Origin of the sequence: Mycolicibacterium sediminis, from assembly GCF_010731735.1 — a bacterium.
Lineage (GTDB): Bacteria > Actinomycetota > Actinomycetes > Mycobacteriales > Mycobacteriaceae > Mycobacterium > Mycobacterium sediminis.
The window spans coordinates 5,422,729-5,876,026 of the sequence record NZ_AP022588.1 but is presented as its reverse complement, the minus strand read 5'-3'; the positions used below and the strand labels follow the sequence as shown (position 1 = coordinate 5,876,026).

General features: G+C 68.8%; 426 protein-coding genes, 2 tRNA genes and 7 pseudogenes (2 of these 435 running past the window's edge). 247 read left to right on the top strand and 188 right to left on the bottom strand.

Annotation, left to right across the window (positions count from 1 at the left end; all coding sequences use genetic code 11):
- Nucleotides 1-646, top strand: the 3' portion of a protein-coding gene (locus tag G6N64_RS27940; RefSeq protein ID WP_163801014.1) for a heavy metal translocating P-type ATPase. The gene continues 1,484 nt to the left of window position 1, outside the view; the window shows 646 of its 2,130 coding nt (coding positions 1,485-2,130); the start codon falls outside the window, past its left edge; its stop codon occupies nucleotides 644-646.
- Nucleotides 647-962: 316 nt separating this feature from the next.
- On the opposite strand, the gene G6N64_RS27935 is transcribed toward G6N64_RS27940, so the two are convergent.
- Both G6N64_RS27935 and G6N64_RS30370 read right to left on the bottom strand, forming a co-directional pair.
- Nucleotides 963-1,790 (bottom strand): hypothetical protein, encoded by an 828-nt coding sequence (locus G6N64_RS27935; protein WP_409370721.1) that lies wholly within the window; start codon nucleotides 1,788-1,790, stop codon nucleotides 963-965.
- Between the two features lie 602 nt (nucleotides 1,791-2,392).
- Complete coding sequence (locus tag G6N64_RS30370; RefSeq protein WP_246230835.1) at nucleotides 2,393-2,647, bottom strand: hypothetical protein; 255 nt, start codon at nucleotides 2,645-2,647, stop codon at nucleotides 2,393-2,395.
- Nucleotides 2,648-2,975: 328 nt separating this feature from the next.
- On the opposite strand from G6N64_RS30370, the gene G6N64_RS27925 reads away from it, so the two are divergent.
- The 15 genes from G6N64_RS27925 (at nucleotide 2,976) to G6N64_RS27855 (ending at nucleotide 14,290) form a co-directional block, all read left to right on the top strand.
- Entirely contained in the window at nucleotides 2,976-3,503 is a 528-nt protein-coding gene (locus G6N64_RS27925; RefSeq protein ID WP_163802171.1) for an MPT63 family protein, read from the top strand.
- Nucleotides 3,504-3,735: 232 nt separating this feature from the next.
- A complete protein-coding gene (locus tag G6N64_RS27920) occupies nucleotides 3,736-4,110 on the top strand; it encodes a BlaI/MecI/CopY family transcriptional regulator (protein ID WP_163801012.1) in 375 nt (124 codons plus the stop codon).
- Complete coding sequence (locus G6N64_RS27915; protein ID WP_163801011.1) at nucleotides 4,107-5,069, top strand: M56 family metallopeptidase; 963 nt, start codon at nucleotides 4,107-4,109, stop codon at nucleotides 5,067-5,069. The genes G6N64_RS27920 and G6N64_RS27915 overlap by 4 nt, the downstream gene beginning before the upstream one ends.
- Before the next feature lie 740 nt (nucleotides 5,070-5,809).
- Nucleotides 5,810-5,995, top strand: a complete 186-nt coding sequence (locus G6N64_RS27910; protein ID WP_163801010.1) for a hypothetical protein — start codon at nucleotides 5,810-5,812, stop codon at nucleotides 5,993-5,995.
- Nucleotides 5,995-6,450, top strand: coding sequence for a hypothetical protein (locus tag G6N64_RS27905; protein ID WP_163801009.1), 456 nt, complete (start codon nucleotides 5,995-5,997; stop codon nucleotides 6,448-6,450). The genes G6N64_RS27910 and G6N64_RS27905 overlap by 1 nt, the downstream gene beginning before the upstream one ends.
- Complete coding sequence (locus G6N64_RS27900; protein ID WP_163801008.1) at nucleotides 6,447-7,811, top strand: hypothetical protein; 1,365 nt, start codon at nucleotides 6,447-6,449, stop codon at nucleotides 7,809-7,811. The genes G6N64_RS27905 and G6N64_RS27900 overlap by 4 nt, the downstream gene beginning before the upstream one ends.
- A gap of 185 nt (nucleotides 7,812-7,996) precedes the next feature.
- Entirely contained in the window at nucleotides 7,997-8,731 is a 735-nt protein-coding gene (locus G6N64_RS27895; RefSeq protein WP_246230832.1) for an adenylate/guanylate cyclase domain-containing protein, read from the top strand.
- Between the two features lie 52 nt (nucleotides 8,732-8,783).
- Nucleotides 8,784-9,398 (top strand): methyltransferase family protein, encoded by a 615-nt coding sequence (locus tag G6N64_RS27890; protein WP_163801007.1) that lies wholly within the window; start codon nucleotides 8,784-8,786, stop codon nucleotides 9,396-9,398.
- Between the two features lie 28 nt (nucleotides 9,399-9,426).
- A complete protein-coding gene (locus G6N64_RS27885) occupies nucleotides 9,427-9,753 on the top strand; it encodes an ArsR/SmtB family transcription factor (RefSeq protein ID WP_163801006.1) in 327 nt (108 codons plus the stop codon).
- Nucleotides 9,753-10,448, top strand: a complete 696-nt coding sequence (locus G6N64_RS27880; protein WP_163801005.1) for a cation efflux transmembrane domain-containing protein — start codon at nucleotides 9,753-9,755, stop codon at nucleotides 10,446-10,448. Before G6N64_RS27885 ends, G6N64_RS27880 begins: the two co-directional genes overlap by 1 nt.
- Nucleotides 10,449-10,607: 159 nt before the next feature.
- Nucleotides 10,608-11,432 carry a serine hydrolase gene (locus G6N64_RS27875; protein WP_163801004.1) on the top strand — a complete coding sequence of 275 codons (825 nt, stop codon included), beginning with the start codon at nucleotides 10,608-10,610 and terminating at the stop codon, nucleotides 11,430-11,432.
- Nucleotides 11,433-11,439: 7 nt separating this feature from the next.
- The gene (locus G6N64_RS27870; RefSeq protein ID WP_163801003.1) at nucleotides 11,440-12,225 is read left to right on the top strand and encodes a helix-turn-helix domain-containing protein; all 786 of its coding nucleotides are present in this window, start codon (nucleotides 11,440-11,442) and stop codon (nucleotides 12,223-12,225) included.
- Between the two features lie 47 nt (nucleotides 12,226-12,272).
- The gene (locus tag G6N64_RS27865; protein WP_163801002.1) at nucleotides 12,273-13,241 is read left to right on the top strand and encodes a sterol desaturase family protein; all 969 of its coding nucleotides are present in this window, start codon (nucleotides 12,273-12,275) and stop codon (nucleotides 13,239-13,241) included.
- Between the two features lie 17 nt (nucleotides 13,242-13,258).
- Entirely contained in the window at nucleotides 13,259-13,621 is a 363-nt protein-coding gene (locus G6N64_RS27860) for an ArsR/SmtB family transcription factor (protein ID WP_163801001.1), read from the top strand.
- A gap of 30 nt (nucleotides 13,622-13,651) precedes the next feature.
- Nucleotides 13,652-14,290 (top strand): cation diffusion facilitator family transporter, encoded by a 639-nt coding sequence (locus tag G6N64_RS27855; RefSeq protein WP_163801000.1) that lies wholly within the window; start codon nucleotides 13,652-13,654, stop codon nucleotides 14,288-14,290.
- Between the two features lie 440 nt (nucleotides 14,291-14,730).
- On the opposite strand, the gene G6N64_RS27850 is transcribed toward G6N64_RS27855, so the two are convergent.
- The 3 genes from G6N64_RS27850 to ctaE form a co-directional block, all read right to left on the bottom strand.
- Nucleotides 14,731-15,909 (bottom strand): L,D-transpeptidase, encoded by a 1,179-nt coding sequence (locus G6N64_RS27850; protein WP_163800999.1) that lies wholly within the window; start codon nucleotides 15,907-15,909, stop codon nucleotides 14,731-14,733.
- A gap of 471 nt (nucleotides 15,910-16,380) precedes the next feature.
- Complete coding sequence (locus tag G6N64_RS27845; protein WP_163800998.1) at nucleotides 16,381-16,998, bottom strand: copper resistance CopC family protein; 618 nt, start codon at nucleotides 16,996-16,998, stop codon at nucleotides 16,381-16,383.
- A 422-nt stretch (nucleotides 16,999-17,420) separates the two neighbouring features.
- Nucleotides 17,421-18,014 (bottom strand): aa3-type cytochrome oxidase subunit III, encoded by a 594-nt coding sequence (ctaE, locus tag G6N64_RS27840; RefSeq protein WP_163800997.1) that lies wholly within the window; start codon nucleotides 18,012-18,014, stop codon nucleotides 17,421-17,423.
- Between the two features lie 290 nt (nucleotides 18,015-18,304).
- On the opposite strand from ctaE, the gene ripC reads away from it, so the two are divergent.
- From ripC to G6N64_RS27815, 5 genes are all read left to right on the top strand, one after another.
- The gene (gene ripC, locus G6N64_RS27835) at nucleotides 18,305-19,396 is read left to right on the top strand and encodes a peptidoglycan hydrolase RipC (protein ID WP_220100577.1); all 1,092 of its coding nucleotides are present in this window, start codon (nucleotides 18,305-18,307) and stop codon (nucleotides 19,394-19,396) included.
- Between the two features lie 324 nt (nucleotides 19,397-19,720).
- A complete protein-coding gene (gene lnt, locus G6N64_RS27830; protein WP_246230831.1) occupies nucleotides 19,721-21,271 on the top strand; it encodes an apolipoprotein N-acyltransferase in 1,551 nt (516 codons plus the stop codon).
- Nucleotides 21,258-21,926, top strand: coding sequence for a TlpA family protein disulfide reductase (locus G6N64_RS27825; RefSeq protein WP_246230830.1), 669 nt, complete (start codon nucleotides 21,258-21,260; stop codon nucleotides 21,924-21,926). The genes lnt and G6N64_RS27825 overlap by 14 nt, the downstream gene beginning before the upstream one ends.
- A 78-nt stretch (nucleotides 21,927-22,004) precedes the next feature.
- Nucleotides 22,005-22,982 (top strand): cytochrome c oxidase assembly protein, encoded by a 978-nt coding sequence (locus tag G6N64_RS27820; RefSeq protein ID WP_163800996.1) that lies wholly within the window; start codon nucleotides 22,005-22,007, stop codon nucleotides 22,980-22,982.
- Nucleotides 22,983-23,369: 387 nt separating this feature from the next.
- Nucleotides 23,370-24,107, top strand: coding sequence for a ZIP family metal transporter (locus G6N64_RS27815; protein ID WP_163800995.1), 738 nt, complete (start codon nucleotides 23,370-23,372; stop codon nucleotides 24,105-24,107).
- Between the two features lie 447 nt (nucleotides 24,108-24,554).
- On the opposite strand, the gene G6N64_RS27810 is transcribed toward G6N64_RS27815, so the two are convergent.
- From G6N64_RS27810 to G6N64_RS30365, 3 genes are all read right to left on the bottom strand, one after another.
- A complete protein-coding gene (locus tag G6N64_RS27810; RefSeq protein WP_163800994.1) occupies nucleotides 24,555-25,499 on the bottom strand; it encodes a M56 family metallopeptidase in 945 nt (314 codons plus the stop codon).
- Nucleotides 25,496-25,882 (bottom strand): BlaI/MecI/CopY family transcriptional regulator, encoded by a 387-nt coding sequence (locus G6N64_RS27805; RefSeq protein ID WP_163800993.1) that lies wholly within the window; start codon nucleotides 25,880-25,882, stop codon nucleotides 25,496-25,498. The genes G6N64_RS27810 and G6N64_RS27805 overlap by 4 nt, the downstream gene beginning before the upstream one ends.
- A gap of 312 nt (nucleotides 25,883-26,194) precedes the next feature.
- Entirely contained in the window at nucleotides 26,195-26,554 is a 360-nt protein-coding gene (locus tag G6N64_RS30365; RefSeq protein ID WP_246230829.1) for a M23 family metallopeptidase, read from the bottom strand.
- 1,064 nt (nucleotides 26,555-27,618) lie between these two features.
- Here G6N64_RS30365 and ctaD point away from each other — a divergent pair.
- The 4 genes from ctaD (at nucleotide 27,619) to G6N64_RS27780 (ending at nucleotide 33,984) form a co-directional block, all read left to right on the top strand.
- Entirely contained in the window at nucleotides 27,619-29,364 is a 1,746-nt protein-coding gene (gene ctaD / locus G6N64_RS27795) for an aa3-type cytochrome oxidase subunit I (protein ID WP_163800992.1), read from the top strand.
- 80 nt (nucleotides 29,365-29,444) lie between these two features.
- Nucleotides 29,445-29,954 carry a hypothetical protein gene (locus G6N64_RS27790; RefSeq protein WP_246230828.1) on the top strand — a complete coding sequence of 170 codons (510 nt, stop codon included), beginning with the start codon at nucleotides 29,445-29,447 and terminating at the stop codon, nucleotides 29,952-29,954.
- A 232-nt stretch (nucleotides 29,955-30,186) separates the two neighbouring features.
- Nucleotides 30,187-31,095 (top strand): c-type cytochrome biogenesis protein CcsB, encoded by a 909-nt coding sequence (ccsB, locus tag G6N64_RS27785; RefSeq protein WP_174267013.1) that lies wholly within the window; start codon nucleotides 30,187-30,189, stop codon nucleotides 31,093-31,095.
- Between the two features lie 330 nt (nucleotides 31,096-31,425).
- Nucleotides 31,426-33,984: a heavy metal translocating P-type ATPase gene (locus G6N64_RS27780; protein ID WP_163800990.1), complete on the top strand. Its 2,559-nt coding sequence runs from the start codon at nucleotides 31,426-31,428 to the stop codon at nucleotides 33,982-33,984.
- 150 nt (nucleotides 33,985-34,134) lie between these two features.
- Here the strand turns inward: G6N64_RS27780 and G6N64_RS27775 are convergent, their stop codons facing one another.
- Nucleotides 34,135-35,082: a L,D-transpeptidase gene (locus G6N64_RS27775; RefSeq protein WP_163800989.1), complete on the bottom strand. Its 948-nt coding sequence runs from the start codon at nucleotides 35,080-35,082 to the stop codon at nucleotides 34,135-34,137.
- 333 nt (nucleotides 35,083-35,415) lie between these two features.
- Between G6N64_RS27775 and G6N64_RS27770 the strand changes: the two genes are divergently transcribed.
- The gene (locus tag G6N64_RS27770; protein ID WP_308206579.1) at nucleotides 35,416-37,257 is read left to right on the top strand and encodes a bifunctional copper resistance protein CopD/cytochrome c oxidase assembly protein; all 1,842 of its coding nucleotides are present in this window, start codon (nucleotides 35,416-35,418) and stop codon (nucleotides 37,255-37,257) included.
- A gap of 25 nt (nucleotides 37,258-37,282) precedes the next feature.
- Nucleotides 37,283-37,891 carry a DUF305 domain-containing protein gene (locus G6N64_RS27765; RefSeq protein WP_246230827.1) on the top strand — a complete coding sequence of 203 codons (609 nt, stop codon included), beginning with the start codon at nucleotides 37,283-37,285 and terminating at the stop codon, nucleotides 37,889-37,891.
- Nucleotides 37,892-37,975: 84 nt separating this feature from the next.
- Here G6N64_RS27765 and G6N64_RS27760 read toward each other — a convergent pair whose 3' ends face one another.
- Together G6N64_RS27760 and ripB are read right to left on the bottom strand one after the other, a co-directional pair.
- Nucleotides 37,976-38,635, bottom strand: coding sequence for a DsbA family protein (locus G6N64_RS27760; protein WP_163800988.1), 660 nt, complete (start codon nucleotides 38,633-38,635; stop codon nucleotides 37,976-37,978).
- A gap of 468 nt (nucleotides 38,636-39,103) precedes the next feature.
- Nucleotides 39,104-39,766: an NlpC/P60 family peptidoglycan endopeptidase RipB gene (ripB, locus tag G6N64_RS30360; RefSeq protein WP_246231343.1), complete on the bottom strand. Its 663-nt coding sequence runs from the start codon at nucleotides 39,764-39,766 to the stop codon at nucleotides 39,104-39,106.
- A 1,461-nt stretch (nucleotides 39,767-41,227) separates the two neighbouring features.
- Here ripB and G6N64_RS27750 point away from each other — a divergent pair.
- Nucleotides 41,228-42,118 (top strand): hypothetical protein, encoded by an 891-nt coding sequence (locus G6N64_RS27750; RefSeq protein ID WP_163800987.1) that lies wholly within the window; start codon nucleotides 41,228-41,230, stop codon nucleotides 42,116-42,118.
- A gap of 34 nt (nucleotides 42,119-42,152) precedes the next feature.
- Here the strand turns inward: G6N64_RS27750 and G6N64_RS27745 are convergent, their stop codons facing one another.
- From G6N64_RS27745 to G6N64_RS27735, 3 genes are all read right to left on the bottom strand, one after another.
- Nucleotides 42,153-42,611, bottom strand: coding sequence for a transposase (locus tag G6N64_RS27745; protein WP_409370722.1), 459 nt, complete (start codon nucleotides 42,609-42,611; stop codon nucleotides 42,153-42,155).
- A gap of 75 nt (nucleotides 42,612-42,686) precedes the next feature.
- On the bottom strand, nucleotides 42,687-44,255 hold the full coding sequence (locus G6N64_RS27740) for an AICE element replication initiation protein (protein WP_246230826.1): 1,569 nt from the start codon (nucleotides 44,253-44,255) through the stop codon (nucleotides 42,687-42,689).
- A 134-nt stretch (nucleotides 44,256-44,389) separates the two neighbouring features.
- Nucleotides 44,390-44,587: a helix-turn-helix transcriptional regulator gene (locus G6N64_RS27735; RefSeq protein WP_163800985.1), complete on the bottom strand. Its 198-nt coding sequence runs from the start codon at nucleotides 44,585-44,587 to the stop codon at nucleotides 44,390-44,392.
- 197 nt (nucleotides 44,588-44,784) lie between these two features.
- Here G6N64_RS27735 and G6N64_RS27730 point away from each other — a divergent pair, with 197 nt between their 5' ends.
- Together G6N64_RS27730 and G6N64_RS27725 are read left to right on the top strand one after the other, a co-directional pair.
- Nucleotides 44,785-46,008, top strand: coding sequence for a tyrosine-type recombinase/integrase (locus G6N64_RS27730; RefSeq protein ID WP_163800984.1), 1,224 nt, complete (start codon nucleotides 44,785-44,787; stop codon nucleotides 46,006-46,008).
- An 8-nt stretch (nucleotides 46,009-46,016) separates the two neighbouring features.
- Nucleotides 46,017-46,090: transfer RNA gene (locus G6N64_RS27725), tRNA-Leu, on the top strand.
- 122 nt (nucleotides 46,091-46,212) lie between these two features.
- Here the strand turns inward: G6N64_RS27725 and G6N64_RS27720 are convergent.
- Nucleotides 46,213-46,620, bottom strand: a complete 408-nt coding sequence (locus G6N64_RS27720; protein WP_163800983.1) for a hypothetical protein — start codon at nucleotides 46,618-46,620, stop codon at nucleotides 46,213-46,215.
- Nucleotides 46,621-46,734: 114 nt separating this feature from the next.
- On the opposite strand from G6N64_RS27720, the gene G6N64_RS27715 reads away from it, so the two are divergent.
- Nucleotides 46,735-47,226 (top strand): nucleoside deaminase, encoded by a 492-nt coding sequence (locus G6N64_RS27715; protein WP_163800982.1) that lies wholly within the window; start codon nucleotides 46,735-46,737, stop codon nucleotides 47,224-47,226.
- Here the strand turns inward: G6N64_RS27715 and G6N64_RS27710 are convergent.
- From G6N64_RS27710 to G6N64_RS29995, 4 genes are all read right to left on the bottom strand, one after another.
- Nucleotides 47,220-48,842, bottom strand: a complete 1,623-nt coding sequence (locus G6N64_RS27710) for a PE-PPE domain-containing protein (protein ID WP_163800981.1) — start codon at nucleotides 48,840-48,842, stop codon at nucleotides 47,220-47,222. The two genes, G6N64_RS27715 and G6N64_RS27710, sit on opposite strands and share 7 nt — an antisense overlap.
- A 1,173-nt stretch (nucleotides 48,843-50,015) precedes the next feature.
- Nucleotides 50,016-50,711 (bottom strand): hypothetical protein, encoded by a 696-nt coding sequence (locus G6N64_RS30760; RefSeq protein ID WP_409370723.1) that lies wholly within the window; start codon nucleotides 50,709-50,711, stop codon nucleotides 50,016-50,018.
- Nucleotides 50,708-51,268 carry a hypothetical protein gene (locus G6N64_RS27700; protein WP_163800980.1) on the bottom strand — a complete coding sequence of 187 codons (561 nt, stop codon included), beginning with the start codon at nucleotides 51,266-51,268 and terminating at the stop codon, nucleotides 50,708-50,710. The genes G6N64_RS30760 and G6N64_RS27700 overlap by 4 nt, the downstream gene beginning before the upstream one ends.
- Before the next feature lie 139 nt (nucleotides 51,269-51,407).
- Nucleotides 51,408-51,563 (bottom strand): DUF6131 family protein, encoded by a 156-nt coding sequence (locus G6N64_RS29995; RefSeq protein ID WP_174266895.1) that lies wholly within the window; start codon nucleotides 51,561-51,563, stop codon nucleotides 51,408-51,410.
- Nucleotides 51,564-51,784: 221 nt separating this feature from the next.
- On the opposite strand from G6N64_RS29995, the gene G6N64_RS27695 reads away from it, so the two are divergent.
- The 3 genes from G6N64_RS27695 to G6N64_RS27685 all read left to right on the top strand — a co-directional run bounded on the left by G6N64_RS27695 (nucleotide 51,785) and on the right by G6N64_RS27685 (nucleotide 56,582).
- Nucleotides 51,785-52,201 carry a YkvA family protein gene (locus tag G6N64_RS27695; RefSeq protein ID WP_163800979.1) on the top strand — a complete coding sequence of 139 codons (417 nt, stop codon included), beginning with the start codon at nucleotides 51,785-51,787 and terminating at the stop codon, nucleotides 52,199-52,201.
- A 138-nt stretch (nucleotides 52,202-52,339) separates the two neighbouring features.
- Nucleotides 52,340-55,837: an ATP-binding cassette domain-containing protein gene (locus tag G6N64_RS27690; RefSeq protein ID WP_163800978.1), complete on the top strand. Its 3,498-nt coding sequence runs from the start codon at nucleotides 52,340-52,342 to the stop codon at nucleotides 55,835-55,837.
- A 58-nt stretch (nucleotides 55,838-55,895) separates the two neighbouring features.
- On the top strand, nucleotides 55,896-56,582 hold the full coding sequence (locus tag G6N64_RS27685) for a cutinase family protein (RefSeq protein ID WP_163800977.1): 687 nt from the start codon (nucleotides 55,896-55,898) through the stop codon (nucleotides 56,580-56,582).
- Nucleotides 56,583-56,595: 13 nt separating this feature from the next.
- Here the strand turns inward: G6N64_RS27685 and G6N64_RS27680 are convergent, their stop codons facing one another.
- Nucleotides 56,596-57,495, bottom strand: coding sequence for an alpha/beta hydrolase (locus G6N64_RS27680; protein ID WP_163800976.1), 900 nt, complete (start codon nucleotides 57,493-57,495; stop codon nucleotides 56,596-56,598).
- A 105-nt stretch (nucleotides 57,496-57,600) separates the two neighbouring features.
- Between G6N64_RS27680 and G6N64_RS27675 the strand changes: the two genes are divergently transcribed.
- Together G6N64_RS27675 and G6N64_RS30565 are read left to right on the top strand one after the other, a co-directional pair.
- A complete protein-coding gene (locus G6N64_RS27675; protein ID WP_163802161.1) occupies nucleotides 57,601-58,284 on the top strand; it encodes a M24 family metallopeptidase in 684 nt (227 codons plus the stop codon).
- Between the two features lie 95 nt (nucleotides 58,285-58,379).
- Nucleotides 58,380-60,473 (top strand): alkaline phosphatase family protein, encoded by a 2,094-nt coding sequence (locus G6N64_RS30565; protein WP_276017644.1) that lies wholly within the window; start codon nucleotides 58,380-58,382, stop codon nucleotides 60,471-60,473.
- Between the two features lie 12 nt (nucleotides 60,474-60,485).
- Here the strand turns inward: G6N64_RS30565 and G6N64_RS27665 are convergent, their stop codons facing one another.
- The 6 genes from G6N64_RS27665 to G6N64_RS27640 all read right to left on the bottom strand — a co-directional run bounded on the left by G6N64_RS27665 (nucleotide 60,486) and on the right by G6N64_RS27640 (nucleotide 66,135).
- Nucleotides 60,486-61,451 (bottom strand): SIS domain-containing protein, encoded by a 966-nt coding sequence (locus G6N64_RS27665; RefSeq protein WP_163800975.1) that lies wholly within the window; start codon nucleotides 61,449-61,451, stop codon nucleotides 60,486-60,488.
- A complete protein-coding gene (locus tag G6N64_RS27660; RefSeq protein ID WP_163800974.1) occupies nucleotides 61,448-62,635 on the bottom strand; it encodes a glucosamine kinase in 1,188 nt (395 codons plus the stop codon). The genes G6N64_RS27665 and G6N64_RS27660 overlap by 4 nt, the downstream gene beginning before the upstream one ends.
- Nucleotides 62,628-63,962, bottom strand: a complete 1,335-nt coding sequence (locus G6N64_RS27655; RefSeq protein WP_163800973.1) for a glycosyltransferase — start codon at nucleotides 63,960-63,962, stop codon at nucleotides 62,628-62,630. Before G6N64_RS27655 ends, G6N64_RS27660 begins: the two co-directional genes overlap by 8 nt.
- 99 nt (nucleotides 63,963-64,061) lie before the next feature.
- Entirely contained in the window at nucleotides 64,062-64,823 is a 762-nt protein-coding gene (locus G6N64_RS27650) for a DUF427 domain-containing protein (protein WP_163800972.1), read from the bottom strand.
- Nucleotides 64,820-65,692 carry an LLM class F420-dependent oxidoreductase gene (locus G6N64_RS27645; protein WP_163800971.1) on the bottom strand — a complete coding sequence of 291 codons (873 nt, stop codon included), beginning with the start codon at nucleotides 65,690-65,692 and terminating at the stop codon, nucleotides 64,820-64,822. The genes G6N64_RS27650 and G6N64_RS27645 overlap by 4 nt, the downstream gene beginning before the upstream one ends.
- A gap of 152 nt (nucleotides 65,693-65,844) precedes the next feature.
- The gene (locus G6N64_RS27640; protein WP_163800970.1) at nucleotides 65,845-66,135 is read right to left on the bottom strand and encodes a hypothetical protein; all 291 of its coding nucleotides are present in this window, start codon (nucleotides 66,133-66,135) and stop codon (nucleotides 65,845-65,847) included.
- Between the two features lie 277 nt (nucleotides 66,136-66,412).
- Here G6N64_RS27640 and G6N64_RS27635 point away from each other — a divergent pair, with 277 nt between their 5' ends.
- From G6N64_RS27635 to G6N64_RS27625, 3 genes are read left to right on the top strand one after another with little or no spacing between them, the layout of a single operon-like run.
- A complete protein-coding gene (locus G6N64_RS27635) occupies nucleotides 66,413-67,804 on the top strand; it encodes an amino acid ABC transporter substrate-binding protein/permease (protein ID WP_246231341.1) in 1,392 nt (463 codons plus the stop codon).
- Complete coding sequence (locus G6N64_RS27630) at nucleotides 67,801-68,574, top strand: amino acid ABC transporter ATP-binding protein (RefSeq protein ID WP_163800968.1); 774 nt, start codon at nucleotides 67,801-67,803, stop codon at nucleotides 68,572-68,574. Before G6N64_RS27635 ends, G6N64_RS27630 begins: the two co-directional genes overlap by 4 nt.
- A 54-nt stretch (nucleotides 68,575-68,628) precedes the next feature.
- A complete protein-coding gene (locus G6N64_RS27625; protein WP_163800967.1) occupies nucleotides 68,629-69,396 on the top strand; it encodes a DUF3060 domain-containing protein in 768 nt (255 codons plus the stop codon).
- Nucleotides 69,397-69,399: 3 nt separating this feature from the next.
- Here the strand turns inward: G6N64_RS27625 and G6N64_RS27620 are convergent, their stop codons facing one another.
- The 3 genes from G6N64_RS27620 to G6N64_RS27610 are packed head-to-tail and all read right to left on the bottom strand — an operon-like array spanning nucleotide 69,400 to nucleotide 72,694.
- Nucleotides 69,400-70,758: a glycosyltransferase gene (locus G6N64_RS27620; protein WP_246231340.1), complete on the bottom strand. Its 1,359-nt coding sequence runs from the start codon at nucleotides 70,756-70,758 to the stop codon at nucleotides 69,400-69,402.
- A complete protein-coding gene (locus G6N64_RS27615) occupies nucleotides 70,755-71,753 on the bottom strand; it encodes a glycosyltransferase (RefSeq protein WP_163800966.1) in 999 nt (332 codons plus the stop codon). Before G6N64_RS27615 ends, G6N64_RS27620 begins: the two co-directional genes overlap by 4 nt.
- On the bottom strand, nucleotides 71,750-72,694 hold the full coding sequence (locus G6N64_RS27610) for a WcbI family polysaccharide biosynthesis putative acetyltransferase (RefSeq protein ID WP_163800965.1): 945 nt from the start codon (nucleotides 72,692-72,694) through the stop codon (nucleotides 71,750-71,752). Before G6N64_RS27610 ends, G6N64_RS27615 begins: the two co-directional genes overlap by 4 nt.
- A 105-nt stretch (nucleotides 72,695-72,799) precedes the next feature.
- Here G6N64_RS27610 and G6N64_RS27605 point away from each other — a divergent pair, with 105 nt between their 5' ends.
- The 7 genes from G6N64_RS27605 to G6N64_RS27575 all read left to right on the top strand — a co-directional run bounded on the left by G6N64_RS27605 (nucleotide 72,800) and on the right by G6N64_RS27575 (nucleotide 79,728).
- A complete protein-coding gene (locus G6N64_RS27605; RefSeq protein WP_163800964.1) occupies nucleotides 72,800-73,858 on the top strand; it encodes a glycosyltransferase family protein in 1,059 nt (352 codons plus the stop codon).
- On the top strand, nucleotides 73,855-74,943 hold the full coding sequence (locus G6N64_RS27600) for a glycosyltransferase (RefSeq protein WP_163800963.1): 1,089 nt from the start codon (nucleotides 73,855-73,857) through the stop codon (nucleotides 74,941-74,943). Before G6N64_RS27605 ends, G6N64_RS27600 begins: the two co-directional genes overlap by 4 nt.
- Nucleotides 74,940-75,923 (top strand): glycosyltransferase, encoded by a 984-nt coding sequence (locus tag G6N64_RS27595; protein ID WP_163800962.1) that lies wholly within the window; start codon nucleotides 74,940-74,942, stop codon nucleotides 75,921-75,923. The genes G6N64_RS27600 and G6N64_RS27595 overlap by 4 nt, the downstream gene beginning before the upstream one ends.
- A gap of 50 nt (nucleotides 75,924-75,973) precedes the next feature.
- Entirely contained in the window at nucleotides 75,974-76,768 is a 795-nt protein-coding gene (locus tag G6N64_RS27590) for a glycosyltransferase family 2 protein (RefSeq protein WP_163802158.1), read from the top strand.
- Between the two features lie 16 nt (nucleotides 76,769-76,784).
- A complete protein-coding gene (locus G6N64_RS27585; protein ID WP_163800961.1) occupies nucleotides 76,785-77,402 on the top strand; it encodes a class I SAM-dependent methyltransferase in 618 nt (205 codons plus the stop codon).
- Nucleotides 77,403-77,447: 45 nt separating this feature from the next.
- Nucleotides 77,448-78,239, top strand: a complete 792-nt coding sequence (locus G6N64_RS27580) for a GAF and ANTAR domain-containing protein (protein ID WP_163800960.1) — start codon at nucleotides 77,448-77,450, stop codon at nucleotides 78,237-78,239.
- Nucleotides 78,240-78,693: 454 nt separating this feature from the next.
- Nucleotides 78,694-79,728, top strand: coding sequence for an MmpL3/TtfA transport complex stabilizer (locus G6N64_RS27575; protein ID WP_409370724.1), 1,035 nt, complete (start codon nucleotides 78,694-78,696; stop codon nucleotides 79,726-79,728).
- 10 nt (nucleotides 79,729-79,738) lie between these two features.
- On the opposite strand, the gene G6N64_RS27570 is transcribed toward G6N64_RS27575, so the two are convergent.
- Together G6N64_RS27570 and G6N64_RS27565 are read right to left on the bottom strand one after the other, a co-directional pair.
- Nucleotides 79,739-80,446, bottom strand: coding sequence for a response regulator (locus G6N64_RS27570; RefSeq protein ID WP_163800958.1), 708 nt, complete (start codon nucleotides 80,444-80,446; stop codon nucleotides 79,739-79,741).
- On the bottom strand, nucleotides 80,443-82,038 hold the full coding sequence (locus tag G6N64_RS27565) for a sensor histidine kinase (RefSeq protein WP_163800957.1): 1,596 nt from the start codon (nucleotides 82,036-82,038) through the stop codon (nucleotides 80,443-80,445). The genes G6N64_RS27570 and G6N64_RS27565 overlap by 4 nt, the downstream gene beginning before the upstream one ends.
- A 116-nt stretch (nucleotides 82,039-82,154) precedes the next feature.
- Here G6N64_RS27565 and G6N64_RS27560 point away from each other — a divergent pair, with 116 nt between their 5' ends.
- Complete coding sequence (locus tag G6N64_RS27560; RefSeq protein ID WP_163800956.1) at nucleotides 82,155-83,540, top strand: cation:dicarboxylate symporter family transporter; 1,386 nt, start codon at nucleotides 82,155-82,157, stop codon at nucleotides 83,538-83,540.
- Nucleotides 83,541-83,620: 80 nt separating this feature from the next.
- Here G6N64_RS27560 and G6N64_RS27555 read toward each other — a convergent pair whose 3' ends face one another.
- Nucleotides 83,621-83,938 carry a hypothetical protein gene (locus G6N64_RS27555; protein ID WP_163800955.1) on the bottom strand — a complete coding sequence of 106 codons (318 nt, stop codon included), beginning with the start codon at nucleotides 83,936-83,938 and terminating at the stop codon, nucleotides 83,621-83,623.
- 46 nt (nucleotides 83,939-83,984) lie between these two features.
- Nucleotides 83,985-84,302 carry a hypothetical protein gene (locus tag G6N64_RS27550; RefSeq protein ID WP_163800954.1) on the bottom strand — a complete coding sequence of 106 codons (318 nt, stop codon included), beginning with the start codon at nucleotides 84,300-84,302 and terminating at the stop codon, nucleotides 83,985-83,987.
- A gap of 159 nt (nucleotides 84,303-84,461) precedes the next feature.
- On the opposite strand from G6N64_RS27550, the gene G6N64_RS27545 reads away from it, so the two are divergent.
- Nucleotides 84,462-86,090, top strand: a complete 1,629-nt coding sequence (locus G6N64_RS27545) for a fatty acid--CoA ligase (RefSeq protein ID WP_163800953.1) — start codon at nucleotides 84,462-84,464, stop codon at nucleotides 86,088-86,090.
- Nucleotides 86,091-86,157: 67 nt separating this feature from the next.
- Here the strand turns inward: G6N64_RS27545 and G6N64_RS30560 are convergent, their stop codons facing one another.
- Nucleotides 86,158-86,289, bottom strand: a complete 132-nt coding sequence (locus G6N64_RS30560; RefSeq protein ID WP_264002203.1) for a hypothetical protein — start codon at nucleotides 86,287-86,289, stop codon at nucleotides 86,158-86,160.
- 57 nt (nucleotides 86,290-86,346) lie between these two features.
- Between G6N64_RS30560 and G6N64_RS27540 the strand changes: the two genes are divergently transcribed.
- Together G6N64_RS27540 and G6N64_RS27535 are read left to right on the top strand one after the other, a co-directional pair.
- Entirely contained in the window at nucleotides 86,347-86,754 is a 408-nt protein-coding gene (locus G6N64_RS27540) for a hypothetical protein (protein WP_163800952.1), read from the top strand.
- Complete coding sequence (locus G6N64_RS27535; protein WP_163800951.1) at nucleotides 86,751-87,083, top strand: DUF8129 domain-containing protein; 333 nt, start codon at nucleotides 86,751-86,753, stop codon at nucleotides 87,081-87,083. Before G6N64_RS27540 ends, G6N64_RS27535 begins: the two co-directional genes overlap by 4 nt.
- A 65-nt stretch (nucleotides 87,084-87,148) precedes the next feature.
- Here the strand turns inward: G6N64_RS27535 and G6N64_RS27530 are convergent, their stop codons facing one another.
- Nucleotides 87,149-88,060 (bottom strand): manganese catalase, encoded by a 912-nt coding sequence (locus tag G6N64_RS27530; RefSeq protein ID WP_163800950.1) that lies wholly within the window; start codon nucleotides 88,058-88,060, stop codon nucleotides 87,149-87,151.
- Nucleotides 88,061-88,248: 188 nt separating this feature from the next.
- On the opposite strand from G6N64_RS27530, the gene G6N64_RS27525 reads away from it, so the two are divergent.
- Nucleotides 88,249-88,968 (top strand): hemerythrin domain-containing protein, encoded by a 720-nt coding sequence (locus G6N64_RS27525; protein ID WP_163800949.1) that lies wholly within the window; start codon nucleotides 88,249-88,251, stop codon nucleotides 88,966-88,968.
- Nucleotides 88,969-89,049: 81 nt separating this feature from the next.
- Here G6N64_RS27525 and G6N64_RS27520 read toward each other — a convergent pair whose 3' ends face one another.
- From G6N64_RS27520 to G6N64_RS27505, 4 genes are all read right to left on the bottom strand, one after another.
- On the bottom strand, nucleotides 89,050-90,249 hold the full coding sequence (locus tag G6N64_RS27520) for a lipid-transfer protein (protein WP_163800948.1): 1,200 nt from the start codon (nucleotides 90,247-90,249) through the stop codon (nucleotides 89,050-89,052).
- 48 nt (nucleotides 90,250-90,297) lie between these two features.
- On the bottom strand, nucleotides 90,298-90,636 hold the full coding sequence (locus G6N64_RS27515) for a DUF732 domain-containing protein (RefSeq protein ID WP_163800947.1): 339 nt from the start codon (nucleotides 90,634-90,636) through the stop codon (nucleotides 90,298-90,300).
- A 129-nt stretch (nucleotides 90,637-90,765) separates the two neighbouring features.
- Nucleotides 90,766-92,565 (bottom strand): serine/threonine-protein kinase, encoded by a 1,800-nt coding sequence (locus tag G6N64_RS27510; RefSeq protein WP_163800946.1) that lies wholly within the window; start codon nucleotides 92,563-92,565, stop codon nucleotides 90,766-90,768.
- 98 nt (nucleotides 92,566-92,663) lie between these two features.
- Nucleotides 92,664-93,800, bottom strand: coding sequence for a BTAD domain-containing putative transcriptional regulator (locus tag G6N64_RS27505; RefSeq protein WP_163800945.1), 1,137 nt, complete (start codon nucleotides 93,798-93,800; stop codon nucleotides 92,664-92,666).
- Nucleotides 93,801-93,900: 100 nt separating this feature from the next.
- Here G6N64_RS27505 and G6N64_RS27500 point away from each other — a divergent pair, with 100 nt between their 5' ends.
- Nucleotides 93,901-94,956: an NAD(P)H-dependent amine dehydrogenase family protein gene (locus G6N64_RS27500; RefSeq protein WP_163800944.1), complete on the top strand. Its 1,056-nt coding sequence runs from the start codon at nucleotides 93,901-93,903 to the stop codon at nucleotides 94,954-94,956.
- A gap of 93 nt (nucleotides 94,957-95,049) precedes the next feature.
- On the opposite strand, the gene G6N64_RS27495 is transcribed toward G6N64_RS27500, so the two are convergent.
- Nucleotides 95,050-96,093 (bottom strand): zinc-binding dehydrogenase, encoded by a 1,044-nt coding sequence (locus G6N64_RS27495; protein WP_163800943.1) that lies wholly within the window; start codon nucleotides 96,091-96,093, stop codon nucleotides 95,050-95,052.
- 153 nt (nucleotides 96,094-96,246) lie between these two features.
- Here G6N64_RS27495 and G6N64_RS27490 point away from each other — a divergent pair, with 153 nt between their 5' ends.
- Nucleotides 96,247-97,104: a patatin-like phospholipase family protein gene (locus G6N64_RS27490; protein ID WP_246230825.1), complete on the top strand. Its 858-nt coding sequence runs from the start codon at nucleotides 96,247-96,249 to the stop codon at nucleotides 97,102-97,104.
- A gap of 7 nt (nucleotides 97,105-97,111) precedes the next feature.
- On the opposite strand, the gene G6N64_RS27485 is transcribed toward G6N64_RS27490, so the two are convergent.
- On the bottom strand, nucleotides 97,112-97,333 hold the full coding sequence (locus G6N64_RS27485) for a hypothetical protein (protein ID WP_163795001.1): 222 nt from the start codon (nucleotides 97,331-97,333) through the stop codon (nucleotides 97,112-97,114).
- Nucleotides 97,334-97,519: 186 nt separating this feature from the next.
- On the opposite strand from G6N64_RS27485, the gene G6N64_RS27480 reads away from it, so the two are divergent.
- A complete protein-coding gene (locus G6N64_RS27480) occupies nucleotides 97,520-98,266 on the top strand; it encodes an SDR family oxidoreductase (protein WP_163800942.1) in 747 nt (248 codons plus the stop codon).
- A gap of 4 nt (nucleotides 98,267-98,270) precedes the next feature.
- On the opposite strand, the gene G6N64_RS27475 is transcribed toward G6N64_RS27480, so the two are convergent.
- Nucleotides 98,271-98,768 carry a MarR family winged helix-turn-helix transcriptional regulator gene (locus G6N64_RS27475; protein WP_163800941.1) on the bottom strand — a complete coding sequence of 166 codons (498 nt, stop codon included), beginning with the start codon at nucleotides 98,766-98,768 and terminating at the stop codon, nucleotides 98,271-98,273.
- Between the two features lie 39 nt (nucleotides 98,769-98,807).
- Complete coding sequence (gene lpqV / locus G6N64_RS27470; protein WP_163800940.1) at nucleotides 98,808-99,260, bottom strand: lipoprotein LpqV; 453 nt, start codon at nucleotides 99,258-99,260, stop codon at nucleotides 98,808-98,810.
- A 115-nt stretch (nucleotides 99,261-99,375) separates the two neighbouring features.
- Here lpqV and G6N64_RS27465 point away from each other — a divergent pair, with 115 nt between their 5' ends.
- Together G6N64_RS27465 and G6N64_RS27460 are read left to right on the top strand one after the other, a co-directional pair.
- On the top strand, nucleotides 99,376-99,909 hold the full coding sequence (locus G6N64_RS27465) for a cysteine dioxygenase (RefSeq protein ID WP_163800939.1): 534 nt from the start codon (nucleotides 99,376-99,378) through the stop codon (nucleotides 99,907-99,909).
- Nucleotides 99,906-100,301, top strand: a complete 396-nt coding sequence (locus tag G6N64_RS27460; RefSeq protein ID WP_163800938.1) for a rhodanese-like domain-containing protein — start codon at nucleotides 99,906-99,908, stop codon at nucleotides 100,299-100,301. Before G6N64_RS27465 ends, G6N64_RS27460 begins: the two co-directional genes overlap by 4 nt.
- Here G6N64_RS27460 and G6N64_RS27455 read toward each other — a convergent pair.
- Genes G6N64_RS27455 through G6N64_RS27445 form a run of 3 tightly spaced genes read right to left on the bottom strand, consistent with a single transcriptional unit; the run spans nucleotide 100,298 to nucleotide 103,896 of the window.
- Nucleotides 100,298-102,019, bottom strand: a complete 1,722-nt coding sequence (locus G6N64_RS27455) for an alpha/beta hydrolase (RefSeq protein WP_163800937.1) — start codon at nucleotides 102,017-102,019, stop codon at nucleotides 100,298-100,300. The two genes, G6N64_RS27460 and G6N64_RS27455, sit on opposite strands and share 4 nt — an antisense overlap.
- Nucleotides 102,020-102,029: 10 nt before the next feature.
- Complete coding sequence (locus G6N64_RS27450) at nucleotides 102,030-102,806, bottom strand: enoyl-CoA hydratase (protein ID WP_163800936.1); 777 nt, start codon at nucleotides 102,804-102,806, stop codon at nucleotides 102,030-102,032.
- A 46-nt stretch (nucleotides 102,807-102,852) separates the two neighbouring features.
- On the bottom strand, nucleotides 102,853-103,896 hold the full coding sequence (locus G6N64_RS27445; RefSeq protein ID WP_163800935.1) for an enoyl-CoA hydratase/isomerase family protein: 1,044 nt from the start codon (nucleotides 103,894-103,896) through the stop codon (nucleotides 102,853-102,855).
- A gap of 171 nt (nucleotides 103,897-104,067) precedes the next feature.
- On the opposite strand from G6N64_RS27445, the gene G6N64_RS27440 reads away from it, so the two are divergent.
- Together G6N64_RS27440 and G6N64_RS27435 are read left to right on the top strand one after the other, a co-directional pair.
- Entirely contained in the window at nucleotides 104,068-104,922 is an 855-nt protein-coding gene (locus G6N64_RS27440) for a Bax inhibitor-1/YccA family protein (RefSeq protein WP_163800934.1), read from the top strand.
- Nucleotides 104,923-105,119: 197 nt separating this feature from the next.
- On the top strand, nucleotides 105,120-105,953 hold the full coding sequence (locus G6N64_RS27435; protein ID WP_409370725.1) for a type IV toxin-antitoxin system AbiEi family antitoxin: 834 nt from the start codon (nucleotides 105,120-105,122) through the stop codon (nucleotides 105,951-105,953).
- Between the two features lie 61 nt (nucleotides 105,954-106,014).
- On the opposite strand, the gene G6N64_RS27430 is transcribed toward G6N64_RS27435, so the two are convergent.
- Both G6N64_RS27430 and G6N64_RS27425 read right to left on the bottom strand, forming a co-directional pair.
- Nucleotides 106,015-107,232, bottom strand: a complete 1,218-nt coding sequence (locus tag G6N64_RS27430; RefSeq protein ID WP_163800933.1) for an acetyl-CoA C-acetyltransferase — start codon at nucleotides 107,230-107,232, stop codon at nucleotides 106,015-106,017.
- A 56-nt stretch (nucleotides 107,233-107,288) separates the two neighbouring features.
- The gene (locus G6N64_RS27425; protein ID WP_163800932.1) at nucleotides 107,289-108,251 is read right to left on the bottom strand and encodes an SGNH/GDSL hydrolase family protein; all 963 of its coding nucleotides are present in this window, start codon (nucleotides 108,249-108,251) and stop codon (nucleotides 107,289-107,291) included.
- Nucleotides 108,252-108,446: 195 nt separating this feature from the next.
- Here G6N64_RS27425 and G6N64_RS27420 point away from each other — a divergent pair, with 195 nt between their 5' ends.
- From G6N64_RS27420 to G6N64_RS27400, 5 genes are all read left to right on the top strand, one after another.
- Nucleotides 108,447-109,484 carry an alpha/beta hydrolase gene (locus G6N64_RS27420; RefSeq protein WP_163800931.1) on the top strand — a complete coding sequence of 346 codons (1,038 nt, stop codon included), beginning with the start codon at nucleotides 108,447-108,449 and terminating at the stop codon, nucleotides 109,482-109,484.
- Between the two features lie 29 nt (nucleotides 109,485-109,513).
- Nucleotides 109,514-110,908, top strand: coding sequence for a cystathionine beta-synthase (locus tag G6N64_RS27415; RefSeq protein WP_163800930.1), 1,395 nt, complete (start codon nucleotides 109,514-109,516; stop codon nucleotides 110,906-110,908).
- 165 nt (nucleotides 110,909-111,073) lie between these two features.
- Nucleotides 111,074-111,784, top strand: a complete 711-nt coding sequence (locus G6N64_RS27410; protein ID WP_163800929.1) for an Rv1078 family RDD domain-containing protein — start codon at nucleotides 111,074-111,076, stop codon at nucleotides 111,782-111,784.
- Between the two features lie 92 nt (nucleotides 111,785-111,876).
- Nucleotides 111,877-112,590 carry an Rv1078 family RDD domain-containing protein gene (locus G6N64_RS27405; RefSeq protein ID WP_163800928.1) on the top strand — a complete coding sequence of 238 codons (714 nt, stop codon included), beginning with the start codon at nucleotides 111,877-111,879 and terminating at the stop codon, nucleotides 112,588-112,590.
- Between the two features lie 111 nt (nucleotides 112,591-112,701).
- On the top strand, nucleotides 112,702-113,880 hold the full coding sequence (locus G6N64_RS27400) for a cystathionine gamma-synthase (protein WP_163800927.1): 1,179 nt from the start codon (nucleotides 112,702-112,704) through the stop codon (nucleotides 113,878-113,880).
- Here G6N64_RS27400 and G6N64_RS27395 read toward each other — a convergent pair.
- The 3 genes from G6N64_RS27395 to G6N64_RS27385 form a co-directional block, all read right to left on the bottom strand.
- Nucleotides 113,866-114,516 (bottom strand): GOLPH3/VPS74 family protein, encoded by a 651-nt coding sequence (locus tag G6N64_RS27395; RefSeq protein WP_163800926.1) that lies wholly within the window; start codon nucleotides 114,514-114,516, stop codon nucleotides 113,866-113,868. The two genes, G6N64_RS27400 and G6N64_RS27395, sit on opposite strands and share 15 nt — an antisense overlap.
- A gap of 41 nt (nucleotides 114,517-114,557) precedes the next feature.
- On the bottom strand, nucleotides 114,558-115,052 hold the full coding sequence (greA, locus tag G6N64_RS27390; RefSeq protein WP_163800925.1) for a transcription elongation factor GreA: 495 nt from the start codon (nucleotides 115,050-115,052) through the stop codon (nucleotides 114,558-114,560).
- 313 nt (nucleotides 115,053-115,365) lie between these two features.
- Nucleotides 115,366-115,788 carry a DUF4307 domain-containing protein gene (locus tag G6N64_RS27385; protein WP_163800924.1) on the bottom strand — a complete coding sequence of 141 codons (423 nt, stop codon included), beginning with the start codon at nucleotides 115,786-115,788 and terminating at the stop codon, nucleotides 115,366-115,368.
- 128 nt (nucleotides 115,789-115,916) lie between these two features.
- On the opposite strand from G6N64_RS27385, the gene mca reads away from it, so the two are divergent.
- Genes mca through G6N64_RS27365 form a run of 4 tightly spaced genes read left to right on the top strand, consistent with a single transcriptional unit; the run spans nucleotide 115,917 to nucleotide 119,418 of the window.
- Entirely contained in the window at nucleotides 115,917-116,783 is an 867-nt protein-coding gene (gene mca / locus G6N64_RS27380; protein WP_163800923.1) for a mycothiol conjugate amidase Mca, read from the top strand.
- Nucleotides 116,780-117,049, top strand: coding sequence for a hypothetical protein (locus tag G6N64_RS27375; protein WP_163800922.1), 270 nt, complete (start codon nucleotides 116,780-116,782; stop codon nucleotides 117,047-117,049). Before mca ends, G6N64_RS27375 begins: the two co-directional genes overlap by 4 nt.
- Complete coding sequence (locus G6N64_RS27370; RefSeq protein WP_163800921.1) at nucleotides 117,033-119,033, top strand: thioredoxin domain-containing protein; 2,001 nt, start codon at nucleotides 117,033-117,035, stop codon at nucleotides 119,031-119,033. Before G6N64_RS27375 ends, G6N64_RS27370 begins: the two co-directional genes overlap by 17 nt.
- A 10-nt stretch (nucleotides 119,034-119,043) precedes the next feature.
- Nucleotides 119,044-119,418, top strand: a complete 375-nt coding sequence (locus tag G6N64_RS27365) for a nuclear transport factor 2 family protein (RefSeq protein WP_163800920.1) — start codon at nucleotides 119,044-119,046, stop codon at nucleotides 119,416-119,418.
- Between the two features lie 34 nt (nucleotides 119,419-119,452).
- Here the strand turns inward: G6N64_RS27365 and trhA are convergent, their stop codons facing one another.
- Nucleotides 119,453-120,274, bottom strand: coding sequence for a PAQR family membrane homeostasis protein TrhA (gene trhA, locus G6N64_RS27360; RefSeq protein WP_409370729.1), 822 nt, complete (start codon nucleotides 120,272-120,274; stop codon nucleotides 119,453-119,455).
- Here trhA and G6N64_RS27355 point away from each other — a divergent pair.
- The 4 genes from G6N64_RS27355 (at nucleotide 120,267) to G6N64_RS27340 (ending at nucleotide 123,495) form a co-directional block, all read left to right on the top strand.
- Nucleotides 120,267-121,058, top strand: coding sequence for a (2Z,6E)-farnesyl diphosphate synthase (locus tag G6N64_RS27355; protein WP_163800919.1), 792 nt, complete (start codon nucleotides 120,267-120,269; stop codon nucleotides 121,056-121,058). The genes trhA and G6N64_RS27355 overlap by 8 nt on opposite strands.
- Nucleotides 121,059-121,078: 20 nt before the next feature.
- On the top strand, nucleotides 121,079-122,437 hold the full coding sequence (locus G6N64_RS27350) for a hypothetical protein (RefSeq protein ID WP_163800918.1): 1,359 nt from the start codon (nucleotides 121,079-121,081) through the stop codon (nucleotides 122,435-122,437).
- A gap of 126 nt (nucleotides 122,438-122,563) precedes the next feature.
- Nucleotides 122,564-122,992: a hypothetical protein gene (locus G6N64_RS27345; RefSeq protein WP_163800917.1), complete on the top strand. Its 429-nt coding sequence runs from the start codon at nucleotides 122,564-122,566 to the stop codon at nucleotides 122,990-122,992.
- Nucleotides 122,993-123,090: 98 nt separating this feature from the next.
- Nucleotides 123,091-123,495, top strand: coding sequence for a hypothetical protein (locus G6N64_RS27340; protein WP_163800916.1), 405 nt, complete (start codon nucleotides 123,091-123,093; stop codon nucleotides 123,493-123,495).
- A 106-nt stretch (nucleotides 123,496-123,601) separates the two neighbouring features.
- On the opposite strand, the gene coaA is transcribed toward G6N64_RS27340, so the two are convergent.
- Entirely contained in the window at nucleotides 123,602-124,540 is a 939-nt protein-coding gene (gene coaA / locus G6N64_RS27335) for a type I pantothenate kinase (protein ID WP_163800915.1), read from the bottom strand.
- Nucleotides 124,541-124,570: 30 nt separating this feature from the next.
- On the opposite strand from coaA, the gene G6N64_RS27330 reads away from it, so the two are divergent.
- The 6 genes from G6N64_RS27330 to G6N64_RS27305 all read left to right on the top strand — a co-directional run bounded on the left by G6N64_RS27330 (nucleotide 124,571) and on the right by G6N64_RS27305 (nucleotide 131,939).
- Nucleotides 124,571-125,773 (top strand): DUF885 domain-containing protein, encoded by a 1,203-nt coding sequence (locus tag G6N64_RS27330; RefSeq protein WP_163800914.1) that lies wholly within the window; start codon nucleotides 124,571-124,573, stop codon nucleotides 125,771-125,773.
- Nucleotides 125,774-125,806: 33 nt separating this feature from the next.
- The gene (locus tag G6N64_RS27325) at nucleotides 125,807-127,282 is read left to right on the top strand and encodes a glycine hydroxymethyltransferase (protein WP_163800913.1); all 1,476 of its coding nucleotides are present in this window, start codon (nucleotides 125,807-125,809) and stop codon (nucleotides 127,280-127,282) included.
- Between the two features lie 87 nt (nucleotides 127,283-127,369).
- Nucleotides 127,370-128,197, top strand: a complete 828-nt coding sequence (locus tag G6N64_RS27320; RefSeq protein ID WP_163800912.1) for an acyl-ACP desaturase — start codon at nucleotides 127,370-127,372, stop codon at nucleotides 128,195-128,197.
- Between the two features lie 193 nt (nucleotides 128,198-128,390).
- A complete protein-coding gene (gene phoH2 / locus G6N64_RS27315) occupies nucleotides 128,391-129,716 on the top strand; it encodes an RNA 5'-3' helicase PhoH2 (RefSeq protein WP_163800911.1) in 1,326 nt (441 codons plus the stop codon).
- Between the two features lie 93 nt (nucleotides 129,717-129,809).
- The gene (locus tag G6N64_RS27310) at nucleotides 129,810-130,691 is read left to right on the top strand and encodes a polysaccharide deacetylase family protein (RefSeq protein ID WP_246230824.1); all 882 of its coding nucleotides are present in this window, start codon (nucleotides 129,810-129,812) and stop codon (nucleotides 130,689-130,691) included.
- A 6-nt stretch (nucleotides 130,692-130,697) separates the two neighbouring features.
- Complete coding sequence (locus G6N64_RS27305; protein ID WP_163800910.1) at nucleotides 130,698-131,939, top strand: cation:proton antiporter; 1,242 nt, start codon at nucleotides 130,698-130,700, stop codon at nucleotides 131,937-131,939.
- A gap of 40 nt (nucleotides 131,940-131,979) precedes the next feature.
- Here the strand turns inward: G6N64_RS27305 and G6N64_RS27300 are convergent, their stop codons facing one another.
- Together G6N64_RS27300 and glpX are read right to left on the bottom strand one after the other, a co-directional pair.
- Nucleotides 131,980-133,386 (bottom strand): class II fumarate hydratase, encoded by a 1,407-nt coding sequence (locus G6N64_RS27300; RefSeq protein ID WP_163800909.1) that lies wholly within the window; start codon nucleotides 133,384-133,386, stop codon nucleotides 131,980-131,982.
- Nucleotides 133,387-133,416: 30 nt separating this feature from the next.
- Nucleotides 133,417-134,499, bottom strand: coding sequence for a class II fructose-bisphosphatase (gene glpX / locus G6N64_RS27295; protein WP_163800908.1), 1,083 nt, complete (start codon nucleotides 134,497-134,499; stop codon nucleotides 133,417-133,419).
- A gap of 52 nt (nucleotides 134,500-134,551) precedes the next feature.
- Here glpX and G6N64_RS27290 point away from each other — a divergent pair, with 52 nt between their 5' ends.
- Together G6N64_RS27290 and G6N64_RS27285 are read left to right on the top strand one after the other, a co-directional pair.
- The gene (locus G6N64_RS27290) at nucleotides 134,552-135,226 is read left to right on the top strand and encodes a DUF4245 domain-containing protein (protein ID WP_246230823.1); all 675 of its coding nucleotides are present in this window, start codon (nucleotides 134,552-134,554) and stop codon (nucleotides 135,224-135,226) included.
- A gap of 8 nt (nucleotides 135,227-135,234) precedes the next feature.
- Nucleotides 135,235-136,038, top strand: coding sequence for a dienelactone hydrolase family protein (locus G6N64_RS27285; RefSeq protein ID WP_163800906.1), 804 nt, complete (start codon nucleotides 135,235-135,237; stop codon nucleotides 136,036-136,038).
- On the opposite strand, the gene G6N64_RS27280 is transcribed toward G6N64_RS27285, so the two are convergent.
- The 6 genes from G6N64_RS27280 to G6N64_RS27255 form a co-directional block, all read right to left on the bottom strand.
- Nucleotides 136,025-137,254: an AI-2E family transporter gene (locus G6N64_RS27280; protein ID WP_163800905.1), complete on the bottom strand. Its 1,230-nt coding sequence runs from the start codon at nucleotides 137,252-137,254 to the stop codon at nucleotides 136,025-136,027. The genes G6N64_RS27285 and G6N64_RS27280 overlap by 14 nt on opposite strands.
- 11 nt (nucleotides 137,255-137,265) lie before the next feature.
- The gene (locus tag G6N64_RS27275; RefSeq protein ID WP_163800904.1) at nucleotides 137,266-138,336 is read right to left on the bottom strand and encodes an NAD-dependent epimerase/dehydratase family protein; all 1,071 of its coding nucleotides are present in this window, start codon (nucleotides 138,334-138,336) and stop codon (nucleotides 137,266-137,268) included.
- A gap of 163 nt (nucleotides 138,337-138,499) precedes the next feature.
- On the bottom strand, nucleotides 138,500-139,411 hold the full coding sequence (locus G6N64_RS27270) for a formylglycine-generating enzyme family protein (protein WP_174266892.1): 912 nt from the start codon (nucleotides 139,409-139,411) through the stop codon (nucleotides 138,500-138,502).
- Between the two features lie 30 nt (nucleotides 139,412-139,441).
- Nucleotides 139,442-140,362, bottom strand: coding sequence for an HAD family hydrolase (locus tag G6N64_RS27265; RefSeq protein ID WP_163800903.1), 921 nt, complete (start codon nucleotides 140,360-140,362; stop codon nucleotides 139,442-139,444).
- The gene (locus G6N64_RS27260; RefSeq protein ID WP_163800902.1) at nucleotides 140,362-141,906 is read right to left on the bottom strand and encodes an arylsulfatase; all 1,545 of its coding nucleotides are present in this window, start codon (nucleotides 141,904-141,906) and stop codon (nucleotides 140,362-140,364) included. The genes G6N64_RS27265 and G6N64_RS27260 overlap by 1 nt, the downstream gene beginning before the upstream one ends.
- A 47-nt stretch (nucleotides 141,907-141,953) precedes the next feature.
- The gene (locus G6N64_RS27255; protein ID WP_163800901.1) at nucleotides 141,954-143,504 is read right to left on the bottom strand and encodes an arylsulfatase; all 1,551 of its coding nucleotides are present in this window, start codon (nucleotides 143,502-143,504) and stop codon (nucleotides 141,954-141,956) included.
- A gap of 115 nt (nucleotides 143,505-143,619) precedes the next feature.
- On the opposite strand from G6N64_RS27255, the gene G6N64_RS27250 reads away from it, so the two are divergent.
- The gene (locus tag G6N64_RS27250; RefSeq protein ID WP_163800900.1) at nucleotides 143,620-144,336 is read left to right on the top strand and encodes an MgtC/SapB family protein; all 717 of its coding nucleotides are present in this window, start codon (nucleotides 143,620-143,622) and stop codon (nucleotides 144,334-144,336) included.
- An 82-nt stretch (nucleotides 144,337-144,418) separates the two neighbouring features.
- Here the strand turns inward: G6N64_RS27250 and G6N64_RS27245 are convergent, their stop codons facing one another.
- From G6N64_RS27245 to G6N64_RS27230, 4 genes are all read right to left on the bottom strand, one after another.
- Entirely contained in the window at nucleotides 144,419-145,501 is a 1,083-nt protein-coding gene (locus G6N64_RS27245) for a 3-beta-hydroxysteroid dehydrogenase (RefSeq protein ID WP_163800899.1), read from the bottom strand.
- Between the two features lie 64 nt (nucleotides 145,502-145,565).
- Nucleotides 145,566-145,778, bottom strand: a complete 213-nt coding sequence (locus G6N64_RS27240; protein WP_163800898.1) for an exodeoxyribonuclease VII small subunit — start codon at nucleotides 145,776-145,778, stop codon at nucleotides 145,566-145,568.
- Nucleotides 145,765-147,024, bottom strand: a complete 1,260-nt coding sequence (gene xseA, locus G6N64_RS27235) for an exodeoxyribonuclease VII large subunit (protein ID WP_163800897.1) — start codon at nucleotides 147,022-147,024, stop codon at nucleotides 145,765-145,767. The genes G6N64_RS27240 and xseA overlap by 14 nt, the downstream gene beginning before the upstream one ends.
- A gap of 43 nt (nucleotides 147,025-147,067) precedes the next feature.
- A complete protein-coding gene (locus tag G6N64_RS27230; RefSeq protein WP_163800896.1) occupies nucleotides 147,068-147,625 on the bottom strand; it encodes a lipid droplet-associated protein in 558 nt (185 codons plus the stop codon).
- A 52-nt stretch (nucleotides 147,626-147,677) separates the two neighbouring features.
- Here G6N64_RS27230 and G6N64_RS27225 point away from each other — a divergent pair, with 52 nt between their 5' ends.
- Nucleotides 147,678-148,679, top strand: coding sequence for a 4-hydroxy-3-methylbut-2-enyl diphosphate reductase (locus G6N64_RS27225; protein WP_163800895.1), 1,002 nt, complete (start codon nucleotides 147,678-147,680; stop codon nucleotides 148,677-148,679).
- An 11-nt stretch (nucleotides 148,680-148,690) separates the two neighbouring features.
- On the opposite strand, the gene G6N64_RS27220 is transcribed toward G6N64_RS27225, so the two are convergent.
- Entirely contained in the window at nucleotides 148,691-149,869 is a 1,179-nt protein-coding gene (locus G6N64_RS27220) for a DUF6542 domain-containing protein (RefSeq protein WP_163800894.1), read from the bottom strand.
- Between the two features lie 83 nt (nucleotides 149,870-149,952).
- On the opposite strand from G6N64_RS27220, the gene ychF reads away from it, so the two are divergent.
- Entirely contained in the window at nucleotides 149,953-151,026 is a 1,074-nt protein-coding gene (gene ychF, locus G6N64_RS27215; protein WP_163800893.1) for a redox-regulated ATPase YchF, read from the top strand.
- Nucleotides 151,027-151,059: 33 nt separating this feature from the next.
- Here ychF and G6N64_RS27210 read toward each other — a convergent pair whose 3' ends face one another.
- Entirely contained in the window at nucleotides 151,060-151,662 is a 603-nt protein-coding gene (locus tag G6N64_RS27210; RefSeq protein ID WP_163800892.1) for a class I SAM-dependent DNA methyltransferase, read from the bottom strand.
- 127 nt (nucleotides 151,663-151,789) lie between these two features.
- Nucleotides 151,790-152,185 (bottom strand): nuclear transport factor 2 family protein, encoded by a 396-nt coding sequence (locus G6N64_RS27205; protein ID WP_163800891.1) that lies wholly within the window; start codon nucleotides 152,183-152,185, stop codon nucleotides 151,790-151,792.
- A 122-nt stretch (nucleotides 152,186-152,307) separates the two neighbouring features.
- Here G6N64_RS27205 and G6N64_RS27200 point away from each other — a divergent pair, with 122 nt between their 5' ends.
- From G6N64_RS27200 to G6N64_RS27185, 4 genes are all read left to right on the top strand, one after another.
- Nucleotides 152,308-152,703, top strand: a complete 396-nt coding sequence (locus G6N64_RS27200) for a DUF6188 family protein (RefSeq protein WP_163800890.1) — start codon at nucleotides 152,308-152,310, stop codon at nucleotides 152,701-152,703.
- 133 nt (nucleotides 152,704-152,836) lie between these two features.
- On the top strand, nucleotides 152,837-153,241 hold the full coding sequence (locus tag G6N64_RS27195) for an ArsR/SmtB family transcription factor (protein ID WP_163800889.1): 405 nt from the start codon (nucleotides 152,837-152,839) through the stop codon (nucleotides 153,239-153,241).
- Nucleotides 153,238-154,236 carry a cation diffusion facilitator family transporter gene (locus G6N64_RS27190; protein WP_163800888.1) on the top strand — a complete coding sequence of 333 codons (999 nt, stop codon included), beginning with the start codon at nucleotides 153,238-153,240 and terminating at the stop codon, nucleotides 154,234-154,236. The genes G6N64_RS27195 and G6N64_RS27190 overlap by 4 nt, the downstream gene beginning before the upstream one ends.
- A gap of 181 nt (nucleotides 154,237-154,417) precedes the next feature.
- Entirely contained in the window at nucleotides 154,418-154,663 is a 246-nt protein-coding gene (locus G6N64_RS27185) for a hypothetical protein (protein WP_163800887.1), read from the top strand.
- 13 nt (nucleotides 154,664-154,676) lie between these two features.
- Here G6N64_RS27185 and G6N64_RS27180 read toward each other — a convergent pair whose 3' ends face one another.
- Nucleotides 154,677-155,558: an alpha/beta fold hydrolase gene (locus tag G6N64_RS27180; RefSeq protein ID WP_163800886.1), complete on the bottom strand. Its 882-nt coding sequence runs from the start codon at nucleotides 155,556-155,558 to the stop codon at nucleotides 154,677-154,679.
- 35 nt (nucleotides 155,559-155,593) lie between these two features.
- Nucleotides 155,594-155,926, bottom strand: a complete 333-nt coding sequence (locus tag G6N64_RS27175; RefSeq protein ID WP_197748305.1) for a hypothetical protein — start codon at nucleotides 155,924-155,926, stop codon at nucleotides 155,594-155,596.
- A 572-nt stretch (nucleotides 155,927-156,498) separates the two neighbouring features.
- On the opposite strand from G6N64_RS27175, the gene G6N64_RS27170 reads away from it, so the two are divergent.
- Nucleotides 156,499-157,335, top strand: coding sequence for an LmeA family phospholipid-binding protein (locus G6N64_RS27170; protein ID WP_308206580.1), 837 nt, complete (start codon nucleotides 156,499-156,501; stop codon nucleotides 157,333-157,335).
- Nucleotides 157,336-157,441: 106 nt separating this feature from the next.
- Here G6N64_RS27170 and G6N64_RS27165 read toward each other — a convergent pair whose 3' ends face one another.
- The gene (locus tag G6N64_RS27165) at nucleotides 157,442-158,119 is read right to left on the bottom strand and encodes a guanylate cyclase (protein ID WP_174267010.1); all 678 of its coding nucleotides are present in this window, start codon (nucleotides 158,117-158,119) and stop codon (nucleotides 157,442-157,444) included.
- 41 nt (nucleotides 158,120-158,160) lie between these two features.
- On the opposite strand from G6N64_RS27165, the gene G6N64_RS29990 reads away from it, so the two are divergent.
- Nucleotides 158,161-158,322, top strand: a complete 162-nt coding sequence (locus G6N64_RS29990; RefSeq protein ID WP_174266891.1) for a hypothetical protein — start codon at nucleotides 158,161-158,163, stop codon at nucleotides 158,320-158,322.
- A gap of 84 nt (nucleotides 158,323-158,406) precedes the next feature.
- On the opposite strand, the gene G6N64_RS27160 is transcribed toward G6N64_RS29990, so the two are convergent.
- Entirely contained in the window at nucleotides 158,407-161,325 is a 2,919-nt protein-coding gene (locus G6N64_RS27160; RefSeq protein ID WP_163800883.1) for an aminotransferase, read from the bottom strand.
- Entirely contained in the window at nucleotides 161,322-162,164 is an 843-nt protein-coding gene (locus tag G6N64_RS27155) for an alpha/beta fold hydrolase (RefSeq protein ID WP_163802152.1), read from the bottom strand. Before G6N64_RS27155 ends, G6N64_RS27160 begins: the two co-directional genes overlap by 4 nt.
- A gap of 130 nt (nucleotides 162,165-162,294) precedes the next feature.
- Here G6N64_RS27155 and G6N64_RS27150 point away from each other — a divergent pair, with 130 nt between their 5' ends.
- From G6N64_RS27150 to G6N64_RS27135, 4 genes are all read left to right on the top strand, one after another.
- The gene (locus G6N64_RS27150) at nucleotides 162,295-162,768 is read left to right on the top strand and encodes a VOC family protein (RefSeq protein WP_163802151.1); all 474 of its coding nucleotides are present in this window, start codon (nucleotides 162,295-162,297) and stop codon (nucleotides 162,766-162,768) included.
- 114 nt (nucleotides 162,769-162,882) lie between these two features.
- Nucleotides 162,883-163,497 carry an Rv1363c family protein gene (locus G6N64_RS27145; protein ID WP_163800882.1) on the top strand — a complete coding sequence of 205 codons (615 nt, stop codon included), beginning with the start codon at nucleotides 162,883-162,885 and terminating at the stop codon, nucleotides 163,495-163,497.
- Entirely contained in the window at nucleotides 163,494-164,105 is a 612-nt protein-coding gene (locus G6N64_RS27140) for a hypothetical protein (RefSeq protein WP_163800881.1), read from the top strand. The genes G6N64_RS27145 and G6N64_RS27140 overlap by 4 nt, the downstream gene beginning before the upstream one ends.
- Before the next feature lie 4 nt (nucleotides 164,106-164,109).
- Entirely contained in the window at nucleotides 164,110-165,003 is an 894-nt protein-coding gene (locus G6N64_RS27135) for an alpha/beta fold hydrolase (RefSeq protein WP_163800880.1), read from the top strand.
- On the opposite strand, the gene G6N64_RS27130 is transcribed toward G6N64_RS27135, so the two are convergent.
- On the bottom strand, nucleotides 165,000-165,803 hold the full coding sequence (locus G6N64_RS27130; RefSeq protein ID WP_163800879.1) for an SDR family NAD(P)-dependent oxidoreductase: 804 nt from the start codon (nucleotides 165,801-165,803) through the stop codon (nucleotides 165,000-165,002). The genes G6N64_RS27135 and G6N64_RS27130 overlap by 4 nt on opposite strands.
- A 22-nt stretch (nucleotides 165,804-165,825) precedes the next feature.
- Between G6N64_RS27130 and G6N64_RS27125 the strand changes: the two genes are divergently transcribed.
- Nucleotides 165,826-167,091 carry a WS/DGAT domain-containing protein gene (locus G6N64_RS27125; protein WP_163800878.1) on the top strand — a complete coding sequence of 422 codons (1,266 nt, stop codon included), beginning with the start codon at nucleotides 165,826-165,828 and terminating at the stop codon, nucleotides 167,089-167,091.
- Here G6N64_RS27125 and G6N64_RS27120 read toward each other — a convergent pair.
- Nucleotides 167,085-167,702, bottom strand: a complete 618-nt coding sequence (locus tag G6N64_RS27120; protein WP_246230822.1) for a TetR/AcrR family transcriptional regulator — start codon at nucleotides 167,700-167,702, stop codon at nucleotides 167,085-167,087. The two genes, G6N64_RS27125 and G6N64_RS27120, sit on opposite strands and share 7 nt — an antisense overlap.
- A 330-nt stretch (nucleotides 167,703-168,032) precedes the next feature.
- Here G6N64_RS27120 and G6N64_RS27115 point away from each other — a divergent pair, with 330 nt between their 5' ends.
- Nucleotides 168,033-168,551, top strand: a complete 519-nt coding sequence (locus G6N64_RS27115) for a DoxX family membrane protein (RefSeq protein WP_264002207.1) — start codon at nucleotides 168,033-168,035, stop codon at nucleotides 168,549-168,551.
- A gap of 64 nt (nucleotides 168,552-168,615) precedes the next feature.
- Nucleotides 168,616-170,352, top strand: a complete 1,737-nt coding sequence (locus G6N64_RS27110) for a DUF3556 domain-containing protein (protein WP_163800875.1) — start codon at nucleotides 168,616-168,618, stop codon at nucleotides 170,350-170,352.
- On the opposite strand, the gene G6N64_RS27105 is transcribed toward G6N64_RS27110, so the two are convergent.
- A complete protein-coding gene (locus tag G6N64_RS27105; RefSeq protein WP_163800874.1) occupies nucleotides 170,342-171,139 on the bottom strand; it encodes a FadR/GntR family transcriptional regulator in 798 nt (265 codons plus the stop codon). The genes G6N64_RS27110 and G6N64_RS27105 overlap by 11 nt on opposite strands.
- Before the next feature lie 190 nt (nucleotides 171,140-171,329).
- Here G6N64_RS27105 and G6N64_RS27100 point away from each other — a divergent pair, with 190 nt between their 5' ends.
- The 3 genes from G6N64_RS27100 to G6N64_RS27090 are packed head-to-tail and all read left to right on the top strand — an operon-like array spanning nucleotide 171,330 to nucleotide 174,430.
- Nucleotides 171,330-172,475, top strand: a complete 1,146-nt coding sequence (locus G6N64_RS27100) for a thiolase family protein (protein WP_163800873.1) — start codon at nucleotides 171,330-171,332, stop codon at nucleotides 172,473-172,475.
- Nucleotides 172,472-173,275, top strand: coding sequence for a crotonase/enoyl-CoA hydratase family protein (locus G6N64_RS27095; RefSeq protein ID WP_163800872.1), 804 nt, complete (start codon nucleotides 172,472-172,474; stop codon nucleotides 173,273-173,275). Before G6N64_RS27100 ends, G6N64_RS27095 begins: the two co-directional genes overlap by 4 nt.
- Nucleotides 173,276-173,287: 12 nt before the next feature.
- Nucleotides 173,288-174,430, top strand: a complete 1,143-nt coding sequence (locus G6N64_RS27090) for an acyl-CoA dehydrogenase family protein (protein ID WP_163800871.1) — start codon at nucleotides 173,288-173,290, stop codon at nucleotides 174,428-174,430.
- 58 nt (nucleotides 174,431-174,488) lie between these two features.
- On the opposite strand, the gene G6N64_RS27085 is transcribed toward G6N64_RS27090, so the two are convergent.
- A complete protein-coding gene (locus G6N64_RS27085; RefSeq protein WP_163800870.1) occupies nucleotides 174,489-175,202 on the bottom strand; it encodes a fasciclin domain-containing protein in 714 nt (237 codons plus the stop codon).
- 181 nt (nucleotides 175,203-175,383) lie between these two features.
- Here G6N64_RS27085 and G6N64_RS27080 point away from each other — a divergent pair, with 181 nt between their 5' ends.
- Genes G6N64_RS27080 through G6N64_RS27070 form a run of 3 tightly spaced genes read left to right on the top strand, consistent with a single transcriptional unit; the run spans nucleotide 175,384 to nucleotide 177,800 of the window.
- On the top strand, nucleotides 175,384-175,920 hold the full coding sequence (locus G6N64_RS27080; protein ID WP_163800869.1) for a gamma carbonic anhydrase family protein: 537 nt from the start codon (nucleotides 175,384-175,386) through the stop codon (nucleotides 175,918-175,920).
- 33 nt (nucleotides 175,921-175,953) lie between these two features.
- Nucleotides 175,954-177,093 (top strand): NAD(P)H-binding protein, encoded by a 1,140-nt coding sequence (locus tag G6N64_RS27075; protein WP_163800868.1) that lies wholly within the window; start codon nucleotides 175,954-175,956, stop codon nucleotides 177,091-177,093.
- Between the two features lie 5 nt (nucleotides 177,094-177,098).
- The gene (locus G6N64_RS27070) at nucleotides 177,099-177,800 is read left to right on the top strand and encodes a CPBP family intramembrane glutamic endopeptidase (protein ID WP_163800867.1); all 702 of its coding nucleotides are present in this window, start codon (nucleotides 177,099-177,101) and stop codon (nucleotides 177,798-177,800) included.
- Between the two features lie 81 nt (nucleotides 177,801-177,881).
- Here G6N64_RS27070 and G6N64_RS27065 read toward each other — a convergent pair whose 3' ends face one another.
- A complete protein-coding gene (locus G6N64_RS27065) occupies nucleotides 177,882-178,691 on the bottom strand; it encodes an enoyl-CoA hydratase (RefSeq protein WP_163800866.1) in 810 nt (269 codons plus the stop codon).
- A 107-nt stretch (nucleotides 178,692-178,798) separates the two neighbouring features.
- Here G6N64_RS27065 and G6N64_RS27060 point away from each other — a divergent pair, with 107 nt between their 5' ends.
- Genes G6N64_RS27060 through G6N64_RS27050 form a run of 3 tightly spaced genes read left to right on the top strand, consistent with a single transcriptional unit; the run spans nucleotide 178,799 to nucleotide 181,701 of the window.
- On the top strand, nucleotides 178,799-179,902 hold the full coding sequence (locus G6N64_RS27060) for a CaiB/BaiF CoA transferase family protein (RefSeq protein WP_163800865.1): 1,104 nt from the start codon (nucleotides 178,799-178,801) through the stop codon (nucleotides 179,900-179,902).
- A gap of 54 nt (nucleotides 179,903-179,956) precedes the next feature.
- Nucleotides 179,957-180,709, top strand: coding sequence for a 3-hydroxyacyl-CoA dehydrogenase (locus G6N64_RS27055; protein ID WP_163800864.1), 753 nt, complete (start codon nucleotides 179,957-179,959; stop codon nucleotides 180,707-180,709).
- Nucleotides 180,706-181,701, top strand: coding sequence for an NAD(P)H-dependent flavin oxidoreductase (locus tag G6N64_RS27050; RefSeq protein WP_163800863.1), 996 nt, complete (start codon nucleotides 180,706-180,708; stop codon nucleotides 181,699-181,701). The genes G6N64_RS27055 and G6N64_RS27050 overlap by 4 nt, the downstream gene beginning before the upstream one ends.
- A gap of 119 nt (nucleotides 181,702-181,820) precedes the next feature.
- Here the strand turns inward: G6N64_RS27050 and G6N64_RS30555 are convergent, their stop codons facing one another.
- Nucleotides 181,821-181,943, bottom strand: coding sequence for a hypothetical protein (locus G6N64_RS30555; protein WP_264002210.1), 123 nt, complete (start codon nucleotides 181,941-181,943; stop codon nucleotides 181,821-181,823).
- Between the two features lie 249 nt (nucleotides 181,944-182,192).
- Entirely contained in the window at nucleotides 182,193-182,315 is a 123-nt protein-coding gene (locus tag G6N64_RS30550; RefSeq protein ID WP_090363461.1) for a hypothetical protein, read from the bottom strand.
- Nucleotides 182,316-182,679: 364 nt separating this feature from the next.
- Here G6N64_RS30550 and G6N64_RS27045 point away from each other — a divergent pair, with 364 nt between their 5' ends.
- The 3 genes from G6N64_RS27045 to G6N64_RS27035 are packed head-to-tail and all read left to right on the top strand — an operon-like array spanning nucleotide 182,680 to nucleotide 186,293.
- On the top strand, nucleotides 182,680-184,977 hold the full coding sequence (locus tag G6N64_RS27045; protein ID WP_163800862.1) for an MMPL family transporter: 2,298 nt from the start codon (nucleotides 182,680-182,682) through the stop codon (nucleotides 184,975-184,977).
- A 1-nt stretch (nucleotide 184,978) separates the two neighbouring features.
- Complete coding sequence (locus G6N64_RS27040; protein WP_163800861.1) at nucleotides 184,979-185,662, top strand: TetR/AcrR family transcriptional regulator; 684 nt, start codon at nucleotides 184,979-184,981, stop codon at nucleotides 185,660-185,662.
- Nucleotides 185,655-186,293 carry a class I SAM-dependent methyltransferase gene (locus tag G6N64_RS27035; RefSeq protein WP_163800860.1) on the top strand — a complete coding sequence of 213 codons (639 nt, stop codon included), beginning with the start codon at nucleotides 185,655-185,657 and terminating at the stop codon, nucleotides 186,291-186,293. The genes G6N64_RS27040 and G6N64_RS27035 overlap by 8 nt, the downstream gene beginning before the upstream one ends.
- A 114-nt stretch (nucleotides 186,294-186,407) precedes the next feature.
- Here the strand turns inward: G6N64_RS27035 and G6N64_RS27030 are convergent, their stop codons facing one another.
- Nucleotides 186,408-187,121 (bottom strand): NAD-dependent deacylase, encoded by a 714-nt coding sequence (locus G6N64_RS27030; protein WP_163802150.1) that lies wholly within the window; start codon nucleotides 187,119-187,121, stop codon nucleotides 186,408-186,410.
- Between the two features lie 37 nt (nucleotides 187,122-187,158).
- Here G6N64_RS27030 and G6N64_RS27025 point away from each other — a divergent pair, with 37 nt between their 5' ends.
- Nucleotides 187,159-187,524: an Rv1152 family transcriptional regulator gene (locus G6N64_RS27025; RefSeq protein ID WP_163800859.1), complete on the top strand. Its 366-nt coding sequence runs from the start codon at nucleotides 187,159-187,161 to the stop codon at nucleotides 187,522-187,524.
- Here G6N64_RS27025 and G6N64_RS27020 read toward each other — a convergent pair.
- From G6N64_RS27020 to G6N64_RS27010, 3 genes are all read right to left on the bottom strand, one after another.
- Entirely contained in the window at nucleotides 187,521-188,294 is a 774-nt protein-coding gene (locus tag G6N64_RS27020; protein ID WP_163802149.1) for a class I SAM-dependent methyltransferase, read from the bottom strand. The two genes, G6N64_RS27025 and G6N64_RS27020, sit on opposite strands and share 4 nt — an antisense overlap.
- A 101-nt stretch (nucleotides 188,295-188,395) precedes the next feature.
- Nucleotides 188,396-188,920 (bottom strand): DUF1697 domain-containing protein, encoded by a 525-nt coding sequence (locus G6N64_RS27015; protein WP_163800858.1) that lies wholly within the window; start codon nucleotides 188,918-188,920, stop codon nucleotides 188,396-188,398.
- Complete coding sequence (locus G6N64_RS27010; RefSeq protein ID WP_163800857.1) at nucleotides 188,917-189,738, bottom strand: class I SAM-dependent methyltransferase; 822 nt, start codon at nucleotides 189,736-189,738, stop codon at nucleotides 188,917-188,919. Before G6N64_RS27010 ends, G6N64_RS27015 begins: the two co-directional genes overlap by 4 nt.
- Before the next feature lie 70 nt (nucleotides 189,739-189,808).
- On the opposite strand from G6N64_RS27010, the gene G6N64_RS27005 reads away from it, so the two are divergent.
- Nucleotides 189,809-190,252, top strand: a complete 444-nt coding sequence (locus G6N64_RS27005) for a PPOX class F420-dependent oxidoreductase (protein WP_163800856.1) — start codon at nucleotides 189,809-189,811, stop codon at nucleotides 190,250-190,252.
- Nucleotides 190,253-190,310: 58 nt separating this feature from the next.
- A complete protein-coding gene (locus G6N64_RS27000; protein ID WP_163800855.1) occupies nucleotides 190,311-190,490 on the top strand; it encodes a DUF5302 domain-containing protein in 180 nt (59 codons plus the stop codon).
- On the opposite strand, the gene G6N64_RS26995 is transcribed toward G6N64_RS27000, so the two are convergent.
- The 8 genes from G6N64_RS26995 to G6N64_RS26960 all read right to left on the bottom strand — a co-directional run bounded on the left by G6N64_RS26995 (nucleotide 190,487) and on the right by G6N64_RS26960 (nucleotide 199,419).
- Nucleotides 190,487-191,791, bottom strand: coding sequence for an acyltransferase family protein (locus tag G6N64_RS26995; protein WP_163800854.1), 1,305 nt, complete (start codon nucleotides 191,789-191,791; stop codon nucleotides 190,487-190,489). The two genes, G6N64_RS27000 and G6N64_RS26995, sit on opposite strands and share 4 nt — an antisense overlap.
- A 49-nt stretch (nucleotides 191,792-191,840) precedes the next feature.
- On the bottom strand, nucleotides 191,841-192,977 hold the full coding sequence (locus tag G6N64_RS26990) for an MFS transporter (RefSeq protein WP_163802148.1): 1,137 nt from the start codon (nucleotides 192,975-192,977) through the stop codon (nucleotides 191,841-191,843).
- Nucleotides 192,978-193,194: 217 nt separating this feature from the next.
- On the bottom strand, nucleotides 193,195-194,826 hold the full coding sequence (locus G6N64_RS26985) for a monocarboxylic acid transporter (RefSeq protein ID WP_163800853.1): 1,632 nt from the start codon (nucleotides 194,824-194,826) through the stop codon (nucleotides 193,195-193,197).
- Nucleotides 194,823-195,185 carry a DUF485 domain-containing protein gene (locus tag G6N64_RS26980; RefSeq protein ID WP_174266890.1) on the bottom strand — a complete coding sequence of 121 codons (363 nt, stop codon included), beginning with the start codon at nucleotides 195,183-195,185 and terminating at the stop codon, nucleotides 194,823-194,825. The genes G6N64_RS26985 and G6N64_RS26980 overlap by 4 nt, the downstream gene beginning before the upstream one ends.
- 146 nt (nucleotides 195,186-195,331) lie before the next feature.
- A complete protein-coding gene (locus G6N64_RS26975; RefSeq protein WP_163800852.1) occupies nucleotides 195,332-197,065 on the bottom strand; it encodes a sodium/solute symporter in 1,734 nt (577 codons plus the stop codon).
- Complete coding sequence (locus G6N64_RS26970; protein WP_163800851.1) at nucleotides 197,062-197,427, bottom strand: hypothetical protein; 366 nt, start codon at nucleotides 197,425-197,427, stop codon at nucleotides 197,062-197,064. The genes G6N64_RS26975 and G6N64_RS26970 overlap by 4 nt, the downstream gene beginning before the upstream one ends.
- The gene (locus G6N64_RS26965) at nucleotides 197,420-198,208 is read right to left on the bottom strand and encodes a LytR/AlgR family response regulator transcription factor (protein ID WP_163800850.1); all 789 of its coding nucleotides are present in this window, start codon (nucleotides 198,206-198,208) and stop codon (nucleotides 197,420-197,422) included. Before G6N64_RS26965 ends, G6N64_RS26970 begins: the two co-directional genes overlap by 8 nt.
- On the bottom strand, nucleotides 198,205-199,419 hold the full coding sequence (locus G6N64_RS26960; protein ID WP_163800849.1) for a sensor histidine kinase: 1,215 nt from the start codon (nucleotides 199,417-199,419) through the stop codon (nucleotides 198,205-198,207). The genes G6N64_RS26965 and G6N64_RS26960 overlap by 4 nt, the downstream gene beginning before the upstream one ends.
- Before the next feature lie 56 nt (nucleotides 199,420-199,475).
- On the opposite strand from G6N64_RS26960, the gene G6N64_RS26955 reads away from it, so the two are divergent.
- Together G6N64_RS26955 and G6N64_RS26950 are read left to right on the top strand one after the other, a co-directional pair.
- Nucleotides 199,476-200,054: an HhH-GPD-type base excision DNA repair protein gene (locus tag G6N64_RS26955; RefSeq protein ID WP_163800848.1), complete on the top strand. Its 579-nt coding sequence runs from the start codon at nucleotides 199,476-199,478 to the stop codon at nucleotides 200,052-200,054.
- 106 nt (nucleotides 200,055-200,160) lie between these two features.
- Nucleotides 200,161-200,310, top strand: a complete 150-nt coding sequence (locus G6N64_RS26950) for a DUF1059 domain-containing protein (RefSeq protein ID WP_163800847.1) — start codon at nucleotides 200,161-200,163, stop codon at nucleotides 200,308-200,310.
- A 101-nt stretch (nucleotides 200,311-200,411) separates the two neighbouring features.
- Here the strand turns inward: G6N64_RS26950 and G6N64_RS26945 are convergent, their stop codons facing one another.
- The 4 genes and pseudogenes from G6N64_RS26945 to G6N64_RS26930 all read right to left on the bottom strand — a co-directional run bounded on the left by G6N64_RS26945 (nucleotide 200,412) and on the right by G6N64_RS26930 (nucleotide 203,293).
- Entirely contained in the window at nucleotides 200,412-200,918 is a 507-nt protein-coding gene (locus G6N64_RS26945; protein WP_163800846.1) for a GNAT family N-acetyltransferase, read from the bottom strand.
- A pseudogene (locus G6N64_RS26940) lies at nucleotides 200,915-201,226 on the bottom strand (type II toxin-antitoxin system TacA family antitoxin); the annotation flags it as partial. The gene G6N64_RS26945 and the pseudogene G6N64_RS26940, both read right to left, overlap by 4 nt.
- A 275-nt stretch (nucleotides 201,227-201,501) precedes the next feature.
- On the bottom strand, nucleotides 201,502-202,566 hold the full coding sequence (locus G6N64_RS26935) for an Rv1157c family protein (protein WP_163800844.1): 1,065 nt from the start codon (nucleotides 202,564-202,566) through the stop codon (nucleotides 201,502-201,504).
- Nucleotides 202,567-202,627: 61 nt separating this feature from the next.
- Nucleotides 202,628-203,293, bottom strand: a complete 666-nt coding sequence (locus G6N64_RS26930) for a hypothetical protein (RefSeq protein ID WP_163800843.1) — start codon at nucleotides 203,291-203,293, stop codon at nucleotides 202,628-202,630.
- Nucleotides 203,294-203,430: 137 nt separating this feature from the next.
- Here G6N64_RS26930 and G6N64_RS26925 point away from each other — a divergent pair, with 137 nt between their 5' ends.
- A complete protein-coding gene (locus tag G6N64_RS26925; RefSeq protein ID WP_163802146.1) occupies nucleotides 203,431-204,630 on the top strand; it encodes a mannosyltransferase in 1,200 nt (399 codons plus the stop codon).
- Here the strand turns inward: G6N64_RS26925 and G6N64_RS26920 are convergent.
- A complete protein-coding gene (locus G6N64_RS26920) occupies nucleotides 204,608-204,892 on the bottom strand; it encodes a 4a-hydroxytetrahydrobiopterin dehydratase (RefSeq protein ID WP_163800842.1) in 285 nt (94 codons plus the stop codon). The genes G6N64_RS26925 and G6N64_RS26920 overlap by 23 nt on opposite strands.
- Nucleotides 204,893-205,191: 299 nt before the next feature.
- On the opposite strand from G6N64_RS26920, the gene G6N64_RS26915 reads away from it, so the two are divergent.
- Nucleotides 205,192-205,602 carry a (deoxy)nucleoside triphosphate pyrophosphohydrolase gene (locus tag G6N64_RS26915; RefSeq protein WP_163802145.1) on the top strand — a complete coding sequence of 137 codons (411 nt, stop codon included), beginning with the start codon at nucleotides 205,192-205,194 and terminating at the stop codon, nucleotides 205,600-205,602.
- Nucleotides 205,603-205,805: 203 nt separating this feature from the next.
- Here the strand turns inward: G6N64_RS26915 and G6N64_RS29985 are convergent, their stop codons facing one another.
- Nucleotides 205,806-205,970 (bottom strand): hypothetical protein, encoded by a 165-nt coding sequence (locus G6N64_RS29985; RefSeq protein ID WP_174266889.1) that lies wholly within the window; start codon nucleotides 205,968-205,970, stop codon nucleotides 205,806-205,808.
- Nucleotides 205,971-206,042: 72 nt separating this feature from the next.
- Here G6N64_RS29985 and typA point away from each other — a divergent pair, with 72 nt between their 5' ends.
- Nucleotides 206,043-207,938 (top strand): translational GTPase TypA, encoded by a 1,896-nt coding sequence (gene typA, locus G6N64_RS26910; protein WP_197748396.1) that lies wholly within the window; start codon nucleotides 206,043-206,045, stop codon nucleotides 207,936-207,938.
- A gap of 70 nt (nucleotides 207,939-208,008) precedes the next feature.
- Nucleotides 208,009-209,817, top strand: a complete 1,809-nt coding sequence (locus G6N64_RS26905; protein WP_163802144.1) for an ABC transporter family substrate-binding protein — start codon at nucleotides 208,009-208,011, stop codon at nucleotides 209,815-209,817.
- On the opposite strand, the gene G6N64_RS26900 is transcribed toward G6N64_RS26905, so the two are convergent.
- Nucleotides 209,801-211,042 (bottom strand): chloride channel protein, encoded by a 1,242-nt coding sequence (locus G6N64_RS26900; protein ID WP_163800840.1) that lies wholly within the window; start codon nucleotides 211,040-211,042, stop codon nucleotides 209,801-209,803. The genes G6N64_RS26905 and G6N64_RS26900 overlap by 17 nt on opposite strands.
- Nucleotides 211,043-211,064: 22 nt before the next feature.
- Here G6N64_RS26900 and mshB point away from each other — a divergent pair, with 22 nt between their 5' ends.
- The 6 genes from mshB (at nucleotide 211,065) to G6N64_RS30545 (ending at nucleotide 218,025) form a co-directional block, all read left to right on the top strand.
- Nucleotides 211,065-211,931 (top strand): N-acetyl-1-D-myo-inositol-2-amino-2-deoxy-alpha-D-glucopyranoside deacetylase, encoded by an 867-nt coding sequence (gene mshB, locus G6N64_RS26895; RefSeq protein ID WP_163800839.1) that lies wholly within the window; start codon nucleotides 211,065-211,067, stop codon nucleotides 211,929-211,931.
- 44 nt (nucleotides 211,932-211,975) lie between these two features.
- Nucleotides 211,976-212,119: a hypothetical protein gene (locus G6N64_RS26890; protein WP_163794999.1), complete on the top strand. Its 144-nt coding sequence runs from the start codon at nucleotides 211,976-211,978 to the stop codon at nucleotides 212,117-212,119.
- 83 nt (nucleotides 212,120-212,202) lie between these two features.
- The gene (locus G6N64_RS26885) at nucleotides 212,203-212,523 is read left to right on the top strand and encodes a hypothetical protein (RefSeq protein WP_308206581.1); all 321 of its coding nucleotides are present in this window, start codon (nucleotides 212,203-212,205) and stop codon (nucleotides 212,521-212,523) included.
- 837 nt (nucleotides 212,524-213,360) lie between these two features.
- Entirely contained in the window at nucleotides 213,361-214,941 is a 1,581-nt protein-coding gene (locus G6N64_RS26880) for a hypothetical protein (RefSeq protein ID WP_163800837.1), read from the top strand.
- A gap of 171 nt (nucleotides 214,942-215,112) precedes the next feature.
- Complete coding sequence (purU, locus tag G6N64_RS26875) at nucleotides 215,113-216,039, top strand: formyltetrahydrofolate deformylase (protein WP_163800836.1); 927 nt, start codon at nucleotides 215,113-215,115, stop codon at nucleotides 216,037-216,039.
- 600 nt (nucleotides 216,040-216,639) lie between these two features.
- Nucleotides 216,640-218,025: a PGRS repeat-containing protein gene (locus tag G6N64_RS30545; protein WP_163800835.1), complete on the top strand. Its 1,386-nt coding sequence runs from the start codon at nucleotides 216,640-216,642 to the stop codon at nucleotides 218,023-218,025.
- A 262-nt stretch (nucleotides 218,026-218,287) separates the two neighbouring features.
- Here the strand turns inward: G6N64_RS30545 and G6N64_RS30350 are convergent, their stop codons facing one another.
- Nucleotides 218,288-218,437: a hypothetical protein gene (locus tag G6N64_RS30350; protein ID WP_246231372.1), complete on the bottom strand. Its 150-nt coding sequence runs from the start codon at nucleotides 218,435-218,437 to the stop codon at nucleotides 218,288-218,290.
- On the opposite strand from G6N64_RS30350, the gene G6N64_RS26865 reads away from it, so the two are divergent.
- Nucleotides 218,368-218,970, top strand: a complete 603-nt coding sequence (locus tag G6N64_RS26865; protein WP_246231337.1) for an LpqN/LpqT family lipoprotein — start codon at nucleotides 218,368-218,370, stop codon at nucleotides 218,968-218,970. The genes G6N64_RS30350 and G6N64_RS26865 overlap by 70 nt on opposite strands.
- Nucleotides 218,971-218,985: 15 nt before the next feature.
- On the opposite strand, the gene G6N64_RS26860 is transcribed toward G6N64_RS26865, so the two are convergent.
- Nucleotides 218,986-220,014, bottom strand: coding sequence for a class I SAM-dependent methyltransferase (locus G6N64_RS26860; protein WP_197748395.1), 1,029 nt, complete (start codon nucleotides 220,012-220,014; stop codon nucleotides 218,986-218,988).
- Between the two features lie 229 nt (nucleotides 220,015-220,243).
- Between G6N64_RS26860 and G6N64_RS26855 the strand changes: the two genes are divergently transcribed.
- Nucleotides 220,244-220,831, top strand: a complete 588-nt coding sequence (locus G6N64_RS26855) for a hypothetical protein (protein WP_163800833.1) — start codon at nucleotides 220,244-220,246, stop codon at nucleotides 220,829-220,831.
- 105 nt (nucleotides 220,832-220,936) lie between these two features.
- Here G6N64_RS26855 and G6N64_RS26850 read toward each other — a convergent pair whose 3' ends face one another.
- Nucleotides 220,937-221,278 (bottom strand): hypothetical protein, encoded by a 342-nt coding sequence (locus G6N64_RS26850; RefSeq protein WP_246230821.1) that lies wholly within the window; start codon nucleotides 221,276-221,278, stop codon nucleotides 220,937-220,939.
- 156 nt (nucleotides 221,279-221,434) lie between these two features.
- Entirely contained in the window at nucleotides 221,435-222,256 is an 822-nt protein-coding gene (locus G6N64_RS26845; protein WP_163800831.1) for a glutaminyl-peptide cyclotransferase, read from the bottom strand.
- 105 nt (nucleotides 222,257-222,361) lie between these two features.
- Between G6N64_RS26845 and G6N64_RS26840 the strand changes: the two genes are divergently transcribed.
- A complete protein-coding gene (locus G6N64_RS26840; RefSeq protein ID WP_163800830.1) occupies nucleotides 222,362-222,859 on the top strand; it encodes a hypothetical protein in 498 nt (165 codons plus the stop codon).
- 64 nt (nucleotides 222,860-222,923) lie between these two features.
- Nucleotides 222,924-223,361, top strand: a complete 438-nt coding sequence (locus G6N64_RS26835; protein ID WP_163800829.1) for a hypothetical protein — start codon at nucleotides 222,924-222,926, stop codon at nucleotides 223,359-223,361.
- A gap of 13 nt (nucleotides 223,362-223,374) precedes the next feature.
- Here G6N64_RS26835 and G6N64_RS26830 read toward each other — a convergent pair whose 3' ends face one another.
- Entirely contained in the window at nucleotides 223,375-224,367 is a 993-nt protein-coding gene (locus G6N64_RS26830) for a hypothetical protein (protein WP_163800828.1), read from the bottom strand.
- A gap of 193 nt (nucleotides 224,368-224,560) precedes the next feature.
- Between G6N64_RS26830 and G6N64_RS26825 the strand changes: the two genes are divergently transcribed.
- The 7 genes from G6N64_RS26825 (at nucleotide 224,561) to G6N64_RS26795 (ending at nucleotide 234,983) form a co-directional block, all read left to right on the top strand.
- Entirely contained in the window at nucleotides 224,561-227,173 is a 2,613-nt protein-coding gene (locus tag G6N64_RS26825; RefSeq protein ID WP_163800827.1) for a bifunctional FO biosynthesis protein CofGH, read from the top strand.
- A 696-nt stretch (nucleotides 227,174-227,869) separates the two neighbouring features.
- Nucleotides 227,870-229,036, top strand: a complete 1,167-nt coding sequence (locus G6N64_RS26820; protein WP_174266888.1) for a PGRS repeat-containing protein — start codon at nucleotides 227,870-227,872, stop codon at nucleotides 229,034-229,036.
- A gap of 786 nt (nucleotides 229,037-229,822) precedes the next feature.
- Entirely contained in the window at nucleotides 229,823-231,127 is a 1,305-nt protein-coding gene (locus tag G6N64_RS30540) for a PGRS repeat-containing protein (RefSeq protein ID WP_163800825.1), read from the top strand.
- Between the two features lie 649 nt (nucleotides 231,128-231,776).
- Nucleotides 231,777-233,045: a PGRS repeat-containing protein gene (locus tag G6N64_RS30535; protein ID WP_163800824.1), complete on the top strand. Its 1,269-nt coding sequence runs from the start codon at nucleotides 231,777-231,779 to the stop codon at nucleotides 233,043-233,045.
- 427 nt (nucleotides 233,046-233,472) lie between these two features.
- A complete protein-coding gene (locus G6N64_RS26805; RefSeq protein WP_163800823.1) occupies nucleotides 233,473-233,823 on the top strand; it encodes a hypothetical protein in 351 nt (116 codons plus the stop codon).
- 54 nt (nucleotides 233,824-233,877) lie between these two features.
- Nucleotides 233,878-234,345, top strand: a complete 468-nt coding sequence (locus G6N64_RS26800; RefSeq protein WP_163800822.1) for a DUF2231 domain-containing protein — start codon at nucleotides 233,878-233,880, stop codon at nucleotides 234,343-234,345.
- 89 nt (nucleotides 234,346-234,434) lie between these two features.
- The gene (locus G6N64_RS26795) at nucleotides 234,435-234,983 is read left to right on the top strand and encodes a YceI family protein (RefSeq protein WP_163800821.1); all 549 of its coding nucleotides are present in this window, start codon (nucleotides 234,435-234,437) and stop codon (nucleotides 234,981-234,983) included.
- A gap of 80 nt (nucleotides 234,984-235,063) precedes the next feature.
- Here G6N64_RS26795 and G6N64_RS26790 read toward each other — a convergent pair whose 3' ends face one another.
- On the bottom strand, nucleotides 235,064-237,079 hold the full coding sequence (locus G6N64_RS26790; protein WP_163800820.1) for an NADPH-dependent 2,4-dienoyl-CoA reductase: 2,016 nt from the start codon (nucleotides 237,077-237,079) through the stop codon (nucleotides 235,064-235,066).
- Complete coding sequence (locus G6N64_RS26785; protein WP_163800819.1) at nucleotides 237,076-237,642, bottom strand: PadR family transcriptional regulator; 567 nt, start codon at nucleotides 237,640-237,642, stop codon at nucleotides 237,076-237,078. Before G6N64_RS26785 ends, G6N64_RS26790 begins: the two co-directional genes overlap by 4 nt.
- 263 nt (nucleotides 237,643-237,905) lie before the next feature.
- Between G6N64_RS26785 and fdxA the strand changes: the two genes are divergently transcribed.
- The gene (gene fdxA, locus G6N64_RS26780) at nucleotides 237,906-238,229 is read left to right on the top strand and encodes a ferredoxin (RefSeq protein WP_163800818.1); all 324 of its coding nucleotides are present in this window, start codon (nucleotides 237,906-237,908) and stop codon (nucleotides 238,227-238,229) included.
- A 14-nt stretch (nucleotides 238,230-238,243) separates the two neighbouring features.
- The gene (gene dapC, locus G6N64_RS26775) at nucleotides 238,244-239,344 is read left to right on the top strand and encodes a succinyldiaminopimelate transaminase (RefSeq protein WP_163800817.1); all 1,101 of its coding nucleotides are present in this window, start codon (nucleotides 238,244-238,246) and stop codon (nucleotides 239,342-239,344) included.
- A gap of 86 nt (nucleotides 239,345-239,430) precedes the next feature.
- On the opposite strand, the gene G6N64_RS26770 is transcribed toward dapC, so the two are convergent.
- Nucleotides 239,431-240,033: a TetR/AcrR family transcriptional regulator gene (locus G6N64_RS26770; RefSeq protein WP_163800816.1), complete on the bottom strand. Its 603-nt coding sequence runs from the start codon at nucleotides 240,031-240,033 to the stop codon at nucleotides 239,431-239,433.
- Between the two features lie 108 nt (nucleotides 240,034-240,141).
- Here G6N64_RS26770 and G6N64_RS26765 point away from each other — a divergent pair, with 108 nt between their 5' ends.
- The 3 genes and pseudogenes from G6N64_RS26765 to G6N64_RS30755 all read left to right on the top strand — a co-directional run.
- Nucleotides 240,142-241,578 (top strand): APC family permease, encoded by a 1,437-nt coding sequence (locus G6N64_RS26765; RefSeq protein ID WP_163800815.1) that lies wholly within the window; start codon nucleotides 240,142-240,144, stop codon nucleotides 241,576-241,578.
- A 3-nt stretch (nucleotides 241,579-241,581) separates the two neighbouring features.
- Nucleotides 241,582-243,273, top strand: coding sequence for an amidohydrolase (locus tag G6N64_RS26760; protein WP_163800814.1), 1,692 nt, complete (start codon nucleotides 241,582-241,584; stop codon nucleotides 243,271-243,273).
- Between the two features lie 211 nt (nucleotides 243,274-243,484).
- Nucleotides 243,485-244,090, top strand: a pseudogene (locus G6N64_RS30755) (PGRS repeat-containing protein); the annotation flags it as partial.
- Between the two features lie 108 nt (nucleotides 244,091-244,198).
- On the opposite strand, the gene G6N64_RS30530 reads toward G6N64_RS30755, so the two are convergent.
- On the bottom strand, nucleotides 244,199-247,777 hold the full coding sequence (locus G6N64_RS30530; protein ID WP_163800813.1) for an RHS repeat domain-containing protein: 3,579 nt from the start codon (nucleotides 247,775-247,777) through the stop codon (nucleotides 244,199-244,201).
- A 30-nt stretch (nucleotides 247,778-247,807) separates the two neighbouring features.
- Between G6N64_RS30530 and G6N64_RS26750 the strand changes: the two genes are divergently transcribed.
- The gene (locus G6N64_RS26750; RefSeq protein WP_163800812.1) at nucleotides 247,808-248,428 is read left to right on the top strand and encodes a hypothetical protein; all 621 of its coding nucleotides are present in this window, start codon (nucleotides 247,808-247,810) and stop codon (nucleotides 248,426-248,428) included.
- Nucleotides 248,429-248,522: 94 nt separating this feature from the next.
- Here the strand turns inward: G6N64_RS26750 and G6N64_RS26745 are convergent, their stop codons facing one another.
- Nucleotides 248,523-250,097 carry a PucR family transcriptional regulator gene (locus tag G6N64_RS26745; protein ID WP_163800811.1) on the bottom strand — a complete coding sequence of 525 codons (1,575 nt, stop codon included), beginning with the start codon at nucleotides 250,095-250,097 and terminating at the stop codon, nucleotides 248,523-248,525.
- Nucleotides 250,098-250,181: 84 nt separating this feature from the next.
- Here G6N64_RS26745 and pruA point away from each other — a divergent pair, with 84 nt between their 5' ends.
- The gene (gene pruA / locus G6N64_RS26740; RefSeq protein ID WP_163800810.1) at nucleotides 250,182-251,816 is read left to right on the top strand and encodes an L-glutamate gamma-semialdehyde dehydrogenase; all 1,635 of its coding nucleotides are present in this window, start codon (nucleotides 250,182-250,184) and stop codon (nucleotides 251,814-251,816) included.
- 2 nt (nucleotides 251,817-251,818) lie between these two features.
- Entirely contained in the window at nucleotides 251,819-252,772 is a 954-nt protein-coding gene (locus G6N64_RS26735) for a proline dehydrogenase family protein (protein ID WP_163800809.1), read from the top strand.
- A gap of 79 nt (nucleotides 252,773-252,851) precedes the next feature.
- Here the strand turns inward: G6N64_RS26735 and G6N64_RS26730 are convergent, their stop codons facing one another.
- Together G6N64_RS26730 and G6N64_RS26725 are read right to left on the bottom strand one after the other, a co-directional pair.
- Nucleotides 252,852-253,652, bottom strand: a complete 801-nt coding sequence (locus G6N64_RS26730) for an endo alpha-1,4 polygalactosaminidase (RefSeq protein WP_246230820.1) — start codon at nucleotides 253,650-253,652, stop codon at nucleotides 252,852-252,854.
- A gap of 20 nt (nucleotides 253,653-253,672) precedes the next feature.
- Complete coding sequence (locus G6N64_RS26725) at nucleotides 253,673-254,164, bottom strand: NUDIX domain-containing protein (protein ID WP_276018154.1); 492 nt, start codon at nucleotides 254,162-254,164, stop codon at nucleotides 253,673-253,675.
- Nucleotides 254,165-254,272: 108 nt separating this feature from the next.
- Between G6N64_RS26725 and G6N64_RS26720 the strand changes: the two genes are divergently transcribed.
- Together G6N64_RS26720 and G6N64_RS26715 are read left to right on the top strand one after the other, a co-directional pair.
- Nucleotides 254,273-255,682, top strand: coding sequence for an acyl-CoA synthetase (locus G6N64_RS26720; protein ID WP_163800806.1), 1,410 nt, complete (start codon nucleotides 254,273-254,275; stop codon nucleotides 255,680-255,682).
- Nucleotides 255,679-256,029: a VOC family protein gene (locus G6N64_RS26715; RefSeq protein WP_163800805.1), complete on the top strand. Its 351-nt coding sequence runs from the start codon at nucleotides 255,679-255,681 to the stop codon at nucleotides 256,027-256,029. Before G6N64_RS26720 ends, G6N64_RS26715 begins: the two co-directional genes overlap by 4 nt.
- Nucleotides 256,030-256,141: 112 nt before the next feature.
- Here the strand turns inward: G6N64_RS26715 and dapD are convergent, their stop codons facing one another.
- A complete protein-coding gene (gene dapD / locus G6N64_RS26710; RefSeq protein WP_163800804.1) occupies nucleotides 256,142-257,092 on the bottom strand; it encodes a 2,3,4,5-tetrahydropyridine-2,6-dicarboxylate N-succinyltransferase in 951 nt (316 codons plus the stop codon).
- A gap of 70 nt (nucleotides 257,093-257,162) precedes the next feature.
- On the opposite strand from dapD, the gene dapE reads away from it, so the two are divergent.
- From dapE to G6N64_RS30745, 3 genes and pseudogenes are all read left to right on the top strand, one after another.
- The gene (gene dapE, locus G6N64_RS26705) at nucleotides 257,163-258,230 is read left to right on the top strand and encodes a succinyl-diaminopimelate desuccinylase (RefSeq protein WP_163800803.1); all 1,068 of its coding nucleotides are present in this window, start codon (nucleotides 257,163-257,165) and stop codon (nucleotides 258,228-258,230) included.
- Between the two features lie 142 nt (nucleotides 258,231-258,372).
- Nucleotides 258,373-258,963 (top strand): annotated as a pseudogene (locus tag G6N64_RS30750) (ATP-binding cassette domain-containing protein); the annotation flags it as partial.
- Nucleotides 258,964-259,128: 165 nt separating this feature from the next.
- Nucleotides 259,129-259,977, top strand: a complete 849-nt coding sequence (locus G6N64_RS30745; protein ID WP_425487208.1) for an ATP-binding cassette domain-containing protein — start codon at nucleotides 259,129-259,131, stop codon at nucleotides 259,975-259,977.
- Here the strand turns inward: G6N64_RS30745 and G6N64_RS26695 are convergent.
- From G6N64_RS26695 to G6N64_RS26680, 4 genes are all read right to left on the bottom strand, one after another.
- Complete coding sequence (locus G6N64_RS26695; RefSeq protein WP_163800801.1) at nucleotides 259,966-260,868, bottom strand: type VII secretion target; 903 nt, start codon at nucleotides 260,866-260,868, stop codon at nucleotides 259,966-259,968. The genes G6N64_RS30745 and G6N64_RS26695 overlap by 12 nt on opposite strands.
- A gap of 148 nt (nucleotides 260,869-261,016) precedes the next feature.
- Nucleotides 261,017-261,409 (bottom strand): DUF4333 domain-containing protein, encoded by a 393-nt coding sequence (locus G6N64_RS26690; protein ID WP_163800800.1) that lies wholly within the window; start codon nucleotides 261,407-261,409, stop codon nucleotides 261,017-261,019.
- Nucleotides 261,410-261,492: 83 nt separating this feature from the next.
- Nucleotides 261,493-262,395 carry a TPR repeat domain-containing protein gene (locus tag G6N64_RS26685; RefSeq protein WP_163800799.1) on the bottom strand — a complete coding sequence of 301 codons (903 nt, stop codon included), beginning with the start codon at nucleotides 262,393-262,395 and terminating at the stop codon, nucleotides 261,493-261,495.
- Nucleotides 262,396-262,487: 92 nt separating this feature from the next.
- Entirely contained in the window at nucleotides 262,488-263,561 is a 1,074-nt protein-coding gene (locus G6N64_RS26680) for a hypothetical protein (protein WP_163800798.1), read from the bottom strand.
- A 127-nt stretch (nucleotides 263,562-263,688) separates the two neighbouring features.
- Between G6N64_RS26680 and istA the strand changes: the two are divergent.
- Together istA and istB are read left to right on the top strand one after the other, a co-directional pair.
- A pseudogene (istA, locus tag G6N64_RS26675) lies at nucleotides 263,689-265,204 on the top strand (IS21 family transposase).
- The gene (gene istB, locus G6N64_RS26670; RefSeq protein ID WP_163800797.1) at nucleotides 265,201-266,010 is read left to right on the top strand and encodes an IS21-like element helper ATPase IstB; all 810 of its coding nucleotides are present in this window, start codon (nucleotides 265,201-265,203) and stop codon (nucleotides 266,008-266,010) included. The pseudogene istA and the gene istB overlap by 4 nt, the downstream one beginning before the upstream one ends.
- 421 nt (nucleotides 266,011-266,431) lie before the next feature.
- Here istB and G6N64_RS26665 read toward each other — a convergent pair whose 3' ends face one another.
- The 6 genes and pseudogenes from G6N64_RS26665 to G6N64_RS26640 form a co-directional block, all read right to left on the bottom strand.
- Nucleotides 266,432-267,238, bottom strand: coding sequence for a hypothetical protein (locus tag G6N64_RS26665; protein ID WP_163800796.1), 807 nt, complete (start codon nucleotides 267,236-267,238; stop codon nucleotides 266,432-266,434).
- Nucleotides 267,239-267,411: 173 nt separating this feature from the next.
- Entirely contained in the window at nucleotides 267,412-267,963 is a 552-nt protein-coding gene (locus G6N64_RS26660; protein ID WP_163800795.1) for a hypothetical protein, read from the bottom strand.
- Between the two features lie 413 nt (nucleotides 267,964-268,376).
- Nucleotides 268,377-269,318: a hypothetical protein gene (locus G6N64_RS26655; protein WP_163800794.1), complete on the bottom strand. Its 942-nt coding sequence runs from the start codon at nucleotides 269,316-269,318 to the stop codon at nucleotides 268,377-268,379.
- Nucleotides 269,319-269,493: 175 nt separating this feature from the next.
- The gene (locus G6N64_RS26650; protein WP_246230819.1) at nucleotides 269,494-270,393 is read right to left on the bottom strand and encodes a hypothetical protein; all 900 of its coding nucleotides are present in this window, start codon (nucleotides 270,391-270,393) and stop codon (nucleotides 269,494-269,496) included.
- Nucleotides 270,394-270,412: 19 nt separating this feature from the next.
- Nucleotides 270,413-272,716 carry a TPR repeat domain-containing protein gene (locus G6N64_RS26645; protein ID WP_163800792.1) on the bottom strand — a complete coding sequence of 768 codons (2,304 nt, stop codon included), beginning with the start codon at nucleotides 272,714-272,716 and terminating at the stop codon, nucleotides 270,413-270,415.
- Between the two features lie 59 nt (nucleotides 272,717-272,775).
- A pseudogene (locus tag G6N64_RS26640) lies at nucleotides 272,776-274,008 on the bottom strand (AAA family ATPase); the annotation flags it as partial.
- An 81-nt stretch (nucleotides 274,009-274,089) separates the two neighbouring features.
- On the opposite strand from G6N64_RS26640, the gene G6N64_RS26635 reads away from it, so the two are divergent.
- Both G6N64_RS26635 and fadD6 read left to right on the top strand, forming a co-directional pair.
- The gene (locus G6N64_RS26635; RefSeq protein WP_163800790.1) at nucleotides 274,090-274,662 is read left to right on the top strand and encodes a cytokinin riboside 5'-monophosphate phosphoribohydrolase; all 573 of its coding nucleotides are present in this window, start codon (nucleotides 274,090-274,092) and stop codon (nucleotides 274,660-274,662) included.
- A 34-nt stretch (nucleotides 274,663-274,696) separates the two neighbouring features.
- Entirely contained in the window at nucleotides 274,697-276,508 is a 1,812-nt protein-coding gene (gene fadD6 / locus G6N64_RS26630) for a long-chain-acyl-CoA synthetase FadD6 (RefSeq protein WP_163800789.1), read from the top strand.
- Nucleotides 276,509-276,618: 110 nt separating this feature from the next.
- Here the strand turns inward: fadD6 and G6N64_RS26625 are convergent, their stop codons facing one another.
- The gene (locus G6N64_RS26625) at nucleotides 276,619-277,815 is read right to left on the bottom strand and encodes an IS481 family transposase (RefSeq protein WP_163800788.1); all 1,197 of its coding nucleotides are present in this window, start codon (nucleotides 277,813-277,815) and stop codon (nucleotides 276,619-276,621) included.
- A 138-nt stretch (nucleotides 277,816-277,953) separates the two neighbouring features.
- Between G6N64_RS26625 and folP the strand changes: the two genes are divergently transcribed.
- The 5 genes and pseudogenes from folP to G6N64_RS26600 all read left to right on the top strand — a co-directional run bounded on the left by folP (nucleotide 277,954) and on the right by G6N64_RS26600 (nucleotide 281,237).
- Complete coding sequence (folP, locus tag G6N64_RS26620; protein WP_163802142.1) at nucleotides 277,954-278,829, top strand: dihydropteroate synthase; 876 nt, start codon at nucleotides 277,954-277,956, stop codon at nucleotides 278,827-278,829.
- Entirely contained in the window at nucleotides 278,826-279,767 is a 942-nt protein-coding gene (locus G6N64_RS26615) for a glucosyl-3-phosphoglycerate synthase (RefSeq protein ID WP_163800787.1), read from the top strand. Before folP ends, G6N64_RS26615 begins: the two co-directional genes overlap by 4 nt.
- A gap of 50 nt (nucleotides 279,768-279,817) precedes the next feature.
- A pseudogene (locus G6N64_RS26610) lies at nucleotides 279,818-280,126 on the top strand (DivIVA domain-containing protein); the annotation flags it as partial.
- A gap of 155 nt (nucleotides 280,127-280,281) precedes the next feature.
- The gene (locus G6N64_RS26605) at nucleotides 280,282-280,887 is read left to right on the top strand and encodes a DNA-3-methyladenine glycosylase I (RefSeq protein WP_163800785.1); all 606 of its coding nucleotides are present in this window, start codon (nucleotides 280,282-280,284) and stop codon (nucleotides 280,885-280,887) included.
- Nucleotides 280,888-281,063: 176 nt separating this feature from the next.
- Nucleotides 281,064-281,237, top strand: a complete 174-nt coding sequence (locus G6N64_RS26600; protein ID WP_163800784.1) for a DUF3117 domain-containing protein — start codon at nucleotides 281,064-281,066, stop codon at nucleotides 281,235-281,237.
- Nucleotides 281,238-281,262: 25 nt separating this feature from the next.
- On the opposite strand, the gene glgA is transcribed toward G6N64_RS26600, so the two are convergent.
- Nucleotides 281,263-282,435 carry a glycogen synthase gene (gene glgA, locus G6N64_RS26595; RefSeq protein ID WP_163802141.1) on the bottom strand — a complete coding sequence of 391 codons (1,173 nt, stop codon included), beginning with the start codon at nucleotides 282,433-282,435 and terminating at the stop codon, nucleotides 281,263-281,265.
- 145 nt (nucleotides 282,436-282,580) lie between these two features.
- On the opposite strand from glgA, the gene glgC reads away from it, so the two are divergent.
- The gene (gene glgC, locus G6N64_RS26590) at nucleotides 282,581-283,795 is read left to right on the top strand and encodes a glucose-1-phosphate adenylyltransferase (RefSeq protein WP_163800783.1); all 1,215 of its coding nucleotides are present in this window, start codon (nucleotides 282,581-282,583) and stop codon (nucleotides 283,793-283,795) included.
- A gap of 9 nt (nucleotides 283,796-283,804) precedes the next feature.
- On the opposite strand, the gene G6N64_RS26585 is transcribed toward glgC, so the two are convergent.
- Nucleotides 283,805-284,389, bottom strand: coding sequence for a DUF4126 domain-containing protein (locus tag G6N64_RS26585; RefSeq protein WP_163800782.1), 585 nt, complete (start codon nucleotides 284,387-284,389; stop codon nucleotides 283,805-283,807).
- Between the two features lie 100 nt (nucleotides 284,390-284,489).
- Here G6N64_RS26585 and G6N64_RS26580 point away from each other — a divergent pair, with 100 nt between their 5' ends.
- Nucleotides 284,490-284,933: a hypothetical protein gene (locus G6N64_RS26580; RefSeq protein WP_163800781.1), complete on the top strand. Its 444-nt coding sequence runs from the start codon at nucleotides 284,490-284,492 to the stop codon at nucleotides 284,931-284,933.
- Between the two features lie 4 nt (nucleotides 284,934-284,937).
- On the opposite strand, the gene G6N64_RS26575 is transcribed toward G6N64_RS26580, so the two are convergent.
- Both G6N64_RS26575 and G6N64_RS26570 read right to left on the bottom strand, forming a co-directional pair.
- Nucleotides 284,938-285,138: a hypothetical protein gene (locus G6N64_RS26575; protein ID WP_163800780.1), complete on the bottom strand. Its 201-nt coding sequence runs from the start codon at nucleotides 285,136-285,138 to the stop codon at nucleotides 284,938-284,940.
- Between the two features lie 4 nt (nucleotides 285,139-285,142).
- Entirely contained in the window at nucleotides 285,143-288,196 is a 3,054-nt protein-coding gene (locus tag G6N64_RS26570; protein WP_163800779.1) for an ATP-binding protein, read from the bottom strand.
- Between the two features lie 154 nt (nucleotides 288,197-288,350).
- Here G6N64_RS26570 and G6N64_RS26565 point away from each other — a divergent pair, with 154 nt between their 5' ends.
- Nucleotides 288,351-288,665 carry a hypothetical protein gene (locus G6N64_RS26565; protein ID WP_163800778.1) on the top strand — a complete coding sequence of 105 codons (315 nt, stop codon included), beginning with the start codon at nucleotides 288,351-288,353 and terminating at the stop codon, nucleotides 288,663-288,665.
- 13 nt (nucleotides 288,666-288,678) lie between these two features.
- Here the strand turns inward: G6N64_RS26565 and G6N64_RS26560 are convergent, their stop codons facing one another.
- Complete coding sequence (locus G6N64_RS26560) at nucleotides 288,679-290,037, bottom strand: neutral zinc metallopeptidase (RefSeq protein ID WP_163800777.1); 1,359 nt, start codon at nucleotides 290,035-290,037, stop codon at nucleotides 288,679-288,681.
- Between the two features lie 208 nt (nucleotides 290,038-290,245).
- On the opposite strand from G6N64_RS26560, the gene G6N64_RS26555 reads away from it, so the two are divergent.
- On the top strand, nucleotides 290,246-290,491 hold the full coding sequence (locus G6N64_RS26555; protein WP_163795668.1) for a hypothetical protein: 246 nt from the start codon (nucleotides 290,246-290,248) through the stop codon (nucleotides 290,489-290,491).
- Nucleotides 290,492-290,649: 158 nt separating this feature from the next.
- Here G6N64_RS26555 and G6N64_RS26550 read toward each other — a convergent pair whose 3' ends face one another.
- The 5 genes from G6N64_RS26550 to G6N64_RS26530 form a co-directional block, all read right to left on the bottom strand.
- Nucleotides 290,650-291,324: a methyltransferase family protein gene (locus tag G6N64_RS26550; RefSeq protein WP_163800776.1), complete on the bottom strand. Its 675-nt coding sequence runs from the start codon at nucleotides 291,322-291,324 to the stop codon at nucleotides 290,650-290,652.
- Nucleotides 291,321-292,949, bottom strand: coding sequence for an ABC transporter permease (locus tag G6N64_RS26545; protein WP_163800775.1), 1,629 nt, complete (start codon nucleotides 292,947-292,949; stop codon nucleotides 291,321-291,323). Before G6N64_RS26545 ends, G6N64_RS26550 begins: the two co-directional genes overlap by 4 nt.
- Nucleotides 292,946-293,857, bottom strand: a complete 912-nt coding sequence (locus G6N64_RS26540; protein WP_163800774.1) for an ABC transporter ATP-binding protein — start codon at nucleotides 293,855-293,857, stop codon at nucleotides 292,946-292,948. The genes G6N64_RS26545 and G6N64_RS26540 overlap by 4 nt, the downstream gene beginning before the upstream one ends.
- The gene (locus G6N64_RS26535; protein ID WP_163800773.1) at nucleotides 293,850-294,512 is read right to left on the bottom strand and encodes a TetR/AcrR family transcriptional regulator; all 663 of its coding nucleotides are present in this window, start codon (nucleotides 294,510-294,512) and stop codon (nucleotides 293,850-293,852) included. Before G6N64_RS26535 ends, G6N64_RS26540 begins: the two co-directional genes overlap by 8 nt.
- 162 nt (nucleotides 294,513-294,674) lie before the next feature.
- Nucleotides 294,675-295,334: an O-methyltransferase gene (locus G6N64_RS26530; RefSeq protein WP_163800772.1), complete on the bottom strand. Its 660-nt coding sequence runs from the start codon at nucleotides 295,332-295,334 to the stop codon at nucleotides 294,675-294,677.
- Between the two features lie 177 nt (nucleotides 295,335-295,511).
- Here G6N64_RS26530 and sigE point away from each other — a divergent pair, with 177 nt between their 5' ends.
- The 4 genes from sigE (at nucleotide 295,512) to tatB (ending at nucleotide 298,786) form a co-directional block, all read left to right on the top strand.
- Nucleotides 295,512-296,303 (top strand): RNA polymerase sigma factor SigE, encoded by a 792-nt coding sequence (sigE, locus tag G6N64_RS26525; protein ID WP_409370803.1) that lies wholly within the window; start codon nucleotides 295,512-295,514, stop codon nucleotides 296,301-296,303.
- A gap of 95 nt (nucleotides 296,304-296,398) precedes the next feature.
- On the top strand, nucleotides 296,399-296,794 hold the full coding sequence (rseA, locus tag G6N64_RS26520) for an anti-sigma E factor RseA (protein ID WP_163800771.1): 396 nt from the start codon (nucleotides 296,399-296,401) through the stop codon (nucleotides 296,792-296,794).
- 96 nt (nucleotides 296,795-296,890) lie between these two features.
- Nucleotides 296,891-298,387, top strand: a complete 1,497-nt coding sequence (gene htrA, locus G6N64_RS26515) for a serine protease HtrA (protein ID WP_163800770.1) — start codon at nucleotides 296,891-296,893, stop codon at nucleotides 298,385-298,387.
- Between the two features lie 3 nt (nucleotides 298,388-298,390).
- Nucleotides 298,391-298,786 (top strand): Sec-independent protein translocase protein TatB, encoded by a 396-nt coding sequence (gene tatB, locus G6N64_RS26510; RefSeq protein WP_163800769.1) that lies wholly within the window; start codon nucleotides 298,391-298,393, stop codon nucleotides 298,784-298,786.
- Between the two features lie 11 nt (nucleotides 298,787-298,797).
- Here the strand turns inward: tatB and G6N64_RS26505 are convergent, their stop codons facing one another.
- From G6N64_RS26505 to G6N64_RS26490, 4 genes are all read right to left on the bottom strand, one after another.
- Nucleotides 298,798-299,940, bottom strand: a complete 1,143-nt coding sequence (locus G6N64_RS26505) for an Mrp/NBP35 family ATP-binding protein (protein ID WP_163800768.1) — start codon at nucleotides 299,938-299,940, stop codon at nucleotides 298,798-298,800.
- Nucleotides 299,941-299,982: 42 nt separating this feature from the next.
- Nucleotides 299,983-301,242: a lytic transglycosylase domain-containing protein gene (locus G6N64_RS26500; protein ID WP_409370804.1), complete on the bottom strand. Its 1,260-nt coding sequence runs from the start codon at nucleotides 301,240-301,242 to the stop codon at nucleotides 299,983-299,985.
- 93 nt (nucleotides 301,243-301,335) lie between these two features.
- Nucleotides 301,336-301,938, bottom strand: coding sequence for a DUF1003 domain-containing protein (locus G6N64_RS26495; protein WP_163800767.1), 603 nt, complete (start codon nucleotides 301,936-301,938; stop codon nucleotides 301,336-301,338).
- Complete coding sequence (locus G6N64_RS26490; RefSeq protein WP_163800766.1) at nucleotides 301,935-303,242, bottom strand: magnesium transporter MgtE N-terminal domain-containing protein; 1,308 nt, start codon at nucleotides 303,240-303,242, stop codon at nucleotides 301,935-301,937. The genes G6N64_RS26495 and G6N64_RS26490 overlap by 4 nt, the downstream gene beginning before the upstream one ends.
- A 25-nt stretch (nucleotides 303,243-303,267) precedes the next feature.
- Here G6N64_RS26490 and G6N64_RS26485 point away from each other — a divergent pair, with 25 nt between their 5' ends.
- A complete protein-coding gene (locus tag G6N64_RS26485; RefSeq protein WP_163800765.1) occupies nucleotides 303,268-304,224 on the top strand; it encodes an HpcH/HpaI aldolase/citrate lyase family protein in 957 nt (318 codons plus the stop codon).
- Here the strand turns inward: G6N64_RS26485 and G6N64_RS26480 are convergent.
- Nucleotides 304,221-304,694 carry a DUF4190 domain-containing protein gene (locus tag G6N64_RS26480; protein WP_163800764.1) on the bottom strand — a complete coding sequence of 158 codons (474 nt, stop codon included), beginning with the start codon at nucleotides 304,692-304,694 and terminating at the stop codon, nucleotides 304,221-304,223. The genes G6N64_RS26485 and G6N64_RS26480 overlap by 4 nt on opposite strands.
- Entirely contained in the window at nucleotides 304,694-305,383 is a 690-nt protein-coding gene (locus G6N64_RS26475; protein WP_163800763.1) for a DUF4190 domain-containing protein, read from the bottom strand. The genes G6N64_RS26480 and G6N64_RS26475 overlap by 1 nt, the downstream gene beginning before the upstream one ends.
- A 118-nt stretch (nucleotides 305,384-305,501) precedes the next feature.
- Between G6N64_RS26475 and G6N64_RS26470 the strand changes: the two genes are divergently transcribed.
- The 6 genes from G6N64_RS26470 to G6N64_RS26445 all read left to right on the top strand — a co-directional run bounded on the left by G6N64_RS26470 (nucleotide 305,502) and on the right by G6N64_RS26445 (nucleotide 311,119).
- Complete coding sequence (locus G6N64_RS26470; protein ID WP_163800762.1) at nucleotides 305,502-306,002, top strand: YflT domain-containing protein; 501 nt, start codon at nucleotides 305,502-305,504, stop codon at nucleotides 306,000-306,002.
- A gap of 155 nt (nucleotides 306,003-306,157) precedes the next feature.
- Nucleotides 306,158-307,555, top strand: a complete 1,398-nt coding sequence (locus G6N64_RS26465) for an ABC transporter substrate-binding protein (protein WP_163802139.1) — start codon at nucleotides 306,158-306,160, stop codon at nucleotides 307,553-307,555.
- Nucleotides 307,552-308,457: a carbohydrate ABC transporter permease gene (locus G6N64_RS26460; protein WP_163800761.1), complete on the top strand. Its 906-nt coding sequence runs from the start codon at nucleotides 307,552-307,554 to the stop codon at nucleotides 308,455-308,457. Before G6N64_RS26465 ends, G6N64_RS26460 begins: the two co-directional genes overlap by 4 nt.
- Nucleotides 308,458-308,517: 60 nt before the next feature.
- Complete coding sequence (locus G6N64_RS26455) at nucleotides 308,518-309,354, top strand: carbohydrate ABC transporter permease (RefSeq protein ID WP_163800760.1); 837 nt, start codon at nucleotides 308,518-308,520, stop codon at nucleotides 309,352-309,354.
- 2 nt (nucleotides 309,355-309,356) lie between these two features.
- Nucleotides 309,357-310,529: an ABC transporter ATP-binding protein gene (locus G6N64_RS26450; protein WP_163800759.1), complete on the top strand. Its 1,173-nt coding sequence runs from the start codon at nucleotides 309,357-309,359 to the stop codon at nucleotides 310,527-310,529.
- The gene (locus G6N64_RS26445; protein ID WP_163800758.1) at nucleotides 310,526-311,119 is read left to right on the top strand and encodes a suppressor of fused domain protein; all 594 of its coding nucleotides are present in this window, start codon (nucleotides 310,526-310,528) and stop codon (nucleotides 311,117-311,119) included. The genes G6N64_RS26450 and G6N64_RS26445 overlap by 4 nt, the downstream gene beginning before the upstream one ends.
- Before the next feature lie 82 nt (nucleotides 311,120-311,201).
- On the opposite strand, the gene corA is transcribed toward G6N64_RS26445, so the two are convergent.
- The gene (gene corA, locus G6N64_RS26440) at nucleotides 311,202-312,299 is read right to left on the bottom strand and encodes a magnesium/cobalt transporter CorA (protein WP_246230818.1); all 1,098 of its coding nucleotides are present in this window, start codon (nucleotides 312,297-312,299) and stop codon (nucleotides 311,202-311,204) included.
- A 135-nt stretch (nucleotides 312,300-312,434) separates the two neighbouring features.
- Between corA and G6N64_RS26435 the strand changes: the two genes are divergently transcribed.
- Both G6N64_RS26435 and G6N64_RS26430 read left to right on the top strand, forming a co-directional pair.
- A complete protein-coding gene (locus G6N64_RS26435) occupies nucleotides 312,435-313,622 on the top strand; it encodes an NAD(P)-dependent malic enzyme (protein WP_163800756.1) in 1,188 nt (395 codons plus the stop codon).
- An 8-nt stretch (nucleotides 313,623-313,630) separates the two neighbouring features.
- Nucleotides 313,631-314,461, top strand: coding sequence for a glycine betaine ABC transporter substrate-binding protein (locus G6N64_RS26430; RefSeq protein WP_163800755.1), 831 nt, complete (start codon nucleotides 313,631-313,633; stop codon nucleotides 314,459-314,461).
- 4 nt (nucleotides 314,462-314,465) lie between these two features.
- Here G6N64_RS26430 and G6N64_RS26425 read toward each other — a convergent pair whose 3' ends face one another.
- Entirely contained in the window at nucleotides 314,466-315,296 is an 831-nt protein-coding gene (locus G6N64_RS26425; RefSeq protein ID WP_163800754.1) for an SDR family NAD(P)-dependent oxidoreductase, read from the bottom strand.
- Between the two features lie 103 nt (nucleotides 315,297-315,399).
- On the opposite strand from G6N64_RS26425, the gene G6N64_RS26420 reads away from it, so the two are divergent.
- Nucleotides 315,400-315,774, top strand: a complete 375-nt coding sequence (locus G6N64_RS26420; protein ID WP_163800753.1) for a DUF732 domain-containing protein — start codon at nucleotides 315,400-315,402, stop codon at nucleotides 315,772-315,774.
- A 66-nt stretch (nucleotides 315,775-315,840) separates the two neighbouring features.
- On the opposite strand, the gene G6N64_RS26415 is transcribed toward G6N64_RS26420, so the two are convergent.
- The 3 genes from G6N64_RS26415 to G6N64_RS26405 form a co-directional block, all read right to left on the bottom strand.
- Nucleotides 315,841-316,272, bottom strand: a complete 432-nt coding sequence (locus G6N64_RS26415) for a VOC family protein (RefSeq protein ID WP_163800752.1) — start codon at nucleotides 316,270-316,272, stop codon at nucleotides 315,841-315,843.
- A 153-nt stretch (nucleotides 316,273-316,425) separates the two neighbouring features.
- A complete protein-coding gene (locus G6N64_RS26410; protein WP_163800751.1) occupies nucleotides 316,426-320,265 on the bottom strand; it encodes a multifunctional oxoglutarate decarboxylase/oxoglutarate dehydrogenase thiamine pyrophosphate-binding subunit/dihydrolipoyllysine-residue succinyltransferase subunit in 3,840 nt (1,279 codons plus the stop codon).
- Between the two features lie 209 nt (nucleotides 320,266-320,474).
- Complete coding sequence (locus G6N64_RS26405) at nucleotides 320,475-321,215, bottom strand: hypothetical protein (RefSeq protein ID WP_163800750.1); 741 nt, start codon at nucleotides 321,213-321,215, stop codon at nucleotides 320,475-320,477.
- A 149-nt stretch (nucleotides 321,216-321,364) separates the two neighbouring features.
- On the opposite strand from G6N64_RS26405, the gene G6N64_RS26400 reads away from it, so the two are divergent.
- Together G6N64_RS26400 and G6N64_RS26395 are read left to right on the top strand one after the other, a co-directional pair.
- Nucleotides 321,365-322,660, top strand: a complete 1,296-nt coding sequence (locus G6N64_RS26400; protein ID WP_163800749.1) for a multidrug effflux MFS transporter — start codon at nucleotides 321,365-321,367, stop codon at nucleotides 322,658-322,660.
- Between the two features lie 189 nt (nucleotides 322,661-322,849).
- Nucleotides 322,850-324,994 (top strand): MFS transporter, encoded by a 2,145-nt coding sequence (locus tag G6N64_RS26395; RefSeq protein WP_163800748.1) that lies wholly within the window; start codon nucleotides 322,850-322,852, stop codon nucleotides 324,992-324,994.
- 74 nt (nucleotides 324,995-325,068) lie between these two features.
- On the opposite strand, the gene G6N64_RS26390 is transcribed toward G6N64_RS26395, so the two are convergent.
- Nucleotides 325,069-326,427: an FAD-binding oxidoreductase gene (locus G6N64_RS26390; RefSeq protein WP_163800747.1), complete on the bottom strand. Its 1,359-nt coding sequence runs from the start codon at nucleotides 326,425-326,427 to the stop codon at nucleotides 325,069-325,071.
- A gap of 12 nt (nucleotides 326,428-326,439) precedes the next feature.
- Nucleotides 326,440-329,865 (bottom strand): TM0106 family RecB-like putative nuclease, encoded by a 3,426-nt coding sequence (locus tag G6N64_RS26385; protein WP_163800746.1) that lies wholly within the window; start codon nucleotides 329,863-329,865, stop codon nucleotides 326,440-326,442.
- A 153-nt stretch (nucleotides 329,866-330,018) separates the two neighbouring features.
- Here G6N64_RS26385 and G6N64_RS26380 point away from each other — a divergent pair, with 153 nt between their 5' ends.
- A complete protein-coding gene (locus tag G6N64_RS26380) occupies nucleotides 330,019-330,951 on the top strand; it encodes a type IV toxin-antitoxin system AbiEi family antitoxin (RefSeq protein WP_246230817.1) in 933 nt (310 codons plus the stop codon).
- A gap of 64 nt (nucleotides 330,952-331,015) precedes the next feature.
- Here the strand turns inward: G6N64_RS26380 and G6N64_RS26375 are convergent, their stop codons facing one another.
- The gene (locus G6N64_RS26375; protein WP_163800745.1) at nucleotides 331,016-331,591 is read right to left on the bottom strand and encodes an LppP/LprE family lipoprotein; all 576 of its coding nucleotides are present in this window, start codon (nucleotides 331,589-331,591) and stop codon (nucleotides 331,016-331,018) included.
- Nucleotides 331,592-331,715: 124 nt separating this feature from the next.
- On the opposite strand from G6N64_RS26375, the gene G6N64_RS26370 reads away from it, so the two are divergent.
- The 3 genes from G6N64_RS26370 (at nucleotide 331,716) to G6N64_RS26360 (ending at nucleotide 337,114) form a co-directional block, all read left to right on the top strand.
- Nucleotides 331,716-333,401, top strand: a complete 1,686-nt coding sequence (locus tag G6N64_RS26370; protein ID WP_163800744.1) for a DEAD/DEAH box helicase — start codon at nucleotides 331,716-331,718, stop codon at nucleotides 333,399-333,401.
- A 59-nt stretch (nucleotides 333,402-333,460) separates the two neighbouring features.
- Nucleotides 333,461-334,588 (top strand): acyltransferase family protein, encoded by a 1,128-nt coding sequence (locus G6N64_RS26365; protein WP_163800743.1) that lies wholly within the window; start codon nucleotides 333,461-333,463, stop codon nucleotides 334,586-334,588.
- Nucleotides 334,589-334,744: 156 nt separating this feature from the next.
- Entirely contained in the window at nucleotides 334,745-337,114 is a 2,370-nt protein-coding gene (locus G6N64_RS26360; protein WP_163800742.1) for an arylsulfatase, read from the top strand.
- Between the two features lie 3 nt (nucleotides 337,115-337,117).
- Here the strand turns inward: G6N64_RS26360 and G6N64_RS26355 are convergent, their stop codons facing one another.
- Both G6N64_RS26355 and G6N64_RS26350 read right to left on the bottom strand, forming a co-directional pair.
- Nucleotides 337,118-337,687 (bottom strand): TetR/AcrR family transcriptional regulator, encoded by a 570-nt coding sequence (locus G6N64_RS26355; RefSeq protein WP_163800741.1) that lies wholly within the window; start codon nucleotides 337,685-337,687, stop codon nucleotides 337,118-337,120.
- Entirely contained in the window at nucleotides 337,687-338,940 is a 1,254-nt protein-coding gene (locus G6N64_RS26350; protein WP_163800740.1) for a cytochrome P450, read from the bottom strand. The genes G6N64_RS26355 and G6N64_RS26350 overlap by 1 nt, the downstream gene beginning before the upstream one ends.
- A gap of 194 nt (nucleotides 338,941-339,134) precedes the next feature.
- Here G6N64_RS26350 and G6N64_RS26345 point away from each other — a divergent pair, with 194 nt between their 5' ends.
- The 4 genes from G6N64_RS26345 (at nucleotide 339,135) to G6N64_RS26330 (ending at nucleotide 344,154) form a co-directional block, all read left to right on the top strand.
- Nucleotides 339,135-339,371 (top strand): hypothetical protein, encoded by a 237-nt coding sequence (locus G6N64_RS26345; protein WP_163800739.1) that lies wholly within the window; start codon nucleotides 339,135-339,137, stop codon nucleotides 339,369-339,371.
- A gap of 143 nt (nucleotides 339,372-339,514) precedes the next feature.
- Nucleotides 339,515-342,118, top strand: coding sequence for an ABC transporter ATP-binding protein/permease (locus G6N64_RS26340; RefSeq protein WP_163800738.1), 2,604 nt, complete (start codon nucleotides 339,515-339,517; stop codon nucleotides 342,116-342,118).
- Complete coding sequence (locus G6N64_RS26335) at nucleotides 342,115-343,854, top strand: ABC transporter ATP-binding protein (RefSeq protein ID WP_163800737.1); 1,740 nt, start codon at nucleotides 342,115-342,117, stop codon at nucleotides 343,852-343,854. The genes G6N64_RS26340 and G6N64_RS26335 overlap by 4 nt, the downstream gene beginning before the upstream one ends.
- Before the next feature lie 9 nt (nucleotides 343,855-343,863).
- Entirely contained in the window at nucleotides 343,864-344,154 is a 291-nt protein-coding gene (locus tag G6N64_RS26330) for a Dabb family protein (RefSeq protein ID WP_163800736.1), read from the top strand.
- Here the strand turns inward: G6N64_RS26330 and G6N64_RS26325 are convergent.
- Nucleotides 344,151-345,515, bottom strand: coding sequence for an FAD-binding oxidoreductase (locus G6N64_RS26325; RefSeq protein ID WP_163800735.1), 1,365 nt, complete (start codon nucleotides 345,513-345,515; stop codon nucleotides 344,151-344,153). The genes G6N64_RS26330 and G6N64_RS26325 overlap by 4 nt on opposite strands.
- A gap of 130 nt (nucleotides 345,516-345,645) precedes the next feature.
- Between G6N64_RS26325 and G6N64_RS26320 the strand changes: the two genes are divergently transcribed.
- Nucleotides 345,646-346,296: an HxlR-like winged helix-turn-helix transcriptional regulator gene (locus tag G6N64_RS26320; RefSeq protein WP_163800734.1), complete on the top strand. Its 651-nt coding sequence runs from the start codon at nucleotides 345,646-345,648 to the stop codon at nucleotides 346,294-346,296.
- Here G6N64_RS26320 and tap read toward each other — a convergent pair.
- Nucleotides 346,293-347,519: a multidrug efflux MFS transporter Tap gene (gene tap, locus G6N64_RS26315; RefSeq protein WP_163800733.1), complete on the bottom strand. Its 1,227-nt coding sequence runs from the start codon at nucleotides 347,517-347,519 to the stop codon at nucleotides 346,293-346,295. The genes G6N64_RS26320 and tap overlap by 4 nt on opposite strands.
- A 98-nt stretch (nucleotides 347,520-347,617) precedes the next feature.
- On the opposite strand from tap, the gene G6N64_RS26310 reads away from it, so the two are divergent.
- Together G6N64_RS26310 and G6N64_RS26305 are read left to right on the top strand one after the other, a co-directional pair.
- Nucleotides 347,618-348,430, top strand: coding sequence for a uracil-DNA glycosylase (locus G6N64_RS26310; RefSeq protein WP_163802138.1), 813 nt, complete (start codon nucleotides 347,618-347,620; stop codon nucleotides 348,428-348,430).
- A gap of 51 nt (nucleotides 348,431-348,481) precedes the next feature.
- Nucleotides 348,482-349,525 (top strand): LLM class flavin-dependent oxidoreductase, encoded by a 1,044-nt coding sequence (locus G6N64_RS26305; protein ID WP_163800732.1) that lies wholly within the window; start codon nucleotides 348,482-348,484, stop codon nucleotides 349,523-349,525.
- Between the two features lie 45 nt (nucleotides 349,526-349,570).
- Here G6N64_RS26305 and G6N64_RS26300 read toward each other — a convergent pair whose 3' ends face one another.
- The 3 genes from G6N64_RS26300 to G6N64_RS26290 all read right to left on the bottom strand — a co-directional run bounded on the left by G6N64_RS26300 (nucleotide 349,571) and on the right by G6N64_RS26290 (nucleotide 352,191).
- Nucleotides 349,571-349,816, bottom strand: a complete 246-nt coding sequence (locus G6N64_RS26300) for a hypothetical protein (RefSeq protein ID WP_163800731.1) — start codon at nucleotides 349,814-349,816, stop codon at nucleotides 349,571-349,573.
- 218 nt (nucleotides 349,817-350,034) lie between these two features.
- Nucleotides 350,035-350,478 carry a nitroreductase family deazaflavin-dependent oxidoreductase gene (locus tag G6N64_RS26295; protein WP_174267006.1) on the bottom strand — a complete coding sequence of 148 codons (444 nt, stop codon included), beginning with the start codon at nucleotides 350,476-350,478 and terminating at the stop codon, nucleotides 350,035-350,037.
- Between the two features lie 21 nt (nucleotides 350,479-350,499).
- The gene (locus G6N64_RS26290; protein WP_163800729.1) at nucleotides 350,500-352,191 is read right to left on the bottom strand and encodes a helix-turn-helix domain-containing protein; all 1,692 of its coding nucleotides are present in this window, start codon (nucleotides 352,189-352,191) and stop codon (nucleotides 350,500-350,502) included.
- Nucleotides 352,192-352,295: 104 nt separating this feature from the next.
- Here G6N64_RS26290 and G6N64_RS26285 point away from each other — a divergent pair, with 104 nt between their 5' ends.
- The 7 genes from G6N64_RS26285 to G6N64_RS26255 are packed head-to-tail and all read left to right on the top strand — an operon-like array spanning nucleotide 352,296 to nucleotide 358,408.
- On the top strand, nucleotides 352,296-353,339 hold the full coding sequence (locus G6N64_RS26285; protein ID WP_163800728.1) for an ABC transporter substrate-binding protein: 1,044 nt from the start codon (nucleotides 352,296-352,298) through the stop codon (nucleotides 353,337-353,339).
- Entirely contained in the window at nucleotides 353,336-354,172 is an 837-nt protein-coding gene (locus tag G6N64_RS26280) for an ABC transporter permease (protein ID WP_246230815.1), read from the top strand. Before G6N64_RS26285 ends, G6N64_RS26280 begins: the two co-directional genes overlap by 4 nt.
- Nucleotides 354,169-354,966, top strand: a complete 798-nt coding sequence (locus tag G6N64_RS26275) for an ABC transporter permease (protein WP_246230814.1) — start codon at nucleotides 354,169-354,171, stop codon at nucleotides 354,964-354,966. Before G6N64_RS26280 ends, G6N64_RS26275 begins: the two co-directional genes overlap by 4 nt.
- 37 nt (nucleotides 354,967-355,003) lie before the next feature.
- On the top strand, nucleotides 355,004-355,759 hold the full coding sequence (locus tag G6N64_RS26270; RefSeq protein WP_163800726.1) for an ABC transporter ATP-binding protein: 756 nt from the start codon (nucleotides 355,004-355,006) through the stop codon (nucleotides 355,757-355,759).
- Entirely contained in the window at nucleotides 355,756-356,739 is a 984-nt protein-coding gene (locus G6N64_RS26265) for an amidohydrolase family protein (RefSeq protein ID WP_163800725.1), read from the top strand. Before G6N64_RS26270 ends, G6N64_RS26265 begins: the two co-directional genes overlap by 4 nt.
- Nucleotides 356,732-357,943 carry an FAD binding domain-containing protein gene (locus G6N64_RS26260; RefSeq protein ID WP_163800724.1) on the top strand — a complete coding sequence of 404 codons (1,212 nt, stop codon included), beginning with the start codon at nucleotides 356,732-356,734 and terminating at the stop codon, nucleotides 357,941-357,943. Before G6N64_RS26265 ends, G6N64_RS26260 begins: the two co-directional genes overlap by 8 nt.
- Before the next feature lie 9 nt (nucleotides 357,944-357,952).
- Nucleotides 357,953-358,408, top strand: a complete 456-nt coding sequence (locus G6N64_RS26255; RefSeq protein WP_163800723.1) for a cupin domain-containing protein — start codon at nucleotides 357,953-357,955, stop codon at nucleotides 358,406-358,408.
- A 408-nt stretch (nucleotides 358,409-358,816) separates the two neighbouring features.
- Here the strand turns inward: G6N64_RS26255 and G6N64_RS26250 are convergent, their stop codons facing one another.
- From G6N64_RS26250 to G6N64_RS26240, 3 genes are read right to left on the bottom strand one after another with little or no spacing between them, the layout of a single operon-like run.
- Nucleotides 358,817-359,242 carry an HIT family protein gene (locus G6N64_RS26250; protein WP_163800722.1) on the bottom strand — a complete coding sequence of 142 codons (426 nt, stop codon included), beginning with the start codon at nucleotides 359,240-359,242 and terminating at the stop codon, nucleotides 358,817-358,819.
- Nucleotides 359,243-359,264: 22 nt separating this feature from the next.
- A complete protein-coding gene (locus G6N64_RS26245) occupies nucleotides 359,265-360,218 on the bottom strand; it encodes an alpha/beta hydrolase (protein WP_276018564.1) in 954 nt (317 codons plus the stop codon).
- A 59-nt stretch (nucleotides 360,219-360,277) separates the two neighbouring features.
- Nucleotides 360,278-360,769, bottom strand: a complete 492-nt coding sequence (locus tag G6N64_RS26240; protein WP_163800720.1) for a DNA-deoxyinosine glycosylase — start codon at nucleotides 360,767-360,769, stop codon at nucleotides 360,278-360,280.
- Nucleotides 360,770-360,801: 32 nt separating this feature from the next.
- Between G6N64_RS26240 and G6N64_RS26235 the strand changes: the two genes are divergently transcribed.
- Nucleotides 360,802-361,068, top strand: coding sequence for a ribosomal protein L7/L12 (locus G6N64_RS26235; RefSeq protein ID WP_246230813.1), 267 nt, complete (start codon nucleotides 360,802-360,804; stop codon nucleotides 361,066-361,068).
- Nucleotides 361,069-361,126: 58 nt separating this feature from the next.
- On the opposite strand, the gene G6N64_RS26230 is transcribed toward G6N64_RS26235, so the two are convergent.
- Entirely contained in the window at nucleotides 361,127-362,944 is a 1,818-nt protein-coding gene (locus G6N64_RS26230; RefSeq protein WP_163800719.1) for a flavin-containing monooxygenase, read from the bottom strand.
- Between the two features lie 95 nt (nucleotides 362,945-363,039).
- Here G6N64_RS26230 and G6N64_RS26225 point away from each other — a divergent pair, with 95 nt between their 5' ends.
- The 5 genes from G6N64_RS26225 (at nucleotide 363,040) to G6N64_RS26205 (ending at nucleotide 368,107) form a co-directional block, all read left to right on the top strand.
- Nucleotides 363,040-364,083, top strand: coding sequence for a 2,3-butanediol dehydrogenase (locus G6N64_RS26225; RefSeq protein ID WP_163800718.1), 1,044 nt, complete (start codon nucleotides 363,040-363,042; stop codon nucleotides 364,081-364,083).
- Nucleotides 364,080-364,892 (top strand): acetoin reductase, encoded by an 813-nt coding sequence (locus G6N64_RS26220; protein WP_163800717.1) that lies wholly within the window; start codon nucleotides 364,080-364,082, stop codon nucleotides 364,890-364,892. The genes G6N64_RS26225 and G6N64_RS26220 overlap by 4 nt, the downstream gene beginning before the upstream one ends.
- A 55-nt stretch (nucleotides 364,893-364,947) precedes the next feature.
- Nucleotides 364,948-366,234 (top strand): GAF domain-containing protein, encoded by a 1,287-nt coding sequence (locus G6N64_RS26215; protein ID WP_163800716.1) that lies wholly within the window; start codon nucleotides 364,948-364,950, stop codon nucleotides 366,232-366,234.
- 4 nt (nucleotides 366,235-366,238) lie between these two features.
- Complete coding sequence (locus G6N64_RS26210) at nucleotides 366,239-367,372, top strand: adenylate/guanylate cyclase domain-containing protein (protein ID WP_246230812.1); 1,134 nt, start codon at nucleotides 366,239-366,241, stop codon at nucleotides 367,370-367,372.
- A 186-nt stretch (nucleotides 367,373-367,558) separates the two neighbouring features.
- On the top strand, nucleotides 367,559-368,107 hold the full coding sequence (locus tag G6N64_RS26205) for a GIY-YIG nuclease family protein (RefSeq protein ID WP_246230811.1): 549 nt from the start codon (nucleotides 367,559-367,561) through the stop codon (nucleotides 368,105-368,107).
- Nucleotides 368,108-368,122: 15 nt separating this feature from the next.
- Here G6N64_RS26205 and G6N64_RS26200 read toward each other — a convergent pair whose 3' ends face one another.
- The 4 genes from G6N64_RS26200 to G6N64_RS26185 are packed head-to-tail and all read right to left on the bottom strand — an operon-like array spanning nucleotide 368,123 to nucleotide 373,012.
- Nucleotides 368,123-370,291, bottom strand: coding sequence for a heavy metal translocating P-type ATPase (locus G6N64_RS26200; protein WP_163800714.1), 2,169 nt, complete (start codon nucleotides 370,289-370,291; stop codon nucleotides 368,123-368,125).
- Nucleotides 370,288-370,488: a cation transporter gene (locus tag G6N64_RS26195; protein WP_163800713.1), complete on the bottom strand. Its 201-nt coding sequence runs from the start codon at nucleotides 370,486-370,488 to the stop codon at nucleotides 370,288-370,290. Before G6N64_RS26195 ends, G6N64_RS26200 begins: the two co-directional genes overlap by 4 nt.
- Nucleotides 370,489-370,537: 49 nt before the next feature.
- Entirely contained in the window at nucleotides 370,538-372,100 is a 1,563-nt protein-coding gene (locus G6N64_RS26190; RefSeq protein ID WP_163800712.1) for a class I adenylate-forming enzyme family protein, read from the bottom strand.
- A gap of 3 nt (nucleotides 372,101-372,103) precedes the next feature.
- Nucleotides 372,104-373,012 (bottom strand): AIM24 family protein, encoded by a 909-nt coding sequence (locus G6N64_RS26185; RefSeq protein ID WP_163800711.1) that lies wholly within the window; start codon nucleotides 373,010-373,012, stop codon nucleotides 372,104-372,106.
- 143 nt (nucleotides 373,013-373,155) lie between these two features.
- Between G6N64_RS26185 and G6N64_RS26180 the strand changes: the two genes are divergently transcribed.
- Together G6N64_RS26180 and G6N64_RS26175 are read left to right on the top strand one after the other, a co-directional pair.
- Nucleotides 373,156-373,365, top strand: a complete 210-nt coding sequence (locus G6N64_RS26180) for a hypothetical protein (protein ID WP_163800710.1) — start codon at nucleotides 373,156-373,158, stop codon at nucleotides 373,363-373,365.
- A 67-nt stretch (nucleotides 373,366-373,432) separates the two neighbouring features.
- Entirely contained in the window at nucleotides 373,433-373,987 is a 555-nt protein-coding gene (locus G6N64_RS26175; protein WP_163800709.1) for an ATP-binding transcription factor AbmR, read from the top strand.
- A gap of 73 nt (nucleotides 373,988-374,060) precedes the next feature.
- Here the strand turns inward: G6N64_RS26175 and G6N64_RS26170 are convergent, their stop codons facing one another.
- The 3 genes and pseudogenes from G6N64_RS26170 to G6N64_RS26160 all read right to left on the bottom strand — a co-directional run.
- Nucleotides 374,061-376,286: a molybdopterin-containing oxidoreductase family protein gene (locus G6N64_RS26170; protein WP_163800708.1), complete on the bottom strand. Its 2,226-nt coding sequence runs from the start codon at nucleotides 376,284-376,286 to the stop codon at nucleotides 374,061-374,063.
- Between the two features lie 78 nt (nucleotides 376,287-376,364).
- Entirely contained in the window at nucleotides 376,365-378,257 is a 1,893-nt protein-coding gene (locus tag G6N64_RS26165; protein WP_163800707.1) for an ABC transporter ATP-binding protein, read from the bottom strand.
- 110 nt (nucleotides 378,258-378,367) lie between these two features.
- Nucleotides 378,368-380,098: pseudogene (locus G6N64_RS26160) on the bottom strand (ABC transporter ATP-binding protein); the annotation flags it as partial.
- A 127-nt stretch (nucleotides 380,099-380,225) separates the two neighbouring features.
- Here G6N64_RS26160 and G6N64_RS26155 point away from each other — a divergent pair.
- Nucleotides 380,226-380,801: a DUF3558 domain-containing protein gene (locus tag G6N64_RS26155; protein ID WP_246230810.1), complete on the top strand. Its 576-nt coding sequence runs from the start codon at nucleotides 380,226-380,228 to the stop codon at nucleotides 380,799-380,801.
- A complete protein-coding gene (locus G6N64_RS26150) occupies nucleotides 380,798-381,355 on the top strand; it encodes a DUF3558 domain-containing protein (protein ID WP_163800705.1) in 558 nt (185 codons plus the stop codon). Before G6N64_RS26155 ends, G6N64_RS26150 begins: the two co-directional genes overlap by 4 nt.
- 4 nt (nucleotides 381,356-381,359) lie before the next feature.
- On the opposite strand, the gene G6N64_RS26145 is transcribed toward G6N64_RS26150, so the two are convergent.
- Nucleotides 381,360-381,836: a SixA phosphatase family protein gene (locus G6N64_RS26145; protein WP_246231334.1), complete on the bottom strand. Its 477-nt coding sequence runs from the start codon at nucleotides 381,834-381,836 to the stop codon at nucleotides 381,360-381,362.
- Between the two features lie 168 nt (nucleotides 381,837-382,004).
- Here G6N64_RS26145 and G6N64_RS26140 point away from each other — a divergent pair, with 168 nt between their 5' ends.
- Genes G6N64_RS26140 through G6N64_RS26130 form a run of 3 tightly spaced genes read left to right on the top strand, consistent with a single transcriptional unit; the run spans nucleotide 382,005 to nucleotide 387,400 of the window.
- Nucleotides 382,005-383,156: a metallophosphoesterase family protein gene (locus G6N64_RS26140; RefSeq protein ID WP_163800703.1), complete on the top strand. Its 1,152-nt coding sequence runs from the start codon at nucleotides 382,005-382,007 to the stop codon at nucleotides 383,154-383,156.
- Nucleotides 383,153-385,825, top strand: a complete 2,673-nt coding sequence (locus G6N64_RS26135; protein ID WP_163800702.1) for an ATP-binding protein — start codon at nucleotides 383,153-383,155, stop codon at nucleotides 385,823-385,825. Before G6N64_RS26140 ends, G6N64_RS26135 begins: the two co-directional genes overlap by 4 nt.
- A gap of 33 nt (nucleotides 385,826-385,858) precedes the next feature.
- Complete coding sequence (locus G6N64_RS26130; protein WP_163800701.1) at nucleotides 385,859-387,400, top strand: GMC family oxidoreductase; 1,542 nt, start codon at nucleotides 385,859-385,861, stop codon at nucleotides 387,398-387,400.
- A 12-nt stretch (nucleotides 387,401-387,412) separates the two neighbouring features.
- Here G6N64_RS26130 and G6N64_RS26125 read toward each other — a convergent pair whose 3' ends face one another.
- Complete coding sequence (locus G6N64_RS26125) at nucleotides 387,413-388,672, bottom strand: acyl-CoA dehydrogenase family protein (RefSeq protein ID WP_163800700.1); 1,260 nt, start codon at nucleotides 388,670-388,672, stop codon at nucleotides 387,413-387,415.
- 90 nt (nucleotides 388,673-388,762) lie between these two features.
- Here G6N64_RS26125 and G6N64_RS26120 point away from each other — a divergent pair, with 90 nt between their 5' ends.
- Nucleotides 388,763-390,016, top strand: coding sequence for an alpha/beta fold hydrolase (locus G6N64_RS26120; protein WP_163800699.1), 1,254 nt, complete (start codon nucleotides 388,763-388,765; stop codon nucleotides 390,014-390,016).
- Here the strand turns inward: G6N64_RS26120 and G6N64_RS26115 are convergent.
- Complete coding sequence (locus G6N64_RS26115) at nucleotides 390,006-391,673, bottom strand: oligopeptide ABC transporter substrate-binding protein OppA (protein WP_163800698.1); 1,668 nt, start codon at nucleotides 391,671-391,673, stop codon at nucleotides 390,006-390,008. The two genes, G6N64_RS26120 and G6N64_RS26115, sit on opposite strands and share 11 nt — an antisense overlap.
- A gap of 202 nt (nucleotides 391,674-391,875) precedes the next feature.
- Here G6N64_RS26115 and G6N64_RS26110 point away from each other — a divergent pair, with 202 nt between their 5' ends.
- On the top strand, nucleotides 391,876-392,751 hold the full coding sequence (locus G6N64_RS26110) for a type IV toxin-antitoxin system AbiEi family antitoxin (protein WP_163800697.1): 876 nt from the start codon (nucleotides 391,876-391,878) through the stop codon (nucleotides 392,749-392,751).
- A gap of 104 nt (nucleotides 392,752-392,855) precedes the next feature.
- Here G6N64_RS26110 and G6N64_RS26105 read toward each other — a convergent pair whose 3' ends face one another.
- From G6N64_RS26105 to G6N64_RS26095, 3 genes are read right to left on the bottom strand one after another with little or no spacing between them, the layout of a single operon-like run.
- A complete protein-coding gene (locus G6N64_RS26105) occupies nucleotides 392,856-394,679 on the bottom strand; it encodes an oligopeptide ABC transporter ATP-binding protein OppD (RefSeq protein WP_163800696.1) in 1,824 nt (607 codons plus the stop codon).
- Entirely contained in the window at nucleotides 394,676-395,596 is a 921-nt protein-coding gene (locus tag G6N64_RS26100) for an oligopeptide ABC transporter permease OppC (protein WP_163802133.1), read from the bottom strand. Before G6N64_RS26100 ends, G6N64_RS26105 begins: the two co-directional genes overlap by 4 nt.
- An 11-nt stretch (nucleotides 395,597-395,607) precedes the next feature.
- Nucleotides 395,608-396,588, bottom strand: a complete 981-nt coding sequence (locus tag G6N64_RS26095) for an oligopeptide ABC transporter permease OppB (protein ID WP_163800695.1) — start codon at nucleotides 396,586-396,588, stop codon at nucleotides 395,608-395,610.
- 208 nt (nucleotides 396,589-396,796) lie between these two features.
- Here G6N64_RS26095 and G6N64_RS26090 point away from each other — a divergent pair, with 208 nt between their 5' ends.
- Nucleotides 396,797-397,048 (top strand): hypothetical protein, encoded by a 252-nt coding sequence (locus G6N64_RS26090; RefSeq protein WP_163800694.1) that lies wholly within the window; start codon nucleotides 396,797-396,799, stop codon nucleotides 397,046-397,048.
- Nucleotides 397,049-397,169: 121 nt separating this feature from the next.
- Nucleotides 397,170-397,436 (top strand): hypothetical protein, encoded by a 267-nt coding sequence (locus G6N64_RS26085; RefSeq protein WP_163800693.1) that lies wholly within the window; start codon nucleotides 397,170-397,172, stop codon nucleotides 397,434-397,436.
- Here the strand turns inward: G6N64_RS26085 and G6N64_RS26080 are convergent.
- Entirely contained in the window at nucleotides 397,433-397,888 is a 456-nt protein-coding gene (locus tag G6N64_RS26080) for a hypothetical protein (RefSeq protein ID WP_246230808.1), read from the bottom strand. The two genes, G6N64_RS26085 and G6N64_RS26080, sit on opposite strands and share 4 nt — an antisense overlap.
- A 174-nt stretch (nucleotides 397,889-398,062) precedes the next feature.
- On the opposite strand from G6N64_RS26080, the gene G6N64_RS26075 reads away from it, so the two are divergent.
- The 5 genes from G6N64_RS26075 to G6N64_RS26055 all read left to right on the top strand — a co-directional run bounded on the left by G6N64_RS26075 (nucleotide 398,063) and on the right by G6N64_RS26055 (nucleotide 405,419).
- Nucleotides 398,063-398,767: a response regulator transcription factor gene (locus G6N64_RS26075; protein WP_163802131.1), complete on the top strand. Its 705-nt coding sequence runs from the start codon at nucleotides 398,063-398,065 to the stop codon at nucleotides 398,765-398,767.
- Entirely contained in the window at nucleotides 398,745-400,298 is a 1,554-nt protein-coding gene (locus G6N64_RS26070) for a sensor histidine kinase (RefSeq protein WP_163800692.1), read from the top strand. Before G6N64_RS26075 ends, G6N64_RS26070 begins: the two co-directional genes overlap by 23 nt.
- Nucleotides 400,299-400,333: 35 nt before the next feature.
- Nucleotides 400,334-402,175 (top strand): glycosyltransferase family 39 protein, encoded by a 1,842-nt coding sequence (locus G6N64_RS26065; protein WP_425487207.1) that lies wholly within the window; start codon nucleotides 400,334-400,336, stop codon nucleotides 402,173-402,175.
- Between the two features lie 62 nt (nucleotides 402,176-402,237).
- Nucleotides 402,238-403,509 (top strand): bifunctional glycosyltransferase family 2/GtrA family protein, encoded by a 1,272-nt coding sequence (locus G6N64_RS26060; RefSeq protein ID WP_163800690.1) that lies wholly within the window; start codon nucleotides 402,238-402,240, stop codon nucleotides 403,507-403,509.
- A complete protein-coding gene (locus G6N64_RS26055; RefSeq protein ID WP_163800689.1) occupies nucleotides 403,506-405,419 on the top strand; it encodes a glycosyltransferase family 39 protein in 1,914 nt (637 codons plus the stop codon). Before G6N64_RS26060 ends, G6N64_RS26055 begins: the two co-directional genes overlap by 4 nt.
- 82 nt (nucleotides 405,420-405,501) lie before the next feature.
- Here the strand turns inward: G6N64_RS26055 and G6N64_RS26050 are convergent, their stop codons facing one another.
- Nucleotides 405,502-407,514 (bottom strand): FUSC family protein, encoded by a 2,013-nt coding sequence (locus G6N64_RS26050; RefSeq protein ID WP_163800688.1) that lies wholly within the window; start codon nucleotides 407,512-407,514, stop codon nucleotides 405,502-405,504.
- Nucleotides 407,515-407,804: 290 nt separating this feature from the next.
- Here G6N64_RS26050 and G6N64_RS26045 point away from each other — a divergent pair, with 290 nt between their 5' ends.
- The 4 genes from G6N64_RS26045 to G6N64_RS26030 are packed head-to-tail and all read left to right on the top strand — an operon-like array spanning nucleotide 407,805 to nucleotide 411,741.
- A complete protein-coding gene (locus G6N64_RS26045; protein WP_163800687.1) occupies nucleotides 407,805-408,020 on the top strand; it encodes a ferredoxin in 216 nt (71 codons plus the stop codon).
- Nucleotides 408,017-409,420, top strand: a complete 1,404-nt coding sequence (locus tag G6N64_RS26040) for an NAD(P)/FAD-dependent oxidoreductase (RefSeq protein ID WP_163800686.1) — start codon at nucleotides 408,017-408,019, stop codon at nucleotides 409,418-409,420. Before G6N64_RS26045 ends, G6N64_RS26040 begins: the two co-directional genes overlap by 4 nt.
- Nucleotides 409,421-409,432: 12 nt before the next feature.
- Nucleotides 409,433-410,710, top strand: a complete 1,278-nt coding sequence (locus G6N64_RS26035) for a cytochrome P450 (protein WP_163800685.1) — start codon at nucleotides 409,433-409,435, stop codon at nucleotides 410,708-410,710.
- Complete coding sequence (locus tag G6N64_RS26030) at nucleotides 410,707-411,741, top strand: NAD(P)-dependent alcohol dehydrogenase (RefSeq protein WP_163800684.1); 1,035 nt, start codon at nucleotides 410,707-410,709, stop codon at nucleotides 411,739-411,741. Before G6N64_RS26035 ends, G6N64_RS26030 begins: the two co-directional genes overlap by 4 nt.
- Before the next feature lie 13 nt (nucleotides 411,742-411,754).
- Here the strand turns inward: G6N64_RS26030 and G6N64_RS26025 are convergent, their stop codons facing one another.
- Entirely contained in the window at nucleotides 411,755-412,036 is a 282-nt protein-coding gene (locus G6N64_RS26025; RefSeq protein ID WP_163800683.1) for a hypothetical protein, read from the bottom strand.
- A 170-nt stretch (nucleotides 412,037-412,206) separates the two neighbouring features.
- On the opposite strand from G6N64_RS26025, the gene cysD reads away from it, so the two are divergent.
- The 6 genes from cysD (at nucleotide 412,207) to G6N64_RS25995 (ending at nucleotide 417,786) form a co-directional block, all read left to right on the top strand.
- Nucleotides 412,207-413,133: a sulfate adenylyltransferase subunit CysD gene (cysD, locus tag G6N64_RS26020; RefSeq protein ID WP_163800682.1), complete on the top strand. Its 927-nt coding sequence runs from the start codon at nucleotides 412,207-412,209 to the stop codon at nucleotides 413,131-413,133.
- Complete coding sequence (gene cysN / locus G6N64_RS26015; protein ID WP_163800681.1) at nucleotides 413,133-414,983, top strand: sulfate adenylyltransferase subunit CysN; 1,851 nt, start codon at nucleotides 413,133-413,135, stop codon at nucleotides 414,981-414,983. Before cysD ends, cysN begins: the two co-directional genes overlap by 1 nt.
- Nucleotides 414,980-415,726, top strand: coding sequence for a 3'(2'),5'-bisphosphate nucleotidase CysQ (locus G6N64_RS26010; protein ID WP_163800680.1), 747 nt, complete (start codon nucleotides 414,980-414,982; stop codon nucleotides 415,724-415,726). Before cysN ends, G6N64_RS26010 begins: the two co-directional genes overlap by 4 nt.
- A 93-nt stretch (nucleotides 415,727-415,819) precedes the next feature.
- Complete coding sequence (locus tag G6N64_RS26005) at nucleotides 415,820-416,485, top strand: hypothetical protein (protein WP_163800679.1); 666 nt, start codon at nucleotides 415,820-415,822, stop codon at nucleotides 416,483-416,485.
- A 45-nt stretch (nucleotides 416,486-416,530) separates the two neighbouring features.
- Nucleotides 416,531-417,127 carry a cysteine hydrolase family protein gene (locus tag G6N64_RS26000; RefSeq protein ID WP_163800678.1) on the top strand — a complete coding sequence of 199 codons (597 nt, stop codon included), beginning with the start codon at nucleotides 416,531-416,533 and terminating at the stop codon, nucleotides 417,125-417,127.
- Complete coding sequence (locus G6N64_RS25995; protein WP_174266885.1) at nucleotides 417,127-417,786, top strand: pyridoxamine 5'-phosphate oxidase family protein; 660 nt, start codon at nucleotides 417,127-417,129, stop codon at nucleotides 417,784-417,786. Before G6N64_RS26000 ends, G6N64_RS25995 begins: the two co-directional genes overlap by 1 nt.
- Here the strand turns inward: G6N64_RS25995 and G6N64_RS25990 are convergent.
- On the bottom strand, nucleotides 417,775-418,602 hold the full coding sequence (locus G6N64_RS25990) for a nitrilase-related carbon-nitrogen hydrolase (RefSeq protein ID WP_197748304.1): 828 nt from the start codon (nucleotides 418,600-418,602) through the stop codon (nucleotides 417,775-417,777). The genes G6N64_RS25995 and G6N64_RS25990 overlap by 12 nt on opposite strands.
- Before the next feature lie 93 nt (nucleotides 418,603-418,695).
- On the opposite strand from G6N64_RS25990, the gene G6N64_RS25985 reads away from it, so the two are divergent.
- Nucleotides 418,696-419,166, top strand: a complete 471-nt coding sequence (locus tag G6N64_RS25985) for an Rrf2 family transcriptional regulator (RefSeq protein WP_163802129.1) — start codon at nucleotides 418,696-418,698, stop codon at nucleotides 419,164-419,166.
- A 12-nt stretch (nucleotides 419,167-419,178) separates the two neighbouring features.
- On the opposite strand, the gene G6N64_RS25980 is transcribed toward G6N64_RS25985, so the two are convergent.
- The 7 genes from G6N64_RS25980 to G6N64_RS25950 all read right to left on the bottom strand — a co-directional run bounded on the left by G6N64_RS25980 (nucleotide 419,179) and on the right by G6N64_RS25950 (nucleotide 425,354).
- Complete coding sequence (locus G6N64_RS25980) at nucleotides 419,179-420,699, bottom strand: sensor histidine kinase (protein WP_163800676.1); 1,521 nt, start codon at nucleotides 420,697-420,699, stop codon at nucleotides 419,179-419,181.
- Nucleotides 420,696-421,460 carry a response regulator transcription factor gene (locus G6N64_RS25975; RefSeq protein ID WP_409370805.1) on the bottom strand — a complete coding sequence of 255 codons (765 nt, stop codon included), beginning with the start codon at nucleotides 421,458-421,460 and terminating at the stop codon, nucleotides 420,696-420,698. The genes G6N64_RS25980 and G6N64_RS25975 overlap by 4 nt, the downstream gene beginning before the upstream one ends.
- 86 nt (nucleotides 421,461-421,546) lie before the next feature.
- Nucleotides 421,547-422,449, bottom strand: a complete 903-nt coding sequence (locus G6N64_RS25970; RefSeq protein WP_163800675.1) for a DUF4097 family beta strand repeat-containing protein — start codon at nucleotides 422,447-422,449, stop codon at nucleotides 421,547-421,549.
- Between the two features lie 18 nt (nucleotides 422,450-422,467).
- The gene (locus G6N64_RS25965) at nucleotides 422,468-423,112 is read right to left on the bottom strand and encodes a response regulator transcription factor (protein ID WP_163800674.1); all 645 of its coding nucleotides are present in this window, start codon (nucleotides 423,110-423,112) and stop codon (nucleotides 422,468-422,470) included.
- The gene (locus tag G6N64_RS25960) at nucleotides 423,100-424,410 is read right to left on the bottom strand and encodes a sensor histidine kinase (RefSeq protein WP_163800673.1); all 1,311 of its coding nucleotides are present in this window, start codon (nucleotides 424,408-424,410) and stop codon (nucleotides 423,100-423,102) included. The genes G6N64_RS25965 and G6N64_RS25960 overlap by 13 nt, the downstream gene beginning before the upstream one ends.
- A gap of 63 nt (nucleotides 424,411-424,473) precedes the next feature.
- Nucleotides 424,474-424,755 carry a cupin domain-containing protein gene (locus G6N64_RS25955; RefSeq protein WP_163800672.1) on the bottom strand — a complete coding sequence of 94 codons (282 nt, stop codon included), beginning with the start codon at nucleotides 424,753-424,755 and terminating at the stop codon, nucleotides 424,474-424,476.
- 116 nt (nucleotides 424,756-424,871) lie between these two features.
- Nucleotides 424,872-425,354, bottom strand: coding sequence for a darcynin family protein (locus G6N64_RS25950; protein ID WP_163800671.1), 483 nt, complete (start codon nucleotides 425,352-425,354; stop codon nucleotides 424,872-424,874).
- A 57-nt stretch (nucleotides 425,355-425,411) separates the two neighbouring features.
- Here G6N64_RS25950 and G6N64_RS25945 point away from each other — a divergent pair, with 57 nt between their 5' ends.
- Together G6N64_RS25945 and G6N64_RS25940 are read left to right on the top strand one after the other, a co-directional pair.
- Nucleotides 425,412-425,846, top strand: a complete 435-nt coding sequence (locus G6N64_RS25945; RefSeq protein WP_246230807.1) for a TetR/AcrR family transcriptional regulator — start codon at nucleotides 425,412-425,414, stop codon at nucleotides 425,844-425,846.
- Between the two features lie 62 nt (nucleotides 425,847-425,908).
- Nucleotides 425,909-426,325 carry a DoxX family protein gene (locus G6N64_RS25940; RefSeq protein WP_163800669.1) on the top strand — a complete coding sequence of 139 codons (417 nt, stop codon included), beginning with the start codon at nucleotides 425,909-425,911 and terminating at the stop codon, nucleotides 426,323-426,325.
- 8 nt (nucleotides 426,326-426,333) lie between these two features.
- Here G6N64_RS25940 and G6N64_RS25935 read toward each other — a convergent pair whose 3' ends face one another.
- Nucleotides 426,334-428,025, bottom strand: a complete 1,692-nt coding sequence (locus tag G6N64_RS25935; protein WP_246230806.1) for an HNH endonuclease signature motif containing protein — start codon at nucleotides 428,023-428,025, stop codon at nucleotides 426,334-426,336.
- A gap of 48 nt (nucleotides 428,026-428,073) precedes the next feature.
- Here G6N64_RS25935 and G6N64_RS25930 point away from each other — a divergent pair, with 48 nt between their 5' ends.
- From G6N64_RS25930 to G6N64_RS25915, 4 genes are all read left to right on the top strand, one after another.
- Nucleotides 428,074-428,955: an LLM class flavin-dependent oxidoreductase gene (locus tag G6N64_RS25930; protein ID WP_163802126.1), complete on the top strand. Its 882-nt coding sequence runs from the start codon at nucleotides 428,074-428,076 to the stop codon at nucleotides 428,953-428,955.
- A 74-nt stretch (nucleotides 428,956-429,029) separates the two neighbouring features.
- The gene (locus G6N64_RS25925; protein WP_163800668.1) at nucleotides 429,030-430,361 is read left to right on the top strand and encodes an alkaline phosphatase; all 1,332 of its coding nucleotides are present in this window, start codon (nucleotides 429,030-429,032) and stop codon (nucleotides 430,359-430,361) included.
- Between the two features lie 28 nt (nucleotides 430,362-430,389).
- Entirely contained in the window at nucleotides 430,390-430,812 is a 423-nt protein-coding gene (locus G6N64_RS25920) for a nitroreductase family deazaflavin-dependent oxidoreductase (protein WP_163800667.1), read from the top strand.
- 34 nt (nucleotides 430,813-430,846) lie between these two features.
- Nucleotides 430,847-431,614, top strand: coding sequence for a glutaminyl-peptide cyclotransferase (locus tag G6N64_RS25915; RefSeq protein WP_246230805.1), 768 nt, complete (start codon nucleotides 430,847-430,849; stop codon nucleotides 431,612-431,614).
- 34 nt (nucleotides 431,615-431,648) lie between these two features.
- On the opposite strand, the gene G6N64_RS30655 is transcribed toward G6N64_RS25915, so the two are convergent.
- The 3 genes from G6N64_RS30655 to G6N64_RS25905 form a co-directional block, all read right to left on the bottom strand.
- Nucleotides 431,649-431,810 carry a hypothetical protein gene (locus tag G6N64_RS30655; protein ID WP_308206653.1) on the bottom strand — a complete coding sequence of 54 codons (162 nt, stop codon included), beginning with the start codon at nucleotides 431,808-431,810 and terminating at the stop codon, nucleotides 431,649-431,651.
- 49 nt (nucleotides 431,811-431,859) lie between these two features.
- Nucleotides 431,860-434,070 (bottom strand): PGRS repeat-containing protein, encoded by a 2,211-nt coding sequence (locus G6N64_RS30650; RefSeq protein ID WP_308206654.1) that lies wholly within the window; start codon nucleotides 434,068-434,070, stop codon nucleotides 431,860-431,862.
- A gap of 694 nt (nucleotides 434,071-434,764) precedes the next feature.
- Nucleotides 434,765-434,840: transfer RNA gene (locus G6N64_RS25905), tRNA-Arg, on the bottom strand.
- Nucleotides 434,841-435,089: 249 nt separating this feature from the next.
- On the opposite strand from G6N64_RS25905, the gene argS reads away from it, so the two are divergent.
- From argS to rho, 6 genes are all read left to right on the top strand, one after another.
- On the top strand, nucleotides 435,090-436,742 hold the full coding sequence (gene argS / locus G6N64_RS25900; protein ID WP_163800665.1) for an arginine--tRNA ligase: 1,653 nt from the start codon (nucleotides 435,090-435,092) through the stop codon (nucleotides 436,740-436,742).
- Complete coding sequence (lysA, locus tag G6N64_RS25895) at nucleotides 436,742-438,163, top strand: diaminopimelate decarboxylase (protein ID WP_163800664.1); 1,422 nt, start codon at nucleotides 436,742-436,744, stop codon at nucleotides 438,161-438,163. The genes argS and lysA overlap by 1 nt, the downstream gene beginning before the upstream one ends.
- Nucleotides 438,160-439,485: a homoserine dehydrogenase gene (locus G6N64_RS25890; protein ID WP_163800663.1), complete on the top strand. Its 1,326-nt coding sequence runs from the start codon at nucleotides 438,160-438,162 to the stop codon at nucleotides 439,483-439,485. Before lysA ends, G6N64_RS25890 begins: the two co-directional genes overlap by 4 nt.
- Entirely contained in the window at nucleotides 439,482-440,564 is a 1,083-nt protein-coding gene (thrC, locus tag G6N64_RS25885) for a threonine synthase (protein ID WP_163800662.1), read from the top strand. Before G6N64_RS25890 ends, thrC begins: the two co-directional genes overlap by 4 nt.
- Entirely contained in the window at nucleotides 440,561-441,508 is a 948-nt protein-coding gene (thrB, locus tag G6N64_RS25880; RefSeq protein WP_163800661.1) for a homoserine kinase, read from the top strand. Before thrC ends, thrB begins: the two co-directional genes overlap by 4 nt.
- Nucleotides 441,509-441,792: 284 nt before the next feature.
- Entirely contained in the window at nucleotides 441,793-444,033 is a 2,241-nt protein-coding gene (gene rho, locus G6N64_RS25875) for a transcription termination factor Rho (protein ID WP_163800660.1), read from the top strand.
- Between the two features lie 67 nt (nucleotides 444,034-444,100).
- Here the strand turns inward: rho and G6N64_RS25870 are convergent, their stop codons facing one another.
- Nucleotides 444,101-444,733 (bottom strand): TetR/AcrR family transcriptional regulator, encoded by a 633-nt coding sequence (locus G6N64_RS25870; protein ID WP_246230803.1) that lies wholly within the window; start codon nucleotides 444,731-444,733, stop codon nucleotides 444,101-444,103.
- A 139-nt stretch (nucleotides 444,734-444,872) separates the two neighbouring features.
- Between G6N64_RS25870 and fadD1 the strand changes: the two genes are divergently transcribed.
- On the top strand, nucleotides 444,873-446,471 hold the full coding sequence (gene fadD1, locus G6N64_RS25865; protein WP_163800658.1) for a fatty-acid--CoA ligase FadD1: 1,599 nt from the start codon (nucleotides 444,873-444,875) through the stop codon (nucleotides 446,469-446,471).
- On the opposite strand, the gene G6N64_RS25860 is transcribed toward fadD1, so the two are convergent.
- Nucleotides 446,452-446,883, bottom strand: a complete 432-nt coding sequence (locus tag G6N64_RS25860) for a MarR family winged helix-turn-helix transcriptional regulator (RefSeq protein ID WP_163800657.1) — start codon at nucleotides 446,881-446,883, stop codon at nucleotides 446,452-446,454. The genes fadD1 and G6N64_RS25860 overlap by 20 nt on opposite strands.
- Before the next feature lie 80 nt (nucleotides 446,884-446,963).
- On the opposite strand from G6N64_RS25860, the gene G6N64_RS25855 reads away from it, so the two are divergent.
- The 8 genes from G6N64_RS25855 to atpB form a co-directional block, all read left to right on the top strand.
- The gene (locus tag G6N64_RS25855; protein ID WP_163800656.1) at nucleotides 446,964-447,587 is read left to right on the top strand and encodes a maleylpyruvate isomerase family mycothiol-dependent enzyme; all 624 of its coding nucleotides are present in this window, start codon (nucleotides 446,964-446,966) and stop codon (nucleotides 447,585-447,587) included.
- A gap of 139 nt (nucleotides 447,588-447,726) precedes the next feature.
- The gene (gene rpmE, locus G6N64_RS25850; RefSeq protein ID WP_163800655.1) at nucleotides 447,727-447,966 is read left to right on the top strand and encodes a 50S ribosomal protein L31; all 240 of its coding nucleotides are present in this window, start codon (nucleotides 447,727-447,729) and stop codon (nucleotides 447,964-447,966) included.
- A gap of 90 nt (nucleotides 447,967-448,056) precedes the next feature.
- Entirely contained in the window at nucleotides 448,057-449,130 is a 1,074-nt protein-coding gene (gene prfA / locus G6N64_RS25845; RefSeq protein ID WP_163800654.1) for a peptide chain release factor 1, read from the top strand.
- Complete coding sequence (gene prmC, locus G6N64_RS25840) at nucleotides 449,127-449,966, top strand: peptide chain release factor N(5)-glutamine methyltransferase (protein ID WP_163800653.1); 840 nt, start codon at nucleotides 449,127-449,129, stop codon at nucleotides 449,964-449,966. Before prfA ends, prmC begins: the two co-directional genes overlap by 4 nt.
- A gap of 45 nt (nucleotides 449,967-450,011) precedes the next feature.
- Complete coding sequence (locus G6N64_RS25835) at nucleotides 450,012-450,674, top strand: L-threonylcarbamoyladenylate synthase (protein WP_163800652.1); 663 nt, start codon at nucleotides 450,012-450,014, stop codon at nucleotides 450,672-450,674.
- A gap of 14 nt (nucleotides 450,675-450,688) precedes the next feature.
- Complete coding sequence (locus tag G6N64_RS25830; RefSeq protein ID WP_174266884.1) at nucleotides 450,689-451,894, top strand: glycosyltransferase family 4 protein; 1,206 nt, start codon at nucleotides 450,689-450,691, stop codon at nucleotides 451,892-451,894.
- Nucleotides 451,895-452,187: 293 nt separating this feature from the next.
- A complete protein-coding gene (locus G6N64_RS25825; RefSeq protein WP_163800651.1) occupies nucleotides 452,188-452,664 on the top strand; it encodes an ATP synthase subunit I in 477 nt (158 codons plus the stop codon).
- Nucleotides 452,665-452,675: 11 nt separating this feature from the next.
- Nucleotides 452,676-453,298 carry the 5' portion of a F0F1 ATP synthase subunit A gene (atpB, locus tag G6N64_RS25820; protein ID WP_409370806.1) on the top strand. The gene runs 151 nt beyond the window's last position, so only the first 623 of its 774 coding nucleotides appear in the window; its start codon is at nucleotides 452,676-452,678; its stop codon lies beyond the right edge, outside the window.

Below are 453,298 nucleotides of genomic sequence, written 5' to 3'. Positions count from 1 at the left end.
CGCCATCATCTTGCACGTCCTCCGCGACGGTGCCGTGCTCGGCGGCCTGCGCCTGGCCGACGAGATCCGCCCCGAATCCCGCGAAGCCGTCGACGCGCTGCACAAGCTCGGCGTCGAAGTCGTCATGATCACCGGCGACGCCGAGGCCGTCGCCACAGCGGTAGCCGACGAACTCGGCATCGACCGGGTGTTCGCCGGGGTGCGCCCAGAAGTCAAAGCGTCGAAAGTCGCTGCACTGCAACACGAAGGCAAGAAAGTCGCCATGGTCGGTGACGGAGTCAACGACGCCCCTGCGTTGGCGCAGGCCGATGTCGGCATCGCCATCGGCGCCGGCACCGACGTCGCCATCGCCTCTGCCGGTGTCATCCTGGCCAGTTCCGACCCACGCTCGGTGTTGTCGGTCATCGAACTGTCCCGCGCCAGCTACCGCAAAATGAAGCAGAACCTCTGGTGGGGCGCCGGCTACAACCTCATCGCCGTGCCGTTGGCCGCCGGTGTCCTGGCACCCATCGGCATCATCCTGCCCATGTCGGTCGGCGCCATCCTGATGTCACTGTCCACGATCGTCGTAGCGCTCAACGCGCAAGTGCTGCGCCGCCTCGATCTGACGCCCGAGGCGAGTACCCGCGCCATCCTCAACCGTTAGGAGCACCGGTCGACGGTCCGGACGTGTCCCGGCTCAGCTGTTCGGTTCGTCGGATCCATCGATCGTGGACCACGACGACGCCAACGCGCGAGGGGCGTTCCCCGCGTCGTGGGTCCTTCCGTCGCATCCTCGCCGGCGGGGAGCGCATCGTCGCTCAGCGCGTTGAGCTGTGCTTCGTCGTCGTCGGGCAAAGGCGACGGCGCTTCTCCTAGGGCATCGACCTGTCGGCCCCCGACACTGTGCAGCACCGTGAGGCCATGCCAGGTAGACCTGACGGGCGGCAATCAGGAGCCGAAGCGCGATTGGCTACCGCGCGTCAATGCACGTGGTCGTGGCCGTCGTGGTCGTCGAGCGGCTCCACCGGGGGAAGCGGCTCGTTGATTGGCACTGGCGTGGCCGCCTCCGATGGGGTGCTCGGGGCGGGCGCAGGCGCTTCGACCGGCTGGACAGCAGGCGGGAAAGGAGCCAGTTGCGCATCATGACCGTGATGGTCGTCGCCGTGATCAACGCCAGTCCCGTGATCACTGCCTGCTGTGCCCCCGGTGGGCGCCGCAGGGTCGGGTTCGGGGTCATCGTGGTGGTCGGCTTGTCCGGCATCGTTCCCATGGTGATAAGCCTCCGCTTCCGCACCTGCTGGCGCGTGGTGGCCATGGCGTAGACCAGATGCCGCACCCACGGTGGAGGCCAGCGTGACGATCCCGATCGCGCCGAGGAGCACCATGGCGCTGCCGAAAGCTGGCACCGGTTCTCCTCGCAGGCCGCGATGCCACACCCAGCCCGCGCCCATCACGACATAAATTTGGAGCAATAGCGCGCACAAATCCGCGGCCTGGACCAGCTCGGCTTCACCGGCGTGGGGACCGAACGGCGCACCCGCGGTTCTCGATACCGACCACAGCGCGATGACCCCGAGGTTGACCACGATGCCGAGGGCTAATACCGGGTTGGTGGTTCGGACGAGAACCATTCGTGCCCAGCAGAGTTGGAAGACCGCGACAGATGCGAAGAAGAGGCCTGCCGGCATCCACTCCTGCCAGTGGTTGGGTACGACGGCGAAGTGAATGGCAGAAGCGCCGAGCGAAGCGAGCGCGGCGAGCCGAGCGGCGAGCCTGCTGTCGGTCTTCCTCGCTGTTCTGGGCGCCACCGAACCAGGATGACAGCGCCAACCCCTACAGCGGTTGGATGGAACCACATCTCAATCCGACCGAGATCTACTTGTCATCAACTACTATCCGCCTACGTAGATGGTCCGAGGCTATTACGGCCTACATCGCGCTCATCACCCAGCCGGGTATGGCGTGCATTAAGCGCATTCTCGCCGCCCCCCAAACGAGCATCGGCAGGCTGGGTTAGCTCGTTTCAGCGCACCGGCCGATTGCGGCGCACCCGTCAACCGACATTGCCTCGACACGATGCGCCAGCGGCCGTGCACGACAGGTGTGGCACACCCCATTCAGCAGAAAAGTCGCCCTGACGTTGGCCGTGACCTCGCGACTACTCGCCGACCCCCAGAGAAGACACGTCCGCCTCATCCCACGCCTGACACCAGCGCCGGCCGCGTAGCCAGGGCAACACTGAAACGCAGTCCGCTTACTTCGAGGCAAGATCTGATTGCCTTTACTTTGTCGGAAAGTAGACGCCGCTGAGTCAGATTTTCACGCCGAAGGTGTCGATACTGCGGAGATTGAGGACGTTCGCTGGGGTTTGAGCGTGGGCTAAATCAGCTTCTTCTCAGCACCGAGGGGCTCAGGAAGCTCGGTGGTCATCCTGAACCGCTGCAATCAGTGCCTGAGCGAGACTGTGAGGGGTTGGTAGTCCGGCCGGGGACGGATGGATGCGACAGGTCAGGCCGGGTTCGCCGCCGGGGTGCGCCCAGGGGTCGACGCCGTTGATGACGATGCTGGGCGATCCCGTGAACTGCCGACGGGTCGCTTCGGCGGTGGTCGCGATCACCGTGGTGAGCACCGGCGTGTGCGATAAGCCCAGCTCGTTGAGTGTCACCGTGATCAACGCCTCGGCGAGCGCGGTGTATGGACAATCGGGGGTCACGAGCAGGTCGATCCGGGGACCGCAATAGGTTGGTGATTCATCGAGCGTCGACGTGACTCCTGTTGCTGGCGAAGGATGTTCATCGGCTGGCGAAGCGGGCGGCGTATGGTCCCCGGTTGCGAATTCAACGATGGTTCAATCCCTCTCTCATCGGCTCTCGGATGGACGCATGACGACCAGCTCTGAACATCATCTACTATCTCGGTACCGACATAGTAGATGGCGGGCGTGGGCTGAGGCCTTAGACGAGAAGGAGCAAGATGTGCGCAAGTTCTATTTGATGGCGGCGTTGGCGGCGATGGTAGCGATGGGTTCCGCCGGGGCGGCATCGGCGGCGGAGGATTGTTCGCACCGTTTCGGATCGCACCAGCAGGTTGCCGATGGCGGTGGCATGCAGGACTGGTCTGTCACGGAGCTGAAGGAGAGCGGTGACGTCGCGCCTGGTTTCCCCGTGGCCGGGCAACTATGGGAGGTGACCGCAACGGTGACGGCGATCTCGGGCACCTCGACACCTGTAATCCCCAACTTCACCGCAACCTCCGACGACGGCCGTTACCCGGTGCTGTGGCAAGTGCCGAGTCCGCAGGGCATATCCCCTGCCGCGCTCGCCCAGGGCCAGACCTCGACAGGCAAGATCTACTTCGACGTCACGGGCGAGGATCCCATGGCGGTCGTCTATACCGCTGGTGGCACACAGTCGCTGATGTGGTGCTGCGGCGAGTCGATGATGAGGATGCCAATGGACGCGTGCACGTGTTGCGCTGAAATGAAAGAACCGTGCCCCTGCTGCGCGGGCAACATGATGTAGGAAGGGTGTCAAACAGGAGAGCGGCCCCTCCGACCACACCGTGGCGGGCCGCGCGCCGGCGAGGCCACCGCCGGGCGGAAAAGCGCCGGTTCACCCGTCCTTTAAGTACTATTTCGGTACCGAGATATTACTAGACACGCGTGTCCGCGCCGGTGTGGGGGAGTGCGGATCCCATCGGGATCAGACCGCCCTCAGCGAAGAGCATTCTTGGCAATAGACGGAGAAGGTAGCGGTGCGGGTATTCGGAGAGTTGGAAACCGTAGTGATGGCTCAACTCTGGGCCACCGACGGGCAGGGCACGGTTCGGGAAGTGGTCGACCAGCTGCGCGCCGACCGCGAGGTGGCTTACACGACCGTGCTCTCGACAATGGAAAACTTGTACCGCAAGGGGCATCTACGCCGGGAACGCGAGGGCAAGGCCTTCCGCTACCACACCACCCTCAGCCATGCCGAACACATCGCTGGACTGATGCGCGAAGCCTTGAGCGACGGCGTAAAGGACACCACCGCTGTTCTGATGCATTTCGTCGACGAGATGAGTCCCGACGAACTTGCCGGGCTCGAAGACGTGATCCGTCGCCGCAGCGAAGGGTCCGCCAAGCCATGAACATGGCTGTGTGTCTGCTTGTGTACGCGTCGTCGTTGATGGTGCTGGGGCCGTTGTTGTTGTCGCGGATCGCAGGTACTGGTGCCGCGCCACGATGGGGTATCGGGGCCTGGCTGGCCCTGATGGGAAGTGTGCTGATCGCTGCGGCGGCCGCGGTGGCGCTGTTCGTGTCCCAAACTGTCGCCTCCTGGGGTCGGATCGGTTCGGAGCTGACCGGGTGCGTGGCCGGCCTGGGAATGGTCGCCCGCGGCGAACACGGCGCGCTGGTGCAGGCTGGCGTTTTGGCCTTGGCGGCGATGGGCACCTTGGCGGTGGTCACGCTCGGCGCCCGCGCCGCGCTGGCGGTTGTTCGCATGCGCCGAGGCGGTCGGGACCACGTCCACGCCGTCCGGATCGCCACCGGGGACAGCCCAAGGGGTCCCGGGGGGACGTTCGTCATCGACAGCGATCGCCGCGGGGTGTACTGCCTTGCTGGGCGCCCGCACACCATCGTTCTCACCCGCGCTGCACTCAGCGCCCTGGACGGCGCCCAACTAGCCGCGGTGCTCGCTCACGAACATGCTCATCTGAGTGGGCGTCACCACCACGTACTGGCTGTCACCAAGGCATTGAGCGCAGTGTTCCCTCGGGTCCGGCTGTTCACGCAAGGGGCCGAAGACATCGCGCGGCTCCTGGAGATGCGCGCCGACGACGTAGCCGCTCGCCGCCACGGCCCCGACACCGTCGTCGACGCACTCCTGGCTCTCAGCCTTCCGGCCCGCACCTTCGCGCCCGCAGCACCCGCAGCGGCACTTAGCGCCGCCGGACTGGCGGTCACGCAACGGGTGGAGCGACTATTGTTCCCGCCCAGCGCGTTCAAAGCTTCCATCAGTCTGATCATGGCCACCGCTGCGACCCTCCTCGGACCGGTCCTCATTGCCGCATTGCTGTTCACTCAGACGGGAATGGTCTGTATCTAGCGCTGTCGCTGCATCGTGACACCGCCACCGGTTGCGACGGCTTGATGTGAGGAACGCTGCACCACGCCGGCCCGGAATCGGTGTGCTAGAAATCTTCTTTTACTGGGGGATCCGCGGCACGAGAAGATGAAACGTGCGCCGTATCGAACGCCGATCCCAACCAATCCTGCGACCCCCAGATAGCTCGCCGTCTGGCGAATGCAACAACTATGAAGGCGACAAACGCCGATGGCGTCTCGTCTCATCGACAACGGGGTCTGAATCGACCTCAGTCCTCAAGGAGGATCGAACTGCGCCGGTATCCCCTTGTAGAGCATTAGTTTCGATGAGTGCGCGTAGGCCGAACACGGAGTGATGGCTGTCAGGGGAGGCCGCCGCTGCCCTCGCCTCAACCAGTCGGAGCCAACCCAGACACCATTCCCGCGCCTCCAACGTTCCCTCGAGTCGATGCACATTCACACGCGAGTCTCCTTTGACGCGCCTTCTGTGAAGGGTGAACACGCTCGGTCGTTGCTCCAACGTTTCAGCAAAAATCGGCCACGCAAGTTTCTGATAACCGGTACCCGCGGTTCGGGTATGTTGCTGTACTTGAGTACGGGGGTAGTACGCAGGTCGCGCCATGCGATCTGTGTCCGGCGCTTCGTCACCGTGAACTGGAGGCAGGCAGTGTTCATCGCGAAAGTGTCCTGTAGATGCCCACGTTGTGTCGCGCGGCCGGGTGGTCCGCAGCAGGTGGTCGTATGACCTCGACGTCTTCTTTCTTGGCCACCGATGTTGGGCTGTGGATGTCGCTTCCCGCGTTCGGCCCCGCGCTGGCGGTGGTGGTGGTGGTTTTCGTTGCGATCCGACGGGACCGTCGTCGTCACCCAGAAGCCGAAGACGCGGAAGCCGCCGAACCGTCCCACGTTGAAACGAAGGAAACGTAATGCTTAAGGCGAAGTTCCTGACGCACGCGGTGCCGGCGGTGCTGGTGCTTCTGGTCGTCGGCTGTGGACCCACCTCGACTACGGCACAGTCGCAGTCGTCGAGTGCGTCGGGGGCGCCCACGGCTTCGAGTTCGACCGTTGAGCCGTCGCCGAGTGAGTCGGCGCCGCAGTCGCCGGCACCCACCGACCGCACCACAGTCGACATCACCATCGCCAACGGAACGGTGACGCCGACGAACGGCCAAGTCAGTGCATCGGCGGGCAAGCCGATCGTCTTACAGGTCGCCAGCGACACGGCCGATCAACTGCACGTGCACTCCGTGCCCGAGCACACGTTTGCGGTGGAGCCTCGTTCCGGTCAGAGCTTCGAGTTCACCGTCGACGTGCCCGGGCAGGTCGACGTGGAGCTGCACGACCTGAATCGGACGGTCGTGACGATCCAAGTCCGGCCGTGACACCAACGGGTTTCACTGTCCTCGCCCATGGGGTCGGGGGTTCGACCGATCTACCCGTCCCGTTGTCGTTTGCCTTGATCGGCGCGGCATGGGCGCTGACCGCGACCTTCGCAGTCGTTGCACTGGCATGGAAGAAACCGCGTTTCGATCCGGGCAAGGCGGGACGTGACCTGCCCGCGTGGGTGACTCGGGTTGTCGACTCGCCGGTGCTTCGGTGGGCTGCGGCGTTGGCGGCGTTGGCGTTCGCCGTGTGGGTGATGGTCGCTGCCGTGTGGGGTCCTTCGGGGAGCGCCAATGCACTTCCGGGCGTGTTCTATGTCCTGCTGTGGGTGGGTTTGGTCGCTGTGTCCGTCGTCGTCGGCCCGGTGTGGCGGCTGCTGTCGCCGTTGCGGACGCTGTACGGGTTGTCGGGTCTGCGTCGCCGAGAGAGCCCACCGAGTTCAGTGCGTGACTATCCAAACGCTTGGGGCTACTGGCCAGCCGCGGTGGGTCTCTTCGCCTTCGTGTGGCTCGAATTGGCGAGCCCAGACCCCGGGTCGTTGACGGCCATCAAGACGTGGTTGCTCGTCTACGCGGCGGTGATGCTGGTCGGGGCGTGGATCTTCGGGTCTCGATGGTTCGCCCGGGCCGACCCCTTCGAGGTCTACGGCATGACGGTTTCTCGGCTGGCGCCCTTCCGGCGAAGCTCCAGTTCGCGTCGGGTGCAGGTGGTCAATCCGCTTGACCACCTTCCATCACTGCCGGTGCGCCCGGGCACGGTCGCTGTTCTCGCGGTACTGCTGGGGTCGACCGCGTTCGACAGCTTCTCCCAGGCCCCGGTCTTCAGGAATTTCGTCGACGAGCATGCCGCGTCGATTCCACTGATCGACGAAGCCTGGGGCGCGGCGCTGCTGCGATCGGTGGGATTGTTCTTCTTCGCCCTGGTGGTGGGGTTGACCTTCTGGGCAGCGGCTCGAGCAACTGGAGGCGTGGATGCGACGCTGCGACGGGAGTTGCCGGGGCGGCTGGCGCACTCACTGATCCCGATCGTCGTGGGGTACATCTTCGCTCACTACCTGTCCTACCTCGTAGAACGTGGGCAGGAAACGCTGGTTCGACTGGCCGACCCGCTAGGGCGGGGGTGGCATCTTCTGGGAGTGGACGCCGACGACGTCCAGTACGTGCTCTCCCAGCACCCGTCGGTGCTCTGGTCGATCAAGGTGTCGTGCGTGGTGATCGGACACATCGTCGCGGTCATCGCGGCCCATGATCGTGCCTTGCACCTGCTACCACGACGGCATCAAATCACTGGTCAGTTGGCAATGATGTTGACGATGGTCGGCTACACGTTCGCGGGTCTGTACCTGTTGTTCGGCGGATAGCTTGGCTCGCTGAGCGCTTCTCCATGTTCAGCCGGCGCTGGCAGGTGCCTTTGTGGCGGCGTAGCGGCTCGAACCAACGCCGCGGCGATGGCTGACCATGAAGGCAGCACGATCGCCAACGTCGAGTTCAATCCACGCATAACGTACATGTCGCCGCCAAAAGGTAGACACATGCGCATATCTCTATGTATTGTCAGTCAGACCACGATGAGACGGGCGGAAACGGCATGAAAAGCACTGGTATCGAATCGTCTTTCGACCATGCCGACATCAGCGCAACCATCGTCTTCGTCGACATGTCGGGTTTCACGGCGCTCACTGAGGTCCACGGTGATCATGTCGCCGCCCAGTTCGCCGTGGACTTCGCCGACATGGCCACCGCAGCGCGAGGGCCTGACGACGACCTCATCAAGACGATGGGTGATGCGGTGATGGTTGCCAGCGCGGACGGACTCGCCGCGTTGGCCTTCTTGCGCCGGTTGGGCGTGGCAGCTGCGCGTGCCGAGGGTTTCCCGATGCTTCGCGCCGGGGTTCGTGCGGGAACGGTGGTGAAACGGGGCGGTGATGTCTACGGGACGACAGTGAACGCCGCCGCGCGGTTGGCTGCACTCGCCGCACCCGGCCAGGTCGTCGTATGCCGCGACGTGGCCGCGGTCGCCGGCGACGTCGACCTGCCCATTGAGGCGCTCGGACTGGTGAGCATCAGGAACATGGCCGAACCGATGGAACTCTTCGCGGTCGATACCGCCGGGGGGCACCAGCAGCATGTGGACCCGGCGTGCCGGATGCACGTCACCGGCTCGTCCGCCAAAGCCACCCTGAGCCGCGACGGCCGAACCTACCGCTTCTGCTCGAAGGCCTGCGCCGAGCTATTCGACCGGCGGGCCCAAGGTGGACGCGGGTCATCGACTGCGCAGTAGCCGTGTGAAGCGTTATCCGGCAACGGGTACGACACGAATTGAGGAGGCCGCTATGGCGACGGCAGCATTGGTTCTCTACGGAGTGTTCATCGTCTCGGGGTTCGGATGGCGAAGCTATCGCCAGCGGCGCCGTACCGGCTCCACGGGCATGCGGGGCTTTCATGGCCGGCGGGGATCGTTGGAGTGGTCTGCCGGTGCGGGCTTCGTGGTGGCGATCGTGGCGGGGGGCGCCGCGCCCATCCTGCAATTGGCCGGCGTGCTGTCGCCGGTGGCCGTGGTGTCCCACCCTGCGATCGCTTCGCTCGGGACGTTGGCGGCGGTGGTGGGTATCGCGGCGACACTTTGGGCGCAAGAATCGATGGGCGACTCCTGGCGGATCGGCGTCGACGACGGTGAGGTCACCCGGCTCGTCGACAGCGGAGTATTCGGGTGGGTGCGCAACCCCATCTTCACCGCCATGTTGATCTTCGGGGCCGGTGTGGCACTGATGGCCCGAAATCCGTTGGCGCTGATCGGGTTCGTGTTGTTGTCGGTGTCGATCGAGCTGCAGGTGCGTGTCGTGGAGGAACCGTATCTGCGTCGTACGCACGGAGAGCGTTACCGCGAGTACGCCAGCCGGGTGGGACGTTTCATTCCGCGCATCGGACGAACGTACAGGGTTTCCTGAATACAGATCGCGCTGTATTGTCAGGATGATGGAGACACTCGTTCGACGTGATGCTCTGGTGCGGTTCGGCTACGCCTTGTCCGACCCGACGCGCACGCAAATCCTGCTGACCCTGCGGGATGGGGCTCGGTATCCGTCTGACCTCGCCGACGACATCGGTGTGTCGCGCCAGATCGTGTCCAACCACCTGTCGTGCCTCCGCGGGTGCGGCTTGGTGGTCGCGGTGCCCGAAGGGCGGCGGTCGCGATACGAACTCGCCGACCCACGCATCGGACACGCCCTCGAGGACCTGACCGGCCTTGTCCTGGCGGTGGACCCCGCCTGCTGCGCGGCCAGCCACGACGGGTGCTGCTGATGAGTGACCTCGGACTTCCCTCGGCGAAGCCGGCCGTTACGGACCAACGTCGCCGCCTGCTGTCCCGCCGCATCCGGTGGTTCGTCGCCGCCACAATCACCTACAACGTCGTCGAGGCGGCAATCGCCCTTACTGAGGGCGCGCGTGTGTCCTCCACGGCGCTGGTGGGGTTCGGCCTCGACTCCGTCATCGAAGTCTCCTCGGCGGCCGCGGTGGCATGGCAGTTCGCCGGCAAGGACCCGGAGTCACGGGAGAAGGCGGCGCTGCGGGTCATTGCGTTCTCCTTCTTCGCCCTCGCCGCCTACGTCACCGTGGACGCGGTTCGAGCGCTGTTCGGTGTCGGCGAAGCTCGCCATTCGACGATCGGGATCGTCCTGGCGGCCGTCAGTCTGGCCATCATGCCCGTCTTGTCCTGGGCAGAGCGTCGCGCCGGGCGGGAATTGGGATTGCTGTCCGCCGTCGCCGATTCCAAGCAAACGCTGCTGTGCACCTATCTGTCCGGGGTGCTTCTGGTCGGACTGCTGCTCAACAGCGTGCTCGGATGGTCCTGGGCCGACCCCATCGCCGCGCTGGTCATCGCGGGAGTCGCAGTGCGGGAAGGGCTCGAGGCTTGGCGAGGTCGAACCTGCTGCCCTGCGCCAATAATGCCGACGGATAAGGCGTCCACGACGCACGGTTGCGATTGCTGCGAGTGATCATGACTTTGTCCACCCTTGGGCACGACACGCCCGCGGAGTCATGACTCGCGACTCCAAGTGGTAGACCTATCTACGTAGCGAGCACGTAGATGGTCTCGGCACGCGGCACCCGCCGCTGAAGTTGGACTTCAAACAGTCGAAAGGGCTCAACGAGAGATGCATTCACGACTGTGGGCCGTACTCGCGTGCTTGTGTTCGCTGCTCTCCGGTCTGGTTCTCGCGCCACCGGCCGTCGCGGCCTGCGGGGTCAGTGACGCCGGATGTGACCTGCGCGAGCGCATCGCCGAGGCCGAACGCTACGTGGCGACCCGGCCCGGGACGGTCGGTTTCGTGCTCCGCGACCGCGCGACCGGGGCCAAGTACCGCAATGCCAACGCCGCGACTCCGATTTGGACGGCCTCGACGATCAAGCTGGCGATGGTCGCCGACCTGCTGACTCGCGAGCGGGCAGGATCAATTCGGCTAAGCGATGTTGACCGGCGCCTGATGGTCGCCATGCTGCGAGCATCCGACAACGAGGCAGCCGACCAGTTGTGGTCGCGTTACGGCGGAACTGACGGCACAATCAACGCCAACCTCGCAAGCTATGGGATGCCGAACGTCCGCCCCCAGCCTGGTTTTGGCGACGTCTACCCATACTGGGGATTTCAGAAGGGCACCGCCGATGACTTCGACGGCTTGATGAATTACGTTCTGACCGGATTGACGCCAGCAGACGCGACCGCCGTGTTGGCCGAGATGCAACGTGTCGACGCCCAGCAGCAATGGGGGGTGTGGGGCGCTGGCTCCACGATGGCACCGGGGAACAAGAACGGGTGGTCACAGGAGCATGGCGGGTGGGTCGTCAACAGCGTGGGCTTCGCGGGCCCGCAGCAGCGCTACACACTGGCCGTCCTGAACGCGCTTGGTGACGAGGGCGGCTACGACGACGGCGTGGCAACTACTACACAGCTCAGCCGCATCCTGCTGGCCCCGAGCTAGCGGCATCATGACCACCGATCAGACTAGTCGCTCCGCAGACGACACCACCGCCCCGCCGCAATGGGGCGGTACGGCACTCCTGCGGCCGGGAGTGCTCGCGTTCGCCGGGTCTATAGGCTCCACCGACACCCACGCCCACCACGCCGTGCAAATCATCACCGCTGCAACGCCATTGACGGTCATCGATGGGCACGGGGTGACGCACACCGGTACGAAGGTCGTGGTGCCCGCCGACGCCACCCACCGAGTTTCGGCCGGCGCCCTTGACGGCACTGTGGTGTTCCTCGAGCCGGAATCCGCGACGGGGCGAGCTGCGCACCAACGTGCCGTCCACTTCGGGTGGGCCGTCAGCCCGGCACTCGCGTCCACCGAGCGCCGATCTCTCGCCGCGACGGTCACCGAGCTGTTCGCACTCTTGTCACCCACCCCTGATGAAGGCGATCTCGCGGAGCGGCACTCCTCGATTGACCGTGCGTTGCAGTTGCTGCCCGACCTCGTAGCAGCCGGACCCGTCAGCGGCACCGAACTCGCAACACGGGTTGGCCTCTCGGCGAGCCGCCTCACCCACCTATTCACCGAGCAGGTTGGTATCCCGTTGCGGCGCTACGTCTTGTGGACGCGACTGCGGATCGCGATCACTCTGGTCCAGGGCGGAGATGACCTCACCGGCGCCGCGCACGGTGCAGGCTTCGCCGACAGTGCCCACCTCACCCGTACTACCCGCGAGATGTTCGGCCTGCCGCCCTCGGTGCTGAGTCGGCACGTGTCCTGGGACCTCAAGCTCAGCGGCTAGCCGAATCATTCAAGCCTTGCTCCGGCGCCGGCCGCGACGATGAAGGCATGAGTACAACTTCTCCTACGCCCCCGACGTCCGCTACCGCGCTGCAGGCGGTGTTCCGCTACGGCTACGTCCCGTTCATGTTGATCGGTCTCAACGGCGCGGGCATCGCCGTGGCCGCCGCCGGCGCCCCGAAGTCTTGGCTCCTCGTGATTCTGGGCTTCGCAATCGCCACGACTTTTCTGGTGGAGCGAGTGATCCCGTACGACCCCGAGTGGAATCACGACCGCGCCGACGGCACCCGCGACCGCATCCACGTCGCGGTCAACGAAACCCTCATCTTGGCTAGCGTTGCTGCCATTCCGCTGCTCGCAGCCATCGTCCCCGCGCCTCAGTTGTGGCCCCACGACTGGCCGTTCCTCGCACAGGTCCTCACCGCCATCCTCGTCGCCGATTTCGGCATCACCGTCGTACACCTGGCCAGTCACAAGATTGGCGTGCTGTGGCGCTTCCATGCGGTGCACCACAGCATCACCCGCTTTTACGGGCTCAACGGCCTGATGAAACACCCCCTGCATCAAACCGTGGAAATGGCCGCCGGTGTCGCACCCCTGATACTCGTCGGTTTGCCCGTCGACGTCGCCTCCGCGCTGGCCCTGGCCGTGGCGATCCAGCTGTTGCTGCAGCACTCCAACGCCGACTACCGCATCGGCCTGGCCAGGTACGTCTTGGCCGTCAACGAAGGCCACCGCTTTCATCACCTCAAATGGGCCGGCATTGGTGACGTCAACTTCGGGCTGTTCACACTCGTGTGGGACCACCTCATGCGCACTTTTTCCTACGACTCCGCCCGACAATTCGATTCCACCCAGCTGGGCATGGCCGCCAAACCCGACTACCCCAACGGCTATCTGCGTCAGGTGATTTACCCATTTACCCGCAGCGGCGGCTGCGCACTAAAGGCCACCACGGCGGCGAACCAAACCCCAGACGTCTCGATACCCGACCCGGCCTTAAAATATCGTTGCTGACCGGTTATCATCGTTTTGTGACGATCAATAATTCGGACCCCTGCCTCACTGGCACCGCAGGAAAGTCGGGTCTGGACGCCGCTGTAGCGCTGTTTCACAGCCTCTCGGACCCGGCCAGGCTGGGGATCGTGCGCCGCCTGGTCGACGGGGAGGCCCGCGTGGCCGACCTGACCGCAGCGCTGGGGTTGGCGCAGTCAACCGTGTCGGCCCACATGGCGTGCCTGCGGGACTGCGGCCTGGTCACTGGCCGCCCGGAAGGTCGGCAGGTGTTTTACTCGCTGACGCGCCCCGAACTGCTCGACCTGCTGGCATCGGCAGAAACGCTGCTCGCCGCCACCGGAGATGCCGTCGCACTATGCCCGACCTACGGAAAGCGCTAGGGCCCGCACGTGAACACTCCCGCATCCGAAATGACCGCCGCCGAGACCGAACGGCTCACCCGCCGCGGCCTGCGCCTGGCCCAGTTCACCGTCGGCTACAACGTCGTTGAAGGCGCCGTCGCCATCACCGCCGGCCTGCTCGCAGGTCTCGTCTCGGTCGTAGGGTTCGGCATCGACTCCGGCATCGAATCCATCGCCGCCATACTCGTCGGACTGCGCCTGGCCGCCCGGCTGCGCGACGGCCACGCCGACGAACGCAAGGAACGCCTGGCCCTCAAGCTCGTCGCGGGCACCTTCTTCCTCCTGGCCGCCTACGTCACCATCGAAGGTATCCGCAGCCTCAGCGGCGGCGAAGAACCCGAACGCTCGTGGATCGCCATCGGGCTACTCGTCGCCTCCATCATCGTGATGCCTGTCCTCGCCGCGGCGAAGAAACGCGTCGGCCAACGACTCAACGACAACCTCATCCTCGCCGACGCCGCGGAGACGAAGATTTGTGTCCTGTTGAGCATCTCGACCCTGCTAGGAGTCGGGCTCTACGAACTGACTGGCGCAGCATGGCTCGACCCAGTAGCCGGCTTCGTCATCGCCGCCTTCGCCATCTACGAAGGCAGAGAAGCTTGGGAAGGCGAACTCGTCGAGTCTGACGATGATGATGACGACGACTGAGGCCGCTCGAACTTGCTGTCCAAATTCCCCTCGCGCTGGCGCGTGTCGCGGAGTCCGAGTGACAGGTTCGAGCGGTGTGTCGAACTGCTCACGAACCGACATCGACGTTGAGCACCCGAGAGCGCCGCGGCAAGTCACTGAGGATCCTCCGACACGTGCTTGAGCCTTTACGTCCTTGAACTACCGGCGGCACCGACGCAGCGCTAAGCACCGTTCGGATCACCGAGCAACTGCAACACAGGCATCGGAACGGGCTTCGCTGGTTGAAGTACCGGGATGCGGATCGGGCGCGCCCCGCGATCATCGGCAGTACCGATGTCACAACTGTTCTCACACGCGAGGACGAATTGTAGCTGGGTGGTCGGTTGCTGACGCTGGCTCAGCAGAACCGGTTGGGTACCCGTTGCGTGGTGTCGTGCGCCCTGACCTAGTCCTGACGCTCAACCACGACTCTCGGTGGTCGCTGCATTGCCGGCCTTCCATTGGTCCCAGGGGATGTTCCAGTCGCCGAGGCCATCGGTGCCCGGCAACGTCGGACCGACCGTGTTCAACACCTGGACGATGTCGCCCCGCTTGGTGTTTTCGTAGAACCACTGCGCATTGCTTGTGCTGACGTTGAGGCACCCGTGGCTGACGTTGCTTCGGCCCTGACTTCCCACTGACCATGGGGCGGCGTGAACATATATCCCGCTGTACGACATCTGAGTCGCCCACTCGACGTCGAGGCGGTAGCCCTCCGCCGAATTCACCGGAACACCGTAGGTCGAGGAATCCATGACGAGGTCCCGGTAGCGGTCACCGATGATGTAAGTACCGTTATCTGTCGGCGCACTGTTCTTGCCCATCGATGTGGGCATCGTTCTGACCACCTCGCCGTTGACCCGGACGGTCAGCGTCTTGGTGGTGTCGTCGGCGGTCGCGATGACCTCGTCTCCGATGGTGAAACGAGTGGTGACGTCGTCCTGGCCGAATAGGCCGTTGCCGAGATCAACCCCATAGGTATTCGCCTCGACGGTGATCGTGGTTCCTGGCTTCCAGTAATCTTTGGGTCGCCATCGAACTTCGCGGTCGTTGAGCCAGTAGAACGCACCGTCGACGGCGGGTTGACTGGTGACGGTAATCGCCTTCTCCGCTGCTGTTCGGTCAAAGATGTTTTCGTCGAACCGGACCGCTATCGGCTGACCAACTCCCACCACCTCGCCGTCATTGGGCGACACGTAGGGCATTGTCAGGTTTTCTGGTGAGCTGGTGCGGAACGTCATGGTGTTGACGGCGACGCCGCCCAACCCCAGCGCTTCGGCTCGCAGTGTGTACCGCTTGTTGTACCCCAATGGTTCCGCCGTCGCCCAGGTCAGCCCGTTGGGGCTGACCTGAGCTGCGATCGGCTTGCCGTTGTCGTTGGTCAGGCTAACTGCGCCCAGTACCCCGCCAGCTGCCTTGACTGTGATCGGAGAGTCCACCGAGACGCCGACGGCGCCATCGCTGGTCGAGACCTCTAGCTTCGGAACCAAGAGATTCGAGTACGGGTCACCCTTCTCCGAGATGACCTGCTCGGGTTGCGGCTGCGCCGACTGGGTATTTCCGCTGCAGGCCGTGAGAGGCAGGATGAGCGCAGTCATCGCGGCGGCGGCTTTGAGCCAGAACCCGCGTCGTCGGCGCAACAGGTGATCGTGAGGACGTGGGGCACCGAGGGGTTCTGCGGTCGACTGCGATCCGGTGCGCCACGGCCGCTGATTGCCCGAGGATGTCTCGGTGGACGACGAAGCGCCGTTCCTGTGGACTCTGGACAACTTGAACCTCCGCGCGCCGGTTGTGCTGTGGGTCTCGGGCCCGCGTTCGCTGGGCTGCCCGGTCTGCACAATTCTACGGCCTTCATACGTAGAACGTGGCTCGGCCGCCTGGCGCACCTGACAACCCGGCTTCGGACTTCCGATTGAAACGACGCCTCTATTAGGCCGTTCTACTCGACAGCATTGGCGACCTCATGCCCGTCTGAGTATTCGCCGTCTTGGCGACATCGACCACGGCGTCGTCGTGATCTCCAGTCAGTCGACGCAGAGGGTGGGAGTGGGGTTGATCGTAGATCGGTCTTATCCGCCCGGTTGCGAAGGGCCGGCCGTTCGGGACGCCCGCGTATGTCGACGCCGCTTACTCAGAACCCAGAACGCAACGACCCCGACGAAGGTCGCGCCCGCGACCGCTAGCGCGATGGTCTTCAACTCGGTACCCGGGTCCGCAGGGGCCTCAGCTGACGGCGCTGCAGTGATGCTCGGTGTTGGGCTGGCCGACACGGACGCGGGTGGAGCCTCTCCCGGAACTCCGCTGATGGTGAAGGTGTAGGAGCCAGAGACCGGATGGCCGTCCGCCGACACGACGCGGTAGCCGACCGTGTATACGCCGGACGTTGGCAGATCGGGCCGCACCTCAGTGACTACTCGCGGCCCGTCGACCCGCGGATCGCCCGATATCCAGCTTCGGCCGTCGGCGCTGCTCAGAACGACGTTGACGAAGGTTGGGTTGATGTCTTCACTGAAGCTCAGCGTGATGGCCGTCGGTGAGGCAGCGAGACTCGCACCTTCGGCGGGATCGGAGCCGGATAGCGCTGTGTGTGCGGTCGCAATCCCTGCTCCCGCCATCCAGAAGGCCAGCGCTGCCAGGCTGGTCACGACCACGCGCACGGTAGCTTTCACGTCAGTCATGTCGAACATCGCCTGCCTTCCTTATCGTGCGGTGATCCCCAGGGCGTGTTTCGGTGTGCCCTGTGAAGGGACGGTATGGGCTGAGTTGAACTGGATCCCCGCTCGGTGTTCGTTCAGGCGTTGGGTCACGATCGCGCGCGACTAATGGCGTGTTGATTTGTTGGCGCGCATCAAGGTCACTGCGATCGCGACGAGCAATATTATGGCGCCCGCCAGGATCCACAGCGCGGGGCTGGAGCCTTCAGGTGGTTGGCCGCTGTGCGAGTCGTCGTATGAATGTGAGGTCGGCGTTGGCGCGGTAGTGCTCGGAGTAGTCGTGGCCGTTGCCGCGACTGGGCTGCTGGTGATCGTTGCGGCCGAGAGTGCGGTGAGGCAGATCGCCGCAGTGGCGAACAGCAGGACCACGAGTGTTCGACCAGCGACGCGTTGACTCACCGGACGAAGTAGATGGTGGCGAAGAGTGCGATCCAAACGATGTCGACGAAGTGCCAGTAGTAGGAGACGACTATGGCGGCCGTCGCCTGGGCGGGGGTGAACTTGCTCATCCGAGTGCGCATGAGCAGCATGACGAATGCGACAAGCCCGCCGATGACGTGCAATCCGTGGAACCCGGTGGTGAGGTAAAAGACCGAGCCGTAAGCGCTGCTTGAGATCGTGGTGCCTTCACCGACGAGCTGGGTGTACTCGTAGCCTTGCCCAATTACGAAGAGCAGTCCCATGGCGAACGTCAGCGTGTACCACCGGCGAAGTCCGAACACGTCGCCACGTTCCGCGGCGAAGACGCCCATCTGGCAGGTAAAGGACGACGCGATGAGAACAAGGGTCACCGGTACTGCGAGGGTCAGGTTCAGTTCCGTGGGCGGCGGCGGCCACTCGTCGGCCTGCGCTCGGGCGGTGAAATACATGGCGAACAGCCCGGCGAAGAACATGAGTTCACTGGACAACCACACGATCGTCCCGACGGACACCATGTTGGGTCGGTTCAACGAGTGAACGCGTGCCGTGATGGCGGTGCCGCTTGTCATGTCGTTCCTCGAACCTAGATCCAGTTGGCAACTACTAAGTTGGTACCTACTATCCCACACAGTAGATCACTCCGTGACGCCGCTAGACGACGCCTTCGGGCAGGCGCCGCCACGGCTGCAAAGGCGTTGTCATTGATCGTTTTTGGGGCGTAGCCATGAGATGGGATGTCCGCAACCGATCAGACGAACGTGGACAGCGTGGACAAGGGCCTTGAAACCTCGTAACCTCTCCGTGATCTACGTAGCTAGACCATAGATGCCCCTACGGTGTGAGGAAACGCGAGTTGACCATCGGCCGTCCTGCCGCGATAACCCGTTCGGCCGTTGTTCTCGTGGTGGCGCTCATGACTGCGATGGGGCTCGGTGACGCTTCAGGTACGGGCCGAGCGGACCCGGCGTCGGACGCCCTCGCCCGCATGACGGAGCTTTCCCGTGAAGCCGAGCGCACGATGGAAGCCATCTACTCGGCCGAACTCGAGCTTGAGGCGAAGCTGAACCAACAGCGCGTCGCCGAAGACCGCCAACGAGCAGAAAACAGCGCATTGGCCTCGGCGGAGGCTGACCGAAATCGTTATCAGGCTGCGGTCGATCAGGCAGCGGCAGCGGCCTACATGGGCGGTTCGACCGACGGCGTCAGCCTTATGCTGACCGCGCAATCGCCGCGACGGCTGCTCGACGAACTCTCGTTGGCGCAAGTCATGGGCACCCGGATCTCGGAACGCATGACGGCTTATCGCGCTGCATCGGCGAGAGCCGACGGAGCGTTACGCGCTGCAGAGGTTTCGGCGCTGCAAGCCCGTACCGCTGCCGAGCAGGCGGCCTCGGTACGAGCTGGCCTGCAGGGCAGGCAGAGTCGGCTCCGCGCCCAGATCGCTGAGGTTGAGGCTCAGTACCGGGCGTTGACTCCAGATCAGCGCTCGATGCTGGCCGATCCTGGCCTCGTGCCGCCCGAGCGGGTCCCGCCGCCGAACGATCCCGCCATTGTCGCCATGCCGGAGCCACGTCCTGTCGACGCGGCGCCACCCGTACCAAGCTCGGGAGGTGAGACGATCGCCGTGCAGGCGGCGCTGACCCGCGTGGGCGCCCCCTACTCCTGGGGTGCGTCGGGGCCGGACGCATTCGACTGTTCTGGGTTGATCAAGTGGGCGTTTCTGCAGGGCGGCAAGTCGCTTCCGAGGTCCAGTCAAGCTCTCGCCGCTGGGGGACAGCCAGTAGCGACGTCCGAGGTCCAGCCCGGCGACATCGTCACGTTCTACTCCGATGCCTCGCATGCCGGCATCTACATCGGCAACGGAAACATGGTGCACGCGTCGACGTACGGAACGCCGGTGAAGGTGGCGCCCATATCGTCGGCTCCGATCTACAACGTGCGGCGCTACTAGCCAAAGACGTGGGCGTCGCCTGATTGGCAGCGCGCTGCGCGTCTTCGGCTGTAGGGGCCGTGGCGACCCTGATGGAGCGGTACCCCGCGAGTCGCATAGCGATGTGCCTGTCGAAGCGCGCAGCGACGGGATGGGCGACGACCGCAACCGCGCCATCGCTGTACGTACTATCTACGTAGATGAAGGCCTGAGCCGCTTTAGGCGGGGGCCTGCTAGGCCTGGCCAGGGAGGTAGTCCTTGTCGACGACGCACATACGACCAGCCCGCCCTACTCGCATCAAAACATGTTTCCGCCGGGCAACGTCGCGCACGTGCGTCAGAATAGTGGCGGCATCGTTGGCGGGCTTGGCCCTTTGCGCGAGCTTCCCGCCGGCTGGTGTGTGGCCCGCAGCCATAGCTGGCTTCGCGCTCCTGGCCTGGGCTATCTCGGACCGTTCAGTGACCGTAGCCGGCGGCATGGGTCTCGGGTTCGTGTTCGGCTCGTCGTTCTACTTACCACTGCTTCCGTGGACCGGCATTTTCGTCGGGGCCATTCCATGGGTCGCGCTCAGCGTGATGTGCGCACTTTTTCCGGCCTTATTCGGGTTGGCCGCGGTCGTAGTGCGCCCACTATCCGGGTGGCCGGTCTGGTGGGCGGCGTGTTGGGTAAGCGTCGAATGGTTGAAGAGCAATATCCCATTTGGCGGCTTCCCCTGGGGAATAGTGGGATTCGGACAGGCGGACGGGCCGCTCGCTTCGTATGCACGCCTTGGCGGTGTGACGCTGGTGTCATTCGCCGTCGTCCTCGCCGGGTTCCTGCTGTTCGCGCTACTGAGCCGCTTCGCGCACACAGTTCCGCTCGTCGACCACGTCGCCGTAAAGGCCTCCGTAGGGTTGCTGGTGATCGGCATCGGAGCTGTCGCGTCTGGGGCGCTCGTCCAGCAGCACAGCGGTTCCGGAACTGCTCTAAACGTCGTCGTCGCCGTCGTACAGGGGAACGTCCCAAGGCTGGGCTTGGACTTCAACTCTCAGCGCCGCGCGGTATTGGCCAACCACGTTGGGGAGACCAAGCGCCTCGCTGGGGACGCTGCTGCGGGAGTTATCGATCGACCGCAGTTGGTCATCTGGCCAGAGAACTCCTCGGACGTGGACCCCTTCCTAGACGCCTCAGCCGCGGCGCAAATCTCATCCGCGGCGCAAGCCGTGTCCGCCCCAATCATGGTGGGAGCGGTGGTGGGCGGACCGACGGAGGCAAGGCCCGACCAACCCGCCACGAACAGCACCATCGTGTGGTCACCGGACAGCGGACCAGGACAACGCCACGACAAGAAGATTCTGCAGCCATTCGGCGAGTACCTCCCCATGCGAGAGTTCTTTCAAATCTTTTCGTCCTATGCTGACCGCGCCGGCAACTTCATGCCTGGGAACGGGCCGGGAGTGGTTGACGCCGCTGGCGTGACCATAGGCGTCGCCACGTGCTGGGAAGTGGTGTTCGACCGGGCACCTCGAGATGCCGTGCGCAACGGCGCGCAGCTTCTGGTCGTCCCTTCCAACAATGCGACATTCAACGAATCGATGAGTCGACAACAGTTGGCTTTCGCGAAGATTCGTGCCGTCGAGCACGACCGGCCAGTTGTCGTCGCTGGCACCACCGGTATCAGTGCAATCATCGGACCCGACGGGACGGTGAAGGACGAGACCGCGTTCTTTCAGAGTGCTTACCTCGTCGATTCGATCACGCCGAAGTCGACGGAGTCGCCGGCGACAAGGTGGGCGCCATCGCTGCAGGTGCTTGCTTGCGTCACCGCGGTCGCGGCGATCGCCGCGGCTGGGTTGAGGCGTCGCGGGGGCAAGGCTTCGGCAGAGGTGGGACGTGCGGACGATGAACAGCGGTAGCGGAAACGTGACTTGCGCCGGCCGACTACGCACGTTCCCGCGGCGGTGGTTCGCCGTAGCTGCGTACGCCGTCGTAATTGGGATTGTGGTTGGTGGGTGTTCCAGTGGAGATGATGCGGTTGCGCAAGGGGGCACCTTCGAGTTCGTGTCGCCAGGCGGGCAGGTCGACATCTTCTACGACCCACCACCAAGTCGCGGTCGTCCCGGGCCGATACGCGGTCCGGATCTGCTGGACCCCACGCGCACGGTGTCACTCGACGATTTTGCAGGGCAGGTCGTAGTCGTGAACGTGTGGGGCCAGTGGTGTGGCCCATGCCGCACCGAGATGCCGGAACTTCAGCGGGTCTATGACGCGACGCGCTCCGAAGGGGTCGCCTTCCTGGGTATCGACGTTCGCGACAACAACCGTCAAGCCGCTGTGGACTTCATCGTCGACCGAAAGATCACATTCCCCTCGATCTATGACCCGCCCATGCGGACGATGATCGCCTTGGGCGATAAGTACCCCACCACGGTGATCCCATCCACGATCGTCTTCGATCGACAGCATCGTGTGGCAGCTGTATTCCTTCGTGCGTTGCTGGCTGAGGATCTCGAACCGCTGGTGAGGCGCCTCGCCGGGGAAGTGGCGGCAGATTCAGAGGCGAAGCCGTGAGCGGGGTACGTAGTGACCAGGCCAGGGAGGCCATGTTGCGAGAGTTCCCGCCGCGACTGCTCGGAAAGGTAGTTGATCATGTTAGGTGAGCTGGAGCTTCCCACCTCGCCGCCTTCGGTGTCGACGATGTTCGATTGGTTCCCGCCACCTATCCCGTTACTTCCAGTCTTCGCAATCGGTTTGGCAGTGTGGTACGTGCTCGCGGTGCGCGCCGTCAAAGCACGTGGAGGCATCTGGCAGTGGACGCAGACAGCCAGTTTCCTCACGGGATGTCTCGCATTGGCGGCAGTGACGGGTCTAGCCATCGACAGTTATGGGTATCGGTTGTTCAGTGCCTTCATGTTTCAGCACCTAACTCTGTCGATTCTCGTCCCGCCGCTCTTAGTGCTGGGGGCCCCTGGACGCTTGTTGCTGAGATCCACCCCGCACCGCGGCTTGGGACGTTACGTGCTGATCGCCGCGTTGGGTGGGCTGCGTTGCAGCGTGAGCAGGTTCGTACTGAATCCCGGTTTCACCATTCCTGTCTTCCTCCTTAGCTATTACGGTTTGTATCTCTCTGACCTGTTCGATTCGGCGGCATCAAGCGTCGCCGGCCACGTCGCATTGCAAGTGTTCTTCCTTGCAAGCGGCCTCTTATTCATCGTGCCGATTCTGTCGACCGGTCCAATGCCGGTCCGGCAGAGCAATCTTGGCCGATTCTTCGACATCTTTCTCGAGATGCCGTTGCACGTGTTCATCGGCGTGATATTGATGATGGCGCCGCGTGCGCTCACGGATACCTTCGCGTCGCCTCCAGCGGACTGGAACGTCGATCCGGTCGCGGATCAGGCGGTCGCCGGCGGCTTGGCGTGGTCGTACGGAGAGCCGGTAGCACTGTTGACCACGTTGATCTTCGCGGTTCGATGGCGTCGCGACGAAGAGTCGGAGTCCGCGAAGAAAGAGGCGAACGTGGAACGTGACGACGCTGAGTTGGCTGCATACAATGCGTTTCTTCGCGGACTACGCGAGCCCCCACAGCAGCGCCCCGAACGTGGTGCAACCCACGACGACGGCTGACACCTCACGGCGTGAGGTGCATGTGAGCCGGGATTCTTGGCGGCGACCGTGATCTGTGTGCAGCGGGCCGAGAATCTGGGTTGTCGACCTTTCGGCGGTTTCTGCAGTGTGGCATGACCATCGTGTCGCGATCCGTTGAGTTGCTGCTTGAGCAGAACGGTGTCGTCGGCCAGGCCAGGCCAGGCCAGTCCGGCACGGGTGCCAGCAGCCTTTTCGATCTATGCTCCGCAGGTACTCACGAAGCTCACCGCTAGGGCACAACGGCTAGCACGTCGTGAGGTTGATTCCAGCGCGGTGGTGCACAGTAATTGACCAGGGAGACGGTGCCGTGACCGGGTGGCTAGCTGGTGACCGCGCCACTGCGCCCGCGCACAACAGGCGTGGCCGATGAGCCTCGTCGGTCAAGCCGCGATCCTGGTCAGCTTTCCCGTCGTCGCGTCCGTCATCGGATCCGGAATCGCCGCGTACCGCCCGCCAGGACCGCGCGTAGTCAGCGCTATCCAGCACTTCGCGGCGGGAGTGGTGATTGCGGCGCTGGCCGGTGAGGTGTTGCCCGATCTGCGCGCCGAGGGGCATCTCGGGTGGGCGGTGTCGGGGTTCGTCTGTGGGGTGACGGTCGTGCTGGGGTTGGCGGCCTATGGCCGGCGCATCGATGGTCGAGAACGCGCGTCTGGGTCGACCTCGCCCCGTCTTCCACTGGGGCTACTCGTTGCAGTGGCCATCGATCTGCTGATCGACGGTCTGCTCGTCGGCCTCGGAACACGATTGGGGTCCGCGCAAGCTTTGATCATCACCATCGCGCTGACGTTGGAGATCCTCTTTCTCTCACTATCATTGGTCGCCGAACTCACCGATCGCGGGTTGACTGCAATACGCGCAAGTGCGGTGTGTACCGGACTTGGTTCCATCACCGCGGTCGGTGCGGTGGGTGCTGCCGCCTTGCTGGCCGACGTGGATCAGACCGTTTTGGCATTCGTGCTGGCGTTCGGCGCCGCCGCGCTTCTCTACCTCGCCGTCGAGGAATTGATTGTTGAAGCGCACGACCAGGCCGAAACGACATTTTTCAGCGCGATGCTATTCCTGGGCTTCTTGTGCATCTACGTTCTCGGTGAACTCGTAGCTTGACCTGCGCGCTCGCCCTCGGTTGGTGAGGCGGGTGACCAGTCGCGACTGGTCACATACGTAGTGACATAGTAGGTTGTGTCCGTGAAGAGTGCGCCATCTGTGTCCTGCCATGGGCCGCGGCCCGGTTGGGACGCAGGCGGACGTGCGCCGCAGAATGCCCGAAGGGCGGGCCGCTGGATTGTGGCGGCTTTTCTATTGGCTCTCACGTTGGCGGTAGCCGTGTTGTTGGCTGCCGATCCAGTGGCCGGTCGACCTGCGACAGGAAGCAGCGCAAAGCCTCTTTCTGGCGTGGCGAATGTGGTGAGCCTTTCGGGGCTGAGTGCCATTGTGAATGCCTGGTGCCTCGCTCCGCTAGACGAGTGATCTCAGTCGCCTTGCGCTGCAATGGCAATCGTGCTCGTGATCCCATCGGAGGCAGCGGCAGTGTTTGCCACCACGTTGGTTGCGCTAGGCGAAGCAGATCAGGGCACCTGACAGCGATAGTGCAACGATCACCAACGGTGTGGCGGCCATCGCTGCCACAGCTCCGCTCAACGTGGCGCGGGTTTGAATTCGTGCCAGACCCTCTTGTGGATCTGAGAGACGTTCGGCACGGACGAGTACCGCCACGCCGGCTGCCGCCAGGCCGTGGGCCGGTGCGCTGGCTCCCGAGAGGGCGAGCAGGCCTGCCAGCAGCGGCTGGCGACCGTGTCGCCGTGCGGCGGCATCGTCGGCACACATCTCCAGCAAGGAGCTGATTTGTGCAGCGGCACTGGCGAAGAGCGTGATGTGGGGCAGCGCTGTAGCCAGGCCCCGCACCGCGGCGACGACGTACGCGTGGTGCCCGTTCAGATGTGCACGCTCATGGGCGACCACGGCTGCGAGTTGCGTTTCGTCGAGCGCCTTCATTGCCGCAGTGGTCACCACGATCGCCGGCGGGCGGCCCGCCACGCAGTACGCCGCGGGTTCGGATGCGTCGATGATCACGACGTCGCTTCCTTCGGCCCTACCCACCAGGCGCACAGCGTCGGCGTGTTCGAAGGTGTGCGCACGCATGCGTCGCAGAGCGCGCCCGACCCTCAAGCAGACCGCGAAGACACTCCCGGCCGCGATGCCTACTGCGACCGTGGCGACGATGCGCGCCGGCCAGCCTGCGTGGCCGGTGAGAATTGCCTGAAGGCGTTGAAGACACGACGCGAGTAGCGCGTCTGGGCTGTCCCAGTGGCCGGCGGCTTCGATTAGAAGTAGCGCGATGCCCGCGATCGCGCATCCGAGCACCGTAACGATGGCCGTCAGCCACGCGGTGATGGCCAATCGTGGCGCGCCGCCGTCAGCGGTGATCCGGAGGAAGAATCGGGGCCCGACCGCGACGACCGCCACGACATAGAGCATCAACGCCGCCGCGACCGTCATTTGCGACTCGATTTGCGTGCGAGACGTCGCAACGCTGCTCGGAGGTCGGCGGATTCGGCAGCATCGATCTGCGCTACGAAATGACTGAGGACCGCTTCTGAGCGGCCGCCGCCGCTTAGGGCCTCCAGCATCAGACGGGCGCTGTGTTGCTCACGTGTCATCGTAGGTCGGTACCTATAAGCCTTGCCATCGCGTTCACGCGACAGCCAACCCTTGCCGTGCAGGTTGTCCATCGTGGACATCACCGTCGTATAGGCGATGTGGCGTTCAACGCTCAATTGATCAAAGATGTCTCTGACCGTGGCATCGGTTTCGGGGTCGCGGTTCCAAAGTCGATCCATGATGTTTGCTTCTAGTTCACCGAAGCCACGTACCCGTGCCATGAGACCTCCTGAATTAGTCAGTAGGTAGCTTACGGGGTTCGTCGCCACCGGGCGCTAGGCGCATCGATGGCAGGTCGGGCGTTGAGTCTGACCTCTACTACTGAGAAAGTGCGTAGGAAAGTTGTTATCCTTGATGTGCTGGCCGGTATCCGCGATGCCCCGGTGCCCGAGGCCGGGCAGTCATCCCCCCGCTTGCCCGGCCTCGCCAGGGTCCGGGTTGTGACCGTTGGCCGGTTTTGCGAGAAGGTTGCGGGCGAAAGACGCGCCACTCGCTACCAGCGCCGAACCTCGGGGATGGCCCAGCAGTCGTCCTCAAGGTCTTTGTACGCCGCGTGCTCGTAGCCACGCCATGGGGTCAGTCTTCTCGGAGCCCTTGAGGTGGACCTCGAAGTGAAGGTGAGGGCCTGTGGAATTGCCGCGGTTTCCCACCGTGGCGATCTGATCACCGGCCAGCACACGCTCGCCCACCTGCACGGTGGTGGTGTCGACGTGACCGTAGAGCGTGACCACTCCATCCGTGCTGCGGATCTTGACCCACATTCCGTAGCCCGGAGTGGGTCCTGAGGCGATCACCTCACCGTCGGAGGCGGCATAGATCGGCGTACCGATAGCGTTCGCGATGTCGAGCCCGGCGTGCAATGTGCCCCAACGTGTTCCGAACCCGGAGGTCAAGATACCCCGCACCGGGAAGACGAACTGGGGTCGTTGCAACCGTGCCTCTCGCTGGGCCCGTTCTTGAGCGAAGGCCAATCCGCGAGCCAATTCTTCCTGGTGAACCGCCGGTTGCACGTTGCTGACGACTTGGACTATTTGAAGCCCTGAAGGTTCCGGGTACGTTGCCGCATGTACATCTCCGGAGCCCGCCAACAGGACCGAATCCGGTCGCGATTGCGCCTCACCCAACGCTGTGTTGGCTCCCGCGGCGAACGCTCCCGCAGCGATCGCTACACCAATCAGTCTGCTGTGAACCGCACTCGCGACCTCTGGTTTCCTCCGATGGGTGCCGCGCCTCGCGCCGTGTGTGATGACCTGAGTCGCTCGGAGGCCGGCGGGCTGTACTCGGTCGCCCTGGCGCCATGAACCTTTCGGCTCTTGCCGCCGTGCGGTGCGGGTCTTCGTGGCCGGCGGGAGGAGCACGTGCGACCGCTGGTCGTCCGAGTCGTTCAGGTCATCGAGTTCGGGTGCTGCCAGGACCTCGACGTCCAAGGCGAAGAGGTCACGACCGATTGCCGGAGCGGACGTCGCGCCGAATTCGTTTACAGGGATTATTTGGGTGACGGCGTCGTCCCACGGGTGTGCCTGTGGCCCGCCGACGCGCGGGTCCCGGCGCTGAGTCACCAAGTCGAGACGTTCCTTGCCGTTACCGGTTCGTTATCGATTCCCTGGGACGCTAACCGACTCGTCGGCATTGAGCAAATACTCTCGCAGATCGTTCTGTACCGCACCTGCGGCCGGTGCGTCGCCGAGTATCCGACAGCAGGCACTTGAACAGTAACTAGATGCTGATTGCTCTCTCCCGAGCGTGAGCGACTACGTAGCGAAGTAGTTGTTGGCGAACTCTGATGGCGGACCGGAAGGTCCCACTCGGGGGCCAGTGTCAGCTAAGCCGTCTGGCGCGTAGGTCCACGGGTCATCAACTACCGGCACTAGTACTAAGTTTCTACGTAGTTTAATCTACGTACCTAGCCAGTAGATCGTGAACATCGCGGTCGAGCGGGCGACGACAGGAGAATCAGTTGGTAGCCGAAGCACCGCCGGCTGGGGAACTCGAGGCACGGCGGCCGTTCCCATCGCGGCTGGGCCCCAAGGGCAGCCTGATCTACAAGCTGGTGACCACGACCGATCACAAGCTGATCGGCATGATGTACGTAGTCGCCTGCTTCATCTTCTTCTTCGCCGGCGGGTTGATGGCGCTGTTCATGCGCACGGAGCTCGCCCTGCCCGGGCTGCAGTTCCTGAGCAACGAGCAGTACAACCAGTTGTTCACCATGCACGGCACGGTGATGCTGCTGTTCTACGCGACGCCCATCGTGTTCGGCTTCGCCAACCTGGTGCTGCCGCTGCAGATCGGCGCCCCCGACGTCGCCTTCCCGCGACTCAACGCGTTCTCGTTCTGGCTGTTCCTGTTCGGTGCGCTGATCGCTATGGGTGGTTTCATCACGCCGGGCGGTGCCGCCGACTTCGGCTGGACCGCCTATACGCCGCTATCCAATGCGATCAGCACTCCCGGCGCAGGAGCTGACCTTTGGATCATGGGTCTGATCGTCGGTGGTCTCGGGACCATCCTCGGTGCGGTGAACATGATCACGACCGTCGTCTGCATGCGTGCCCCGGGCATGACCATGTTCCGGATGCCGATCTTCACCTGGAACATCCTGGTGACGTCGATCCTGGTGCTGCTGGCCTTCCCGCTGCTGACCGCCGCACTGATGGCCTTGGCGGCCGACCGCCACCTGGGCGCCCACGTCTACGACCCGGCCAATGGCGGTGTGCTGCTGTGGCAGCACCTGTTCTGGTTCTTCGGTCACCCCGAGGTGTACATCATCGCGCTGCCGTTCTTCGGCATCGTCAGTGAGATCTTCCCGGTGTTCAGCCGCAAGCCGATCTTCGGTTACACCACGCTGATCTACGCGACGCTGGCCATCGCCGCACTCTCCGTGGCGGTGTGGGCGCACCACATGTACGCCACCGGCGCCGTGCTGCTGCCGTTCTTCAGCTTCATGACGTTCCTGATCGCGGTGCCCACGGGCATCAAGTTCTTCAACTGGATAGGCACGATGTGGAAGGGGCAGTTGACGTTCGAGACACCGATGTTGTTCTCGGTCGGTTTCCTCGTCACGTTCCTGCTCGGTGGCCTGTCCGGCGTCCTGCTGGCCAGCCCCCCGCTGGACTTTCAGGTGACGGACAGCTACTTCGTCATCGCGCACTTCCACTACGTCCTCTTCGGCACCATCGTGTTCGCCACCTACGCGGGCATCTACTTCTGGTTCCCGAAGATGACCGGCCGCCTGCTCGACGAGCGCCTGGGCAAGCTGCACTTCTGGTTGACGTTCATCGGCTTCCACGCGACATTCTTGGTGCAGCACTGGTTGGGCAATGAGGGCATGCCCCGTCGATATGCGGATTACCTGCCGGCCGATGGCTTCACCACGCTGAACGTCTTCTCGACAATCGGTGCGTTCATCCTGGGCATCTCGACGTTGCCGTTCGTGTGGAACGTCTTTAAGAGCTGGCGCTACGGCGAGCCCGTCGTGGTCGACGACCCCTGGGGCTACGGCAACTCGCTCGAGTGGGCCACCAGCTGCCCGCCGCCGCGGCACAACTTCTCCGAGCTACCCCGGATCCGTTCGGAGCGCCCGGCGTTCGAGCTGCACTACCCGCACATGGTGGAGCGGATGCGGGCCGAGGCCCACATCGGCGGCGGACCGCACCCGTCCGGCGGTGACGTCACCGAGAACGACGACGTCAGGGTCCGCACCTAATCGGACGTGCGCATGTGCGTGCATGCGCTGCGTCGCGTCACCTGTGAGTTCCAGCCGGAGGAAGAATCAAGGTTGCCAAGATGAGTCGTGATGGTTTCGAACTGGCCGAGGCGATGTGGGATGCGGCAGAACCCTGCCTGTCCGCTCGCCAACGCGAGGCCACGCTCACGGCACTGCACGCTGGCGAACCACATGAAGCGATACAGATCATCGTCACTGCCCTGTGTCGAAGCAGGTATCCGCTGCCCTCCGACCTACACGTTGAGTTCACCGAATGGCTACGACGGCTACCGGGAACTGGCCTGAGTGCATGGCAGCTCGAACTTCGAGTCACGGCAGCCGACGTCCAGGTGGCCTCCGACGTGTCGGTCATCGACGGTCTCTATGGCGATGCGACCCTGTGCTACTTCATTCTCGACGATGCCGGCGTCGTAGACGCTTCTCATGGGCGCCAGGCTGACGCGCTAAAGGGGTGGCTCGAGACGAACCGGCCAAGTCCTTCGCTACGAACAGACCTACAGCTCAACGGATTCGGATATCTCCTCAACGGCTCTAGTCGATCGCCATCTGATGGCACGGGGACGCAGTGATCGTTATGGGGCTTCGGTGGGGCAGCAGTCCTGATTGCGGGAACCAAGTGGCTGAGCGATCGCCTGCGTGTTCGCGAGGGCGCGGTGGCGGCGGGGACAGACGAGCGGATGGGCTCTTTGCCCCCGCCCGGCGGCTGGCGTTCGTCGATGGCGATCTAGGAGCAAGCGCGTGAATCCAACTGGCACGGACGTCAGCTTGGCGGTGTTCTCGGACTGGGCGTATGCGTCGGCGATGGTCGGGCTCGTTCTCGCGTTTCTAGTGTTGGCGGCGACCTTCGCGAACAGCCGAAGCTGGTCGCTAGAGAGGTCTATGGCAACTGTGGGGGTGGCGCCTGACAGCCTGCGTCCGGGTGTCGTTGCCAGCGTCTCGCGGCGGTCGGCCGTAGAACGTGTCGAGCGTGCTGGAGTTGCCCTCGTCGTCGTGGGTACAGGGCTGCTGTTGCTATGCATTGTGCTGCGCGGGTGGGCGACCTCGCGTGCGCCGTGGGGCAACATGTACGAGTTCATCAACCTAACGTGCTTTTGCGGGTTGGTCGCGGCGTTGTTCGTGTTGCGCCGTCGTGATCTTCGTCCGCTATGGGTGTTCGTTCTGGTCCCGGTACTCATTCTCCTCGCGGTGTCAGGCAAGTGGCTGTACGCCGACGCCGCGCCGGTCATGCCTGCGCTGCAGTCGTATTGGTTGCCCATTCACGTGTCGGTGGTAAGCCTGGGCTCCGGGGTATTCCTCGTCGGCGGTGTGGCCAGCAGTCTGTTCTTGATGAAGACCTCGCGGCTGGGCGACCCCGAACTCGCGGGACGGTTGGCGGGTGTCGTGTCCAGGTTCCCCGACCCGCGGATTCTAGATCGGGTCGCCTACCGCACCACGATCTTCGCATTTCCGGTCTTTGGTTTCGGGGTCATTTTTGGCGCGATCTGGGCGGAGGAGGCGTGGGGACGCTTCTGGGGTTGGGATCCCAAGGAGACGGTGTCGTTCATCGCGTGGGTTGCGTACGCGGCGTACCTCCATGCGAGGTCCACCGCGGGTTGGCGCGACAGAAAGGCGGCGTGGATCAACGTGGCCGGCTTCGTAGCAATGGTCTTCAACTTGTTCTTCATCAATTTGGTGATTGCCGGGCTGCACTCCTACGCCGGGGTGGGCTGACGACCACGGCGAACGTGCGCACTCGCCTCACGCGCCGTTGGTCCCGATATCTCCAAGGGCGGAGCTGCTGAACTTCGTATCCAAGCGTTCAATATCCCAATCCCGTCAGGTCATTTCGATGCAACCCATCGCGGCTGACGACGAAGATGGTCAGCACACCAGGAGGCTGAAGAGTCCCGTGATGTGACGTCCTCGACCACGACCGCAACACTTCGTACTCAGATCAACTCATACTTCGAAGGAACGGACCGCTGGGCAACGAAACCACCGTGTGTTCTCCGATAATGGGTGACGGTCCACATGTCCATATGCATATAATCGCATGCATGCATGACAGCTCATCGGGGCGATGTGGCGGGCCACGACGCGGACGACACGCCATCGAACAAGACTTTGGCGCTCGAACTCGCCGACCTTCTTCCGGGTAGTGATGAGCACTGCGCTGACCGCCTGACGCGCGATCTCGCCACCAACGCGGTCATCGACGACGTCCACGTCATCGACGGCGACACGGTGAGACCTCGTTTGTGCGTCCACTACGACGCCAACGCGGCGACGGCAATCGACGTGCAACGGCGTGCATGGGAGGTGGCCGAGACGATCAATTCTCGGTACGGGCACCTCCGTTGGATGCTGACTGACACGGACGACGAAACGAGTCGCGCGGCGCTGGTCCGCCGGCTGGCGCCGATGCCCGGTGTCGTAGCTGCAGCAACGACGGCGAATTCCGTTGAACTGGAATTCGAACGCGCGACGGTGACCGCGCAGGAACTCGTAGACGTGATCGCCACTCAGATTGCCCCCGGTTCGACGCCGATCGCGGGACACGTGCAAGCCAGTGATGAGACCGAGGATCACCAGGAGCACGGCGGCCACGATCACGGCCACGATCACGGCGGGATCTTCGGCGAACGCAGCGAACTCGTCTTCGCCGGACTGTCCGGGGCACTACTCCTGGCCGGATGGTTGTTGGCGACCTCCGCAGACACTCCACGCCCCGCGGAGATGGTCGTCTACTCGTTGGCCTTTTTCTTCGGTGCCTTCTTCACCGTGCAGGAAGCATTCGCCAGCGTGCGGCAGCGCAGGTTCGAAATCGACTTCCTGATGCTGGTGTCGGCAGCAGGTGCGGCTGCACTCGGCGAGGTCGCAGAAGGTGCGCTCTTGCTGTTCCTTTTCAGCGTCGGTCACGCGCTGGAGGGTTACGCCATGGGCCGCGCCCGGCGGGCGATCGAAGCGCTCGCCGAACTCGCTCCCAAGACGGCACTGGTACGACGCGGCGGCACGGGCGACACCGTCGAGGTACCGGTGGCAGATCTGCGCGTGGGGGACATCGTCGTGGTGCGACCCAACGTGCGACTCGCCGCCGACGGCTTCGTCGTCGCTGGCACCAGCAGCATCGACCAGGCGCCGGTGACCGGCGAAAGCGTTCCCGTCGACAAGCGGCCCGTTCCGGACGTGGCCGCGGCCGCGGCATCACCCGAACTCATCGATGCGGCGGCGCGGGTGTTCGCCGGCACGATCAACGGTGCCGGCGCCATCGAGGTCCAGGTGACACGGCTCGCCGGTGACTCGACCCTCGCCCGAGTGGTCCGGTTGGTCGCCGAGGCCCAGAACAAGACCACTTCGACGCAACGATTCACCGACCGGTTCCAACGCATCTTCGTCCCGATCGTGCTGGTCGGAGTCGTGTTGTTGCTCTTCGCCGGTTTCGTGGTGAACGAACCGTTCTCTGCCACGGTGTATCGCGCGCTCGCCGTACTGGTGGCCGCCAGCCCGTGTGCCCTGGCCATCGCAACGCCGAGTGCGGTGCTGTCGGCGGTGGCGCGTGCGGCGAAGGCCGGCATCCTGGTCAAGGGTGGCGCCGCGCTGGAGGAGTTGGGGCGCGTCGAGGTCTTGGCCTTCGACAAGACCGGAACCCTGACCCAAGGACGGCCGCAGATCGCTGACGTGGTCGCCGCTGCGGGCATCGACGAGGCGGAACTTCTGACAATCGCGGTCGCCGTCGAGGAGCAGAGTGATCACCCCCTCGCGCGAGCCATCGTCCGTGATGGACGCGAGCGACTGGCCGGCGCAGTGGTGCCCCGCGCAACCGATGTGCGCGCCCTAACCGGTCGTGGCATCGTCGCATCCGTCGAGGGGATCGAGGTTCGCATCGGCAAGAGCGACATGTTCATCGACGCCGCAGAGCGTCCACCTGCTGAGGTGGCCGCCAACGTGAACCGACTGGAACTGGCCGGCCGCACCACGATGCTCGTCTGCGCTGGCGATCGCTGGCTCGGCGTGATCGGTTTGATGGACGTCCCCCGGCCGGAGGCGTCGGCGGTCATCACGCGTCTCGCCGCACTCGGGGTGCGTGACACCGTGATGCTGTCGGGTGACAACCAGCGGGTCGCCGATGCGGTGGCCGCCGAGGTTGGTGTCGCCTACGCGCGCGGAGATTTGATGCCCGAGGACAAGGTCGCCGAGATCGCGGCGCTGCGGGAGCGAAATAGGCGTGTGGGCATGGTCGGTGACGGCGTCAACGACGCGCCCGCCATGGCGGGCGCGAACGTTGGGATAGCGATGGGTGCGGCCGGATCGGACGTGGCGTTGGAGACCGCCGATGTTGCGCTGATGGCCGACGACCTCCGTGCGCTGCCGTTCGCGGTCGAACTAAGTCGCCGTTCCTCACGGGTCATCAAGCAGAACCTGTGGGCGAGTCTCGGAATCGTCGCGGTGCTGATCCCGGCAACGGTTCTCGGCCTGGGCATCGGTCCGGCCGTCCTCATCCACGAAGGCTCTACACTTCTCGTCGTCGCCAATGCGCTGCGGCTGCTCGGGCTGCCGATGCAGTCGGTGGCACCGGCAGAACCCATCGGCCCCGACATCACCCATTCAAGAGATGTCTGATGTCCTGCGCTGCAGATGAATCGACCACGCCGCGCCGTTTGACGGCGTGAGTGCAAGAGTTCGCCCCGCACCCTCGGTGACACTGCCTCGGCCGGGTGCTGAGGCAATGCGCCCACTAGGGGGCAGAGGGGCGAAGCTTCCGCGCGCCTTCTACATTTGCCAATCTTGGGCTCCGTCGTTCTCGTCGTAGACGCCGATGGAGTTTTTGACGACGACCGGGTCTCCGCTGCCGAAGTTGTCGTAGAACCATTGCGCATTGGCCGGACTTAGGTTGGGGCAGCCGTGGCTGACGTTGCGTTTGCCCTGATCGCCCACCGACCACGGGGCGCCGTGGACGAAGATGCCGGCGTTGTTGATGCGCACCGCGTCTTGAACTTTGAGCTTGTAACCTTCGGCTGAGTTGATCGGCACGCCGTAGGTCGAGGAATCCATCACCATGTCGGCGAACTTCTCCAGCACGTAGTAGGTGCCATTGGGGGTTTCATAGCCCGGTTTGCCAAGAGACACCGGGATGGTCTTTTCGAGTGCGCCGTTGCGCATCACTTCCATCTGCAGGGTGGCATTGTCGATGGTCGCCACCAGTGCGTCGCCGGTGCGAAAGCTCGACTTCGTGCCGCCGGCGTCGATGGTGATGGTCGAGTTGGCGGGCCAGAAGTCGACCGGCCGCCACCTGAGTTGCGTGCTGCTCATCCAGTAGAACTTGCCGGGAACCGGTGGTGTCGACGAGACATGCACGGCCTGCTCGGCCAGCGCACGGTTGACGATCGGCCGTTGGAAGTTGATGACGATCGGTTTGGCGACACCGACCATGGAGCCGTTCACCGGGTTGAACGTCGGAGGTGCAAACACCGGCGGACCTAGGTAGGGCAGTGGGTTCTGGCCGGCTGCCGTATCCACGGATGCGGGCAGGCCCGCTCCTGGGAGAGGGTCAGTTGGGGATAGCGAAGGCACATTCGGGAAGATCGTCAGAGGATCGCCCGGTGCGGGCGGCACGGGTACCGGCGGCTCGGCCGAAGCGGGTGTCGCGGCGAGCAGTGCTGCACTTACCAATCCGGCCGCGATGAGGGCAATCGCAGAGTGTTGCGGCCGACTCGGCATCGGTGTCTCCTGACCTCGACTGGGTGGCGGTGGGTACGGACGTCGCCTGACGACACCACCTGCCGTCTACGTACTTCCATAGTAGTTGATGCGTAGACGCATGCCGAAGATCTACTACTGATGTACGTAGTAGATTCCTCAGGTGTCAGAAGGGTGACTGGATGAGCGTTGAAACGTCGTGAGTGGCTTCACTGCAGTCGCCACGGGCCTTGACGCACTCGAGCGTGCTGCGCACACTCACCGGTGCCGTGGCGACGTCGTGGGCTCGACGGCGGAAACGGGGCTCAGGTGGTGACTGCGGCGTCCGCGACCACGCGTCGGGTGGTATGGGCTGTGTTGCTCGGCGTCGCTCTGGTGGCCGGCATGACTGCAGCCTCCATCGGCGCGCTGGCGCTGGCCGACGCGCTCGAAGTGACGGGGCTCGGTAATCCTGGGCCGATCACCACCTACGGGCTGTCCTTCGTCCGCGCCGCTGGGGAGATCGCCGCGATGGTGGCAGTCGGGCACTTTCTATTCGCGGCCTTTCTGATCCCCCCTCAGGCCAGCGGTGTGCTCGACGCCGACGGGTACCGTGCGCTGCGAATCGGCGCCGTCGCCAGCGCGATCTGGGCGGTGTGCGGTGCGCTGCTGGTGGCGCTGACGGTCTCCGACGTGTCCGGACTGCCGCTGAGCGAGTTGACACCATTGAACGTGTGGTCGGCGGCTGGCCTCGTAGAAATTACCTCGGCCTGGCGCACCACCGCGATCCTGGCCGCGGTCGTCGCCGTGACGGGTCTCGCGGTGTTGCGGTGGTCGTGGACGCCCGGCCTGCTGGTGGGTGGGTTGGCCACGCTGGTGCCGCTCACTGTGACGGGTCACTCCTCAGCTGGCGGTGCGCATGACATCGCCACCAACAGCCTGCTCATTCACGTGATGGCCCCGGCGTTGTGGGCGGGTGGGCTGCTCGCGTTGCTTGGGCACGCCCTGCGCGGCGGCGGCCGCACTGACATCGCTGCCCGGCGCTTCTCGAGTATGGCGCTGGTGTGCTTCGCTGCGATGGCCACCAGTGGAGTCGTCAACGCAGCAGTCCGGGTTCAACCATCCAGCATCTGGACAAGTACCTACGGGCTCTTGATAGGCGGAAAAGTGGTGGCCCTCGCCGGGCTCGGTCTCCTCGGCTGGCGTCAGCGACGGTCGTCTCTCGCTGCACTGCAACGTGATCCGACATCGCGCCGGCCGCTGGTGTGGCTCGCACTCACTGAAGCCACCTTGTTCGGCGTCGCGGTCGGCGTCGGGGTCGGGCTCGGTCGCACGCCACCGCCGCCCCCGAGCGACGAACCCTCCCCGGCCGAAGTGGCCCTCGGCTTCAACCTGGCCGAGTCGCCGACGATGGCGTCAGTGTTCGTCGAATGGCGGTTCGACTTGATTTTTGGTACTGCGGCGGTCGTCATGGCCTGTCTTTACCTCGCTGCGGTCAACCGGTTACATCGTCGCGGTAATCGGTGGTCGATTGGACGCACCGCGTCCTGGGTGATCGGGTGCCTGACGATGCTCTTCGCCACCTCCTCGGGCCTCGGTACGTACATGACGGCCATGTTCAGCCTGCACGTTGTCGTCCAACTGCTGCTCAGCATCGTGGTGCCAGCCCTGCTTGTTGCTGGTGCGCCCGCGACCCTCGCACGGGAGGCGCGGCGGGCCGCTGATATTGGGGGTGCTCCTGGTCCGCACGAATGGATGGAGAGCGCCCTGAACTCCTCGGTGACGGGTTTCCTCACCCGGCCCTCGACGGCACTAGGACTGTTCGCGGTCGGCATCTGCGGGCTGGCCATTCCTGGCGTGTTCGAGTTCGCGGTCGGTGAACATGCCACGCATATGGCGATGATCGGCTACTTCATGGTCAGTGGCGTGTTGCTCTTCGCCGCAGTCGTCGCCCGTCCGATGTCGATGCCGCATCGGTTGACCATGCTGCTGTTCGCGTTGTCGCCGTTCGTCGTCGTCGGGTTGGTGGTGATCAACATGCAGAACGTTCTCGGCGGCGCCTTCTACCGCTCCTTGAGACTGACCTGGCATACCGATCTGCTCGGCGATCAAAGACTGGGGGGTGCGATCGGTGTAGCAGGTGGTGTTGTGGCGATGCTGGCGGTCGTCGCGGTCCCGATCGCGCAGCGCTACCGGCATCCTCCGATCGCCCAGTAACGACAGCGCCTAGCATCGACTCATTATGAAGTGGGCGCCAATCGGCATCGCGGTCTGCATGGCACTCGTCCTAGGACTGAGCGGCTGCAACGGCACGGACCAGGCAGTGCAGGATAGCCGTGGCTCTTCAACGAGTGACGCCGTCGACCACAACGACGCCGACGTCGCGTTTCTCCAGCAGATGATCCCACACCACGCCCAGGCCATTGAAATGTCCGATGTACTGCTGGCAACGTCAGGAGTCAGCCCGCAGATCGCGGCTCAAGCCCGGTCCATCAAAGTCCGGCAGACATCGGAGATCGCCATGATGCGCGGCTGGCTGACGACGTGGGCCACAGGCCCGGCGGCGGTGCAGCCGCCACATCACTCCGGTCAATGCGGCATGGTCTCGCCTAGGGAACTCGCGGCGTTGCACGACGCCGAGAGTGCCGTAGCCGACCGCTTGTACCTTGAACTCATGATCTCCCACCACGCGGGAGCGATCGCCATGGCGCGCGTTGAGACCGGGGCTGGGCGAAGCGCATTCGCCACGGACTACGCGCGGGGAATCATGTCATCTCAACAGCGCGAGATTGACGTGATGCGTTCGATGTCGAAACCCGACATCCCCGTCACAGACCCACCGCCGTGTTAGCGCCTTCGAACCGAGACTCGATACATTGCGGCCTACGCGTTCGTGATTGTCCATGAGCCGTCCTGTATCAAGCTGCACCCCGTTCTATTTCTTGAGTGCCTGCTCAACAGCCGTCGACAGGTCCTGATAACTCCGAGCTTCCACCTCTTTACCGTCGAGGAAGAAGGTCGGTGTGCCCTGAACACCCAGGGCCCTTCCGTCGGCGACGTCGACGTTGACCCGGGCGAGCGTGGCGGGGTCGTCGTAGGCGGCATCATAAGCGGCCATGTCGAGTCCAAGTTCGACGGCGAACCCGCGGAATGTGGCATCGGCCGGCGTCCGTTGTTCTCCCCATTGGCTCTGGGTTTCGTACATCTTCTTGTACATCGGCTCGAACTTGCCTTGCTGGCCAGCCGCCTCGACGGCTCGAGCTGCTCGCTCGGCGTTGAAGTGGGACTGGATGGGGAAGTAACGGACAACGAAGTTGACACGGTCCCCGTACTCGGCGCGTAGCTGCTCGACCATCGGGAACGCCGCGCGGCACGCCTCGCATTCGAAGTCGAGGAACTCGACCAGGGTGACATCGCTATTCGGTGCAGTGTTGAGGCGGCGGCTGTTCTCCCGGACCAACTGACCCGCCTCGCCGCCCTCGGATTGCGCAAGCGCGGGTGCGTCCTTGTTTTGGACCGACAGATAGATGCCAGCCCCGATGATCATGGTAATGACCGCGAAGGCGGTCAGCAGAATCCGTGTGACAGGTGCCATCTGAGAAGTCCTTCGTGAAATCGGCGAACGTCGGTTCCGCGCTAGAGCGGCGGCGGATCGCCGCGGTGCGCAGAGACGGGCTTGTGAGTGTGCATCGCGCACTCGATCATATACGTAGAGAGACCGTAGGTCCGGCGGCGATCCTGTGCCGTCACTCGCCCGCCTGCGGGGGCCGTGTCGGAGATTCAACCCCTCGACTACTAGTCAGAAGGAAACTTAGGAAGCGGGCGCGGCCAGCGGTTCACGGCAACAAGTATGGATCGCAGGAAAAAGGCGGTGCTGGCCAACAGCGTCGGTTTCGCCGGTCCACAACAGCGTCGCACTCTGGCGATCTGAACCCGCAGAAGGGCGGGTAGGACGGCGTTCAGACCACGGCACGCGTCGCTCAGATACTGATGTCGCCCGGCTGACGCGTTTCGTGCTGGGTCAGCGCTGCGCTTCATAAGCGTTGATGGCTGTGCTGCGACCTCAACTGTCGATGACGCGAGTGGCGTATGGCGTCAGCCCGCTGGTGCGGATTGGTGAGATCTTGACTGGCACACCGCTTCTTTGTGCTTCGATCATCTGGCCGCCGCCGAGGTAGAGCGCTTCGTGTTGGCCGCCGCCGGGCCCCCAGAACAGCAGGTCGCCGCGCTTGGCCTCCGAAAGGGAGACCTTCCGTCCCGCGTTGTATTGGTCGCCGGAGAAGCGGGGTAACAAGACCCCCACACCGGCGAATGCGTAGCGCGTCAGGCCGGAACAATCGAATCCGACAGTGGATGCGCCAGAGTCGATGCCCCGACTGGGGCCAGTGAGGCTGCCACCGCCCCATGAGTACGGGACGCCCATCTGCGACCCTGCTCGGCGAATGACGTACTCGATGGCTTGCTTGGCGTTGAGACGGTTGCCTTTGAAGCTCGCCGGAGGAATAGTCGAAGGGCTCACTACGCCAAGGCTGCCGAGGAACCTGCGTCCCAGATCCACGGTGGTCTGGGCCGCCAACGCAGTAGCTTGCAGAGACGAATTGGCGACTGCGACAGGGTCCCCAGGAGCGCCCGCACTTAGCGCTCTGGGCAGTGAGGGATCCCACTGGCCGGTGGTCGGCTCCGCGTCGGCCGGTACCGCCAAGGTAAGCGACACCGCAGTGAACAGGACGCTTGCGACGAGAAACGAGCGCCTCCCGGCCCCTCCAGCCTGCTCACCCACGGCCGGCAATAACGGGGCAGCACGCCTTTCAGGGCGAGGCGATCGATGCGCATGTTGCACGCGACCGAGTCTCCCTTCGTGGCCACGCGGTCCAGCTCTAAGCCCATCCGCACTCGACGTCGACCATGTACGTAGTTTCACCGTAGGTCTGCTGGCAACGTACCTCACCTGCGCCCAATGGGTAGCGCGCCCCGGATAACAGAATCGCTGCAATTCCGCGGCTGCCCTAGGGGCGCTCCGACTCGTCTGCCGACTTCTTGCGTGCAGGTTCAGGCGATTCGACGACGTCGTTGACGTCGCCTGCCGGATCGAGTCTGCAGGCTATCGAAACCGACCTCGAACGGGACAGGTAAACGGCGGATCGATGGCTCAAATCGACGGCCCGGCCACCTTGCGTTCGCGTTTTCATCGCTGTTCCGCTGCCCATGGCTGCAACATCAATCGATCGGCCCGACGCGGTCGAATCGGCCAGAAGGCGATGTCACCCCTGCAGTGGCGGTGGCATCGCGGATAGGCTCGGTCCGAAGCTAGTGGCCTTCGCATCGGCGGCGGTTCTGGTGTTCGTCGCGTTCGAGGTCTTGATCACCTATGTCGGTCTGAGAGAGGCGAAGGCAAGAACCAAATGTGCCCGAGACGCAGGCAATAATCTTCTCAGTGCAACGCGTACTCGCTTATCTGCTTTCGTTGGCATCTCCGCAGCCCCGGCAATAGCACTGGCCGCTACCCGCGAAGACCCAGAGGGTGAAACGTCATCCGACGTGGGCCGATCTTAGGGCCTCGATTGGTCGCACAGCGCCGTTGGCGCACTGCGTCGTCGCCTGCGTTCGTGTCCTTCAATCGCTCGCACAAGCGGTCCTGCGAGCCCTCCGCGGGTGAGCGTTGGGCCAGACCCGGAACGTTCGCGCTCATCGCCGAGGAGACGAGACGGAGAGCGCGTTGCAGCCTCGCGTTCCTCGCGGGACTCGTTCGCGCTGGCCGACCTGCCGGTGGTCGTGGAAGATGCAGCGGCGTACGTCGGACGGGCGCCGCACGCGAGCGTTCGGTGCAGCGAGACCAGACTGCGTTGACTCCCGCGTAGGCACCGGATAGGACCCCACCTCGCACTCGGGAAGTTGCGCGAGTGCCGTCACGACGCAATGGAAGTGACCACGTCGGGCTATTCGCCTGTCTTTTCGTCCGGCGAATAGCGGCCGTCCAGAGGCCCGAATGCAAGAGGTGTGTGGATCGCGGTGTTGAGCACGTCGTGGAGACGCTTGAGGCAGAGGCATGGCGCGGAGGCCTGGTCGGCTGGAACGTTCGAGTGAGTGACAGGCCTGGCGGCGCGAAGGTGCGGATCATGGACGTTCGCCGGCACGAATGTGGCTGTGGTCGTGGACCGATCCGTCCGCACGTTTCTATGTTCAACGTATGAACTCGAATGAGAAGCTCCGGGCTCGGTACCGAGCCCGTGAAGCGCAGCGGAGGATGAATGAGGAAAGGGCTCGGCGTGAGCGCGCCAATGCCGATGCTGCCGCGACGATTCGACTGACGCTGCACCGAGTGGGGGTTGTCGATGCCTGGGAACGGGTGCGACTCGATCAGGCGCAGGAGCGTGTCCGCGCCGAGGGGGCTAAAAGGCGTGCAGGTTATCTCGTCGGCCTTCAGGCTGCCGTCGAGCAGATGAGGGGTCGGGGCGAGACGTTGGCCAAGATCGCTGCGCGGGTTGATGTGGATGTTCGCGAGATCAAGGTCGCGCTGCGCAGGGCTCGCGCCGCAGACGAGGGAGGACGCGGGATGGCGGGCATCTCGGGCGCGGGTAGGCGGTCTGCTAGCTCCGCGCCGCAAGGCGGGGATTTCGAGAGCAGAGACCCACTGTCCGACGACGCCGATCGGCGTTCCTCCAGCGGTGACGACGACGGCGTCGGTTCCTATGACCCGACTCGGTGTGTCCGCTGCGAGGCAGTGATGCTTGATCTCGACGACGGGCCGCGACGCGGACGTCGTCGGCTGTACTGCTCCGACACGTGCCGACGTGACGCCTCGGCGGCGCGTACGGCCGCAGAGCGCTACGGGGCACCCATACGAGTCGTCGAGGTGCAGAAAACCGTTGCCTCCTCCAAGCCGACCGCGGCGTCCGCAAGGCCGGAGCTGGCGCCCATCACGCCGCTCCACGCCGTCGACATTTTGCTCGAGAACGACGAGGCACTGCACGCGTTGCTAGCGCGCGTGACAGAACAAGCGCGACTCAAGAAACTGGATCGCCCGACACTGACCGCCGCAAGAGAACTCTCAAAAGCCGTTCATCCGTTGCGTGGTTGATGGGGCCTTCACCCCCGTACCAGGCAGCAGTCGCTCAGCGTGTCCTGCGACGGCGGTGTCTTCGGCTGGCAGGACTGCATCCGGTCATGCTCGCGACGGCACGACCGAGGCTATGAATGGACCATCCGGCGAGTTCGGCTGCCAGGTCCTCGATGTCCCACTCCAGCTCGTGAATTGCCGATCGACGCTTGGCCTTGATCATTTCGCTTGCGTCGTCGTGGTGGGGTCGGATTCGGTGTTGGCGTTCGTAGCCGTCAATAACGGTGTCGATCACGTCGTCGAGCGTGGTGATCAAACGAGTCGCGGCCATGTCCGCGTTCTCTGCGATGTACTCGTCGCAATCTTCCTGGGACCAGGATGGCGGGAATCGCAAGTGCGATCGGAATAGGTCCCTGATTGCTTTGTCGAAGTCGCCGGAGAACTGTATGTCGGGCCAGTCCTCAACTGTCTCGTCGGCCAGTTTCTTCACATCGTCTTCGAGACTCACGACCATCGCCTCCCGGTTCCATCTCCGATGATGCTTGCCGGCACCGACAAGACAGCGCATTGAGTGCGGGCGGACGGTGACTCAGGAGGCTTCTATGGCTAGGTCTTCGACAGGCTCTCCAGTAAGTGAGTCCGGCGCGATCTCCGCGTTGGCCAGCCCGATACGGCTACCCCGCAGCAGCGAGGAACGCGAGGGTTGCGAGGCTTGATCTGCCGACACATCTTTGGCGGGCGGGTAGACGGTCCACAGCAGCACGTTTCGGTGATTCCGCGCGCCATCGTCCTCGATCACCCAGCCAAGGCTTCGGAGCGCCGGTGCGTGCCGTTTCAGGAGGGCTGTGACGTCCCGACCGTTCCGGGGCCACTCCTTGGGCCTGCGCCAGGTGTCGCCGGCCGGTGTGACTGTCGCCAGCAGGTCCGCTCCGGATCCGGCGATGAGTGGTTCTTGGACGTGTTGGCGTAGCCGTTCGATGAACGGGTCGGCGGACAGACTGTCTTCGGAGAGCTGGTTGGCGCGCGACAAGTAACGACGGAAGCCATTGGTCGACAGAATCTCGTCAACGGCCGCCAGCGTGCGACTGAAGTCCGCCATCCGTGGCGACACTTCGACCGAGATGGTCTCAAGCCGTTGATGGACTAGGGCGGCGAGATCGAGTAGCCCACTCAGAATGCCTGGTAGAGCCGTGCGCCACTGGTGTCGCATGGTGGCCTCCGGTTGTCGCATATGGCGATCGATGCGTCGCAGCTCGACCGTCGCCAGTCGTTCTGCAAGGTCGGGTCGCACCGCGCCGACATCAATGCCGTTGATGATGACGCACCGACGGAACTTGATGATCGCTAAGTCGGCGTCCGTGTACAACGCTCGTTTGACGTTGCCGTCGCCCGTGGCGGCGCGGCACAGCGAGTCCGACAGCCACGGCGGGATTGCAGACAAGTTGTCGATGGCGACTACCCAGGACCCGGATGCCGCGGTCACCCACGAGTCAGCGTCGCGTGGCGCTTGGCGCAATGGGACGGGGGAGGGGTCGATCAGATCGACGAGCATGCGGGTCGTGGTGCTCTTGGCGCTGCCTTGTTCGGCGAAGAGTGCCAACACTGGATGCGGGACATCGCACTGGACGAGCGCGGCGACGAGCACCGCGAGGAGGACGGGCCGGTCCTCGACGTTGATGTTGACGAAGTCCCAGAGTCGATCCAAATCGCCCACCGACGGCAGTGGCATCGCCGCCGTCAGCTTGGATCGCAAGAAACGAACCGGGGCGGAATCGGTGATCGTCCACTGTCCCTGGCCGATGCGGATCACCTTGCCGTCAGGTCGTCCGGTATCGATGTAGTTGAGGCCGTCCAGTTCTGCGACGCGCAGATGCAACTTCTCCGGAGCTTGGCTGGCGGCCATGCCTTCGAGGATCAACGTGGCGTCGGTGAGTGCCTGGCCGCCGGCGACGGTGCCGGTGTCGTGGAAGTAGCGCGAAGCAAGTTCGGCACGCAGGCCGGCCTTGCCAGCGCGAAGCAGCATCGCCAGGTGCGGCCGCGTGCGTTCGGCGCCGAAGGGTTCACCGTCCTCGGAGACGCCGAGGCAATAACGCTCTTGAGCCATGTCCACTAGGCGAGCGGCAACGGACTTCTTGTCATCCTGTGCTCTGGCACTCAACGCTTTTCCACTCTACGAAGCTTCTGCAGGTGGGCATGGCAGGCTATTCTCATGACGAGTCCTCCGGTTGAGCGATCGGTTGGTTCGAACGAAAGACCTCGGCTAGGACCCGGGGTCTTTCTCAATTGGGGGTGTCACGCGGCGTCGCCGCCTCCGCGTCTGGTTGCGTTCTCCCGCTCGGAAATCCACCGCAGCACCTCGTCGCGGCGGTAGACGACACGGCGCCCCAAGGTGAAGCTGGCTGGCCCGATGTCCGAATGGCGCCAGTACCTCAGCGTTCCGACTGGGACACCCGTCATGTCCGACACTTCCTTCGCTCCGAGCAGTTCCATCAGATTCCTCCTGATTCACGGTTGTTTGAGCTGAGCCAACACTGACTGCGCATGTGTCAGTACGTCCACCACCACTGGCAACATCGACTGGAAATTCGTGCGAATCCATCGCCGCAGAACAGGTGTGGTCGCCACAGCGCCATCGGAGAGGCCCAAAGCGGATGATGGGCACGGATTCGCTGCGGTAAGTTCGAGGCATGATCACGCGTAATGAGCGCGCGGGTATCGACGACCGCTGGCACAAGCGCGTCAAGGCACCAGACGGCACCACGCGCACGGAGCGGTCTGCGGTCTACGGCAAAGTCTCGCGCTGGCGCGTCAGGTGGGTCGACAGCACGGGCTCCGAGCGCACCAAGAGTTTCCAGCGCAAGCCGGATGCTCAGGCATACGTCAACGGGCTGACCGCTGATGTGCAGCGCGGTGAGTATGTCGATCCGAGGAAGAGTGCAGAGACGTTCGGGTCGGTCGCCGAGCAGTGGTTCGCCACCAAGCAACACCGAAAGCCGAAAACCGTTGCAGGATACCGCTCGTTGCTCGACACCGTGATCTTGCCGAGGTGGGAAGATGTCCCGCTGAAACGACTTGACTACGAATCTTATTCAACGTGGCTGGGCGCGCTGTCGGTCGATGGCGGGCAGCGCGGAACCGGTCTGTCGGCAAGTCGGATCACTCAGACACACCAATTGATCGGCGCGGTCCTCAAGTACGCCCAACGGACCGGCAAGGTCGCGAAGAACGTCGCGCTGGAGATCAAGCGGGACGAAGATTTACCCGAACAAAGTGAGCGTGAGCGGCACTATTTGAGCCATGCCGAGCTGTTGTTACTGGCCAAGGCCGCAGGCCGATTCGAAACGCTGACGTTGGTGCTGGGGTACTGCGGTCTTCGGTTTGGTGAGGCTGTCGCACTACGACGCCGGCATGTGGGGGATCGAGTTCTGACCGTGAGGTCGTCGGCGACGGCGGTCACCGGTCGCGGCATCGTCGAGTCGACCACAAAGACGAAGCGGGATCGTCATGTGCCTGTGCCGGAACCGGTGTGGCAGCGACTCAAGGCGGAACTACCCGCCGATCCGAATGAGCTGGTTTTCCCGAGCCGTAAAGGTGGGTTCTTGCCGCTCGGCGAGTATCGCTGGGCGTTCGACAATGCGTGCGACGAGGTTGGGATCGAAGGGTTGGTGCCGCACGGCCTGCGACACACCACCGCGTCCTTGGCGATCAGCGCAGGAGCTAACGTCAAGGTCGTGCAGAGACTCCTGGGGCACGCGACCGCCTCGATGACGCTCGACCGTTACGGCCACCTGCTCAACGACGATTTGAGCGGCGTGGCCGACGCTCTGGGCAAGGCCATCGATAGCACTGCGGTATCACTGCGGTATTTGGAGCGCCAGGAGAAGAGCGAAATGGCGGTAAATACCCGCTGAACTGCAACGCCCCCATAGCCCAATTGGCAGAGGCAGCGGACTTAAAATCCGCCAAGTGTCGGTTCGAGTCCGACTGGGGGCACACATGATCTGCTGTCGATCGTTCTCGCAGCGTCACCGGCCGCCGTCACCGACAAAGCTACGGCGGGCTGGCCGAATGAGCGCGAGCCCTCGCGTTCGCCGCAGACGCGTGCGTGGTGGTGCCTACAGGACCGCGGTGATCGGCCCCAGCAGTTGCCAATTCGGCTCGGAGGCGTCGTTGAACAGAGCGCCGAGGCCTCTGCCCGTCGCGGTGTACGACGTACCCGGACGATATGGCGTGAAGACCTGAGCGATGTCTGCGTCACGACCTTGCGAACACTGGGCCGAGGAGTCGGCGGCCTGCACGCAGACGACGCTCGACCGTGGCCGGAAGGCACCTGCACAACCGTCGGGGGCGACCGTCGCGGTCACCATGTCCGCACCGTCGACCTGCACGACGTGCGGCGGCGACAACGTGAAGGAGCAGAGGGTGCCCGGTGGCGGCGGCTGAGCATGGGCGCTGGTCGCGCCCGCTACGCCGCTGAGCACCAATGCTGCGCTCGATAAGGACATCGTCACCGCCCGATTCATGGACAGATGGTAGGTCAGCACCCGACGGGGTGCGGCCGGTACCGAAGAAGCGGCAGTCGTCCACCCTGTTGATGAGTGTCATAGCGCGAAGTCGTCCCAGCTACCATCGCGCTGGTGACCGACTTCGCGCAACGCACCATCGACCTCGCCCGGCGCAACGTCGAGGACGGTGGCCGGCCGTTCGCCACCGTAATCGTCCGCGACGGCGAGGTGATAGGCGAGAGCGGCAACCAGGTCGCGCAGACCAACGACCCGACTGCGCACGCCGAGATCCTCGCGATCCGGGAGGCGTGCACGCGCCTGGGCACCGAGCAGCTGACCGGGGCGACGATCTACGTCCTGGCCCACCCCTGCCCGATGTGCCTCGGCGCGCTGTACTACTGCTCGCCCGACGAGGTCGTATTCCTCACCACCCGTGAGGAATACGAGCCGCACTACGTCGACGACCGCAAGTACTTCGAACTGAGCACCTTCTACGCGGAGTTCGCCAAGTCGTGGGAGGACCGGCGCCTGCCCATGCGCCACGATTCCCGCGACGAGGCGCTCGAGGTCTACGCGCTATGGCAGGAACGCAACGGCGGTAGCCGGCGCCCCGACTCTCACTGACCGATGCCGGGCGACCCGGCGCCACCGGTGCTGCCAGTCGCGGTGCCAGACAGCCCGCCCGCACCGGCGGTCGGGCCCGGGCTGCTGGGCGATGCACCGGACACTCCGGCCGGCCCGTCGGTGGCCGACGAGGTCCGGGCAGTCGACCGCGTGATGAACGAGGAGATCGAGTTCGGCCGCGCTTTGCGGCTGTTCGACGACCCCGAGGGCTGCGGCCGCAGGTCGGTCTGACCGCTCTGCGTCGTCAGGCCGCCGCGGACCGACGTCCCTGCGGTGTCACCCGTCGTCCCCGACTCGTCGTCCGACGTGGCAGCCGTGGCGGCCAGCCCGTCGATGCCGCCCGCCGTCGATGCTTCCGAAGACGTCCTCGCGGTGTTCGATGCGTCGTACAGACGTGACGACGACGTCGACGGCGCCGGGTCGACGTACGGGGCGGAGAACGGGTTCGGATTGACGAAGGGCAGCGGATCGGCCTGGACGAGTTCCGCGGGCGGCGTCGGCCGCGTCTGAAGGTCCTGCACCGCCTCCTGAACACCCTGGGCAGCGGCCGCCGCCAGGTCCGATGCCAGCTTGATCGGGTTGATGATCGGGAACAGTCCCGCGGTGGTGAATCTGCCGTAGGGGATGGTCCGGTCGTAACCGAGTTCGATCAGCACCGTCAGGGTCGGTTCGATCAGATCGAGGAGCGGCTCGACGAAGTACGTCGTTCCGGTCTTGGCCGCCAACGCACGCGGCGTGTGCAGGATCGGCAGGTTCTTGATCGGAAGCGTGATGAAGGTGGTGTCCCCGAACGTCTGCCGGTTGGCAGGGTCGGCCATCGCCTCTTGGAACTGCGTCTGCGTGTACTCCCCGAGGGCGGGGTTCGGCGCCGGATACGTCGGATGGATGGTCAGGAAGCCGAAGAGGGCGTTCACGGTGGCCAACAAGTTCAGCGGGTACGTCGGGAAGTCCGCGATGCCGTCGTAGTAGAAGGCGATGTCGGTGCCCTGGTATCCGGTGTCGGTGGGCGTCGGGCCGTCGAAGGACGCGTTGAAGAACGGGATGTACAGCGGCGTCAGCCGGGACAGGAGCCCACCGTTCGGGCGGTTGGTGTTGCCGACGATGAGGATCTCGAGTTGGTCGGCCGGCGGTCGATTGGGATCCTTGGCGATGTTGCGCAACTGCTTGGTGACGATGTCACCGCTCTGGGAGTAGCCGAAGATGACGATCTCGCCATTCGGATCCGCGGCGCGCACTGCTTGGTACTCCAGGTTGAGGTTCCTGAGTCCCTCGGCAACCGACTTGTCGAACGTCAGGCCGGACAGTCCTCCGATGAACGGGAAGATCGTCTCCGGACCGTTCACCGGGACGAGGTTGCAGGCCGGGTTCGTCATGGCGTTGCACGCCGTGTTCGGCGCGAGCAAGTGGTCGGCGACACCGAAGATGTAGCCCGGCTTGTCAGCCGGCTTGGGCAAGCCGCTCGCGCCGTTGATCAGCGCCGTCGTGGCCGCCAACGACACCGCGGCGGAGCCGACCGAACCCACCGCCACCAGGGTCAGCGCGCTGAGCAAGGCGAGGACGGCTGCGCCCATCGACCGCGCTCGCACGAGACCGGAGTGGGTGCCGCTCTCGCGCATGGGGTTCTCGTCTCGATAGAAGTTGTGACGTGCTTCACAGGTCTCTCGACGGAGAACGTACCGCAGAAGATGTTTGCTGACAACGTCCGCTGTCTCTCGGCCGCTCGACGGCGCGGGAGGTCGTTGCGAGAAGTGGTCCGCACTGAGGCGAACAACCTTCAGGGGGAGACAACGGGAGCCCGGGACGCTGCGGCGCTCCGTTTCGATCGGCGCTCCGAAGACATGATCGCAACTGCCGATGAGGGCGGCGCTTGTCGCCGGGCGCCTCTGCTAGCGCCGGACCGGCGCGGCCCGTGCGCGCGCCCTGGCAACGTGTCTGGCGGCCGATGTCGATCTGGCTGCGCGCAAGGTCGACCGTTAGCGGTTGACCGGGACGAGGTCAGAACGAAGTTGCTGACGCAGGCGCCGACGCGCCGGTTCTGCCGCGCGACGGAAGGGATTCTCGAACACGCCGGCCGTCGGCTAGGTGCTCGCGAGGGCCTTCGACGTCATCCAGCCAGATACTGGCCGGTCGTCCGCCTCGACTCGGCCGAGGCGCGCCCGGGTTCGAAGTCGTCGACCAACCGATTGATTCGTGTGTTGGCGCGCATCAGCGCCACGACCAGCCATGTTCCCCCGGCTAGTAATACAACTATTACAACGTTCCACCATGCCCCCATGCCTTGGACCATACACCACACGAGCAAGCTGTCTTGTCGTCATCTTCGTAGTACGACCTAAGTCCAGTTAGGTTGTGGCACTTGATCTTCGCGCGGAGCAACGGCAGTTACGCTCAGACCGCTTTTTCAAACCATTCACCGGTTTCGCGGCCATTTTACACACCACACGGACCATTCGTCGGGCTCGCATTCCGGTGAGGCACTGCCGACGTCCAACGCGTCCGGCAACGGGCAATTCGGCGACGCGAAACCGTGACGTCTGTGATTGTTGTTGCCCCACGTCGTATTTCCCGTCCGACACGAAGAGTGGTGACGCCACGGGCAACCGGAGTGGGACTCGTTCGAGCCGCCCGTTCCTCGCGGGCCGCACGTCAAGTCATCGGTCAATTCCGTGAATCAACATGTGCGACAAAGGATTCGATGTCCGTGCGCATCGACCGGCACGGGCAGAGGGCCCTGAACGACGTGCGACCCGCACCCCGCCCGAGGGCAGAGTGCGGGCCGACGACTGGAGTCAGACCGCGAGCAAGCGGTCGAAGAACTCCCGGTACTGCTTCAGGGCGATGCGCAGGTCCTCGGTGGAGGCTTCCTCGCCGCGTGCCCACTGCTCCTCGAGTCGGGCTCGGGCATGCGAGAAGCTGTTTGTCAGCTGGTCGACGACGTCGGAGACGAGGCCGTCGGCCTTCTGCACGCATTCTCGAGGGTCGTCGACGAAGCTGGCCTGCACGCTGTCCCACCGCGCACGCAAGCCCACCATCTCGTCGTCGGCGAAGAGATCCGCGCCGTCGGTCGGCATGACGCCGGTGCCGGTCTGGTCCGCCTGCGCACCGTGAGTACCGACGGGCTGATCCGCGATACCCGCGCCGCTGCCGGTCCGGTCCTGGAGGTCCTGTCCGCCGCCGGCCTGGTCGAAGGCGGTGTCCCGGTTGCCGACGGCCTGATCGAAGGGCACGCCCTGACCGCTGCGGTCGTCCAGGGTCGCATCGGAATGCCGGCTCGGGCGGTCGTCGGTCGGCGGCACCACGGTCTCCGTGAGTGGCCGGGCCTCGGCGTCCGGCGAGGGGTGTCCACCCAGTCCGCTCGACCGATCGGCGTACCCGGCGTCGCGCGACTGGTCGGGCAGCCCGTCCTGGGTTCCCGCGTACTGCTGACGATCGGGCTGGTCCGTGAACGACGGGTCGACATTCGTGTGCTGGTCGTGAGTGGTCATGCGCGTGCCTCCTGTGACTTGTCCTTCTCTGATTCGAGCAACTTCGTGAACAGCGCGCGGTAGTGCACGAACGCCTGGCGCTGCTGCTCTGTACCGACGTCGCCCTTCTGCTGCGCGAGGTGGATGTCGTGCGCCGCCCGGTAGTCGGCGACCACCGTGGGGTGATCGACCGAGATGTCGGCGGCCTGCCGATCGAAGTCGTCCACCGGGTAGCCGCGCTCGCGCATGACCTCCGTGACGAGCAGGTCGGCTTCCCCGACTGCGCTCGACGGATGGTCGACGAACGCCGTCTGCACCGCCCGCCAGCGGTTGGCGTAGCCGTTCAATGCGGCAGGGCTCAAGGGGCGGATGTCGAGCTTGTTCCTCTTGCGTTCGCGCGCAAGCAGTTCCTTCTCGGCGGCCCGCTCGTCACCGGCCTCCGACACGGTCCGGTCGTACTCGGGACCGAACCGTTGTTTGAGGCGATCCGAGTCGCGGCGGGACCTGGTGGCGATGACCATCGCCACGATGAAGATCGCGACGGCAATCGCGACCACTATCCATATCCAGTTGGGCATTTCGACTTACCTCCTATGCGGCTCAACGGCTACCCGGTGAGCTTTCGACGCAAACGTCAATTAGTTTGGAACGACTCAAGAACACCCGAAACGCGTTGCGCTGACGGCAGTCCGGTGCGATGAGCCCGATGGAGGCCGATCAGTAGTAGGTTCGCCGGCCTCCCACCGCGCGCCCCATCGAACCCAGCACCGTCAGGATCAACCCGACGACGACGAGGATGATCCCGATGGTCCACAGGATGGAGATCTTGAGGAGGAAACCTGCCAGGAGCAGGATGATTCCGAGGACGATCATGGCTTTGCCTTTCGAGATGTGGCCTCGTTCAACGTGAGACCGGTGCGACGTCTGTCGAGCGCGTGCTCGGCGTCTGACCAGTCGACCACCCCGATGGGGTGCACCAGTACACCCCTAGGTAGGCAATGTGAGCGCCTCGCGCCTCGCAGACCGTGGGCCCGGAGCCGCGCGGGCCCGACGGAGGCGACTCCGAACGGTGGAGGGGTCCTAGGCTGCACGACGTGTGGTCGCACTGGTGGCTGATTCCGGTCGGCATCCTCGGCGGCCTCGCACTGGTGTGGCTTCCCCTGGTCGTCGTGCTGTGGTGTGCCAAACCGGACGCGACGGGGATTCGCGACGCGATGCGACTGTTGCCGGACGTCATACGGCTCGTGCGGCGGCTGGCCTTGGATCCGGACCTCCCGCGCGGCGTGCGCGTCCGGCTGGCACTGCTACTGGGTTACCTCGCGCTGCCGATCGATCTGATTCCAGACTTCATCCCGGTACTCGGCTATGCCGACGATGCGGTCGTCGTCGCGCTGGTCTTGCGATCGGTCACGAAGAAGGCAGGACCGGCCGCGCTCACACGGCACTGGCCGGGCACCCCTGACGGGCTGACTTCCGTGCGGCGACTGTGCCGGTTGAGCAAACCCGGGTGATCCGAGCACGCGCCGAACTGGAGAGTCACGTCGCCGAGCGCGCGCTGCAGCGACGCGACTCTCCGGTTCGGTCAGAACCCGAAGGCGGCGGGTAATGGGGATGCACGCGGGGGCTCCGAATGCGTAGCGTGCTCGCCGATGACCACGACGAGGGAACGGACGGTGTCGCGCATGCCCCCGGGTCGCGGCTCCGACCTCGATCGCACGGTCGACTGGCGACGGCTGCGGCGGCCGGGGACGTCCGTCGCACTGATCGCCATGATGATCGCCGCGGTCCTGCAGTCGATCGGCACCGTCGTGATCGGTCGCGTCGCCACCAGCCCGGGCTGGGCCACCATCGCCGTCCTCGCCGGGTGCCTGCTGGGCTACGCGCTGCTCGACACGCTCGGCCGCACCGTGTGGGCCGCGATCTCCGACCGCGCGGAGGGCCGACTGCGCGGTGACCTGTTGGACGCCGCGCTGAGCCAACCGCTGTACCGACTGTCCGAACAGGCCGTCGGCGAGGTGCTCGACCGCGTCGACGACGACACCCACGAGGTCGGATCGCTGGTGCGCTCGCAGCTGTGGGACGCCATGCGCACCGTCTTCTCCACCCTGCCGATGTGGATCGTCGCCGGTCTGACGTGGTGGCCGGCCTGGATCATCTTTCCGGTCGTCGGACCGCTCACCTATCTGTCGATCCGATCGCTCCTGCGGCTACTCAACGAACGCAAGGTCGCCGAGGAGATCGCCTGGACCGATCACGCCGCGGCGCTGGAGGAGTCCATCGCCGCGCGCGACGACCTTCGGACCAGCCTCGGCCAGCCCTACGTCCTGCGCCGGTGCGCCGAGTTGTCGGGCACGGTGCAACGCAAGTTCCTCGCCGTCGTCGCCGTGGAGTCGCGGATCACGCTGCGCGCCGGCGTGCTGCTGCACGGCCTGCTGGCCGGCGTCGTCGTCAGCGGGGTGGCGCTCGTGACCGGCGGCGGCCTCGACGTCGCCCAGCTCATCACCCTCTTCCTGGTCAGTGCCACCCTCGTCAACGAGATCGCCCAGCTCGCACGACAATTGCCCGAGCTGCAGGCCGGCATGGGTGCCGTGATCAGGCTCCGGCAGCTGCTGGCCAGCGAGTCCGAGCCGACCGGCGGGCAGGCCCTTCCGGCCGGGGACGCCGACCTCGAGTTCGACGATCTGCACTTCGCGTACGCCGACGGGACCTTCGCCCTCGACGGCGTCTCGCTGCGGGTCACCGCGGGCAGTACGTGCGCGCTGGTCGGCCGTACCGGATCGGGCAAGTCGACGCTCGCGTCGCTCGTCTCGCGGGCCGTCGAACCCGAACGCGGATCGGTGTTCATCGGCGGCGTCGACGTCCTCGACGTCGACCTGCGGCACCTCCGGTCGTCGGTCGGAGTGGTCACGCAGCGCACCGAGATCCTCGCCGGCACGCTGGCCGAGAACGTCGCGCTGTTCGCCGACCTCCCCCGCGAGCGCGTCCGGGCCGCGGTCGCCGAACTCGACCTGACGGACTGGGTCGACGGCCTGCCCGACGGCATCGACACGCTCCTCGGCCCCGGCGGAACGACGCTGTCGGCGGGGGAGGAGCAGCTGGTCGCCTTCGCTCGCCTGCTGGTGCGCGACGTCCGCGTCGTCGTGCTGGACGAGGCCACGGCGCGCATGGATCCACTCACCGAGGCTCGCGTCGTCCGTGCCGCCGACCGCCTGCTCAGCGGGCGCACCGGAATCCTGATCGCACACCGCCTTTCGACGGTGACCCGAGCGGAACGGGTGGCCGTGCTCGACGCGGGGCGCATCGCCGACCAGGGCACGCACGTCGAGCTCGCGAGCCGTCCCGGCCCATTCCGCCGCCTGCTCGACGCCCGGGGTGAGGACGAGGTGACCGCCGCGGCCGTCGAGGACACCGCGATCGGCGGGGTGCGGCGTCAGGGACCGGCACCCGAACCGCCCGACGTCGACGGCGGACCGAGCCTGACCCGCGGCATCCTGCACCTGGTCCGGACGTATCCGTCGTGGGGACTCCTCGGCTCCGCGCTGTTCATGGTGACCGGTCTGCTCGGTGCGACGGGTGCGATCAGCGGATTCCTCTGGGGGACGCTCGTCCAGGGCCTGCGCGACGGTGACACCCCGGTGGCGCTGACCGTGGCCGTCGTCGCGAGCATCGTGGCCGAACCCTTCGTGCTGACGGTCGCGCTCCGCCGGTTCCTGCCGTGGTGGTCCGCGTGCGTGCTGCGCATCCGGATGAGCGTGCTGGACGCGCAGACCCGGCAGCACCGGCTGGCCCGGACACCGCCGGGTGAGGTGGTGTCCCGTGTCCTCGACGCCGACCGGTTCCTGCGGTACGCCGACCGCTGCAACGACGTGGTCAGCGGTTTGGTCATCGTGGTCATCGCGTCGTTCCTCGGCGGCACGGCGATCGCGGGCGCGATCCTGCTGGCGGTCATGGTCGCGGCCGCGGTGACCTCGGTGGCGGGCCGCCCGATCGCGGGCCGTTCGGCGGCGGCGGCGTCCGCCACCCGGGCCGACTTCGGCCGCTCCCTGGTGTCGGTGCTCGAGTGCGCGCGCACCGTCAAGCTCGCCGCCGCCACCGACGACGTGCACGCGCACCTCGACCGCGTCGACGCCGGCCGCGTCGGCGCCGCGGTACGCGAACACCGCGTCGAGTCCATCCTGTTCGGCGTTCCGGTGGTGATGGTGCAACTCGGCGTGGTCGCCACGTGGGTCGTCTACCTCCTCGGAGGCTGGGATCTGGCCGTGGCACTGCTGGTGTCGGGTGCGGTCGCGGGCTTCGACTACTTCGGCAGCGTCGCCGGCGCCGTGGTCACCACCGCGCCGGGCACCCGCGCCTGGCAGCTCGCCACCAGTCGGTTCGCCGGTGGCGGCGACCTGATGGACGTACCACCGGGCGTGGACGTGGTGGCCGGTACCGCACCCCGCCCCGCGCCGGCGGATCGAACACCGTTGCGTCGCCTCGATCTTCGCGACGTCGCGGCGGTGCACGACGACGGCACCCGGGGGGTGACCGGCGTCGACCTATCCGTGGAGGCGGGCGAACTGGTCCTGCTGCTCGGGCAGGTGGGGTCGGGCAAGTCGAGCCTGCTGTCGGTGCTCTGCGGCCTCGTCGCCCACACCGGCACGATCCGGTGGAACGGCGTGGAGGTCACCGACCCGCAGACGTTCCTCCGGCCCGGTCGGGTCAGCCACGTCGCGCAGGTGCCGCGCGTGCTCTCCGGGTCGTTCGCCGACAACGTGCGCCTCGATCACGACCGCCGAATCGACCACGCCATCGCGGACGCCCGTCTCGCGCCGGACGTCGCGGCGGCCGGCGGGGTGGACGCGTTGGTCGGGCACCGGGGAGTCCGACTGTCCGGCGGGCAGATTCAGCGCCTGGCGCTGGCGAGGGCGCTCGCGGTCGAACCCGAGCTGTTGCTCGCCGACGACGTCTCCAGCGCGCTCGACGCCGCCACGGAGGTCGAGCTGTGGGCGGGGCTGCGTACCCGCGGCACGACCGTGCTCGGCGCCAGCTCGAAGCGCGCGGCACTCGCCCAGGCCGACCGGGTGGTGGTGCTCGTCGACGGCGGAGTCGCCGCGGTGGGGCCGTGGTCGGTCCTGGCGACCGACTGGGGCCACCTCGCCGGGTGAACCCACTGGTCAGGACGGAGCGAAACGGATCGGCAACGCGCTGTGCCACCATGGAACGATGATTCGCCGTACTAACATTCGTTCGCTCGTCGCAGCGGCCGGCGCGGCTGTGCTGGCCTCGGTCCTCCTGCCCGCAGCGCTGCCGACCGCCGCCGCCGCCGCCACCTGCTCCGACGTCGAGGTGGTCTTCGCCCGCGGTACCACCGAGGCGCCTGGCCCCGGGTTCGTCGGCCAGGACTTCGCGGACTCGCTGCGCGGCCAGGTCGGGGGCAAGTCCGTGAACCTGTACCCGGTCGTTTACCCCGCGACCGACGACTGGCCCACCGCCGTGATCGGCGTCAACGACGCGACCAACCACATCAACCAGGTCGCCGCGCAGTGCCCGGACACCAGCATCGTGCTCGGCGGGTTCTCCCAGGGTGCCGCCGTCGCACAGCTCGTCACCGCCGATGCCGCTGCGGTGCCGCCCAATTCGTTCGCCTACGGAACCACGACACCCTTGTCACCGGAGGTCGCCGGCCGGGTCGACGCCGTCGCCCTCTTCGGCAAGCCGAACGCGCGCTTCCTGTCGCTGATCGGTCAGCCGGTGGTGCCGGTGGGCTCGGCGTTCCTGTCGAAGACGATCGACCAGTGCGCCATCAACGACCCGATCTGCTCCGGCGGGATCGACTTCGCCGCCCACAATGCCTATCCGGCGAACGGGATGGTCGCTCAGGCGGCATCGTTCGCCGCTGCCCGGGTCTGACCGAGGAGGCCGGTCACGCGTCGGGCGGGACGTGCCGTCGCAGGAAGTCGACGTAGTCGGTGACGGCCCGTTCGAACGGCGCACCGAGATAGACGTCGAAGTGCCCGCAGGGGAACTCGCTGATCTCGGCCCGCGCCGCCGTCTTCGCGTGCCGGCGCGTGGCTGCGGCGGGAGCGACGGTGTCGGTGACGCAGATGCCGAACATGATGGGGCAGCGCAGTTTCCGCACCCGGCGACCGGGGAGGTACCGGGCGATCGCCAGCCCGAATCGCGCCGCGACCTCGTTGCGGAACGCGGGCGCGTGCTCGGCGACGGCGCGGTACCCCGGCTCGCAGTCCGGCGCGGTCATCAACGCGGCCGACCCTGGCGGGCCTGCGAGGTCGACCATGACCGGCGGCCTGCCCACCAGGGAGCCCGCGACGTCGCGGACGGCACGCGCCACCACCTTCACGGTCGACCGCAGATCGGTCGCCCGCGCCGAGGCGATGCCGTCGGTGAACGGGCACTGCGAGATGACCGCCGCGATGCGGGAGTCCCGGGCGGCCGCGTCGATCACCAGGCCGCCGCCGAACGACGATCCCCACAGCACCACGCGATCGGCGTCGACGGAGTCCAGGCTTCTGGCGTAGGCCACGGCCGCCGCCCAGTCGTCCCGTTGGCGCCCGATGTCGAGCAGCTGCCGCGGTTCCCCGGTGCTCGCGCCGAAGTGCCGGTAGTCGAAGGCCAGACACCGGTAGCCCGCGGCGGCGAAACGCTCCGCGAAGGCGTCCAGTCGCATCTCCTTCACACCACCGAGCCCGTGGCCGAGGACGATGATCGGACGGGCCGCCGCGTCGTCGGATCCGGCGGGATCGAACACCCACCCGGCGCAGGTGCCGTCGGAGGAGGGGAAGGCGACGTCTCTGCGGGTCATGGCGTCACCCAAGCACAGCCCGCTGAGGCGCCTGCACGACCGGTCCGAAATCACATTGCACGGGCGCTGCGGACGGGTTTCAATTTCCCCGTGGACGCCCCCGTGATGGAGAACGAGCGCATCGCCAGACTGCTCGATGCGCAGGACAAGGCCGCGCGTCTGTTCGACGACGTCGAGCGGCTCGGCCTGGTGCGGTCGGGGATCACCGAACGCACCCTCGCCGACGAGATCAGGGACCTGGCAGCCACCAGCCTCGGGGTGACGCGGCACTGGCACAAGCGGATCGTGCGCGCGGGAGAGAACACCCTGGAGACCGCCCGGGACAGCCCTCCGGACCGCATGATCGCCGACGACGACATCCTCTTCCTCGACTTCGGACCGATCTTCGAGGAGTGGGAGGCCGACTTCGGGCGCACGTTCGTCCTCGGCGACGACCCCGCGAAGCTGGCGATCCGCGACGACCTCGCGGTCATCTGGGATGCGGGCCGCGACCACTTCGCCCGGCAGCCCGACATCACCGGTGAGGAACTGTTCGAGCACGTCACCCGGATCACCGAGGACCGCGGCTGGGTGTTCGGCGGGGTGATCGCCGGGCACCTCGTCGGCGAGTTCCCGCACGAGAAGATCCGCGGCGAGGAGATCGACTCCTACATAGCCCCCGGCTCGACGCGTCCGATGCGTCGGAAGGATCGCAGCGGCAGGCAGTGCCACTGGATCCTCGAGGTGCACCTCGTCGAACCGGGGCGCCGCTACGGCGCGTTCCACGAGGAACTGCTCGACATCGGCTGACCGCCGCGACGCGTTTCCCCGATAACCCGCCAGAACGGCGTCGCCCCCGATATTTTCGACGAGGTCAATAGTCGAGGACGATCGAAGGGGATCTGATGGGGTACGCAAGGCACATCGGCCGCGTCGGAGCGCTGGCGGTCACCCTCGGGGTCGGCGTCGCCATGGCAACCGGCGTTGCCTCCGCCGACCCCTCCGGTGACCCGTCGTCCCCGGGTGCCTCGTCGCCCACCGGAGCGTCGACCGCGGGATCGAATGGCGCATCCGGCGGTTCGCCCGGCCTGTCCGGGGCGCCCAGCAAGTCCGCTTCGCAGGGCCTGACGTCGGGCGGCCTCCCGGCGTCACCCGGCGCCACGTCCTCCACCACCAGGTCGTCGGGTCTGACGTCGGGGTCCGAGTCGGCCGCACCCGGCGCGACCGCCGGCCTCGCGGGTGCCACCACGTCGAGTGACCGCGTCCGGTCCACCTGGTCGGGCCGGTCGACGGGTGGCTCGCGCGCCGCCGCGGTGGCCGAGGACGCCGATGCGCCGCTCCGTCCGGCCGGGGCATCCGGCAGCAGGACAACCGTGACATCGGGTCTCGACGGTAGCCCGAAAGACGTTGCGCCGCAGTCGTCGTCACAGCAGCCGCCCCCGAGTACCCGCACCCTCGCCGCCGACCCAGTCGGCACGTCCGGCAGCCAGAACTCGTCGCGCGTCGTCGGGGTCGCGCCACCGGAGGCGTCCGGTCAGCGCTCGGCGTTCTCGCCGATCTCCGCCACCACCCCAGCGGCCACGCCTGCGCCCGCGAACGACGTGGTCACGGTCGTCACGCAGTTCGTGTCCGCGCTGCTGGACCCACGGTCCATGTCGGGTGGTCAGGCCCCCGGCCAGCTGCCGATGCTGACGGCGATGCTGTCCCTGGTGCGCAACGAGTTCGACCGGGTGACGGGCGCCAGGGACGCCGCCGCGCCGGCTGGCGGTACCGCGTTCGGTCAGCGGGCGACCTCGTCGGCGACCGTGGACCCCACCAAGCAGCACGTCCTCGTGATCGGCGTCGACGGCACGAACCTGAGCAGGATCCTCGCCGACCCCGACAACGTGAACTTCCTGGCGCTGATGAACACCAGCACCACCGGGCCGTCGAGCATCGTCGGACACACCACGATCTCGAACCCGTCCTGGACGTCGATCCTGACGGGCGCCTGGGGCGAGCGCACCGGCGTCGTCAACAACGTCTTCACACCGTGGACGTACGACACGTGGCCGACGGTCTTCAACCAACTCGAGGCGCTCGACTCCGACATCCAGACCATGGCGGTCGCGAACTGGGACGTCATCAACGGCATCGCCGGTGCGGGCGCGCTCCCGGTCGACCGCAACCTCTTCGTCGCCCAGGTCGAGGGCGACACGAACTGGCTGGCCACCGACGACGACGTGGCCGACCTGACCATCGACGCGATCGCCGGCCAGAACGCACCCAACTTCCTGTTCAGCTACTTCGTCGGCGTCGACGAGAACGGGCACATGTACGGCGGAGCGTCGCAGGAGTACGAGGACGCCATCACCAACATGGACGAGAACCTCGGTGCGATCATGAACGCGGTCGCCCTGCGCGAGAAGGCGACCGGCGAGGACTGGACCATCATGGTGGTCACCGACCACGGGCACCAGCCGCAGGTCGGCTTCGGCCACGGGTTCCAATCCCCGGACGAGACGGAGACATTCGTCATCGTGGACGGCCCCGGGTTCGGCGACGGGTACGTCAACCGCCAGTACGAGATCGTCGACACCACGCCCACCGTCCTCACCCTGTTCGGCGGTGCACCGAGGGCGGCTTCCGACGGCGTGCCTCTGCAGACGCTCGGATTCGGCTTCCTGCCAACCAATTTGGTCGAGGCGCTCGAAGAGGCCATCGCGGAGAACACGTCGCCGGATCTGGTGACCAGTCTGGTGCTCGGCATCAGGACGATCTTCACGACGATCCCGTACTACGTCTACGGGGCCGACGCCGGACTGCCGGACTTCCTGGCGGGCCCGGGGAAGGTGTTGCTCGACGGCCTCTACGTGGCGACCAACGTCCCCGCGCAGATCGTCGCATTCCTGACCGGTGTCACCGGGGCGCGCCTGTTCCCGCTGCTGCCTCCGCCCGCGCCCAACTTCCCTCCCGCCAACGGGGGAGTGCTCTACCCGGCACCGGCGATCGTCGCCTGACGGGGGTGGCGGTCAGCCCTCCTCCCGCCACGCCCGTGCCGCAACGAGTTCCGGCACCAGTACCTCGGTGAGCAGTCGGACGTCGTCGTCGGCGTCGCCGGGATGGCGCACGACGTACCCCGCACCGGGGACGTCCCCGCCGACCCCGACGACGGTGCTGCCGCGCATCGAGGTCCACTCGGCGAGTTGCGCCTCCCACGGCGATCCCGCGAACACCAGCAGCCGGTAGTCGGTGGTCTTCGTCAGGTAGACGTCGACGTGACTCCAGTCGCCGGTCTCGCAACCGACGGCGGGCCTGCGTGGTCCCTCGCGCAGCATGAGTGCCCCCTGCTGCGCCGAACAGAACCGGTGGGCCGGAGCCGCGAGGTGCGTGCCGGCCGGACCGAGCAGGAGGTCGGACACCTCCTCGAGCCACTCGGACCGGGTATCGAGCAGGTGCGCCGAGGCGTCGGCCGCAGCGTCGACGGTCGAGACCAGCGACGCCAGGTCGACGCCGGCGAGGTGACACTCCAGCGCCATCAGCAGTGCCAGCGTGTGCTGGTAGCTGCGGCACGCGACGCCGCCCACCTCGGGCTCGGCCTCGAGCGACACCACCGCGTCGCAGCGCGAGGCGATCGGGGAGTCCGCGGTGTTGGTCAGCGCCACCGTGCGCGTGCCGGTGGGGAGCCGGTCGAGTGCGTCGAGCGTCTCGGCCGACCCGCCGCTGGCCGAGGTGGCCACGACCAGCGTTGCCGGACCCCAGCTCGGAAGTGACTGAGACGACGCGAGATCCGACGTCGCGACGAGCCCCCGAGCGCGCATCCGCGCCGCCGCGACGCCGCCCGCGTAGGCCGACGAGCCCATGCCGAGCAGGACCACGCGCTCGGCGTCGGGTGGGACGACGGGAGCCCATGGATTCTCGGTGGCGAGGGTGGCGGACAGGCGTCGCAACACCTCCGGCTTACGGGCGAGATCGGCGGCGAATCCTTCGGGCTTCACGGGTGTCGTCCCATCAGTCGGGGGAGGGCGGCGTCGGGCACGTACATCCAGCGCGGTAGATGTCGAGCGGCATAGACGATCTCACGCAGGACCTGTTGCAAGCGGAACGCTCGGAGGGTGCGCGGATCGTAGAGCCGGTCCTGACCGAGCGCGCCCAGGCGCGACCGGTACGCATCCACGAACCCGTCCCGGGCGGCGGCCTCGGCGTCGGCCAGTGCGGCCGGGTCGAGCGCGGTGTACCTGTCGGCGACGATCGCGGCGTGGGTGAACGACTGGGCCATCCCGGCGACGTCGAGCACCGCGGGCACGGGCAGTGCGCGCTGCGACGCGGGCAGGACCGGGTTGCCGTCGAAGTCGGTGACGGCGAAGCTGCCGTCGGCGCCACGCAGGACCTGACCCACGTGCAGGTCGCCGTGGGCCTCGATGATCGGGGTGCCGTCGAGGCCGCCCAGGTCGTCCAGGACCGCCCCGATGTCGCCGCGGTTGGCGCGCGCCACGTCGTGCTCGATGCACGCGGCGTCCAGCACCTGCATCGCATCGTCTCGCCAACGCGCGGCGTCGGCTGCGGACGCGGTGGTGGCCGTGATCGCGAGCGCGGCATGCAGATCGGCGATCAAGGTGCCGACCGCGATGGCCGTGGGTGCGACGGCGGCGGGGTCGCCGGCGAGGGCGGCTTCGGTGATCAGCTCCACCGCCCAGGTCCACCCGTCGACGGCGCCCGGAAGGTAGCGGTCCACGCTCGCCACCACCGTCTCGGCGGCGTCGGGCGCGTGCCAGGTGACGAGGCCCCACGGTGCGGGGATGCCGGCGAACCCGGCGTCGCGCAGGGTGGTCAGACGGGTGATCGCCGGGTGTGGTCCCTCCTGCAGGTGCGTCGCCCACTTCACGACCGCGGCGTCGCCGACGATCACCGACTCGTTGGTCTGGTCGACGCCTACGCCGCGCTCGCCGGACGCGTCTCGATTCGCCCACGACCGAACGGTGAAGTCGCCGACCGATGTGACCCCGGTTCCCGCGGCGAGGACGCCGAGCAGCGCCTCGGCGGCGCCGTCACCGGGCCGGGCACGCCGCCACGTCCCGTCGGCGGACCGCACCATCGGCAGGGCTGCGAGGCGTCCGCCGTCGGACGTCACCGCCAGGCGCCGCCCGTCCCCGAGGTCGAGCGAGTCGACCGGCTCAGGCACCGGAGGAGCGGTGGCGCACACCGACCCGTTCGATCACGTCGGCACCGACCCGGAGCCCGTCCCGGCTGCGGATCTTCGCGCCGACGTCGGAGAGGCGTGCGCGCAGTTCGGTGTCGGCGAACAGTCGGTCGACCGCGCCGGTCAGTTCGTCGTCGGCGAAGCCGTAGGTGTCCAGCCGCACACCGAGGCCGAGTTCGTCGATGCGCTGGGCGTTCTCGTACTGGTCCCAGAAGAGGGGCAGCACGACGAGGGGCTTCCCGAAGTGCAGCGTCTCGGTCACGGTGTTGTTCCCGCCGTGCGAGATGACCACGTCGACCCACGGGATGACCTTGGTCTGCGGCAGCATTTGCGCGCCGACCATGTTGCCCGGCAACGTGATCCGGTCGGCTTGCGGACCCTTGCTGACGATGAAGCGATGCCGGGTGGTGCCCAGCACGTCGACCAGACGCTGCATCAGGTCGACGTCGGCCCCGCCGAGCGAGCCCAGCGACAAATAGACCAGCGCGCTGTCGCCGGGGCGGTCCGCCACGTCGGCGGGCAGCACGTACTCGTCGTCGGTCTCGCGGACGCTCGAGTCCATCCGGGTCCAGCTGTCGTCGAGCGGGCGGGCGTCGAGGTAGTCGGCCTCCGCCGGGTAGACGTACAGGTTCGCCGCCGGATTGCCCGCACCGCCGCGAGGCATGAACTCGAGATCGGGCAGCGGGTGGCCGCCCTGCTCGCGCACCCAGGCGTCGAACTCCGCCCACAGGGCGCGGTGGGTGCGGTCGAACTCGGCGCGGTAGGCGTCCCAGTCGCGCGGGTCGGCGGCGGGCAACCCGGAGAACGGCGGCGGCACCCCGGGTCCGGGGACCTCCAGCGGGCTGCAGGAGACGATCCGGACGAAGGGCGCACCCGAGGTGGTCAGGGCGGGGAAGACCACGACGTTGTCCTCGACGATGACGTCGGGGCGGTGCTCGGCGATGATCTCGCGTAGCCGGGGCTCGCAGTACCTGGCGCCGTCGACGAGCGCCTGATACGTGGGCTGAACGAACGTCTCGAGCTGCTCGATCGTGGGCTTTCGGAATTCAGGTGAGGTCTCCGCGATGAAGTCGGTCCAGAACTTGCCCGCGTCGTTGGGGCTCGCATCGGCGGCCGGCTCGGCGAGGTCGACGAGTTCCTCGACGAACCCGAACGGCTCGAGTTTGCCGGACCACGAACTCTCGGCGGCGAACACGATGGTGTGGCCGCGGTCCCGCAGGATGGCGGCCAACCCGATGCACTGGTTCGTCGGCCCGTACGCCGATTCCGGCCAGAACATGATCGTCAGGGGCTCGGTCGCAGGGGCCATCGACGGGTGCTCCTCGGAGGTCGGCAGTTAGTCCGGCTCGGACGATACTGCGCTGCCGGGATTCCGTCCGGATGGCCGTCGCGTTCGACGCAGCCGGGGCTAGCCGAAGTGGGTCTGCGGGCGAGGTTGCTCGACGCCGTCCACCGTGACGTCGACCTTCTCGTCGTAGAAGGCGATCAGGCCTGCAATCGGGGCGACCGCGGGCAGCGGATAGTGGTAGGACCACGCGAGGTCGGCGTGCACCTCGTCCCCGGTGCGCACCGACCAGTACTCGGTGGTGACGCCCTTGTAGGGGCACAGCGTCTGGGTCTGGGACGGTTCGAGGTGCTCGAGGCGGACGTCGGTCCTGTCGACGTAATACCGTGTGGGCAGCCCGGTTTCGAAGAGCAGCACCGGCGTGGTGGTGTCGGCCAGGACGATGCCGTTTAGCGAGACGGTGACGTGCCGGTGGGACCGCAACGCGTCCACCCGGGCATAGGGATTGCGAGGATGGCCGTAGATGGGCTCGTCCTCCTCGAACCACGTCAGCTCGTCGAGGTCGAGCCGCGCGAGGCCCGCGACCGGACCGTCGCCGTCGTCGAACACCCGCACGGCTCGCTCGTGCACCTGGTCGCCTGCGATCAGCGAGAACGTCTTCGACGGCCCGAATTGCACTCTCTGCGGGTGGTTCTCATCGCGGAGGAACTCGGTGCGCACGTCGGCGATGGGCACGTAGTACTGCGGGTAGTACGGCACCTCCCAGACGTAGCGCGCGGCGGTCGTGTCGACGACGAGGTGCTCGCCGAGGAAGGCGCGCACGCGGCGGGGGGACGGTTCTACGCGACCGCGTTCCGCGGCGAATCGGGGAAAGCGGGTGGTCATCGGTGCTCCGTCGGGATGGCCTCGGCGATGCGGCTCAGCACCTCGAGGTGGTCGTCCACGGTGGCCAGGCCGGCGCCCATGGTGTTGATCGACAGGTGCGAGGCGCCGGTTGCGGCCCACGCAGCGACGTCGGTGACGACGGCGTCGTCGTCGCCCGCCCAGGTGATGCGCCCCTCCATGCCGATCGACGCGGGATCGCGACCCGCGTCGATCGCCGCCTGGTCGACGATCGCGCGCGCCTCGTCGAGTTCGCCACCCGGAGCGTGCATCGGGAACCAACCGTCGGCGATCCGTCCGGCGCGGCGGTATCCGGGTGCGGACGCCGAGCCGATCCAGATGGGGATCGGGCGCTGCACGGGCAGCGGCGACAACCCTGCGCCGGTGACGGTGTGGAACGTGCCGTCGAAGGTGACGGTCTGCTCGGTCCACAGCGCGCGCAGCAGTTCGATCTGCTCCACCGAACGTGCCCCGCGCGTGGAGAAGTCCTCGTTGAGCGCCTCGTATTCGACGGCGTTCCAGCCGACCCCGATGCCCAACCGCAGACGCCCGCCGCTGAGGAGGTCCACCTCCGCGGCCTGCTTGGCGACCAGGGTGGTCTGGCGTTGGGGGAGGATGACGACGCCGGTGACGAGTTCGAGTGAGCGGGTGGCGGCTGCCAGGAAGCCGAACATGACGAACGGCTCGTGGAACGTGGTGTGCACGTCGTAGGGCCAGTTCCACGGCGCGTGGACATCCCGATCGGCGCCCACCACGTGGTCATACACCAGGACGTGTGCGTATCCGAGTTCCTCGACCCGTTCGCCGTAGGCGCGCACCGCACCGGGGTCGCCGCCTAGTTCGGTTTGGGGGAACACCACTCCAACGCGCATCTGCTGCCTTCCGGTCGGGTCCGAGGTATTACGACACCTCGGAGTCCAACCTGATTCCCCCGCGGGCGTCGCCGACACTACGGAAGGTGACGGATCCGGCCAGAAATCCGTCACCTTCCGTAGTCTCGCGCACCGCACGCGCACCCACGAGGTCAGCGCGAGCAGTCCAGCGTCACCGCAATGGTCCGTCGCACCACGACCTCGACGACGTCGTCGCCGATCCGCTGCAGTCGCTTCTGCTCACGCGCATTCCGGACGTCGGTGACGCCGCACTCGTCGAGTGGTGCGCTGCCCAGGCGGCTGACCTTGACGTCGAAGCCCTGCGCCTCCAACTGGGCGATGGTCAGTTCGGCCGACGACGTCGCCGAGGCGGGTGACGTCGTGACGACCAGGGCGGCGAGAGCGGCCGCCGACGCGAGTGTCGCGCGGGTGATGGTGTTCATTCGGGGACTCCTTCGGGGAGGGGATCGACGTGTTCCAGCCGATGTTGTCGCGGGACGCCGTCGTGCCGCATGACGCTTTCGTGGAGATTGCGTGGAGATCAGCGGCAGGGTCCGAAACGGGCACGGAGGGGGCCGGTCGGGGCTAGCGTGTGACCGGCCCGCACCCGGGCCAGGATGGAGGTTCGGCATGCGGAGCGGTTGGGCACGGCACGTGACTTCGGTGGGGGCCGGCCGAGCGCCGTCTCGCGGGATCGCCTTGGCGCTCGCCGCACTCGTGATGACGATGTTCGGCGCCGCCACGCTGACCGCGCCACGCGCGGCCGCCGAGGGCGAGAACTACACCATCGCCACGGACACCACCTTCGCGCCGTTCGAATTCCAGGACAAGCAGGGCAATTTCGTCGGCATCGACATGGACCTCATCCGGGCCATCGCCGAGGACCAGAAGTTCACCGTCGACATCAAACCGCTCGGCTTCGACGCCGCGCTGCAAGCCGTGCAGGCCAACCAGGTCGACGGTGTGATCGCCGGCATGGGGATCACCGAGGACCGCAAGAAGGTCTTCGACTTCTCGGAGCCGTACTTCGAGTCGGGCATCCAGATGGGCGTGCTCAAGGACGACGACACCATCAAGTCCTACGAGGACCTGCGCGGCAAGCGCGTCTCGGTGAAGAACGGAACGCAGGGCTCCGACTTCGCCAACTCGATCAAGGCGAAGTACGGGTTCGAGGTCGTGTCGTTCGCCGACTCCTCGACCATGTTCGACGAGGTGAAGACCGGCAACTCCGCCGCCGTCTTCGAGGACTTCCCGGTGCTGCTGTACGGCATCGCCCAGGGCAACGGGTTCAAGACCGTTACCCCCAAGGAGGACCCGACCGGCTACGGGTTCGCGGTCAACAAGGGCCAGAACCCCGAACTGCTGCAGAAGTTCAACGCCGGCCTCGACAACCTCAAGAAGTCTGGCCGCTACGACGAGATCGTCGACGGCTACCTCGGCGAGGGGGCGTCGACCGACGACAACTCCTTCTTCGGCTTGATCAAGAGCACCTTCCCGATCCTGCTGGAAGGCCTGAAGATGACCGTCATCCTGACGGTCGTCTCGATCTTCTTCGCGTTGATCCTCGGTGTCGTGTTCGGGCTCTTCCGGGTCTCGCGGTCGATCTGGCTGCGCGCCATCGGCACGGCGTTCGTCGACGTCTTCCGCGGCACGCCACTTCTGGTGCAGGCCTTCTTCATCTACTTCGGCATCCCCTCGGCACTCGGCTTCCAGATGTCGGCGCTGACGGCAGGCATCATCACCCTGTCGCTGAACGCGGGCGCGTACATGACCGAGATCGTCCGCGGCGGAATCGAATCGGTGGACAAGGGCCAGATGGAGGCCTCCCGCAGCCTCGGCATCGGCTACCTGCCGACGATGCGGAAGGTGATCCTGCCCCAGGCCGTCCGCACGATGATCCCCTCCTACATCAATCAATTCGTCATCACGCTGAAGGACACTTCGATCCTCTCGGTGATCGGCATCGCCGAGCTGACGCAGACCGGGCGCATCATCATCGCCGGCAACTACCAGTCCTTCAACATGTGGCTGATCATCGGCATCATCTACTTCATCGTCATCATGGCGTTGACCAAACTCTCGGACCGACTGGAGAAGAGGCTGGTGAAATGAGCGAACTGATAACCGAAGCCGCGGCGTCGGAACCCGAGGGCAAGGTCAAGATCCGCATCGAGGGCCTGAAGAAGTCGTTCGGCGAACTAGACGTGCTCAACGGCATCGACACCACCATCAGCCACGGCGAGGTCGTATGCGTGATCGGGCCGTCCGGGTCCGGCAAGTCGACGTTCCTGCGCTGCCTGAACAAGCTCGAGGACATCACGGGCGGCAAGGTGGTCATCGACGACTTCGACCTCACCGACCGCAAGGTCGACCTGGACAAAGTGCGCCAGCACATCGGGATGGTGTTCCAGCACTTCAACCTGTTCCCGCACATGTCGGTGCTCGATAACGTCACCCTCGCGCCGCTGCTGACCAAGAAGATGGACAAGGCCGCCGCCGAGAAGAAGGCGCTCGCCCTGCTCGAGCAGGTGGGTCTCGCCGAGAAGGCCCAGGTGCGGCCCTCGACGCTGTCCGGTGGGCAGAAGCAGCGCGTGGCGATCGCGCGGGCGCTCGCCATGAACCCGTCGATCATGCTGTTCGACGAGGCGACCAGTGCGCTCGACCCCGAGATGGTCGGCGACGTGCTGGAGGTCCTGCGTGCATTGGCGTCCGGCGGCATGACGATGGTCGTGGTCACCCACGAGATGGGATTCGCCCGGGAGGTCGCCTCGCGCGTCCTGTTCATGGACGGCGGCAAGATCGTCGAGGACGCACCGCCCGCCGAACTCTTCGACAACCCCAAACACCCACGGCTCCAGGAGTTCCTCTCCAAGGTCCTCTGACCCGCGCTCGTGCAAACGGGTGGCAGTCACCGACAGGTGTGACACCATCGGCGAATGAACCAGCAGGACGACCCCGAGGAGCGGATCCGGCAGCTGGAACAGTCGGCGGTGGACAGGGCCCGCGCGTCGGAACTGGGTCAGACGCAACAGGGGCCGGATTACGGCTACGTGCCTTCCTCGCCGGGTTACTACCCGCCGCCTCCCGGTGCCCCGCCGCCGACCGTCCCGTACCCGGCGGCGTATTCCGAGCCGTACCCGGCGCCGTATCCCGAGCCGTACCCGGCGATGGGCGACGGCACGTTCACCGGCGTCCCGCCGTCGACGGGTTCACCGAGGGCCGTGGTCATCGTGTCGGTGATGGTCGCGACGTTCGCGCTCGTCGTCGCCGGCGGTGTCACCCTCTTCCTGATGTCGCGGTCTCCTGACCGGCCGTCCTTCTCCGGCGGCGGTGCCACGCTGACCGATCGGCCCGACGATCCGCCGTCGATCGGCTGGCCGACCACGGTCCCCAGCGAGGTTTCGTCGGTGCCGGATACGCCGACCGAGGCACCCCCGGCGGGTAGCAGCGTCAGCATCGCGGGAGTAGGCCACGACGAGACGCTCGTCTGCAACGACAACGTCATCAACGTCAGCGGTTTCGAGAACACCGTCGTGCTCACCGGTCGGTGTCAGAGCGTGTCGGTGTCGGGGAAGGACAACGTGGTGACGCTCGACGAGGCCGCCGTCATCGGCGTCTCCGGTTTCGACAACCGCGTGGTGTTCCACGTCGGCGAGCCCGAGGTCACGAAGTCGGGATTCGGCAACACCGTCGACCGCGGTTGAGCCTCACCAGGCGAGGGTGGCGTCCGGCGCGGCCGACGTCAGCCCGACGGCGGCGGCCGGAACCGCCACGACGTCGCCGACGCGTGACGCATCGGCGGGGTCGGTGAACCGGACCGCACCGCCGGTCCACCGGCGCACCCGGTTCACCGCCCACGACGCGCGGCAGACGACCGTCGCGCCGTCCGGCCCGTCGACCCGCACCTCGGCCACCTCCGGCTCGGCGGCCGCGGTCAGCAGTCGGGCGACGGCGTCGCGCCCGAGCACGGGGCGCCCGGACAGCGCCACCGTCATCGGGCACCGCCGCCGGAGCCACTCGGGGACGTCGCCGACGTGGATGCGGGGGTCCTCGACCCGGAGTTCGGCGTGCAGGTCCGTGGCGCGTGGTCCGTTCAGCCACACCCCGACGTCCTGGGCCAGGAAGCCGCCGATTGTCGCCACCAGTGAGCCCAGCCCGTGGGTCGCCGTGTCGACGTCGACCGCGATCTCCGGGACCGCGTACCTCAGGCCGGAGCGGCGCGCGTCGGGGTCGGCGACCAGGCGCGCCACCGCGACGGCCTCGCGGTTCTTGGCTGCGGCGCGATCCTCGACGTCACGGTCGCCCCAGTCCGCACCGTCGTGCCAGGCGACCGCGTCGCGCGCGTGGTGGAGCACCGCACCGTTGACGACGGCGCGGTGCGCGTACTCCCAGTCCTCGCCGCCGTAGTCCTCGAAGGTCTCGTCGAAACCGCCGACGTCGCCGAACAGCGTTCGGCTGCAACACATCACCGAGCTGATCACGTAGCGGTACGAGCGGTGGTCGATCCGCAGCAGGTCGTCGCTGTCGCGATATGCGTCGAGCAGCCAGCCGGGTTCGGCGAGTTCGTCCGGGGCGTCGTCGCCCGACCACCACGCGGCCAGACGGTCGGGCGTCCAGCCGGTCAGGTCGGCGTGCCTGCGCCGACCGACCACGAGGGCATCCGGCAGCAGGGCGGGCAGCCTCGAGATCCGGCGCAGGTAGCCGGGTTCCGGGATGGTGTCGGCGTCGAGGAAGCACAGGACGTCGGCGTCGGTCTGCGCGGCGCCGAGGTTGCGGGCGGCGGCGGCACGGAAGCCGCGGTCCTCCTGCCGCACCACGGTGACGGCTAGTCCGGTGTCGGCGATGTGCGGTGCGACGGCGGATCCGTCGTCGGCGACGACGACCTCGACGAGGTGCCGTGGGTGGTCCTGCAGGTCGAGGGCCCGCAGCATCAGGTCGAGGCGGGCCTGCTGCTCGTAGTAGGGGATCACGACGGCGATGCGGGCGGGTTCGGGGTCGCGGCCCGCGAGCAGATCCCACCGGTTGCCCGGGACGACGACGCGTCCGTCGTCGAGCGGCAGCATCATCCGTGCCACCGCCCTAGCGCCTCGCCGTACATTCGCGCCGCCCCTGCGACGGTCGGCTCACACGTCGTGCCGGGTGGCAGCCAGGTCGACCGCGGCTCGGCGAGGGCTGCCGCCACCGCCGAACGCAGGCCCGCCCCGTCGTCGCGGTACAGCAGCAGCGCGTCGGGGTTGCGCTCGCGAATCTCACTCGTGTAGCGGGTGATCGGCGCCAACGGCCGCCGCCCCGCCGACAGCCAGGCGTTGAGGGATCCCGAGGCGGACACGTGACGATGATGCGCCACGGGCACCGTCACCGATCGCAGCATGGTGGTGAGTGCGTGGTCCGGCACGTGGCCCGTGACCGCGAACCGTCTGCCGCCGCGGCGTGCGGTCGCCGACAGCTCCTCCACCAGATCGTCGTGCCCCGCGGACGGTTCGCCCACGGCGAGCATCCACACCGTCCGCGGCAGCCCCGTCATAGCGGCCAGCACCTCCAGGTGACCCTTGCCGGGGTACAGGTAGCCGAACACCCCGACCGACCGTGGCTCGGCGAACCGCGGGGCCGCCCGTGTCACGGCTGCGGGGATCGGCAGCGGGATGACGGCGAGACGGTCTGGCGCCGAACCGATCTCGGACAGCAACAGTCGTTCGTGCTCGCTGCTCACCACCACGGCGTCGACCGCGGCGCAGATCGACCGGTAGGCGCGGGCCCGTTCGTCGAAGTGCTCGCCGTCCGACGGCTGGGGCAGATCGTGCAGCGTGACGGTGAGCCGCGCCCCGCGGTCGTGGAGGCGGTCGGCGAGGCGGGTGATCGTCACGGCTGCCTCCGTGGCGGGCCTGCCGTAGAGGTGGTCGGTGAACTGGACGTGCACACCTCGGCAGCCATCGAGGTCCTGGGATCGGCGCAGCTGCGTCGGGACGCCGACCGCGGCCAGCGCCGCGTCGAGTTCGAGGCCGAAGCGGACGACGCCGTGCCGATCGGGACCCACGACGAGATGCGCGAGCGGTGCGGTCACCGGCGGCCCGTCGGCAGACCCAGCAGCTCCATCGTCGCGCCGTGGCGATCGACCGTCAGCTCGAGGTAGTCGGGGTTGTCCGCATACCAGCGCAGCTGGGTCTCGTGCACGGAATCCGGACGAAGGGTCCGGCCGTCCAGCAGCCACCCCGGACGCGGCTCGGCGACGATGCCGAGGGCGTCGAGCACCCGCGACTCGAGCGGCACGTACACCGATCGCAGCAGCGTCTGCTCGAGGGGCGTCACCGCCGCAGGCACGTCCATGGCCGCCAGGATCCGCTCGGCCAGTGCGGCGAGGACCGAGTTGCCCGGGTGGTTGATGGCGTGGCAGGCGTCGGCGCCCTGGGCCGCGAGCACGTCCGACACGGCGACGTCGGTGTCGCGCCGCTCGCGGGCCGCCAGTGCGGCGACGCTGGCGTCGGCGTTGGCCCGGAACTGGGCGGCGGACGTGTCGACGTCCCACGGTTCCCGGGGTGAGCGCCCCGATCGCGCGGCGGCGACGGTGCGCAGATCGTGGTAGGGCACGGCGGGCGGGTTCACCGACCGGTCGGCGGGGTGCCGCACGATGACCTGGAACGGATAGAGGCCGGCGTAGCGGATGACCGGCCAGCGCACCACGCGGGCCGACGGGGGCAGCATCGACGCCAGTTGGGCTGTGCCCAGGGGTAACTCGCGGTAGTCCTCGCGAATTGGCTGGGCCAGCAGAGCAGTCGCCCGGCTCAGCAGCGCGGCGAGATGGGGCATGTCCGAGGACTCGAGTTCGTGCACCGGCGGTATCCGCACGGTGCGGTACGGCCTATCGGCGACGGCGTCGAGGACCAGCCGCAGCGCCTCCGCCTGACAGTTGCCGACGACGACCCACAGCGGCGCCGCCTCCACCGGCTCGGCGTCGGGCAGGTCGTAGAAGTGGCGGTAGTGCCAGGTGCGCCCGTCGTGGGTCATCTCACAAGATTAGATGTCGCCGAAAGAGGTATAGCTCTGAGCGCGAGCAGACCGTCCAGACCGTGGCGATGAACATGCCGCTGCCGTTTGATGGGGTTATTTGACGTGTTCGTACTCGCCTCGGTTCCCGCTGGGCACCCTTACGTCGACGCCATCGTCGACCCCGAACTCGTTGCCGTACTCGCCGATCCCACTCCTCCCGGGGCGACGCTGCCCGGGCAGTGGTGGCCGCCGCAGTGGCTCGACCCGGAGTACGTGCGCGACCACGTCGGGGAGTTGGACGTGCTGCACGTGCACTTCGGCTTCGACTCGATGGCGCCTGCCGTCCTCGACGAGGTGGTCGACCTGCTCGCCCGGCACGACGTCCCGCTGATCCTCACCGTGCACGACCTCCACAACCCGCACTTCGGCGATCCGACCCTGCACGCGGCCCGTCTCGAAGTCCTGGTGGAGGCTGCTGCCGCCGTCGTCACGCTGACCGACGGGGCGGCCGCCGAGATCGCCCGCCGATGGGGTCGCGAGGCGCTGGTGCTGCCGCATCCGCACGTGCTGCCGATCGACGACGTGGGATCCGGGCGCACGGTGCGCGAGGTCCCGGTCGTGGCACTGCACGCAAAGGGGTTGCGCGCCAACATCGATCCGTGGCCGGTGCTCGACGAACTGCTCGCCGATCCAAACCGTACCTGGGATCTGCGCCTCGACGTCGACGAGGAGGCGCTCGCATCGCCCCGTGCGGACGAGGTCGACCGGGGTCGTCTGGCGGCCTACCGCGCTGCGGGAGTGGACGTTCGGGTTCATCCCCGGTTCACCGACGACGAGATGGTCGACTACCTCGGCGAGATCGACGTCATGGTGCTGCCGTACCGGTTCGGCACGCACTCCGGCTGGGTCGAGGCGTGCCACGACGCCGGCGTCCAGGCGGTGGTGCCGGACTGCGGGCACTTCCACCGCCAGCACGCGGGCCTCGTGTTCGGCTACGGCCTCGGGCGCTTCGACGCGGCGAGCCTGCGGCGCAGCGTCGCCGCCGCCCAGCGGTGGGCCCGCGAGGCCACGACGGCACCCGACGATCGGCTACGCCGTGAACGGATGGCGGAACGGCAATCGATACGCCGACAGACCGGTTCGCTCTACCGCCGGGTTCTCGCCGGCCGAGCCGCGGCGTGACGGCCCCGCTGCGGATCGCGCTGCTCGCGTCGTCGCGGCATGCGGTGCGGCAGCCGTTCGCCGGCGGCATGGAGTCGTTCGTGTTCGAGTTCGCCCGGGCGCTGACGTCGGCGGGTCACCGCGTCACGCTGTTCGCCGCACCGGGATCGAGCACCGACCTGCCGTGCGACGTGCTTCCCGTGCACACCTTCGACATGAGCGAGGAGTCGCGGCGAGATCCGTTGGCGCCGGAGTGGATCGTGCACGAGACGCACGCCTACCTGTCGGTGATGATGGACCTCGCCGACACGCTGCGCGACGACTTCGACCTCGTCCACAACCACAGCCTGCACTACCTCCCGCTGGCGATGGCGCGCTCGATCCCCGCGCCGATGCTGACGACGCTGCACACGCCACCGCTGCCGTGGTTGGAGCAGGCGGTGGCCCTGCCCCGTGGGGTCGCGAGTTCCTTTGCGGCGGTGAGTGATTTCACCGCAGAGCAATGGCGTCCCATCATCGGTCCGGTGTCGTTGGTGCCCAACGGCATCGACCTCGACGCGTGGCGCCGGGGACCAGGTGGGGACTACGCAGTCTGGAGTGGGCGGCTGGTGCCGGAGAAGGGCGTCGCCCTGGCGATCGCCACCGCCCGCCGGGCAGGCCTGCGGCTGCGGATCGCCGGACCCGTGGGCGATCCGGCCTACTTCGATCAGGTGGTCCGCCCTGAACTGGGTGACGACGTCGAGTACTGCGGCCATCTGCGGCAGGAGGAACTCAACGAACTGGTCGGGGGAGCGGCGGTCGCGCTGGTGACCCCGGTGTGGGAGGAACCCTTCGGGCTCGTCACCGCCGAGGCGCTCGCGTCCGGCACGCCCGTCGCGGCGTTCGCGCGAGGGGGTATCCCCGAGATCGTCGACGAGGACAGCGGTCGACTCGCGACCCCGGACGACGTCGACGGCCTGGCCCGGGCCGCGCTGGAAGCCGCTGCGTTACCACGGGATGCGGCGCGCGCACGGGCCGAGACGCACTGCTCGCACGCCGTCATGACGGAGCGCTACGTCGAGCTGTACGAGGACCTCGTCCGCGACGATCGACGGGTCTCGGCGTGATCTGCTACTACGTGCACCACCACGGTCGCGGTCACCTAAACCGGGCGCTGGCCATCACGCGTCACCTCGACGAGCAGGTCACGTTCCTGTCGTCGTCACCCCGCCCGGCCGGCCTGCGCGCGGGTGACCGGTGGGTCGACCTCCCGATGGACGTCCCGCCGCCGGGGGGCGAGGCCGACGACGTCACGGCGAACGGACGGTTGCACTGGGTGCCCCGGCACGTCGACGGGTTGGCACGCCGAGCGGCCGTCATCGCCGACGTCCTCGCGGTCACGAGTCCGCGCCGGATCGTCGTCGACGTCTCCGTCGAGGTCACTCTGCTGGCCCGGCTGTGCGGCATCCCCGTCACCGTGATGGGCATGCCGGGTCTGCGCGACGACGCCGCGCACCGGCTGGCCTACGACGTCGCCGACCAGATCATCGCGCCCTGGTCGGTCGAGGCCTACCGTCCGGACTGGCTGTCCCGCTATGGACCCCGGGTGCACGCCGTGGGGTCGATCAGTCGCTTCGACGGCGTGCCGCGTCCCGCCATGCCCGACGACGGCGTCACGCGCGGGCTGCTGCTCGCCGGTGCCGGCGGCTCGACGGTGCCGGCCTGCGCGCTGGAGGACCTCCGGGCGGCGGCCCCGGGACTGGAGTGGATCGCGGCGGGCGGCGGGTCGGCGTGGGTCGACGACCCGTGGCCGTTGATCTCGACCGCCGACCTGGTGGTGAGTCACGCGGGCCAGAACGCGGTCGCCGACGTCGCCCTGGCCGGCGCCTCGGCGGTGGTGATACCCGAGGAGCGGCCGTTCGCCGAGCAGTTCGCGACCGCGGAGGCACTAGCGGCCTCGGACGTCTGCGTCGTGGTCGAGAGCTGGCCGACGAGGGCCCAGTGGCCGGCGCTGATCGACCGTGCCCTGCGCAGCGATCGCGGCCGGTGGAGTGCGCTGCGGCCCGAGGGGTCCGCGGCACGGGCGGCCGCGGTGCTCGCCTCGTGACGCGGGTCGCGGTCGTCACCGTGGTCCACGGCCGCCACCGGCACCTGCGGATGCAGGAACTGGGGTTGGCGGCGAGCAGCCGGACGCCGGACGTCCGGTGCGTCGTGGCGATGGACGACGACGAGGTGGTGCGCCACGTGCCCTCCGACGCCGAGGTGGTGCCGTGCGCCCGGTCCGGCGACGCTCTGCCACTGGCCCGCGCGCGCAACGTCGGCGCCCGGCGCGCGCTGGACCGGGGAGCCGACCTGCTGGTGTTCCTCGACGTCGACTGCATCCCGGGCGCCACGATGCTCGAGCGGTACGTCGCGGCCCACCAACGGGTGGACCGGCCCACGCTCCTCGCCGGACCCGTCACCTATCTGCCGCAGGCGTCCGACGGTTACGCGCTCGACGACCTGCCCGCCGCGACGCGGCCGCACCCCGCCCGCCCGAACCCGTCGGACGGCGACCTGCTGGACGGGACTGATCACGACCTGTTCTGGTCGTTGTCGTTCGGGGCGTCGAACACCACCTGGCAGCGGATCGGCGGATTCTGCGAGGACTACGAGGGCTACGGCGGCGAGGACACCGACTTCGCGGCCACGGCCGCGTCCCACGGTGTGGCGTTGACCTGGGTGGGCGGTGCGCACGCCTACCACCAGCACCATCCCGTGTCGGACCCGCCCGTCGAGCACCTGCGCGACATCGTGGCCAACGCGACGGTGTTCCGGAAGCGCTGGGGACGCTGGCCGATGCCGGGCTGGCTCGACGAGTTCGAGCGCCGCGGGCTGATCGTCCGCGCCGGTGAGCGAATGACGGTCACCGTGGGTACACCTCCCGCACATTCGATCCCATCCCGATCGTGAAAGGCAGCGACCACACGTGACCGCCCCATCGCACGACGCCACCACCGACCAGGTCACCCACTGGTCGGACATCCCCGGCTGGTTCCACTGGCGGGAGGGCCAGCAGGACGCCGTCGCCACCTTCCCCGAGGGCAGCACCTTCGTCGAGGTGGGGTGCTATCTCGGACGCAGTCTGTGCTCGCTGGCCGACGTCGTGGCCGGGTCGGGACGCGACTACACCGTCATCGGCATCGACACCTGCCAGGGCAGCGGCGCCGAGGGACGGGCCAACGAGGACGCGCACGGAGCGGCCGTCGACGAGGGTGGCGGCACGTTCGCCGGTTTGCTGCACCGCAACCTCATCGCGTGCGGCGTCGCCGACGACGTGCACCTGCTGGTGAGTTCGTCACCCCGGGCGGCCGATCTCTTCGCCGACGGCTCGCTGACCTGGGTGCACCTCGACGCGCGACACGACTACGACAGCGTCGTCACCGACATCGAGGCTTGGGCGCCCAAGGTTCGGCCGGGCGGGTGGCTGTCCGGCGACGACTACGACGACCTGTGCTGGCCAGGTGTCGTTCGGGCGGTCACCGATCGGCTGCCGGATGCGCACGGCTGGCTGACCGCACAGTGGCGGTGGCTCAAGCCCGCCTGAGCCGACGACTGGGTGATCACGCCGTCGCACTGATTGAATGGGGCCGTGTCGAGCATCCTCCCCGCGCCGGGCCCACGCCCCGACGAGGACCGTTCCGAGACGACTGCGCAGACGTTCGCCCCCGTCGACGACGGCCTCGCCGGTCTCGCCGACCTCGACGCCGTCGCGTGGCGCAGCCTCGAGTCGCTCAGCCGCGCCCTGCGGATGGAGGAGGGCGACGTTGAGGCGACGCTGCACTCGATCCTGGTGTCCGCCGTCGACCTCATAGACGGCACCGACGCCGCGGGGCTCAACCTCTTCGTCAAGGGGAAGTTCGTGCCGCAGGTGGTCCACGGATCGGCCCCTCCGCGGCTCGACGCCTGGCAGCAGGAGGCGGGGACGGGTCCGTGCATCGACGCCTCGCGCGATCAGCAGACCGTGAAGATTCCGGACATGACGACCGAGGCGCGCTGGCCGGGCTTCGCCGACCGTGCCGTCGAACTGGGCGTCCTGTCGATGCTGTGCGTCCCGCTGTGGGTCGACGACCGCCGGCTCGGCTCACTGAGCCTCTATGCCGGCGAGCGCGATGCGTTCAGCGCCGCCGCACGGCACGTCGCCAACCTCTACGCCACCCACGCGGCCCTCGCGCTCTCCGACGTCCAGCGCACCAGCCAACTCCGACGGGTCATCGCCAACCGGGATGTCATCGGCCAGGCCAAGGGCGTCCTCATGGCAACCCGGCACATCACGCCGGACGATGCGTTCGCGCTGCTCACCACGGCGTCACAGACGCTCAACCGCAAACTGGTCGACGTGGCGCAGACCGTCGCGTCGACCGGCGAGTTGCCGACCGCCTGACCGACTGATCGGCGTCGATTCGCCGTCTGGGCGTGCGGAGCCGATGCGGGGTTGGAGGGTGCCGTCAGGTCCGCCGATCGCCGTCCCGGCGGTCCCTCTGGCCACACCGGTACGACGCATCCCACCGCCCCCGCCATTTGCTGCGTGTCGGCTTGTGATTTAGCGCTCACTTTCGTCCCGAATGCTAAGAATTCGCGTATCCAAGGGTTTCGAAGTAACGGTTCGAGCCGGTTGCCAGTGTGCGGAAACCACTGATGTACAGGAGATGTCGAGTTGCGGACCGAAGATAACGAATAGGTAACGAAGAGTTTCTTAAGCAATCCCTGAGAGCTTTTCGCGCGAGACGAGAAAGCCGTCGTCAAGGCCCCCGGGGGCGTCGGTATCCGTCGCTACACTCGTTACAGACCGCGCCCGGTACGGGCGCAGACCACTCGAATCTAGGCCGGTGCACGACATGCCGGTGGAGGTACCACACAAGATGGCCAATGGCTCCAATCATGCCGCGGGTGTGACCGTGGACAGCGCGACCGCGACCCTGCAGAACGACGTATCCGTCGGACGCGGACCGATCGCGGACATCGCCGTCGACGGGGACACCCTGGTGGTCACGAACTTCGGCGACCACACCGTCGCCGTGCTGGACGCACGCGACCTCTCGGTCAAGGGCGGCCTCACCGCCCGCGAGCCGTTCGCTCTCGCCGTCGCCGGTGACAAGGCGTACGTCGGCGTCGCGTCGGTGGCCTACGACGCCGTCGCCGTCATCGACACCCGGACGGGCGCGGTCAACGCCTCCTACCCGCTGTCGTTCAGCGTGACCGCGATGACCACCAGCCCCGACGGCAAGCGCATCTTCGCCGGTCGGGCTGCCGACGGTGGCGTCGACGTCGCCGTCATCGACGTGCCCGCCGACCGCGTCCGCACCCTCTACGTCGCCCGCGGTGACGACACGGTGATCGACGCGATGCGCGTCGACGCAGCGGGTCGCCGCCTCTACGTCGCCACGTCCGATGCGCGCGGCAGCCGCCTGATCATCGTCGACCTCGAGAGCGGCCGGGTGCAGCGCACCCTCGAGATCGGTGCGCCGATCCGTGGGCTCGAACTCGGTGTCGACGACACGGCGTACGTCCTGACCTCCGACATCGACGATCGCGGCGTCGTCCACGTCGTCGATCTGGGTGCCGGCCGCATCATGGCCAGCGCCGAGGTCGCGACCACGCCGACGCAGCTCGCGCTGTCGGTGGACGCCACGCGCGCCTACGTCGTCGACTACGACCAGGTGACGGTGCTCAGCACGGCGACTCTGGACGTCATCGACACCCTCGTCGTGGGCGCCCGGCCGTCCTGCCTGGCGATCGGCGTCGACCGGGTGTACGTCGCCGACTACGACGGTCGCGTGACCTCTTACGCCGTGGCCGCGCCCGCGCCGGTGTTCTACGCACCGATCCGCGAGGGCGCTGCGGCTGCCGTCCGCGAACTCACCCCCGCCTGAGGCGGAGGATTCACCGCCACTGGTAACGCGTCTTCGGACGCCCCTTGCCGTAGTCGGTGTGCCTGATGACGGTGCCGTCGTCGGCGAGTCGCTCGAGGTAGCGCCAGGCGGTGACGCGCGAGACGCCGATCTGCTTGGCGGCCTCGTCGGCCGTGAGACCGTCGGGGTTGTCCCGCACCGCCCTTGCGACGTCGTCGTTGGTCTGCGGGGCCGCACCCTTCGGGGTGGTGGCGCGGTCGTCGACGATGCGGAGTTCGGCCATCGCCCTGTCGACCTCGGCCTGGCTCGCCGCGTCGACCCCCGCCGGCAGCGCCGTCCGGTATCGACGGTAGCGGTCCAGGCGGTCGCGAAAGGCGGCGAACGTGAACGGCTTCAACAGGTAGGCGAGCGCCCCGTGCGCCACCGCGGCGCGCACCATCTCGAGATCGCGCTCCGACGTGATCGCGATGATGTCCGGCGCGGGTCGCAGGCCCGCCAGCGCCGACGCCAGGCTGATCCCGCTGGCATCGGGGAGGCCGAGGTCGAGCAGCACCAGGTCGATGGGATGCTCCCCGGCAGCCGCCTCTGCCGCCGCCTGCATCGCGTCGCGCGCGGTGTGCACGACGGCGACGGCCGAGAAGCCCTCCAGCCGTTCGAGATACGTGCGATGCGCCTCGGCGATCAGCGGTTCGTCCTCGACGATCAGGACCCTGATGGACGACGTCGACGGGGGCGTCACCGCGCGCCGCCCGGAACCGTCACCGTCACCACTGAACCGTAGGTGACGTCGGCGGTCAGCGTGCCGTCATGGCGCAGCACCACCTGCGCGACCAGCGCCAGCCCCAGCCCGTGCTGGTCGGCGTCCGTGCCCGACTTCGTGGAGTAACCGCGCTGCATCGCGCGGGTGAACGTCTCGGCGTCCATGCCGGGTCCACTGTCGGCGACCCGCAGCAGCAGGACGTCGTCGTCGAGGGTCACCGTGACCTCGATCCACGGGTCGTCGCGGTCGCACGCATCCATCGCGTTGTCGACGAGATTGCCGAGCACCGTGGTCATCTCGGTGGCGGAGAGGGGCACCAGGTCGGACGACGACGGCAGGTGCGTGTCCTCGGTGATCGTCAGCGCGATGCCGCGCTCGTCGGCCTGCGCGCTCTTGCCGATCAGCAGCGCCAACAGTGCCGGTTCGCCGACGTCCGCGGACAGCCGATCGACCAGCCGCTGCGAGACGGCGAGTTCCTCGGTCGCGAACGTCACCGCGTCCTCGGGCCTGCCCATCTCCACCATCGTGATCACGGTGTGCAGTTTGTTCGCGGCCTCGTGGGCCTGCGAGCGCAACGAGTCGGTCAGCACCTGCAGTGAACTTAACTCGCCTAGAGCGCCCTGTAATTCGGTCCGGTCGCGGATGGTGACGACCTCCGACGGCCGCGACACCGACGGCCCGCCGACGACCAGTGACCTGTTCACCACCAGCACCCGCTCGTCGGTGACGTGGACCTCGTCGCGGACGCCGGGCTCGTGGCAGCGCAGGAACTCCGGCAGTTCGCCGGGCGTCACCCGCCCCGGCCCGAGCCCGAGGAGGCGGCGGGCCTCGTCGTTGACCAGGACGACGCGGTCGCCGTCGAGGACGACGAGCCCCTCCGAGACCGAGTGCAGGATCGCGTCGTGATGCTCGTACATCACCCGCAGCTCGTCCGGTCGCAGCCCGTGTGTCTGGCGGAACAGGCGCCGCCGGATGGCCCACACCCCCACCAGCGACAGCAGCAGTGCGCCGAGCGCGACGACGGCGATCGTCGGAATCTGCTCACGCCACCGCTGCGCCAGCGTCTGCTGCGTGATGCCCGCCGACACCAGACCCACCACGCGGCCATCGGTGCCGCGCACCGGGACGATCGCCCGCACGGACGGGCCCAGGGTGCCGGTGTACTCCTCGCTGAACGTCTCGCCGCGCAGCGCCGGCTCGACGGTGCCGATGTACTTCCCGCCGATCTGGCGCGGGTCGGTGTGGGTGTACCTCGTCCGGTCCGGCGACATGATCGTGATGAACGCGATGTCGGTGTTCGTCCGAACGGCCTCGGTCACCGGCTGCAACACCTCGGTGGCCCTGTTCGATTCGATGGCCGCGGCGGTCGACGGTGCGTCCGCCACGGCCGTCGCGATGCCGACCACCTGCTGGCGGGCGGCGGCCTCGCCGTCGCGGCGCGCGTCGACCAGCGCCAGCGCGCTACCCGCCAGCACGATCACCGCGATGACCGCGACCTGCAGCGCGATCGCCTGGCCGGCCAGCGAGCTGGGCCTCGAACGACGCCACAGCAGACGCCACCAGCTGCGCATCGCACCTCCGCCGTCACGGCCGAACTAAATGAACTAAAGCGTGACCTGGGTCACGTGGGAGAACATCATCCTTGCAGACCACGAGAACGTGCCCCGAGCCGAAGGAGAACCACCCCATGGCCAATCAGCTGGACGCGGTAGCCCCGCCCGACGAGCCGAAGAAGAAGCGGGACAAGACGCACTGGCTGTACATCGCCGTCATCATCGCCGTCATCGCCGGCGTGATCGTGGGCCTCACGGCTCCCGGCGTCGGCAAGAGTCTCGGCATCCTCGGCACGATGTTCGTCGACCTCATCAAGATGATGATCGCGCCGGTCATCTTCTGCACGATCGTGCTGGGCATCGGCTCGGTCCGCAAGGCCGCCACCGTCGGCAAGGTCGGCGGCCTAGCCTTCGTCTACTTCCTGGTGATGTCGACGTTCGCACTGGCCATCGGCCTGGTCGTCGGCAACATCCTGCATCCGGGAAGCGGTCTGCAGCTCTCGGAGAGTGCGGCGGCCAAGGGTGCCGAGTACGCCGAGACCGCGCACGAGTCCGGCGGTCTGCTCGACTTCGTGCAGGGCATCATCCCCGAGACGCTGTTCTCCTCGTTGACCGAGGGCAGCGTGCTGCAGGCGCTGTTCATCGCACTGCTCGTCGGGTTCGCGCTGCAGGGCATGGGCACCGCGGGCGAGCCGGCGCTGCGGGCCATCGCCTCGCTGCAGAAGCTGGTGTTCAAGGTCCTGGTCATGATCCTGTGGCTGGCCCCGATCGGTGCCTTCGGCGCCATCGCCAACGTCGTCGGTCAGACCGGCTGGACCGCGGTGACGCAGCTGCTGGGCCTGATGCTCGGTTTCTACATCACGTGCGTCATCTTCGTGTTCGGCATCCTGGGCACGATCCTGCGCCTGGTCGCCCACGTGTCGATCTTCAAGCTGGTCCGATACCTGGCTCGCGAATACCTGCTGATCGTGTCGACGTCTTCGTCGGAGTCCGCGCTGCCCCGCCTCATCGCCAAGATGGAGCACCTCGGCGTCGAGCGCACCACCGTCGGCGTCGTGGTGCCGACCGGTTACTCCTTCAACCTCGACGGCACCGCGATCTACCTGACGATGGCGTCGCTGTTCATCGCCGGTGCGCTCGGCGACCCGCTGACGGTGGGCGAGCAGATCGGCCTGCTGGTGTTCATGATCGTCGCCTCGAAGGGTGCCGCCGGTGTCACCGGTGCGGGTCTGGCCACGCTGGCCGGCGGCCTGCAGGCACACCGTCCCGATCTGCTCGACGGCGTCGGCCTGATCGTCGGCATCGACCGGTTCATGTCGGAAGCCCGTGCGCTGACCAACTTCTCGGGCAACGCCGTCGCGACGATCCTGGTCGGGTCCTGGACCCACACGATCGACAAGGACCGTGTCGACCTGGTGTTGCGAGGTGAGGATCCGTTCAACGAGCAGACGATGGTCGACTACGACCACGGTGCACCCGGTGAGATCGAGACACCGGATAAGCTGCCCGCGCGCACGTAGTACGGGAACGCGTCGAGACTACGGTTGTCGATCGATTTCTCCGGAAATCCGTCAGCAACCGTAGTTTCGTCGTCGATCGGTCAGCGCGTGCAGTTCAGTGACACCGAGACCGTCTGGCTCGTCACCTGGGGGACGAGGATTCGGCTGTCGTCGCCGCCCAGCCCGGGACCGACGTAGGGCACCAGCTGGGACGTGGTCTGCGGGTTGCGCACACTGGTGACCACGCACTGGTCGATCGGCGCGCTACCGATCTTGTCGAGCGTGACCGTGTACCCCTGCGACTGCAGTCGCGAGATGACGTCGGTCGCCGATTCCTGAGCGGACGCCAGTCCCACAGGAGCCGCGAGGGCGCCGCAGAATCCGGCTGCCGCCGCGGCGAGGATCCACTTGTTGCGCATGAGCGCCTCCCGTCGTGTCGTGATCATCATTCCCTAGTCGGTCGGGTCACGAGCAATTCAGGGACACCGAGATGGACTTGCTCTTGACGACGGGCACCAGGTCCCAGTCGATGCTGCCGTCGGAGTTGCGGCCGTCGTAGACGCGGACGTACTCGGTGACGGTCTGCGGGTTGCGCACGCCGGTCACGACGCAGTCGTTCAGCGATCCGCTGCCGACCCGGTCGACGTTGACGGTGTAGCCCGAGTTCTGCAGCCGGCTGATCGTCTGCTGCGGCGTCTCCTCGGCATGGGCGATGGCGGCCGGTCCGACGAACACGGCGGCGGTGGCTGCGACGAGTGTGGCGAGTGTGAGTGATGGACGCATGCCGCGCCCCCTTCTGGTCTTGCGTGAATTGATTCCACCATCTACATCGCGCTCACCGGCGAATTCGTTTCCGCCCCGGTGCCCGAATGACCGACATCACCGACGCCCGGCACTACCATCGCGCACACCGACGGCGACATCGAATCGAAGGCGATCGAGATGCACAGCACGATGCAGGACTTCCCCCTGACGGTCACGACGATCCTGCGCCACGCCACCGGGGTGAACGGCGACCGCACCGTCACCACCGCCGTCGGCGACGGCCGCTACCGCACCATCACCTACCGCGAACTCGGCGAGCAGGTGGGCCGGCTCGCCAACGCGTTGCGCGGCCTCGGCATCACCGGTGACCAGCGGGTCGCGACGTTCATGTGGAACAACGCCGAGCACCTCGCGGTGTACCTGGCGGCGCCGTCGATGGGTGCGGTGCTGCACACCCTCAACATCCGTCTCTCGGCGGAGCAGATCGCCTTCATCGCGAACGAGGCCGAGGACTCGGTGATCGTGGCCGACCTGTCGCTGACGGCGCAGCTGGCGCCGGTGCTGCCGCTGCTCGAGACCGTCCACACCGTCATTGCGGTCGGGGAGGGGGACCTGGAGCCGTGGACGGCGTCCGGACTCACCGTGCTGCGCTACGACGAACTGCTCGACGGACTGTCCCCGGACTTCGAGTGGCCCGACCTGGTCGAGACCGACGCCGCGGCGATGTGCTACACCAGCGGCACGACGGGCAACCCGAAGGGCGTTGCGTACAGCCATCGTTCGAGTTACCTCCACTCGACGATGGTGTGCAGCGCGAACGGCATGGGGCTCGGCTTCGACGACTCTGCGCTGCCGATCGTGCCGATGTTCCACGCCAACGCGTGGGGACTGCCGTACGCCGCATTGATGGCGGGTGCGGACCTGGTACTGCCGGACCGCTTCCTGGACGCGCCGTCGCTGATCGATCTCATCGCCTCGCAGCGGCCGACGGTGTCGTGCGCGGTGCCCACGATCTGGAACGACGTCATCCACTGCCTCGCCAAGACGCCCGGCCGGGACATCTCCTCGCTGCGACTGGTCACGTGCGGTGGGTCTGCCGTGCCGCTGTCGATGATGCAGGCCTTCGAGCGCGACCACGGCGTGAAGATCATCCAGGGGTGGGGGATGACGGAGACGTCACCGCTGGCGACCCTGGCCCACGCGCACCGGAGCACGACGGGTGCCGAGCACTGGGCGCTGCGCGTCACCCAGGGCAAGGTCGTGTGCGGGGTGGAGGTGCGCATCGTCGACGAGGCGGGTGACCAGCAGCCGCACGACGGGAAGGCCGTCGGCGAGATCGAGGTCCGCGGTCCGTGGATCACCGGCTCGTACTACCGTGGCCACGACGAGTCCAAGTTCGACGACGGCTGGCTGCGGACCGGCGACGTCGGCCGCGTCGACCCGGCCGGCTACGTGACCCTGACCGACCGGGCGAAGGACGTGATCAAGTCCGGCGGCGAGTGGATCTCCTCGGTGGAGCTGGAGAACCACCTGATAGCCCACCCGGCGGTGCTCGAGGCGGCCGTCGTCGCCGTCCCGGACGAAAGGTGGCAGGAACGTCCGCTGGCCGCTGTCGTGCTCGAGGAGGGCGCGCAGGCCACGCCGGCTGAGCTGCGAGAGTTCCTCGCCGACAAGGTGGTTCGCTGGTGGCTGCCCGAGCGGTGGACGTTCGTCGATCAGGTGCCGCGCACCAGTGTGGGCAAGTACGACAAGAAGACCATCCGGGCCCGGCACGCCGACGGCGAGTACGAGGTCATCACGATCTAGGTCGCCGAGCGCACGCTTCGTGGCGGGCGCACTCGGGCGATGCGTACGTCAAGCGTGCGCTCGGCGTCTAACCCCCGGTCTCGGCGTCGTCGTCCGATCCCTCTGCCTGATCGGACTGCTCGGTGGTCGACTTCACCATGTCGGGATCGGCGTCGGCGTCGTTGTCGCCCGGACCGCCGACTGAATCAGGTCTGCTCATGAGCAGGGCATACCCAGGCGACCGTTTAACAATCCGCCGGACGGCTACGTGTACGGCATGAGTACCGATGACGTGGACACCTCCGCCAACGACCTGGGTGGCGCAGAGGACATGCTGAGCCCGATGGAGTCCACCGACTCCGACGAGGTCCTCAACGCCGACGGCGACGAAGTGGTCGACCCGCCGGAGGACTGGAGCGGCGTCACCAAGAACGGCATGAGCGCCGAGGAGGAGCGCGAGGGCGAGTCGCTCGACCAGCGCCTGGCCGAAGAGGTCCCCGACGTCACGCCCGACGACGTCAATCTCGCGGACGCCGAGGAGCGGGAGAGCGGGGTGATCGACGGGTCCGACGTGGCGCCCGCCGACCCGGGAGTGCACCACGGTCAGATCGACGGCGCCCCCGAGGACGGGGACTCGCTGTTCCAGGTGGTCGATGACGTGACGAGAGAGGTCGATGAGCCATGACGAACACCGAACTACCCCTGCCCGACTACGACGCGATGTCGATCGGCGACCTACGTAGCCGGATCCGCTCGCTCGACGCGGACCAACTGCTGACGGTGCTCACCTACGAGGCCGGCCACGCCGCCCGCGTGCCGGTGCTCGAGATACTCGAGGCCCGGCAGCGAGAGCTGGAGGGCGGCGCGGAACCCTCGCCGGGCAACCCCATGAACGCGCCGAGTGGGCAGTCGTCGTCCGGCGGCTCGCCCGTCCAGGAATCCACAGCAGCAGAACCGAATACGCCGCTGCGGCACGGCGTCGCGCAGCAGACGCCGAACCGCGGACTGCCCTGATGCGCCTGGCGTAGACGAAGGTGCCGGCCCATCCTCGGATGGACCGGCACCCGCCGTCGTGCGACTCAGGTCTTGTCGGGGTCGACCGCGTCCTTCAGCTTGCCCATCACGCCCTTCTCCGTGCCGAAGGACGGCGTCCGCGGCTCGCCCATGCCACCGTCGTAGGTGCAGTAGAGCTTCGGGTCCGGCGGTGGGCCGGACTGACGATCGCCCAGGGGTTGCGGATCGGCGAGGAACTTTCCGGTGTGCCGGCCGTCGGGCAGCGGGCCGTTGGCCCACCGTCCCTTGTCGGACTCGGTCCCGTCGGACAGGTGCCACAGCGTGCTGGCGTGCTCCTCGAACTCCTCGTCCATCAGGTCGTTCGGTGCCACGACGTCCTCCAGTCCGTCGGCCTGCAGTTCCTCGATGGCCGCGAGCCGCATGTTCTGGTGGTAGGTGTCACGCGCGAGGTTGAACTTCAGCATCGCCTTGACGCCCGGGTCGTCGGTCATGTGCCACAGGCGCGCGGTCTGCACGCGGCCCTGCGATTCGGCCGCGACGTTGGCGCGGAAGTCGGCCAGCAGGTTGCCCGACGCCACGATGAACTTGCCGTTCCACGGTGACCCCTGGCTGTCCGAGAGCGTCGGAGCGCCGCCGGAGACGATGGCGTGCTGCGGGTCCATGCCGCCCATGACCGCGGCGACGACCGGATCGCCCAGCGCATTCTTGGTGGAATCGGTGGCGGGAGCACTCTCCAGCAGTCGGGCGATCATCGTCGCGATCATCTCGACGTGGCCGATCTCCTCGGTCGCGATGTCCATGATGAGGTCCTTGTACTTCCCCTTCATGCGACAGTTCCAGCCCTGCATCAGGTACTGCATCGTCACGGTCATCTCGCCGTACGCGCCTCCGAGCAGCTCCTGCAGCTTGCGCGCGTACACGGGATCCGGCTTCTCCGGTTTGACGTCGAACTGCATGTAGTCGGTATGGCGGAACATCGCTTACTCCCATCGAGACTCGGTCGTGCGGTCCGGTACGCGCTACCCGAGGGAGGTGCCGGGAAACGGCCGCCGACGAAGATTCCATTGCGAGAAGCGGTATTTCGCATTGGGGATGGTCCTTCGGTAATCGGAGGGATTGGGTGGGCGATGGGCGGGCATCGCGTGACCACAGGAAGGGGGGCCCGATGACTCGATCCCTGGCCCAACAGAATGAGTCCGAACTCGGTGGCTCGCTGAGCGTGCTCGTTCGCCAGAAACGCGACCACGTCGAACTCGACCGGTTGCTGCACGCCATCGACGGGTCGACGGGTGCGCACCGTCGGGAACTGCTGAACCGGTTGTGCCGCCTGGTGTTTCCGCATGCCTTCGCCGAGGAGTCGGTGCTCTGGCCGGCCCTGCGCAAGATGGTGCCCGACGGCGAGGCGCTGACGCTCGAGATCGAACGCGAGCACCAGGAGATCAACGAGCTGTTCACCGAACTCGAGACGCTGGCACCCGACTCGGCCGAGCACCACGCGCTGTGGACGCGCATCGTCACCCTGCTGCGCGAGGACGTCCGCGACGAGGAGGACCGGCTCTTCCCCCAACTGCAGGCCGTCGCCTCGCCGCGAACGCTGGCCGCCCTCGGGGTGGCGTGGGAGGCGGTGCGGCGGACGGCGCCGACCCGGCCCCACCCGGTCGTTGCGCGGCGTCCACCCGGCAACGCCGTCGCCGCGCTGCCGCTGACGCTCATCGACCGCAGTCGAGACCACCTCGACCGGCTGGCGCGCAGCCGGTGGTCCCGAGGCGCCGCGGTCGGCGGCCGGGTCAGTGGAGTACTGGCCCGGGTGGCCGGCGCGATCGAGCACGTCCCGCCGCTGACGCGCGGCGAGGATCCCAGCACGTCGACGGAGAACCGCCACTGACCCTCCCCGCCGAGTGTCGTGCCGCGTCACGCTTCTCGCGAAATGCCGTGGCGGTAAGCGACGTTCGGCGCAGAGAAGGGGCTAGCGGGTGGCGCGCTGGTAGGCGGTGACGACGGCCGCCCCGCCGAGGCCGATGTTGTGCTGCAGGGCCGCGGTGACGCCGTCGACCTGACGCTTGTCGGCGGTGCCGCGTAGCTGCCACGTCAGCTCCGCGCACTGCGCCAGGCCCGTGGCGCCGAGCGGGTGGCCCTTGGAGATCAGCCCGCCCGAGGGGTTGACGACCCACCGGCCGCCGTAGGTGGTGTCGCCGTCGTCGATGAGCCCGGGCGCCTCGCCCTCGCCGCAGAGGCCGAGCGCCTCGTACAGCAGCAGCTCGTTGGCGCTGAAGCAGTCGTGCAGCTCGATCACCTGGAAGTCGTCGGGCCCGAGACCCGATTGGTCGTAGACCCGTTGCGACGCTTGGACGTTCATGTCGTAGCCGATGACGTTCGCGGCGCTGCCGTCGAAGGTGCTGGCGAAGTCGGTGGTCATCGCCTGCCCGACGATCTCGACGGCCTGCTCGGCGAGTCCGTGGCGGCTGACGTAGTCCTCGCTCACCACGATGGCCGCGCCCGATCCGTCGGAGGTCGGCGAGCACTGCAGCTTGGTCAGCGGGTCGGAGATCATCCGAGCGGACAGGATGTCGTCGAGCGAGTACTCCTTCTGGAACTGCGCGTACGGGTTGTTCACCGAGTGCTTGTGGTTCTTGTGGCCGATCTTCGCGAAGTGCTCGGCCGTGGTGCCGTACTTCTTCATGTGCTCTCGTCCGGCCGCCCCGAACATCCACGGCGCCACGGGGAAGGCGAACTCGTCGATCGCGGCGAGGGCCTTGATGTGGTTGCCCAGGGGTGACTCCCGGTCCTCGGCGCCGCCGCTCAGTGCGCCCGGCTGCATCTTCTCGAAGCCCAGGGCGATGACGCAGTCGGCCAGCCCACCCCGGATCGACTGTGCGGCAAGGTAGAGCGCCGTGGATCCCGTCGAGCAGTTGTTGTTGACGTTGACGATCGGGATGCCGGTCATCCCCAGCTCGTACAGCGCCCGCTGGCCGGACGTCGAGTCGCCCGAGCAGTAGCCGACGAAGCCCTGCTCGACTTCGGAGTAGGCGATGCCGGCGTCCTCGAGTGCCTTGGTGCCGGACTCCTTGGCCATCTGCGGGTAGTCCCAGCCCTCACGGCGGCCGGGCTTCTCGAACTTCGTCATCCCGACTCCGACGACGAACACCCGATTGTTGGCCTTTGGCATGACTCTCCCTTCGCGACGTTGCGTGTTCTGCAACATACCGCGAGCACGTCAGGTGAAGAGGTCGGTGTACTCCGGGCAGTAGTTGTCCACCGCGGACACGACGAACACCGCCGCCTGTCGCCGGGTGAGGTCGGTGTTGGTCAGGATGTCCGCGCCGAGTTCGGGCAGGGAGACGCCGTCGTCGAGGGCCGCGCACACGTAGTGCGCGTTCGAGATCGCGGACGCGGGCTCGTCGAACCCGATGCCCTCGCTGGTGATGTCGGTGAGGAAGGCGTCGTCCACCGAGCGCAGTGCGCCCGCGGTGCCCGCGGTGCCCAGGACGGCCGCGCCGAGGGCGCCCACTGCGACGGCGGTCGCGGCGACGGTGCGGAAGAGGTGAGTGGCCATCGATGCTCCCGGTGACTGGGATCCGGACGGTTCCGGACTGACGTCACTCTCGGGCCAGGCGCTTGACGGATCCTTGTCGAATCCTTGGGGTCGAATCCTCGGGGTCGAATTCTCGGAGGCTTCTCGGCCTCAGCTGTACTCGAGCCACCAGGTGTGCAGGTCGTCGATGGTGGGGCCCTGCACGTCGGCGAGGAGCAGGTCGTCGTTCTGGGTCCACATCACGTCGGCGTTGCCCTGGTAGGTGCCGCATGCCACCTGACCGGCCACGACGTCGGGGGAGCGCTTGTAGTTCCACTCGGCCGGCGAATCGAGTTCGGCGGACGGGCAGCGGAAGAGTTCGTCGTTCGACGCGATCGACTCGTTGAATGCCTGGGTGAGCTGATCCAGGGTGGCGAACAGCGAGTAGCGGGCGGTCTGCGGACCGCCGGGCTGGGTGGACACCCCGCAGTCGACGGTGGCGAGCGCACCGGTGACGGGCGGCGAGGTCACCTCGCAGACGCTGTCCGGGTAGCCCGACGGGACGAGCGCCATCAACGTCGATCCGAAGGAGTCCGGGTTGTCGGGTTCCGTCGTGGGAGTACGGGTGCGCGACGGCGCCGACCGCTCGGGGGTCGACTTCTTGGTGGTGCTGGCCGCCGTGAGCGTCGAGGGACCCGACGGGGAGTCGTCGGAGTCGGTGGCCAGGAAGACGCCGATGGCGGCGAGGGCGAGAACGACGACCCCGCTGACCGCGGCGATCGGGATCCGCGGCACCTTCTTGCCGGTCGGGTCCTTCGGCGGTGGCGCGCCGGGCGGCGGGGGTGGCCCTCCCGGCGGGCCCCAGGCCGGCGGGCCGCCGGTCGGTCCCGATGCGAATCCGTAGGCGGCGGGCGTGGCGGGGAACGCGCCGGGAGTCGCGCCCGGCGGTGGTGGTGGCGCGGCCGGGAACGGTCCCGGGGTGGCGCCGTAGGGGACCGGTGGTGGCGTGGCGGCCGGGTACGGGCCGGGGGTCGCGCCGTACGGTGCGACCGGAGGCGGGCCGGCCGGTAGCGGGGTGGGTCCGAGCATCGTGGCGGCTTCGCCGCGCTGCAGGATGGTCTCCGCCTGGTCCTGGTCCCGGGCGGTCAACGCCTCGGTGGCAGCCATCGCGAGGTCGCCGGCCGACGCGTACCGCTCACCGGGCTTCTTCGCCATGCCGCGCGCGATCACCGCGTCGAACGCGGTGGGGATGCCGGGACGTTCGACGCTGGGCCGTGGGATCGGCTGCATGAGGTGGGCGGTGATCACCACGCTGACGCTGTCGCCCGCATAGGGTTGCGACCCGGCCAGGCACTCGTAGAGGACGCAGGCCAGCGCGTAGACGTCGGCACGGTAGGTGACCTCGTCGTTGGTGAAGCGCTCCGGTGCCATGTAGGCGTACGTGCCCACGGCCGTACCGAGTTCGGTCAGTTTCTCGTCGCTGGCGGCGTTCGCGATGCCGAAGTCGACGAGGTAGGCGAAGTCGTCCCTGGTGATGAGGATGTTCTCGGGTTTCACGTCGCGGTGCATGATCCCGCTCTCGTGTGCGGCGTCCAGCGCGGAGGCGATCTGGCGCACGATGGCGACGGCGCGGGCAGGCGTCATCGGCCCGAAGTTCTTGAGCAGCTTGCGCAGATCGGCGCCGTTGATCATCCGCATGTCGACGAAGAGGGTCCCGTCGACCTCGCCGTAGTCGTGGATCGGGACGACGTGGGGTTCCTGGAGGCGGCCGGCGGAGTGGGCCTCGCGCTGCAGGCGCTTGCGGAACACCGGATCGTGAGACACGCCCTCCGGCAGCAACTTCAGTGCGACGACGCGGTCCTTGACGGTGTCCTCCGCCTCGTAGACCTCGCCCATGCCGCCCTTGCCGATCAGCCGCAGGAGGCGGTACGGGCCGAACTGGGTGCCTTCCCGCGACGTGGGCTCGCTCATGTGCGCGTCTCCTCGGGCGTGGGCACCGTAACGCTCGTCGACCGAGCCAGCTAACACCCTAGTGCCTGCTGAGCGGCCCTACGGGCAAAATCAAGCGATCAAGATCGGCCGACGTCGAGCACGAACTCGTGGGCGCAGACGCGGATCAGGTCGCCGTCGTCGAGGGTCGCCGTGCCACGGATGCGCTGGCGCTCGACGTCGACGCCGTTGGCCGAGCGCAGGTCGGTGATCACGAAGCTGGTGCCGGTGTCGATGACGACCGCGTGATGGCGGCTGACGTTCGCGTCGTCGAGCACGATGTCGTTGTCCGGGAGCCGTCCGATCCTGGTGGCCGCGGCGGTCAGTGGGAAGACCCGACCCGCGTTGACGCCCGCTACGGCCCGCAACGACGCAGGGGCGGTCTGGTCCTCGACTGAGGTCCGCAGGTCGATGCCCGCCACCTGGTGAACGGCCGTGGTCTGTGCCGTCTTTCGCGCGTTCAGCGGCTCCTGGCGGAGGATGCGCTGATGCAGCGCGCGGATGGTCGGGCCTGGATCGATGCCGAGGTCGTCGGCGAGCGTGCGCTTGAGGCGCTGATGGGCGTCGAGGGCGTCGGACTGCCGCTCCGCCAGGTAGTACGCGGCAATCAGCTTCGCCCACAGCGGTTCTCGGTAGGGATGCTCGGCGACGAGCGACTCCAGGTCGCCGATCACGCCGTGGCCGCGGTTGCAGGCGATCTCGGCCTCGGCCCGGGCGGTGTGCACCACCACCTTGTCCTCGACGAGGGCGACGGCGAAGGGGGCGACGAAGTCGAAGTCGCGCAGGTCCTCGAGGACCGGGCCGCGCCACTGCGACAGTGCGTCCCGAAGGAGACGGCTGGCCTGCTCGAACTGGCCGGCGGCGGCGGCCTGTACGCCGGCGTTCTTGAAGGCGACGAATCGCCCGATGTCGCACGAGGCGTCGGGCACGGCGAGCCGGTAGCCGGGTGGAGCGCCGGCCAGGGCGCTCTTGGCGTCGAGACCTGCTCCCGCCAGGAGCCGCCGCAGGTTGGAGACGTAGGAGTGCAGGCTGGCCTTCGGCTCCGGCGGCGGGAACTGCTCCCAGGCGGCGTGGACCAGCGACTCGGCGGCGACCGGGCGATTGCGATTCATGACGAGCACGGCGAGGACCGCCCGCTGCTTGGGCGTGCCCAGGGGCAACGGTGCGCCGTCGGCCGTGATCTGCAGCGGCCCGAGTACCCCGAAGTCGAGAACCATCGCTTCCGATTGTGCGCCCCGGCGCCGTCCCGTGGTGTAGATCTTGAGTAGAACGTGTTCTAGTTCAGCGCCCGTCGGCGCTGCGAGAGGAGTGTCATCGATGGCGTTGCGGGTGGTGCAGTGGGCGACCGGTGGCGTGGGGGTGGCAGCCATCAGGGGAGTGCTCGAGCATCCCGACCTCGAACTCGTCGGATGCTGGGTGCACTCGAAGGCCAAGGGCGGCAGGGACGTCGGCGAACTCGTCGGCCTCGAACCGACCGGCGTCACGGCGACCACCAGCGTCGAGGACATCCTCGCCCTCGAGGCCGACGCCGTCCTCTACTCCCCGCTGATGCCCGACCCCGCCGAGGTCGCAGCGCTGCTGCGCTCGGGAAAGAACGTCGTCACGCCCGTCGGCTGGTTCTACCCGGGCGCCACGGAGTCCGGCCCGCTGCGCACCGCCGCCGAGGAGGGTGGCGTCACCCTGCACGGCACCGGAATCGCGCCGGGCGGCATCAGCGACAAGTTCCCGCTGATGATGTCGATCATGTCCACCGGTGTGACATTCGTTCGTGCCGAGGAGTTCTCGGATCTGCGCACCTACGACGCACCCGACGTCGTGCGGCACGTGATGGGCTTCGGCGACACCCCGGAGAAGGCGCTGAGGGGACCGATGCAGAAGCTCCTCGACGGCGGATTCATCCAGTCCGTCAAGATGATCGTCGACACCGTGGGCTTCGCGGCCGACCCTCGGATCCGCGCCACCCAGGAGATCGCCGTCGCCACCGCGCCCATCGCGTCCCCGATCGGCGCGATCGAGCCCGGCCAGGTCGCCGCGCGGAAGTTCCACTGGGAGGCGCTCGTCGGTGACGAGGTGGTCGTCCGCGTCACCGTGAACTGGTTCATGGGTCAGGAGCACCTGGACCCGCCGTGGACGTTCGGCCCGGCCGGGGAGCGCTACGAGATGGAGGCCAAGGGCAACCCGGACTTCGCCGTGACCATCAAGGGATTCCAGCCCGAGAGCGTCGACGAGGGCCTCGAGAGCAACAACGGGATCGTCGCGACCGCGGCGCACTGCGTCAACTCGATCCCCGCGGTGTGCGCCGCTGCGCCGGGCATCGCCACCTACCTCGACCTGCCGCTGATCAGCGGGAAGGCCGCCCCGCACCTGCGCTAGCGGTCGCCACGCGTCCGCCGAACCGGAGAGTCACGTCGTTGGTCGTCGGCGATGGCGACGTGACTCTCCAGTTCGGCGTGTGTGGGCAATCTGCTACGGCTGCACCAGGATCCGGATCGGGTCGCCGTCGGCACGGTCGAGCTTGTCGATGCCCGCGGCCACGTCCTCGAGCGGCACGATCGCGCTGATGGACCGGGACAGGTCCAGCCGGCCGCGCGAGACGAGCGTGGCGAGCGTGCCGATGTCGGCGTTCTGGTAGCCGAGGTGGCCCAGCACCTGGCGCTTGAACAGGTTGAAGAAGGCGGTGGGGCCGATGTCCGGAGTGTCGGCGCTCATGCCGACACCGACCATGCGGCCGCCCACGGTCAGGCTGTTGAGGGCCTGCTCGAACGTCGACTTGATGCCGACCGCGTCGAACGCGACGTCCAGGTTGCGGCCACCGGTCGCCTCGGCGATCTTCGCGGCGAGGTCGTCGTCGCGCGCATCGAAGGCGTAGTCGGCGCCGACGGCGAGGGCCCGCTCGAGGATGGCGGGCTTCACGTCCACGGCGATGATGGGCGCCGCCCCGACCAGCCGTGCCAACTGCACCATGTGCGTGCCCAGTCCTCCGACGCCCCAGACGCCGACCGACTCGCCCACGCCGACCGCCGCGGTCCGGACGACGGCACCGAACGGCGTCGACACCGCGTCGGCGAGGATCGCGGCCTGCTCCAGCGGCACGTTGTCGGGAACCCGGGTGAGTCCGAAGGCCTGCGCGACGGTGTACTCGGCCCAGCCGCCGTCGTAGGCGAACGCCATCAGCTGGATCCGCAGACAGTTCGACAGGTCGCCGCGCATGCAGTTCGGGCAGGACAGGCACGGCTTGCCCGCGGCGACCACGACGCGGTCGCCCTCGGTCCACCCGGTCACCCCGGGTCCGAGCTTCGCGACGGTTCCGGACGTCTCGTGTCCCTGCGTCACGACCGGCAGCTGCGAGGGGAACGTGCCGTTGATGAGGCTGAGGTCGGAGTGGCAGATGCCGCAGAACGCCACCTTGACGAGGACCTCGCCAGGCCCGGGTTCAGGGATCGGAACGTCCTCCACCGCAATCGTTCTGGTGTCCGAGTAGAACCTCTGCGCGCGCATCGTGTCAGGCATGTCGCTCCGTCCGTCGCGTGTCCGGATGGACCCGGACACCGTCGTCGTCATTGTCGCACCGCGCCGGTGGCGGGCTTTCGGCCCGTCGTGGAATCGGCTGCCGAGTGCCCGGCGGAGCCATCGGCGGTGGCGGCTTTGGCACACTGGTTCCCCGTGACCACACGCGGACTCGTACTGGCAGGCGGCGGACTGGCGGGCATCGCCTGGGAGACCGGGATCCTGTGCGGCATCGCCGACGAGGCGCCCGACGTGGCGGCGGCACTGGTGGCGTCCGACGTCCTGGTCGGGACGTCGGCGGGATCGACGGTCGCGGCCCAGCTGGGCAGCGGCGTCCCACTGGAGGAGTTGTTCGAGCGGCAGGTGGCCGAGCAGTCCCACGAGATCGACTCCGGCGTCGACATCGCGGCCATCACCGAACTGTTCGTCGATGCGATGCTCGACCCGAATGCCGGCGACGCCGACAAGCTGCGACGGATCGGGGAGATCGCCGTCTCCATCGACACGGTCCCAGAAGCGTTGCGGCGCTCGGTGATCGAGCATCGACTGCCGTCGCACGAGTGGTCCGACCGGACGGTGCGGGTGACGGCCATCGACGTCGCGACGGGTGAGCTGGTGGTGTTCGACTCGCGCTCCGGCGTCGGCCTCGTCGACGCGGTGGCCGCCAGCTGCGCGGTCCCCGGTGCCTGGCCGCCGGTCACCATCGGCGGGCGGCGTTACATGGATGGCGGCGTCGGCAGCTCGGTCAACGTGGGAGTGGCGGCCGACTGCGACGCGATCGTCGCGCTGGTGCCCGCGGGGGCAGACGCACCGTCCCCGTTCGGAGGGGGCGCAGCGCGTGAGGTCGCCGGCTTCGGGGGCAGCGCTCTCGCGGTGTTCGCCTCGGATGCGTCACTCGAGGCATTCGGCCCGAACCCGCTCGATCCGGCGTGCCGGGTTCCGTCGGCGCGAGCCGGACGCGAGCAGGGACGTCGCGAGGCAGGACGCGTCGCGACGTTCCTGGGTGTCAGGTAGGTCCGGCTCAGCAGCCGATGCGGCTGAAGAAGGCGACGGCGACGAGGCCGATGATGAAGGCGACCGTGGGCTGACCGCTGGTGAGCGCGACCACCACTCCGGAGATCGCGGCGACGGCGATGAGCAGCAGCAGCAGGCCCATCAGCACGCGCATGCCGCTGATGGATCCGCCGGCAGCGGGGGGCAGCGCGGTCTTGGGCTGTAACCCCTCGTCCTGCGATCCAAACATCTTTCGGTCCTCTCAAAGAGTGATGCGGGACACAGCATAACCCGGTTTGTGATTCACGCCACTACATCTAGATCGGCTAAATGTTCTGTGTCGCCGGTGGTCTCGGCATTCCGGGGGCGGCGTCGCGGAATAACGTGACATGTCACCTAGTTGTGCTGAGCGGACCAACCAACGAAGGAGACCGTCATGGGAACACTGAACGACAAGACGATCCTGGTGACCGGCGGTACGTCCGGCATCGGACTCGCCACGGCGCGACGCCTGATCGACGAGGGCGCACACGTCTTCGTCACCGGACGCACCCAGGCCAGGGTCGACGAGGCCGCGGCGACACTGGGTGACGGGGTCACCGGGGTGCGCAGCGACATCACCGTCCTCGAGGATCTCGACCACCTCGTCGAGCAGATCGCGGCACGCGGCAACGGACTCGACGGGCTCTTCACCAATGCGGGCGGCGGCGAGTTCGCGACCCTCGAGGACGAGACGCCCGAGCATCTCGCGGATACGTTGAACCGCAACGTCGGTGGCACCGTCTTCACGGTGCAGAAGGTGCTGCCGCTACTGAATCCCGGCGCATCGATCGTCCTCGCGGGCTCGACCGCCGCCACCAGGGGTGTGCCGGCGTTCGGCGCCTACGCCGCGTCCAAGGCTGCGGTCCGCTCGCTGGGCCGGACCTGGGCCGCGGAACTCGCCGACCGGGGAATCCGGGTCAACACCGTCGTGCCCGGCCCCACCGAGACGCCCGGGCTCGTCGAACTCGTGCCCGCCGATCAGCGGCAGGCGCTGCTCGACGAGCAGGCCGCCGACGTCGTGCAGAAGCGCGTGGGTGCACCGGAGGAGATCGCCGCGGCCGTGGCGTTTCTCCTCTCGGACTCGAGCAGCTTCATGACCGGTTCCGAGGTGTTCGTCGACGGCGGCTCCAACCAGGTCTAGTTGGTCAGAGCACGTCCGGGCGCGGCAGGGTGCCCTCGCGCAGCAGGTTCTCGTACACCGTGGCGAGAATGGCGGCGAGGGCATCCTCCTGCGCCTGATCCGTGTCGGAGAAGAAGCTCCGCCTGACCCACGCCGCATGCACGGGAGCCGCCTCGCGAAGGCGCTCCCACCCCGCGGCGCCCAGGACGACGTCGGTACCGCGGCCGTCGGTCTCGGACGCGGCGCGTGTGACGAGGTCGCGCCGCGCCATGCGGAGCAGGTGGTGGGACAGCCGGCTGCGCTCCCACCCGATCGTGGTGGCGAGCGCCGTCAGCTGCATGCGATGGCCCGGTGCGTGCGAGAGGGCATTGAGCACCGTGTAGTCGCCCATCGACATCCCGCAGTCCGTCTGCAGGTGCCGGTTCATCTCGTATTCGAGACGGTGGTGGACGCGCATGTACTCCAGCCACGCCGTCTGCTGAGACGGGGAGAGTGGGTACGGGTCCTCCGCTTCGGGCGGCATCTCGGTGGCCTTCCGCTGGCCGTGATTTAAAGGGACGGATCAGCCGCAGAGGTCGTCGGCGGCGGCCTCCGCCGCGACGATTACTGCGGACTGGCGGTCCGGCGGCAATTGCGACCACGGCAGGCCGAAGGTCCCGGGCGTGGCCGAGTCCGTCGACTGCAGATCTGCCAGGTACGGCTCGAACTGGGCCTTGAGGTCGCCACCCTTGCCCTGCATCCACGTCTTGGCCGCGGCGCAGGCCTTGGAGTACTCCTCCTCGGTCGACGTCGCCGCGGCGCCCACCGCGGTGGTCACCCCGGCTGCCGAGACGCCCACCTGACCGGGGTCGGCGGTGTGCGTCTCCGTGGTCGGCGTCGCGCTCGGGGAGGCCTGCGTCGACGACTGACCGGAGGGCTGTGCATCCGTGCCCTCCGACCCCGACGAGCAGCCGGTCAGGAGGGCCACGGCGAGGGTCGCCGCCGTTGTCCAGGTCGCGATCGGGTCGGTGCGCATCCCGCCAATCTATGCAACACTCGCGGACGTGCTGGAGCTGACCGGAACTCAGGAGTGTTGTCGGGCCTGACGCCGCCCACTTCCTGAACGTCCGTAGTCCCCAGGAGTCAGCACCATGTCCGTCGCATCACTCTCGTCCCCGTCCGTCGTCGCCCCCACCCGCTTGCGGCTGCCCGACCTGCTGCACGCCACCGATCGCGCCGCCGACGGCGTCCTGTCCGGCCACTACGACCACCTCCTGCCCGCAGGTGGCCCCCCGGCCGACGACCGCTGGTTCACCCGTCTGCACGGTGACGATGAACTCGACGTCTGGTTGATCAGCTGGGTGCCCGAGCGCTCGACGGAACTGCACGACCACTGCGGCTCGCTCGGTGCGCTCACCGTCGTCTCCGGGGCCCTGCACGAAACGCGCTGGGACGGGGACGCGCTGCGTCGCCGCCGACTCGAGGCCGGAGACCAGGCGGGCTTTCCGCTGGGCTGGGTGCACGACGTCGTGTGGGCACCCGAGACCATCACCCTCAGCGGGCCGACGCTGTCCGTGCACGCGTACTCCCCGCCGTTGACCGCGATGTCCTACTACGAGGTCACGCAACGGAACACGTTGCGTCGCAACCGCACCGAGCTGACCGACAAACCAGAGGGCGAATGACCAGCCGCATCGACACCGTCCTGGACGCCGCACGGGCCAAGCTGGTCCGCGTCGAGGCGCGCGACGTCCCCGCCGCACTCGACCGCGGTGCCCTGCTCGTCGACATCCGGCCTGCCGCGCAGCGTGCGGCGGAGGGTGAGGTCGGGGCGGCCCTCGTCATCGAACGCAACGTGCTGGAGTGGCGGTGCGACCCGACCAGCGACGCCCGGCTACCCGAGGCCGTCGGCGACGACGTCGAGTGGCTCGTCCTGTGTTCGGAGGGTTACACCTCGAGCCTCGCCGCTGCCGCGCTACAGGACCTCGGGCTGAGCCGCGCCTCCGACGTCGTCGGCGGATATCAGGCCCTGAAGTCGACGGGCGTTCTGCCGCAAGTCGATTCGACGTCCCGCTAGCTGGAGTACCCGCGCGCCAGCAGCGGACGTAGTCGCTCCGTCTTCTCCGGGGTCCACCCCGGCGGTTGAAGAACCGCCGCCCACGCGTTGGCGACGTCGCGGACGTACACGTGGCCGTGGCCGTCCGGCACGTCGATCGCGACGGCCATGTCCGCGGAGACCTGCAGGAACGTGACCACCGGGATCCATTCCATCTCCGGGAGCACGTCGTAGCCACGCCGCTCACGGAGCCAGTCCGGCTTCTGGAACAGCAGGTCCGGAGTCCACCAGGCGATCGGATCCGAGGCGTGCTGGAGGTACACCACCCGCGGTCCGCCCCACGGTGCGTCGGGCCTGCCGAGATTCGCCGGCTCCGCCACGAATCGCACGTTCTCGCCGTCGTCGAAGATTGGCAACCACTCCGGTGAGCCCGGGTCGCGGCTCGCCGTCAGATCCGTCCAGATCGTGTTGTTGAACGTGGGCCCGGAGAACAGGGCACCGTCGGTGCGGGCGACCAGGTTGTTCAGCGACAGGAACGGGGCCTCCCCGCCGAAGGAACCCAGGCTCTCGCCGAAGACCACCAGCTTGGGTCGCTGCGCCTCGGGGAGGGCGCGCACCAGTTCGTCGACCGCCTCGAAGAGCGCCTGGCCGGCTTGGCGGGCGTTCTCCTGATCGACCAGGAACGACAGCCAACTCGGCAGGAACGAGTACTGCATCGAGACGATCGCGGTGTCGCCGTTGTACATGTACTCCAGCGCACCGGCTTCGGCCTCGTTGATCCAGCCCGTGCCCGTCGTGGTGGCGACGGCGATGACCTTGCGCTGCAGACCGCCGGTGCGGACCAGCTCGGCCGCTGCCAACGCGGCGGTAGCCTTGATGCCGTCGGCGGAGTTGATGCCCGCGTAGGCCCGGATCGGCTGAAGTGGCGTGCCGCCGTTGAATTCTCGAAGGTCGTCGACCGTGGGGCCGCCCGACATGAAGACCCGGCCCTGGTGCCCGAGGGACGACCAGCTGACCAGCGACTCCGGACCGCCGGATCGCAGCGGCGTCGTCGGCGCCGGAACGTCGGGATCCTTCTCGTCGTTGACGGCCTCGAAGGTGTTGTTGATGACGCTCATGAGGCCACGGGCCACGACGCCGTTCAGCACGGCGATGGTGAGCGCCAGCAGGACGGCGACCACCACGACGGCCGAGACCCGCGGCGGCGCAACGCGTTCCAGCTGCCGCACCAGGAACCGGACGAGCTTGCCCACCAGCTGACCGAGTTCGACGAACACGAACAGCACGACGATGGACAGGACCGCCGTCAGCGGATGGTCCCAGAACGTCAGTCGCGGCACGCCCATCAGGTCACGGACGTCGTCCTGCCAGTGGTGGAACCAGACGATCGCCAAGACCTGCCCGACGACGGCGACGAGCACCAGGGGCAGCCACGCACGCCGCGGCGCACGCGGCGACGTCTCCTTGGACCGCATGAAGCGCACCAGCCACACCCCGAACACACCGAGCCCGTAGCCGATCGCACCCGCCGCGCCGCTGACCAGTCCCTGGAAGAGCGGCCCGCGCGGTAGCAGCGACGGCGACAGCGACAGCCAGATGAACACCACGCCCGTCGCGGTGCCGAAGAAGGTGTAGTGACGCAACCAGAACGGCGGTCGCGCAGCCGTGGCCGGGGCTGATTCCTCGGGTGCCGCGGGCTGCTCCGACTCCTCGGGTGCCTTGGTGTCGGTGTCCGTCACGCTCCAGAGATTAGCGGTGCGTGAAGTTCGGTGGGCGCTTCTCGACGAAGGCTGCCATGCCCTCCGACTGGTCGTCGGTGGCGAACGCCGAGTGGAAGAGTCGACGCTCGTAGAGCAGTCCCTCCGCCAGCGTGGACTCGAACGCCCGGTTGACGGCCTCCTTGGCCATCCGCGAGGCGGACAGCGACATCCCGGCGATGGTCGCCGCCACGGCCGCCGCCTCGTCCAGCAGCGAGTCGGCCGGGACGATGCGCGACACGAGGCCCGCGCGCTCCGCCTCCTCGGCGTCCATGGTCCGGCCGGTAAGGATCAGGTCCATCGCCTTGGCCTTGCCGATCGCGCGCGTGAGCCGTTGGCTGCCACCCATGCCGGGCAGCACGCCCAGCTTGATCTCGGGTTGGCCGAACTTGGCCGTGTCGGCGGCGATCAGGACGTCGCACATCATCGCGAGTTCGCACCCGCCGCCGAGCGCATAGCCCGCCACCGCCGCGATCGTCGGCGTCCTGGTGGCGGCGAAACCCGACCACGCTCCGAAGAAGTCGGACGAGTACACGTCGGCGAAGGACAGATCGGACATCTCCTTGATGTCGGCACCCGCGGCGAACGCCTTGGCGCTGCCGGTCACCACGATGGCGCCGACGTCCGCGTCGTCGTCCAATTCCCGTGCCGCCGCTGTGACTTCGACCATCACCTGGCTGTTGAGCGCGTTGAGCGCCTTGGGCCGGTTCAGCGTGATCGTCGCGACGCGGTCCACGCGCGTCACGAGGATGGTCTCGTACTCGGTCATCTCTGTACTCCTGCTCGCTCGTCGGCACCTTCGTGGTCGGCCATGGTCACTTCAGTTCGGGGAACGCCAGATCCGGATCGGCGGAGGAGAAGTAGGCCTCGACGTCGTCGCGTCCGCAGTCCTCCAGGCTGGCGGGTGACCACTTCGGATTTCGGTCCTTGTCCACCAGCAGGGCGCGGATGCCCTCGACGAGATCGGAGGACTTCAGCGCCGCGATCGAGGTCCGGAACTCCTGGCGCAGCACGTCGGTGAGGGTGTCGAGGGAGCCGGCACGACGGACCGCCTCGAGCGTGACGGCGACAGCGATCGGCGACCTGGTGGCGATGAGGTCGGCGGCCTTCTCGGCCGGACCGCCCCGGCGGCGCAGGGCGGCGACGACGTCGACGGCGGTGTCGCCGGCGTAGCACTCGTCGATCCAGTCGCGCTGGGCGAGCAGCGGGCTCTCGGGCGGCTCGACCGCGTGAGCGGCCAGCGCCGTCTGCGCGCCGTCGGCCAGCACGGCGTCGGTGAACGCCCCCACCTCGTCGTGGGGCACGAAGTGTTCGGCGAAACCCATCGCGATGGCGTCGGCCCCGGAGAACGGCGCACCCGTCAGCGCGGCGTGCACCCCGAGCAGACCGGGTGCGCGGGAGAGGAGGTACGTGCCGCCGACGTCAGGGACGAACCCGATGCCGACCTCCGGCATGCCCATCTTGGTGGTGTCGGTGACGACCCGGATCCCGGCGTGCGCGCTGACGCCGACGCCCCCGCCCATCACGATGCCGTCCATGACCGCCACGTAGGGCTTCGGGTACGCGGCGATCCGCGCGTTGAGTACGTACTCGTCGTGCCAGAACGCCCGCGTCTTCGCGCCACCGGCCTTGGCGTCGTGGTAGATCGCGACGACGTCACCACCCGCGCACAGGCCACGCTCCCCGGCGCCGGTCAGCAACACGGTGTGCACGGCGTCGTCGTGCTCCCACGCGTCGAGGGCGCGGGCGAGGCCGGCCACCATGCCGTCGGTGAGGGAATTGATCGCCTTCGGCCGGTTCAGGGTGACGTGGCCGACACCGTTCTCGACAGTTACTAGGAGGTCCTCGTTATCTGTCACGAATGCAATCTAGAACGTCGCGCTCCCGTGACGTGCGACGGGTAGCGTCCACTGAGGAAGTTCACAGGAAACCACGACGGGAAAGTCGACGGCGGGAACCATGTCTGCCACGCTGATCGTTGGTGGAGTATTCGTCAGCAGACGAAACACAGCACAGGAGAGGACCCTACGGTGCGCGAGAGCAGCAACCCGGTGTTCCGTTCGTTGCCCAAGGGGCAACAGGGCGGTTACGCGCAGTTCGGTAACGCAGCCGGTGGCTACGGTGCCCAGGCGGTACACGCCGACCCGTACACGGCGCAGCAGTACCCCGACCAGCGGCAGGCCGGTGTCTCCCGGCCGCTGACCATCGACGACGTCGTCACCAGGACGGGCATCACGCTCGCCGTCGTGACCGTGGTCGGTGTCCTGTCCTACTTCATGGTGTCGATGAACGTCGGCCTGATGATGCCCTTCACGCTCATCGGCGGCCTCGGCGGCTTCGCGCTCGTGATGATCGCGACGTTCGGCCGCAAGCAGGACAACCCGGCCATCGTGCTGAGCTACGCGGCGCTCGAGGGCCTGTTCCTCGGTGCGGCGTCGTTCCTGTTCGCCAACCTCGTCTCCACCGGTGGCCCCGGGATGATCGCGCAGGCGATCTTCGGCACCGTCGGCGTCTTCGTCGGCATGCTGGTCGTCTACAAGACCGGCGCCATCCGCGTCACCCCGAAGCTCACCCGCATGCTGGTCGCGGCGATGTTCGGCGTGCTGGCCATCGCACTGCTCAACCTGGTGCTCGGCCTGTTCGGTGTCGGCGGCGGCGAGGGCTTCGGCCTCCGCAGCGGCGGCCCGCTGGCGATCATCTTCTCGCTCGTGTGCATCGGCCTGGCGGCGTTCATGTTCCTGATCGACTTCGACTCGGCCGATCAACTGATCCGCGCCGGTGCGCCGGAGAAGGCAGCGTGGGGCATCGCCCTCGGCCTGACCGTCACGCTGGTCTGGCTGTACCTCGAGATCCTGCGGCTGCTGTCGTACTTCAACAGCGACTAGTAGCCACCCCCCGAAAGCCCGGCACGCATTCGTGCCGGGCTTTCGCCTTTTCTGGGGTTGCCGCACCTCTGGCGTTGAGATAGCGCTCACGATGGCGGCCACTCGCACTTCTCTCACGTGAGCGCTATCTCGACGCTGGTGTGGGTGCCTGTGGATGGACTCAGCACGAAACGAGGCAGTGATGACAGCGTCGAATCGTGAAACGGATCTTCATCGGCAGTGAGGCGACCGCCTCCGGTGACGCGACCGCATACGAACTCGCACACCACTACCGGCGGATCCTGCCCGACGTCTTCGGCCCGCGGCACTCCGCGCTGACGCTCGCCGATCGCACCACGGCAGCGTGGCTGTGGTCGAAGCGCGAAGGCGTCATCTCCGGCCTCGCCGCATCGGCGCTGCACGGGGCGAGATGGGTGGCCGACGATGCGCCGATCGAAGTCAACTGGGCGAACAACCGCGTCCCGGCCGGTGTCGTGACGACCAGGGACACGCTGCTGCCCGGCGAGGTGTCGTCGATCGCCGGGATGCCCGTCACGACGGTGGATCGGACGGCGTTCGACCTGGCTCGGCGCGGGCCCGTCGGGCAGGCCGTCGCTCGCCTGGATGCGCTGGCGCGGACAACGCACTTCATGGCGGACGACGTCCGGGCTGTGGCGCGACGACATCCCCGCGTCCGAGGGCTTCGACGTGTCGGCCGACTGCTGGACCTCGTCGACGCCGGCGCCGAGTCGCCAAAGGAGACCTGGCTGCGCCTGCTGTTGATCGACGCGGGATTTCCCCGACCGCAGACTCAGATCCCGGTACTTGGAACCGACGGCCGGCCCCGGTACTTCCTCGACATGGGCTGGGAGGACGAGATGATCGCGGTGGAGTACGACGGCGAGGAGCACCGTGAGCGGACGCGGTTCAAGAGGGACATCGTGCGGTCCGAGTACCTCGCCCAACTCCGGTGGACACTCATTCGCGTGGTCGCGGGGGACCGGCCACCAGACATCACGCGCCGGGTTGGCCGGGCGTGGGCATCCAGATAGCGCTGACGACGACTATTACTCGCACTTCTGTCGCGTCAGCGCTATCTGAACGAAAAATGAACTAGGAGAGGCGCTCCACGACCATCGCCATGCCCTGGCCGCCGCCGACGCACATCGACTCGATGCCGAACGTCTTGTCGTGAGTCACAAGGTTGTTGAGCAGAGTGGCGGTGATGCGGGCACCGGTCATGCCGAACGGGTGACCCAGCGCGATCGCGCCGCCGGACACGTTCAGCTTGTCCTCGTCGATGCCGAGTTCGCGGGCCGAGCCGATGACCTGCACGGCGAACGCCTCATTGATCTCGACGAGGTCGATGTCGGAGATCTGCTTGCCGGCCTTGCCGAGCGCCTTGCGGATCGCCTCGATCGGGCCGAGGCCCATGATCTCCGGGGACAGGCCGGACACGCCCGTCGACACGATGCGTGCCAGCGGGGTGAGGCCCAGTTCCTTGGCCTTGGTGTCGCTCATGATGACGACGGCCGCGGCGCCATCGTTGAGCGGGCAGGCGTTGCCGGCGGTGATGGTGCCGTTGGGCCGGAAGACCGGCTTGAGCTGGCTGATCTTCTCGTAGTTGGTGCCGGCGCGGGGGCCGTCGTCGGTCGAGACGACGGTGCCGTCGGGCAGCGTGACCGGCACGATCTCGCGCTCGAAGAAGCCGTTGTTGATGGCCTCCTCGGCACGGTTCTGCGACCGGACGCCCCAGTGGTCCTGGTCCTCGCGGCTGATGCCGGTGTAGAGCGCGACGTTCTCGGCGGTCTGGCCCATCGCGATGTAGACGTCGGGGATGTGACCGTCGTTGCGGGGGTCGTGCCACTCGTCGGCGCCGGCCGACTGCGCCACGGTGCGCTCCTGCGCCTCGTCGAACATGGGGTTCTTGCTGTTCGGCGCACCGTCGGCGGCGCCGACGCCGAAGCGCGAGACCGTCTCGACGCCGGCGGAGATGAACACGTCGCCCTCGCCGGCCTTGATCGCGTGGAACGCCATGCGCGTGGTCTGCAGCGACGACGAGCAGTAGCGGTTGACCGTGGTGCCCGGCAGGAAGTCGTAGCCGAGTTCGACGGCGACGGCGCGGGCGACGTTGTAGCCCGCCTCACCGGCCGGCTGCGCGCAGCCCATCATGAGGTCGTCGATGTCGTGCGGGTCCAGCGACGGCACCTTGTCCAACACCGCGCGCACCATCTGGGCGGCGAGGTCGTCGGGACGCATGGTGGCCAGTGACCCCTTGACCGCGCGGCCGATGGGGGAGCGGGCGGTGGCGACGATGACTGCTTCGGGCATGACGGTCTCCTGAGTGGGACTGGCGTTCGCACGCCGTGATCGACAGTTACCCGAACCTAGCCCGTCGTGGCTGCGACGATCGGCGCGGGTACGCCCGTCGTGCGCCGCCACAACCGACTGACGCCGCCCAGCCGTGCGAGCAGGCTTGCGGCCTCGGCCGATCGCGACGTCAGCGACTCCTCGGTGTCGCCCCCGGAGTTCCACTCGCCCAACGCCTTCAGCAGCGCGGGCAACAGCTGTGTCGCCGCCAGCGAGTAGCCGGCCGCGGACGGGTGGAACATGTCCGACGAGAAGAACTGCTCCGGTGCCTTGCGGAACTCGGGGGCCATCAGGTCGGAGAACGGCACGGGTACGCCACCGGCGCCCCGCACCGCGGCGCCCTGCAGCCGTGCCAGCCGCAACCCGCGCGTGCGCGCCACCGTCCGCAGCGGCTGGGGAATCGCGGTGATGACGCCGAAGTCGGGACAGGTGCCGACGACCACCACGGCACCGCTGGCACGGAGCCTGCTGACGGCGGTGCCGACGCGCCGTGCTGATCGGGGAAGACCGTTGACGGCGGTGACGTCGTTGGCGCCGATCATGACGACCGCGGCGTCCGGCGGCGGGCCCGCCACGAACATCGCGTCGATCTGGCCGGACAGGCCCTTCGAGGTGGCGCCGACGATCGCCTTGGTGCTGAGTCGGATCCGCTTCCCCGACTCTGCGGCCAGTCCGCGCGCGATCAGGACGCCGGGCACCTCGTCGGCGTCGGTGCAGCCGTACCCGGTGGCGGTGGAGTCCCCGAAGATCATGAGGTGCAGGTCGAAGTGCACCCCGCGGTGCCACTTCTCGACCGGGCCGCCCGTGGGGGAGTAGACGCCGTCGGCGCGCGGCGGAACCTCCCAGGACTTCGGGATGATCTGGCGGGCCTGGTCGGCTTGACCGCTCAGCAGGTTGCGGGCGCCGAGGTAACCCGTCGACGCGAGTGTCGCCGCCGCCGCAAAGACGACGGTCGACCGGCGGCGTGCACGGATGCCCACGACGCCAGTTTAAGCGGAAGTCGGATGGTTACCCGCGTGGCTACGGCCGTTCGGCGGTCACGGTGCGGTATCAAGTCCGGTACCAATCGGGTTCGCGTGATTGTCGAACGAAACCCGCGATGTCAAGCTAAGTTACCTGGGCTGGCTAAGCAGTAGCAGGCACCGGGTACTACAACGGCGTAGGAAGTGGTGGCGATGACGGCACCGAGCAAGGTTCACGGCACGGCTGCTCCGCGTATCGGCAGTGGTCGAGCGCATAAACCGCGGCGCTTCCCGGTCAGCGACGGTGCCCCGTTGGAGGTCGTCGAGGACGGCCCGAGCGTGGCGGGCAGACTGTTTGCTCTCGGCGCGATGATGACAATTCGGCCAACGTTGAAGATCGGTAGCCTGGCTCCGCGTCTGCCCTGGCCATGGGGCGTCCTGGACGTCGCCGCGCGGGTGTTGCGCCCGGCCCCGGGAACCGTTCGCGCGACCATCGGCCTGCCCAACTGCACCGCCCAGATGGTCCGTGCCGCGGGCGTGCTGCCCGCCGACGGCAAACGCAGCATCGTGCTCTACATGCACGGCGGCGCGTTCCTGACCTGTGGCGCCAACACCCACGGCCGGCTGGTGACGGCGCTGTCCGGGTTCGCGGACAGCCCGGTGCTGGTGGTCGACTACCGGATGATCCCCAAGCACTCGATCGGCCAGGCGCTCGACGACTGCTACGACGCCTACAAGTGGTTGCGGCTCAAGGGTTATGAGCCCGACCAGATCGTCCTCGCCGGCGACTCCGCCGGTGGTTACCTGTCACTGGCGCTCGCCGAGAAGCTGCACCTCGAGGACGAGCTGCCTGCGGCGGTCGTGACCATGTCGCCGCTGTTCGAACTCGACAACGACGGCCGGTCCCAGCACCCGAACCTCCGCTCGGATGCGATGTTCCCGCCGAAGGCGTTCGAGGCGCTGCTCGACCTGGTGGAGCGCGCGGCCAAGAAGCAGCACGAAGAGCTGTACGAACCGCTCGACCACGTCGAACCCGGACTGCCTCGCACGTTGATCCACGTCTCGGGATCCGAGGTGCTGCTCAACGACGCCCGAAAGGCCGCGCACATGCTGGCCGCGGCGGGCGTGCCGGTCGAGATTCACATCTGGCCTGGTCAGATGCACGTCTTCCAGCTCGGCGCGCCCGCGGTGAAGGAAGCGACGCGCTCGCTGAAGCAGATCGGGGAGTACATCCGAGAGGCCACCTGGTAACCGTTCGGCGAGCCTGACACGATGGACGCATGCGCATCGCAGGCCACATCAGTGAACTCATCGGCAACACGCCCCTGGTGCGGCTGAACTCGGTCGTTCCCGACGGGGCCGGCGTCGTCGCCGCCAAGGTCGAATACCTCAACCCGGGCGGCTCCTCGAAGGACCGCATCGCGATCAAGATGATCGACGCGGCGGAGGCGAGCGGCGAACTCAAGCCCGGCGGAACGATCGTCGAGCCGACGTCCGGCAACACCGGTGTCGGCCTCGCGCTGGTCGCGCAGCAGCGCGGGTACAAGTGCATCTTCGTGTGCCCGGACAAGGTCAGCGAGGACAAGCGAAACGTGTTGCGGGCGTACGGCGCCGAGGTCGTCGTGTGCCCGACCGCCGTGGCCCCGGACGATCCGGACAGCTACTACAGCGTCTCCAATCGCCTCGTCACCGAGATCGACGGCGCCTGGAAGCCCGACCAGTACTCGAACCCGATGGGTCCGGCCAGCCACTACGAGACCACCGGCCCCGAGATCTGGGCCGACACCGACGGCAAGGTCACCCACTTCGTCACGGGCGTCGGCACCGGCGGCACCATCACCGGCACCGGCCGATACCTCAAGGAGGTGTCCGGCGGGAAGGTGAAGATCATCGGCGTCGACCCGGAGGGCTCCGTCTACTCCGGCGGCACCGGCCGGCCGTACCTGGTGGAGGGCGTCGGCGAGGACTTCTGGCCGTCGGCGTACGACCCCGAGGTGCCCGACGAGATCATCGCGGTCTCCGACGCGGACTCGTTCGAGATGACGCGGCGCCTCGCCCGCGAAGAGGCGCTCCTGGTGGGCGGTTCGTGCGGCATGGCGGCCGTGGGTGCGATCAGGGTGGCCGAGCGCGAGGGACCCGACGCCGTGGTGGTCGTCCTTCTTCCCGACGGTGGACGCGGCTACCTCTCCAAGATCTTCAACGACTCGTGGATGTCGTCCTACGGGTTCCTGCGCAGCCGTCTCGACGGATCGTTCGAGCAGCCGACCGTCGGCGACGTGCTGCGCGGAAAGTCCGGCGCGCTACCCGATCTCGTCCACACCCATCCGTCGGAGACGGTCCGCGACGCCATCGGGATCCTCCGTGAGTACGGCGTATCCCAGATGCCGGTCGTCGGCGCCGAACCGCCCGTCATGGCCGGCGAGGTGTCGGGCAGTGTCTCCGAACGCGAGCTTCTCTCAGCGGTTTTCGAGGGTCGGGCCAAGCTGGCCGACGCGGTCGCCAAGCACATGGGGCCGCCGTTGCCGCTCATCGGCGCCGGGGAACTCGTCAGCACCGCGGCCAAGACGCTGCGCGAGTGCGACGCGGTGATGGTGGTCGAGGAGGGCAAGCCCGTCGGCGTGCTGACGCGCCACGATCTACTCGGCTTCCTGTCCGACGGCAAGGTTCATCGCTGACCCGCCGTCTCCCGACGTAGGGCGCGAGCCATCGCGCAGGCAAACACATCCGGGCGGATCGCCGGGTTTGACAGCCTGTGACAAAGTTCGAAGTTTGTACGCTTTTACGAGCAACTTCTCAGGTAGGGTGAACCCGCTTGGTTCAAGATCACTGGGAAGGCGCACATGACCGATCAACCGCCACCTCCGCCGGGCAACCTTCCGCCACCGCCTCCGCCGCAGGGTGGTGGCTACCCGCCACCTCCTCCGCCGCAGGGTGGCGGCTACCCCCCACCTCCTCCGCCGCAGGGTGGCGGCTACCCCCCACCTCCTCCGCCGCAGGGTGGCGGCTACCCGCCGCCGCAGTCGTTCGGCTACGCCGGCGCGGGATCGGACGTCCCCGGCGGGCCGGGTGCGCCACTGCCGAAGGAGTCCTACACGCCGTGGTTCACCCGCGTGCTCGCATGGCTCATCGACTACGTGCCCTTCCTGATCGTCGTCGGCATCGGCTACGGCATCGAGGCGGCCACGCAGGAGACGGTGTGCGTGACCGATACCTCCGAATATCAAATGGGGGACTTCTGCGCGACGGGTAACTCGACCCTTGGTGTCGCGGCGCTCGTCATCGCCAACCTGATCGGGCTCGCCTACGTCCTGTGGAACTACGGGTACCGGCAGGGCACCACGGGCTCGAGCATCGGCAAGTCGATCATGAAGTTCAAGGTCGTCAGCGAGAAGACTTGGCAACCAATCGGTTTCGGTCTCTCGGTGGTGCGCCAGATCGCACACTTCGTCGACGCGATCATCTGCTACATCGGGTACCTCTTCCCACTGTGGGACGCCAAGCGTCAGACACTGGCCGACAAGATCATGACCACCGTCTGCGTCCCCCTCTAGCAGACCTCCCCACCTGAGGCGCCGGGTCGCGGAGACATCCGCGGGGTCGGCGTCTTCCGGACTTCCACCCCCCACCTCGAGGAGAACGAACCATGACCCAACCCCCATCACCGCCCGGTGAGTACCCGCCGCCACCGCCCTCCGGTGGTGGCTACCAGCCGCCGCAGGGTGGCGGCTACCAACCCCCGCAGGGTGGCGGCTACCAACCCCCGCAGGGTGGTGGCTACCAGCCGCCGCCGCAGGGCAACTACCCGCCCCCGCCGCAGGGCAACTACCCGCCGCCGCCGTCGGGCCAGGCCGGCTACCCGCCGCCTCCCGGCGCTCCCGCCCAGGTCCTGCCCAAGGAGTCCTACACGCCGTGGTTCACGCGTGTGCTGGCGTGGATCATCGACACCCTGCCCGCGGCGATCCTGGCCGGCATCGGACAGGGCATCGCGATCGCCACCGGTGACAACGACTGCGTCACCAGCTCGACCGGCTACGAGATCTACTGCTCTTCCAGCTACTCGGGCGTCGGCATCCTGGCGGTCGCCGTCACCTACATCGCGGCCCTCGCCTACGTCGTCTGGAACTACGGGTACCGGCAGGGCACCACGGGGTCGAGCGTCGGCAAGTCCGTGATGAAGTTCAAGGTCGTCAGCGAGAAGACCTGGCAGCCCATCGGATTCGGCCCGTCGATCGTGCGTCAGATCGCCCACGTCGTCGACGGCATCATCTGCTACATCGGCTACCTGTTCCCGCTGTGGGACGCCAAGCGTCAGACGCTGGCCGACAAGATCATGACCACCGTCTGCGTACCCCTGTAGGACGACCGATCCGTCGGCCCCGCGGTTGACCACCGCGGGGCCGGCGTGTCTCTCCGACCGTGGCCGGAGCGCCGGACACGACCGAGATCGACACGGCTACGCTGATTTACCATGAGCGAGCGGCGCAGCGCAGCGGACCACTACCGGGCCTACGGGCCCGCCACCAAGGCCATCCACGCGGGCTATCGGCCGGACCCGGCGACCGGCGCGGTCAACCCGCCGATCTACGCCACGTCGACGTTCGCCCAGGACGGGGTGGGCGGGCTGCGCAGCGGCTTCGAATACGCCCGCACCGGCAATCCCACCCGGGAGGCGCTCGAGACCTTCCTCGCAGCGGTCGAGGGCGGGAACCACGGCCGGGCGTTCGCCTCCGGCATGGCCGCCACCGACTGCGCACTGCGGTCGATGCTGCGGCCCGGCGACCACGTCGTCATTCCCGACGACGCCTACGGTGGCACGTTCCGCCTCATCGACAAGGTGTTCACGCAGTGGGGCATCGAGTACACCCCTGCGGCGCTGTCGAACCTCGACGACGTGAAGTCGGCCATCACGTCCAAGACGAAGCTCATCTGGGTCGAGACGCCGACCAACCCGCTGCTGTCGATCGCCGACATCTCGGGGATCGCGCAGTTGGCGTCGACGTCGGGTGTGAAGGTGTTGGTGGACAACACCTTCGCCTCGCCTGCGCTGCAGCAGCCGCTCGCACTGGGCGCGGACGTCGTGCTGCACTCGACCACGAAGTACATCGGCGGTCACTCCGACGTCGTCGGCGGTGCGCTGGTGACCAACGACGAGGAACTCGACGTCGCCTTCGCGTTCCTGCAGAACGGCGCGGGCGCGGTGCCGGGGCCGTTCGACGCCTACCTGACGATCCGTGGCCTCAAGACACTGTCGCTGCGGATGGAGCGGCACAGTTCGAACGCGGCCCGGGTGGCCGAGTTCCTCGCCGAGCACCCCGCCGTCACGTCCGTCCTGTACCCCGGACTGCCCGGCCACCCCAACCACGAGGTCGCAGCGCGTCAGATGACGGCGTTCGGCGGCATGGTGTCGGTGCGGCTCGCCGGTGGCCGCGACGCCGCCCACCAACTCTGCGCGCGCACCGAGATCTTCATCCTCGCCGAGTCGCTGGGTGGGGTGGAGTCGCTGATCGAGCACCCCGCCGCGATGACGCACGCGTCGACCGCCGGTTCGCAGCTGGAGGTCCCGGACGACCTCGTCCGCCTGTCCGTCGGCATCGAGGACATCGGCGACCTGATCGGCGACCTCGACGCGGCGCTACAGAAGCGCTGACCGCACCGCCGATGCGGTGATGGCGAGGTTGACCTCGGCCAGCGAGGTGGGCGACTCGTCGACCCAGCTTCCGCTGGAGATCTCGCTGGCACGTGCGTGCACCCAGCGCCAACCCCGGTCGTTGAGGCTGAGCAACGCGCCGAGGCCGTCCGTGGCGTGCAGGAGCGTGACGATCGCCGCGGTCGACGGCGTCGGTGGCGTCCGATCGAACAGCGCGGACAGCAGCGCCGAGCGCGCCGGACCCACCCGCCGCCGGCTGACCAACGGCCAGGCGTTCTCGGTGGACGTCACCGGTACCCGGCGGATCTCACCCAGCCGTTCGAGATGAGCGGTCAGCGGACCCTGCGCGCCCTTCCGCAGCTTCGAGACGGCGGTCCGTGGGCGCAGTGCACGCCTGCTGAGCAGGTCGAAGGCGGGACCGGTGGCGGGATCCAGCGGACCCCCGCCCGAGAGCGCGACGAGCCGTCCCGAGTCGACCACGTCGCCGGGGGCGGACGGTCGGATGCGGCAGCCGTGAGCCAGGTCGAGCAGGATCGCGCCGGCGAGCAGCCGTTCGCGACGGTCACGGGTCAACGCGGGCTGAGCCGACGCGTTGTCCACGAGTAGCAGGAAGAGGTCCTCGGCGATGTGCGCCACACGGGGACCGTAGAGCAGGTGGCTGCTCCCGGTCGAACCGGCTACGAGTGGTAGGGCTCGGCCTCGACCAGCGTCACCGACACGGTCTTGCCGTTGGGCACCGTGTATTCGCGGGTCTCGCCGACCTTCGCGTCGATGAGTGCCCCGCCCAGCGGTGAGTTGGGGGAGTAGACCTCGAGCTTCCCGTCGCTCACGCCCTCCTGGCGGGTCGCGATGAGGAACGTCTCGGTGTCCTTCTCGTCGCCGTCGTAGTACACCTTGACGACCGAACCGGGCAGCGCGACGCCCGACTGCTTGGGGGCCTCGCCGACCTTGGCGTTGTTCAGCAGCTCCTGGAGCTGGCGGATGCGGGCTTCCTGCTGGCCCTGCTCGTCGCGGGCGGCGTGGTAGCCGCCGTTCTCGCGGAGGTCGCCCTCTTCGCGGCGGTCGTTGATCTCGGCCGCGATCACGGGCCGGTTGGCGATCAGCTCGTCGAGTTCGGTCTTGAGCCGGTCGTGGGACTCCTGCGTCAGCCAGGTCACCTGAGTGTCGGTCATGGCGTCGCGCTCCTGTCGTCGGTACTCGTGCTCGTGCTTCTCACGAGTCGGGCTGTGTCTGGGTTCGTGTGTTGCTGCACAACTGTGCGGCCGGAACCGCAGGCGCTTCCCCAACGCGCCGCGATCGACGGTCCTCTAAGCGGCCCGATGACTGTCTCGTTCCGCGTAGATGCAGCAATACACGGCTCCCAGGAGGAACCGTGTATGCGTCGATGCTACCACCGCGACGTCGGACGATTGTCACGGTTTCGCCGTCCGGCGTTCCTGGAATCGTTGCCCGACGCCCCTCGTGCCCGTGTCGCGGGAGCCGCCGCTAGGGCGCCACCAGGTAGGCGGGAACGTCCATGCCGCAGCCGTAGACGTCGCCGACGGCGGGTGGCCGGCTGGTCTTGACGATGGTGTCCACCTGCACCGTGGCCTGCGACGATGGCGGAACAAGGAGTTCGCGCCTGCCCGTCTCGCTGCCGTCGACGGAGCGCGCCCGCACGATGCACACCACCGGCCGGGACGGGTCGTCGCGGGTGACCCCGACGGTGACCTCGACCGTGTGATCGTCGACGACGCGGTAGCCGCTCAGTTCGCCCTTCACCTCGCTGGTGCCGAGGCGCTGGTACCCGACGAAGGCGATCGCGGCGCCGAGGACCACGATGAGAGCACTCAGTGCGACGACGATGCGCCGCCGGGTCCGTCGGGACATCGACGGGCGCCCGTAGCGGGCGGCGGGACGCTCGATCATGAAGGGTTGGGTTCCGCCTCGAGAGGGTCTGATTTCGGGTGCATCGCTAGAACTGGAACTATAGGGCCAACGGAGTTGTTGGAATCCTTCGACGATCCCCGACGAGTGAAGCGAGCAGGTAGAAGCGAGTGAGCGAACTGCGGTTGATGGCGGTGCACGCCCACCCGGACGACGAGTCCAGCAAGGGCGCCGCGAGCATGGCGCGCTACGCCGACGAAGGCGCCCGCGTGATGGTGGTGTCGCTGACCGGTGGTGAACGCGGCGACATCCTGAATCCGGCGATGGACCTCCCAGAGGTCCACGGCCGGATCCACGAGATCCGGCGCGACGAGATGGCGCGCGCCGCCGAGATCCTCGGCGTCGAGCACGCCTGGCTCGGCTTCGAGGACTCCGGGCTGCCCGAGGGCGACCCGCTGCCACCGCTGCCCGAGGGCTGCTTCGCGCTGGTGCCCCTCGCGGTGTCGACCGAGGCGCTGGTCAAGCTGATCCGCGAGTTCAAGCCGCACGTGATGACGACGTACGACGAGACGGGCGGTTACCCGCACCCCGACCACATCCGCTGCCACGAGGTGTCGGTGGCGGCGTACGAGGCTGCTGGCGACTACCGGCTGTTCCCGGACGCGGGGGAGCCGTGGAACGTCTCGAAGCTGTACTACAACCACGGCTTCCTACGGCAGCGCATGCAGGTGCTGCAGGACGAGTTCGCGCGTCACGGCCAAGAGGGGCCGTTCGGCAAGTGGCTGGAGAGCTGGAAGTCCGACGACGACCTGATGAGCAAGCGGGTCACCACCCGGATCGAGTGCTCGAAGTACTTCGAACTCCGTGACCAGGCGTTGCTCGCCCACGCCACCCAGATCGATCCGAAGAGCTTCTTCTTCACCACCCCGATGGAGTGGCAGCAGCGACTGTGGCCCACCGAGGAGTACGAGCTGGCCCGGTCGCGGGTCCCCGTGCACCTGCCCGAGGACGACCTGTTCGCCGGGATCCGGCCGTGACGGACTCCCTGCTGCTGATCGCGGGCCTCCTCGCCCAGGACGCCCCTCGCGAGACGGGCCCCGACTTCGGCAAGGCCAGCCCGTTCGGGCTCGTCGTCGTCGTGGTCCTGCTGATCGGCACGTTCCTGCTCGTCTACTCAATGAACAAGCACCTCAAGCGGTTGCCCGAGTCCTTCGACCCCGAGCACCCCGAACCCGACCAGGCCGTCGACGACGGCACCGCCGACACGCCGGACGCGGGCAGTCCGCGTGAGTCCGGCGGCTAACCGACTCGGGGCCGCCACCAGCCCCTACCTCCGCCAGCACGCCGACAACCCGGTGCACTGGAGGGAGTGGTCGGCGGACGCGCTCGCCGACGCGGCTGCCAGGGACGTGCCGATCCTGCTGTCCATCGGCTACGCGGCGTGCCACTGGTGCCACGTCATGGCGCACGAGTCGTTCGCCGACGACGAGGTGGCGGTGATCGTGAACGCCGGGTTCGTCGCCATCAAGGTCGACCGGGAGGAACGTCCCGACCTGGACGCGGTGTACATGACCGCCACCGTCGCCATGACCGGCCAGGGCGGCTGGCCCATGACGTGCTTCCTGACCCCCGACGGACGGCCCTTCTTCTGCGGCACCTACTACCCGCGGGACGGCTTCCTGCAGCTGCTCGAAGCCGTCGGAGACGCGTGGCGCACCCGGCGCGGGGAGGTCGAGGAGGCGTCCGACCAGATCGCCGGCGAGCTGCGGTCGATGGCGGCCACGCTGCCCGGCGGCGGATCGGTGCCCGACGCCGACCTGTGCGACCGGGCGGTGGCGCACGTGCTGGCCGACGAGGACATCAGGCACGGCGGTTTCGGCAACGCCCCGAAGTTCCCGCCGTCGGCACTGCTCGAAGCGCTGCTGCGGCACCACGAACGCACCGGTGCGACGGACTCGCTCGCGACCGTAGAACGGGCCTGCGCGGCGATGGCGCGCGGCGGGATCTATGACCAGCTGGCGGGCGGGTTCGCCCGCTACAGCGTCGACGCGTCGTGGGTGGTGCCGCACTTCGAGAAGATGCTCTACGACAACGCCCTGCTCCTGCGGGTGTACGCACACGTGGCGCGGCGAACCGGAGACCCGTTGGCGCGCAGGGTGACTCGCGAGACGGCGGAGTTCCTGATCCGCGACCTCGGTGCTGGCGGCACGTTCACGTCGTCGCTCGACGCCGACGCCGACGGCGTCGAGGGGCTGACGTACGCCTGGACTCCGGGTCAGCTGCGCGAGGCGCTCGGCGACGACGACGGACGCTGGGCCGCCGACGTCTTCGGCGTCACCGAGGAGGGCACGTTCGAACGCGGCTCGTCGGTGCTGCGGCTGGCGGCCGACCCTGCCGACGCCGAGCGGTTCGGTCGGGTGCGGGCACGGCTCGCCCGGGTCCGGGCCTGGCGCCCGCAGCCCGCCCGCGACGACAAGGTCGTCACCGCGTGGAACGGGTTCGCCATCACCGCGCTCGCCGACGCGTCGGTGGCGCTCGCGGATCCCGGACTGCTCGACGCCGCACTGACCTGTGCCCGCGCCGTCGTCGACCTGCACGTCGTGGACGGCCGGCTCCGCCGTGCGAGCCTCGGCGGCCGGGTGGGGGACAGCGCCGCGATCCTCGAGGATCACGCGGCGCTCGCCACGGGGCTGCTGACCCTGTACCAGCTCACCGCCGACGAGGACTGGCTGACGGTCGCGACCGACCTGCTCGACGTGGCCGTCGCGCACTTCGCCGACCCCGACGTCGCGGGGCGCTGGTACGACACCGCCGACGACGCCGAGTCGCTCGTGCTGCGGCCCGCCGATCCGGTCGACGGCGCGACGCCGTCCGGGGCGGCGCTGATCACCGAGGCGCTGCACCTCGCCGCGCACCTGACGCCGGGGCCTCGCGCCGACCTCTACGCCGCGTCGGCGACGGCCTCGCTGGCGGCGGCGACGCCGCTGCTGGCCAAGGTCCCACGGTCCGCCGGCCACTGGCTGGCGGTCGCGGAGGCCGCGGTGCGGGGACCCATCCAGATCGCTGTCGCCTGCGATGGCTTCGACTCCGAACTGCTCGCCGCGGCACGGGTTCTCGCGCCGGGCGGTGCCGTCGTCGTCGGGGGGCCCGTCGGCTCCGCGGAGCTGCTGATCGGCCGCGACCGGGTGGGCGGTCACGACGCCGCGTACGTGTGTCGAGGGCGGACCTGCGACCTTCCGGTCACCACGCCGAGGGATCTCGCCGCCGCGCTCGTCGCCCGCGTGTAGCGTGCCGCTCATGCCGAGCGCCGAGCAGATCACCCAGACCGTGCACCGCTATCTCGAGGCCGTCGAGAAGGGTGCGACCGACGAGATCGCCGACCTCTACGCGAGCGACGCGACCGTGGAGGACCCGGTCGGCGGCGAGGTGCACATCGGCAGGCAGGCCATCCACGGCTTCTACTCGAACATCGCCGGCGCCAACTGCCAGAGCGAGATGGTGACGCTGCGCGCACTCGGCCACGAGGCGGCGTTCTTCTGGCGGCTGACGGTGAAGTTCGGCGACGCCGGCGGCATGCGCATCGACATCATCAGCGTGATGACGTTCGACGACGAGGCGAAGATCGCGTCGATGAAGGCGTACTGGTCGCAGGACGACGTCACGCAGCTGTGAACTCGGCCGCGGTGAGCGCTCCTCGCCGCGCCGGTCAGAAGACGGCGAACCACATCGCGATGTAGTGGCAGATCGCCGCGACGGCGGTACACGCGTGGAAGAACTCGTGGTGGCCGAACGTCGTCGGCCACGGGTTGGGCCACTTCAGTCCGTAGAGGACGCCGCCGATGCTGTACAGCGCACCGCCCACGATCAGCAGCACGACGGCCGCGACCCCCGCACCGTCCATGATCGGCCCGATGAACCAGGCCGCGACCCAACCCAGCAGCAGGTACAGCGGGACGCCCACCCATGCCGGCGCGGAGGGCCAGAGCATCTTGAGGGCCACCCCGGCCAGCGCGCCACCCCAGACGATCCAGAACAGCACCATGCCCTTCTCGGACGGCAGGGCCAGGAGCGCGAACGGCGTGTAGCTACCCGCGATGAAGACGAAGATCATCGAGTGATCGGCGCGCTTCATCCACTTGCGCGCGGTGGGCGACGTCCACGTCACCCGGTGGTAGGTGCCGCTCACGGCGAACATCGCGACGATGGTGAGGGTGTAGATCAGCGTCGCCAGACCGGCGCGCGTCGACTCCAGTGACCACGACACCGACACCAGCGCGGCACCGGCGATGGTCGCCACGATCGCGGAGTAGACGTGGATCCAGCCGCGGGCACGCGGCCTGCCGATGAACTGCGCGACCCCGTCGGCGACGGCGCCGGGCAGGTCCTCGGAGTACACGTGCGGGGGCGGCTGCTGAGCCTCGTCAGCGTCGACGGAGACGTCGATCCTGCTCACACTTGCCTCCAAGTCGCCTCGTCCAACGGGCTTGGGGATACCCACGTCCACAGTAGTCTGGATACTCGTGGAGATCATTCCCCCGCGTCTCAAGGAACCGGCCTACCGGATCTATGAGTTGCGGTTGCGACAGGAGTTGTCGCGCGCCAAAGACGATCTGCCACGGCACATCGCGGTTCTGTGCGACGGCAACCGGCGCTGGGCACGTGACGCGGGCCACGACGACGTCAGCTACGGCTATCGGGTCGGGGCCGCCAAGATCGCCGAGATGCTGCGGTGGTGCCAGGAGGCCGGCGTCGAGATGGCGACCGTCTACCTCCTCTCGACGGAGAACCTGCAGCGCGATCCCGGCGAACTCTCCGAGCTGATCGGGATCATCACCGACGTCGTGGAGGAGATCTGCGCGCCCGCCAACCGGTGGAGCGTGCGCACCGTCGGCGATCTTGAACTGCTGGGCGAGGAACCCGCCAAGCGGCTGCGCGACGCCGTCGACTCGACCACGGCCGCCGCCGGCAGGTTCCACGTCAACGTCGCGGTCGGCTATGGCGGTAGGCAGGAGATCGTCAACGCCGTCCGCGCGCTGCTGGGCAAGGAACTCGCCAACGGCGTCACCGGCGAGGGACTGATCGACGCCGTGACCGTCGACGCGATCTCCCAGAACCTCTACACGTCCGGACAACCCGACCCCGACCTGGTGATCCGGACGTCCGGCGAGCAGCGACTGTCGGGCTTCCTGCTCTGGCAGAGCGCCTATTCCGAGATGTGGTTCACCGAGGCGCACTGGCCGGCGTTCCGGCGGGTCGACTTCCTGCGCGCGCTGCGCGACTTCACCCTGCGGCACCGGCGCTACGGTCACTAGCCGCGTGCGAAACTAGGGTCGTGGCGGCGATGTCCGCGGTGGTCTTCGCCCTGAGCTGGTGGCTCGGGCTGTACCTGCTCGCGCGCAATCCCCGAAAGCCCGTCCTGGCGCTCGCCGCCCTCGGGCTGACGAGCTTCGCCGTCGTCGTCGCCCTGGACGCCGTCCGGCTCGCTTCGGCGGAGCACGCCGACCTGCTCGGCCGGCTCGAGGGCTTCCTCGTGACCGTACCCGGCGTCGCCTGGTTCGCCGTCCTCCTCGAACTCTCGCGGCCGAGCGACGCCTGGCGCAGCCGGGTCGGCGAGATCGTGGCCGTCGCCGTCGTGGCGGGCCTCGCCCTCTGCGGTGCCGTGCTGGCGGGCGGGGTCGACGGGCCACCGCGATTCGGTCACTGGATGACGTCCGCGGTCGTCTCGCTCGCCACGCTGGGCGCGATGCTCCGCGCGGTGCTGGGATCGAAGCGGCCGCGGTCGATGACGGGCGTCGTCGTGGTCGCGACGCTGTTCTTCGCGCTCGGCAACGCGATCCTGGTGATCCCGCTCGGGCTGGTGCCCAGCGGCCTGGTGTTGGCGTCCACCGGTGTCGACGTGCTGCTGCTCGGCGTCGCGGTCGCCGCGTGGGACGCCTTCGACGAGGGCCAACCCCTGCGGGCGGACATGCGGCGCTCGTTCGTGGGGACCGCCGTCGTCGCGACCGTCTTCGGCGGGCAGGCTCTCATCGGGATCGCCGCGGTCGGCCCGTATCCCGCGATGACGGCGCTGCTGTTCACCAGCCTCGCGGTGGCCATCGCGATCAACGTGCTGGCCGATCCGCTCGCGGGCCTCCTGGACCGGGTGGCGTTCGCGGGGTCGCCGGACCTGCGCGCCGACCGGGACGCGCTGCGCCGCACCGAGGCCGCGCTACCGCGCCGCTCCGGCGGCCCACTCGACGACGTCGACGACGACACGTTCGTCCGGCTCACCCGCCGCGCGCTCGGCCACTACGGCGACCTGTCCAAGCTCGTCGCGAGCCCGCTCACCGCGCTGCCCGTCATCGACGAGCGACTCGCCCGCCGCGGCGCCCCGGACCAACCGCTCGAGCGGGCCACCGAACTCCGGGCGTTGCTGGCCGACCGGATCGCCGCGCTCAAACCGCGCGACGCCGGCAACTTCGGCACCACCGAGCAGTGGCGGCACTACAACTCGCTGTACTTCCCCTACGTCGTCGGCGTCCGGGCCTACGCCCAGAACGCCACCGCCGCGGGTCTGGATCCGACCGCACGGCAGGCCTGGCAGTGGTTCGTCACCGAGGTGCCGCAGCGGTCGCTGCACAACTGGCAGAACGCGGCGGCGCGGGTAATCGCCGCCGACCTGCGTGGAGGCCGGGTCGTCGCCGTCAGCTGACCCGTCCTGACCTGCGGTTGGCAGTGCTTGGCAGCAATCCGCATCGATCTGGCAGTGATCCGCGAGCAGTGTTCGTGGTGTCGCTCGGACCGAACGGCACGCCCCCTCAACGGCGAGGAGCCAGCCATGACCGCCATCACCCACCGCCAACCCGCGATCGGGTCGCTGCGGCGTCGCCGCTTCGGTGACTCCCTCCTGCGTACCTCGATGCGCGCCGACGCCACCGTCTGCGCCGGCGTCGGACTCCTGATCTCCTTCGCCGCGGACCCGCTGTCGCGCCTGTCGGGTCTGTCGGCCACGTCGGAGTGGATCGCCGGCGCGGCCCTGGTCGGCTACGGCGTCGTCCTGTACGCGCTGGCGTCGGTGCCGGGCGTGCGTGCCGTCGGTCTCGGCGTCGTCGCGCTCAACGTGGCCTTCGTCGTCGCGGCACTCGGCGCGCTGGCCGCGGGCCTCCTGCCGCTCACGCCGGCCGGTGTGGCCATGGTCCTCGCGATCGTCGCGGCGACCCTCGGCTTTGCCTACCTGCAGTACCTCGGAGTGCGCCGCCTGGCGTGACTCCCTACCCGCCGGTGCGGGGCCCGTCTCGGCCCAAGAGGTTAGGCCCGACGGACCCCGCGCCGGTCCCCACCACCCCCACCACGAAAGGACGACCCATGACCGCCACCGCCGTTCCCACGACCACCACCAACGACTCGTTCCTCCGCTTCGCCATGCGTCTCGACGCGATCTGCACCGGCCTCGGCGGTGTCGCATTGGCAGCCGCCGCCGCGCCGCTGTCGTCGTACACCGGACTGCCGCTCGCGGCGGAGTACGGCCTCGCGGCCTTCTTCGTCGTCTACGGCGTCACGGTGTTCACGCTGTCGCGCCGGGACTCGGTCCGCGCGCCGGGCACCTGGGTCATCGCCGCCAACCTGCTGTTCACGCTGGCGTCGGTCGCCGCGGTGCTGACCGGACTCTGGTCGCCGACCACCGCGGGTGTGGTGTTCCTGCTCGCCGGCGGCGTCTACACGCTGGTGATGGCGGACCTGCAGTACATCGGTCTGCGCCGGATGCGGTAGTCACCTCCCTTGGCGAGCAGTCGTGAACTCCCCTGGATGAGGTGCATTCAGGGGAGTTGGCGTCTGCTCGCGGAAAGTGATTCGCGGGGAGAGGCGAACCCGAGAATCAGAGCTTGCGCAGGCGCAACCGGTTGATCGAGTGGTCGGAGTCCTTGCGCAGCACCAGTGTCGCGCGGGGCCGCGTCGGCAGGATGTTGTCGATCAGGTTCGGCCGGTTGATCGAGTGCCAGATGTCGCGGGCGGCGAAGATCGCCTGCTGGTCGGTCAGAGTCGAGTAGTGGTGGAAGTGCGACTGCGGGTCGGCGAATGCCCCGGCGCGCATCGCCAGGAACCGCGACACGTACCACCCCTCGATGTCCTCGATGCGGGCGTCCACGTAGACCGAGAAGTCGAACAGGTCGGACACCATCAGCGCGGGCCCGGTCTGTAACACGTTGAGGCCCTCGAGGATCAGGATGTCGGGGTGCTTGATGACGAGGTTCTCGCCCGGCACGATGTCGTAGATCAGATGCGAGTAGACCGGCGCACACACCTGGTCGGCACCCGACTTGACCGCGGTGACGAACCGCATGAGCGCACGGCGGTCGTAGCTCTCGGGAAAACCCTTGCGATGCATGAGGTTTCGTCGACCGAGTTCGGCGTTCGGATAGAGGAACCCGTCGGTGGTGACGAGGTCGACCCGTGGATGGTGCTCCCAGCGCGCCAACAGCGCCTGCAGCACGCGGGCGGTGGTGGACTTGCCGACGGCGACGCTGCCCGCGACGCCGATGATGAACGGGACCGGTCGATCCGGGTTCTGGTGCGCTTCGCCGAGGAACTCCGCGGTCGACGAGTACAACCGTTGCCGCGCGGCGACCTGGAGGTGGATCAGTCGGGCCAGCGGCAGATAGACCTCTTCGACCTCGAGGAGGTCGACCTGCTCGCCGAGTCCCCGGAGCCCCTGGAGTTCGCTCTCGGTCAACTTCAGCGGCGTCGACATTCGAAGTGCGCGCCACTGGGTCCGGTCGAACTCGACGTATGGACTCGGCTCGCTCGTCCGCGCCATGCGACCAGTCTTGCACCTACGGTTGAGGGTATGGACGCCACCACCGTCATCCGCGACTACCTGACGCTCGGCCTGAGGTTCGACAGGATCGAGGAGGGCTACGTCGACTCGTTCACCGGCGACCCCGCCCTGCGCGCCGCGGTCGCCGACGAACCCGCTCCCGAGCCCGCGGCGCTGGCCCGCGACGCACGCCGTCTGCTCGCCGAGGTCCCGACCGTCGAGGGCCTCGAGCCCGCCCGCGCCGACTACCTGTCCGCGCACGTGAAGGCCCTGGAGTGCGCGGCCCGGAAGTTCGCGGGCGAGGACGTCGGGTTCGTCGACGAGGTGCGTGCCTACTTCGACGTCGACATCGCGAAGGGCGACACCGACCGCTACCGCGAGGCCCACCGCGCGCTCGACGAGGCGCTCGGCGGCACCGGTCCGCTGGCCGACCGGATGCAGGCCCACCGCACGTCCGAGGAGATCCCGCCCGCACGACTCGAGGAGGCGATCCACGCGTTCTCCAGCGCGCTGCGCGACCGGGTGCGCGCCGAGTTCCCGCTGCCGGACGCCGAGACCATCACCTACGAGGTCGTCACCGACAAGCCGTGGTCGGGCTTCAACTACTACGAGGGTGACTACCGGTCGACCGTCGCCGTGAACGCCGACCTCAAGCAGCAGATGTCGAACCTCCCGCGGCTCGTCGCCCACGAGTCCTACCCCGGGCACCACACCGAGCACTGCCGCAAGGAGGCCGGCCTGGTCGAGCGCGGTGGGCAGGCCGAGCAGACCATCTTCCTGGTCAACACCCCCCAGTGTCTGATGGCGGAGGGGCTCGCCGACCTCGCGCTGCACGCGGCGATCGGACCGGACTGGGGAGCGTGGGCTGCGGAGATCTACGCCGACCTCGGCCTGCGCTTCGACGGCGAACGCGCCGAGGCCATCTCGGCGGCGTCCGCGGCGCTGGCCGACGTCCGACAGGACGCGGCGCTGATGCTGCACGACGAGCACCGGGACGTCGACGAGGTGGTGGCCTTCCTGCAGCGGTGGTTGCTCACCAGTGAGCAGCGCGCCAGGCAGTCGATGCGGTTCCTCTCGTCGCCGCTGTGGCGCGCCTACACCAGCACCTACGTCGAGGGATATCGGCTGCTGAAGGGCTGGCTCGACGCCCGTCCCGACGACGTCACGCTCACCCAGCGCTTCGGCCGGCTGCTCGACGAGCCACTCATCCCGTCGAGCCTGCGGGCGGGCTGACGCACGGGTGGCCCGCCGGATTAGGCTGACCCCATGAGCGCAGACTCCGTGACCGCACCGTCCGCAGGCCTCGGCTCCGAATACGCGGTGACCGCGAGCGCGGCGTACCGCTCGGCCCTCGAGGTCATCGAGTCCGTCGAACCGCGCATCGCGGCCGCAACGCGCCAGGAGCTCGCCGATCAGCGCGATTCGTTGAAGCTGATCGCCAGCGAGAACTACGCGTCGCCCGCGGTGCTGCTGACAATGGGCACCTGGTTCTCCGACAAGTACGCCGAGGGCACGGTCGGACACCGCTTCTACGCCGCCTGCCAGAACGTCGACACCGTCGAGACGCTCGCCGCCGAGCACGCCCGCGAGCTGTTCGGGGCGCCCTACGCCTACGTGCAGCCGCACTCCGGCATCGACGCGAACCTGGTGGCGTTCTGGGCGATCCTCGCCACCCGCATCGAGGCCCCGGAACTCGCCGAGCTGGGCGCCAAGAACGTCAACGACCTGTCCGAGGCGGACTGGGAGAAGCTGCGCGCCAAGCTGGGCAACCAGCGCCTGCTCGGCATGTCGCTCGACACGGGCGGTCACCTCACCCACGGCTTCCGGCCCAACATCTCCGGCAAGATGTTCTACCAGCGCAGCTACGGCACCGACCCGCAGAGCGGGCTGATCGACTACGACGCCGTCGCTGCGGCCGCCCGCGAGTTCAAGCCGCTGATCCTGGTGGCCGGCTACTCGGCGTACCCGCGCCGGGTGAACTTCGCGAAGATGCGCGAGATCGCCGACGAGGTCGGCGCCACCCTGATGGTCGACATGGCGCACTTCGCCGGTCTGGTCGCGGGCAAGGTGTTCACCGGCGACGAGGACCCCGTGCCGCACGCCCACGTCACCACGAGCACGACGCACAAGTCGCTTCGCGGGCCGCGCGGCGGTGTGGTGCTGGCCACCGAGGAGTACTCCGCCGCCGTCGACAAGGGCTGCCCGATGGTGCTCGGCGGCCCGCTGTCGCACGTGATGGCCGCCAAGGCCGTGGCGTTCGCCGAGGCCCGTCAGCCGGCGTTCCGCGACTACGCGCAGAACGTCGCCGACAACGCCAAGGCGCTCGCCGAGGGGTTCAACAAGCGCGGCGCCCGACTGGTCACCGGCGGCACCGACAACCACATCGTGCTGCTCGACGTGCAGTCGTTCGGCCTGACCGGCCGCCAGGCCGAGTCCGCGCTGCTCGACGCGGGCATCGTGACCAACCGCAACTCGATCCCGAACGACCCGAACGGCGCCTGGTACTCCAGTGGCATCCGCTTCGGCACGCCGGCGTTGACGAGCCGGGGTTTCGCGGCCGACGACTTCGACCGCGTCGCCGAGCTGGTCGTCGAGACGCTTCGGAACACTCAGCCGGCCAGCGGCCCGAACGGGCCGTCGAAGGCGAAGTACACCATCGCCGACGGCACCGCCGAACGCGTCCACGCGGCGTCGAGCGAGATGCTGACCGCCAATCCGCTGTACCCGGGCCTCGAGCTGTAGGACTGTCGCGCGCGCAGGTCAGGAGCACCGCACGACACGCGGGACCCTGATTTCAAGAACGTGTGAATACGGGTTACAGTTACTTTCATGGCCCTGAAACCCGTTCCCAATGCGCTGACCGCGGAGCTCGAGCCCGTCGTCGCCGAGAACATGAAGCGCCACCTCGCCACCGAAGACCTGTGGTTCGCCCACGACTTCGTGCCGTGGGAGCAGGGCGAGAACTTCGCGTTCCTCGGCGGCCGGGACTGGGAGCCGTCGGACGTCACGCTGCCGAAGCCCGTCACCGATGCCCTCGAGATCCTGCTGATCACGAAGGACAATCTCGCCGGCTACCACCGCGAACTGGTCGAGCACTTCATCCTCGACGAGCAGTGGGGCCGCTTCATCGGCCGCTGGACCGCCGAGGAGCACCTGCACGCGGTGTCGCTGCGCAACTACCTCGTCGTCACCCGTGAGATCGACCCGTCGGCCAACGAGGACGTCCGCGTCCAGCACGTGATGAAGGGTTACCGGGCCGACGCCTACAGCCAGATCGAGACGCTGGCGTTCATGGCGTTCTTCGAGCGCGAGCACGCCGTGTTCTGCCGCAACGTGCAGAAGCTGATCGACGAACCCGTCCTCCGCGACCTGATGGGTCGGATCGCCACGGACGAGGAGCGGCACGAGGAGTTCTTCTCGAACCTCGTCGCGCACCTCCTCACCACCAGCCGCGACGAGACGGTGGCCGCGATCGCGCGCCGCGCGGCCGAACTCGAGGTCGTCGGCGGCGACATCGACGCTTACGCGGACAAGCTCGCCACGGTCGCCGAGGCCGGCATCTTCGACGAGGCCGCGCGTCGCGCCGCGGTGTCCGATCGCATCACCGCGTGGGGTCTGGCCGACGAGCCCGAACTTCGGGAATTCGTAACGCAGTAGTCACGTTCGGATCACGGCGCGGCGAAAGCGGGACCCCCTGTACCGGGAGTAGCGTCCAAGGGGATGGCTAGCGACATGCTCTGCTGTCCGGGCGGTACCCGTCGTTTCGACGAGATCGGGACCGGCCCCGGTCCTAGTACCGCGGTGTCCACCGACATGGACGTGCGGGGCTGCACGGTCCTAGGAGCGTCACATGACTGATTCTTCCGCTCGGGCCCAGGTTCGGACCTACGTGCTCGACACCTCGGTGCTGCTGTCCGATCCCTGGGCGTGCACTCGGTTCGCCGAGCACGAAGTCATCGTTCCGCTGGTGGTCATCAGCGAGTTGGAGGCCAAACGCCACCACCACGAACTCGGCTGGTTCGCACGTCAGGCGCTACGGATGTTCGACGACCTGCGCATCAAGCACGGTCGTCTGGATCAGCCGATTCCCGTTGGGACGCAAGGGGGGACGCTGCAGGTCGAGCTGAACCACAGTGATCCCACGGTGCTGCCGCTCGGCTTCCGCACCGACACCAACGACGCGCGAATCCTCACCTGTGCGGCCAACCTGGCCGCCGAGGGCAAGCTCGTCACGCTGGTCAGCAAGGACATCCCGCTGCGGGTGCGGGCCGGTGCGGTTGGACTACCTGCCGACGAGTACCACGCCCAGGACGTCGTCACCTCCGGGTGGACGGGCATGTCCGAGGTGGACGTGGCCGCCGAGGACGTCGACGCGCTGTTCGCCGACGGCGAGATCGACCTCGAGGACGCACGGAACCTGCCGTGCCACACCGGGGTACGCCTGCTCGGCGGGAAGTCGTCGGCGCTAGGCAGGGTGAACGCCGAGAAGCGCGTCCAACTGGTCCGCGGTGACCGCGAAGTGTTCGGCCTCCGGGGAAGGTCGGCCGAACAGAGGGTTGCCCTGGACCTGCTGCTCGACGAGTCGGTGGGCATCGTGTCGCTGGGCGGCAAGGCCGGCACCGGCAAGTCGGCGCTCGCGCTGTGCGCGGGACTCGAGGCCGTGCTCGAGCGGCGTACGCAGCGCAAGGTCGTGGTGTTCCGTCCGCTCTACGCGGTCGGCGGCCAGGAGCTGGGTTACCTGCCCGGCAGCGAGAGCGAGAAGATGGGCCCGTGGGCCCAGGCCGTCTTCGACACGCTCGAGGGGCTCGCCAGCCCGGCGGTGCTGGAGGAGGTGCTATCGCGGGGCATGCTCGAGGTGCTGCCCCTCACGCACATCCGCGGCCGTTCGCTGCACGACTCGTTCGTGATCGTCGACGAGGCACAGTCGTTGGAGCGCAACGTGCTGCTGACCGTGCTGTCGCGGCTGGGCGCCGGTTCGCGGGTGGTGCTCACCCACGACGTCGCGCAGCGGGACAACCTGCGCGTCGGCCGGCACGACGGCGTCGCCGCGGTCATCGAGAAGCTGAAGGGGCACCCGCTGTTCGCCCACATCACGCTCCTGCGTAGCGAGCGGTCGCCGATCGCCGCGCTGGTCACCGAGATGCTCGAGGAGATCACCCCCGACGCACTGCCCTGACCCACCCGACCTCGAGGGAGCGCTCACGGTGCCCACCACTCCCGGTTTCGCGCCGTGAGCGCTCTTTCAGCGGGGGCCGGTAGGCTGCCACCCGTGCGTACGCGGCCCGACACCTCTCCCTCGACGTATTGGCGCATGGTGACGGGGGTCTTCGCTGCCGTCTTGATCGTCGTGGTGGGGGGTCTGACCGGCCACGTTCGGGTGGCCAAGGCCGACGCCGTCGACTGCAGTCAGGTCAAGTGCATCGCCTTGACGTTCGACGACGGGCCCAGCCCGTACACCGACCGTCTGCTGCAGGTGCTCCGGGACGCCAACGCCCACGCGACGTTCTTCTTGATCGGCAACAAGGTCGCCGCCAATCCGGCCGGCGCCAAGCGCATCGCCGACGCCGGGATGGAGGTCGGCAGCCACACCTGGGAACACCCGAACATGACGTCGATCCCGCCCGCGGACATCCCGGCGCAGTTCAGCCGCGCCAGCGACGCGATCCAGGCCGCGACCGGCCAGCGGCCGAACCTGGTGCGCACGGCGGGCGGCCTCATCAACGACGCAGTGCTCGCCGAGGCGAAGAACCAGGGCCTCGCCGACGTCAACTGGGACGTCATCCCGTTCGACTGGGCCAACGACTCGAACACCGGGGCCACCCGGGCGCTGCTGATGAGCCAGATCAGGCCGAACGCCGTGGTGCTGTTCCACGACACGTACTCGTCGACGGTCGACCTGGTCTACCAGTTCATCCCCGTCCTGCGGGCCAACGGCTATCACCTCGTCACCGTCACCCAGATGCTCGGGCCGCTGGCGCCAGGCACCTCGCACGGCAGCCGGGACAACGGCCCGCCGGTGAACGACCTGCAGGACATCGCCCCCGACGCCATCCCGTCGCTGCCCGACACGCCGTCGCCCGCGCCGATGCCCAACCTCCCGATCACCGACATCCCGAACCAGAACTCCGGCGGCCCCAACAACGGCGCCTGAGCCCCCATGGGTGCCGAGACCGCGTTCGTCCTGACGCTGCTCGTCCTCTGCTACGCCGTGGTGTCCGGGCTCATCGCCCGCTGGTACTTTGCTCCCGCGCTGGTCTTCGTCTTGTTCGGAATGGCGTTGGGACCGTTCGGTTTCAACGTCCTGGAGGGCGGGTCGGACACCTCGAGCTTCACCGTGCTGGCGCAACTCGCGCTGACGGTGATCCTGTTCAACCAGGCGGTGGCACTCGACCTGTCGGCGGTGGTGCACCGGCGCGAGGTGACGTTCCGGCTGCTGGTCATCGGCATCCCGCTCGCACTCGCACTGGGGACGCTGACGGCGCTCCTCATCCTGCCCGTCATGCCGGTGTGGGAGGCGGCATGCCTTGCGGCGATCGTCGCGCCGACCGAGGTGGCGTTGATCCACTCGCTGCTCGGCGACCGGCGCGTCCCCGAGCGCATCCGGCACGCGCTGTCGACGGAGAGCGGCTTCTACGACGGCTTCGCGCTCGCGGCACTGCTGGCCGCCCTCGCGCTGGCCTCGGACCGCAACGACCCCGATCCGACGCGGTGGGGGTACTTCCTGCTGCGCACCGAACTGCTTTCCGTCGCCGTCGGTTTGGGCATCGGCGCCGCGGGCGGGTGGGTCATCTCGCGGTCGCGGGCGCGGGGCTGGATGAGCGGCACGTGGGCGCAGCTGGCGACCCTCGCGGTGGCGCTGCTGTGCTTCCAGCTGGGGGAGTACCTGCACGGCAGCGGCTTCGTCGCCGCGTTCTCCGGCGGTCTGGCTTTCGCATTCGCCGCCCGTCGCGTGGGCCAGACGCCCGACATGCCGGTCTCGGAGGCAGCGGGTCAGCTGCTGGAACTGGCGGTGTTCGCACTGTTCGGCGCGTACGCGGTGATCGTCGGGTGGCGCGACGCCGACTGGCGCGTCGTCGTCTTCGCGCTCGTGGTGCTGCTCGGCGTGCGGCTGGTCGCGGTGTCCGCGTCGTTGATCCGCACCGACCTCACCGCCCGGCAGCGGCTGTTCGTCGGGTGGTTCGGCCCGCGCGGCATCGGGACGCTTGTGCTCGGCCTGATCATGGTGGAGCGCGGCGAGATCGAGCAGTCGTCGCTCATCACGCAGGTGGTCGCGGTGACGGTGACGCTGAGTCTGGTGATTCACAGTGCCAGTGCGTGGCCCGGGATCAGGTGGCTGGGCGCCGGCCCGGCGGACGACCTCACCACGCCCGGCGAGCAGTCGCGAACTCCCCTCATCTAGCCCGAAACAGGGGAGTTCACGACTGCTCGCGAGGGAGTGGCTAGTCGCCGTCCTTCACCTTGGCCATGGCCAGCACGTCGAGGCGCTTGTCGAGTTCGGCCTCCGACAGCGTGTCGCCGATCAGCCCGCGGTCGATGACCGTCTGCCGAATGGTCTTGCGCTCCTTGAGCGCTTCCTTGGCCACCTTGGCGGCCTCCTCGTAGCCGATGGCGGAGTTCAACGGCGTCACGATCGACGGCGACGACTCGGCCAGCTCGCGCAGGCGCTCGTCGTTGGCGACCAGGCCGTCGATGCACTTGCTCGCGAACAGCCGGGACACGTTGGCCAGCAGCGTGAATGACTCGAGGACGTTGCGCGCCATCATCGGGATGTAGACGTTGAGTTCGAAGGCGCCCGAGAGGCCACCGACGGTGACGGCGGCGTCGTTGCCGATGACCTGTGCGGCCACCTGGGTCACCGCTTCCGGCAGAACGGGATTGACCTTGCCCGGCATGATCGAGCTGCCCGGCTGCAGATCGGGCAGCTGCAGTTCGCCCAGTCCGGTGAGCGGGCCCGAGCCCATCCAGCGGATGTCGTTGGCGATCTTCGTCAGTGACGCGGCGATCGTCTTCAGCGCGCCGGACGCCTCGACCAGTCCGTCGCGGGCGGCCTGCGCCTCGAAGGAGTCCTTGGCCGTGCGCAGTTCGGCGATGCCGGTCTGGTCCACGAGCACGTCGACGACCTTGGCGCCGAAGCCGTCCGGCGCGTTGAGTCCGGTACCGACGGCGGTGCCGCCGATGGCGAGTTCGCCCAGTCGCGGAAATGTGGCCTTGACCCGCTCGATGCCGGCTTCGACCTGGCGGGCGTAGCCGCCGAATTCCTGGCCCAGCGTGACGGGCACCGCGTCCATGAGGTGGGTGCGGCCCGACTTCACGGTGGTGCGCCACTGCCGCGCCTTCACGGCCAGTGACTCGTGCAGGATCTCCAGGGCCGGGATCAAATGCCGCACAGCGGCTTCCGTCGCCGCGATGTGGGTGGCGGTGGGGAAGGTGTCGTTGGAACTCTGTGACATGTTGACGTGGTCGTTCGGATGCACCGTCACGCCGTTGGCCTCGGCGATCGACGCGATGACCTCGTTGGCGTTCATGTTGGAGCTGGTGCCCGAGCCGGTCTGGAACACGTCGATGGGGAACTGGTCGTCGTGCTTGCCGTCGGCGATCTCGGCGGCGGCGGCGATGATGGCGTCGGCCTTCTCCGCGTCCAGCAGGCCGAGGTCCTTGTTCACCTGGGCGCACGCACCCTTGAGCAGTCCGAGCGCGCGGATCTGGGTGCGCTCCAGCGGCCGGAACGAGATGGGGAAGTTCTCCACGGCCCGTTGGGTCTGCGCGCGCCACAGCGCGTCCTTGGGTACCCGCACCTCGCCCATGGTGTCGTGCTCGATGCGGTATTCGACTGCGCTGTCGGTCATGTGCTCCCTGTTCGTCGTTTCAGAGGTGGATTAGGGCAGGGGGTAGGCGGCGCTCGTGTCGCCGGTGAAGTCGACCGCCGAGTACTCGTTGAGCTTGGCCAGGCGGTGGTAGGCGTCGATCATCCGGACGGTCCCCGACTTGGAGCGCATGACGATCGACTGCGTGGTGCAGCCGCCGCCGAAGTAGCGGACGCCCTTCAGCAGATCGCCGTCGGTGACGCCGGTGGCGGAGAAGAAGACGTTCTCGCCGGAGACGAGGTCCTCGGTGTGCAGCACGCGATCGAGGTCGTGGCCCGCGTCGATGGCCTTCTGTCGTTCGGCGTCGTCGGTGGGGGCCAGCACGGCCTGGATGGCGCCGCCCATGCAGCGGATTGCGGCGGCGGTGATGATGCCCTCGGGCGTGCCGCCGATGCCGGCGAGCATGTCGGTACCGGAGTCGGGGCGGCAGGCCGAGATGGCACCGGCCACGTCGCCGTCGGAGATCAGGCGGATGCGTGCGCCCGCGTGGCGGACGTCCTCGATGAGCTGTGCGTGGCGCGGCCGATCGAGGACGCAGACGGTGATGTCGGCGACGGTGGACTTGCGCACCTTGGCGACCCGGCGGATGTTCTCGCCGATCGGAGCGGTGATGTCGAGGACGTCCACCGCGTCCGGGCCGACGGCGATCTTGTTCATGTAGAACACCGCCGACGGGTCGAACATTGCCCCGCGCTCGGCGACCGCCAACACCGAGATGGCATTAGGCATGCCCTTGGCCATCAGGGTGGTGCCGTCGACGGGGTCGACGGCGAAGTCGCAATCGGGGCCGTCGCCGTTGCCGACCTCTTCGCCGTTGTAGAGCATCGGGGCGTTGTCCTTCTCGCCCTCGCCGATCACGACGACGCCGCGCATCGAGACCGAGTTGACCAGTTCTCGCATGGCGTCGACCGCTGCGCCGTCGCCGCCCTCCTTGTCGCCGCGGCCGACCCAGCGGCCCGCCGCCATGGCACCCGCCTCGGTCACCCGCACCAGTTCGAGGGCGAGGTTCCGATCAGGCGCTTCGCGCCTCGACTTCGCCGACGAGCTGCCTGCATCACGTGCCTCGGACGACGAAGCGCCTGCGGAAGAAGTCATGTCCGGATTCTTTCATTACCGGTTCGGTCTTCGGGAGCGGGATACTGGATTGGTGACCGTCCCGCCGACCAGCGAGCCCGCCCCGCCGACCAGCCAGCCCGCCCCGCCACCCGGACCCAAGCCGGCCAAGTCGCGCCTGCTGCAGGACGGCCGCGACATGTTCTGGTCGATGGCTCCGCTGGTGGTCGTCTGCATCGTGCTGGCGGGTGTGCTCGGCATGTGCTCGTTCGCGCCCAACGGCCCCGGCGAGGGGGCGCCGCCGCCCTACGACGCTCCTGCGGCGCTGCAGGCCGACGCAGACGCGCTCAAGATCCCGATCCGGCTGCCCGCGCTGCCCGACGGGTGGCGCGCGAACTCCGGCGGCCGCGGTGGCATCGAGGGTGGCCGCGAGAACCCCGACGGGTCGCCGGCGCGTGCGGTGACCTCCCGCGTCGGGTACCTGGCGCCGACCGGGATGTTCATCAGCGTGACCCAGTCCAACGCCGACGAGGAGAAGCTGGTCCAGTCGATCGACACCAGCCTGGTGCCGACCGGCACGCAGGACGTGGCGGGCGTGCGGTGGATCGTCTACGAGGGTGGCGAGGACGTCCGTCCCGTGTGGACCACCCGGTTGACCGGGCCGACGGGCGTGGCTCAGATCGCGGTGACCGGCGCCGCGGGTACGGACGAGTACCGTACGCTTGCGCAGGCGACGCAGACGCAGTCGCCGCTGCCCGTCCTCCGCTAGGAGCCCACATGACGTCACTGGAAGCAGACCTGACGGGCTGGACGGCGACCCCGTTCACCGGCGCCGGCCTCACCTACGACGTCTACCGCAAGGGCGAGGGTCCCGGCGTCGTGCTGATCCCCGAGATGCCCGGCCTGCACCCCGGCGTCCTTGCGCTCGGAAATCATCTGGTGGACAACGGGTTCACGGTCGCGGCGCCGTCGCTGTTCGGTACGCCGGGCAGGTCACCGCTGAACCCCGCGACGCTGCCGGTCCTGGTGAAGGGCTGCATCGCCAAGGAGTTCTCGGGGTTCGCCACCAACGCCGACCGGCCCATCGCGCACTACCTGCGTGCCCTGGCGCGCGACCTGAACTCGTCGACGCCGGGCAAGGGCGTCGGCGTCATCGGCCAGTGCTTCACGGGCGGTTTCGCGCTCGCGGCCGCGGTCGACGACAGCGTGCTCGCGCCGATCATGAGCCAGCCGTCGCTGCCCCTGCCCCTGACCGCACGCCATCGACGCGACCCGGGCCTGTCCGAGGGCGAGCTGAAGATCATCGAACGACGGGCCGCAGACGAGGGCCTGTGCGCCATGGGTCTGCGCTTCAGCGAGGACTGGATGTCGCCGCGTGACAGGTTCACCACGCTCAAGGCACGCCTCGGTGACGCCTTCGAGGTCATCGAGATCGACTCCAGTAGGGGCAACCCCGACGGCATCGGGCGGATGGCGCACTCGGTGCTCACCGACCAGGTGCGCGAGGTCGACGGCAATCCCGCCTACGAGGCACGCAAGCGCGTGGTCGCGTTCCTGACCGAACGGCTCAATCCGAGCTAGCCCCGTCGCTGCCGGGTGCGGCGACCTTCTCCTGCTTGGCGCGCAACCGTTCCCGTGACCCCGCCGACCCGAGGCGGGCGTGGCCCCACGCCACCAGCCGGTCGAACCTGCTCGGCTCGTCCTTCTTCTCGTCCTCGTCGTCGGGGTCCATGAGCGGGACACCGCGGAAGACCGCGAGGTAGACGCTGATCGTCGTGACGATGACGATCATCAGCACCGGGCCGATGACGATCCCGAGGAAGCCGAACATCGTGATGCCGGCGAACACGGCGAGCAGCATCAGCGCGGAGTCCAGCCGTGCCTGGCGCGGGACGAGGATCGGCCGCAGCACGTTGTCGATGTTGGTGACGACGACGACGTGCCAGACGATCACGAAGAGGCCGCCCCAGACGTTGCCGAACAGGATCATCCCGATGCCGAACGGGATGCTGATGATGCCCCCGCCCAGCGGGATGACCGACATCGCGGTCAGCAGGATGGCGAAGATGAAGAAGCCCTGATGGAAGCCCGCGACGTAGATCGACACCGCGCCGGCCAGACCCTGCGCCAGAGCGATCACGAATTGGCCGAAGACCGCCCCCCGCACCATCGCGCCCATCTTCTCGAGGTAGAGGTCGGTGACGTCCTCGCCGAGGGGATTGAGCTTGCGGATCAGGATCTGCACCCGCTCGCGGTTCGAGAGCAGCGAGACGAAGACGTAGATGAACAGCACGGCCGCGGTCAGTCCGCTCGCCAACCCGCCCGCAGCGCCCGAGAGGAACGTGAGTGCGTACTCGCCGGCGCTCTGCGCCACCGTCGCCATCCGCTCCTGCAGCATGTCGGGCGTGACGGTCACGTCGCGGACGAAGGGGATCTTGTCGAGCGCGTCGTTGATGAACCGCAGGGCCTGGTCGCCGAGTGAACTGAGGTCCGTGCGCGACACCCAGTCCGACACCCCCTGGATCATCACGCTGATCTGGGCCACCGCCAGCAGGATCAGCAGTGCGAGCGGGATGATCAGGGCGAACAGCGCCGACAGCACGGTGAGCGTGACCGACAGGCCCTTGCCGAAGCGGCCCTGGAACCAGTTGAAGAGGGGGTTGAACAGGTAGGCCGACACCGCTGCCACCACGATCACCATGAAGTAGCTGCGCAGGAAGTACGCCGCGAACACGATGGCGATGACGGTCGCGATCGCCAGTGCGCGCTTCTGCGTCCGGGTGAACTCGGTCTGCACGGGGTTGGTCCCTAGGCGGCGGGACGGTCGGGGCCGGGGTCGCCCCACTTGGCACGGATGGCGCCCCACGGGTCGGCGAAGTGCCCGGGGTGGTTCCGGTACGCCGACTGTCGTCGCAGGAAGTAGCCGGCCGCCGGTGCGACGAGGCGCAGCGGGTAGCGCTTCCACCCCGCCTTGTCCGCGGTCTCCTTGAGGATGTCGGGGAACGAGACGGTCTGGAACTTCAGGACTTCCTGGGCGCGCGTGGTGTCCATCCAGTCGGTCGCGAACCAGTCGGCGTCGCTGTCGGGGTTGCCGCGCCGTCCGACGGGGATGGCGCCGACGAGTCCGAGCGCGGCGGCCGTCGCCGGGCCGATGTCGCCCTGGGTGAGCCGGTGCGTCGCGTCGTCCCCGCCGATCAGCAGGATCTCGCCGACGCAGTCGGCGGTGGTGGCCGCGGTGAACGCCGTCGCGACGTCGCGGACGTCGACGGTCTGGATGCGGCCGTCGACGGGCAGCGCGCTCTCGAAGAACAGGAACTCCGGCTTGATGTCGAAGCTGATGTCGGTGGTCAGTACCCCGCCGAGTCGCAGCACCACCCAGTCCAGGCTCGACGACCGGACCAGTTCCTCGGCCTCGGCCTTGTGCGTGCCGTAGAGGTCCGTCGGGCGCATCGGGGTGTCGGCCGACAGCAGGTCGGTGAGGTGGTGCGGGTTTCGTGCGCCGTACACCGCGACGCTGGAGGCCTGCACGAACCGCGGTGGCTGGGGTTGCGCCTCGGCGGCACGCACCAGGTGTCCGGTGGCGTCGACGCTGACCTTGCGGGCCAGTGCGGCGCGGGCGTAACAGAACGGCGCGATGATCGCCGCGAGGTGGATGATCGCGGCGGGCGCGACGGCGCCGAGCAGCGCGTTGACCTCGTCGGGATTGGTGAGGTCTGCCCACTGCACCTCGACGCCGGACGGCAGTTGCGCGGCGGCCTTCCGGTTCTCCTCGACGTCGAGGTCGGTGGCCACCACTTTGCGTCCGTTGGCCGCCAATCGCCTCACCGTTGCCGAACCGACGAGCCCGAAGGCACCAGTCACCAGAACCGCGTCAGACACGAGCCTCCCTTGGACGCGCCGTCCGGACGGCGGCGATAGCGGTGTAAAAGGTCGCACGCCGACGCGGGAAGCGCAACGTTCGGCGACGAATTGCTGAGCGATCGACTAGCGAGGGGGTGGGCGGCGCGAGTTCTGCGCCCTCGTCGTCGGGCGCCGTCGGCGGTCAGAGTTCGACGCACCGGAAGCCGATGTGGCTCATGCCGGTGTCGACCATCTGCGGCCGACGCGCAGCGGGCCGGTAGCGCAAGCAGTAGCTGTCCGCGCACAGGAACGAGCCGCCCTTGAGCACCCGTCGCCCGATCGCGAACTGCGGCTGGTTCGCGTCGTAACTGTCTGCTGCGCAGCAGGACTCGGCCGACCGGTCGTCGCCCCACCAGTCGGCGGTCCACTCCCAGACGTTGCCGGCCATGTCGTACAGGCCGTAGCCGTTGGGGGCGAAACTGCCGACGGGCCGGGTGGTCCCGTAGCCGGTGTCGGGGAGGTAGGGGAACTCGCCGTGCCAGTAGTTGGCGAGTCGCTCGCCCGGCCGCTCCGGTGCGTCGCCCCACGTGTACGTCGCGCCGGCGAGCCCGCCGCGGGCGGCCACCTCCCACTGCGCCTCGGTGGGCAGCACGAGACCGGACCACGCGGCGTAGGCCGCCGCGTCCTCGAACGCGACGTGGACGACGGGATGGTGTTCGCGGTCGCGCAGCCCCGACCTGGGACCGCGGGGATGGTTCCAGCACGCGCCGGGCGTCCACGTCCACCACTGGTCGAGATGGCGGAGGTCGACGGGTCCGGCGGTGCGGCGGAACACCATTGATCCCGGCTGCAGGTTCTCCGGCGGAGCGTCTGGGAAGTCCGCCGGGTCGATCGGCCGCTCGGCGACGGTGACGTAGCCGGTGGCGTCGACGAAGTCGCCGAAGGCGGCATTGGTCACCTGGTGGCTCTGCATCCAGAAGCCGCCCACCGTCACCTCGCGGGCCGGCCGCTCCTCGGGGTGGCGCGGGTCGTCGGAACCCAGCAGTGCGGTCTGCGGGGGGATCCACGCGAACCCCTCGCGAGACTGCTGGGAGGTCGCGGTTCCGTGCGTCAACGCGACCTCGTCGCAGTCTCGGCGCGCGGGTCAGGCACCGAAGACCCGGGCCCAGTCGTCGCGCATGCTCACGACGGTCCAGCCGTACTCGGCGGCGTGCTCGAGCGCCCGTTCCGCGCCTGCGGTGTAGGCGAACTCGCGCTCGGCGTCGTCGTGCAGGACCAGCAGGCGCAGCGACGGGTGCCCGGCCCGGCCCGAGTACGTCAGCATCTCGTCGTCGCCGTTGGAGTTGCCCGCCGACGGGATCGGCCGCCGCCCGATGCGGCTCCAGATCCGGACCGGCTTCTCGGGACCGTCGTCCCAGATGTCGAGTGCGGGCTGGATCAGCAGGTCGCCGTGGCCATCGGCCCCCTCGAACTTCAGTCCCTGAGCGCTGCCGACGATCCGTTCGGGCGGGATGCCGTAGATCGTCGACGTGATCGGGCGCATGAAGTCGCGGCCGCCGCCCGAGACGATGTAGCACGTGAACCCGTGCGCCTCGAGGTACCGCAGCAGCTCGACCATCGGCGTGTAGACGCACTGCTGGTAGGGACGTTCGAGCGTCGGATGCATGGCCGTGGCGAAGAATTCGGCGATCAGCGCCGCATGCGCCTCGACGGTCATCGACTGATGCAGTCCCATCACCGCACCGGCGAGCACCTTCAGGTCCGCGTCGTCGCCCTGATAGTGCCTGGTGATGGCGCCGCCGAACCAGCTCAGGTCACCGGTCGCGGCGGCCAGGTAGGGCTGCCGATCGGCCAGTTCGGAGTCGGCAGCGGCCTTCTCGGCCAGCCGGCGCACCAGGAAGTCGAGTTGGATGTACGCCGGCTTCTCGCACCACAGCGTCCCGTCGTTGTCGAACACCGCGACGCGCGCCTCGGGTTCGACGAAGTCGGCACCTTCAGCGGTGACGCGGGCCACGAAGTCGACGATCGCCGACTTCGCGGCACCATCGGTCCACCCGTCGAGCATCAGCCGCCCCGGGTGGCGAGGAACTTCTCGAGCTCCTCGACCGCGTGGTTGATGGTGAACGACGCCGGTTCCTGGCGCGGCGGGAACTCCTTGAACGTCTGGAGGAACTGCGTCGCGATGGCGGAGCCGTACAGCACCAGGTAGATGCGGTCGATCACCCAGTCCCAGTACGTGTTCGACGTGATGTCGGCGCGCTCGTAGGGGTCGGTGCGAAGGTTGAACAGCTTCGGCGCGCGTAGCTTCGTGAACGGTTCGAACCAGATCTCCAGCGTCCCCTGGGCGCGCTGCTCCTGGAAGACGACCTTCCAGTTCTCGGCGCGGATGCCGAGGACGTCGCAGTCGTCGGAGAAGTAGATCATCCCGCGTCGCGGGCTCTTGTCGACCTCACCGGTGAGGTAGGGCACCAGGTTGAAGCCGTCGATGTGCACCTTGTAGGTCATGTCACCGGCGGTGTGGCCGGCCTTGAGCTTCTCGACGATGTCCGGATCGCCCGCGGCGGCGAGGAACGTCGGCAGCCAATCGTGGTGCTGGACGATCTCGTTCGACACCGAGCGCGGCGCGATCTTCCCCGGCCAGCGGATCAGCTCGGGGATGCGGAAGGCGCCCTCCCAGTTGGTGGCCTTCTCGCTGCGGAACGGAGTGGTCGCGCCGTCCGGCCAGCTGTTGGCGTGCGGGCCGTTGTCCGTGGAGTAGATGACGATGGTGTCCTCGGCGAGGCCGAGGTCGTCGATGAGGTCGAGCAGCGTACCCACGTTGCGGTCGTGGTCGATCATCGTGTCGTGGTACGGCGACTGCCAGCGGCCGGCCTGGCCCAGGCTCTCGGGCTTGGTGTGCGTCCGAAAGTGCATGTGGGTCATGTTCATCCACACGAAGAAGGGCGTGCCTGCTTCGTGCTGGCGGGTGATGAAGTCGACGCAGGCGCCGGTGGTCTCGTCGTCGATGGTCTCCATCCGCAGTTTCGTCAGCGGGCCGGTGTCCTCGATGCGCTGCTTGCCGACGGGTCCGTAGCGCTCGTCGACCTCGTCGGACTCCTCGTCGGTGGCCCAGGAGTGAATGACGCCCCGCGGCAGGAGCCGGGCGCGCATGATCGGCGCCTCCTCGGCGGTGGGGTAGTCCGCGTTCTCCGGCTCCTCCTCGGCGTTGAGGTGGTAGAGGTTGCCGAAGAACTCGTCGAAGCCGTGGGCGGTCGGCAGGTACTTGTTGAGGTCGCCGAGGTGGTTCTTGCCGAATTGACCGGTGGCATAGCCCATCGGCTTGAGCAGCTCGGCGATGGTCGGATCCTCCTTCTGGAGGCCGATGTCGACGCCGGGCATGCCCACCTTGCTCATCCCGGTGCGGTAGACGCTCTGGCCGGTGATGAACGACGACCGGCCGGCGGTGCAGCTCTGCTCACCGTAGGAGTCGGTGAACAACATCCCCTCGTCGGCGATGCGGTCGATGTTGGGTGTCGAGTACCCCATCATCCCGCGGCTGTAGCAGCTCAGGTTCGAGATGCCGATGTCGTCACCCCAGATGACCAGGATGTTCGGTTTGGAATCGGGCATGGCAATCCTCGTCTCGAATTTGCGGAGCCGTAAGTAACGATGCGACCCTAGTCGGCCGCCAGGAAGTCCTCGAGCTTCTCGACGATCTGGTCGACGCTGAAGCTCGCCGGTGGATGCCGGGGCGGAAACTCCTTGAACGTGTCGAGGAACATCGACGCCATCGCGGTCGCGTAGAAGACGAAGAAGTCCCGTCGCAGGAACCACTCGTAGTAGGTGTTGGACGTGATGTCGGCATACTCGAACGGGTCGGTGCGGAGGTTGAACAGCTTGGGGACCCGTAGCGGCGTGAATGGCTCGGCCCACGTCCGCAGCGTGCCCTGACAGCGTTGCTCGGCGAACACGATCTTCCAATTCTCGAAACGCATCCCGACGAGTTGGGCGTCGTCGTTGAAGTAGAAGAAGCCCCGTCGCGGGCTGTGCTCGACCTCGCCCATCAGGTACGGCAGCATGTTGAAGCCATCGATGTGGACCTTGTATTCGGTTTCGCCGTCGGCCCCGGCGGCGAAGCCCTTCTTGAGTTTCTCGCTGACGTCGGGGTCGCCTGCGGCGGCCAGCAGGGTCGGCAGCCAGTCGTGGTGCTGGATGATCTCGTTGGAGACGCTGCCCGCCTCGATGTGCCCGGGCCAGCGGATCAGCTCCGGGATGCGGTAGGCACCCTCCCAGTTGGTGTTCTTCTCGCTGCGGAACGGTGTGGTGCCGGCGTCGGGCCAGGAATTGCGATGTGGCCCATTGTCCGTCGAGTAGATGACGATGGTGTCGTCGGCGATGCCGAGGTCGTCGAGCGCGTCGAGCACGGTGCCGACGTTGCGGTCGTGGTCGATCATCGCGTCGTGGTACTCCGACTGCCACCGCCCGGCCTGGCCCTTGCTGCCGGGCTTGAGGTGCGTGTAGAGGTGCATGTGGGTGAAGTTGCACCACACGAAGAACGGCGTGTCGGCCTCGTGTTGCCTGGTGACGAACTCGACTGTGCGATCGGCGATGTCGTCGTCGATGGTCTCCATGCGCTTGGCGGTCAACGGGCCGGTGTCGACGATGGTCTGCTTGCCGACCGGACCGAACTTCTCGTCGGCGGGCTCCGTGGAATCCTCGGGCAGGGCCTTGCAGTCGAGGACGCCGCGCGGAAGCGCCAGCTCGTACAGCCGCGGGAACTGATCCTTGTGCGGGTAGTCGAACTGCTCGGGCTCCTCCTCGGCGTTGAGGTGGTAGAGGTTGCCATAGAACTCGTCGAAGCCGTGCACCGTGGGCAGGAACTTGTTCAGGTCGCCGAAGTGGTTCTTGCCGAACTGGCCGCATGCGTAGCCCATCGGCTTGAGCAGTTCGGCGATGGTGGGATCCTCGGCAGCCCAACCGATGTCGACACCAGGCACGCCGACCTTGCTCATTCCGGTGCGATACACGCTTTGTCCACTGATGAAGGCTGCCCGCCCCGCGGTGCAGCTTTGCTCGCCGTAGGAATCGGTGAACCGCATGCCCTCCTTGGCGATACGGTCGATGTTCGGCGTGCGGTAGCCCATCATCCCGTCGCTGTAGCAGCTCAGGTTGCTGATGCCGATGTCGTCGCCCCAGATGACGAGGATGTTGGGCTGTCCGTTGGGCATCGCGCGTCTCCTTGCCGTGGGTTCCGTCGATCGTAGAGCCGTTGAGGCGTCGGGGTCAGGCCTTTCGTCACCGAACGGCAGGCGGAATCGGGCCGACGAGCGCACAATCGCAGGCGTGTTGGCCGTCGAACTGCTCGTGCGCGTCGGACTCGCGACGGCCTTGGGCGTGGCAATCGGCCTGGAGCGGCAGTGGCGCGCCCGGATGGCCGGTCTGCAGACGATGGCGCTGGTGAGCACTGGATCCGCCCTATATCTGATCCTCGGCGCGTACAGCTTCCCGGGCTCCGACCCGACCCGCGTCGCCGCGCAGATCGTCACCGGCATCGGCTTTCTCGGTGCCGGCGTCATCATGAAGCAGGGTCTCTCGGTGACCGGCCTCAACACCGCGGCCACCCTGTGGTCCACCGCGGCGGTGGGCGCGCTGGCTGGTGCGTGGCTCTGGCGGGAGGCCATCGCCAGCGCGGTGATCGTGGTGGCGGTGAACCTGTTCCTCCATCCGCTGGCCGAGATGATGGATCGGCGCAAGCACTGGGCGGGCCGCGAACACCCGCCGGTCGAGTATTTGGTGAGCGTGACCTGCCGCGCCGACCGGGAGACGGAGGTGCGTGACCTGATGCTGCGCACCGTCCGGACTCCGGAGTTGCGGATGACGTCGATGCGGTCCGCTCCCGGGGCGACCGACGCGGTCGAGATCCGAGTCGGCCTCTCCTGTGCGGCCCGTGACGACGGGGTGGTCGAGGAGGCCGCCGGTGCGCTCGCGTCCGACCCACGGGTTCAGTCGGTGCACTGGAGCGTGCCGGAGGAATCGGCCGAGGGCTTCGCCCGCCCCTGAGTCTCACGTCCTCGCACCGAGCGTGCTCTCGTGTCACGCTTTTCGCGAAAAGACGTGACGGTAATCAACGTTCGGCGGGGCGTCAGCGGGAGGCGGTCGCCGGGTCCCGTCCCGCCGCCTTCATGCGCGTGTACAGCTCGGTGTAGTACGGCAGGCACTCGGCCAGCGCCTGCTCGGTGGTGAACAGCGGCTCGTACCCGAGGTCGCGCCTGGCCTTCTCGATCGAGAAGTAGTTGTCCCGCGAGATTCGTTCGACGGCAAGCGGTTCCAGCAGTGGCTTGGGCAGGCCGAACCGGAAGTGCAGGAACTGCCACACCGTCATCGCGAACTTCACCAGCCCGCCCGGCACGCGGAACGTCGGGAACGGCTCACCGCACGCCTCGACGACGGGGCGGGAGAACTCGAACATGTTGATCGGCTCGCCGTCGTTGACGAAGTAGGCCTGGCCGGGTGCGGTGCCGCCGGGCACCAGGTGCTCGGCGGCCAGGATGAAGCCGTGAATCAGGTTGTGCACGTAGGAGTTGTCGAGCTTGACGTCCTTGTTGCCGACCAGCACCTTCACGTGGCCGGCGAGCACGCTCTCGAACACCTTGCGGAACATGGTCTGATCGCCGCGGCCCCAGATGCCGCTGGGTCGGATCGAGCACGTCAGCATGCCCTCGACACCGTTCTGCGCGAGGACGAACTTCTCCGCCACCACCTTGGTCTCGGTGTAGAGGTCGTTGAACCGGCTCGTGTACGGCAGGGTCTCGTCCCCGCCGGAGATGACCTGGCCGCCCATCACCACGCTGTTCGAGGCGGTGTAGACGAAGCGCTTGACGCCGGCCCTCCGTGACGCGTGCACGAGGTTCTCCGTGCCGCCGACGTTGACGGCGAAACTGCGCCGCCGGTACTCCTCGGTGACCGAAGCACCGCCCATGAGGTCGATGATGGCTGCGGTGTGGATGACGGTGTCGACGTCGGCGACGGCCGCCGCCACGTCGTCGAGGACCGTGATGTCGCCGACGACGGTCTGCAACCGCGGGTGGTCCTCCACCGGCGACGGCACGCGATCGAAGGAGCGCACCTCCAGACCGCGGCCGAGCAGTTCGGTCACCAGGTTGGCGCCGACGAAGCCGGACCCTCCCGTGACGAGGACGCGGCCCAGGTCTGTGGTTTCACCCATGGCCGACGAGCTTAACTGAAACGTGTTTCAGTTACGAGCCCACGCGGGTCGGATGGTTGCCATCTCAACCTTCGTCGTCGTCCTTCGCGGCGAGCGCCTGCTCGACACGCTGGCGCGCGCCCTCGAGGTGCTGCTCGCAGCATTTGGCCAGCTCCTCGCCCCTTTCCCACAGGGTCAGGGACTCGTCCAGGCTGAGGCCGCCCTGTTCGAGACGGCGTACCACCTCGGCCAGTTCGTCCCGCGCCTCCTCGTACCCGAGCTTACTAATGGGCTTCATCTTCCCCCTCACTCGTGGCGGTGATCGCGCCGTCGGCGACCCGGATGCGCAGCCTGGTCGAGGCCGGTGCGTCACCGATGGACCTCAGGACGGCCGCCGGCCCCTCGACGGGCACGGTCTGGACGACGGCATAGCCGCGCGCCAGCGTCGCCGCCGGACCCAGCGTGGTCAGGCGGGCCGACATGTGACCGATCCGCTCGGTCTCCACGGCGATCAGCCTGGTGACGTCGCGTCGCGCGGCGGTCAACGAACGGTGGATCTCCTCGCCGCGCGCGTCGATGGCTGCCAGCGGTTGCGCGAGTACGGGACGGCTGCGCAGCTGGATGATGGCGTGCTGCTCGCGCCGCACCCAGTTGCGTAGCGCCCGTGCACTGCGCTCGCGCAACTCGCCCACCAGGAGCTGTTCGGCGGCGGCGTCGGGCACCACGCGCTTGGCCGCGTCGGTGGGCGTCGCCGCGCGGACGTCGGCGACGAGATCGCACAGCGGGTTGTCCGGTTCGTGGCCGATGGCGGTGACGACCGGTGTCACGCACTTGCCGATCTCGCGGCACAGCGTCTCGTCCGAGAACGGCAGCAGGTCCTCGAAGCTGCCGCCACCGCGGGCGACGACGATGACGTCGACGTCCGGGTCGGCGTCCAGTTCGCGTAGCGCCGCGACCACCTGGGGGACGGTGTTGGGTCCCTGCACGACGGGGTTGCGGATCTCGAAGCGCACCGCGGGCCACCGCGAGGTGGCCACCGAGACGACGTCGCTCTCCGCGTGGCTGGCTCGTCCCGTGATCAGGCCGATGGTGCCGGGCAGGAACGGGATCGGTCGCTTCAGGCGCGGGTCGAAGAGGCCCTCCGCGTCGAGCAGTCGGCGCAGCCGGTCGATGCGGGCCAGCAGCTCGCCGATCCCGACCGCGCGAATCTGGTTGACGCGCAACGAGAACGAGCCGCGCCCGACGAAGAAGCTGGGCCGCCCGTGCATGATGACGCGGGTGCCCTCGGCGAGCTTCACCGGTGCGTTGTGGACGAGGTCGCGCGGGCAGGTGATCTGCAGCGACATGTCCGCCGACGGATCGCGCAGCGTGATCCAGGCGGTACTCGAATTGGGCCGCACCGTCATCTGGGCGATCTGGCCCTCCACCCACACCGTGCCGAGTCGGTCGATCCAGTCCTTGACCAACATCGACACCGAGCGGACCGGGTAGGGGTTGTCGGGGGACTTGCCCGGCTTTTCGGCGGGTGTCTCCGGTTCGGTCACGAGCGCGACGGAGTCACGTTCCGGGCGAGCGAAGCGACGGGAGTCACTTGGCCGACGCGCGCGTGATCCTGTTGGCCAGCAGGGTCTGGAACGGCGCGCGCGCCTTCGTCGACTCCTCGAAGGCGAGCAGTGCCTCGAGGTCGCCGATCTTGAGCGAGGTCAGCCGGGCCCGCAGCTGCGCGAGGGTCAGCGACTCGTAGCCGACCTCCGCCACGATGGCCGGCGCCTCGGACGGCGCGGGCTCTGGCTCGTCGACGACCTTCTGGGGCTCGCCGGTGCTGTAGAGCGCGAAGCGGCCCTCGGTGCGGCGTTCGCCGTCCTGGCGGGCCTCGGAGATATCGGTCACGTCGGCGCCGAGGTCCTCGTCGAACGTCGCCCATTCGGGCTGCTCGTCCTTCGGCGGGAACAGCGACTCGAGGGTCTCGTCACCGCGGTTGACGAGGTCGGCGACGTCCTGCTGTACCTTCATCACGGCGTGCGCGAGCTGGCTCGCCACCGTCATCGGATAGGTGAGGATCGTCTGGGGGAGCCTGCGGGTTTCCTCCAGCGCGGTCACTGCCGCGCCGACCAGCAGACGAACCCCATAGGGTGCAGTAGCCATGGGGCCAGCCTACGGCTGGCAGCTCGGGGCCGGCAGTAAGTACCCTTGAGGCATGTCAGCCACGGTGAACATGGGCATCCCCGGTGCCGCCAGCACGGTCGTCGACCGGGTCGCGGGTAAGCGGGTCCTCCTCGCCGAACCTCGCGGCTACTGCGCGGGGGTGGACCGGGCGGTCGAGACCGTCGAGCGCGCGCTCGAGAAGCACGGCGCCCCGGTGTACGTCCGGCACGAGATCGTCCACAACCGCTACGTCGTGGAGACCCTCGCCAAGGCAGGCGCCGTCTTCGTCGAGAAGACCGACGAGGTGCCCGAGGGGGCGCTCGTGGTGTTCTCCGCACACGGCGTCGCACCCACCGTCCACGTCGAGGCCGCCGAGCGGAACCTGCGGACCATCGATGCGACGTGCCCGCTCGTGACCAAGGTGCACAACGAGGCCAAGCGCTTCGCCCGCGACGACTACGACATCCTGCTCGTCGGCCACGAGGGCCACGAAGAGGTGGTCGGCACCGCCGGCGAGGCACCCGACCACGTCCAGGTCGTCGACAACCCGGACGCCGTCGACAAGGTCACCGTGCGCGACCCGAACAAGGTCATCTGGCTGTCGCAGACCACTCTCAGCGTCGACGAGACGATGGAGACCGTCCGGCGGCTGCGGGAGAAGTTCCCGACGCTGCAGGATCCGCCCAGCGACGACATCTGCTACGCCACCCAGAACCGTCAGGTCGCGGTCAAGGCCATGGCGCCGGAGTGCGATCTGGTGATCGTCGTCGGATCCACCAACTCGTCGAACTCGGTGCGTCTGGTCGAGGTGGCTCTCGGCGCCGGCGCCGCCGCGTCCCACCTCGTCGACTACGCCGAGGACATCGACCCGACCTGGCTCGACGGCGTGACCACGGTCGGCGTCACGTCCGGCGCATCGGTTCCCGAGGTGCTGGTGCGCGGGGTGCTGGACAGGCTGGCCGAGTACGGCTTCGGCACCGTTCAGCCGGTGACCACCGCCAACGAGACGCTCGTCTTCGCCCTACCCCGGGAGATCAGGGCCGCTCGGCACTGATCCGGCCGCGGTCAGACGTCGTACTCCCAGGAGTCCGCGTCCGTGCTGCGCGTGCGGCGCTGCGGCCTGCGGGGAGACTCGCCGACGGCCTCGTCGTCTCCGGCCCGGTACCGCACCCGTGAGATCGGGTGATGGGTGCCGCTGCCGTTCGTTCCCACGGGCGGTCCCGCTGCCGCGGACGGCCGGTAGCCGTCGTAGTTCTCGTACGGTTCGTAGTCGGGCATGCGGGTGCGGCGCTCCGACCGTGCACCCCGGTCCGGCCGGTCGTACCGGTCACCGCGCTCGTAGCGATCCTCGCGCTCCCGACGGACCGGGCGGTCGGTGCGGTCACGACGGGCGGCGCGCTCCTGGCGGTCCCGTTCCGAGCGGCGCTCGACGGGCGGGAGGTTGCGACGGTCGCGGGTGTCGTCGGTGCTGCGGGGACGCCGGCGGGGTTCGGCACCGGGGTCGACGGGGGGTCTCGACCGCCGCGGCCGGGCCTGTACCGGTTCGATGATCTCGGTCTCCGCGGGGCGGGCGTGCCGGGACCGGGCCGCCGACGCCGTCCGCGGTCGGCGGGGCCGGGGTGCTTCCTCGTCCTCCACCGCATCCACCGCCGGCTCCACGGGGCGGCGCCGACTGCGCCTCGCCGGGGTCTCGACTGCTGCTTCTTCGGCCGGCTCGGCGGCGGCGGCCCGGGCGGCGGAGCGCCGGCTCGCCCTCCTGGGGGTGGGCTCGTCGTCGCCGTCCGGGGCTTCGACCGGTTGGTTGCGCCGCGCCAGCGAGTTGAGGTACCAGCGGGCGACGCCGATGACGAGGACCGTCGCCGCGGTGAAGAACATCAGCGGGAAGCGTTCGATCAACGGATAGCCGCAGTTGATCAGGATGTCCTTGACGCCGTTGATCTCGCTGCCGTGGAACAGGAAGAAGGCCGTCGGCACGGCGACGAAGAGGATCAGCGCGGGCTGGATGACGGCGGTGAACAGACCGGACTGCCGGACGGCGAGAACCGCGAGGATGCACCCGGTGACGTAGCACACGGTGAAGGCGGCGCTCAGCGTCTTGCCGCCCGATCCGGCGTCGTACGCGAAGCCGATCGCGGTCGCCGTCACCGCGAGCAGAACCGCGGCCCACCAGGGAAGACCGGGAAGCCGAGGCAACGCCGAACGGTGTTCGGCGGGGATCGCCGAACGCGCACGCTGACCTGACACACGTCGACCGTACCGGCAATGCCTCCCCGAGCGCTGCCAGCGCGCGTCGGCGTGGCAACCCGCACGCCTAGACTGTCTAACCCGTGGGCCTCAACCTCGGAATCGTCGGGTTACCGAACGTGGGAAAGTCGACGCTGTTCAACGCGTTGACTCGAAACGACGTACTCGCCGCCAACTACCCGTTCGCCACCATCGAGCCGAACGAGGGCGTGGTCGCGCTGCCCGACCCGCGGCTCGACAAGCTCGCCGAGATGTTCTCGTCGGACAAGACCGTGCCCGCCCCGGTCACGTTCGTCGACATCGCGGGCATCGTGAAGGGTGCATCCGAAGGTGCGGGGCTGGGCAACAAGTTCCTCGCCAACATCCGTGAGTGCGACGCCATCTGTCAGGTGGTGCGCGTGTTCGCCGACGACGACGTGGTGCACGTCGACGGCAAGGTCGACCCCGCGTCCGACATCGAGGTCATCGAGACCGAGCTGATCCTCGCCGACATGCAGACGCTCGAGAAGGCGGTGCCGCGCCTGGAGAAGGAAGCCCGCAACAACAAGGACCGCAAGCCGGTCCACGAGGCCGCGGTCGCCGCGCAGGCCCTACTCGACCAGGGTACGACGCTGTTCGCCGCCGGTGCCGACGTCTCGCTGCTGCGCGAGCTGAACCTGATGACGACCAAGCCCTTCCTGTACGTCTTCAACGCCGACGAGTCGGTGCTGACCGACGAGGCGCGCAAGGCCGAACTACGCGCGATGGTGGCCCCCGCCGACGCCGTGTTCCTCGACGCGAAGATCGAGGCCGAGCTGCAGGAGCTGGACGACGAGTCCGCCGCCGAACTCCTCGAGTCGATCGGCCAGACCGAGCGCGGCCTGGACGCGCTGGCGCGGGCGGGTTTTCACACGCTGAAGCTGCAGACCTACCTCACCGCGGGCCCGAAGGAGTCCCGCGCGTGGACGATTCACCAGGGCGACACCGCGCCCAAGGCGGCCGGCGTCATCCACACCGACTTCGAGAAGGGCTTCATCAAGGCCGAGATCGTGTCCTACGACGACCTGGTCGAGGCGGGCTCGATGGCCGCGGCCAAGTCCGCAGGCAAGGTGCGCATCGAGGGCAAGGAATACGTGATGGCCGACGGCGACGTGGTGGAGTTCCGCTTCAACGTCTAGGCCCGCCGTTTCACCATCGGCGATGCCTCGCCGTTACGTGGCACTCAGGGCGAGCGCCGCATGGGGGCGCGTCGAGCTGGTGCCAGCTCGTCGAAGGCGCTCGACCTCGGTGAATCCGGCCACGGACAGCCTGCGGGACAACTCATCGACAGGCCAGCGGTAGGCGGTCGTCACCTTGTGATCGAAGGGTTCGATCTCGTCGCCATCGAAGAAGCCGACGACGAGCCTTCCGCCATCGCGTAGCGTCCGCCGAAATTCGTCGAGGACGGTCGCGAGTTCGGCTGGCTCGCAATGGATCAGCGAGTACCACGCGAGGATTCCGTCGAGTGTGCCGTCTGGCGTGTCGAGGCGGTGTAGCGAGCCGACGGTGAAGTCGAGGTCCGGCCAGTTCGAGCGGGCACTGCTGATGAACGCCGGCACCAGGTCGATGCCCTTCGCGCTGACGCCTAGGTTCTTCAGGTATGCAGTGAGGTGCCCGGGCCCGCAACCGGCATCGAGGACTGTGCCGTGGCAGCTTCCGAGGCTGCGTTCGAGGAATGCGAGATCCTCGGGATCGACACGAGCCGTGGCGCCGAACATGTCGATGTAGACGTCGGCCATCTCGGTGTAGCGACGTCGGACGGCGGCGTCGGTCATGTCGCAGAGCCTATGAGTTCGTCGGTGTCCGTTGCGCGGTGGTGGCCCGTCGTCGAGACTGCGCGGAGGGTTGCGATTCGGCCGGATTCACGACCGTGGACGCAGTTTTGACGTGAGACGCTGTCGCTCAGGGCCGATCCGAGAAGTAGGCGTCCATGCCCGCGACGTCGGACAGGTACGTCTCCACGGCGCTGATCCGGCCATCGGTGATGGTGCAGACGGTGGCGAGGTGTTCGTCGAGTACCAGCGCGCCACGAGTGGCCCGGTTGTGGATGGCCAGCGCCATGTTGTCCCGGCTCACCAGCACGTGCTCGAGTGTGAAACTCGGCCCGTAACTGGCGATCAGCTTGGCCCGCTCGATCACCTCGACGACGCCGCTCGCCGTTCCGGAGATCAGGTTGTTGCCGGGCAACGTCCACGTGACGTCGGGTGTCACGATGCTCTCGAGCGACGCCCAGTCGCGCGCGACGAGCGCCTGGTGGAAGTCCGTTGCGAGACGCTGCTTGACATCTTCGGACGTCATCGTTCTCCTTCTGGCCGGCCCCCAGAGATCGGCAACCGTCGGTGTGCCCGTTCGATTCCCGCCCTCGTCCGCCGGCGATAAATGCGTCGACGAAACGCCGCTCGACCCTGTACTCATGCCTGATGAGCGCCGACGCCCCGTCCGACGTCGACATGGCCAACGAGGCCCTGTCGCAGATCATCGGCAGCGCCTTCAGGCACGTCGTGATGTGGCAGTACGGGTTCGTCCTGCACATCGGCAAGGACTATCGCGTTACCGTCGAGAGTCCGGTCTCCATCGCCGTCGGCGGGACCGTCTGGACCGGGGAACCCGGGTCGGCGGAGCAGCGGCTGAAGGTCGTCCGCGGCGACGTGGTGTCCGCAACCGTCACTGCCGGCGGCGGACTGCAGCTCGCCATCGGTGACGCCGAGATCTGCGTCGACCCCGATCCCGACTACGAGTCGTGGCAACTCGGAGACATCGACGGCCCGATACTGATCGGCATGCCTGGCGGCGGCATCGCGGTCTGGTCCCGCTGACCGGTCTCGAGTGTGGGGTTCCTATACGCAGTTCGGCCCTTTCGCGTACACGAGGCCCACACTCGGCGGGCCGGGGATCGCAGGAGCACGGCCGACGGGAAGCCCGCGGCGACCCATGGCCTACTATCTGCGTATGAATGCAGATAGATGCGCGAGGCGCCTGCCCGACGACGAGGTCGACCTCGTCGTCGAGGTGTTCCGCATGCTCGCCGACGCGACGCGCGTGCAACTGCTCTGGGCGTTGGTGCGTCGTGAGATGTCGGTCAACGACCTCGCCGTCCACATCGGGAAGCCCGCGCCGTCGGTCTCGCAGCACCTGGCCAAGCTGCGGATGGCGCGGCTGGTCCGTACCCGCCGCGAGGGAACGACGATTTACTACAGCCTGGACAACGACCACGTCGCGCAACTGGTGACCGACGCCGTCTACAACGCCGAGCATGCGGGTCCGGGCGTGCCTGGCCACCACCGCGATGCTGCTGAACTCGCGATGCTGCACGCGACCACGCCGTCGACCGCCGCGAAGGGGAGGGGAGCATGACCCACGAACCCGCGCACGACGCGACTGAACACGGCCATGACCACGACCACGGCGGCGGGCTTCGCGCCGCGGTCCGCGAGGTGTTCGCTCCGCACAGTCACGACGCCTCCGACAGCATCGACGGCGCCCTGGAGTCCAGTGCGGCGGGCATCCGGGCGGTCAAGATCAGCCTGCTCGCCCTCGGCGCCACCGCCATCGCGCAAGTGGTCATCGTGGCCGTCTCGGGATCGGTCGCCTTGCTCGCCGACACGATCCACAACTTCTCCGACGCGTTGACGGCCATCCCGCTGTGGATCGCGTTCGCGCTGGGCACCCGGGCGGCCACGCGTCGCTACACCTACGGATTCGGCCGCGCCGAGGACGTCGCCGGACTGTTCGTCGTGGTCATGATCGCCCTCTCGGCCGTGATCGCCGGGATCGAATCCATCCGTCGCCTCATCGATCCGGTGCCCATCGAGCACGTCGGCTGGGTGGCCGCCGCCGGCCTGGTCGGCTTCGTCGGCAACGAACTCGTCGCCGTCTACCGCATCCGGGTGGGACGACGCATCGGTTCGGTGGCGCTCGTCGCCGACGGATTGCACGCTCGCACAGACGGTTTTACGTCGCTCGCCGTCCTGTTCGGCGCAGGTGGCGTCGCGCTCGGCTTTCCGCTGGCCGATCCCATCATCGGCCTGCTGATCACCGTCGCGATCCTCGCCGTGCTGCGCACCGCCGTCCGCGACGTCTTCCGCCGGCTGATGGATGGCGTCGATCCGGCTCTGGTCGACGCCGCGGAGGCTGCGCTGGCTGCCGAGGCGGGCGTCACCGAGGTGCGTAGCGTGCGGATGCGGTGGATCGGGCACCGCCTTCACGCGGACGCCGAACTCGACATCGATCCGGCGACCAGCCTCACCGATGCCCATCGGATCGCCCACGAAGCCGAACACACGCTGACCCACGTCGTACCGAAGCTGTCGTCGGCGCTGGTGCACGCCTATCCGGCCGAAACCCACTGACTGGTCACGTCTAGATCGAGTCCATTGCGCCTACGCGCGGACCGCCTCCGTTTCCCCATGCACGGCGCTGGGTAGCCGGTTCGACGGGTCGGGCATCGTTCGCATCGATGCGAGCGTTGACATACGTACACACGCCGAGGTCGAAGGTGGCCGCGGACGACGCACATGGAGGATCTCGACCATGATCAGGCACGTGATGGCAACTGCACTGCTCAGCGGCGCAGTGGGCGCGGCAGCGATCGGGGTGGGAGTGGGCGCGGCGCACGCCGATCCCAACAAGCACGACGGCTGCTGGCCCTACGCATGCGACGTCTTCCAGGGACCCCCCGGTCAGAATCCGTTCGGGCCGCCCGGACAGGTCAAGAAGGCGCCATTCCTCGGGCCGTTCCCCAACCCGGTCTACGGCGTCCCGCCGGGCCACTGGTGATGGCTCGATTCGCCTATGCCGCGAGGTCCTTGGCCGCCTGAGCGAAGACGTCGTTCGCATGGCTGACTGCGATGAAGTGGCCGCCGTCTAGGACCGGATGCCACACCGCACCGGGAGTCGCCGCGGCGACCGCCTCGTTGATCGCCGACGGCACCAGGGTGTCGGCGCTGCCCTGCCAGAAGTGCACCGGCCGATCGATGTTCGCGACGTCGAACGGCCACGCCTCGTACAGCAGGGTGGCGTCCACGACGAGTCCGTCCGCGCCCTGCCGGAAGCACTCCCGACTGGCCTCGAGGAACGTCGTCATCACGTCGTCGTCGGCCAGCACCTCGCGGTCGGCGTCGCATACCGACTTGACGATCGCCTTCGAGTACGCGTCGTCGAAGTGCTTGATGCTCATGCCCAGCACCTCGTACATCAGCGTGAAGCCCGGGTGGAAGTGCAGCGCCAACCGGCCGCCCAGGGCGTCGGCGCTGCTCTGGAACTTCTGCGCCCAGTTCGCGCCGAACGTCCCGTAACTGGCGCCACCCACGCAGGACACGTGGACGAGACGCGCAGGATCGAGGTAGGCGGCTGCCGCGAGCGCCCACGGGCCACCCTCGGACCACCCGGTCACCGCGAACCGCTCCGCGCCGAGGGAGTCCGCGAGCAGCTGGAGGTCGGCGGCCCAGTCCTGGAAGGTGCGGTCGGGGTGCGGGTTCGAGCGTCCGATGCCGGGACGGTCCGCGCAGACGACGCGCAACCCGTTGGCCGTGGCGGCCGCGTCGAAGAGTTCGACCTCCAACCGACTGGAGGGTCCACCGTGGTTGTGCAGGACGAGCGGTCCGGCGTGATCGCCCACCTCGAGGTAGGTCACGGTGCGGTCGCCTGCGCGGATGCTTCCCTCGATGGGCACGTCGTCCTCGGTGGTGCTCTCGGGCCGGCGCCCGGTCAACCGATCGACGGGCCGCCGAACGTGGGCGGGGGTGGTGCCTGCTGCGGAGCGCCACGCCAGGGGTTGATGACGTTGGCGACGACGTCGACGACGCCGTAGGAGTTCCAGTACCAATCGTGACAGACGCCCCAATCCCAGGAGACCACCTGGTGCCCCGGGAGCAACGGGTCGCCGGGGCACCAGTGCGTGCAGGTCAATCCCGGTGGACAGTTGCCGCCCTGATAGCTGGGGCCGGGCTGAGCCTGCGCCGAGGCGCCGAGTCCGATGCCCGCCGATCCCACTGCCATGGCGACCATCGCCGCCGTCGTCCATCGCCAGATGTGTGTCATCAGACCCTTCCCGTCGTCGAACGCGCGCTCCCCGCGGCTCATCCGTGACGCGAGTACACGGGGACGCTTCGGCTACCGATCCCACGTTGCGTGCCGCGCCTCGCTTCCCGCCGATCGGTGGGCCCCGTGGCTGACCCGGCACGAGTCCGTGATGGGGCACAATCGCGAGGGTGACCACGCCGCCACGACCCCCGGGAGAGCCTGACTGGCGCGGTCGACGCACTCCGCCGCCACCGCGTGGACCCCGTCCGCCGCAGCCGCCGCGTCCGCCGGAGGCGCAACCGCCGCGTGGGCCTCGTCCGCCGCAGCCGGGTCGTCCTCCACAACCGCCACGTCCGCCGCAACCACCGCCGCGCCAGCCGCTGCCACCACGCCAGCCGCAGCCGCCACGGCCGCGTCCGCCGCAACCTCGCCCGCCCGAGCCGCGGACCGAGCAGATCCGCGCTCCTCGCAAGCCCGTCGACCCGGCGCGCACCGAGAAGATTCCGCAGCCGCAATCACCGGCCGATGCCTCACCGACTCGGGAGATCCGGCGCCCACCGCCGCCGGGCGCGCCACCTCCTCGCCCGCCGATGCCGGAGGCGAGGCCGATCGCCGGCACGCCCCGACCGTCCGACGGGGGTGAGCCGCTGGAGCCGGCGTCCTCGACCGAGGGCGTCGACGTCGCACCGAAGCCGCGCAAGGGCACGTTCTTCACCCGGCAGACGACGATCCTGCTCGCGATCATCGTGGTGGCGGTGCTCGCCGGCGGTCTCGCGGGCGGCGAACTCTATGCCCGGCACCGCGCGGACGGCATCCTCGTCGACGTGGCGCAGTGCGTCGTCGAGGACGGCGCCACGATCTCGTTCGGCGTGAACCCGCCGTTTCTGTGGCAGCACCTCACCGGCCACTACACGAACATCTCTGTGGTGACGGCCGGCGATCGCGTCCAGAGCGCCGACGGCATGACCGCCGACGTGACCCTCGAGGACGTGCGTCTGCAGGAGACGGCGGACTCCAAGGGCACCATCGGATCCCTCACTGCGGTGCTCACCTGGAAGTCGGCGGGCATCAAGGACACCGTCGCCGCCAACCTGCCCGGCGTGGGGAACCTGATCACCGACGTCCGCACCGATCCGTCGGCAGGCACGATCGTGATGGACGCGGGCAACGACAACGGCGTCACCGCCAAACCCGTCGTGAAGGACGGCAACCTCGACCTCGAGGTCCTCGACGTGCGGGGGCCGCTCGGCAAGGACACCGTGCAGTCGGCGTTGAACGACCTCACCAAGAAGCTGAACGACAACTACCCGCTGGGCATCCACGCCGACAGCGTCGAGGTCACCGGAGCCGGTGTCGTCGGAACGTTCTCCAGTCAGGACGCGTCGATCCCGAAGGAGGACGCGGACCCCTGCTTCGCGCGGTTGTGAGCCGGTCCCGACGAAAGTGGTCCGGTCCGTCGACCTCGGGGATGACATCGACGAACCGAACCATGCGTGACAACGCATACGTGCCGATGCGCATTCCCGGCGCGGCTCAGAGGGTGACGGCGATTTCCTCGCCCAGCCGGTAGCCGGGAGCCAGCGGCAGGTCGTCGCCGCTCCAGAACTTGCCCGGGTCGAACCAGTTGTGGTGCTTCTCGGTGGCGAGCAGGCCCATCTCCTCGTAGGTGATGGCGACGGTCTCGGCGCAGTACGCCGTCTCGAGCCCGGCCTTGCGCTGCGCGTCCTTCTTCCGTTCGGCCGACTGGCGAACCATGCGGTGTACGAACGGGAGTCCGCGCGTGAAGTCGCTGACGACGGGGAGCCTGCCTCGCATCCACCGCCCGGTCAGGCGGGCGGTGGTGGGGAACGCCGTCCCGTCCATGCGGGCGACGACGCGCAGCATCTCGTCCTCCTGCTCCCGTGTCGCATACGGCGTCAGCTGCCGCAACCAGCACCGCTGGCCGTACACCAGCAGCCACTGCTCGACCGCCTGCTTGGCGTCGTTCAGCTGCACGCCGCGATGATGCGTACCCGTCCAGACGTCGAGCAGCTTCGCGCCGAGTTCGGCGTGCCAGATCAGCGGCGGAAGGTCGTCGATCGCCACCGTCATGCCTACGTGGTTGACCGGCGCGTTGGTCAGCGTCTGGATGGCCCGGTCGGGGCCGGAGTCCCCGCGGAACAGCCAGACGTCACCCGTCCGCGTCTCGGCCAGCGCGCGCTCCAACGTCACCGTGTTCGCTTTCACAGGCGCAGCTTAGGCAGAATTCGTCCATGCGAGGCATCTGGAAGTGGGTTGGCATGGCCGGTGTCGCCGGTGTGGTCGCCGGTGGCGTGCTCGTGGCACGCGACCAGCGCAAGCGGAAGTCGTACACACCCGACGACATTCGGGCCAGGCTGCATCAGCGGTTGGCCGAGGCCGGAGGCGCTGACTGAGGCGCGCGAACCGCGAGCGTGCGCTGACTCAGGTCCTGGACCGGCGTGTCGCCCGCAGACACGCACGCTCGCGGGAAGTCCCGCCTACCAGCCCTCGGTGAGGACGCGGTCGAGGGTGTCGACGTAGAAGTCCGCGCCCGCGAGATCGATGCACAACGGCGGCTTGGTCTTCAGGATGTTCTGGTGGTCGCCGGTGGGCTGGATGACGACGCCGAGGTCGAGCATGCGGTCGCAGATCGCGGCGGTCTCCTCCGGCGCCGGGGCCAGGGTGTCGCGATCGCGGACCATCTCGACGCCGAGGTAGAGGCCGGTGCCGTGCACGGTCCCGATGATCGGATGCCGATCGCCCAGGGCCACCAGTCGCTCCTTGAGGTGCCCTCCGACCCGTAGGGCGTTGCCCTGCAGGTCCTCGTCGGCGAGCACGTCGAGCACCGTCAGCCCGATGGCACACGACAGCGGGCTGCCTCCGGTGGACGAGAAGAAATAGCCCTCGGCGGCGAACGCGTCGGCCACCGCACGGCTGGTGATCACCGCACCCAGCGGGTAGCCGTTGCCCGTCGACTTCGCCACGGACACGATGTCGGGGACGACGCCCTGCTGGTGGAAGCCCCAGAACCAGTGACCGAGCCGGCCGAACCCGACCTGCACCTCGTCGGCGATGGCGAGGCCGCCCGCGGCCCGCACCGCCGCGTACACGTCGGCCAGGTAGCCGTCGGGCAGCGTCATGCCGCCCGCGTTGCCGTACACCGACTCGCAGATGAATCCGGCCGGCGGCCTGCCGTCGGCGACGAGTTCCTGGATCTGGCGCACCGCGTCGACCGCGTAGGCGCCGATGTCCGCGCCGCGGTACTTGCCGCGAAAGCTGTTGGGCGACTCCACCGTGTGCACCCAGTCGGGACGGGTGGTCAGGGCGTTGGGGTTGTCGGCGGTCGAGGTCGACACCGCGTCGGTGCCGTACGTCCAGCCGTGATAGGCCTCCCGCATCGCGACGACGTCGCGCCGTCCGGTTGCGGCGGTGGCCAGGCGGATCGCGAGATCGCTTGCCTCCGAACCGGAGTTGACGAGGAACACCGTGTCGAGTGAGTCGGGCAGCGTCGCGGCCACGCGCTCGGAGTATTCGACGACCGCCTCGTAGTTGAACCGCGAGTTGGTGTTCAGCCGTCGCAGCTGCCGGCTCGCGGCGTCGGCGATCCGCGGGTGGGCGTGACCGAGAACCGCCACGTTGTTGACCATGTCGAGGTAGACGCGGCCACGCGTGGACATCAGGTAGTTCCGCCAGCCACGCTCGATCTGCGGCGGGTCGGCGTAGTAGTGCTCCTGCACCGCGGCGAAGCTCTCGTCGCGCCGCGCCAACAACTCTCGGGTCGGAGCGGGCTCGGCGGCGGCGAGACCGAGCAGGGGAGCGGGATCGTGCGCGAGCGCCAGCCACCCCGGAGCCAGTTCCGTCGTCGTGAACGCGGGGGCGGGAGGGGCCGCCGCGGGCTTGGCGGCGACGGCGAACCAGTGCCCGCCGGTCGCAGTGGCGAGCGCGGCACCGACCGCCACGGCACCCGTCGCGGTGACCGCGACGCCCGCCACCGAGACCTCGACGTCGGCGGTCCGCAGGACGAGGCCACCTGGTACCTGCTCCACCTCGCCGGGCCACGGCGCCGTGATCGTCGCGTCGTCCGCCGCCCACAGCGCGATGCCCGTCGGCACGACCGCCGGACTGCTCTGGCTCAGCGCCGGTGCGCGCGTCAGCCGCGGTTGCCCGAACCTGGTGACGGCGAGGGCTGCACCGTCTCGCACTGCGGCCCTGGCGAACTCGTCCTCCACGCGCAGCGGCAGCCACCCGCCGGGCACGAAGGCGCCGTCGAAGGAATCGGACGTGGTCGACAGGTCCACCACGGCCACCGCGGCCGTGTCCAGCCCGGCGATCAGCGGCGCGCCCGTCAGCGGACGCGGCGGCTCGGCGAGCCCCAGGGCGTCGCGGATGACGCCCGTCATCACCTCGATCGGTACGGAGGTCGCCTCCTCGAACATCCGCCGTTCGGCGCCGGACTGGTCGGTGACGTAGTCGTTGTCGGGGTCGAGGACCGCCTGCTGCGCGCCGCTGGTGATCAGTACGGCCGTGCGCAGGACGAGCAGCGGCCACAGCGCGTCGGCCTCGGCCGGAGTGAGCGGGCGGATGGCGTGGAAGGCCGTGACGCCGGGGATGATCGACGTCGGCGAGGTACCCGGGTGCCCCAGGACCGACGACAGGGTCACGGCGAGTTCGGACACCGCCCACGTGTCGGACAGGTCGCCGAAGTCGATGATCCCGTCGGGGTGTCCCATGCCGGGGGAAGCGACGACGTTCGCATCGGTGAGGTCGAGATGCACTGCCTGGCAGGGCAGTTGGTCGGCCAACTCGGCGATGCGGGCACCGGCGTCCGCCGCGGCCCGGGTGAGGCGTTCGCGCAGCGGCTCGTCCGCGACGTGGGTCGCCAGCGTCGACACCACGTCGGCGCCGTAGCGCAGGTCCCACTGCAACGCCCGGTCCAGGCCCGGGTGGGCGAAGTCTCGCAGCGCGCGACTCACCCGTCCCGCGAGCGCACCCATGCCCGAGACGACCCGGGGTGACAGGTATCCGGCGTCGACCAGGGTGCCGCCGTCGAGGTACGGCAGCAGCCGGAAGTGGGCGGGTCGATCGAGGAGGCCGCTCACCGTCGTGCCGCGCTCGCCGGCACCGTTGCGGACGGGCACCGCCACCCGCAGGTCGGGCTCGGCCGCTGCGATCACCTCCGCGGCGGCGTCCTGCGCCTCGAGTTCGACGACCGTGAACGCGGGATTCGCGATCTTCAGCACGCCGAGTACGGCGCCGTCCACGCCATGCGCCAGGAAGTTCTTGTCTTGCTGGCTGCCGAGGGACTCGGCTCGCGCGGAGAGACCGTAGTGCGTGGCCAGGAGGTCCTCGGCCTGGGCCTCGCTCACCCGGGGCGCGGGGAGTTCGGGCTGCTCGAGGAAGTTGAAACCCGCGGTCACGACGCGACGAACCGGACGACGACGTCGGTGAAGGCATCGTTGTCGTCGCCCGCCGCGGTGTGCCCGGCGTCGGACAGTTCGACGAACTCGGCGCGCGGCACCTTCGCGAGGAAGTCCTCGACGCCCTCGGTGCTCACGACGTCCGACAGCTTTCCGCGGATCAGCAGGATGGGGATCTCCAGGCTGATCGCCGCCTGCTCGAGTTTGTCGACGCGGACGAACGGGTCGTCCTCGGGCTTCGTCAGGAACGCCGGATCCCAGTGCCAGTACCAGCGGCCGTCGCGTTGGCGAAGGTTCTTCGTCAGCCCGTCGACGTTGCGCGGCTTGTCCCGGTGGGGGAGGTAGGCGGCGACGGCGTCGGCGGCCTCCTCGAGCGAGGCGAAGCCGTCGATGCTGCTGAACATGAAGTCCCGGATGCGGGCGCTGCCGTCCTTCTCGAAACGCGGCACGACGTCGACGAGGACCAGCTTCGAGACCAGCTCGGGCCCCGCCTCGTGCGCGGCGGCGATGCCGGTGAGCCCGCCCATGCTGGCGCCGACCAGCACCACCGGCCGTCCGATCTGGTAGAGCACCTGCAGGGTGTCCTCGCACAGCGCCTCGACGGTGTAGGTGGCCGTCGGCGAGCGATCACTGTCGCCGTGCCCCCGGCTGTCCAGCGCGACGACGTGATAGCCGGCGTCGGCCAGGATCTGACCGGTGTTCTTCCAGGAGAACCGGTTCTGCCCACCGCCGTGCAGCATGAGGATCGTCGGGCGGTCCCGCGCGGACGACGCGTCGCGGTTCCACTCGTCGGCCACCAGGCTGAGGTCGTCGACGCCACGGAACGTCACGGTCTTCATCACGGTCGAGTCAGTCACGGACACCCTCTCGCCAAGCCCATGCGCGCACGCTACCCAGACGACGCATCGTCGCGGACGGTAACCCGGCCGTGAGGCGATGAGTTTCGCGCGCGGGGTCGGTCACAACGGCATGCCCAACATCACCCCATCGCTCTGGTTCGACGGCGTGGCCGTGGAGGCCGCCGAGTTCTACGTGTCGATCTTCCCCAACTCGTCCGTCGAGACCGTGGAGCGGTTCACCGACGCCGGTCCCGGGAAGCCCGGTGACGTCGCCTACGTGACGTTCCGGCTCGACGGGACGCGGTTCATCGGCATCGACGGCGGCCCGCAATTCCCGTTCACCGAGGCCGTGTCGTTCGAGGTGCTGTGTGCCGACCAGGAGGAGGTCGACTACTACTGGTCCGCGCTCGTCGAGGGCGGACGGGAGTCACAGTGCGGCTGGCTCTCGGACCGGTACGGCCTCGCCTGGCAGATCGTCCCCACCCGCCTCTACGACCTCATCGAGGACGACGACCCGGCGCGAGCGGCGGCGGCCAGCGCCGCGATGCTCGGCATGCGCAAGATCGTCGTCGCCGACCTCGAGGCGGCGGTCGCGAACCTCTGAGCCCCCCGGGTGCCTCGCCGCTCGGGGTACGGTGCCGTTCCCGGACGTGGTCGCCGACGGTCATCCGACGACCGGTTACGTTGGATCGAACGACCACGCGCCAGAGGAGCTGACATGGCAGACGACGCTGCCGACCCCACCCCGGAGGCGAGCGACACGGAGGGCGAGCCGGCCACTGCCGAACCGGTGGCCCCCGCAGAGCCGGCCACCGACACCGACGAACCGGTGACCTCGGGTCGCGCACCGCTGTCGCACGTGCGGCTGGCGCTCGTCGTCGGCCTCGTCCTGGTGGTGGCGCTCGGCGGTCTGACGGCCTGGCTCGGGTTCCGCGCCTACGAGTCCCACCGGGCCGACGCGCAGCGTCAACTCTTCCTCGAGGCAGGACGCCAAGGCGCACTCGACCTGACCACCATCGACTTCACCCAGGCCGATCAGGACGTGCAGCGCATCCTGGACAAGGCCACCGGACAGTTCTACGACGACTTCCAACGGCGGTCGCAACCGTTCGCGCAGGTGGTCCAGCAGGTCAAGTCGAAGTCCGTCGGCACCGTCACCGAAGCGGGCGTGATCGAGGAGTCCGACACCCGCGCCAAGGTCCTCGTCGCGATCACCGTCACCACGGCGATCGAGGGGCAACCCGAGCAGCAGCCGCGCGCGTGGCGGATGAAGATCTCGGTGGAGAAGGCCGGTGACGACGCGAAGGTGTCCAACGTGGAGTTCGTGCAGTGACCGAAAAGGACCAGACGGAGAAGGACTTGCCGACGACCGGCGACGAGCCCGAGAGCACGGCCGTCGAGGTCGACGACACCGACACCGAAGCCGATGCCGTCACTGCGGAACCCGAAGCGGGACGGCTGGATTGGGCACGGATCGCTGCCCAGGGGATCCTGCCCGGCCTGCTGCTGGTGCTCGCGGTGGCAGCGGGCTACCTGAAGTACGTCGACAATTCGGTGCGCATCGACGACCAGGCGCGCACCGAATCGGTGCAGGCGGCCAGGGACATCACGGTCGCCATGCTGTCGTACACGCCCGACAAGGTGGAGCAGCAGCTCGACGACGCCAGGAACCGGCTGACGGGCGCCTTCCAGGAGTCGTACTCGTCGCTGATCAGCGAGACCGTGATCCCCGGCGCCAGGGAGAAGCAGATCTCCGCGGTGGCGACGGTCCCCGATGCCGCCTCCGTGTCGGCCGACCCGGATCACGCGGTGGCGCTGGTGTTCGTCAACCAGACCGTCGTCGTGGGCGGCGACGCGCCCACCAACACCGCGTCCAGCGTTCGGGTGACCCTCGAGAAGTCCGGCGGGAAGTGGCTCATCTCCTCGTTCGAGCCGGTGTGACGCGATGACCGAACCTCGCCTCATCGACGTCCCCACACCCGACGTGAGCCTCAAGGCCCTGACGTGGGGGCCGTCCGACGGCCCGGTCGCGCTCTGCCTGCACGGGTTCCCCGACACGGCGCACGGCTGGCGCAAGGTCGCTCCCGCCCTGGTCGACTCGGGGTTCCGCGTCGTCGCGCCGTTCATGCGCGGCTACGCGCCGTCCTCGATCGCCGCGGACGGCAGCTACCACATCGGCGCGCTGATGACCGATGCCCTGCGGGTCCGCGAGGCGGTCGGCGGCACCGACCGGGACGTCCTGATCGGTCACGACTGGGGCGCCATGGCCGGTGCGGGTCTGGCGGCGATGCCGGACTCGCCGTTCGTCAAGGCCGTCATCATGTCCGTGCCCCCCGCGGCGGCGTTCCGCGGCAAGGTGCCCGATGCCACCGGACTCTTGGCCCAGATCCCGCGACAGTTGCTGCGCAGCTGGTACATCGCCTACAACCAGGTGCCGTGGCTGTCCGACCGGTCGGCGTCGTGGATGATCCCCCGCCTGTGGCGGCAGTGGTCACCCGGCTACGACGCCCGCGAGGACGTCGCCCACGTGCGGGCGGCGATCGGCGCGCCGGCGAATTGGCGTGCGGCACTTACCTATTACCGTCAGACGATGCGCGGGTCCGCACCGCCGGAGCGGTACGCCGAGGCGCACCGGCATTGGCTGCGGCCTCCGACGGTGCCGACGCTCTACCTGCACGGGACCGACGACGGGTGCGCGTCCGCCGCCTACTCCCGGTGGGTGGAACGCGTGCTTCCCGAGGGGAGCCGGGTCGAAACCGTGGACGGCGCAGGGCACTTCATGCAGCTCGACCGTCCGGACGCGGTCAGCCGTCTGATCGCCGCGTTCGTCGGGGCCTAGCGCTTCTTCAGCGCCGGGTGGCTGCTCGCCAGGACGGGCAGCAGCAGCCGGCGGGGGAGCACCTTGTACGCGGCGGCGCCGATGCGGTTGAACACGCCGGGCACGATCACCGACCTGCCCGCGGCCAGCCCGTCGATCGCGGTTCGGGCCACCTCGTCGGCGTCCACCCACATGACCTTCGGCAGCGATGCCTCGGCGTCGGCGTCCGAGATACCGGCCGCTGCACCGAATCCCGTCTTGACCGGGCCCGGGCACAACGTTGCCGCGGCGACGCCGGTGCCCTTGAGTTCCTGACCGAGCGCCTGGGTGTAGGAGAGGACGAACGCCTTCGCCGCGCCGTAGGCGGCCTGGCCGGGCAGCGGCCCGAACGCGCCCACCGACGCGACGTTGAGCACGGCGCCGCGGCCGCGGCTCACCATGCCCGGCACGAAGCGGCTGCACAGATCCACCACCGCGCAGACGTCCACCTCGACGAGGTTGAGTTCGGCGTCGGGATCGGACTCGGCGACCGGGCCGCTGGTGCTCAACCCGGCGTTGTTCACCAGAACGTCGACGACCAGGCCGAGGTCGGCCACCCGGTCGGGCAGCGCGGCACGGTCCTCCGCGTTCGCGAGGTCGGCGGCGAGCACGTGGGCGGCGTCGCCCAGTTCAGTGGCCAGCGCCTCCAGTTTGTCGGCACGACGCGCCACCAGGATCACCCGTCGGCCACGCCGGACGAAGTCGCGGGCCAGTTCGTCGCCGATTCCCGACGACGCACCCGTGACCAGGACCGCACCGTTGCCACTCGCCGTTGGAAGCATGTCGGCAGCCTAACCTTGGCGGGTGGCCGTGCCGAGACTGACGCCGTTCGATGCGCAGGTGCACTGGCTGTCCGCGAAGATCCCCAACGACACGTTCCTGCTGTTCGGCTTCGACGGGGTCCCCGACGACCTCGACGCCGCGCTCGCCGAGGTCCGGGCGCGGGCCGCGGCGTGTACGGAGTTGGCGACGCGGGTCGGCGACGCGGGTGGGTTGCGCTTCCCCGCGTGGGAACCCACATCGGTGACCGCCCGGCAGACCGTCGTGCACGAGCCGGCCGACCACACCTGGCGCAGCTGCCTCGATGCCGTCGTCCCGTTGATCGCCGACCAGCTGGACGCGACCGTGACCGCGTGGCGGCTGCACGTCTTCCCCGCAGTGGACGGCATGCCGGGTGCTACCGGTCTCGGAACGATTGCGGTGCTGCAGATCTCGCATGCGCTCGGCGGCGGTGGCCGGACGTCGCTGACGGCGGCCGTCGCCTTCGGTAGGCACGCGGTGCTGCCCGAGGTGACGCCCTGGCGCGTCGGTCCGGCCCGGCTACCGCTGCTCGGTGTCCGGGCTGCACGTGCCCACCGCCGGCTCGTCGCCGACACCGAGTCCGGCCGCGTGCCGCCGCCCGCACCGCTGCGCCCCGTGCTGCGGACCAACGCGCGACCCGCCGGGGCGCGGCGGCTGCGGATGGTCGTGCGGTCGCGCGCCGAACTCGCTCGGCCCACCGTGACGGTCGGGGCACTGTCGGCGATCTCGGAGGCGCTGGCCGGCCACCTCGGCGCTTCGGGTGAGGACCCGTCGGCCCTCGGCGCGGAGCTGATGATCGCCAAGGCCGGGCCGCGACGGGCCTACAACCACTTCGGTAGCGCCGGCATCGGTCTGCACCCGGACGCTGCCCGTGCGGACCGCGCCGACCTGCTGACCGCCGACATAGCGGCCCGGCGCGAGCGCGCCGCCCATCCCGCGATGGTGGCCGAGGCGATGGCGTTCGCCGCGACGCCTGCGCCGTTGATGCGCTGGGGCGCAGCCCAGTTCGATCCCGACGTTCGGGTGGACGCGGTCACCGGGAACACGGTCGTCTCCAGCGTCAACGGTGGCGCCGCGGACTACTCGCTGGGCGGCCGACCCGTCGTCCTGCTCGCGGCGTTCCCCGGTCTGTCGCCGATGATGGGGCTGACGCACTGCGTATCCGGCATCGGGGACACGGTGTCGATCAGTGTGCACGCCGCGCAGTCGGCCGTCGATGACGTCGACGCGTACGTGGCGCGCCTCGAGGCTGCTCTCGACGGTTACTGACGGCGCAGTGCCGCGATGCCGACGTCGAGTGCGGCTTCCAGGTAGCTGAGGTCGCCGGTGCTCAGCATCACCGACACGCCTCCCTGGATGCCAGCGAGCAGTGCCGCGGCGGCGCGCACCGGTTCGACGTCCGCGTCGATCTTGCCCTGCTCCTGCATCGCGCGGATCCCCACCTCGATCTCGAGGCGCCACCGGGTGATCAGCGTCGAGGTGACGGCTCGTGCTCCGGGCGTGCGGCCGATCTCCGACATGACCGTCGACAGCGGACACTGCTGGCCCTGTCTGCGATAGCGCTCGACGACGACGTCGCGCCAGCGCTGCCACGCCGCCCACGACACCAGTCGGCTCAGGTGCGGTTGCTGATCGCTCAGGACGCGCTCGGCCTCCTGTTCGGCGACCGCGAGCAGCAGCTGATCCTTGCCCGCGGGGAAGTAGTGGAACAGCTGGCTCTTGGACGTGGCCGTGCGGGCCATGACGTCTTCGAGCGTGGTCGCCAGCGCGCCGTTGGTCCGGATCTCCGCGGCGGCGCCGTCGATGATGCGCTGCCGGGTGGCCTGCCCCTTGGCGGTCAGTTTGGGGCCCGTCTTCAGCGAGGACGCGGTCGGACTCACGATGCTGGAGTCTACGGCGCGGGGTGTATGCGGATCGGGCATCTCGCACGCGTGGTGTCCGTTCCGCCGAGTGTGGGCGTCGTGCACGCCCTTTGCCGGATTTGCGGAAACGAGCCCCACGGTCGACGCCTGCGGGCGGCGCACGGACCGGTGGTCCGCTGGGACGCGTCATCACGTGTTGACGCGCTGGCGGGACACGTCGCGGCATTGCTGCGGCGGCATCCGTCGAGCGTGGGGGTTGTGCACGCCATGAGGCCGGTTTTGCGTACTCGAGCCCCACGGTCGATGGGAACCGCGCGTCCGCGTTACGGATGTTCTACATTCTGTTGCGTGGAAGCCTCTGATTTCGCCCTGCTGGTGTTGCGTCTGGTGCTCGGTCTGACGATGGCCGCGCACGGTTACAACAAGTTCTTCGGTGGCGGCGGCATACCCGGCACCGCCGGATGGTTCGACAGCATCGGGATGAAGCCCGGGCTGTTCCACGCCCGCGTCGCCGCGAGCACCGAGCTGACCGCGGGCCTCGGGCTGGCGCTGGGGCTGCTGACACCCGTGCCCGCTGCCGGGTTCGTCGCGCTGATGCTGGTCGCGGCGTGGACCGTGCACCGCAAGAACGGCTTCTTCATCGTCAAGGAGGGCTGGGAGTACAACCTGATCCTCGCCGTCGCCGCGGTGGCGATCGCCGGCATCGGTGCGGGCAGGCTCAGCCTCGACTACCTGCTGTTCGGCACCTCGGGTGTCTACGCCTTCCTGCACGGCTGGTGGGGCCTGCTGATCGCCGTCGTGCTGGGACTCGCGGGCGGCATCGGCCAGCTGGTGATCTTCTTCCGCCCCCCGGCCCCCGCGTCCTGACCGAAACCTCGCTCGCGGGAGAAAGTGACCCGGCGGATCTAGAACACGTTCTAGTCTTGCCGGCATGGGATTTCTGAAACAGGACGTGCCCGTCGTCGACTACGACGTCTGGAGCACGGGAACCCGCGCCGAGAAGATCAAGCCCATGGCCCGGCACTGGGCCGAGGTCGGCTTCGGAACCCCGGTGGTGCTGCACCTGTTCTACGTCGTGAAGATCCTGCTCTACGTGGTGACGGCGTGGCTGCTGGCGCTGACGACGTCGGGAATCGACGGGTTCACGAACGTCGCCGGCTGGTACGACGAGCCCATCGTCTTCCAGAAGGTCGTGCTGTTCACGATGCTGTTCGAGGTCGTCGGCCTCGGCTGCGGGTTCGGGCCGTTGAACAACCGCTTCTTCCCGCCGCTCGGATCGGCGCTGTACTGGTTGCGGCCCAGCACCATTCGGCTGCCACCGTGGCCGGGCCGGGTGCCCCTGACGAACGGTGACGCGCGCACGCCCGTCGACGCGCTGCTGTACGCCGCGCTGCTGATCGTCCTGGTGATCGCACTGTTCTCCGACGGCACCGGGCCGATCCCCGAGCTGGGCACCGACGTCGGTGTACTGCCGGCCTGGCAGATCTGGGCCGTGCTGGGCCTGCTGGCCGTGGCGGGCCTGCGCGACAAGGTCATCTTCCTGGCGGCCCGCGGCGAGGTCTACGGCTCGTTCGTCGTGGCATTCCTGTTCAGCGGCGTCGACATGATCATCGCCGCGAAGCTGGTCTGCCTGGTCATCTGGATCGGCGCCGCCACCTCCAAGCTGAACAAGCACTTCCCGTTCGTCATCTCCACGATGATGAGCAACAACCCGGTGATCCGGCCACGCTGGATCAAGCGCAGGTTCTTCGAGCGGTTCCCCGACGACCTGCGTCCCGGTCGCCTCTCCCGAGGGCTGGCCCATTTCAGCACGGCCATCGAGGGTTTGGTGCCGCTGGTGCTGTTCTTCAGCCACGGCGGCTGGGTGACGGCGATCGCGGCGGTCGTGATGCTGATATTCCACTTCGGCATCCTCTCGGCCATCCCGATGGGCGTGCCGCTGGAGTGGAACGTCTTCATGATGTTCGCCGTGCTGGCGCTGTTCGTCGGGCACTCCGACATCGGGTTGGCCGACCTGCAGAGCCCGTGGCCGATCGTGCTGTTCGTCGCCGTCGCGGGCACCGTCGCGATCGGCAACCTGTTCCCGCGCAAGGTGTCGTTCCTGCCCGGCATGCGCTATTACGCGGGCAACTGGGACACCACGCTGTGGTGCGTCACGCCGTCGGCCGCCGAGAAGATCACGAACGGCATCGTCGCGATCGCCGCCATGCCGGCGGCGCAGATGGAGAAGTTCTACGGCAGCAAGGAGACCGCGGAGATGTACCTCTACATGGGGTACGCCTTCCGCGCGTTCAACACTCACGGCCGCGCCATGTTCACGCTCGCCCACCGCGCGATGGCGGGCCGCGACGAGGCGGACTACGTGCTGACCGACGGGGAACGGATCTGCTCGACGGCCATCGGCTGGAACTTCGGTGACGGCCACATGCACAACGAGCAGCTCATCGCCGCGCTGCAGGCACGGTGCCACTTCGAGCCCGGCGAGGTGCGGGTCCTGCTGCTCGACGCGCAGCCGATCCACCGGCAGCGGCAGGAGTACCGCCTCGTCGATGCCGCGACGGGGGAGTTCGAACGCGGGTACGTCAACGTCGCCGACATGGTGACGCGTCAGCCCTGGGACGACACCGTGCCGGTTCAGGTGACGTGGTCGAAGTCCGTCACTGCATGACGTCGCGGACCTTGACCGACTCGAAGCCCTCCAGCAGCAGACCGCGTGCGGTGTCGAGGTGCTTACGCCAGTGCGCCTCGGCCGCCGCACCGTCACCGGCCCGCAGTAGCACGAGCAGGCGACGGTAGGACCGGATCAGCTTGTCGTAGTCGGCCTTCGACACCTCGCGGTGCTCCTTGATGGCGAACGCGGTGTGCCGCACCGTGATCTCCTGCAGCATGCCGGCGATGATCGTCAGCGTCGCGTTGCCCGACATCTCGACCATGCGGAGGTGGAAGTCGCCGGTGGCCTCCGCCAGCCGACCCGACTGCCAGCCCGCCGGGATGTGCTCGGTCAGCATCGTCTCGAGTTCGGCGAGCGCCTCGGGCGTGGCGGCGTCGGCGAGGAGTCGCACGGCGATGGGCTCGATGCCCGACCGTGCCACCAGGACGTCGGCGATCGTCGCCCCGGACAGCTCCAGCAGCAGCCCGGCGGGACGGGCCACGATCTCCGGGCCCGGTACGCGGACCCGGGCACCGGTGCGGGAGCCGCGGCGCACCTCGACCAGTCGCTCGGACTCCAGGACGCGCACCGCCTCGCGCAGCGTCGGCCTGCTGACGCCGAAGTGCGTCATCAGCTCGGCCTCGTTGGGCAGGAAGTCACCGTCGGTGAGTTGGCCGTCGACGACCATGCGGCGCAGCGTGCCCGCGACCAGTTCGGCGGTCTTGGGAGAGCGGATGGGAGCGCCGCCGAGTGAGGCGACGGCGTCCGCGCCCATCATGGGTGCCAGCGGTGTGTTGCGTGCCACGCGGGCCTCCTCGGGGACTGCTCCGGCCGGCGGCCAGATGGTGAACTCAGTAGAACATGTGGGCCGAACGCCGACCGGCCGCGCGCTTCCACCAACCAGTAGGTTGACCTAGTAAACCTACTCCTTTACCTTCGGTGAGGATTCAACTCAGGCGCGCGAGCGCCGACACCCACGTCGAAGGAGAAGTCCCATGGCTGAAGCCGTCATCGTCGAGGCCGTCCGATCGCCCGTCGGGAAGCGCAACGGCGGTCTGTCCGGCGTGCACCCGGGTGAACTCTCCGCGCAGGTCCTCAACGGCCTCGTCCAGCGTGCGGGAGTCGATCCGGCACTGGTCGACGACGTCATCTGGGGCTGCGTCATGCAGGCCGGCGAGCAGGCCCTCGACATCGCCCGCACCGCGGTCCTCGCCGCGGGTTGGCCCGAAAGCGTTCCCGGCGTGACCGTCGACCGGCAGTGCGGCTCGAGCCAGCAGTCGGTGCACTTCGCCGCCGCGGGCGTGGTGGCGGGTCACTACGACGTGGTGGTCGCCGGCGGTGTCGAGTCGATGTCGCGCACCCCGATGGGCGCCTCGCTCGCCAACGGCGGACACCCCTACCCGGAGGCCTTCCGCAGCCGCTACAGCCAGACCCCCAACCAGGGCACCGGCGCCGAGATGATCGCCGAGCAGTGGGGCTTCGACCGCACCGCGCTCGACCAGTTCTCCCTGAGCTCGCACGAGAAGGCCGCGGCCGCGCAGGACGCCGGTGCGTTCGACGACCAGATCATCGGCATCAAGGATCAGGACGGGAACGTCGTGCTGAAGGACGAGGGCATCCGTCGCGGCGGCACCATCGAGAAGATGGCGACCATCAAGCCGGCCTTCAAGGAGGACGGTGTCATCCACGCCGGCAACGCCTCTCAGATCTCCGACGGCTCGGCGGCCCTGCTGTTCATGTCCGCGGAGAAGGCCAAGGAGCTGGGCCTCAAGCCGCTGGCAAAGGTGCACACCGCGGTGCTCGCCGGATCGGACCCGGTCATCATGCTGACCGCGCCGATCCCCGCCACGCAGAAGGTGCTGAAGCGGTCCGGTCTGTCCCTCGACGAGATCGGCGTGTTCGAGGTCAACGAGGCCTTCGCCCCGGTTCCGCTGGCCTGGCTCAAGGATATCGGCGCCGACGAGAAGAAGCTGAACCCCAACGGCGGCGCGATCGCACTCGGCCACCCGCTCGGTGGCTCGGGCGCCCGGATCATGACGACGATGCTGTACCACATGCGCGACAACGGGATTCAGTACGGCCTGCAGACCATGTGCGAAGGCGGCGGACAGGCCAACGCCACCATCCTCGAGCTGCTGTGACGGCGGGGACCGAGACGGCTGCACCCGGCGCTCTCACCGAGCGCCGGGGCAACGTCCTCCTCATCACGCTCAACCGGCCCGAGGCGCGCAACGCGGTCAACGCGTCGGTGAGCATAGCGGTCGGCGACGCCCTGCACAAGGCGCAGCACGATCCCGACGTGCGCGCCGTGGTCATCACCGGGGCGGGCCAGACCTTCTGCGCCGGTGCCGATCTCAAGGCGATCTCGCGCCGGGAGAACCTCTACCACCCCGAGCACGGGGAGTGGGGATTCGCCGGTTACGTGCAGCACGTCATCGACAAGCCGACCATCGCCGCCGTCAACGGCACCGCATTGGGTGGCGGCACCGAACTGGCGCTCGCCAGCGACCTGGTGGTGGCCGAGGAACGCACGACGTTCGGTCTGCCCGAGGTGAAGCGCGGTCTGATCGCCGCGGCCGGCGGGGTGTTCCGCATCGTCGACCAGTTGCCGCGCAAGGTGGCGATGGAGCTGATGTTCACCGGCGAGCCGATGTCGTCGGCCGACGCATTGCGGTGGGGCCTCATCAACCAGGTCGTGCCCGATGGCACCGTGGTCGACGCCGCACTGGCACTCGCCGAACGGATCACGGTCAACGCGCCGCTGGCCGTGTGGGCGAGCAAGCGGGTCGCCCGTGGCGTCGACGACGGCGTGATCACGGGCGAACTCGACGGCTGGAACAGGACCATGCGCGAGATGGGCGGCGTGCTGCGCTCGGATGACGCCAAGGAAGGACCGCGGGCCTTCGCCGAGAAGCGCGCGCCGGTCTGGAAAGCCACGTAGGAGAGGGGCACCGTGAAGAGACTGGTCTTCGACGAAGAGCACGAGCAGCTGCGGCAGACAGCGCGGCAGTTCCTGGAGAAGGAGTGCGCGCCGTACGCCGAGAAGTGGGACAGCGAACGCATCGTCGACCGCGAATCGTACGTTGCCGCAGGCAAATACGGCCTGATCGGCTTCAACCTGCCGGAGAGGTTCGGCGGCGGCGGCGTCGACGACTTCCGGTTCAACGCGGTCATCGTCGAGGAGTTCGCCCGCTACGGCGCGGCCACGCCGGGGCTGAGCCTGCAGAACGACATCGTCGGGCCGTACTTCGCCAACCTCGCCACGGAGGAGCAGCAGGCGCGGTGGCTGCCGGGCTACATCACCGGTGAGCTGATCGGCGCCGTCGCGATGACCGAGCCCGGCGCGGGTAGTGACCTGGCGGGCATCAAGACCACGGCGGTGCGCGACGGTGACGACTGGATCCTCAACGGCTCCAAGACGTTCATCTCCGCGGGCATCAACTCCGACCTCGTCGTCGTGGTGGCGCGCACCAACCCCGACGCCGGCCACAAGGGGTTCTCGCTGTTGGTCGTCGAGCGCGACATGCCGGGGTTCACCCGCGGTCGCAAGCTGGACAAGATGGGTCTGCACTTCGCCGACACCGCCGAGCTGCACTTCGAGAACGTGCGGGTGCCGGGCGCCAACCTGCTGGGCGAGGAGGGCAAGGGTTTCTACCACCTGATGACCAACCTGCCGTCCGAGCGCTTGTCCATCGGCATCGCGGCCATCGCCGGCGCCCGCGCCACGTTCGACGACACGCTGCAGTACGTCAAGGACCGCAAGGCGTTCGGCAAGCCGATCGGGAGCTTCCAGAACAGCCGCTTCGTGATGGCCGAGCTGGACACCGAACTCGAGATCGGCGAGCAGTACGTGGACCGCTGCCTGCGTGCCGCGGTGGACGGCGAGTTGACGGCCGTACAGGCGTCGAAGGCCAAGTGGTGGTGCACCGAGCTGAACAAGCGGGTCGTCGACGCGTGCGTCCAGCTGCACGGCGGATACGGCTACATGAACGAGTACAAGGTGGCGCGCGACTACGTCGACGTCCGCATCCAGACCATCTACGGCGGTACGACCGAGATCATGAAGGAGATCATCGGCAAGGACCTCGGCCTCTAGGGGCCGACACGAAAGCGGGCCGGGACAATGACGTCCCGGGCCGCTCTTGTGTGGTGTGTCAGCCTGCCGGCGCCGGCTCGGGTGCCGGGGCGGTGGTGGTGGCCGTCGTCGTCGTGGTCGCGGTCGTCGACGTGCCGGTCGGGGTGATCGGCTCCGGCGGCGCGGCCGGGTCCAGCACCGTGTCGATGATGTAGATGCGGGCGTTCTCGGCGGTGATGCCGCCGCAGATGACCTTGGCGGTGTCGTTGACCTTGATGTCGCCGTCCTTGCCGGTCACCTTGAGTTCTTCACCCTGCTGCGTCGGGCGCTGCCCGGCGACGTCGCCGGGGCTCAGCAGGCCGAGGAAGACGTGGTAGTAGTCCAGCTTGGAGAGCGCGGCGGCATCCGTCCGCAACGCCTCGAGCTGTGCCGGGTCGAGCTTGGCGAAGGCGTCGTTCGTGGGGGCGAACACCACGTACGGGCCGTTCTCCAGCACGGGGACGATGTTGACCTCGGGGTTCAGCCCGCCCGAGATGGCGGACGAGAAGGTGCTCAGCGACGGGATGGCGGCGATCACCTGGCCGACGGGCTTCGGGGCCAGCTGGGCGAGGGTCGTGCCCGTGGTGGACAGCTCCTTGCGCAGCGGGTCGCAGTCGCCCTGCGGATCGGCCGGCGGCTTGACCGTGGCGGTCGTGGTGGGTTCTGCGTGTGCGGTGACTGCCATGGGCAGTGACACCGAGAGGGCGGCGATTGCTGCCGCGACTCCCATGGCCTTGCGGGTGGGGGTGTTCACGTTCGGCTCCTCAGTGGTCTGGACGCGTCGTCTAGTAATTGGGCAATATTCATCCCCCGACGTGGCGCCCAGGAAAGGGTAAGTGACGTGCAAGGGCATCCGCCAAATCGCGGTGACCTGGGACACACGTCGGACGGACCCTTCTCCGCCGCGCGGACGCCCCGTGCCTACGATGGCGGCCATGCCGGAACCCCTGATCATCGCCGTCGGCGGTCACTCCCCGCAGGTGCACGACGAGTCCTGGATCGCACCCAATGCCGCGGTCATCGGGCGCGTCACGCTCGCGGCGAGGGCGAGCGTCTGGTTCAGCGCCACCCTGCGTGCCGAGTTCGAACCCATCGAGATCGGCGCGGGCAGCAACGTGCAGGACAGCGCGACCATCCACGTCGACCCCGGCTTCCCCGCGCGGATCGGCGCGGGCGTCAGCATCGGCCACAATGCGGTGCTGCACGGCTGCACCGTCGAGGACGACTGCCTGATCGGGATGGGTGCCGTCGTACTCAACGGTGCCGTGATCGGTGCGGGCTCGCTGATCGCGGCGGGCGCGGTGGTGCCGCAGGGCGCGGTCATCCCGCCGCGGTCGCTGGTCGCCGGCGTGCCGGGCAAGGTGCGCCGCGAACTCGGTGACGCCGAGGTCGACCACAACAGGCTCAACGCCGCGGCCTACCAGCACCTCATCGACCTGCACGGCCGTCCTGAGGGTTCGACCACATCCTGATTCCCCGAGAGCCGACCCGGGTACAGCCGTACCGTGAATCGGATGCGAGTGCTCGTCACGGGTGCCACCGGATATGTCGGGTCCCGCTTGGTCACCGAGCTGATCGGTGAGGGTCACGACGTCGTGGTCGCAAGCCGAGACCTCGAGAAGCTCGGCCGGTTCGGTTGGATGGGCGACGTCGTCCCCGTCTACCTCGACGCCGGCGACGTGGACTCGACCGCCAGTGCGTTTCGCGTGGCGGGCCAGATCGACGTCGTCTACTACCTGGTGCACGCGATCGGCCAGCCCGGCTTCCGCGAGGCGGACAACCAAGCCGCCGCGAACGTCGCCCAGGCCGCCAAGGCCGCGGGCGTGCGCCGCATCGTCTACCTCGGCGGGTTCGTGCCCGGCGACGGCAATCTCTCCGAGCACCTCGCCAGCCGGGCCGAGGTGGCCGACGCCCTGACCATCGACGGCGGTCCCGACGTCGTGTGGATCGGTGCGGCGATCATCATCGGCGCCGGCTCGACGTCGTTCGAGATGATCCGCTACGTCAGCGACCGGTTCCTCGTCATCCCGATGCCGGAGTGGTCCGAGAACCTCATCGACCCGATCTCGATCCGCGACGTGCTGTACTACCTGATCGCAGCCGCCGACGGCGATCAGGTCCCTGCGGGCTCGTACGACATCACGGGCGCAGACAGCCTGACCTACGGCGAACTGCTGATGCTGTATTCCCGCACCGCCGGGGAGTGGCGCGCACCGCTGCCCGTGCGTGGCATCGACACCAAGCTGGTCTCGATGGTGACGGGCGTGATCCTGCCCGTCCCAGGCGGTTTGGCGGCCGACCTGGTCCAGTCGCTCGACCACCCGATGCAGGCCGGCAAGCTCGGGATCCGCGACCTGGTCCCGGATCCACCCGGTGGCCTGCTGACCACCGAGGACGCCGTCAAGCGCTCGCTGAGTGGGCGGCGCGCACGGCCGGTCAACGGCCTCGACGACGTGCACCACCTCGCCGACACCGATCCGCAATGGGCGGGCGGTGACACGCTTCGGCTGCGGCGCGTGGCGAATGCGTTGACGCCCAACTTCGTTCGTCCGGCACTGGGCCTCATCGGCGCGGTGCCCGGACCCGTCGCCGGTGCGGTCCGAACCGGTGTCGACCACCTGCTCGGACTCGCGGGGAGAAGCTAGAGCGCATGAACGTCTTCGGCGAATTCGGGTCGATCGTCAGCTCCAAGGCCGATCTGCACGACGAGAACCCCGGCACCGTGCGGCGCCGCCGCATCGTGGTGGTCGTGGTGCTCGTCATCGGGGCGGTGTTGCTCGGCTTCTCGCTGACACGAACGCCCGGGGACTCGTCGTTCTACTGGTTGACGCTTGCACTGGCAGGGGTGTGGGCGTTCGGAGCCCGGCTGTCGGGCCCAGTTCACATGGGGCACGTCGAGTTTCGCGGCAAGAGTCGACGGCCGATCATCACGGGCACGATCATCGGACTCGCCCTCGGCGGTGCGTTCATCGTTGGCGGACTGGTTACCCGCGAGATCCCGCCGGTGCGCGACTACATCGTGCAGGTGCTCGAGTACGCCACGTACGGACCGCTGCTGCTCGTCACGTTCATCACGTTGATCAACGGGCTCGCCGAGGAGATGTTCTTCCGCGGCGCGCTGTACGGCGCGTTGCCGCACAGGTACAAGCCCATGCTGGTCTCGACGATCGTCTACGCCATCGCGGTGTCCGCGGCGGGCAACCCGATGCTCGGATTCGCCGGCCTCATCCTGGGATTCGTGTGCGCCTACGAACGCCGAATGACCGGCGGCATACTCGCTCCCATGCTGACCCACTTCTTCTGGGGTCTGGTCATGGTGCTCGCACTACCGCCGATCTTCGGCGTCTCCTAGTCCCGCAGCGGGGCACGTCGAGATAGCGGTCACGGCGACGCCCACTCGAACTTTCCCGCGCTGGGCGCTATCTCGACGAACCTAGTGATCGGTGAACGTCGCGGTGCGGCGCTGCTGGAATGCCCGGGTGCCCTCGCGGAAGTCCGGCGCGACGAGCAACTCCAGCTGCCCCTCGGTCTCGCGGTCGAAGGCTCCCTCGAGTTCGGTCAGCGTCGCGGAGTTGATCGCCTGCTTGGTCTTGCGCAGCGCCACCGCGGGCCCGGACGTCAGCGTGGCGAGGACGGCGTCGACCCCGGCGTCGAGTTCGTCGGCGGGGTACACCGCACTGACGAGCCCGGCCGCGAGTGCGTCGCCGGCCGAAAGCCGCTCGGCGAGCAGTGCCATCCGCATCGCCCGCGTGCGGCCGATCGAGGCGGCGACCAGAGCCGAGGCGCCGCCGTCGGGCATCAGGCCAATCTTGGTGAACGCCAACAGGAAGTAAGCCTTGTCGGAGGCCAGGATGACGTCGGCGGCGATCGCCAGCGAGACGCCGACACCGGCGGCCGGTCCGTGCACCACGGAGACCACCGGCTTGGGCAGCGCCACCATCGCTCGCACGACGCGGTTCGCGGCGGCGAGGACGTCCTCCGGCGCACCGCTCGCGCTGGGATCGGCGTGGTCCTCCGCGCTGATGCCTGCGCCAGAACTGAATCCACGTCCCGCGCCGCCGAGGCGAACGACCCGCACGGCCGGATCGGTCGCGGCACGGTCGAGCGCGTCACCCATGGTCTGCAACATGGCCGCAGTCAGCGAGTTCAGGCTGTCCGGTCGGTTCAGGGTCAGCGAAAGCACCCCGTCGTCGATGGACACCGTCAGATGGTCGATTCCGGTGTAGGACTCGGTAGCGGTCATGTGCCTCGCCTCGGTTGGGGCGAGCCTGAGGCCCGCAGCGGATTGACTTGGTTATACAAGTAGGCTTTGGCGGCGGTCAACTAGGTCTACTTCTGGAGGACAGGGCAATGGCAGGACCACTGCACGGATTACGGGTCGTCGAGCTGGCCGGTATCGGCCCCGGACCACACGCGGCGATGATTCTGGGCGACCTCGGCGCCGACGTCGTACGCATCGAACGGCCGAACAAGGGTGGCGGAATCCCGGGCGGCAGCCGCGACTCGATGCTGCGCAACCGTCGCTCGGTCGCCGCGGACCTCAAGAGCGACGAGGGCCGCGAGCTGGTGCTGACGCTCATCTCGAAGGCGGACGTCCTGATCGAGGGCTTCCGGCCGGGCGTCACCGAGCGCCTGGGGCTGGGTCCCGAGGACTGCGCCAAGGTCAACGAACGTCTCGTCTACGGGCGCATGACGGGCTGGGGTCAGGACGGCCCGCGGGCATTGCAGGCCGGGCACGACATCAACTACATCTCGCTGAACGGTCTGCTGCACGCGGTCGGCCGCAAGGGTGAGCGGCCGGTGCCGCCGCTGAACCTCGCCGGTGACTTCGGTGGCGGATCGATGTTCCTGCTCGTCGGCATCCTGTCCGCGCTGTGGGAGCGGCAAACGTCGGGTAGGGGCCAGGTGGTCGACGCGGCGATGATCGACGGCTCGAGCGTGCTGATGCAGATGATGTGGGGCTTCCGGGCCAGCGGGATGTGGAACGACGAGCGCGGCACGAACATGCTCGACACCGGAGCGCCGTACTACGACACCTACGAGACGGCCGACGGCAAGTACGTCGCCGTCGGCGCCATCGAGCCGCAGTTCTACGCGCAGCTCCTCGCAGGACTCGAGCTGGACCCCGCGACGCTGCCCCACCAGCAGGACATCGGCCGCTGGCCGGAGCTGAAGGAGACGTTCACCGCGGCGTTCGCCGCGAAGGACCGCGACCACTGGGCGGCGGTGTTCAACGGCACCGACGCCTGCGTCACCCCGGTGCTGAGCTTCGCCGAGGTGGAAACCGAGCCGCACATCACCGAGCGCAACACGTTCTTCCACGACGTCTCCGACGCGGGCGACAACCTCGAGCCGGCCCCGGCGCCGCGCTTCTCGCGCAGCCGGCCCGATGCACCGACGCCGCCGCCCGCGAGCGGTGCCGACAACGAGGCCGTGCTGCGCGACTGGGTATAGTCCCAACCAACCAGTAGGTCGGCACTGGCGCCGACCCGGAGAGAGGAACGATCAGTGCAGATCAACGATGCCGTGGCCGTCGTCACGGGCGGTGCGTCCGGGCTGGGCCTGGCCACGACGAAGCGACTGCTGGACGCCGGGGCGAGCGTGGTCGTGATCGACCTGCGCGAGGGCGACGAGTTGGCCAAGCTGGGCGAGCGGGTCCGGTTCGCCGCCGCCGACGTGACCGACGAGGCCGCCGTGACGCAGGCACTCGACCTCGCCGAGTCGCTCGGACCGGTGCGCATCAACGTCAACTGCGCCGGCATCGGCAACGCCATCAAGACCCTCGGCAAGGAGGGCGCCTTTCCCCTCGCCAAGTTCACGAAGGTCATCGAGGTCAACCTGATCGGCACGTTCAACGTGCTGCGGCTGGCGGCCGAACGGATCGCGAAGACCGAACCGATCGGGGAGGAGCGCGGCGTCATCGTCAACACCGCATCCGTCGCGGCGTTCGACGGCCAGATCGGCCAGGCCGCCTACTCCGCCTCCAAGGGTGGCGTCGTGGGCATGACGCTCCCGATCGCGCGTGACCTGTCGCGCAGCCTGATCCGCGTCTGCACCATCGCGCCGGGCCTGTTCAAGACGCCGCTGCTGGGTTCGCTGCCCGAGGAGGCGCAACGGTCACTGGGCCAGCAGGTGCCGCACCCCGCGCGCCTCGGCGATCCCGACGAGTACGGCGCGCTCGCCGTGCACATCGTGGAGAACGCGATGCTCAACGGCGAGGTGATCCGTCTGGACGGCGCGATCCGGATGGCTCCTCGATGACGATCACGACGAAGTTCACCGAGGTCTTCGGGGTCGAGCACCCCATCGCCCAGGGCGGCATGCAATGGGTGGGTCGCGCGGAACTGGTTGCGGCCGTGGCCAATGCGGGCGGTTTGGGTTTCATCACCGCGCTGACGCAGCCGACTCCAGCGGATCTGGCACGCGAGATCGCCAAGACCCGTGAGCTGACCGACAAGCCGTTCGGGGTGAACCTGACGATCCTGCCGTCGATCAATCCGCCGCCGTACGACGAGTACCGGCAGGTGATCGTCGACGAGGGCGTGAAGATCGTCGAGACCGCAGGGTCGAACCCGGCGCCGCACCTGCCGATGTTCCACGACCACGGCATCAAGGTGCTGCACAAGTGCACGTCGGTGCGGCACGGGGTCAAGGCGCAGAGCCTGGGCGTCGACGGCATCAGCATCGACGGCTTCGAATGCGCGGGTCATCCCGGTGAGGACGACGTGCCCGGGCTGGTCCTGATTCCGGCTGCTGCCAAGCAGATCGAGATCCCGATGATCGCGTCGGGCGGCTTCGGCGACAGTCGTGGCCTGGTCGCGGCGCTGGCACTGGGTGCCGACGGCATCAACATGGGCACGCGCTTCATGTGCACCGTCGAGTCGTGCATCCATCAGAACGTCAAGGATGCGATCGTGGCCGGGGACGAGCGGGGGACGGAGCTGATCTTCCGCAGCCTGCGCAACACCGCCCGGGTCGCGAGCAACACCGTCTCGCGCGAGGTCGTGGAGATCCTCGCCAGCGGCGGTCAGTTCGAGGACGTGAAGGATCTGGTGGCCGGAGTCCGCGGCCGCAAGGTCTTCGACGACGGCGACCTGGACGCGGGCATCTGGACGGTCGGCACCGTGATGGGTCTGATCGATGACATCCCCACGTGCGACGAGCTGATCTCGCGGATCGTGGGCGAGGCCGAGGAGATCATTCGCGGACGGCTCGGCGGCATGTTGTCGGTCCCGGCCGCGGCGACCGTCTGACCCCTGAACGCACCAGAGCCGCCGATCCGGGGGGATCGGCGGCTCTTGGTGTTCGTGCTCGCGTCTCAGTGCGCTCGCGACGCCTCGGTCAAAGCGTCGACGGTGCTCGACGCGGCGGCTCAGACGGCGTAGGCGAGGTCCGGGAACTGGTCGGTGGTGTCACCCTCGATGAGGACGTCGCCGTGGTACAGCGCGTCGAAGTCGACCTTGATGACGTTGTCATTGCTCTCGTCGATCCACATGTACTGAACAGTAACCACGGGGATTGAGAGAACTCTGAGCCCGTCTTCTGAGTTTCATGGCATTTCCTACCGCCGAGTAGGTTCGCGGCCTTCGCCCTGCCGCGAAACGCACGAAGCCGCCGACGCATACGTCGGCGGCTTGCGATCCCCACGGGACTCCAGCGTTGCGCGCGCGGGCGCGTCACTGCTGTCGACCCACCTGGGGTGGGCGCGGCGGAACGGTCGATCGGGCGGGCGGACCCGCGTCGATCAGACCGCTGCGGCGAGGTCCGGGAACTGCTCGGAGGTGTCACCCTCGACCAGGACGTCGCCGTGGTACAGCGCGTCGAAGTCGACCTTGATGACATCGGCACTGGTGTCGTCGATCCACATGTACTGGACAGTAACCATCACCATTAAGAGTTCTTTGAGTCACGATTCAGAAAACTGTGGCAATTTCTTACCGGTGAGTAGATCGAGGACCCTGCGGCGCATTCGTCCGATGGCCGATCACCCGCCAGCAAGATCCGTCCTTCGAGGCCAAGGGCCGACGAGGCAACGGTAGGCGCGCGGTTCGCCGATCGGGGCACCCGGCATCAGCAAACCGGCCGTTGGGCGTCGAGACGACGAGGACGACTTCGCCGCCGACCCTCGCTGCGCGAACGTTCCCGCGGCGCCTCGAGCGTCGAGCGGCGATCTCTTGATCGTCCGGGTTAACGCTGATAAGTTATCGCCGATATCTCGGGAGGGTCAGTACGTGCTGCGCAGAATCGCCTTGCTCGCCATCGCCGCGCCCCGGCGCGTCCTCCTCCTGGCCGCTCTCGTCATGATCGCCGCCGCGGTGTTCGGAGTCCCGGTCGCCAAGAGCCTGTCTGCGGGAGGCTTCCAAGACCCCACCTCGGAGTCCGCCCAGGCCGCTGAACTCCTCACCCGAACGTTCGGCCAGGGCGACATGCAGATGCTCGTCACGGTGACGTCGGCCGACGGCATCGACGCTCCCGCCGCACGCGCGGCGGCCGCGGACGTCGTCGCCCACCTCGAACGATCGCCCCACGTCGCGAACGTGACGTCGGCCTGGACGGTGCCGCCGGAGGCGGCCGGGGAGATGACGAGCCGGGACGGCACGAGCGGCGTGATCGTCGCGGGGCTCACCGGCGGCGAGAACGACGGGCAGAAGTACGCCAAGGCGCTCGCCGACGAGGTCGTCTTCGACCGCGACGGGGTCGAGGTCCGCGCCGGCGGCATCGCCATGGTCTACGCACAGATCACCGCGCAGTCCGAACGCGACCTGCTGCTCATGGAGTCGATCGCCATCCCCCTGAGCTTCGTCGTGCTGGTGTGGGTCTTCGGGGGACTGGTGGCGGCGGCGCTGCCGATGACGATCGGCGCCCTTGCCATCGTCGGCTCGATGGCGGTGCTGCGGCTGATCACCCTCGGCACCGACGTGTCGATCTTCGCGCTGAACCTCTCCATCGCACTCGGGTTGGCGCTCGCGATCGACTACACCCTGCTCATCGTCAGCCGGTACCGCGACGAACTCGCCGACGGCGTCCCACCGGAGAGGGCACTGATCCGCACGATGACGACCGCGGGCCGCACCGTGCTGTTCTCCGCCGTGACGGTCGCGCTGTCGATGGCCGCGATGCTGCTGTTCCCGATGTACTTCCTCAAGTCGTTCGCGTACGCGGGTGTCGCGACCGTCGCGTTCGCCGCCTCGGCCGCCGTCATCGTCACGCCCGCTGCCATCTGGTTTCTCGGGGACCGACTCGACGCGCTCGACGTGCGCCGCCCCGTACGTCGGCTGTTCCGTCGGGACGCGCCGGCGCCCAAACCCGTCGAGCAGCTGTTCTGGTACCGCTCGACCCGATTCGTCATGCGCCGCGCTGTCGTCATCGGACTGGCCGTGGTGGTGCTCCTCCTCGCGCTCGGGACGCCGTTCCTGTCGGTCAAGTGGGGGTTCCCGGACGACCGGGTGCTGCCGACGTCGGCGTCGGCGCACGAGGTGGGGGACCGTCTGCGCAACGACTTCGCCGACGACTCGGCGACGGCGGTCACCGTCGTCATCCCGGACGCCGCCGGGCTGCCGCCCGCCGCGCTGGAGCGCTACGCGTCGGAACTGTCCCGGGTCGCCGACGTCACCTCGGTCTCGTCGCCGACGGGGGCCTTCGTCGACGGCGCGCTCGCTGGTCCGCCGGTCGCGCCGACTTCGGTCGCCGACGGCAGCGCCTTCCTGACCGTCTCCAGCACCGCGCCGCTGTTCTCCGACCGCTCGGACGTCCAACTCGACGCGCTGCACGCGGTGGCCAGTCCGGACGGCCGGGGGGTGCAGTTCACCGGTACCGCCCAAATAAACCGTGACAGCGTCGATTCGATCACCAGCAGGCTGCCCTGGGTGCTCGGCTTGATTGCCGTCATCACCTTCGGGCTGCTGTTCCTGCTGACCGGCAGCGTGATCCTCCCGCTCAAGGCCGTCGTCCTCAACGTGCTGTCGCTGACGGCGGCGTTCGGGGCGCTCGTCTGGATCTTCCAGGATGGCCATCTCGGCGCGCTCGGGACGACGCCGACGGGCACGCTGGTCGCCAACATGCCGGTGTTGTTGTTCTGCATCGCCTTTGGGCTCGCAATGGACTACGAGGTGTTCCTGGTCGCCCGCATCCGCGAGTACTGGCTGACGTTGCGGCCCCGCGAAGGGGCGAGGGGGCAGGAGGCCCGTGCAGCCAACGACGAGGCCGTCGCGCTCGGGTTGGCGCGAACCGGTCGGGTCATCACCGCGGCGGCCCTGGTCATGTCGATCTCGTTCGCCGCGCTCATCGCGGCGCAGGTGTCGTTCATGCGGATGTTCGGCGTGGGCCTGACGTTGGCGGTGCTGGTCGACGCGACGCTGGTGCGGATGATGCTGGTGCCGTCGTTCATGCACGTGATGGGCGGATGGAACTGGTGGGCGCCGGCGCCGCTCGTCCGCCTGCACCGCCGGATCGGCATCAGCGAGGCAGGGCCCGGGGACGACGCTCCGGACCCGCCGCTGAGGGTCACCAGCGGCTCGACGGTGCGCTGACGTGACCGTCGAACCCCTCCGCCGACGGCGGGCCCCGCGCGGCTCGGGTGAGCAGCTGCGAGAGGAAATCCTCGATGCCACAACGGATCTGCTCCTCGAGACCGGCCACGCCAAGGCGGTGTCGATCCGCGCGGTCGCCCAGCGCGTCGGCGTCACGCCGCCGTCGATCTACCTGCACTTCGCCGACAAGGACGCGCTTCTCGACGCCGTGTGCGCCGGATACTTCGAGCGCCTCGACCGGGTGATGCAGCAGGTCGTCGTCGATCAACCCACGACCCTGGACCGGCTGCGCGCGCAGGGCATGGCCTACGTCCGCTTCGCGCTGGAGACGCCGGAGCTGTACCGCATCGCGCTGATGGGCGAGCCGATGCCCGGCAGCGACGTGGACGTCACGCTCAACAGTTCGGCGTTCGCGCACCTGCGGGACACCGTGCAGGCGCTCATCGACGAGGGCATCTATCCGCCGGGCGACGCCACGGTGATGGGACTCGAACTCCTCACCGTCGCGCACGGGGTGGTCGCCCTGGTGATCGCCCGGCCCTACCTACCCTTCGGCGACGTCGAGGTGTACGCCGACCGGGTGCTGCGATCGGCGTGCCTGGGCCGCGTCGCACTGGGGTCGCTCGCCGACGACGTACCGCCGCAGGAAGCGCTCGACTATCTGAGGGGACAGACCGATGTCTGACACGAACACCGTCGACAACCCGTTCTTCGCCGCGCTGTGGGCCCGGATGTCGACCCGCGAGACCGAGGCCATCCGTCGGCTGCGTCGCGAGAACCTGACCGGGCTGACCGGCCGCGTGCTCGAGGTGGGCGCCGGCACGGGGACCAACTTCGCGCTGTACCCGGACACCGTCACCGAGGTGGTCGCCGTCGAGCCCGAGCAGCGGCTGGCGGCGCTGGCCCGCACCGCCGCGGCCGAGGCGTCCGTACCCGTGACCGTCACCACCGACACCGTGGAGCAGTTCGACGACGGGGAGCCCTTTGACACGATCGTCTGCTCGCTGGTGCTGTGCTCGATCGACCAGCCCGATGCCGTTCTGCGACAGCTGCTCTCGGCACTGCGCCCGGGCGGGGAGTTGCGCTACCTCGAGCACGTGGCGAGTACGGGCCCGCGGGCACGCCTGCAACGCCTCGCCGACGCCACCGTGTGGCCCCGGCTGCTCGGCAACTGCCACACCCACCGCGACACCGAGGCCTCGATCGCCGCGGCGGGCTTCGAGGTGACCCGCGCCCGCCGGGAGTGGGTGCTACCCGCCTGGGTCCCCATGCCGGTGTCGGAGACGGCGATCGGCCGGGCCGTCCGCCCCGCGTAGTCCCGGCCCGGCCTTAACCGCGAGCAGACGCGAACTCCCCTGCTTCGGTGCGAAAGAGGGGAGTTGACGTCTGCTCGCCGGAGGAAGGTGACCCGAGGAGGGGGTGCTCGCGCGTCAGCCCAGCAGGGCGGGCAGGCGCTGCAGCAGGGTGGGCAGCGTCGAGGCGGCCTTCGCGCGGAGGCTCAGCGTCGCCGACGCCGACAGCGCGGTCTCCTCGGGGTTGATCTCGATGACGGGGATGCCGCTCGACAACGCCAGCTCGGGAAGACCCGCGGCGGGGTAGACGACCGCCGACGTGCCCACGACGATCGCGACGTCGGCGTTGCGGACCGCGTCGACCGACCGGTCCCACGCGTCGGCGGGCAGTCCCTCGCCGAACCACACCACGTTCGGCCGGATGAGTCCGCCGCAGACGCAGGTCGGCGGTTCGACGACCTCGACGGGTTCGGGCATCGCGGGCAATGGGCCGTCGTATGGCAGATCGCAACGGTCGCAACGGAACTCGAACAGGCTGCCGTGCAGGTGGTACACCCGGCTGCTGCCGCCACGCTCGTGCAGGTCGTCGACGTTCTGGGTGACCACGTGCACCTCGGCGTGGTCCTCCCACGCGGCGATGGCGCGGTGGCCGTCGTTGGGTTGGACGGCCTTCATCATGTAGTGCCGCCAGAGGTACCAGGCCCAGACCTTCTCGGGGTGGCGCTGCCAGCCGTCGCTGCTGGAGATCTCGTACGGGTCGACCTTCGCCCAGAGTCCGGTCTCGACGTCACGGAACGTCGGGACACCACTCTCGGCGGAGATGCCCGCACCGCTGAGCACGGTCACTTGCACGTTCACCAAACTAGTCGTTGTTTGCTTTACTGGACAGGTGACCGATTTGGGGGAATGGGTTCGGGTGGATCCGCACGCGACGAAACCATTGTTCGACCAGTTGCGGACTCAGATCATCGAGGGGATACGGGAGGGACGGTTGTCGCCTGGGTCGCGACTGCCGACCGTCCGCGAACTCGCCGGTGAGCTGACCATGGCGGTCAACACCGTCGCCAGGGCCTATCGCGAGCTGGAGGCGGCGGGCATCCTGGAGACGCGGGGACGGTTCGGAACGTTCGTGGCGCGAGCCGACCCGGCCGACTCGGCGATGGCCAGCGCTGCCCACGCCTACGCCGCGGCGGCGAAGTCGCTCGGCGTCGGCAAGACCGCGGCGCTCGGGTACGTCGAGGCAGCGCTGAGCTAACCGAACTCCAGCAACGTCAACGCGGGCCGAACGGGGTCGAGCAGCGGTGTCCGCTGGGCAAGCCACAACAGTTTGTTGAGCACCAGGCCCCGGCCCTGCGGCAGCGTCACGTCGTGCACGGCACGCACCCCGGGTACGACGTCGACGAGCTTCGCGGCCTCGGCCGCCGACATGGCGAACGGCATCTTGGGGATGCGGTAGCGCAGTGACGTGGGCATGCCGCGACGTGCCACCCAGGCGAACCACGACGGGGGCAGGTCGAACATCATCCGGCCACCGGGAAAGCGCCTGGCGCACTCGGTGATCAGCCCCATGGCCTCCGTGGGCTGCAGGTACATCAGCAGACCCTCGGCGGTGATGAAGACGCCTTCGTCGGGATCGACGCGGTCCATCCAGCTGAAGTCCAGCGCGGACTGCGCGGCCACGTCCACGCGGTCGGACGGCGGGAGCAACCGTTCGCGCAGCGCGACGACCGGCGGCAGCTCGACGGTCAGCCATCGGAAGCGGTCGTCGTCGACCGAGGCGGCCAGACGGTAGAAGCTGGTCTGCAGTCCCTCGGCGAGCGCGACGACCGTGGCCTCCGGGCGGTCGCGGAGGTAGTCCCGGGTCGCGGCGTCGAAGGCCAGCGCGCGCAGGGCCATGTCCTGGCGGTTGGTGTAGCCGAACTTGGCGAAGTCGAAGGAGATGGAGTCGACGAGGCGGATCGCCTCCGGGTCGTCGATGATGCCGTCGGGTCGGCGTGCCTCGCTGGCACGGACCTGCAGCGTCATCAGGGCGGTCTCCGAGACGCCCGTCAGCGGGGCGTCGACCTTCTCGGTCGGGGTGGCGTCCGGGCGGGGTTCGGGGGTCACCTTCGCGAATGTACCGAAGGTCAGGAGACCAGCACCTTGTCGATGGTGCGGAGGTTGCGCGTCGTGGTCGAGGACTTGTACCGCTTCCTGCCCATCGTCTTCCCCATGGCCGACGTCAGCGTCGCGGAGCGCGGCACCTGCCAGTAGACGACCCCGTCGCCGCGCCGGATCGACTCGTCGGGACCGGCGTCGTCGGACAGGGCGGCGAGTTCCTCGAGCACGTCGCCATCGGAGACGAACGTGACGTAGGAGTGGTGCCCCTCGACCTCCCGGGTGAAGGGGTAGGCGTCGGAGATGGCGCGGACCGTCGCCAGGTCGTAGGCCAGGACCCACGCCTCGTAACCGAAGCGGTCGCGCAGCGCTCTCTCGGCCTTCTTCCGCACTGCTTTCACGCCGTCGTCGTGGTCGACCACGACGTTGCCGCTCGCCAGGACGGTCCTCGTGTTCCCGAAGCCGGCGTCGGTCAGCGCGGCGGCGACGTCGGCCATCTTGAGGGTGACGCCCCCGACGTTGACGCCCCGCAGGAACAGGGCGTAGCGGGTCATCCGAACTCCAGCAGCGTGGTGCTCGGCCGGGCGCGACGGACGGCCCCGACGCGGTCCAGCGGTGGCCATGACGCCGCTCGCCACAGCCCACGCCCGGGCGGCAGGGCGACGTCGTGGGCGACGCGCACCCCGTCGACGTGACCCGCCAGCGCGAGCGCGTCGTCGGGGCTCTGACCGAACGGCATCGGCGGCGCGATGTACCGGTCGGACAGCTTCCAGCCCTTCAGCGTGCGCCTGCTCAGCCAGGGCGGGATCGAGTCGAACATCATCCGACCGCCGGGGAAGCGGGCCGCACACGCGCGGATCAGTCCGAGCGCGTCCTCGGGTTCGAGGTACATCAGCAGGCCCTCGGCGGTGATGAACGCGCCGTCGGTCGCGTCGACGCCGTCCATCCACGACGTGTCGAGTGCCGACTGCGCGAGTTCGGTGATGCGGTCGTCGCGCGGCAGCAGACGGCGACGCAGGTCGATCACGGGCTCGAGATCGACGGAGTACCAGTGCACCTGATCGACCACGCCGGTGCGTTCGAGACGCCAGAAGCTGGTCTGCAACCCCTCGGCCAGTGCGACGACGGCGGCCCGCGGGTGGTCGGTGAGGTAGGCGCGCGCGGCGGCGTCGAAGGCGACGGCCCGCAGCGCGTGCGACTGGTTGGGCCTACCGAACTTCAGGTAGTCGTAGGAGATCGCGTCGAGCAGCGTCACCGCCCACGGATCGCGGATCACGCCGTCGGACCGCTTGGCCTCCGTCGCGCGGTTGTGCAGCGTCCACAGCGTGGTCGCGGACACGCCGTCCAGGGTGGTGCCGTCGATGGCGCTCATGGCTGTCATCGTAGGTATCGGTCGGTCGAACCCGGTCGGGTTCCCAGCGGTCGGTCGTAGGCTTGTCGCCATGACCCGCGACGTGTTCGACGACAAGCTCCTGGCCGTGCTCAGCGGCAACGCGCTCGGGGTGCTCGCCACCATCAAGCACGATGGTCGGCCGCAGCTGTCGAACGTCACCTACCACTTCGACGCGCAGCACGTCGCTCTGCAGGTGTCGGTGACCGAACCGCGCGCCAAGACCCGCAACCTGCGTCGGGATCCCCGCGCGTCGATCCACGTGGCGTCCGACGACGGCTGGTCCTACGCGGTCGCCGAGGGCGACGCGATCCTGACGCCACCGGCCGCGGCACCCGACGACGACACCGTCGAGGCGTTGATCGCGTTGTACCGCAACGTCGCCGGAGAGCATCCGGACTGGGATGACTACCGTCGCGCCATGGTCGACGACCGTCGCGTGCTGCTCACGCTGCCGATCTCCCACCTCTACGGTCTGCCGCCCGGCGTCCGCTGAGCGCGGCCCGGGCGGAAACCTGGCGGCGTCCCCGGCTTCCGCGCGCTAATGTTCGATCATGGCCGACGCACCCGAACCCGAACTCGAAGACGAGAACAAGCGCAAGTTCCGCGAGGCACTCGAACGCAAGAAGGCCGCCTCCGGCAACGGTGCGAAGCACGAGGATGCCGGCAACAAGCAGCCCCGCGCGCACGGCCCGCAGGAGAGCCGACGGGAGTTCCGGCGCAAGAGCGGTTAGACCGCGGTCCGGACGGTCGGCCGGGCAATCACCCGAGCCGCGACCAGTGCGACCAGCATCACCGAAACGCAGTACACGCCTTGATCTTTGAGGCCCCATGCGACGGACGCCAAGGTGGCGGCTCCGGCGACGCACAGTAGGGTGCCGACGAGTACGCTGCGCGGGCCCGGCCGGACGACGACGCCGCCGTCCCACAGCGGCAGAGGCGTGTTCTCCAGTGGCCGCAGGACGAGGAACGCCGCCGCGACGAGCGCGAGGACCACGGCCAACTGGACGACGCTGAGCACCAGGAAGTGCGGTTGCCCGGGGTAGCGGGGCAGTCCGAGGCCGTCGAACACCAGGTGCACTCCGAGCAGCACGGGCATGTGCCAGAGGTAGAGCGTCATCGCGCCGGTGTTGCCGATGACCGCGAGCCGCCACACCCTTGGCCGTCTGGCCCACCGGCTGATGGCGGGTGCGCACCCGATCGCGAACGCGCACAGCATGATCGCGTGTCCGGCCATCAGCAGCGACGGCGGTGACATGTTCTTGAGCTGCTGGGACTCGATGCCGACCAGGCTCAGCTCGTAGGGGCCCATCCACAGCAGCGCCAGGTTCACGGCCAGTGCGGCCGCGCCGAGCACGACACCCTGGCGCGGACTCAGCAGCCCACGCCGGTACGCGACCCCCAGCATGCCGGGGATCAGCCACGCCACCAGGTTCACGTAGGCCACGATGGCGGGCACGTCGCCGCCGATGCGCAGGTGGTCGACGGCCGCGATCAGCAGATACGTCCCGCCCATGGCGACCATCAGGCGGGGCACGCTGGTGATCCGGGCGAGGAGCGGCACCGCCGCGAGGACGAGGACGTAGGCGCCGAGGAACCACAGCAGCTGGATCGAGATGCCCGCGACGGGTTCGTAGACGTGTACGGGCAGGACGTGGCGCAGCACGATCAGCGCGACCGCCCAGAACGCCAGGTAGGAGAACACCGGGCGGTAGAGCCGGCTGCACCGCTTCAGCAGCCAGCCACCCCAATTTCCCCGGTAGGACTCGACCGACGCCGCCACCCCCGCGAAGAAGAACAGCGGCATGATCTGGAACACCCAGGTGAGCGCCTGGAACACCACCGACGTGGTGAGCAGGTTGTCCCAGTGGAAGACCCCGTCGGCGATGATGCTGGTCGCCATGACGGTGTGCCCGGCGACGACGCCGAGCAGCGCGACGATGCGGATGACGTCGATCGTCCTGTCGCGGCCCGCGGGGGTCTGGCCGTCGATCTCGGCCGCGGTCGGAAACGCTTTGAGGAGAGCAGATGCCATGGCTATGAACCTAAGCGGCCCGCGGCGCCCGAACCCTAGGTAGAACCACTCAATTCGCGGCGGCCGCGCGCCGCCGCGCCCTCGACTCCTGGAACAGGATCGCCGCGAGGCAGACCGCCGATAGCGCGGCGACCGCGAACGCGAAGGTGATGCCCGCGGTGCGCAAGCCCCACGCCTGGGCGGCCAGCCCGGCGCCGACGACGGGCAGCGAGATCGCCACGTAGGCCACCACGAAGTAGGTGGAGCTGACCTCGGCGCGGCGCCCGGCGGGCGTGCCCTCGACGACGGCGGCCAGGCCACGGCTGAAGCTGATGCCCTGGCCGGTGCCGGCCACGACCGCCGCGACGATCAGCGTGGGCAGCGACGAGAAGTGCAGTGCCGCCGCCAGCAGGCACATGCCGACCACCAGCAGCGCGCAGCCGAACGCCACTGCGCGCGGGGGATGCATCCGACGCGCCAGCACCTGGGCGATCGCCGAGGCGACGAAGATCGTGCTCGCGACCGCACCCGCGACGGCGTGATTGCCGATGCCGATGACGGTGGACAGGAACGACGGAGCGACGGCCATGAACAGGCCCGTCACGGTGAAGCCGGCGAATGCGGCGGTCACGGCGGTGATGAACACCGGCCGCACCACCGGCGGGATCGACAGCCGCTGCAGGCCGATCCGACCGTCACGTGACGACGTCTCCGGCACCAGCAGGACGGCTACCGCGGCCAGAGCCATCAGGACGATGTGCACGATGAACGGCAACTGCAGGGGATGCGCTGCGTACTGCACGAGGATGCCCGCCACGATCGGGCCCAGGCTCAGGCCGCCGATGTTGGCGATGGTGGCGACCACCGCCGCGAACTCGCGGCGCGCCTCGGGTGCGGCCTCGACGATCGCGGCGGTGGCGGTGCCGGTCACCACGCCTGCGGAGAATCCCGACAGCAGGCGCGCGACGAGGAGGATCGGGACGCTGTCGGCGAGCAGGAACACCACGGCGCTCGCGACGGCGAACCCGACGCCCGCCAGCAGCAGGGGCCGCCGCCCGACGGCGTCCGACCAGCTGCCGAACACGAGCAGTGCGGTGAGCACGCCGACGGCGTAGGTCGAGAAGATCACCGTCGTCGTCAGCACCGAGAAGTGCATCTCGTCGGCGTACAGCGCGTAGATCGGCGTCGGGAGCGTGGTGCCCATCATCGCCGTGACGAACAGGTACGCCAGCAGCGGCAGCGCGAACCGGCCGGACCTGGTGGCGGGGGTGGTGGTCTCGGGTGTCACCCGTCGAGTGTCGAGCACGCAGCAAGACAACGCCCACTCGGCGCCAGGACTTCCCTGGACGGTCACACGTCGAGATAGCGCTGACGGCGGTGAACTGCGAGTGCTGGTAGCGGTCAGCGCTATCTCGACGTGACTCCTAGTGCGAGACCGCCTTCTCGGCGCCGATGCCGGTGAGCGACCGGACCTCCATCTCGGCGGCGACCTTCGGGTCCTCGTCGTCCGGCGAGGTGAACGTTCCGACGACGCCCAGGATGAACGCCAGCGGGATCGACACGATGCCGGGGTTGGCGAGCGGGAAGAACGCGAAGTCGACGCCGGGCATCATCGCCGTCGCCGAGCCGGACACGGCGGGGGAGAAGACGATCAGCACGATCGTGGAGATCAGGCCGCCGTACATGCTCCACAGCGCGCCGCGGGTGTTGAACCGCCGCCAGTACAGCGAGTAGATGATCGTCGGCAGGTTGGCCGCCGCCGCGACCGCGAAGGCCAGCGCGACCAGGAAGGCCACGTTCTGCCCGTTGGCGAGGATGCCGAGGCCGATCGCGACGACACCGAGCACCACCGCGGTGATGCGCGAGACCTTCACCTGCTCGGCCTCGGTCACCTGATTCTTCTTCCACACCGACGCGTAGATGTCGTGGGCGAACGACGCCGACGCGGTGATCGTCAGCCCGGCCACCACGGCGAGGATCGTCGCGAAGGCGACCGCCGAGATGATGCCGAGCAGGACCACGCCGCCGAGTTCGAACGCCAGCAGCGGTGCGGCCGAGTTCACCTTGCCGGGCGCGGCCAGGATGCGGTCCGGGCCGACGATGGCGGCGGCGCCGTAGCCGAGGGCCAGGGTGAACAGGTAGAAGGCGCCGATCAGCGCAATCGCCCATACCACCGACCGGCGGGCCTCCTTGGCCGTCGGCACCGTGTAGAAGCGCATCAGCACGTGCGGGAGGCCCGCAGTACCGAGCACCAGCGCGATGGCCAGCGACAGGAAGTTGATCTGCGAGGTCACCGAGCCGCCGTACTGGGCGCCCGGCGCCAGGACGTCGCGGGCGGCGACGGCCTTGTCGGCCGACCCGGAGATGGCCGTCTGCGCGGCACCGAGGATCTCGGAGAAGTTCGCGCCGAACTTGGCGAGCACCATGATCGTCATCAGGCCGGCACCGGCGATCAGCAGCACGGCCTTGATGATCTGCACCCACGTGGTGCCCTTCATGCCGCCGACGAGGACGTAGACGATCATCAGCACGCCGACGACGGCGATGACGACGGCCTGTCCGGCGGAGCTGGTGACGTTGAGCAGGAGCGCGACCAGCCCACCGGCGCCGGCCATCTGAGCCAGCAGGTAGAACAGCGACACCGTCAGGGTCGACGTGGCCGCGGCGACGCGAACGGGACGCTGCTTGAGCCGGAAGCTCAGCACGTCGGCCATCGTGAACCGGCCGGTGTTGCGCAGCAGTTCGGCGACGAGCAGCAGGGCCACCAGCCAGGCGACCAGGAAGCCGATCGAGTAGAGGAAGCCGTCGTAGCCGTAGACGGCGATGGCGCCTGCGATGCCGAGGAAGCTCGCAGCCGACAGGTAGTCGCCGGCGATTGCGATGCCGTTCTGCGGACCGGAGAAGCCGCGGCCGCCGGTGAAGAACTCGTCGGCGGTGGCGTTCTTCTTGCTGGCACGGATGACGACGATCATCGTCACGACGACGAACAACGAGAAGATGCCGATGTTGGCGACGGGGTTGCCGACGGCCTCGGCGGCGAGCAGCGTGGTCGTCACTTGGCGCGTCCTTCCAGTTCGGCCTCGAGTTCACCGCGGATGGCGGCGGCCCGGGGGTCGAGTTCACGATTCGCGAATCGGACGTAGAGGCCGGTGATGACGAACGTCGTCAGGAACTGGCCCAACCCGATGAGCAGGCCGACGTTGACGTTGCCGAACACCTGGATGGCCATGAAGTCGTGGGCGAACGCGCCGAGCAGCACGTACACCACGTACCAGACGATGAAGAAGGCGGTCATCGGAAACACGAAGCGGCGCAGTCTGCTTCGCAGTTCCTGGAACTCAGGGCTGGCTTGGACCTCCTGGTACCGCTCGCCGCTGATCGCGGCCGCGGGATCGGAGGGGAGGGTCTCGGGCACCGCTGATCTCCTGACGTGGGTGAACTCAGATCTTGGGGTTACCTTATTGAGACTCACGTCACATCCGGGGGGTTTCGCAGTCTGGGACGCCGAAACCCGGAGGGCGTGCGGTGAGCGGTAACTCGGTGACGACGAGCGGTCGGGGTTCAGCCGCGCGGCAGGCGTTCGATGCCCATGCCGAGCCGCTCGGGCAGGTGCATGCGCGCGAAAATCCTCGCCACGTCCGGCGGTCTCGACGACGAGGTGACTCTGCTGACCACCAGCATCACGAGGAATGCCAGGGGCACGGTGACGGCGGCGGGGTAGCCCACGATGGCGGCGGGCCATCCGCCGAGGAGCGCCTCGTCGAGGCCGCCGGTGATCGCCAGGGTGGTGGCGGCGCCCGATGCGACGCCGCCGATCACCAGGCCCCACGCGGCGCCCGTTGCGGTCAGGCCGCGCCACCAGATGCCGAGGACGAGCAGCGGGCACAGCGTCGACGCGGCCACCGCGAAGGCGAGCCCGACACTGCGGGACAGCTCGAGCGAGGACGCCAGCAGCGCAAGGGGAATCGGGATCAGGCCACCGACGAGTGCGGCGATCCGGAAGTCCCGGACGCGGCCCCGCAGGACGTCGGTCGACAGCGCGCCTGCGATGCTGATCAGCAAGCCGGACGACGTCGCGAGGAACGCGGCGATGGCACCCGCGGCGACGAGTGCGGCGAGGCCCGCGCCGGCCATCCCGCCGACCGCAGCGCTCGGGAGCAGCAGTACCGCGGCGTCGGCGGTGCCGGTGATGAGCAACTGCGGGACGAACTGCCGGGCGAAGACGCCGAGCAGGGTGGGGAACAGATAGAACAGCGACAGCATCGCGATGACGGCCAGCGCCGTCCGCCGGGCCGCCGCGCCGTCGGGGTTGGTGTAGAACCGCACCAGGACGTGCGGCAGGCCCATGGTGCCGAGGAACGTCGCGACGATGATCGACAGCACCTGGTACAGCGGGTGGCTGCCGCCGAGGCCGCCGCCCGACGCCATCCAGTCCTCGCCCGCGCTCGGTGCGCCCGCGACCACCGGCGTCGCCGACCCCTCCGCCAGAGTCAGCGTGCTTCCGGCGGCGAGCGTGTACCGGCCCGGTTCGGGGAACGGTCCGTCGACGGACGAGCCGTCGACGGTGCCCGTCACCGTGATGCCGGCCGGAGCTGCGACCTGGACGACGACGTCGGTCTCGACGGTGACCGTGGTCTGTTGGCCGACCAGCGGTGGCAGTGGGCCGCCGAGGTCGGTGCCGTCCCTCGCGACCAGCGCGAGGAGCGCGAGGGCGGGTACCGCGATCGCGGTGAGCTTGAGCCAGTACTGGAACGCCTGCACGAACGTTATCGACCGCATGCCGCCGCCGACGACGTTGACGATCACGATCGTGCCGACTGCCACGGGTCCCACCCAGACCGGCAGTCCGAGAAGCGTCTTCAGCGCAAGACCGGCGCCCTGGTACTGCGGCACCAGGTAGAAGATGCAGACGACGACCACCACCAGCATCGCGACCTTGCGCAGGCGTGCAGAGCCGAGCCGGAACTCGGCGAAGTCCGGCACGGTGTAGGCGCCCGACCGGCGCAACGGCGCGGCGACGAACAGCAGCAGCCCGAGGTAACCGGCGGTGAACCCGACCGGATACCACAGCGCGTCGGCCCCATACTTGGCGATCAGGCCGGCGACGCCGAGAAACGATGCGGCAGAGAGGTACTCGCCGGAGATGGCCGCGGCGTTCCACTGCGGTCCGATGCTGCGGGACGCGACGAGGAAGTCGGACGTCGTGCGGGACAGCCGGATTCCGTAGAAGCCGATGGCGATCGTGGCCAGGGCGGCGGCCAGGAGCGCGGCGGCGGTCAGGGGTGCGTGGGTCACGGCTCGTCGTCAATGACGCGGACGAAGTCCCGCTCGCCCTGTTCGGCGAGACGCACGTACAGCCGACCGACCCCGTAGAGGACCGGATAGACGACGACCGCGAGCAGCAGCCAGTTGAGTTGAATTCCGGCGACCCGGATCTCGGCGATCTCCGGGAACGCGCCGACGACGAGGGGGACCGCCGCCACCGCGACCAGTACGACGGCCGCCAGGCGCAGGGCGAGGCCGAGCTGGGCGCGCACCAGGCCGCGGACGAGGGCGTCGCCGACCTGGGTCTGCTCCTGCACCTCCACGCGGGTCCTGATGACGCGGGCGCCCCGCCGGTGCGACAGGACGACGCGTTCGCGGTGCGGCCTAGTCATGTTCGGCTCCCGGGCGCAGGTTGCGCATGGGGTCCCGGATCAGCCGGTCGCGCAGTTCCTTGGCCTGCCTGCGGCTCACGGGCAGTTCGACCGCGGGTGAGGCGCCGTTGGCCCTGAGGCGGACCAGCACGGAGCCGTCCGTCGACCGGACACCGGTGACCTGGCGCAGCGCCACCAGGTAGGAGCGGTGGATGCGTTGAAAACCCCTGTCGCGCCATCGGGATTCGAGCGTGCTGAGCGGGATGCGGACCAGGTGGGCGCCCGACGCGGAGTGCAGCCGTGCGTAGTCGCCCTCGGCCTCCACCCAGCCGATGCTCTCCCGGGGGACCAGCTGGGTGATGCCGCCGAGTTCGGCGGGGATGACGTCGGAGTCCTCGTCGACCGGGGCCTCGTCGCGGCGCTCGGTGGCCAGCACCCGGCGAACCGCCTCGTCGAGACGGCTCTGGCGGATCGGCTTCAGCAGGTAGTCGACGGCGCCGACGTCGAAGGCCTCGACGGCCTTGTCGTCGTGCGCGGTGACGAAGACGATCGCGGGACGGTAGGAGAAGTTGGCCAGGACGCCGGCCAGTTCGAGACCGCTGAGCCCCGGCATGTTGATGTCGAGGAAGACCGCGTCGACGTGGCGCTGGTTGAGTTCGCGCAGAGCCGAGGTCGCATCACCGGCGACGACGACGTCGTCGATGGCGGGGTGTTGGCCGAGGAGGTACGCCAGTTCGTCGAGGGCGGGCGCCTCGTCGTCCACGGCGAGCACCGTCAGGCCGTCCCTGGACGCTCCACTCACGTCATCGCCCCTCCGCCGGCCCGGACGCCGGTCGCGAACTTCGGAACCCGCATGATGACCTTGGTGCCCGACCCCATCGCCGTCTCGACCACCAGACCGTAGTCGTTGCCGAATGCCGCGCGCAGGCGATGGTCGACATTCGTCAGCCCGACGTGCGCCGAGTGGCCCGCAGCGGGCGACGCGCCGTCGGCCAGTGCGTCGGCGGGACCGGATCGCAGCGCCTCGGGGTCCATGCCGACGCCGTCGTCCTCGACGGTGATGACGCAGTCGGTGCCCTCGTCGAGGGCGACGATCTCGACGCTGCCACCCCGCCGGTCGGCGAACCCGTGCCGAACGGCGTTCTCCACCAACGGTTGCAGCACCAGGAAGGGCACGACGACGTTCAGCATCTCGGGTGCGACCTGAAGCCTGACCTTGAGCGCGTCGCCGAAGCGGGCGCGCTCGAGGGTGAGGTAGCGGTCGATGTTGCGCAGTTCGTCCGACAGCGTCGTGTACTGGCCCGCGGCGCGGAACGAGTAACGGGTGAAGTCGGCGAACTCGAGGATGAGGTCGCGGGCGCGGTCGGGGTCGGTGCGCACGAACGAGGCGATCGTGGTGAGCGCGTTGTAGATGAAGTGCGGGCTGATCTGCGCCCGCAGGGCCAGCACCTCCGCGCGGTCGAGGCGGGCACGCGACGCGTCGAGGTCGGCGAGTTCGAGTTGGCTCGCGGCGTAGCGGGCCACCTCGCCGATCGCGCCCAGCGTGCCCGGCCCGGGCTCGCGTGCCATCGCGGCCACCAGGACGCCGAGGGTGTCACCGCCGTCGGTGACCAGCGGCTGCGCGACCATCGCCCCGCCGCGGTGCTCGGCCATGATCCGGCGCTGCCCGGTGAGCGCGTCCGCTGCGGCCGACGAGGCCTCGGCCAAGGCGTCGTCATCCCACGCGGTGCGGTCGTCCGGGTCGCGGGCCAGGTGCTGGCCGGCGTCGTCGAACAGCACGACGGCGTCGGCGCCGGTGAGCCTGCGCAGGAACGGCGCCGCGCGCAACGCGGAATCGGGACCTAGCCCGTCGCGGAGCGCGTGCGCGGCGAGTGAGGCGGTGTGCAGTGCCTCGTGGGTGGCGCGTTCGGTGGGGGTGGCCACCACCCGGCGGGTCCGCACGACGACGATGGCGGCGATCACGGTGGCCAGGATCAGCGCGGCCGCGAGTGCAATCGCGATCTCGCCCGGCATGTCACCTCGCACTGGTCGGGGCCTTCTTCAGGTGGTGGTCACCTTAGACTGGCTCGATGGCGAAGTTGCAGCTCGTGCAAGATCCGGCGGCCGACGAACTGTTGGAGTCGAACCCGTTCGCGCTCCTCGTCGGCATGCTCCTCGATCAGCAGATCCCGATGGAGGTCGCGTTCGCGGGGCCGCGCAAGATCGCCGACCGGATGGGTGACGTGGACGCTCGCGAGATCGCCGACTACGACCCGGAGAAGTTCATCGCACTGGTGTCGGAACGCCCCGCGGTGCATCGCTTCCCGGGCTCCATGGGCAAGCGCGTGCAGGAGCTGGCCCGCGTCATCGTCGACGAGTACGGCGGCAGTGCCGCGGCGCTGTGGACGGCCGGTGACCCGGACGGCGCCGAGGTGCTGCGACGGCTGAAGGCGCTGCCCGGCTTCGGTGATCAGAAGGCGCGGATCTTCCTCGCGCTGCTCGGCAAGCAGTACGGCGTCACGCCGACGGGCTGGCGCGCCGCAGCGGGGGACTACGGCAAGGACGGCGTGCACATGTCGGTCGCCGACGTCGTCGACGCCGGCTCGCTGGACGAGGTGCGGGCGTTCAAGAAGGCGGCCAAGGCCCGCGCGAAGGCTGCGAAAGCCTGACCATTTGTGCGCCGATCCTGCTGGGAGATCGCCTCCCGGGGCCGGATCGCGATTCTGACAGCAGTCTCGGCAGCGGGGGTGAGGCCGCTCGTGGGATCGTTGATACATGGCCAAGACACATTTGAACTGCCCGTGCGGCGAAGCGATCACTGGCGCGGATGAGGACGACCTCGTGGAGAAGGCTCAGACGCATCTCTCGGAGTCACATCCCGGTCGTGAGTACGACCGGGAGATGATCCTCTTCATGGCGTACTGACCCACGATCTCGGTCCCCGCACTCTCCGGCGCGTGACGTTTAGCGCGCGCATGTTCGAACTCGATGTCCATTCCGTGACCGACCGGCTTGGTGCAACTCGGTCACCTGTCCGGATCGACCAGGGCTCGGGCGTCCTTGATCAGCAGCAGCAGGTGCAGCGGATCGGTAGGTGAGGGCTCGAAGTCGAAGTGTGCATACAAGGCGCGGGCCTGCTCGTGCAGGGCATGCACGATAAGCGCCCGCACGCCGATGATCTCCGCTGCCGCCACGGCGCGGGTGATCGCGTCGCGCAGGAGGTGCGCCCCCAGGCCCAGACCCTTGTGCGTGGCGTCGACCGCCAGCCGCGACAGCAGGATAACCGGCACCGGGTCTGGCATGTTGCGGCGCACCCGCCCCGGTGTTGCGGCACGCTCGACCGCCGCTGAGGACAGCGCATAGAACCCCACGACCTGCGCGTCGCGGCAGGTCACGAAACACCGTGAGGCGCCCTCGACGTGGTTGGCCAGCGCCCGCCTGCGTAGATAATCGTCCAGGCTGGGCTCGCCGCTATCGAAGTCGGCGACAGCGTCGTCCGCGCTCATCGGCCGTGGCGCGCTGTAGACGCTCACTCGTCGAAGATCGAGGGCTCCGAGAACAACTTCTCGAGCCGTGGCTTGCGCGACACCGCGCGATCCAGGACCGATACGAACTCCGACCACGCCGAGGCGTCGAGCATGAACAGCCGGCGATCGGCGAGTACGTCGCGCGCATGAGCCAGCGTCGCGGTCACCGTGAAGTTGGTCAGATCTGTCCCCTCCACCTCCGCGGCACGACGAATCAACGCGTCCTGCTCAGCGGTCAGGCGCACGGCGAAACGTTCCGTCTTCGTAGCCATGGGTCCAATTGTGTGCCCGTTGGGCGTACAAGTCAACGCGATCGAATCTTCCACGCAGCGCATCGGCCCTTCGGAGCGCGGGAGTTGTCGCCTTGAGAAAGGAGATGGTGGGCCGACCGGGCCGAGGAGGCAACCGACATCGTGTCAGCGCTCGAGCCTGGGCGGGGCGGGTGCAGTTCGCGAGACCGCTGCGGATGGGACTGGACCGGAGGCTGCAAGCCTGACCCACGAACCAAAGCCGCGAGCGTGCGCGTCGCGCCGGGGAATCAGGCCGGCGTTCAGGTCGACGCGCACGCTCGCGGGGTGGGACGGTGGTTTCAGGGGACCACCGTCGAGCCAATTGTCGGCATGAACTGGCACTGCTTCTCGGTCGTCGTCACCTGACCGAAGATGGTCGACATGATCGACCCCGATCCGGTGTCGGCGATCGCGACGAGCGTCGTCGGGCCGGCGGGGTTGATGTCGCCCTGCGGCTTGAGCGTCGCCGAACCCGACTTGCCCGAGGTCAGGTTCACCCAGGTGACGTTGAGCGGCAGCTTCTGCTCGGCCGCGGGGCCGGGGGTGCCCATTGCGGTGAAGACGTAGGCGGTCTGGCCTGCTGCGGGGCCGGGGGCGGGGATCTTCGCCGGGCCGGCCACCGAGATCGCCGTCGCCAGAACGTTTCCGCCGTCCTTCATGCAGCCGTTGCTGATCGACGGGTACATGAAGTCCTGCGTGACCGGAGCGTCCGGTCCGAAGCCGGGAGTGGCGGCGTCGGGTGCCGGGGCGGCTGCGGCGGCGAGTGGCGCTGCCTCGGGTGCCGGCGGGGCGGCCTCCGGTGCGGGGACCGGTGCGGCCTCGGGTGCCGGAGCCGGCGTAGGTGCGGCGAGGGCGTCCGGCGCGGGGACGGCTTCCGGTGCCGGTGCGGGCGCAGGCTCGGGTGCAGGCGCCGGGGGCACGATGGCCCCTGGTGCGGGGGCGGACTCCGGAACGGCTTCAGGCGCGGGTCCCGCCGCATGCGCGGGGTTGATGCCAGCAGGCAGGTGCGCCTCGGCGCCGGGTTGCACCCCGGCTGCCGGGACGTGCGCCACCTGAGCCGCCTGCGGGTCGGCGACGAACTGGTTGACCGCGGCGGCCACGTTCTTGGAGTCCGCGGGGGCTGCCGAGTTTCCCGCAAAGGCCGCCGCGGCGGCCATGAGCATCGATGCGGCGTTCGAGGGATCCGCGGCCGCCGCCTGAATGGCGGGCGCGATGCTCTCGATCGCCGGCAGGCCGGGTGCCTGCAGGCTTCCGATCGGAATGGGCAGTGGTGCAGCCGGATCGGCGTGGGCGACCGTCTGGGCGCCGAGCGCCAGTACGGCCGACGCACCGATTGCGGTGACCATCTTCCTCATCGATGTCATGACTCTCCCGTGTGTTTGATTCCGAGTGTCTTATGGACGATTACGTGGTGTCAGCTGACGATCACGGCAGGCCGGAGGTCGGGAACATCAGCGGCGCAAGGCTTTCCAAGCTGGCAGCGCCGGCCGATGCGGCCGTAGGTGCGGCGGCCACCGCGGGTGCGGCCGCGGCCGGGACGGTGGCGACCGGGTTGGTCGGCAGCAGGCCGGCCAGCGGGATGCCCGGGGGCAGGAGCGAGGCCAGACCACTCGGGGCGGCCGCGGCGGCGGGCGCAGCGGCGGGAGCAACCGGCGCCTGAGGCAGGTTGACCTGGGCCAGCGGTGCGGCGGGCTGCGGCGCGGGTGCTGCCTGCGGCAGGTTGACCTCGGCCAGCGGTGCCGGCGCGGCCGCGGGTGCCCCGGCCGCGGGTGCGGTCAGCGGCGCCGCGATGGCGTTGAGCGGTGCGGGCAGCGAACCCGGCTGCGGCAGCGTCACCGCGGCGGTGGGAGCCGGGGCCGGCGCGGCGACCGGCTTCGCGGCGGTGCCCGTCAGGACGGAGCCCAGTGCCTGCAGCATCTGCGGCGCCTGTGCCACCGGATCGAGGAACGGCAGACCCGGGATCGTCGGCATTGCGGGGGCCGGAGCCGGGGCGGGCTCAGCCAACGCGGGTGCGGACAGCGCCACTGCGGCACCGACTGTCCCTGCAGCAGCAATCATGCTGGTGGCGAACAGTTTTCTGGCGATGTTCATGGTTCTCCCAATCGGTTGTCGGCACGTCTGCAACCGAAGCTACGGAGTTACTGGTGTTACTCAAGTGACACGTGTGGCATTTATTCAACCGTTACGCACACGTCGGCTGAGCGTGACCGGTCGCTAGAGTCGGGCGGATAACTGACCTCCCGCCCACGGCGTCCGCCGAGACCCCCACCAGGACCCGCCTGCTGCGCGCGGCGCCCTGGCTACTGGCGCTCAGCGTCGTCGCCCGACTGGCCTGGACCTACCTCGTTCCCAATGGCGCGAACTTCGTGGACCTGCACGTCTACGTCGGTGGGGCGGCCACGGTCGGGACCGGACAGTCGCTCTACGACTTCGTCTACGCCGACCAGACGCCGGACTTCCCGCTGCCCTTCACCTACCCACCGTTCGCCGCCGTCGTGTTTCAGCCGCTGCATCTGCTGCCGTTCGGCGTGCTGTCGTTCGCATGGCAGATCGGAATCATCGCCGCGCTCTACGGCGTGTCGTGGCTGAGCCTGCGACTCCTCGGCGTGCAGGCCCACCGCAGCGCCATGCTCTGGACCGCGGTCGGCATCTGGACCGAGCCGCTGCGCAGCACCTTCGACTACGGCCAGATCAACGTGATTCTCGTGCTCGCCGTGCTGTGCGCGGTCTACAGCAGCCGGTGGTGGCTGTCGGGACTGCTGGTCGGACTGGCGGCGGGGGTGAAGCTGACGCCGGCGGTGGCAGGGCTCTACTTCCTCGGCGCGCGGAGATGGGGAGCGGCGCTGTTCTCCGGGGTGGTCTTCTTTGCGACGGTCGGCGTGTCGCTGCTGGTGCTCGGCGAGCAGGCCCGCTTCTACTTCACCGACCTGCTGGGCGACGCGAGTCGCATCGGTCCGATCGGCACGTCGTTCAACCAGTCCTGGCGCGGCGGCATCTCGCGAATCCTGGGGTACGACGCCGGATACGGGCCGGCCGTCCTGGTGGCGGTTCTGGTCACGGCGGTGCTGGCCGTCTGCGCGTGGCGCGCGATCGGCGGGGCGTCGGATCGGCTCGGCGGGATCCTCGTCGTGCAACTCTTCGGGCTGCTGCTATCGCCGATCTCGTGGACCCACCACTGGGTGTGGCTGATCCCGTTGATGATCTGGCTGCTGCACGGACCGCTGCGAGATCGGATTGGTGCACGGGTGCTCGGCTGGGGGTGGCTGGCGCTGACGATCGTCGGCGTGCCCTGGCTGCTCAGCTTCGCGCAGCCGACGATCTGGGAGATCGGCCGCCCCTGGTACCTGGCGTGGGCCGGCCTCGTCTACGCCGCCGCCACCCTCGCGACGCTCGGATGGATCGGGCTCAGCCGCCGACGATCCCGTTGATCTCGCGCGCCATGTCGACGTCCTTGTCGGTGATGCCACCCTCGGAGTGCGTGACGAGCGCGAACGTGACGGTGCGCCAACGGATGTCGATGTCGGGATGGTGATCCTGCTGCTCGGCCGCCTGTGCCACGCGGCGCACCGCGTCGACACCGACGAGGAACTCCGGGAAGTCGATCGAGCGACGCAGCGCGCCGTCTTCCCGCTTCCAGCCGTTGAGGTCGGATAGTGCGGCGTCCACCTGTTCGTCCGTGAGTACAGCCATTACTCGGGTATACCGTCTGCCGTGCCGTGACACCAGGGTCGGTCGACGGGATCGGTCGCGCCGGGAGCAGAACGGCGCCTCTGCCCGCCTCGTAGCGACAAGTCGCGACAACCGGTGACGGTGGGTGGCCCGTGGTTCGTGGTGGTACCGAATTGTCGCGAGTTGTCGCTCAAAGGCGGGCACGTGCATGCGTCGCCGTCGGCGACCCGCACGGGCACACTGCACGTCCGCATCCCGCTGAAACTCGAACTGTCCGCGGAATTCGAGAGGTGCTGACGGTCGTCACGTAGCTTGACCACATCACCACAGAAACCGAACCCGTCGTCGTCGTCGCGGGAGCCCTCGTCGACGGCGACGCCCTGCTCGTCGCCCAGCGCGCCCGCCCACCCGAACTCGCCGGCCTGTGGGAACTCCCCGGGGGCAAGGCCGCCCCGGGGGAGTCGGACCAGCAGGCGCTCGTCCGCGAACTCCGAGAGGAACTCGGCGTCGAGGTGACCGTCGGACTGCAAGTGGGCGAGGACGTCCCACTGCCGCGATCGATGACCTTGCGCGCCTATCGCGTCACCCTCGTCGCGGGCACCGTCACACCGCACGACCACAGGGCGCTGCGATGGGTCGGCGCCGACGATCTGGCGAGTGTCGACTGGGTGCCCGCCGACCGCGGATGGCTGCCCAACCTGGCGGCGATGTTGCGATCAGGCCAGGTCTGAGGGGCCGACGGACGATTCCCGCCGGGTGACATGCGGCACACAGGGCGGTCGTCGCAACCAGTCCCGATCGAAGAACGCTCAGAGGGCCGCGCGCGCAACCTGGCGACCCGGCGGAAGAACGATTGCAGCTACGTCCCAGCTCCCGCCACACAGTCGACGGTGACGGCCCCGGCTACGTACTCAAGTCGCATCGCCGCACGTCATCAGGCTTTTCGGGCGCGCTTGAACACCTTCTCGAGGTCCTTGCCACGGATGCCGGACAGTTCGGCCTTGTGCACCTTGTGCAGGACCAGCGGGCAGCGCTTGCACCGGGGCTTCGAGCGACAGCACTTCTTCTTCGCCTTGACCCCAGCGAACTTCTCGACCAACTCCGGCCTCTCCCATGGTTCTGCACGTTTTCGCGAATGGATAGTCACGCTGCGACAATCAGTGATGTGGATTTGCCCCAAGACTTTCGTAACGTAGCCATCGTCGCGCACGTGGATCATGGCAAGACGACCCTCGTCGACGCGATGTTGCGGCAATCCGGCGCGCTCAGCCATCGCGGCGACGACGCCATCGAGCGCCTGATGGACTCCGGTGACCTGGAGAAGGAAAAGGGCATCACCATCCTGGCCAAGAACACGGCCGTGCACCGTCACAACGCCGACGGCACCATGACGGTGATCAACGTGATCGACACGCCCGGCCACGCCGACTTCGGCGGCGAGGTGGAACGCGGCCTGTCGATGGTCGACGGCGTCCTACTCCTGGTCGACGCGTCGGAGGGCCCGCTGCCGCAGACCCGCTTCGTGCTCCGCAAGGCGCTGACCGCGCACCTGCCGGTCATCGTCTGCGTCAACAAGACCGACCGCCCCGACGCCCGCATCGCCGAGGTGGTCTCCGAGAGTCACGACCTGCTGCTCGACGTCGCGTCGGATCTCGACGAGGAAGCGCAAAAGGCCGCCGAGTTCGCACTCGGCCTGCCCACGCTGTACGCGTCGGGCCGCGCCGGCATCGCCAGCACCACCGAACCCGCCAACGGCGAGAACCCCGACGGCGAGAACCTCGACCCGCTGTTCGACGTCCTCATGGAGCACATCCCGCCGCCGCAGGGCGACCCCGAGGCGCCACTGCAGGCACTCGTCACCAACCTCGACGCGTCGGCGTTCCTCGGCCGTCTCGCCCTGGTCCGCATCTACAAGGGCAAGCTGCGCAAGGGCCAGCAGGTTGCGTGGATGCGCGAGGTCGACGGGCATCCCGTCATCACCAACGCGAAGATCACCGAGCTGCTCGCCACCGAGGGCGTCGAGCGCACCAGCACCGACGAGGCAATCGCCGGTGACATCGTCGCCGTCGCGGGCATGCCGGAGATCATGATCGGCGACACGCTCGCCGACATCGAGCACGCACACGCGCTGCCGCGCATCACCGTCGACGAGCCCGCCATCTCGGTCACGATCGGCACCAACACCTCGCCGCTGGCGGGCAAGGTGTCCGGCCACAAGCTGACCGCCAGGATGGTGAAGAGCCGCCTCGACAGCGAACTCGTCGGCAACGTGTCCATCAAGGTCGTCGACATCGACCGTCCGGACGCGTGGGAGGTGCAGGGCCGTGGCGAGCTGGCGCTGGCGATCCTCGTCGAGCAGATGCGTCGCGAGGGCTTCGAGCTGACCGTCGGCAAGCCGCAGGTGGTCACCCGGACCGTCGACGGCAAGCTGCACGAGCCCTTCGAGGCGATGACCATCGACTGTCCCGAGGAGTTCGTCGGCGCCGTCACCCAGCTGATGGCCGCCCGCAAGGGCCGCATGGAGGAGATGGCCAACCACGCCGCGGGGTGGGTGCGGATGGACTTCGTCGTGCCCAGCCGTGGGCTGATCGGCTTCCGCACCGACTTCCTGACGCTGACCCGCGGCACCGGCATCGCCAACGCGGTGTTCGAGGGCTACCGCCCGTGGGCCGGCGAGATCCGCGCCCGCCACACCGGCTCGCTGGTCTCCGACCGGACCGGCAAGATCACCCCGTTCGCGATGACGCAGCTGTCCGACCGCGGCCAGTTCTTCGTCGAGCCGGGTGACGACACGTACGAGGGTCAGGTGGTGGGCATCAACCCCCGCGCCGAGGACCTCGACGTCAACGCCACCCGCGAGAAGAAGCTCACCAACATGCGGTCCTCGACCGCGGACGTCTTCGAGACGCTGGCTCGTCCGATCGAGATGGGCCTCGAGCAGGCGATGGAGTTCTGCGCCGAGGACGAGTGCGTCGAAGTGACCCCGGAGGTCGTCCGCGTCCGCAAGGTCGAACTCAACGCCTCGCTGCGTGCCCGCGCCAAGTCCCGCGCGAAGGCTCGCAACTGATCCGGTGCGGGTGGTCGTTAACCTGAACACCGTGCCGACGAAGACGCGACGCGTATCGACCGTCGTCGGCATGCTGTCCTGCGTGCTGCTGGTCGGTTCGTGCACGGTCAGCCCGCCGCCTGCGCCGCAGAGCACCGACACCACGGTGAGCACGCCGCCGCCGCCGATGAAGGCGACGCAGATCATCATGGCGATCGACTCGATCGGCGCCGGGTTCAACCCGCACCTGATGTCGGACCAGTCGCCGGTGAACGCGGCCATCTCGTCCCTGGTGCTGCCCAGCTCGTTCCGGCCGATCGCCGACCCGGCGTCGTCGACCGGCTCGCGCTGGGAACTGGACACCTCACTGCTGGTGTCGGCGGAGGTCACCAACGGCGAGCAGTTCACCGTCACCTATAAGATCCGGCCCGAAGCGTCCTGGACCGACAACGCGCCGATCGCCGCCGACGACTACTGGTACCTGTGGCGCCAGATGGTGAGCGAGCCCGGCGTCGTCGACCCCGCCGGCTACGACCTGATCACCGGGGTGCAGTCGGTCGAGGGCGGCAAGACCGCGGTGGTGACGTTCTCGCAGCCCTACCCGGCGTGGCGCGAACTGTTCAACGACCTGCTTCCCGCGCACATCGTGAAGGACGTGCCCGGCGGGTTCGCTGCAGGGCTGGCTCGGGCGATGCCCGTGACGGGTGGCCAGTTCCGCGTCGAGAGCATCGATCCGCAGCGCGACGAGATCCTGCTGGCCCGCAACGACCGCTTCTGGGCGCAGCCCGCGAAGCCCGACCTCATCCTGTTCCGGCGCGGTGGTGCGCCCGCCGCACTGGCCGACTCGATCCGCAACGGCGACACCCAGGTGGCCCAGGTGCACGGTGGCCAGGCGGCGTTCGCCCAACTCAGCGCGATCCCCGACGTCCGGACCGCCCGCATCGTCACACCGCGCGTCATGCAGCTGACGCTGCGGGCGCAGCAGCCGATGCTCGTCGACCCGCAGGTCCGCAAGGCCGTCCTCGGTCTGCTCGACGTCGACCTGCTCGCAGCCGTAGGGGCAGGCAGCGACAACACCGTGACGTTGGCGCAGGCGCAGGTGCGGTCGCCGTCGGATCCCGGGTACGTGCCGACGTCGCCGCCCGCCATGACCAGGGATGCCGCGCTCGCGCTACTGGGTCAGGCCGGCTACGGCATCGAGCCCGCCGAATCGCCGCCCGCGCCGCCGACGACCGGGGTGCCGCCGCCCGACGACCGCGACCGCATCACGAAGGACGGCCAGCAGTTGGCGCTGGTGCTCGGCGTCGCCGCCAACGATCCGACGTCGGTGGCCGTCGCGAACACCGCCGCCGACCAGTTGCGCAGCGTCGGGATCGCGGCGTCGGTGCTGGCGCTAGACCCGCCGACCCTCTACGGCGACGCGCTGACCGAGAACCGCGTCGACGCGATCGTCGGGTGGCATCAGGCCGGCGGTGACCTCGCCACTGCGCTCGAATCACGTTACGGCTGTCCGGCTCTGGTGGCTGCGGCAGTTGCGACGCCGCCCCCGACCGGCTCCCCGACACCCTCAACTACCAGGGCGACCACCACGACGGCCACGAGTGCGCCGCCGCCGGCCCCGGACTCCGATCAGCTCGTCCAGGCCCCCAGTAACCTGACCGGCATCTGTGACCGCAGCATCCAGCCGAAGATCGATGCGGCACTGGACGGCAGCGAGGACATTGCATCGGTGCTGACCGCCGTCGAGCCGCGGCTGTGGAACATGTCGACGGTGCTGCCGATTCTGCAGGACACCACCATCGTGGCCGCCGGCCCGAGCGTGCAGAACGTCAGCCTGACCGGCGCCGTGCCCGTCGGCATCGTCGGTGACGCCGGCGACTGGATCAAGAAGCCGCGCTAGCCCTTTCGCGATTCCGCTCCCGGGCGAGCCGAAGGGCGTGCGCGGCGTAGGCGGCGACGCCGAAGACGAGCAGCAGCCACAGCGGCGGACGCGCGAGCTCCCAGACGAACAGCGCGGCCCACATCGGCGCACGCTGCGTGATGGCCAAGACACCGGCGGCGCACACCAGCGACACCGCGGGCACCGAGAGATCCGTTCCTGCCCAATGATTGAGCGCGAGCGTGACCGTGGTGCCGGCGGCCGCACCGGTCGCGAGCGCCGGGGTGATCATGCCGCCCACCGCGCCAGCCCGAAGGAACAGCGCCGTCAGAAGAGGTTTGAGGAGGACGAGGACCGCGGCGCCGCCGAGCGTCAGCCCGCTGTCGACGCTGACGGTGAGGATGCTGCGGCCGTTGCCCGGCAGCTCCGGCCGCCAGATGGAGCACACGCCCATCACCAGCCCGGCTGCTGCGATCGTGGGAATCAATGTCCACGAACGGATCTGGGGCCTTGGCCGTGCGAGGGTCATCACCTTGTCGAACGCGAACCCGACCGCGACGGAGAACGGTGCGATGGCCAGCGCCAGGAACACGAGCAGGATGGTGACGTCGGCGTCCGGCCACGTCAGCGCGTGCTCGAGGTGCGTGACCGGCGCGGCGACCGCCACGGCGATGCTCGACGTGATGAGGGCGGTGCCCAGGGCGCGAGGATGCCACGTCCCGAGCAGGATGCGCGTCGCGAACAGCGCGCCGCCGAGCGGGACGCTGTACACCGCGCCCAGGCCTGCGCCCGCGGCGCACGCGAGAAGGATCTCGCGGTCGCGGGGCGTCAGGGACAGCCGCGACGTGGCGAGATCGCCCATCGAGGCGGCCAGCTGTCGCGGTGCGCCCTCCCGGCCGAGCGATGCGCCCGAACCGACCAGCAGCACCTGCAGTCCCGCGTCGAGGGCCATGCGCAGCCGGGGGATGGGCCGGTGCTCGGTGATGGTGGCGGACAGGCTCGGCACGTCGGCGCGCCGCCGCAGCAGCCACCAGCCCGCTCCGGCGAGCGCGCCGCCCACCATTGGGCCCACGGCTCGTCGGACCGGGCTGCTCCCGCCGACGCCGGACAGCAGCGTGCCGAACGAGTAGTGGTAGACGAGGTGCTCGACGGCGTGCAGCGCCACGGTGGTCAGGGCGCCCGCCACTCCGGCGAGCAGTCCGATCAGAACCACCGCACACGAGTACTCGCATGCGCGCCGCGACACCGGGTGAATCTATCTTGTCCGAATGGAACGCCCACGGATTCTCTTCGTTCACGCCCATCCCGACGACGAGACCCTGGTGACCGGAGCGACCATCGCGCACTACGCGGCCATGGGCGCGGAGGTCTGCGTCGTCACCTGCACCCTCGGGGAGGAGGGGGAGGTGATCGGGGAGCGTTGGGCGCGACTCGTCGCCGACGACGCCGACCAGCTCGGCGGCTACCGCATCGGTGAACTGACCGCCGCGCTCGGTGAACTCGGCGTCGACGGGCCGGTGTTCCTGGGCGGAGCGGGCCGCTGGCGCGACTCCGGGATGGCGGGCACGCCCGCGCGGGGTCGAGGGGAACGCTTCGCGGACGCGGATCTGGCCGAGCCCGTCGCCGCGCTCACCGAGATCATCCGCACGGTTCGTCCGCACGTCCTGGTGTCCTATGACGAGAACGGGGGATACGGCCACCCCGACCACATCCGTACACACGATGTCGCGGTGGGGGCCGTGTCCGAGGCGGCCGATTCGTGGCGGGTGCCAAAGTTCTACTGGGCGGTGACGTCGCACTCCGCGCTCGCCGACGGTCTGGCGGACCTCGCGGACGTCGAGCTGCCGGCGGCGTGGATCCGGCTGCCGGTCGACGACTTTCCCTTCCGGTTCGACGACGGTGAGATCGACGCGGTGATCGATGCGCCAGCGAGCCGGGACGCGAAGATCGCCGCGATGGGCGCGCACGCCACCCAGGTGACCGTCAGTCCCGACGGACGGGCGTTCGTGCTGTCCAACGACATCGTGCAGCCTGTTCTGCACGAGGAGCACTTCGTCCTCGCAGCGGGTGAGGCGGGGGAGCGCGACGGGCGCGGCTGGGAGACGGATCTGCTGTCGGGGCTGAATCTCGGATAGGTACGGCCCAGGGGAGTACGCTCCCGAGAAGTAAGTCGGTACGAATGGCCGGGACATCCGGCGGCGACGAAGGGGTGGCCATGGACCCGGATCTCGATCCGAACCTGCAGCACTGGCAGGACCGCCTGGACAACTTCCAGTGGGTCACCGGTTCCCTCGTCGCCCTTCTCGACAGCATCCCGACCTGATCGACGACGCTCCGGGCTGGCAGCGGCCCGTGGTTCTCGGCGTCCTGACGTTCGACGGCGTCCTGTCCGCAGTGGCGGGCTCTATGTTTCTCCCTCTCTTCGTCGGCGCGATCCCCCTACCCATCAGTGGGCTGGTGAGTGGTGCGCTGAACCTCGCGCTCGTGTGGGCCGCGTGGCAGTGGACGTCGTCGGTACGGGTGGCGGCATTGCCGCTGTGGGCCTGGCTCGTGACGGTCGTCGGCCTGTCACTGGGCGGACCTGGCGGCGACATCGTGTTCGGCGGGCCCAATATCATGGCTGCGGGGCCGCTGGTGATGCTCGCGCTGGGGCTCGCGCCACCGCTGGTTCTCATCAGTCGGCGGACCCGGGTGGTCGTGCCGGATCGGGCTGCGGCTTCCAGCTAAACGGGGTCGGCGGCATGATCCGGGGAGGCAGCAACCGTCACCGTGACGTTTCTCCGGGTGTGCCCTCGTTTCACCTGCTGTTTGAGGGCGACTGGTACGGAATTCCGAGCAAAACCGACGCCTTTCCTCATATGCATCATCGAGCACTCTGACACCGCGGGGCGCCAACGTAATGGTCTGCCGTGCAGACGCAGTCTCGGGCCTCTTTGCTCCTTTCGCGCAACCATGCACGCAGCGCCGGTCGTTGAGTTCGCAAGAGGGTGCGGATCCCCGGAGAACGACTGTATGAGCCAGTGCGCGACTGGTTTACGGGAACGTCAAATAGTCGACTGTCGGTGGCGTCAAACTTCGCCGCGCGGGGCGATCCGTTGCCCAGGTCTCGGGTCCGTGCGTGTTCGCGATCGGGTTGCTGGCCGCGTGGCGACCGTGACTGCCAAATGACCCCCGCTGGACTTTGCTACAGGCAAAGTTCGGACCCCGGATGTGACCAGTTGCGTTCCGGATGGATGGGTGCTTCCGGCGAATTCCGCTCCCTGAGGCGGTGCTGAGGAAGTCATGTGCAAACGAGTTTTAGAGCCGGTTTCGAGCCCGTTACTCATGAGACCTTTGGTACGAAACACCACATCTGAAGTGGACTTTTACGGCAGAAGCCCAGCGTGCGGTACCTGTGCGAAGTTGACGGGCGCCTCTCAGGTGCGGCGCGGTGGGACCGCTCCCGGCAACGTCGGTTGTCGGAAAAATATCTCCGCGATTCAAGAAATTCTGGCCTCCGCCAAACGCCCGTGCTACGTTGCTTGTGCTTGACGGTCAAGCATCGGTCTGAAGGGGTTCACTTATATGTCCAAGGTTCGCAACGGCGCCGCGGGGGCGGCCCGCAAGTCCACGGTGGCAGCGGCAGCTGTTCTCGGTGGCGCAGGAATGATTCTCGCGGCTCCGGCCGCTGGTCTGCTGCTCGCTCCGGCGGCACAGGCAGCTCCCGTCGTCGCGGCACCCGAGCAGTTCGACATCCCCGGTCTCGGAGATCTCGGCAGCCTGTTCGGCAACGGCGGCCTGGGCGGGTTCGCGCAGCTGATCCCGCTGTCGACGTTCGATCCGTTCATCGACATCGCCGGCCTGATCCCCGGTCTGAATATCTTCATCAGCAACGGTGCAGACGCCACCGTCGCGGGCGGCACCGGCGGCAACGGTGGCCTCCTCATCGGTAACGGTGGCCGTGGCGGCAACGGCACGTTCGATCCGGTCACCGGCACCAGCACCAACGGTGGCAACGGCGGCAACGCCGGCCTGTTCTTCGGCTCGGGCGGCAACGGCGGCAACGGCGTCAGCGGCGGCTACGCCCCGTCTGAGGCCTTCCCCCTCGGTGATCCCTCCAAGCCCGTCGAAGCCACCAACGGTGGCAACGGCGGCGCTGGCGCCACCTTCTTCGGCAACGGTGGCAACGGCGGAGCCGGTGGCGGCGGCCGCGGCGGCATCAACGGCGTGAACCCGGTCGCGGTCGACACCGCGACGGCTACCGCCACCGCGCTGCCCGGAGCCAATGGCACCGGTCTGCAGAACGGTGGCTCCGGCCTGGCCAACACCGGCCAGAACGGTGGCAACGGCGGCGAGCTCGGCGGCAACGGCGGCAACGGCGCCAACGGCAACCCGCTGATCGTCGGCGGCGGCGATCCGGATGCCGATCCCGTGGTTGCTCCCACCTTGGGTGGCGGCGGAAACGGCGGCGATGCGTTGGCCGGTGGCGGCAACGGCGGCACCGGTGGTAACGGCGCTGACGGGGTCTTCTTCGCGCCCGGCGGTGGCCTGGGTGGCAACGGCGGCAATGGTGCGGCTTCTACGGCCAACGGCACGGACGGTGGCGCAGGCGGTAACGGTGGCGCAGGTGGCGCGGCTGGCTTCCTGTTCGGCACCGGCGGCAACGGCGGCAACGCCGGCGGTGGCGGCAACGGTGGCAAGGGTGCCAACGGTGGCAACGGTGGCAACGGTGGCAACGGTGGCTTCGGCCTCGACGTGCCCGGTGGCGCAGGTGGTTCCGGCGGCGACGCCGGTGCCGGTGCCGATGGTGGCAACGGTGGCGCAGGTGGTACCGGTGGTGCGGCTGGCGCTGGCAGCCTGATCCCGTTCGTCGGTGGCGACGGCGCTGCCGGAACCGGTGGCGCGGGTGGCAACGGCGGCGGCGGCGGCAACGCCGGCACCCCGGGCAAGGCCGGCACCGCGGGCTCGCAGGTGAACACCGGAACCGGTGCCATCACCCCCGGCACCAACCCTGCCACCGTTGTTGACGGCCAGGGCGCTGCTGGTGGCAAGGGCGGCACCGGTGGCGCTGCCGGAGCCAATGGCGACGGCACCACCACCTCGAAGGCGGGCACCGCTGGCGCCCCCGGCACGTCCACCAACTCCGGTGCGGACGGCGAGGAGTAGTAACAAGCAGTAACAGTGGTTGAACCTGGGCGGCGTCGCAGCATCGGGCGCCCCCAGGCTTTACCACAATCGCTTTGACAGAGACACCGGGTCCTCGGGCCCGGTGTCTTTGTCATAGGTAGACGACAGTCCGCACCGCCGCGGTGCGCATCACGGGGAGAACACAGGGACATGAGCGAGCGCACGAACACCGCAACACGCACGGCATCCACCGAATACCCCGCCGGTGAGACGACGCTGCCCGTGCGGGACGTGGGCCGGCTCCTCCTCCATTGCTCCGACCGCCCCGGATTGGTCGCCGCCGTCAGCGCCTTCTTGGCAGCGGAGGGCGCCAACATCGTGTCCCTCGACCAGCACTCGACCCAGCAGACCGGCGGTACGTTCATGCAGCGCACCATCTTTCACCTGCCGGGACTATCGGCAGCGCGGGACGACCTTCAGAGGAAGTTCACCGAGCAGGTGGCCGAACCGTTCGACATGGAGTTCAGGCTGACCGAGGCCGCCCGACCCAAGCGGGTCGCGATCTTGGCATCGAAGGAAGACCACTGCCTGCTGGACCTGCTGTGGCGAAACCGTCGCGGCGAGCTGGACATGTCGGTGGTAATGGTGATCGCCAATCACGCGGACCTCGCCGAGCAGGTGCGTCCATTCGGTGTGCCGTTCATCCACGTCCCGGCGCACAAGGAGATTCGGGAGGACGCCGAGCGGCGCATGCTCGATCTGCTGCACGGCAACGTCGACCTCGTGGTGCTGGCCCGATACATGCAGATCGTGACCGCGCCGTTCCTGGAAAACGTCGGCTGCCCCTTGATCAACATTCACCACTCGTTCTTGCCGGCCTTCATTGGCGCCGCCCCCTACAGGCGGGCGAAGGAACGGGGCGTCAAACTGGTAGGCGCCACTGCGCACTACGTGACGGCCGACCTCGACGAGGGTCCGATCATCGAGCAGGACGTCGTGCGCGTCGATCACCGGCATGGCGTTGATGACCTCGTCCGGCTCGGGGCCGATGTCGAGCGAGCGGTGTTGTCCCGCGCTGTCTTGTGGCACTGCGAAGACCGGATCATCCGGCGCGGTAATCAGACAGTGGTGTTCTGAGTCGGTCTTCGACTTCCCTCGCGGACGTTCGACGTCAGAGCGGCGCCCTGAACGCAATCCGCGTTGTGGGTTGGACGGTGCGGGCCTGGTTCCTGAACGCTCTCGCGCCGCCCTTCAACGGCCGCGGCCTACGAGCATCGCCATGTCCGTCGCGCACGTTTGGCATGCCCAAGTCAGGCGGCGATCCGGACGCTTCCGACGTCCGTTGTAGCTCGCCTGAAGGAATTTGCCCTTGAGTTTGCTGTTGGCAAATGATCGGCGTCTGCGTGACGGACAAGGAATCGACTCCGGCGAACTCTCAGTCTGAGACGCGCCTTAGCGGAACCTGAGGCCGTCGAGCGGTCGCTCGTTGCCTCCGCCTGTAGGTGCTCTTGAGTGCGGGATCGCAAGCGGCAGGAGCAGGTTGGATGTCCCCTCTATCTCCTCAGGCAGGCTGGTCCCTCGGTCCTACGCATTCTCAGGAAAAAGGTACCGATCTACACCCAGCTACTTAAATTGGGGATGATTTGCGAAAACTTCGCCTGTATTGGTGACGTAACCGTCGGCCGGTGTTAGGTTGCTGGAGTCGGGTTTGTACTTAGCGCCGAGGAGGCCTCCTTAATGTCCACTTCTCACTCCACTTCTGCCGCTCGTCGGCAGCGCCGTCCGCTGGTAGCGGTCGCGGCAGCCATCGGCGGCGCAGGGATGATCCTCGGCGCGCCCGCGGTGACCCTGCTCGCAGCGCCGGCCGCGCAGGCAGCGCCGGTCACCTTCGCCCCGCAGCAGTTGGGCCTCGACCTCGGCAGCATCTTCGGCAACGGTGGCCTCGGCGCGCTCGCCGGCGGCTTCGACTTCCTCAACCCGTTCGCGTTCTTCTTCGGTGATGGCCGCGACGGCACTGCAATCCAGCCCGATGGCGGCAATGCCGGCATCTTCTTCGGCGATGGCGGCAACGGCTTCAGCCCGACGACCGCTGGTGCCAATGGCGGTAACGGCGGCAACTCCGGCTTCTTCTTCGGCAAGGGTGGCAACGGCGGCAAGGGTGCCGACGGCGCGTTGACCAGCGGCCTGCTGGGCCTCGGCGGTCCGGTGGCCGGCGGCAACGGCGGTCGCGGTGGTGACGGCGCATTCTTCATCGGCGACGGTGGCGCGGGCGGTGCCGGCGGAGCGGGCGCGAATGGTGTGAACCCGGAGGGAATCAACGGACTCCCCGGACTCATCACCGTGCTCGGCGATCTCGGCAACGGCGGTGACGCGCTCACTCCCGGTGGCAACGGCGGTCCCGGCGCCGACGGCGTGCCGATCCTCGGTCCCAACGGCGGCAACGGTGGCAACGCCATTGGTGGCGGCGGTAACGGCGGTGCCGGCGGCGACGGCGCGGACGCAGTGCTTGGCCTGGGCGCCCTCCTCGGTGAAGACGGTGGCACCGGCGGCGCAGGCGGTAACGGTGCGAATGGTGTGAACGGCACCGCAGGCGGCGTCGGCGGTGCGGGCGGCAATTCCGGGTTCATCTTCGGCAACGGCGGCCCGGGTGGTGCCGGTGGTAAGGGCGGCAACGGCTCCGACGGTGGCTTCGGGGGCAAGGGCGGCAACGGCGGTGCCGGCGCCGGTCTTCCTGTTCTCGACCCGGATGCCAACGGCGGTGCCGGCGGTGCCGGCGGCAACGGTGGCAACGGTGGCGACGGTGCCAACGGTGGCGCAGGTGGCGCTGGCGGCAACGGGGCCCTGATTCCGTTCCTCAGTAGCCCGGGCGCACCCGGCGTCGGCGGCGTCGGCGGCACCGGCGGCAAGGGTGGCAACGGTGGCGTTGGCGGCACCGGCGGAGCGAAGGCTGGCGCCGGAAGCAACGGCGATCCGGGCGAGCCCGGCCTCGGTGGCAACGGTGGCAAGAGCGGCAGCACCGGAGTCAACGGTGATGGCACCGGCGGCGCGGCATCGGGCGCGGGTGCACCCGGCACCCGTCCGACCGGTGGCAACGGTGGCGTCCCCGGCGGCACGACCAGCTAACCGTCAGCAGTAAGCATGACCAATCGATCCCCGGGGCCGGCCACGGTCGGCTCCGGGGATCGATCCACGTTCGAAGCGATCGACGGCGCGCGGTACTCGATATTGCGGTCGCTACCTCATGCCGCTGCAGATGGCACCGGAATTGCGCTGCGCCAGTATGCTTTCCCGAGTCGTTGAGAACCTGGGAGAGAACAGATGAGCGAGCTTGGTAAATCCTGTAGGGCCGCCCTCCTAGCGGTGGTCCTCGCGCCGGCCATCGTGGTCAGCGCGGCGTGCGGTTCCAGCCAGACGGAAGAGAACAACGCGAGTTCGTCCAGTAGAGCAGCTGTTCCACCGCAGAACCTGGGCCCAACGGCGTCTTCTGGAACTCCAGGCGCTCCACCACCACCTGCACCGCCTGCGGACGCGCCACGGCCCCACTCCTACACGATCGCGGACCTCATCAAGGACAACAACCTGGCGGAAGAAGCTCTGCGGCCAGGGAATCCGGGTGCACCCACCATCGACCTTCCGGTCCCCCCGGGATGGACTGACGCGGGCGGCCAGACACCATCCTGGGCATGGAACGCGGTGTATCTCCCGGACGCGTCCATGTCAGCAGACCCACCCAACGTGATCACGCTCGTGAACAAGCTGACCGGACGTGGCTCCGAACACGCGTTCTCGTACGCGCTCGGCGAGGTCGCGAACCTGAATAACTTCCAAGGTGATGCGCCGCGGCCCATGCAGATCAGTGGCTTCAACGCCTGGCAGCAGGGTGGAACGTTCACCAGGGAAGACGGCGTCGAACGCGCGATCGTGCAGACCACCGTGGCGATTCCGGCGCCGGGTGGCGGGGTCGTCATCATGCAGAGCAACGCCGACGCGCCACGGGATCAACTGCAGCTGATCACCGACGTCGCGACCGCCAGGAACGCCGCTACCACCATCGCGCCGCCCGTCTAGGCAGGCGCGACCGCGTCACGTGCGTCGATAGACCAACCACCGCATGTCGATTGGACACTCTTCGCGCGGCAGGTCGAACACGTCCCGACCGGTGGTCCAATCGGCATACCAGCTCGTTGGTGGCCATGCTTCTGATGGCAGATGCTCGTGCTCGTAGTCGTACACCGAGTCGTCGGCGATCAATTGTATTGGCAGCGACGAGGAAGCAGCGTCGAGTTCTTCGCGCGTGAAGATGCTCGTGTACATCTGTTGGCCGATCTCGCGCATTGCCTCGTCGACGACGACCCCATCGGCCGCCACGAAGGCGTTGAATACCAGGTGACCGCCGGGCGCGAGGCAGCGGACGGCCAGTTCGAGTACGCCGCGAACCTGCTCGGGACTACGGAAGTCGGATACGACCTCGGACAGCAAGATCAGCTTGTAGTCGTCGAGTAGTTCGTCGACGGAGGCGAACACGTCGCGCTCGATGACGCGGACCCTCAAGGACTCCTGTCGTGCCGCCTTGGTGATCGTGGCCGCGAATCCCGGTGTCATCTCCACCGCGTCGACGGGGTGTCCGCGCCGCGCAAGTGCCAGCGCGTTGCGGCCCGTGCCTGCGCCGATGTCGAGAATGGGAAACTCTCTCGGATCAGGTGCCCGTCCGGCCAGCTCTATCACCCGGGCATCGGGATGCGTTCCGAACAACGGTGGCTCGCGGGTGGCTATCCAGTTGTCGTACGTCGCCTCCAGCGACAACCACTGAGGACGTACGAAGTAATTCATCGCGGTACCGATCGGCGATTCGTAGGTGAGCACGATCTCCGACCTGGGTGACGCGGCGAAAGCGATGTCGAGTTGCTCGCGCAGGATAGCCTCGAGGTTGCTCAGCTGTGTCGGGTCGAAGGCGCAACCAACCGCTTCGAAGGTCTCCACACACATCGCGACGTATTCGTGGAGCATGTGTGGCACAGCGGGAATGGTGATCTCGCCCTTCACCACCGCGCGCCGCTTGAGGCGACGATCCATCGCGCGGCGTGCCTTCTCGGCCGGTGCGACCGCATTCATGTCGGCGTGAGTTCCCACGCACAACATCTACACGATTGACACCGTCGTTTGCGACCGGATGCGGCGCGAATGCTCTTTTCGTACCAAAGGTCTTTGACTGTGCACGAATTGCGGCTGACTTAGTCGCAGTCTGCGTGTGAAAGGAGCCTTGAATGCGTTGGGGTCCACGTGTCGCGAGCCTTCCGCGACACCACGGGGCGGCGTTAGCCAATGATTCGAGGCGCCCGCTATGCTCGCGGTCATGGCAGACGAAAACCCCACAGTCCCATCCGGTGACGACCCGGAAGTGAGGTCGACGCCAACGACGGCCGCGCGGCCCAGCAACAGAGAACCCGTCGTCGTGTCGAGCCCGCAACCGCGTTGGCTCGCACCGGCAGCACTTCTGTTGGCAGTGGTTGCAGTTGCCGTGGCCATCTACTCGCTGGTGAGTGCGCAGTCGTCCGGCAGCAGTGCCTCGACGGAAGCGGGACTCGGCGCCGGCGGCGATGCCAAGACCCGTATCTGCAGCGCCTTCGACGTCGTGAGTCGAGCCGTTCAGTCGCAGACCAACAACAACCTCGGTCAAGACCCCATCGCGCAGGCCGCGGTCGCCGGCAACGCGCGCCTGGCGCTGATCGGCGGAGGCTCCTACCTCCAGGACAGCATCGGTACGGGTGGATCGTCGGATCTGGTCGAGCCCGCGGAGCGCTTCGCCACCGCACTGCAGATCATCGGGGTGAACGCTCTGGCAGGCATTCCCAATACCGACCCCGCGCAGGCCGCGCGTCTGTCCGATGCCGACGCCGATCGCAAGGTCGTCCTCGAACAGTGCAAGTAGACGAGCTGTGAAAAGCCGTCCCTGATCGAATGAGAAAGGGCGCCGCGAGTACGTACTCGCGGCGCCCTTTCTTCGTCTTCGGCGTTCCCAAGTGGCTGATTGACCTCAGCTTCGCGGCGCGGTCAAGGGGTTGAACTTCAACACCGTCAGAGGGAACAGGACGTCCGTGTCGGCGGCATCCGGCGTCTCATAGAGGCCGATGGAGTACGTACCCGGCCCGGTCACCTGGAAGGGGAACGGTCGCGTCGTCACCCAGTGCTTGAGCGGCGCCCCCGGCGTATCCGGCCACTGCCAGCGGATTTCGAGCGAGCCCAACCGTTCTCCCTCGGGAGACTTGGCGACGACGTAGAGGACGGGGTCGTGTTCGGTGCCCCCACTGGCGTAGACCGCGACGACCAACGGGAGCGTGATCTGTCGCGGGAAGACGTCGACGTGGGCGCTGGTCATGGGGAAGCCCTCAACGCGCAGTCCCCCGTTTTCGTCCTGTACCGCGGAGCTGGCAGGTGCGAATGCAACGACGTGCATGGTTCTTCCTCTAGTTCTATTGATGGGGCGGTTTGCCGCGCAGCGGCGCGAGTTCGGACCTGCGGCGCTCGCGTGAGCCTACTGAAGTTCGAAGCGCACGCGAAACATGGAGGGCCAATACTTTCCGGTCAGGAGGTACTCCCCGTTGCCCATGGCGGCAATTCCGTTCATGACATCCGTCTTCGAGCGTCGAACCGGGTCCAACAGGCCGGCTGCGTCGACCGTCGCCGTCACGTCACCCGATTCGGGATCGATCCGGACGATCTGCTCGGAGGGCATCACGTTGGCCCACACTTGACCGTCCTCGCATTCGAGTTCATTGAGCCTGCGTTGCGGCTTGCCGTCGATGGTCACGGAAACCGTGCCCGTCTCGGCGAAGGTGTTGGGATCGTGGAAGTGCAACGTGTCCGTGCCGTCGCTGCGAATCAAACGGGAGCCGTCGTAACACAGGCCCCAACCCTCACCCGTCATCGGTACTCGCTGCAGTTCGCGTAGCGACGCTCGGTCTCGCTCGATGGCGAAACCGTTGCGAAAGGTCAATTGCCACAAGCGGTCACCCACCGCGGCGACGCCTTCGCCGAACAGGTCCGGCTCCAGCGCGACGGAATTCGTGACCGCCCCGGTGTTGGGATCGATGGTCCGGATCGTCGACTTCCCGAAATCGCCGGTGCTCTCATAGAGAACTGAGCCGTCGAGGACCAGACCTTCCGTGAATGCCGTCGGATCATGCGGGATCTCATTGACCAGGACCGCCTTGCCGGTCTGCGGCGGAGCCTCGGCCTCCTTCTCCGCCGTGGAACCTCCACACGACGCGACCAGTGCCGCTACGGCGACGAGGCTTACGAGTTCGACTACGACTGAAAGTGCCCTGGTGGTCGGTGACCAGGTTGTCTGTAGCATCCGCCAAGCGTAGCGGTCACGTAGCGCAAAGACGGCTGACAACGGCAACTCCGCCGCAAACTTCGAAGACGCCGCCACCCTGGTGTGGGCCGATATAGTCGACTGATGTCGGACCGCGCCACGCCACCCGCGGACGCCCCCGGTCCATCTCGCAGACTTCCGCTGATTGCGCTGGTGGTGGCGGTGATCGGGTTGGCGCTGGCCGTGTGGGCGACGCAGTCTTCAGGCCCCCCAGAACCGTCGGGAGAGGTTGCCAAGGACTCGGCAGCCAGGTCGTGTACGGCGTTCGACACCGTCAGCGCAGCGGTGCAGCTGCGCACGAATGCGGATTTGGGGCCGGGTCCGATTGCCAACGCCGCCGTTGCGGCGAATGCGCGTTTGTCGCTCCTGGGCGGCGGAATCTATCTCTTGAATTCCTTGGAACCGACGACTCCCCATCAACTTGCGTCCTACCTCCGCACCATGGCGCGAGACCTGCAGGACTTCGGAATCAATTCGCTCGCCGGTGCCGACTACAGCGCAGGCTCACAAGCCACGTTGATGGCCAACATCGAGCAGACCCGAAAAGAAATCGCCAACTTGTGCCGGGATGCGCGGCCGTAACGGTTTGCTCGTCGCCTACGATTCCTTGGACGTCGTGGTCGCCATCGAAATCAACGGGAGTGAAATGAAGAAGATCGTTCAGGGGTTCGGGATGCTGTCCGTCGTTGCCGCGGCAACCATGAGCGTGCCGGGTCAGGCCGCTGCGGACGACAACCTCTACGGTCAGTACACCCTCGACGTCCGCGGCGCCTCGTACGACTGGACCATGTCGCCATGTGCCGATGCGGACCCGAATGGCTTCATCCCGTGCGTTCGGGTGTCCCAGTCCGGTGGGGATCTGCAGCCGTGGGCAGCCGACGCTGCGCTGTCGGTGGGCAGCTGGACCCTGCGGGTCAACCGTCTCGATGCCATCGGCTGCGAGGACGGCTCCACTCATCCCGGCGAGACCACCTACTCGTGGGATGCCGTCACCGGGAAGGGCAACGTGAGCGTGTACAACCCCGGAGTCTGTGGTGGCGATCCGCAGACCATCGGTGCCTACTTCGATCTCATCCGGAAGTAGCGCTCGGCCGCTGCTACTCGGCACGCGTGGCGTCGCGCCCGTGACGGCCCGTGTTCGGCCCTGCCTCGGGAGGACCAACTTCAGGCATTGAGGTGGACTCGGCGGACGGCGTCGCGTCGGTCCTGCTGGTTCGGGTGGCGGCCGGGGCGCCGAGTGCCGAGTTCGACGTCGATGGGCTAGGCCGCACCACTCCTTGGGCGCGGACGTCGCCGGACGCCGAGGTGGTCGCCGTGCGGGTCCTCGCGGCGCCGGGTGTGCCAGTCGTGTCACTTCCCGGTGGGGCGGCGAGGGGTGTCGCGTCGAGGTCATCTACGACCGACACCGGGGTTGCGAGAATTCCCGGACCGCGGTCGACGCTCTGGGGTGCGGTGTCGCGCTCGGCGGGGTCGGTCGGTGGGGCCGGTGCACCCGACCGGGCATTGACAACGCTCCCGTCGGACGCCGCGGTCGACCCTCCGATCGGCGGGATGGGTGGCAGGGGCGGCAGCCAGAACGCCAATTCGTCATTCGCGAGCTGAATGAACGAGTTGACCGTGTCCACAACGACATTCGTCAAGCCGTTGATGAACGTCGTCTGGCCGCCCAGCCAGTCGGCGACGTTGAACACGATGCTGCGCACGATCCGTTCGCCGAAGTCGTAGACGATCATGATCTGGGGTGCCAGCCAGCCCACCACCGGAACCCATCCGACGGCGTACGTGGCGACCTCGAAGCCGTACCTCACCCACGGCTCGATGAAGTCGTAGGCGTTCTTGATGGCGCTGTCGATGGACGAGGCGCTGGTGACGGGTGAGAGCTGCAGCGTCGGCAGCGGTGCGTCGGCACTCGGCGGCACGAGTGTCTGACGGACCAGGTACGGGAGCGCCGACGTCTGGGGGACTGCAGTCAGTACGACGGGAGGTGAGGAGAGCGGAGCCATAAGTGCCGGCTCGGGCGTGGAGACGGTGATTAGCGTCGCCGCCGTCATGATGGCCATGCCTGCGGTGAGGCTCAGTCGAATCGGCATGTCCACATGACCTCGTTTCCGTCGCCGATCAATTTACGCGAGCGAAGATTGATACACCGCGGATCTGCAGCATCGAATGAGGGGCAGCGCCTCGGCGATCGTGCTCGGACTACTGTGACTCGTATGTCAGGCGCAGTGATGTCGGGGCGTGGGGCGTGCGGATGATTTCCGGCGACCGCGGAGTTACACGGGAGTGGCTCTGAACCCCCCGCGCGGCACCGCACTGCCCAATCCGGTGGTCCCCCCGAAGTCCGGGCCCCCCGGAGACGACGTACCGCAGGATGCGGCCAAGCCGAGTTCCGCGGCCATGAGGCGCGTGCTCCGACGTGCCCGCGACGGGGTAGCCCTCAACGTCGACGAAGCAGCCATCGCGTTGACCGCTCGCGGTGACGACCTCGCGGATCTGTGCGCGAGTGCTGCGCGGGTGCGCGACGCGGGTCTCGAGGCTGCAGGTCGGCGCGGTGCGACGGGCAAGCTGCCCGTCAGTTATTCGCGCAAGGTGTTCATCCCCATCACCCATCTATGCCGCGACACCTGCCACTACTGCACCTTCGTCACTGTGCCCGGCAAGCTGCGCGCCGAGGGCCGCGGCATGTTCATGGAGCCCGACGAGATTCTCGACGTCGCCCGCCGCGGCGCCGAGTTGGGTTGCAAGGAAGCCTTGTTCACCCTCGGCGACCGTCCCGAGGCACGCTGGGACGAGGCCAAGCAGTGGCTCGACGAGCGCGGCTACGACTCCACGCTGGACTACGTCCGCGCGATGTCGATCCGGGTCCTCGAGGAGACCGGGCTGCTGCCCCACCTGAACCCCGGCGTGATGAGCTGGTCGGAACTCTCGCGGCTCAAGCCCGTGGCGCCGTCGATGGGCATGATGCTCGAGACCACGTCGCGCCGGCTCTTCGAGAACAAGGGCCTCGCCCACTACGGCAGCCCCGACAAGGACCCCGAGGTGCGGCTGCGCACGCTCGACGACGCCGGTCGGCTGTCCATCCCGTTCACCACCGGCCTGCTGGTCGGCATCGGCGAGACGCTCGTCGAGCGCGCCGAGACGGTGCACGCGATCCGTAAGTCGCACAAGGAGTTCGGGCACGTTCAGGAAGTCATCGTGCAGAACTTCCGGGCGAAGGACCACACCGCGATGGCCGGCGTGCCCGACGCGAGTCTCGACGACTTCGTCGCCACCATCGCCGTCACTCGCCTGGTGATGGGCCCGAAGGTGCGCATCCAGGCTCCGCCGAACCTGGTGTCGCGCGAGGAGTGCCTCGCATTGATCGGCGCCGGTGTCGACGACTGGGGCGGCGTCTCGCCGCTGACCCCCGACCACGTCAACCCCGAGCGGCCATGGCCCGCGCTCGACGACCTGGCCACGGTGACGGCGGACGCGGGATACGACCTCGTCGAGCGGCTCACCGCACAGCCGCAGTACGTCCAGGCAGGCGCGGCGTGGATCGATCCACGCGTGTTCGGCCACGTCGCGGCGCTGGCCGACCCGGAGACCGGATTCGCGCGTGACGTCAACCCTGTCGGCAGGCCCTGGCAGGAGCCGGACGAGGCGACCGAGTCCCTCGGCCGCACCGATTTGCAGGCCGCGATCGACACCGAGGGACGCCGTACCGAGACCCGTAGCGACCTGGACTCCGCCTTCGGCGACTGGGAGTCGATCCGCGCGAAGGTCGAGGAGTTGGCGGCCCGCGCGCCCGAGCGCATAGACACCGACGTGCTGGCCGCGCTGCGGTCCGCCGAGCGAGATCCGGCAGGCTGCTCGGACGACGAGTATCTGGCGCTGGCGACGGCCGACGGACCGGCCATGGATGCGGTTGCCGCACTGGCGGATTCGCTGCGGCGGGACGTCGTCGGCGAGGACGTCACGTACGTGGTGAATCGGAACATCAACTTCACCAACATCTGCTACACCGGCTGCCGGTTCTGCGCGTTCGCGCAGCGCAAGGGCGACGCCGACGCGTTCTCGCTGTCCACCGCCGAGGTCGCCGACCGGGCCTGGGAGGCGCACGTCGCCGGCGCCACCGAGGTGTGCATGCAGGGTGGCATCGACCCCGAACTGCCCGTGACCGGCTACGCCGACATCGTGCGCGCGGTCAAGGCGCGGGTGCCGTCGATGCACGTCCACGCGTTCAGCCCCATGGAGATCTCCAACGGCGTCACCCGCGGTGGCACCTCCATCCGCGAGTGGCTGACCGATCTGCGCGCCGCGGGGCTGGACTCCATCCCCGGCACGGCCGCCGAGATCCTCGACGACGAGGTGCGCTGGGTGCTGACGAAGGGCAAGCTGCCGACGTCGATGTGGATCGAAGTCGTGACAACGGCTCACGAGGTGGGATTGAAGTCGTCGTCGACGATGATGTACGGCCACGTCGACACCCCGAAGCACTGGGTGGGGCACCTCAACGTGCTGCGCGGGATCCAGGACCGCACCGGCGGATTCACCGAGTTCGTGCCGCTGCCTTTCGTGCACCAGTCCTCGCCCCTGTACCTGGCCGGTGGCGCGCGCCCGGGCCCGACGCACCGCGACAACCGTGCCGTGCACGCGCTGGCGCGGATCATGCTGCACGGCCGGATCGACAACATCCAGACCAGCTGGGTGAAACTCGGCGTCGATCGCACCCGCGTGATGCTCAACGGCGGTGCCAACGATCTCGGCGGCACGCTGATGGAGGAGACCATCTCGCGGATGGCGGGCTCGGAGAACGGGTCGGCCAAGTCGGTCGAGGAACTCGTCGCCATCGCCCAGGGCATCGGTCGGCCGGCTCGTCAGCGCACCACGACCTACACGCCGCTCGCCGCCTGAGGGGCGGCGAACGCCCGGCTGGGTTCGTCCCTTGTGTCTGGTCATGTGTGGGACACGGTCAACATGACCTCGGCTCTGAGATCCGGGCGGCGGTGGCAACTGTTTGGCAACCGATGTCATGTCCTGCTAGAGCCATCTTTGAGTTTGCCACTGGCTAATTCGGCTCATTTGAGCGTGTCGCGCCTCGGCGTGTTCGATCTTGTTCGCGGCCAAACTAGAATCTGAGAGGTGCCTGAGAATTTGCGTAGCCCATCAAGGTAACTGCAGGTCGCAGACACGAAGAAGGCGGGGTGGCAAAACCCCATGATCGTTCTGCTAGGCCTTTTACGATCCAGCGCGAACTTTGTGACACTCGCCACAGTTTTTATCGACGTTCCTGCAGCATCCGCGGCCGCTGGTCGCCGAAGTTTGCTTTGGCAACGACCTTTAATTCCGCTCGGAATCTCGCCGTCTCACGGCATTGACCAGCTGTTATGTTGCTGATGCTTGGTGGTCAAGCGTCACAACTCGCAGGGGAGCACAATGTCAACTCGTCGTAACACGAAGGCCGGTCGGCGCAGTCCGTCGATGGCAGCTACCGCTGCGCTCGGTAGCGCCGGAATACTTCTGGCAGCCCCGGTCGCTGCTTTGCTCGTGGCTCCAGGCGCACAAGCGGCTCCGCTCGCGCCGCTACCCGCACAGTTCGAGATTCCGGGCTTGGACTTCTTCGGTGGGTCCGGCCTCAGCGCGGCCCTGCTCGATCCGATCTTCGACATCGCCGGGCTGATCCCCGGACTCAACATCTTCATCGGCAACGGTGTCGACGGGACGCTGGCTAGCCCCAACGGTGGTAACGCCGGGCTGTTCGCCGGCAACGGCGGCAACGGTTACACGCCGCTGCTGCTCACCGGGCAGTCAGGCGGCAACGGAGGCGACGGCGGACTCTTCATCGGCGACGGCGGCAACGGCGGCAACGGCGCCAGTGGAGCGAACGGTGTAAACCCCACCACCACGAGCACGGCTGCCAACGGTACTGACGCCGACCGCACGGCGGTGCCGCCCCTGCAAGCCACGAACGGCGCTGCAGGCGTGGGCAATCAAAATGGCGGTGCCGGCGGCGACGGGGTCCCGGGGGCATTCACGCCTCAGGTAGGTGAGTTCCCCGGCGCCAATGGCGGTAACGGCGGTCCCGAGGGCGGTAACGGTGGCGACGGTGGCGCGGGCGGAGACGGCACGAACGCGCTGTGGGCGTCAGCTGGCGGCAACGGCGGAAACGCCCTCTTCGGTGGTGGCAACGGTGGCGCGGGCGGCGCAGGCGGTAGCGACGCCTTTGGCAGTTACGGCGCTAACGGAGGTAGTGGCGGTAACGGTGCTGCAGGCATCGACGGTGTAGCAGGCGGTAACGGTGGAGCTGGCGGCAAGGGCGGCTTCCTGTTCGGTGCCGGCGGCAGCGGTGGCAGCGGCGGGTCGGGTGGCAACGGGTCTGCTGGCGGCAACGGTGGCGTCGGCGGCGCGGGCGGCGACACCAACGGTGTCGCTGCTCTCGCAGGTGTCGGTGGCGATGGTGGCGACGGCGGCAATGGTGGCAACGGAGCCAACGGCGGTAATGGCGGCGCGGCGGGCGGCGGCGGCTTCATCCCGTTCTTCACGGGATCGGGAACTGTCGGTGCGGGTGGCAAGGGCGGTAACGGCGGCGCTGGCGGCAACGCAGGCGCAGGCGGTGTCGGTGGAACCAACACCACGACCGCTGCGAACAGCGGCGCTCCTGGCGCTCCCGGTACCCCAGGCGAGGGCGGCACCGCAGGAAAGGGCGGAACCGGCAGCACTCCGGGCGGTGATGGCACCGCCGGTGCTCCCGGCACGGGGGGTGCGCCCAACCCGTAGCGTGATCCACTGACCCCAAGAGGGTTCGGTAGGCAACAGAATCCGGGAGCGTCAGCCATGCTGACGCTCCCGGTTTCGTTCGGTCGGACTACTCGCACCAATACGGCGGCCAGTACATGGACCGACGAAGCTTGTGCCTTCTGCGGTTCGCCTTGTGCGCGAGTCGTCGCCCCTCGACCTTTCCCTTGAATGAGCCGATCGGAAAACCCCACCCGCGTTGCATCGATCGATGATCAGTAGATCTCTGCGCCAGCCAGGATCTGGCTTGGCAACGCTCCTTCGACGATCGTCGAAACCTCGGCGTCGGCGTTGACGGATTGAGACCACTCTGATTCGGCGTTCGGACCGCGTGACTGAGCAGTGTTTGCTGTTGGTTAAGTACTCCGTAACATCGGGCAACCGTCTGTCGAGCGCGAATTTGAAGGATGCTCACCGTACGGAAACGGGATGCTGTGTGGGGGCTTAGGGAGCACTTGCTGAAGACGTAACAGCGGCAGTTATTGCATCCGATGGCGATCGCTTGAGAGGCGCTGAACTGGTTTTTCTGCGCAAACCGAGGCCTTGGCGCAGATAGACACGACCGTTAACTGGCCGAACGCAAGGGCGTTGCGGGTGACGATTCCGAACTGCACTGTGCAGCGATCCTTCCCTGCAACCGGCTCAAGATCACTCATTTGGCCGTCGTGTTGGTATGTTGCTGAAGCCGGTAGACCCGCACTCAGAACATTTTCAGGGAGAACAATGTCAAGTCGTCAGGATCGCAAGAGCGTCGCGCAGAGGCGGACGATGGCAGCAACCGCTGTCCTTGGTGGCGCGGGAATGCTTCTCGCCGCTCCGGTTGCCGCTTTACTCGTCGCTCCGGCCGCGCAGGCTGCTCCGGTCGCGCCGGTTCCCGCGCAGTTCGAGATTCCGGGGTTGGACTTCTTCGGTGGCTCCGGGCTGAGTGCCAGTCTGTTCGATCCGATCTTCGACATCGCCGGACTGATCCCCGGACTCAACATCTTCGTCGGCAACGGTGTCGATGGGACGCTGGCGAGTCCCAACGGTGGCAACGCGGGCCTGTTCGCCGGCAACGGTGGCAAGGGGTACACCCCGGTGCTGCTATCCGGGCAGTCGGGCGGCAACGGCGGCAACGGTGGCCTGTTCATCGGTGACGGCGGCAATGGCGGCAACGGCGCCAGCGGCGCGAACGGGGTGAACCCGACAGCGACCACGTCGGCGGCCAACGGAACCAATGCCAACTCGTCGGTTGCACCAGAAGTGCCCGCCACGCCCGGCGCCGACGGGGCCGGTCTGCAGAACGGCGGCGTGGGCGGTGCCGGCGCACCCTTCAGTCAGAACTTCGGACAGGTCGGTGACTTCCCAGGCGCACAAGGCGGTCTCGGCGGAACACTCGGCGGTAACGGCGGCGACGGCGGTGCGGGTGCAGACGGGACCGATGCCCAGTTCGCCTCTGGCGGAGGAACCGGCGGCGATGCGCTGTTCGGCGGCGGCAACGGCGGCGCCGGTGGGCGGGGTGGTGACGACCTTGGCCTCACCTTCAAGGGGTATGGCGCCAACGGTGGCGCTGGCGGTAACGCTGCCGCGGGTGTGAATGGAGTCGCCGGCGGCAACGGTGGTGCCGGCGGTACGGGTGGGTTCCTGTTCGGCACCGGCGGCAGTGGCGGCAGCGGCGGACTTGGTGGCAACGGCGCCGACGGCGGTACCGGTGGCGCCGGCGGCGCGGGCGGCAACAACGACGACCCAGCCTCCCCGGCCGGCAACGGCGGTAATGGCGGCAGGGGTGGGGACGGTGGCAACGGCGCGAACGGTGGCAACGGCGGCGCGGCTGGCGGCGGTGGTTTCATCCCGTTCTTCACCGGCGCCGGAACCGTCGGCGCGGGCGGCAACGGCGGAGCCGCCGGCAATGGCGGCAATGGCGGCGCCCCCGGCGCCGGCGGAACCAACTCTGCTGACGCGACTCAGAACGGAACGCCTGGCACTCCGGGTCAGGCCGGCCAGGCAGGCTCGGTCGGCAAGGGCGGTACCGGCAGCACCCCGGGCACCGACGGCAAGAGTGGCAACGACGGCCAGCCCGGTTTCGGTGCGTAAACATTGACGCCTGACCCGAAAGGGCTGCGACGACAATCATTTCCGGGAGCGTCAGCGATGCTGACGCTCCCGGACTCGTCTGCATTGAATTCGCGTTTGATCGCGCAAGGCATCGGACATCCGGCAACGATCATCACCCGCTCGTCGGGATGCTGGTCGTTGCCTCGATGCGACGCCGAATCGATGCCGCGTCGGCTCCATGATTTGCTGTCAGCTAATTGGCTGTGCCAAATCTTGATGAGATCGCAGATTCCGTGTGTCACGCCAAAGCGGTGATGGGGCACGGACGGGTGCCGGTGGAGTGTGACGAACGCCGGACCTGCTTCCAATGAGGTGAAGGCTATCGGCAACCATGTGCGACATCTTGAACAGGATTTTGTTCACCGTCGCAACAGCCTTGTGGACTGGCTCATCACCATTGGCCGGTGACGACGAGTCGCTGCGTGCGAAACAACCGCGTGTGACGAGAAGGGCCCGTAGTTCACTGCGACGCCGATCCCCGACGACCGAATGAAACGGTTGGTATGTTGCTGGAGCTGTTAGCCCGCACCAAATCACTCCAGGGAGAATCATGTCCAGTGGTCAGAATCGCCGTTGCCTCGCGCGAAAGCCGATGGTGGCTGCGACCGCTGTCCTAGGTGGCGCGGGAATGCTTCTCGCCGCTCCGGTTGCCGCTTTACTTGTGACTCCGGCCGCGCAGGCTGCTCCGGTCGCGCCGGTTCCCGCGCAGTTCGAGATTCCGGGGTTGGACTTCTTCGGTGGGGCCGGGCTGAGTGCCAGTCTGTTCGATCCGATCTTCGACATCGCTGGGCTGATCCCCGGACTCAACATCTTCGTTGGCAACGGTGTCGACGGGACGCTGGCGAGCCCCAACGGTGGCAACGCAGGCTTGTTCGCGGGTAACGGTGGCAAGGGGTACACCCCGGTGCTGCTATCCGGGCAGTCGGGAGGCAACGGCGGCGACGGTGGGCTGTTCATCGGTGACGGCGGCAATGGCGGCAACGGTGCCAGCGGCGCGAACGGAGTGAACCCGACCGCAACCACCTCGGCCGCCAACGGCACCGCTGCCGACTCGTCGCCCATACCTCCCCGGCCGGCCACACCCGGCGCCGACGGAGCCGGCCTGCAGAACGGCGGCGTCGGCGGTGCGGGCGCCGGTTTGACTGACCTGAATCGCCCGATTGGCGACCTCCCCGGCGCACCAGGCGGTCTCGGCGGTCCCCTCGGTGGCAACGGCGGCGACGGCGGCCCGGGCGCAAGCGGGGGACCGGGGATGGGCTTCGCCTCCGCCGGGGGCAATGGTGGCAACGCTCTGTTCGGTGGCGGCAACGGCGGTGCAGGCGGGAAGGGTGGCAGCGACGCCTTCAATCTCGGATACGGCGCTCTCGGCGGATCCGGCGGCAACGGCGCGGCGGGTGTGAATGGAGTCGCCGGCGGCAACGGTGGTGCCGGCGGCACGGGTGGGTTCCTGTTCGGTACCGGCGGCAGCGGTGGCAGCGGCGGAAGTGGCGGCAACGGTGCCGACGGCGGCATCGGTGGCGCCGGCGGTGCGGGCGGCAACAACACCGATGCACGTCGCTTGGCCGGCAACGGCGGCAACGGCGGCAGGGGTGGGGACGGTGGCAATGGCGCCGCCGGTGGCGATGGCGGTGCTGCCGGCTCGGGTGGTTTCATCCCGTTCTTCACCGGCGCGGGGACCGTCGGAACCGGCGGCAACGGCGGAGGCGCCGGCAATGGCGGCAATGGCGGCGCTCCCGGTGCCGGTGGCACCAACTCCGCCGACGCGAGTCAGAACGGCCGGCCTGGCACCCCGGGTCAGGCCGGCCAGGCAGGCTCCGTCGGCAAGGGCGGTACCGGCAGCACCCCGGGCGCCGATGGCAAGGCTGGAAACGACGGCCAACCCGGCTCGGGCGCCTGACCACTGACGCCGGGCTCGAAACGCCTGCGGAAACAATCATTTCCGGGAGCGTCAGCGATGCTGACGCTCCCGGATTCGTCTACAAGTCGCTCGTCGAGTGGCCACTTGCGTGCGTTCTCCGCGCGTGCAGCGCAAGTGAACTGGCCACTCGGTACATCACCGTCCGAGTCGCCCATGTGTCGCGGCACCGACGCGTGCGACGCAGGAATCGACGCCGACGGCAGTTTGCTTGGGCACATGTGAACCAAAGTTCGCTGTTCCTCTGGGCCGAGGGGCTTGACGTGCAAAGCGAATGACGTACGACCGACTCGTCATCACGGATCTGCTGCTCAGGGATGCTTATGGCCCTACGGTTCATCTCGGTCCGTCGGCCAGGGTAGGGTGCCCAAAGGGGCGGCGAAATTTGCCGACAGGTGGGGGGATCGGCGTGTTGCTCGCCAACGAGGTCTTAATGTGCCTAATCGTCGCCGCGACGGCGGGAACCATCGGTATCCGCATCGGCTCGTGGTGGGCCGGGTCTCGGCGCTCCGCATCGGAGCGGATCGACGCTGACATCGCGTTCATCCGGGCAATGCCGGCATCCGACGAAGGCGCACTCGCCGACGAGAGCCTCGCCGTCCAGCTTTGTCGTACGTGGTTGGTGGAGCGCGGGATGTCGCCGGAGGACGCCGAACTCTGCTGCCAGGACTCAACCGACTGCTGGTCGCAACTGCCGCCCCAGGAACGCCAGGCCTGGCGGGCCGTCGCACAGCGCGCAAGGGAATTGGCCCAAGGCTGATCGGCGCCACCGCCGACGCTCTATGTTGAGGTGTCGCCGAGCCCGGGAGCGCCCATGACCACCATCTTCGGCCTGCCTGCTCATGCGCTTCTGGTGCACGGACTCGTCGTCCTCGCGCCCCTGACCGCCGGGCTGCAGATCCTTTGCGCGCTGTGGCCCGCCGCCCGGCGACGATTCGTGTGGCTCGTGCTCGCGTTCTCGGTGGCCATCGTCGTCATGTCGCCGCTCGCCGTGTCGGCGGGGGAGTGGCTCTACGGTCGCGAGGAAGAGCACAGCCCCATCCTCGAGACCCACGAGGAGCGCGGCGAGTGGATGATCTACTTCGCCGTCGGCCTGCTGGTGGTGTCCGTCGTCCTCGCCGTGCAGCACTGGCTGGAGACGCGCAAGCCAAGGAAGCGCACGCTGCTCAACGTGGCGGTGGTGGTCCTCGCAGTGGTGGTGGGCGTGTCGTCGATGGTCGGAGTCGTGCGCATCGGCCATTCCGGCACCGAGGCCAAGTGGGGCGTCATCGCCGACGGCTGAGCGGACCACGGTCCGGAATAGGATCGGACCGCAGTCCGTTTCACTCGGAGAAGTGCCGAACGACGGCACCCACACCCGAGGAGCACGCCATGACCGCAGCCGTAGCCACCGACCTGACCGCAGGTACCTGGGCCATCGATCCCGTTCACTCGTCCGTCTCGTTCTCCGTGCGTCACCTCGTGGTGAGCAAGGTCCGCGGCACGTTCCAGAACTTCTCCGGCGCGATCGTCGTCGCGGAGGACGGCACCCCGTCCGTCACCGCCGAGATCGCCGTCGACTCCGTCTTCACCGGCAACGAGCAGCGCGACGAGCACCTCAAGGCCGCCGACTTCTTCGACGTCGCGAACCACCCCACCGCCACCTTCGCATCCACCGGCGTCCGCGCCGACGGTGACGCCTACGTGCTGACCGGTGACTTCACCCTCAAGGGCGTCACCAAGTCCATCGACCTCACCCTTGATTACAACGGCGTCAACCCCGGAATGGGCCACGGCGCCGTGGCGGGCTTCGAGGCGTCGGTCGTCATCAACCGCAAGGACTTCGGCGTCGACATCGACATGCCGCTGGAGACCGGCGGCGCGGTCGTCGGTGACAAGGTGACCATCACCCTCGAGATCGAGGCGCTCCGCCAGGCCTGACTCGCCTCCGCGAGCGTGCGTAAACTCCGGTTGCGCCTCGGCGTGTTGCCTGCAGACACGCACGCTCGCGGAAGGACGGCCTACAGCGCGGCCGCCAGCTCGACGCCCTGCCGGATCGCCCGCTTGGCGTCGAGTTCGGCGGCCACGGCCGCGCCGCCGATCACGTGCGGCTCGATTCCGTTGCGCCGCAACGCGTCCAAAAGGTCGCGCACCGGCTCCTGACCCGCGCAGACGACGACGTTGTCGACTCTGAGCAGCCGGGGATCGGTGTGCTTCGGGCCGAGGCTGATGTGCAGGCCCGCGTCGTCGATGCGCTCGTAGTTCACACCCGAGAGCTGCTCGACGCCCTTGGCCTTCAGGGACGCGCGGTGTACCCAGCCGGACGTCTTGCCCAGCCCCCGCCCCTGCGTACCCTTGGTGCGCTGCAACAGGTACACCGCGCGCGCGGGCGGCAGCGGAATCGGCGTCACCAACGCCCCGCGCACCTCCTGCGGATCCGCGGCGCCCCACTCGGCCTTCCACTCCTTCAGGTTCAGCGTCGGGGACTCGTCGGTGACCAGGAACTCGCTGACGTCGAATCCGATCCCGCCCGCGCCGATCACCGCGACCCGGTCGCCGACCGGCGCGCCGAGCAGCGTCTCGGCGTAGGACAGCACCATCGGGTGATCAATCCCGGGGATGTCCGGCATGCGCGGCGTCACGCCGGTGGCGAGCACCACGTCGTCGAAGTCCGCGAGGCCCTCGACCGTGGCCCGCGAGCCGAGGCGCACCTCCACGCCGTGCTTGGCCAGCATCGTGGCGTAGTAGCGCATGGTCTCGGCGAACTCCTCCTTGCCGGGAACCCTTCTGGCCAAGTCGAACTGGCCGCCGATCGACGAGCCGGCCTCGAACAGGGTGACCCGATGACCGCGTTCCGCGGCGGTGACGGCCGCCGACAGACCCGCCGGGCCGGCGCCGACGACGGCAACGCTGCGGGTATGGCGGGTAGGACCCAAGACCAGTGTGGTCTCGTGCCCGGCGCGCGGGTTCAGCAGGCATGACACCGTCTGATGCTTGAACGCGTGGTCGAGGCATGCCTGGTTGCAGGCGATGCAGGTGTTGATTTCGTCCGCCGCGTCGGCCGCCGCCTTGCGCACCCAATCCGGGTCCGACAGCAGGGGACGGGCCATCGACACCAGCTGCACCCGACCATCGGCGAGGATCTGATCGGCGGACTGCGGCATGTTGATCCGGTTCGACGCGACCACGGGAATCGAGACGTGTTCGGCGACGGCGTTGCTGACGTCGACGAAGGCACCGTTGGGCACCGACGTCACGATCGTCGGCACCCGCGCCTCGTGCCAGCCGATGCCGGTGTTGATGATGGTCGCACCCGCGGCCTCGACTTCGGTTGCCAGCGCGACGATCTCGTCCCAGCTCTGGCCGTCCTCGACGTAATCGGCCATCGACATCCGGTAGCAGACGATGAAGTCGCGGCCTACCGCCTCGCGCGTGCGGCGGACGATCTCCACCGGCAGCCGACGCCGCTTCTCCGGCGAGCCGCCCCATGCATCGGTGCGCTTGTTGGTCCGCGGCGCCAGGAACTGGTTGAGCAGATAACCTTCGCTGCCCATGATCTCGACGCCGTCGTAACCGGCCTCGCGCGCCAACACGGCGCAGCGCACGAAGTCCGCGATCGTGCCGTCGACGTCGCGCAGCGCCCGCGGCCGAAACGGGTTGATGGGAGCCTTGATCGACGACGCACTGACCGAGAACGGATGGTAGGCATAGCGTCCCGCGTGCAGCACCTGCAGCAGGATCTTGCCGCCCTCGGCGTGGACGGCGTCGGTGACGCCACGGTGCCTGCGCGCCTCGGCCGAGGACACGAGCTGCGCGGCGAACGGCAGCAGCCAACCCGTGCGGTTGGGTGCGTACCCGCCCGTGATGATGAGGCCGACGCCCCCGCGGGCGCGCTCTGCGAAGTAGGCGGCGAGCCGGTCGATGTCGCGGGCACGGTCTTCGAGGCCGGTGTGCATCGACCCCATCACGACCCGGTTGCGCAGCGTCGTGAACCCGAGGTCCAGGGGAGCGAGCAGATGGGGATAGGTGGTACTCACGTGTCGCCTCCGAGCGCCGTCAGGATGTCGTCGAGCCAGTCCACCGAACCCTGCTCGGCCCGGATGCCGCCGCGCAGCACGAGGTGCTGGTGCAGTGCGGCGCCGGAAAGAGAGTTTGGGTCGGGGAACTGGCGCTTCTCGAAGCCCAGGTAGGTCTCGAGCGTCGTCGCACGTTCCAGGCGCAGCGTGACCACCTGATCGCGGACCGCCTCGACGCTCGACTCGTCGCCGAAGCAGAGGCCGCGCAGCTTCACGGCGAGTTCTCGCGTTCTCGAATCGGTGACGGAGCTGCCGCGTCCAGACAGCGGTTCGCCGAGCCAGCGGATCAGTTCGGCGCGGCCGGCCTCGGTGACGTCGTACACCTTCTTGTCCGGGCGTGCGGTCTGCTCGACCACCTCGACCCCGATCCAGCCGTCGGCCGCCATCGTGCGCAGCGTGCGGTAGATCTGCTGGTGGGTGGCTGCCCAGAAGTAGCCGATGGAGCGGTCGAAGCGGCTCGCGAGTTCGTATCCGGAGCCGGCCTGCTCGGCGAGCGACACCAGGATCGCGTGGGGTAGGGCCACGGCCGCAGCGTATGCGGTACCCACGGTCCTATGCAACTGAGTGCACAACCGGCGACACGTCGTGTCCGCGGTTGTCGTGTTTTATCTGCAACGTCTAGTATCAGTAACAGCGCGCCACCCCTCGGGGCGGCGCGCGAAGTTAGGGCACACTGAGACGACCGTCCAGGTATCGGCAACGCATACTTGCTCCGGTTTGGTCTCGGAGTCCCGTGGTAGACACCGAACGAGCCCGACCAGCAGCCCACTGGACAGGAGAGACACCCGTGACGTACACCATCGCCGAACCCTGCGTCGACGTCAAAGACAAGGCATGCATCGAAGAATGCCCGGTCGACTGCATCTACGAGGGTGCTCGCATGCTGTACATCCACCCCGACGAGTGCGTGGACTGCGGCGCCTGCGAGCCGGTCTGCCCGGTCGAGGCCATCTACTACGAGGACGACGTCCCCGACCAGTGGGGCACCTACACCCAGATCAACGCCGACTTCTTCAGCGAACTCGGATCGCCGGGCGGAGCGTCCAAGGTGGGCCAGACGGACAACGACCCGGCTGCCGTCAAGGCGCTGGCACCGCAGGGTGAGGGCTGACGCCCCCGTTCTCGATGCCCCGTCCGCTCTCGTCGGCGCTGCCGGTCTTTCCCTGGGACACCCTCGCTGACGTCACCGCGCAAGCTCGCGCGCACGCGGACGGCATCGTCGACCTGTCGGTCGGCACCCCCGTCGACGACGTCGCACCGCTGATCCGCGACGCGCTGGCCGCAGCCAGCAGCGCACCCGGCTACCCGACGACCGCCGGCACCGCCGCCCTGCGATCCTCGATGGTCGCTGCGCTGGGTCGCCGCTACGGCATCGCGGGTCTGGCCGACGCCGCGGTGCTGCCGGTGATCGGCACCAAGGAGCTGATCGCGTGGCTGCCCACCCTGATGAACCTCGGGGCCGACGACGTCGTGGTCGTCCCGGAATTGGCGTACCCGACCTACGACGTGGGCGCGCGACTCGCGGGCGCGCAGGTGCTGCGGGCGGACTCACTGACCCAGCTCGGTCCGCAGGCGCCGGCGCTCGTCTATCTCAACTCGCCGAGCAACCCCACCGGTGCCGTGCTCGGCGTCGACCACCTGCGCAAGGTCGTCGGCTGGGCCCGCGAACGTGGCGCGCTGGTGGCGTCCGACGAGTGCTACCTCGGCCTCGGGTGGGACGCCCAGCCCGTGTCGGTGCTGCACCCGTCGGTCAGCGATGGCGACCACACCGGTCTGCTTGCGGTGCACTCGTTGTCGAAGACGTCGTCGCTGGCGGGCTACCGCGCGGGCTTCGTCGCGGGTGACCCGGCCGTGGTCGCCGAACTGCTCGCCGTGCGCAAGCACGCCGGGATGATGGTCCCCACCCCGATCCAGGCCGCGATGATCGCCGCCCTCGACGACGACGAGCACGAGGTCGTGCAGCGCGAGCGGTACGCCGCGCGCCGCATCGCGCTGCTGCGGGCGGTGCGCGACGCGGGCTTCACCGTCGACCATTCCGAGGCGGGGCTCTACCTGTGGGCCACCCGCGACGAGCCGTGCCGCGACACCGTCGCCTGGTTCGCCCAGCGTGGCATCCTCGTCGCGCCCGGTGAGTTCTACGGTCCCCGCGGCGGCCGGCACGTGCGGCTCGCCCTGACGGCGACCGACGAACGCATCGCCGCCGCCGTCGCGCGCCTCGCCGCCTGACGGCCTGGGTTTCCTCCGGCGAGCAGACGCGAACTTCCCTGATTCAGGTGCGATGAGGGGAGTTGATGTCTGCTCGCGGGGACGTTTCACCCGCTCGGCGGGCAGCCCAGGTCCGCGGCCACCGCTCGCATGGCCGCCGCCGCGGAATCGACTGTCATAAGGGCGTTTCCGGCCACGATGTGCAGACCGTAGGCATCCTCGAGCGCGACGAACGTCATCGCCAACTGTTCGTCGTCCAGGTTGGGCGTGAACGCGCCGCTGCGCCGACCCTCGGCGAAGATGCCGCGGTAGGTGTCCATCTGGCGCACGTACATCTTCTGCACCAGCTCGTCGTGCAGCGCCGAATTGCCTGCGAGGAAGTCGAACTCGTACAGCAGCCGCATCAGCGCGTCGTCGGGACCGCTGGGCAGTCCGGCTGAGATCGCTTCCGCCAGTTTGCCTCTCGGGTCGTCGGTGGCCGCAACGAGCCGATCCCGTTCGTCGCAGAACCGTTCGACGCCGGCGCTGTGCGCCTCGACCAGCAGGGCGTCCAGGTCGTCGTAGTAGTACAGCACCGTGCCGCGGCTGAGGCCGGCCTGCGCGGCGACGTCGGTGAGCGACAGCGACCGCAATCCGTGCTTGTGTCCCGCGCTGTAGGTGGCCTCGATGAGGGCTTGGCGACGGGCCCCTTGATTGCGTGGGCGAGCCATGCGGTTGACAGTAATCGACGTCACATGTCAGCCTGGGCGTCATTCTTCGACACCAACGTCAAAGAATTCCGGAGTTCAGTCCGGACCCCGACGGACAGGGACGCCGACATGACCGAATCCACCGCGCCGACAGGCGTCACGGACCCACCGCCCGACGCCGCGCCCACCTACGACGGCGTCCTGTCGCGCTCGCTCGGGGTCGGCGGCAACGTCCTGATCACGCTGTCCGGCATCTCTCCGGCGTCGAGCGTGTTCATCCTCGGCGGGGCGGCCCTTGCGGTCTTCGGCACCGGCGTCTTCTGGGGATTCGCCATCGCGGGCGTGATCAGCATCCTGATCGCGTTCTGCTACGCCGAACTCGCCTCGCGACACCCGGTGGCCGGAGGCGACTACTCGCTGGTCAGCCGCACGCTCGGTCCGGCGTGCGGCGTCGCGGTGTTCTTCGTCAGCCTGGTGACCTTGCCCCTGATCGTCGCGATCTTCGCCCTCGGCGTGGCCGACTACCTCGGCGTCGCGATCGGCGGCCTCGACCCGGTGTGGACCGCGCTCGTGGTCGTGGTGCTGGCGACGGGGACGGCGTGCCTGAACATCCGCGCGAACGCGTGGGTCACCGGAGCGTTCCTGTTCGTCGAGATGGCGGCGCTGGGCCTGCTGACCGTGCTCGGCCTCGTCCACCTGGAGCGGCCGATCGGCGATCTCCTGAACCCGCAGGCCATCGACGCTGCGACCGGGGGACTGGCGCCGCTCGGCATCGCCGGGCTGGTCCTCGCCGTCACCCAGGGCATCTTCTCGTTCAACGGCTACGGCGGCGCGGTGTACTTCGCCGAGGAGACCAAGGACGTGCGCCGCAGCATCGCCCGGGCCGTCCTCTGGAGTGCTGGGGTGACCATCGCCGCCGAGATCATCCCGCTCGCCGCGATCATGCTGGGGACGGGTTCGCTGCCCGACCTGTTCAGCGCCGCACTGCCCGTCGAGGCGTTCCTCGAGGAACGAGCCGGTCACGCCGTGACGGTGTTCGTGCTGGTATCCGTGGCGCTGGCCATCATCAACGCCATCATCGCCATCGCGTTGCAGTCCGGCCGCCTGCTGTTCGCGGCCGCGAGGGATCAGGCGCTGCCCGCCGCGCTGGCCACACCGCTGGTGCGAGTCTCGGATTCGACGAAGATGCCGTGGGTGGCGACCATCGTGATGGGCATCCTGGCGCTGCTCGGCTGCCTGGTGCCGCTCGACGTGCTGCTCAACGCCACCGGGTCGACGCTGGCGTTCAGCTATGGGTTCATCGCGCTGGCCGCAATCGTCATGCGTCGCAGGGCGACTGGGTCGGAAAACGGCTACCGGATGCCGTGGTGGCCGCTGCCTCCGGCGCTGGCACTGCTGGCCATCGGCGCAATCTTCGTCATCGGCGTGCTGGATCCCGCACAGTGGCTGAGCCTCGGCATCGCGGTCGGGATCATCGCCACCGGCTTCGCCTACTACTTCGGCTACCTACGCTCGCGGTCGGGAACGCACCTGCTGCTGCTCGACGTCGGCGACGAGGAGGCCTGACCCGTGGACACGCTCATCACCAACGCGCGGGTGCGCACCTTCGACCCCACTACGCCGTGGGCCGACGCGGTGGGCGTCGACGACGGCCGGATCGTCTACGTCGGTTCGTCGGCCGACGCCCCCGATGCGACGCGTCGCATCGATGCCGGCGGCCGGCTCGTCACGCCGGGGATCATCGACAGCCACAACCACCTCCTGCTCGGCTTCGACGAGGACGCGGTGTCACTCGAGGGTGCGCACGACCTCACCGAGGTGCGCCGTCGGATAGCCGAGTTCGCCCAGGCCCGAACCGATCTCGGCTGGATCTGCGCCGAGAACGCGGTCTACTCCGTCGTCGAGGGACGGCGACCCAACGCCGATGACCTCGCCGGGCTGACCGACCGGCCGATCTTCATCACGACGTACGACCAGCACTCGGTCTGGCTGAACCGGGCCGCGCTCGCCGCGCTGCACATCACCGCCGGCGTCGACGTCGCCTGGGGTCGACCTGAACGCGACGAGACGGGGGAGCCCACAGGATGGGTGACCGACTTCTACACCAGTGCCATGACCGAGGCGGGTTTGGCGGCACTGCAGGCCGACATCCCGATGTACTCGCCGGAGCGCCGGTACCGAAAACTTCGTTCCAGCATGCGAATGGCCACGTCGCTCGGCATCACGACCGTCGTCGAACCCCAGGTGCCGCTCGCCGAACTGTCGCTGTTCGAGCGGGCCCTCGACGAAGGAGTGCTCACGTCACGGGTGATCGCGGCGCTGTTCCACCCGGTGGGTGCCGACGGCGACTTCCGTCGGCGACTGCGTGATGCCGTCGACGGCGCGGCGGAGCATCCGATGCTGCAGCTTGGTCCGGTGAAGCTCTACGCCGACGACGTCATCGAGCCGCACACCGCGTGGATGCTCGAGGATTACGCCAACCGGCCCGGTGTGCGTGGCAGGCCCAGCTACCCCGGGCGCGAACTCGTCGGGGTGATCGGCGAATTGGACCGCATGGGCTTTCAGACGCACACCCACGCGACCGGCGACGGCGGCATCCGCCTAGCGCTGGACGCGATCGAGGACGCGGCCTTCGAGAACGGCACCGGCGATCGCCGGCACGGGATCGTCCATGTGGAGTGCCTCCATCCCGACGACCTGCCCCGTTTTCGCGAACTCGGCGTCACCGCGGCGATGCAACCGCGGCACTGCTCACCGGACCTGGTGGCCGGAACCTGGATGGACAACGTCGGCGAGGAGCGGTGGGACTGTGCCTGGCGCTTCCGGAGTCTGCTCGCTTCGGGTGCGACGGTCGCATTTTCGAGCGACTGGCAGGTGGGTGAGATGGACCCGCTCGTCGGGTTGTACTCCGCGGCGACGAGGGCTGGCCTCGACGGATCGGATCCGTGGACGGCGGCCGAGCGCCTGGATCTGGACCGTGCGCTCGAGGCCTACACCGTGCACGGTGCGCGGGCGTGGCACGCCGAACACGACCGCGGCCGGCTCGTGCCGGGCATGGAGGCGGATCTGGTGGTGTGGTCCAGCGATCTCTACGCGCTCGAGCGGACACCGGAGGCCTACTTGGAGCAGCGGGCCGAGTTGACGATGGTGGGCGGAGCGGCGGCGTACTCCACCGGCACGCTCGCCGACGAGGTCGGTGCGGTCACGGCCGTGGACCCGGTGACCGCAGGTACGGCCGAACGGCACGTGCACTGCCACTGACGTTCATCCGGCGAGCAGTCCACTTCATGGCTCCAGCAAGCGTGACAAAAGCACCGGCGTGCCGCGCACATGTGCGTCTGCTCCCGGCGGACCGCTCACGGGATCACCCTTGTCCGCACTGCCTTCATCAGGCGGGTTCTTGCGCGGCCGAGTGCTGCCCGGAAGTTCCCCTCACGAGGTGCCCGAGCCAGGGTTAGCTCAAAACGACGTCATGAATTGGTTACAGCAATTCACGAACAACTGTGTTCATGTTTGCAATCACGCTGTTAGGCTCCGCGCCGGACGAAATGTACGTCTCCGTCAACGAACCTTGGGTGGAATCATGGGTCAGCACCGCGCGCAGAAGAACAGCAAATCACTGGCGATGCGGGCGTGGCTGACCGCCGCCCCCGCGGCCGGCGGTATCGCGGTCGTTGGTGTCGGCATGTTCTCCGCGGGTACCGCGCACGCCGATACTGCGCACTTCCTTCCCGGCACTCCGGCACCTGTCGTGCAAGGGGACTCGCAGCCTTCTTTCGAGATCGACCCCTGGTGGCTGAACGCCATGCGGACCGATGCCAACCAAGCTGCGGGTTTCGGCCGCAGTGTGCTGTCCAGCGCGCCCTCGGGTACAACGTTCCGGCCACTGATTGGCAAAGGTGTGGACGCACCCAGCGATTGCTCTGGAGCCGCGTGCGACGGCGGCGACGGCGGCTGGCTGTTCGGTGACGGCGGCCGCGGAGCCAATGGCGGCCGCGGAGGCAACGCCGGACTGATCGGCAACGGTGGCGCCGGAGGAGACGGAGTCCTGCGGGGCGTTGCGGGCGGCTCGGGTGGAGCGGGCGGAATGTTCGTCGGCAACGGCGGTGACGGAGGCGCTGCCGGCGGAACCGGCCTCAGCGGGGGCACTGGCGGTCGGGGCGGTGCGTTGATCGGTGACGGCGGCTCAGGCGGCAGCGGCAGCAACGGCGCCGCCGGAGCGGCGGGTTCTCTGTCGGGCGAAGCCGGCCATGCCGGTGGCCGAGGTGGCGACGGCGGAACCGGTGGCGCGTCGGGACTGTTCGGCGCCGGAGGTCAAGGTGGCAACGGCGGCAAGGGCGGTAGGGGCGGCAACGGCGTGGCCGGGGCGGCGTCGGGGACCAGTGCCGACGGAAACGGCGTGGCCGGCCAGGCGGGCGGTGCCGGCGGTGCCGGCGGCCAGGGTGGCAACGCCGGAGTTGGCGGAGCAGGCGTCCGGGCCGGGGCGACGGGTGTGAATGGTTCCGGTGGCGATGGTGGCGATGGGGCCGTTGGTGGCCGGGGTGGTGATGGCGCGGTCGGTGGCGCCGGGGTGACCAGTGGCGTGGCGGGGACGTCGGGCACAGCGGGGCTCACCGGTGGTGCCGGCGGTAAGGGTGGCGCGGGGGGTGCTGCGGGTGCGGCCGGTGCCGCAGGTACGACCGTGGGTGGTGGCGGTGCTGCCGGGGTGATCGGCAAGGCGGCCGATGGTGGTGCGGGTGGCAATGGTGGTCGTGGTGGGGACGGCGGGAACGGCACCGCGGGCTCGAGGTCGGGGACCGATGCGGATGGCAACGGGATCGTGGGCCAGGCTGGCGGTTCCGGTGGTGCGGGTGGCCGGGGCGGTAACGCCGGCCTCGGTGGCGCGGCCGGTGGGGTGGGCGCCGTGGCGGGCAACACAGGCGTGAACGGCTCGGGTGGTGACGGTGGCGATGGGGCCATTGGTGGCCGGGGTGGTGACGGCGCAATCGGCACCGGCGGAGTGACCAGTGTGGTGCCGGGAACGTCGGGCACCAGTGGTCTCAAGGGCGGCGATGGTGGTGTGGGTGGCGCCGGGGGCGGCGCGGGTGCGGCCGGTGCCGCAGGTACGACCGTGGGTGGTGGCGGTGCTGCCGGGGTGATCGGCAAGGCGGCTGATGGTGGTGCGGGCGGCAATGGTGGTCGTGGTGGGGACGGCGGGAACGGCACCGCCGGTGCGGCGTCGGGGACCGATGCGGATGGCAACGGGATCGTGGGCCAGGCTGGCGGTTCCGGTGGTGCGGGTGGCCGGGGCGGTAACGCCGGCCTCGGTGGCGCGGCCGGTGGGGTGGGCGCCGTGGCGGGCAACACGGGCGTGAACGGTTCCGGTGGTGACGGTGGCGATGGGGCCATTGGTGGCCGGGGTGGTGATGGCGCGGTCGGTGGCGCCGGGGTGACCAGTGGCGTGGCGGGGACGTCGGGCACAGCGGGGCTCACCGGTGGTGCCGGCGGTAAGGGTGGCGCGGGGGGTGCTGCGGGTGCGGCCGGCGCCGCAGGTACGACCGTGGGTGGTGGCGGTGCTGCCGGGGTGATCGGCAAGGCGGCCGATGGTGGTGCGGGTGGCAATGGTGGTCGTGGTGGGGACGGCGGGAACGGCACCGCGGGCTCGAGGTCGGGGACCGATGCGGATGGCAACGGGATCGTGGGCCAGGCTGGCGGTTCCGGTGGTGCGGGTGGCCGGGGCGGTAACGCCGGCCTCGGTGGCGCGGCCGGTGGGGTGGGCGCCGTGGCGGGCAACACGGGCGTGAACGGCTCGGGTGGTGACGGTGGCGATGGGGCCATTGGTGGCCGGGGTGGTGACGGCGCAATCGGCACCGGCGGAGTGACCAGTGTGGTGCCGGGAACGTCGGGCACCAGTGGTCTCAAGGGCGGCGATGGTGGTGTGGGTGGCGCCGGGGGCGGCGCGGGTGCGGCCGGTGCCGCAGGTACGACCGTGGGTGGTGGCGGTGCTGCCGGGGTGATCGGCAAGGCGGCTGATGGTGGTGCGGGTGGCAATGGTGGTCGTGGTGGGGACGGCGGGAACGGCACCGCGGGCTCGAGGTCGGGGACCGATGCGGATGGCAACGGGATCGTGGGCCAGGCTGGCGGTTCCGGTGGTGCGGGTGGCCGGGGCGGTAACGCCGGCCTCGGTGGCGCGGCCGGTGGGGTGGGCGCCGTGGCGGGCAACACGGGCGTGAACGGCTCGGGTGGTGACGGTGGCGATGGGGCCATTGGTGGCCGGGGTGGTGACGGCGCAATCGGCACCGGCGGAGTGACCAGTGTGGTGCCGGGAACGTCGGGCACCAGTGGTCTCAAGGGCGGCGATGGTGGTGTGGGTGGCGCCGGGGGCGGCGCGGGTGCGGCCGGTGCCGCAGGTACGACCGTGGGTGGTGGCGGTGCTGCCGGGGTGATCGGCAAGGCGGCTGATGGTGGTGCGGGTGGCAATGGTGGTCGTGGTGGGGACGGCGGGAACGGCACCGCCGGTGCGGCGTCGGGGACCGATGCGGATGGCAACGGGATCGTGGGCCAGGCTGGCGGTTCCGGTGGTGCGGGTGGCCGGGGCGGTAACGCCGGCCTCGGTGGCGCGGCCGGTGGGGTGGGCGCCGTGGCGGGCAACACGGGCGTGAACGGTTCCGGTGGTGACGGTGGCGATGGTGCGGTTGGTGGCCGGGGTGGTGACGGCGCAATCGGCACCGGCGGAGTGACCAGTGGCGTGCCGGGAACGTCGGGCACCAGTGGTCTCAAGGGCGGCAATGGTGGTGTGGGTGGCGCCGGGGGCGGCGCGGGTGCGGCCGGTGCCGCAGGTACGACCGTGGGTGGTGGCGGTGCTGCCGGGGTGATCGGCAAGGCGGCTGATGGTGGTGCGGGCGGCGACGGTGGCAGAGGTGGCCAGGGCGGCAATGGCACCGCCGGTGCGGTCGGCGGCGTCGATGCCCAGGGCAACGGCACGACCGGCCTGCTCGGTGGAAACGGCGGCAACGGTGGGAACGGCGGCACGGCCGGCCTCGGTGGTGCTGCCGGGGGCGACGGGGCCGCCATGGGGACCAACGGCATCAACGGGGCAGGCGGTGACGCCGGCTCTGGTGGCGCCGGCGGTCAGGGCGGGAGCGGAACGGGTCTCTCGGCAACCGCGGGAGGTCGAGGGGGTACCGGCGGCTCTGGTGGTGTTGGCGGCAACGGCGGTACCGGCGTGGGCGCCGCCGGCGTTCGCGGCGCGGGCGGCTCCGGCGGTGTTGGCGGTACCGGTGGCACCGGCGGCACGGGAACGACCGGCAACAACGGTTCCGATGCGAGCGGAGCGGGAGCAACCGGCGGCAGCGGCACGGCAGGCGGTACCGGCGGCAAGGCCGGCGATGGCGGCACCGGAGGCGGTGGAGGACAGCCCGGCCACGGGTCCGGGACCCCGGTTGTGGGTGCCAAGGGCGACGGTGGCCGCGGCGGCACCGGTGGGACGGGTGGCACCGGTGGAACGGGCGGTACGGGTGGCGTGGGTACCACGACTGCTACGGGTGGCCGAGGCGGCACCGGTGGCGGGGGCGGGACTGGTGGCCAAGCGGGCGCCGGCGGGTCCGCGGGTACCGTCGGCGCACCTGGGACGGGCTCTGCCGGAGTGTCGGGTATCCAGGGCACGGGTGGCACCGGCGGACGAGGAGGCGTCGGTGGCGACGAAGGTGCCACGAATGGCCCGCGCGGCGGCCAGGGCGGAACCGGTGGCGTCGGTGGATTCAGCGCGGCGGGCACCGGCGGTCAAGGCGGCGCCGGTGGAGATAGCAAAGATAGGTTGTTCAACGGCGGACTGGGCGGCGACGGCGGCGCGGGCGGGGGGAGTGTTTCGGGGACCGGCGGACAGGGCGGGACCGGTGGCACGGGCAATGCGAGCTTCGGTCGCGGCACCGGCGGCCAGGGCGGTGCGGGCGGCTCCAGCATCACCGGTGATGGTGGTGCCGGCGGAACGGGAGGCCTGGGCAATGGCCGGTCAGACGGCAGCACCGGCGGCTCCGGCGGCTCCGGCGGCAACAGTCGCGACGGGAACGGCGGTGCCGGCGGTGCTGGCGGCCTAGGGTACGGCTTGTACAGCGGGAACCTGGGTGGCGCCGGCGGTGCGGGCGGTGCCAGTACCAATGGAAACGGCGGTGCGGGGGGACGCGGCGGGGACGGTCAGAATCAGCTGCAGGGATCGGGCCGCGGCGGCAACGGCGGCAACGGAGGGAGTACGGCAGGCGGCTTTGGCGGCAACGGTGGTCGCGGTGGTGACGGCATCTCGGGAGGGTTGAGTCCCGCCGGCATCGGCGGAAACGGAGGCAACGGAGGCAACGGACCCGACGGCGGCGGTGCGGGCGGCGCAGGCGGCGCAGGCACCTCCCGTGGCGGCAGCAACGGCAGCCCCGGTCAGACCACCTAGTCGCTCTGACTCGCTGCTGCTGCGCCGATCTGGAGGGTCACGTCGTCGTTTCGCCCGCCAACGGCGTGACTCTCCAGTTCGGGGCAAAACTGGGTCACGCCGTCGCGCGCAGGCTCAAGGCGAGGAGCAGGCGGACGTCCGGGTCGGCCAGCGAGGTGCCGAGCTTCTCCTCGACCCGACGCACGCGGTAGCGGACGGTGTTGGGGTGCACGTGCAGCCACGTGGCAGCCGTCCCCACGTCGCCGAACGCGTCGAGGTAGGCGCGCAGCGTCTCGGCCAGCACCGGATCGTCGTCGCGCAGCGCGCGGATGCGCGGGTCGGTCAGCCGGCCGTCGGCCGCGATCATCGTGACGATCTCGTCGAGCAGCACCGCGGTGCGCGCCTCGTCGAGCGACGTCACCTGGCCGAGCGAGCCGGGATGGCGTGCGCCCGTGTCGAGCACCCGATCGACCTCGGCGCGCGCCGCCGCCGCACCGCCGAGACCGGTTGCGGGGGAGGCGATCACCGCGCGCAATTCGATGCCCAACTCCGAACGCAGCGCGGAGATGGTGCCGCGGATCCAGGACGGGACCGACGCACGGCCGGTGTCCGGGAACAGCACGTACACCCGCGATCCGTTCGCCGCGACCTGGGCGTCGGGTCGAAAGGCGCTGGCGCTCAGCGCGAGAACCTCCGGTAACCGGGTGCTGCCTGCCTCTCGCCCGTCGAACCCGATGACGGCGGGCCGGCCGTCGGCGACGATGCCGAGCCCGCGTGCCAGTTCCGCCACCTCGGCTGTCCCGTCGCGCAATCCGAGCAGTTCCTGCACGACGACGGCGTGCGTCGACGGCGCCGCGGCCAGCCGCGCCATGATCCGCCCCGCGAGCACCGCCGCGCCCCGCAGCACCTCGTCGGTGTCGTCGGCCAGAGATCGCGACCCCTCCTGCACCCAAATGGTGCCCGCGAACGTCGGTGCGCGGCGCGGATCCGCCTCGCGACGGTGGATGCCCACCGCCCGGCGTGGTCGGAGTCCGAGTTCGGGCCGCGCCTCGACGCTCACGACCTCACCGGCGCGGACGGCGTCGAAGATGCCCCACTGACCGAGCCAGGCGAGGTGCTCGGGTGGGCCGGCGCGGCCGAGGATCGACAGCCGGCGAAGGTCGTCGGCCTCGTCGTTGGACGCGGAGTAGGCCAGGACATGCGACTGCTCGTCCTCGATGCTGACCATGCCGTGGGTACGGTCGCCGATGGACTGCGCGAGGCCGAACAGGTCGGTGCCCGACTCGTCGCGGGGATCGGCCCGGTCGCCGTGGTGGGCGAAGACGTGGTCGACGAGGCGGTAGAGCCGCTCCCAGCGTGCCCGCGGTTCGACGGCCACGACCGCGGTGCCCGCCGCCCGAGCGCGATCGATCACCGCGGCGGACGGCTCCTTGACGAAGATCGCCGCCGGCGTACGGGGTTCGGCTTGCCGCACCAGCCAGGACAGGACGGCGTCGTCGCCCACACCGAGAAGGAAGAACACGTCCGCCGATCCGGACGCTGCCGCAAGGCCGAGGCGCACGTCGTCGGAATCGATGAGCGCCGCCGACGACACGGCCAGGTCGAGCCCCCGCGGGGCCTCGATCAGGGTCACCATGGTCGCGTCGAGTGCCAGCACCAGCTGTCCGAGACTGACGCCGGGTCTGATCATGTTGTCGGATTGTACGGGTCACGTCGGGCAATGTTGTCCGATCGGCCAACGGATCCGTGGCCGGCACGAGCGACAGTTGTGACCATGCCCACCTTCACCGCCGTCACCGACGTTCCCCTGCCGGTCAACGAACCGGTACACGACTACGCGCCCGACAGCCCCGAACGCGCGTTGCTCACTGCGGCACTTGCAGATTTCGATGCCGGTCCCATCGACCTACCGCACGTCATCGGCGGCCGTCACCTGATGGGCGAGGGCCAGCGCATCGACGTCGTCCAGCCGCACCGGCACTCCGCCGTCCTCGGCACGCTCACCAACGCCGGACACGCCGAGGCGACCGCCGCCGTCGAGGCCGCCATCGCCGCGAAGGAGTCCTGGGCCGCCACGCCGTTCGACGAGCGCGCCGCGGTGTTCCTCCGCGCCGCCGACCTGCTCGCCGGACCATGGCGGGAGAAGCTCGCCGCCGCGACGATGCTCGGCCAGTCCAAGACCGCCTACCAAGCCGAGATCGACGCGGCGTGCGAACTCATCGACTTCTGGCGCTTCAACGTCGGCTTCGCGCGGCAGATCCTCGCCGAGCAGCCGATCAGCTCCCCGGGTGTCTGGAACCGCACCGACTACCGACCGCTCGAGGGCTTCGTCTACGCCATCACCCCGTTCAACTTCACCGCCATCGCGGCAAACCTGCCGACCGCACCCGCCCTGATGGGCAACACCGTCGTGTGGAAACCGTCGGTGACGCAGGCATTCTCGGCCTACCTGACCATGCAGCTGCTCGAAGCGGCCGGGCTACCCCCGGGCGTGATCAACCTCGTCGGCGGCGACGGGCTCGCCGTCTCCGACGTGGTCCTCGCCGACCCCCGGCTCGCGGGCATCCACTTCACCGGCTCGACCGCCACCTTCCAGCACCTGTGGCGGGAGGTGGGCAACCACGTCGACCGGTACCGCACCTACCCGCGCCTCGTCGGGGAGACCGGCGGCAAGGACTTCGTCGTCGCACACGCCAGCGCTCAGCCGGACGTGTTGCGTACCGCCCTCATTCGCGGTGCCTTCGACTACCAGGGGCAGAAGTGTTCCGCCGCATCGCGCGCGTTCATCCCGCGGTCGGTCTGGGCCCGCATGGGCGACGACTTCCTCGGCGCCACGGAGGCACTCAGCTACGGCAACGTCACCGACCTGAGCAACTACGGCGGGGCCGTGATCGACCGCCGCGCGTACGGCAGGTGCGTCGACGCCATCGAACGGGCGAAGGGCGCCAACGTCACCATCGCCGCGGGCGGCGGGTACGACGACGCCGAGGGCTTCTTCGTCCGCCCCACCGTCCTGCTCTCCGACGATCCGAGTGACGAGGCCTTCAGCAAGGAGTACTTCGGGCCGATTCTCGCCGTGCACGTCTACGACGACGACACGTGGGACGACGTGCTCGACGTCGTCGACGGCGGATCGACCTACGGCCTCACCGGTGCCGTGATCGCCGACGACCGTGCCGCCGTCCTCCGTGCGCAGGACCGGTTGCGGTATGCCGCAGGCAACTTCTACGTCAACGACAAGCCGACGGGCGCCGTCGTCGGGCAGCAGCCGTTCGGCGGCTCGCGGGCGTCGGGGACCAACGACAAGGCGGGGTCGCCGCAGAACCTGCTGCGCTGGACGTCGGCACGATCGGTCAAGGAGACCTTCGTGCCGGCGACCGACCACCTCTACCCGCACATGGGAGTCTGATCATGGGAGTCTTCGACCGCGTCGCCAGGCCGACGATCCTGGCGGCGAGCCGCTCCGACCGGCTGCGGCGGATCGCCGAGCGCACACCCGTCACCCGCGACGTGGTGCACCGGTTCGTCCCGGGGGAGACCACGGCCGACGTCCTCTCCTCCGTCGACGCACTCCGCGACTCGCGGCGCCTCGTCAGCGTCGACTACCTCGGCGAGGACGTCACCGACGCCGACGCCGCGGATGCGACCGTGCGGGCGTACATGGCGCTGTTCGACGCGTTCGGCGAGCGCGCCGAATCCGAGGGCATCCCTCGGCCGCTGGAGGTGTCGCTGAAGCTGTCGGCATTGGGCCAGGCGCTGCCGCGCGACGGCGAGAAGATCGCCTACGAGAACGCGCACGCGATCTGCGCGAAGGCGCGCGACGTCGGCGCCTGGGTCACCGTGGACGCCGAGGACCACACCACCACCGACTCGACGCTGTCGATCGTGCGCGACCTCCGCGTCGACTTCGACTGGCTGGGAACGGTGCTGCAGGCGTACCTCAAGCGCACCGAGGACGACTGCCGGGAGTTCGCGGCGTCCGGCGCACGGATCAGGCTGTGCAAGGGCGCCTACGACGAACCCGCATCGGTGGCGCACCGGGAGCGGGCCGAGGTCACCGACGCCTACCTGCGCTGCCTGCGAATCCTGATGGGCGGCAGCGGGTATCCGATGGTGGCCTCGCACGATCCGGAGATCCTCGACGCGGTGCCGGGGCTCGTCCGAGAGGCCGGCCGCGGCGTGGACGGCTTCGAGTATCAGATGCTCTACGGCATCCGCGACTCCGAGCAGCGCCGGCTGGCCGACGCAGGCAACAACGTCCGCGTCTATGTGCCGTTCGGTTCGCAGTGGTACGGCTACTTCGTGCGTCGGCTCGCCGAGCGGCCCGCGAACCTGACGTTCTTCCTGCGCGCGCTGGTCGACTGACCCCGCCGCCGAGCCTGCTGTCAGATCGTCGGAAGGTCCGAAAAGGCGATCTGACAGCAGGATCGGCGCCGACGGAAAGCTACCCGGTCGACGGGCACTGCTCGTAGACGTGTCCCTCGGCGCCGGCCGGTAGCAGCTCGCGGTCGCGCAGGATGGCCAGCGGCGCCCTGTCGGGTGCGGCGCATACCGTTGGAAACGGCCTGGGCATGTTGTCGGAGTACTCGATCTGCAGGACGTGCGAACCGTATCCGGCCTTGTACGAGTCGCATTCGTCGAACGCCGCACACTCCTCGGCGACCGCGAAGTCAAACCCCAACCCGCGCAGCAACTCGGTCGACTCGGCGGCGTTCTTCTGGCCTATGGCGAGGCCGTGGTCGTGCGCCAGCTCCACGTACGCCGTGGCGAGGTCGAGGGCACCGGCCCGGTCGACGAGGCCCGTGCGCCGATCGGTGAAGCGGGTGAACGTGTCGAGGTTGTCGATCTCGACGGCGTCGAACCCCTTGCGGGCGCAGTCGGTGATCACCGGACCGACGGCGTCGAGGATCTGCTCCCGCCCGTCGGGGGTCGACGGGTCGAGGACGTACTCGTCGGGCCAGTCGGGATCGCTGACCGCATTACCGGCCACGTCGCGCAGCACCGCCGCGGAGCGGTGCTCGAGCCAGTCGGCCCCCTGGCCCGGTTGGGTCTGGAAGCCGTTCACGTAGCAGATGCCGTAGGCACCGGCCGGCGGATCGGCGGTGGCGTCGCGTGCGACGACGGCCATCCCTGGCAGGTCGTACGCGCCGCCGAGTTGGTAGTCGAAGGGCCCCGAGACGGGCGGCAGCACGACGCCGGTGGTCGGAGTCGGGGCCGAGGAGCACCCGGCGAGTAGCACTGTCACGACCACCACCGCTCGGACCGTCACGAGCGAAGGCGCAGCAGGGTCCACGCCGCGATGCTCTGGGCGTCGGTGATCTCGCCCGCCAGGATCATCGCCTCGATCTGGGGACCGGTGAACCAGGCGCTACGCATGTCCTGCTCCTCGTGTTCGCGCTCGTGCTCGCCCTCGACCAGCCCGGTGGCCAGCCACACCCACCCGCGCTGACTGCTCATCCCCGGCGCCACGTCCAGCATCCCGAGCTGCACCATCGACGAGGCACGCAGACCCGTCTCCTCCCGCAGCTCCCGGGCGGCGAGTTCCTCGGCGGGCGGCTCGGATCCGTCCTCGGACCCCGGCGCCGTGCCCTGCGGAAACTCCCAGCGCCGCAACCCGATCGGGTACCGGTACTGCTCGACGAGGCGGTAGCGGTCGCCGTCCGTGGCGATCACCAGCGCGTAGGTGGGCTTGTCGATCACGCCGTAGATACCCGGTGAGCCGTCCAGCCTGCGGACGTCGTCCTCGCGGACGACCATCCACGGGTTGCGGTAGACCTCGCGGGAGGCGACGCGTTCGATGGGGTTCACGGGTCCAGTATCCCGCCCACCGGTAACGTCATCCGGCCCACCGGTAACGTCACAGGGGTGCTGCTGGCCTCGCTCGACCCCGCGGCCGTCGCCGCCGGGCACGACCTCGATGACGCCGTCCGGATCGCCGGATCCACCCTGAGCCGGAGCGACCTCGTCGGAGCCGGTACGTCCGTCGCCGAGCGCGTCGGCTCCCAGGTCGGCCCGCGAGGGCGCATCGCCGTGCTCGCCACGCCCACGCCGACCACCGTCCTGGCCGTGATCGGCTGCCTGATCGCCGGCGTGCCCGTCGTCCCCGTGCCCGCCGACGTCGGCGTGGCCGAGCGCCGGCACATCCTGACCGACTCGGGTGCGCAGGCCTGGCTGGGCGAGCTGCCCGACGAGCCGGAGGGATTGCCGCACATCCCGGTGCGGCTGCACGCACGGTCGTGGCACCGCTACGCCGAACCGCCACCCGAGTCGACGGCGCTGATCGTCTACACCTCGGGGACGACGGGACCGCCCAAGGGCGTCCTGATCAGCAGGCGCGCGATCGCCGCCGACGTCGACGCGCTCGCCGAGGCCTGGCAGTGGACGTCCGACGACACGCTGGTGCACGGTCTTCCGCTGTTCCACGTGCACGGCCTGGTGCTCGGGCTGCTGGGCTCGCTGCGCATCGGCAACAGGTTCGTGCACACCGGCAAGCCCAGCCCCGAGGCGTACGCCGCCGCGGCGGGTTCCCTGTACTTCGGCGTCCCGACCGTGTGGTCCCGTGTGGTGCGCGATCCGGACTCCGCACGCACGCTGGCTTCCGCGCGCCTGCTCGTCTCCGGCAGCGCGCCACTGCCGGTGCCCGTGTTCGACGAGCTGGTGCGCCTCACCGGCCACGCACCGGTCGAGCGGTACGGCAGCACCGAGTCGCTGATCACCCTGAGCACGCGGGCCGACGGCGAGCGACGCGCGGGCTGGGTGGGCACTCCCGTCGCCGGCACGTCCACCCGACTGATCGACGAGGCGGGCGACGAGGTCCCGCACGACGGGGAGTCGATCGGACGGCTGGAGGTCAAGGGGTCCACGCTGTTCGACGGCTACCTCAACCGTCCCGACGCCACGGCGGACGTCCTCGGCGCCGACGGCTGGTACCGCACCGGCGACGTCGCGGTGGTCGACGCCGACGGCATGCACCGGATCGTCGGCCGCGAATCGGTCGACCTGATCAAGTCGGGCGGCTACCGCATCGGTGCCGGTGAGATCGAGACCGTGCTGCTGGGCCATCCCGACGTCGTGGAGGCAGCGGTGGTCGGTGTCCCCGACGACGACCTCGGGCAGCGGATCGTGGCCTTCGTCGTCGGTGTTGCGGATCCGAAGGCGTTGAGCGACTTCGTCGCCGAGCAACTCTCCGTGCACAAGCGGCCACGCGAGGTGCGCATCGTCGAGAGCCTGCCGCGCAACGCGATGGGCAAGGTGCTCAAGAAGGAGCTGTCGTGACCCTGCGGTTCAGTGACGTGTGCATCGACGCCCGCGACGTCCACGCCATCGCGAACTGGTGGGCCACGGCCCTGGGCTGGCGGCAGGAGGACGCCGACGACGGCGACGTGGTGTTGCGCGCACCGGAGGGAGCGGGGCCGGACTGGCTGTTCCTCGCCGTCCCCGAGGGCAAGACGGTGAAGAACCGCATCCACTTCGACTTCGTGCCCGACGACCAGGCGGCCGAGGTCGAACGGCTCATCGCCCTCGGAGCCCGGCACGTCGACATCGGGCAGGGCGACGAATCATGGGTCGTACTGGCCGACCCCGAGGGCAACGAGTTCTGCGTGCTCTCCGCGGAGGGCTGAGTCCCGAGTTCAGGCCTTCCCCCGGCGAGCGTTCCGCAAGCGGCTCCAGAGTCTGTTGCCGACACGCCGGGCGCAGACCCGAGTTTGCGCACGCTCGCGTAACGCTCGCGGGTCAGTTCGCGTGCAGCGCCTCGTTGAGGGTGATGCCGGAGCCGTCGCGCTTGACGACCTCGACCGCGCCCGACACCGAGTTGCGCCGGAACAGCAGGTTGTTCGCGCCCGACAGCTCGATCGCCTTCACCGTCTCGCCGTCCGAGGTGGTGACCTTGGTGCCGCCGGTGACGTAGAGGCCCGCCTCGACGACGCAGTCGTCGCCCAGCGAGATCCCGACGCCGGCATTCGCACCGAGAAGGCAGCGCTCGCCGATGCGGATGACCTCCTTGCCGCCACCCGACAGCGTGCCCATGATCGACGCGCCGCCGCCGACGTCGGAGCCGTCGCCGACCACCACACCCGCGGAGATGCGCCCCTCCACCATCGAGGTGCCCAGCGTGCCGGCGTTGAAGTTGACGAAGCCCTCGTGCATCACCGTGGTGCCCTCGGCGAGGTGCGCACCCAGGCGGACCCGGTCGGCGTCGGCGATGCGGACGCCCTTGGGCAGCACGTAGTCGACCATGCGCGGGAACTTGTCGACGCCGTAGACCGCGACGGCCCCGCGCTGGCGCAGCCGGGCCCGCGTCAGCTCGAAGCCCTCGACCGCGCAAGGCCCGTGGCTCGTCCACACCACGTTGGCGAGGAGGCCGAAGATGCCGTCGAGGTTGAGTCCGTGCGGCGCCACCAGCCGGTGGGAGAGCAGGTGCAGACGGAGGTAGACGTCGTAGGCGTCGACGGGCTTGTCGTCCAGCGACGCGATGGTGGTCCGTACGACGACGACGTCGACGCCGCGGTGCTCGTCCCGGTTCTCGAGCGCGCCGAGTTCCTCGGGTACCTCCGCTACCGACAGTCGCGTCGTGCCGGCGGTGACGTCGTCGTCCTCGAGCAACTCGGGCTCGGGGAACCACGTGTCGAGGATCGTGCCGTCCGCGGCGATGGTGGCGATGCCGACTCCAGATGCGCTAGTCACGGTCAACGAGGCTACTTGAGCCATTCCCCAGTCGCTCCGCTCCCGCCCGCCGCCACTACCCTCGAAGACCGTGCCCCTGGATTTGCGTGCCGACCCGATCGCGCTGACGGCCGCACTGGTCGACATCCCCAGCGAGTCGCGCCACGAGCGGCGCATCGCCGACGAGATCGAGACCGCGCTGCGAGAACAGACCACCGGCTACGAGGTGATCCGCAACGGGGATGCCGTGCTGGCCCGCACCGACTTCGGCCGGCCCTCCCGCGTCCTGCTCGCCGGGCACATCGACACGGTCCCCGCCGCCGACAACGTGCCCAGCCGCGCCGACGGGTCGATCCTCTACGGCTGCGGCACGTCGGACATGAAGTCCGGTGACGCCGTGTTCCTGCACCTGGCGGCCACCGTCGCCGAGCCGGTGCACGACATCACCCTGGTGATGTACGACTGCGAGGAGATCGAGTCGTCGGCCAACGGGCTGGGCCGCATCGAGCGCGAGCTGCCGGACTGGCTGCGCGCCGACGTCGCCATCCTCGGTGAGCCGTCCGGCGGGTTCATCGAGGCGGGCTGCCAGGGCACGATCCGGGTGGTCCTGCGGGCGACGGGAACGCGGGCGCACTCCGCACGATCGTGGTTGGGCGACAACGCCATTCACAAGCTCGGTGAGGCGCTGTCACGCCTGTCGGTGTACGAGGCGCGCAGCGTCGACATCGACGGGTGCGTATACCGCGAGGGCCTGTCCGCGGTGCGGATCGACGGCGGGATCGCCGGGAACGTCATCCCGGACGCCGCGTCGCTGACGGTCAACTTCCGGTTCGCACCGGACCGCTCCGTCGACGACGCCGTCGCACACGTCGGTGAGGTCTTCGCAGGCCTCGACGTGGACGTCGAACTGACGGACTCCGCGGCGGGCGCGCTGCCCGGGCTCGCCGCCCCCGCCGCGGCCGCCCTGGTCGCGGCCGCCGGAGGGCAGGTGCGGGCCAAGTACGGATGGACGGACGTCGCGCGGTTCGCCGCCCTCGGCATCCCGGCCGTCAACTACGGCCCGGGTGACCCGAACCTCGCGCACCGCGTCGACGAACACGTGGACACCGCGCAGATCACCGCGACCACCGAGACGTTGCGGAAATATTTGGTTGCGTGACGTCGCTACCCTGAGTGGGTACGTGTCGTCGAAGTAGAGGTGGGCCGCAATCGTGCTGGGTGACGACGTCTCCGGATAGCCGGAGCCGATTCCGTCGTTCATCCCGCCCCGTCCACGGGGCCGCACTCGAGGGACCCCTCACATGTCTTTGATCGTCGTATCCAACCTGTTCTTCTCCTGGCCCGACGACACCCCGGTGTTCTCCGGCCTGAGCTTCAACGTGCCGCCAGGACGCACCGGCCTGGTCGCCCCGAACGGCGCGGGGAAGAGCACCCTGCTGCGCCTCGTCGCCGGCGAACTCGTTCCGACCGCGGGGTCGGTCGTCGTCGAGGGGACGCTCGACTACCTACCGCAGACGCTGCCGTTCGATGCGCACCTGACCGTCGCCGAGGTGCTCGGCGTCGCGCCGGTCGTCGCGGCACTCGACGCGCTGGCGTCCGGAGACTCCTCGGACGCGGTGTTCACCGCGATCGGCGACGACTGGGACGTCGAGGAGCGCTCCCGGGCGGAACTCGGCCGGCTGGGTCTGGACCACGTCGCGTTGGACCGAACGCTCGGTACTCTCAGCGGCGGCGAGGTGCTGTCGGTCGGATTGGCGGCACGACTGCTGGCACGTCCCGACGTGCTGCTGCTCGACGAGCCGACGAACAACCTCGACCTCGACGCGCGCCGACGGCTGTACGGCGCGCTCGACGAGTTCGCCGGAACACTTCTGCTGGTGAGCCACGACCGCGTCCTGCTAGACCGCGTCGACCGCATCGCCGAACTGCGCGACGGCGAGATCACTTATCACGGAGGCGACTTCACGTCGTACACCGCGGCCGTGGCCGCAGCGCAGTCGGCAGCCGAGGCAGACGTGCGCAACGCCGAGCAACTCGTCAAGCGGGAGAAACGGCAGATGCAAGAGGCGCGTGAGCGGGCGGCGAAGCGCTCGAGCAATGCGGCGCGCACCCTCAAGGACGCGGGGCTGCCGAAGATCGTCGCGGGCAGGATGAAGCGCAACGCGCAGGAGTCCGCCGGGCGCAGCGACGACGTCCACGCCAAGCGCGTCGACGAGGCTCGGCAACGGCTCGACGGGGCCGAGCGCGCGATACGGGACGACGACGTCGTGGTGCTCGACCTCCCCGACACCGAGGTGCCGGCCGGCCGCACCGTGATCACGGCCACCGGGGTGAACGTCCGAGACCTGTTCGTGGACAGTGGGATCGACGTGGACGTCCGAGGCCCGGAACGCATCGCGCTGGTGGGCCCCAACGGTGCGGGCAAGTCGACCCTGCTGCGGATGCTCAGCGGCGACCTCCGGCCCGACCGCGGCGAGGTCCGGCGCGGCGAGGGCCGGGTGGCCTACCTGTCGCAGCGCCTCGACGCGTTGGACGAGAACCGCACCGTCGCCGAGAGTCTCGCGGCGTCCGCCCCGGGGCTCGGCCAGACGAGGCGGATGCACCTGCTCTCGCAGTTCCTGTTCCGCGGCGACCGGATCCACCTTCCGGTGTCGGTGCTGTCCGGTGGGGAACGGCTGCGGGCCACGCTGCTGTGCGTGCTGTACGCAGAACCGGCGCCGCAGCTGCTACTGCTCGACGAGCCGACCAACAACCTCGACCTCGCCAGCGTCGCGCAGCTGGAGTCCGCGCTGAACTCGTTTCGCGGGGCGATGATCGTGGTCAGCCACGACGAGGCATTCCTCGACGCGATCGGGATCAGCCGTCGATTGCGCCTGGCGGACGGGAGACTCGAGTCAGAGGGGTGACTGCTGTGGGCGGGTCTGCGCGGGTTGTGGAGCCTGCGGGGGTTGCACGGGCTCGACCGGTGCTCGACCGCCGGTAGTCGGCGAGCCCTGCTGCGCCTCGGACGGCCCGCTCTGCGGGGCGCCCGTCCCCGGAGCGGCGCGGCCCTCCGCGGTCTCCTTCTCGCGGGCGTCCTTCTCCTTCGCGTCCCTGTCGCGGTCGTCCTCGGTCGCCGAGCCCTCCGGCTTACCGCCGGCCTCGCTGCCGAGTGCGCCGGCTCCAGCACCAGCGCCTGCCGCGCCGCCGGCTGCCCCGGTCGCGGCCTGCACGATGCCTTGCACGCCCTGCATGACCTGCTGGGGGAGCTGGGAGAGCCCCTGCGCCAGCCCACTCACACTCTGCGACATCGCCTGCGCCGCCTGGCCGACCTGCTGGCCGATCTGGCCGACCATCTGACCCATCATGTCGCCGCCGCCGGCGGCTCCCGCGCCCGTGCCGGCACCCGCACCCGCGCCTGCTCCGGTGCCGCCGGCCGCCGCGCCACCCGAACCGGCACCTCCGCCGCCCGAACCCGCGCCGCCCTGGCCCGCGCCACCCTGGGCCATCGCGTCGGCGGCCGCCTTGAGCTTGTCTCCCTCCGCGGTGTCACCCTGCTGGTACATCTGCTGGGCCTTGGTGAGCAGATCGGCCATGGTCTGGCTCGACGTCTTGGTGGTGTCGATGGTGCCGCCGCGGCTCTCCATCACTCCGCCGAGCGCGGTGTTCACGCTGTTCGCGATGTTGCCGAACGACTGCGCCACGGCGCCGGTCTGCGGTGCCACGGTGGCCAACTGGGACAGCCCGCCGGCGACCTCGGCGTGAATCTCGGAGAAGGGCGACAGCCCAGCGTCACTGAGATAGAACTCGCCCGCCATGTCGATCCTCCCCGGATGTTCGCAGTTGCTGTGTCGATTCTATGGCCGGGCGGTGCGGTGCCGGTGCGGCAATCGCTCTAATGGCCGCGCTGTACTCCAGGTGTGAACTGAACGGACTGTGTCCGCCGTCGACTTGGCGACACTAACCTCAGGCGCCCTGGTCGAGCTGCTCGCCGACTTCCCAATCGACGTCGTATTTTGAAGGGTTCGCGTCGTTGACCGTGACGGTCACACGGAATCGCTTCCCGTCCTGACTCAATACACACGATTGGCTGGCCTTCGATCTGAGAGGCAGATCGCCTGGACACTCGACTACGACTGGCCCACCGCCGCTCTGGTCGCGGATCGACTGTGATGTGCGCTCTTCGACGACGTCTTTCGGGATCACCGATTTCGTCGTGGCACCGGAAGGTGCGGTTGGCGAGCCGGCGCGAGTGCTGAAGTGAACATTGCACGACGTCACCGCGACGCATACCGCGGGCATGACACAAATACCGACGATGCGAACCCTCAGCGACGCCAGGTGGCGTTCCCCCGTCACGCCGATCGACGCTATCGCAATGGTGGTGGTTCACGCAGAGCCTTCTGACCGTTCAACGCATGGTGGCGAAGCCGACGCCGCGGTCACTGATGCCCGGTCACCTTCTCGTACTCGCCTCGCAGCTGGTCCCGAATCGCCCGGTGTGCACCAACTGCCAGAACGAGGTTGTCCAGCGCTCCGTAGTACTCGTCGACGCGGGTGACGCCGAGCTTCGTGCGCACCTCTTCGGGCGACATCAATCGACCCTCGACCATGAACTCCGGCCACATGGCGGCCTGCTTCCGGGCGATGGCGGCTGTCGCGATGACGTACTGCGCCTGCTGCACCTCGTCGTGCAGGGAACGCACCGGCGCACCTGAGCGCTGTGCACCGAGGGAGGCCAACCCGAGCAACCGGCCTGCGAACGCCAAGTCCGCGCCGCTGGTGGGTGCTCCGTCGGCGTAACTCTGAACCCATCGGTCGACGTCCGTGGATGCGGCACCGGTAAGCGTCCTTCCCGACCGTTCGTCGGTGTTCAGCACGGCGAACATCGGTTTGGCGGCCTGTACGGAGGCGTCGCATCCGGCGGGGTCGAGAAGGTCGAAGCCGAGCGTGCCGTTCGAGTCGCAGACGAGGGGCTTCAGAAACGGCAGCAACGACTCCGTAAAGCTCCGAGCCAACTCGGGGTTGCGTGACCCCACAGTCTGATGGCTGAGGCCGAACCAACCCGACGACAGCTCGAGCAATTCATCTCCGCGCGTCGACAGGTAGTTGGCGATGGCCTGGGCGGTTTGGCCGGCGCGCGTCGCGGTCGTGGCGTCTGTGGAGGCCGCGTCCCGAGCAATCCAGTCGAAGACCGCGGCTGCCTCCGCGCCGTCGTCGGGCCAGTCGTAAGTGGCGACCGAGTCGATGAAGTCCTGCCCGGCTGTACCGGTCAGCAGCTTATGCACGCCCGCGGGACTGGTGTCGGTGGGGAGCGACGGCGGAGTGGAGCCGCATGCGGTCATCGTCGTGAAAATTGAGATGGCGAGAATCGCGGCGCCGAACTTCCTCCACCCCCAACGCCAAGAGGATCCATATCGATTCGGTCGCAGCATGCTCAGCCGCCGCTTACCGGCCAACCTGGAACGGCGGGTTCGAGGGCGGGAGGTGAGGCGAGCACCGTGGTCGCCAGCGTCAGTCGCTGCGCAGCGTTCAGGGAGTGACGATCGAGGCACTGCCGGCGCCATGCGGCCTCGGCGTTCTGCGCCTCGCGTGATCGCGCGTTGTACTCCGGAGTGCCGGGCTCGAGCCGCGAACTGTCGCTGTCGAACCAGGCAGACACGTCAGCGGCACCGGTAACGAACCACGGACCGAATACGTCGCCGCGTGGCGCAGGAAGCGGGCCGTCCTGGGATGGCAACGGTGCTGGTAAAGGGGATACTTGGACGCGTGAGTTCTGCGTGAATTCGATTCGCCAGATCCTCGTATTTGCGAAGTCGGGATCAAAGCCCGCCTCCACCGAATCGAGAGCCAGCGGTGCAAGTTTCGACTCCGCTCCTTGCTTGAAGACATCGAAGGTCGCGTCGCAGACGAAGGCGCGGAAGCCGGAGGGGATCGCCTCGGCTCGCAGGACTCGAAGCTCCTCGTTGCCGACGAAACGACGGTCCTGATTGTCGAGATCCACCCGGCCGCGCTCGCCACGAAGGTCTCGTTGCGGCATCGTCAAGGCTCGCCATTCCTGGCCGAACTTCTCGACGGGCTCGGGTGTCACGCGCGTCAACCCGGGATATCCGGCGTTCGAGTCGCGCGTGTAGTCGATGATCCGAATGGACTCGAAGTAGGCACGCAGCGGCACCGCCCACCCCGTCGTGAGGTCGAAACCCGGTTCGGCGGTCCACCGGAAGCGGAAGTCTTTGAGGTTGCTGGGCCAATTGGCGAAGTGCGGCTCCGACGGATTGGGTGCGAGTGGAGCAGGCGGATCAGATCGACAACCGGTCAGCCCTACCATCGCGAGGACGACTAACAGCGCGACCACGTTGACGAGTGCAGACCGGGTGGTCGACTTCTCGTAGTGACTCCGGCGCTTGCGTACGGTTCGGGTCCGGCTAGCGGATTGCACGGGCTTACCGTAAGCCTTTCCATCCGCGGGTAGCCTGTCCGTGGCCATGAAAAAGTACCCACTGGTGGCCACGTAGAGGTATCCGTTTTTGGCCAGGTAAAAGTATCCACCCCGTGTTCGTCGTGTCGATCAGGAACTGCGGGCCCCGATGGTGACGGTGAAGGCGCCAACCAATCGCCATCACCACCGGGGAGTTCCATTGAAGTCTGCGAAGGACCGCATGGACGTCATTTCTGCCTACCACCAGCTCGGGTCCTACCGAGCCGCCGCCGACGAGTGCGGCACCACCCACCGGACGGTCAAGAAGATCGTCGACAAGTTCGAGGCCGACCAGGCCGGTGTGCCGCCGCCACCGCGAGCCGAACGGGCGCACAACTACGATTCGGTCGCCGACCTGGTGGCCGAACGGGTGGATAAGTCGCATGGCCGGATCTCGGCCAAGCGGCTGCTCCGAAGGCCCGAGCCGCCGGGTACACGGGTTCTGACCGCAACTTCCGCCGCCTCGTTGCCGAAGCGAAAGCATTGTGGCGCAGCACCAATCATCGCGGACGTCGTCCCGCGGTGTGGGAACCGGGTGAGTACCTCGTGATCGACTGGGCACAAGCCGCACCGGGGTTGTTCCTGTTCTGTGCGGTGCTGGCGTTCTCCCGGTGGCGCTTCGTGCGCTTCGCCACCAATGAGCGGGCTTCGACCACGTTGGCGTTGATCGCCGAGACCATGGCCGCCGCTGGCGGGGTGCCGGCGAGGGTGCTGGCCGATCGGATGGCCTGCCTCAAGGGCGGCGTGGTGGCCAACGTCGTCGTTCCCACCCCGGACTACGTCCGGTTGGCCGGCCATTACGGGTTCGCACCGGATTTCTGCCATGCCAGCGATCCGCAGTCCAAGGGCGTCGTGGAACGTCTGTGTGGTTACGCCCAGGACGATCTGGCCGTGCCCTTGTTGACCGAGGCCGCGGTCACCGGGAAGCCGATCACTCTGCGCGATGCCAACGCTGCGGCCGAGGCGTGGTGCACCGAAGTGAACGCCGCGAACCATTCGGAGATCTGTGCGATTCCCGATGAGCGGCTGGTAGTCGAACGTGATCTGCTGCAACCACTTCCATCGTTGCGTCTGCAGATCGGGGCGCCGTCGGTGAGACGCAAGGTCGACCGCTTGTCCTGCATCCGGTACGGGTCGGCCCGCTACTCGGTGCCGATGAGGCTGATCGGCACCACGGTGACCGTGGTCGTCGACCACGACGCACTGTGCCTGCTCGAGCCCGCCACCGGAGTCATCGTGGCCGAACACGAACTCGTCGCACCTGGTGGTGTCGATACTCGACGAGCATTACGACGGCCCGAGGCCGGCACCCAGCCGCGGGCCGCGCCCGAAGACCACCGTCGAGAAACAGTTCTGCGGCCTCGGTGAGGATGCGCGCGTTCCTGATTGGCGCCGCGGCGATCGGCAATACCCGTCTGGGCTCGGAGTTGGAGATCCTGCTGGCTCTCGGCGCTGCCCACGGCACCGACGCCCTCCTCGCCGCACTGCACCGGGCGGTAGCGTTTCGCCGGTTTCGGGCGGCCGACGTGCGTTCGATCCTGGCCGCCGGGACCGGCGCACCGCAGCCACGCCCGGCCGGTGAGGCGTTGATTCTGGATCTTCCGGTCGCCCCGACCCGTTCCCTGGACGCCTACAAGATCACACCAGCCGTAGTCGACGGGGAGGTGATCTCATGACCAAGCCGCCACCGGTGACTGCCACCGAACCCGTTGCACCACCGTCGGTTCCACCACTGGCCGCCGACCTCGATGCCGGGTTACGGCGGTTGAAGCTGGCCGCGGTGCGGCGCACCGCACCGGAGGTGTTGATCACCGCCAGGACTCAACGCTGGACCCCGAGGAAGTCCTGCACCCTCATCGAAACCGAGTTGGCGGCCCGCGACGCCTCCAACGTCGTCAACCGCCTCAAGGCCGCCGCGTTCCCCGTGCCCAAGACGTTGGAGAGCTTCGACGTGGCCGCATCCTCGATCCAGCCAAAGGTATTCGACTACCTGTCGAGCCTGGAATGGATTCGGACACGACAGAACCTGGCGATCATCGGCCCAGCCGGCACCGGCAAGTCCCACACCCTGATCGGCCTAGGAACCGCAGCGATCCACGCCGGGCACAAGGTCCGCTACTTCACCGCCGCCGACCTCATCGAAACCCTCTACCGCGGCCTGGCCGACAACACCGTCGGCAAGATCATCGAATCCCTACTACGAGTCGACCTGATCATCCTCGACGAACTCGGCTTCGCCCCGCTCGACGACACCGGCACCCAGCTGCTGTTCCGCCTCGTCGCCGGCGCCTACGAACGCCGATCCCTGGCCATCGGCTCGCACTGGCCCTTCGAACAATGGGGCCGCTTCCTGCCCGAGCAGACCACCGCCGTCAGCATCCTCGACCGACTCCTGCACCACGCCACCGTCGTCATCACCGACGGCGACTCCTACCGCATGAAAGACGCCAAACACCGGAAGGAGCAACCCACACCAAGCTAAGAATCACCGCACGGGGTGGATACTTTCATCTGGCCACCAGCGGATACTTCAACTTGGCCATTGACAGTAGCCCGTGTTCACCCCGCGACTGCTGCATGCCGACTACCGTCGCGACCATGTGGAAGATGGCGCTCGTGGTGTTCCTCGTGGTGGCGCTCGTCGTGCTCGTCATGGTGTTCGTACGCAATTCCCGAGCGTAGGGGTTCCCGGTCAAGGAGTCCCCGAGCCACTTCGACCAAGCCAGGGGAGCCACGCCTCCGACGCCGAGACCCGGGTGGCCGAGCGATGACGCGAAGCCGGAAGACCGTCGTTAGACCATCGTGTATCACGGTCTCACGCAACCCCAGGTGCGATTACCCATCCGGTAGGCGATTACCCATCCGGTAGGCGTTGTGCCTACTCCGCTTCGGAGGTGACCTGTTTACCCGACCTTTGCAGGCCAACCGGGGATGGGTTCGCCGTGCGGCGGGGGTTCAGTGTGGAAGCCCGTCGCCATGGCGCGGCGAGCGGCAGCGTTGTCCGGCATCGCATCTTCACACTGCTTGCGGATGTCGGGAGTCTCGATGTCTTCGGCTTGCCCGGAGGGGCCCCAAAGTCCGGTGCCGCTTCCGGTGATGAACCAAGGTCCGAAGACGTCGTCGACCGGGGCGGGGAGCGGACCGCTTTGCGGTCTCTCCGTCGAAGGATCGGGCACGTTGGGGTTCCGTTGAGTTAGTTCGATTCGCCAGACCTGAATCTGACCGGCATCTCCGTAGGACAGCTCACCTGTCGTTTCGTCAGCAGCGGTCGAGACGAATTTCGACGGATCTTCAAGACCGTCTTGGTAGATGGCGTAGGTACCCACACAAACGGTAGCGCGGTAGCCGTCACCTCGTGGGAGGAGGCTGAGAACGTGAGTGGGCTGATAACCGAAGGTTCGTCGTTCGACGTACTTCCACCCCCGCGCCTCGAGTTCTTGACGAGTCGCGGGTCGAATGCGCTGCAATTGAAACAAATCACCGGCATCGGATGCGGGTTGGTTCTCCGGGGTCGCGCGCATGAAGCCTGGGTAAACGACTGAGACATCGCCGCCGGTAAAGGCCGCCAGACGCAGAGATTCCAAGTACGCCCGCAGCGGTACCGATGGGCCCGATGTCAGGTCGATACCTTGACCGGCGCTCCAATGGAAGCGGAAACCATCCACGACCGTTGGGTAATTCGGAAACTGCTGAGGAGGCGATTGAGTCACGGATGGCTCCGCCGTCCCTGACTCGCGTCCATTGTCGGCGCCGGTGCAACCGGTTGACCCGAGGAGGACCATCGCGGCAAGCAACGCGCCAAGATAACGGCTCGTTCGTGACATGGCCGGACGCGGTGTCGTGTCCACCAATTGGATGCCGTCTACACCGGCCAATGGACTGTTCACCCTCTGACGGCCGGCCATCCGGGTATCGGGTCGCCGTGCGGGGGCGGTGCGTCGTGGAAGCCCGTTGCCATCGCCTTGCGAGCCGCCGCGTCGTCGGGCATGGCATCCTCGCATTGCTTGCGGATCTCTGGCGGATCAATGGACTCGCCTTCACCAGACAGTCCCCAAAGCCCGCCGCTTGAACCGGTGAAGGACCACGGGCCGAATACGTCGCCTGACGGCGCCGGCATCGGTCCTGCTTGCGCTCCGGCGGGGCTGCCGGGTGCAGCAGCGGCGTCAAGGACCTTGTCCGTCAACTCGATTCGCTGGATGCCTACGAGTTGCCAATCCCCGTATTGCAGTTTGCCGGTCTTCGCTACCGCGGTCGTTGAGACGTACTTACCTGGCTTGTCAGGCGCACCCTCGTACGTCGAATATTCCCCAGTGCAGACGGTTGCGCGGAACCCGTCGCCCCGTGGCTCCAAACTTAGGATGTGGATGGGCTGATATCCGGAGTATGGCGTGTTCGTGCTCTTCAATCCTGCTGCCTTGAGTTCATCGCGGGTCATCGGTCGAAGATTCCATCGTTCGATGGGATCGAACTTTCGACTCTTCGAATTCGGTGGAGTAGCGCGGTTGAAGCCGGGGTACGCCGCTGAGAAATCTCCCTCGGACAGATTGACCAGTTGATATGACTCCATGTAGGCCCTTATGGCAATTGCGGGCCCTGAGTCGAGGCCGATTCCAGGAGCGGCCGACCAATGAAATCGGAAGTCATCGGCGTTAGAAGGCCAGTTCAAAAACTGTGATGCTGGCTTCGCGACTGACGACTTGACCGATGGGGGCGATCCGGGCTCTTCGCTGGAGTTCAGCTGGCAGCCAGCGACGACAACGGTCAAAACGAGCGCGAGCAGTCCCCGGCACTTGTGCCTCAAGTTATTCGACGAAACGTCCGTGCGTTTCGTCGTAGTGTCACCCTGTCTCACCGGGGCCATCCCGGTACGGGGCCGCCGTGTGGTGGAGGAGCGTCATGGAAGCCCGTTGCCATCGCCTTGCGAGAGGCCGCATCGTCAGGCATCGCGGCTTCGCACCGTTGGCGTAGCTCGGGGGTCTCGATGTTTTCTCCCTGCCCGGGCGGACCCCATAAGCCTTGCGAACTCCCAGTGATGAACCACTTACCGAACACGTCGGTGAGTGGAGCTGGCAAGGGACCAGTCTGCGAGATGCTCGGTGACGGAGGAGCGTCCACCGTACGAGGATCGTTCTCCGTCAGCTCGACGCGCCAGAACTGAATGTCACTGTCGGCCCGCAGCATCTGTCCGGTGTGCTCGTCCGCAGCTGTCGAAAAGTACTTCTCCCTGCCCACATCGTCTGTGCGATAGACCGAATACGCTCCGAGGCAGACCGTGGCCCGGTAGCCGTCGCCTCGCGGAGAGAGGTCGAGGACGTAAGTCGGCTGGTAGCCAAAGATCTCACGCTCGGCATACTTGGGCCCGTCCGCTCCGTATTGAGCACGAGTCTTCGGTCGAACGGATTGGAGCTGGAAGAGATCCGCCGGGCTCATCCCTGGTTCGATGTTCTCCGGCGTCGCGCGCATGAATCCCGGGTAGACAGACGATGGGTCTCCTCCGGCGAAAGTGGACAGCCGCATCGATTCGAGATATGCCCTTAACGCGACGGCAGGCCCGACTTCTAGTTCTATTCCTGGCGCGCCTGCCCAATGGAAGCGAAAGCCGTTCGCTTGTCTGGGATAGTTCGTGGATTCCGGGGCCGGCAACGCAGCGGACGACTTCGAAGAGGAAGTGGTGGTCGCCGATCCCTCTTCGGTCGCGCCGCCGCAGGCCATCGCTGCGAGTACGGAGACGGCCCCACCGATTGCTCCGACGCTGCGACGAAGCAACGACATTGCGATGAACAGACTCACCTAGCACCTCCCCGACAAAGTTCTTATGTCGCCTTCTATTGGTCAAGCCCGCAATTCGACGCCCTTGAGGTCGCCTTAAGTGGCTCACCTGTGTGGAGGTGGCACCACATTCTCGGTGTTCGCGGCAAAGAACGCCACGCTCTGACCGCAGACCCGAAGGGCAGTTGACTTCGAGTCACTTTTCCGCGGCTGGCCAGCCGGGGATGGGGTCGCCGTGGGGAGGCGGCGCGTCGTGGAAGCCCGTCGCCATCGCCGTGCGGGTCGCGGCGTCGTCGGGCATGGCGGCTTCACACTGCTGGCGGACTTCTGGGGTTTCGACGTCCTCGCCTTGACCGGATGGTCCCCACAACTCGCCCTGCGAAAGCCCAGTGATGAACCAATTGCCAAACACGTCATCGAGAGGCGCCGGGAGGGGGCCGGCTTCAGGTCCCGGGACGGGCAGAGCAGTGTTCTGGCTTTGAATCATTTGGTCGGTGAGTTCGACCCGCCATACCTGAACGGTGTCCCTGCCTTCGGACCTCAGTTGTCCAGTAGCTCCGTCGGCTGCAGTAGATACGTATTGACCGGGTTTGTCGGCGGCGCTCACGTACACCGAGTAAGTCCCGACACAGAGCGTCGCGCGGAGCCCGTTGCCTGACGGTTGGAGGCTGAGGATATGGGTTGGCTGGTACCCGAAGGTTTGGCTCTCGACGTACCGCAAACCGTTGGCCTCGTATTCGGCGCGAGTCTTCGGGCGCACGTACTCTTCCTGAAACAGATCGCCAGGTTTCGACACCGGCTTGTTTTCAGGGGTGGCGCGACTGAAGCCTGGGTAGACGACAGTTGTGTCTCCGCCCGTAAGATCAGCAAGGCGAACTGACTCCACATACGCGCGCAGCGGAACGGCGGCCCCGTTCAACAGGTCGATCCCGGGGGCTGCTGACCAGTGAAAACGAAAGTTGTTGGTCTGCGCCGGATAGTTCGTGAACTCTGGCTTAGACAGCGTGGACGGCGAATCAACAGACGGAGTAGTCGCTGACCCCTCTTCGACAGCGGCGCCGCAGGCCGTAACCACGGTCACCAAGAGGGTGGTCACGACTGCTCGGACGCTGCGACTAACCAATGACATCGCGATAGGCCTTATCGTAATCGCCGATCGGGTTGTTGATTACCCCGCCGAGACGGTCGAAGTAATTCGTGAGCGCAGGTTCATAGATCCGCCGATCCCGATTGTTCAGTTCCTCAGGTGGGATGTCGAGCTGGTTGTCGCCATGAAGGTGCGGCGCGAGCCTAGCGATGTCGGCAGGATCGCCGATGCCATGCTGCATGAACGTAGAAGCCAGCGCAGATTGCATGGCTAGCGAGCTTCCGACGGGTGGGTCGCCCGGCTCCCAGCCGGGGGGCGGCTGCCCCACGATCGCTTCCTTCAAGAGTGCGGAACCGATCGTTAGGGAGTCCCCGGCGACCGGGACGGTGCCCGCGATGTCCTTGACGAGGTCGTAGTTGGCGGCCAAGCGTGCTTGCGCATCGATCTTCGCCTGCGAAGCGTCGTGTTGAACGTCAGATGCCGAGAGGAAAGCGCCGTGATCGGTAATGCCCTTCAGTCGGCCGGCAGCATCCATGGCGCTCGAATCCGAGAATTGGCCGTTACTTTCTATGACGGAGTTCGCGTACTCGTTGAGGAATGCCTGTTGCACTCCGATTGAACGGGTGTCCAGCGTTGTGGCCGCACCAGAATCGGTCCCCAGGACACCGAATACGTTCGTGGCGTGCGGGTACCGCAGGTCTGCGGACGAGTCGATCATCTTCCACCCGGAGGTGCCGTCGATATTGCGTCCGGCCATTTCATCGACATAGGGGCTCATCGCCTGTGCCAGGCTTTGAGTCAGCTCGGGATTCATCTGTCCCAAGGACATGTTGGGCTGCGAACCCGTGCTGTTGTTCATGAGCGTGTCTTGATTCGCGGGGTCGCCCATGAAGGCGGCGAGTGCGCTGGCGGTTTCACCGGCACGCTGATTCACCGCCGGATCGCTCGAATACGCGGTGTCGTCGATCCAGTCGGTCAACGTGCGTGCCGACTGGCCGTCGTCCTGCCATTCATGGGTCAAAACGTCCTGCATGAAATCCTTGTCGCTGGTGAACATGTCGTGGTTGACGACGGTGTCGCGTCCCGCTGTGTCGAAGACGCGCTCGACCACCTCGTCGCCCCAGTGTTCCTGCTTGCCGGTGGGCCCCTCTTGCGACGCGAGCCAGTCCTTCGCGTTGGACATCATTTCTCTATCGAGCGCGGTTCCCTGCTGGAAGCGGGGATCGCCATCGCCGACGATGTCGGCGAGGTTCTTCATGCTGTTCGCGGCGTGTTCTCGGGCTGATGCCTCGAAGTCGGTCGGCCCGTTGGACCCCGGGTAACCCACCCCTGGCCCCGTTGGCCCAGAGAAACTGCTCTTCTCGTTGAGCGCTTGCTGCATTCCATCGGGAAGAGCCCCAAGGTCGCCTGGCAACACTCCGTCGTTCGGAAGTGGATATCCACCTGTCGTGGGCACGACCTGGGTGCCGTCGCCGTCATGCCGCGGGTACTCGACGTTCGGATTGCTCATGACCTGCATGGCGTTGGTGATGACATCCCGGTGTTCGCCGAGCCCGTCCCTCGCGGCGTTGACCTCGTCCATGGACATGTCGGACATCTGGGCCTGCATCTGTCCGACGAGTTCCGCCTGCACGGGATCGAGCGGATGGGCGGCGCTGTTGGGTCCGAGCTGGTCGTTGTCGATGCCGTTGAGGATGTCGTCGACCTTCGCGGCAGCTTGGTCGTCCCCCTCAAGGGTCTTGCGAGCCAGCTCCTCCATGTCCTCGGGCTTGAGTTTCTCGTCGTCCTGTCCGTCCACGTTCTCGACGTCGCCCTTGCCGTCCCCCTCGCCCGGCGGCTTGTCCTCCTTCAGCGCCTGCCAGCCCTTGTTGATCTCGCCGATCTCGCCACCGATGCGGAAGAACTCCTTGTTGGAGGTCGTGATGATCGCGCTGACGCCGGCGAGACCGGTCTTGACGATGGGCAACAGCTTCTGATCGCGGTTCGTGCCCTGCGGGATGGAGGATGCGGCGCTGTGCACCCACGTGCGGACGCTGTCGAGGTTCTGCCGGCCGGTCTGCACGATCTGGGCCGACTCGTCGATCTTGGCGCCCAGTTGCCGGTCCAGTGCGGCCATCTCGCCGAACTTCGCAGCGTGCTTGGTGTTCTTGGCGTCGTACGCGCTGGACGCGGTGCCGGTCCACTGCCCGCCGGGAGCAGCGGACTCGGTCGTGGTCTGCATCTGACGAAATCGACTGCTCTGATCGAACTGGTCACCCGTCGAGGGCGCGCCCTCCCCGAACGTTGCCCGTGCCTTCGACCACGTGGAGTCGAACGCGTCCAATACACTCACCAAGCACCTCCCTCAAGACGATCTTAAGGGCGTCACAAGCCCGTCAGGGACGGCAATCCTCACCTGACGGCCTCCGCCTGCCGCGCCGCGTCCGCCGCGACGCCGGCCATGCCGATGCCGGCGAACACCTCGGACGCGGCCACCAGTCCCGCGCGGTCTCCCGCCGTCAGCGCACGCGCGTAGTCCAGCGCGAAACTCGCTACGACGCAGTCCATCTCGAGCCGGGCGATGCCATCGCCGGCCCGCGTGTCACCCAGACGCACCGCATCCAACAGGGCTCGCAGCGCCACGGCCGACTGGCCACCACGCTCGGCGGCCCGGGCGGCCTCGCGTGCCGCGTTGACCGCACCGGGTGCGTCGCGACGGGCCGCCGAAGTCCACGCCTTCGCCAGCGCCAGTTCCGGCGCGAACAGCATCGACTTGAGACCGTGCCGGGCCTCCGCGCGGCCCAGCATCCGTCCGGCGTCGGCGATCCGACCGAGCTGCGCGAGCGCCTGCGCCAACAGCATCCACGCCAGCGGACCCCACGAGTAGCCGGTCGGCGCCAACGCCGCGGCCGCGTCCTCCAGCAGCGCTGCAGCACCCGAGGGGTCGCCGCGCCACAGCAGGACGTCGGCGACGAGCAGCGCAGCGATCGCCGCTGACGGCCCCGCGTCGGCGCCCGCGGCGAGGTCCTCGGCCAGGCGTTGGGCGCCGTCCAGGTCGCCGGCCAGCACCAGCGCGGTCGTCTGCCCGAGCGCGCTGGTGAACCGCAGCAGTCCGGGGTGGCCGGCGTCGATCGCCCGCAGCGCCAGAGCGTCGACGTCGGCGAAGACGCCCATCCGCGCGTTGCACAGCGCCGCGGCCGCAGCTGCCCACCCCACGGCCTGCTCGTCGGCATCGGCAGACGCCAGCACCTCGTCGGCCAGCTCCATCGCCCGCACGGGACTGCCGGCGTTCATTGCGAACGTGCCCAGCAGCGCGTCGACCGTCGCGACGGCTGGACCGGACGTGACGTGCCCGCGCGTCGACCGGAGGAACGCCGTCGCGCGTTCCGGTTCGTCGAGCATCCAGAACTGGTTGGCCGCGCGCGGCAGCGCCCACGTCAACAGGTCGGGTTCGCTCAGCGTGGCGGGGTCGACCTCGTCGAGGACCGCATCGGCGTCGCGGCCGCGGCCCTGCCAGGCCAGCGCCTGGGCGAGGACGAGGCGTCCGGACAGGCTCTCGTCGTCCTCCAGTGCGGTGCGCGCGAGGCGCTCCGCGGACTCGAGGTCACCCCGGCTCAGCGACTCCGATGCCGCGGCGATTCCATCGACCACGGCGGCAGTGTAGGGCCGACCGGCGCGCGCCCACCGGGAATCGGGCCGGTTCACCCCCGACCGTAGGGTTGCGGCGTGGTCGACGAACTCGAGAATCCCCGAGCCGACGAGTGGGCGGTGTGCGTGTACTGCGCCTCCGGTCCGCTGCATCCCGAGCTGATCGCGTTGGCCTCAGGCGTGGGCGCCGGCATCGCCGACCGCGGCTGGACGCTGGTGTCCGGCGGGGGCAACGTGTCCGCGATGGGCGCCGTCGCGGAGTCCGCTCGGGCCCACGGCGGGCGCACCGTCGGCGTGATTCCCAAGGCCCTCGTCCACCGCGAGGTCGCCGACGTCGACGCCGACGAACTGGTCGTCACCGACACCATGCGGCAGCGCAAGCAGGTCATGGAGGACCGGGCCGACGCGTTCATCGTCCTGCCCGGCGGCATCGGCACGCTGGAGGAGTTCTTCGAGTCGTGGACGGCCGGGTCGCTCGGAATGCACGACAAGCCGCTGGTGATGCTCGACCCGTTCGGCCACTATGACGGATTGCTGACGTGGGTCCGCGGCCTGGCCGAGACGGGATACGTGGGTGCGAGGGCCTTGGACAGGCTCTTCGTGACGACCGACCTGGACGCGGCGTTGGACTCGTGCGCACCGGCCGGGTGATCGTGATCACGCCGCGCAGATAGGGTTGCTTGCCATGAGCGACCAGAACTCCGGAACCCGCAGCAACGTCGGCCTGCTCGACATTGCGCCACGCCTCCCGGGCCTGCTGAAGGACACACCGGCAATCGTGCGCGGCGCGGTGACCGGTTTCCTGGCACGTCCCAGCGCCAAGACGTCGATCGGCAAGGTCTTTCAGGACCGCGCTGCGAAGTACGGCGACAACGTCTTCATCCGCTTCGAGGACCAGCAGATCACTTACCGCGAAGCCAACGAGACCGTCAACCGGTACGCCGCGGTGCTGGCGTCCCGCGGTGTCGGGCACGGCGACGTCGTCGGCGTGATGCTCCGCAACTCGCCCCACTCGGTCCTGCTCATGCTGGCCGTGGTGAAGTGCGGGGCCGTCGCCGGGATGCTCAACTACCACCAGCGCGGTAAGGTGCTCGCCCACAGCTTCGGACTGCTCGACGCCCGCGCCGTCGTCGCCGAGACCGATCTGATCGAGCCCATCACCGAGTGCGGCGCCGAGCCGGACGGTCTGATGACCGTCGACGAGTTGCAGCAGCTCGCCACCACCGCCCCGACGTCGAACCCCGCCGCCACCGCGGCGGTCCTGGCCAAGGACAAGGCGTTCTACATCTTCACCTCCGGCACCACCGGCATGCCGAAGGCCAGCGTCATGACCCACTACCGGTGGCTGCGGGCCCTCGCCGGGTTCGGCGGGCTCGGCATGCGGCTGACCGGAGCCGACACGCTCTACTGCTGCCTGCCGCTCTATCACAACAACGCGCTCACCGTGGCGACCTCGTCGGTGCTCAACGCCGGCGCCACGCTCGCCCTGGGCAAGTCGTTCTCCGCGTCCAAGTTCTGGGACGACGTGATCAAGTACGACGCAACGGCATTCGTCTACATCGGCGAGATCTGCACCTACCTGCTCAACCAGCCGCCCAAGCCGACCGACCGCAAGCACCGCGTCCGGGTCATCGCCGGCAACGGTCTGCGCCCGGCGATCTGGGACGACTTCACCAAGCGGTTCGGCATCAAGCGGGTCTGCGAGTTCTACGCCGCCAGTGAGGGAAACACCGCCTTCCTCAACGTCTTCAACATCGACAAGACCACCGGCATCTGCCCGTCCCCGATCGCCTTCGTCGAGTACGACGGCGAGACCGGCGATCCGCTGCGCGACGGCGACGGCCGGGTGCGCAAGGTGAAGACGGGGTCACCGGGACTGCTGCTGTCCAAGGTGAGCAGCTTCCAGCCGTTCGACGGCTACACCGACAAGGACGCCACCGAGAAGAAGCTGGTGCGCAACGCCTTCAAGGACGGCGACGTCTGGTTCAACACCGGCGACCTGATGCGCTCGCAGGGCTTCGGCCACGCCGCGTTCACCGACCGGCTCGGCGACACCTTCCGGTGGAAGGGCGAGAACGTCGCGACCACCGAGGTCGAGGCGGCGGTGTCCCTGGACTCCCAGGTCGAGGAGGCCACCGTCTTCGGCGTCGAGGTGCCCGGAGCGGGCGGCCGCGCCGGCATGGTCGCCATCCAGCTGAAGGAGGGCCAGGAGTTCGACGGCAAGGCCCTGGCGAAGGCCGCCTACGAACACCTGCCGCCGTACGCCATCCCGCTGTTCGTCCGCATCGCCACCGAACTCGCCCACACCTCGACCTTCAAGAGCCAGAAGGTCGACCTGCGCAAGCAGGGCTATGGCGGCGACAGCGGCGAGGGCGACGAGGACGCCGGCACGATCGAGGATCCGATCTACGTGCTGGCCGGCAAGGACGAGGGCTACGTCGAGTTCTACGACGAATACCCGCAGGAAGTCGTCGACGGAAAGCGCCCCAAGAACTAGCGTTATGTGCACCCTGAGCCGCGCTCACCGCGGTGTGGTGTCTCGGGACATCGCTGACACATATGTCGCGGGACATCGCTGACACATATGTCGCGGGACATCGCTGACACTCATGGTGCCTGGTGGGGTTCGCGGGTGCGATAGGTGCGGGTGGTTTTGTCGCCGCGTTGGTGTCTGCGGGTGGGGTCGGCGGTGAACGCGCGAACGAGGCGGTTGCCGCTGAAGATGGTGATGTGGTCACCGTCGCGGATGCTGATGCAGTCGTGGCCGGCCCATCGAAGTCCGACGTTGACGCGGTAGGGCGGCACGTACAGGTTGCCGCCGATCTGGTCGACGCGATGGCGGGATACGAACAGCGGCCCAGGGAGCGGACGGTCGGCGGGGCAGGCCTTGACAGTGGCGCGAAACGCCTCGGCGGGGGTCGCTCCCCGTAGGGCTCGGTGCGGCCGGTGGTGGTTGTAGAACGTGCGGTATTCGTCGAGCATGGCGTTGAGTTCGGTGAGCGAGGCTGCTGGATCGTGGGCGTCGAGCCACTTCTTGAGGGTCTGCCAGAAGCGCTCGATCTTGCCGCACGTCTGCGGATGGAAGGGGGTCGAGTTGACGGCGCGTACGCCGAGGGCTCGGAGGTTGATCTCGAACGCCGATTCATGGGCGTGGAATCTTCCGGTGTACACGATTCCGTTGTCCGACAACGACATCGACGGTATTCCGCACTCGGCGATACCGGCCAGAATGACCGACCAGACCAATGCGCCGTCAGCGTCGGCGTCGGCGGCGCGTAGACCTACCGCGTAGCGGGAGTGGTCATCGAGGCTGCCCGCGATGGCGACCGCAGTGCCGTCGGCCAGGGACCATCGGGTCCAGTCCGACTGCCAACATTCGTTGGGCCGGTCGAAGGTGAAGCGCTTGATCGACGACTTCGGACGTTTCTGCGGCTGCGGGGTGATCGCACCGCGGCGGGTCAGGATCTGCCACACCGTCGACGGCGACGGCACCGCGGGCACCCCGTCGCGCTGCAACGACCACACGATCGACTGGGCGCCGTGATCGCGGCCCTGTTCGATCAACTGCTTGCGGCGGCGCACCACGATGTCCTCGATCTCGGGTGAGGTCTGCCCTGGCGAAGTCGACGGGCGCCGGGACCGGTCCCGCAACCCGTCGATCCCTTCCTCGCGGAAGCGCCGGCGGTATTTGTAGAACGTCTGCCGACTGATGCGCTCGTCGCGACAGAACGCCGCCACATTGTCCAACTGCCCGGCCACCGCCGCAGCCATCCGAATGTCCATCGCCGTCACCTTCTGGGCCATGAACCATCCTGGTCGCGGCCCTACTCGGGTGTCAGCGATGTCCCCAGACACATCGGTGTCAGCGATGTCCCCGAACAGAACACCGCGCTCACCGCGGCTCGGGGTGCACAAATCGCAGGAGAGGGCACGATGGGTGACGTGCCCACCACGTTCTGTGGACGACCCGTTGCGGGCGACCGCGCCATGATCATGGCGATCGTCAACCGCACGCCGGATTCGTTCTACGACCGTGGGGCGACCTTCACCGACGGGGCGGCGATGCAGGCCGTGCACCGGGTGGTCGCCGAGGGGGCCGACGTCATCGACGTCGGGGGAGTCAAGGCGGGCCCGGGCGTCGTCGTCGACGCCGAGGAGGAGATCGCCCGCGTCGTCCCCTTCATCGAGTGGCTCCGCGGCGCCTACCCCGACCAGCTCGTCAGCGTCGACACCTGGCGAGCGACGGTGGCCAAGCAGGCCTGCGCGGCGGGCGCCGACATCATCAACGACACCTGGGGCGGCGCCGACCCCGGACTGGTCGACGTCGCCGCCGAGTTCGGGGCCGGCATCGTCTGTTCGCACACCGGTGGCGCCGTACCCCGCACGCGGCCGTTCCGTGTGCACTACGGAATCACCGAGCGCGGAGTGGTCGACGACGTCATCGCGGAGGTCACCTCGGCGGCCGAGCGGGCGGTCGCCGCGGGCGTCGCGAGGGATGCGATCCTCATCGATCCGACCCACGATTTCGGCAAGAACACTCATCACGGTCTTAATTTGTTGCGCCACGTAAAAGATCTTGTAAACACCGGATGGCCCGTCCTGATGGCCCTGAGTAACAAGGACTTCGTCGGGGAGACTCTGGGCGTGGGCTTGACCGAACGCCTGGAGGGCACCTTCGCCGCAACCGCGCTCGCCGCGGCCGAGGGCGCTGCGATGTTCCGCGTGCACGAGGTCGGCCCCACCCGGCGCGTACTCGACATGGTCGCGTCGATCCAGGGCAAGCGCCCACCGGCGCGGACCGTAAGGGGACTGGCATGAGCATCACACCAGAACTAACCGATGCCGTCGCGGGCCACCGCTGGATGTCGGATCACAGTTGGAGTCGACCCGTGTGGACCATCAGTGAACTCGAGGCCGCCAAGCGGGGTCGGACCATCTCGGTGGTCCTGCCCGCACTGAACGAGCAGGACACGGTGGCGTCGGTCGTCGAGACCATCCGGCCGCTGCTCGGCGGACTCGTCGACGAACTGATCGTCCTGGACTCCGGCTCCACCGACGAGACGGAGATCCGCGCGATCGCCGCCGGCGCCCGGGTGATCAGCCGCGAGACCGCCCTGCCCGAGGTCGAGCCGCAGCCCGGCAAGGGCGAGGTGCTGTGGCGGTCGCTGGCCGCCGCCACCGGCGACATCATCGCGTTCATCGACTCCGACCTGATCGACCCCGACCCCATGTTCGTCCCGAAGCTGCTGGGCCCGCTGCTGACCACCGACGGCGTGCACTTCGTCAAGGGCTTCTACCGCAGGCCGCTGAAGGTCAGCGGCAGCGAGGACGCCAACGGAGGCGGGCGAGTCACCGAACTCGTCGCACGGCCGCTGCTGGCCGCGCTGCGCCCCGAGCTGACCTGCCTGCTGCAGCCGCTCGGCGGCGAGTACGCGGGCACCCGCGAACTGCTCACCTCGGTGCCGTTCGCGCCCGGCTACGGCGTCGAGATCGGCCTCCTGGTCGACACCTACGACCGTCTCGGACTGGACGCCATCGCGCAGGTCAACCTCGGCGTCCGCACCCATCGCAACCGGCCGCTGACCGAACTCGCGGCGATGAGCCGACAGGTCATCGCCACCCTGCTGACCCGCTGCGGCATCCCAGACTCCGGGGTCGGCCTCACCCAGTTCTTCGCCGACGGCGACGACTACACCGCACGCACGTCGTCCGTATCGCTGGTGGACCGCCCGCCGATGAACACGCTGCGCCCCTAGTCCGGCGGGGCCGTGCGTGCCCGTCGGAGGGTTCGGGCAGGATCGATGCCGTGACCCTCATCCTGGTGTACCTGGTCGTCCTGATCCTGGTGGCCATCGTGCTGTTCGGTCTGGGCAGCGTCCTGTTCGGCCGCGGTGAGCGGCTGCCCCCGCTGCCGCGCGGGACCACCGCCACCGTGCTGCCCGCCTCCGGCGTGACCGGTGCGGACGTCGAGGTCGTCAGGTTCAGCCAGACGTTGCGCGGCTACAGGGCCAGCGAGGTCGACTGGGTGCTCGAACGGCTGGGCCAGGAACTCGACTCCGTCCGCGGTGAACTCGCCGCCGTCCGGGCGGCACACGGCATCGCCGAACCCGACGACGGTTACCGCTGGGACGGCGATCCGTTCGATGGCGGATCGGATGCCGACGACCTCGACGCCGACAGCCTCGACGCCGCCGCGCACGTCGACGCCCGACCCGGCCTGGACGTCGCCGACGAGGCTCCCGCGGGATCCGACGACCAGCCGTCGCACCGGTGACGTCCGCCGCGGGCGAGGACGGTCGGGTTCGGTGCGGGTGGGCGGACTTCTCCGGACCCCGCTGGGACACACCGGACTCGGTGCTCTACCGCGGATATCACGACACGGAGTGGGGTCGACCGCTGCGCGACCCGCGCGACCTCTTCGAGCGGGTGACGCTCGAGGCGTTCCAGAGCGGACTGTCGTGGCTGATCATCCTGCGCAAGCGGGAGAACTTCCGGCGGGCGTTCGAGAACTTCGAACCCGAGTCCGTGGCGGCCTTCACCGAGGCCGACGTGGATCGCCTGATGGCCGACGAGGGCATCGTGCGCAACCGGGCGAAGGTCGAGGCCACCGTCGTGAACGCCCGTGCCGTCGCCGACCTCCGGGACCAGGGGGTCGACCTCGGCGAGCTGCTGTGGTCGTTCGCGCCGCCGCCGCGGCCGCGTCCCGCGACCATGTCCGACGTACCTGCGGTGACGCCCGAGTCGACGGCGATGGCCAAGGAGCTGAAGCGACGCGGGTTCAAGTTCGTCGGCCCCACCACGGCGTATGCGCTGATGCAGGCGACCGGGATGGTGGACGACCACCTGGCCTCGTGCTTCGTCCGAACGACGGCCTGACGGGGGTTCGTCGCCCACTCGTGACCGCGCTTGGACGGGTCTTTGCACATCGACCGGCTCGAATAGGGAAGAATGTAGGAAGTTCAGATGCAGTTCAGTGCCGGGAGCTGTCGACGGGTGGACAGTCCCGGCCCGGGAGATCCGTGCGCGGGTCGGAACACGAGGAGGAAGCTCCGATGGCGGCGATGAAGCCCCGGACCGGCGACGGCCCACTGGAAGCAACCAAGGAGGGGCGAGGCATCGTCATGCGCGTACCGCTGGAGGGCGGCGGACGACTCGTCGTCGAACTGACCCCCGCGGAGGCCGCAGCGCTCGGCGAGGAACTGAAGAACGTCACCAGCGCCGGCTGAACCCGCGGCGCCCGTGCGGCACCGGTCAGGTGGTGCCCGGCGCCACCTGCCGGTAGACCTCCAGGGTCTGCTCGGCGATGGTCGCCCAGGAGAACTCGTCGATGCATCGCTGGCGCCCTGCGCGTCCGAAGCGGGCGGCACGGTCCGGATCGGCGACCAGCTCGTTGACCGTGGCCGCGAGGTCGCGCTCGAACGTCGTTCCCTGGGTGGCGTCGTAGTGCACCAGCAGCCCGGTCACCCCGTTCGCGACCACCTCGGGGATGCCGCCGACGTCGGAGGCCACCACCGCGGTCGAACAGGCCATCGCCTCCAGGTTGACGATGCCCAGCGGCTCGTACACCGAGGGGCACACGAAGACCGTTGCCGCCGTGAGGATCTCGCGAATCTGGTCGGTGGGTCGCATGTCCTGCACCCAGAACACGCCGGCCCGTGAGGCCTGCAGCTGCTCCACCGCCGTCCGCACCTCCGCGGCGATCTCCGGGGTGTCTGGCGCGCCCGCGCAGAGCACGAGCTGGACGTCGGCGGTGAACCCGTGCGCCGCGGCGACCAGGTGTGCGACGCCCTTCTGCCGGGTGATCCTGCCGACGAACGCCACGATGGGCTTGGTTGTGTCGACGCCGAGTTCGGCGAGGACCGACGACCCGGCCTGCGGCTCGGCGGGGTACCAGACGTCGGTGTCGATGCCGTTGCGGACGACGTGGACGCGGCTGGGATCAAGCGCGGGGTAGGTGGCCAGCACGTCCTCGCGCATGCCGGAACTGACGGCGATGACCGCGTCGGCCGCCTCGACCGCCGTGCGCTCCACCCAGGACGACACCCGGTACCCGCCGCCGAGCTGCTCGGCCTTCCACGGGCGCATCGGCTCCAGGGAGTGTGCCGTCAGCACGTGCGGCACGCCGTACAGCATCGCCGCGAGGTGACCGGCCAGGCCGGTGTACCAGGTGTGCGAGTGCACGACGGTTGCGCCGGCGGCGGAGTTGGCCATCACCAGGTCGGCCGACAGCGTCGACAACGCCGCGTTGGCCCCCTCGAGGGCGGGGTCGGGCTTCGCGACCGACACGCCCGGGCGATCGCGGCCCATGCAGTGCACGTCGACCTCGCACAGGCGTTTCAGCTGCGCGACCAGTTCGGTCACGTGCACGCCTGCGCCGCCGTACACCTCGGGCGGATATTCTCTGGTCATCATCGCCACCCGCATGGAGACGACGGTAGTGGCCACGGGGGCTCCCCGCACCGGATCCCGCGCCAATCCGCACCAATTGTCTTGACGTGCAGCGCGGCAGAACCGCCACCAATAGTGCGAATGGCTAGCCGCGGTCGTGCGCGGCCGATAGGTTTGACGCATGAGGGAAGCCCCACACGTCCTCGGCATCGTCCTGGCCGGCGGTGAGGGCAAGCGCTTGTACCCGTTGACCGCGGATCGCGCCAAGCCGGCCGTTCCCTTCGGCGGTGCCTATCGGCTCATCGACTTCGTCCTGTCGAATCTCGTCAACGCGCGGTACTTGAAGATCTGCGTTCTGACGCAATACAAGTCGCATTCGCTGGACCGGCACATCTCGCAGAACTGGCGGCTTTCGGGACTTGCCGGCGAGTACATCACGCCCGTGCCGGCGCAGCAGCGTCTCGGTCCGCGGTGGTACACGGGATCGGCCGACGCTATCCTCCAGTCCCTCAACCTCGTCTACGACGAGGATCCCGACTACGTCGTCGTGTTCGGCGCCGACCACATCTACCGGATGGACCCGGAGCAGATGCTCCAGTTCCACATCGACAGCGGCGCGGGCGTCACCGTCGCCGGGATCCGGGTGCCGCGGGCGGAAGCCAGTGCGTTCGGCGTCATCGACGCCGACGAGTCGGGCCGCATCCGCGAATTCCTCGAAAAGCCCGCCAATCCGCCGGGGACCCCCGACGATCCCGAGCAGACGTTCGCGTCGATGGGCAACTACATCTTCAGCACCAAGGTGCTCGTCGACGCCATCAAGGCCGACGCCGACGAGGACACCTCCGACCACGACATGGGCGGCGACATCATCCCGCGTCTGGTGCGCGACGGGATGGCCTCGGTCTACGACTTCAACGACAACGAGGTCCCGGGCTCCACGGAGCGCGACCACGGCTACTGGCGCGACGTCGGAACCCTCGACGCGTTCTACGACGCCCACATGGACCTGGTGTCCGTGCACCCCGTCTTCAACCTCTACAACCGGCGCTGGCCGATCATGGGGGAGTCGGCGAACCTCGCGCCCGCGAAGTTCGTCAACGGCGGCTCCGCGCAGGAGTCGGTGGTCGGGGCGGGCAGCATCGTCTCCGCGGCCTCGGTGCGGAACTCGGTGCTGTCGTCCAACGTCGTGATCGACGACGGCGCGATCGTCGAGGGCAGCGTCCTGATGCCCGGCGTGCGGATCGGCCGCGGCGCGGTCGTACGCCACGCCATCCTCGACAAGAACGTCATGGTCGGCCCAGGCGAGATGGTGGGCGTCGACATCGAGAAGGACCGCGAGCGGTTCTCCATCAGCGCCGGTGGCGTCGTCGCCGTCGGCAAGGGCATCTGGATCTGACCGCCCATCTCAGGATCGCGAGCGGCCTCGTCGGCGGCGCCGGAACAGCGCCACCGCTGCCCAGGCGATCCCGGCGACGATCACCACCACCAGCACGGGCAGCAGGATCGCCACGAAGACGAGGCCGATGCTGGTGACGTCCTCGATCGTGCTGAGCACCGGCGCGGCCACGCCCGCGGTAGTCGCGTTCGCGACCGGTCGCACCGCCGTCTTGGTCAGGTGCACGACGAGCGCGATCACGGTGCCGCTGACGACGGGGATCCACTGACCCGACGTCGCGAAGGCGCCCGGGTCGGCGACCGCCCCGGTCTGAGCCGCCGTACCGGACCCGAAGACGATGCCGCCGGCAGTCGGCCGCACGAACGTTTGAACGACGTCGTTCACGCTGTCCAACGCCGGCACCTTGTCCGCCACCACCTCGACGGCGAGCAGCACGGCCACGATCCCGATCACCCAGCCGTTCTCCAGCCAGGCCCACCCGGCCGGCAGTGCGAGAAGGTCGGTGAACCGGGCCAGCAAGCCCATGGCGAGCAGCGGAATGTAGGCGTTCAAGCCCGCCGCGGTCGCCAGCCCGAACCCGGTCAGCAGTTCCACGGAATCAGTATGAGTGCCGCGGAGGTTGTGCCGATTGTGGGATCGACGTCGACGTCGGGAAGGATGAGATCATGGGCGACGAACAATCAGGAGACCGACGATGAGTGATTTGACGCCCGAACTGCGGGTCGAGATCGAAGAGATCCTGCAGAAGAGCCAGAAGAGGCACGGTTACGTCTACCGTGAGCTGGCCGAAGGCCTGGGACCCGACGAGATGGCCAAGCGCCACGACAAGACCGCCGCGCACATGAAGCGCTTCGTGACCAGCCTCAAGCACATCCTGGACGGCACGATGCCCACGACGTCGACGGTGCTGACCAATTCCTATGGCTACCGCGAGCTGCTGAACTACGACACGACGCGTGACCTGCACGAGTACATCGCGTCGTGGCTGACCCGCCTCAAGGAGAAGAAGTCCGAGGTGAGCTTCGAACCGCTCGACGGCGACGCCCTGGTGTCACCGGTCGCGTCGCGCAAGCGCGCCGACGTGGTCGAGGTCGTCTGCCCGCAGTGCTTCATGGTGCACCCCGGCGAGTGCTACTGACCGCCTAGCGCGGCTCGTTCGGTTGCTTGCGCCTGCCGGGCCGCTCGTGGCGCGGCACCTTCGGGGTGCTCTGCACCGTGCGCCCCTTGCCGGCGACGGTGGACAGCGCCCGCCTGCAGCGCGGACATATCGGTCGACCCTGGATGTCGACCGTCCAGTTCTTCCCACCGCCCGGGCACGGCCTGTCGGTCACGTCGTCTGTCACGCCATCAGTATGCGGCGGGACGTTCCGCGCGTCGTCGCGCGGTGAGCCTGAGTCGCCGCGCCGAGAGTTGGGCGTCCCAGACGTGCTCCCCGGTCGACGTGGCGACCGTCTCCGCCCGGGCCACGAGCAGGAGCGCGTCCTCGGGGTCGCGATGGCGGGCCACCACGTCGCAGCACAGGCCCAGGTACAGCGGGGTGAAGATGCGCCGCCCGCCCTGCCCGTGCAGTTCCAGCGCCGCGCGCATGTCGTCGACGCCGTCGATCCCCTCCGGACCCATCGCGCGTGCCCAGGTCCGGATCAGCCTCGCCCCGCCGATGAACTGGTCGACGCCCATCTCCGTCAGTTCGGCGACGACGCGGTCGGCGCGGTCGGCCACCCCGTCCGTGACGCCGGTCATCGCCGCGAGCTGAACGTCGGCGGTACGCAACACCGCCGCACCGAACGCGTCGCGCCGCGCGGCCGCCTTCGACAGGCCCGCCGCCAGCTCGGAGCGGGCGCACTCGGCGTCGCCGCGCAGACCGTGGGCGTGCGCGGCGACGCCGTGGGCGAGCACCTCGAACGACGCCAGAGCGCCGAACTGCTCCCAGTCGACGGGAGGCACCGACGAGTGCAGCGTCGTGACCGAGTCCAGGGCACGATCGAGGTTGCCCCGCATGAAGTCGGTGAGCGCGCGGATGTAGTGTCCCGACGATCCGGCGATGGGATCGCCTGTCGCGCCGAAGAATTCGACCAGGCTGTCCGACAGCACCGCGGCGTCGTAATAGCGACCCGTGCCGCACGCCTCCAGGCACCCCATGGCCACCGACGTGGTGGACTGGACGGCGTCCATGCCGGTGTCCTTGCCCGTGTCCGAGGATCGCCGTAGGTCCTGCAGCACCTTCGCCGAACTCTGCCCGGACACGACCGCCTCGACCGAGGCGAGCTGCAACTGCAGGTCGATCTCCGTCTCGAAGCGGGGTGCGCCGGCCGGCAGCCGCGAGCAGACGTCCAGCGCACGGCGGTCGAGTTCGGCGACCTCGCGATACGCCGACCGCGACCACGCGTCGGCACGGGCGCGGTGCAGGAGCCGAAGCGCGGTCGGCGCATCCAATTCGGTACCCGCGGACCAGCCGTGGTGCGCGCCGTCGATCGCGTCCTGCGAGGCGACCTCGTCGAGGTCGACCACGTAGGTCCGCGCGACGTCGGCATGCAGCCGCGCACGTTCCACGCCGCTGATCTCACCGGCGATCGCATCGCGGACCAGGCCGTGGCTGAAGCGAAGGGCCGCGGGGTGCGACGACTCGGTGACGAGGCCGGCGAGCCGTGCAGGGGTGAGGGCGTCGATCGCCTCGTCGACCGAACAGCGTGTCACCGCGGCGACCCGTCCCACGGTGAACTCCGCGCCGGAGACGGCGGCCGCGTACAGCGCGGCCCGGCTCGGGGTCGGCAGGGCGGCGAGGCGGGTGCGGATGACGCCCGACACCGCCTCCGGGACGGCCTCGCCGTCGATGGCGGTGGCCGCCTCCCCGATCCGGCCGTCGTCGACCAGCAGCCTGATGAGTTCCCGGATGTAGAACGGGTTTCCGCCGGTGCGCGTCTGCACGCTGACGGTGAACTCGGGCTGCGGGGGCACACCGCCGACGGCGCCGATGAGGTCGGCCGTCGCGTCGACGCCCAGTCCACGGAGCTTCACGAACTCGACGTCGGTACGGCTACGCAGCCGCTCGAGGGCCCGCGCCTTTGACGAGCCGTCGGATCCGGCGCCGTCCTGCCACGTCGCGACGATCACCAGCGGCAGGCGGCGGCCGGCCGAGGCGATGTGGGCCAGGACGTCGTGGGTGAACCGATCGGCGAGCTGCAGGTCGTCGAGGACGATGAGCGCGGGCCGCTTCGACACCAGTTCGGCCAGGGCCGCCACGATCGCCTCCAGTGCGGCGAATCGCGGTGCGGCACCGGCTTCCTGGGCGTTCGCGTCCTCGGCGGCCACGCTCCACCAGTCGGGGAGCGGCGCGTGCAGCTCCCCGGCGTCCTGCGGCAGTTGTGCCGCCAGCTCGCGGAGCGCGTGCGCCCATGCCCAGGACGGTGGCCGCCGGATGTCGGAGGCATGGCCCGCCCACGCCGTCGCCATGCCGGTGTCGCCCGCCATGTCGGCGACGCAGTGCGCGAGCGCCGTCTTGCCCATCCCGCTGTCGCCCGTCAGCACGATCACGCCGCCGCGCCGCCCGGCGGCCGCGTCGAGTGCCTCGCGCATGCGGCGCACCTCCGACGACCTGCCGAAGAGGTCGTCACCACCGCGCTCGGGTGTGCGCGTCGCGGTGACCGCCACCGGTGGCTGCCAGTCGAGTGCGGCGGATTCGTTGCGGATGTCCGTGGCGAGCCGCTGCAGGGCGACGCCCGGCCGGACGCCGAGTTCGGTGTCCAGGATCGCCGACGCGCGTTCGTAGGCGCGGAGCGCGTCGATGCGTCGCCCGGACCGGTACATCGCCAACATGACCAGCGCCCAGAGGCTTTCGCGTAGGGGGTTCGTGCCGACCTCGGATTCGAGGTCCGCGATGAGATCGGCGTCGACGCCCAGACGGAGGGCCGTCTCGAAGCGCAGCTCGACCGCGTCGGCACGCATGGTGTCGAGCCGGTGCACCTCGGGCATCGCGAAGTTCAGGTTCCGGAAGTCCGCCAGTGGTGTACCGCGCCAGTATCCGAGCGCCTCGTCGAGACAGGGCAGCGCCGCGGCGGCGTCGCCGACGTCGAGCAGTTTGCGGCCCTGGGCGATCAGCCGGGCGAACTCGCGGACGTCCACGACGTCGCCGGCGGTGTCGAGCCGGTAGCCCTGACCCGCCCGGGTGATGGCGCCGTCGGTTCCGATGATGCGACGGAGGTTCGCCACGTAGGCGCGCAACGATGACAGGGGCTTGGCCGGAACCTCGTCGCCCCAGACTTGCTCGATGAGTCGGTCCACCTCGACGGCGCGGTCGTCGGACAGCAGGAGCACCGCGAGGACCGCACGCTGTCTCAGGCCGCCCAGGGGCAGGTCGAGGCCGTCCCTTCGGACCGCCAGGGGCCCCAGAATTCGATACTCCACCCGCGTCCTCCCACCGATCGCCACCGATCATCATCCGCCACGGAGTTCGCTAAGTCTCGTCGATGGCCAAGCCGCCGGATTCCGCGTCCTGCGTCCAAGCGACTTCCAATGACGCGGGGATACGGTCGGCCGATGCCGAGCAGACCCGTCCGCCGTGGTTGCGGGTAGCGGCGTGGACGTCACGCCGCCGTTCGTCGTCAGCACCCCGCCGGAGTGCGAGTTCTACCGGTCCGCGGAAACGGCGCTGTCGTCCGCCACGGGCGGCGACGGCGACGTCTTCGACGCGCACGGGTTGCGTCTGTCGTCGGCCGCGGGCGAAGTGTCCGTCAGGTCAGTGGAACCCGACGAGTTGGCGCACCTGCTGCGCCGCTGGCTGGGCCACGCCGACGTCCTGCGGGAGTCGACCGCGTCGTGGCCGCTGTGGCTGCTGGTGCACGCGGCGGTGGAACACCGGGGCTACGGCGACTGACGCGGGCTTCGCGTCACGCCTCGTAGCCGACGCAGTCCTCCGCGCCCTCGAGCACGCCCTGACGGAAGGCGCGCGTGCGGTCGAAACCTGCGCCCTGCCGGTCGACGTCGCCCGATCCGCGGAACAGCAGCAGCGCCTTGATTCCCTCGTCCAGGTCACCCGGCGAGATGTGATAGGTGCTGGTGGCTTCACGGTTGTAGAGGATGACGCTGGCGGTGTACGCCCCGGCGAGGCAGTCGCCGCGCAGGGTCGAGGTCTTCTCGTCGGAGTCGTCGCCCAGTCGGCTCAGTGCGGCCAACCCGAACTGGGTCGCCAGCAGGGTGGCGACCGCGTAGTCGCCGCCCTGCCGATACACCTCGGGCATCGTCTCCGAGTTGTCCCACCCGACGTAATCCTCGGGGACGCAATAGAACAGGACGTACCCCTCGGTGGACGTCCCACCGCAATCGGGAGGGCTCGACGGCTCGAACGGTGCGAGCCCCTGAAGCGGTTGCCACGCCTGGCCCTCGGTCAGCTCGGGATACACCTGGCTCCAGTAGTCCTCGAGGTCGTAGGGCACGCCGTTGACGATGGAGTCGTAGGGCGCGTTGCCCTCGTTCGCCTCGTCCTCGGCGTCGTTGAAGGGCAGTTCCAGGACCATCGGCTCGCCGTCGCGGTAGTCCTTGCACTTCTCGGCTCCGTTGTCGTAGCCGTCCTGGAACGCGCTGACCCGGTCGAATCCGCTGCCGTGCGCCGACGGGTCCTGCGCGCTGGTGCCCGGGGTGTCGCGGAGGTCGAGGATGCCTGCGAGTGCGCTGTCGAGGTCGGCGCTCGACACGTCGAACACCTTCTCGTCCTGCGCGTGCCGGGCCCAACCGCCGGCGAAGCAGTCCGCCTGCAACTCCGACGACACGGTCAGTTCGTTCTGGTCGAAGAAGCCCGACCGCTGCTGCATGGCATGGCCCCACTCGTGGGCCAGCACCACGGGTATGACGAAGTCGCCGTACTTGGACTGCAGTTCCGGAAGGAGACCGTCGGCGTCCCACGCCACCGAGTCGTCGAGCTTGCAGTAGAACGCGTTCCCGGCGACGTCGGCGTAACTGGCGGCACACTCGGGTCCGGACTCGCTGTCGGGAGTGGATGCGTACAGCCCGCCCTTCACCGGTGTGTAGTCCTCCCCATAGAGGTTCGGGAACTCGCTCGACCAGTAGTCCTGCAGATCCGCGATGGCCGCGATCGCCAGCTTGTTGACGGGCGTGGACGGGTCGCCCTCGATCGCGATGCCGCTGGTATCGGGCTTCTCGGCGGTGGGCGTGGGGATCTCCGGTGTGGGACTGCCGCAGCCGGCCACCAGCATCGTCGCAGATAGAGCCGCCAGCGCCGCCTTGATCATGCGCGAAAGGTAGCGGTGCGGATTGGAAAAGCGTTGGAAGTCGAAGCGTCCGCGTCGGGTGGTTCCCCCGATCGGTGGACGTCGCGTTCACCCGGGCGATCCACCGGTCACCGGACAGACTCCCGGCCCCCGCCGCGACATAGTTGAGTCATCGCCGGAGCACACCGGCCACCGACACCAAAGCTCCACCCAGACAGAAGGACTCGACATGACGAACCTCATCCGCCTCGCCGCACTGCCCATCCTCACCGCCGGAATCCTCGGCAGCGCAGCCCTCGGCCTCGCCGGCGCCGCCAACGCCACCGCAGGCCCCGGCGGCCAGCAGCCCTCCGGCCCCGGCTACTCCTACGCCCCCCAGACCCACGCCCACCCCGCACCCACGGCCAAGCCCGGCTGGCACGGCAACCACGGCCCCGCCTACATCGCCCACCTCACCGGCACCGACGTCCGCTGACCCCGGCCGCCCCCCAGACCGAAGCCCCCTCCCCTCCGACCCCGGGGGAGGGGGTTTTGCCGTGCCCGGTCGGCGTCGAGACTGCCGCGAGGGTCGTGATCGCGCGCGGATCGCAACCCTGGACGCAGTCTCGACGACGCGTCGCACGTCGGCCGTGCTCACCACACGCCCGGAATCAGCCGTGACCGCACCCGCGTCGAGTAGTCGACGTAGCCGGCGAGTTCCTCACGCAGCATCTTCTCCTCGTCGGTGATGCGCGCCGCCAGCACGGGCACCGCGGCGGCGACCGCCAGCAGCGCCCAGAAGGAGTCGAGCGCCAGGGGAGTGCCGATCAACATCACCAGTGCGCCGAAGTACATCGGGTGCCGCACGACGCCGTAGAGGCCGGTCGACACCAGCGGCTGGTCCTGCTCCACGGTGATGTTCGCCGAGGCGTAACCGTTCTGCACGACGACGAGTTGCGCGAGAAGCAGTCCGGCCGCCACCAGCACGTCGCCGAGCGGTACCAGCCAGGCCGGCACCGACGACCAACCGAACCGGTGATCCAGTGCCGCGACCACGAACGTGGCCATCACCAGGACCACCGTCGCCGAGATGACGATCCGCTGCAGGGGCCGACTCTCGGCGGCCGGGCCCGCCGTCATCCGCCGTTGCAACGCAGCCGGATCGTGGACCGCGAGGTAGATGCTCGGCACGATCGTCGATGCGATGAACACGGCGATGAATACCCAGGCCTGCCAATACGACAGCGTGCCCGCGGGGACGAACAGCGAGACCGCCAGGAATGCGATTCCGAATGCGGCGGACGCCAGCGTCTGCAGTGCAATCTTCATGCCACGTCCCGCCGGCGGTAGAGCCATCCCGCAGCCACTGCGAAAACCGTTGCGATGCACACCATCGCGGCCAGTGCCGCCACGGGGACGTCGGAGGGCGCGGTCGTCCGGCCGACCGGGGACAGGTCGATCAGCCACCGCGGCAGTCGAAGCAGCGCACCCAGATACAGCGCGGCCACCACGAACGTGACGGCGAGCCAGGCGAGCCAGCGCTGACGCACCGCCACGGCCAATGCCGAGACGCCGGCCAGGACGGCGAGCGCGGGCACGAACGCCACCCCGGCCAGGGTCAACCGCACGACGATCGGCGGGTCACCCAGCACGAGCCCGGCCCCGATGCCGTTGCCCAGACCGGCGCAGAACATCACCACCGCTGCCCCGATGGCCGCGGACGCGACGGCCGACAGGAGCCACCGCCACCGTGAGACCGAGCCGGCGAGGACGGCCTCGCCGAGTCCGGAACGCTCGTCGCCCTCGACCCGCAGCACGGCCGTCGCGACGTACGCGCTCGCCGCGGCCGCCAGGAACTGCGTCATCGTGGTGTAGACGCCGTCGTTGCCCTGGGCCGAGAGAACGCGGGCCAGTAGCTCGTTGCCCGCCGCGGCATCGAGTAGCGACTTGGTCATCGACCCGAAGGCCAACCCGGCGACGAACAGACCCGCCGACCATCCGACCGTCTGTCCGCGCCCGAGCACCAGGTGCAGACCCAGGACGCCGCGAACCGGTCGGGCAGAGGGCCGTTCGGCCGAAGAGGCGATGATCCCGGCGTCGTACTGTCGTCTGCCCTCGAGAACGGCGGCGATCGCGACCAGCCCCGCGGCGAGTACGACGAGCAGTGCCAGCGGCCACCACCGGAGGTCGACGAATGCGCGCATCTGCTGAGCCCACGCGATGGGGGAGAACCAGCTGAGCGTGCTGCCCGACGGAACGATGACGTCACCGGCCCCGCGGACCAGGGCCGCCAGACCGAGTGCCGCCATCGCCGCGCCGGTGGCGGTCCGGGACTGCCGCCACAGTTGCGCCGTCACGGCAGCGGCGGCGCCGAACACCATGGCCACCGCGGTCACGCCGAGGCACATGGCGGCGGTGTCCACGAGGTCGAACCCGGTGGCGGTCATGGCCGCGGTCATCGTGACGGCGAGGACGGCGTTCACCCCGCCGACCAGGATGAGCGCGGCGGCGGTGCGCGCGGACCGTCCCACCGGCATCGCCAGGACGAGTTCGGCGGTGCCGCCCTCCTCCTCGGCGCGGGTGTGCCGAAGCACGGTCAGGATGGCGAGGATCGACGCGGCCACGATCAGCGTGAGCATCATCTCGTTGGCCATCATGGCGCCCAGGTCGGTCTCGTTGCCGCCGAACATCGGTCCGCCGAGCATCATCCCGGCGGGGGTCTTCAGCAGCTCGACCCGCGTCAGGCGTTGCGCCGCGTCCGGATACGCGAGCCGAATCGCATTCGGCGCGTAAGCCATCAACGACGTCAGCGCCAGGATCCACACCGACAGGCGCACCCGGTCGCGACGCAGTGCGAGGCGAAGGAGGGCGCCGGTGCCGGTCCATGGCGAACCGGTGTGCGGAGCTTCGTGCCGGCCGGACCCGTGCGGGCGCACCAGCGTGGTCGCACTCATCGCGACGTCCCCTGATACTCCCGCAGGAACAGGTCCTCCAGCGACGCGGGAGCCACTGTCAGCTCGTCGATCCCGAGGGTGGCCAGCTCCGGCATCACCCGGTCGAGATCGGCGCGGTCCACCGAGAACCGCAGCGCCCCATCGTCGTCGTGCAGGTCGTGCACGAAGTCGTGGTCGCCGAACCGCCGCGCATCACCGCGTACCCGTGCGGTCACGGTGGTCCGCATCAGGTGGCGCATCTCCTCGAGCGTCCCGGACCGCACCGTCGCACCCGAGCGGACGATGGTCACACTGCTGCACAACCGTTCGACCTCGGCGAGGATGTGGCTGGACAGCAGCACGGCGGCACCCCGTTCGGCGACCTCGGCGACGCACCGCTGGAATGCCTGTTCCATCAGGGGATCGAGCCCGGACGTCGGCTCGTCGAGGATGAAGAGTTCCGCGCGGGTGCTGAAGGCGGCGACGATCGCCACCTTCTGCCGGTTGCCCTTCGAGTAGGTGCGGGCCTTCTTGTGCGGATCGAGTTCGAAGCGTTCGATCAGCTCGTCTCGCCGGCGCTGGTCGACGCCGGCGTCGCCGCGCAGTGCGGCGAGGAAGTCGATGGCCTGCATGCCGGTGAGGTTGGGCCACAACGTGACGTCGCCCGGCACGTAGGCGATCCGGCGATGCAACTCCACGGCGTCCCGCCACGGGTCGCCGCCGAGTAGTCGAACGGCGCCGCCGTCGGCACGCAGCAGGCCGAGCAGCACCCGGATCGTGGTCGACTTGCCGGCACCGTTCGGCCCGAGGAAGCCCGCGACGTCGCCGGGCGCCACCGTCAGGTCGAGACCGTCGAGCGCCTTGACCCGTCCGAACGACTTCGTCAGTCCCCTCACCTCGATGGCGAGCCCAGTTTCATTGTCAGCCATGACCGTCTCCTTCCGACGACGTGAATGGGATGTGGTGGTCGCGCTGTTCGAGGAACGCGTCGTACATCGTCGACTCGACCATCAGCCCGTGCGTGTACAACTCGAGCGCCGGTAGCACCGCGTCCTCGGCGTAGTCGCGCAGCACCTTGCGCAGGTCCGTCGGATCGTCGTGGAGCTGTAGGTACAGCAGGAACCCGCCGCCGTTGGCCATCGCGAGGAAGCGGGCGCGGGCCTTCGGGTCGGCACTCTGCTTGATGGTGCCGGCTCGCACGCCCTCGTCGAGGTACTGCTCGACGTTGTCGATCATGTTGCGCCACAACATCTTCGCTAGGTCGCCGCCGGACTGCATGCTGCGCACCAGGTAGGCCATCAGCGGCGCGTACTCCTCGATCTCCGCCATCTGCGACAGCCAGGTCGCCGGATCGGAACTCTGAATCGCCTCGCTCTTGCTGGCGCGGATCGTCTCGGCGATGAAGTCGTCGCAGGCCTTGCGCAGCCCGTCCTTGGAGCCGAAGTGGTGGATCACCAGCGCCGGGCTGACCCCCGCGTCGGTGGCGATCGCACGGACGCCCACGGCGAACCCGTCGCGGCCGAACCGGTCGATCGCCGCGTCGCGGATTCTGGCCACCGCCGTGAGGTCGTCCGCTGAACGCATGTTCAGTAGGCTAAACGCTCGTTCAGTCGGCCGTCAAGCGTCGACGCCCGCGGCGAGACAGCACTCATGGTCGCGACGGCGGGCCGTCAGCGACAGGGAACGACGTTTCGCCGCAAAAAGCGGGCGAGGCGGGCGGGCGTCGGAGAAGGGGGTCGCGGCGGGTCAGTCGCGCGCGGCGGCGAGCAGGCCGTCGCCGAGCGGGATGAGCACTGGCGTCAGCCGCTCGTCCTCGGCGATCAGGCGGGCGGCCTCGCGGACGGCGCCGACCTCCTTGTCGGACGCGCTCGCATCCCCGGCGCGGCCACCGAGCGCGGCGCGGTGCACCACGATCGCGCCGCCGGGCCGGAGCAGGCGGACGCCCTCGGCGACGAACTGCGGCTGATCGATCGGGTCGGCGTCGACGAACACCAGGTCGTAGGACTCGTCGGCGAGGCGGGTCAGCACCTCCTGGGCGCGTCCACCGATGAGGCGGGTCCGCGACGGGCCGATGCCGGCCTCCTGGAACGCCTGCTTGGCGAGTCGCTGGTGCTCGGGTTCGACGTCGATGGTGGTGAGGACGCCGTCCTCGCGCATCCCGGCGAGCAGCCACAGACCGCTGACCCCGGCGCCGGTGCCGACCTCGACGACGGCCTTCGCCCTCGCGAGCCGTGCCAGCACGCTGAGCAGCGCCCCGACCGCGGGCGTCACCGCGCCGGCACCGCTGTCGTCGGACCGCTCGCGCGCGGCGGCGGTGATCGAGTCCTCGGTGATCGACTGTTCGGCGTGCGTCAGGATCGACTCGGAGCGACTCGGCCGTACCTGACCCTCATCGGTGCTGGCCATGCCCGCAGCGTAGAGGGCGACGACGAAGGTGGAGCCGGCGACACGCCCGCGCGACGGCGCCGGTGTGGGCGGATTCTCACCTCGTTTGTGCACGTCGCGCGCCGGGTAGCCCGCTTTCTCAGGAAAAGTTCAGTCGGCTCATATGTCCACCTCAACAGGGTGCGGAACGGTAGGTCCATGACACACGGTGCGACCCCGCAGTTCGAGAACGACGGCGGGAATTTCCGTGCCGGACGGGGCGTTGTCGGGCCAGAGGCTCCGTCACGAACCGACGGAGTCCGCCACGGCGATCTGGAGGATCCGACGACCACGCCAAGCACGTCCCCCGTCTTCATGACTCACCTCGAGCCGGGCTCCGACGCCGAGCAGGCCGGCTGGGTCGAGCCCACCGACGAGCTGACGGGCACCGCCGTGTTCGACGCAACCGGCGACCAGTCGGCGATGCCGTCGTGGGACGAGCTGGTCCGGCAGCACGCCGACCGCGTCTACCGCCTGGCCTACCGGCTCTCGGGCAATCAGCACGACGCCGACGACCTCACCCAGGAGACCTTCATCCGGGTCTTTCGGTCGGTGCAGAACTACCAGCCGGGCACCTTCGAGGGCTGGTTGCACCGCATCACGACCAACCTCTTCCTGGACATGGTCCGCCGCCGCAACCGCATCCGCATGGAGGCGCTGCCGGAGGACTACGACCGCGTGCCGGCGGACGACCCGAATCCCGAGCAGATCTACCACGATTCGCGTCTGGGACCCGACCTGCAGGCCGCGCTGGACTCGCTGCCGCCGGAGTTCCGTGCCGCCGTGGTGCTGTGCGACATCGAGGGATTGTCCTACGAGGAGATCGGCGCGACGCTCGGCGTGAAGCTGGGCACCGTTCGTAGCCGCATCCACCGTGGACGGCAGGCGCTGCGCGACTACCTGGCGGCCCACCCGAGCCCAGACACCGCCCACCACGCCCGATCGGCGTGATCCTCGGAGCGTTCCTGGGTGTCTGAGGACGCGGGCCGCGCTACATTCGAAGAGTCGCGTATCGCGTCGTGTGACGACTGGAGAGGAGTCCGATGATGGTCGATCCCGCACACGTCTTCCGTCGGGCCCTCTCGTGGTTCCCCACCCAGTTCGCGTCGCAGAGCGGCAGTCCCGTCGGCCCTCGGCAGTTCGGCTCGACCGAGCACCTGTCGACCGAGGCGGTTGCGGCGTTCGTAGACGGTGAGCTGAGCATGAAGGTTCACCTCCGGGCGGCCGGTCACATGTCGCAGTGCCCCGAGTGCGCCGCGGCGATCGACGCACAGGGCCAGGCGCGGACGGCGTTGCGGGAGTCCTGCCCGATCTCCATTCCCACGTCCCTGCTGGGGGCGTTGTCGCAGATCCCGCACCATGCCGTCCACGAGCCGACCCTCGGTGACGACGACCCCGGGTTCGCCGACGGCAGCCTGCGTGACCGCCGCAAACCCCGGTAGGCTGGCAGGGAGTTCGGCCGACGAACCGGCTCCGGAAACGAATAGCGCACGTCAGTCTCGAGACTGGCGTGCGCCTTGACGAGAGTGGATCAACGGGTGACCAATCAGGACCAGTCCGGCAACACGCACCGCCTGGCGCCCCGCCCGGTGAACCGTCCGCCCGTCGACCCGGCCGCCACCCGGACCTTCGGCCGTCCCGAGGGCTTCACCGGCTCGTTCCTGGGCGCCGACCAGCAGCGCGATCAGGGTGAGTACGCACCGCGCAATCAGGCGCCGGACCCCGTGCTCGCCGAGGCGTTCGGCCGCAACGGTGCCGGTGAGTCGCTGCAGCGCCACCCCGCGGACGCCGGCGCACTCGAGGCCTCACGCGACACCAGCGGCGACGTCCCGCCGGATCCGTGGCGCGACCCCTCGGCCATCCCGTCGCTCGGCACCCCCGCGCAACCGCAGTCCGCACCCGTCGTCGAGCAGGTGCCCGCCGGCAAGCTCGGTGTCCGCGACGTGCTCTTCGGGCGCAGGGTGTCGTGGACCGCGCTGGCACTGCTGGCGATCGTGGCGCTGATCATCGGCCTCGGTGGCGGCTGGGTCGGCAACAAGACCGCACAGGTCGTCGAGGCGTTCACGACGTCGAAGGTGACGCTGGAGACCGACGACAACCCCGAGGCGCCCGCTGGCCGGTTCGCGACCGTGGCGAAGGCCGTCGCCGACTCCGTCGTGACGATCGAGGCGACCAGCAAGACCGAGGGGTCCCAGGGGTCGGGCGTCGTCATCGACGGCCGCGGTTACATCGTGACCAACAACCACGTCATCTCCGAGGCCGCGAAGAACCCGGCCGACTACAAGCTGACGGTCGTCTTCAACGACGGCAAGGAAGTACCGGCGAACCTCGTCGGGCGCGACCCCAAGACCGACCTCGCCGTCATCAAGGTCGACAACGTCGACAACCTGTCGGTCGCTCGGTTCGGCGACTCGGAGAAGGTCCAGGTCGGCGAAGAGGTGATCGCTGCGGGCGCACCCCTGGGGCTGCGCAGCACCGTCACCCACGGCATCGTCAGCGCGCTGCACCGGCCGGTGCCGCTGTCGGGCGAGGGCTCCGACACACAGACGGTCATCGACGGCGTGCAGACGGACGCCTCGATCAACCACGGCAACTCCGGTGGCCCCCTGATCAACATGAACTCCGAGATCATCGGCATCAACACCGCCGGAAAGTCGTTGTCGGACAGCGCCAGTGGCCTGGGCTTCGCGATCCCCGTCAACGAGGTCAAGAGCGTGGTCGAGACCCTGATCAAGGACGGCAAGATCGCTCACCCGACGCTGGAACTCACGGCGCGCTCGGTCAGCAATTCGGTCGCCTCGGGCGCGCAGATCGCCAACGTCACCGTCGGCGGCCCCGCGGAGAGGGCCGGTCTGCTCGAGAACGACGTCGTCGTCAAGGTCGGCGACCGGAAGGTGGCCGACGCAGACGAGATGATCGTCGCGGTCCGTCAGCTCAAGATCGGTCAGGAAGCCCCCATCGAGGTGATGCGCGACGGGCGTCCCGTCACGCTGATGATCACCCCGGGTTCCGACGCAGACCAACCCGCCTCGTAAACCGTGTTCGCCAACGTCGGATGGGGCGAGATGCTCGTCCTCGTGATCGCCGGCCTGGTGATCCTCGGACCCGAGCGACTGCCCGGTGCGATCCGCTGGACGTCGAACTCCGTGCGGCAGGCCCGCGAGTACCTCAGCGGAGCGACGAGTCAGCTGCGCCAGGACCTCGGGCCTGAGTTCGAGGACCTGCGGGAACCACTCTCGGAGCTGCAGAAGTTGCGGGGCATGACGCCGCGCGCGGCCCTCACCAAGCACCTGCTTGACGGCGACGACTCGTTCCTCACCGGGAAGTTCGACACGCCCGCGGAGAAGCCGCACTCGGCACCGCCGCCCGGCCCACCGCCGCCGAAACCGGTGGACCCGTCCGCGGCGACGCCGTTCGACTCCGACGCCACCTGAGCGGCGACGGGTCAGCGTCCGGCGGGATCCAGTCCGAGCGACATGCCGGCCAGTCCGCGCTTGCGCGAGGACAGCGCGTCGGCCACCTTGCGAAGTTCCTTGCCGGCCACGGAGTCCGGCGCGCTCAGGACCAGCGGCACACCCGTGTCGCCTGCCTCGACCAGCGCGGGGTCGAGCGGGACCTGCCCCAGTAGCGGCACGTCCGCTCCGACCGCGATGGTGAGCCGCTCGGCCACCTGACGTCCGCCGCCCTCGCCGAACAGGTTGAGGGTGGACCCGTCGGGCAGCAGCAGCCCGGACATGTTCTCCACGACGCCGACGATGCGCTGCCGGGTCTGCAGGGCGATCGCACCGGCCCGTTCGGCGACCTCGGCGGCCGCGAGCTGCGGGGTGGTGACCACCAGGATCTCCGCGCCGGGGATCAACTGCGACACCGAAATTGCGATGTCGCCGGTCCCGGGCGGCAGGTCGAGCAGCAGGACGTCGAGGTCACCCCAGTAGACGTCGGCGAGGAACTGCTGCAGTGCGCGGTGCAGCATCGGTCCGCGCCACACCACGGGCGTGTTGCCCTGGGTGAACATCGCGATCGAGATGACCTTCACGTCGTGCGAGACGGGCGGCAGGATCATCGAGTCGACCTGCGTCGGGCGGTCGTCGGTGCCCATCATGCGTGGTACCGAGTGGCCGTAGATGTCGGCGTCGAGGACGCCGACGGACAGGCCGCGAGCGGCCATCGCGGCGGCGAGGTTCACGGTGACGCTCGACTTGCCGACCCCGCCCTTGCCGGAGGCGACGGCGTACACGCGGGTCAGCGAGCCTGGCTGCGCGAATGGGATCACCGGCTCGCGGGAGTCGCCGCGCAGCAGCTTGCGGAGTTCGGTGCGCTGCTCGTCGTTCATCACGTCGAGCGTGACCTTGACGGCGCCGGTGCCGGGCACGTCGGAGACGGCCTGCTTCACCCGGTCGATGATCTCGCTCTTCTTGGGGCACGCCTCGGTGGTCAGGTAGACCTCGACGTGCACGCCGTGGTCGGCGTCGATGGTGACGTCCTTGACCATGCCGACTTCGGTGATCGGACGCCGCAGCTCCGGGTCGATCACCTTGCCGAGGGAGGCGCGGACGGCCTGGTCGAGGTCACTGGCTGAGGAAGACATCGACCCGAGTCTATGCCGAGGTACCGACCCCGCCCGCGGTGGTCAGCTGGGCGGTGGGCCCGGTGCCGGACCGACGGGTCCCGGTACCGGCGACGCGGGGAGCGCCGGCGCGGGTGCCGGGGCGGGCGGCGGAGGTGCGAACAGCGGTGGGAAGGGCGGCGCCGGTGCCGGCGGCGGTACCGCGGCGGGCGGCGTGGCGCTGCCCTGCAGGCAGAACACCTGGCAGTTCTGCTGCGGCGCTCCGGGAGCGCCGGCGGGTCCGGGCAGCGGTCCCGGCGCGGCACCCGGGGCACCGATCTGGCCGGCGGTGTTGGTGCCTGCGATGTCGAACAGCGGCATGACCGCCAGCGGGTCGCTCGCGGGAAGACCGGTCGCGTTCAACGGGAGTCCGGGACCGAGGCCCTCGGCGGTGGAATTCAGGTGCACGTCGGAGATGGGCGGCGGCGTGCCGCCGATGGTCGGGAGGTCGACGGGTTCGACGCCCGTGGCGTAGGCCGCGGCCCACCCCAGCACGTTCTGGGCGTACGCCATCGAGTTGTTGTACCGCAGGATCGAGGAGAGGACCTGCGACTGATCCCGCAGGTTGAGGCTGCCGCTGCACAGGTAGCGCGCCGCGGCGAGTGTCGAGTCGAAGAGGTTCTGGACGTCGGCCTTGCCGTCGCCGTCGCCGTCCGAGGCGTAGCGGGCCCACGTCCCGGGCAGGAACTGCATCGGCCCCATCGCGCGGGCGTAAGTGACGCGGCCGGCCTGGACGCTCTGCACGATCACTTCGTTGCCGGCCAGGGTGCCGTCCAGGCTGGGCCCGTAGATCGGCTGGATCGGGGTGCCCGCCGCATCGGTGGCGCCGCCGTTGGCGTGCAGGCTCTCGATGCGCCCGATCCCCGCCAACAGGTTCCAACTGATCCCACACGTCGGGTAGGCCGACGCCATCATGCGCTCGGCGTTCCGGTACGCCTTGAGCGCCATGGCCGGGATGCGCAGGTTGCCCACCGGCGCCATCACGATGGGCGGCGGCGGCGGCGACGTCGCCGCGGGGGCCGAGATGAAGCGCAGCGGCTTGAGCGGCTTCGGTGCGGCGATCACCTTGGGACCGGAGTCGGAGTCCTCGCCGGTGTGCGCGACGGCTGCGAGCGGCATGTACCCGTCGGCGCTGACGACGTGGCGCGGGGCCGGTGCGGATGCGCCCACGGCGCCGATCAGGACGATCGGTGCGAGCACGGCAACGCCGAAAGCCGGGGTGCGGGCCACACGGGCCGCGCGACGCCGGGCCGCCGTCAAGGCGTCACGTCCCGCAAAGTGCACTTGAACCGTCCTCGCCAGCCGAGCATCGTGTGAACCAAGTCACCATACCCACTGGTGGTTCATCTGTTGCAGCAATGCCGAACAGCGGCGCACTCACCCGTTTCCGGGTTCGCCGAGCGCCTCGGTGCGGGCCTCGTTCCGGGGCTCGCCGCGGTCTCCGCTGCGCTGCCCGGACTTGTTCTTCTTGTCCGACTTCGACTTGGTGGCGCCGTCCCTGCCGGGCTGCAGCTCGTTGATGAGTTCGCGCAGATCCTCGAGTTCGCGGCGCAGGTAGTCGCGCGTCGCCACCTCGCCGACGGCGATGCGCAGTGCCGCCAATTCCCGCGCCAGGTACTCGGTGTCGGCCTTGGTCTGCTGGGCCCGGCGCCGGTCCTCGTCGAGCGAGACGCGGTCGCGGTTCTCCTGCCGGTTCTGCGCCAGCAGGATCAGCGGCGCCGCGTAGGCGGCCTGCGTCGAGAACGCCAGGTTCAGCAGGATGAACGGGTACGGGTCCCACTCCAGCCCGACGGCGAACAGGTTGAGCAGGATCCAGACGATGACGAACACCGTCTGGATGGCGAGGTAGCGGCCGGTGCCGAGGAACCGGGCGAACGACTCGCCGAACTGACCCGCCGCCTCGACGTCGATCTGCGGCGTGAACCGCCGCCGCGAGAGGCGCGGCGTGTCGAGGCGCTGCCGTGCGGTCGCGTCGCTCACGAGAGGCTCGTCGAGCCGTCGGTGGCGACGGGCAGCTCGGGCTCCTCGACGCTGACGCGCCAGTCATGCGGGAGCAGGTGGTCGAGGACGTCGTCGACGGTGACCGCGCCCAGCAGGTGGTTCTCCTCGTCGACCACGGGTCCGCACACCAGGTTGTAGGCGGCGAAGTACCGGGTGACGGCGGCCAGCGACGTGTCCGGTGACAGGTTGGGCAGGTCGGAGTCGACCATCCCGCTGACCAGTGCTGCGGGCGGCTCGCGGAGCAGGCGCTGCAGGTGCACGCAGCCCAGGTAGCGGCCCGTGGGCGTCGAGGTCGGCGGACGCACGACGAACGCCAGCGACGACAGCGCGGGCGTCAGGTCCGGATCGCGCACCCGGGCCAGCGCCTCGGCGACGGTCGCGTCCGGGGCGAGCACCACGGGCTCGGAGGTCATCAACCCGCCGGCCGTGTCGGGGGAGTGCTTCAGCAGGCGGCGCACCGGCTCCGAGTCCTCGGGGTTCATCCGGGCCAGCAGCACCTCGGCGCGCGAGGAGTCGAGCTCGCCGAGCAGGTCGGCCGCGTCGTCGGGGTCCATCTCCTCGAGCACGTCGGCGGCACGCTCGGTGTCCAACTGCTCGAGCAGGTCCACCTGCTCGCTCTCGGGCAGCTCCTGCAGGATGTCGGCGAGGCGCTCGTCGCCGAGGGCGTTGACCACCTCGTAGCGGCGCTTCGAGGGCAGCTCGCGGATGGCGTCGGCGACCTCGATGGGCCGCTGCCCCTCGAACTGTGCCAGCAGCTGCGCGACGCCCTGGCCGGGCAGCGCGAGCGCGGACGGCGTCAGGCCCGCCACGTTCTGCCAGTCGACGGTGTGCACGTTGGTGCGGCGCCCCAGCCGCCGGTGGTTGCGCACCGCGACGCGCGTCACCACCCAGTCACGGGACCTGATCTGCTCGATGCCGAGATCGATGACGATGACGTCGACCCCTGCGAGGTCGGGCAGCTCGGGATCGTTGACGCGGACCCGGGTGTCGAGGACCTGGCCCAGGACGAGGACCTCGCCGGGCCGCTGCGCGAACCGGCGCAGCGACACGTTGCCCGTGGTCAGCGTCACCGCGTTCGGCTCGATGGCGGTGACCCGCAGGATCGGGACGAAGATCCTCCTGCGGGTCAGCAGCTCGACGACCAGTCCGAGGACCCGGGGCTGGGAGCGCACGACGCTGATGCTGATCACGACGTCGCGAACCCGCCCGATGGATTCACCATCGGGCCCGAGCACGACCAGCCCGGATAGGCGGGCCGCGTAGACCCTGTTCACCGCCGACATGCCTCAAAGGGTAGAGAGTGATCACGTGGAGAACCTGTATCGCCCCCGTCGAACCGTCCTGTCGGTCCCTGGTAGCAGCGACAAGATGGTTCAGAAGGCGAAGCAGTTACCCGCCGACGAGGTCTTCCTCGACCTCGAGGACGCCGTCGCCCCCGACGCCAAGGGCGAGGCGCGCGCCCGGGTGGCGGAGGCCCTCGCCGAGCCGGGATGGGGTGACCAGCTCCGTGGCGTGCGGGTCAACGACTGGACCACGCCCTGGACGCACGCCGACGTGATCGAGGTCGTCGCGACCGCCGGTGCGGACCTCGACCTGATCGTCTTGCCGAAGGTCACCGACGCCGTGCACGTGCACGCGCTCGACCTGCTGCTCACCCAGCTCGAGACGACGCACGGCCTGCCGCCGGGCCGGATCGGCGTCGAGGCGCAGATCGAGAACGCCGCCGGGCTGACGAACGTCGACGCGATCGCAGCGGCGCCGCGCGTCCAGGCTCTGGTCCTCGGACCGGCCGACATGATGGCCAGCCTCAACATGCGCACGCTGGTGGTGGGGGAACAGCCCGAGGGCTACGACGTCGGGGACGCCCACCACCACGTGTTGATGCGCATCCTGGTGGCGGCACGCACCCGCGGCATCAACGCCATCGACGGGCCCTTCCTCAAGGTTCGCGACACCGACGCCTTCCGGCGGATCGCGGGCCGCTCGGCGGCGCTGGGCTACGACGGCAAGTGGGTGCTGCACCCGGACCAGATCGCGGCGGGCAACGAGGTGTTCAGCCCGCGTCAGGCCGACTACGACCACGCCGAACTCATCCTCGAGGCCTACGACTGGCACACCTCGCGGGCGGGTGGCGCCCGCGGCGCGGTGATGCTCGGCGACGAGATGATCGACGAAGCCAGCCGGAAGATGGCGCTCGTCGTCGCGGGCAAGGGTCGCGCGGCCGGCATGGCGCGGACGACGCCGCCGTTCGATCCGGCGACTTAGACCAGCGAGAAGCCGCTGGCCATGATGCCGACGAACATCACGAAGTACAGGAAGGAGCCGATCGCGACCAGCGCACCGACGATGGTGCCTGCCAGCGCCAGCCCGAAGCCGTCCTGCCCGGTGCTGCGCGTCTCGCGCAGGGCCACGATGCCCAGGATCAGCCCGACGATGGACGGCAGGCCGCAGAACAGCAGGCCGCCCAGCGAGGTGACGAGCGCTGCGATCGCCTTGCCGTTGGTGCCGGGCGGCTTCGTCGCGCGGTAGGGGTCGTAGCCGCCGTACTGGTATCCGGCGGCAGGCATCGGATACGGCGGCGGGGGACCGTATCCGGGCGGGGGTGGATACGCGTCATAGACCGGCGGCGGCAGATCCGGCCCCGCCGGATAGTCGAGGGGCGCGTAGGGATCCGGCGTGGCCGGACCGTCGAGCGGGGCGAACTCGTTGCGTCGCGGCTCGGGACCGCTGGTCATCAGGCCGACACGATGACGAGCCACAGCACGGTGAGCAGTAGCGTCACGCCACCGACGGCGATGCCTGCGATCGCCAGCCCGCGGCCCGACTCGCCGCTCGTCTTGATCTGGTTGAGCGCGACGATGCCGAGGGCGATGCCCGCGACCGACCCGATGCCGCACAGCGAGACCACCGACGCGACCAGTGACGCGATCGCCAGCACGTTCGTCTTGACGCTCTGGCCGTAGGCGCCGTACCCGGGGGGTGGTCCGTATCCCGCGGCGCCGTAACCGGGCGCGCCGTAACCGGGCAGTGGGCCGTACCCGGGCGGTGGGCCGTACCCCGGAACGCCGCCGCCGGGCGGCTGCCCGTAGCCCGGGTCCTGCGGGTACCCCGCTGGTGGATAGCCCGACGACGGGTCGTACGGCGGAGGCGGCGGATACACGGGCGGCGGGTAGCCGGCGTCGGCTCCCGGGTAGCCGGATTCCGTGGGCGGCTGGCCGACGTGGGGAGCGTCGTACCGGGGCGGCGCGTCGTACTGCTGCGGCGGGTCGTACGCGGGGTTCGCATACGCGGGCTGAGAGTCGCCCTCGGATTGCCGGGTGTGTTCGATGGAGGGGGCTTCGTAGCCTCCCGACGTCGGCTCCGACGTGCCCGAACCGGTGTCCGGTGACGACCCTCCGCCTGTGTCCGACCCCTCACTCGTCATGGCCACAAACCTAGCGCACGTGCCGATCCCGGGTGTTCGAAGCGCATTCGGGGCACGATGATCGTCGGTGGCGCGTTGATGAGAGAGACGAGCACGTCAGAGTCGGAGGAGACGAACCATGACCAGCCCGCTACAACCTGGTCCGAAGGCCGGCCGCGGCGGCCCCGCGGGGTTGCCGACCCCGCCCAAGGGATGGCCGATCGGGTCCTATCCCACCTACGCGGAGGCGCAACGCGCCGTCGACCATCTGTCGGATCAGCAGTTCCCCGTCCAGCAGGTGACGATCGTCGGGGTGGACCTCATGCAGGTCGAGCGCGTCACGGGCCGACTGACCTGGCCGCGTGTCCTCGCGGGCGGTGCCCTGACCGGTGCCTGGCTGGGCCTGTTCATCGGCCTGGTCCTCGGATTCTTCAGCCCCAGCCCGTGGGGCTCGTTGATCGCCGGCCTCGTCGCGGGTGTGTTCTTCGGGCTGATCACCTCCGGCCTGCAGTACGCGATGGCAAGGGGTACGAGGGATTTCAGTTCGACGATGCAACTGGTCGCCGGCCGCTACGACGTGCTGTGCGATCCCCAGAACGCCGAACAGGGGCGGGATCTGCTGGCGCGCTTGACCATCTGATCGTGATGGGTGCGGCGGTCGCCGCACCGGGGTGAGGTCACGATCGGACGCCGATATACGCCGCGCGCGGCGGGGAGTGTTGCACATCACGCACGAATCGCTCTACGGTTTGCGCGCGGGACGTTCCCGCTCTGACCGGCGGACGGAGGCTGGTGGTGCACGCTCGGCGGCTGTGCGCTGCGGCGGTGGCTGCGTGTGTGACGGCCTCGGTCGTCACGGCTTGCGGTACCAGCAGCGGTGGAATCGTCATCAACTACTACACGCCGGCAAGCGAGATGGCGACGTTCACCGCCGTGTCGAAGCGGTGCAACGAAGAACTCGGCGGCCGGTTCACCATCCAGCAGATCAGCCTGCCCAAGGGCGCCGACGATCAGCGGCTGCAGCTGGCCCGGCGACTGACCGGCAACGACAAGACCCTCGACGTGATGGCGCTCGACGTCGTCTGGACCGCCGAGTTCGCCGAAGCGGGTTGGGCCCTTCCGCTTTCAGACGACCCGGCCGGTCAGGCCGAGGCCGACGCGACCTCGAACACGCTGCCCGGTCCGCTCGAGACCGCGAGCTGGCAGGACCGGCTGTACGCCGCGCCGATCACCACCAACACCCAATTGCTCTGGTACCGGGCCGATCTCATGCAGGACCCGCCCCAGAACTGGGATGACATGGTGTCCGAGGCCACCCGGCTGCACGCCGAGGGCAAGCCGAGCTGGATTGCGCTGCAGGCAAAGCAGTACGAGGGCCTGGTGGTGTGGTTCAACACGTTGCTGGCGAGCGCCGGTGGACAGGTGCTGTCCGACGACGGCAAGACCGTGACGCTCACCGACACCCCCGAGCACCGCGCCGCCACCGTCAAGGCGCTGCAGATCATGAAGGCGGTCGCCACGGCGCCCGGTGCCGACCCGTCGATCACGCAGACCGACGAGGGCACCGCGCGGCTGGCGCTCGAGCAGGGCAAGGCCGCGCTCGAGGTGAACTGGCCGTTCGTGTTGCCCTCGATGCTGGAGAACGCGGTCAAGGGCGGCGTGGAGTTCCTGCCCCTGAACGACCAGCCCGACCTGGCGAGCAGCATCAACGAGGCCGGGTCGTTCTCGCCCAGCGACGAGCAGTTCGACGCCGCGTACGAGGCGAGCAAGAAGGTGTTCGGTTTCGCCGACTACCCGGGCGTGATCCCGGGCCAACCGGCGAAGGTCACCCTCGGCGGGCTGAACCTCGCGGTCGGCAAGAACACCCAGCACAAGGCCGAGGCGTTCGAGGCGATCCGTTGCCTGCGCAACGTCGAGAACCAGCGCTACACCTCGGTCGAGGGCGGGCTGCCCGCGGTCCGCGCGTCGCTGTACGACGATCCGGCGTTCCAGGCGAAGTACCCGCAGTACGCCATCATCCGCGAGCAACTGACCAACGCCGCCGTGCGCCCCGCGACGCCGGTGTATCAGGCGGTGTCGACCCGCATCTCGGCGACACTGGCGCCGATCACCGACATCGACCCCGAGTCCATGGCGGACGAGTTGACCGAACAGGTGCAGAAGGCCATCGACGGCAAGGGGCTGATCCCGTGACCGCCCCCGCCGTCGACGCCTCGACCGACGACGAGAAGTCCGAGCGTCGACTCGCGTTCTGGTTGGTGAGCCCGGCCGTCGTCCTCATGCTCGCGGTCACGGCCTACCCGATCGCGTACGCGGTGTGGCTGAGCCTGCAGCGCTACAACCTGGCCGCGCCCGACGACACCGAGTTCGTGGGGCTGAGCAACTACCAGACCATCCTCACCGACCGGTACTGGTGGACGGCCTTCGCCGTGACGCTGTCGATCACCGTGGTATCCGTCGCGATCGAGTTCGTCCTCGGCATGGCGCTCGCACTCGTCATGCACCGCACCATCTTCGGCAAGGGCGTGGTGCGCACCGCCGTGCTGGTGCCCTACGGCATCGTCACCGTCGCGGCGTCCTACAGCTGGTACTACGCCTGGACGCCGGGCACCGGCTACCTCGCGAACCTGCTGCCGGAGGGCACGGCGCCGCTCACCGAGCAGCTGCCGTCGCTGGCGATCGTGGTGCTCGCCGAGGTGTGGAAGACGACCCCGTTCATGGCGCTGCTGCTGCTCGCCGGGCTGGCGCTGGTGCCGCAGGACCTGTTGAACGCGGCGCAGATCGACGGCGCAGGCGCGTGGAAGCGCCTAGTCAAGGTGATCCTGCCGCTGATCAAACCGGCCATCCTGGTAGCGCTGCTGTTCCGCACCCTCGATGCCTTCCGCATCTTCGACAACATCTACGTGCTGACCGCAGGCGCGAACGACACCGGGTCGGTGTCGATCCTGGGGTACGACAACCTCTTCAAGGCCTTCAACCTCGGCCTCGGGTCGGCGATCAGCGTGCTGGTGTTCCTGTGCGTGGCGGTCATCGCGTTCATCTACATCAAGCTGTTCGGCGCGTCGGCTCCCGGCTCGGACGAGGAGAGACGATGAGCGCTTGCGCGAAGAGCAGAGGGCAGCGATGAGCGCTTGCGCGAAGAGCAGAGGGCAGCGATGAGCGAGCGGGTGGGTACCGGCCGGGCCTCCGGGTGGGTCGTCGTCAACGTGATCGTCGTGCTCTACGCACTGTTCCCGGTGCTGTGGATCCTGTCGCTGTCGCTCAAGCCGACGTCGAGTGTCAAGGACGGCAAGCTGATCCCGGCCGAGATCACGTTCGAGAACTACCAGGCGATCTTCTCCGGCAACGTCTTCAGTTCGGCGCTGATCAACTCGATCGGCATCGGTCTCATCACGACGGTCATCGCGGTGGTCGTCGGTGGCATGGCCGCGTACGCCATCGCGCGGCTGGCGTTCCCGGGCAAGAAGGTCCTCGTCGGCGTCGCCCTGCTGATCGCGATGTTCCCGCAGATCTCGCTGGTGACGCCGATCTTCAACATCGAGCGGCGCATCGGGCTGTTCGACACCTGGCCCGGCCTGATCATCCCCTACATCACCTTCGCGCTGCCGCTCGCCATCTACACGATGTCGGCGTTCTTCAAGGAGATCCCCTGGGACCTGGAGAAGGCGGCCAAGATGGACGGCGCGACGCCCGGACAGGCGTTCCGAAAGGTGGTGGCGCCGCTGGCGGCGCCGGGCATCGTGACCGCGGCCATCCTGGTGTTCATCTTCGCCTGGAACGACCTGCTGCTCGCCCTGTCGCTGACCGCGACGGAGCGGGCGATCACGGCGCCCGTGGCGATCGCGAACTTCACGGGCAGTTCGCAATTCGAGGAGCCGACGGGGTCGATCGCCGCCGGTGCGATGGTGATCACCGTGCCGATCGTCATCTTCGTTCTAATCTTCCAACGTCGGATCGTCGCCGGTCTGACGTCCGGTGCGGTGAAGGGGTAGTCATGGCCGAGATCGTGTTGGACCGCGTGTCCAAGAGCTACGCCAACGGAGCCACGGCGGTGAAGGATCTGTCCCTCACCATCGCCGACGGGGAATTCATCATCCTGGTCGGACCGTCGGGTTGCGGAAAGTCCACGACGCTCAACATGATTGCGGGCCTCGAGGACATCAGTTCCGGGGAGCTGACCATCGGTGGCGAGCGGGTCAACGAGAAGGCGCCGAAGGACCGCGACATCGCGATGGTGTTCCAGTCCTACGCGCTCTATCCCCACATGACCGTGCGACAGAACATCGCATTCCCGCTGACGTTGGCCAAGGTGTCGAAGGCCGACATCGCCGCCAAGGTGGACGAGACCGCCAAGATCCTCGACCTCGCCGGGCTGTTGGACCGCAAGCCCGCACAGCTCTCGGGCGGGCAGCGGCAGCGCGTCGCGATGGGTCGCGCCATCGTCCGCAATCCCAAGGCGTTCCTCATGGACGAGCCGCTCAGCAACCTGGACGCGAAGCTGCGCGTGCAGATGCGCTCCGAGATCGCCAAGCTGCAGAACCGGTTGAACACCACCACCATCTACGTGACGCACGACCAGACCGAGGCGATGACGCTCGGTGACCGCGTCGTGGTCATGCTGGCCGGGGTGGCGCAGCAGATCGGCACCCCCGAGGAGCTGTACAACCGGCCGGCGAACCTGTTCGTCGCGGGCTTCATCGGGTCGCCCTCGATGAACTTCTTCCCGGCCACCCTCACCGACGTCGGCGTCCGGCTGCCGTTCGGGGAGGTGACGTTCACCCAGGAAGTGCACGACATCGTGGGCCGACATCCCAAGCCGGAGAACGTGATCGTCGGCATCCGTCCCGAGCACCTCGAGGATGCCGCCCTGATCGACACCTACGCGCGGATCCGGGCGCTGACGTTCGAGGTGACCGTCGAACTGGTCGAGTCGCTCGGCGCCGAGAAGTACGTGCACTTCCGCAGCGAGGGCGCCGGCGCGGAGGCCGCTCAGCTGGCCGAACTCGCCGCCGAATCCGGTGCCAGTCTCGACGAGTTCACCGCGCGGGTGTCCACGGAGTCGAAGCTCGCGGCCGGTCAGACCGCGGAACTCGCGTTCGACACCTCGAAGGTGACGTTGTTCGACGCCGACAGCGGGATCAACCTGTCGATCCCGCCCAGCGAGTGAGCGACGTCCTCGCGGCCGTACGCGCACGTCTGAACGAGCACTTCACGGCGGCGGGGATCATCGCCGACCCCGTGTCTGCCAGCATCACGTTCCTCGGTGCGGACGCCATGGAGATCCTGCGCTACGGCCCGGACTCCGACGGCGTCAACCACTATGTCTCACTGGGTTGTTCGCGGCACCCGATGAACGATCCGATGGAGTTCGTCACCGACGCGTCGAGCGGTCCGCGCGCCGAGGTGGCCGTCGCGCTGCGCGGGCCGACGCCCGCCGGCCTGGCCAAGTCGATCGCGGTCGTGGCGTCGACCCCGGCGGTCGAGGGTCTGATCCTGGTCGACGACGCGCTGGTCGACCTCGAGACGCCGTTGTGGGAGGGCGCCGCGTTCACGGCGGTGCTCCTGGGGCGCAGCGAGATCGGCGACGTCGAGGTCGAGGGCATCGAGCAGCCGGTGAGGGTGCTGTCCGCGACGCCGATCACGGCCACCGAGGCGGCGTGGGTTCGGCTCAAGGGCGCCGACGCGATGCGCGAGGCGTGGACGACCGACGGCGTCGACGTCCGCGACCCCCGCCGTCGCGCGGCCAGCCCCAGCTGACCGCCTCGCCTTCTCCGCCGAACGTTGGTTACCGCCACGCTCCCGGGCGAAAAGCGTTGCAGAAGTCCACAATCGGCGGCGATCAGAGCCAGTGGTTGCGGCGGAAGTTGACGTACAGCACCGTGCACACCGTGGCCATCACCAGCAGCACCGCCGGATATCCCCACACCTGGTGCAGTTCCGGCATGTGGTCGAAGTTCATGCCGTAGATGCCGGCGAGCGCCGTGGGAACGGCGGCGATCGCCACCCACGCCGAGATCTTGCGCATGTCGGTGTTCTGCTGCATCGACACCTTGCCGACGGCGGCCTGGACGAGTGAGCTGAGCACCTCGTCATAGCCCTCGATGCGATCGGCGGCCTTGATCGTGTGGTCCAGCACGTCGCGCATGTACCGCCGGACCTCCTTGGAGATCAGGTCGTTGTGGTCGGTGTTGATGCGCTGCAGGTCGGTCGCCAAGGGGTTGACGGCTCGGCGCAGCTCGACGACCTCGCGCTTCATCAGGTAGATGTGCTCGATCTCGGTGGCGCTGTTGGGGGAGAAGACGTTCTCCTCCATCTCGTCGATGTCGGTCTCGACCAGGTCGGTGACGTCGAGGTAGTCGTCGACGACGTGATCGGCGATCGCGTGCATCACCGCGTATGGCCCCAGCTTGCAACTCGCCGGGTTGCGGTCGAACGTCTTGCGCACCCCGGCCAGGCCACCGTGCTCGCCGTGCCGCACCGTGACCACGAAGTCGCGCCCGACGAAGATCATGATCTCGCCGGTCTCGACGATCTCGCGCGTCTTCGCCACGGAGTCGTGGGCGACGTACTTGACCGTCTTCAGGACCAGGAACAGCGTGTCGTCGTAGCGCTCCAGCTTGGGGCGCTGGTGGGCGTGCACGGCGTCCTCCACGGCCAGCTCGTGCAGTCCGAAGACGTCGGCGACGGCCTGCATCTGATGGTCGTCGGGCTCGTGCAGCCCGATCCACACGAACGCGTCGATGCCGCCGAGTTCGAGTTCGCGCACCTTGGACAGCGCCGCCGCGTGGGTGTACTTGCCCGGCAGCCGCGACCCCTCGGAGTAGACGGCACAGTCGACCATCGCCCGGGCGACCGGAACGTGGATGGAGGCGGCGTCCGGGGCCGGGGACCGGCGTCCGGTCGGACGGTGTGCTTGCAGGGCGCGGAACGACGGCACGGGCGAACCTCCCTCGGCGGACCCCACGGGTGCCCGTTGGACGCCGCAGATGCTACGCCAATTACCTGGCAGCATCCCGTCGAACGAGCACCAAGCCCGGCCTGCCGACACCCCCGGTGCAGTAACGTGACGCGCGTGTCGGACAGCACCGTCGCCGCCTCGAGCGAGCGCACCCCGCAGGTCGTCGTCGACGACGCCGAGATCTTCGCAGCGCACGGGGGCGGCAAGCTCTCCGTCGGCCTGAAGACCCCACTGGACTCCCAGCGGGCACTGTCCATCGCCTACACGCCGGGCGTCGCGCAGGTCAGTCGTGCGATCGCCGGTGACCACACCCTCGCCGCGAAGTACACCTGGGCCAACCGCCTCGTCGCGGTCGTCAGCGACGGCAGCGCGGTCCTCGGTCTCGGCGACATCGGGCCCGCCGCGTCGCTGCCGGTGATGGAGGGCAAGAGCGCGCTGTTCAAGACGTTCGGCGGTCTCGACTCGATCCCCATCGTGCTCGCGACGAAGGATCCCGACGAGATCATCGAGACGCTGATCCGGTTGCGGCCCACGTTCGGCGCGGTCAACCTCGAGGACATCTCGGCGCCGCGGTGCTTCGAGATCGAGCGGCGTGCCATCGAGGCGCTGGACTGTCCGGTCATGCACGACGACCAGCACGGCACGGCCATCGTGGTGCTCGCCGCGCTGCTCGGTGCCTGCAAGGCGCTCGACCGCGACATGCACACCCTGAAGATCGTCATCTCCGGTGCTGGTGCGGCCGGGGTGGCGTGCGCGAACATCCTCCTGGCCGCCGGAATCCTGGACGTCACGGTGCTCGACAGCAAGGGCATCGTGCACAGCGGACGTGACGACCTCAATCCCTTCAAGGCCGAACTCGCGGGTCGGAGCAACCCGCGGGCCCTCACCGGCGGCATCGCCGAGGCGGTGGCCGGCGCCGACATGTTCCTCGGTCTGTCCGCGGGTCTGGTGCCCGAGGAGATCATCGCGACGATGGCGCCCAGGGGCATCGTCTTCGCGCTGTCGAATCCCGACCCGGAGATCCACCCCGACGCCGCCCGCAGGCACGCCGCCGTCGTCGCGACCGGACGCAGCGACTTCCCGAACCAGATCAACAACGTCCTGGCCTTCCCCGGCGTGTTCCGCGGCGCGCTCGACGCGCACGCGCGGCGCATCACCGAGGGCATGAAGGTCGCTGCGGCACAGGCGATCTTCTCCGTCGTCGGCGACGACCTCACGACGGACCACATCGTGCCCAGCGCCCTGGACCCGCGCGTCGGCCCCGCGGTCGCCGCGGCCGTCGCGGAAGCGTCGACGGTCTGAGCCGCTCGGTGCGCCGGTGGGCGGTGGCGCTGATGGCGCTGCTCCTCGTCGGCTGCAGTACCCCCGCGCCCGCCCCGTCGGTCGCCGTCGGCGCGACCGACGACGTCGAGTCGACGCTGCTGGCCCAGCTGTACGCAGCGGCACTGCGGTACTACGGCAGCGCCGCCCACGTCGAGACCAGCAGCGACCCGGTGGCCGACCTCGACACCGGCGACGTCCAGGTGGCGCCGGGGTTGACCGGCCGGTTGCTGACGAGGTTCGACCCCGGTTCGACCGCCCGCGCAGCCGAGCAGGTCTACCGGTCGATGGTGTCGGCACTCCCCGAGGGCGTCGCGGCGGGTGACTACGCGCAATCCGCCGACGACGAGCCCGCCGTCGCCGTCACCGAGCGGACGGCGCAGGCCTGGGGAGGCCGGGACGTCACCGCGCTGTCGCGCAACTGTGGCGACCTCGTCGCCGGAGCCGTCGCCGACGTCGTCACGCCACGCACCGTCGGGCCGTGCACGTTGGCCGAGCCGCGCGAATTCCGCGACCCCGCTGCGCTGTTCGGTGCGTTGCAGGCGGGCCGAATCGACATGGCCTGGACGTCCACGGCGGCGTCCGGCCTGCCCGACTGGGCGGTGGTGCTGACCGACCGCACGGCCCTGATCCGCGCGGACAACGTGGTGCCGCTCTACCGGCGCAACGAGTTGAGCGAACAGCAGGTACTGGCCCTCAATCAGATCGCCGGGGAACTCGACACCGGCTCACTCGCCGACATGCTGCGGCAGGCGCGCGAGGGCAAGGATCCCGGTGCGCTGGCGGCCGATTGGCTGTCGTCGCACCCGCTCGGACACTGACGGGTCAGTGGATGCCGGGCATGATCTTGCCGATCACCGAGGCGAACAGCCGCTGGTAACCCGAGCCCGTCAGGCGCACCAGGATGTCGAGCGCCTTGGCGTCGGCGCCGACGAGGACGCGGGCCTTGTTCTTGCGCACGGCGTCGAGGATGATCACGGCCGCCCTCTCGGGTGACGTGCTGGCCAGCTTCTTGTCGAACACGCGCGCGAAGGCCTCGGGGTCGATGCCCTCGGCGGCCGTGGCGTTGCGCGCGATGGCGGTCTTGATGCCACCGGGGTGCACCGTCGTCACCTTGACCGGTCGCTTGCCGGAGACCATCTCCTGCCGGAGCGACTCGGTGAACCCGCGGACGGCGAACTTCGCGGCGTTGTAGGCGGCCTGGCCGGGTACGGCGAAGATGCCGAAAAGGCTCGACACGTTGACGACGTGACCGTCGCCAGACTCGATGAGGTGGGGGAGGAACGCCTTGGTCCCGTTGACGACGCCCCAGAAGTCGACGTCCATGACGCGTTCGATGTCCTTGTAGGAGCTGATCTCGACGGCGCCGGTGAAGGCGATGCCCGCGTTGTTGTAGATCTGGTTGACCTTGCCGAAGTGCGCCTTGACGGCGTCGGCGTACAGCTCGAAGGCCTCGCGTTCGGTGACGTCGAGGCGGTCGGACTTCACCGGAGCGCCGATCGCCTTGATGCGCTCCTCGGTCACTGCCAGGCCCTCGGCGTTGACGTCGCTGATCGCGACGCTCGCGCCCGAGCGGGCCAGTTCGATGGCCAGTGCCTGTCCGATGCCGGATCCGGCGCCCGTGACGACCGCGACCTTGCCTGCGAAACCCTGCATGCCCACTCCTCGGATCACTATTCGACTCGTGTGCACCTTATCGGTACCGGCGGTATCACCGAAATCGGGTAACGAAAGATCGAACGGGGGCGAAGGACAGGACATGTTGCGCATCCGCACCCTGGCCATCGCGCCGCTCGCCCTGTCCGTCGGCATCGTGGGCGCCGCCGCGACCCTCGCAGCGCCCGCGCAGGCTGATCCCGGGGGCGACGCGTTCATCGGAGCGCTGTCGTCGGCGGGGCTGTCCGGCATCGACCCCGCCACCGCGGTGTCCGTCGGTCAGTCCGTGTGCCCGATGCTGTCGGAGCCCGGCCAGCAGATGGCCGACGTCGCATCCGGGGTGTCGGACGCGATCGGCCGCCCGCTCGGACCCGCGACGATGTTCACCGGCATCGCCATCTCGATGTTCTGCCCGGGCGCCGTCGCGTCGCTGGCGAACGGTCAGACGCCGTTCCCGCTGGGCATGCTGGGCATCTGACCCAGAGGTTTCTGCGTGGGGGCCGTCTGACCCGGCAGGCTGTCGGCCCCCACGCAGCATTCGTCGTTACACGGGAGCGCTGAGTTCCAGGTTGATCCCGTCGGGGTCCTGGAACGACAGGATCGCGATCCCGAACCCCTCGAGTTCGTTCACCTCGCCGTGCTCGACGCCGGCGTCGCCCAACTTGCCCGCGACCGCGTCGAGGGCGTCCTTCGACGGCATCGCGAAGCTGACGTGGTCGAGGCCCACCCGCGTCGAGTCGAACCGGTCACCGGCGTCGGCGACCGGTCGGAGCCCGAAGAGCGTGCCGCCCGTCTGGTACACCACGCCGCCGTACAGCTGCTCGGGGTCCGAGCGGACGGCGGGGTCGCCCGGGTCGCCCGGGGACTCCTTCGCGACGGCGAACCCCAGCACCCCCTCGTAGAAGGCGCGCGACCGCGCGAGGTCGGTCACGGTGATGCGGACGTGGTGCAGCCCGGTGCTGTCGATGAGTGCCATGCCGGTGGGGTACCCACGCGCCGATGCACGGCGTCGACCGGACGTGTGACCGTGCGGTGACGACCGGACCCCTCTCGCGAGCGTGCGCATTGTCGGGTTGTGCACCGGCGTGTCGCCCGCAGACACGCGCGCTCGCGGAAGGAGTTGAGGACGTCAGATCGGGGCGAACGCCTCGTCGATGATCTCCTGCTGCTCCACGGCGTGCACCTTCGAGCTGCCCGACGACGGTGCCGACATGGCGCGGCGCGAGATGCGCTTGATGCCGGTCAGCTTGTCGGGCAACAACTCCGGTAGCGAGAGCCCGAACGTGGGCCACGCCCCCTGGTTGGCCGGCTCCTCCTGCACCCAGCGGAACTGCTCGGCGTTCGGATACGCGTCGAGCGTCGCGTCGAGCCGGCGCCTCGGCAGCGGGTAGAGCTGCTCGACGCGCACGATCGCGACGTCGTCGCGGCCCTCCTTGGCCTTGCGGGCGGCGAGTTCGTAGTAGATCTTGCCGCTGGTCAGCAGGACGCGCGTCACCTTCGACCGGTCGCCGTCGCCGTCGGTGTACGTCGGCTCCTCCATGATCGAGCGGAACTTCTGCTCGGTGAAGTCGCGGATGTCGCTGACGGCGGCCTTGTTGCGCAGCATCGACTTCGGGGTGAAGACGATGAGCGGGCGGTGGATCCCGTCGAGGGAGTGGCGCCGCAGCAGGTGGAAGTAGTTGGCCGGCGTCGACGGCATCGCCACCGTCATCGACCCCTCCGCACACACCTGCAGGAAGCGTTCGATGCGACCCGACGTGTGGTCGGGGCCCTGGCCCTCGTGGCCGTGCGGCAGGAGCAGCACGACGTCGGACAGCTGGCCCCACTTGGCCTCACCGGAGCTGATGAACTCGTCGATGATGGACTGCGCGCCGTTGACGAAGTCGCCGAACTGTGCCTCCCACAGCACCATTGCGTCGGTGTTGCCCACCGAGTAGCCGTACTCGAAGCCCACCGCGGCGTACTCGGACAGCGCCGAGTCGTACACCATGAACTTGCCACCGGTCGGCGTGCCGTCGGTGTTGGTGGCGAGCAACTGGATCGGCGTGAACTCCGCGCCGGTCTTGCGGTCGATTATCACCGAGTGCCGCTGGGTGAACGTGCCGCGCCGGGTGTCCTGGCCGGACAGGCGGACGAGCTTGCCCTCCGAGACCAGGGACGCGAGTGCGAGCAGCTCGCCGAAGGCCCAGTCGATCTTGCCCTCGTACGCCATCTCTCGGCGCCTCTCGAGCACCGGCTTGACGCGCGGGTGCACCGAGAACTCCTCGGGGAACGCCAGATGCGCGTCGCCGATGCGGGCCAGCAGCGACTTGTCCACCGCGGTGTCGAGACCCTGCGGCGTCAGCTGGTCGGACTCGACCGACTCGCTGGGCTCGATGTCGTGCTTCTCGACGTCGCGGACCTCGTTGAACACCCGCTCGAGCTGGCCCTGGTAGTCGCGCAGGGCGTCCTCGGCCTCCTTCATCGAGATGTCGCCACGGCCGATGAGCGCCTCGGTGTAGGTCTTGCGGACACCGCGCTTGGTGTCGATGACGTCGTACATGTACGGCTGCGTCATCGACGGGTCGTCGCCCTCGTTGTGCCCGCGTCGGCGGTAGCACAGCATGTCGATGATGACGTCCTTCTTGAACTTCTGACGGAAGTCGATCGCCAGTCGGGCCACCCATGCCGCGGCCTCGGGATCGTCGCCGTTGACGTGGAAGATCGGCGCGCCGATCATCTTCGCGACGTCGGTGCAGTACTCGCTGGAGCGCGAGTTCTGCGGCGAGGTGGTGAAGCCGATCTGGTTGTTTACCACGATGTGGATGGTGCCGCCGGTGCGGTAGCCGCGCAGCAGCGCGAGGTTCAGCGTCTCGGCCACCACGCCCTGGCCGGCGAACGCCGCGTCGCCGTGCAGCATCAGCGGGACGACGGTGAAGCCGTCGGGTCCGTTGCCCTTGTCCAGCAGGTCCTGCTTGGCGCGCACCAGACCCTCGAGGACCGGGTCGACGGCCTCGAGGTGGCTCGGGTTGGCCACCAGCGACACCTCGATGTCGTTGTCGCCGAACATCTGGATGTAGGTGCCGTTGGCCCCCAGGTGGTACTTCACGTCGCCGGACCCGTGCGCCTGGCTCGGGTTCAGGTTGCCCTCGAACTCGCCGAAGATCTGCGAGTAGGGCTTGCCGACGATGTTGGCCAGCACGTTGAGCCTGCCGCGGTGCGGCATGCCGATGACGACCTCGTCGAGGCCGTGCTCGGCGGCCTGGTCGATGCAGGCGTCCATCATCGGGATGACGGTCTCGGCGCCCTCGAGCGAGAACCGCTTCTGCCCGACGTACTTGGTCTGCAGGAACGTCTCGAACGCCTCGGCGGCGTTGAGCTTGCTCAGGATGTACTTCTGCTCGGCGACCGTCGGCTTGTCGTGCTTGACCTCGACGCGGTCCCGGATCCACTTCTGCTGCTCGGGTTCCAGGATGTGGGTGTACTCGACGCCGACGTGGCGGCAGTACGCGTCGCGCAGCACCGACAGGACGTCGCGCAGCTTCTTGTACTCGGCGCCCGCGAACCCGTCGACCTTGAAGGCCCGGTCCAGGTCCCACAGCGTCAGGCCGTGGGAGTTGACGTCGAGGTCGGGGTGGCTGCGGAAGCGCGTCTTGTCGAGCCGCAGCGGGTCGACGTCGGCCATCAGGTGACCTCGGTTGCGGTACGCCGCGATCAACTCGATGATCCGGGCGTTCTTGTCGGTGATCGCGTCCGGGTTGTCGGTGCGCCAGCGGACGGGCTCGTAGGGGATGCCCAGCTCGCGGAAGATCTCGTCGAAGAAGTCGTCGCTCAGCAGCAGGTTGTGGATCGTGCGCAGGAAGTCACCGGACTCCGCACCCTGGATGATGCGGTGGTCGTAGGTGCTCGTCAGCGTGATGAGCTTGCCGACGCCCAGCTCGTTGATGCGTTCCTCGCTCGCGCCCTGGAACTCGGCCGGGTACTCCATGGCACCGGCGCCGATGATGGCGCCCTGGTTGCGCATGAGGCGCGGCACCGAGTGCACGGTGCCGATCGTGCCGGGGTTGGTGAGCGAGATGGTGACGCCGGAGAAGTCCTCGGCGGTCAGCTTGCCGTCGCGGGCCCGTCGCACGATGTCCTCGTAGGCGGCGATGAACTGACCGAACCGCATGGTCTCGGTCTTCTTGATCGCGGCGACGACGAGGGTGCGGTTGCCGTCCTTGCCGGGTAGGTCGATCGCCAGGCCGAGGTTGGTGTGGGCCGGCGTGACGATGTTCGGCTTGCCGTCGACCTCGGCGAAGTGGCGGTTCATCGACGGGAACGTCTTGACGGCCTGCACGATGGCATAGCCCAGCAGGTGGGTGAAGCTGATCTTGCCGCCGCGGGTGCGCTTGAGGTGGTTGTTGATGACGACACGGTTGTCGATCATCAGCTTCGCGGGGATGGCCCGGACGCTCGTGGCGGTCGGCACCTCCAGTGAGGCGCTCATGTTCTTGGCGACGGCTGCCGCGGCACCGCGCAGCACCTGGGTCTGGTCGTCCTCGGACGGCGGCGGACCCGAGGGCGCCTTCGGCTTGGCCGGTTCCGGGTTGGCGGCGGTCGCCGACGTCGCCGGCTTGGTCGCGGGGGCCGCGGGCTTGTCCGACGACTTGGCCGGTTCGGCCTGCTGAGCCTTGGGAGCCTCGGGCTTCTTCTCGGGTGCCTTGGCGGGCTTATCGGGCGTCTTCTGAGGTTCCTTCGCGCCGTTCGACGACGCGGCGGACTGTCCGGGTGGCGGGGCGGGAGCTGCGGTGGGAGGCGTCTTGGGTCCGCCGCCATTCGAGCCGTTCGCGCTCACCGTCGCGGTCGTTCCGGTCGTCGGTTCCGGTGAGTAGTCGACGAGGAACTCGTGCCAACTCGGGTCCACCGAGGAGGGATCCTCCCGGAACTTGCGGTACATCTCCTCGACCAGCCATTCGTTCTGTCCGAATGGTGAAGGTGAACTGCTCACGGCAGCTGTCGCCTCGATTCCTTCTGCCCTGTGCGAGCAGGCACGTGCCCGCTCGGCGTCTGTCTGCGGTATGGCTCGCCCTTGCGCCACCTTCCAGGCTATCCCGCGCGAACCTGGCAGACCACGGCAACGGGCTTATGGTCGTTGTGATCGCCGGGCGACGGCGGGTCGGCGGCGTCGACCGGTCGTCCCACCGCGGCAAACGGCTCCTACTGGCGAGGGGCGGGCAGCACGCGCAGCGTCGACGGCCACCGCGGCGGCGGCGGTCCGAACGCCGTCCGCGAGTTCGCGATGATCTTCTTGCCCATCATCCGGTTGCCGACGCCGCCGACCACCGCGCCGACCCCGACCGGCAGCAACTTCCCGAACGCGATCGCGCCGCGCTTGAGGGTGTACCGCTTGACGAAGTACTTCAGCAGCCGGGAGTTCAGTTGTGACACCGCGGGCAGGGGCAGCGACGCGGCGCCGTCGGCGAGCCAGGCGCCGCTGGTGCGGCCGGGTCCGACGAGGTCCATCACCGCGTGCCTGCCGTCCTCGCCGACCAGGACCGCCAGCACCAGGGCGCGGCGGCGCTCGCGGTGGTCGGCGGGGATGCCGTAGACCTCGGCGCGCGCCAGCACGTAGACGGCGGTCGCCTCGAGGAAGACCACGGTCTCTCCCGCGACGGCCGACATCGCGACCAGCGTGCCGATGCCGGGGAACGCGGCGGCCGATCCGACCGCGGCGCCGCTGGCCATCACCATCGCGACGTATTGCTTCTCCAGTTTCGCGACGATCTCCGCCGGCGTCGCCCCGGGATTGCCGTCGCGCAGCTTGTCGACGAAGGCCTTGACCGCGGGTCCCTGTACCCGGGCGCCGCGCTCGATGATCTGCGACAGCGCCTTGACCGCGGCGCTCGGGTCGTCGCCGCCGTCCGGCTGCGAGTCCCTGGTGCGAAACCGTGCGCTCACGGGCCAGCCCCCTCCTCGAGTGAACCTCCAGGTTAACGCCCCGTCACCGAACCGCCGCGGAACCCGGACGCACCGTCGTGACACTGGTCACCGTGAGCGCTTCGTCCCCTGCGGGAACAGAATATTGATATGCATTGCTAACCATCTTCATGGCAGCATCGCAGCACGTGGACGTTCGTAGCGCCGCGCCGCCGGCAACCGACCCGACCCGGGTGCCCAGCCGCACCCGGATGATCGTGGTCCTCGGCCTGCTGGTCGCGCTGGGGCCGCTCACCATCGACATGTACCTCCCGGCGTTGCCGAAGATCGCCGACGAGCTGTCCGTCTCGTCGTCGATCGTCCAGCTCACCCTCACCGGCACGCTCGCGGGTCTCGCACTGGGCCAGATCGTCATCGGCCCGCTCTCCGACTCGCTGGGCCGCCGACGCCCGCTGATGGCCGGGATCGTCCTGCACATGATCGCGTCGGTGTTCTGCCTGCTGGCCCCGAACATCGCGATCCTCGGCATCGCCCGCGGCCTGCAGGGCATGGGAGCCGCCGCCACGATGGTCGTGTCGATCGCGATCGTAGGCGACCTCTTCTCCGGCTCGGCGGCCGCCACCGTGATGTCCCGGCTGATGCTCGTCCTCGGCGTCGCCCCGGTGCTCGCGCCGTCGCTGGGTGCGGCAGTCCTGCTGCACGGCTCCTGGCACTGGGTGTTCGCCGTGCTGGTGGTCCTCGCCGGTGCGCTGCTGCTGATGGCCGTCCTCGCCCTGCCCGAGACGCTGCCCGTGGCACACCGCAGGCCGCTGCGCGTGAAGGGCATCGTCTCGACCTACGGCGAGCTGCTCCGCGACACCAAGTTCGTCATCCTGGTCCTCGTCGCCGCGCTGGGCATGTCCGGGCTGTTCGCCTACATCGCCGGCGCCTCGTTCGTCCTGCAGGGCCGCTACGGTCTCGATCAGCAGTCGTTCGCGCTGGTCTTCGGCATCGGCGCGGTCGCGCTCATCGGCGCCACCCAGTTCAACGTCGTGCTGCTGCGCCGGTTCACGCCGCAGTACATCGTGGTGCGGGCGCTCATCGCCTCGGCGGTCCTCGGGTTCGTCTTCGTGAGCCTGGCCGTCGCGAACGTCGGCGGGCTGGCCGCGTTCGTCGTCCCGGTGTGGCTGATCCTCGCGACGATGGGCCTGGTGATGCCGAATGCGCCGGCCATCGCGCTGTCCCGTCACCAGGAGGCGTCGGGGACGTCCGCCGCGCTGCTGGGGGCTGCGCAGTTCGGCCTCGGCGCCGTCGTGGCGCCGCTGGTGGGAGTGCTCGGCAACGACGAACTCGCGCTCGCGGTCGTCATGACCGCGGGGATGGTCATCGCCCTGGTGGCGCTGCTGGCCTCGGGTGCGTCGCGCTCGACCGGTGACGACGAGGTCTCCGACGTGGTTGCCGCCAGGGGAGTTCCCAAGGCGGTCTGACCCTCGCCGGACCGACTTGTCGCGATCCAGAACCGTCCGTAGCGTCGGGTTCGGCTCGTTCGACATCGACTTGGACACCAGAACAGTGCAGACACCTTCGTCGTGGGCGGCGGTCACGCCCACCCATCTCCCGGACACCCGCAGAGCGGGTCGGCCGGTGCTCGGCGACGGCCCACTAGGGCTACGGCCGTGACGGCGGCGATCGAGGCACTGCGCCGCGTCCGGGCCACGACCCCGCAGTCGGCGAATCCGTGGCATGCGCTGTGGGCGATGATGGTCGGCTTCTTCATGATCCTGGTCGACGCGACGATCGTCGCGGTCGCCAACCCGTCGATCATGGACGACCTGCGCACCGACTACGACGCGGTCATCTGGGTGACGAGCGCCTACCTGCTCGCCTACGCGGTGCCCCTGCTGTTGGCCGGTCGGCTCGGCGACCGGTACGGACCCAAGAACCTGTACCTCGTCGGTTTGCTGGTGTTCACCGCGGCGTCGCTGTGGTGCGGGCTCGCGGGCACGGTCGAAGTATTGATCGCCGCGCGCGTCGTGCAGGGCGTCGGCGCGGCCCTGCTCACCCCGCAGACCCTCTCGGCGATCACGCGGCTCTTCCCGGCCGACCGCCGTGGCGTCGCGCTCAGCATCTGGGGTGCGACCGCCGGCGTCGCGACGCTCGTCGGCCCGCTGGCGGGCGGACTGCTCGTCGGCGGCCTGGGCTGGCACTGGATCTTCATCGTCAACGTGCCCATCGGGATCGCCGGCCTGGCGCTCGCGTACTGGTTCGTGCCGTCCCTGCCCACTGAGAAGCGCGGGTTCGACGTGCCCGGCGTGGTGCTGTCGGGCCTCGGGATGTTCCTCATCGTGTTCGCGCTGCAGGAGGGGCAGTCGCACGACTGGGCACCCTGGATCTGGGGCATGGTCGCGGCGGGCGTCGGGGCCATGGCCGGGTTCGTCTACTGGCAGTCCGTCAACCCCGGTGAACCGCTGATCCCGCTGCGCATCTTCCGGGACAACGACTTCAGCCTGTCCAATCTCGGCATCTCGGTCATCGGCTTCGCCGTGACGGCGATGATCCTGCCGCTGATGTTCTATGCGCAGGCGGTGGCGGGCCTGTCGCCCACGCGCGCCGCGCTGCTCACCGCGCCGATGGCGATCGCCTCGGGTGGGCTGGCGCCGGTGGTCGGCAAGCTGGTAGACCGGTTCCCGCCGACCCCGATCGTCGGGTTCGGCTTCTCGGCGCTGGCCATCGCCCTGACGTGGCTGTCGGTGGAGATGACGGACACCACGCCGATCTGGCGGCTGGTGCTCCCGCTGGCACTGATCGGCATCGGCATGGCGTTCATCTGGTCGCCACTCGCCGCCACGGCGACGCGACACCTGCCACCGGACCTGGCGGGCGCGGGCTCCGGTGTCTACAACACGATGCGGCAGGTCGGCGGCGTGCTCGGCAGCGCCGGCATGGCCGCCTTCATGACGTCGCGCATCGCCGCCGAGATGCCCGGCGGCGGCGCGCGGCCCCCGGGTGCGGAGGGGGCCATCACGGCGCTGCCCGAGCAACTGCAGGTCCCGTTCTCGGCCGCGCTGTCCCAGGCGCTGCTGCTGCCCGCCTTCGTCTCACTACTCGGCGTGATCGCCGCGCTGTTCCTGCGTGGCTACGGACGTGAGCCGGCGCCCACCGTGCCCGGCAGCGTCCGTCCGATCCGACGTGGTGACCGCCGCCCGCGCGCGGACCACGACTACTTCCGCGACGACGACGACTACGTCGAGTACACCGTCGAGTGGGACGACCCGGTGCCCGCGGCTCCCGTCGTCCCGCCGATACCGCCGCCTCCCGCCGACGACACCTCGACGGACCGGTTCGTCGCGCACGTCGACCATCCGCTGCCGGCTCCCGCCGACGAGTGGCGCGGGGGCCCGGTCGACTCCTGGGAGCACCTGCTCGAGGACGAGCCGTCCCTGGTCGTGGGCGCGGGAGCGGATGCGGAGGTGGTGGATGCGGTGGTCGATTTCGCGGTGGCGGACGCGGCCACCGACGTGCACCCCGTGGTCGAGCCGGTCGCGGTCGAGCCGATCGAGCCGATCGCCGTCGAGCCGGTCGCTCTCACTCCGGTCCGGCAGAACGGTTCGGTCCTCGACGGACTGCCCAACGACGGGCCGCCGCCCGCCGACGACCGGCCGTGGCGCAGCATGCTGGACCTGCTGCTCGACAAGGAGACGCCACCGGCCCCGTCGCACAACGGCTTCCACGTCGACGACCAGCCGTCGGGTGGCCGGCACAGCCGCGGTGACGGCGACGCGGGCACCTACGGCAAGCACTCGATGCCGTTCCGCGAGTAGCCCCTTCCCCGCGAGCAGTCGTGAACTCCCCTCGTGGCACACGATTCAGGGGAGTTCACGACTGCTCGCGAGGGTCAGGGGAACAGCACGGCGGGGTTGAGGTAGCCGTCGGGATCGAAGGCCGCCTTCACTGCGCGCATCGCCGCGACATCGGCGTCGGTGCGCGACATCGACAGGTAGTCGCGCTTGATGCTCCCGACGCCGTGCTCCGAGCTGACGTTGCCGCCGTGTTCGGCGATCAGCGCCATCATCGCCGCGTAGAGCGCCCGTTCGGCGTCACCCTCCAGCGTGCAGCGCACCAGGTTGAGGTGCAGGTTGCCCTCGCCGACGTGGCCGAACAGCACCGGGATGGCGTCGGGCGCGTGCTCGGCGACCAAAGCCGTTGCTGCCGAGACGAACCCGTCGGTCCTGCCCAGTGGCAGCGACACGTCGAACTTCAGCGGTGGGCCGCACACGCCGAGCACGTCGCCGATGCCCTCCCGCACGGCCCAAAGTCGTTGCGAGGCAGCGCTGTCCATGCCGACCGCGGGCTCGCCGACGAGGTCCGCTTCGGCGAGGAGTTCCGCGAGACGCTCGGTCGGATCGACGTCGCCGGCCAGCTCGACCAGGAGGTGCCAGGCCCCGTCGACGGGGGACGCGACGCCGAGGTGCTCGGCGGTCAGGTCGCTCCCCCTCGCGTCGATCAGTTCGCACGCGGCGATGCCGTCGACGTCCCGGAACACGCTGCTGGTGGCCAGCAGCGCGTCGAGGTCGGCGAACCCGGCGACGGCCGTCACCCGGTGCCGCGGTGTCGGATGCAGTCGGACGTCGACGGCGGTGATGACCCCGAGCGTGCCCTCGGCGCCCACGAACAGCGACGTCAGGTCGTACCCCGTGTTGTCGCTGCGCACCTCGCTGTGCCGCCGCACGATGGTCCCGTCGGGAAGTGCGACGTCGATTCCGAGGATCTGCTCGGCGGTGTTGCCGTACCGCACGGTGCGCAGCCCGCCGGCGTTCGTCGACGCCATGCCGCCGATCGTGGCGGTGTCCCGTGAGGCGAGGTCGACCCCGAAGACGAGGGCGGCGTCGGCGGCGGCCTCCTGCAGTGCGGCGGCGGTGACACCGGCACCCACCCGCATGCGTCGCTCGCGCACGTCGACCGGCCCGATGTCGCGGAGTCGCTCGGTGGACAGCAGGACGTCGTCGTGTTCGGGCACGGTGCCCGCGACGAGCGACGTCCGGCCGCCCTGGATCGTCACGGGGACGCTGGCGTCGCGGCACGCGACGAGGACCGAGGCGACCTCGACGTCCGAGCCCGGCCGGACCAGCGCGGAGGCCCGGCCCCGGTAGCGGCCGGTGTAGTCGACGCAGCGGCCGGCAAGGACGTCGGGATCGACGCTGACGTGCTGCGCGCCGACGATCTCAGCGAGGCGGGACGGCAGCGTTTCGGTCACGACGCGGGTCTATCACAGGTCGCGCTGCGGTGTCGCCAGGGACAAGAACGCCCCGAGGCCGATCAACCCGTCCGGCGTGGACGGCAGGTACTCGGTGAGGTAGCTCGACCGGACGACGAACGCCGCGTACTTCGCCCGGCTGATCGCGACGTTGAGCCGATTCCGGTTGAGCAGGAACGAGATTCCCCGCGGCGCGTCGTCGGCGCTCGACGCCGTCATCGACACGAACACGACGGGAGCCTGCCTGCCCTGGAACTTGTCGACGGTGCCGACCTCGACCTCGGACAGGCCGGCGGCGTCCAGTCGGCGCCGCAGCGTCACCACCTGCGCGTTGTACGGCGTGACGATCAGGACGTGCCGCGCGGCGAGTGCGACCGTGCCGTCCTCGTCGGTCCACGCGCTGCCGAGCAGGCGCTGGATCGCCGCGACGATCGCATCGGCCTCCTCGGGGCTGTCGGTCGAGTTGCCGTCGTGGTCGACCTCGAGGACCCGGACGCCCGGGGCGACGCCGTCGAGGTGTCGCGCGCCGCTGACCTCCTCCGCCGACGACAGTCGGCCGTCGTAGGACAGCCGCGACACCGGCCGGCAGACGTCGGGATGCATGCGATAGGACAGGTCGAGGAAGTACCCGCGTTCGGGCGGCAGCGTGTGGTGGCCGTCCACCAGCCAGCCGAGGGCAGACCGGTCGACGGGTTCGGGATGGGTGCCCTGGCTGACCTGGGGGAGCTGCTGCGGGTCGCCGAGCAGCAGGAGGTTCCGCGCCGACGCCGCCACGGCGATGGTGCCGGCCAGGCTGAACTGGCCCGCCTCCTCGATCACCAGCAGGTCGAGGCTGAGCCGCGGGACGCGGTTCTCGTTCGCGAAGTCCCATGCCGTACCGCCGATCACGCAGCCGTCGTGGTCGGCGACGAAGGCGGGATAGTCCTTCTCCTTCAGGTCCACCCACGGTGCGTCCGGGCTCTTCTTCTTGCCGACGCGCGATCCGTCGACACCTGCGCGCAGAACGTCGGCGAACAGGTTCTCGACCACGGCGTGCGACTGTGCGACCACGCCGATCCGCCAACCGTGCTCGTCGACCAGGCGGGCGATGACCTTCGCCGACGTGTACGTCTTGCCGGTGCCAGGCGGGCCGTGCACCGCGACATAGGACGAGTCGAGATCGAGCAGTGCGGCGGTGATGTCGTCGGCGACGACACCGGTGCGGGGGAGCGGCCCGGCGCGCAGGGTGCGCGGCGGGCGGCGCAGCAGGATGTCGGTCACCGCGTCCGCGGGCAGGTTGGGCAGGCCGGCGCCGACGAGGGCCGCCGTCGCGGAGATGGCTTCCTTCAGCGGCTTGGTGGGCACCGGTGAACCGGGTGTGAGCGCGAAGGGCAGCTGGTCGAAGACGTCGCCACCCGTGGGCTGCTTCTCGACGATCACCACCTCGGTGGGCGCCTCGGGGTCGTTGCATTCGATCACCGTCACGCCGACGAACCCGCGACGGTCGGGGTCCTCCGCGGTGCCGACGGGTGCGGGCGGGTCGTAGAGGGCGAACATGTCGTGCGACAGATCGCCGTTCGCGATCTCGCCGATCAGTCGGACGTGGCGCTGTGGCTTGCGGGCCTTGGGTGGCTGGTGCCAATCGGTGACGACCTCACCGCGGTCGGCGACGAAGACGGATCCGTTGTCGGCCCACTCCTCGACGGGGTTGTTCACCCGGTCGAAGTGCGCCCACCAGAACGGCTTGTCCTCGCGCTCGTGATAGCCGCGTGCCGCCGAGAACATCGCCACCGCAGTCTGTTCCGCGGTGCGCTCCTCCACGCCGTCTCCGGCGAACGACATCAGCGTGCGCTCGAGATCGTCGGCCTTCTCGACGCGTGCCTTGGCGTCGTCGTCGCGAACGGGCTGCGGACCGCGCGGCGGCACCCCCGATTCGATGGCGCGCGCCATCAACCAGTCGCGCAGCCGGCGCGTCGACCGGCAGTCGTAGCGGTTGTAGTCCTCGATCTCCTTGAGGACGGCGTCGGCCTCGGCAATGTGCCCCTCGTTGCGCAGCGCGCAGTAGCGGGCGTACTGCGTGATCGAGTCGGTGGCGGTGGTCACCTCGCCGTCGCGCAGCTCGTTGCCCATGTAGAGCGGCTCGAGGTACTTGATGCTGTAGCTCTCGGTGCCGACTCGAATGCTCTTGCGCACCAACGGGTAGAGGTCGACCAGGATGCCGTTGCGCAGCAGGTCGTCGACGTCGTTCTCGCCGACGCCGTAGCGTCCCGCGAGCCGCAGCAGCGTGCTCTTCTCGTAGGCTGCGTAGTGGTAGACGTGCATGCCCGGATGGCGCTTGAGCCGCTTGCGGACGAACGCGAGGAAGTCGACGAGGGCCTGACGTTCACTCGCGCGGTCGTGCGCCCAGTACGGGGTGAACTCGTCGCCGACGGTCAGCACGCCCCACAGGTATTCGAGGCCCCACTCCCGTCCGTTGACCGTCCACAGTGGGTCTCCCTCGAAGTCGAAGAAGAGGTCGCCCCTGTCCGCATCGGGTAGCACCATCAGGGGCTGCGGGTCGATCACGCGGTAGGGCGGCTTGCCGTCGACGCGCTCGGCGACCTGCAGCCGGGCCTGCTCGGTCAGCGCGGTCAGCGTGCGGGTCGACACCTCCGGCACCGGCCCGGTGTGCTCCGCCAGCGCGTGCAGCGTGGTGACGCCGGCGTCGAGCAGTCGGGCGCGCTGCGTGACCCGCATGCCCGCGACGAGCAGCAGGTCGTCGCTCTCCCGCACTCGCACCTCGCACTCGGCGCATCGGAAGCAGGCGCGGACGCCCTCGTCGGCCCACTCGACGGCCGACCCGCCGGCCAGGTGGTCGTCGAGGAGCCGCTCGAGGGCCGCTCGGCGGGGCAGGTAGACGGGCAGCAGTTCGTCGACCCGGTAGGTGGCGATCGTGCCGTCGCCGAGCACGAGTTCGACGTCGTCGGCCACCGGGACCCCGCTGCGGGCGAGGGCGTCGGCGTAGGCGGCCAGCTGCAGCAGCGCCTCCACCTTCACCGAGCGGGCGAGCTTGGTGTCGCGGAGCCGGTACCGGCCTTCGTCGAGGACCAGGAAGTCGGCGAATCCGACGAAGCGGCCGTCGAACATCGCCGCCTGGTAGACGGCGGGCGCCCGTCGCTCGACGGCCGCCCAGGTGGCCTCGGCCGCGGCGATGAGTCCCTCGACGGTGTAGGTCGGCTTCCCGATGACGACGACGTTGCCGTCCGCCTCCGCCGCGTCGTCGCGCAGCTCGTCGAGGTGCCGGCGCTCGTGCTCGAGTCCGAGCGCGGCGGTGCGGGCGAGCAGCTCGTCGTCCGACGACACCTTCGGCCCCCAGCCGAGCTGGGCGTCGAACGACCGCAGCAGCGCATACTCGCATCTCGCCGCGGCGGCGAGATCCGAAGCGCTGTAGACGACTTGGCCGTCGCTGGTCAGGAACACGCCCGCCACTGTAGGTCAGGGGTCCGACGCGGCTGCGCCCCCGCGCCGCTGCCCCTTCCGCGCCGAAACGGCATTCCCTGTCGTCACCGGGCCCTGTGCACAACTACTGCTGCTGTCTCGACGACTGTCGGACCGGCGACGGACGCTTCCGCCATGGCAATCGTCTTCCTCGGCAGCGAGGCCCTCGACCGCAAGCAGGTGACGTGGGGGCAACTCCGGCGGCACTACCGCGCGATCTATCCGGACGTGTACCTGCCGGTGATCGCCGAGCCGTCGCTCTACGCGAACACCGTCGGCGCGTGGCTGTGGTCGAAGCGGCGCGGACCGATCACCGGTCGCGCGGCCGCGGCCTTGCACGGCGCGAAGTGGGTGGCCGAGACGACGCCGGTCGAGATCATGTGGACCAACAACCGGCCGCCACCCGGGATCATCACGCGCGACAACCACTTCCTCTACGACGACGTCATGGAGATGGACGGCATGGCGGTGGCGACCCCGCAGCGAGCGGCGTACGACCTGGCGAGGTTCCTGCCGCGCGACCAGGCCGTCGCGCACCTCGACGCGCTCGCGGGTGCGACGGGTCTTGCGGCCGACCACGTCGCGCCGCTGATCCACAGGTACAAGGGTGCCCGTGGCATCCGAGGGCTGCGTGCCGCGGTGGACCTGATGGACGGCGGGGCGCAGTCGCCGAAGGAGACGTGGCTGCGGCTGCTGCTGATCGACGCCGGGTATCCCCGCCCCCGGACTCAGATCCCGCTCCTCGACGACTGGGGCAGCGAGTTCGCGTTCCTCGACATGGGCTGGGAAGACGTGCGAATCGCCGTGGAGTACGACGGCGACCAGCACCGCACCGACCGCCGGCAGTACGCCTGGGACGTCAAGCGGCTTCGACTCGTCGCGGAGCACGACTGGCTGCACGTGAAGGTGATCGCCGAGGACCGGCCGCGCGATGTCCTCGAGCGCGTCGGGCAGGCATGGGCGGCGCGGGGCGTGGCGGTGCCGGGCCCGCAGATGGGGGACTCGACGTCGCGGCGAGCGTCACCGCGGCGAGCGCCATCGCGGCGAGCCAGTAATCACGGTCGCTGAGACGGCCGCTCCGCGACAGGGAATGCCGTTTCGGCGAAAAACCAGCAGCGGCGAGAGGCCGCGGCTAGCCGGTGTTGCCGATCAGCTCCACGCCGCTGCCGTTCCACCGGAAGCGCACGACGCTCTTGAGGCTCGTCATGTCGTTGGAGTACATCAGCGCGACGGTGTCGCCGGTCGTCGCGGCGTCGTCGATGCCGTTGAAACCGTAGGTGTCGGGCACGCCGGTGGGGATGAACTTGCCGAGGTGGAACAGCACCGCCCGGGTGTTGGGGTTGGCGGCGTTGGTGTTGGCCTTGACGATGACCGCAGACAGCGGCGCGCACTCGTTGTAGTTGCCTGCCAGCGGCTCGGAACTCCACGGCTGATCGCTGCGGGGGTCACGGGGGAGGTCGGAGACGGCCTTGGCGATCTCGGGGGCGGCGAGGTTCACCGCGCACGGATCGGCCGGGGCGGGCGTCGTGGTCGGGCCCGCCGCGACGGTGGGGTCGGGAGCGGGCGGGGCGCTCGACGCCGTCGGGCTGCCGGGAGCCGTGCCCTCCGGGGTCTTGGAGACGGTCGAGTCGCTGGACCCGCACCCCGCGAGAGCCACGGCCGCGGCGACGACGAGCGGAACCACCACGGCGCGAGAGTGCCGTCGCATCACCCGTCCGGCTCTAATTTCCCGTCGCTCTGCTCGCCCCACGCGCATCACAACAGGGCACGGTACCCGCCCGGTTGGCCGCGAGGCGGTTGGTGGCGTCGGGAACCCGTAGACTTACACACCGATGACGTCGCCCGAATCGGAAGCCCACGGCCCCGAGACCACCTTTGCCGACCTGCAGATACACCCCAAGGTGCTGCAGGCCCTCTCCGACGTCGGCTACGAGTCGCCGTCGGCCATCCAAGCCGAGACCATCCCCGCGATGATGGCCGGCTCCGACGTGGTCGGACTCGCTCAGACCGGCACCGGCAAGACCGCTGCCTTCGCGATCCCGATCCTGTCGAAGATCGACACCGAGAGCCGCACCACGCAGGCGCTCGTCCTGGCGCCCACCCGCGAGTTGGCCCTCCAGGTCGCCGAGGCGTTCAGCCGCTACGGCGCTCACCTGCGCGTCAACGTGCTGCCGATCTACGGCGGCACGTCCTACGGTCCGCAGCTCGCGGGACTCAAGCGGGGCGCGCAGGTCGTCGTCGGTACGCCCGGCCGCGTGATCGACCACCTCGAGAAGGGCAGCCTCGACGTCTCGCACCTCGACTACATGGTGCTCGACGAGGCCGACGAGATGCTGCAGATGGGCTTCGCCGAGGACGTCGAGAAGATCCTCGCCGAGACCCCCGAGTACAAGCAGGTCGCGCTGTTCTCGGCGACCATGCCGCCGGCGATCCGCAAGATCACCAGCAAGTACCTGCACGACCCGGTCGAGGTCACGGTCAAGTCGAAGACCCAGACCGCCGAGAACATCACCCAGCGCTACATCCAGGTGTCCGGCCATCGCAAGATGGACGCGATCACGCGGCTGCTCGAGGTCGAGCCGTTCGAGGCGATGATCGTGTTCGTCCGCACCAAGCAGGCCACCGAGGAGGTCGCCGAGAAGCTGCGGGCGCGCGGCTTCAACGCCGCCGCCATCAACGGTGACATCGCCCAGGCCGCCCGCGAGCGCACGATCGCGCAGCTCAAGGACGGCACGATCGACATCCTCGTCGCGACCGACGTCGCCGCCCGCGGTCTGGACGTCGAGCGCATCTCGCACGTGCTGAACTACGACATCCCGCACGACCCCGAGTCGTACGTGCACCGCATCGGTCGCACCGGCCGCGCCGGGCGTGCGGGCACCGCGCTGCTGTTCGTCTCGCCCCGCGAGCGGCACCTGCTGAACTCCATCGAGCGGGTGACCCGGCAGAAGCTCGTCGAGTCGCAGCTGCCGTCGGTCGACGACGTCAACGCCCAGCGGGTGGAGAAGTTCCGCGAGTCGATCACGAACGGCCTGAGCAACCCGGGCATCGATCTGTTCCGCAAGCTGATCGAGGAGTACGAGCGCGACAACGACGTGCCGATGGCCGACGTCGCCGCCGCGTTGGCATTGCAGAGCCACGACGGTGGCGAGTTCCTGATGACGGAGCCCCCACCCGAGAAGCGCCGCGAGCGTCCCGAGCGCGACTCCCGCGACGACGGGCCGCCGCGCAAGCGCCGCGACACCCGTGACGATCTGGCCACGTACCGCATCGCGGTCGGCAAGAACCACCGGGTCATGCCCGGCGCCATCGTGGGTGCCATCGCCAACGAGGGCGGGCTGCACCGCAGCGACTTCGGGCACATCTCCATCCGGCCGGACTACTCGCTGGTCGAACTGCCCAAGAAGCTCTCCAGCGAGACGTTGAAGAAGCTGGAGCGCACCAAGATTCAGGGCATGCCGATCAAACTGGTGCTCGATCGCGGACCCAAGCCCTTTAGAGGCAACAAGCCGAGGTGACGTTCCGGGCGAGCGGAGCGGCGGGTGATGCTCCGGGGGAGGCGGGACGAGGGGCCGACGTGCGGCCCGATGCGGCCGAGGGTGGTCTGGAGGCCACCGGCCCCGGCCGGGTCGGCTCGCTCACGGGCGTACGTGCGCTCGCCGCGATCCTCGTGGTGCTGACGCACGCGGCGTACACCACCGGCAAGTACACCCACGGCTATGCCGGACTCGTCTACTCCCGCATGGAGATCGGCGTACCGATCTTCTTCGTGCTGTCGGGGTTCCTGCTGTTCGGCCCGTGGGTGCGTGCCACCGCGTCCGCTCGCGAGGCGCCGTCGGTGCGCCGCTACGCCTGGCACCGCGTGCGACGCATCATGCCGGCCTACGTCGTGACCGTGCTGGTGGCGTACGCGATCTACCACTTCCGCCACGCCGGGCCCAACCCCGGCCACACGTGGGAGGGACTGCTCCGCAACCTCACCCTGACCCAGATATACACCGATCACTACTGGATCACCTTCCTGCACCAGGGGTTGACGCAGATGTGGAGCCTGGCCGTCGAGGCCGCGTTCTACGTCGCGCTGCCGCTGCTGGCCTACCTGCTGCTGGTCGTGCTGTGCCGCAGGCAGTGGCGGCCGGGCCTGCTGCTCGGTGGTCTGGCGGCGCTGACGCTGATCACGCCGGCGTGGCTGGTGCTGGTGCACGTCACGCACTTCCTGCCCGACGGCGCGAAGCTTTGGCTGCCGACGTATCTCGCCTGGTTCGTGGGCGGCATGCTGCTCGCGGTGCTCCGCGAGATGCGCGTGCGCGCCTACGCGCTGGTCTGCATCCCGCTGGCGCTGGTGTGCTACCTCATCGCGTCGACGCCGCTGACCGGCGCGCCGACGACGTCGCCGTCGGAACTCCGCGAGGGGATCGCCAAGGCGGTCTTCTACGCCGTCATCTCGACGCTGATCGTGGCGCCGTTGGCGCTGGGGGACCGCGGGCTGTTCGCGCGGGCCATGGCGAGCCGACCGATGGTCTTCCTCGGTGAGATCTCCTACGAGATCTTCCTGATCCACCTCGTCACCATGGAGTTGGTGATGGTCGAGATCCTGCACTTCCCGATCTACACCGGGTCGACGTTCTGGCTGTTCGTGGCGACGATGGTCGTGACGGTGCCGCTGGCGTGGGTGCTGCACCGCTTCACACGCGTCCGCTCCTGACACCCCCGCGCCCACGGCTGGAGGGGTCATCCCCGACTTCAAGATCACCGGACCTGCGAATTGACCGCGGGGTCAGTTCGGCGACCGTAGTCTGAGGCCCTCGGTGTCGAGAAGACGGTTCCGGGATCGCCTGTCGGCGATGACTTCGGCGATCGGATGCCCACGATGTCCACCCACCAGGAGACTCCCGAGGTCCGGCGCGACATCCTGCCCATCCCCGACCCGCAGCACGTCGGCCTGACGACGTACGACGCGAAGGATCCCCACACCACCTATCCGCCCATCACCATGCTGCGGCCGCCCGAGGGGGCGCCCAACGTGCTGATCGTGCTGATCGACGACGTGGGCTTCGGTGCGGCGACGGCGTTCGGCGGGCCGTGCAACACGCCGGTGGCCGACCGGCTCGCCGAGAACGGGCTGAAGCTCAACCGCTTCCACACGACGGCGCTGTGTTCGCCGACGCGGCAGGCGATGCTCACCGGCCGCAATCATCACTCGGTCGGGATGGGTGGCATCACCGAGATCGCGACGTCGGCGCCGGGGTACAGCAGCATCAGGCCCAAGGACAAGGCGCCCATCGCAGAGACGTTGCGGCTCAACGGGTATTCGACGAGCCAGTTCGGGAAGTGTCACGAGGTGCCGGTGTGGGAGGTATCGCCGGTCGGGCCGTTCGGGCAGTGGCCCACGGGATCGGGGTTCGAGCACTTCTACGGGTTCATCGGCGGCGAGGCCAACCAGTACTACCCGGGTCTCTACGAGGGCACCAAGCCCGTCGAGCCGGAGAAGACGCCCGAGGAGGGCTACACCCTCAACGAGGACTTGGCCGACCGCGCGATCACGTGGGTGCGTCAGCAGCAGGCGCTGACGCCGGACAAGCCGTTCTTCATGTACTACGCGCCGGGCGCCACGCATGCGCCGCACCACGTCCCCAAGGAGTGGTCGGACAAGTACAAGGGGAAGTTCGACGAGGGCTGGGACGTGCTGCGCGAGCAGATCCTGGCCCGGCAGAAGGACCTCGGCGTCGTGCCACCCGACGCCGAACTCACCGCGCGTCCTGACGAGATCCCCGCATGGGACGACATGTCCGCCGAGTTGAAGCCGGTGCTCGCCCGGCAGATGGAGATCTACGCCGGCTTCCTCGAGCAGACCGACTACGAGATCGGCCGGCTAATCGATGCGATCGACGACCTCGGCGCACTGGACGACACGCTGATCTACTACATCCTCGGCGACAACGGCGCGTCCGCCGAGGGCACGCCCAAGGGTTGCTTCAACGAGATGATCACGCTGAACGGGCTCCCCGACATCGAGACGGACGAGTTCCTGCTGTCGAAGATCGACGACTTCGGCACCGCCGATGCCTACAACCACTACGCGGTGGGCTGGGCGCACGCGCTGTGCACGCCGTACCAGTGGACCAAGCAGGTCGCCTCGCACTGGGGCGGCACCCGCAACGGCACGATCGTGCACTGGCCGGCGGGCCTCGCAGCGAAGGGTGAGTCCCGCAACCAGTTCCATCACGTCATCGACGTCGCACCGACCATCCTGGAGGCGGCGGGCATCCCCGCGCCGACCATCGTGAACAGCATCCAGCAGGCGCCGCTGGAGGGCACCAGCATGTTGGCGACGCTCCGGGACGGCGGTGCCCCCGAGACACACGACCTGCAGTACTTCGAGATGTTCGGCAACCGCGGGGTGTACCACCGGGGGTGGACCGCGGTGACGAAGCACCGCACCCCGTGGTTGCAGGATCAGCCGGCACTCGACGACGACAGGTGGGAGCTCTACGGACCGGACGACTGGTCGCAGGCGCACGACCTGGCAGCCGAGCAGCCGGCTAAACTCGCCGAACTGCAACGGCTCTGGCTGATCGAGGCGGTGAAGTACGACGTCCTGCCCATCGACGACCGGTCCGTCGAGCGCTTCCTGCCCGAACTCGCGGGACGGCCGCAGCTGATCCGCGGCACCACGCAGACACTGTTCTCCGGCATGCGCCTGCTGGAGAACTGCGTCCTGAACGTCAAGAACAGGTCGCACACCGTGAGCGCCCGGATCGTCGTGCCGGAGGCCGGCGCGAGCGGTGTGATCATCGCCCAGGGCGGCGGGGTGGGTGGCTGGTCGCTCTACGCGCACGAGGGCATGCTGAAGTACTGCTACAACTTCTTCGGCATCGAGTACTTCTACGTCGCCGCCGACGAACCGCTGCCCACGGGCGACCACCAGGTGGCGATGCACTTCGCCTACGACAGAGGCGGTCTGGGCCTCGGAGGCACCGTCACGCTGCACTACGACGGGCGTGCCGTCGGGTCGGGACGGGTGGACCGGACCGAACCGCTGGCATTCTCCGCCGACGAGGCCTGCGACGTCGGGTCGGACACCGGCTCACCCGCGTCCCAGGACTACGGCCCGCACGGCAACCGGTTCACCGGCAGCGTCGCGTGGGCGAAGATCGACATCGGCGACGACAGTCACGATCACCTGGTGACGGCCGAGGACAAGCTGAACCTCTCGCTGGCCAGGCAGTAACGGTCAGCGCGACGCGCGGTCGCCGAGTACCACGGGCAGGACGAACTCCTCGAGCATCGTGCGCTCGTCGGCGTCGTCGCGTCCGGGAAAGAGCAACAGCGAGATCATTATTCGCACTAGCCACCGGGCGCGACGCTCGACGTCGTCGACGCCCAGCGAGGCCAGGTACGCCTCGGCCAAGCCCTTGACGACCTCCGAGCGTTGCGCCATCTCACCGCCGATCGGGCGCTGCGCGGGTGCGAACCACGATGACAGCGCGGGGCTTTCGCGTACCCGTCGCAGCGCCGCGAGGACCACGTCGACGATGCGGTGAGCTGGGTCGGCGGACGTCGTCGGGTGGTCGAGCAGGTCTCGGAACACCCGCTGGGCCTCGCGGTGCACGTAGGCGGTGTACAGCGCGTCGCGGTTCTCGAAGTAGCGGTAGAGCGTGGCCCGTGAGCAGCCCGCGGCTTTCGCGACGTCGTTCATCCCGACGGTGGCCGCCTCCCGGCGCGTGAACAGGTCGTCGGCCGCGTCGAGGATGCGGTCCGCGGCCGCCTCCGTTCTGCTGTCGGCCAGCCAGTCGCCGGCCATCACCGAGACGCCCGCGGGAGCACGGTGAACGGGATCGTCGTCGGGCGTCGCACGTAACTGCCACCTGCCCACACGATCCCGTCCTCGTCGACCTCGAAGTGGGGGATGCGCGCCAGCAGTTCCTCGAGCGCCACCCGTGACTGCATGCGAGCCGCGGCCGCGCCGAGGCAGTGGTGGGCACCGTGGCTGAAGGTGAGGATGTTGCGCGGCCGCCGGGTGACGTCGAGTTCGCCGGCGTCGTCGCCGTAGTGGCGCTCGTCCCGGTTGCCCGAGCCGTAGAGGAACATGACCCGCCGGCCCTCGGGGATGGTCGTCCCGTCGATCGTCACGTCGCGGGTGACGGTGCGGCCCAACATCTGCACCGGTGAGGTGAGCCGAAGGAACTCGTCGACCGCGCCCGCGATCATGTCCGGATACTCGGCTAGCAGCCTGCGCTGATCGGGCCGCTGGTGCAGGAGTTGCACCGAGCCGCCGAGCATTCCAGTCGTGGTGTCGTTGCCGCCGGTCACCATCGTGAACGCGAACGCCAGGATCGACAGGACGCCTGCGACGTCGCCGTCGGCGCCGATTCCCGCGGCCACCAGGTGCGAGACCGTGTCGTCCTCGGGGTCGACACGCCGACGTTCGATGAGCGCGGTGAAGTAGGCCATCATCTCGCCCAGGGCATCGCCGAGGCCCTCCAGCGCGCCGCCGATGCCGCCCTCGACGGTATTGGCGGCCACGATCGCGTCGGTCCAGCCGTCGAACCGTTCGCGGTCGGACTCCGGGACGCCGAGGTAGTGGGCCACCACCATCGAGGGCAGCGGTTTGAACAGATCGGCGACGACGTCACCGCCCCCGTCCGCGCGGAGCCTCTCGATCCGGTCGACGACGAACGCGCGCACCGTGGGTTCGACGGCCTCCACCTGGCGCGGGGTGAAGCCGCGGGACACCAGCCTGCGGAACTCTGTGTGCCCGGGCGGGTCCTGCATGACCATGGGCGGATTGTCGGCCAGGCCGATGAGGTCGAGTTCGCCGTAGTTGACCGTCAGGCCCAGCGCCGAGGAGAAGGTCTCGTGGTCGCGTGCCGCCGCGAAGACGTCGGCGTGCCGCGACAACACGTAGTAGTCGTGGTCGGGTCGGTCATCGGGCACCACGTGGTGGACCGGGTCGTGGTCGCGCAGCGCGCGGTACATCGGCCACGGATCGGGCCAGGTCTCCGCGGTCGCCGGCTGGAACACCGCGGGGCCGCAGTGAGACACATCAACGCTCATGTCTCATTAATACGACAGTCGGCGAGCATTGTCAATCACACGTTCGAGTCCGCCGATCGGGGGACGGCGGGTTCATCCCGGTATTCCACCGATTGCCCGACGCGCGCGGGACCTCGGTCGCGACATAGTCGTCTCATCCGCAGAACCCCGCGGTGATCACCCGAATGAAACGCTCACACAGAAGGATTGAACAGATGTCCGACATCGCTCGCATCGTCGCCCGCCTCGTCGCGGTGCCCGCCGTCGCCGGGGGCATCGCCCTCGGCCTGATCGGCACGGCCCATGCCTCGCCCGCCCCCGTCGCGCCCACCCCGGTCGCACCGGGCCCGGTCGGCCCCGGTTACCAGTACTACCCCGATCACTACGCGCCTCCGGCACCGACGCAGAGCCCGGGCTGGCAGCACCACCACGGCCCGAACCACATGCACTGACCCCGCGTGCACCGACCGATGCGAGCCGCGAGCCCTCCCCGACCCCGGGAGGGCTCGCCTGGCGTCTGCATGTCCGGCCCACCCACGGCAGTGGTAAGGCTACCCTTACCCTGAGGCGGAATCGTCGCCGTGGAAGGGGTTCGATGGCACGCGGACTGCAGGGCGTGATGATGCGCGGGTTCGGCGCACGCGACCACGAGGTGACGGTGCTGGGCAAGGAGTGGCTGGCGCCGCACGTCCTCCGCATCCGGTTGACGTCAGAGACGGTGTTCGACGACGCCGTCGCCGAACCGACCTCGTGGCTCCGGTTCTGGTTCCCCGACCCCGACGGCTCGGAGACCGAGTTCCAGCGGGCCTACACGATCAGCGAGGCCGACACGTCGACCGGCCACCTCGCGATCGACGTCGTCCTGCACGAGCCCGCGGGCCCGGCATCCGCCTGGGCCCGCACCGTGGAACCGGGCGCGACGATCGCAGCGATGTCGATGGGTTCCAAGGGGTTCACCATCGCCGACGACCCCGCCGACCGACCCGCGGGTTACCTACTGGTCGGCGACGCCGCGTCGATCCCCGCGATCAACGGCATCATCTCGGCCGTCCCGAACGACATCCCCATCGAGGCCTATCTCGAACAGCACTCCGACGACGACCCCGCCATCCCGCTCGGCGAGCACCCGCGCCTGCGCGTCCACCGGGTCGTACCCGCGGACGCGGCGACGCTTGCCTCGGCCATCGAGTCGCGGGACTGGTCCAACTGGTTCGCCTGGGCGGGCCCCGAGGCGGGCGTGCTCAAACACCTGCGGACCCGCCTGCGCGACGACTTCGGCTTTCCGAAGCAGGAGATCCACGCCCAGGCGTACTGGACCCGCGGCCGTGCGATGGGCACCAAGCGCGGCGAGCAGGACGTCGCGGCGGTCGACCCATCACCCTCGTCCGAACCGTCCGTGTCTGCGCCGGCGGCCGTGCCGACGCCCACGGCTGCGGCCCCCGGCACCTGGCGGGCGCGGGGTGCGGGGCGGCTGCTCGCCCCCGTGAAGAGCCCGCTGATCGTGTCCGGTGTGCTGCAGGCCCTGATCACCGTGATCGAACTCGCGCCGTTCGTCCTCCTGGTCGAGTTGGCCAGGCTCCTGCTGTCCGGCGCGGAGTCCGGACGCCTCTGGACGCTCGGGCTCGCGGCGGTCGTGCTGATCGGCGTGGGCACCGGGCTCGGGGCGGCCCTGACGTGGTGGCTGCACCGCGTCGACGCGGCGTTCGCACGTGACCTGAGAAGCCGGCTGCTCGTGAAGACGTCGCGCCTGCCGCTCGGCTGGTTTACCGCCCGCGGTTCCGGATCGGTCACGCAGGTGGTGCGGGACGACACCCTGTCGCTGCACTACCTGGTGACGCATGCCGTTCCCGATGCCGTCGCGGCCGTGGTCGCCCCGGTGGCCGTGCTGGTCTACCTGTTCGTCGTGGACTGGCGCATCGCGCTGGTGCTGTTCGTGCCCGTGCTCGCGTACCTGATCCTGATGTCGGTCATGACGATTCAATCCGGCAGCAAGATTCAGCAGGCCCCCCGCTGGGCCGAGCGGATGAACGGCGAGGCCGGGGCGTACCTCGAGGGCCAGCCCGTCGTGCGGGTGTTCGGCGGCGCCGCCGCATCGACCTTCCGGCGCAGGCTCGACGACTACGTCGACTTCCTCGTCACCTGGCAACGGCCGTTCGTCGGCAAGAAGACGCTGATGGATCTGGTCACCCGGCCCGCGAACTTCCTGTGGCTCATCGCGATCGTCGGGACGCCGCTCATCGTCACGGGCCGAATGGATCCCGTCGACCTGCTGCCGTTCCTGCTCCTGGGCACGACGTTCGGTGCCCGGCTGCTCGGCATCGGCTACGGACTCGGCGGAATCCAGGGCGGCATGCTCGCCGCGCGTCGCATCCAGGCCGTGCTCGACGAGCCCGAGCTGACCGTTCACCCGGGCGGCTCGACCGGGACTGAGTCGACCGGGGCGGATGCGCCCGGAACGGTTCGCGTCGAGGGCGTCACGTTCGGCTACCGGCCGGACGTGCCCGTCATCAGAGACGTCTCGGTGACGCTGCGACCGGGCACGGTCACGGCGCTCGTCGGACCGTCGGGCTCGGGGAAGTCCACGCTCGCCGCCCTGGTCGCCCGATTCCACGACGTGCAGCGGGGCACGATCAGCGTCGGTGGCGACGACGTGCGCACGCTCGCCGCCGACGACCTCTACCGCCGCGTCGGCTTTGTGCTGCAGGACACGCAGCTGGTGCACGGCACGGTGGCCGAGAACATCGCGCTGGCCGACCCCGGTGCCGATCCCGAACGGATCCGAGACGCCGCCCGTGACGCCCAGATCCACGACCGGATCGAGCGACTGCCGGACGGCTACGACACGATCCTGGGCGCGGGGTCCGGGCTGTCGGGCGGAGAACGCCAGCGGCTCAGCATCGCCCGCGCCATCCTCGCCGACACCCCGGTCCTGATCCTCGACGAGGCGACGGCCTTCGCCGACCCGGAGTCGGAGTACCTCGTCCAGCAAGCCCTGAACCGGCTCACCCGCGACCGGACCGTGCTGGTCATCGCCCACCGGCTGCACACCATCACCCATGCCGACCAGATCGTCGTCCTCGACGACGGCCGGGTCGCCGAGAGCGGTACCCACGAGGCGCTCCTCGCGGCCGGCGGTCGGTACCGGGCCATGTGGGACTCCGGGCGGACCGCGGTCGCGGCGGGGGAGGTCGCCCGATGATCCGCACACTGCTCGCGTTGATGCCCGCCGAGCGGCGCGGCGCGGCCGCCCGGTACGCCGTCCTCGCGATCGTCTCGGTGCTGCTGCGCGCCGCCGGCACCGTGCTTCTGGTGCCGCTCGTCGCCGCGCTGTTCGGCGAGGATCCCGCCGACGCCTGGACCTGGGTCGGCTGGTTGACCGCCGTGACGGTCGGCGGCTGGATCGTCGACACCGTCACCGCGCGCATCGGTTTCGACCTGGGCTTCGCCGTGCTGGACCGTACGCAACACGACGTCGCCGACCGGCTACCCGACGTCCGGCTGGACTGGCTCGGGCGCGACAACACCGCCACGGCACGGCAGGCGATCGCCGCCACCGGCCCGCAACTCGTCGGCCTGGTCGTGAACCTGCTGACGCCGCTGATCGGCGCAGTACTGCTGCCGGCCGCGATCGCCGTTGCGCTGCTGTGGATCTCGGTCCCGATCGGCCTGACGGCTCTGGCCGGGGTGCTGGTGCTCTTCGGCGCGCTCGGCCTCTCGGGCGGGCTGACGCGGCGCGCCGACGCCGTGGCGGACGAGGCGAACACCGCGTTCACCGAACGCATCATCGAATTCGCCCGCACCCAGCAGGCGCTGCGCGCCGCGCGACGGGTGGAGCCGGCACGCAGCCTCGTCGGAGCCGCACTCGACGCCCAGCACGGCGCGGGTCTGCGGCTGCTCACCGCGCAGATACCCGGCCAGCTGCTGTTCAGCCTCGCCAGCCAACTGGCGCTCATCGCCCTCGCCGGCGTCACGACGTGGCTGACCGTCCGCGGCGAACTGGGCGTCCCCGAGGCCATTGCGCTGATCGTCGTGACCGCGCGCTATCTCGAGCCCTTCGCCGCGCTCGCCGAACTCGCCCCCGCGCTGGAGTCGACGCGCGCCACCCTCGGCAGGATCGCGACCGTGCTGGGCGCGCCGACGTCGTCCTCGGGCGATCGGGGCCGCGGTGGCGACGCACCACCGCGGATCGAGTTCGACGACGTCCGGTTCTCCTACGGTGGCGAGCCCGTCCTGGACGGGCTGACCTTCACCCTGGACGCTGGTGCGACGACGGCCATCGTGGGACCGTCGGGGTCCGGCAAGAGCACCATCCTCGCGCTGATCGCCGGACTCCACGAGCCCACCGCCGGACGGGCGCTGTTCGACGGCGTCGACCTCGCCACCCTCAACCCGGAGGCACGCCGCGCCGCCGTCAGCATGGTGTTTCAGCACCCGTACCTGTTCGACGGGTCGCTGCGGGAGAACGTGCTCGTCGGCGATCCGGCGGCCACCCCCGACGTCGTCGCGGCGGCGACACGGCTGGCGCGCGTCGACGAGCTGACCTGCCGGCTGCCCGACGGCGACCGGACGCCGGTCGGCGAAGGTGGCGCCGCGCTGTCCGGCGGCGAGCGGCAACGCGTCAGTATCGCTCGGGCCCTGGTGAAGTCGGCTCCCGTGCTGCTCGTCGACGAGGCGACCAGCGCGCTCGACACCGAGAACGAAGCCGCGATCGTCGACGCGCTGAGCGCCGACCGGCGGACCCGGACGCAGGTGATCGTCGCGCACCGGATGGCGAGCATCCGCCGGGCAGACCGCGTGCTATTCGTCGAGGACGGCGCGGTGGTGGAGGACGGCACCATCGACGAGCTGATCGCCGCCGGCGGCCGGTTCGACGAGTTCTGGCGGCAGCAGGCGGCCGCCGCGGAGTGGCAGATCGCCACCCGCCGGCCCTGCTAGGGTTCGGTCGTGATCCGCAACGTGGTAATGGCCAAGCTGGTCGCCGACCATGACGTCGACGAGGTCGCCTCCATCCAGGACGGTCTGCGCAACCTGGACCTCCCGGGAACCCTGCGGTACACCGTCGGGTCGGATGCGGGCCTGCGCGAGGGCAATTGGGACTTCGTGATCGTCGCCGACTTCGCAGACGTCGACGCCTACCGGGCCTACGACGCCGATGCCGCGCACAACGAACTGCGCGCGCGTCTGGCGCCGATGGTCGAGCAGATCGCCCGCGCGCAGTTCGAGCTTCCCGCCTAGATCCCCGCTCCGGGGTTGAGGATGCCGTCCGGATCCAGTGCGGTCTTGATGCGTCGGTTGAGTTCCATGACCTCGGGTCCGAGGTAGCCCGCCAGCCACGGCAGCTTCATGCGGCCGACGCCGTGCTCGCCGGTGATCGTGCCGCCGAGACCGACGGCGAGGTCCATGATCTCGCCGAACGCCGTGTTGGCGCGTTCGGTCATCGCGGCGTCACTGGGGTCGAACACGATGAGCGGATGGGTGTTTCCGTCGCCGGCGTGCGCGATCACCGAGATGAGCAGCCCGTGCTGAGCCGCGATCTTCTCGATGCCGCTCACCAGGTCGGCCAGCGCGGGCAACGGGACGCCGACGTCCTCGAGCAACAGCGACCCCTTGGCCTCGACGGCGGGGATCGCGAACCGCCGGGCCGCGATGAACGCCTCGCCCTCGTCGGGGTCGTCGGTCGAGAAGACCTCCGTCGCACCGTGTTCGGTGAACACCCGGGCCATGAACTCGGCGTCCTCGCGGCCCGCCGCGCCGCGGTCGTCGGACGCCGCGACCATCATCGCGGCGGCGTCGCGGTCCAGGCCCATCTTCAGCTTGTCCTCGACGGCGTTGATGGCGACGGCGTCCATGAACTCCAGCATCGACGGCCGGATCTTGCCGGTGATGGTGACGACGGCGTCGGCCGCGGCGGACACCGAGTCGAACGACGCGACTACGGTGCAGCCCCGGTACTGGGCGGGCAGCAGCTTCAGCGTCACCTCGGTGACGATGCCGAGCGTGCCCTCGCTGCCCACGAACAGCTTCGTGAGGCTCAGTCCCGCAACGTCCTTCAGCCGCGGGCCACCGAGGCGGACCGCCGTCCCGTCGGCGAGGACGACCTGCATGCCGAGCACGTAGTCCGACGTGACGCCGTACTTCACGCAGCACAGCCCGCCCGCGTTGGTCGCGATGTTGCCGCCGATGCTGCAGATCTCGTAGGACGACGGGTCCGGGGGGTACCACAGCCCGTACTCCGCGACCGCCTTCTTGACCTCGGCGTTGAACAGGCCCGGCTGGGTGACGGCGGTGCGGGTGACGGGGTCGACGGCGATGTCGCGCATCCGCTCGGTCGACAGCACGATGCCGCCGTCCAGCGCGGTGGCGCCGCCCGACAGTCCCGAACCGGCGCCGCGCGGCACGACCGGAACGTGGTTGGCGGTGGCCCACCGCATGACCGACTGCACCTCCTCGGTGCGCAGCGGCCGGACCACCGCCAGCGGTGTCCCCGCGGCCGGGTCGGCGGCCCGGTCCTGGCGGTAGGACGCCAGGATGTCGGGATCGGTGACGACGGTGCCCTCGGGCAGTTCGGCGATCAGGGCGCTCAGCGCTGAGTCCATCCCACGATGGTAGGCGTCGTCCGGGCGTCGGCGGCAGCAACGTCGCGGCGGATCGAGGATGCCTCGACGAGTGCCATCGAGATTCGACGAGTCGCAGGTGGGCCCGGGAATCGGGCGGTAGCCTCACCCGATGGCAGCCCGCTCCTACGGTCAGCACTGTGCCGTGGCGAAGAGCCTCGACGTGGTCGGGGACCGATGGACGCTGCTGGTGGTCCGGGAACTGCTCGACGGGCCGCGTCGGTACCGCGACCTGCTGTCCGCGCTCGCCCCGATCGCCACCGACGTGCTGGCCGGCCGGCTACGGGATCTGGAGGCGTCCGGCCTCGTGGACAGGCGGGCCCTGCCGAGGCCCGCGTCGGGTGCCACCTACGCACTGACGGGCGACGGCCGCGCACTCGAGGACGTCATCAACGCCTACGCCCGGTGGGGCAGGCATCTCATCGAGCGCCGATCGCCGGGTGACGTGGTCCGGCCCGAGTGGCTGGTCCGCGCGGTGCGGGCCTACGTCCGACCCGACCGGGACGGCCCGCCGGTGTCGCTGCGTCTCGCGACGCCCGACGGCAGTGCCGCGGTGGCCATCACCGCCGACCGGATCGACACGCTGGCGGACGACGAGGACGTCGACGTCACGCTCAGCGGAGCGGCCGAGATCGTGGCGGCTGCAATGAATCCCGCACGGGTCGCCGAACTGCTGACCGCCGGCCGACTACGGATCGACGGCGATCCCGACGCGGTGCGGCGACTCGGCCAGCTGTTCGCACCCGTCCCGGTGCGAAGCTAACCCTCGGGCGAGCGGTCCAGTTCGCGCAGCGCGGGCAGGAACACCGCGATGGCGCCCAACAGCAGCATCGGCAGCGACAGGGCGAGGAACGTCGCGTGCAGACCGGTCGCGTCGGCGAGCGGGCCCGCGACGATCAGGCCCAGCGGCCCGGCCGCGTACGCCAGCGATCCCATCACCCCGACCACCCGGCCGCGCAGGTGCGCGGGGGCCCGCGTCTGCATGACGTAGTTGTAGATCGGCGCGATCGGGCCGTAGACGAAGCCGAGAATCGCGGAGACCACCAGGATCACCGGCAGTGGCGGCAGGAACGCGATGACCGTCATCGCGACGCCAAGCGTGATCACCGCCGTCAGCATGATCGTGCGGCGCCTGGAGTACTTGCTCAGCACGGCGTAGCCGAGCGCGCCGACCAGCCCGCCGAGGCTGAGTGCCATCAGGACCCAGCCCAGTTGGGCCGGCTCGTCGCGATCGGTGAAGTACTTGGGGAACAGGACGCTCTCCACCGGCATGTAGAGCCCCGTCGCGGTGAGGTCGACGAATGCGAGCGTGCGAAGGACCGGGGTGTTCCAGACGAACCGCAGGCCCTCGACGATTCCCGCCCAGACCTGCGGCAGGTGCTCGCGGTCCGGCGTGCCCGCACCCTCGAGTCGCAACACCGCGATGGCGGCGATCGACAGCAGGAACGCGCAGGCGGTCACCCACATCGTGTCGATGCCGCCCAGCGTGGCGATCAGCAGGCCTCCGATGCCGGGGCCGACGATGTAGGCGAGGTTGAAGATCGCCTCGTACACGCTGTTCGAGCGGTCCAGCGTCCAGCCCGCCCGCTGCGCGGCCTCGGGGAGCATGGTTTCCCGCGCGGTCATCCCCGCCGGGTCGAAGAAGGCGCCCAGCGCGGCCAGGCCGGCGAGCACCGCGACGTCGATCGCGTCGACGCCGAACACCCACGCGATCACCGGCACCGCGGCCACCGACAGCGCCGACAGCAGGTCGGAGATCATCGACACCCGTCGCCGGCCGAGATAGTCCACGGCGGCACCGGCGATCAGCGTTGCGACGAGCAGTGGCAGCGTGCCGGCCATCGCAACGATCGACGCCTCGACGGCAGAACCGTTGCGCTGCAACACCAGCCACGGGAACGCGACGAGGGAGATGCCGTTGCCCGCTCCTGCGGTCAGTGCCGCGAAGAAGATCAGGTAGAGCGGGCCGGTGGAGGTCTTGATCATGAGGTATCGGGGAGAACCTACAGCGGCCGGGCCTGCCCCGCGACGGATTATCCGACGCCGCACCGAGGTGCACGTGCGTGCCGGTGCAGAGTGTGGGTGTGCTGCTCCCGCATCCCCGCACCGGGGTGGACTTCGACTCGCCCGTGCCCGTCGGCGCCGGATGGCCCGGTGACCCCGCCCGGCCCGACACGGTGGTCGCCAAGACCGCGGCGGGCGTCCGAGCCGCGGCCAAGCGCCTGCGGACCGTCGAGGAGGTCGACGCGGCGGTGAGCGTCTGCCGGGCCTGCCGACGACTGGTCACCTGGCGCGAGGACGTCGCGCTGGCCAAGCGCAGGTCCTTCGCGACGGAGCCGTACTGGGGCCGACCGGTCCCCGGCTTCGGGTCCACGACGCCGTCGATCCTCATCTTGGGGCTGGCACCCGCGGCGCACGGCGCGAACCGGACGGGACGGGTGTTCACCGGTGACCGCAGCGGCGACTTCCTGTTCGCGGCACTGCACCGGGCCGGGCTGGCCAGTTCGCCGACACCCGTCGACGCCGCGGACGGTCTCACGCTGACCGACACGCGCATCGTCGCGGCCGTCCGGTGCGCACCGCCGGACAACGCCCCGACGCCGGACGAGCGCGCCACGTGTGCGCCCTGGCTGGACGCCGAGTGGCGACTGATCTCGCCGACGGTGCGGGTGATCGTCGTGCTGGGCGGGTTCGCCTGGCGCGCCACGCTCGACATGCTCCGCGCCGCGGGCGAAACGGTGCCGACGCCGATGCCCAAGTTCGGCCACCTGGCGACGACGGTCGTCGGTGACGTCACGCTGGTCGGCTGCTTTCACCCCAGCCAGCAGAACACCTTCACCGGCAGGCTCACCCCCGACATGCTCGACGCCGTGTTCGTCGCCGCCAAGGCCGTGTGATCCGTCATGCCTTGAGGGAACGGATCACGCAGCCGTGGCGTTGGACGGTTGATGCGACTCTCGGTACTCGACCTCGTCCCCGTACGCAGCGACCAGACCACCGCGGCCGCCCTCTCGGCGACCGTCGGCGTGGCGAAGACCGCCGACGACCTCGGCTACACCCGTTACTGGCTCGCCGAACACCACAACATGCCCGCAGTGGCCGCGACGAGCCCGCCGGTGCTGATCGGCTACCTCGCCGCGCAGACCGCGCGCATCCGGCTGGGCTCCGGCGGCGTCATGCTGCCCAACCACGCGCCCCTGGCGGTGGCCGAGCAGTTCGCCCTGCTCGAGGCTGCTGCGCCTGGCCGCATCGACCTCGGCATCGGCCGCGCACCGGGCAGTGATCCGGTCACCTCGATGATGCTGCGCGGCCCCGCCGGCCGCAGCGACGAGGACATCGAGCGCTTCCCGCAGTACCTGGACGACGTGACGGCACTCATGAGCGCGAACGGCGTCGGGGTGACGATGCGGGGCCGCGACGAGGGTTACGTCCTGAAGGCGACGCCTGCCGCGGCCTCCGAGCCGCGGCTGTGGCTGCTCGGCTCCTCGACGTACTCGGCCCATCTCGCGGCCGCCAAGGGCCTGCCGTACGTGTTCGCCCACCACTTCGCGGGTCAGGGCACCGAGGAGGCGCTCGCGATCTACCGCGAGGAATTCCGGCCCAGCGACGTCGCGGCGGAGCCCACCACGTTCATGACGGTCAACGCGTCGGTCGCCCCGACGCGCGCCGAGGCGGAGGAACTGCTGCTGCCGAACCTGCTGATGATGGCGTGGCTGCGCACCGGACGTCCGCTCACCCCGATCGACCTGGTCGAGGACGCCCGCACGATCGCACTGACCCCGCAGCAGAAGGCGGTCGTCGAGTCCGGGCGCAAGCAAGCCATCGTGGGCGATCCCGCGGAGGCGGCCGAGCAGGTGCGCGGCATCGCCGCCCACTTCGGGGTCGACGAGGTCATGGTCAACCCGGTCGCGTCGGCCTACCGCGGAGTCGACCCGGCGACCGCGCCGGCCCGGGAGACCACCTTGGAGCTGCTCGCGAAGGAGCTGTTCTAGGGGTTTCCGGACGCGACACGGCCGCCGGGTCCACGGAGTGGGCGACTAGTCGCCGACGGGGGGCTGGTTGCCGCTCGGTCCGTAGGCGCCGTTCTGGTCGTTGGCCGCACCTGCCCCGCCGGCGGGCACCGGAGGTGTGGCGGACTGGTTGGTCTGATCGCAGACCTGCCCGGCAGCCACCGGGGTGCAGTTCTGTGCGGGTTCCTGTGCCTGGGCGGGGGAGCCGAACAGGATGGCGGCGACGGCAGCGCCCGCCGACAGTGCAGACACGGAGACGTACTTGAGCATCATCAATGGAGTTCCTTCGTTGCCGAACGAGGCTCACGTCGAGGTGTGAGCGCCTTACGGGAACCACCGAACCGGGGGTTCGTCGTGGTCCGCATTCCCGCCGCTCGCTGCTCGGCGCCGGGAAGGTCGGGGGTCTCGTGACTCATCTCGACCGCTCACAGTCATACCCGAGGCGCCGAAGGCCAAACACGTTGATCACGAACGCGTTTGGCAGCGGCGCGTCAGGCTCGCGGTGTCAGGGCGATGATCGGGATGGTGCGGGTGGTCCGCTTCTGATATCCGTCGTAGCGGTTCGAGTTGTTGTCGTTGACCAGCTTCCACAGCCGCGCGTAGTCCGGGTCGTCGGCCCCGACGATGCGCGCGGTGGCGCGCACACGCCGGGCGCCGAGGTTGATCTCGACGTCGGGGGCGGCCTTGAGGTTGAAGTACCAACCCGGCGCCTTGGGGTCGCCGCCCTTGGACGCCACCACCAGGTAGGCGCCGCCGTCCTCGGCGTAGCTGAGCGTGGTGGTGCGCTGGATGCCGGTCTTCGCACCGACCGTGTGCAGGAGCAACGACGGTGGCGCGCCGGGGATCCGGTGGCCGATCCTGCCGTTGGTCGTGCGGTAGACCGTGTCGTGCACGCGCAACAGCGGCAAGCCGAGGTAGCGCTCCCAGGCGGGCATCGAACTCATGTCTCCAGTCTGTCACCCGAGTCCGGCGATGCGCGCCACCGTCAGCGCGGACGTCAACTGCAACAGGTCACGGGGCCGGCCGAGGCGTAGCCCGGTGAGGGCCTCCAGGCGCCGCATCCGCTGAGCGACGGTGTTCGGGTGCAGGTGCAGCGTGTCCGCGGCGGCGCGACGGTCGAGGTCGCGGTCCAGCAGTACCCGCGCGGTGCGGAGCAGTTCGCTGCCGTGCTCCCGGTCGTAGTCCAGCGCCGCGCCCAGCACGGTCCTGGCATAGGCGCGGAGACGTTCCGGGTCGTCGAGTTGCAGCAGCAGGTGGTCGATCGCGACGTCGCGGAGGTCGATCACGCCGGACTCCCGGGCGTCAGACGACAGGTCGAGAGCGCCACGCAGCGTTCGGAAGACACCCGCCAGCTCGGCGGTGGGGACCGCGGACGTCACGCCCGCCACCGCGTGTTCGACGTCGCCCGTGCCGGTGAGCGAGTCGACCAGCCGGCGCGCGATCTCGGCCGGCCCCGAGATCCGGCCCGGCGCCGTCGCGTCGGGGGCCGCGATCAGCACCAGGTCGCCCCGGTAGACCGCGGCGAGTGGTCGCGGCACCACCGTCGCCGCGAACCGGTCCGCGCCGGCGAGCAGGCGTTCGGTGGCGGACCGGTTGCCGCTCTCGACGAACCGCACGGAGATCAGCGTCTGCGTGCCGGACAGGTCCCACCCGAGCCGTCGTGCGCGGTCGAGCAGGGCGGCCATGTCGGCGCCGTCGGTGCTCAGCAGGTCGGCCACGAGCGAGCCGCGCAGCCGCTGCTCGACCTCGGCTGCCGTGCGGGCCCGCATCAACTCCAGTGCCGTGACGACCGTGGCGTGCTCGATGGCCCGGACGTCGAGCCGGGACAGCTCGGGGCCCGCCGACAGCACGCGCAACCTGGCCACCACCTCGCCGTCGAGCGTGACGTCCGCGCCGCCGTCCGGTCCGTCGTCCGTGCCCGGCCAGTCGACGGCGGCGAGGGCGGTGCCGTACACGTCTTCGATCAGCACCGGTCGCGCCAGCAGTTCGGCCAGGGCCGTGGCGACCCCGGACACCCCCTCGCCGCGCAGGGCGGTCGCCGTGAGGAGCGCGTGCACCTCCTCGGCGCGACGGAGTTCGCGGATGGTGTCCTGCTCGCTCCTGCGCAGCTGCGCCGTCCCCAGCGCGACCGCCACCTGAGTGGCCAGTGTGCTCACCAGGCCCACCTCGACGGCATCGAACCGGTGTGCCGCAGCGTGATATCCGTTGAGCGCCCCGACGATCGCGCCGGCGCGGCGCAGCGGCACCGAGATCAGCGCGCGATAGCCCTGCTCGTGCGCGACCCCGCCCCACGGCCCGATGCCCGGCATGCTCTCGATGTCCTCCAGCGTCACCACCTCGCCGGTGCGGAACGCCACGCTCGTCGGCGCCTCCTCCGCCCCGCTGACGTCGAGCAGGATCGGCCGGTCGGCGTTGACCTGCGCGACGTAGTCGGCGGAGAGCCCGTGCGATCCGACGATCGTCAGGGCGTGCCGGTCGGGGGTGGGCAGGAAGACCGCGCAGAAGTCGTATCCGAGCAGGTCACAGGCCGTGCGCGCGACGCGGGACACCAGGTCGGTGACGGGTGCGTCGCCGCCGACCGCCTCGCCGATTCCGGCCAGTGCGTCGAGCCAGCGCTCGAGGTCGGGGCGAAGTGTCTGCGACGACATGGATACGAGCATAAGTATGTCTGCCGAGACATTGCCGTCTTTCGCCCGATCCCGCACTCTGAATTCGACGGTGACAGCCGTCACACGATCGAGAAGGGGTTCCCATGCGACGCACGACTCGGATGATGCGCAGCGCCGTCGCCGTGGCCGCCGCCGCCGTGATGACCGTGACCGCCGGCTGTTCGGCAGGCCTGGGCGGTCCCGCGTCGTCGCGGGCAGCGCGCGACGGCGTCATCCGGTTCACGTTCGCACCCGATCCGATCTGGGACTACATGAACGAGACCGGCATCGTCGACCAGTGGCAGCGCGACACCGGGTACGAGGTGGAGAGCAGCGCCACGTGGGACGAGTTCGGCCTGTTCGCCGGCGGCCATGCCGACATCATCTCCACCGCGTCCTTCGAGGTTCCTGGGCTCGAGGAGCAGACCGAGCGCGAGACCACGATCATCGGCCGCTACAACTCGGAGCGCAGCCGCATCCTGGTCCGCGACGACGACCCGGCGGTCACGCTCGCCGACATGAAGGGCAAGCGCCTCGGGGTGTTCACGACGGTCTCGGGCACGCTGGTGTGGAGCGCGCTGCTCAAGCAGATGCACGACGTGAACCTCGCCGACGACTACCAGATCGTCGTCGCCGACATCCAGAACCTCTCGAACCTGTTGGCACGCGGCGAGATCGACGCCTGCATCTGCTACCCCGACCTGTCCGCGCGTGACCTGCGCGAGGGCACGGTCCGGCCGCTGTACGACGGAAAGTCCTCGGCGGAGGTGTTCGCCGAACTCGACGCGCCGGGCCACGACGGTCCGATGGGCAACGTGTTCGTCGCCCGCAGGGACTGGGTCGACGGTCATCCCGGCGAGGTGTCGGCGTTCCTCGACCTGTGGACCCGCGGGCTCGCCGAATGGCAGCAGCACCGCGACGAGATGGTCGAGCGCTACCCACAGCACTTCGCCGTCGACACGCCCGAGGACATCGCGTTCATGAAGGACTACGTCGCGCAACACGATTGGGTCGTCGACGACGTCCGCTTCGACAAGAAGTGGGCCGACGACGAAAGTTCGATCTTCGACCTCATGCGCGAGACCGGGGTGATCGGCGACGACGTCTCGGATCCGAAGTTCCTGCCCGCCGAAGGAGTTCAGAAGTGACGCAGACCATCACGCCGCCGGACGCGGATCCGGCGCCGTCGGATCCGGCCCCGCCGGTCGGCCGGCGAAGGGCGGAGAGGAACGGTCCACGACGGTGGCTGGTGTCCGGCATCGCCCTCGTCGTCGCGATCGCCGCCTGGGCCGCCCTCGCCGCCTGGATCGACGACCCGATCCTGCCGCGACCGCTCAGCGTCTTCGAACGGGTCGTCGCGATCACGGTGTCGGGGGAGGCGTTCACCAACTTCGCCTCCAGTATCGGCAAGATCGCGGTGGGCTTCGCCATCGCCATGGTCTTCGGCCTGGTGATCGGGTTCTTCATGGGCCGTTCGCGATTCATGTCGTCGTACTTCTCCCTGCCGCTCTTCGTGCTCGGCAACATGCCCGGTCTGACGTACGCCGTCTTCGGCCTGCTGATCTTCGGGGTCGGCGCGGGTGGACCCATCGTGGTCTCGGCCCTGGTCGCGCTGCCGTTCATCGCGATGAACGTCGCCGAGGGGGTGCGGTCGGTCGACGGCAGCCTGCTCGCGATGTGCCGGGCGTTCGAACGCAACCGGCGCGACGTGCTGCGCCACCTCTACCTGCCTGCGCTGGTGACGTTCGTCTTCGCCGGCGTGCGCTATGGATTCGCCATGGCGTGGAAGGTCGAGGCACTCACCGAGGTGTTCGGCGCCAGTGACGGCGTCGGCTTCATGATTCGCAAGGCCTATCAGGAATTCCAGGTCGACGACATGTTGGCGTGGACCACGCTCTTCATCGTCGCCATGATCCTCATCGAACGAGGACTGGCCTACCTGGAGAACCGCTTCTTCGCATGGCGGAAGGACATCTCGTGATCACCCAGGCACTCGCCTCCCCGGCGCCCGCATGGCGTCGCCACCTCCGCGGGCAGACGACGTCGCTGTTCCCCGTCGTGGCCGCCCTGCTCACCATCCTCGGCGCCTGGCAGCTCGCGGTGGTGTTCGGCAACCGCATCCCGTCGCCGGCGCAGACGATCGACAGCCTGGTCTCGGAGGCCGCGATCGGACAGCTGTGGGGCAACCTCGCGATCAGCATGAACCGCTTCGCCCTCGGCTTGGCGCTCGCGCTGGTCGTCGGCGCCGCGATCGGCGTGTGGATGGGCCTGTCGAAGTGGGCCGACCTGGCCTTCTCCGACGTCAACGCCGCCGCACTGGCGATCCCCGCCGTCATCTGGGCCCTGCTGACCACCATGTGGTTCGGCTTCGGGTGGCTCACCCCGGTGGTCACGGTGTTCCTGTCCGGGCTGCCGTTCGTGGTGGTCAACATCGCGAAGGCCACCCGGGCGGTGCCCGCCGACCTCGTGCTGATGTCCCGGGCGTTCGGCGTACCCCGACGAAACGTGCTGCGCCACATCGTCGCACCGGCCGTCGCCGGCTCGACCGTCGCCGCCGTCCGGTTCGCGATCATGAGTGCCTGGAACGGCCTCCTGCTCGCCGAGTGGTTCGGCTCCACCTCCGGCGTCGGGTGGCGGTCGCGGTACTGGTACGACGCCAACCAGCTCGACGGCTTCTTCGCCTGGGTGCTGGTGTTCATCGTCGTGCTGGTCGTCGCCGACCTCCTGGTCCTCGGCCCCGTCGAACGCCGTGTTACCCGCTGGCGCACCGCCTGATCCTGGCCCTCCACCCACCATCCGAAAGCGAGACACCATGGCTTCCATCGAGATCCGCGACCTGGTCAAGGACTTCCACGACCGCAGCGGCAACCGCACCCGCGTCATCGACGGCATCGACCTGACCATCTCCGGCGAGACGTTCGTCTCGGTCGTCGGCCCGTCGGGCAGCGGCAAGACGACGCTCCTCAACATCGTCTCCGGCATCGAGACGCACAGCTCGGGCAGCGTCGATCTCGTCGGCAACGACGGCAGCGACGCCCGCGTGGGCTACGTGTTCCAGGACCCGCGGCTGCTGCCGTGGCGCACCGTGATGGCCAATCTCGGCTTCGTGCAACACGAACGGCCCAGGTGGGAGGAACGCGCCCGGCACTACCTCGACCTGGTCGGCCTGAGTCACTGCGCGGATCGCTTCCCGGCCCAGCTCTCCGGCGGCCAGCAGCAGCGCATCGGCATCGCGAGGGCCTTCGCGGTCGAACCCGACGTGCTGCTGATGGACGAGCCGTTCAGCCACCTCGACGCGATGACGTCGCGGACGCTGCGCGAGCACCTCGAGCGGATCTGGCTGGAGTCGCGCCGCACGGTCATGTTCGTCACCCACGACGTCACCGAGGCGGTCCAGCTGTCCGACCGGATCGTCGTCCTCGCGCCCGGCGGACGGGTGCACGAGGTGATCGACGTGGATCTGCCCCGGCCTCGTAGGGCGTCCGACCCCGCGGTCGCCGTCCTGCAGGCCGAGGTACTGGCCCGCTTCGAGGCCCTCGAGGCCGCAGCCGTCGGGAGCCCCGCATGACGCTTCGACCCGGCGCCATCGACATCCACGCCCACTGGCTGCCCGAGGACATGTTCGGCCTCCCGCCGGGCTCGCCCGTGCCGCCGCTCAACGGCCGCGACGGCGAGATCTACCTCGGGGATCTCCCGCTGTACATCGAGACGACGGCGATGACCGACGCCACCCGGGTGATCGCCGACACCGACGCCGCCGGCCTCGGCGTGCGGGTGATCTCCGCGCCGCCGTTCGCCTTCCCCGTCGCCGACGACCCCGGCGTCGACGCCTACGTCGGCGCGTTCAACGACGAACTGGCCACGGCGTGCAGTGACAGCGACGGCCGGCTGCTCGGACTCGGCCTGGTGTCGCTGCACGATCCGGACGCCGCCCGCAGGCAGATGCAGGCCATCGCGTCGTCCGGCGTGGTGCGCGGCATCGCGGTGCCGCCGCTGCTGAACGGCACGTCCTTCGACGTCGCCCCGATGCGCGACCTGCTGCGGATCGCCACGGAACTCGACCTCGCGGTGCTGGTGCACCCGATGCAGCTGCCGCGGCCGGAGTGGTCGTCGTACTACCTGGTGAACCTCGTCGGCAACCCCGTCGAGACCACCACGGCCGCAGCATCTCTGGTGCTCGGTGGCGTCCTCGAGGAACTGCCGGGACTCCGGATCTGCATGCTGCACGGCGGCGGATGCGCACCGTCGCTGGTCGGCCGGTGGCAGCACGGCTGGAACAAGCGCGCAGACGTCAGAAGTGCGGAGACCCGGTCGCCGCGCGAGGGATTCAGGGGCCTGTGGTTCGACACCCTGAGCCACGACGGTCCTGCGCTCGAACTGCTGCGCGCACACGCCGACCCGTCGCACCTGATGTGCGGCAGCGACTACCCGTTCGACATGGGCCTGCCCAACCCGCTCGACCTCCCGCACGACGCGGGCATCACCGACGACGTACTCGAACACAACGCCCGCTCGTTCCTCGGGCTCGAAGGAGAAGGACATGTCTGAGACCGTGAACACCCGGCATGACTGGAGCGGCCATCGCGCGCTGGTGATCGGAGGCTCGATCGGTGGCCTCACGGCGGCGCTGCTCCTGCGTCGCCTCGGCTTCGACGTGTCGGTCTTCGAGCGCACGCCGACGAACCTCGACGGCCGCGGCGGCGGCATCGTGCTGCAGCCGGACACGCTGCGGTGGTTCGTCGAGTGCAGCGACCAGCACCCCGAGCAGGTCAGCACGTCCACTCACTACGTGCAGTACCTCGGAATGCACAACGAGATCATCCACCGCGAGGACGCGCCGTGGAGCTACACCTCCTGGGGCACCTTCTACCGTGCACTGCTGGCCGACTTCGGCACCGCCGACTACCACCTCGGCGAGTACGCGGCCGGCTTCGACGAGGATGTCGACGGCGTCGAGGTGCGCTTCACGTCGGGTCGCCGCGAGCGTGCCGACCTGGTGGTGTTCGCCGACGGCATCGGCTCGCCGAGCAGGCGTCGAATCTCGCCGGACACCAAGCTCGAGTACTCCGGGTACGTCGGGTGGCGCGGCACGGTGCCCGAGAGCCAGGTGACGCCGGAGACGTTCGAGCTGCTGCACGACTCGATCACCTACAGCATGGCGCCGCACACGCACATCAACGTCTACCCGATCCCGTCGACCGACGGCGGCCTGGCGGTGGGCGAGCGGTTGCTGAACTACGTCTGGTACCGCAACGTGCCAGAGGGCCACGAACTCGACGAGCTGATGACCGACAAGCGCGGCTTCCTCGCCGGCGTCTCGCTGCACCCCGGTGCGGTCCAGGACCGGTTCGTCGAGGAGATGCGTTCGGCGGCAACCCGACTCCTCGCCCCCGCGGCCGCCGAGGTGGTGCTGCGCACCGAACAGCCGTACCTGCAGGCCGTCTACGACGCCGTGTCGAGCAGGATGGCGATGGGACGCGTCGCACTCGTCGGCGACGCCGCCAGCGCCGCCCGGCCGCACGCCGCAGCCGGTACCGCCAAGGCGGCGGCGAACGCGTGGGCACTGTACGACGCGCTGTCGGACAGCGGCGACATCGCCGAGGCGCTCGCGAAGTGGGAGCCCGGCCAACTCGAACTCGGACAGCGACTGATGCGCCGCGTCAAGGAGATGGGCACCCGTTCGCAGTTCGACTGCACCTGGGTGCCCGGCCACCCGGACAACCGTTTCGGCCTCTACGGCCCCGGACAATAGGAGATACGCATGACCGAGAACACCTCCCCGTCGCTTCGCTCGCCCGAATTCCTCACCGACGCCCCCCTCGCCGGCACCCTCGTCGGCACCGACTTCGAGGGCTGGACTGATGAGTTGCGCGCGGAGTTCGACGCGCACGCGCACGACGGGCACGTCGGGTCGCGGCTGCTCAGCGAGAACAAGCGGGTCCGGGTCTGGGAGATCCGCCTCGCTCCCGGCGACCGGTTCCACGCCCACCGCCACGTGCTCGACTACTTCTGGACCGCGGTCGTCGCGGGCACCAGTCGTCAGCACACCGCGGACGGTACGACCCGCGACGTGTCCTACTCGGCGGGGGAGACGCGGCACTTCGACTTCGCCGAGGGCGAGTTCCTGCTGCACGACATCGAGAACGTGGGCGACACAGAGCTGGTGTTCACCACCGTCGAGCACCTCGACTCGGCCAACGCGCCGCTCGATCTCTAGCGCGGTCTCGAGTGTGAATCTGGCGACGCGCAGCGCGGGAAGTCCGTCGCCGGATTCACGCTCGGCGGGAGTGGTCGGCCACTACGTTCGAAGTGCCCGCCTCTGAGCGACAACTCGCGACAACTGGCCCCACGACGTTCGCCCCCCGACGTTCGCCCGCCCGACGTTCGCCCGCCCGACGTTCGCCCCCGACGTTCGGCCCTCACCGACGCCGACGCCCGTCCATGCCTCCCCGGCCCCGCCCTGGCCGATTGTCGCGACTTGTCGCTCAGAGGCGGGCAGGCGCGGACTGTCCCAGCCTGGCCGGAAGCCGGGTCCCGGTCGAGCGTGCGTCCGTGGCGGGAAATCGGCCGATTCGCCGCCACCACCGCACGTTCGGTGTGGCCACGACCGGCGCGCAGCAGCGCGTCAGTCCGGAAGGCGCTCCAACGCCTCGCGCAGGATGCGCCCCGTCGTCTCGCGGTCGGGATCGCGGCGGAGCACCAGCCCCTTCGCGAACGACAGCTTGTCGCCGGTCTTGCGCGGGGCCACGTGCAGGTGGATGTGGAACACGCTCTGAAAGGCGGCCTTGCCGTCGTTGATCGCGATGTTGTTGCCGTCGGCCGCCAGCTCGGACGCCCGCGCGGCCCGGCCGATGCGCTGCCCGATGCGCACCATGTCGGCCAGCGTCGACGCGGGCGTGTCGGTCAGGTCGACGGTGTGACGCTTCGGGACGACGAGCGTGTGCCCGCGCACGATCGGCCGGATGTCCAGCAGCGCCAGATAGTCGTCGTCCTCGTACACCCTGATCGCGGGCGCCTCGCCGGAGACGATGGCGCAGAACACGCATGACATCCCGCCACCGTAGTGCGAGGGCTCAGCGCGCCCCGAGCGTGCTCTGGATGTCGGGGATCATCTGCTGGAGCTGCTGACCCCAGTACGGCCAGGAGTGGGTGCCGTCGGGCGGGAAGTTGAACGTGCCGTTGGTGCCGCCCGCCGCCACGTACGCATTCTGGAAGTCGACGTTCGACCCGCGCGTGAAGCTCTCCAAGAACTGCTGCGGGATACCGGCTTCGGCGCCCGGCAGGTCGCTCGGCGTGCCGTTGCCGCAGTACACCCAGATCCGCGCGCCGGTGGCGACCAGCTTGGCCACGTTGACGGTCGGGTCGTTGCGCGCCCACGCCGGGTCGCTCGACGGCCCCCACATGTCGTCGGCCTTGAACCCGCCGGCGTCGTTCATCGCCAGCCCGACCAGCGACGGCCAGAAGCCGTCCGACAGGTGCAGGAAGCCCGACAGCGACGCCGCGTAGCGGAATTGACCGGGGTAGTAGGTGGCGAGGTTGAGCGCGGTGCCGCCGCTCATCGACAGGCCGACGGCGGCGTTGCCGGTCTGCGAGACGCCCTTGTTCTGGGCGAGCCACGCGGGGAGTTCCTTGGTCAGAAACGTCTCCCACATGTAAGTCTGGGTGGTGCCGTTGCCGACGGCGGGCCGGTACCAGTCGACGTAGAAGCTGGACATGCCGCCGACGGGCATCACCGTCGACAGGCCCGAGTCGTGCAGCCACTCGAAGGCCGGGGTGTTGATGTCCCAGCCGTTGAAGTCGTCCTGGGCGCGCAGACCGTCGAGCAGGTAGACGGCGTGCTGGCCGCCACCCTGGAATTGCACCCGGACGTTGCGGCCCATCGACGGCGACGGCACGTCGAGATACTCGACCGGCAGGCCGGGCCGCGAGAACGCCTGTGCTGGTGCGGTTCCGGCGACGCCCGCCAGACCGATCATCACCGTGAACGCCAGGCCGATGCCCAGCACCTTCTTGACGAAGCTGGTCATCATTCGGGTCTACCACGCGTCGCGGCGCTTGACCACCCCGCGGCGCTGAGAACCCGCTGTCAGACGACTGAGCGCCAGCGGATCAGCTTGTTGGGGAACGACATCGTCGCCGCGGGACTGCTCGACGGCAACCGGACCGCGGTCACCGGGGTGGCGACGTGACGTTCGTACATGTGCTCCGCGGCGGCGCCGTTCGCGAACACCCGGTCGATGCCCCGATGGGTGGCCAGCAGCGCACCGACGTCGTTGGCCACGATGCTGCGTCGGTCGATCTTGGCGTCCAGGCTGCCGGCCCGGCGGCAGCTGTGCACGACGTCCCACAGTGCGACGCCGTGGTGACGCGCAGCGGCGATGCGTGCGTCGTAGGGGACGTCGGCGTCGAAGCCGAACGCCGCGCTCAGCAGTGCCCAGAACTGGTTGCGGGGGTTCGCGTAGTACTGCCGCAGCGCCAGCGACTGCTCGCTCGGGAACGACCCGAGTATCAGCACGCGGGCGGCGTCGTCAACCACCGGCGGCAGTCCCTCGCGCAGCGGCGTCGCCGACTCGGTCATGCCACGAGGATAAATGCGTGAGGATGTCCGGCATGGCACTCTTCGGTGGCTCCGACGGCGACATCCAGCGTCGGGTCGACGCACTCGAGCAGCGGATCGTGGCGCTGGAACGCGCGCTCGCCCACGCCGGCATCGAACGCATCGTGCCGACGCCGGTGGGGGAGTTCCACGACGGGTGGGTCAGCGCCGAGGTGCGTGCGCTGGCCACCGCAGGCAAGAAGATCGAGGCCATCAAGCTGCTGCGCGAGCAGACCGGCATCGGCCTCAGGGAGGCGAAGGACGCCGTCGACCGCCTCTGACCCAGCGATTCGTGCACGCGCAGCCGCGCTCACCGCGGCTGCGCGTGCACGAATCGGTTCAGCTGAGGTGGTGCACCTCCTGCAGCCCGTAGACGGGGGTCGGGATGCCCTCGTGGCGGGCCTTGAGCTGCAACGCCAGGTACAGCGAGTAGTGCCGGGACTGGTGCAGGTTGCCGCCGTGGAACCACAGGTTCTCCTGCTGGGTGGGCTTCCACATGTTGCGCTGTTCGCCCTCCCACGGGCCGGGATCCTTCGTGGTCCCCGAGCCCAGGCCCCACACCTTGCCCACCTTGTCGGCGACGTCCTGGCCGATCAGGTCGGCGGCCCACCCGTTCATCGAGCCGTAGCCGGTCGCGTACACGACGACGTCGGCGGGCAGCACCGTGCCGTCGGCGAGCACCACGGAGTCCTCGGTCAGTCGGTCGACCTGGCCGTGCGCCAGCTTGATCGAGCCGTCGGCGATCAGGTCCGACGCGCCGACGTCGATGTAGTAGCCGGACCCGCGGCGCAGGTACTTCATGAACAGGCCCGACCCGTCGTCGCCCCAGTCGAGGTCGAAGCCGGCCGCGGCCAGCCGGTCGTAGAAGTCCTTATCGCGCTCGCGGATTGCGTCGTAGATGGGGATCTGGAACTCGTGCATGATCCGGTAGGGCAGCGACGCGAACGTCAGGTCGGCCTTCTCGGTCGTCATCCCCGAAGCGAGCGCCCGCTCGGAGTAGAGGTCGCCGAGACCGAGGTCCATCAGCGAGTCCGACTTCACGATGTGGGTCGAGGACCGCTGCACCATGGTGACGTCGACGCCGTTCTCCACCAGCGCCTTGCAGATGTCGTGCGCGGAGTTGTTCGAACCGATGACGACGGCGCGCTTGCCGACGTAACCGTCGGGTCCGGGATGGGCGCTCGAGTGGTGCTGATCGCCGCGGAAGACGTCCTGCCCGGGAAGTGTTGGCACGTGCGGCTTTCCGGACATGCCCGTCGCCAGCACCAGCTGCGCGGGGCGCAGGGTGACGCGTTCGCCGTCGCGATCGACCTCGACGGTCCAGCGCTTCTCGGCCTCGTCGTAGGACGCCGACAGGCACGACGTCTTCGACCAGTACGGCACCTCCATGACGCGGGTGTAGAACTCGAGCCAGTCGCCGATCTTGTCCTTGGGCGCGAACACCGGCCAGTTCTGCGGGAACGGCAGGTAGGGCAGGTGGTCGTACCAGACCGGATCGTGCAGGCACAGTGACTTGTAGCGGTTGCGCCACTGGTCGCCGGGCCGCTCCTGCCGGTCGAGGACGAGTGCGGGCACCCCGAGCTGGCGCAGCCGCGCTCCGAGCGCGATGCCGCCCTGACCGCCGCCCACGACGACGACGTAGGGCTGCTCGGCGTACCCGAGCGCGGCGTCCTCGGCGGCGCGCTTCTCGGCCCAGGAGCGGGTGTCGGCGTCGCTGCCGTGCACGGCGCCCATCACCCGGGTCGAACCCTTGCGCTCCTCGTGGCCCGTGAGTTCCTGCAGCGCGGTCAGGAACGTCCACGCCTCGTCGCCCTTGAGGCGCAGGTGGCCGGTCCCGTGCCCGACGGCGGTGTCGAACTCGATGAACGCCGAGGTGATGCCGTCGCCGTCGTCGCTGGCGGGTTCGCGGGTGCGGAAGTTCGTCGCGTCGGTGGGGGCCGCGCGCTCGGTCAGCAGCTGCGCGATCGCGTCTCGGCCTTCGACGGTCTTGAGGTTCCAGGTGAAGGACACCAGGTCACGCCAGTACGAGTCGAGGGCGAACTTGGCGGCGGCACGTTCGACGTCACGCGACGCCAGGGCCAGTTCGAAGTCGCGCAACCAGGAGTCGATGCGTTCCTGCGGCGTGAGGTCGGTGGTGGTCTCGAGCGTTGAGGTCATGTGAGCCAGGACACACCCTCGACACCACCCGCGGCAAGGGCTGCAACCCCCTGCAACCCTTACGCCTGTGCGCCAGGTCACATAGAAACGACCGTATGAAAGCAGCTGTGTACTACGGACCCAACAAGCTCGAGGTCGCGGACGTTCCCGAACCCGAACCGACGGCGGGCACCGTCAAGGTCAAGGTCGGGTTCAACGGGATCTGCGGAACCGATCTGCACGAGTACTACGCGGGCCCGATCTTCGTGCCCACCGAGCCGCACCCGTTGACCGGGCAGCAGATGCCGCTGACGATGGGCCACGAGTTCTCGGGCACGATCACCGCGGTCGGGTCGGGCGTCACCGATTGGGCCGAGGGCGACCGGGTGGCGATCATGCCGCTCTACCGCTGCGGGCACTGCCCTGCCTGCCGGGCGGGCAACTACAACATCTGCGCCCAGATCGGCTTCCACGGCCTGATGTCCGACGGCGGCATGGCCGAGTACACCGTCGTCCCGACCGACATGCTGCACCGGCTGCCGGAGAACGTGTCGCTCGAGTTGGGCGCGCTGGTCGAGCCGATGTCGGTGGCCTATCACGCCGCAACCCTCGGCGAACCGGATCCGGCCGGTACCGCGATGGTGTTCGGCGCGGGACCGATCGGCATCGGGCTGTGGTTCGCGCTGCGCGGCAAGGGTGTCGAGGACGTCTTCGTGGTCGAGCCGTCGCAGACGCGGCGCGCGGCGATCGAGGCACTGGGCGCCCGGACGCTCGACCCCACCGGCGTGGACGTGCCGGCCTTCATCGCCGACCACACCGACGGTCGCGGCGCCGACGCGGTGTACGACGCGGCAGGCGTCGCGCCCGCGGTCGAGACGGCGCTGGCGTGCGTGGGCGCCCGCCGGGCGATGGTGAGCGTCGCGATCTACGAGAAGCCGCTCGTCACACCGCTTCTCAACCTGGTGATGAACGAGTCGCGCATCCAGGGCTCGCTCTGCTACACCGCGCCGGACTTCGCTGCGGTCATCGACCTGATGTCGCGGGGCGTCTACGACACGACGGGGTGGGTGACGCCGATCGCGATCGACGATGTCATCGACGAGGGGTTCGAGGCCCTCCACGCCGGAACCAAGATGAAGGTCCTGGTGGATCCGTCATGACGCGTTCCATCGACGCACCGCTGCTCGACACCGTCGCCCTGGTGACGGGTGCGGGCCGCGGGATCGGCCGCGGCATCGCGCTGGACCTGGCCCGCCACGGCGCCGACGTGGCGCTCGTCGACGTCCACCGCGACGGCATCGACGCCGTCGCCGCCGAGATCACCGCACTCGGCTCGAAGGCGACGACGTTCGTCGCCGACGTGTCGGACCGCGCACAGGTGTTCGCCGCCGTCGACCATGCGGCGTCCGCGCTGGGCGGGTTCGACCTGATGGTGAACAACGCCGGGGTCGCGCTGGTGGGCCCGATCGCGGAGGTGACCCCCGACGACCTGGCCCGGCTGTGGGCGATCAACGTCGACGGCGTGCTGTGGGGCATTCAGGCCGCGGTCGCGAAGTTCCTCGAACTCGGCAACAAGGGTCGGGGCCGGATCAGCAAGATCGTCAACGCCTCCAGCATCGCCGGCCACGAGGGCTTCGCCATGCTCGGGCCGTACAGCGCCACGAAGTTCGCGGTGCGGGCGTTGACGCAGGCCGCCGCCAAGGAGCACGCCGCCGATGGCATCACGGTCAACGCGTACTGCCCGGGTGTCGTCGGCACCGACATGTGGGTGGAGATCGACCGGCGGTTCGCCGAACTGACCGGCGCCGCCGAGGGTGAGACGTTCGAGAAGTTCTCCGCGACCATCGCGCTCGGGCGGTCCCAGACACCCGAGGACGTTGCCGGTTTCGTGACCTACCTGGCCGGTCCCGGCGCCGACTACATGACGGGGCAGGCAGGGCTGATCGACGGCGGCATGGTCTACCGGTGACGCCCGGTGGGACCGGGTGTGACAGCGGGTGTGACGTGGCGCACAATCGACGGTGATGCCTTCCTCATCGGTGACGCCGGAACCCGCCGTGGCCGCGGGTGACGACCCGCGCAGCTACGCCATGCTGCTGTCGGAGGTCTACGACGCCACGATGGCGGGGACCCGTGCGCCCGCGCGGCCCCGCGACGTCATCGCCGACTCCTGGAAGCGGTTGCTGGGCAAGGGCATCGACCCCGATCGGCACTGCCCGCCGAACGTCGACAGCAGCGGGCTCGACGCGCTGCGTCACGCCTCGGGACTGTTCTCGGTGCTCGACGACGTGTCGCGCGGCCTCAACTCGGTGATCGATGGAGGCGACAACATCCTGGTCGTCGCCGACGCCCGCGGCCGGGTGCTGTGGCGCTACGGGGCGCCGCGAGTGCTCGGCAACGCCGATCGTCTCGGCTTCGTGGAGGGCGCGCAGTGGAGTGAGAACGCCGTCGGCACCAACGCGATCGGCACCGCACTCGCGTCGCACCGGGCGGTGCAGGTGTTCTCCGCAGAGCACTTCCTGCGCAGCCACCACGCCTGGACGTGCGCCGGCGCCCCGATCAAGGACCCGCGGACCGGCCAGGTCGTCGGCATCGTCGACGTGTCCGGGCCCGCTGCCACCGTGCACCCCACCACCGTCGCGCTGGTCGACCTCGTCGCCCGGCTGGCGGAGTCACAGCTGCGCGAGGCGCACGACCGCACGCTCAACCGGCTGCGGACCGTCGCCGCCCCGATCCTCGCCCGGGTGGGCAGGCCCGCGCTGGCCGTCGACCAGCACGGCTGGGTGGCGGCCGTCGACTCGCTGCCCCCGCACAGCCGGATCATGCTGCCCGACGACGGCGTTCCCGGCCGCACCTGGATCCCGTCACTCGGTGCGTGCGACGTCGAGTCGCTGCCCGGCGGATGGCTGGTGCGACTGGCGGAGGAGGACGCCGGCGGACCCGCGCCGTCGCGGGTCACGCTCGACCTGCGCGACGGTGCCGCACCGAGCCTCGACGTCGTCGGCGGGTTCGGCACCTGGCGACGCGACATCTCGCCGCGGCACGCCGAGATCCTGCACGTCCTCGCCACCCACCGGCAGGGCCGATCGGCACCCGAGCTGGCGGCCGACCTCTACGGCGACCGCTCCCGGGTGGTGACGGTCCGCGCGGAGATGTCGCGGCTGCGCAGGCAGTACGTGGGACTGGTGCTCGGCAAGCCCTACCGGTTCCCCGAGACCGCCGTCGTCGACGTCGTCTACCCCGACGACGCGACCACGTTGCTGCCGGCGTCCACGGCTCCGGCCATCCGGGCCGCCCGCGGTATACGTTGACTCCGTGACGGCTGACTCCGACATCGAGTCCTTCGACGTCGAGGCCTCCGGCCTGCTCGACGGTCTGGAGGGCGCTGCCCGCGACCAGCGTGCCGAGCTGATCCCGTGGCTGCTGGGTCGGGGGGTCTCGCTCGAGCAGATCCGTGACGCCTACCAGCCGATGCTGCTGGCGTCCCGCCGCATCCTCGGCGACGACGGTCGGCTGGTGTCGGCACGCGAGATCAGCGAGGACGCGGGCGTCGACCTGGAACTGCTGGAGCGGGTGCAGCGGGCCAGTGGTCTGCCCCGGGCCGAGGATCCCGACTCGAAGGTGCACCTGCGGGCCGACGGCGAGGCCGCCCGCTACGTGCAGCAGTTCATCGAGCTGGGCTTCGGTCCCGACCAGCTGGTCCTGGTGGTGCAGGTGCTGACCGAGGGGCTGTCGCGTGCGGCCGACGTGATGCGGTACGCGGCACTTTCGGCGGTCAGCAAGCCCGGTGCCACCGAACTCGACGTCGCGAAGAGGTCCGAGGCGCTGATGCTGAAGGTCGCGCCGCTGCTGGGCCCGATGATTGGGGACATGCTGCGGTTGCAACTGCTGCACCTGATGGAGACCGAGGCGGTCAGTACCGGGGAGCGTGCCGAGGGCATGCCGCTGCCCGGGGCCCGCGAGGTGACGATCGCGTTCGCCGACCTCGTCGGCTTCACCCGCCTCGGTGAGGTGGTGCCGCCCGAGGACCTGGAGCAGCTCGCGCACACGCTGACCGACCTCGCCCGCGAGGTGGCCGAGCCCCCGGTGCGCTACGTCAAGAGCATCGGTGACGAGGTCATGCTGGTGAGCACCGACCCGGCCGCGATGCTCGACGCGATGCTGGCGCTGACGAAGGCGACCGAGGCCATCGAGGACTTCCCCCGGCTGCGGACCGGCCTGGCGACCGGGCTCGCCGTCAGCCGCGCAGGCGATTGGTTCGGCGGCTCGGTGAACCTCGCGGCGCGCGTCACCACCGCGGCCCGGCCCGGCGCCATCCTGGTGGCGGAGGCCACCCGGGAGGCCATCGGCGACGATCCGCGGTTCGCGTGGTCGTTCGCCGGCGCGCGGCACCTGAAGAACATCAAGGACGACGTGAAGGTGTTCCGCGCCCGCCGGGCCGACGCGTGACCGCTCGGGCGTGACCGTTCGGGCGTCGAGATGGCGCTCAGCGTGGAGACGTGCGAGTGGCCCTCGCGCTGACCGCCATGTGAACGTGGGGGACCTAAGCTGGACGAATGGACGACGGGAACAATCATGAGTGATCGGCCAGACGTAGCGAAATTCCTTGCCGCTGCTCCGTTTACGCGGGAGCAGGTGTTCGCCGACCCGAGTCCGGTGCCCGAGAAGCCGGGGGCGTACGGGTGGTGGTTCCGCACGATCCCCGGTTCGATCGAGACGTCGAACTGTGAGCAACGCGACGGACTCACGCTGCTCTACGTCGGCATCAGCCAGGGACCTCCGCCGGCAAACGGGAAGCCGCGGAGCGTGCAGAACCTGCGCAAGCGCATCGGCTACCACTTCGGCGGCGGTGCCGCGGACGCCGACGGATCGACGCTGCGCAAGTCCCTCGGACTCCTCCTGGCCGACGACCTCGAGATCGAACTCCGACGGATCGGCTCCGGCGACCGGATGACGTTCGCAGGCGGGGAGCCCGTTCTCACCACGTGGATGGGCGACAACGCACTGGTGTCGTGGGTGGTGCACCCCGAACCGTGGCTACTCGAGAGGGAACTGATGGCCACCCTGGACGTTCCGCTCGTCGTGAGGGGCAACGAGCGCAACGCGTTTCATCCCGAGCTGAAGCGAATCCGCCGAGAGGGCGCCACTCGCGCGGGCAAGCAGCGCATCCTCAAGGAGTGGTGACCACCACCGCCCGCGTCAGTCGCGCGACGGCGTGAAGCGCCGTAGCCGCAGGCTGTTCGTCACGACGAACACCGAGCTGAATGCCATTGCCGCCCCGGCGATCATCGGGTTCAGCAGGCCCAGTGCCGCCAGCGGTATCGCGGCCACGTTGTAGGCGAACGCCCAGAACAGGTTTCCCTTGATGGTCCGCAGCGTCGCCCGCGACAGCCGGATCGCGTCGGGTGCCGCGCGGAGGTCGCCGGTGACGAGGGTCAGATCGGACGCCTCGATCGCCGCGTCGGTGCCGGTGCCCATCGCCAACCCCAGGTCGGCCTGGGCCAGCGCGGCCGCATCGTTGACGCCGTCGCCGACCATGGCGACCACGCGACCGTCGGCCTGCAGTCGCCTGACGTGGTCGACCTTGTCGGCGGGCAGCACCTCGGCGACGACGTCGTCGATGCCGACCTGGTGGGCGACGGCACGGGCGGCGCGCTCGTTGTCCCCGGTCAGCAGGACGGGCGTAAGCCCGAGCGCCCGCATCTCCGAGATCGCCTTGGCCGCAGAGTCCTTGACGGTGTCGGACACCACGATGACGGCACGCACCTGGTCGTCGACGGCCACCCAGATGGGCGTCTGACCGCGCGCGGCCGCCTCGTCGGCCACCCGCATCAGGTTTTCCGGGGCCTTCCCGGCGGGCAGCCAGGACAGCCGGCCGGCCATGACGCGGCGGCCCGATACGGTGCCCGTGACGCCCAGCCCGCCGTGGTTGACGAAGTCGCCGACCGCCGGCAGCGTGCCCGCCTCGGCGGCACGGGCCGCGATGGCCTGGGCGATCGGATGCTCCGAGCCGGCCTCGAGACCACCTGCGAGAGCGAGTAGTTCGGGATCGTCGGGGTGGACCTCGACGACCGTCATGCGGCCGGTGGTCACCGTGCCCGTCTTGTCCAGCACGACGGTGTCGACGCGGCGGGTGGACTCCAGCACCTCCGGACCCTTGATCAGGATGCCGAGTTGTGCGCCGCGGCCGGTGCCGACGAGCAGCGCGGTCGGGGTCGCCAGGCCAAGCGCGCAGGGGCACGCGATGATGAGCACGGCGACGGCAGCGGTGAACGCCGCGGTTGCCGAACCGCCCGCGACGAGCCAGCCCGCCAGCGTCAGCGCCGACAGCGCGATCACGACGGGGACGAACACCGCGGACACCCGGTCGGCGAGACGTTGGACCTCGGCCTTGCCGCTCTGCGCGTCGGCGACCAGTCGCGCCATCTGAGCCAGCCGGGTGTCGGACCCGACGCGGGTGGCGCGAACCCGCAGCAGTCCCTCGACGTTGACGGTCGCGCCGACGACGTCGTCGCCCACGCCGACCTCCACGGGGACCGACTCGCCGGTGAGCATCGCCGCGTCGACCGCCGACGTGCCGTTCACCACGACGCCGTCGGTCGCGATCTTCTCGCCTGGCCGCACGACGAACTCGTCACCGACCGTAAGGGCACTCACCGGAACCCGCGTCTCGACGCCGTCGCGGACCACCGCGACGTCCTTCGCGCCCATGTCCAGCAGTGCCCGCAGCGCAGAGCCGGACTGCCTCTTGGCGCGTGCCTCGACGTAGCGGCCGGCCAGCACGAACGTCGTGACGATCGCGGCGACCTCGAGGTAGAGGTGTGGCTGGTGCCCACCCCGGATGGCGGCGCCCACCAACTCCCACGTCGACCACAGGTACGCGGCCAGCACGCCGACCGAGATCAACGTGTCCATGGTCGCGGCGCCGTGGCGGAGGTTCGCCCACGTCGCACGGTGGAACGGCCACGCGGCCCACGCCACGACCGGCGTCGTCAGCGCGAACGCCGCCCACGCCCATCCGCCGAACTGCAGGGCAGGCACCATCGACAGCAACAGGACCGGCAGGCTGAGCGCCGCCGACACGACCAGTCGGTGGAGGTAGGACTCGTCGGAGGACTCCGCCTGGTCGGCGGTCGGCAGGGTCGCGGAGTAGCCGGTGGCCTCGACGGCGGCGACCAGGTCGTCGGGTGTGACCGAGTCCGGGAACGCGACGGTCGCCTGCTCGGTGGCGAAGTTCACGGTGGCGTGGACGCCGTCGATCTTGTTGAGCCGCTTCTCGATTCGCGCCGCGCACGAGGCGCAGGTCATCCCGCCGACGTCCAGCGTGACGGCAGTCAGGTCACCGGGGGCCTCGTGGGTGACGCTCATGCCGCGGCGACGTCGTATCCGGCGTCCTCGATCGCGGCGGTGACGGCGGCCTCGTCCGGGCTGCCGTCGACGCGGACGGCGCCCGCGGTGAGGTCGACGTCGACGCCCGAGACGCCCGGCAGTGCCGATACCGCGGACGTGATCGCAGCCACGCAGTGCGCGCAACTCATGCCATGCACTTCCAAGACCAAGCTCATGAGCCCGATTGTATACCCATAGGGGGTATGGGTAGTCGGCTCCGTCCGGTCAGGAGGCGAACTCGCGGGCCAGGGCCTTCTTGTCCACCTTCTCGCCGGCCAACGTCGGCAGGGGCTGCGTCCGGATCTCCCACCGGGTCGGCACCGCGAAGTAGGACAGCGTGCCCGTCACGTGCGAGGCCAAACCCTGGGCCGATGGCGCGGGCCGGTCGGCGCGGTGCACCACCACGGCCACCAGCTCCTCGCCCAGGTCGGGGTGCGGAACGCCGAGGGCCGCAACCTCCACCACGTCGGGGTGCGTGGCGATCGCTGCCTCGACATGTGGGCACGCGATGTTCTCGCCACCCCTGATCACCACGTCCTTGGCCCTGCCGTCGATGAACAGGTACCCGTCGTCGCTGAGGTGCCCGAGGTCACCGGTGTGCAGCCAGCCGTCGTCGTCGACGGTGTCGTCGTCCGGTAGCCCGGCGTAGCCGTTCATCACGGTGGGGGAACGCGCGAGCACCTCGCCGACGCCTGCCGGGTCGGGGTCGGCTATCCGCAGCTCGACCACGCCGTACGGACGCCCGACGGTGCCGGGATGCGAGGCGAGGTCACGGGCGTCGGCGGCGGTCAGGAAGCCGCCGGCCTCGGTCATGCCCCACGTGTTGCTCAGACCGCGGGTGCGCAGGTTCGGCAACTTCTCCCGGATGCGGTCGAGCAGGTCGGTGGTCACCGGCGCCCCGCCCAGCGGCCAGGACTTCAGGCTGCTCAGGTCGCGGGACGCGAAGTCGGGGTGGGCGAGCAGCCGGATCGCCATCGTGGGGACCGCCCCCCAGATCTGGATGCCCTCGTGCTCGATGAGTTCCAGGATCCGGCCGGCGTCGAACTTGCCCTCGGTCATCACGATCTTGCCGCCGGTGAGGAAGTGGGTCAGCAGGCTGGACAGTCCACCGACGTGGAACATCGGCGTCGTGGCCAGGCTGACCGCCTGCGGCGAGTCGTCGTCCAGCAGATGGGGGAAGCGCCGGTTCCGGGCCAGGATGTTGTGCTGGTTCGCGATGACCGCCCGCCGGGACAGCTCAACGGCCTTGGGCATGCCCGAGCTGCCCGAGGTGAACAGCACCAGCGCGGTGGCGTCGGCATCGGTCGGAGGGGTGGGTGCGACCTCGCCCGGAGGGGCGTCGAACGCCACCCGCAGGTCGGTCAGCGAGCTGGACGGCGCGTCGATGACCAGCGGGGTGTCGGCGAGGACGTGCGCCGGCTGGACCACCGAGACGGCGTGATCGATCTCCGCGCTACTCCACCACCTGTTCGCCAGGACCGGCACGGCTCCGGACAGCCACGTCGCCCACAGCGCCACGATCCACTCGGGCGAGTTGTAGCCGAACACCATGACCCGGTCACCGACGCCCACTCCGAGTGACGCCAGCAGTGGACGCGCCGCCGCCGCAGCGTCCCGGAACCCCGCGAAGGACACACGGCGGTCGCCGTGGACGAGGAAGGTGCGGTCGGTCCAGCAGGTGGTGCCGTCGAGGAGGTCGTCGAACGTCGTCGGACCCCGCTCGTAGAGCAGGCCGTCGTGGCCGCCGAAGGTGCCGGCACGGGTGTCGCCGGTCCAGATCGTCCCCACCCGCTACTGCACCGGGATCTGGATGCCCTCCGAGGGCTGGACGATGACGAAGCCCTGGCCGTGGAACGACACCTGCAGCGCCTCACCGGATCCCCGGCCGATCAGGGCGCCGGCCTTGAAGCTCGTCTTCAGTTGGGTCTGGAGGTTGGCCGACCAGGCGACGACGGCGTTCGTGTCGGCGTACGTGGGCGCCTCGGCGGCGTCGAGCACGACGGGTGGGCCGTCGGTGGTCAGCGCCACCCAGCCGGTGCCCCGCAGCGTCGTGTTGAACAGTCCACCCGTGGCGATGCTGCCGCCCTTGACGCGCTCGATGTTCCAGTCGAGGTTGGCGGAGAAGGCCAGGACGTTCTTGCCGCTGATGGACAGTCCGGCGTTCTCCAGGTTCAGCAGGTGGACGTCGTAGGCGCGTTCGGCGAGGAAGACGTCACCCTGGCCCTGGCACCGCATGAGCGGCAGCCCCTCACCCGTCAGGGCCTTCTTCAGGAACTTGCCCGCGCCGCCACCCTCGAAGGAGAAGTCGACGTTGCCCTGGTAGGCGACCATCGACCCCTGCCGCGCCATGAACGGCTCGCCGAGCCGGACGCGCAGCAGCTTGGCGTTCTGGTTGGCGATCGGCTTGGCTTCCTTCTCGCTGAAGCGGCCGTCGACCAGGTCTCCGGTGATCCCGGCGAACCCGTCACCGCCCGCTCCCGCCTGCGGGAAACCCTGCGCCTGCACCTGGGCCTGTGCCTGTGCAGCGGAGTGCTCGGGCTGCGGTGGTCCCTGCTGCTGCGGTGCGCCGCCACCGAGCGGCGCAACGTAGGGACGACCCTGATGCGACACCTGGTCGGTCCAGCTGTGGCCGTCGAACCAGCGGTAGTCGAAACGGCCTTCGGGGTCGGGTTGCCAGCTGCCTGCTCCGGGTCCAGTCACCGGTCACTCCTCGCGATTGATTGCGACGTCTTGAAATTCTGCCTCGGACACTAGGGCAACCGGGTGACCATCCGGGCGATCCACGCCTCGGGGAGCGCCACGACTTCCGCGACGACCTCGACGCGGCTGGCATGCTGACGTGCATGGCCAAGGAAATCGACCCCGCCCGCGCGCGGGGCGCACTCGCCGTCGTCAAGCAGCATCCGGGCATGGTGCTGTTCCTCGCGACGCCGGCGCTGCTGGTGGTCGGAGTCGTGTGGCTGCTCGCCGGTCCCGGGTGGGCGGCGCTGCTGTTCGTGGCGCTCGTCCTGGGCGGCGGGGCGGCCGTCTACCGGGGTCTCAAGCAGCGCTGATCCGTTCCGCCGTTCGCCCGTGGCGAAGCACGCTCTGCTACGGGTGTAACGGTGTAATCATGTAAGCATGAGGGCACATCACAAGGGCCGCTCCGGTGGCTGGCAGCAATCCCAACAACCCGACGCGAGCACCGCACCCGACTGGATCGCCGGTCGTCTGCCCGACGCCTGGTTCGCAGGCGACCCCACCGTCGTCGTCGACCGGGAGGAGATCACGGTCATCGGCCGGCTCCCCGAGCCCGACGGCGATTCGAACGAGGCACGCAACTCGGGACGAGCGGCCAGGTTCCGCGAGGAGACGCGGTCCGAACGCATGCGCATCGCCGACGAGGCCGAGTCGCGCTACGGGCGCAAGGTGGCCTGGGGCGTCGAGGTCGGCTCGGGGGACGACACCGAGCGCATCCTCTTCACCCACGTCGCCGTACCGGTGATGACCCGGTTGCGACAGCCCGAGCGTCAGGTGCTCGACACGCTCGTCGACGCGGGCGTGGCGCGGTCACGGTCGGACGCGCTGGCCTGGTCGGTCCGCCTCGTCGGCGAGCACGCCGACGAGTGGCTGGGCAAGTTGCGCGAGGCCATGTCGACGGTGGACGACCTGCGCGCCGAGGGCCCGACGCTCTAGTCCGACTCTCGCCGAGCGCACGTTTGGTGAACGCGTTTCCCGAGAGGGGCCGTGAAGAAGCGTGCGCTCGGCGTCAGGCCAGCCGCTCGAGGCCGACGTACGTCGCGCTCAACGTCGAGGTCTGCGACAGCGGGTCCATCCCCTCGCCGTCGACCAGCAGATTGCGGTTGACGCCGAAGGACTGCGGCTCGCCGCCGCCACTCGGATCGAAGATCCGCGAACCCCACCCGTGGTCGACGACGACCAGACCCCGGCGCAGCCGCGGCGAGAGGGCAGCGGTCAGCTCGATCGACCCGACGTGCGAGAACACCCGGACCCGATCGCCGCCGCAGATTCCCAGCGCCGCCGCGTCGTCGGGATGGATCAGCACCTCGTTGGTCCGCCCGGAGGGATGCAGCCCGGGAAGTTCGTTGAGCCACGAGTTCATCGAATGCCGGTGCCGGCGGTTGCCCAGCTGGAACGGAAAGCCCTCGGGCGCAACGGGAGGCGTCGAGGCGAGCAACTCCCGGGTCCGTGCGAGGAACTCCGGCGGTGCGGCGTGGACGCGCTTGTCGTCGGTCCGCAGCGCCTCGCGGAAGTGCCCGTACTCGCGCGGGCCGAGCACGATGCCGTGCGGACTCCCGATGACGTCGCGCCACCTGAGCCTGCTGCCGTTCACCCGTCGGCTGGTCGCGACCAGCAGCCGGTTGATCCAGTGCGGGCTGAACTCGACGTGGGGGCGCCGGGTGAGTGTCGCCACCCGGCGGGTCGCGGCGATGACGCCGTTGACGCCCCTCGCCCCGAACAGCGGTCGCCGCATCGCCATGGCGAGATCCACCCAGATCCGCCACTCCTCGCGAGCACCGGCCGGCGGTTCGACCGCCCTGACGCCGTACTGGACGAACGGCTCGTCGTGCATGCTGCTGGTGAACGCGGGTAGGTCGTCGCGCTCGAGCCAGTGGACCGCGGGCAGCAGCCAGTGTGCGTGCCGATGGCTCTCCCGTTGCACGAAGTCCACGGCCACCAACAGGTCCAGCTGGCCCAGTGCCGCATCGAGTTTGGCTCCGTCGGGTCCAGACACGACGGGGTTGCCGCTGTTGATCACCAGCGCCCTGACCTGACCGTGGCCGGGCGTGGTGATCTCGTCGGGCAGCTCCGCGAGCGCGTGTGCGCCGGCGATCATGTCGCGGCCGCGCAACCGGCTGAAATGCGGTTCCACCTTGGCGAGTTCGAACATCCGCAGCGCGTCGACGTAGCCCCGCTCGAATCGACGCCCACCGGGCCGATCCATCCGCCCGGTGATCACGTTGAGCACGTGCCCCAGCCACTCCGCAATCGTGCCCGCCTCGTGCAGCGACACCCCGGTGCGCGTGACCACCATCGCCGCCGTGGCCCGCGCGAACCCCCGTGCCACGTCCTCGATCTGGGCGCGCGGCACCTCGCAGCGCGCCGCGAGGTCGTCGAGGTCGGCGTCGGCGACGAGCGCCCGCAGATCGTCGACACCGGTGGCGAGGTCGACGCAGTCGCCCTCGTGCTCGAGGCCCTCGTCGAGGATCACCGTGACCATGGCCAGCAGCAGGGCCCAGTCCTGTCCGGGGCGCACCGCGAGGTGGACGTCCGCCTTGCGGGCGGACTCGGTGGCCACCGGGTCGACCACCACGATGGTGGCGCCCGCCTTCTGCCGCTCGAGCGCCCGCCGCCAGCCACCGGGCACCGTCTCCAGCCAATTCCAGGCGCTGACAGCGGGATTGGTGCCGACCAGCAGGAAGTAGTCGCAGTGGTCGACGTCGGAGACCGGCGACATCAGCTGAGAGCCGTACATCGCTTCAGCCACCACGTGCATGGCGTTCTGGTCGACCGACCCCACGAAGTAGCGGCTCTTGGTCCCGATGGCGTCGAGCCACCCGTTCATGAAGATGATGTTCGACGACGAGAAGCCCGCCGGGTTGCCGTAGTACACGCCGATCGAGTCCGGTCCGCCCTCGTCGATCAGCGCGTTCATCCGTGCCGCGATGTCGGACAGCGCCTCGTCCCAGGTGGACTCGACGTAGGAGTCGCCCACCCGGCGCATCGGGTTGAGTATGCGACGGGGGTGCTCGACGAGTTGATTCGCGGTGCGGCCCTTGGCGCAGAAGTCGTGCCAACTGTGGGGATTCTGCTTGTCGGGAGCGATCTTGGTGACGCGGTTCCCGGCGACCGTGACCTCGATGCCGCACGCCGCCAGGCAGTAGCGGCAGAAGGTGTGCACGGTACGGGTGTCGGCGGTCGCCGTCGCCGGGGATCGGGCGTCGCCCAGCGATTCGGTGGGAACGATGCTCATGGATCGCATCCTGCCCGAGGCGGTGGGGGCTGCACCGGCGAATCACGGTGAGCAGACTGCTTGATTCGCGTCCGCCGGTCAGGCCCGGGTCATCTCCCAGTACTCGCCGTGGCGGGCCAGCAGTTCCTGGTGCGTTCCGCTCTCGACGATCCGGCCGGCCTCCATGACGAGGATGACGTCGGCGTCCCGGATCGTGGAGAGCCGGTGGGCGATGATGAAGCTGGTCCGCGTCCGCCGCAACTCGGTCGTCGCCTGCTGGATCAGCAGCTCGGTCCGGGTGTCCACCGAGCTGGTGGCCTCGTCGAGGATCAGCAGGTGCGGGCGGGCCAGGAAGGCGCGCGCAATGGTGATCAGCTGCTTCTCGCCCGCGCTGACGTTGCCGCCGTCGTCGTTGACCACGGTCTGGTACCCGTCGGGCAGGGTGTGCACGAAGCGGTCGACGTGCGCGGCGGTGGCGGCGGCGATCACCTCGTCGGAGGACGCGCCGGGTCGGCCGAAGGCGATGTTGTCGTAGATGGTGCCGCCGAAGAGCCAGGTGTCCTGCAGGACCATGCCGATCCGGGACCGGACGTCCTGGCGACGCATCGAGGTGATGTCGACGCCGTCGATCAGGATCCGTCCGGCATCCACCTCGTAGAACCGCATCAGGAGGTTCACCAGCGTGGTCTTTCCCGCGCCGGTCGGTCCGACGATGGCGACCGTGCTGCCCGGTTCCGCGACGAGCGACAGGTCGGAGATCACCGGGGTGCCCGGCCGGTACGCGAAGTCCACGTGCTCGAACTCCACACGCCCGGCCGCGCGGTCGGGCACGCGGACGGGTGCCGGCGGATCGGGTGACTGCTCGTCGGTGTCGAGGAGGTCGAAGACGCGTTCGGCGCTGGCGATCCCGGACTGCATGGTGTTGTACATCCCCGCCACCTGTGTGAGCGGCTGGTTGAACTGACGGACGTACTGGATGAACGCCTGGATGCCGCCCAGGGTGATCTGGCCCGTCGCGACCTGCAGTCCGCCGACCACTGCCACCGCGACGTAGCTGATGTTGCCGATGAACGTCGTCACCGGGGAGATCAGCCCGGACAGGAACTGTGCGCCGAGGCTCGCCTGGTAGACGTCGGCGTTCAGGTCGCCGAACCGCTCCTGGGCCAGCGCCCGATGGCCGAACGTCTTGACCACCGTGAAGCCGCTGTAGGTCTCCTCGATGTGGGCGTTGAGCCGTCCGGTGTTGCGCCACTGCGCCACGAACAGCCGTTGCGAACGCCGGGTGATCGTCCTGGTCGCCCACAGGGACAGCGGTACGACGAGCACGGTGATGCCGGTCAGCAGAGGAGAGATGGTCATCATCATCACCAGCACGGCGAGCACGGTCAGGACCGACGTCAGAAGCTGGCTGATGGTCATCGACAGCGACGACTGGATGTTGTCCACGTCGTTGGTGACGCGGCTGAGCACCTCGCCGCGCTGCCGGGTGTCGAAGTAGGACAGGGGCAGCCGGTGCACCTTGGCCTCGACGTCGGCCCGCAGCGTCACCATCGTCCGCTGCACCGTCACGTTGAGCAGGCGGGCCTGCACCCAGATCAACAGCGCCGCAACCAGGTACAGGCCCAACGCCAGCAGCAGCGTCCGTCCGATGGCGTGGAAGTCGACACCGGCGCCCGGCACCACGTTCATCCCGGACAGCAGGTCGGCGAACGTCCCGTCGCCGCGTGCCCGCGCGGCCTCGACGGCCTGCTCCTTGGTGAGGCCGGCCGGCAGTTCGCGACCGATGACGCCGTTGAACAGAAGGTCGGTCGCGTGCCCGAGGATGCGGGGCCCGATGACGCCGATGGCGATGCCGCCGACACCGAGCAGCAGGACCGCCGCCGTCAGGCCGCGCTGCGGGGTCAGCCGCTTCACCAGCCGCAGTGCGGAACCCTTGAAGTCCCTGGTGCGCTCGGGCGGCAACTCCATCATCGCGCGCAACGGCCGCGTCATCGCACGCCCGGTTCCCGTGTCCCGGCCGCGGCTCCGGGTCTCGATGTCGCCGCCGGGGCGGCTCCGGGTTTCGATGTCGCCGCCGGGGCGGCTCCGGGTTTCGATGTCGCCGCCGGGGCGGCTCCGGCAGCCTGCGAGTCGGCGAACTCCGCGTAGATGGGGCAGTCGACGAGCAGCGACTCGTGCGTGCCGATGCCCACCACGGCACCGTCGTCGACCACCACGATCCGATCGGCCTCGGCGACCGTCGAGATGCGTTGCGACACCACGACGACGGTGGCCCCGGCGGACACCTCGCGCAGCGCGGCACGCACCCGGGCGTCGGTGCGCACGTCGAGCGCGGAGAACGCGTCGTCGAACAGGTAGATCGCGGGCCGCCGAATGACGGCCCGCGCGATCGCCAATCGTTGCCGCTGGCCGCCGGAGAAGTTGATGCCGCCCTGCGCCACCTTCATCGCCAGCCCGTCGGGGTGCGCCGAGACGAAGTCGGCGGCGGCGGCCACCCGCAGGGCATCCCACATCTCGTCCTCGGTCGCGTCGGCCTTGCCGTAGCGGAGATTGTCGGCGACCGTGCCGGTGAACAGGTAACCGCGTTGCGGGACCAGTCCGATCGTCGACCACAGCGTCTCCGTGTTCTGCTCACGGACGTCGACGCCGTTGACGCGCACCGCGCCGTCGGTGACGTCGTAGAGGCGGCAGATCAGTGACACCAGTGTCGACTTCCCGGCGCCGGTCGAGCCCACCACCGCCGTCGTCGTGCCCGGCATGGCGGTGAACGACACGTCGCGCACCACCGGCCGGTCCGCACCCGGGTGGGTGAAGGTGACGCCGTCGAGCACGATCTCGCCCGTCTCGTGCTCGGGCATGCGAGGCCGGGCCGGATCGGCGATGGCGGCGGTGGTCGACGTCACCTCGGTGATGCGTTCGGCGCACACCGCGGCGCGCGGCAGGATCACCAGCACGAACGTCACCAGCAGCACGGCCATCAGGATCTGCATGAAGTAGGACAGGAAGGCGATCAGCGCGCCGACCTGCATCTGGCCGGCGTCGATGCGCATGCCGCCGAACCAGATCAGCGCGACGCTGGACACGTTGATGACCAGGGTCGTCACGGGCAGCATCAGCGCCTGCAGCCTGCCGACGCTGAGAGCGGTGTCCGACAGGGACTGGCTGGCCGCGCCGAAGCGTCTCGTCTCGTCCGGCTCCCGGGCGAACGCCCGGATCACCCGGATGCCGGACAACTGTTCGCGCAGAACGCGGTTGATGCCGTCGATCAGGCCCTGCATCGCGCGGAACAGCGGCAGCAATCGCGACACGATCAGATAGTTGGCCACCACGAGGATGGGCACGCTGACGAGGAGCAGCCACGACAGCCCGGCATCGAGGTGGATCGCCATCGCGATGCCGCCGATGGTGGTGATCGGCGCCGTGATGAGCATCGTGGCCGTCATCTGCACCAGCACCTGGATCTGCTGGACGTCGTTGGTGGTCCGGGTGAGCAGCGAGGCCGTGCCGAAGCGCGACGTCTCCTCGGCGGACAGACCGATCACGTGGTGGAACACCGCCGACCGCAGGTCCCGGCCGAACCCCATGCCGGCGCGGGACCCGAAGAACACCGCCCCGACGGCGCACAGCACCTGCAGCGCGGTGACGCCGAGCATGATGCCGCCGAGTTCGACGATCAGGCCGGTGTCTCCGCGCGCGACGCCGTCGTCGATGATCGCGGCGTTGATGGTCGGCAGGTAGAGCGAGGCGACCGTGCTGACCACCTGCAGCGCCGCGACGACCGCGAGTAGACCGCGATACGGCCGTACGTACCGCCGGATCAACGCCCAGAGCATCTCGTAACTGTCGCACACCGTTCCGGGCGGGATCATGATCGACCACCGCGAGCGCGAAACGCCGAAACACGCAGGTCAAAGGACGTGCTGGTGGTTGGGGCTCCGGGCTGCCGCTACAGTTGCGGGCGTGAAGGGACTTCCGCGCGCCCGCCTGGGCAGGCGCCAGGCGAGGGCATTGGCCGTGGCGCTCCTGGCAGTCGTTCCGGTGCTCGCCTCCTGCTCCTCGTCCGACGAACCGTCGGATCCCGGCGCGTCGTCGGCACCCGACCAGGGGGCTTCGAGCAAGCACGGGCCGTTCTTCCCCGAGTGCGGCGGCATCACCGATCAGATCGTCGGCGAACTGACCCAGGTGCCCGGTCTGGTGAACACGGCGAAGACGTCGGTGGGGTGCCAGTGGCTCGCCGGCGGTGGCGTCCTCGGACCACACTTCTCGTTCTCGTGGTTCCGTGGCAGCCCCATCGGCAGGGAACGGAAGACCGAGGAATTGTCGAGGACCAGCGTCGAGGACATCAACATCGAGGGCAACGACGGCTTCATCGCCCTCAGCGACGACCCGACCCTCGGGGTCAGCCTGTGCGAGATCGGCATCGGCTTCGACGACGACTTCATCGAGTGGTCGGTCAGCTTCGCCCAGAAGCCGTTCCCGGACGCGTGCGAGGTCGCCAAGGAACTCACCCGCCAGTCGATCGTGAACAGCAAGTGAGCGCCCGTCGCGTCACCACCGGGGTCGGTGCCCTCCTCGGCGCGGTGACCGTCCTGCTGGGCCTGCAGGGTTGCTCGCAGAACGTCGAGGGCACCGCCGTGAAGGCCGGGTCCGGGGACACCCAGCGCAACGACAACTCCGAACGCCAGTACCCCAACCTCCTCAAGGAGTGCGACGTCCTGACCCAGGACATCCTGGCCAAGACGGTCGGCGCGGATCCGCTCGACATCCAGAGCACCTTCGTCGGCGCGATCTGCCGCTGGCAGGCGCTGAACCCGTCGGGCCTGGTCGACATCACGCGCTTCTGGTTCGAGCAGGGCAGCCTCGACAACGAGCGGTCGACCGCGCAGCAGCTCAACTACCAGATCGAGAGCCGCGCGGTGAACGGCGTCCCGTCGATCGTGATGAAGCCCAACGACCCCAACGGTGCGTGCGGCGTCGCCAGTGACGCCGCGGGCGTGGTCGGCTGGTGGGTCAACCCGCAGGCGCCGGGCATCGACGCGTGCGGAATGGCGATCAAGCTGATGGAGCTGACGCTCAACACGAACAACTAGCCGGCTACCGCGGCACGTGGAAGGCGAGTAGCCGCGCACCGCCCGGTTCGAGGTCGGCCCACTCGCCCTCGACGCCGAGCATCGCGATGGCCGACGTCGGGAACTTGGCGGAGATCTCCGCCGCGAGCTGCTCCGCGTCGGGGTCGCCGTCCGCCAGCCCCAGGGCCAGCCCGGACGTGGTGGGCTCGTGGCCGACGACCAGAAGCGTGCCGACGCCCGGCGAGACTGCGTTGATGGCCGCGATCACGGTGCCGGGGACCGCGTCGTACAGCTCGTCGAGGTACTCCACGGGGGCCTCGATGCCGGTGCGCGCCAACGTCTGACGGGTACGGGTGGCCGTCGAGCAGAGCACCGCGTCGACCTCGGGCGTGTGCGCCCGGATCCACTCGCCCGCCAGGGGCGCCTCGCGGTCGCCGCGTTCGGCCAGCGGGCGGTCGTGGTCGGTGACGCCGCCCGGATAGTCCGACTTGGCGTGTCGCATCAACAGCAGAGTCCTGGTCACGGGTCTCAAACTAGTCGGGTCGTGGCGGCTCGGGCGGCGGCGCGCTCGATGGGTGCGCCACATGCCGGTCGAGGTCCGAGGACTTGTCGGAGGCCGGACCTACACTCCACTCACGCTCGAAGGACGAGATGGGGGAGGGACGATCGAATGCGATTCCTGCACACCGCCGACTGGCAACTCGGCATGACGCGGCACTTCCTCAACGACGAGGCGCAGCCGCGGTATTCGGCCGCCCGCCGTGACGTGGTCGCCGCGTTGGGCCCGCTGGCCGCGGAGGTCGGGGCGGAGTTCGTCGTCGTCGCGGGGGACGTGTTCGAGGACAACCACCTCGCACCGCGCGTCGTCAGCCAGTCGCTCGAGGCCATGCGGGGCATCGGCGTCCCGGTCTACCTCCTGCCGGGCAACCACGACCCGCTCGACGCCGGCTCGGTCTACACCAGTGCGCTGTTCCGTCAGGAGTGCCCCGACAACGTCGTGGTACTCGACCGCGCGGGTGTGCACGAGGTGCGGCCCGGGCTGCAGATCGTCGCGGCGCCTTGGCATTCGAAGGTGCCGACCACCGATCTGGTGGCCGACGTCCTCGCCGGGCTGTCCGCCGACGACGGCGTCACCAGGATCGTGGTCGCGCACGGCGGTGTCGACGTGCACCAGGCCGACCGGGAGAAGGCGTCCCACATCCGCCTCGCGGCGGTGGAGCAGGCGCTCGCCGAGGGGGCGGTGCACTACGTCGCGTTGGGCGACAAGCACTCCCGCATGCAGGTGGGCGGCACGGGGCGGGTGTGGTACTCGGGCTCGCCGGAGGTTACCAACTACGACCACGTCGAGAACGATCCCGGCCACGTCCTGGTGGTCGACGTCGACGAGGAGGATCCGGCGCGCCGCGTCGAGGTCGACGCCCGCCGGGTCGGCAGGTGGCGGTTCGTGTCGCTGCGCCGCACCGTGGACACCAGCCGCGACGTGACCGACCTGGATCTCAACCTCGACCTGCTGACCGACAAGGACCGCACCGTCGTCCAGGTGGGCCTCAACGGGACGCTGACCATCTCGGACAAGGCGGCGCTCGACGACTGCCTCGAGAAGTACGCCCGCCGGTTCGCGGCACTCACGGTGTGGGAGAGCCAGACCGACGTCGTGGTGATGCCGGCCGACGGCGAGTTCGACGACCTTGGCATTGGCGGGTTCGCCGCCGCCGCCGTCGACGAGCTGGTCGCCGCGGCCAAGCTGGAGGACGACCAGTCCGACGACGCGCGCGCGGCCCTCGCCCTGCTGCTGCGTCTCGTCGATCGGGGTGCGGCGTGAAACTGCACCGGCTGACCCTGCGCAACTACCGCGGAATCACGTTCCGCGACATCGAGTTCCCCGACCGCGGCATCGTCGTGGTCAGCGGCGCCAACGAGATCGGCAAGTCCTCGATGATCGAGGCGCTCGACCTGCTCCTCGACGCCAAGGACCGCTCCGGAAAGAAGGAGGTGAAGCAGGTCAAGCCCACCCACGTCGACGAGGGTGCCGAGGTGACCGCCGAGATATCCACCGGGCCGTACCGCTTCACGTACTTCAAGCGCTACCACAAGCGGCCCGTCACCGAACTGACCGTGACGGCGCCCGCGCGCGAGCAGTGGACCGGCGACGAGGCCCACGACCGCGTGCTGGCCATCCTCGCCGAGACCGTCGACGTCCGGCTGTGGGAGGCCCAGCGCGTCCTGCAGGCGTCGGCCACCTCGCCCGTCGACCTGTCCGGGTGCGACGCCCTGTCCCGGGCGCTCGACGTGGCTGCGGGGCAGTCGGTCAGCCTCACGGGGTCGGCGTCGACGGGCTCGGGGCTGTCGGGATCGGAGCCCTTGCTGATCGACCGCATCGACGGCGAGTTCAAGAAGTACTTCACGTCCACCGGACGTCCGACGGGGGAGTGGGCCGCCGCCGGCAAGCATCGCCAGGTGACCGCCGACACGGTCGAGGCGTGCCGCAGGGCGGTCGCGGAGATCGACGAGGCCGTCGCGCGGCACGGCACCCTCACCTCCGACCTCGCGGCGGTGGCCGCCGAGCGCGACGCGGCCGTCCGACGGCTGGAGGCGGCACGGCTGCGGGCCGACGCCGTCGCGAAGATCGCCGGACGGCTCGAGCAGGCCCGCGTGCTCGCCGACGCCGCGGCCACGTCGCACGCCGCCGCCTCGGCTGCCGTGGACGAACGGCACCGTCTGGCAGCCGAACTGGCGCGTGACGAGGCGGCCATCGTCGGTCTGGAGGCCGAACTCGTGCAGGCCGTCGACCACGAGATCGCCGCCCGCTCGGCGCTCACCAACGCCGCGGACGCCGCGACCGCCGCCGCCGTCGACGTCGAGACCGCACAGGCCGAGGTCGAGGCCGCACGCACCGTGGTCGAGCAGATCGCACGCCGCGGCGAGGCCGACTCGCTCGCCGTCAGGATCAAGAAGATCGACGCGACCGATGCCGGCTTGCGCACCGCCGCAGCCGAACTCGGCGAGATCCGGCTGACCGATCGGTCGATGCGGCTCATCGAGAAGGCTGCCGCGGAGGTCGATGTCGCCACGGCGGCCGCCGACGCCGCGTCCGCCCGCATCGAACTCGTCGCGGCCACCGACGTCGCGGTCGACGTCGACGGCGAACCGGTGTCGCTGCCCGCCGGCGACACGTGGGTCACCAGTGCGACGTCTCCCACCGAGGTCAGCGTGCCGGGCGTGCTGACCGTCCGCGTGGTGCCCGGTGCGCCCGCGGCACACACCGGCGAGGCCCTCGAGGCCAAGCGCCAGGTCCTCGCGCGGGCCCTCGACGAGGCCGGCGTGGTCGACGTGGCGGCGGCGCGGGTGCTCGACGGCCATCGCCGCGAAACGGCCGCGCTGGCTCAGCGCCTGCAGGCCGCCCGCGACGCCCACGCAGGTGACGACGACGTCGAGGCGCTGCGGGCGCGGCTCGCGCAGCTGCGTGCCGATCTGCCCGCCGGTGAGTCACCCACCGCGGACCAGGCGCGTGCGGCGTTCGACGCGGCGGCGACGGCACACCGCCAGAAGCGAACGGCTGCAACCGAGCTCCGGGATGCCGCCGCGACGTCGGCCACCCGGGCCGCCGAACTCGCCGCCCGGTCGGAGGGCGTGCGGACGGCGGTCGCATCGGCGCGTACCCGCATGACGACGCTCGCCGACCGGCTCGAGCGCGGGCGGGCGACCGCCGGCGACGACGAGCTGACACTGGCCGCATCAGCGGCCGCCGACCGCTTGCGCGACACCACCGCTTCCGTTCGGGAACTGGCGGCCGAGTTCGACGGCGCCCACCCGGCCGCCGTCACCGCGGAGTTCGACCAGGCAGCCGCACACGAGGCGCTGCTGAGCCGTCGGCACGACGAGCTCGCCGAACAGCTCGTGCGCACCGAGGCGGAGCTGGGCGTGTACGGCACCGAGGGTCGTCGCGGACGGCTCGACGAGGCGCTGCTCGAGCACGGCTACGCCGAGGGCACCTGGTTGCGGCTCAAGCGACGCGCACACGCCGTGATGACGTTGCGCTCGGTGATGGCGCGCCACCGCGACGACGCGCGCCAGCGCTACGTGGATCCGTTCCGCATCGAGGTGGAGCGCTTGGGACGCATCGTGTTCGGCGCGGACTTCGAGGTGGAGATCGACGCCGAACTGCGGATCCAGAGCCGCACGCTCGACGGCTGCACGGTGCCCTACGACTCGCTGTCCGGTGGGGCGAAGGAGCAGCTCGGCATCGTGGCGAGGCTCGCGGGCTCGGCGCTGGTCGCCAAGGAGGACGGCGTCCCCGTCGTCATCGACGACGCGCTCGGCTTCAGCGACGCCGAACGACTCAGCCGGATGGCGGAGGTCTTCGACGCGGTGGGCGGCGACGGGCAGATCATCGTGCTGACCTGCAGTCCCGAGCGCTACGCGGGCGTCATCGACGCACACCGCATCGAGTTGACGGCGGCAGGTCAGCCGGCGGGCGCCGCGTTCGGCTGAAAAGCGCCGCCGCGGCTCCTACACTCGTGCCCCGTGAAGGTGGACTACATCGTCGTGGGAACCGGTTCCGCCGGATCGGTGATCGCCAACCGTCTCGGCGCCGTGCCGAACGTCCGGGTGGCCGTCATCGAAGCGGGCCGGCCGGACAAGGACAAGTTCGTCCACATCCCCGCCGCGTTCTCCAAGCTGTTCCGCGGGCCGCTGGACTGGAACTACCTGACCGAGCCGCAGAAGGAACTCGACGGCAGGCAGGTCTACTGGCCACGCGGCAAGATGTTCGGCGGCTCGTCGTCGATGAACGCGATGATGTGGGTGCGCGGGTTCGCCGCCGACTACGACGAGTGGGGGCGGGTCGCGGGCCCGGAGTGGGCGTGGTCCCACGTCGCCGAGTACTTCGCCCGCATCGAAACGGGTCCGCTGGAGGTGTCCCCGCAGCGCAGCCCGCGCCGCTCGACGGCCGCGTGGCTGGAGGCGGTCCGGGAATGCGGCTACTCCGTGGAACCGCCCAACCAGGACAACCCCGAGGGGTTCTGCGAAACCCAGGTGACGCAGCGCCGTGGAGCCCGCTGGAGTACCGCCGACGCCTACCTCAAGCCGGCAGTCCGCAGGGGCAACCTGGAGGTGTTCACCGAGTCCACCGTCACCCGCATCCTGTTCGACGGTCGTCGCGCCGTCGGCGTCGAGTTCCTCCGGGGTGGCCGGCGGGAGGTCGTCGAGGCCGACCGCGAGGTGATCCTGTGCGGCGGGGCCGTGAACACACCCCAGCTGCTCATGTTGTCGGGCATCGGCGACCGCGACCGCCTCGCCGAGTTCGGCATCCCGTCGGTTCGACACGCCCCCGAGGTCGGCCGCAACCTGCTCGACCATCTGGTGGTCCCGCTGGGGTTCGACGTCGCCGGTGACTCGCTGCAGGCCGCGGAGAAGCCCCTCGAGCTGATCAACTACCTGGCCCGGCGGCGAGGGATGCTGACGTCGAACGTCGGTGAGGCGTACGGCTTCGTTCGCAGCAGGCCCGACCTCGACCTGCCCGACCTCGAGCTGCTGTTCGCGCCCGCACCGTTCTTCGACGAGGGCATCGGGGAACCCCCGACCCGCCACGGCGTGGTGACCGGGCCGATCCTGCTCACGCCGAAGAGCAGCGGCACCATCGCGCTCGCCTCGGCCGACCCGCTCGTCAAGCCCCTCATCGACCCGGGGTACCTCACCGACCCCGAGGGTGCGGACCGCCAAGCCCTGATGACCGGCCTGCGCATGACCGCCGAGATCGTCGCGGCGCCGTCGATGCGCCGTCTGCTCGGCGCCATCGCCCGCCCCGTCGGAGCGACCGATCTGTCCGACGAGACCCTCGAGCGGGCGCTGAACACGCAGTCGCACACCCTGTATCACCCCGTCGGCACCTGCCGCATGGGGAGCGACGAGGGCAGCGTCGTCGACCCGCAGTTGCGCGTCCGAGGGGTCGACGGCCTGCGGGTGGCCGACGCGTCGGTGATGCCGTCGATCATCCGTGGCCACACCCATGCGCCGTCGGTGCTGATCGGGGAGAAGGCCGCCGACCTCATCACGTCGGCGTCGTAGCCGACAGCACGCTCAGAAGTACGCGTTGGCGGGGATCGGGGTGTCGTGCAGCAGGTTCTCGCCGATCACCCGGGCCTTGTAGGCCACCGGGTTGTGCAGCGTGATCGTGCGGATGTTGCGCCAGTGCCGGTCCAGGTTGCGCTGCCGGCTCGCGGCGCTGGCGCCACCGAGTTCGAGCAACCGGGTGGCGGCCTCGGGCGCGACGTCGTCGAGGTGGACCTTGACCTTCGCCGCACGCAGTTGCGCCTCGGTGGCCAGCGCCGCGTCGGGGACGCCGTCGACCTCGGAGGCCACGGCGTCGGCGATGGCCTGGGCGGCGTCGAGCACGGCGGCCCGCGCGACCGACGCGGTGGACGCGAGGACGCCGAGCTGACGCTGCAGCAGCGGATCTTCCGTCGGACGTTCCGACGTGGCGTGGCTGAAGCTGCGGTCGCGTGAGCGCAGCAGTGCGACGCCGTCGTCGACGACGTTGGCGAGGATGCCCGCGACCACGGCGTGGATGAAGAGCTGCAGCGACGCGTACTGGACCGTCGGCACGGGTTCGGCGTCGTACGAGCTGTCCGAGAGCACCTCGTCGGCCGACACCGCCACGTTCGTGAACGTGGTGGTCCCGGTGCCGGTGCGGCGCTGCCCGAAGCCGTCCCAGTCGTCGACCAATTTGACGCCCGTCCGGTTGGCGGGGATGACGACGTTGGCCACGGAGTCGTGGTCGGTGGTCGCCGTGACGGTGAGGTAGTCGGAGAACAGGGTGCCGGTGCTGTAGTACTTCTCGCCGGCGAGCCGGAACCCGCCCGCGCCGTCGGGCAGCAGTCGGGTGTTGAACACGAGGCTGCCGACGGCGTTGCCGCCCCTCTCGCTGAACGCGTTGCCGAAGATCTTGCCCGCCGTCACCTCGCTCAACCAGCGTCGGGAGCCGTCATCCTGGGGGCCGGCTGCCGTGTTGCTGTGGCTTTCACGTGTGTCCGAGCTCACCGTGCGCAACCGTTCCTCGACGAACCAGAAGTGCGTGCGAAAGATGTGCGCCACAATCGGATCCGCGCGCGCCACGTCTATGACGGCGGAGAACAGTTGTGGCACGGTGAATCCCGCGCCACCAAGCTCCTCGGGTATGCGCAGGGTGCCGAAGCCGGCGTGCTTGAGGGAGCTCACCTGCTCGAAGGGATTCTCGTCGTTGAGGTCTCGGTCCTTGGCGCCGGAGCCGATGCGGGCGAGCAGGTCGGTCCAAGCGGTCGATCCGGGCAGTGTGCGGTCGATGCCTTCCACGGTGGTCATGGTCACCGTTCTACGGGCGGCGACGCCGCGTGGCACTGCTTTGAATCACCCCGAACCGAAGCGGCTCCCGTCGCAGGCACAATGGTGGTGATGACGATGAACGAGAAGCGCAGGCGCGCGCACGACAAGCTCGCCGCGCTGCCGGGTGTCCACTCGGTACGACGGCCGGTGGGTGACGGGCGCGACTTCGACCTGTTCTACGCCCGCACCGGTGACGAGTCGGCCCACCCGATCGTGGTGGTCCCGGGCGGCCCGGGCGCCGCGTCGGTGGCGCTGTACCGGGCGATGCGCACCAGGTGGGCGGCCAGGGGACTGGACGTCATCATGCTGGAGCACCGTGGCGTGGGGATGTCGCGCCACGACGACGACGGCGCCGACCTCCCTGCCGGTGCCCTCACCATCGAGGCGGTGGTCGACGACGTCGCCGCCGTCCTCGACGACGCCGGGGTGGCGACCGCCACGGTCTACGGCACGTCGTACGGCACCTACCTGGCCGCGGGTGTCGGGGTCCGCCATCCCGAGCGTGTCCACGCGATGGTCCTCGACTCGCCTCTGCTGTCGGCCGACGACGTCGACGAGGTGCGCGCGGCCATCCGACGCGTGCTGTGGGACGGGGCCGAGCCCGGGACGTCGGACGTGGCCGACAAGATGCGGCGCCTTGTCGACGAGGGCGTGTTGCACGCCACCGACACCCAGATCGCCGCGGACCTGTACGGCTACGCGGGGCCGGACGTGCTGCGGCGCCAGCTCGACCTACTGCTCACCGGTCACGACTGGCTTTGGGGCGCCGTGGGTTTCGGCACCCGGTTCATGTTCGAACGCAAGACGCCATACCACCACGAACCGGATCTCGTCGGCAGGATCGGGTACCGCGAACTGAACTACGGCGCCGTCCCGGACGGGCGTCCCCTGGATCCCGCCGTCGCGCTCCGCGAACTCGCCTCCGGCGACCCGGACTTCGTCGCCGAGCCGTTCGACCTCATCGCCGCGATGCCCGGCTTCACGTGGCCGACGGTCGTCGTCTCCGGTGGCCGCGACCTGACCACGCCGCCGTCGGTGGCCCATCGCATCGCGTCGCTGATCCCCGACGCCGTGTTGGTCGAACTGCCCGGTGCGGGGCACAGCGTGCTCGACGCGAAGGAACCCGCGGCCCTGGAGATCGCACTGGCCGTCGACGCGGGCCGTGCCGACGAGTTACCCGACCGCGCAGCGGAACTCGACGCGCAAGCGGGATCGCTGGCGTTCCGACTCCTGAAGTGGGGCATCGGCGCCGCAGCGGTCGCGGAGTCGGTGGTGCCGGCAGCGGTGCCGCGGGCGGTCCGCAGCGTCACCGCTACTTCGTGAAGCCGATCGCGGTGTACTCGACGTCGGACAGGCCCGCGGCGCCGAAGTTCGCGAGGTTGCTCCGCACGGCCACGTTGCCGGGCGATTGCGTCAACGGCAGGCTGAAGCCCTCCGCCCAGATCAACTGGTCCAATTCATTGGCCAGCACGCGAGCCTTGGCGGGATCGAGTTCCTCCAGCGTCTGCTCGATCTTGGCGTCGATCTCGGGGCTGCCGATCTTGCCGAAGTTGCTCTCACCGGTGGACAGATAGATCTGCGTCAGACCGGACAGCGGGAAGGCGTCGGCACCCCAGGCGAACTGGCCGAGATCGAAGTTGCCGACGGTGATGTACTGGCTGAAGAACCCGTTGCCACCCTTGGCCTGCAGGTCGAGCTTCACACCGATCTGCGCCAGGTTGTTCTGCGCGATCTGCGCCACCTGTCGGGTCGTCGAGGCGTCGTAGAAGATGTCGCGGATGACGAGCTGGCGGCCGTCCTTCTCGCGGAACTGGCCGTTCATCTTCCAGCCGAGGGCGTCGAGTTCCCGCTTGGCGGCCTCGGGGTCGAAGGCGACGACGGCGCTGTTGTCCTGGTAGCCCTCCTGGCCCGCGACGTAGATGTGGTTGTTCAGTGGCACCGGATTGTCGGCGAGACCCCGCTGCGTGACGCTGGCGATCGTCTGACGGTCGATGCCCTTCGAGACCGCCACGCGCAGCGCCTTGTCGGCCAGGATCGAGCCCGGCGCGCCGTTGAAGGTGAAGTGATACCACTGGGTGGCGGGCGCCCGCCGCAGCGCGATCCCGGGGGTGCGCTGCGCGATGGTCACCTCGTCGAGGCTCGCGAGGCCGGTGGCGTCCAGGGCGTTGCTCTGCAGCGCCGGGATTCGGGCGGCGTCGTCGAGAACGCTGTAGTTGATGCTGTCGAGCCGAGGCTGCGTGCCCCACCACTTCGGATTGCGCGTCAACGTGATTCGCTGTGCCGTGCGGTCGATGTTCGAGATGATGAACGGCCCGGCCGACGGCGGCGGGGCGTTGAGGAAGCCCTTGTTGAACGCTTCGGGGGTCGCGGTGACGGACTTCGGGTAGAGGATGCCGTTGCCGGCGAAGATGCCCTTCCAGTCCGCGTAGGGCTTGGCGAAGGTCATGATCGCCTGCCGGTCGTCGACGCCGCGCCTCACGCTGCCGACCCGGTCGGCACCGTTCGGCGAGGCGATCGCGAAGGCCTTGTCCTTCCCGCTCGTCGCATCGACCTGGGACTTGATGTCCTCCCACGTGATCGGCGTCCCGTCGCTCCACGTCGCCTTGGGATTGATCGTGTAGGTGACCACCTGCGGATTGGTGCCGGTGAGCTCGACGCTGGTGAAGTAGTCGGTGTTGACCGTCGCCGATCCGTCCGCTGCGATGCGGAACGCCCGCGGCATCGTCGGCTTGGCCAAGGCGTAGTTGTCGCCGGTGTTGCCGTCGATGTGCAGCGTGTTGAAGTTCTCCGGGAACGCCGTCAGCGCCAGCCGCAACGCGCCACCGTCCTGCAGGGTCGCGGGGTCCTGCGGGTTCATGTCGTTCGTGCTGCCGACCTGGGCGTCGCCGCCGGCCGATGGCGGGGCCTGCTCCCCGCTGGAACAGGAGGTGAGGAACAGTCCGGCCACCACGAGGAGGCCGGCAAGGCGTCGGAACGTCATGCGGACCGACTCTAATGGTGCCGCGCGTGGACGCGCCGCAGGCCATGGTCCGGGCCGCCGTGCGAGCCGACCGCCACGACTCCTCGCCATCCGAACACCCTCCTCACCGCCGTACGTGCGAGTACGGCGAGATTTCGGCCGTTTCCCCGCCGTACCCGCACGTACGGCGGGGCGTGTCGGTGACAGGAGCGACACTGCCGCCATGGGGGAACCGGTCATCGGTACGGAGGTCGTCGCATCGGGTCGGATGACGCGGCACCGACTGCGCTCCGACTACGTCGCACTGCATCCCGACGTCTACCTGCCGCGAGGCGTCCGGCCGACCGCGGTGATCCGTGCGCGGGCTGCGTGGTTGTGGTCGGGCCGCCAGGGCGTCCTCGCGGGCCGGTCGGCGTCGGCGATGCACGGGACGAAGTGGGTAGACGACGCCGCGCCCGCGCAGCTGCTTCATCCCAATCGTCGTCCGCCGCGGGGGATCGACACCTGGTCCGATCGCCATCGGCCCGACGAGGTGGTGACGATCGGTGGGATTCCGGTGACCTCGCCGGCGAGGACCGCCCTCGACCTCGCGTGCCGGCTTCCGGTCGACGCCGCAGTCGCCGCGATCGACGCATTGGCCAATGCGACCCGCCTCGACCTGGCCGAGGTGCATGAGCTGGCACGACGATATGCGGGTCGGCGGGCAATCGTCCGGGCTCGGGAGACCCTCGATCTGGTCGACGCCGGCTCGGAGTCTCCGCAGGAGACCCGGCTGCGACTGCTGTACGTGCGGGCGGGTTTCCCCCGACCCGAGACGCAGATCCCCGTCCGCGACGAGTGGGGACAACTGGTCGCCGTCCTCGACATGGGGTGGCGTGACGTGCTCGTCGCCGCCGATTACGAGGGAGAGCACCACCGCCTGACGGCTCGACGGTTCAACCGGGACATCCGGCGACACGAATCGGTGACGGCGCTCGGTTGGGACGACGTGCGGATCACGATGGACGACACCGACGCCACCATCATCGAGCGCACCCGGCGGGCGTTCGAGCGCCACGGCGTCCCCACCCCGTGGTTGTCTCTGCGCCTCGCCGCCTGAGTCCGGTTCTCGTACGTGCGAGTACGGCGGGATTTCGGCCGATTCTCCGCCGTACTCGCACGTACGGCAGGCAGTCGAGGACCGAGAGGTGACCCGAGCACCCCTCAGATCTGCGGCACCGCCGACAGCAACCGGCGGGTGTACTCGTGCTGGGGGTCGGCGAACACCGAGTCGGCGTCTCCGCCCTCGACGATGACGCCGTCGTGCATCACCACGACGCGATCGGCGAGGTGCTTGACCACCGACAGGTCGTGCGAGACGAACAGGTAGGACAGGCCGAAGCGCTCCTGCAGGTCGAGCAGCAGATTGATGATGCCCGCCTGGATGGACACGTCGAGCGCGGACACGGGTTCGTCGAGGGCGAGGATCTTGGGCTGCAGCGCGAGCGCGCGGGCGATGCCGATGCGCTGCTTCTGCCCGCCCGAGAATTCGGCTGGGTAGCGGCTGGCGTCGTCGCGCCGCATTCCCACCAGGGTGAGCAGCTCGGACACCCGCTCGTCGATGCCCGCCTTGTCGAACCCGTTGGCGCTCAGTGGTTCGGAGAGGACGTCGAACACGGGCAGCCGGGGGTCGAGGGAGGCTACCGGGTCCTGGAACACGACCTGAAGGTCGCCGCGCAGCGCACGCCGGCCCCGCCGGTCCAGGGACGCGACGTCGTGGCCGAGGACCTCGATCGAACCGCCCTGTGGCGCCGTGAGTTCCAGGATCTGGTGCAGCGTCGTCGACTTGCCGGAGCCGGACTCGCCGACGATGCCGACCGTCTGCCCCTGACGGAGGTCGAAGCTGATCCCGTCGACGGCGCGCACCTCGCCGACCGTGCGCTTGAACACCACGCCCTTCGTCAGGTCGTAGGTCTTCACCAGGTCGGTCACCCGCAGGACGACGGGGGCGTCGGGGTCCGGTGCCGCGTCGGTCGGGGAGGTGGACACGCCGTACACCTCGCCTGCGGTGCGGCCGGCGACGTGTTCGGTGCGGATGCACGCCGCGGTGTGGTCGGGCCCGACCGGGATCAGTGGTGGCTCGGCGGCGAGGCAGTCGTCGATCGCCAGCGGGCAGCGGGGCGCGAACGGGCAGCCGCCGGGTAGCGCCGCCATCGACGGCGGCGCACCGGGGATGGGCACCAGTCGAGCGCCCTGCGGGGCATCGAGTCGCGGCACCGAGCCGAGGAGGCCGACGGTGTAGGGCATCATCCGGTCGCGGACGATGTCGGCGACCGGCGCCGTCTCCACCGCGCGGCCCGCGTACATCACCAGTGCGCGGTCGGCGAACTCGGACACCACGCCCAGGTCGTGGGTGATGATCAGCACGCCTGCCCCGGTGACGTCGCGGGCGGTGCGCAGCACGTCGAGGATCTGCGCCTGCACCGTGACGTCGAGCGCGGTGGTGGGTTCGTCGCAGATGATCAGGTCCGGGTCGTTGGCGATCGCGATCGCGATGACGACGCGTTGCCGCTCACCGCCCGACAGTTCGTGGGGGAACGCGCGGGCCCGTCGGTCCGGTTGGGAGATGCCCACCAGCTCGAGCAGTTCGACCGCCCGGGCGCGGGCGGCCGCGCGGCCGAGGTCGCGCTGGTGGATGCGTAGCGCCTCGGCGATCTGGTCGCCGACGGTGTACACCGGGGTCAGCGCCGACATCGGGTCCTGGAACACGGTGCCGACGACGCGCCCGCGGATGCGGGACAGGGCGACGTCGTCGAGGCCGATCAGTTCGTCGCCGTGCAGCCTGACCGACCCGCTGACGTCGGCGAACTCGGGCAGCAGCCCGATCACGGCCATCGCCGTCGCGGACTTCCCGGCGCCGGACTCGCCGACGAGCGCGACCACCTCGCCCGGGCCGACGTCGAACGACATGCCACGCACCGCGGCGACGTCGGGGCCGTCGGTGGGGAAGGTGACCGTCAGATCGGTCACCGATAGCAGCTCGCTCACGGGCGCCTCCGACGCCGCAGGGTCCGCGAACTCGGGTCGAGCGCGTCGCGTAGCCCGTCGCCGATGACGTTCGCGCACATGACGATCAGCACCAGGATTCCGGCCGGGAACAGGAACAGCCACGGGAACGTCAGCGCCGACGGGGTGCCGTCGCTGATCAGCGTGCCCAGCGAGACGTCGGGCGGCTGGATGCCGAACCCGAGGAAGCTCAGTCCGGTCTCCGCCAGGATCGCCACGCCCACGTTGAGAGCGGTGTCGATGATGATGATCGACGCGACGTTGGGCAGCACGTGCCGCACGATGATCCGCCGGTTCGATACGCCCATATACCTTGCCGCCGTTACGAACTCGCGTTCCCGCAGGCTCATCGTCAGGCCGCGGACGATGCGGGCGCTGATCATCCAGCTGAAGGCGGCGAGCAGCAGGATCAGCCAGAGGACCGTGTCGCCGCCCCGGGTACGCGGGGTGATGATGAGGATCAGGATGAAACTGGGCACGACCAGCAGCAGGTCCACCACCCACATCGCCACGCGGTCCCGCCAGCCGCCGAAGTAGCCGGCGATCGCGCCGACCGTGGCGGCGATGACGGTCGACACGAACGCGACGCAGACGCCGATCAGCAGCGACTTCTGCATGCCGCGCAGCGTGAGTGCCAGCAGATCCTGCCCGAGCGAATTGGTCCCGAACCAGTGGCTGGTGCTCGGCGGCTGCTGCAGCGACAGGTAGTCGAGATCGGTGTAGCTCCAGGGCAGCAGCGGCGGTAGGGCGTAGCAGCCGACGAAGAGGATGACGAGCACCGCCATCGCCCCGACTGCCAGGCGGATCCGCAGGAACCGGCGCGTCGTCAGCGTGCGCCGGGAGGCGAACCCGGCCGCCTCGATTCCCGATTGGGCGGTCGACGACGCCTGCGTGGTCACCGGTTCGTCGCTCACGACCGCACCCTCACCCTCGGATCCAGCGCTGCATAGATGACGTCGGACAGCAGGCCGGCCAGCAGCACGGTCGTGCCGGTGAACACGGTGATCGCGGCGACGATGTTCGTGTCCTGGGTCGCGATGCCCTGCACGGCCCACTCACCCATGCCGTGCCAGCCGAAGATCTTCTCGACGAAGACCGCGCCGGTGACGAGGCCACCGACGCTGTACGCGAACAGCGTCGCCATCGGGATCAGCGCGGTCCGCAGGCCGTGCCGCAGCAGCGCCTGGCGTCTGGTCAGTCCCTTGGCCCGTGCGGTGCGGATGAAGTCCTGCCCCAGCACGTCCAACATCGCGCTGCGCTGGTAGCGGCTGTATCCCGCGATCGAGAACAGCGCCAGCGTGACCGACGGCAGCACGAGGTGCTGCACGCGGTCGACGAAGCCGTTCCACAGACCCGGGGACACGGTCGTCGACGTCTCCCCGATGTAGGAGAACAGCTGCACCCCCAGGGCGGTGTTGATGGAGTTCGCCGGCAACATGAGCAGCGTCGCGAGGACGAAGGTCGGCGTACTGATCAACAGCAGCGACAGCACGGTGATGAGTCGGTCGGAGAACCGGTACTGCCGCACCGCGCCCCACGCGCCGACCACCACCCCGATCACGGTGCCGAGCACCGACCCGATGACGACGAGGCGCAGGCTCACCCCGATGCGGCGCCACATGTCGTCGGACACCGGCTGGCCCGTGATCGTGGTGCCGAAGTCTCCGCGGACCGCGCCGGCGACCCAGTGTCCGTACCGCTCGAGCACGGGCTTGTCGAGGTTGAGTTCGACGGCCTTGGCGTCGATGACCGCCTGCGGGGGACGCGGGTTGCGGCTCTCCAGATTCTCCAGCGGGTTGAACGCCCACGCCGTGAGGCAGAACGTCAGGAACGACGCGAGCATCAGCAGCACCGCGTAGTTCACGAGTCGACGAGCCAGGAATCGCGTCACGTCGCGCCCACCGGAACTCGCATGCGGCAAGGGTAGGAGATCGTCGGGCCGTCGGCCCTCCGGTACCGGTTCGGGCGCGCCCGCGGTGTCCGAGAACTAGCAGTGCGGTCACAGCGGGCTCGCAGTTCGAGCGAGTTCACTCGAGGCCGAGTCGCACACCGCGGGCGGTAGTGCGACACGGAGCACGATCTCTCGAAGGTGACGAACGATGTCCAACGACACCCGTAGGCACGTGAAGGCATGCGCGGCGATCATCGGCGGAAGCGCGCTGATCGCGATCGGCGCCATCAGCGCCGCGACGGTCCCGGCGAGCGGACCCGATCTCGCGAAGAGCACCACGATGTCGATCGGTGCGACGAGCACCGAGACCACGCCGGCCAACGCACCGGCGGTGGCGGAGGCACGACCGAAGATCAAGGGGCCGGCCCCTCTCCCGTCCGAGGAGGAGTCGGCCAAGTAACGCCATGTAACAGGCGACTGCCAGGTGTTTGGCAGTTCTCCCGATCGGTTACCCGACGCGTGAAGGGGTTCGACGGCCCTTCCACGACGTTTCGACCGACCGATTGGGAGTGATCCACGTGATGACCACGAAGGTGAAGACACTGACCGCGGCAATCGGTGCCGGCGCGCTGCTCGCGATGGGCGGGGTCACGATGGCGACCAGCGCCGCCGAGCCCGAGCCGGCTCCGCCCGGACCCGTGCAGCCGAGCATCACCACCTCCGAGGCGACGGTCGGGGAGACCGTCACCGAGACGACGCCGCCGCCGACGCCCACGACGTCGTCGGCCGAGCCCGAGATCAAGGGGCCCGCGCCGCTGCCGTCCGAACTCGAGGGCGTGCCGGGCTAATCAGCCGACGCCAGGGGAGGTCGCGCGGTCGGGTCGATGGACTCGATCACCGCGGCCTCCCCTTCGCGTGTCGCGGTCACCTCGACCTCGTCGCCGACGGACAGCGACGGTCCCGGAGCGCCGGTGGGCAGTGCGTACGTGGAGGTGAAGTCGTCGGCACTGCGAACCGTCACCGACGTCGGGGTCAGCGCGGTGAGGCGCCCCATCTGGGTCAGCCGAGTGACGACGCCTCCGGGCCCGTCGGTGACGGACTCACCGTGCAACAGCCAGCTGGACGATCGAGCGCCCTGACCCGGTCGATGGTCGAGACCGGCCGACGGGCCGCCCCGGGGCGGCCCCATCATCCGTGGGCCCTCGGCCGACGCCCCGTACACCGCCGCTCCACCGATTCCGGCAATCACCGCGGCGACTCCGACTGCTGCCAGCGTGCCGCGCACGCCCCACGTGTTCACGGACCCATCGTGCGCATCGTGGATGTGAGGACGCTGTGAGTGGCGTCGGGCGACACTGTGCGGGATTCTCACAGCCCACGCATAGATCCGGCACAGGGACGGCCCATCGGGACGGCGGATGATGGCTGCATGACCACCGGTTCCACTCACGACAAGGACGCCGGTCGCGTCGTCATGCGGCGCGCCGACGGCAGCCCCATCAACGTCCTCGTCGTGGACGACGAACCCGTCCTGGCGGAGCTGGTCTCCATGGCCCTGCGCTACGAGGGGTGGGAGATCACCACCGCGGGCGACGGCGCCACCGCCATCGCGGCTGCACGCGAGACACCGCCCGACGTCGTGGTGCTCGACGTGATGCTGCCCGACATGAGCGGCCTCGACGTCCTCGCGCACCTGCGCGCCCAGACACCCGGGCTACCACTGCTGCTACTCACCGCCAAGGACTCCGTCGAGGACCGCATCGCGGGCCTCACGGCGGGCGGCGACGACTACGTCACGAAGCCCTTCAGCATCGAGGAAGTGGTCCTGCGGTTGCGTGCGCTGCTGCGTCGTACGGGCGTCGCCGACGAGACGGGCGGCGCGCAGATCGTCGTCGGGGACCTCGTGCTCGATGAGGACAGCCACGAGGTGACCCGCGGCGGTGAGTCGATCACGTTGACCGCCACCGAGTTCGAGCTGCTGCGGTTCATGATGCGCAACGCCAAGCGGGTGCTGAGCAAGGCGCAGATCCTCGACCGCGTGTGGAGTTACGACTTCGGCGGCCGGTCGAACATCGTCGAGCTGTACGTCAGCTACCTGCGCAAGAAGATCGACAGCGGACGCGAGCCGATGATCCACACCCTGCGGGGAGCCGGGTATGTCCTCAAGCCCGTCCGCTAGCGGCTCCCGCACCCGCGTCCTCTCCCCGCGCACGTGGTCGCTGCGGGTCCGGCTGCTCGTCACTCAGATCGTGCTGCTCGCCACGGTGTGCGCTGCGATCGGCATCGGGACCGAATTGGCACTGCAGCGCTTCCTCAGCCACCAGCTCGACGAGCAACTGCTGGAAGCGGGGAGGCGCTCGGCGGCCATCTTCGACCTGCCCTTCCCGCCGCCGGACCTGCCGCTGGACAGGCGCTTCAATCCCGAGGCGGGTCCCGGCCCGGGCTTCCTCAACGCCCCCGGGCAAGCGGCCAGGACGGTCGGCGCCGTCGTCGAGACCGACGGCGCCGTCGATGCCGGCGTCATCACCACCGACGGCAGCCGCTCCGAGGTGAGCCCGACCGCCGCGGCCGAACTCGCCGCCGTCCCACCCACGCACACACCGCAGACCATCGTCCTCGACGGCCTGGGCCGCTACCGGGTCATCGGGCTGCACTCCCGGCACGGCGGTCAGACGATCGTCACCGGCTTGCCCACGGCCGTCATCGACGACACCGCGCTGTGGGTGCTCGGCATGTTCTGCGTCGTCGCGATCACCGCACTGCTCGCGGCGACGACCGCGGGGATCCTGGTCATCCGCCGCCAACTCGCACCGCTGTCGCGTGTCGCGTCGGCCGCACGCGACGTCGCCGACCTCGAACTCGACCGCGGCGAGGTCAGCCTGCCGACACCGATCGTGCGCGTCGACCCGGCGGGGGCGCACACGGAGGTGGGTCAGCTCGGGTCGGCGCTCAACCGGATGCTGGACCGCATCTCGGGGGCGTTGTCGGCGCGCCACGCCAGCGAGACGCGGGTGCGCCAGTTCGTCGCCGATGCCAGCCACGAGCTACGGACCCCGCTGGCCGCCATCCGCGGCTACACCGAACTGGCGCAACGCAAACGGGACGAACTGCCCGACGACGTCGCGCATGCGATGAGCCGCGTGCAGTCCGAGACGCTGCGCATGACGCAGCTCGTCGAGGACATGCTCCTGCTCGCGAGGCTCGACGCGGGCAGGCCGCTCGAACGCGAGAGCGTCGACCTGTCGCGGCTGGTGGTGGACACCGTCAGCGACGCGCACGTCGCGGGTCCCGACCACGCCTGGTCGATCGACCTCCCGGAGGAGCCGGTGCTGGTCCTCGGGGACGAGGCGCGGCTGCACCAGGTGCTCGCCAACCTCCTCGCCAACGCACGTACCCACACGCCGCCCGGCACCTCGGTCACGACGTCGCTCGCGGTCGACGCCGGCACGGTGGTCCTGCGCGTCGCGGACGACGGACCCGGCATCCCCGCGGGACTGCAGGGCGAGGTCTTCGAGCGGTTCGCCCGCGGCGACTCCTCGCGGTCCCGACGTGACGGCGGCACGGGGTTGGGTCTCGCGATCGTCGCGGCCGTGGTCAAGGCGCACGACGGCACGATCGAGGTGGACAGCGTCCCCGGCGCCACCGAGTTCGAGGTGAGGTTCCCCGACATTTCACAGGTGGCGCACAGCGGAGACAGATCGGGAGCCTAGGAGCGCCGACGAGACTCGGACGGGTGACAGCCGTACTGCCGCGCGCGGCGACACCCGAGGGCGCGACCGGAACCGAACCGACTCCGCACGGGTGGGAACGGCTCCGGTTCGGCCTGCTCCTCGCGGCGACGGCGGCACTGTACCTGTGGAATCTGGCGGCCAGCGGCTGGGCGAACGCGTTCTACTCCGCAGCCGCCCAGGCCGGTTCGACGAGCTGGACGGCCATGCTGTTCGGCTCGAGCGACGCGGGCAACGCCATCACCGTCGACAAGATCCCGGCGGCCCTGTGGGTCACGGACGTGTCCGTCCGGCTGTTCGGCCTCGGCTCGTGGAGCGTGCTGGTCCCGCAGGCGCTGATGGGCGTCGGAGCCGTCGCCGTCCTGTATGCGGCCGTGCGGCGTGCCGCCGGGCCGGGCGCCGCCCTGCTGGCCGGCGCCGTGTTCGCGCTGACGCCGGTCGCCGTCCTCATGTTCCGGTTCAACAACCCCGACGCCCTGCTGGTACTGATGCTTGTGATCGGCGCCTACTGCACACAGCGCGCGTGCGAGAAGGACGCCGGACGGTGGTGGCTCGTCGCCACCGGCGCCGTGGTCGGTGTGGCGTTCCTCGCGAAGATGCTGCAGGCCTTTCTCGTACTGCCCGCCTTCGCCGTCGCCTACCTCGTCACCGCCGCGGTGCCCTGGCGCAGCCGGCTGCTCCGGCTCGGCGCGGGCACGCTCGCACTGATCGCCTCCTCGGGCTGGTACCTGCTGCTCGTCGAGCTGTGGCCGGCGTCGGCCCGGCCCTACGTCGGTGGCTCACAGAACGACAGCATCGTCGAACTGGCCCTGGGCTACAACGGTCTCGGCCGGCTCACCGGGGACGAGGTGGGCGGCCTGGGCAACCTCGACTACGACGTCGGCTGGAGCCGGCTGGTGGGCAGCGGCATGGGCGCCTACGCCGGGTGGCTGCTCCCGACCGCCCTGGTGTGCCTCGCCGCCGGTCTGATCCTCGCGAGACGCGCGCCTAGAACCGACCCCGAGCGCGGTGCGCTGTTCCTCTGGGGTGGCTGGCTGGTCGTCACCGCCGCCGTGTTCAGCTTCGCCGGCGGCATCGTCCACTCGTACTACACCGTCGCCCTGGCACCGGCCATCGGAGCCGTGATCGGCATCGGCTCGATGGCACTGTGGCGCAATCGATCCGATGTGCGGGTGGCGAGTGCCATGGCGTCGACCGTGGCGGTGACGGTCGTGCTGGCCGCCGTGCTGCTGACCCGGCACGCGGACTGGCCGGCGTGGTCGGCTGTCGGCATCGCCGGCGTGGGCATCGGCGTGGGGGTGCTGCTCGTGGTGAACGCGCGACTGCCGCGTCGGGTGGCTCTCGCCGCCGCCGGTCTCGCCGTCGCCGCCTGCCTGACCGGGCCCGCCGCCTACTCCGTCGCGACCGCCGCCACCCCGCACAGCGGGGCGATCCCGTCGGTCGGACCGGGAAGCGGTGGCGGCCAATTCGGCGGCATGACCGGCTTCCTCGGCGCCCCCACGCCGGGTGCCGGTCTGACCGCCCTGCTGGCGCAGGATGCCGGCCAGTACCGCTGGGCCGCAGCGGTCGTCGGGTCCAACAACGCCGCCGGGTACCAGCTGGCGAGCCGGGCACCCGTGATGGCGGTCGGCGGATTCAACGGCACCGACCCCGCACCCACCCTGCCGGAGTTCCAACGATTCGTCGCGGACGGAGACGTGCACTACTTCATCCGCAGCCGCATGATGGGCGGGTTCGGCCGTCAGGCCACCGGCAGCCGCGAGGCCGCCGACGTCGCCGCGTGGGTCGAGTCGCACTACGCACCGATGATCGTCGACGACGTCGTGGTCTACGACCTCACCGCGCGGCCTGCCTCGTGATTCATAGCCGGCGCATAGCTCGCCCAAACGGCCACCACACCCCACCCGATCAGGATGACGTCATGACCCACATCGACACGCGGCCCGAACCGTCGACACGCTTCGCCTCCCGACCCAACGCCGCCCGCGCCGCCGCCGCGCGTGGCGTACCCGTGCTCGACGTGGTGATCCCCGTCTACAACGAGGAGGCCACCCTCGCGGAGTCGGTGCACCGGCTGCACCGGCACCTGCACGAGACGTTCCCGTACGAGGTGCGCATCACGATCGCCGACAACGCCAGCATCGACGGGACGCCACGGGTCGCGGCCGAACTCGCCGCCGACCTCGACGGCGTGCGGGTCGTGCGGCTCGAGCAGAAGGGCCGCGGCCGGGCGCTGCACGACGCCTGGTTGCACTCCGACGCCGAGGTGCTGGCGTACATGGACGTCGACCTGTCGACGGACCTGACCGGCCTCGCCCCGCTCGTCGCCCCGTTGATCTCCGGGCACTCCGACCTCGCGATCGGCACGCGCCTGGGCCGGGGCTCGCGGGTCGTCCGCGGAGCCAAGCGCGAGATCATCTCCCGCTGCTACAACCTGATCCTGCGGTCGACTCTCAGCGCCGGCTTCTCGGACGCGCAGTGCGGGTTCAAGGCCATCCGCGCCGACGTCGCGCGCGAGTTGGTGCCACACGTCTCGGACACCGGATGGTTCTTCGACACCGAACTGCTGGTGCTCGCCGAGCGCAGCGGGCTGCGCATCCACGAGGTACCGGTCGACTGGGTCGACGACCCCGACAGCCGCGTCGACATCGTCTCGACCGCGGCGGCCGACCTCCGCGGTGTCGGACGGCTGCTCCGCGGCTTCGCCAACGGCTCCATCCCCGTCAATGCCATTGCCGCACAGCTGGGTCCGTCTCGCCGCGCGTCGGCACCCCGCTCGCTGTTCCGGCAGGTGGTCAGGTTCGGCGCTGTCGGCGTCGCGTCCACGGCCGCCTACCTGGTGCTGTTCATGCTGCTGCACGGCATGATCGGCGCCCAGGCGGCCAACCTCGTCGCCCTTCTCGTCACCGCAATCGGCAACACTGCGGCCAACCGCCGGTTCACGTTCGGCGTCGCAGGCAACGGCGCCCGCCACCACGTCGAGGGTCTGATCGTGTTCGGCATCGCGCTCGCCATCACCAGCGGTGCGCTCGCCGGACTGCACGCCTTCGTCGACACCCCGCACCGGATGGTCGAACTCGGCGTCCTGGTGCTCGCCAACCTGATCGCCACCGCGGTCCGCTTCGTCCTCCTGCGCGGCTGGGTCTTTCACCCTCGCCGCTCCCGTACGACCTCGAAGGAAGCCCAGTCATGACCCTCACCGCAGATCGCGGGGCGGAGGTGCTCGCCCACGACGGCGACGTCCCCGACCCGCGCTGGGCCCGGCCCGGCCTGCTCGTCCTGCTCGTCGGCACCGCCGTGCTCTACCTCTGGGGTCTCGGTTCGTCGGGGTGGGCCAACAGCTACTACGCCGCTGCCGCCCAGGCCGGCACGCAGAGCTGGAAGGCGTGGTTGTTCGGCTCGCTGGACGCCGGCAACGCGATCACGGTCGACAAGCCGCCCGCCGCCATGTGGGCGATGGGACTGTCCGGCAGACTGTTCGGCTTCAACGAGTTCACCATGCTGCTACCTCAGGCGCTCATGGGAATCGGCTCGGTGGCACTGCTGTATTTCACGGTCAAGCGCTGCAGCGGCGCGGGCGCCGGCCTCGTCGCGGGGACGGTCCTCGCCCTCACACCCGTAGCGACGCTGATGTTCAGGTACGACAACCCCGACGCTCTGCTGGTGCTGCTGCTCGTGGTCGCCGCCTACTGCACGGTGCGGGCCATCGAGAAGGGCAGCTACCGCTGGATGGCGCTGACCGGCGTCGCCGTCGGCTTCGCGTTCCTCACCAAGATGCTGCAGGCGTTCCTGCCCGTGCCGGCGTTCGCGCTGGCGTTCCTGGTCGCCGCGCCGACGTCACTGTGGCGGCGGCTCGGCGCACTGCTGGTGGCCGGCGCCGCGGTCATCGTGTCGGCCGGGTGGTACGTCGCGCTGGTCAGCCTGTGGCCCGCCGACTCGAGGCCCTACATCGCCGGGTCCACCGACAACAGCCTGCTGCAGTTGGCATTGGGCTACAACGGCATTCAGCGCATCGTCGGCGGCGGAGGACCCGCCGGTGGCGGTGGCGACCTCGGCCCGGGTGGCGGCGAGGGCAGGCCACCCGGTGGCAACCTGTTCTTCGGTGGCGAGCCGGGCATCGGGCGCATGTTCGGGCCGTCCTTCGGCACCGAGGCGTCGTGGCTGCTGCCCGTCGCGCTCGTCGGGATCGTCGTCGTGGCTTGGTTGACGTGGCGCGCGGCTCGCACCGATCCGAAGCGCGCGAGCATGCTGCTGTGGGGTGGCTGGCTGCTGATCACCGCGGCCGTCTTCAGCTACATGGACGGCACCGTGCACCCGTACTACGTGGTGGCGCTGGCCCCGGCGATCGCCGCACTGGTCGGCATGGCGGTCCCCGAGTTGTGGCGACGCCGCGCGGACCTCGGCCCGCGAATGCTGTTGGCGGCGATGCTCGCCGGCACCGGGGTGTGGGCGTTCGTCCTGCTCGGGCGCAGCCCCGACTGGTATCCCGCACTGCGGTGGGTGATCGTCGCCGGGTCCGGTCTGGTCGCGTCGGCCCTCGTGATCGGCGCGCAGCGCGCAGGTCGGACGGCGGCCGTGCTGGCGGCACTGGGCATCCTGTTCGGGCTCGGCGCGACGGTGGCGTACTCGGTGCAGACCGTCGCCGGTCAGCACGGCGGTCCGATGGCGACGTCGGGACCCGCCAAGGCGGGCGGGTTCGGTTTCGGCGGCCCCGGTGGCGGCGACCGGCCCGGCGCGAAGTCCGGTAATCCGTTCGAGACCAAGGACAACGCGGAACTCGAGGGCATGCTGCGGGACGCCGACAACCGTTGGGCCGCAGCCGGTGTCGGGTCGATGCAGGTGAGCAACCTCGAGCTGAAGACCGGGGCGTCGCTGATGGCGATCGGCGGCTTCACCGGCGGTGACCCGTCGCCGACGCTCGAGCAGTTCCAGCAGTACGTCGCCGACGGGCAGGTGCGGTACTTCATCGCCTCCGACCGGTTCGGCCCGCCCGGGCACCGCGACGGCACCGCGACCGAGATCCAGTCGTGGATCGAGGCGAACTTCACCAAGACCGACGTCGGCGGCACCACCGTCTACGACCTGGGATCACCGCGATCCTGACGCTGGCAGGAGGTTCCCATGTCCGTGACCGAGGACGTGCGTCAATCGCTGCGGCGCATCGAGGCGAGCCCGTTCGTCACCATCACGCCGCGGGCGTTCGATCCGCGAGGACGTCGCCGAGGGTTTGCAGTCGAGCGCGCAGTGCCTCGACGAGTGGCGACGATTCGACACCGCGACCAATCGACGACATCGTCCTCGAATACGGCTGCGCCCCTTCTTCCGCTGCGGCCTGCGCGGTCCCGACTGCAGCGCGAAGGCGGTCGAGGCCGGCGGCGAGTTGCTCGCCGGTCCGACCGTGTAGCGAATGCACCGAATCGGCCAGCAGGGGAGCGAGCCGCAGATACGCGTCCTGGACGGCGTCGACGCACGTCGCCTCCAGCACCGTGATCGTCCCGGGCCGAGCGAAGACATTGTTCTCCGACGCGGCCGCGGCGGCCGCGGCGACGACCCGGCCGTGCGCGACGTCGAGTGCGGCCTGGCCGGCGGACACGTCGCGCTCGCTACCCGATTCGTGCTCGGCGAGGACGTGGTCGAGCGCGGCGAGGTAGACCAGCACCGCCGGACGCACCTCGAGGACGGACCTGATCGGCATGACCACGAACGCGATGACCGCGGCGACACATCCGCCGATGAGTGCCGCCATCGTCTTGTCCCAGACCAGGTCGAGATAACTACCGGCGGTGGCGAACAGCGGGACGAACGCGATGTTCATCCAGAACACCATCAACGGGTAGGAGGTGGGCGCGGTGACGATCGTGAAGAACACGCCGACCGCCACCACCGCGACGGCCCAGCCGATGGTGTTGGGAACGGAGGCCGCGAGCGCCACCCCGCCGACCGCCCCCGCGACGGTCGCGGGTACGCGGACCATTGCTCGCCGAGCCGAGAGTCCGGCTGAGCCCGCGATGACGAGGAAGGCGGTCCAGGACACCACGAGAACCTGGTCGTTGCCGACGAGTAGTGCCAGGGCGGCCGCCGCGACTGCTGCGAGGACGGCTTGAACGGCCAGCGTCATGGTCGGCGAGGCGCCGCGTCGGTGCCCGCCTCGAGCCGCGGTCGGGATCCGCGTCGCAACCGCCTGATCAGGTCCGACATCGACCAGATCGGACGTCGAATCAGCCATGTCGGCAATGGATCTGGCGACGATGTCGCCGTCATGAAGGATCACCTGTACGTTGAGCATGACCGTCGAGTCGAGTCGGCTGTGCACGGCCGCGGCCTGCCCGCCGGCGTCGCAGGATGTGTCGCCGACCCCCTCCGTCAGCGCCCTGGACAACCTTCGCAGGGCGGTGATCGCGGGTCGTGCGACCTCGTCGGGTAGTGCTCGTGCCCACTCGGGCGCGGCACTCCGACGGGCCATGTCCTCCAACGCCATCAGCGCCGAGTGCAGCTCCACGCGCAGGCGTTCCACGTCGCCATGAGCGGCGCCTCGTAAGAGCACCCCGGGTAACTGCCGTTCGACGGCAGCTCGACAGGATCGTGCGAGCGTCACGCTGGAGTGCATCCCGTCGACGTCGGGTGCGCGGCCGGCCCGAACGGCGTCGAGGACACCGGCCACGTTCGCGACGGTCTCACCGGCCCGCCGTGAGAAGGCTCCCACCGACCGCCGCAGCGACGTCAGCGGGACGTCGGGAAGGATCACCGCCTCCCACAGCGCAAGCCAGGCGAAGCCGACGGCTGCGGCGAGCACGAACCACCCGACTCGACCGACCGTGATGTGACCCGCACCGCAGACGTACACGGTGATCGCGCCCATCAGGGCAAGGCTCGCAACTCGACTGCTCGCTGACCGCAGTGCGTACGAGCAGAACATCAGCGCGACGAGGAGCGCTGCAGGCGCCCACGTTGCGAACAGCGACAGCCCAACCGAGGCGATCACGGCCACGGCAGACACCACGACGGCCCAGCAGAGTGTGCGAACACGGTCCCTCGGCTGAGGGTCGGGTGCCAGTAACGCTCCCTCGAAGGCGGCACCGGCGGCGAACAGGGTGATCCGAAGGGGCTCGTCGACGGCGCACGAGACCGTGATCGCGAACATCGTCGCCCAGGCCAGGACGATGGAGCAGACGGCGCGCAGCCCACGACGCGTTCGCACCAGCCCCGGGTCGTGGACCTCGAGGCGGGCCGACACACGAGTGGTCGGAGCGATCGGGTTCTCCCGTCACGGTCGTCGCGTTCGGTGTGACCGGTCCGACGCGACACCTGGTTGATGCAGCCCTGTGGTGTCTCAAGATCAAACGACTCGTGAGCTGCGATTTTCGCTAAATGGGCAATCGTGTCAATTTGGTCTGCCGCTGTCATTCGTCCCGTAGCGTCACGACGGCTAGCCCTAGTGACCCAGCGCTGACCAGCCCTCGGCGACGGTCGAGAAGGAGCCGATTCACCATGCGCATCGTCATCGACCTGAACCGCTGCCTGGGCTACGCGCAATGCGTACCCCTCGCGCCCGACGTGCTCCAACTCAACGGCGAGGAAGCGCTCGCCTACGACCCCAATCCGCCCGAGTCTCAACGACAGCAGGTCGCCAGGGCAGTGGCGTCCTGCCCGGTGCAGGCCATCATCGCCGAGATGGATCCGCCGTCGGACCGGACGACGACGTGAGCACCCACGCGCTCATCGACGACATCGTCCGGACGTTCAAGGCCGAGGGCAGGATCGTCATCGTCGGCGCGTCCCTGACCGGCCTACGTGCGGCCGAGGCTTTGCGGGACGAGGGATTCACCGGATCGCTCACCATCATCGGCGACGAAGCGCACGAACCGTACGACCGCCCGCCGCTGTCCAAACAGGTACTGAAGGGTTGGGTGCCGGCCGGGAACACCAAGCTTCCCCGGCTGCGGGCCGTCGACGCCGACTGGCGCCTGGGTGTGGCCGCGACCGGCCTCGACCGCGACAATCGGGAAGTCCTGCTGGCCAATGGCGAGAAGGTGCCCTACGACCGGCTTCTCATCGCCACCGGCGTCCGGTCCCGCGCGTGGTTCAATCCGGAGGAGGCCACACTCGATGGCCTGTACACACTGCGCACCAGCGAGGATGCGGCCAAGATCCAGGAGGCCTTCAGGGCCCGCCCGAAGAGGGTGCTCATCGTCGGGGCGGGGTTCATCGGGTCCGAGATGGCCTCCGTGTGCCGGGATCTGGGACTGGACGTGACCGTTGCCGAGCGCTCGAGTGCCCCGCTCGTCGGGCCCCTGGGCGGGGTGATCGGCGACATCGCCGCCAAGATGCAACGCGACGCCGGGGTCGACTTGCGGACCGGTGTCGCGGTGGAGGCGCTGAAGGGCGACGCCGACGGCCACGTCCGGCAGGCCCAACTCTCGGACGGCACGCTGCTCGACGTCGACGTCGTGGTGGCATCGCTCGGTTCGGTTCGCAACATCGAGTGGCTCGAGGGCGCCGAACTCGCCAGCGGGTTCTGGGGAGTCGCGTGCGACGCGGGATGCCGCGCCTTCGACGTGAACGGCGTCGTCACCGACAACATCTTCGTGGCCGGCGACGTCGCACGCGCCCCGCACGTCCTCTACGAATACCAGTTCATGGCAATCGAACACGTCGATGCCGCCGTGTTGGGCGCGAGGACCGCCGCGCACAACATGGTCAACCTGGAGAAGGGGCGCCGTCCGCATCTTCCGTTGCCGCAGTTCTGGTCCGGCCAGTTCGGCGTCAACATCAAGGGCGTCGGCGTGTGCTCGTTCGGCGACGAGATCGTCTTCACGCAGGGGTCGGTCGAGGATCTCCGCTTCGCTGCCGCGTTCGGCAAGAACGGCCGGATCGTCGGAGCCCTCACCTTCAACCACGGCAAGTGGTTGGAGTACTACGCGCGCCTCATCGAGCAGTCGGCGCCCTTCCCGCCCCCGCCGCCGGGGTACGACCAGCCGACGAACGCAGAGGTGATGTCCGCCCGATTCGGGGATCCGCGTGCGCCCACCGGCATCCCCGACGTCGTGCTCACCGGCCACGACCCAACCTCCAGAGGCGCCGAGTTCCGCGCCAGAGCCCGTTAGGACGGACCAGAGATGACCACTGCTGCGACCGCCTGGACCGAGGCGATGAAGTACGAGAACCGGCACGATCCCTACCGGTTCTTCGACGAACTGCGCGAGACGCCCGTGGTGCAGGTGGCCGACCGGGTCTACGTGGTCACCGGGTACCGGGAACTGTTGCAACTCGCCCACGACCCCCGTGTCAGTTCCGACCTCAGCAGGAGCCCGATCTCGGCGCAGCCGGCCGCTCCGGCGGACGTCGGTGCGGACCACATGTCGGCGTACGGCAAGGAGCCGAGCCTGATCGTGTCCGACCCGGCCAAGCACGACAGACAGCGCCGACAGGTCATGCGGCACTTCGCCCCACCGCACTCGCCGAACGTCATCCCCGCCATGGCAGCGGGCATCCAGTCGCTGTGTGACGAGTCGCTGAACGGGATCGCGGCCAAGGGCGGCAACGTGTTCGACGTCGTCGACGACTATGCCTATCCCGTTCCGGTCGCGGTGATCTGTCAGATCCTGGGGGTCCCACTCCAGGACGAACCCACGTTCCACGGCTGGATCTTCGACTTCATGGCGGGAATGGACCTGGGTCCGGACGCCGCCACCGAGGAGGGGCAGGCGCGTAGGGCCAAGGGCCAGGCGAGCATCCAGGCACTCACCCGATATCTGGCCGAGTTGATCGAGAGCTTCCTGACCGCGCCGCAGGACAACGTGCTGTCCAAGCTGGTGAACGACCACGACGGACCCGATGGGCCGATGACGCCGGCGGAGGCGTCCGCCAATGCGATGCTGCTGCTGATCGCCGGGCACGACTCGACGGTGAACACCATTGCGCACTGCGTCCTGATGCTGCTGCGCAATCCGGAATCGATCGACCTGCTGCGGGAGAAGCCGGAGCTGATCCCCAAGGCCATCGAGGAGGTGCTGCGACTGCAGTCGGCCGTTCAGTTCTTCCCCAGTCGCAGCGTCACCGCCGACGTGGAGGTCGGGGGGACCGTCATCCCCGCGGGGTCTGCGGTGCATCTGCTGTACGGGGCCGCCAACCGCGATCCCGAACGGTTCCCCGACCCGGAGAGGTTCGACGTACGACGCCCGGACAACCAGCATGTGGGCTGGGGTCGCGGCGTGCACAGCTGCGTGGGCGGCCCACTCGCACGCCTCGAGGTCAACATCGCGCTGGAGACCTTCCTGCGCCGTGTCGAGAATCCTCGTCTGGTGGTCGACCCACCGCCCTACCGGGTGAACCAAGTGTTCCGCGGGCCGTTGCACCTCGAGGTGGAGTTCGACGGCATCGCCGACCCCTCGTGAAGGCGTTTCAGTTCGTCGAATGGCAACGGCCGGGCGAACTCCGGGAGGTGCCGATTCCCGAGCCCGGCCCAGGGGAGGTGTTGATCAAGGTCGGCGGTGCAGGGGCCTGCCATTCGGATCTCCACCTGCTGGAGGCTCCCGCGGGACCCATGGCGCTGCCGTTCACCCTGGGCCACGAGAATGCCGGCTGGGTGGAGGAGATGGGTTCGGGCACGACGGGTTTCGCGCGTGGTGACGCGGTCGTCGTCTATGGCCCGTGGGGTTGCGGGCTGTGCATGAACTGTCGCCGTGGGATGGAGAACTACTGCCAGACGCCAGGAAGGCCGAGCCCCGGCGGGCTGGGTGGCAACGACGGTGGGATGGCCGAGTACCTCCTCGTGCCGTCGACGCGATTCCTGATCCCGTTGGGCGATCTGGATCCGCGCGACGCAGCACCTCTGACGGACGCGGGTCTGACGAGCTATCACGCGGTGAAGCGCTCCGCGCATCTGCTGGGGCCAGGTTCTACCGCCGTCGTCATCGGCGCTGGCGGGCTGGGTCAGATGGCCATCCAGGTGCTGAGGGCGCTGTGCGACGCGACCACCGTCGTCGCGGTCGACACGTCGGCGGACAAGCTCGAGATCGCGACGAGCATGGGTGCCGACGTGGCACTGGTGTCGGGCGAGGACGCCGTGCGACGAATCAGGGACATCACCGGCGGTCTCGGCGCCGAACTCGTCCTCGACCTGGTCGGCATTGCGCCGACGCTGGCCATGGCTGCCGAGGTGTCGAGGGTGCTCGGCCATCTCACGATCGTCGGGCTCGGCAACGCCTCGCTCCCGGTGAGCTTCCACGGCCCCGCGCTCGAATGCTCGGTGGCGGCGCCCTTCTGGGGCAGCATCCCCGAGCTGATCGAGGTCATCAGCCTCGCCCGGAGCGGCAAGATCGAGATGAAGGTCGAACACTTCTCGCTCGACCAGGCGGCGCACGCCTACGAACTCCTGCATCACGGCAAGATCCGCGGGCGCGCAGTCATCACGCCGCACGGCTGACGACGTCGCCCGTTCAGATTCCCGTGCAGAGCGCCACGAACGGGATGGGCGCACAGACGCCGATCGAGAAGTAGGGCGTGGGGTCGCCGTTCCACGGGGGCGGCGGGGGCGGCGGTGGTGGGGGAGGAGGCGGTGGCAATGCAGCTGCGACGCACGAGTTGGACGGTGCGTCGAACACCGTCCCCGCGCCGCACTCCGCGGCGTGGCCCGTAGCCGGAGACACCAGCACGGTGAAGGCGAGCGGCACCAGAGCAGCCGCACCCAATATTCCGAGTCGTTGTGCGACGGCTGACATCGATGGCCCCTTAGGTCGTCCCCCGACCTCGCTGCCGCCATTCTATGACCTGCCGGCGACGGGTGTCACCACCTTCGACGACCCACCCGTTGACACCCGCCCCCGCGCCGTCGTACATTCCTGGTCATGATTGTAATTCTGGCTAACTCTACCAACTTAAAGAGGAAGTCATGACGACAGCCGAACTCGATCAGCCGGCCGGCAAGTACGAGCTGAGCCACCTGCGCTCGCTCGAGGCCGAGGCCATCCACATCATCCGCGAGGTCGCCGCCGAGTTCGAGAAGCCCGTGCTGCTGTTCTCCGGCGGCAAGGACTCGATCGTCATGCTGCACCTGGCGATCAAGGCCTTCCAGCCCGGCCGACTGCCGTTCCCGGTCATGCACGTCGACACCGGGCACAACTTCGACGAGGTACTCGCAGTCCGTGACCAGCTGGTCGCCGAGAGCGGCGTGCGCCTCGTCGTCGCCAAGGTGCAGGACGACATCGACGCGGGCCGCGTCGTCGAGACGATCCCGTCGCGCAACCCGATGCAGACGTTCACGCTGCTGAGGGCGATCCGCGAGAACACGTTCGACGCCGCGTTCGGCGGTGCCCGCCGCGACGAGGAGAAGGCCCGCGCCAAGGAGCGCGTGTTCAGCTTCCGCGACGAGTTCGGGCAGTGGGACCCGAAGGCGCAGCGCCCCGAGCTGTGGAACCTCTACAACGGTCGCCACCACAAGGGCGAGCACATCCGCGCCTTCCCGATCTCGAACTGGACCGAGTTCGACATCTGGTCCTACATCGGCGCGGAGAAGATCACGCTGCCGTCCATCTACTACGCGCACCAGCGCAAGGTGTTCGAGCGCGACGGCATGCTGCTCGCCGTGCACGAGTTCCTGCACCCCCGCAAGGACGAGCCGATCGTCGAGAAGACCGTTCGGTTCCGCACCGTCGGCGACGTGACCTGTACGGGCTGTGTCGAATCGAAGGCGGCCACCGTCGCCGAGGTGATTGCCGAGACGGCGATCTCGCGGCTCACCGAACGCGGCGCCACGCGTGCCGACGACCGGATCTCCGAGGCAGGCATGGAAGATCGCAAGCGAGAGGGCTACTTCTGATGGCGACATTGTTGCGTATCGCGACCGCAGGGTCGGTCGACGACGGCAAGTCGACGCTGATCGGCCGGCTGCTCTACGACTCCAAGGCCGTCATGGAGGACCAGCTCGCCGCCGTCGAGCGGACCTCCAAGGAACGGGGCAACGACTACACCGACCTCGCCCTGGTGACCGACGGCCTACGTGCCGAGCGCGAACAGGGCATCACGATCGACGTCGCGTACCGCTACTTCGCCACGTCCAAGCGCAAGTTCATCATCGCCGACACCCCGGGGCACATCCAGTACACCCGCAACATGGTCACGGGCACGTCGACCGCGCAGCTGGCGATCGTGCTCGTCGACGCCCGCCACGGCCTGCTGGAACAGTCCCGCCGGCACGCATTCCTGGCGTCGCTGTTGGGGATTCAGCATATCGTTCTCGCCGTGAACAAGATGGACCTCGTCGACTGGTCGCAGGAGCGCTTCGAGAAGATCCGCGACGAGTTCCACGAGTTCGCCGCCCGACTCGACGTCCACGACGTCACGTCGATCCCGCTGTCGGCGCTCAACGGCGACAACGTCGTCACCAAGTCCGATGCCACGCCCTGGTACGACGGCCCCGCGCTGCTGAGCCACCTCGAGGAGGTGTACGTCGCCGGCGATCGCAACCTGATCGACGTGCGCTTCCCGGTGCAGTACGTGATCCGCCCGCAGACCCGCGAGCACGCCGACCATCGCAGTTACGCCGGCACCGTCGCGAGCGGCGTGCTGCGTCCCGGTGACGAGATCGCCGTGCTGCCGTCGGGAAAGACCAGCCGCATCACCGCGATCGAGGGCCCCACCGGGCCCGTCGCCGAGGCATTCCCGCCGATGGCGGTGTCGATCAGCCTCGCCGACGACGTCGACGTGTCGCGCGGCGACATGATCGCGCGGGACAACAACAGGCCGCACGTCACGCAGGAGTTCGACGCGATGGTGTGCTGGATGGCCGACGCCGCCGCGCTCGAGCCCGGCCGCGACTACCTGATCAAGCACACGACCCGCACCACGCGGGCGAAGGTCGTCGCCCTCGACTACCGCCTCGACGTCAACACGCTGCACCGCGACAAGAGCGCAACGGCGCTGAAGCTCAACGAACTAGGCCGGATCACGCTGCGCACCCAGGTGCCCCTGCTGCTCGACGAGTACGCCCGCAACGCCGCCACGGGGTCGTTCATCCTGATCGATCCCGACACCAACGGCACGATCGCCGCGGGCATGGTGCGCGACACGACGCCGGTGGCGAACCGGTCGGCGACGCCGAACACCGTGCGCCACCAGTCGCTGGTGCGCACCGACGACCGGCTGTCCAGGGGCCGCACGGTGTGGTTCACCGGTCTCTCGGGTTCCGGCAAGTCGTCGGTGGCGGTGCTGGTCGAGCAGAAGCTGCTCGCCAACGGCTGTCCCGCCTACGTCCTCGATGGCGACAACCTGCGGCACGGACTCAACGCCGACCTCGGCTTCTCGATGTCCGACCGGGCGGAGAACCTGCGCCGCCTGGCGCACATCGCGACGCTGATGGCCGACTCGGGACTCACGGTGCTGGTGCCCGCGATCAGCCCGCTGGAGGAGCATCGCGAGCTGGCGCGGAAGGTGCACTCCGATCAGGGGTTTGGGTTCTTCGAGGTGTTCATGGACACCCCGCTCGACGACTGTGAGGCGCGGGATCCCAAGGGGCTGTACGCCAAGGCCAGGGCCGGCGAGATCACCCACTTCACCGGGATCGACAGCCCCTATCAGCGGCCCAAGCACCCCGATCTGCGCCTAGTGCCCGGGCCCACGCCCGACGAGTTGGCGGATAGCGTGATCGACATGCTCAAGGCCCACGCGTGACCGACCACGAGGTGGCAGCGCGCCTCGCCACCGAGGCGGGTGCCCTCCTGCTGCAGGTGCGCCGCGAATTCGCCGACGCCGATGCCGCCGAGCGAAAGGCAGCGGGCGACAAGCGGGCGCACGACTTCCTGATGCGGGCACTGGCATCCGAGCGTCCCGACGACGCGGTGCTGTCCGAGGAGGCCACGGAGGAGGAGCGCGCCAACTCGAGGCGGCTGACCGCCGACCGGGTGTGGATCGTCGACCCCCTCGACGGCACCCGGGAGTTCTCCGAACTGGGACGCGAGGACTGGGCGGTACACGTGGCTCTGTGGCAGTCCGGCGAACTCGTCGCCGGTGCGGTGGCCCTTCCCGCCCAGGGCGTCACGCTCGCCACCCCGGACGTCGCGCCGCCCCCCGCCGCCCCCGACGTGCCGCGCATCGTGGTGTCGCGGACCCGGCCGCCCGCCGTCGCCCTCGCCGTGAGGGAGGCGCTCGGCGGCACCCTCGTCGAGATGGGTTCCGCGGGAGCGAAGGTCGCGTCCGTCGTGCAGGGCGTGTCCGACGTGTACGTCCATGCGGGCGGGCAGTACGAGTGGGACTCCGCGGCGCCCGTCGCGGTGGCCCGCGCCGCAGGGCTGTTCACCTCGCGCCTCGATGGATCGCCGTTGCGCTACAACCAGTCAGACGTGTCGCTGCCCGACCTGATCGTCTGCCGGCCCGAGTTCACCGACGCGGTGCTCGCCGTCACGACGCGAGCCTAGGGGCGTCAAGACGGCGTCAACATCGGCCGTGACGGCGTCATGGGCCCGTATGGATGCGCGCTGACGGTCGGCGCCAGGCGTAGTCCTGATGACATGCACACCGCACTCGTCACGAACGACTCTCCGCCACTACTCGACTCGATCAGGGTCGTCCGCGGCGTCATCACCGGCGCCGGCTGCGGCGTGCCCGCGGCGGCTCTGGTCGATGCGGCGGTGACCCGGTGGGTGCGCGAGCACGGGTTGACCGTCACCGTCGACGCCGACGACCATCTCGCCCGAGTGCTGTCCCGCGGGATCCGCCCGAACCAGCTGGTGTTCCGATGCGGCCCGGTGACCGACTCGATCAGACGGGCGGTCAACCTGGGGCTGACCCGCTTCGTCGTCGACACCTCCCAGCACATCGCGAGCCTGTCCCGCTGCGCCCAGCGCACCAGGTACCTCTACCTCGACGCTCGCTCCCCGCTGGTGCTCGGCGACCGCCGGCTGCGCGTCATCGGATTGCACGCCGACGTCGACGCCTCCCAGGGCGCCGTCGAGTGGTCGGCCGAGGCCGAGCGACTGCTCTGCCGGGCGGCGCTGCTGAAGACCTGCGGGTCGCCGGTGCGGCGGATCGTGCTCAGAGGCGGATCCAGTGAGCCCTGGCTGACCGGCGGGGCCGAGCAGCTGACGGTCATCGCCGCGGCCGTCGACGACGCCCTGCGCGAGGGGTGCGAACGCTGGCAGGTGTCGCGGCCCGCCGTGACGCTGGTCGCCGCCTAGGCAGTCCGCGCACATCGTGGGGGCGCGTCGCACTAGCCTGACGCCATGACCAATCCCACGTTGCGTGCGCTGGCCGAGCTTCCCCTGACACCCGCGCCGCTGGCCGACTCGACGCTGGTACTCATCGACTGCCAGAACACCTACACCCGGGGCGTCATGGAACTCGAAGGCGTCGGCGCCGCGCTCGACGAGGTGGCCGCACTGCTGGACCGGGCCCGGTCCGCCGGTGTGCCGATCATCCACGTCCAGCACAGCGACGGACCCGGCTCGCTGTACGACGTCGAGGGCGAGAGCGGCGCGATCGTGCCGCTCGTCGCGCCACGCGAGGGCGAGCCCGTGGTGGTCAAGCAGTATCCGAACTCGTTCGTACACACCGACTTCGACGAGCGCCTGAAGGCGGTCGGCGCACAGAACCTGATCCTGACCGGGTTCATGACGCACATGTGCGTGAACTCCACGGCGCGCGGCGCGTTCAACGGCGGGTACTCGCCGACGGTGGTGGCCGCGGCGACTGCGACGCGCAGCCTGCCCGGTGTCGACGGCACGCCCGTGCCCGCGGCGACGCTGCATGCGGCGAGCCTCGCAGGGCTGGCCGACATGTTCGCCGTCGTCGTTCCCGACGCCGCGGCGATCCCGGGCTGATGACCGTGACGCGTCCCTCCACCGAGGTGTCCCGGCTCGCCGAGAAGCAGTCGACGTCGCGGGCCGCCCTCGACGAGCTGCTCGCGGCCACCCCACTGGCGACCGTCGCGCTGGTCCGCGACGGCCACCCGGTGGTGTTCCCGACCGGCTTCACCCGCATCGACGACCACGTCGTCATCCACGGCTCGACCGGATCGCCGTGGATGCGGGCACTGGCCGGGAGCGCACCCGCCGCGGTTTCGGTGACGGCGCTGGACGGAGTCATGGTGGCGCGCAGCGGCTTCGAGTCGTCGTTCCGCTACCGCAGCGCGACACTGTTCGGGGTATTCGAGCAGGTGGCCGACGACGACAAGGTCGCCTATCTCGACGCGCTGACCGACTCCTTCATTCCGGGCCGGGTCGCCGAACTCCGGCCCAGCACGCGCAAGGAGATCGCGGCCACGCTGGCCCTGAGAATGCCCATCGCCGAGGACAACTGGTCGCTCAAGGTCAGCGCCGGCTGGCCCGAGGATCCCGACGAGGACGTCGCGGGCGACGCCTGGGCCGGCGTGGTGCCCATGTCGATCGGCTACGGCGCACCGCAGGCCGCGCCCGACCTGAGGCCGGGCATTCCGCTGCCCGCCTCGGTGCGCGCCCTGAGTGGTCCCTCAGTCGAGTAGCGGCGTACGGCGGTACAGATCGGTCCGGCGGTCACCGTGGACGTCGTTGTTCTCGTTGAACCGCTTGATCCGAGACTGCGTCAGGTCGAGGTCGGCGGTGACGTTGCCCGGGTGGCCGTACTGGCCGAGCGCGGCCGGATAACCGTCGGCGTCGGTGATGATGGTCCCTCCGGTCCAGTCCTGCCCGCGCTCCACGCCGACGCGGTCGCACACGGCGATCGGCATGCGGTTGGTGCCGGCGTTCGCGAGTACGCGCACCATCTCCGTGGGACGCTCGCCCTCGGGGCGCGGCAGCAGCGGCCAGTTCACCGGCGCACACAGCAGGTCGGCGCCGTCGAGCGCGACGGCGCGCACCCACTCGGGGAACTCGACGTCGTAACAGACCAGCACGCCGATGCGGCCGTGCTCGGTGTCCACCAGCAGCGGCAGATCGTCCGAGCGGTCGAAGACGGCGTTCTCCGTGTCCCACAGGTGTGTCTTGCGGTAGACGCCGCGTACGCCGCTGGGGTCGACGACGACCGCGCTGTTGTAGACCTTCTCGCCGGCGTCCTCGGGGAAGCCCGCGACGATCGTCAGGCCGAACGACTCCGCGAGGTTGCCCCACTCGGTGATGCTGGGTCCGTCGCGGGTCTCGGCGAGCGATTCGAGTTCGGCTCGGTCGGCGAACACGTAGCCCGACGTCACCAGCTCGGGCAGCACCACGATCTGGGCGCCGTCGGCGGCGGCGTGCTCGATCGCGGTGCGTGCGGTGGTCCGATTGCCCGAGGTGTCGCCGATGCGCAGCGGCACCTGGCAGCACGTCACACGAGTCGTCATCCCTCGATGGTGGCGCATTTTTCCTCCCGTCGCTGGCGCTCGCCCCCAACGCATCCCCGATGTGCCCGTCCCTCGATGGCACAATCTGCAGACATGCGGATGTCGGCGAAGGCGGAATATGCCGTTCGGGCGATGGTCCAGCTGGCCACGGTCGACGAGGGAGTGCTGGTCAAGACCGACGACCTCGCCAAGGCGCAGGGCATTCCCGCGCAGTTCCTGGTCGACATCCTCAGCGATCTGCGCACCGACCGCCTGGTGCGCAGCCACCGCGGCCGCGACGGCGGCTATGAACTGGCCCGGCCCGCCGCGGACGTCAGCATCGCCGACGTGTTGCGCTGCATCGACGGGCCGCTGGCCAGCGTCCGCGACATCGGCCTGGGTGACCTGCCGTACTCGGGACCCACGGCGTCGCTGACCGACGTGTGGCGGGCGCTGCGGGCGAGCATGCGCTCGGTGCTGGAGGAGACCAGCCTCGCCGACGTCGCGTCCGGCGACCTGCCCGGCCATGTCGCGACCCTCGCCGGCGAGTACATCGACCAGGAGTCCGAACGTGGCCACGGCTGAGCGGCGGAACGGCTAGCGGACCGCCACGGCCAGGTCGAGTTCGGGGGAGACCGACGTCGTCGCCGCCGGCAGTTCGATGGTGAACGTCGTTCGCCCGTCGGCCGACTCGGCCACGATCGTGCCGCCGTGCGCCTCGACGATCGACTGGGCGATCGCCAGGCCGAGCCCCGAGTTGCCCGACTGGCGCATCCGGGCCTTGTCGGCGCGGACGAACCGTTCGAACAGGTGCGGCAGCAGCTCCCGTTCGATGCCGGGTCCGTCGTCGCGCACCGTCAGCGTGATCGCGGTGCCTGCCTCGAGGTGGGCGACGACCGCGGTGCCCTCGGGGGTGTGGTCGCGAGCGTTGGACAGCAGATTCGTCACGGCCTGATGCAGTTTCGCGCGGTCACCGCGTGCCCACACCGGGTGGTCGGGTACCTCGATGGTCCAACCGTGATCGGGTGCCGACACCGCGACGTCGTTGACGGCGTTGACGACGAGGTCGGCCACGTCGACGTCGGTGGTCTCGAAGTCCTGCCCCTCGTCCAACCGCGCGAGCAGCAGCAGATCCGAGACGAGTGCGTTCATCCGGGCCGCCTCGGCCTCGATCCGCGCCAGCGAGTACTCGGTGGTCTCGGGCAGGACGGAGCTGTCCTGGCGGGTGAGTTCCGCGTAGCCCTGGATGGCGGCGAGCGGCGTACGTAGTTCATGGCTGGCGTCGGTGATGAACTGACGCATCCTGCGGTCCGACGCCGAGACCTCCGTCAGGGCACGTTCGACGTTGTCCAGCAGGCGGTTCAGGGTGTCGCCCACCAGACCCACCTCGGTGCGGGCATCGGTGTCACCCTCGGGCACGCGGGGTGTGATGGCGTACCGGTCGCGGTTCAGGGGCGTCTCGGCGACCTCCGCGGCGGTCGAGGCGACTCTGCCCAGCGGACGCAATGCCACCCGGACGATCGCGAGAGTGCCTGCGGCGGTGACGATCAGCGCCAGTGCGGTGAGGATCGCGACGACGATGGTCTCCCGCGTGGCCGCCGCGCTGGCCTGCCGCAGTGAGGCCGCCGTCAGCAGTACCTCGCCGGGTCCGGCCGGCCGACTGGTCAGCCGGTACTTGCCGAGGTCGGGCAGCCACAGGTTCACCGACTCGTCGAGCGTGCCCGCGCGCTCGGTGAGTTCGCGCACCGCCGACGGTGGCGCGGCCGTGGCGTCGCCGTCGCCGAACATCGCGGTGTCCACGACCTGGCCGTCACGCATCAGGACGACGATGTTGCCCGGCGCCTGACCGATCAGGTAGGTCAGCGGCTTCATCGCATCAGACGACGGCATCGCGCCGGTGGGCAGCGGGGAGGCGCGGTACTTGGTCACCGACTGGCTGAACCCCTCGGCGGCGGAGTTCAATTGGGTGTCGACGATCCCGGTGACCGATGCGCGCAGCGTCAGCACCGACATCGTCCCGACGGTCATCAGCACGGTGGTCACGACGGCGGAGACGCCCACCACGAGTTGCTTGCGCAGCGGCCAGGTGCGCCATCCGCGCGCCTGCCGGACGCTCATTCGACGGGCCGCAACGCGTAGCCGACGCCGCGCACGGTGTGGATCATCGGCGAGTGCCCCGAGTCGACCTTCTTGCGCAGATAGGAGACGTACAGGTCGACGATGCTGGACTTCCCGCCGAAGTCGTAGTTCCACACCCGCTCGAGGATCTCCTGCCGGGTGACCGCACGCCGCTGGTTGCGCATCAGGAACCGGAGGAACTCGAACTCGGTGGACGTCAGTGCGACGTCGACCCCGCCGCGGGTGACGGTGCGATTTGCGGCGTCGAGGACGAGGTCGCCGACGGTGAGCACTTCGCCGTCCTCGGGGGTGAGGTAAGCCGAGCGACGCAGCAGTCCACGGAGCCTCGCCACGAGTTCCTCGAGGCTGAACGGCTTGGTCATGTAGTCGTCGCCGCCCGCGGTCAGCCCGTTGACGCGGTCACGCACCGAGTCGCGGGCGGTGAGGAACAGGATCGGCACGTAGGTGCCCGACTCGCGGAGTCGCTCCAGGACGCCCAGCCCGTCCATGTCGGGCAGCATGATGTCGAGGACGACGACGTCGGGAGTGTTGGCCTGGTACTTGTCGACCGCCTCCGCCGCGTCGTGGGCGACGTCGACCTCCCACCCCTCGAACTTCAGCGCCATCTGCACCAGGTTGGTCAGCGCTCGCTCGTCGTCGACGAGCAGGGTCCGGATCGGCGACCCGTCGGGTCGGTACATCCGCGGCAGCTGACCCAGCACGGCCTGCCGCGGTGGCGCACCCCTGACCTGCTGCTGCATCGTCATGGGGAACATTCTGCCGATCGGGCCGCTGCGCGCGACCCGATTCATAGACGGTTCACATGTGCGCAGGTCAAACTGTTCGACTAGCGGTGCGGTCGTTCCATCCGATCCGAGCCGAGGTGGTCGATCGTCGTGTCGCCATCGACCGACCGAACCGTGACCTCGGCGGCCGCGCGCCCGGCATCGTCGGTCTCGGGCACCCGCACCCGCGTGGACTCACCGGAGGCGCGGATCAGGTACGGACCCGGTTCCGGCAGTCGGAGTGCGACGTCACCGGTCTCCGTGGTCACCGCGACGGTGCGGGGCGGGGCACCGGTGAAGTCGGCGGTCACGTCGCCGTCGACGGCGTCGACCACGAACGACTCGCGCACCGAGAGCGGTTCACGGGCAACGACGTCCGCGTCGGTTGTGCGGACGTCGATCCGTCGTGCGGAGCCACTCAGCATCACCGCGCCGTCCTCGTTGGACGCAGTCAGGACGTCGACGTCGGCGTCGGCGAACAGCACGCCGGTGTCCTGTCGGGTCGTCACCGACAGCCGGCGCGCCACGTCCGGCGGCAGTGTCACGGTGATCTCGCCGGCCCGCCCCCAGTCGAGGAACTCCGGCCGCGCGCCGCTGACCGTCACGACGGTGTCGCCGCCGGTGCGGCGCACGTCCAGGGTCTGGTCACCGGCCCGTGCCGAGTTGACCAGCCGCATCGAGACGCGCGGCTCGGTCGCGTCGCCGTCGGTCGTCAGTCGGATCGCGGCGGGCACGTCGCGGGCGTCGATCACCAGCGAGCGGATGTCGCCGGGCAGCGGCTTCTCGTCGGCGACCACGCGAAAGGTGCTGAGCCCCCACGCCGTCACGCCGAGCGCGACCGCCGAGCCGACGATCACGAGGGCAGCGGCGATGACGAGGAACGAGCGGATTGCCGTGCGTCCGCCCGCGGTCAGCGCGGGAGGCGGGTTGGTGGGCGGTACCGGCGGGGGAGCGATGGTGGTCACGGGAAGCCCTTTCGGCGTTCAGGATTCGAGATGGCGCAGGACGGCGAGGACGCGGCGGTTCTCGCTCTCGTCGGGGGTCAGGTCGAGCTTGGTGAAGATCGAGGCGATGTGCTTCTCGGCCGATCCGACGGACACGTGCAGTGCGGTGGCGATGGCCGAGTTCGTCCGCCCCTCGGCCATCAACTGCAGGACCTCGGCCTCCCGCGGGGTGAGCCCGTCGAGCGCCGAGCGTTGCCGCGACCGGACGAGGATCTGCGACACCACTTCCGGATCGAGCACCGTGCCGCCGCCACCGACCACGTCGACGGCGTCGAGGAACGCGGGCACGTCGGCCACCCGGTCCTTGAGGAGGTAGCCAAAGCCCCGGGTATCCGAGGCGATGAGGTCGGCGGCGTAGCGCTCCTCGACGTAGTGGGACAGCACCAGCACCGGCGACTCCGGGTTCTGGCTGCGGAGCAGGGCGGCGGCGCGGATGCCCTCGTCGGTGAACGTCGGAGGCATGCGGACGTCGACGATCGCCAGGTCGGGATGAAGTTCGTTGACGATGTTCAGCAGATTGGTGGCGTCGGCGACACCGGCGACGACGTCGTGCCCGGAGTCGGTGAGGATCCGTTCGATGCCGGCCCGCAGCAGCGCCGAGTCCTCGGCGATCACGATGCGCATGGCAGCACCGCCGTCACGACCGTCGGACCGGTGGCGGGACTGGACACCGCGAACGTCCCGCGGGCCGCGCGAACGCGGTCGCCGAGACCGCGTAAGCCGGTGGCGTCCTCGCCCGCCGGCGCCTCGGCACCACCCACGCCGTCGTCGAACACCGAGACGTAGAGCGTGTCGGTCGATTCGTCGAGACGCACGGTCACGACGGCCTGGCCGGCGCGTGCGTGCTTGGCGACGTTGGTGAGGGCCTCCGCGACGACGAAGTACGCGACGGACTCCACCTCGTCCGGCAGCCGCCGGGGAAGGTGGACGTTGAGCGTCGTGGGGATGCCCGAGGTGGTGGTCCGCTGCGCCACGGCCGACAGCGCGGCATCGAGGCCACGGTCGGCCAGGATCGTCGGAGCGATGCCTCGCACGACGTTTCGCAGCTCGACGAGAGCGCTGCGTACCTCGTCCTGGGCTTCGCCGATGAGGCTGCGCGCCTGATCCGGATCGGTGTCGAACTTCGTCTGCGCCAGCCCGATCGTCATCGCCAGCGAGACGAGACGCGGTTGGACGCCGTCGTGCAGGTCCCGTTCGATGCGATGGCGTTCGGTATGGGCCGACGACACCGCGCCCTGCCGAGCGTCGGCGAGTGCGCTGACCTCGTGCTGCAACGCCGCGGTGGGCGAGGGTGGCAGCAGCCAACGGTCGATCGACGCGTCGACCGCCGGCGCGACGGCGACGATCGCGACGGCCGCCGCGAGGGCCACCACGGCGAGCAGCCATGCGAGCGGTGGCGACAGGAACTCCAACCCCGCCGCATCGTCGCTGCCGTTGATCGCCGTGGCGACGGCCGGGCCGACGAATGCGAACACCACCAGCGCGAGGGCGATGCCCGTGGCGAGGATGTCGTAGACCATGCGCAGGTAGTGGTGTGCCGCGGCCTTCCAGAACCACGCACTGGTGACGTCGAGCCAGAGTTGGTGTGCCCAACCCTTGAACCCGTCGAACGGCGTGACCCTTCGCGGCGGCACGGGGATCCCGAAGCCGAAGACGGCCTCACTGCGCAGCCGCTCCACCCGGTCGACGCCGCGGATCAGGTACACGAATACCACGGTCGCAACGGCGAATCCGATGATCGAGGGGATGGACGAGACGCCGACGACGAGGACCAGCAGGGGAATCCAGAACCATACGACGCCGATCGCGGCGCCGGTGACCATCGATGCCGACGGCACCAGTCCGATGCGCCGGCGGTCCCGGTCGGGGGTCGCACGCGCCGGCTCGGCGACGGGGGCGAGGGGCGTGGTGACTGCAACCATGCCTTCAACCTAGGGACCTCGGTGGCTCGGAAACACCGCGATTGCCCGACACCTCGCTGGGGGTTATCCCCCCTCGGCCCAGGCGGAAGAGACGTACTCGGTGGACCAGGGTCCGACCGCAGTGCCGATCAGCACGGTGTCGACCTCGGCGCCATCGAAGTGAGCGCGGCCCGCAGGAACGTGAAGAAACCTGCCACTCGGGAACGTCTCCGCTGCCGAGGGGGTGAACTCCTCGCCGATGCCCAGGCGAAGTTCACCGCTGAGGACGATCAGATGGACGTCGGCGCAATGGTGGTGGGGTGGGTCCCAGACGCCGGCGGGGACGAAGAACGCGTAGGTGAACATGCGCCCGGGCTCTCGGCTGCCGGCCAATGTCGCAGACCGAGTTCCATCGGAGTTCGTCGTGTGCCAGACGAAATCTGCCTCGGCGGGGGAGATCCCGGAGTGCCCCGGGAACTCGGTCACCGGCAACCCACTGATGTCGAGCGGTCGTAGTCGAGGTAGCCGTCCTCTATTCCGACGTTGAGTAGCTCGAGCCGAAACAGCGGCCGTGCGAAGACCTCGGTATCGCGAAGGGCCTCCACGAACGTGTTCCAGGAGCGAAGGTCCGCGGCGTCGGCGAGCAGGACGTCCGAGCAGTCGGACGAGAAGGCCTCGACGTCGATCCATCGCACCGAGACCCCGGGGTGATGTCGCAGCAATGGTTCGACGTGATCGGCAACGAACGACTGTCGCTGAACCCGCGACATCGACAGCCATGAGGGCAAGGCAGTCAGGTGCATCACGCAGACCAGCGGCTGAGCCGCGCTTTCCGGTCGAGATCTTTGACTCATACGAACCAACATAAGTGAAGCGACTGCTACATTCAACGTGTGCCGCGTCCCGTCGATGAAACACGCCGAACCGAACTCGTCGAGAAATGTCTCCTGTACTTCGCGTCGCATGGGTTGGTCGGTGCGTCCCTACGGCCCATGGCTGCTGCACTGGGCACGAGCGATCGCATGCTGATTCACTATTTCGGCAGCAAGGACGTTCTGATCGAACGGGTTCTCGAATTGGCACGTCCGAATGTCGAGGCACTCGTCGCCGACCACGGTGGTGACATCCGCAGCCTGGCACACGCGATCTGGCACGAGTTGAGCCAGGGAGGTCCGCAACAGCCGCGGGTACGAGTTCTCCTGGAGGTCATGACGCTGGCGTTGACGCGGTCGGACCAGTACGGCGAGTTCGCGCGCACGTCCGTCTCGCGATGGATCGAGCCCTTGTCCGAGGCGCTGCGCCGCGGTGGGCAGAACGAGGACGACGCGAGCGCACGAGCGACTGCGATCGTCAGTGGGCTGCGAGGAATCGCCGTCGACAGGTTCATCACCGGGGAACGAGCGAGGACGGACCGCAGTGCGCACCTGCTCATCGACTCGGTTCTCGGAACCCGGTGATGAGTTTCCACGAGCACCGCGGTCTGTCCCGGTGACCGATCCTCTTTCGCCAAGGAGCAGCCATGAGCACCGACACCTCCGTCCGCACGCGCACCACTGCACAACGCACTGCACAGAAGGTGGGCGTGGGCATCAGCGTGCTCGTCGGCGCATTCCTGGTGTTCGACGCCGTCGGCAAGCTGATGCGACCGGCGCAGGTGACGGAAGGCCTGGTGACACTGGGCTTTCCGGGCGATCAGGCGCTCGTCATGGGCGTCGTCCTCGCCGTCTGCGTCGTCGTCTTCGCGATCCCGCGGACGGCGGTTCTCGGTGCGCTGGGGATCACCGCCTACCTGGGTGGCGCCGTCACCGCCAACATGCGCATCGAGGCACCGCTTCTCAGCACGACGCTGTTCGCCGTGTACTTCGGCGTCCTGATGTGGGTCGGGCTGGTGCTGCGCCGTCCCGAACTGCTGCGGGTCGCGGGTCTGGCGGGCTGAGGGCAACGTCAAAAGGCCCGTGCCACGAGTGCGGCCTGGAGCACGGCTTCTTCCTCGTTCTCGCGTCGCTCCTCGAGGATGCGACGAGCGCGATCTTCGGCGCGGGTTCTCCTCCGACGCGGCATGTTCAGACCCAACGTGACCGTGCTCGACTCGGGCGGTCGTGGGGCAGCTGCCTCGACGGGGCGCGTGGGTTCGCACAGCCGGGGGAACAGCAGACGGCTGCCGGGTTCGGTGATTTGAACCCGTCCGTTTGGCGACGTCCACTCGATCGTGCCGTCGGGAAGCTGTCTGTCCCGCCACCCGTGCGGCCCGCCCCGGAAAGTCTTGAGCAGGTGGTGTCGGCGGCACAGGCTCCTGAGGTTCGACGCACACGTCGACCCACCGTCGGCCCAGGCGATGGAATGGTCCAGGTCGCAGTTGGTGGCCGGCTCGTCGCAGCCGGGGAACCGGCACGTGAGATCGCGGCACCGGACGAATTCGGCCAGTCGGCGTGACGGCACATAGCGCGGTTCGGGCGGGCTGTCACCGGGATGGAAGACCCTGCGCACCTTGGCGTTGAGCGCTGCGCGCCGGGCGATCGCCCCGGGAACGAACGGTCCGCCGAGAAGCATGCCTGGACGGGTGGCCGGCGACGGCGCAGGGCGCGGCGTCGCGCGGATCTCCGCGAGCGTCATCTCCAATACCGGGCGGTCGAACCGAGGTGGCTGCTCGCCGTCGAGTGCGGCGTCCTGAGCGGTAGCGGCCTCGGACTGGTCGTCGAGGGTGTCATCGTTGACCACGACGTACACCACGGCTCCATTCCCGACGGGATCGGATTTCCCTGCAGGACAGTCGTCGTCGGCACATAGGCACGCCAACCGTTCGGCTCCGACGGCGATCGCGCCGACGGCGTCCGAGCGTCGTTGATCGTTCGTCCGTGGGTCTGCGGAACACACCGTCTCGGCCAAGGCGTCCAGGTGGGCATCGAATGCCCGGGCGTCGTGAGCGAACAGTGTGGCCCACAACGTGGCCAACCCGGCCCCGTTGTCGTCGAGATCGACCCCGACCGACCGGCCCCGAGCCTTGGTCTGAGTACGTCGCACGGCGTGCGGGTCGTGCTCGGCGACGATGCTGTCGATGGTGACGGCTGCTCTGTCCTCCGACATCGGTGTCCAGTCGACGAGCCCCTTTGCGAGATCGGCGTCAACGGCCGCCTGGGCGTCGCGGTCGGTGACCAGCACCGTGCGGTTGACGATCGTCGCGACCAATCTGAACGACACCGCACCGTCGAAGAACAACGCCGCGACCTTCGGCAGCCGGTCCCGCAGCCCCACCGCGATGGACAGCTGGTAGGCCGCGGCGCCGGTCGTGATGTTCTGCTCGGCGCCGATCTCCGCCGCGACCGCACCCCAGTTGTCCATGCACCACTGCTCGCGCTGGGCCGAGCCGTTCTCGGCGTAGCGCCGGTCGAGGATCGCGACCATGGCGGCGAGCCGGCGGGCGGACGCGGCGGACTCCACCCGGGCCCAAGCGGCCACCGAGTTACACGAGGCGGCGCTGGCGACGAATTCTTCGAACACGCTTTCGATCGTATGGACGTCGGCGGCCGCCTCACAGAGCCGCCGGACCATCTGTGGATGAATCTCGAACTGGGGATGAATGGCGCGACGGGGGCCATCTTCGTCGGTGCCGAAATGTACGTGCCCGTTGGCAATCACCCGAGCCCGACACAGGTCGCATGCCAGAATCCCGGTGTGCAGATCGGGATGACGATGCCGGTGATGGAGCCCCACCTGGACGCGGCGACGCTCAAGACGTGGGCCACGGCGATCGACGACGGCCCGTTCTCGTCGCTGTGCTGGGGTGAGCGCATCTGTTTCGACAACCCCGAGACGCTGACACTGCTGGGCGCGCTGTCGGCGTGGACGGAGCGGGTGCGGCTGGTGACGACGGTGATCGTCCCGCAGCTGCACGATCCCGTGATGCTCGCGAAGGCGCTGGCGACCGGCGACATGCTCAGCGGCGGGCGCCTGACGGTCGGCTTCGGCGTCGGCGGCCGGCACGAGGACTACCAGTCCGTGGGCGCTGACACCGCCTCCCAGACGATGCGCGGGATGGCCGAGCGCGTCGCGGTCATGAACCGCGTGTGGGCGGGGGAGAAGACCACCGACTCGGTACTGCCGGTCGGGCCGCCCCCCGTGCAGACTGCGGGACCGCGCCTGCTCGTAGGAACCATCGGTCCCAAGACCATTCGCAGTGCCGCCGGGTGGGCCGACGGTCTCGCCGGCACCACCCTCGATCTGAACGTCGACCGGGAGAGCGAACTGTTCGACGTCGCGCGGACCGCGTGGGCCGAGGCAGACAAGCCCGCTCCGCACCTCGCCACGTCCTTCTGGTTCGCGGTCGGCGACGACGACGCAGCCCGTGCGCAGGTGCACCGGCACCTGCGGCGCTACATGAACTGGATCCCGGCGGAGTTCGTCGACGCGATGGCTCCGACCACCGGCTGGGCGGGTGACGAGGACGACCTGCGCACCGTCCTACGACGCTTCGAGGAGATCGGCGCCGACGAGGTGCACCTGATTCCGACGAGTTCGGACGTCGACCAGTTGCGGCGCGTCGCGGATGCGGTCGCCGACTTCCGCTGACGGATAAGCAGGTATTGGCGCACCGTTCACGTCGACGCCGCCGCCCGGACCGGTGATCTTGACATGGTTCCGCCATGTCCCCACACAGACGTACCGCGCTCGTCACCACTGCTCTGACCTCCGCGGGCGTACTGATCCTCGGCGGATGCAGCGACACGTCGTCGACTGCCGAGGCCGCCGGCCCGAGCGTCATCATCCTGAGCGGTGACGGCATGGGACCGCAGCAGCGCACCGCGCTGCAGTACTACCTGTACGGCCTCGACGAGCGTCAGCCGATGGACGCGTTGCCCTACGCGGGCTTCCTCGACACCATTCCCGGCGACCCCGAATACGCGGTCACCGATTCCGCGGCCGGAGCGACGGCGTGGGCGATCGGTCAGAAGGTCCCGAACGGCACCACCGGCCTCGGCCCCAACGGCGAGTCCGTCCCGACACTGCTGGACGTCGCCAAGGAACGCGGGATGTCGACCGGCCTGGTCGACGACCACGACGTCACCAACGCCACCCTGGCCGCGTTCGGCGCACCGGTCCCCGATCGAGACCTCAAGGTGGACATCGCGAAGGGGTACCTCGACCGCGGTGTCGACGTGCTCTTCGGCGGCGGCGAGAAGTACTGGTATCCGGCCGACGACCCGGGCAAGATCCCCGACGAAGGCGAGGACGACGCGAGCGAGGGAGACACCGACCTCGTCGCCCGCGCTCGCGACGCGGGCTACCAGTACGCCTTCGACCAGACCACGTTCGACGGCCTCTCTGGTCCGAAGGCGCTCGCGCTCGTGCAGGACAGCGCCAAGCGGCGGTCCACCGAGATCGATGGTTACGACTACACCCGGGATCCGCACTACGTCGCCCCCGAGCGGCTCGTCGCCAAGGCCCTGGACATCCTCGGCGCCAATGACAAGGGCTTCTTCCTGGTCGTCGAGAGTGACGACCTGGACTCCGCCGGCCACGAACACGACGCGCAGAACATGATGCTCGCCGGCGAATCGGTCAACGCGATGGTCCAGGTCATCACGGAGTACCAGAAGGACCATCCGAACGTGCTCCTCATCGTGACCGCGGATCACGAGACGGGCGGCATGACGATCGAGAACCTCAGTGACGACGGCGAACCCGAGCCGAACAGCGACCAGGTGGCCGACGATCCGGTGCCCTACTGGGCGAAGGTCCCCGAGAACATGCCGCTGCCCGACGGCGGCGTGCCCAAGCGCAGCGGACCGTTCACCATCAAGGGCACCGACCGCCGGTTCAAGGTCGACTGGACCACTGCCGAACACACCGGCACGATGGTCCCGGTGACGGCAGCCGGACCATCCGCCGAACGATTCACCGGCGTGCATCCCAATACGTACGTGCACGACGTCGTCACGGAGTTGTGGGACGGTACTCCTGAGAATCGGGAATAAATCAGATGAGAAGGGTGTTGTCGGAACCGTGAGTAACGAAGCTGAGCTGAGCCCCACCGACTGGGTACGTGAGCAGACCGAGCGCATCCTCGCGCAGGGCACTACCGACGGCGTCGAGGTCCTCGACCGCCCGATCGTGCTCTTCACGACGACGGGCGCGCAGTCCGGCAAGAAGCGCTACGTCCCGCTGATGCGCGTCGAGGAGAACGGCAAGTACGCGATGGTCGCGTCCAAGGGCGGCGATCCGAAGCACCCCAGCTGGTACTTCAACGTCAAGGCCAACCCCGCCGTGAGCGTCCAGGACGGCGAGAAGGTCTTCGACGGCACCGCCCGCGAGATCGAGGGCGAAGAGCGCGAACACTGGTGGAAGCTGGCAGTCGAGGCGTACCCGCCGTACGCCGAGTATCAGACGAAGACGGATCGCCAGATCCCGGTGTTCATCATCGAGTGAGCCTCGTCCTCACCGAACCTGTAGAACGGCAGTCGTGACTTCACGGCTGCCGTTCTTCTTCGTTTCGGTCCTCTTCGTCGCCCTGTGGACGTCGGCGCCCGCCGGCGCCGATCCGGTGCGAACGCTTCGACCGACGGTCCTCGGGACCATCCCGCACGACACCGCCTCCTACAGCGAGGGTCTCGTATTCGACGGTCCCGTGCTCTACGAGGCGACGGGGGAGGTCGGTAGGTCACAGCTCCAGCAGGTCGATCCGGCCACCGGCCGCATCCTGCGCGCGGCGGATCTGCCGCCGACCTACTTCGGGGAGGGCATCGCCGTCGTCGGTGATCGGATCTGGCAGCTCGTCTACGACAACCCCGTCGCCATCGAATGGGACAGGGCGACGTTCACGCCGATCCGGGAGGTGCCGATCGCGGGGCAGGGCTGGGGGCTGTGTTCCGACGGGTCCCGACTGGTCGTGAGCGACGGCACCGACCGGTTGTACTTCCACGACCCCGACACGATGGCCCGAACCGGCGTCGTCGACGTCACCCTCGACGGGCGCCCGCTCAGCGGTCTGGACGAACTCGAGTGCGTCGACGGCCAGGTGTGGGCCGCGGCATGGCCGAAGGACGAGTTCGTGCGGATCGACCCCGCGACGGGCGCGGTGAACACAGTGTTGGACACGTCTTCGCTGTGGCGGTTCGGGACGCGCAACGCCCGTCAGGTCGTCAGCAGCATCGCGCACATCGGCGGCGAGGACTACTTGATCTCGGGGAAGGAATGGCCGGAGAGCGTCCGGGTGCGCATCCCGGCGTGAGGCCGGCCGGGTTGGTAGACGTGGTCCTGCGTCGCTACCGAGGTGATGGCCGTCGCGATCTCGCTGCGGCACGCTTGGCCGGGACGTCGGAGTTGGCCAGCGCCACCAGCGTTGCGCCGGCGTCCGGGAGGTAGACGACGACGGTCGTCGAGTCGGGGATGGTGCCGCCGTGTCCCAGCTGGCCGTCGGGTTTCAAAACAAAACCCCGGCCCTGAAACACCAGGGCCGGGGTTTTGCTTTCCGTCCTACGAGTTGTCTGCGCCGCTCGCGCCGGTATTCGACTGCCCGGTGGACGGCTGGCCGCCGCCGTTCTGAACGTTGCCCTCGCCGCCACCGCCGCCGGTCTTGTTGTTGCTGCCGTTGCCGCCGCGGCCGCCGGTCGCAGTCCCGTTGGTGATCGAGCCGCCCTGCAGCGCGTTGACGTTGCCGTCGCCGCCCCTACCGCCGGTGCCGGTACCCGGTCCGGTTCCGGTCCCTCCCTGCCCACCGGTGGCGACGCCGCCAGTGTTTGAACTCCCTGGGTCCAGTGCGATGAATCGGCTGTCGCCGCCTCGACCACCCGTGCCGCCGGCGACGCCGTCGCCACCGGCTCCGCCGCGAGACGTACCGGTGGCCCCGGCGTTGGCTCCGCCGGCAGCGAGTGATGAGTTGCCGCCGAAACCGCCCGTGCCGCCACCGGTGGCATTGCCGCCGGCGCCACCGCTGGCGGTGCCGCTTGCCGTTCCACCGCTGCCGCCCGAGTTACCGCCCAGACCGTTCGGAGTCACCTTGGCGCCCTGGATGTCCGAGCTTCCGCCGCGACCGCCGACGCTGCCGGTGCCGGTGCCGCTGCCGCCGGCACCGCCGGTGGACTGACCGAAGACGATGCCGCCCTGCCCTGCCTCGAGTTCGCCGAAGTAGCCGTCGCCGCCGCGACCGCCGTCGATGCCGGCTCCGCCCTGGCCGCCCGTCGCGTTCGCTGCGTTGCCGGAGTTGCCGACGGTGCCGCCGGTGGTCTGGCCGTCGGCAATGCCTCGCGAATCGGGCGCCGCGACGAGGTAGGCCGCACCGCCATTGCCGCCGATGCCGTTGTTGGTGCCACCGGCTCCACCGGCTCCGCCGGTAGCCGTGCCGGTGACGGAGGCGCCTGAGCCGCTGGCGACGACTGCTCCAACACCGCCGGTGCCGCCGCGTCCGCCCGCAGCGGTGCCGGTGCCGGCCCCGCCGACCCCGCCGGCGCCGCCAATGGCCTTGCCGTTGGTGACATTGCCGCCGTTGGAGGAGTTGACGGTGGCCACTCCTCCGCCGCCTCCTCCGCCGCCGCCGAACCCTGCGCCGGTCGCGGTCCCAGCAGCACCGGCGCCGCCGACTCCGCCCACACCGCCGGTCGCCCCGTCGCCGAAGAAGCCACCGGCGCCGCCGGCACCACCCTGGCCCCCGTTGCCGAATGTGCCGCCGTTGTCGGCAACGCCTCCCTTACCGCCCATGCCTCCAGCGCCGCCGACCCCGGGGGCCTTCGTCGCGGTACCGGTCCCGCCGATGCCGCCAGCGCCGCCTACGCCGCCGGTACCGCCGGGCAGGTCGTTCTGTCCTGCGCCACCCTCGCCCCCGTTGCCCCCGTTGCCACCGCTGCCGGCGGCGACATTCGCGTCGGCGGGTGCGCCTGCGCCGCCGCCACCGCCGGCGCCACCCAACCCGGCCGCGCCGAAGAGCCCGCCGATGCCCGACTGTCCGACGTTGCTGATGAAGTAGAAGAAGCTGCCCTTGCCTGCGGTGCCCGCGACACCTCCAGCTCCGGCAGCTCCGCCCTTGCCGCCGTCGCCGCCGTTCTCGCCACTCTGTCCTGCGGCGACACCGTTCGCACCCGTGTAGCCGGTTCCGCCGGTCCCGCCGTCGCCACCGTCGCTGCCGCTGCCCGCGTTGCCACCGCGCCCCAGGAACGAACTGCCGTTGCCACCGTTGCCGCCGTCGCCGCCCTTACCGCCGTCGCCACCCTGGCCGCCGGTCGCGCCAATCGTGCCCACCGTGCCGGTCGCGCCCTGGGTTCCGCGCGCGCCGTTGCCGCCGTTGCCGCCGTTGCCGATGAACATGCCACCGGCACCGCCGTTACCGCCCTTCGAGCCGTTCGCGACCGCTGAGGTGTAGCCGGTGCCGCCGTTGCCGGCGAAGATCCCGGCAGCCTTGCCATCCGGCGACGCGGCCGTGCCGTCAGCGCCATTGCCGACGAAGATGTTGACTCCCGGAATCAGTCCGGCGATGTCGAACACCGGGTCGAGCAGCGTGGCCGGATCGATTCCCGCGCCCCCGCTGAACGCGCTGCCGAAGAGACTGCTCAGGTCGGGTAGGCCGGCCTGGGCCTGCGCCTGTGCCGGAGTCACCAGCATGGCTGCGGCCGGTGCGGACAGCAGGACACCGGCTCCGGCGACCGCGGTGATCATCATCGGGCGGTTGGTCCGCTGTACACGATGCTTGGACATGAAAAGGTGCTCCCCCTGGATCTGTCGCGGCGCCCCTGCGCTGCGTGACATCGCAGAGTGTTGCATCAGCGAGCAATCTTGGCAACGTTCTCGTAACAAGTGGGTGCGCACGCGTCGGGCGCGTGCAGATTGGCTTCACTGATTCATGGGAAGGTAGCCAACATCGCGATGGGGCGTATCAATCCATCAGGCAAATGATCGGTGCACATGCCTCGAATCTCACCGAAAAGCAGTGACCTGGATCAGTTATGTTGTGCCGCAGTCATTTTGACTAGAACGACAGTTGCCCGCGGAATTACACGACGGAACCATTCCGCAACTGAGGGTCGTCGCTAAGTACCAAGCGTTGTCGCTATGTGGTGGCCGTCCCGTACTCGCCGGGTTATCCAGCGGCAGGCGTAACCCGCAGAGCCCCTCCCACGCCTTCGCTGTCAGCAAACGTTTAGCGAATCAAAGGATGGTACAAAGACCGTGTGTCAATGTCGGGAACGACGCGCGGACAGTCGCGGTTCAGAGAACGTGACGGTGGGTGCGCCGAAGAGGTGCGCGATGGTGTGGTGCCGGACTGGCCGCGCAGATGCGCTGAGGAACAACGCGAAGCGTCCATGCCTCATCGGGCAGTGCTAGGCGGTGGCTTGATGGGCAATCTTGATGGGCGATGCAGACAGCGCCGTAAGGGCCGCGTAAAAGGTGGTGGTGCCCCCGGCAGGATTCGAACCTGCGGCCTTCCGCTCCGGAGGCGGACGCTCTATCCCCTGAGCTACGGGGGCGCGGGGACGTGCACCCCAGCGCCGTTGGGCTTCGACAGCCTAACGCATCCCTCGACCCCGGCCGTACGTCGCCCGATCAGCCGTACGTGCGGGTACGGCGGGAAATCAGCGTCGGGCCGCCGTACTCGCACGTACGGCACCGGTGACGCGTCGGACGCGGCCGCGCCCAGCCGCAACCGACGCCCAGCCGCACGCCCGGCCGGAAACCGATTCGGGTCGTGACCACCCCAGACCATAGGATGGTGCCCCGTGACCCCCGCCGATCTGGCCGAGCTGCTCAAGACCACTGCCGCGGCGGTTCTGGCTGAGCGTGGCCTCGATGCCGCCGCTCTGCCGGCGACCGTGACCGTCGAGCGGCCGCGCAACCCCGAGCACGGTGACTACGCCACCAACCTCGCACTGCAGGTGGCCAAGAAGGTCGGCACCAACCCGCGCGAATTCGCTGGCTGGCTCGCCGAGGCGCTGGCTTCCGCGAACGGGATCGAGGCAGCCGACGTCGCCGGGCCCGGTTTCGTGAACCTGCGGATCGAGGCGTCCGCGCAGGGCGTCGTCGTCGCCAACGTGCTCGAGGCCGGCGCCACGTACGGGAACTCCACCGACCTCGCCGGCGTCAAGGTCAACCTCGAGTTCGTCTCGGCCAACCCGACGGGTCCGATCCACATCGGCGGCACCCGCTGGGCCGCGGTCGGCGACGCTCTGGGCCGGCTGCTCAGTACGCAGGGCGCTGAGGTGGTCCGCGAGTACTACTTCAACGACCACGGCGCGCAGATCGACCGGTTCGCGCGGTCGCTGGTCGCCGCCGCCAAGGGTGAAACCGCGCCCGAGGACGGCTACGCCGGCGACTACATCGTCGACATCGCCGCCCAGGTGACCGCTCAGGTCCCCGACGTCCTCGACCTGCCGGACGCCGAGCGGCAGGAGACGTTCCGCGCCATCGGCGTCGACTTGATGTTCACCCACATCAAGAACTCGCTGCACGACTTCGGCACCGACTTCGACGTGTACACCCACGAAGACTCGATGCACACGTCCGGCCGCGTCGACCAGGCCATCGCGAAGCTGCGCGAGACCGGCAGCATCTACGAGAAGGACGGCGCGACGTGGTTGCGCACCACCGAGTTCGGTGACGACAAGGACCGCGTCGTCATCAAGAGCGACGGCAACGCCGCCTACATCGCCGGCGATCTGGCCTACTTCCTGGACAAGCGGCAGCGCGGCTTCGACCTGTGCATCTACATGCTGGGCGCCGACCACCACGGCTACATCGCGCGCCTGAAGGCGGCCGCGGCTGCGCTGGGCGACGACCCAGACACCGTCGAGGTGCTCATCGGCCAGATGGTCAACCTGGTGCGCGACGGTCAGCCCATCCGCATGAGCAAGCGTGCGGGCACCGTCATCACCCTCGACGACCTGGTCGATGCGATCGGCGTCGACGCCGCCCGGTACGTCCTCATCCGCAGCTCGGTGGACAGTCCCATCGACATCGACCTGCAGCTGTGGTCGAGTGCGTCGAGCGAGAACCCCGTCTACTACGTGCAATACGCGCACGCGCGGCTGTCCGCACTCGCCCGCAGCGCCGCCGACCTGAACATCGTGGCCGACGTCAGCCACCTCCACCTGCTGAACCACGACCGCGAGGGCGCCCTGATGCGCTCCATCGGTGAGTTCCCGCGCGTGCTGAACAGCGCCGTGTCCCTGCGTGAACCGCACCGCGTGTGCCGCTACCTCGAGGACCTCGCCGGTGACTACCACCGGTTCTACGACAGCTGCCGCGTGCTGCCGCAGGGCGACGAGGAGCCCGGCGACCTGAACGCCGCCCGCCTCGCGCTGTGCGCAGCCACTCGTCAGGTCATCGCCAACGGTCTGCAGATCCTCGGCGTGAGCGCTCCGGAGCGCATGTAATGGCGCACCCCGCAGGTCCGCGTCACGCGGAAGACAAACACCACGGCGGCACCCCGGCGCGGCCGACGTCGGCCGACGAGATCCTGCTCATCGCACCGAACGTGTGGCCCCGCAACGCCGTTCGCGGTGACGATGGTGAACTGTCGATCGCCGGTGTCCCGGTGAGCCGGCTCGCGGCCGACTACGGCACCCCGCTGTTCGTCATCGACGAGGACGACTTCCGCACGCGCTGCCGCGACATCGCGGCGGCCTTCGGTGGTGGCGAGCACGTGCGCTACGCCGCGAAGGCGTTCCTGTGCACGGAGATCGCGACGTGGATCGACCAGGAGGGACTGGCGCTCGACGTGTGCAGCGGCGGCGAGCTGGCCGTCGCCCTCAACGCGAACTTCCCGCCGGAGCGAATCGCCCTGCACGGCAACAACAAGTCGGTCGCCGAACTGACGATGGCCGTCGAAGCCGGTGTCGGCCACGTCGTCCTGGACTCGCTCATCGAGATCGAGCGCCTCGACGCCATCGCCGGTGCGGCCGGTGTGGTGCAGGACGTCCTCGTCCGCGTCACCGTCGGCGTCGAAGCCCACACCCACGAGTTCATCTCGACCGCCCACGAAGACCAGAAGTTCGGTCTGTCCCTGGCCAGCGGTGCGGCCATCGACGCCGTCCGTCGGGTGTTCGCCGCCGACAACCTGCGCCTCGTCGGCCTGCACAGCCACATCGGTTCGCAGATCTTCGACGTCGCCGGCTTCGAGATCGCCGCCCGGCGCGTCATCGGGCTGCTGCGCGACGTGGTCGCCGAGTTCGGCGTCGAGAAGACCTCGCAGATCTCCATCGTCGACCTCGGCGGCGGTCTGGGCATCTCCTACCTGCCGCAGGACGACCCGCCGCCGATGGCCGAACTCGCCGACAAGCTGTGGGCGATCGTGCGCAACGAGTCCGCCGCCGTGGGCCTTCCGTCGCCCGACCTCGTCGTCGAGCCGGGCCGTGCGATCGCGGGTCCCGGAACCATCACCCTGTACGAGGTGGGAACCGTCAAGGACGTCGCGATCAGCCCGACCGCGCACCGGCGGTACGTCAGCGTCGACGGCGGCATGAGCGACAACATCCGCACGTCCCTGTACGACGCGGAGTACGACGCGCGGCTCGTCTCGCGGACCAGCGACGCCCCGCCGACACTGGCACGCATCGTCGGAAAGCATTGCGAGAGTGGAGACATCGTCGTGCGTGACACCTGGGTGTCCGACGACGTCGTGCCCGGTGACCTGATCGGCGTCGCCGCGACCGGCGCCTACTGCTACTCGATGTCCAGCCGGTACAACCTGCTCGGACGCCCCGCGGTGGTGGCCGTGCGGGACGGTGTCTCACGACTCGTCCTGCGCCGCGAGACCACCGACGACCTGCTCAGCCTGGAGGTAAGGAACACATGACGGAAACGCATCGGCCCATCGGCTTGGCGGTCCTCGGACTCGGCAACGTCGGCAGCGAGGTCGTTCGGATCATCGAGGCGAGCGCCACCGACCTGGCCGCCCGCGTCGGTGCGCCGCTCGTACTGCGCGGCATCGGCGTTCGGCGGGTGGCCGACGACCGGGGTGTGCCGATCGACCTGCTGACCGACGACGTGCAGGCGCTCGTCGAGCGCGACGACGTCGACATCGTGATCGAGTTGATGGGCCCGGTCGAACCGGCCCGCAAGGCGATCCTCAGCGCCCTCGAGCACGGCAAGTCCGTCGTCACCGCCAACAAGGCCCTGATGGCGCAGTCCACCGGGGAACTGGCCCAAGCCGCCGAGCACGCCCGCGTCGACCTGTACTTCGAGGCCGCGGTGGCGGGGGCGATCCCGGTGATCCGCCCACTGACCCAGTCGCTGGCGGGTGACACCGTGTTGCGCGTGGCCGGAATCGTCAACGGCACCACCAACTACATCCTCTCGGCGATGAACGACACTGGCGCCGATTACGCGGACGCCCTCGCCGACGCCGGCGCGCTCGGATACGCGGAGGCAGACCCGACCGCGGACGTCGAGGGCTACGACGCGGCCGCCAAGGCGGCGATCCTCGCCTCCATCGCGTTCCACACCCGGGTCACCGCGGACGACGTCTACCGCGAGGGCATCACCAAGGTCACCGCCGAGGACATCGCGTCGGCCAAGGCCCTCGGATGCAACATCAAGCTGCTCGCCATCTGTGAGCGGCTCACGAACGACGAAGGGCAACAGCGCGTCTCGGCCCGCGTGTACCCGGCACTGGTGCCGCTGAGCCACCCGCTGGCCACCGTCAACGGCGCGTTCAACGCCGTGGTCGTCGAAGCCGAGGCCGCCGGCCGCCTGATGTTCTACGGACAGGGCGCCGGTGGCGCTCCGACGGCATCCGCGGTGATGGGCGATCTCGTCATGGCTGCCCGCAACCGCGTGCAGGGTGGCCTCGGCCCCCGCGAGTCCAAGTACGCCCAGCTCCCGATCGCCCCCATCGGTTTCATCCCGACCCGCTACTACGTCTCGATGAACGTCGCCGACCGGCCGGGTGTGCTGTCCGCCGTCGCAGCGGAATTCGGCAAGCGTGAGGTCAGCATCGCCGAGGTCCGACAGGAGGGCATGGTCGACGAGGGTGGGCAGCCGTGCGGTGCGCGCATCGTCGTCGTCACGCACCGCGCCACCGACGCCGCGCTCTCCGAGACCGTGGACGCCCTCGCCGACCTCGACGTCGTGCAGGAGATCAACAGCGTGCTCCGCCTGGAAGGAACGAGCGAATGAGCCCCATCGGTACTGCCGTTCACAAGCCCTGGCCCGGATTGATCGGCGCCTACCGTGACCGGTTGCCCATCGAGGACTCCTGGACGCCGATCACCCTGCACGAGGGTGCGACTCCGCTCATCCACGCGACGCGGATCAGCGAACTCACCGGCTGCACGGTGCATTTGAAGGTCGAGGGCCTCAATCCGACGGGATCGTTCAAGGACCGCGGAATGACCGTGGCCGTGACCGAGTCCGTGGCGCGCGGCCAGAAGGCCGTGCTCTGCGCATCGACGGGCAACACGTCGGCATCGGCCGCCGCCTACGCCGCGAAGGCGGGCATCACCTGTGCCGTTCTCATCCCGCAGGGCAAGATCGCGATGGGCAAGCTGGCCCAGGCCGTCATGCACGGCGCGAAGATCATCCAGGTCGAGGGCAACTTCGACGACTGCCTGGAACTCGCGCGCAAGCTGACCGCGGACTTCCCGACCGTGGCGCTGGTCAACTCGGTCAACCCCTATCGCATCGAAGGGCAGAAGACCGCCGCGTTCGAGATCGTCGACGCACTCGGTACCGCGCCCGACGTGCACGCCCTGCCGGTCGGAAATGCCGGAAACATCACCGCCTACTGGAAGGGCTACTCGGAGTACCACCGAGACGGCCTGAGCGACCGGTTGCCCAAGATGCTCGGCACGCAGGCGGCGGGCGCGGCCCCGCTGGTCGAGGGCGCGCCGGTCAAGAACCCCGAGACCATCGCGACGGCGATCCGGATCGGCGCCCCGGCGTCGTGGAACTCGGCCGTCGAGGCGCAGCAGCAGTCCGGCGGCAAGTTCCTGGCTGCCACCGACGACGAGATCCTCGCCGCGTACCACCTGATCGCCCGCAGCGAGGGCGTGTTCGTCGAGCCAGCGTCGGCGGCCAGCGTCGCCGGCCTGCTCAAGTCGGTCGAGGACGGCTGGGTGGCAAAGGGCTCGACCGTGGTCTGCACCGTCACCGGCAACGGACTCAAGGATCCCGACACGGCTCTCAAGGGTATGCCGCAGGTGATGCCGGTACCCGTCGATCCGGTCGCCGTGGTCGCCGCCCTGGGTCTGGTGTGACGCATACCCTGTCGCCGGGATTGACCGCCCGCGCCACCGTTCCGGCGTCGAGTGCCAACCTGGGCCCCGGTTTCGACAGCCTCGGCCTCGCGCTGAGCCTGTACGACGAAATCGAGGTCGAGACAGCCGAATCCGGGATCACCGTCGAGGTATCCGGCGAAGGCGAAGGCCAGGTGCCCCTCGACTCGTCGCACCTCGTGGTCCGGGCGATCGAGCATGGATTGTTGTCGGCGGACGTGAAGGTCCCCGGACTCATCGTCAAGTGTCGCAACAGGATTCCGCATTCGCGCGGGTTGGGATCCTCGGCTGCTGCCGTCGTGGGTGGCTTGGCCGCGGCCAACGGGCTGATCGCGCAATCGGATTCGCGAACCCTCACGAAGGACGAACTCATCCAGCTGTCCTCCGAATTCGAAGGACACCCGGACAACGCGTCGGCCGCGGTTCTGGGTGGCGCCGTCGTGTCGTGGACGGAGAGCGAGGTGCCGTTGCCCCGGTATGCGGCGGCCCCGTTGCGACTGCATCCCGACATCCGCCTGTTCCCCGCGATCCCGCAGGTGCGGTCGTCGACGGCCGAGACCCGGGTGCTCCTTCCGGACGCGGTCAGTCACGTGGATGCGCGCTTCAACTTGAGCCGCGCCGCGCTGCTCGTCGTCGCCCTCGCCGAGCGGCCCGACCTGCTACTCGAGGCCACCGAGGATCGACTGCACCAGCCTCAGCGGGCGCCGGCGATGCCTGCCTCGGCGGAATACATCGGCATCCTGCGCCGTTGTGGAGTGGCAGCGGTGCTCTCAGGTGCCGGACCTGCGGTGATAGCGCTCAGTACGCGCTCCGAACTGCCGGCCGAGGCTCTCGAGTTCGGCGCCGCCAACGGGTTCGCCATCGAGGAGATGGCCGTCGGGTGCGGGGTCCGGTGGACAGCAGGTGACTCGGCCGTCAGCGGCTGAGTCGACACGCGCCACACGCGAAGCAGGGGTCGTTGTTGCTTCCCACTCCGATGCGGGTTATCCTCGGATTCGTCCAGCAATCGCAGCCTCTGTGCCTGCGCCGACACTAGGACGACCACTCTTCTCTTAGGTGTACAACCCTTGCACTGAAGGTTCGCGGCCCCGCGGCGGACCCAGGGCGATCACCGTTGCAGAGGCGACGGTGGGCCCCTCGACATTCGGCGGATCTGCCGAATGCGATGAACCCTCGCGCGATCACGTCAGCGAGGGAGGAAAGGAAATCCGTGACCGATACGGACCTCATCACGGCGGACGGCAGTAGCGACGACGTCGCCACGCCCGACACCACCTCTTCGAGTTCCGACTCCGCTGCGCCGGAAACGGCAGGCGCAGTGCAGACTCCGACCGCAGAGACCGCACCCAAGGGCAACGCCGCATCCGGCGACCGCGGCACGTCGCTCACCGCGATGGTGCTGCCGGACCTGCGCGCACTCGCCACCCAACTGGGTGTGAAGGGCTCGTCCGGAATGCGCAAGGGCGAGCTGATCGCTGCGATCCGCGAGCACCGAGGCGAGACCAACGGCACCGCCACGGCGGCCACCACCGCCGCCGCAGAGCCCGCTCAGCAGGCTCCCGAGCAGACCGGCCAGCCCGCCGCGGACGCCGCGGCGGCACCTGCTGCCACCCGTCCCCGCCGGGAACGCCGTGGCGCCTCCCGTCAGACCGGTGCGCCGGCTGCCGAGACCGAGGCCGGCGAGGCCCGGGCCGACGAGCAGCCGACCCCGAAGGTCGAGACACCTCAGGTCGAGAAGGCCGACGCGACGCCCGCCCCCGAGGCCCAGCCGGCCGACAAGGTCGACGACAAGCCGGCCGATAAGCCCGACGTCAAGGGCGAGTCCACCGACGGTGACGACTCGCGCCGGCGCCAGCAGACCACCAAGGGTGGTCAGGGCGGCCAGGACGATCAGGGCAACACCGGCGGCGGCAACAACCGCAACCGCAACCGCAACGACGGTGGCGGGAACAACCGCAACGACGGCGGCAACAACCGCAATGACGGTGGCAACAACCGCAACGACGGTGGCGGCAACAACCGCAACGATGGCGGCGGCAACAACCGCAACGATGGCGGTGGCAACAACCGCAACGATGGCGGCGGCAACAACCGCAACGACAACCGCAACGACGGTGGCGGCAACCGCACCGACAACCGCAACAACAACAACAACGACGATGACGACGACGATGGCGACGGCCGGGGCGGACGTCGCGGACGTCGGTTCCGCGACCGCAGGCGCCGTGAGCGCGGCGGCAGCGGCGAAGGCGGCGGCGGTGGCGACACCGAACTGCGTGACGACGACGTCGTACAGCCGGTCGCCGGCATCCTCGACGTGCTCGACAACTACGCATTCGTGCGTACGTCGGGCTACCTCGCGGGACCGAACGACGTCTACGTGTCGATGAACATGGTCCGCAAGAACGGGCTTCGTCGCGGCGACGCCATCACCGGTGCCGTGCGGGTTCCGCGCGAGGGCGAGAACACGGGCAGCAACAGCAATAGCAACAACCCGCGTCAGAAGTTCAACCCGCTGGTCCGCATCGACACCATCAACGGTGGCCCGGTGGAGGACGCCAGGAACCGGCCGGACTTCACGAAGCTGACCCCGCTCTACCCGAACCAGCGGCTGCGTCTCGAGACCACGCCCGACCGGATGAGCACGCGCGTGATCGACCTGATCATGCCGATCGGCAAGGGCCAGCGCGCCCTGATCGTGTCGCCTCCCAAGGCCGGCAAGACGATGATCCTGCAGGACATCGCCAACGCGATCGCGACCAACAACCCCGAGTGCCACCTCATGGTGGTGCTGGTCGACGAGCGGCCCGAAGAGGTCACCGACATGCAGCGCAGCGTCAAGGGTGAGGTCATCGCCTCCACCTTCGACCGCCCGCCGTCAGACCACACGCAGGCGGCGGAACTGGCCATCGAGCGCGCCAAGCGCCTGGTGGAGCAGGGCAAGGACGTCGTCGTGCTGCTGGACTCGATCACCCGTCTCGGTCGCGCGTACAACAACGCGTCACCGGCGTCGGGTCGCATCCTGTCCGGCGGTGTCGACTCGACCGCGCTCTACCCGCCGAAGCGCTTCCTCGGCGCCGCCCGCAACATCGAGTTCGGTGGATCGCTGACCATCATCGCCACCGCGCTGGTGGAGACCGGTTCCACGGGTGACACGGTGATCTTCGAGGAGTTCAAGGGCACCGGCAACGCCGAACTCAAGCTCGACCGCAAGATCGCGGAGCGCCGCGTGTTCCCGGCCGTCGACGTCAACCCGTCGAACACCCGCAAGGACGAGCTGCTGCTGTCCACCGACGAGTTCGGCGTCGTGCACAAGCTGCGCCGGGTGCTCTCGGGGCTCGACTCGCATGCGGCCATCGACCTGCTGATGAGCCAGCTGCGCAAGACGAAGACGAACTACGAGTTCCTGGTACAGGTCTCCAAGACCACCCCGGGAATGGACCGCGACTGACCTCGTCGGTCGGTACGGCTCAACGGCCCCGCACACCTCGGTGTGCGGGGCCGTCGTGCGTCCGCGGTCAGTCCGTCGGGTCGGCGCGCAGGCCGGGCATCACGTAGCGGCGGACGTGGGTCAGCACCGCCGCGGGGTCGCCTGCGTCGAAGTGCGCACCGGGAACCGTGGTGAGGGACAGGATTGCGCGGGCGATCCATTCGCTTGCCTCGTCGACGCACACGTCCGGATGCACCTCGTCGGCGTCTCGCGCGGTGAGCAGGTACCGCTTCCAGAACTCGGCCAGGTCGGGCACCAGGCCGTGGACCCCGGCTCCCGCGCATGCGGCGAACTCCTCGGGTTCGTCCACGCGCAGCTTCATGAGCAGCGCCCCTGGATCGTCGTACGCCGTGCGGCCGTGCGTGATTCCCGCGGCGATCTGCCGGTCGAGGCCCTCCACCCCGGCAAGCAGTTCGTGCGACTTCGACCAGTAGGCGTCGTTGAGTCGGACTATCGCCGCACCCAACAGCGAGACCTTGTCCGGAAAGTGCCGGTACAGCCAGCCGCGAGACACCCCCGCGACCTCGGCGACCTCGGACACCGTCGTCGACCGGATGCCGCGGGCGCGCAGACACACCTCGGCAGCGTCGATCAGTCGATCCCGCACGCTGACGGACCGCGGCGCCGAATCGGTCGGTGCGACGTCCGGTGTGGTGGTCACGAAGCGTTCCTCGTCATTCGTCTGCGAGTCGGTACGACACGGAGGCATTCTGCCAGTGCCAGACGGTACCGCTCGGCGGTCCGGCGATGGTAGACACTTCAGCAGATCTGTTCACTACGCGGGACCGAGGTGGTCGAGGATGACGGACACGCTGCAGCAGCTGATGCGCGAACGCGCCGAGGTGGACGCACCCGCCATCAGGCACGGCGATCGGACGTGGACGTGGCGTGAGCACGTCGCCGAGGCGTCGGCGCAGGCGGCGAGCCTCATCGCCATGGCGACCAGCGGACGACCGCTGCACGTCGGGACCCTGATGGGTAACACCCCGGACATGCTGACCGCGCTCGCGGCCGCGGCGCTCGGGGGCTACGTGCTGTGCGGCGTGAACACCACGAGGCGCGGTGACGCGATCGCCCGCGACGTCGCCCGTGTCGACTGTCAGATCCTGCTGACCGATGCCGAGCACCGTCACCTGCTCGACGGCGTCGAGTTGCCCGGCGTCACCGTCGTCGACGTGTCCGCACCCGAGTGGGCCGAAAGAGCCTCCACCGCACCGCGGTTGACCCCGCACCGTGAGGTCGCCGCCGACGACACGTTCATGATGATCTTCACCTCCGGGACCAGTGGTGAGCCGAAGGCCGTCCAGGTGCCCCACGCCATGGTCTTGTTCGCCGGCACCGCGCTCGTCGAGCGGTACGGCCTCGACGCCTCGGACGTCTGCTATCTCGCGATGCCGCTGTTCCACTCGAACGCCGTCTACGCGGGCTGGAGCGTCGCACTGGGTGCGGGCGCGACGATGGTGCCGGCGGCCTTCTCGGCGTCGCGTTTCCTGCCCGACGTGCGGCGGTACGGCGCCACCTACATGAACTACGTCGGCAAGCCTCTGGCCTACATCCTGGCGACCGCCGAGCAGCACGACGACGCCGACAACACCCTGCGGATCGCCTTCGGCAACGAGGCCGCCGACCGCGACATCGAGGAGTTCGGCCGCCGCTTCGGGTGCACGGTGTGGGACGGCTTCGGTTCGACCGAGACCGCGGTGATCATCACCCGGCCCGACGACTGTCCCACCGGGTCGATCGGCAGGGGCTTCCCCGGTGTCGCCATCTACGACCCCGAGACCGTTCGGGAGTGCGAGGTCGCCCGGTTCGACGACACGGGTGCCCTCGTCAACGCCGACGCCGCCACCGGTGAACTCGTCAACACCCAGGGCAGCGGGCTCTTTCGCGGCTACTACAACGATCCGGGTGCCACCGACCAGCGGATGCGTCACGGCATGTACTGGTCGGGCGACCTCGCGTACCGGGATGTCGACGGCTGGATCTACCTCGCCGGCCGCACGGCGGACTGGATGCGGGTCGACGGTGAGAACCTCACCACCGCGCCCATCGAGCGAATCCTGCTGCGGCTGGACGTCATCAGCCGGGTGGCGGTGTATCCGGTGCCCGACGAGTTCGTCGGCGATCAGGTCATGGCCGCGATCGTCCTGCGCGACGACGCGCACCTCGACGAGGACGGTTTCGCCCAATTCCTCGCCGCGCAACGAGATCTGTCGCCCAAGGCCTGGCCACGGATGGTGTGGCTCGCCGACGACCTCCCGAGTACGGCGACCAACAAGATCCTCAAGCGGGAACTCGTCGCGCTCGGGGTCGAGCCCGCCGGTCGGACGCTGTGGCGGCGCGAGGGCAGGATCTATCACCAAGTCGATCAGCGGGCGATCAGCGGAACGGATCGGTGACGTCGCGCAGTTCCAGCAGGAGCTGACGGAGCCGGTCATAGCCGGCGGCGCCGAGATGCTCCCGCCACTCGCGTTCGACGGCCGACACCTCCGCCGCCGCGGCCGCGCACAGGTCCCGTCCTCGGTCGCTGAGGATCACCAGCCGCGCCCTGGCGTCGGCCGGGTCGGGGGTTCGCTCCACGTACCCGTTGCGCTCGAGGTCGTCGACCAGCGCTCCGGCGGTCTGCTTGGTGACGTGCGCCCGATCCGCCAGATCGGTGACGCGAATGCCGTTCGGATCGAGCCGCTGCGCAAGCTTCGTCTGCGCCACCGTCAGATCGTCGAAACCCGATGCGCGGAGCGCGGTGTGCACGCGGGACTCGGCGGCGCGGTGAGCGATGAACATCAGCGCGGCGGTGTTCGGTTCGGTCATCGTCGTCGACTCTATCTTGCGTTGGTCAGCCCGACTGACTAGTTTGGTCAGTAATCCTGACCAATCACGGAGGAGCCGCGATGCACGACGACGACATCTGGCAGCACATCGACGACCAGCGGGCGGATCTCGCCGACCTCCTCGACACCCTGGCGCCGTCGCAGTGGTCGACGCCGTCGCTGTGCGAGGGCTGGACCGTCCGCGACGTGGCCGCACACCTCACCCACGCCAACGCGCCCTGGAGTCAGATGGCCTGGCAGGCGTTCCGGTCCGGCTTCCGGTTCAACGCGATGATGCGGCGGGTCGTCACGCACGACGCGCGGCCGCCCGAGGACGTCGTCGACGCTCTGCGTGCCATGGTGGGGCAGCGGCACCGCCCACCGGGCACCGCCGTCGTCGACCCGCTGGTCGACGCCCTTATCCACGGTCAGGACATCGCGCGACCACTGGGCATCGCACGCAGCATGCCTACCGACGCGGCGACGGCCGCGGCGCATCGGCTGTGGGGGATGAGCTTCCCGCTCAACCCGCGCAAGCGCTTCGTGGGGATTCGATTCACCGCGACGGACGTCGACTTCGCGGTCGGTGACGGCGACGTCGCCGCGGGGCCGATCGGTGACGTCGTGCTGGTGCTGGCGGGCCGCCGCCCGGGACTTGCCGGGCTCAGCGGCGAGGGCGCTGCCCTCGCCCGCACCCGGGAATAGCGGCCGGTTCGCGCTCGTTTATGACACTGGCGGCTGACCTGGCATAATGGGCCGTCGACCTCGGTTCCGGTTCACGTTCGACATCTCCCAGGTCAGGGAGCGGGCGACCCGGCGACCACCCAACGAAGAGGACCTGATCATGAGAACCGGCATTCACCCCGCATACAACGAGACCAACGTGGTCTGCGGCTGCGGCAACACCTTCACGACGCGTAGCACCAAGGAGAGCGGCCACATCGTGGTCGAGGTCTGCTCCCAGTGCCACCCGTTCTACACAGGCAAGCAGAAGATCCTCGACAGCGGCGGCCGCGTGGCCCGCTTCGAGAAGCGCTACGGCAAGCGCGCCGGGGCGACCGAGAAGGCCGACGCCGACAGCTAGCTACGTCGACGGCGCCCGACCTGACGCATCACGCGTCGGGTTCGGGCGCCGTTTTCGTTGATCCGCACCGAGGTGGAAGGAGAGGCCAGCATGAGCGACAACGCCCCAAAGATCGAGGCGCTGCTCGACGAGCATGCCGACCTCGAGCGGCAACTCGCCGACCCGGCACTGCACGCCGACGCCACGGCAGCCCGTCGCGTGGGCAAGCGGTTCGCCCAGGTGGCTCCCGTCGTGGCGGCCTACCGCAAGCTCGACGCCGCCCAGGGTGACCTCGAAGCCGCACGCGAACTCGCCGTCGACGACGCCTCCTTCGCCGAGGAGGTGCCCGAACTCGAGGCGCGGGTACACGAACTCGACTCGCTGCTCACCGACCTGCTGGCACCTCGCGATCCGCACGACGCCGACGACGTCGTACTCGAACTCAAGTCCGGAGAGGGCGGCGAGGAGTCGGCCCTGTTCGCCGCGGATCTCGCGCGCATGTACATCCGCTACGCCGAGCGTCACGGGTGGACCGTCACCGTGCTCGACGAGACCACGTCCGACCTGGGTGGGTACAAGGACGCCACGCTCACCATCGCCAGCAAGGGCGACTCGATCGACGGCGTCTGGTCCCGGCTGAAGTTCGAGGGAGGTGTGCACCGCGTACAGCGCGTTCCCGTCACCGAGTCGCAGGGCCGCGTGCACACGTCCGCCGCCGGCGTCCTGGTGTATCCCGAGCCCGAGGACGTCGCCGAGGTGCAGATCGACGAATCCGACCTCCGCATCGACGTCTACCGCTCGTCCGGCAAGGGTGGTCAGGGCGTGAACACCACCGACTCCGCCGTCCGCATCACCCACCTGCCGACCGGCATCGTCGTGACCTGCCAGAACGAACGATCGCAGCTGCAGAACAAGGCTCGCGCCATGGTGGTGCTCGCCGCGCGGCTGCAGGCGCTCGCCGAGGAGCAGGCGAACGAATCCGCGTCGGCGGACCGCGCCAGTCAGATCCGCACCGTCGATCGCAGTGAGCGCATCCGGACGTACAACTACCCCGAGAACCGCATCGCCGATCACCGCATCAACTTCAAGGCGCACAACCTCGACCAGGTGCTCGACGGTGACCTCGATCCCGTCCTGGACGCCCTGGCCGCAGCCGACAAGCAAGCGAGGCTGCAGGAAGCGTGACGCGCGTGCGCCGGGCCGTCGCCGCAGCCGCCGACCGGTTCGCGACCGCCGGGATCGACAGTGCCCGCGTCGATGCCGAGTTGCTGGCCGCGCACGTCGCGGGGGTGGATCGCGGGCGACTGTTCATCACCGAACCCGACGACGACTTCGAGTCGCGGTTCCGCGACGTCGTGGATGCCAGGGTCCGCCGCGTCCCGCTGCAGCACCTGGTGGGCTCCGCCGCCTTCGGGCCCGTGACGCTCTCCGTCGGACCTGGCGTGTTCGTGCCGCGGCCCGAGACCGAGGCGTTGCTCGAATGGGCGCTGGCACAACCGCTTCCGCGCGCCCCGGTGATCGTCGACCTGTGCACCGGCTCCGGCGCGCTCGCCGTCGCGCTCTCGCACGCCCTCCCCGCTGCCACCGTCGTCGCCGTCGAGGACTCACCCGGCGCGCTGGAGTACGCGCGTCGCAACGTCGCGGACGTCCACGTCGACCTCGTCGCCGCCGACGTCACCGCCGACGGTCTGCTGTCGGAGTACGACGGCGCGGTCGACCTCCTGGTCGCCAATCCGCCCTACATCCCCGAGGGTGCCGACCTCGATCCCGAGGTCGCCGAGCACGATCCGGCGCGGGCGCTCTTCGGCGGCCCCGACGGGATGTCGGTGATCCGCCCGCTGGTCGTGCATGCGGCACGCCTGCTGCGCAGGGGGAGTGGGCGCATCGGGATCGAGCACGACGACACCACTGCCGCGGCGACGGTTGCGGTGTTCGAGCGGACGGGCGCCTTCTACGACGTCACGTCCCGCCGCGACCTCACCGGTCGGCCACGGTTCGTCACCGCACTGCGGGCGGAGTGAGAAACTTCTGACCATGAGACTCGACCAGTGCTCGTGCGAGGCGACATGACACAGTCGTTCGACTGCTCCGACGCCGAACGGCGCACCGCGGGGATCGCGGCGGCGGTCGGTGCCTTGAAGGACGGCCAGTTGGTGGTCATGCCCACCGACACCGTCTATGGAATCGGTGCCAACGCCTTCGACGGCACCGCCGTGTCGTCGCTGCTCGCCGCAAAGGGCCGTGGGCGCGACATGCCGGTGCCGGTCCTGGTCGGCTCCTGGCACACGATCGACGGCCTCGTCTACTCGGTGCCGGCGACCGCGCGCGAGCTGATCCGCGCCTTCTGGCCCGGTGCGCTGAGCCTCGTCGTCCGTCAGGCGCCGTCGCTGCAGTGGGACCTCGGCGACGCGAACGGCACCGTGATGCTGCGGATGCCCCTGCACCCCGTCGCCATCGAGCTGCTGCGCGAGGTCGGACCGCTCGCGGTCTCCAGCGCCAACGTGTCGGGCCAACCGGCTGCCGTCACCGCCGCCGACGCCCAGGCCCAGCTCGGTGACCTCGTCGACGTCTACCTGGAAGCCGGACCGTCTGCGCGGCAGGCGGCCTCCACGATCGTCGACCTGACCGGTCCGCAGCCGCGCGTCCTGCGACAGGGGCCCATCACCGCGGACGCGATCGCTGCGGTGCTCGACGTCGACCCGGACGTGCTGGTGGCCGTCGAAGACTGAGGACGACGGCCTCGGTGCTCTCAGCCGGGTCAAGTACGGTTCACCGGGTGGAGGGCCTGCTCGCGTTGTCCGACCGCGGCGCGGGAGTTCCGCTCCGCGAACTCGCGCTCGTCGGGTTGACCGCCGCCATCATCACCTACTTCGCGACCGGGTGGGTGCGGGCGCTGGCCACCCGCTGGGGAGCGGTCGCCTACCCGCGCGAACGCGACGTCCACTCCGAACCGACGCCCCGAATGGGCGGGCTCGCGATGTACGTCGGCGTGGTCGCCGCGGTGCTGCTGGCCTCTCAATTGCCCGCGTTGACGCGGGGCTTCGTCTACTCGTCGGGCATGCCCGCCGTCGTCGTCGCGGGCGGCCTGATCATGGCCATCGGTCTCATCGACGACCGGTGGGGGCTGGACGCGCTGACGAAGTTCGCCGGCCAGATCACCGCAGCCAGCGTCCTGGTCACCATGGGGGTGGCGTGGAGCGTGCTCTACATCCCGATCGGTGGGGTCGGCACGATCGTGCTCGACCAGGTCACCTCGATCCTGCTGACGCTCGCGCTGACCGTGTCGATCGTCAACGCGATGAACTTCGTCGACGGGCTCGACGGCCTCGCCGCAGGACTGGGCCTGATCACCGCGGCGGCGATCTGCATCTTCTCGGTCGGGCTACTGCGCGACCATGGTGGGGACGTGCTGTTCTACCCGCCGGCGGTCATCTCGGTGGTGCTCGCAGGTGCCTGCCTCGGGTTCCTACCGCACAACTTCCACGAGGCGCGGATCTTCATGGGTGACTCCGGATCCATGCTGATCGGGTTGATGCTCGCCGCGGCGTCGACCACTGCCGCCGGGCCCATCTCCCAGAACGCCTACGGGGCACGAGACGTCTTCGCGCTGCTGTCGCCGTTCCTGCTCGTCGTCGCGGTCATGTTCGTACCGGCGCTCGACATGTTGCTGGCCATCGTCCGCCGCACCCGCGCGGGCCGCAGTCCGTTCAGCCCCGACAAGATGCACCTGCACCACCGCCTGCTGCAGATCGGCCACTCCCACCGGCGCGTGGTCCTGCTCATCTATCTATGGGTCGGGATCGTGGCCCTCGGCGCCGCCAGCACCATCTTCTTCGACCCGAGATACACCGGTGCGGTCATGCTCGCAGCGATCGTCGTGGCCATCGTCGTCACGCTCATTCCGCTGCTGAATCGACGTGGCGACGTTCCCAGCGACTTCGCAGACTAGAACGACCGGGACTCGCCCCGACTGATTACGACGTTTTGTAGTAGGACCGTGTTTCGGCTCTCTACCTTGTGGTACGTTACTCGCAGAACCCGAAAAACCTCGCGGGTTGCCGGCCCGGCCCATCGGTCAGGAAACACCGATCGGCGCCGAACAACGACCGACATAGGGAGCTACCCCTTGGGTGATTCCAGCGCGCCGCCTGCCCTCCGATACGCTCGTCGGGCACGGCACCGGAGCATCGCTATTCATTCAAAGGGGAATGACTCTCGTGGAAGCGGGATTGGGGTGACGCAATGACGACGCCAGCGCAGGATGCGCCGTTGGTGTTCCCGGCAGTGGCCTTTCGGCCGGTCCGTCTACTCATCATCTGCGCGGCGCTGACAGCCCTCGCCGTTGCCACCTTTTGGTTCGGAGGGATGCCCCTCTACGGCGTCTTCTTCGGCGTCGGACTGGGTCTCGGTTTGCTCAACGCGCTCATGGTGCGTCGCGCCGTCGAAGCCATCACCGCCGGGGACCATCCCCTCAAGAAGAAGATGGCCGTCAACTCGGCGACCCGGCTGATCGCCATCACCGTGATCGGCCTGGCCATCGCCTTCTTCTTCAAGGCGCACGGCGGCATCGCGGTGTTGTTCGGCCTGGCGATCTTCCAAGCCCTCCTGGTGATGAGCACCAGCATCCCCGTGATGCGAAAGATCCGCAGTGAAGGACTCGACGTGGAAGAGCGCTCGGGCGCAGACCGTCATGTGGCACCCACGGAATCGAAGGATTGATGACTGAGACGATGAGCACCGCCGTCCTCGCCGCAGAAGAAGGCGGCGCCCCGATCCACGTCGGGCACCACACCCTGGTCTTCGAGCTGTTCGGCATGACGTTCAACGGGGACACCATCCTCGCCACGGCGATCACCGCGGTGATCGTGATCGGGCTGGCGTTCTTCCTGCGCGCCAAGGTGACCTCGACCGGCGTGCCCGGCGGCGTCCAATTGTTCTGGGAAGCCCTGACGATTCAGATGCGTCAGCAGATCGAGGGCTCGATCGGCATGAAGGTGGCACCGTTCGTGTTGCCGCTCGCGGTGGCGATCTTCGTGTTCATCCTGATCTCCAACTGGCTCGCGGTGCTCCCGCTGCAGTACGGCGGCGCCGACGGTGCCGCGGCCGAGCTGTACAAGGCACCCGCGGCCGACATCAACTTCGTGCTGGCGCTCGCACTGTTCGTCTTCGTCTGCTACCACGCCGCAGGCATCTGGCGACGTGGCATCATCGGTCACCCGGTGGCGGTGGTCAAGGGACACGTCGCGGTGCTGGCGCCGATCAACATCGTCGAGGAACTCGCCAAGCCGATCTCGTTGGCGCTGCGACTCTTCGGCAACATCTTCGCCGGCGGCATCCTCGTCGCCCTGATCGC

What these genes read in the sequence shown, in the direction of transcription:
- G6N64_RS27925 (WP_163802171.1), top strand. Translation starts at nt 2,976, where the DNA reads ATGGCGGCGTTGGCGGCGATGGTAGCGATGGGTTCCGCCGGGGCGGCA.
- G6N64_RS27915 (WP_163801011.1), top strand. Translation starts at nt 4,107, where the DNA reads ATGAACATGGCTGTGTGTCTGCTTGTGTACGCGTCGTCGTTGATGGTG.
- G6N64_RS27910 (WP_163801010.1), top strand. Translation starts at nt 5,810, where the DNA reads ATGACCTCGACGTCTTCTTTCTTGGCCACCGATGTTGGGCTGTGGATG.
- G6N64_RS27905 (WP_163801009.1), top strand. Translation starts at nt 5,995, where the DNA reads ATGCTTAAGGCGAAGTTCCTGACGCACGCGGTGCCGGCGGTGCTGGTG.
- G6N64_RS27895 (WP_246230832.1), top strand. Translation starts at nt 7,997, where the DNA reads ATGTATTGTCAGTCAGACCACGATGAGACGGGCGGAAACGGCATGAAA.
- G6N64_RS27890 (WP_163801007.1), top strand. Translation starts at nt 8,784, where the DNA reads ATGGCGACGGCAGCATTGGTTCTCTACGGAGTGTTCATCGTCTCGGGG.
- G6N64_RS27885 (WP_163801006.1), top strand. Translation starts at nt 9,427, where the DNA reads ATGGAGACACTCGTTCGACGTGATGCTCTGGTGCGGTTCGGCTACGCC.
- G6N64_RS27880 (WP_163801005.1), top strand. Translation starts at nt 9,753, where the DNA reads ATGAGTGACCTCGGACTTCCCTCGGCGAAGCCGGCCGTTACGGACCAA.
- G6N64_RS27875 (WP_163801004.1), top strand. Translation starts at nt 10,608, where the DNA reads ATGCATTCACGACTGTGGGCCGTACTCGCGTGCTTGTGTTCGCTGCTC.
- G6N64_RS27870 (WP_163801003.1), top strand. Translation starts at nt 11,440, where the DNA reads ATGACCACCGATCAGACTAGTCGCTCCGCAGACGACACCACCGCCCCG.
- G6N64_RS27865 (WP_163801002.1), top strand. Translation starts at nt 12,273, where the DNA reads ATGAGTACAACTTCTCCTACGCCCCCGACGTCCGCTACCGCGCTGCAG.
- G6N64_RS27855 (WP_163801000.1), top strand. Translation starts at nt 13,652, where the DNA reads ATGACCGCCGCCGAGACCGAACGGCTCACCCGCCGCGGCCTGCGCCTG.
- G6N64_RS27850 (WP_163800999.1), bottom strand. Translation starts at nt 15,909, where the DNA reads ATGACTGCGCTCATCCTGCCTCTCACGGCCTGCAGCGGAAATACCCAG.
- G6N64_RS27845 (WP_163800998.1), bottom strand. Translation starts at nt 16,998, where the DNA reads ATGTTCGACATGACTGACGTGAAAGCTACCGTGCGCGTGGTCGTGACC.
- ctaE (WP_163800997.1), bottom strand. Translation starts at nt 18,014, where the DNA reads ATGACAAGCGGCACCGCCATCACGGCACGCGTTCACTCGTTGAACCGA.
- G6N64_RS27825 (WP_246230830.1), top strand. Translation starts at nt 21,258, where the DNA reads ATGAACAGCGGTAGCGGAAACGTGACTTGCGCCGGCCGACTACGCACG.
- G6N64_RS27820 (WP_163800996.1), top strand. Translation starts at nt 22,005, where the DNA reads ATGTTAGGTGAGCTGGAGCTTCCCACCTCGCCGCCTTCGGTGTCGACG.
- G6N64_RS27815 (WP_163800995.1), top strand. Translation starts at nt 23,370, where the DNA reads ATGAGCCTCGTCGGTCAAGCCGCGATCCTGGTCAGCTTTCCCGTCGTC.
- G6N64_RS27810 (WP_163800994.1), bottom strand. Translation starts at nt 25,499, where the DNA reads ATGACGGTCGCGGCGGCGTTGATGCTCTATGTCGTGGCGGTCGTCGCG.
- G6N64_RS27805 (WP_163800993.1), bottom strand. Translation starts at nt 25,882, where the DNA reads ATGGCACGGGTACGTGGCTTCGGTGAACTAGAAGCAAACATCATGGAT.
- G6N64_RS27790 (WP_246230828.1), top strand. Translation starts at nt 29,445, where the DNA reads ATGAGTCGTGATGGTTTCGAACTGGCCGAGGCGATGTGGGATGCGGCA.
- ccsB (WP_174267013.1), top strand. Translation starts at nt 30,187, where the DNA reads ATGGTCGGGCTCGTTCTCGCGTTTCTAGTGTTGGCGGCGACCTTCGCG.
- G6N64_RS27780 (WP_163800990.1), top strand. Translation starts at nt 31,426, where the DNA reads ATGACAGCTCATCGGGGCGATGTGGCGGGCCACGACGCGGACGACACG.
- G6N64_RS27775 (WP_163800989.1), bottom strand. Translation starts at nt 35,082, where the DNA reads ATGCCGAGTCGGCCGCAACACTCTGCGATTGCCCTCATCGCGGCCGGA.
- G6N64_RS27765 (WP_246230827.1), top strand. Translation starts at nt 37,283, where the DNA reads ATGAAGTGGGCGCCAATCGGCATCGCGGTCTGCATGGCACTCGTCCTA.
- G6N64_RS27760 (WP_163800988.1), bottom strand. Translation starts at nt 38,635, where the DNA reads ATGGCACCTGTCACACGGATTCTGCTGACCGCCTTCGCGGTCATTACC.
- G6N64_RS27750 (WP_163800987.1), top strand. Translation starts at nt 41,228, where the DNA reads ATGAACTCGAATGAGAAGCTCCGGGCTCGGTACCGAGCCCGTGAAGCG.
- G6N64_RS27745 (WP_409370722.1), bottom strand. Translation starts at nt 42,611, where the DNA reads ATGGTCGTGAGTCTCGAAGACGATGTGAAGAAACTGGCCGACGAGACA.
- G6N64_RS27735 (WP_163800985.1), bottom strand. Translation starts at nt 44,587, where the DNA reads ATGGAACTGCTCGGAGCGAAGGAAGTGTCGGACATGACGGGTGTCCCA.
- G6N64_RS27730 (WP_163800984.1), top strand. Translation starts at nt 44,785, where the DNA reads ATGATCACGCGTAATGAGCGCGCGGGTATCGACGACCGCTGGCACAAG.
- G6N64_RS27720 (WP_163800983.1), bottom strand. Translation starts at nt 46,620, where the DNA reads ATGAATCGGGCGGTGACGATGTCCTTATCGAGCGCAGCATTGGTGCTC.
- G6N64_RS27710 (WP_163800981.1), bottom strand. Translation starts at nt 48,842, where the DNA reads ATGCGCGAGAGCGGCACCCACTCCGGTCTCGTGCGAGCGCGGTCGATG.
- G6N64_RS30760 (WP_409370723.1), bottom strand. Translation starts at nt 50,711, where the DNA reads ATGACCACTCACGACCAGCACACGAATGTCGACCCGTCGTTCACGGAC.
- G6N64_RS27700 (WP_163800980.1), bottom strand. Translation starts at nt 51,268, where the DNA reads ATGCCCAACTGGATATGGATAGTGGTCGCGATTGCCGTCGCGATCTTC.
- G6N64_RS29995 (WP_174266895.1), bottom strand. Translation starts at nt 51,563, where the DNA reads ATGATCGTCCTCGGAATCATCCTGCTCCTGGCAGGTTTCCTCCTCAAG.
- G6N64_RS27690 (WP_163800978.1), top strand. Translation starts at nt 52,340, where the DNA reads ATGACCACGACGAGGGAACGGACGGTGTCGCGCATGCCCCCGGGTCGC.
- G6N64_RS27685 (WP_163800977.1), top strand. Translation starts at nt 55,896, where the DNA reads ATGATTCGCCGTACTAACATTCGTTCGCTCGTCGCAGCGGCCGGCGCG.
- G6N64_RS27680 (WP_163800976.1), bottom strand. Translation starts at nt 57,495, where the DNA reads ATGACCCGCAGAGACGTCGCCTTCCCCTCCTCCGACGGCACCTGCGCC.
- G6N64_RS27675 (WP_163802161.1), top strand. Translation starts at nt 57,601, where the DNA reads ATGGAGAACGAGCGCATCGCCAGACTGCTCGATGCGCAGGACAAGGCC.
- G6N64_RS30565 (WP_276017644.1), top strand. Translation starts at nt 58,380, where the DNA reads ATGGGGTACGCAAGGCACATCGGCCGCGTCGGAGCGCTGGCGGTCACC.
- G6N64_RS27655 (WP_163800973.1), bottom strand. Translation starts at nt 63,962, where the DNA reads ATGGCCCCTGCGACCGAGCCCCTGACGATCATGTTCTGGCCGGAATCG.
- G6N64_RS27650 (WP_163800972.1), bottom strand. Translation starts at nt 64,823, where the DNA reads ATGACCACCCGCTTTCCCCGATTCGCCGCGGAACGCGGTCGCGTAGAA.
- G6N64_RS27645 (WP_163800971.1), bottom strand. Translation starts at nt 65,692, where the DNA reads ATGCGCGTTGGAGTGGTGTTCCCCCAAACCGAACTAGGCGGCGACCCC.
- G6N64_RS27640 (WP_163800970.1), bottom strand. Translation starts at nt 66,135, where the DNA reads ATGAACACCATCACCCGCGCGACACTCGCGTCGGCGGCCGCTCTCGCC.
- G6N64_RS27635 (WP_246231341.1), top strand. Translation starts at nt 66,413, where the DNA reads ATGACGATGTTCGGCGCCGCCACGCTGACCGCGCCACGCGCGGCCGCC.
- G6N64_RS27630 (WP_163800968.1), top strand. Translation starts at nt 67,801, where the DNA reads ATGAGCGAACTGATAACCGAAGCCGCGGCGTCGGAACCCGAGGGCAAG.
- G6N64_RS27625 (WP_163800967.1), top strand. Translation starts at nt 68,629, where the DNA reads ATGAACCAGCAGGACGACCCCGAGGAGCGGATCCGGCAGCTGGAACAG.
- G6N64_RS27620 (WP_246231340.1), bottom strand. Translation starts at nt 70,758, where the DNA reads ATGATGCTGCCGCTCGACGACGGACGCGTCGTCGTCCCGGGCAACCGG.
- G6N64_RS27610 (WP_163800965.1), bottom strand. Translation starts at nt 72,694, where the DNA reads ATGACCCACGACGGGCGCACCTGGCACTACCGCCACTTCTACGACCTG.
- G6N64_RS27590 (WP_163802158.1), top strand. Translation starts at nt 75,974, where the DNA reads ATGCAGGAACTGGGGTTGGCGGCGAGCAGCCGGACGCCGGACGTCCGG.
- G6N64_RS27575 (WP_409370724.1), top strand. Translation starts at nt 78,694, where the DNA reads ATGCCGGTGGAGGTACCACACAAGATGGCCAATGGCTCCAATCATGCC.
- G6N64_RS27565 (WP_163800957.1), bottom strand. Translation starts at nt 82,038, where the DNA reads ATGCGCAGCTGGTGGCGTCTGCTGTGGCGTCGTTCGAGGCCCAGCTCG.
- G6N64_RS27560 (WP_163800956.1), top strand. Translation starts at nt 82,155, where the DNA reads ATGGCCAATCAGCTGGACGCGGTAGCCCCGCCCGACGAGCCGAAGAAG.
- G6N64_RS27555 (WP_163800955.1), bottom strand. Translation starts at nt 83,938, where the DNA reads ATGCGCAACAAGTGGATCCTCGCCGCGGCGGCAGCCGGATTCTGCGGC.
- G6N64_RS27550 (WP_163800954.1), bottom strand. Translation starts at nt 84,302, where the DNA reads ATGCGTCCATCACTCACACTCGCCACACTCGTCGCAGCCACCGCCGCC.
- G6N64_RS27545 (WP_163800953.1), top strand. Translation starts at nt 84,462, where the DNA reads ATGCACAGCACGATGCAGGACTTCCCCCTGACGGTCACGACGATCCTG.
- G6N64_RS30560 (WP_264002203.1), bottom strand. Translation starts at nt 86,289, where the DNA reads ATGAGCAGACCTGATTCAGTCGGCGGTCCGGGCGACAACGACGCCGAC.
- G6N64_RS27540 (WP_163800952.1), top strand. Translation starts at nt 86,347, where the DNA reads ATGAGTACCGATGACGTGGACACCTCCGCCAACGACCTGGGTGGCGCA.
- G6N64_RS27535 (WP_163800951.1), top strand. Translation starts at nt 86,751, where the DNA reads ATGACGAACACCGAACTACCCCTGCCCGACTACGACGCGATGTCGATC.
- G6N64_RS27530 (WP_163800950.1), bottom strand. Translation starts at nt 88,060, where the DNA reads ATGTTCCGCCATACCGACTACATGCAGTTCGACGTCAAACCGGAGAAG.
- G6N64_RS27525 (WP_163800949.1), top strand. Translation starts at nt 88,249, where the DNA reads ATGACTCGATCCCTGGCCCAACAGAATGAGTCCGAACTCGGTGGCTCG.
- G6N64_RS27520 (WP_163800948.1), bottom strand. Translation starts at nt 90,249, where the DNA reads ATGCCAAAGGCCAACAATCGGGTGTTCGTCGTCGGAGTCGGGATGACG.
- G6N64_RS27515 (WP_163800947.1), bottom strand. Translation starts at nt 90,636, where the DNA reads ATGGCCACTCACCTCTTCCGCACCGTCGCCGCGACCGCCGTCGCAGTG.
- G6N64_RS27510 (WP_163800946.1), bottom strand. Translation starts at nt 92,565, where the DNA reads ATGAGCGAGCCCACGTCGCGGGAAGGCACCCAGTTCGGCCCGTACCGC.
- G6N64_RS27505 (WP_163800945.1), bottom strand. Translation starts at nt 93,800, where the DNA reads ATGGTTCTCGACTTCGGGGTACTCGGGCCGCTGCAGATCACGGCCGAC.
- G6N64_RS27500 (WP_163800944.1), top strand. Translation starts at nt 93,901, where the DNA reads ATGGCGTTGCGGGTGGTGCAGTGGGCGACCGGTGGCGTGGGGGTGGCA.
- G6N64_RS27495 (WP_163800943.1), bottom strand. Translation starts at nt 96,093, where the DNA reads ATGCCTGACACGATGCGCGCGCAGAGGTTCTACTCGGACACCAGAACG.
- G6N64_RS27485 (WP_163795001.1), bottom strand. Translation starts at nt 97,333, where the DNA reads ATGTTTGGATCGCAGGACGAGGGGTTACAGCCCAAGACCGCGCTGCCC.
- G6N64_RS27480 (WP_163800942.1), top strand. Translation starts at nt 97,520, where the DNA reads ATGGGAACACTGAACGACAAGACGATCCTGGTGACCGGCGGTACGTCC.
- G6N64_RS27475 (WP_163800941.1), bottom strand. Translation starts at nt 98,768, where the DNA reads ATGCCGCCCGAAGCGGAGGACCCGTACCCACTCTCCCCGTCTCAGCAG.
- lpqV (WP_163800940.1), bottom strand. Translation starts at nt 99,260, where the DNA reads ATGCGCACCGACCCGATCGCGACCTGGACAACGGCGGCGACCCTCGCC.
- G6N64_RS27465 (WP_163800939.1), top strand. Translation starts at nt 99,376, where the DNA reads ATGTCCGTCGCATCACTCTCGTCCCCGTCCGTCGTCGCCCCCACCCGC.
- G6N64_RS27460 (WP_163800938.1), top strand. Translation starts at nt 99,906, where the DNA reads ATGACCAGCCGCATCGACACCGTCCTGGACGCCGCACGGGCCAAGCTG.
- G6N64_RS27450 (WP_163800936.1), bottom strand. Translation starts at nt 102,806, where the DNA reads ATGACCGAGTACGAGACCATCCTCGTGACGCGCGTGGACCGCGTCGCG.
- G6N64_RS27430 (WP_163800933.1), bottom strand. Translation starts at nt 107,232, where the DNA reads ATGCCCGAAGCAGTCATCGTCGCCACCGCCCGCTCCCCCATCGGCCGC.
- G6N64_RS27420 (WP_163800931.1), top strand. Translation starts at nt 108,447, where the DNA reads ATGACGGCACCGAGCAAGGTTCACGGCACGGCTGCTCCGCGTATCGGC.
- G6N64_RS27415 (WP_163800930.1), top strand. Translation starts at nt 109,514, where the DNA reads ATGCGCATCGCAGGCCACATCAGTGAACTCATCGGCAACACGCCCCTG.
- G6N64_RS27410 (WP_163800929.1), top strand. Translation starts at nt 111,074, where the DNA reads ATGACCGATCAACCGCCACCTCCGCCGGGCAACCTTCCGCCACCGCCT.
- G6N64_RS27405 (WP_163800928.1), top strand. Translation starts at nt 111,877, where the DNA reads ATGACCCAACCCCCATCACCGCCCGGTGAGTACCCGCCGCCACCGCCC.
- G6N64_RS27400 (WP_163800927.1), top strand. Translation starts at nt 112,702, where the DNA reads ATGAGCGAGCGGCGCAGCGCAGCGGACCACTACCGGGCCTACGGGCCC.
- greA (WP_163800925.1), bottom strand. Translation starts at nt 115,052, where the DNA reads ATGACCGACACTCAGGTGACCTGGCTGACGCAGGAGTCCCACGACCGG.
- G6N64_RS27385 (WP_163800924.1), bottom strand. Translation starts at nt 115,788, where the DNA reads ATGATCGAGCGTCCCGCCGCCCGCTACGGGCGCCCGTCGATGTCCCGA.
- G6N64_RS27365 (WP_163800920.1), top strand. Translation starts at nt 119,044, where the DNA reads ATGCCGAGCGCCGAGCAGATCACCCAGACCGTGCACCGCTATCTCGAG.
- G6N64_RS27345 (WP_163800917.1), top strand. Translation starts at nt 122,564, where the DNA reads ATGACCGCCATCACCCACCGCCAACCCGCGATCGGGTCGCTGCGGCGT.
- G6N64_RS27340 (WP_163800916.1), top strand. Translation starts at nt 123,091, where the DNA reads ATGACCGCCACCGCCGTTCCCACGACCACCACCAACGACTCGTTCCTC.
- coaA (WP_163800915.1), bottom strand. Translation starts at nt 124,540, where the DNA reads ATGGCGCGGACGAGCGAGCCGAGTCCATACGTCGAGTTCGACCGGACC.
- G6N64_RS27330 (WP_163800914.1), top strand. Translation starts at nt 124,571, where the DNA reads ATGGACGCCACCACCGTCATCCGCGACTACCTGACGCTCGGCCTGAGG.
- G6N64_RS27325 (WP_163800913.1), top strand. Translation starts at nt 125,807, where the DNA reads ATGAGCGCAGACTCCGTGACCGCACCGTCCGCAGGCCTCGGCTCCGAA.
- G6N64_RS27320 (WP_163800912.1), top strand. Translation starts at nt 127,370, where the DNA reads ATGGCCCTGAAACCCGTTCCCAATGCGCTGACCGCGGAGCTCGAGCCC.
- phoH2 (WP_163800911.1), top strand. Translation starts at nt 128,391, where the DNA reads ATGACTGATTCTTCCGCTCGGGCCCAGGTTCGGACCTACGTGCTCGAC.
- G6N64_RS27305 (WP_163800910.1), top strand. Translation starts at nt 130,698, where the DNA reads ATGGGTGCCGAGACCGCGTTCGTCCTGACGCTGCTCGTCCTCTGCTAC.
- G6N64_RS27300 (WP_163800909.1), bottom strand. Translation starts at nt 133,386, where the DNA reads ATGACCGACAGCGCAGTCGAATACCGCATCGAGCACGACACCATGGGC.
- glpX (WP_163800908.1), bottom strand. Translation starts at nt 134,499, where the DNA reads ATGACTTCTTCCGCAGGCGCTTCGTCGTCCGAGGCACGTGATGCAGGC.
- G6N64_RS27285 (WP_163800906.1), top strand. Translation starts at nt 135,235, where the DNA reads ATGACGTCACTGGAAGCAGACCTGACGGGCTGGACGGCGACCCCGTTC.
- G6N64_RS27265 (WP_163800903.1), bottom strand. Translation starts at nt 140,362, where the DNA reads ATGCTCGACGGGTGGACCGATGGTGCCGCGAAGTCGGCGATCGTCGAC.
- G6N64_RS27260 (WP_163800902.1), bottom strand. Translation starts at nt 141,906, where the DNA reads ATGCCCGATTCCAAACCGAACATCCTGGTCATCTGGGGTGACGACATC.
- G6N64_RS27255 (WP_163800901.1), bottom strand. Translation starts at nt 143,504, where the DNA reads ATGCCCAACGGACAGCCCAACATCCTCGTCATCTGGGGCGACGACATC.
- G6N64_RS27245 (WP_163800899.1), bottom strand. Translation starts at nt 145,501, where the DNA reads ATGGGTGAAACCACAGACCTGGGCCGCGTCCTCGTCACGGGAGGGTCC.
- G6N64_RS27240 (WP_163800898.1), bottom strand. Translation starts at nt 145,778, where the DNA reads ATGAAGCCCATTAGTAAGCTCGGGTACGAGGAGGCGCGGGACGAACTG.
- G6N64_RS27230 (WP_163800896.1), bottom strand. Translation starts at nt 147,625, where the DNA reads ATGGCTACTGCACCCTATGGGGTTCGTCTGCTGGTCGGCGCGGCAGTG.
- G6N64_RS27225 (WP_163800895.1), top strand. Translation starts at nt 147,678, where the DNA reads ATGTCAGCCACGGTGAACATGGGCATCCCCGGTGCCGCCAGCACGGTC.
- G6N64_RS27210 (WP_163800892.1), bottom strand. Translation starts at nt 151,662, where the DNA reads ATGACCGACGCCGCCGTCCGACGTCGCTACACCGAGATGGCCGACGTC.
- G6N64_RS27205 (WP_163800891.1), bottom strand. Translation starts at nt 152,185, where the DNA reads ATGACGTCCGAAGATGTCAAGCAGCGTCTCGCAACGGACTTCCACCAG.
- G6N64_RS27200 (WP_163800890.1), top strand. Translation starts at nt 152,308, where the DNA reads ATGAGCGCCGACGCCCCGTCCGACGTCGACATGGCCAACGAGGCCCTG.
- G6N64_RS27195 (WP_163800889.1), top strand. Translation starts at nt 152,837, where the DNA reads ATGAATGCAGATAGATGCGCGAGGCGCCTGCCCGACGACGAGGTCGAC.
- G6N64_RS27190 (WP_163800888.1), top strand. Translation starts at nt 153,238, where the DNA reads ATGACCCACGAACCCGCGCACGACGCGACTGAACACGGCCATGACCAC.
- G6N64_RS27185 (WP_163800887.1), top strand. Translation starts at nt 154,418, where the DNA reads ATGATCAGGCACGTGATGGCAACTGCACTGCTCAGCGGCGCAGTGGGC.
- G6N64_RS27175 (WP_197748305.1), bottom strand. Translation starts at nt 155,926, where the DNA reads ATGACACACATCTGGCGATGGACGACGGCGGCGATGGTCGCCATGGCA.
- G6N64_RS27170 (WP_308206580.1), top strand. Translation starts at nt 156,499, where the DNA reads ATGCCGGAGGCGAGGCCGATCGCCGGCACGCCCCGACCGTCCGACGGG.
- G6N64_RS29990 (WP_174266891.1), top strand. Translation starts at nt 158,161, where the DNA reads ATGCGAGGCATCTGGAAGTGGGTTGGCATGGCCGGTGTCGCCGGTGTG.
- G6N64_RS27155 (WP_163802152.1), bottom strand. Translation starts at nt 162,164, where the DNA reads ATGAAGACCGTGACGTTCCGTGGCGTCGACGACCTCAGCCTGGTGGCC.
- G6N64_RS27150 (WP_163802151.1), top strand. Translation starts at nt 162,295, where the DNA reads ATGCCCAACATCACCCCATCGCTCTGGTTCGACGGCGTGGCCGTGGAG.
- G6N64_RS27145 (WP_163800882.1), top strand. Translation starts at nt 162,883, where the DNA reads ATGGCAGACGACGCTGCCGACCCCACCCCGGAGGCGAGCGACACGGAG.
- G6N64_RS27135 (WP_163800880.1), top strand. Translation starts at nt 164,110, where the DNA reads ATGACCGAACCTCGCCTCATCGACGTCCCCACACCCGACGTGAGCCTC.
- G6N64_RS27130 (WP_163800879.1), bottom strand. Translation starts at nt 165,803, where the DNA reads ATGCTTCCAACGGCGAGTGGCAACGGTGCGGTCCTGGTCACGGGTGCG.
- G6N64_RS27110 (WP_163800875.1), top strand. Translation starts at nt 168,616, where the DNA reads ATGGGATTTCTGAAACAGGACGTGCCCGTCGTCGACTACGACGTCTGG.
- G6N64_RS27100 (WP_163800873.1), top strand. Translation starts at nt 171,330, where the DNA reads ATGGCTGAAGCCGTCATCGTCGAGGCCGTCCGATCGCCCGTCGGGAAG.
- G6N64_RS27080 (WP_163800869.1), top strand. Translation starts at nt 175,384, where the DNA reads ATGCCGGAACCCCTGATCATCGCCGTCGGCGGTCACTCCCCGCAGGTG.
- G6N64_RS27070 (WP_163800867.1), top strand. Translation starts at nt 177,099, where the DNA reads ATGAACGTCTTCGGCGAATTCGGGTCGATCGTCAGCTCCAAGGCCGAT.
- G6N64_RS27065 (WP_163800866.1), bottom strand. Translation starts at nt 178,691, where the DNA reads ATGACCGCTACCGAGTCCTACACCGGAATCGACCATCTGACGGTGTCC.
- G6N64_RS27060 (WP_163800865.1), top strand. Translation starts at nt 178,799, where the DNA reads ATGGCAGGACCACTGCACGGATTACGGGTCGTCGAGCTGGCCGGTATC.
- G6N64_RS27050 (WP_163800863.1), top strand. Translation starts at nt 180,706, where the DNA reads ATGACGATCACGACGAAGTTCACCGAGGTCTTCGGGGTCGAGCACCCC.
- G6N64_RS30555 (WP_264002210.1), bottom strand. Translation starts at nt 181,943, where the DNA reads ATGTGGATCGACGAGAGCAATGACAACGTCATCAAGGTCGACTTCGAC.
- G6N64_RS30550 (WP_090363461.1), bottom strand. Translation starts at nt 182,315, where the DNA reads ATGTGGATCGACGACACCAGTGCCGATGTCATCAAGGTCGACTTCGAC.
- G6N64_RS27035 (WP_163800860.1), top strand. Translation starts at nt 185,655, where the DNA reads ATGTCTGACACGAACACCGTCGACAACCCGTTCTTCGCCGCGCTGTGG.
- G6N64_RS27020 (WP_163802149.1), bottom strand. Translation starts at nt 188,294, where the DNA reads ATGACGCTGCAGGTCCGTGCCAGCGAGGCACGCCGACCCGACGGCATC.
- G6N64_RS27015 (WP_163800858.1), bottom strand. Translation starts at nt 188,920, where the DNA reads ATGACCCGCTACGCCCTGTTCCTGCGGGGCGTCAACGTCGGGGGCGTC.
- G6N64_RS27010 (WP_163800857.1), bottom strand. Translation starts at nt 189,738, where the DNA reads ATGAGCGCCATCGACGGCACCACCCTGGACGGCGTGTCCGCGACCACG.
- G6N64_RS27005 (WP_163800856.1), top strand. Translation starts at nt 189,809, where the DNA reads ATGACCCGCGACGTGTTCGACGACAAGCTCCTGGCCGTGCTCAGCGGC.
- G6N64_RS27000 (WP_163800855.1), top strand. Translation starts at nt 190,311, where the DNA reads ATGGCCGACGCACCCGAACCCGAACTCGAAGACGAGAACAAGCGCAAG.
- G6N64_RS26995 (WP_163800854.1), bottom strand. Translation starts at nt 191,791, where the DNA reads ATGGCATCTGCTCTCCTCAAAGCGTTTCCGACCGCGGCCGAGATCGAC.
- G6N64_RS26990 (WP_163802148.1), bottom strand. Translation starts at nt 192,977, where the DNA reads ATGATGGGCACCACGCTCCCGACGCCGATCTACGCGCTGTACGCCGAC.
- G6N64_RS26970 (WP_163800851.1), bottom strand. Translation starts at nt 197,427, where the DNA reads ATGACTAGGCCGCACCGCGAACGCGTCGTCCTGTCGCACCGGCGGGGC.
- G6N64_RS26960 (WP_163800849.1), bottom strand. Translation starts at nt 199,419, where the DNA reads ATGCCGGGCGAGATCGCGATTGCACTCGCGGCCGCGCTGATCCTGGCC.
- G6N64_RS26955 (WP_163800848.1), top strand. Translation starts at nt 199,476, where the DNA reads ATGGCGAAGTTGCAGCTCGTGCAAGATCCGGCGGCCGACGAACTGTTG.
- G6N64_RS26950 (WP_163800847.1), top strand. Translation starts at nt 200,161, where the DNA reads ATGGCCAAGACACATTTGAACTGCCCGTGCGGCGAAGCGATCACTGGC.
- G6N64_RS26935 (WP_163800844.1), bottom strand. Translation starts at nt 202,566, where the DNA reads ATGACATCGATGAGGAAGATGGTCACCGCAATCGGTGCGTCGGCCGTA.
- G6N64_RS26930 (WP_163800843.1), bottom strand. Translation starts at nt 203,293, where the DNA reads ATGAACATCGCCAGAAAACTGTTCGCCACCAGCATGATTGCTGCTGCA.
- G6N64_RS26920 (WP_163800842.1), bottom strand. Translation starts at nt 204,892, where the DNA reads ATGGCTGTACTCACGGACGAACAGGTGGACGCCGCACTATCCGACCTC.
- G6N64_RS26905 (WP_163802144.1), top strand. Translation starts at nt 208,009, where the DNA reads ATGCTGTCCTGCGTGCTGCTGGTCGGTTCGTGCACGGTCAGCCCGCCG.
- mshB (WP_163800839.1), top strand. Translation starts at nt 211,065, where the DNA reads ATGGAACGCCCACGGATTCTCTTCGTTCACGCCCATCCCGACGACGAG.
- G6N64_RS26890 (WP_163794999.1), top strand. Translation starts at nt 211,976, where the DNA reads ATGGCCGGGACATCCGGCGGCGACGAAGGGGTGGCCATGGACCCGGAT.
- G6N64_RS26885 (WP_308206581.1), top strand. Translation starts at nt 212,203, where the DNA reads ATGTTTCTCCCTCTCTTCGTCGGCGCGATCCCCCTACCCATCAGTGGG.
- G6N64_RS26880 (WP_163800837.1), top strand. Translation starts at nt 213,361, where the DNA reads ATGTCCAAGGTTCGCAACGGCGCCGCGGGGGCGGCCCGCAAGTCCACG.
- purU (WP_163800836.1), top strand. Translation starts at nt 215,113, where the DNA reads ATGAGCGAGCGCACGAACACCGCAACACGCACGGCATCCACCGAATAC.
- G6N64_RS30545 (WP_163800835.1), top strand. Translation starts at nt 216,640, where the DNA reads ATGTCCACTTCTCACTCCACTTCTGCCGCTCGTCGGCAGCGCCGTCCG.
- G6N64_RS26860 (WP_197748395.1), bottom strand. Translation starts at nt 220,014, where the DNA reads ATGAATGCGGTCGCACCGGCCGAGAAGGCACGCCGCGCGATGGATCGT.
- G6N64_RS26855 (WP_163800833.1), top strand. Translation starts at nt 220,244, where the DNA reads ATGCTCGCGGTCATGGCAGACGAAAACCCCACAGTCCCATCCGGTGAC.
- G6N64_RS26850 (WP_246230821.1), bottom strand. Translation starts at nt 221,278, where the DNA reads ATGACCAGCGCCCACGTCGACGTCTTCCCGCGACAGATCACGCTCCCG.
- G6N64_RS26845 (WP_163800831.1), bottom strand. Translation starts at nt 222,256, where the DNA reads ATGCTACAGACAACCTGGTCACCGACCACCAGGGCACTTTCAGTCGTA.
- G6N64_RS26840 (WP_163800830.1), top strand. Translation starts at nt 222,362, where the DNA reads ATGTCGGACCGCGCCACGCCACCCGCGGACGCCCCCGGTCCATCTCGC.
- G6N64_RS26835 (WP_163800829.1), top strand. Translation starts at nt 222,924, where the DNA reads ATGAAGAAGATCGTTCAGGGGTTCGGGATGCTGTCCGTCGTTGCCGCG.
- G6N64_RS26830 (WP_163800828.1), bottom strand. Translation starts at nt 224,367, where the DNA reads ATGCCGATTCGACTGAGCCTCACCGCAGGCATGGCCATCATGACGGCG.
- G6N64_RS30540 (WP_163800825.1), top strand. Translation starts at nt 229,823, where the DNA reads ATGGCAGCAACCGCTGTCCTTGGTGGCGCGGGAATGCTTCTCGCCGCT.
- G6N64_RS30535 (WP_163800824.1), top strand. Translation starts at nt 231,777, where the DNA reads ATGCTTCTCGCCGCTCCGGTTGCCGCTTTACTTGTGACTCCGGCCGCG.
- G6N64_RS26800 (WP_163800822.1), top strand. Translation starts at nt 233,878, where the DNA reads ATGACCACCATCTTCGGCCTGCCTGCTCATGCGCTTCTGGTGCACGGA.
- G6N64_RS26795 (WP_163800821.1), top strand. Translation starts at nt 234,435, where the DNA reads ATGACCGCAGCCGTAGCCACCGACCTGACCGCAGGTACCTGGGCCATC.
- dapC (WP_163800817.1), top strand. Translation starts at nt 238,244, where the DNA reads ATGCCCCGTCCGCTCTCGTCGGCGCTGCCGGTCTTTCCCTGGGACACC.
- G6N64_RS26770 (WP_163800816.1), bottom strand. Translation starts at nt 240,033, where the DNA reads ATGGCTCGCCCACGCAATCAAGGGGCCCGTCGCCAAGCCCTCATCGAG.
- G6N64_RS26765 (WP_163800815.1), top strand. Translation starts at nt 240,142, where the DNA reads ATGACCGAATCCACCGCGCCGACAGGCGTCACGGACCCACCGCCCGAC.
- G6N64_RS26745 (WP_163800811.1), bottom strand. Translation starts at nt 250,097, where the DNA reads ATGATCAGACCCGGCGTCAGTCTCGGACAGCTGGTGCTGGCACTCGAC.
- pruA (WP_163800810.1), top strand. Translation starts at nt 250,182, where the DNA reads ATGCCCACCTTCACCGCCGTCACCGACGTTCCCCTGCCGGTCAACGAA.
- G6N64_RS26735 (WP_163800809.1), top strand. Translation starts at nt 251,819, where the DNA reads ATGGGAGTCTTCGACCGCGTCGCCAGGCCGACGATCCTGGCGGCGAGC.
- G6N64_RS26725 (WP_276018154.1), bottom strand. Translation starts at nt 254,164, where the DNA reads ATGGTCGTCCGCGAGGACGACGTCCGCAGGCTGGACGGCTCACCGGGT.
- G6N64_RS30745 (WP_425487208.1), top strand. Translation starts at nt 259,129, where the DNA reads ATGCAAGAGGCGCGTGAGCGGGCGGCGAAGCGCTCGAGCAATGCGGCG.
- G6N64_RS26695 (WP_163800801.1), bottom strand. Translation starts at nt 260,868, where the DNA reads ATGGCGGGCGAGTTCTATCTCAGTGACGCTGGGCTGTCGCCCTTCTCC.
- G6N64_RS26685 (WP_163800799.1), bottom strand. Translation starts at nt 262,395, where the DNA reads ATGACCGCATGCGGCTCCACTCCGCCGTCGCTCCCCACCGACACCAGT.
- istB (WP_163800797.1), top strand. Translation starts at nt 265,201, where the DNA reads ATGACCAAGCCGCCACCGGTGACTGCCACCGAACCCGTTGCACCACCG.
- G6N64_RS26660 (WP_163800795.1), bottom strand. Translation starts at nt 267,963, where the DNA reads ATGACCCGCGATGAACTCAAGGCAGCAGGATTGAAGAGCACGAACACG.
- fadD6 (WP_163800789.1), top strand. Translation starts at nt 274,697, where the DNA reads ATGAGCGACCAGAACTCCGGAACCCGCAGCAACGTCGGCCTGCTCGAC.
- G6N64_RS26625 (WP_163800788.1), bottom strand. Translation starts at nt 277,815, where the DNA reads ATGGCCCAGAAGGTGACGGCGATGGACATTCGGATGGCTGCGGCGGTG.
- G6N64_RS26615 (WP_163800787.1), top strand. Translation starts at nt 278,826, where the DNA reads ATGAGCATCACACCAGAACTAACCGATGCCGTCGCGGGCCACCGCTGG.
- G6N64_RS26600 (WP_163800784.1), top strand. Translation starts at nt 281,064, where the DNA reads ATGGCGGCGATGAAGCCCCGGACCGGCGACGGCCCACTGGAAGCAACC.
- glgA (WP_163802141.1), bottom strand. Translation starts at nt 282,435, where the DNA reads ATGCGGGTGGCGATGATGACCAGAGAATATCCGCCCGAGGTGTACGGC.
- glgC (WP_163800783.1), top strand. Translation starts at nt 282,581, where the DNA reads ATGAGGGAAGCCCCACACGTCCTCGGCATCGTCCTGGCCGGCGGTGAG.
- G6N64_RS26580 (WP_163800781.1), top strand. Translation starts at nt 284,490, where the DNA reads ATGAGTGATTTGACGCCCGAACTGCGGGTCGAGATCGAAGAGATCCTG.
- G6N64_RS26560 (WP_163800777.1), bottom strand. Translation starts at nt 290,037, where the DNA reads ATGATCAAGGCGGCGCTGGCGGCTCTATCTGCGACGATGCTGGTGGCC.
- G6N64_RS26555 (WP_163795668.1), top strand. Translation starts at nt 290,246, where the DNA reads ATGACGAACCTCATCCGCCTCGCCGCACTGCCCATCCTCACCGCCGGA.
- G6N64_RS26550 (WP_163800776.1), bottom strand. Translation starts at nt 291,324, where the DNA reads ATGAAGATTGCACTGCAGACGCTGGCGTCCGCCGCATTCGGAATCGCA.
- G6N64_RS26545 (WP_163800775.1), bottom strand. Translation starts at nt 292,949, where the DNA reads ATGAGTGCGACCACGCTGGTGCGCCCGCACGGGTCCGGCCGGCACGAA.
- G6N64_RS26540 (WP_163800774.1), bottom strand. Translation starts at nt 293,857, where the DNA reads ATGGCTGACAATGAAACTGGGCTCGCCATCGAGGTGAGGGGACTGACG.
- G6N64_RS26535 (WP_163800773.1), bottom strand. Translation starts at nt 294,512, where the DNA reads ATGCGTTCAGCGGACGACCTCACGGCGGTGGCCAGAATCCGCGACGCG.
- G6N64_RS26530 (WP_163800772.1), bottom strand. Translation starts at nt 295,334, where the DNA reads ATGGCCAGCACCGATGAGGGTCAGGTACGGCCGAGTCGCTCCGAGTCG.
- sigE (WP_409370803.1), top strand. Translation starts at nt 295,512, where the DNA reads ATGACACACGGTGCGACCCCGCAGTTCGAGAACGACGGCGGGAATTTC.
- rseA (WP_163800771.1), top strand. Translation starts at nt 296,399, where the DNA reads ATGGTCGATCCCGCACACGTCTTCCGTCGGGCCCTCTCGTGGTTCCCC.
- G6N64_RS26505 (WP_163800768.1), bottom strand. Translation starts at nt 299,940, where the DNA reads ATGTCTTCCTCAGCCAGTGACCTCGACCAGGCCGTCCGCGCCTCCCTC.
- G6N64_RS26490 (WP_163800766.1), bottom strand. Translation starts at nt 303,242, where the DNA reads ATGTCGGCGGTGAACAGGGTCTACGCGGCCCGCCTATCCGGGCTGGTC.
- G6N64_RS26480 (WP_163800764.1), bottom strand. Translation starts at nt 304,694, where the DNA reads ATGACCAGCGGTCCCGAGCCGCGACGCAACGAGTTCGCCCCGCTCGAC.
- G6N64_RS26475 (WP_163800763.1), bottom strand. Translation starts at nt 305,383, where the DNA reads ATGACGAGTGAGGGGTCGGACACAGGCGGAGGGTCGTCACCGGACACC.
- G6N64_RS26470 (WP_163800762.1), top strand. Translation starts at nt 305,502, where the DNA reads ATGACCAGCCCGCTACAACCTGGTCCGAAGGCCGGCCGCGGCGGCCCC.
- G6N64_RS26455 (WP_163800760.1), top strand. Translation starts at nt 308,518, where the DNA reads ATGAGCGAGCGGGTGGGTACCGGCCGGGCCTCCGGGTGGGTCGTCGTC.
- G6N64_RS26450 (WP_163800759.1), top strand. Translation starts at nt 309,357, where the DNA reads ATGGCCGAGATCGTGTTGGACCGCGTGTCCAAGAGCTACGCCAACGGA.
- G6N64_RS26425 (WP_163800754.1), bottom strand. Translation starts at nt 315,296, where the DNA reads ATGCAGGGTTTCGCAGGCAAGGTCGCGGTCGTCACGGGCGCCGGATCC.
- G6N64_RS26420 (WP_163800753.1), top strand. Translation starts at nt 315,400, where the DNA reads ATGTTGCGCATCCGCACCCTGGCCATCGCGCCGCTCGCCCTGTCCGTC.
- G6N64_RS26415 (WP_163800752.1), bottom strand. Translation starts at nt 316,272, where the DNA reads ATGGCACTCATCGACAGCACCGGGCTGCACCACGTCCGCATCACCGTG.
- G6N64_RS26400 (WP_163800749.1), top strand. Translation starts at nt 321,365, where the DNA reads ATGGCAGCATCGCAGCACGTGGACGTTCGTAGCGCCGCGCCGCCGGCA.
- G6N64_RS26380 (WP_246230817.1), top strand. Translation starts at nt 330,019, where the DNA reads ATGGCAATCGTCTTCCTCGGCAGCGAGGCCCTCGACCGCAAGCAGGTG.
- G6N64_RS26375 (WP_163800745.1), bottom strand. Translation starts at nt 331,591, where the DNA reads ATGCGACGGCACTCTCGCGCCGTGGTGGTTCCGCTCGTCGTCGCCGCG.
- G6N64_RS26370 (WP_163800744.1), top strand. Translation starts at nt 331,716, where the DNA reads ATGACGTCGCCCGAATCGGAAGCCCACGGCCCCGAGACCACCTTTGCC.
- G6N64_RS26360 (WP_163800742.1), top strand. Translation starts at nt 334,745, where the DNA reads ATGCCCACGATGTCCACCCACCAGGAGACTCCCGAGGTCCGGCGCGAC.
- G6N64_RS26355 (WP_163800741.1), bottom strand. Translation starts at nt 337,687, where the DNA reads ATGGCCGGCGACTGGCTGGCCGACAGCAGAACGGAGGCGGCCGCGGAC.
- G6N64_RS26350 (WP_163800740.1), bottom strand. Translation starts at nt 338,940, where the DNA reads ATGAGCGTTGATGTGTCTCACTGCGGCCCCGCGGTGTTCCAGCCGGCG.
- G6N64_RS26345 (WP_163800739.1), top strand. Translation starts at nt 339,135, where the DNA reads ATGTCCGACATCGCTCGCATCGTCGCCCGCCTCGTCGCGGTGCCCGCC.
- G6N64_RS26340 (WP_163800738.1), top strand. Translation starts at nt 339,515, where the DNA reads ATGGCACGCGGACTGCAGGGCGTGATGATGCGCGGGTTCGGCGCACGC.
- G6N64_RS26335 (WP_163800737.1), top strand. Translation starts at nt 342,115, where the DNA reads ATGATCCGCACACTGCTCGCGTTGATGCCCGCCGAGCGGCGCGGCGCG.
- G6N64_RS26325 (WP_163800735.1), bottom strand. Translation starts at nt 345,515, where the DNA reads ATGGACTCAGCGCTGAGCGCCCTGATCGCCGAACTGCCCGAGGGCACC.
- G6N64_RS26320 (WP_163800734.1), top strand. Translation starts at nt 345,646, where the DNA reads ATGGCAGCCCGCTCCTACGGTCAGCACTGTGCCGTGGCGAAGAGCCTC.
- tap (WP_163800733.1), bottom strand. Translation starts at nt 347,519, where the DNA reads ATGATCAAGACCTCCACCGGCCCGCTCTACCTGATCTTCTTCGCGGCA.
- G6N64_RS26305 (WP_163800732.1), top strand. Translation starts at nt 348,482, where the DNA reads ATGCGACTCTCGGTACTCGACCTCGTCCCCGTACGCAGCGACCAGACC.
- G6N64_RS26300 (WP_163800731.1), bottom strand. Translation starts at nt 349,816, where the DNA reads ATGATGCTCAAGTACGTCTCCGTGTCTGCACTGTCGGCGGGCGCTGCC.
- G6N64_RS26295 (WP_174267006.1), bottom strand. Translation starts at nt 350,478, where the DNA reads ATGCCCGCCTGGGAGCGCTACCTCGGCTTGCCGCTGTTGCGCGTGCAC.
- G6N64_RS26290 (WP_163800729.1), bottom strand. Translation starts at nt 352,191, where the DNA reads ATGTCGTCGCAGACACTTCGCCCCGACCTCGAGCGCTGGCTCGACGCA.
- G6N64_RS26285 (WP_163800728.1), top strand. Translation starts at nt 352,296, where the DNA reads ATGCGACGCACGACTCGGATGATGCGCAGCGCCGTCGCCGTGGCCGCC.
- G6N64_RS26270 (WP_163800726.1), top strand. Translation starts at nt 355,004, where the DNA reads ATGGCTTCCATCGAGATCCGCGACCTGGTCAAGGACTTCCACGACCGC.
- G6N64_RS26265 (WP_163800725.1), top strand. Translation starts at nt 355,756, where the DNA reads ATGACGCTTCGACCCGGCGCCATCGACATCCACGCCCACTGGCTGCCC.
- G6N64_RS26260 (WP_163800724.1), top strand. Translation starts at nt 356,732, where the DNA reads ATGTCTGAGACCGTGAACACCCGGCATGACTGGAGCGGCCATCGCGCG.
- G6N64_RS26255 (WP_163800723.1), top strand. Translation starts at nt 357,953, where the DNA reads ATGACCGAGAACACCTCCCCGTCGCTTCGCTCGCCCGAATTCCTCACC.
- G6N64_RS26250 (WP_163800722.1), bottom strand. Translation starts at nt 359,242, where the DNA reads ATGTCATGCGTGTTCTGCGCCATCGTCTCCGGCGAGGCGCCCGCGATC.
- G6N64_RS26245 (WP_276018564.1), bottom strand. Translation starts at nt 360,218, where the DNA reads ATGACCAGCTTCGTCAAGAAGGTGCTGGGCATCGGCCTGGCGTTCACG.
- G6N64_RS26240 (WP_163800720.1), bottom strand. Translation starts at nt 360,769, where the DNA reads ATGACCGAGTCGGCGACGCCGCTGCGCGAGGGACTGCCGCCGGTGGTT.
- G6N64_RS26235 (WP_246230813.1), top strand. Translation starts at nt 360,802, where the DNA reads ATGGCACTCTTCGGTGGCTCCGACGGCGACATCCAGCGTCGGGTCGAC.
- G6N64_RS26230 (WP_163800719.1), bottom strand. Translation starts at nt 362,944, where the DNA reads ATGACCTCAACGCTCGAGACCACCACCGACCTCACGCCGCAGGAACGC.
- G6N64_RS26225 (WP_163800718.1), top strand. Translation starts at nt 363,040, where the DNA reads ATGAAAGCAGCTGTGTACTACGGACCCAACAAGCTCGAGGTCGCGGAC.
- G6N64_RS26220 (WP_163800717.1), top strand. Translation starts at nt 364,080, where the DNA reads ATGACGCGTTCCATCGACGCACCGCTGCTCGACACCGTCGCCCTGGTG.
- G6N64_RS26215 (WP_163800716.1), top strand. Translation starts at nt 364,948, where the DNA reads ATGCCTTCCTCATCGGTGACGCCGGAACCCGCCGTGGCCGCGGGTGAC.
- G6N64_RS26200 (WP_163800714.1), bottom strand. Translation starts at nt 370,291, where the DNA reads ATGAGCGTCACCCACGAGGCCCCCGGTGACCTGACTGCCGTCACGCTG.
- G6N64_RS26195 (WP_163800713.1), bottom strand. Translation starts at nt 370,488, where the DNA reads ATGAGCTTGGTCTTGGAAGTGCATGGCATGAGTTGCGCGCACTGCGTG.
- G6N64_RS26180 (WP_163800710.1), top strand. Translation starts at nt 373,156, where the DNA reads ATGGCCAAGGAAATCGACCCCGCCCGCGCGCGGGGCGCACTCGCCGTC.
- G6N64_RS26175 (WP_163800709.1), top strand. Translation starts at nt 373,433, where the DNA reads ATGAGGGCACATCACAAGGGCCGCTCCGGTGGCTGGCAGCAATCCCAA.
- G6N64_RS26170 (WP_163800708.1), bottom strand. Translation starts at nt 376,286, where the DNA reads ATGAGCATCGTTCCCACCGAATCGCTGGGCGACGCCCGATCCCCGGCG.
- G6N64_RS26165 (WP_163800707.1), bottom strand. Translation starts at nt 378,257, where the DNA reads ATGACGCGGCCGTTGCGCGCGATGATGGAGTTGCCGCCCGAGCGCACC.
- G6N64_RS26145 (WP_246231334.1), bottom strand. Translation starts at nt 381,836, where the DNA reads ATGCGACACGCCAAGTCGGACTATCCGGGCGGCGTCACCGACCACGAC.
- G6N64_RS26140 (WP_163800703.1), top strand. Translation starts at nt 382,005, where the DNA reads ATGCGATTCCTGCACACCGCCGACTGGCAACTCGGCATGACGCGGCAC.
- G6N64_RS26125 (WP_163800700.1), bottom strand. Translation starts at nt 388,672, where the DNA reads ATGACCACCGTGGAAGGCATCGACCGCACACTGCCCGGATCGACCGCT.
- G6N64_RS26120 (WP_163800699.1), top strand. Translation starts at nt 388,763, where the DNA reads ATGACGATGAACGAGAAGCGCAGGCGCGCGCACGACAAGCTCGCCGCG.
- G6N64_RS26115 (WP_163800698.1), bottom strand. Translation starts at nt 391,673, where the DNA reads ATGACGTTCCGACGCCTTGCCGGCCTCCTCGTGGTGGCCGGACTGTTC.
- G6N64_RS26110 (WP_163800697.1), top strand. Translation starts at nt 391,876, where the DNA reads ATGGGGGAACCGGTCATCGGTACGGAGGTCGTCGCATCGGGTCGGATG.
- G6N64_RS26090 (WP_163800694.1), top strand. Translation starts at nt 396,797, where the DNA reads ATGTCCAACGACACCCGTAGGCACGTGAAGGCATGCGCGGCGATCATC.
- G6N64_RS26085 (WP_163800693.1), top strand. Translation starts at nt 397,170, where the DNA reads ATGACCACGAAGGTGAAGACACTGACCGCGGCAATCGGTGCCGGCGCG.
- G6N64_RS26075 (WP_163802131.1), top strand. Translation starts at nt 398,063, where the DNA reads ATGCGGCGCGCCGACGGCAGCCCCATCAACGTCCTCGTCGTGGACGAC.
- G6N64_RS26070 (WP_163800692.1), top strand. Translation starts at nt 398,745, where the DNA reads ATGTCCTCAAGCCCGTCCGCTAGCGGCTCCCGCACCCGCGTCCTCTCC.
- G6N64_RS26060 (WP_163800690.1), top strand. Translation starts at nt 402,238, where the DNA reads ATGACCCACATCGACACGCGGCCCGAACCGTCGACACGCTTCGCCTCC.
- G6N64_RS26055 (WP_163800689.1), top strand. Translation starts at nt 403,506, where the DNA reads ATGACCCTCACCGCAGATCGCGGGGCGGAGGTGCTCGCCCACGACGGC.
- G6N64_RS26045 (WP_163800687.1), top strand. Translation starts at nt 407,805, where the DNA reads ATGCGCATCGTCATCGACCTGAACCGCTGCCTGGGCTACGCGCAATGC.
- G6N64_RS26035 (WP_163800685.1), top strand. Translation starts at nt 409,433, where the DNA reads ATGACCACTGCTGCGACCGCCTGGACCGAGGCGATGAAGTACGAGAAC.
- G6N64_RS26025 (WP_163800683.1), bottom strand. Translation starts at nt 412,036, where the DNA reads ATGTCAGCCGTCGCACAACGACTCGGAATATTGGGTGCGGCTGCTCTG.
- cysD (WP_163800682.1), top strand. Translation starts at nt 412,207, where the DNA reads ATGACGACAGCCGAACTCGATCAGCCGGCCGGCAAGTACGAGCTGAGC.
- cysN (WP_163800681.1), top strand. Translation starts at nt 413,133, where the DNA reads ATGGCGACATTGTTGCGTATCGCGACCGCAGGGTCGGTCGACGACGGC.
- G6N64_RS26005 (WP_163800679.1), top strand. Translation starts at nt 415,820, where the DNA reads ATGCACACCGCACTCGTCACGAACGACTCTCCGCCACTACTCGACTCG.
- G6N64_RS26000 (WP_163800678.1), top strand. Translation starts at nt 416,531, where the DNA reads ATGACCAATCCCACGTTGCGTGCGCTGGCCGAGCTTCCCCTGACACCC.
- G6N64_RS25995 (WP_174266885.1), top strand. Translation starts at nt 417,127, where the DNA reads ATGACCGTGACGCGTCCCTCCACCGAGGTGTCCCGGCTCGCCGAGAAG.
- G6N64_RS25990 (WP_197748304.1), bottom strand. Translation starts at nt 418,602, where the DNA reads ATGACGACTCGTGTGACGTGCTGCCAGGTGCCGCTGCGCATCGGCGAC.
- G6N64_RS25985 (WP_163802129.1), top strand. Translation starts at nt 418,696, where the DNA reads ATGCGGATGTCGGCGAAGGCGGAATATGCCGTTCGGGCGATGGTCCAG.
- G6N64_RS25980 (WP_163800676.1), bottom strand. Translation starts at nt 420,699, where the DNA reads ATGAGCGTCCGGCAGGCGCGCGGATGGCGCACCTGGCCGCTGCGCAAG.
- G6N64_RS25975 (WP_409370805.1), bottom strand. Translation starts at nt 421,460, where the DNA reads ATGCAGCAGCAGGTCAGGGGTGCGCCACCGCGGCAGGCCGTGCTGGGT.
- G6N64_RS25965 (WP_163800674.1), bottom strand. Translation starts at nt 423,112, where the DNA reads ATGCGCATCGTGATCGCCGAGGACTCGGCGCTGCTGCGGGCCGGCATC.
- G6N64_RS25960 (WP_163800673.1), bottom strand. Translation starts at nt 424,410, where the DNA reads ATGGTTGCAGTCACCACGCCCCTCGCCCCCGTCGCCGAGCCGGCGCGT.
- G6N64_RS25955 (WP_163800672.1), bottom strand. Translation starts at nt 424,755, where the DNA reads ATGTTCACCTACGCGTTCTTCGTCCCCGCCGGCGTCTGGGACCCACCC.
- G6N64_RS25950 (WP_163800671.1), bottom strand. Translation starts at nt 425,354, where the DNA reads ATGCGACGCGAAGTACAGGAGACATTTCTCGACGAGTTCGGTTCGGCG.
- G6N64_RS25945 (WP_246230807.1), top strand. Translation starts at nt 425,412, where the DNA reads ATGCTGATTCACTATTTCGGCAGCAAGGACGTTCTGATCGAACGGGTT.
- G6N64_RS25940 (WP_163800669.1), top strand. Translation starts at nt 425,909, where the DNA reads ATGAGCACCGACACCTCCGTCCGCACGCGCACCACTGCACAACGCACT.
- G6N64_RS25930 (WP_163802126.1), top strand. Translation starts at nt 428,074, where the DNA reads ATGACGATGCCGGTGATGGAGCCCCACCTGGACGCGGCGACGCTCAAG.
- G6N64_RS25925 (WP_163800668.1), top strand. Translation starts at nt 429,030, where the DNA reads ATGTCCCCACACAGACGTACCGCGCTCGTCACCACTGCTCTGACCTCC.
- G6N64_RS30650 (WP_308206654.1), bottom strand. Translation starts at nt 434,070, where the DNA reads ATGTCCAAGCATCGTGTACAGCGGACCAACCGCCCGATGATGATCACC.
- lysA (WP_163800664.1), top strand. Translation starts at nt 436,742, where the DNA reads ATGGCGCACCCCGCAGGTCCGCGTCACGCGGAAGACAAACACCACGGC.
- G6N64_RS25890 (WP_163800663.1), top strand. Translation starts at nt 438,160, where the DNA reads ATGACGGAAACGCATCGGCCCATCGGCTTGGCGGTCCTCGGACTCGGC.
- thrC (WP_163800662.1), top strand. Translation starts at nt 439,482, where the DNA reads ATGAGCCCCATCGGTACTGCCGTTCACAAGCCCTGGCCCGGATTGATC.
- fadD1 (WP_163800658.1), top strand. Translation starts at nt 444,873, where the DNA reads ATGACGGACACGCTGCAGCAGCTGATGCGCGAACGCGCCGAGGTGGAC.
- G6N64_RS25860 (WP_163800657.1), bottom strand. Translation starts at nt 446,883, where the DNA reads ATGACCGAACCGAACACCGCCGCGCTGATGTTCATCGCTCACCGCGCC.
- G6N64_RS25855 (WP_163800656.1), top strand. Translation starts at nt 446,964, where the DNA reads ATGCACGACGACGACATCTGGCAGCACATCGACGACCAGCGGGCGGAT.
- rpmE (WP_163800655.1), top strand. Translation starts at nt 447,727, where the DNA reads ATGAGAACCGGCATTCACCCCGCATACAACGAGACCAACGTGGTCTGC.
- prfA (WP_163800654.1), top strand. Translation starts at nt 448,057, where the DNA reads ATGAGCGACAACGCCCCAAAGATCGAGGCGCTGCTCGACGAGCATGCC.
- G6N64_RS25835 (WP_163800652.1), top strand. Translation starts at nt 450,012, where the DNA reads ATGACACAGTCGTTCGACTGCTCCGACGCCGAACGGCGCACCGCGGGG.
- G6N64_RS25825 (WP_163800651.1), top strand. Translation starts at nt 452,188, where the DNA reads ATGACGACGCCAGCGCAGGATGCGCCGTTGGTGTTCCCGGCAGTGGCC.